Annotated in this window: 403 protein-coding genes and 50 pseudogenes (2 of these 453 running past the window's edge); 258 read left to right on the top strand and 195 right to left on the bottom strand. The window is 68.6% G+C overall.

All coding sequences use genetic code 11. The annotated features are described in order from the left end of the window. Both OG758_RS02825 and OG758_RS02820 read left to right on the top strand, forming a co-directional pair. On the top strand, window positions 1–1,825 hold the 3' portion of the coding sequence (locus OG758_RS02825) for an ATP-binding SpoIIE family protein phosphatase (RefSeq protein ID WP_326708436.1). It extends 338 nt beyond the left edge of the window; only the last 1,825 of its 2,163 coding nucleotides appear in the window; its start codon lies beyond the left edge, outside the window; the stop codon is at window positions 1,823–1,825. Between the two features lie 358 nt (window positions 1,826–2,183). Then, window positions 2,184–4,031, top strand: coding sequence for a transketolase (locus tag OG758_RS02820; RefSeq protein ID WP_326708435.1), 1,848 nt, complete (start codon window positions 2,184–2,186; stop codon window positions 4,029–4,031). A 503-nt stretch (window positions 4,032–4,534) separates the two neighbouring features. On the opposite strand, the gene OG758_RS02815 is transcribed toward OG758_RS02820, so the two are convergent. Beyond that, complete coding sequence (locus OG758_RS02815; RefSeq protein ID WP_326708434.1) at window positions 4,535–4,729, bottom strand: hypothetical protein; 195 nt, start codon at window positions 4,727–4,729, stop codon at window positions 4,535–4,537. A gap of 163 nt (window positions 4,730–4,892) precedes the next feature. Between OG758_RS02815 and OG758_RS02810 the strand changes: the two genes are divergently transcribed. Further along, window positions 4,893–6,080 (top strand): carboxylate-amine ligase, encoded by a 1,188-nt coding sequence (locus tag OG758_RS02810; protein ID WP_406384533.1) that lies wholly within the window; start codon window positions 4,893–4,895, stop codon window positions 6,078–6,080. A gap of 30 nt (window positions 6,081–6,110) precedes the next feature. On the opposite strand, the gene OG758_RS02805 is transcribed toward OG758_RS02810, so the two are convergent. The 7 genes from OG758_RS02805 to rhaI form a co-directional block, all read right to left on the bottom strand. Next, window positions 6,111–6,473 carry a hypothetical protein gene (locus tag OG758_RS02805; protein ID WP_326708433.1) on the bottom strand — a complete coding sequence of 121 codons (363 nt, stop codon included), beginning with the start codon at window positions 6,471–6,473 and terminating at the stop codon, window positions 6,111–6,113. Between the two features lie 89 nt (window positions 6,474–6,562). Further along, on the bottom strand, window positions 6,563–7,225 hold the full coding sequence (locus OG758_RS02800) for a LutC/YkgG family protein (protein ID WP_326708432.1): 663 nt from the start codon (window positions 7,223–7,225) through the stop codon (window positions 6,563–6,565). Next, complete coding sequence (locus OG758_RS02795) at window positions 7,222–8,646, bottom strand: LutB/LldF family L-lactate oxidation iron-sulfur protein (protein WP_326708431.1); 1,425 nt, start codon at window positions 8,644–8,646, stop codon at window positions 7,222–7,224. The genes OG758_RS02800 and OG758_RS02795 overlap by 4 nt, the downstream gene beginning before the upstream one ends. Beyond that, complete coding sequence (locus tag OG758_RS02790; protein WP_326708430.1) at window positions 8,643–9,386, bottom strand: (Fe-S)-binding protein; 744 nt, start codon at window positions 9,384–9,386, stop codon at window positions 8,643–8,645. The genes OG758_RS02795 and OG758_RS02790 overlap by 4 nt, the downstream gene beginning before the upstream one ends. Then, window positions 9,386–10,852 (bottom strand): rhamnulokinase, encoded by a 1,467-nt coding sequence (locus OG758_RS02785; protein WP_326708429.1) that lies wholly within the window; start codon window positions 10,850–10,852, stop codon window positions 9,386–9,388. The genes OG758_RS02790 and OG758_RS02785 overlap by 1 nt, the downstream gene beginning before the upstream one ends. Window positions 10,853–10,971: 119 nt before the next feature. Continuing rightward, the gene (locus OG758_RS02780; RefSeq protein ID WP_326708428.1) at window positions 10,972–13,017 is read right to left on the bottom strand and encodes a bifunctional aldolase/short-chain dehydrogenase; all 2,046 of its coding nucleotides are present in this window, start codon (window positions 13,015–13,017) and stop codon (window positions 10,972–10,974) included. A 56-nt stretch (window positions 13,018–13,073) separates the two neighbouring features. Beyond that, a complete protein-coding gene (gene rhaI / locus OG758_RS02775; protein ID WP_326708427.1) occupies window positions 13,074–14,240 on the bottom strand; it encodes an L-rhamnose isomerase in 1,167 nt (388 codons plus the stop codon). A 458-nt stretch (window positions 14,241–14,698) separates the two neighbouring features. On the opposite strand from rhaI, the gene OG758_RS02770 reads away from it, so the two are divergent. The 6 genes from OG758_RS02770 to OG758_RS02745 all read left to right on the top strand — a co-directional run bounded on the left by OG758_RS02770 (window position 14,699) and on the right by OG758_RS02745 (window position 20,958). Beyond that, window positions 14,699–16,228 carry a sugar ABC transporter ATP-binding protein gene (locus OG758_RS02770; RefSeq protein ID WP_326708426.1) on the top strand — a complete coding sequence of 510 codons (1,530 nt, stop codon included), beginning with the start codon at window positions 14,699–14,701 and terminating at the stop codon, window positions 16,226–16,228. Then, window positions 16,225–17,280 (top strand): ABC transporter permease, encoded by a 1,056-nt coding sequence (locus tag OG758_RS02765; protein WP_406384537.1) that lies wholly within the window; start codon window positions 16,225–16,227, stop codon window positions 17,278–17,280. The genes OG758_RS02770 and OG758_RS02765 overlap by 4 nt, the downstream gene beginning before the upstream one ends. Next, entirely contained in the window at window positions 17,273–18,310 is a 1,038-nt protein-coding gene (locus tag OG758_RS02760; RefSeq protein WP_326708425.1) for an ABC transporter permease, read from the top strand. Before OG758_RS02765 ends, OG758_RS02760 begins: the two co-directional genes overlap by 8 nt. A gap of 61 nt (window positions 18,311–18,371) precedes the next feature. Then, window positions 18,372–19,463: a rhamnose ABC transporter substrate-binding protein gene (gene rhaS / locus OG758_RS02755; protein ID WP_326708424.1), complete on the top strand. Its 1,092-nt coding sequence runs from the start codon at window positions 18,372–18,374 to the stop codon at window positions 19,461–19,463. Window positions 19,464–19,556: 93 nt separating this feature from the next. Next, window positions 19,557–19,877, top strand: coding sequence for an L-rhamnose mutarotase (locus tag OG758_RS02750; RefSeq protein WP_326708423.1), 321 nt, complete (start codon window positions 19,557–19,559; stop codon window positions 19,875–19,877). 61 nt (window positions 19,878–19,938) lie between these two features. After that, window positions 19,939–20,958 (top strand): LacI family DNA-binding transcriptional regulator, encoded by a 1,020-nt coding sequence (locus OG758_RS02745; protein ID WP_326708422.1) that lies wholly within the window; start codon window positions 19,939–19,941, stop codon window positions 20,956–20,958. Window positions 20,959–21,058: 100 nt separating this feature from the next. Here OG758_RS02745 and OG758_RS02740 read toward each other — a convergent pair whose 3' ends face one another. Continuing rightward, window positions 21,059–22,534 (bottom strand): MFS transporter, encoded by a 1,476-nt coding sequence (locus tag OG758_RS02740; RefSeq protein ID WP_326708421.1) that lies wholly within the window; start codon window positions 22,532–22,534, stop codon window positions 21,059–21,061. Next, a complete protein-coding gene (locus OG758_RS02735; RefSeq protein WP_326708420.1) occupies window positions 22,531–23,733 on the bottom strand; it encodes a M20 metallopeptidase family protein in 1,203 nt (400 codons plus the stop codon). Before OG758_RS02735 ends, OG758_RS02740 begins: the two co-directional genes overlap by 4 nt. A 103-nt stretch (window positions 23,734–23,836) precedes the next feature. Between OG758_RS02735 and OG758_RS02730 the strand changes: the two genes are divergently transcribed. The 4 genes and pseudogenes from OG758_RS02730 to OG758_RS02715 form a co-directional block, all read left to right on the top strand. Beyond that, window positions 23,837–24,877, top strand: a complete 1,041-nt coding sequence (locus OG758_RS02730; RefSeq protein WP_326708419.1) for an Lrp/AsnC family transcriptional regulator — start codon at window positions 23,837–23,839, stop codon at window positions 24,875–24,877. 100 nt (window positions 24,878–24,977) lie between these two features. Beyond that, a pseudogene (locus OG758_RS02725) lies at window positions 24,978–25,136 on the top strand (VOC family protein); the annotation flags it as partial. Between the two features lie 48 nt (window positions 25,137–25,184). After that, window positions 25,185–26,042 carry a class I SAM-dependent methyltransferase gene (locus OG758_RS02720; protein ID WP_326708418.1) on the top strand — a complete coding sequence of 286 codons (858 nt, stop codon included), beginning with the start codon at window positions 25,185–25,187 and terminating at the stop codon, window positions 26,040–26,042. Between the two features lie 264 nt (window positions 26,043–26,306). Then, window positions 26,307–26,501: pseudogene (locus OG758_RS02715) on the top strand (alpha-L-rhamnosidase-related protein); the annotation flags it as partial. A 50-nt stretch (window positions 26,502–26,551) separates the two neighbouring features. Here OG758_RS02715 and OG758_RS02710 read toward each other — a convergent pair. Then, entirely contained in the window at window positions 26,552–27,208 is a 657-nt protein-coding gene (locus OG758_RS02710) for a class I SAM-dependent methyltransferase (RefSeq protein ID WP_326708417.1), read from the bottom strand. A gap of 207 nt (window positions 27,209–27,415) precedes the next feature. Here OG758_RS02710 and OG758_RS02705 point away from each other — a divergent pair, with 207 nt between their 5' ends. The 3 genes from OG758_RS02705 to OG758_RS02695 are packed head-to-tail and all read left to right on the top strand — an operon-like array spanning window position 27,416 to window position 30,543. Next, window positions 27,416–28,210 carry a 6-phosphogluconolactonase gene (locus tag OG758_RS02705; RefSeq protein ID WP_326708416.1) on the top strand — a complete coding sequence of 265 codons (795 nt, stop codon included), beginning with the start codon at window positions 27,416–27,418 and terminating at the stop codon, window positions 28,208–28,210. 24 nt (window positions 28,211–28,234) lie between these two features. Further along, window positions 28,235–29,536 carry a family 4 glycosyl hydrolase gene (locus OG758_RS02700; RefSeq protein ID WP_326708415.1) on the top strand — a complete coding sequence of 434 codons (1,302 nt, stop codon included), beginning with the start codon at window positions 28,235–28,237 and terminating at the stop codon, window positions 29,534–29,536. A gap of 2 nt (window positions 29,537–29,538) precedes the next feature. After that, window positions 29,539–30,543 carry a BadF/BadG/BcrA/BcrD ATPase family protein gene (locus OG758_RS02695; RefSeq protein WP_326708414.1) on the top strand — a complete coding sequence of 335 codons (1,005 nt, stop codon included), beginning with the start codon at window positions 29,539–29,541 and terminating at the stop codon, window positions 30,541–30,543. 43 nt (window positions 30,544–30,586) lie between these two features. On the opposite strand, the gene OG758_RS02690 is transcribed toward OG758_RS02695, so the two are convergent. Then, window positions 30,587–31,339 carry a GntR family transcriptional regulator gene (locus OG758_RS02690; protein WP_326708413.1) on the bottom strand — a complete coding sequence of 251 codons (753 nt, stop codon included), beginning with the start codon at window positions 31,337–31,339 and terminating at the stop codon, window positions 30,587–30,589. A gap of 112 nt (window positions 31,340–31,451) precedes the next feature. Here OG758_RS02690 and OG758_RS02685 point away from each other — a divergent pair, with 112 nt between their 5' ends. The 7 genes from OG758_RS02685 (at window position 31,452) to OG758_RS02655 (ending at window position 38,981) form a co-directional block, all read left to right on the top strand. Further along, the gene (locus OG758_RS02685) at window positions 31,452–32,828 is read left to right on the top strand and encodes an ABC transporter substrate-binding protein (protein WP_326708412.1); all 1,377 of its coding nucleotides are present in this window, start codon (window positions 31,452–31,454) and stop codon (window positions 32,826–32,828) included. Window positions 32,829–32,834: 6 nt separating this feature from the next. After that, complete coding sequence (locus tag OG758_RS02680; protein ID WP_326708411.1) at window positions 32,835–33,794, top strand: carbohydrate ABC transporter permease; 960 nt, start codon at window positions 32,835–32,837, stop codon at window positions 33,792–33,794. Then, window positions 33,791–34,603 carry a carbohydrate ABC transporter permease gene (locus OG758_RS02675; RefSeq protein WP_326708410.1) on the top strand — a complete coding sequence of 271 codons (813 nt, stop codon included), beginning with the start codon at window positions 33,791–33,793 and terminating at the stop codon, window positions 34,601–34,603. Before OG758_RS02680 ends, OG758_RS02675 begins: the two co-directional genes overlap by 4 nt. Before the next feature lie 162 nt (window positions 34,604–34,765). Then, window positions 34,766–35,533, top strand: coding sequence for a gamma-glutamylcyclotransferase family protein (locus tag OG758_RS02670; RefSeq protein ID WP_326708409.1), 768 nt, complete (start codon window positions 34,766–34,768; stop codon window positions 35,531–35,533). A gap of 10 nt (window positions 35,534–35,543) precedes the next feature. After that, window positions 35,544–35,669, top strand: a complete 126-nt coding sequence (locus tag OG758_RS02665) for a hypothetical protein (RefSeq protein ID WP_326708408.1) — start codon at window positions 35,544–35,546, stop codon at window positions 35,667–35,669. A gap of 140 nt (window positions 35,670–35,809) precedes the next feature. Continuing rightward, window positions 35,810–37,267, top strand: coding sequence for an MFS transporter (locus OG758_RS02660; RefSeq protein WP_326708407.1), 1,458 nt, complete (start codon window positions 35,810–35,812; stop codon window positions 37,265–37,267). 325 nt (window positions 37,268–37,592) lie between these two features. Continuing rightward, complete coding sequence (locus OG758_RS02655; protein ID WP_326708406.1) at window positions 37,593–38,981, top strand: (2,3-dihydroxybenzoyl)adenylate synthase; 1,389 nt, start codon at window positions 37,593–37,595, stop codon at window positions 38,979–38,981. A 184-nt stretch (window positions 38,982–39,165) separates the two neighbouring features. Here OG758_RS02655 and OG758_RS02650 read toward each other — a convergent pair whose 3' ends face one another. From OG758_RS02650 to OG758_RS02640, 3 genes are read right to left on the bottom strand one after another with little or no spacing between them, the layout of a single operon-like run. After that, on the bottom strand, window positions 39,166–39,579 hold the full coding sequence (locus tag OG758_RS02650) for a RidA family protein (protein WP_326708405.1): 414 nt from the start codon (window positions 39,577–39,579) through the stop codon (window positions 39,166–39,168). Continuing rightward, complete coding sequence (locus OG758_RS02645) at window positions 39,576–40,703, bottom strand: mandelate racemase/muconate lactonizing enzyme family protein (RefSeq protein WP_326708404.1); 1,128 nt, start codon at window positions 40,701–40,703, stop codon at window positions 39,576–39,578. Before OG758_RS02645 ends, OG758_RS02650 begins: the two co-directional genes overlap by 4 nt. 50 nt (window positions 40,704–40,753) lie before the next feature. After that, complete coding sequence (locus OG758_RS02640; RefSeq protein ID WP_326708403.1) at window positions 40,754–41,632, bottom strand: creatininase family protein; 879 nt, start codon at window positions 41,630–41,632, stop codon at window positions 40,754–40,756. Between the two features lie 41 nt (window positions 41,633–41,673). Between OG758_RS02640 and OG758_RS02635 the strand changes: the two genes are divergently transcribed. Continuing rightward, window positions 41,674–42,630 (top strand): ROK family protein, encoded by a 957-nt coding sequence (locus tag OG758_RS02635; protein ID WP_382059806.1) that lies wholly within the window; start codon window positions 41,674–41,676, stop codon window positions 42,628–42,630. Window positions 42,631–42,638: 8 nt separating this feature from the next. On the opposite strand, the gene OG758_RS02630 is transcribed toward OG758_RS02635, so the two are convergent. The 5 genes from OG758_RS02630 to OG758_RS02610 are packed head-to-tail and all read right to left on the bottom strand — an operon-like array spanning window position 42,639 to window position 47,806. Further along, window positions 42,639–43,496, bottom strand: a complete 858-nt coding sequence (locus OG758_RS02630; protein WP_326708402.1) for an ATP-binding cassette domain-containing protein — start codon at window positions 43,494–43,496, stop codon at window positions 42,639–42,641. Continuing rightward, window positions 43,493–44,329: an ABC transporter ATP-binding protein gene (locus OG758_RS02625; protein WP_326708401.1), complete on the bottom strand. Its 837-nt coding sequence runs from the start codon at window positions 44,327–44,329 to the stop codon at window positions 43,493–43,495. Before OG758_RS02625 ends, OG758_RS02630 begins: the two co-directional genes overlap by 4 nt. Then, window positions 44,326–45,228, bottom strand: a complete 903-nt coding sequence (locus OG758_RS02620; RefSeq protein ID WP_326708400.1) for an ABC transporter permease — start codon at window positions 45,226–45,228, stop codon at window positions 44,326–44,328. Before OG758_RS02620 ends, OG758_RS02625 begins: the two co-directional genes overlap by 4 nt. Next, entirely contained in the window at window positions 45,225–46,232 is a 1,008-nt protein-coding gene (locus OG758_RS02615) for an ABC transporter permease (protein WP_326708399.1), read from the bottom strand. Before OG758_RS02615 ends, OG758_RS02620 begins: the two co-directional genes overlap by 4 nt. Then, on the bottom strand, window positions 46,229–47,806 hold the full coding sequence (locus tag OG758_RS02610) for an ABC transporter substrate-binding protein (RefSeq protein WP_326708398.1): 1,578 nt from the start codon (window positions 47,804–47,806) through the stop codon (window positions 46,229–46,231). The genes OG758_RS02615 and OG758_RS02610 overlap by 4 nt, the downstream gene beginning before the upstream one ends. Before the next feature lie 55 nt (window positions 47,807–47,861). On the opposite strand from OG758_RS02610, the gene OG758_RS02605 reads away from it, so the two are divergent. The 3 genes from OG758_RS02605 to OG758_RS02595 all read left to right on the top strand — a co-directional run bounded on the left by OG758_RS02605 (window position 47,862) and on the right by OG758_RS02595 (window position 50,491). Then, window positions 47,862–48,734, top strand: a complete 873-nt coding sequence (locus tag OG758_RS02605; RefSeq protein WP_326708397.1) for an IclR family transcriptional regulator — start codon at window positions 47,862–47,864, stop codon at window positions 48,732–48,734. Then, window positions 48,731–49,804 (top strand): serine hydrolase domain-containing protein, encoded by a 1,074-nt coding sequence (locus OG758_RS02600; RefSeq protein ID WP_405656239.1) that lies wholly within the window; start codon window positions 48,731–48,733, stop codon window positions 49,802–49,804. Before OG758_RS02605 ends, OG758_RS02600 begins: the two co-directional genes overlap by 4 nt. Before the next feature lie 201 nt (window positions 49,805–50,005). Next, complete coding sequence (locus OG758_RS02595) at window positions 50,006–50,491, top strand: MarR family winged helix-turn-helix transcriptional regulator (RefSeq protein ID WP_326708396.1); 486 nt, start codon at window positions 50,006–50,008, stop codon at window positions 50,489–50,491. A gap of 394 nt (window positions 50,492–50,885) precedes the next feature. Here OG758_RS02595 and OG758_RS02590 read toward each other — a convergent pair whose 3' ends face one another. Then, window positions 50,886–51,536, bottom strand: a complete 651-nt coding sequence (locus tag OG758_RS02590; protein ID WP_326708395.1) for an FMN-dependent NADH-azoreductase — start codon at window positions 51,534–51,536, stop codon at window positions 50,886–50,888. Between the two features lie 152 nt (window positions 51,537–51,688). Between OG758_RS02590 and OG758_RS02585 the strand changes: the two genes are divergently transcribed. From OG758_RS02585 to OG758_RS02575, 3 genes are all read left to right on the top strand, one after another. Beyond that, the gene (locus OG758_RS02585; protein WP_326708394.1) at window positions 51,689–52,357 is read left to right on the top strand and encodes a nitroreductase; all 669 of its coding nucleotides are present in this window, start codon (window positions 51,689–51,691) and stop codon (window positions 52,355–52,357) included. Window positions 52,358–52,456: 99 nt separating this feature from the next. Next, window positions 52,457–53,185 (top strand): SDR family oxidoreductase, encoded by a 729-nt coding sequence (locus tag OG758_RS02580; protein WP_326708393.1) that lies wholly within the window; start codon window positions 52,457–52,459, stop codon window positions 53,183–53,185. A gap of 615 nt (window positions 53,186–53,800) precedes the next feature. Continuing rightward, complete coding sequence (locus tag OG758_RS02575) at window positions 53,801–54,700, top strand: hypothetical protein (RefSeq protein WP_326708392.1); 900 nt, start codon at window positions 53,801–53,803, stop codon at window positions 54,698–54,700. A gap of 44 nt (window positions 54,701–54,744) precedes the next feature. Here OG758_RS02575 and OG758_RS02570 read toward each other — a convergent pair whose 3' ends face one another. Further along, window positions 54,745–56,031 carry an RNA-guided endonuclease InsQ/TnpB family protein gene (locus OG758_RS02570; RefSeq protein WP_326708391.1) on the bottom strand — a complete coding sequence of 429 codons (1,287 nt, stop codon included), beginning with the start codon at window positions 56,029–56,031 and terminating at the stop codon, window positions 54,745–54,747. A gap of 439 nt (window positions 56,032–56,470) precedes the next feature. Here OG758_RS02570 and OG758_RS02565 point away from each other — a divergent pair, with 439 nt between their 5' ends. From OG758_RS02565 to OG758_RS02530, 8 genes are all read left to right on the top strand, one after another. Next, entirely contained in the window at window positions 56,471–57,466 is a 996-nt protein-coding gene (locus tag OG758_RS02565) for a LacI family DNA-binding transcriptional regulator (protein WP_326708390.1), read from the top strand. Beyond that, window positions 57,463–57,600 (top strand): hypothetical protein, encoded by a 138-nt coding sequence (locus tag OG758_RS02560; protein WP_326708389.1) that lies wholly within the window; start codon window positions 57,463–57,465, stop codon window positions 57,598–57,600. The genes OG758_RS02565 and OG758_RS02560 overlap by 4 nt, the downstream gene beginning before the upstream one ends. A 12-nt stretch (window positions 57,601–57,612) precedes the next feature. Continuing rightward, complete coding sequence (locus OG758_RS02555; protein ID WP_326708388.1) at window positions 57,613–58,068, top strand: RpiB/LacA/LacB family sugar-phosphate isomerase; 456 nt, start codon at window positions 57,613–57,615, stop codon at window positions 58,066–58,068. 197 nt (window positions 58,069–58,265) lie between these two features. Continuing rightward, window positions 58,266–59,642, top strand: a complete 1,377-nt coding sequence (locus tag OG758_RS02550; protein WP_326708387.1) for an MFS transporter — start codon at window positions 58,266–58,268, stop codon at window positions 59,640–59,642. A gap of 139 nt (window positions 59,643–59,781) precedes the next feature. Further along, on the top strand, window positions 59,782–60,171 hold the full coding sequence (locus OG758_RS02545) for a PRC-barrel domain containing protein (protein ID WP_326708386.1): 390 nt from the start codon (window positions 59,782–59,784) through the stop codon (window positions 60,169–60,171). 124 nt (window positions 60,172–60,295) lie between these two features. Beyond that, entirely contained in the window at window positions 60,296–61,879 is a 1,584-nt protein-coding gene (locus tag OG758_RS02540) for an FMN-binding glutamate synthase family protein (protein ID WP_326708385.1), read from the top strand. 114 nt (window positions 61,880–61,993) lie between these two features. Next, complete coding sequence (locus OG758_RS02535; protein WP_326708384.1) at window positions 61,994–63,724, top strand: thiamine pyrophosphate-dependent enzyme; 1,731 nt, start codon at window positions 61,994–61,996, stop codon at window positions 63,722–63,724. A gap of 265 nt (window positions 63,725–63,989) precedes the next feature. Next, entirely contained in the window at window positions 63,990–65,510 is a 1,521-nt protein-coding gene (locus OG758_RS02530) for a catalase (protein WP_326708383.1), read from the top strand. A 165-nt stretch (window positions 65,511–65,675) separates the two neighbouring features. Here OG758_RS02530 and OG758_RS02525 read toward each other — a convergent pair. Further along, window positions 65,676–65,794, bottom strand: a pseudogene (locus OG758_RS02525) (3-oxoacyl-ACP reductase); the annotation flags it as partial. Here OG758_RS02525 and OG758_RS02520 point away from each other — a divergent pair. Further along, a pseudogene (locus OG758_RS02520) lies at window positions 65,794–65,990 on the top strand (LysR family transcriptional regulator); the annotation flags it as partial. The pseudogenes OG758_RS02525 and OG758_RS02520 sit on opposite strands and share 1 nt — an antisense overlap. 18 nt (window positions 65,991–66,008) lie before the next feature. On the opposite strand, the gene OG758_RS02515 reads toward OG758_RS02520, so the two are convergent. After that, window positions 66,009–66,851, bottom strand: a complete 843-nt coding sequence (locus OG758_RS02515) for a DUF1206 domain-containing protein (protein WP_326708382.1) — start codon at window positions 66,849–66,851, stop codon at window positions 66,009–66,011. A 311-nt stretch (window positions 66,852–67,162) separates the two neighbouring features. Here OG758_RS02515 and OG758_RS02510 point away from each other — a divergent pair, with 311 nt between their 5' ends. The 6 genes from OG758_RS02510 to OG758_RS02485 all read left to right on the top strand — a co-directional run bounded on the left by OG758_RS02510 (window position 67,163) and on the right by OG758_RS02485 (window position 75,418). Then, the gene (locus OG758_RS02510; RefSeq protein ID WP_266570040.1) at window positions 67,163–67,318 is read left to right on the top strand and encodes a DUF6131 family protein; all 156 of its coding nucleotides are present in this window, start codon (window positions 67,163–67,165) and stop codon (window positions 67,316–67,318) included. Window positions 67,319–67,645: 327 nt separating this feature from the next. Beyond that, complete coding sequence (locus OG758_RS02505; RefSeq protein ID WP_326708381.1) at window positions 67,646–68,143, top strand: hypothetical protein; 498 nt, start codon at window positions 67,646–67,648, stop codon at window positions 68,141–68,143. 87 nt (window positions 68,144–68,230) lie between these two features. After that, on the top strand, window positions 68,231–69,160 hold the full coding sequence (locus OG758_RS02500; protein ID WP_326708380.1) for an HAD family hydrolase: 930 nt from the start codon (window positions 68,231–68,233) through the stop codon (window positions 69,158–69,160). Window positions 69,161–69,512: 352 nt separating this feature from the next. Continuing rightward, window positions 69,513–70,250: an SGNH/GDSL hydrolase family protein gene (locus tag OG758_RS02495; RefSeq protein ID WP_326708379.1), complete on the top strand. Its 738-nt coding sequence runs from the start codon at window positions 69,513–69,515 to the stop codon at window positions 70,248–70,250. A gap of 78 nt (window positions 70,251–70,328) precedes the next feature. Beyond that, complete coding sequence (locus tag OG758_RS02490; protein ID WP_326708378.1) at window positions 70,329–73,454, top strand: glycoside hydrolase family 2 TIM barrel-domain containing protein; 3,126 nt, start codon at window positions 70,329–70,331, stop codon at window positions 73,452–73,454. Next, window positions 73,451–75,418 (top strand): alpha-glucuronidase, encoded by a 1,968-nt coding sequence (locus OG758_RS02485; RefSeq protein WP_326708377.1) that lies wholly within the window; start codon window positions 73,451–73,453, stop codon window positions 75,416–75,418. The genes OG758_RS02490 and OG758_RS02485 overlap by 4 nt, the downstream gene beginning before the upstream one ends. A gap of 4 nt (window positions 75,419–75,422) precedes the next feature. On the opposite strand, the gene OG758_RS02480 is transcribed toward OG758_RS02485, so the two are convergent. The 6 genes from OG758_RS02480 to OG758_RS02455 all read right to left on the bottom strand — a co-directional run bounded on the left by OG758_RS02480 (window position 75,423) and on the right by OG758_RS02455 (window position 83,270). Further along, complete coding sequence (locus OG758_RS02480) at window positions 75,423–77,450, bottom strand: beta-galactosidase (RefSeq protein ID WP_326708376.1); 2,028 nt, start codon at window positions 77,448–77,450, stop codon at window positions 75,423–75,425. Further along, the gene (locus tag OG758_RS02475) at window positions 77,447–78,163 is read right to left on the bottom strand and encodes a hypothetical protein (RefSeq protein ID WP_326708375.1); all 717 of its coding nucleotides are present in this window, start codon (window positions 78,161–78,163) and stop codon (window positions 77,447–77,449) included. Before OG758_RS02475 ends, OG758_RS02480 begins: the two co-directional genes overlap by 4 nt. Further along, window positions 78,160–79,662 carry a GH39 family glycosyl hydrolase gene (locus tag OG758_RS02470; protein ID WP_326708374.1) on the bottom strand — a complete coding sequence of 501 codons (1,503 nt, stop codon included), beginning with the start codon at window positions 79,660–79,662 and terminating at the stop codon, window positions 78,160–78,162. The genes OG758_RS02475 and OG758_RS02470 overlap by 4 nt, the downstream gene beginning before the upstream one ends. After that, window positions 79,659–81,314, bottom strand: coding sequence for an ABC transporter substrate-binding protein (locus OG758_RS02465; RefSeq protein ID WP_326708373.1), 1,656 nt, complete (start codon window positions 81,312–81,314; stop codon window positions 79,659–79,661). Before OG758_RS02465 ends, OG758_RS02470 begins: the two co-directional genes overlap by 4 nt. Before the next feature lie 64 nt (window positions 81,315–81,378). Then, complete coding sequence (locus tag OG758_RS02460) at window positions 81,379–82,290, bottom strand: carbohydrate ABC transporter permease (protein WP_405656254.1); 912 nt, start codon at window positions 82,288–82,290, stop codon at window positions 81,379–81,381. After that, complete coding sequence (locus tag OG758_RS02455) at window positions 82,284–83,270, bottom strand: ABC transporter permease (RefSeq protein WP_326708372.1); 987 nt, start codon at window positions 83,268–83,270, stop codon at window positions 82,284–82,286. Before OG758_RS02455 ends, OG758_RS02460 begins: the two co-directional genes overlap by 7 nt. Before the next feature lie 174 nt (window positions 83,271–83,444). Between OG758_RS02455 and OG758_RS02450 the strand changes: the two genes are divergently transcribed. From OG758_RS02450 to OG758_RS02420, 7 genes are all read left to right on the top strand, one after another. Continuing rightward, window positions 83,445–84,443 carry an acetylxylan esterase gene (locus tag OG758_RS02450; protein ID WP_326708371.1) on the top strand — a complete coding sequence of 333 codons (999 nt, stop codon included), beginning with the start codon at window positions 83,445–83,447 and terminating at the stop codon, window positions 84,441–84,443. 132 nt (window positions 84,444–84,575) lie between these two features. Continuing rightward, window positions 84,576–85,634, top strand: a complete 1,059-nt coding sequence (locus tag OG758_RS02445) for a LacI family DNA-binding transcriptional regulator (RefSeq protein ID WP_326708370.1) — start codon at window positions 84,576–84,578, stop codon at window positions 85,632–85,634. Window positions 85,635–85,759: 125 nt separating this feature from the next. Beyond that, entirely contained in the window at window positions 85,760–85,972 is a 213-nt protein-coding gene (locus OG758_RS02440; protein ID WP_326708369.1) for a hypothetical protein, read from the top strand. A 27-nt stretch (window positions 85,973–85,999) separates the two neighbouring features. Continuing rightward, window positions 86,000–86,305 carry a hypothetical protein gene (locus OG758_RS02435; RefSeq protein ID WP_326708368.1) on the top strand — a complete coding sequence of 102 codons (306 nt, stop codon included), beginning with the start codon at window positions 86,000–86,002 and terminating at the stop codon, window positions 86,303–86,305. Between the two features lie 161 nt (window positions 86,306–86,466). Further along, window positions 86,467–86,793 (top strand): glycoside hydrolase family 3 C-terminal domain-containing protein, encoded by a 327-nt coding sequence (locus OG758_RS02430; RefSeq protein ID WP_326708367.1) that lies wholly within the window; start codon window positions 86,467–86,469, stop codon window positions 86,791–86,793. Then, the gene (locus OG758_RS02425; protein ID WP_326708366.1) at window positions 86,790–87,149 is read left to right on the top strand and encodes a fibronectin type III-like domain-contianing protein; all 360 of its coding nucleotides are present in this window, start codon (window positions 86,790–86,792) and stop codon (window positions 87,147–87,149) included. The genes OG758_RS02430 and OG758_RS02425 overlap by 4 nt, the downstream gene beginning before the upstream one ends. A 71-nt stretch (window positions 87,150–87,220) precedes the next feature. Beyond that, the gene (locus tag OG758_RS02420; RefSeq protein ID WP_326708365.1) at window positions 87,221–88,312 is read left to right on the top strand and encodes an endo-1,4-beta-xylanase; all 1,092 of its coding nucleotides are present in this window, start codon (window positions 87,221–87,223) and stop codon (window positions 88,310–88,312) included. 65 nt (window positions 88,313–88,377) lie between these two features. On the opposite strand, the gene OG758_RS02415 is transcribed toward OG758_RS02420, so the two are convergent. Beyond that, window positions 88,378–90,249: an alpha-L-fucosidase gene (locus OG758_RS02415; protein ID WP_326708364.1), complete on the bottom strand. Its 1,872-nt coding sequence runs from the start codon at window positions 90,247–90,249 to the stop codon at window positions 88,378–88,380. A gap of 96 nt (window positions 90,250–90,345) precedes the next feature. Next, window positions 90,346–92,106, bottom strand: a complete 1,761-nt coding sequence (locus OG758_RS02410; RefSeq protein ID WP_326708363.1) for a glycoside hydrolase family 36 protein — start codon at window positions 92,104–92,106, stop codon at window positions 90,346–90,348. Between the two features lie 275 nt (window positions 92,107–92,381). Here OG758_RS02410 and OG758_RS02405 point away from each other — a divergent pair, with 275 nt between their 5' ends. The 7 genes and pseudogenes from OG758_RS02405 to OG758_RS02370 all read left to right on the top strand — a co-directional run bounded on the left by OG758_RS02405 (window position 92,382) and on the right by OG758_RS02370 (window position 99,425). Beyond that, a complete protein-coding gene (locus OG758_RS02405; protein ID WP_326708362.1) occupies window positions 92,382–93,401 on the top strand; it encodes a LacI family DNA-binding transcriptional regulator in 1,020 nt (339 codons plus the stop codon). Window positions 93,402–94,083: 682 nt separating this feature from the next. Further along, complete coding sequence (locus OG758_RS02400) at window positions 94,084–95,262, top strand: Cmx/CmrA family chloramphenicol efflux MFS transporter (protein WP_326708361.1); 1,179 nt, start codon at window positions 94,084–94,086, stop codon at window positions 95,260–95,262. Between the two features lie 611 nt (window positions 95,263–95,873). Then, complete coding sequence (locus tag OG758_RS02395) at window positions 95,874–96,176, top strand: hypothetical protein (protein WP_326708360.1); 303 nt, start codon at window positions 95,874–95,876, stop codon at window positions 96,174–96,176. 56 nt (window positions 96,177–96,232) lie between these two features. Further along, window positions 96,233–96,616: a hypothetical protein gene (locus OG758_RS02390; RefSeq protein WP_326708052.1), complete on the top strand. Its 384-nt coding sequence runs from the start codon at window positions 96,233–96,235 to the stop codon at window positions 96,614–96,616. Window positions 96,617–96,636: 20 nt separating this feature from the next. Further along, a pseudogene (locus OG758_RS02385) lies at window positions 96,637–97,413 on the top strand (transposase); the annotation flags it as partial. Then, the gene (locus OG758_RS48815) at window positions 97,370–98,107 is read left to right on the top strand and encodes a hypothetical protein (RefSeq protein WP_442810410.1); all 738 of its coding nucleotides are present in this window, start codon (window positions 97,370–97,372) and stop codon (window positions 98,105–98,107) included. The pseudogene OG758_RS02385 and the gene OG758_RS48815, both read left to right, overlap by 44 nt. A gap of 760 nt (window positions 98,108–98,867) precedes the next feature. Next, window positions 98,868–99,425: a GNAT family N-acetyltransferase gene (locus OG758_RS02370; RefSeq protein ID WP_326708358.1), complete on the top strand. Its 558-nt coding sequence runs from the start codon at window positions 98,868–98,870 to the stop codon at window positions 99,423–99,425. A 416-nt stretch (window positions 99,426–99,841) separates the two neighbouring features. Here OG758_RS02370 and OG758_RS02365 read toward each other — a convergent pair. Beyond that, window positions 99,842–100,084, bottom strand: a pseudogene (locus tag OG758_RS02365) (carboxymuconolactone decarboxylase family protein); the annotation flags it as partial. A gap of 88 nt (window positions 100,085–100,172) precedes the next feature. Between OG758_RS02365 and OG758_RS02360 the strand changes: the two are divergent. Then, complete coding sequence (locus tag OG758_RS02360; RefSeq protein WP_326708357.1) at window positions 100,173–100,949, top strand: class I SAM-dependent methyltransferase; 777 nt, start codon at window positions 100,173–100,175, stop codon at window positions 100,947–100,949. A 33-nt stretch (window positions 100,950–100,982) separates the two neighbouring features. Here OG758_RS02360 and OG758_RS02355 read toward each other — a convergent pair whose 3' ends face one another. Both OG758_RS02355 and OG758_RS02350 read right to left on the bottom strand, forming a co-directional pair. Continuing rightward, window positions 100,983–101,207, bottom strand: a complete 225-nt coding sequence (locus tag OG758_RS02355; protein ID WP_326708356.1) for a hypothetical protein — start codon at window positions 101,205–101,207, stop codon at window positions 100,983–100,985. A gap of 55 nt (window positions 101,208–101,262) precedes the next feature. Further along, complete coding sequence (locus tag OG758_RS02350; RefSeq protein WP_326708355.1) at window positions 101,263–101,403, bottom strand: hypothetical protein; 141 nt, start codon at window positions 101,401–101,403, stop codon at window positions 101,263–101,265. Between the two features lie 1,164 nt (window positions 101,404–102,567). Between OG758_RS02350 and OG758_RS02345 the strand changes: the two genes are divergently transcribed. From OG758_RS02345 to OG758_RS02310, 7 genes are all read left to right on the top strand, one after another. Next, complete coding sequence (locus OG758_RS02345) at window positions 102,568–103,269, top strand: 2-phosphosulfolactate phosphatase (RefSeq protein WP_326708354.1); 702 nt, start codon at window positions 102,568–102,570, stop codon at window positions 103,267–103,269. Window positions 103,270–103,906: 637 nt separating this feature from the next. After that, the gene (locus tag OG758_RS02340; protein ID WP_326708353.1) at window positions 103,907–106,141 is read left to right on the top strand and encodes a penicillin acylase family protein; all 2,235 of its coding nucleotides are present in this window, start codon (window positions 103,907–103,909) and stop codon (window positions 106,139–106,141) included. A gap of 646 nt (window positions 106,142–106,787) precedes the next feature. Next, window positions 106,788–107,993 carry a cytochrome P450 gene (locus tag OG758_RS02335; protein WP_326708352.1) on the top strand — a complete coding sequence of 402 codons (1,206 nt, stop codon included), beginning with the start codon at window positions 106,788–106,790 and terminating at the stop codon, window positions 107,991–107,993. A gap of 435 nt (window positions 107,994–108,428) precedes the next feature. Continuing rightward, the gene (locus OG758_RS02330) at window positions 108,429–109,493 is read left to right on the top strand and encodes a type III polyketide synthase (RefSeq protein ID WP_326708351.1); all 1,065 of its coding nucleotides are present in this window, start codon (window positions 108,429–108,431) and stop codon (window positions 109,491–109,493) included. Window positions 109,494–110,582: 1,089 nt separating this feature from the next. Beyond that, window positions 110,583–111,911: a uracil-xanthine permease family protein gene (locus OG758_RS02320; protein WP_326708350.1), complete on the top strand. Its 1,329-nt coding sequence runs from the start codon at window positions 110,583–110,585 to the stop codon at window positions 111,909–111,911. Further along, a complete protein-coding gene (locus tag OG758_RS02315; protein WP_326708349.1) occupies window positions 111,908–113,326 on the top strand; it encodes an amidohydrolase family protein in 1,419 nt (472 codons plus the stop codon). Before OG758_RS02320 ends, OG758_RS02315 begins: the two co-directional genes overlap by 4 nt. Further along, window positions 113,323–114,033 carry a sulfite exporter TauE/SafE family protein gene (locus OG758_RS02310; RefSeq protein WP_326708348.1) on the top strand — a complete coding sequence of 237 codons (711 nt, stop codon included), beginning with the start codon at window positions 113,323–113,325 and terminating at the stop codon, window positions 114,031–114,033. Before OG758_RS02315 ends, OG758_RS02310 begins: the two co-directional genes overlap by 4 nt. A 30-nt stretch (window positions 114,034–114,063) precedes the next feature. On the opposite strand, the gene OG758_RS02305 is transcribed toward OG758_RS02310, so the two are convergent. Then, a complete protein-coding gene (locus tag OG758_RS02305; RefSeq protein WP_326708347.1) occupies window positions 114,064–115,104 on the bottom strand; it encodes a LacI family DNA-binding transcriptional regulator in 1,041 nt (346 codons plus the stop codon). Window positions 115,105–115,652: 548 nt separating this feature from the next. Here OG758_RS02305 and OG758_RS02300 point away from each other — a divergent pair. Continuing rightward, window positions 115,653–115,877: a hypothetical protein gene (locus OG758_RS02300; protein ID WP_326708346.1), complete on the top strand. Its 225-nt coding sequence runs from the start codon at window positions 115,653–115,655 to the stop codon at window positions 115,875–115,877. A 96-nt stretch (window positions 115,878–115,973) separates the two neighbouring features. After that, window positions 115,974–116,210: pseudogene (locus OG758_RS02295) on the top strand (arsenate reductase/protein-tyrosine-phosphatase family protein); the annotation flags it as partial. 177 nt (window positions 116,211–116,387) lie between these two features. On the opposite strand, the gene tnpA reads toward OG758_RS02295, so the two are convergent. Next, window positions 116,388–116,819, bottom strand: coding sequence for an IS200/IS605 family transposase (gene tnpA / locus OG758_RS02290; RefSeq protein WP_326708345.1), 432 nt, complete (start codon window positions 116,817–116,819; stop codon window positions 116,388–116,390). A 26-nt stretch (window positions 116,820–116,845) separates the two neighbouring features. Between tnpA and OG758_RS02285 the strand changes: the two genes are divergently transcribed. The 3 genes from OG758_RS02285 (at window position 116,846) to OG758_RS02275 (ending at window position 120,577) form a co-directional block, all read left to right on the top strand. Beyond that, entirely contained in the window at window positions 116,846–118,165 is a 1,320-nt protein-coding gene (locus tag OG758_RS02285; RefSeq protein ID WP_326708344.1) for an RNA-guided endonuclease InsQ/TnpB family protein, read from the top strand. Window positions 118,166–118,220: 55 nt separating this feature from the next. Further along, window positions 118,221–118,646: a GNAT family N-acetyltransferase gene (locus OG758_RS02280; RefSeq protein WP_326715775.1), complete on the top strand. Its 426-nt coding sequence runs from the start codon at window positions 118,221–118,223 to the stop codon at window positions 118,644–118,646. A 440-nt stretch (window positions 118,647–119,086) separates the two neighbouring features. Further along, a complete protein-coding gene (locus OG758_RS02275; RefSeq protein WP_326708343.1) occupies window positions 119,087–120,577 on the top strand; it encodes an alpha/beta hydrolase in 1,491 nt (496 codons plus the stop codon). A gap of 184 nt (window positions 120,578–120,761) precedes the next feature. Here the strand turns inward: OG758_RS02275 and OG758_RS02270 are convergent, their stop codons facing one another. After that, entirely contained in the window at window positions 120,762–121,187 is a 426-nt protein-coding gene (locus tag OG758_RS02270) for a nuclear transport factor 2 family protein (RefSeq protein ID WP_326708342.1), read from the bottom strand. A gap of 83 nt (window positions 121,188–121,270) precedes the next feature. Between OG758_RS02270 and OG758_RS02265 the strand changes: the two genes are divergently transcribed. The 3 genes and pseudogenes from OG758_RS02265 to OG758_RS48805 all read left to right on the top strand — a co-directional run bounded on the left by OG758_RS02265 (window position 121,271) and on the right by OG758_RS48805 (window position 123,216). Further along, window positions 121,271–121,837, top strand: a complete 567-nt coding sequence (locus OG758_RS02265; RefSeq protein ID WP_326708341.1) for a TetR/AcrR family transcriptional regulator — start codon at window positions 121,271–121,273, stop codon at window positions 121,835–121,837. A gap of 263 nt (window positions 121,838–122,100) precedes the next feature. Next, window positions 122,101–122,574 (top strand): annotated as a pseudogene (locus OG758_RS48810) (NAD(P)H-binding protein); the annotation flags it as partial. Then, window positions 122,566–123,216: a B12-binding domain-containing protein gene (locus tag OG758_RS48805; protein WP_382061547.1), complete on the top strand. Its 651-nt coding sequence runs from the start codon at window positions 122,566–122,568 to the stop codon at window positions 123,214–123,216. The pseudogene OG758_RS48810 and the gene OG758_RS48805, both read left to right, overlap by 9 nt. A 340-nt stretch (window positions 123,217–123,556) precedes the next feature. Here the strand turns inward: OG758_RS48805 and OG758_RS02255 are convergent, their stop codons facing one another. The 4 genes and pseudogenes from OG758_RS02255 to OG758_RS02240 all read right to left on the bottom strand — a co-directional run bounded on the left by OG758_RS02255 (window position 123,557) and on the right by OG758_RS02240 (window position 126,172). Next, on the bottom strand, window positions 123,557–123,736 hold the full coding sequence (locus OG758_RS02255) for a DUF6480 family protein (protein ID WP_326708339.1): 180 nt from the start codon (window positions 123,734–123,736) through the stop codon (window positions 123,557–123,559). 386 nt (window positions 123,737–124,122) lie between these two features. Further along, window positions 124,123–124,752, bottom strand: a pseudogene (locus OG758_RS02250) (class I SAM-dependent methyltransferase); the annotation flags it as partial. A gap of 395 nt (window positions 124,753–125,147) precedes the next feature. Continuing rightward, entirely contained in the window at window positions 125,148–125,552 is a 405-nt protein-coding gene (locus tag OG758_RS02245; protein ID WP_326708338.1) for a DUF6303 family protein, read from the bottom strand. A 236-nt stretch (window positions 125,553–125,788) separates the two neighbouring features. Then, the gene (locus tag OG758_RS02240; RefSeq protein ID WP_326708337.1) at window positions 125,789–126,172 is read right to left on the bottom strand and encodes an ATP-binding protein; all 384 of its coding nucleotides are present in this window, start codon (window positions 126,170–126,172) and stop codon (window positions 125,789–125,791) included. 68 nt (window positions 126,173–126,240) lie between these two features. Here OG758_RS02240 and OG758_RS02235 point away from each other — a divergent pair, with 68 nt between their 5' ends. From OG758_RS02235 to OG758_RS02210, 6 genes are all read left to right on the top strand, one after another. Continuing rightward, a complete protein-coding gene (locus OG758_RS02235) occupies window positions 126,241–127,416 on the top strand; it encodes an ISAs1 family transposase (RefSeq protein WP_326708336.1) in 1,176 nt (391 codons plus the stop codon). 497 nt (window positions 127,417–127,913) lie between these two features. Beyond that, on the top strand, window positions 127,914–128,279 hold the full coding sequence (locus OG758_RS02230; RefSeq protein ID WP_326708335.1) for a PRC-barrel domain containing protein: 366 nt from the start codon (window positions 127,914–127,916) through the stop codon (window positions 128,277–128,279). Between the two features lie 392 nt (window positions 128,280–128,671). Further along, window positions 128,672–129,469 carry a bestrophin-like domain gene (locus tag OG758_RS02225; RefSeq protein ID WP_326708334.1) on the top strand — a complete coding sequence of 266 codons (798 nt, stop codon included), beginning with the start codon at window positions 128,672–128,674 and terminating at the stop codon, window positions 129,467–129,469. 331 nt (window positions 129,470–129,800) lie between these two features. Continuing rightward, window positions 129,801–130,274, top strand: a complete 474-nt coding sequence (locus tag OG758_RS02220; RefSeq protein WP_326708333.1) for an ATP-binding protein — start codon at window positions 129,801–129,803, stop codon at window positions 130,272–130,274. A gap of 47 nt (window positions 130,275–130,321) precedes the next feature. Next, window positions 130,322–130,765, top strand: a complete 444-nt coding sequence (locus OG758_RS02215) for a DUF3662 domain-containing protein (RefSeq protein ID WP_326708332.1) — start codon at window positions 130,322–130,324, stop codon at window positions 130,763–130,765. Between the two features lie 113 nt (window positions 130,766–130,878). Continuing rightward, window positions 130,879–131,790: an RNA polymerase sigma factor SigF gene (locus OG758_RS02210; protein WP_326708331.1), complete on the top strand. Its 912-nt coding sequence runs from the start codon at window positions 130,879–130,881 to the stop codon at window positions 131,788–131,790. A 150-nt stretch (window positions 131,791–131,940) separates the two neighbouring features. On the opposite strand, the gene OG758_RS02205 is transcribed toward OG758_RS02210, so the two are convergent. Next, window positions 131,941–132,348 carry a hypothetical protein gene (locus OG758_RS02205; RefSeq protein ID WP_326708330.1) on the bottom strand — a complete coding sequence of 136 codons (408 nt, stop codon included), beginning with the start codon at window positions 132,346–132,348 and terminating at the stop codon, window positions 131,941–131,943. A 292-nt stretch (window positions 132,349–132,640) separates the two neighbouring features. Here OG758_RS02205 and OG758_RS02200 point away from each other — a divergent pair. From OG758_RS02200 to OG758_RS02180, 5 genes and pseudogenes are all read left to right on the top strand, one after another. Further along, window positions 132,641–132,784, top strand: a pseudogene (locus tag OG758_RS02200) (alpha/beta fold hydrolase); the annotation flags it as partial. Window positions 132,785–132,956: 172 nt separating this feature from the next. Next, a complete protein-coding gene (locus OG758_RS02195; RefSeq protein WP_326708329.1) occupies window positions 132,957–134,207 on the top strand; it encodes an RNA-guided endonuclease InsQ/TnpB family protein in 1,251 nt (416 codons plus the stop codon). 3 nt (window positions 134,208–134,210) lie between these two features. Further along, window positions 134,211–134,888, top strand: a pseudogene (locus OG758_RS02190) (alpha/beta fold hydrolase); the annotation flags it as partial. Further along, window positions 134,888–136,129 (top strand): PP2C family protein-serine/threonine phosphatase, encoded by a 1,242-nt coding sequence (locus OG758_RS02185; protein ID WP_326715774.1) that lies wholly within the window; start codon window positions 134,888–134,890, stop codon window positions 136,127–136,129. The pseudogene OG758_RS02190 and the gene OG758_RS02185, both read left to right, overlap by 1 nt. Window positions 136,130–136,138: 9 nt before the next feature. Next, window positions 136,139–136,495, top strand: a complete 357-nt coding sequence (locus tag OG758_RS02180; RefSeq protein ID WP_326708328.1) for an STAS domain-containing protein — start codon at window positions 136,139–136,141, stop codon at window positions 136,493–136,495. A 555-nt stretch (window positions 136,496–137,050) separates the two neighbouring features. Here the strand turns inward: OG758_RS02180 and OG758_RS02175 are convergent. Together OG758_RS02175 and OG758_RS02170 are read right to left on the bottom strand one after the other, a co-directional pair. Then, window positions 137,051–139,144, bottom strand: a complete 2,094-nt coding sequence (locus tag OG758_RS02175; RefSeq protein WP_326708327.1) for a SpoIIE family protein phosphatase — start codon at window positions 139,142–139,144, stop codon at window positions 137,051–137,053. Between the two features lie 400 nt (window positions 139,145–139,544). Then, on the bottom strand, window positions 139,545–140,675 hold the full coding sequence (locus OG758_RS02170; protein ID WP_326715773.1) for an RNA-guided endonuclease InsQ/TnpB family protein: 1,131 nt from the start codon (window positions 140,673–140,675) through the stop codon (window positions 139,545–139,547). Between the two features lie 89 nt (window positions 140,676–140,764). On the opposite strand from OG758_RS02170, the pseudogene OG758_RS02165 reads away from it, so the two are divergent. The 4 genes and pseudogenes from OG758_RS02165 to OG758_RS02145 all read left to right on the top strand — a co-directional run. Further along, a pseudogene (locus OG758_RS02165) lies at window positions 140,765–140,848 on the top strand (VOC family protein); the annotation flags it as partial. Between the two features lie 163 nt (window positions 140,849–141,011). Next, complete coding sequence (locus OG758_RS02160; RefSeq protein ID WP_326708326.1) at window positions 141,012–142,145, top strand: IS630 family transposase; 1,134 nt, start codon at window positions 141,012–141,014, stop codon at window positions 142,143–142,145. Between the two features lie 587 nt (window positions 142,146–142,732). Further along, on the top strand, window positions 142,733–143,026 hold the full coding sequence (locus tag OG758_RS02155) for a hypothetical protein (RefSeq protein WP_326708325.1): 294 nt from the start codon (window positions 142,733–142,735) through the stop codon (window positions 143,024–143,026). 726 nt (window positions 143,027–143,752) lie between these two features. Continuing rightward, entirely contained in the window at window positions 143,753–146,518 is a 2,766-nt protein-coding gene (locus OG758_RS02145; RefSeq protein WP_326708324.1) for a SpoIIE family protein phosphatase, read from the top strand. A 99-nt stretch (window positions 146,519–146,617) separates the two neighbouring features. On the opposite strand, the gene OG758_RS02140 is transcribed toward OG758_RS02145, so the two are convergent. Further along, entirely contained in the window at window positions 146,618–147,895 is a 1,278-nt protein-coding gene (locus OG758_RS02140) for an IS701 family transposase (protein ID WP_326708323.1), read from the bottom strand. A gap of 397 nt (window positions 147,896–148,292) precedes the next feature. On the opposite strand from OG758_RS02140, the gene OG758_RS02135 reads away from it, so the two are divergent. Beyond that, the gene (locus OG758_RS02135; RefSeq protein ID WP_326708322.1) at window positions 148,293–148,955 is read left to right on the top strand and encodes a response regulator transcription factor; all 663 of its coding nucleotides are present in this window, start codon (window positions 148,293–148,295) and stop codon (window positions 148,953–148,955) included. Continuing rightward, window positions 148,952–150,325 carry a sensor histidine kinase gene (locus OG758_RS02130; RefSeq protein WP_326708321.1) on the top strand — a complete coding sequence of 458 codons (1,374 nt, stop codon included), beginning with the start codon at window positions 148,952–148,954 and terminating at the stop codon, window positions 150,323–150,325. Before OG758_RS02135 ends, OG758_RS02130 begins: the two co-directional genes overlap by 4 nt. A gap of 6 nt (window positions 150,326–150,331) precedes the next feature. On the opposite strand, the gene OG758_RS02125 is transcribed toward OG758_RS02130, so the two are convergent. Together OG758_RS02125 and OG758_RS02120 are read right to left on the bottom strand one after the other, a co-directional pair. Continuing rightward, a complete protein-coding gene (locus tag OG758_RS02125; RefSeq protein ID WP_326708320.1) occupies window positions 150,332–151,222 on the bottom strand; it encodes a COG4705 family protein in 891 nt (296 codons plus the stop codon). Window positions 151,223–151,375: 153 nt separating this feature from the next. Beyond that, a complete protein-coding gene (locus tag OG758_RS02120; RefSeq protein WP_326708319.1) occupies window positions 151,376–152,215 on the bottom strand; it encodes a COG4705 family protein in 840 nt (279 codons plus the stop codon). A gap of 391 nt (window positions 152,216–152,606) precedes the next feature. On the opposite strand from OG758_RS02120, the gene OG758_RS02115 reads away from it, so the two are divergent. Continuing rightward, a complete protein-coding gene (locus OG758_RS02115; protein WP_326708318.1) occupies window positions 152,607–153,398 on the top strand; it encodes a COG4705 family protein in 792 nt (263 codons plus the stop codon). Window positions 153,399–153,881: 483 nt separating this feature from the next. Beyond that, complete coding sequence (locus tag OG758_RS02110; protein ID WP_326708317.1) at window positions 153,882–154,520, top strand: hypothetical protein; 639 nt, start codon at window positions 153,882–153,884, stop codon at window positions 154,518–154,520. A 60-nt stretch (window positions 154,521–154,580) separates the two neighbouring features. Here the strand turns inward: OG758_RS02110 and OG758_RS02105 are convergent, their stop codons facing one another. The 5 genes and pseudogenes from OG758_RS02105 to OG758_RS02085 form a co-directional block, all read right to left on the bottom strand. Then, a complete protein-coding gene (locus OG758_RS02105) occupies window positions 154,581–154,973 on the bottom strand; it encodes a DUF7144 family membrane protein (RefSeq protein WP_326708316.1) in 393 nt (130 codons plus the stop codon). Between the two features lie 475 nt (window positions 154,974–155,448). Beyond that, on the bottom strand, window positions 155,449–155,577 hold the full coding sequence (locus tag OG758_RS02100; protein WP_326716289.1) for a hypothetical protein: 129 nt from the start codon (window positions 155,575–155,577) through the stop codon (window positions 155,449–155,451). A 237-nt stretch (window positions 155,578–155,814) separates the two neighbouring features. Further along, window positions 155,815–156,215: pseudogene (locus OG758_RS02095) on the bottom strand (formate dehydrogenase); the annotation flags it as partial. A 101-nt stretch (window positions 156,216–156,316) separates the two neighbouring features. Beyond that, window positions 156,317–156,517 (bottom strand): hypothetical protein, encoded by a 201-nt coding sequence (locus OG758_RS02090; RefSeq protein ID WP_382060513.1) that lies wholly within the window; start codon window positions 156,515–156,517, stop codon window positions 156,317–156,319. A 194-nt stretch (window positions 156,518–156,711) separates the two neighbouring features. Beyond that, the gene (locus tag OG758_RS02085; protein ID WP_326708314.1) at window positions 156,712–157,899 is read right to left on the bottom strand and encodes a PP2C family protein-serine/threonine phosphatase; all 1,188 of its coding nucleotides are present in this window, start codon (window positions 157,897–157,899) and stop codon (window positions 156,712–156,714) included. A gap of 537 nt (window positions 157,900–158,436) precedes the next feature. Between OG758_RS02085 and OG758_RS02080 the strand changes: the two genes are divergently transcribed. Further along, complete coding sequence (locus OG758_RS02080) at window positions 158,437–158,610, top strand: CsbD family protein (protein ID WP_326708313.1); 174 nt, start codon at window positions 158,437–158,439, stop codon at window positions 158,608–158,610. Window positions 158,611–159,231: 621 nt separating this feature from the next. Beyond that, window positions 159,232–159,588, top strand: a pseudogene (locus tag OG758_RS48800) (YidB family protein); the annotation flags it as partial. A 71-nt stretch (window positions 159,589–159,659) separates the two neighbouring features. Here OG758_RS48800 and OG758_RS02075 read toward each other — a convergent pair. Then, complete coding sequence (locus OG758_RS02075) at window positions 159,660–160,901, bottom strand: RNA-guided endonuclease InsQ/TnpB family protein (RefSeq protein WP_326708312.1); 1,242 nt, start codon at window positions 160,899–160,901, stop codon at window positions 159,660–159,662. Between the two features lie 213 nt (window positions 160,902–161,114). Between OG758_RS02075 and OG758_RS02070 the strand changes: the two genes are divergently transcribed. Beyond that, window positions 161,115–161,660, top strand: coding sequence for an IS630 family transposase (locus OG758_RS02070; RefSeq protein ID WP_326708311.1), 546 nt, complete (start codon window positions 161,115–161,117; stop codon window positions 161,658–161,660). Window positions 161,661–161,753: 93 nt separating this feature from the next. Here OG758_RS02070 and ltrA read toward each other — a convergent pair whose 3' ends face one another. After that, a complete protein-coding gene (gene ltrA / locus OG758_RS02065; protein WP_326708310.1) occupies window positions 161,754–163,190 on the bottom strand; it encodes a group II intron reverse transcriptase/maturase in 1,437 nt (478 codons plus the stop codon). 56 nt (window positions 163,191–163,246) lie between these two features. On the opposite strand from ltrA, the gene OG758_RS02060 reads away from it, so the two are divergent. From OG758_RS02060 to OG758_RS02045, 4 genes are all read left to right on the top strand, one after another. Beyond that, the gene (locus OG758_RS02060; RefSeq protein WP_326708309.1) at window positions 163,247–164,362 is read left to right on the top strand and encodes an IS630 family transposase; all 1,116 of its coding nucleotides are present in this window, start codon (window positions 163,247–163,249) and stop codon (window positions 164,360–164,362) included. A 748-nt stretch (window positions 164,363–165,110) separates the two neighbouring features. Further along, window positions 165,111–165,266 (top strand): DUF6131 family protein, encoded by a 156-nt coding sequence (locus tag OG758_RS02055; protein ID WP_326708308.1) that lies wholly within the window; start codon window positions 165,111–165,113, stop codon window positions 165,264–165,266. Between the two features lie 871 nt (window positions 165,267–166,137). Further along, complete coding sequence (locus OG758_RS02050) at window positions 166,138–166,464, top strand: plasmid stabilization protein (RefSeq protein WP_326715772.1); 327 nt, start codon at window positions 166,138–166,140, stop codon at window positions 166,462–166,464. A gap of 317 nt (window positions 166,465–166,781) precedes the next feature. Then, window positions 166,782–167,453: an HAD family hydrolase gene (locus tag OG758_RS02045; RefSeq protein ID WP_326708307.1), complete on the top strand. Its 672-nt coding sequence runs from the start codon at window positions 166,782–166,784 to the stop codon at window positions 167,451–167,453. A 105-nt stretch (window positions 167,454–167,558) separates the two neighbouring features. Here the strand turns inward: OG758_RS02045 and OG758_RS02040 are convergent, their stop codons facing one another. The 3 genes and pseudogenes from OG758_RS02040 to OG758_RS02030 all read right to left on the bottom strand — a co-directional run bounded on the left by OG758_RS02040 (window position 167,559) and on the right by OG758_RS02030 (window position 169,584). Continuing rightward, window positions 167,559–168,611 carry an iron-containing redox enzyme family protein gene (locus OG758_RS02040; RefSeq protein WP_326715771.1) on the bottom strand — a complete coding sequence of 351 codons (1,053 nt, stop codon included), beginning with the start codon at window positions 168,609–168,611 and terminating at the stop codon, window positions 167,559–167,561. 126 nt (window positions 168,612–168,737) lie between these two features. After that, a pseudogene (locus OG758_RS02035) lies at window positions 168,738–168,848 on the bottom strand (CDGSH iron-sulfur domain-containing protein); the annotation flags it as partial. A 43-nt stretch (window positions 168,849–168,891) separates the two neighbouring features. Next, window positions 168,892–169,584 carry a HemK2/MTQ2 family protein methyltransferase gene (locus OG758_RS02030; RefSeq protein WP_326708306.1) on the bottom strand — a complete coding sequence of 231 codons (693 nt, stop codon included), beginning with the start codon at window positions 169,582–169,584 and terminating at the stop codon, window positions 168,892–168,894. A 1,123-nt stretch (window positions 169,585–170,707) separates the two neighbouring features. Here OG758_RS02030 and OG758_RS02025 point away from each other — a divergent pair. Together OG758_RS02025 and OG758_RS02020 are read left to right on the top strand one after the other, a co-directional pair. Next, window positions 170,708–171,013, top strand: coding sequence for a 4a-hydroxytetrahydrobiopterin dehydratase (locus OG758_RS02025; RefSeq protein WP_326708305.1), 306 nt, complete (start codon window positions 170,708–170,710; stop codon window positions 171,011–171,013). A 430-nt stretch (window positions 171,014–171,443) separates the two neighbouring features. Then, complete coding sequence (locus OG758_RS02020; RefSeq protein ID WP_326708304.1) at window positions 171,444–171,983, top strand: hypothetical protein; 540 nt, start codon at window positions 171,444–171,446, stop codon at window positions 171,981–171,983. 615 nt (window positions 171,984–172,598) lie between these two features. On the opposite strand, the gene OG758_RS02015 is transcribed toward OG758_RS02020, so the two are convergent. The 11 genes from OG758_RS02015 to OG758_RS01965 form a co-directional block, all read right to left on the bottom strand. Then, on the bottom strand, window positions 172,599–173,798 hold the full coding sequence (locus tag OG758_RS02015) for a globin domain-containing protein (protein ID WP_326708303.1): 1,200 nt from the start codon (window positions 173,796–173,798) through the stop codon (window positions 172,599–172,601). Between the two features lie 83 nt (window positions 173,799–173,881). After that, a complete protein-coding gene (locus OG758_RS02010) occupies window positions 173,882–174,325 on the bottom strand; it encodes an RrF2 family transcriptional regulator (RefSeq protein ID WP_326708302.1) in 444 nt (147 codons plus the stop codon). Between the two features lie 362 nt (window positions 174,326–174,687). Then, entirely contained in the window at window positions 174,688–175,245 is a 558-nt protein-coding gene (locus OG758_RS02005; protein ID WP_326708301.1) for a hemerythrin domain-containing protein, read from the bottom strand. 718 nt (window positions 175,246–175,963) lie between these two features. Continuing rightward, window positions 175,964–176,395, bottom strand: coding sequence for a gas vesicle protein K (locus OG758_RS02000; protein WP_326708300.1), 432 nt, complete (start codon window positions 176,393–176,395; stop codon window positions 175,964–175,966). Continuing rightward, window positions 176,385–176,627: a gas vesicle protein gene (locus OG758_RS01995; protein ID WP_326708299.1), complete on the bottom strand. Its 243-nt coding sequence runs from the start codon at window positions 176,625–176,627 to the stop codon at window positions 176,385–176,387. Before OG758_RS01995 ends, OG758_RS02000 begins: the two co-directional genes overlap by 11 nt. Beyond that, window positions 176,624–177,439 (bottom strand): GvpL/GvpF family gas vesicle protein, encoded by an 816-nt coding sequence (locus OG758_RS01990; RefSeq protein ID WP_326708298.1) that lies wholly within the window; start codon window positions 177,437–177,439, stop codon window positions 176,624–176,626. Before OG758_RS01990 ends, OG758_RS01995 begins: the two co-directional genes overlap by 4 nt. After that, entirely contained in the window at window positions 177,432–177,890 is a 459-nt protein-coding gene (locus tag OG758_RS01985) for a gas vesicle protein (RefSeq protein WP_326708297.1), read from the bottom strand. The genes OG758_RS01990 and OG758_RS01985 overlap by 8 nt, the downstream gene beginning before the upstream one ends. Window positions 177,891–177,923: 33 nt before the next feature. Further along, window positions 177,924–178,175 (bottom strand): gas vesicle protein GvpG, encoded by a 252-nt coding sequence (locus OG758_RS01980; RefSeq protein WP_326708296.1) that lies wholly within the window; start codon window positions 178,173–178,175, stop codon window positions 177,924–177,926. Window positions 178,176–178,184: 9 nt separating this feature from the next. Then, a complete protein-coding gene (locus OG758_RS01975; protein WP_326708295.1) occupies window positions 178,185–178,898 on the bottom strand; it encodes a GvpL/GvpF family gas vesicle protein in 714 nt (237 codons plus the stop codon). 27 nt (window positions 178,899–178,925) lie between these two features. Then, entirely contained in the window at window positions 178,926–179,408 is a 483-nt protein-coding gene (locus OG758_RS01970; protein WP_326708294.1) for a gas vesicle structural protein GvpA, read from the bottom strand. 33 nt (window positions 179,409–179,441) lie between these two features. After that, the gene (locus OG758_RS01965) at window positions 179,442–179,792 is read right to left on the bottom strand and encodes a gas vesicle protein GvpO (RefSeq protein WP_326708293.1); all 351 of its coding nucleotides are present in this window, start codon (window positions 179,790–179,792) and stop codon (window positions 179,442–179,444) included. Between OG758_RS01965 and OG758_RS01960 the strand changes: the two genes are divergently transcribed. From OG758_RS01960 to OG758_RS01950, 3 genes and pseudogenes are all read left to right on the top strand, one after another. Continuing rightward, window positions 179,791–180,819 carry a histone protein gene (locus OG758_RS01960; RefSeq protein ID WP_442810244.1) on the top strand — a complete coding sequence of 343 codons (1,029 nt, stop codon included), beginning with the start codon at window positions 179,791–179,793 and terminating at the stop codon, window positions 180,817–180,819. The two genes, OG758_RS01965 and OG758_RS01960, sit on opposite strands and share 2 nt — an antisense overlap. A 3-nt stretch (window positions 180,820–180,822) precedes the next feature. After that, on the top strand, window positions 180,823–181,815 hold the full coding sequence (locus OG758_RS01955) for an SRPBCC family protein (protein WP_326708292.1): 993 nt from the start codon (window positions 180,823–180,825) through the stop codon (window positions 181,813–181,815). 112 nt (window positions 181,816–181,927) lie between these two features. Continuing rightward, window positions 181,928–182,429, top strand: a pseudogene (locus OG758_RS01950) (transposase family protein); the annotation flags it as partial. A 280-nt stretch (window positions 182,430–182,709) separates the two neighbouring features. On the opposite strand, the gene OG758_RS01945 reads toward OG758_RS01950, so the two are convergent. Continuing rightward, window positions 182,710–183,189, bottom strand: a complete 480-nt coding sequence (locus OG758_RS01945; protein ID WP_326708291.1) for an Asp23/Gls24 family envelope stress response protein — start codon at window positions 183,187–183,189, stop codon at window positions 182,710–182,712. 503 nt (window positions 183,190–183,692) lie between these two features. On the opposite strand from OG758_RS01945, the gene OG758_RS01940 reads away from it, so the two are divergent. The 4 genes from OG758_RS01940 (at window position 183,693) to OG758_RS01925 (ending at window position 185,843) form a co-directional block, all read left to right on the top strand. Next, window positions 183,693–183,917, top strand: coding sequence for a plasmid mobilization protein (locus OG758_RS01940; RefSeq protein WP_326708290.1), 225 nt, complete (start codon window positions 183,693–183,695; stop codon window positions 183,915–183,917). Window positions 183,918–183,945: 28 nt separating this feature from the next. Beyond that, entirely contained in the window at window positions 183,946–184,329 is a 384-nt protein-coding gene (locus OG758_RS01935; protein ID WP_326708052.1) for a hypothetical protein, read from the top strand. A gap of 20 nt (window positions 184,330–184,349) precedes the next feature. Then, on the top strand, window positions 184,350–185,354 hold the full coding sequence (locus OG758_RS01930; protein ID WP_326708051.1) for an IS3 family transposase: 1,005 nt from the start codon (window positions 184,350–184,352) through the stop codon (window positions 185,352–185,354). 114 nt (window positions 185,355–185,468) lie between these two features. Continuing rightward, window positions 185,469–185,843 (top strand): fic family toxin-antitoxin system, toxin component, encoded by a 375-nt coding sequence (locus OG758_RS01925; protein ID WP_326708289.1) that lies wholly within the window; start codon window positions 185,469–185,471, stop codon window positions 185,841–185,843. Window positions 185,844–185,993: 150 nt separating this feature from the next. Here OG758_RS01925 and OG758_RS01920 read toward each other — a convergent pair whose 3' ends face one another. Continuing rightward, window positions 185,994–187,442: an amidase gene (locus OG758_RS01920; protein ID WP_326708288.1), complete on the bottom strand. Its 1,449-nt coding sequence runs from the start codon at window positions 187,440–187,442 to the stop codon at window positions 185,994–185,996. A 115-nt stretch (window positions 187,443–187,557) separates the two neighbouring features. Then, on the bottom strand, window positions 187,558–188,904 hold the full coding sequence (locus OG758_RS01915) for a purine-cytosine permease family protein (RefSeq protein WP_326708287.1): 1,347 nt from the start codon (window positions 188,902–188,904) through the stop codon (window positions 187,558–187,560). 427 nt (window positions 188,905–189,331) lie between these two features. Here OG758_RS01915 and OG758_RS01910 point away from each other — a divergent pair, with 427 nt between their 5' ends. From OG758_RS01910 to OG758_RS01900, 3 genes and pseudogenes are all read left to right on the top strand, one after another. Next, entirely contained in the window at window positions 189,332–190,201 is an 870-nt protein-coding gene (locus OG758_RS01910) for an LLM class F420-dependent oxidoreductase (RefSeq protein ID WP_326708286.1), read from the top strand. Between the two features lie 274 nt (window positions 190,202–190,475). After that, a complete protein-coding gene (locus OG758_RS48795; RefSeq protein WP_382061736.1) occupies window positions 190,476–190,736 on the top strand; it encodes a hypothetical protein in 261 nt (86 codons plus the stop codon). Between the two features lie 283 nt (window positions 190,737–191,019). Further along, window positions 191,020–191,404: pseudogene (locus OG758_RS01900) on the top strand (glutamate synthase-related protein); the annotation flags it as partial. A gap of 444 nt (window positions 191,405–191,848) precedes the next feature. Here OG758_RS01900 and grpE read toward each other — a convergent pair. The 4 genes and pseudogenes from grpE to OG758_RS01875 form a co-directional block, all read right to left on the bottom strand. After that, entirely contained in the window at window positions 191,849–192,343 is a 495-nt protein-coding gene (gene grpE / locus OG758_RS01890; protein ID WP_326708285.1) for a nucleotide exchange factor GrpE, read from the bottom strand. A 2-nt stretch (window positions 192,344–192,345) separates the two neighbouring features. After that, complete coding sequence (gene dnaK / locus OG758_RS01885; RefSeq protein ID WP_326708284.1) at window positions 192,346–194,211, bottom strand: molecular chaperone DnaK; 1,866 nt, start codon at window positions 194,209–194,211, stop codon at window positions 192,346–192,348. A gap of 653 nt (window positions 194,212–194,864) precedes the next feature. Beyond that, window positions 194,865–195,281 carry an SseB family protein gene (locus OG758_RS01880; protein WP_326708283.1) on the bottom strand — a complete coding sequence of 139 codons (417 nt, stop codon included), beginning with the start codon at window positions 195,279–195,281 and terminating at the stop codon, window positions 194,865–194,867. Window positions 195,282–195,989: 708 nt separating this feature from the next. Beyond that, window positions 195,990–196,172 (bottom strand): annotated as a pseudogene (locus tag OG758_RS01875) (DNA polymerase ligase N-terminal domain-containing protein); the annotation flags it as partial. Window positions 196,173–196,464: 292 nt separating this feature from the next. On the opposite strand from OG758_RS01875, the gene OG758_RS01870 reads away from it, so the two are divergent. After that, window positions 196,465–196,782 carry a hemerythrin domain-containing protein gene (locus OG758_RS01870; RefSeq protein WP_326715769.1) on the top strand — a complete coding sequence of 106 codons (318 nt, stop codon included), beginning with the start codon at window positions 196,465–196,467 and terminating at the stop codon, window positions 196,780–196,782. Here the strand turns inward: OG758_RS01870 and OG758_RS01865 are convergent. Next, window positions 196,752–197,855 (bottom strand): IS630 family transposase, encoded by a 1,104-nt coding sequence (locus OG758_RS01865; RefSeq protein WP_266569624.1) that lies wholly within the window; start codon window positions 197,853–197,855, stop codon window positions 196,752–196,754. The two genes, OG758_RS01870 and OG758_RS01865, sit on opposite strands and share 31 nt — an antisense overlap. Window positions 197,856–197,889: 34 nt before the next feature. Here OG758_RS01865 and OG758_RS01860 point away from each other — a divergent pair, with 34 nt between their 5' ends. The 5 genes and pseudogenes from OG758_RS01860 (at window position 197,890) to OG758_RS01840 (ending at window position 200,889) form a co-directional block, all read left to right on the top strand. Then, window positions 197,890–198,222, top strand: coding sequence for a hypothetical protein (locus tag OG758_RS01860; protein ID WP_266569625.1), 333 nt, complete (start codon window positions 197,890–197,892; stop codon window positions 198,220–198,222). Between the two features lie 247 nt (window positions 198,223–198,469). Further along, window positions 198,470–198,757 (top strand): annotated as a pseudogene (locus tag OG758_RS01855) (transposase domain-containing protein); the annotation flags it as partial. 330 nt (window positions 198,758–199,087) lie between these two features. Then, window positions 199,088–199,273 (top strand): CsbD family protein, encoded by a 186-nt coding sequence (locus OG758_RS01850; RefSeq protein ID WP_326708282.1) that lies wholly within the window; start codon window positions 199,088–199,090, stop codon window positions 199,271–199,273. Between the two features lie 567 nt (window positions 199,274–199,840). After that, window positions 199,841–200,237, top strand: a pseudogene (locus OG758_RS01845) (thiamine pyrophosphate-requiring protein); the annotation flags it as partial. A gap of 38 nt (window positions 200,238–200,275) precedes the next feature. Further along, window positions 200,276–200,889, top strand: a pseudogene (locus tag OG758_RS01840) (transposase). A 91-nt stretch (window positions 200,890–200,980) separates the two neighbouring features. On the opposite strand, the gene OG758_RS01835 reads toward OG758_RS01840, so the two are convergent. Then, window positions 200,981–201,991, bottom strand: coding sequence for a Ppx/GppA phosphatase family protein (locus OG758_RS01835; RefSeq protein ID WP_326708281.1), 1,011 nt, complete (start codon window positions 201,989–201,991; stop codon window positions 200,981–200,983). Window positions 201,992–202,800: 809 nt separating this feature from the next. On the opposite strand from OG758_RS01835, the gene OG758_RS01830 reads away from it, so the two are divergent. Further along, window positions 202,801–203,097 carry an ANTAR domain-containing protein gene (locus tag OG758_RS01830; protein WP_326708280.1) on the top strand — a complete coding sequence of 99 codons (297 nt, stop codon included), beginning with the start codon at window positions 202,801–202,803 and terminating at the stop codon, window positions 203,095–203,097. Between the two features lie 447 nt (window positions 203,098–203,544). Here OG758_RS01830 and OG758_RS01825 read toward each other — a convergent pair whose 3' ends face one another. Both OG758_RS01825 and OG758_RS01820 read right to left on the bottom strand, forming a co-directional pair. Then, window positions 203,545–203,766, bottom strand: coding sequence for a hypothetical protein (locus OG758_RS01825; protein ID WP_326708279.1), 222 nt, complete (start codon window positions 203,764–203,766; stop codon window positions 203,545–203,547). Window positions 203,767–203,952: 186 nt separating this feature from the next. Further along, a pseudogene (locus tag OG758_RS01820) lies at window positions 203,953–204,526 on the bottom strand (TIGR03557 family F420-dependent LLM class oxidoreductase); the annotation flags it as partial. Between the two features lie 50 nt (window positions 204,527–204,576). On the opposite strand from OG758_RS01820, the gene OG758_RS01815 reads away from it, so the two are divergent. From OG758_RS01815 to OG758_RS01800, 4 genes are all read left to right on the top strand, one after another. Further along, the gene (locus OG758_RS01815; RefSeq protein ID WP_326708278.1) at window positions 204,577–204,720 is read left to right on the top strand and encodes a hypothetical protein; all 144 of its coding nucleotides are present in this window, start codon (window positions 204,577–204,579) and stop codon (window positions 204,718–204,720) included. Window positions 204,721–205,028: 308 nt separating this feature from the next. Beyond that, entirely contained in the window at window positions 205,029–207,884 is a 2,856-nt protein-coding gene (locus tag OG758_RS01810; RefSeq protein WP_326708277.1) for a family 20 glycosylhydrolase, read from the top strand. Window positions 207,885–207,928: 44 nt separating this feature from the next. Beyond that, the gene (locus OG758_RS01805) at window positions 207,929–210,163 is read left to right on the top strand and encodes a right-handed parallel beta-helix repeat-containing protein (protein WP_326708276.1); all 2,235 of its coding nucleotides are present in this window, start codon (window positions 207,929–207,931) and stop codon (window positions 210,161–210,163) included. Between the two features lie 80 nt (window positions 210,164–210,243). Then, window positions 210,244–211,119: a glycoside hydrolase family 16 protein gene (locus tag OG758_RS01800; protein WP_326708275.1), complete on the top strand. Its 876-nt coding sequence runs from the start codon at window positions 210,244–210,246 to the stop codon at window positions 211,117–211,119. A gap of 115 nt (window positions 211,120–211,234) precedes the next feature. Here OG758_RS01800 and OG758_RS01795 read toward each other — a convergent pair whose 3' ends face one another. From OG758_RS01795 to OG758_RS01775, 5 genes and pseudogenes are all read right to left on the bottom strand, one after another. Then, a complete protein-coding gene (locus tag OG758_RS01795; protein WP_326708274.1) occupies window positions 211,235–213,472 on the bottom strand; it encodes a SpoIIE family protein phosphatase in 2,238 nt (745 codons plus the stop codon). Between the two features lie 825 nt (window positions 213,473–214,297). Further along, on the bottom strand, window positions 214,298–214,678 hold the full coding sequence (locus OG758_RS01790; protein WP_326708273.1) for a hypothetical protein: 381 nt from the start codon (window positions 214,676–214,678) through the stop codon (window positions 214,298–214,300). A gap of 117 nt (window positions 214,679–214,795) precedes the next feature. Further along, complete coding sequence (tnpB, locus tag OG758_RS01785) at window positions 214,796–216,292, bottom strand: IS607 family element RNA-guided endonuclease TnpB (protein WP_326708272.1); 1,497 nt, start codon at window positions 216,290–216,292, stop codon at window positions 214,796–214,798. Continuing rightward, a complete protein-coding gene (locus OG758_RS01780) occupies window positions 216,289–216,864 on the bottom strand; it encodes an IS607 family transposase (RefSeq protein ID WP_326708271.1) in 576 nt (191 codons plus the stop codon). Before OG758_RS01780 ends, tnpB begins: the two co-directional genes overlap by 4 nt. A gap of 63 nt (window positions 216,865–216,927) precedes the next feature. After that, a pseudogene (locus tag OG758_RS01775) lies at window positions 216,928–218,149 on the bottom strand (serine/threonine-protein kinase); the annotation flags it as partial. 553 nt (window positions 218,150–218,702) lie between these two features. Between OG758_RS01775 and OG758_RS01770 the strand changes: the two are divergent. Together OG758_RS01770 and OG758_RS01765 are read left to right on the top strand one after the other, a co-directional pair. Next, window positions 218,703–219,036: pseudogene (locus OG758_RS01770) on the top strand (NAD(P)H-dependent oxidoreductase); the annotation flags it as partial. A gap of 117 nt (window positions 219,037–219,153) precedes the next feature. Further along, complete coding sequence (locus OG758_RS01765) at window positions 219,154–219,366, top strand: hypothetical protein (protein WP_326708270.1); 213 nt, start codon at window positions 219,154–219,156, stop codon at window positions 219,364–219,366. Between the two features lie 370 nt (window positions 219,367–219,736). Here the strand turns inward: OG758_RS01765 and OG758_RS01760 are convergent, their stop codons facing one another. From OG758_RS01760 to OG758_RS01750, 3 genes and pseudogenes are all read right to left on the bottom strand, one after another. Further along, window positions 219,737–220,558 carry a YhjD/YihY/BrkB family envelope integrity protein gene (locus OG758_RS01760; protein WP_326708269.1) on the bottom strand — a complete coding sequence of 274 codons (822 nt, stop codon included), beginning with the start codon at window positions 220,556–220,558 and terminating at the stop codon, window positions 219,737–219,739. Between the two features lie 477 nt (window positions 220,559–221,035). After that, entirely contained in the window at window positions 221,036–221,416 is a 381-nt protein-coding gene (locus OG758_RS01755) for an SsgA family sporulation/cell division regulator (RefSeq protein WP_326708268.1), read from the bottom strand. Between the two features lie 101 nt (window positions 221,417–221,517). Beyond that, a pseudogene (locus OG758_RS01750) lies at window positions 221,518–221,634 on the bottom strand (transposase); the annotation flags it as partial. 998 nt (window positions 221,635–222,632) lie between these two features. On the opposite strand from OG758_RS01750, the gene OG758_RS01745 reads away from it, so the two are divergent. Further along, complete coding sequence (locus OG758_RS01745; RefSeq protein WP_442810242.1) at window positions 222,633–223,481, top strand: SigB/SigF/SigG family RNA polymerase sigma factor; 849 nt, start codon at window positions 222,633–222,635, stop codon at window positions 223,479–223,481. Window positions 223,482–223,769: 288 nt separating this feature from the next. Here OG758_RS01745 and OG758_RS01740 read toward each other — a convergent pair whose 3' ends face one another. Then, the gene (locus OG758_RS01740) at window positions 223,770–225,056 is read right to left on the bottom strand and encodes an RNA-guided endonuclease InsQ/TnpB family protein (RefSeq protein ID WP_326708267.1); all 1,287 of its coding nucleotides are present in this window, start codon (window positions 225,054–225,056) and stop codon (window positions 223,770–223,772) included. A 258-nt stretch (window positions 225,057–225,314) separates the two neighbouring features. On the opposite strand from OG758_RS01740, the gene OG758_RS01735 reads away from it, so the two are divergent. From OG758_RS01735 to OG758_RS01725, 3 genes and pseudogenes are all read left to right on the top strand, one after another. Continuing rightward, window positions 225,315–225,548, top strand: coding sequence for a hypothetical protein (locus tag OG758_RS01735; protein WP_326708266.1), 234 nt, complete (start codon window positions 225,315–225,317; stop codon window positions 225,546–225,548). 223 nt (window positions 225,549–225,771) lie between these two features. After that, window positions 225,772–226,659, top strand: a complete 888-nt coding sequence (locus tag OG758_RS01730) for an NAD(P)-dependent oxidoreductase (protein ID WP_326708265.1) — start codon at window positions 225,772–225,774, stop codon at window positions 226,657–226,659. A gap of 12 nt (window positions 226,660–226,671) precedes the next feature. Continuing rightward, window positions 226,672–226,776: pseudogene (locus tag OG758_RS01725) on the top strand (PPOX class F420-dependent oxidoreductase); the annotation flags it as partial. 450 nt (window positions 226,777–227,226) lie between these two features. Here the strand turns inward: OG758_RS01725 and OG758_RS01720 are convergent. The 3 genes from OG758_RS01720 to OG758_RS01710 all read right to left on the bottom strand — a co-directional run bounded on the left by OG758_RS01720 (window position 227,227) and on the right by OG758_RS01710 (window position 231,904). Further along, on the bottom strand, window positions 227,227–227,802 hold the full coding sequence (locus tag OG758_RS01720) for a pep a2 (RefSeq protein WP_326708264.1): 576 nt from the start codon (window positions 227,800–227,802) through the stop codon (window positions 227,227–227,229). Window positions 227,803–228,137: 335 nt separating this feature from the next. Beyond that, entirely contained in the window at window positions 228,138–229,814 is a 1,677-nt protein-coding gene (locus OG758_RS01715; RefSeq protein ID WP_442810241.1) for an MFS transporter, read from the bottom strand. Between the two features lie 932 nt (window positions 229,815–230,746). Next, window positions 230,747–231,904, bottom strand: coding sequence for an RNA-guided endonuclease InsQ/TnpB family protein (locus tag OG758_RS01710; protein WP_442810240.1), 1,158 nt, complete (start codon window positions 231,902–231,904; stop codon window positions 230,747–230,749). A gap of 50 nt (window positions 231,905–231,954) precedes the next feature. On the opposite strand from OG758_RS01710, the gene OG758_RS48790 reads away from it, so the two are divergent. Beyond that, a complete protein-coding gene (locus OG758_RS48790; RefSeq protein WP_442810409.1) occupies window positions 231,955–232,107 on the top strand; it encodes a transposase in 153 nt (50 codons plus the stop codon). A 10-nt stretch (window positions 232,108–232,117) separates the two neighbouring features. Continuing rightward, window positions 232,118–232,225 carry a transposase gene (locus OG758_RS48785; protein ID WP_442810408.1) on the top strand — a complete coding sequence of 36 codons (108 nt, stop codon included), beginning with the start codon at window positions 232,118–232,120 and terminating at the stop codon, window positions 232,223–232,225. A gap of 90 nt (window positions 232,226–232,315) precedes the next feature. Here OG758_RS48785 and OG758_RS01700 read toward each other — a convergent pair. Next, window positions 232,316–232,515 (bottom strand): annotated as a pseudogene (locus tag OG758_RS01700) (NAD(P)/FAD-dependent oxidoreductase); the annotation flags it as partial. A gap of 202 nt (window positions 232,516–232,717) precedes the next feature. Between OG758_RS01700 and OG758_RS01695 the strand changes: the two are divergent. Further along, window positions 232,718–234,391: an FAD-dependent monooxygenase gene (locus tag OG758_RS01695; protein WP_326708262.1), complete on the top strand. Its 1,674-nt coding sequence runs from the start codon at window positions 232,718–232,720 to the stop codon at window positions 234,389–234,391. Between the two features lie 83 nt (window positions 234,392–234,474). On the opposite strand, the pseudogene OG758_RS48780 reads toward OG758_RS01695, so the two are convergent. Continuing rightward, window positions 234,475–234,590, bottom strand: a pseudogene (locus OG758_RS48780) (IS5/IS1182 family transposase); the annotation flags it as partial. A 104-nt stretch (window positions 234,591–234,694) separates the two neighbouring features. Here OG758_RS48780 and OG758_RS01690 point away from each other — a divergent pair. The 3 genes and pseudogenes from OG758_RS01690 to OG758_RS01680 all read left to right on the top strand — a co-directional run. Further along, a pseudogene (locus OG758_RS01690) lies at window positions 234,695–234,838 on the top strand (helix-turn-helix domain-containing protein); the annotation flags it as partial. Between the two features lie 312 nt (window positions 234,839–235,150). Further along, a complete protein-coding gene (locus OG758_RS01685) occupies window positions 235,151–236,152 on the top strand; it encodes an Acg family FMN-binding oxidoreductase (protein WP_326708261.1) in 1,002 nt (333 codons plus the stop codon). Between the two features lie 57 nt (window positions 236,153–236,209). Continuing rightward, window positions 236,210–237,442, top strand: coding sequence for a PP2C family protein-serine/threonine phosphatase (locus tag OG758_RS01680; protein ID WP_326708260.1), 1,233 nt, complete (start codon window positions 236,210–236,212; stop codon window positions 237,440–237,442). A gap of 450 nt (window positions 237,443–237,892) precedes the next feature. On the opposite strand, the gene OG758_RS01675 is transcribed toward OG758_RS01680, so the two are convergent. Both OG758_RS01675 and OG758_RS01670 read right to left on the bottom strand, forming a co-directional pair. Beyond that, window positions 237,893–239,155 carry an AI-2E family transporter gene (locus OG758_RS01675; protein ID WP_442810239.1) on the bottom strand — a complete coding sequence of 421 codons (1,263 nt, stop codon included), beginning with the start codon at window positions 239,153–239,155 and terminating at the stop codon, window positions 237,893–237,895. A 435-nt stretch (window positions 239,156–239,590) separates the two neighbouring features. Further along, window positions 239,591–240,496, bottom strand: coding sequence for a LysR family transcriptional regulator (locus OG758_RS01670; RefSeq protein ID WP_326708258.1), 906 nt, complete (start codon window positions 240,494–240,496; stop codon window positions 239,591–239,593). 103 nt (window positions 240,497–240,599) lie between these two features. Here OG758_RS01670 and OG758_RS01665 point away from each other — a divergent pair, with 103 nt between their 5' ends. Then, the gene (locus OG758_RS01665) at window positions 240,600–241,433 is read left to right on the top strand and encodes an oxidoreductase (RefSeq protein WP_326708257.1); all 834 of its coding nucleotides are present in this window, start codon (window positions 240,600–240,602) and stop codon (window positions 241,431–241,433) included. Window positions 241,434–241,652: 219 nt separating this feature from the next. Here OG758_RS01665 and OG758_RS01660 read toward each other — a convergent pair whose 3' ends face one another. Beyond that, window positions 241,653–241,844 carry a dihydrofolate reductase family protein gene (locus OG758_RS01660; RefSeq protein ID WP_326708256.1) on the bottom strand — a complete coding sequence of 64 codons (192 nt, stop codon included), beginning with the start codon at window positions 241,842–241,844 and terminating at the stop codon, window positions 241,653–241,655. A gap of 104 nt (window positions 241,845–241,948) precedes the next feature. Between OG758_RS01660 and OG758_RS01655 the strand changes: the two genes are divergently transcribed. The 3 genes from OG758_RS01655 (at window position 241,949) to OG758_RS01645 (ending at window position 245,098) form a co-directional block, all read left to right on the top strand. Next, on the top strand, window positions 241,949–242,101 hold the full coding sequence (locus OG758_RS01655) for a hypothetical protein (RefSeq protein WP_326708255.1): 153 nt from the start codon (window positions 241,949–241,951) through the stop codon (window positions 242,099–242,101). Between the two features lie 261 nt (window positions 242,102–242,362). Further along, the gene (locus tag OG758_RS01650) at window positions 242,363–244,195 is read left to right on the top strand and encodes a glycoside hydrolase family 15 protein (protein ID WP_326708254.1); all 1,833 of its coding nucleotides are present in this window, start codon (window positions 242,363–242,365) and stop codon (window positions 244,193–244,195) included. 177 nt (window positions 244,196–244,372) lie between these two features. Further along, window positions 244,373–245,098: a nucleotidyltransferase domain-containing protein gene (locus tag OG758_RS01645; protein WP_326708253.1), complete on the top strand. Its 726-nt coding sequence runs from the start codon at window positions 244,373–244,375 to the stop codon at window positions 245,096–245,098. 532 nt (window positions 245,099–245,630) lie between these two features. Here OG758_RS01645 and OG758_RS01640 read toward each other — a convergent pair. Beyond that, window positions 245,631–245,786, bottom strand: a complete 156-nt coding sequence (locus OG758_RS01640) for a hypothetical protein (protein ID WP_326708252.1) — start codon at window positions 245,784–245,786, stop codon at window positions 245,631–245,633. A gap of 38 nt (window positions 245,787–245,824) precedes the next feature. Between OG758_RS01640 and OG758_RS01635 the strand changes: the two genes are divergently transcribed. From OG758_RS01635 to OG758_RS01620, 4 genes are all read left to right on the top strand, one after another. Continuing rightward, window positions 245,825–247,576, top strand: coding sequence for an ABC transporter ATP-binding protein (locus OG758_RS01635; protein WP_326708251.1), 1,752 nt, complete (start codon window positions 245,825–245,827; stop codon window positions 247,574–247,576). Then, window positions 247,573–249,339: an ABC transporter ATP-binding protein gene (locus OG758_RS01630; RefSeq protein ID WP_326708250.1), complete on the top strand. Its 1,767-nt coding sequence runs from the start codon at window positions 247,573–247,575 to the stop codon at window positions 249,337–249,339. Before OG758_RS01635 ends, OG758_RS01630 begins: the two co-directional genes overlap by 4 nt. Window positions 249,340–249,374: 35 nt before the next feature. Beyond that, entirely contained in the window at window positions 249,375–250,376 is a 1,002-nt protein-coding gene (locus OG758_RS01625; RefSeq protein WP_326708249.1) for a sodium:solute symporter family transporter, read from the top strand. Between the two features lie 724 nt (window positions 250,377–251,100). Next, window positions 251,101–251,400 (top strand): WhiB family transcriptional regulator, encoded by a 300-nt coding sequence (locus OG758_RS01620; protein ID WP_326715765.1) that lies wholly within the window; start codon window positions 251,101–251,103, stop codon window positions 251,398–251,400. Window positions 251,401–251,454: 54 nt separating this feature from the next. Here the strand turns inward: OG758_RS01620 and OG758_RS01615 are convergent, their stop codons facing one another. Continuing rightward, window positions 251,455–251,883 carry a hypothetical protein gene (locus tag OG758_RS01615; protein WP_326708248.1) on the bottom strand — a complete coding sequence of 143 codons (429 nt, stop codon included), beginning with the start codon at window positions 251,881–251,883 and terminating at the stop codon, window positions 251,455–251,457. A 119-nt stretch (window positions 251,884–252,002) separates the two neighbouring features. On the opposite strand from OG758_RS01615, the gene OG758_RS01610 reads away from it, so the two are divergent. Further along, complete coding sequence (locus OG758_RS01610) at window positions 252,003–253,613, top strand: amino acid permease (protein WP_382100829.1); 1,611 nt, start codon at window positions 252,003–252,005, stop codon at window positions 253,611–253,613. Here OG758_RS01610 and OG758_RS01605 read toward each other — a convergent pair. Together OG758_RS01605 and OG758_RS01600 are read right to left on the bottom strand one after the other, a co-directional pair. Continuing rightward, on the bottom strand, window positions 253,600–254,886 hold the full coding sequence (locus tag OG758_RS01605; protein WP_326708247.1) for an RNA-guided endonuclease InsQ/TnpB family protein: 1,287 nt from the start codon (window positions 254,884–254,886) through the stop codon (window positions 253,600–253,602). The two genes, OG758_RS01610 and OG758_RS01605, sit on opposite strands and share 14 nt — an antisense overlap. A 184-nt stretch (window positions 254,887–255,070) precedes the next feature. Further along, window positions 255,071–255,751: a TetR/AcrR family transcriptional regulator gene (locus OG758_RS01600; protein WP_326708246.1), complete on the bottom strand. Its 681-nt coding sequence runs from the start codon at window positions 255,749–255,751 to the stop codon at window positions 255,071–255,073. A gap of 155 nt (window positions 255,752–255,906) precedes the next feature. Between OG758_RS01600 and OG758_RS01595 the strand changes: the two genes are divergently transcribed. From OG758_RS01595 to OG758_RS01565, 7 genes are all read left to right on the top strand, one after another. Next, window positions 255,907–256,749: an urea amidolyase associated protein UAAP1 gene (locus tag OG758_RS01595; RefSeq protein WP_326708245.1), complete on the top strand. Its 843-nt coding sequence runs from the start codon at window positions 255,907–255,909 to the stop codon at window positions 256,747–256,749. Next, window positions 256,746–257,393, top strand: coding sequence for an urea amidolyase associated protein UAAP2 (locus OG758_RS01590; RefSeq protein WP_326708244.1), 648 nt, complete (start codon window positions 256,746–256,748; stop codon window positions 257,391–257,393). Before OG758_RS01595 ends, OG758_RS01590 begins: the two co-directional genes overlap by 4 nt. Before the next feature lie 6 nt (window positions 257,394–257,399). Then, window positions 257,400–260,987, top strand: a complete 3,588-nt coding sequence (uca, locus tag OG758_RS01585) for an urea carboxylase (protein WP_326708243.1) — start codon at window positions 257,400–257,402, stop codon at window positions 260,985–260,987. Beyond that, window positions 260,984–262,636, top strand: coding sequence for an allophanate hydrolase (gene atzF / locus OG758_RS01580; RefSeq protein WP_326708242.1), 1,653 nt, complete (start codon window positions 260,984–260,986; stop codon window positions 262,634–262,636). The genes uca and atzF overlap by 4 nt, the downstream gene beginning before the upstream one ends. 501 nt (window positions 262,637–263,137) lie before the next feature. After that, window positions 263,138–263,719, top strand: a complete 582-nt coding sequence (locus OG758_RS01575) for a lamin tail domain-containing protein (protein ID WP_326708241.1) — start codon at window positions 263,138–263,140, stop codon at window positions 263,717–263,719. Between the two features lie 783 nt (window positions 263,720–264,502). Next, window positions 264,503–265,486: a phosphotransferase family protein gene (locus OG758_RS01570; protein WP_326708240.1), complete on the top strand. Its 984-nt coding sequence runs from the start codon at window positions 264,503–264,505 to the stop codon at window positions 265,484–265,486. 182 nt (window positions 265,487–265,668) lie between these two features. Next, the gene (locus OG758_RS01565) at window positions 265,669–266,412 is read left to right on the top strand and encodes a peptidase E (RefSeq protein WP_326708239.1); all 744 of its coding nucleotides are present in this window, start codon (window positions 265,669–265,671) and stop codon (window positions 266,410–266,412) included. 306 nt (window positions 266,413–266,718) lie between these two features. Here OG758_RS01565 and OG758_RS01560 read toward each other — a convergent pair whose 3' ends face one another. From OG758_RS01560 to OG758_RS01540, 5 genes are all read right to left on the bottom strand, one after another. After that, window positions 266,719–266,892: a hypothetical protein gene (locus OG758_RS01560; RefSeq protein ID WP_326708238.1), complete on the bottom strand. Its 174-nt coding sequence runs from the start codon at window positions 266,890–266,892 to the stop codon at window positions 266,719–266,721. A 1,085-nt stretch (window positions 266,893–267,977) separates the two neighbouring features. Next, window positions 267,978–268,583 (bottom strand): hypothetical protein, encoded by a 606-nt coding sequence (locus tag OG758_RS01555; protein ID WP_326708237.1) that lies wholly within the window; start codon window positions 268,581–268,583, stop codon window positions 267,978–267,980. A gap of 471 nt (window positions 268,584–269,054) precedes the next feature. Then, on the bottom strand, window positions 269,055–269,351 hold the full coding sequence (locus tag OG758_RS01550; RefSeq protein ID WP_326715763.1) for a hypothetical protein: 297 nt from the start codon (window positions 269,349–269,351) through the stop codon (window positions 269,055–269,057). Between the two features lie 90 nt (window positions 269,352–269,441). Beyond that, window positions 269,442–269,759, bottom strand: a complete 318-nt coding sequence (locus OG758_RS01545) for a transposase (protein WP_326708236.1) — start codon at window positions 269,757–269,759, stop codon at window positions 269,442–269,444. 258 nt (window positions 269,760–270,017) lie between these two features. Continuing rightward, entirely contained in the window at window positions 270,018–271,226 is a 1,209-nt protein-coding gene (locus OG758_RS01540; RefSeq protein WP_326708235.1) for an MFS transporter, read from the bottom strand. A gap of 290 nt (window positions 271,227–271,516) precedes the next feature. On the opposite strand from OG758_RS01540, the gene OG758_RS01535 reads away from it, so the two are divergent. Continuing rightward, the gene (locus tag OG758_RS01535; protein WP_326708234.1) at window positions 271,517–271,654 is read left to right on the top strand and encodes a hypothetical protein; all 138 of its coding nucleotides are present in this window, start codon (window positions 271,517–271,519) and stop codon (window positions 271,652–271,654) included. 113 nt (window positions 271,655–271,767) lie between these two features. Here the strand turns inward: OG758_RS01535 and OG758_RS01530 are convergent, their stop codons facing one another. Further along, complete coding sequence (locus OG758_RS01530; RefSeq protein WP_326708233.1) at window positions 271,768–272,814, bottom strand: aldo/keto reductase; 1,047 nt, start codon at window positions 272,812–272,814, stop codon at window positions 271,768–271,770. Window positions 272,815–272,949: 135 nt separating this feature from the next. On the opposite strand from OG758_RS01530, the gene OG758_RS01525 reads away from it, so the two are divergent. Both OG758_RS01525 and OG758_RS01520 read left to right on the top strand, forming a co-directional pair. Next, window positions 272,950–273,573, top strand: coding sequence for a TetR/AcrR family transcriptional regulator (locus tag OG758_RS01525; protein ID WP_326708232.1), 624 nt, complete (start codon window positions 272,950–272,952; stop codon window positions 273,571–273,573). Window positions 273,574–273,694: 121 nt separating this feature from the next. Continuing rightward, window positions 273,695–274,162, top strand: coding sequence for a hypothetical protein (locus OG758_RS01520; RefSeq protein WP_326708231.1), 468 nt, complete (start codon window positions 273,695–273,697; stop codon window positions 274,160–274,162). Window positions 274,163–274,262: 100 nt separating this feature from the next. Here the strand turns inward: OG758_RS01520 and OG758_RS01515 are convergent, their stop codons facing one another. Then, entirely contained in the window at window positions 274,263–274,772 is a 510-nt protein-coding gene (locus tag OG758_RS01515) for a MarR family winged helix-turn-helix transcriptional regulator (protein ID WP_326708230.1), read from the bottom strand. Between the two features lie 91 nt (window positions 274,773–274,863). Between OG758_RS01515 and OG758_RS01510 the strand changes: the two genes are divergently transcribed. The 3 genes and pseudogenes from OG758_RS01510 to OG758_RS01500 all read left to right on the top strand — a co-directional run. Beyond that, complete coding sequence (locus OG758_RS01510; protein ID WP_326708229.1) at window positions 274,864–275,748, top strand: alpha/beta fold hydrolase; 885 nt, start codon at window positions 274,864–274,866, stop codon at window positions 275,746–275,748. 428 nt (window positions 275,749–276,176) lie between these two features. Then, window positions 276,177–276,671 (top strand): GNAT family N-acetyltransferase, encoded by a 495-nt coding sequence (locus OG758_RS01505; protein ID WP_326708228.1) that lies wholly within the window; start codon window positions 276,177–276,179, stop codon window positions 276,669–276,671. Between the two features lie 8 nt (window positions 276,672–276,679). Continuing rightward, window positions 276,680–277,545, top strand: a pseudogene (locus OG758_RS01500) (IS701 family transposase); the annotation flags it as partial. A gap of 234 nt (window positions 277,546–277,779) precedes the next feature. Here OG758_RS01500 and OG758_RS01495 read toward each other — a convergent pair. Next, window positions 277,780–278,238, bottom strand: coding sequence for a winged helix-turn-helix transcriptional regulator (locus OG758_RS01495; protein WP_326708227.1), 459 nt, complete (start codon window positions 278,236–278,238; stop codon window positions 277,780–277,782). A gap of 92 nt (window positions 278,239–278,330) precedes the next feature. On the opposite strand from OG758_RS01495, the gene OG758_RS01490 reads away from it, so the two are divergent. Both OG758_RS01490 and OG758_RS01485 read left to right on the top strand, forming a co-directional pair. After that, entirely contained in the window at window positions 278,331–279,170 is an 840-nt protein-coding gene (locus tag OG758_RS01490) for an SDR family oxidoreductase (RefSeq protein ID WP_326708226.1), read from the top strand. A gap of 782 nt (window positions 279,171–279,952) precedes the next feature. Next, the gene (locus tag OG758_RS01485; RefSeq protein WP_326708225.1) at window positions 279,953–280,141 is read left to right on the top strand and encodes a DUF6381 family protein; all 189 of its coding nucleotides are present in this window, start codon (window positions 279,953–279,955) and stop codon (window positions 280,139–280,141) included. Window positions 280,142–280,452: 311 nt separating this feature from the next. On the opposite strand, the gene OG758_RS01475 is transcribed toward OG758_RS01485, so the two are convergent. Together OG758_RS01475 and OG758_RS01470 are read right to left on the bottom strand one after the other, a co-directional pair. After that, on the bottom strand, window positions 280,453–281,418 hold the full coding sequence (locus OG758_RS01475) for a CehA/McbA family metallohydrolase (protein WP_326708224.1): 966 nt from the start codon (window positions 281,416–281,418) through the stop codon (window positions 280,453–280,455). Window positions 281,419–282,382: 964 nt separating this feature from the next. Further along, a complete protein-coding gene (locus OG758_RS01470) occupies window positions 282,383–282,751 on the bottom strand; it encodes a VOC family protein (protein WP_326708223.1) in 369 nt (122 codons plus the stop codon). Between OG758_RS01470 and OG758_RS01465 the strand changes: the two genes are divergently transcribed. Both OG758_RS01465 and OG758_RS01460 read left to right on the top strand, forming a co-directional pair. After that, window positions 282,741–283,181 carry a hypothetical protein gene (locus OG758_RS01465; RefSeq protein ID WP_326708222.1) on the top strand — a complete coding sequence of 147 codons (441 nt, stop codon included), beginning with the start codon at window positions 282,741–282,743 and terminating at the stop codon, window positions 283,179–283,181. The genes OG758_RS01470 and OG758_RS01465 overlap by 11 nt on opposite strands. A 48-nt stretch (window positions 283,182–283,229) precedes the next feature. Then, complete coding sequence (locus tag OG758_RS01460) at window positions 283,230–283,769, top strand: hypothetical protein (RefSeq protein WP_326708221.1); 540 nt, start codon at window positions 283,230–283,232, stop codon at window positions 283,767–283,769. Here OG758_RS01460 and OG758_RS01455 read toward each other — a convergent pair. From OG758_RS01455 to OG758_RS01445, 3 genes are all read right to left on the bottom strand, one after another. Beyond that, entirely contained in the window at window positions 283,717–284,511 is a 795-nt protein-coding gene (locus OG758_RS01455) for an IS5 family transposase (RefSeq protein WP_326708220.1), read from the bottom strand. The two genes, OG758_RS01460 and OG758_RS01455, sit on opposite strands and share 53 nt — an antisense overlap. Before the next feature lie 485 nt (window positions 284,512–284,996). After that, window positions 284,997–286,619: an IS4 family transposase gene (locus OG758_RS01450; protein ID WP_326708219.1), complete on the bottom strand. Its 1,623-nt coding sequence runs from the start codon at window positions 286,617–286,619 to the stop codon at window positions 284,997–284,999. A 493-nt stretch (window positions 286,620–287,112) separates the two neighbouring features. Beyond that, complete coding sequence (locus tag OG758_RS01445) at window positions 287,113–287,955, bottom strand: dienelactone hydrolase family protein (protein ID WP_326708218.1); 843 nt, start codon at window positions 287,953–287,955, stop codon at window positions 287,113–287,115. Window positions 287,956–288,052: 97 nt separating this feature from the next. Between OG758_RS01445 and OG758_RS01440 the strand changes: the two genes are divergently transcribed. Then, window positions 288,053–289,024, top strand: coding sequence for a GlxA family transcriptional regulator (locus tag OG758_RS01440; protein WP_326708217.1), 972 nt, complete (start codon window positions 288,053–288,055; stop codon window positions 289,022–289,024). Window positions 289,025–289,098: 74 nt separating this feature from the next. Here OG758_RS01440 and OG758_RS01435 read toward each other — a convergent pair. Next, a pseudogene (locus tag OG758_RS01435) lies at window positions 289,099–289,323 on the bottom strand (IS256 family transposase); the annotation flags it as partial. Window positions 289,324–289,331: 8 nt separating this feature from the next. Between OG758_RS01435 and OG758_RS01430 the strand changes: the two are divergent. Beyond that, a complete protein-coding gene (locus OG758_RS01430) occupies window positions 289,332–289,508 on the top strand; it encodes a hypothetical protein (RefSeq protein WP_326708216.1) in 177 nt (58 codons plus the stop codon). 7 nt (window positions 289,509–289,515) lie between these two features. After that, a pseudogene (locus tag OG758_RS01425) lies at window positions 289,516–289,771 on the top strand (helix-turn-helix domain-containing protein); the annotation flags it as partial. Between the two features lie 136 nt (window positions 289,772–289,907). On the opposite strand, the gene OG758_RS01420 reads toward OG758_RS01425, so the two are convergent. Both OG758_RS01420 and OG758_RS01415 read right to left on the bottom strand, forming a co-directional pair. Next, window positions 289,908–290,711 carry a phosphatidate cytidylyltransferase gene (locus OG758_RS01420; protein ID WP_326708215.1) on the bottom strand — a complete coding sequence of 268 codons (804 nt, stop codon included), beginning with the start codon at window positions 290,709–290,711 and terminating at the stop codon, window positions 289,908–289,910. Then, the gene (locus tag OG758_RS01415) at window positions 290,708–292,480 is read right to left on the bottom strand and encodes a histidinol-phosphate aminotransferase family protein (protein WP_326708214.1); all 1,773 of its coding nucleotides are present in this window, start codon (window positions 292,478–292,480) and stop codon (window positions 290,708–290,710) included. The genes OG758_RS01420 and OG758_RS01415 overlap by 4 nt, the downstream gene beginning before the upstream one ends. A 404-nt stretch (window positions 292,481–292,884) precedes the next feature. Here OG758_RS01415 and OG758_RS01410 point away from each other — a divergent pair, with 404 nt between their 5' ends. The 5 genes and pseudogenes from OG758_RS01410 to OG758_RS01390 all read left to right on the top strand — a co-directional run bounded on the left by OG758_RS01410 (window position 292,885) and on the right by OG758_RS01390 (window position 297,289). After that, window positions 292,885–293,370 (top strand): MarR family winged helix-turn-helix transcriptional regulator, encoded by a 486-nt coding sequence (locus OG758_RS01410; protein WP_326708213.1) that lies wholly within the window; start codon window positions 292,885–292,887, stop codon window positions 293,368–293,370. A gap of 4 nt (window positions 293,371–293,374) precedes the next feature. After that, the gene (locus OG758_RS01405) at window positions 293,375–293,830 is read left to right on the top strand and encodes a MarR family transcriptional regulator (RefSeq protein WP_326708212.1); all 456 of its coding nucleotides are present in this window, start codon (window positions 293,375–293,377) and stop codon (window positions 293,828–293,830) included. A gap of 623 nt (window positions 293,831–294,453) precedes the next feature. Continuing rightward, window positions 294,454–295,296: an IS5 family transposase gene (locus tag OG758_RS01400; protein WP_326708211.1), complete on the top strand. Its 843-nt coding sequence runs from the start codon at window positions 294,454–294,456 to the stop codon at window positions 295,294–295,296. A 67-nt stretch (window positions 295,297–295,363) separates the two neighbouring features. Beyond that, window positions 295,364–296,066 (top strand): annotated as a pseudogene (locus OG758_RS01395) (alpha/beta hydrolase). A 350-nt stretch (window positions 296,067–296,416) separates the two neighbouring features. Continuing rightward, window positions 296,417–297,289: a phosphotransferase family protein gene (locus OG758_RS01390; protein WP_326708210.1), complete on the top strand. Its 873-nt coding sequence runs from the start codon at window positions 296,417–296,419 to the stop codon at window positions 297,287–297,289. A gap of 53 nt (window positions 297,290–297,342) precedes the next feature. Here OG758_RS01390 and OG758_RS01385 read toward each other — a convergent pair whose 3' ends face one another. The 3 genes from OG758_RS01385 to OG758_RS01375 form a co-directional block, all read right to left on the bottom strand. Beyond that, window positions 297,343–297,675 carry a hypothetical protein gene (locus OG758_RS01385; protein WP_326708209.1) on the bottom strand — a complete coding sequence of 111 codons (333 nt, stop codon included), beginning with the start codon at window positions 297,673–297,675 and terminating at the stop codon, window positions 297,343–297,345. 220 nt (window positions 297,676–297,895) lie between these two features. Further along, the gene (locus OG758_RS01380) at window positions 297,896–298,255 is read right to left on the bottom strand and encodes a DoxX family protein (protein ID WP_326708208.1); all 360 of its coding nucleotides are present in this window, start codon (window positions 298,253–298,255) and stop codon (window positions 297,896–297,898) included. 192 nt (window positions 298,256–298,447) lie between these two features. Next, entirely contained in the window at window positions 298,448–298,942 is a 495-nt protein-coding gene (locus OG758_RS01375) for a cupin domain-containing protein (RefSeq protein ID WP_326708207.1), read from the bottom strand. A gap of 80 nt (window positions 298,943–299,022) precedes the next feature. On the opposite strand from OG758_RS01375, the gene OG758_RS01370 reads away from it, so the two are divergent. The 4 genes from OG758_RS01370 (at window position 299,023) to OG758_RS01355 (ending at window position 303,462) form a co-directional block, all read left to right on the top strand. Beyond that, window positions 299,023–299,874, top strand: a complete 852-nt coding sequence (locus tag OG758_RS01370; protein ID WP_326708206.1) for a LysR family transcriptional regulator — start codon at window positions 299,023–299,025, stop codon at window positions 299,872–299,874. A 183-nt stretch (window positions 299,875–300,057) separates the two neighbouring features. Beyond that, the gene (locus tag OG758_RS01365) at window positions 300,058–300,186 is read left to right on the top strand and encodes a hypothetical protein (protein WP_326708205.1); all 129 of its coding nucleotides are present in this window, start codon (window positions 300,058–300,060) and stop codon (window positions 300,184–300,186) included. 199 nt (window positions 300,187–300,385) lie between these two features. Then, a complete protein-coding gene (locus OG758_RS01360; RefSeq protein WP_326708204.1) occupies window positions 300,386–301,879 on the top strand; it encodes an APC family permease in 1,494 nt (497 codons plus the stop codon). After that, on the top strand, window positions 301,879–303,462 hold the full coding sequence (locus OG758_RS01355) for a serine hydrolase domain-containing protein (protein ID WP_326708203.1): 1,584 nt from the start codon (window positions 301,879–301,881) through the stop codon (window positions 303,460–303,462). The genes OG758_RS01360 and OG758_RS01355 overlap by 1 nt, the downstream gene beginning before the upstream one ends. Here the strand turns inward: OG758_RS01355 and OG758_RS01350 are convergent. Both OG758_RS01350 and OG758_RS48775 read right to left on the bottom strand, forming a co-directional pair. Beyond that, window positions 303,444–305,060: a helix-turn-helix domain-containing protein gene (locus OG758_RS01350; RefSeq protein WP_326708202.1), complete on the bottom strand. Its 1,617-nt coding sequence runs from the start codon at window positions 305,058–305,060 to the stop codon at window positions 303,444–303,446. The two genes, OG758_RS01355 and OG758_RS01350, sit on opposite strands and share 19 nt — an antisense overlap. A 402-nt stretch (window positions 305,061–305,462) precedes the next feature. Beyond that, window positions 305,463–305,626: pseudogene (locus OG758_RS48775) on the bottom strand (transposase); the annotation flags it as partial. A 148-nt stretch (window positions 305,627–305,774) separates the two neighbouring features. On the opposite strand from OG758_RS48775, the gene OG758_RS01340 reads away from it, so the two are divergent. From OG758_RS01340 to OG758_RS01330, 3 genes and pseudogenes are all read left to right on the top strand, one after another. Further along, the gene (locus OG758_RS01340; protein WP_326708201.1) at window positions 305,775–306,050 is read left to right on the top strand and encodes a hypothetical protein; all 276 of its coding nucleotides are present in this window, start codon (window positions 305,775–305,777) and stop codon (window positions 306,048–306,050) included. Window positions 306,051–306,167: 117 nt separating this feature from the next. Then, a pseudogene (locus OG758_RS01335) lies at window positions 306,168–306,645 on the top strand (helix-turn-helix domain-containing protein); the annotation flags it as partial. Window positions 306,646–307,066: 421 nt separating this feature from the next. Beyond that, window positions 307,067–307,390, top strand: coding sequence for a hypothetical protein (locus OG758_RS01330; RefSeq protein WP_326708200.1), 324 nt, complete (start codon window positions 307,067–307,069; stop codon window positions 307,388–307,390). Window positions 307,391–307,822: 432 nt separating this feature from the next. Here OG758_RS01330 and OG758_RS01325 read toward each other — a convergent pair whose 3' ends face one another. Then, window positions 307,823–308,149, bottom strand: coding sequence for a hypothetical protein (locus OG758_RS01325; RefSeq protein WP_326708199.1), 327 nt, complete (start codon window positions 308,147–308,149; stop codon window positions 307,823–307,825). Window positions 308,150–308,423: 274 nt separating this feature from the next. Between OG758_RS01325 and OG758_RS01320 the strand changes: the two genes are divergently transcribed. Continuing rightward, entirely contained in the window at window positions 308,424–308,732 is a 309-nt protein-coding gene (locus OG758_RS01320) for a transposase (protein WP_326708198.1), read from the top strand. After that, entirely contained in the window at window positions 308,729–309,646 is a 918-nt protein-coding gene (locus tag OG758_RS01315; protein ID WP_326708197.1) for an IS3 family transposase, read from the top strand. The genes OG758_RS01320 and OG758_RS01315 overlap by 4 nt, the downstream gene beginning before the upstream one ends. A gap of 28 nt (window positions 309,647–309,674) precedes the next feature. Here OG758_RS01315 and OG758_RS01310 read toward each other — a convergent pair whose 3' ends face one another. Then, a complete protein-coding gene (locus OG758_RS01310) occupies window positions 309,675–310,082 on the bottom strand; it encodes a helicase associated domain-containing protein (RefSeq protein WP_442810236.1) in 408 nt (135 codons plus the stop codon). Window positions 310,083–310,666: 584 nt separating this feature from the next. On the opposite strand from OG758_RS01310, the gene OG758_RS01305 reads away from it, so the two are divergent. Continuing rightward, on the top strand, window positions 310,667–311,674 hold the full coding sequence (locus OG758_RS01305) for a hypothetical protein (protein WP_326708196.1): 1,008 nt from the start codon (window positions 310,667–310,669) through the stop codon (window positions 311,672–311,674). Here the strand turns inward: OG758_RS01305 and OG758_RS01300 are convergent. The 3 genes from OG758_RS01300 to OG758_RS01290 form a co-directional block, all read right to left on the bottom strand. After that, a complete protein-coding gene (locus tag OG758_RS01300; RefSeq protein ID WP_326708195.1) occupies window positions 311,649–311,999 on the bottom strand; it encodes a hypothetical protein in 351 nt (116 codons plus the stop codon). The genes OG758_RS01305 and OG758_RS01300 overlap by 26 nt on opposite strands. Window positions 312,000–312,235: 236 nt before the next feature. Continuing rightward, window positions 312,236–313,318: an RNA-guided endonuclease InsQ/TnpB family protein gene (locus OG758_RS01295; RefSeq protein WP_442810235.1), complete on the bottom strand. Its 1,083-nt coding sequence runs from the start codon at window positions 313,316–313,318 to the stop codon at window positions 312,236–312,238. 475 nt (window positions 313,319–313,793) lie between these two features. Then, window positions 313,794–314,510, bottom strand: a complete 717-nt coding sequence (locus OG758_RS01290; RefSeq protein ID WP_326708194.1) for a hypothetical protein — start codon at window positions 314,508–314,510, stop codon at window positions 313,794–313,796. An 824-nt stretch (window positions 314,511–315,334) separates the two neighbouring features. On the opposite strand from OG758_RS01290, the gene OG758_RS01285 reads away from it, so the two are divergent. Further along, the gene (locus OG758_RS01285) at window positions 315,335–315,484 is read left to right on the top strand and encodes a hypothetical protein (protein ID WP_326708193.1); all 150 of its coding nucleotides are present in this window, start codon (window positions 315,335–315,337) and stop codon (window positions 315,482–315,484) included. 631 nt (window positions 315,485–316,115) lie between these two features. On the opposite strand, the gene OG758_RS01280 is transcribed toward OG758_RS01285, so the two are convergent. Then, window positions 316,116–316,472 (bottom strand): hypothetical protein, encoded by a 357-nt coding sequence (locus OG758_RS01280; RefSeq protein ID WP_326708192.1) that lies wholly within the window; start codon window positions 316,470–316,472, stop codon window positions 316,116–316,118. Window positions 316,473–316,747: 275 nt separating this feature from the next. Next, the gene (locus tag OG758_RS01275) at window positions 316,748–317,557 is read right to left on the bottom strand and encodes an ISAs1 family transposase (protein WP_326708191.1); all 810 of its coding nucleotides are present in this window, start codon (window positions 317,555–317,557) and stop codon (window positions 316,748–316,750) included. Window positions 317,558–317,630: 73 nt separating this feature from the next. Here OG758_RS01275 and OG758_RS01270 point away from each other — a divergent pair, with 73 nt between their 5' ends. Then, window positions 317,631–318,071 (top strand): hypothetical protein, encoded by a 441-nt coding sequence (locus tag OG758_RS01270; RefSeq protein ID WP_326708190.1) that lies wholly within the window; start codon window positions 317,631–317,633, stop codon window positions 318,069–318,071. Window positions 318,072–318,523: 452 nt separating this feature from the next. On the opposite strand, the gene OG758_RS01265 is transcribed toward OG758_RS01270, so the two are convergent. Further along, on the bottom strand, window positions 318,524–319,081 hold the full coding sequence (locus tag OG758_RS01265; RefSeq protein ID WP_326708189.1) for an SPASM domain-containing protein: 558 nt from the start codon (window positions 319,079–319,081) through the stop codon (window positions 318,524–318,526). 103 nt (window positions 319,082–319,184) lie between these two features. On the opposite strand from OG758_RS01265, the gene OG758_RS01260 reads away from it, so the two are divergent. Together OG758_RS01260 and OG758_RS01255 are read left to right on the top strand one after the other, a co-directional pair. Beyond that, window positions 319,185–319,547 carry a four-helix bundle copper-binding protein gene (locus OG758_RS01260; protein WP_100596915.1) on the top strand — a complete coding sequence of 121 codons (363 nt, stop codon included), beginning with the start codon at window positions 319,185–319,187 and terminating at the stop codon, window positions 319,545–319,547. 190 nt (window positions 319,548–319,737) lie between these two features. Next, window positions 319,738–320,286 (top strand): hypothetical protein, encoded by a 549-nt coding sequence (locus OG758_RS01255; RefSeq protein ID WP_326708188.1) that lies wholly within the window; start codon window positions 319,738–319,740, stop codon window positions 320,284–320,286. A gap of 1,062 nt (window positions 320,287–321,348) precedes the next feature. On the opposite strand, the pseudogene OG758_RS01250 reads toward OG758_RS01255, so the two are convergent. The 4 genes and pseudogenes from OG758_RS01250 to OG758_RS01235 form a co-directional block, all read right to left on the bottom strand. After that, window positions 321,349–322,285 (bottom strand): annotated as a pseudogene (locus tag OG758_RS01250) (alcohol dehydrogenase catalytic domain-containing protein); the annotation flags it as partial. Next, the gene (locus OG758_RS01245) at window positions 322,286–322,786 is read right to left on the bottom strand and encodes an NUDIX domain-containing protein (protein ID WP_442810234.1); all 501 of its coding nucleotides are present in this window, start codon (window positions 322,784–322,786) and stop codon (window positions 322,286–322,288) included. 52 nt (window positions 322,787–322,838) lie between these two features. Beyond that, the gene (locus OG758_RS01240) at window positions 322,839–323,600 is read right to left on the bottom strand and encodes an IS3 family transposase (protein ID WP_326708185.1); all 762 of its coding nucleotides are present in this window, start codon (window positions 323,598–323,600) and stop codon (window positions 322,839–322,841) included. Window positions 323,601–323,602: 2 nt separating this feature from the next. Beyond that, a complete protein-coding gene (locus OG758_RS01235; protein ID WP_326708184.1) occupies window positions 323,603–323,908 on the bottom strand; it encodes a transposase in 306 nt (101 codons plus the stop codon). Window positions 323,909–323,979: 71 nt separating this feature from the next. On the opposite strand from OG758_RS01235, the pseudogene OG758_RS01230 reads away from it, so the two are divergent. The 8 genes and pseudogenes from OG758_RS01230 to OG758_RS01195 all read left to right on the top strand — a co-directional run. Continuing rightward, window positions 323,980–324,591: pseudogene (locus OG758_RS01230) on the top strand (phosphotransferase); the annotation flags it as partial. Window positions 324,592–324,808: 217 nt separating this feature from the next. Next, window positions 324,809–324,982, top strand: a pseudogene (locus tag OG758_RS01225) (restriction endonuclease); the annotation flags it as partial. Between the two features lie 768 nt (window positions 324,983–325,750). After that, window positions 325,751–327,181, top strand: a complete 1,431-nt coding sequence (locus tag OG758_RS01220) for a selenium-binding protein SBP56-related protein (RefSeq protein WP_326708183.1) — start codon at window positions 325,751–325,753, stop codon at window positions 327,179–327,181. Between the two features lie 193 nt (window positions 327,182–327,374). Then, the gene (locus OG758_RS01215) at window positions 327,375–328,142 is read left to right on the top strand and encodes a hypothetical protein (RefSeq protein ID WP_326708182.1); all 768 of its coding nucleotides are present in this window, start codon (window positions 327,375–327,377) and stop codon (window positions 328,140–328,142) included. A gap of 85 nt (window positions 328,143–328,227) precedes the next feature. Then, a pseudogene (locus OG758_RS01210) lies at window positions 328,228–328,488 on the top strand (zinc ribbon domain-containing protein); the annotation flags it as partial. A 139-nt stretch (window positions 328,489–328,627) separates the two neighbouring features. After that, a pseudogene (locus OG758_RS01205) lies at window positions 328,628–328,849 on the top strand (lamin tail domain-containing protein); the annotation flags it as partial. A gap of 7 nt (window positions 328,850–328,856) precedes the next feature. Beyond that, on the top strand, window positions 328,857–330,017 hold the full coding sequence (locus tag OG758_RS01200; protein ID WP_326708181.1) for an MFS transporter: 1,161 nt from the start codon (window positions 328,857–328,859) through the stop codon (window positions 330,015–330,017). A gap of 265 nt (window positions 330,018–330,282) precedes the next feature. Beyond that, window positions 330,283–330,501: pseudogene (locus tag OG758_RS01195) on the top strand (MerR family transcriptional regulator); the annotation flags it as partial. A 168-nt stretch (window positions 330,502–330,669) separates the two neighbouring features. Here OG758_RS01195 and OG758_RS01190 read toward each other — a convergent pair. The 4 genes from OG758_RS01190 to OG758_RS01175 form a co-directional block, all read right to left on the bottom strand. After that, window positions 330,670–331,746: a glycerophosphodiester phosphodiesterase family protein gene (locus OG758_RS01190; RefSeq protein ID WP_326708180.1), complete on the bottom strand. Its 1,077-nt coding sequence runs from the start codon at window positions 331,744–331,746 to the stop codon at window positions 330,670–330,672. Window positions 331,747–332,124: 378 nt separating this feature from the next. Next, window positions 332,125–333,321, bottom strand: a complete 1,197-nt coding sequence (locus tag OG758_RS01185; RefSeq protein WP_326708179.1) for an NAD(P)/FAD-dependent oxidoreductase — start codon at window positions 333,319–333,321, stop codon at window positions 332,125–332,127. Between the two features lie 114 nt (window positions 333,322–333,435). Then, complete coding sequence (locus tag OG758_RS01180; protein ID WP_326708178.1) at window positions 333,436–334,443, bottom strand: sigma-70 family RNA polymerase sigma factor; 1,008 nt, start codon at window positions 334,441–334,443, stop codon at window positions 333,436–333,438. A 604-nt stretch (window positions 334,444–335,047) separates the two neighbouring features. Next, entirely contained in the window at window positions 335,048–335,650 is a 603-nt protein-coding gene (locus tag OG758_RS01175; RefSeq protein ID WP_326708177.1) for a TetR/AcrR family transcriptional regulator, read from the bottom strand. Window positions 335,651–335,848: 198 nt separating this feature from the next. Between OG758_RS01175 and OG758_RS01170 the strand changes: the two genes are divergently transcribed. Next, complete coding sequence (locus OG758_RS01170; protein WP_326708176.1) at window positions 335,849–336,547, top strand: SDR family oxidoreductase; 699 nt, start codon at window positions 335,849–335,851, stop codon at window positions 336,545–336,547. A gap of 257 nt (window positions 336,548–336,804) precedes the next feature. Then, complete coding sequence (locus OG758_RS01165; RefSeq protein WP_326708175.1) at window positions 336,805–337,305, top strand: hypothetical protein; 501 nt, start codon at window positions 336,805–336,807, stop codon at window positions 337,303–337,305. A 596-nt stretch (window positions 337,306–337,901) separates the two neighbouring features. Here OG758_RS01165 and OG758_RS01160 read toward each other — a convergent pair. Further along, window positions 337,902–338,657 carry a site-specific integrase gene (locus OG758_RS01160; RefSeq protein ID WP_326708174.1) on the bottom strand — a complete coding sequence of 252 codons (756 nt, stop codon included), beginning with the start codon at window positions 338,655–338,657 and terminating at the stop codon, window positions 337,902–337,904. A 388-nt stretch (window positions 338,658–339,045) separates the two neighbouring features. Between OG758_RS01160 and OG758_RS01155 the strand changes: the two genes are divergently transcribed. Beyond that, the gene (locus OG758_RS01155) at window positions 339,046–339,609 is read left to right on the top strand and encodes a dihydrofolate reductase family protein (protein WP_326708173.1); all 564 of its coding nucleotides are present in this window, start codon (window positions 339,046–339,048) and stop codon (window positions 339,607–339,609) included. Between the two features lie 128 nt (window positions 339,610–339,737). Here OG758_RS01155 and OG758_RS01150 read toward each other — a convergent pair whose 3' ends face one another. Next, the gene (locus OG758_RS01150) at window positions 339,738–341,387 is read right to left on the bottom strand and encodes a transposase (protein ID WP_326708172.1); all 1,650 of its coding nucleotides are present in this window, start codon (window positions 341,385–341,387) and stop codon (window positions 339,738–339,740) included. Between the two features lie 292 nt (window positions 341,388–341,679). Between OG758_RS01150 and OG758_RS01145 the strand changes: the two genes are divergently transcribed. From OG758_RS01145 to OG758_RS01130, 4 genes are all read left to right on the top strand, one after another. Next, the gene (locus OG758_RS01145) at window positions 341,680–341,949 is read left to right on the top strand and encodes a type II toxin-antitoxin system Phd/YefM family antitoxin (protein ID WP_326708171.1); all 270 of its coding nucleotides are present in this window, start codon (window positions 341,680–341,682) and stop codon (window positions 341,947–341,949) included. Continuing rightward, window positions 341,946–342,194 carry a type II toxin-antitoxin system RelE family toxin gene (locus OG758_RS01140; RefSeq protein WP_326708170.1) on the top strand — a complete coding sequence of 83 codons (249 nt, stop codon included), beginning with the start codon at window positions 341,946–341,948 and terminating at the stop codon, window positions 342,192–342,194. Before OG758_RS01145 ends, OG758_RS01140 begins: the two co-directional genes overlap by 4 nt. Window positions 342,195–342,311: 117 nt before the next feature. Further along, window positions 342,312–343,502, top strand: a complete 1,191-nt coding sequence (locus tag OG758_RS01135; RefSeq protein ID WP_326708169.1) for a helix-turn-helix domain-containing protein — start codon at window positions 342,312–342,314, stop codon at window positions 343,500–343,502. Between the two features lie 65 nt (window positions 343,503–343,567). Further along, complete coding sequence (locus OG758_RS01130; protein WP_326708168.1) at window positions 343,568–344,308, top strand: ATP-binding protein; 741 nt, start codon at window positions 343,568–343,570, stop codon at window positions 344,306–344,308. Between the two features lie 117 nt (window positions 344,309–344,425). On the opposite strand, the gene OG758_RS01125 is transcribed toward OG758_RS01130, so the two are convergent. Then, window positions 344,426–344,989: a hypothetical protein gene (locus tag OG758_RS01125; RefSeq protein ID WP_326715762.1), complete on the bottom strand. Its 564-nt coding sequence runs from the start codon at window positions 344,987–344,989 to the stop codon at window positions 344,426–344,428. Here OG758_RS01125 and OG758_RS01120 point away from each other — a divergent pair. Next, a pseudogene (locus OG758_RS01120) lies at window positions 344,988–345,542 on the top strand (RNA-guided endonuclease InsQ/TnpB family protein); the annotation flags it as partial. The gene OG758_RS01125 and the pseudogene OG758_RS01120 overlap by 2 nt on opposite strands. Window positions 345,543–345,584: 42 nt before the next feature. Here OG758_RS01120 and OG758_RS01115 read toward each other — a convergent pair. Together OG758_RS01115 and OG758_RS01110 are read right to left on the bottom strand one after the other, a co-directional pair. After that, on the bottom strand, window positions 345,585–345,836 hold the full coding sequence (locus tag OG758_RS01115) for a hypothetical protein (protein ID WP_326708167.1): 252 nt from the start codon (window positions 345,834–345,836) through the stop codon (window positions 345,585–345,587). A gap of 72 nt (window positions 345,837–345,908) precedes the next feature. After that, a complete protein-coding gene (locus OG758_RS01110; RefSeq protein WP_326708166.1) occupies window positions 345,909–346,076 on the bottom strand; it encodes a hypothetical protein in 168 nt (55 codons plus the stop codon). Window positions 346,077–346,353: 277 nt separating this feature from the next. On the opposite strand from OG758_RS01110, the gene OG758_RS01105 reads away from it, so the two are divergent. Then, window positions 346,354–347,544 carry a UDP-N-acetylglucosamine--N-acetylmuramyl-(pentapeptide) pyrophosphoryl-undecaprenol N-acetylglucosamine transferase gene (locus OG758_RS01105; protein ID WP_326708165.1) on the top strand — a complete coding sequence of 397 codons (1,191 nt, stop codon included), beginning with the start codon at window positions 346,354–346,356 and terminating at the stop codon, window positions 347,542–347,544. 12 nt (window positions 347,545–347,556) lie between these two features. Here the strand turns inward: OG758_RS01105 and OG758_RS01100 are convergent, their stop codons facing one another. Continuing rightward, window positions 347,557–347,916: an arsenate reductase/protein-tyrosine-phosphatase family protein gene (locus OG758_RS01100; protein WP_326708164.1), complete on the bottom strand. Its 360-nt coding sequence runs from the start codon at window positions 347,914–347,916 to the stop codon at window positions 347,557–347,559. 152 nt (window positions 347,917–348,068) lie between these two features. Here OG758_RS01100 and OG758_RS01095 point away from each other — a divergent pair, with 152 nt between their 5' ends. The 7 genes from OG758_RS01095 to OG758_RS01065 all read left to right on the top strand — a co-directional run bounded on the left by OG758_RS01095 (window position 348,069) and on the right by OG758_RS01065 (window position 354,486). Continuing rightward, entirely contained in the window at window positions 348,069–348,254 is a 186-nt protein-coding gene (locus OG758_RS01095) for a DUF6381 family protein (protein ID WP_326708163.1), read from the top strand. 480 nt (window positions 348,255–348,734) lie between these two features. Continuing rightward, window positions 348,735–349,067 (top strand): alpha-hydroxy-acid oxidizing protein, encoded by a 333-nt coding sequence (locus OG758_RS48770; protein ID WP_442810232.1) that lies wholly within the window; start codon window positions 348,735–348,737, stop codon window positions 349,065–349,067. A gap of 207 nt (window positions 349,068–349,274) precedes the next feature. Next, window positions 349,275–350,885 carry a benzoylformate decarboxylase gene (gene mdlC / locus OG758_RS01085; RefSeq protein WP_326708162.1) on the top strand — a complete coding sequence of 537 codons (1,611 nt, stop codon included), beginning with the start codon at window positions 349,275–349,277 and terminating at the stop codon, window positions 350,883–350,885. Between the two features lie 52 nt (window positions 350,886–350,937). Further along, window positions 350,938–351,699: an SDR family oxidoreductase gene (locus OG758_RS01080; RefSeq protein WP_326708161.1), complete on the top strand. Its 762-nt coding sequence runs from the start codon at window positions 350,938–350,940 to the stop codon at window positions 351,697–351,699. A 241-nt stretch (window positions 351,700–351,940) separates the two neighbouring features. Beyond that, a complete protein-coding gene (locus OG758_RS01075) occupies window positions 351,941–352,342 on the top strand; it encodes a tautomerase family protein (RefSeq protein WP_326708160.1) in 402 nt (133 codons plus the stop codon). A gap of 486 nt (window positions 352,343–352,828) precedes the next feature. After that, the gene (locus tag OG758_RS01070; protein WP_326708159.1) at window positions 352,829–353,659 is read left to right on the top strand and encodes an SDR family oxidoreductase; all 831 of its coding nucleotides are present in this window, start codon (window positions 352,829–352,831) and stop codon (window positions 353,657–353,659) included. Window positions 353,660–354,012: 353 nt separating this feature from the next. Then, on the top strand, window positions 354,013–354,486 hold the full coding sequence (locus tag OG758_RS01065; RefSeq protein ID WP_326708158.1) for a TrmO family methyltransferase domain-containing protein: 474 nt from the start codon (window positions 354,013–354,015) through the stop codon (window positions 354,484–354,486). Window positions 354,487–354,649: 163 nt separating this feature from the next. On the opposite strand, the gene OG758_RS01060 is transcribed toward OG758_RS01065, so the two are convergent. Beyond that, entirely contained in the window at window positions 354,650–354,916 is a 267-nt protein-coding gene (locus OG758_RS01060; RefSeq protein ID WP_326708157.1) for a hypothetical protein, read from the bottom strand. A 357-nt stretch (window positions 354,917–355,273) separates the two neighbouring features. Further along, window positions 355,274–355,789, bottom strand: coding sequence for a winged helix-turn-helix transcriptional regulator (locus OG758_RS01055; protein ID WP_326708156.1), 516 nt, complete (start codon window positions 355,787–355,789; stop codon window positions 355,274–355,276). A 99-nt stretch (window positions 355,790–355,888) separates the two neighbouring features. Between OG758_RS01055 and OG758_RS01050 the strand changes: the two genes are divergently transcribed. The 3 genes from OG758_RS01050 to OG758_RS01040 all read left to right on the top strand — a co-directional run bounded on the left by OG758_RS01050 (window position 355,889) and on the right by OG758_RS01040 (window position 358,001). After that, window positions 355,889–356,674 carry an SDR family oxidoreductase gene (locus tag OG758_RS01050; RefSeq protein ID WP_326708155.1) on the top strand — a complete coding sequence of 262 codons (786 nt, stop codon included), beginning with the start codon at window positions 355,889–355,891 and terminating at the stop codon, window positions 356,672–356,674. A 25-nt stretch (window positions 356,675–356,699) separates the two neighbouring features. Beyond that, a complete protein-coding gene (locus OG758_RS01045; RefSeq protein WP_326708154.1) occupies window positions 356,700–357,056 on the top strand; it encodes a nuclear transport factor 2 family protein in 357 nt (118 codons plus the stop codon). Between the two features lie 204 nt (window positions 357,057–357,260). Next, window positions 357,261–358,001: a PucR family transcriptional regulator gene (locus OG758_RS01040; protein WP_326708153.1), complete on the top strand. Its 741-nt coding sequence runs from the start codon at window positions 357,261–357,263 to the stop codon at window positions 357,999–358,001. 173 nt (window positions 358,002–358,174) lie between these two features. Here OG758_RS01040 and OG758_RS01035 read toward each other — a convergent pair whose 3' ends face one another. Beyond that, window positions 358,175–358,378 (bottom strand): hypothetical protein, encoded by a 204-nt coding sequence (locus OG758_RS01035; protein ID WP_326708152.1) that lies wholly within the window; start codon window positions 358,376–358,378, stop codon window positions 358,175–358,177. Window positions 358,379–358,629: 251 nt separating this feature from the next. Between OG758_RS01035 and OG758_RS01030 the strand changes: the two genes are divergently transcribed. After that, on the top strand, window positions 358,630–359,763 hold the full coding sequence (locus OG758_RS01030; protein ID WP_406384946.1) for a YihY/virulence factor BrkB family protein: 1,134 nt from the start codon (window positions 358,630–358,632) through the stop codon (window positions 359,761–359,763). Window positions 359,764–360,304: 541 nt separating this feature from the next. Here the strand turns inward: OG758_RS01030 and OG758_RS01025 are convergent. The 3 genes from OG758_RS01025 to OG758_RS01015 form a co-directional block, all read right to left on the bottom strand. Further along, window positions 360,305–360,838, bottom strand: coding sequence for an SMI1/KNR4 family protein (locus tag OG758_RS01025; RefSeq protein ID WP_326708151.1), 534 nt, complete (start codon window positions 360,836–360,838; stop codon window positions 360,305–360,307). A 68-nt stretch (window positions 360,839–360,906) separates the two neighbouring features. After that, the gene (locus tag OG758_RS01020) at window positions 360,907–361,080 is read right to left on the bottom strand and encodes a hypothetical protein (protein WP_326708150.1); all 174 of its coding nucleotides are present in this window, start codon (window positions 361,078–361,080) and stop codon (window positions 360,907–360,909) included. Window positions 361,081–361,444: 364 nt separating this feature from the next. Further along, entirely contained in the window at window positions 361,445–362,764 is a 1,320-nt protein-coding gene (locus tag OG758_RS01015) for an MFS transporter (RefSeq protein ID WP_326708149.1), read from the bottom strand. A gap of 25 nt (window positions 362,765–362,789) precedes the next feature. On the opposite strand from OG758_RS01015, the pseudogene OG758_RS48765 reads away from it, so the two are divergent. After that, window positions 362,790–363,023 (top strand): annotated as a pseudogene (locus OG758_RS48765) (aldehyde dehydrogenase family protein); the annotation flags it as partial. On the opposite strand, the gene OG758_RS48760 reads toward OG758_RS48765, so the two are convergent. From OG758_RS48760 to OG758_RS00985, 6 genes are all read right to left on the bottom strand, one after another. Beyond that, a complete protein-coding gene (locus tag OG758_RS48760) occupies window positions 363,013–363,351 on the bottom strand; it encodes a DDE-type integrase/transposase/recombinase (RefSeq protein WP_442810231.1) in 339 nt (112 codons plus the stop codon). The pseudogene OG758_RS48765 and the gene OG758_RS48760 sit on opposite strands and share 11 nt — an antisense overlap. A gap of 15 nt (window positions 363,352–363,366) precedes the next feature. Further along, window positions 363,367–365,016 (bottom strand): transposase, encoded by a 1,650-nt coding sequence (locus OG758_RS01005; RefSeq protein WP_326708148.1) that lies wholly within the window; start codon window positions 365,014–365,016, stop codon window positions 363,367–363,369. Then, window positions 365,009–365,587 (bottom strand): IS607 family transposase, encoded by a 579-nt coding sequence (locus OG758_RS01000; RefSeq protein ID WP_326708147.1) that lies wholly within the window; start codon window positions 365,585–365,587, stop codon window positions 365,009–365,011. The genes OG758_RS01005 and OG758_RS01000 overlap by 8 nt, the downstream gene beginning before the upstream one ends. 65 nt (window positions 365,588–365,652) lie before the next feature. Next, window positions 365,653–366,456 (bottom strand): rod shape-determining protein, encoded by an 804-nt coding sequence (locus OG758_RS00995; protein ID WP_382060868.1) that lies wholly within the window; start codon window positions 366,454–366,456, stop codon window positions 365,653–365,655. After that, window positions 366,453–366,824, bottom strand: a complete 372-nt coding sequence (locus OG758_RS00990; RefSeq protein ID WP_326708146.1) for a TraR/DksA family transcriptional regulator — start codon at window positions 366,822–366,824, stop codon at window positions 366,453–366,455. The genes OG758_RS00995 and OG758_RS00990 overlap by 4 nt, the downstream gene beginning before the upstream one ends. 74 nt (window positions 366,825–366,898) lie before the next feature. Then, window positions 366,899–367,225: a TraR/DksA C4-type zinc finger protein gene (locus tag OG758_RS00985; RefSeq protein WP_326708145.1), complete on the bottom strand. Its 327-nt coding sequence runs from the start codon at window positions 367,223–367,225 to the stop codon at window positions 366,899–366,901. A 340-nt stretch (window positions 367,226–367,565) separates the two neighbouring features. On the opposite strand from OG758_RS00985, the gene OG758_RS00980 reads away from it, so the two are divergent. The 6 genes from OG758_RS00980 (at window position 367,566) to OG758_RS00955 (ending at window position 374,077) form a co-directional block, all read left to right on the top strand. Continuing rightward, complete coding sequence (locus OG758_RS00980) at window positions 367,566–368,519, top strand: HAMP domain-containing sensor histidine kinase (RefSeq protein WP_326708144.1); 954 nt, start codon at window positions 367,566–367,568, stop codon at window positions 368,517–368,519. Further along, window positions 368,516–369,181, top strand: coding sequence for a response regulator transcription factor (locus OG758_RS00975; RefSeq protein ID WP_326708143.1), 666 nt, complete (start codon window positions 368,516–368,518; stop codon window positions 369,179–369,181). The genes OG758_RS00980 and OG758_RS00975 overlap by 4 nt, the downstream gene beginning before the upstream one ends. A 74-nt stretch (window positions 369,182–369,255) precedes the next feature. Then, window positions 369,256–369,597 (top strand): hypothetical protein, encoded by a 342-nt coding sequence (locus OG758_RS00970; RefSeq protein WP_326708142.1) that lies wholly within the window; start codon window positions 369,256–369,258, stop codon window positions 369,595–369,597. Window positions 369,598–369,687: 90 nt separating this feature from the next. Then, complete coding sequence (gene secD / locus OG758_RS00965) at window positions 369,688–372,030, top strand: protein translocase subunit SecD (RefSeq protein ID WP_326708141.1); 2,343 nt, start codon at window positions 369,688–369,690, stop codon at window positions 372,028–372,030. Between the two features lie 338 nt (window positions 372,031–372,368). Next, window positions 372,369–372,704, top strand: coding sequence for a hypothetical protein (locus tag OG758_RS00960; protein WP_382060867.1), 336 nt, complete (start codon window positions 372,369–372,371; stop codon window positions 372,702–372,704). Between the two features lie 242 nt (window positions 372,705–372,946). After that, window positions 372,947–374,077 carry a serine hydrolase domain-containing protein gene (locus tag OG758_RS00955; RefSeq protein ID WP_326708140.1) on the top strand — a complete coding sequence of 377 codons (1,131 nt, stop codon included), beginning with the start codon at window positions 372,947–372,949 and terminating at the stop codon, window positions 374,075–374,077. Window positions 374,078–374,382: 305 nt separating this feature from the next. Here OG758_RS00955 and OG758_RS00950 read toward each other — a convergent pair whose 3' ends face one another. Further along, window positions 374,383–376,806: a PQQ-dependent sugar dehydrogenase gene (locus OG758_RS00950; RefSeq protein WP_326715759.1), complete on the bottom strand. Its 2,424-nt coding sequence runs from the start codon at window positions 376,804–376,806 to the stop codon at window positions 374,383–374,385. Between the two features lie 718 nt (window positions 376,807–377,524). On the opposite strand from OG758_RS00950, the gene OG758_RS00945 reads away from it, so the two are divergent. After that, complete coding sequence (locus OG758_RS00945; RefSeq protein WP_326708139.1) at window positions 377,525–378,514, top strand: sugar phosphate isomerase/epimerase family protein; 990 nt, start codon at window positions 377,525–377,527, stop codon at window positions 378,512–378,514. A gap of 139 nt (window positions 378,515–378,653) precedes the next feature. After that, on the top strand, window positions 378,654–379,823 hold the full coding sequence (locus OG758_RS00940; RefSeq protein ID WP_326708138.1) for an ROK family transcriptional regulator: 1,170 nt from the start codon (window positions 378,654–378,656) through the stop codon (window positions 379,821–379,823). A 157-nt stretch (window positions 379,824–379,980) separates the two neighbouring features. Here OG758_RS00940 and OG758_RS00935 read toward each other — a convergent pair whose 3' ends face one another. The 3 genes from OG758_RS00935 to OG758_RS00925 all read right to left on the bottom strand — a co-directional run bounded on the left by OG758_RS00935 (window position 379,981) and on the right by OG758_RS00925 (window position 385,843). After that, window positions 379,981–380,217, bottom strand: a complete 237-nt coding sequence (locus OG758_RS00935) for a LuxR C-terminal-related transcriptional regulator (protein WP_266569678.1) — start codon at window positions 380,215–380,217, stop codon at window positions 379,981–379,983. Window positions 380,218–380,517: 300 nt separating this feature from the next. Then, the gene (locus tag OG758_RS00930) at window positions 380,518–384,417 is read right to left on the bottom strand and encodes a ThuA domain-containing protein (RefSeq protein ID WP_326708137.1); all 3,900 of its coding nucleotides are present in this window, start codon (window positions 384,415–384,417) and stop codon (window positions 380,518–380,520) included. 433 nt (window positions 384,418–384,850) lie between these two features. Next, on the bottom strand, window positions 384,851–385,843 hold the full coding sequence (locus OG758_RS00925; RefSeq protein WP_326708136.1) for a multicopper oxidase domain-containing protein: 993 nt from the start codon (window positions 385,841–385,843) through the stop codon (window positions 384,851–384,853). 771 nt (window positions 385,844–386,614) lie between these two features. Here OG758_RS00925 and OG758_RS00920 point away from each other — a divergent pair. The 6 genes and pseudogenes from OG758_RS00920 to OG758_RS00900 all read left to right on the top strand — a co-directional run. Further along, window positions 386,615–387,871, top strand: a pseudogene (locus tag OG758_RS00920) (OmpL47-type beta-barrel domain-containing protein); the annotation flags it as partial. Beyond that, window positions 387,848–388,432, top strand: coding sequence for an OmpL47-type beta-barrel domain-containing protein (locus OG758_RS48755; protein ID WP_442810407.1), 585 nt, complete (start codon window positions 387,848–387,850; stop codon window positions 388,430–388,432). The pseudogene OG758_RS00920 and the gene OG758_RS48755, both read left to right, overlap by 24 nt. A 398-nt stretch (window positions 388,433–388,830) precedes the next feature. Next, window positions 388,831–390,012: an ROK family protein gene (locus tag OG758_RS00915; RefSeq protein ID WP_326708135.1), complete on the top strand. Its 1,182-nt coding sequence runs from the start codon at window positions 388,831–388,833 to the stop codon at window positions 390,010–390,012. Window positions 390,013–390,100: 88 nt separating this feature from the next. Further along, a pseudogene (locus tag OG758_RS00910) lies at window positions 390,101–391,355 on the top strand (Gfo/Idh/MocA family protein). Window positions 391,356–392,252: 897 nt separating this feature from the next. After that, window positions 392,253–393,056 carry a ThuA domain-containing protein gene (locus OG758_RS00905; RefSeq protein WP_326708134.1) on the top strand — a complete coding sequence of 268 codons (804 nt, stop codon included), beginning with the start codon at window positions 392,253–392,255 and terminating at the stop codon, window positions 393,054–393,056. 99 nt (window positions 393,057–393,155) lie between these two features. Further along, complete coding sequence (locus OG758_RS00900; RefSeq protein WP_326708133.1) at window positions 393,156–393,869, top strand: hypothetical protein; 714 nt, start codon at window positions 393,156–393,158, stop codon at window positions 393,867–393,869. Window positions 393,870–394,179: 310 nt separating this feature from the next. Here the strand turns inward: OG758_RS00900 and OG758_RS00895 are convergent, their stop codons facing one another. The 5 genes and pseudogenes from OG758_RS00895 to OG758_RS00875 form a co-directional block, all read right to left on the bottom strand. Then, entirely contained in the window at window positions 394,180–396,639 is a 2,460-nt protein-coding gene (locus tag OG758_RS00895; protein ID WP_442810229.1) for a galactose oxidase-like domain-containing protein, read from the bottom strand. Then, the gene (locus OG758_RS00890; RefSeq protein ID WP_326715757.1) at window positions 396,639–397,808 is read right to left on the bottom strand and encodes a glycosyltransferase family 2 protein; all 1,170 of its coding nucleotides are present in this window, start codon (window positions 397,806–397,808) and stop codon (window positions 396,639–396,641) included. Before OG758_RS00890 ends, OG758_RS00895 begins: the two co-directional genes overlap by 1 nt. Window positions 397,809–397,849: 41 nt before the next feature. Continuing rightward, window positions 397,850–399,511 (bottom strand): ArnT family glycosyltransferase, encoded by a 1,662-nt coding sequence (locus tag OG758_RS00885; RefSeq protein ID WP_442810228.1) that lies wholly within the window; start codon window positions 399,509–399,511, stop codon window positions 397,850–397,852. After that, entirely contained in the window at window positions 399,508–400,770 is a 1,263-nt protein-coding gene (locus OG758_RS00880) for a glycosyltransferase (protein WP_326708131.1), read from the bottom strand. Before OG758_RS00880 ends, OG758_RS00885 begins: the two co-directional genes overlap by 4 nt. Window positions 400,771–401,536: 766 nt before the next feature. Continuing rightward, window positions 401,537–401,677: pseudogene (locus OG758_RS00875) on the bottom strand (IS30 family transposase); the annotation flags it as partial. A gap of 126 nt (window positions 401,678–401,803) precedes the next feature. Between OG758_RS00875 and OG758_RS00870 the strand changes: the two are divergent. Both OG758_RS00870 and OG758_RS00865 read left to right on the top strand, forming a co-directional pair. Next, window positions 401,804–402,177, top strand: a pseudogene (locus OG758_RS00870) (helix-turn-helix domain-containing protein); the annotation flags it as partial. Window positions 402,178–402,631: 454 nt separating this feature from the next. Continuing rightward, window positions 402,632–403,399: a hypothetical protein gene (locus OG758_RS00865; RefSeq protein ID WP_326708130.1), complete on the top strand. Its 768-nt coding sequence runs from the start codon at window positions 402,632–402,634 to the stop codon at window positions 403,397–403,399. A gap of 36 nt (window positions 403,400–403,435) precedes the next feature. Here the strand turns inward: OG758_RS00865 and OG758_RS00860 are convergent. The 3 genes and pseudogenes from OG758_RS00860 to OG758_RS00850 all read right to left on the bottom strand — a co-directional run. After that, a pseudogene (locus tag OG758_RS00860) lies at window positions 403,436–403,555 on the bottom strand (aldehyde dehydrogenase family protein); the annotation flags it as partial. Window positions 403,556–403,569: 14 nt separating this feature from the next. Further along, entirely contained in the window at window positions 403,570–403,965 is a 396-nt protein-coding gene (locus OG758_RS00855; RefSeq protein WP_326708129.1) for a hypothetical protein, read from the bottom strand. A gap of 80 nt (window positions 403,966–404,045) precedes the next feature. Continuing rightward, window positions 404,046–404,231 carry a hypothetical protein gene (locus OG758_RS00850; protein WP_326708128.1) on the bottom strand — a complete coding sequence of 62 codons (186 nt, stop codon included), beginning with the start codon at window positions 404,229–404,231 and terminating at the stop codon, window positions 404,046–404,048. A gap of 256 nt (window positions 404,232–404,487) precedes the next feature. On the opposite strand from OG758_RS00850, the gene OG758_RS00845 reads away from it, so the two are divergent. Beyond that, complete coding sequence (locus OG758_RS00845) at window positions 404,488–405,255, top strand: D-Ala-D-Ala carboxypeptidase family metallohydrolase (RefSeq protein ID WP_326708127.1); 768 nt, start codon at window positions 404,488–404,490, stop codon at window positions 405,253–405,255. Window positions 405,256–405,718: 463 nt separating this feature from the next. On the opposite strand, the gene OG758_RS00840 is transcribed toward OG758_RS00845, so the two are convergent. Then, window positions 405,719–406,729 (bottom strand): FG-GAP-like repeat-containing protein, encoded by a 1,011-nt coding sequence (locus OG758_RS00840; protein WP_326708126.1) that lies wholly within the window; start codon window positions 406,727–406,729, stop codon window positions 405,719–405,721. Window positions 406,730–406,976: 247 nt separating this feature from the next. Between OG758_RS00840 and OG758_RS00835 the strand changes: the two are divergent. Next, window positions 406,977–408,041, top strand: a pseudogene (locus tag OG758_RS00835) (transposase); the annotation flags it as partial. A 675-nt stretch (window positions 408,042–408,716) separates the two neighbouring features. Here OG758_RS00835 and tatC read toward each other — a convergent pair. From tatC to OG758_RS00800, 7 genes are all read right to left on the bottom strand, one after another. Next, entirely contained in the window at window positions 408,717–409,619 is a 903-nt protein-coding gene (tatC, locus tag OG758_RS00830; RefSeq protein ID WP_384312140.1) for a twin-arginine translocase subunit TatC, read from the bottom strand. Window positions 409,620–409,974: 355 nt separating this feature from the next. Next, on the bottom strand, window positions 409,975–410,256 hold the full coding sequence (gene tatA / locus OG758_RS00825; protein WP_326708123.1) for a Sec-independent protein translocase subunit TatA: 282 nt from the start codon (window positions 410,254–410,256) through the stop codon (window positions 409,975–409,977). A gap of 2 nt (window positions 410,257–410,258) precedes the next feature. Next, window positions 410,259–411,227, bottom strand: coding sequence for a hypothetical protein (locus OG758_RS00820; protein WP_326708122.1), 969 nt, complete (start codon window positions 411,225–411,227; stop codon window positions 410,259–410,261). A gap of 31 nt (window positions 411,228–411,258) precedes the next feature. Further along, complete coding sequence (locus tag OG758_RS00815; RefSeq protein WP_326708121.1) at window positions 411,259–411,675, bottom strand: hypothetical protein; 417 nt, start codon at window positions 411,673–411,675, stop codon at window positions 411,259–411,261. A 59-nt stretch (window positions 411,676–411,734) separates the two neighbouring features. After that, window positions 411,735–412,163 (bottom strand): ATP-binding protein, encoded by a 429-nt coding sequence (locus OG758_RS00810; RefSeq protein ID WP_326708120.1) that lies wholly within the window; start codon window positions 412,161–412,163, stop codon window positions 411,735–411,737. Between the two features lie 1,479 nt (window positions 412,164–413,642). Continuing rightward, window positions 413,643–414,431 (bottom strand): zf-HC2 domain-containing protein, encoded by a 789-nt coding sequence (locus OG758_RS00805; protein WP_326708119.1) that lies wholly within the window; start codon window positions 414,429–414,431, stop codon window positions 413,643–413,645. A gap of 25 nt (window positions 414,432–414,456) precedes the next feature. Then, window positions 414,457–415,059: a sigma-70 family RNA polymerase sigma factor gene (locus tag OG758_RS00800; protein ID WP_326708118.1), complete on the bottom strand. Its 603-nt coding sequence runs from the start codon at window positions 415,057–415,059 to the stop codon at window positions 414,457–414,459. 1,007 nt (window positions 415,060–416,066) lie between these two features. Between OG758_RS00800 and OG758_RS00795 the strand changes: the two genes are divergently transcribed. The 3 genes from OG758_RS00795 to OG758_RS00785 are packed head-to-tail and all read left to right on the top strand — an operon-like array spanning window position 416,067 to window position 417,819. Next, a complete protein-coding gene (locus OG758_RS00795; protein ID WP_326708117.1) occupies window positions 416,067–416,363 on the top strand; it encodes a plastocyanin/azurin family copper-binding protein in 297 nt (98 codons plus the stop codon). Beyond that, a complete protein-coding gene (locus tag OG758_RS00790) occupies window positions 416,360–417,367 on the top strand; it encodes a metallophosphoesterase family protein (protein ID WP_326708116.1) in 1,008 nt (335 codons plus the stop codon). The genes OG758_RS00795 and OG758_RS00790 overlap by 4 nt, the downstream gene beginning before the upstream one ends. Then, window positions 417,364–417,819 (top strand): hypothetical protein, encoded by a 456-nt coding sequence (locus OG758_RS00785; RefSeq protein ID WP_326708115.1) that lies wholly within the window; start codon window positions 417,364–417,366, stop codon window positions 417,817–417,819. Before OG758_RS00790 ends, OG758_RS00785 begins: the two co-directional genes overlap by 4 nt. A gap of 75 nt (window positions 417,820–417,894) precedes the next feature. Here the strand turns inward: OG758_RS00785 and OG758_RS00780 are convergent. Continuing rightward, window positions 417,895–418,347, bottom strand: a pseudogene (locus OG758_RS00780) (RNA-guided endonuclease InsQ/TnpB family protein); the annotation flags it as partial. A gap of 77 nt (window positions 418,348–418,424) precedes the next feature. Here OG758_RS00780 and OG758_RS00775 point away from each other — a divergent pair. Then, window positions 418,425–418,625, top strand: a complete 201-nt coding sequence (locus OG758_RS00775; protein WP_326708114.1) for a hypothetical protein — start codon at window positions 418,425–418,427, stop codon at window positions 418,623–418,625. A gap of 2 nt (window positions 418,626–418,627) precedes the next feature. Here the strand turns inward: OG758_RS00775 and OG758_RS00770 are convergent, their stop codons facing one another. Then, complete coding sequence (locus OG758_RS00770; protein WP_326708113.1) at window positions 418,628–419,368, bottom strand: NUDIX hydrolase; 741 nt, start codon at window positions 419,366–419,368, stop codon at window positions 418,628–418,630. A 70-nt stretch (window positions 419,369–419,438) separates the two neighbouring features. Further along, complete coding sequence (locus tag OG758_RS00765; protein WP_266569624.1) at window positions 419,439–420,542, bottom strand: IS630 family transposase; 1,104 nt, start codon at window positions 420,540–420,542, stop codon at window positions 419,439–419,441. Between the two features lie 34 nt (window positions 420,543–420,576). Between OG758_RS00765 and OG758_RS00760 the strand changes: the two genes are divergently transcribed. Continuing rightward, on the top strand, window positions 420,577–420,909 hold the full coding sequence (locus OG758_RS00760) for a hypothetical protein (protein ID WP_266569625.1): 333 nt from the start codon (window positions 420,577–420,579) through the stop codon (window positions 420,907–420,909). Between the two features lie 224 nt (window positions 420,910–421,133). On the opposite strand, the gene OG758_RS00755 is transcribed toward OG758_RS00760, so the two are convergent. Next, window positions 421,134–421,265, bottom strand: coding sequence for a hypothetical protein (locus tag OG758_RS00755; protein ID WP_326708111.1), 132 nt, complete (start codon window positions 421,263–421,265; stop codon window positions 421,134–421,136). 114 nt (window positions 421,266–421,379) lie between these two features. Next, window positions 421,380–421,691, bottom strand: coding sequence for a hypothetical protein (locus OG758_RS00750; RefSeq protein WP_326708110.1), 312 nt, complete (start codon window positions 421,689–421,691; stop codon window positions 421,380–421,382). A gap of 155 nt (window positions 421,692–421,846) precedes the next feature. Between OG758_RS00750 and OG758_RS00745 the strand changes: the two genes are divergently transcribed. After that, window positions 421,847–422,350: a hypothetical protein gene (locus tag OG758_RS00745; RefSeq protein WP_326708109.1), complete on the top strand. Its 504-nt coding sequence runs from the start codon at window positions 421,847–421,849 to the stop codon at window positions 422,348–422,350. A 464-nt stretch (window positions 422,351–422,814) separates the two neighbouring features. Here OG758_RS00745 and OG758_RS00740 read toward each other — a convergent pair whose 3' ends face one another. Continuing rightward, window positions 422,815–423,477, bottom strand: coding sequence for a hypothetical protein (locus OG758_RS00740; RefSeq protein WP_326708108.1), 663 nt, complete (start codon window positions 423,475–423,477; stop codon window positions 422,815–422,817). Between the two features lie 306 nt (window positions 423,478–423,783). Here OG758_RS00740 and OG758_RS00735 point away from each other — a divergent pair, with 306 nt between their 5' ends. From OG758_RS00735 to OG758_RS00700, 8 genes are all read left to right on the top strand, one after another. Continuing rightward, the gene (locus OG758_RS00735) at window positions 423,784–424,092 is read left to right on the top strand and encodes a hypothetical protein (protein ID WP_326708107.1); all 309 of its coding nucleotides are present in this window, start codon (window positions 423,784–423,786) and stop codon (window positions 424,090–424,092) included. Then, entirely contained in the window at window positions 424,089–424,397 is a 309-nt protein-coding gene (locus tag OG758_RS00730; protein ID WP_326708106.1) for a hypothetical protein, read from the top strand. Before OG758_RS00735 ends, OG758_RS00730 begins: the two co-directional genes overlap by 4 nt. A gap of 1,391 nt (window positions 424,398–425,788) precedes the next feature. After that, the gene (locus OG758_RS00725) at window positions 425,789–426,304 is read left to right on the top strand and encodes a hypothetical protein (protein ID WP_326708105.1); all 516 of its coding nucleotides are present in this window, start codon (window positions 425,789–425,791) and stop codon (window positions 426,302–426,304) included. A 63-nt stretch (window positions 426,305–426,367) separates the two neighbouring features. Further along, window positions 426,368–426,595, top strand: a complete 228-nt coding sequence (locus OG758_RS00720; RefSeq protein ID WP_326708104.1) for a hypothetical protein — start codon at window positions 426,368–426,370, stop codon at window positions 426,593–426,595. Between the two features lie 1,320 nt (window positions 426,596–427,915). After that, window positions 427,916–428,158: a hypothetical protein gene (locus OG758_RS00715; protein WP_326708103.1), complete on the top strand. Its 243-nt coding sequence runs from the start codon at window positions 427,916–427,918 to the stop codon at window positions 428,156–428,158. A 46-nt stretch (window positions 428,159–428,204) separates the two neighbouring features. Beyond that, the gene (locus OG758_RS00710) at window positions 428,205–429,965 is read left to right on the top strand and encodes a zinc finger domain-containing protein (RefSeq protein ID WP_326708102.1); all 1,761 of its coding nucleotides are present in this window, start codon (window positions 428,205–428,207) and stop codon (window positions 429,963–429,965) included. Between the two features lie 232 nt (window positions 429,966–430,197). After that, window positions 430,198–430,449 carry a hypothetical protein gene (locus OG758_RS00705; protein WP_326708101.1) on the top strand — a complete coding sequence of 84 codons (252 nt, stop codon included), beginning with the start codon at window positions 430,198–430,200 and terminating at the stop codon, window positions 430,447–430,449. An 885-nt stretch (window positions 430,450–431,334) separates the two neighbouring features. Beyond that, the gene (locus tag OG758_RS00700) at window positions 431,335–433,851 is read left to right on the top strand and encodes a tetratricopeptide repeat protein (RefSeq protein ID WP_442810226.1); all 2,517 of its coding nucleotides are present in this window, start codon (window positions 431,335–431,337) and stop codon (window positions 433,849–433,851) included. Between the two features lie 406 nt (window positions 433,852–434,257). Here the strand turns inward: OG758_RS00700 and OG758_RS00695 are convergent, their stop codons facing one another. Beyond that, window positions 434,258–434,527, bottom strand: a complete 270-nt coding sequence (locus OG758_RS00695) for a hypothetical protein (RefSeq protein ID WP_326708100.1) — start codon at window positions 434,525–434,527, stop codon at window positions 434,258–434,260. Between the two features lie 6 nt (window positions 434,528–434,533). Continuing rightward, on the bottom strand, window positions 434,534–434,737 hold the full coding sequence (locus tag OG758_RS00690; protein WP_326708099.1) for a hypothetical protein: 204 nt from the start codon (window positions 434,735–434,737) through the stop codon (window positions 434,534–434,536). A gap of 295 nt (window positions 434,738–435,032) precedes the next feature. Between OG758_RS00690 and OG758_RS00685 the strand changes: the two genes are divergently transcribed. Together OG758_RS00685 and OG758_RS00680 are read left to right on the top strand one after the other, a co-directional pair. Beyond that, window positions 435,033–435,347 carry a recombinase family protein gene (locus tag OG758_RS00685; RefSeq protein ID WP_326708098.1) on the top strand — a complete coding sequence of 105 codons (315 nt, stop codon included), beginning with the start codon at window positions 435,033–435,035 and terminating at the stop codon, window positions 435,345–435,347. An 89-nt stretch (window positions 435,348–435,436) separates the two neighbouring features. Further along, window positions 435,437–435,730: a hypothetical protein gene (locus OG758_RS00680; RefSeq protein ID WP_326708097.1), complete on the top strand. Its 294-nt coding sequence runs from the start codon at window positions 435,437–435,439 to the stop codon at window positions 435,728–435,730. A gap of 51 nt (window positions 435,731–435,781) precedes the next feature. On the opposite strand, the gene OG758_RS00675 is transcribed toward OG758_RS00680, so the two are convergent. Together OG758_RS00675 and OG758_RS00670 are read right to left on the bottom strand one after the other, a co-directional pair. Then, a complete protein-coding gene (locus tag OG758_RS00675; protein ID WP_326708096.1) occupies window positions 435,782–435,940 on the bottom strand; it encodes a hypothetical protein in 159 nt (52 codons plus the stop codon). A 127-nt stretch (window positions 435,941–436,067) separates the two neighbouring features. Next, window positions 436,068–436,553, bottom strand: coding sequence for a DUF2269 family protein (locus tag OG758_RS00670; RefSeq protein WP_326708095.1), 486 nt, complete (start codon window positions 436,551–436,553; stop codon window positions 436,068–436,070). A gap of 146 nt (window positions 436,554–436,699) precedes the next feature. On the opposite strand from OG758_RS00670, the gene OG758_RS00665 reads away from it, so the two are divergent. Beyond that, window positions 436,700–437,164 (top strand): MarR family winged helix-turn-helix transcriptional regulator, encoded by a 465-nt coding sequence (locus OG758_RS00665; RefSeq protein WP_326708094.1) that lies wholly within the window; start codon window positions 436,700–436,702, stop codon window positions 437,162–437,164. Window positions 437,165–438,057: 893 nt separating this feature from the next. On the opposite strand, the gene gap is transcribed toward OG758_RS00665, so the two are convergent. From gap to OG758_RS00650, 3 genes are all read right to left on the bottom strand, one after another. Further along, window positions 438,058–439,056: a type I glyceraldehyde-3-phosphate dehydrogenase gene (gap, locus tag OG758_RS00660; protein WP_326708093.1), complete on the bottom strand. Its 999-nt coding sequence runs from the start codon at window positions 439,054–439,056 to the stop codon at window positions 438,058–438,060. A gap of 209 nt (window positions 439,057–439,265) precedes the next feature. Then, entirely contained in the window at window positions 439,266–440,831 is a 1,566-nt protein-coding gene (locus tag OG758_RS00655; RefSeq protein ID WP_326708092.1) for an MFS transporter, read from the bottom strand. Beyond that, window positions 440,828–442,171, bottom strand: a complete 1,344-nt coding sequence (locus OG758_RS00650) for an MFS transporter (RefSeq protein ID WP_326708091.1) — start codon at window positions 442,169–442,171, stop codon at window positions 440,828–440,830. The genes OG758_RS00655 and OG758_RS00650 overlap by 4 nt, the downstream gene beginning before the upstream one ends. Window positions 442,172–442,398: 227 nt before the next feature. Here OG758_RS00650 and OG758_RS00645 point away from each other — a divergent pair, with 227 nt between their 5' ends. Beyond that, complete coding sequence (locus OG758_RS00645) at window positions 442,399–443,040, top strand: TetR/AcrR family transcriptional regulator (RefSeq protein WP_326708090.1); 642 nt, start codon at window positions 442,399–442,401, stop codon at window positions 443,038–443,040. A 213-nt stretch (window positions 443,041–443,253) separates the two neighbouring features. On the opposite strand, the gene OG758_RS00640 is transcribed toward OG758_RS00645, so the two are convergent. Beyond that, window positions 443,254–444,204 carry a GlxA family transcriptional regulator gene (locus OG758_RS00640; RefSeq protein WP_326708089.1) on the bottom strand — a complete coding sequence of 317 codons (951 nt, stop codon included), beginning with the start codon at window positions 444,202–444,204 and terminating at the stop codon, window positions 443,254–443,256. 73 nt (window positions 444,205–444,277) lie between these two features. Here OG758_RS00640 and OG758_RS00635 point away from each other — a divergent pair, with 73 nt between their 5' ends. Together OG758_RS00635 and OG758_RS00630 are read left to right on the top strand one after the other, a co-directional pair. Then, window positions 444,278–444,934, top strand: coding sequence for a hypothetical protein (locus tag OG758_RS00635; RefSeq protein WP_326708088.1), 657 nt, complete (start codon window positions 444,278–444,280; stop codon window positions 444,932–444,934). 156 nt (window positions 444,935–445,090) lie between these two features. Beyond that, entirely contained in the window at window positions 445,091–445,633 is a 543-nt protein-coding gene (locus OG758_RS00630) for a carbonic anhydrase (protein ID WP_326708087.1), read from the top strand. Window positions 445,634–446,015: 382 nt separating this feature from the next. Here OG758_RS00630 and OG758_RS00625 read toward each other — a convergent pair whose 3' ends face one another. Both OG758_RS00625 and OG758_RS00620 read right to left on the bottom strand, forming a co-directional pair. Next, window positions 446,016–446,381 carry a hypothetical protein gene (locus tag OG758_RS00625; RefSeq protein WP_326708086.1) on the bottom strand — a complete coding sequence of 122 codons (366 nt, stop codon included), beginning with the start codon at window positions 446,379–446,381 and terminating at the stop codon, window positions 446,016–446,018. A 202-nt stretch (window positions 446,382–446,583) separates the two neighbouring features. After that, a complete protein-coding gene (locus OG758_RS00620; protein ID WP_326708085.1) occupies window positions 446,584–447,207 on the bottom strand; it encodes a TetR/AcrR family transcriptional regulator in 624 nt (207 codons plus the stop codon). 108 nt (window positions 447,208–447,315) lie between these two features. Here OG758_RS00620 and OG758_RS00615 point away from each other — a divergent pair, with 108 nt between their 5' ends. From OG758_RS00615 to OG758_RS00590, 6 genes are all read left to right on the top strand, one after another. Beyond that, on the top strand, window positions 447,316–448,737 hold the full coding sequence (locus OG758_RS00615; RefSeq protein ID WP_326708084.1) for an MFS transporter: 1,422 nt from the start codon (window positions 447,316–447,318) through the stop codon (window positions 448,735–448,737). Window positions 448,738–449,257: 520 nt separating this feature from the next. Next, the gene (locus tag OG758_RS00610; protein WP_326708083.1) at window positions 449,258–449,560 is read left to right on the top strand and encodes a hypothetical protein; all 303 of its coding nucleotides are present in this window, start codon (window positions 449,258–449,260) and stop codon (window positions 449,558–449,560) included. Continuing rightward, window positions 449,527–450,225 (top strand): winged helix-turn-helix transcriptional regulator, encoded by a 699-nt coding sequence (locus OG758_RS00605; protein WP_326708082.1) that lies wholly within the window; start codon window positions 449,527–449,529, stop codon window positions 450,223–450,225. The genes OG758_RS00610 and OG758_RS00605 overlap by 34 nt, the downstream gene beginning before the upstream one ends. 64 nt (window positions 450,226–450,289) lie before the next feature. Beyond that, complete coding sequence (locus tag OG758_RS00600; protein ID WP_326708081.1) at window positions 450,290–451,165, top strand: NmrA family NAD(P)-binding protein; 876 nt, start codon at window positions 450,290–450,292, stop codon at window positions 451,163–451,165. A 15-nt stretch (window positions 451,166–451,180) separates the two neighbouring features. Continuing rightward, on the top strand, window positions 451,181–452,011 hold the full coding sequence (locus OG758_RS00595) for an oxidoreductase (RefSeq protein ID WP_326708080.1): 831 nt from the start codon (window positions 451,181–451,183) through the stop codon (window positions 452,009–452,011). 98 nt (window positions 452,012–452,109) lie between these two features. Next, window positions 452,110–452,973, top strand: coding sequence for an SAM-dependent methyltransferase (locus OG758_RS00590; protein ID WP_326708079.1), 864 nt, complete (start codon window positions 452,110–452,112; stop codon window positions 452,971–452,973). A 90-nt stretch (window positions 452,974–453,063) separates the two neighbouring features. Here the strand turns inward: OG758_RS00590 and OG758_RS48750 are convergent, their stop codons facing one another. Then, window positions 453,064–453,474, bottom strand: a complete 411-nt coding sequence (locus OG758_RS48750; RefSeq protein WP_442810225.1) for a hypothetical protein — start codon at window positions 453,472–453,474, stop codon at window positions 453,064–453,066. 238 nt (window positions 453,475–453,712) lie between these two features. Between OG758_RS48750 and OG758_RS00580 the strand changes: the two genes are divergently transcribed. Beyond that, window positions 453,713–454,057, top strand: a complete 345-nt coding sequence (locus tag OG758_RS00580) for a hypothetical protein (RefSeq protein ID WP_326708078.1) — start codon at window positions 453,713–453,715, stop codon at window positions 454,055–454,057. Window positions 454,058–454,062: 5 nt separating this feature from the next. Here OG758_RS00580 and OG758_RS00575 read toward each other — a convergent pair whose 3' ends face one another. Next, window positions 454,063–457,542, bottom strand: a complete 3,480-nt coding sequence (locus tag OG758_RS00575; RefSeq protein WP_326708077.1) for a DNA polymerase III subunit alpha — start codon at window positions 457,540–457,542, stop codon at window positions 454,063–454,065. Window positions 457,543–458,338: 796 nt separating this feature from the next. Then, window positions 458,339–458,712, bottom strand: the end of a protein-coding gene (locus tag OG758_RS00570; protein WP_326708076.1) for a hypothetical protein. The gene runs 616 nt beyond the window's last position; 374 of the gene's 990 nt are visible here — the last part of the coding sequence; its start codon lies beyond the right edge, outside the window; it ends in the stop codon at window positions 458,339–458,341.

Genomic DNA, 458,712 nt, shown 5'->3' with positions numbered 1-458,712 from the left:
GACGGGCCGCCTCACCAAGGACCCTGAGCTGATCAACACGGTGACGATCACACTGAGCACACTGGCTTTCGAGTACGCCGATCACACCGCACAACAGGCGGTCGCGGCGTACCAGAAGGCACGTGACAGCTGGCTCCAGCGGCGGCTGTTCACGATCATCGAGGCCGGCATGCGGATCGGCACCACGCTGGACACCGCCCGCACCGCCCAGGAACTGGCAGACGTCGGTGCCGACCACTTCGCCGACCTCGTCACCGTCGACCTTCTCGACGCCGCCCTACAAGAAGAAGGGACGCCCCCGGCAGATGGTCCGCCGGAACTCCGCCGGATCGCACACTCCGTCGCGGACGCCGGCCCGGACCCGGCAGCCGGCACGGGGGAGAGGCACACCTACCCGGAAGGGTCCGAGCCGGCTGCCGTACTGGCCAGCGGACAACCCCTCCGCCTCGGCATCCCGCCATACGACGTGCCCGCGTGGCTGAAGGTGTCCGCGGACCACAGCGGCTCCGGAGGCAGCAACGGCATTCTCTCCGTGCTCCTGGTTCCGCTGTGGGCCCGTGGAAACGCGCTGGGGCTCGCGCAGTTCTTCCGCCGTCAAACGGCTGACCCCTTCGACGACGACGACCTGCTCCTGGCCCAGGCGATCTCGTCCAGAGCAGCTGTGAACATCGACAACGCCCGTCGCTACACACAGGAGCGTTCGACCGCGCTCACCCTCCAGCACAGCCTGCTGCCGCAGAACGTGCCGGAGGAGTCCGCCGTCGAGACAGCCACCCGCTACCTGCCCAGCGGATCCCGGGCGGGTGTGGGCGGTGACTGGTACGACGTGATCCCGCTTTCCGGAGCCCGTGTCGCCCTCGTGGTGGGTGACGTGGTCGGCCGCGGCATCCAGGCCGCGGCCACCATGGGCCGACTGCGCACGGCCGTCCGCACTCTGGCCGACATCGACCTGACTCCTGACGAACTGCTGACACACCTCGACGACGTGGTCATCCGGCTGCAGCGCGTGGAACAGAGGGACATGGACGAGATCAGCGCCACGTGCCTGTACGCGGTCTACGACCCCGTCTCCCGTGCGTGTTCCCTCGCCAGCGCGGGACACGTGCTGCCGGCCGTGGTGACTCCTGGTGATGCGTCGGGCTCGCGGACGGTCGTCTTCCCGGAACTGCCGATCGGTCCGCCCCTGGGCCTGGGAGGGCTCCCGTTCGAAACTGCCCAGTTCGAACTGCCACAAGGCAGCCTTCTCGTGCTCTTCACCGACGGTCTCATCGAAAGTCGCGGTCGTGACGTGGACACCGCGTTCGCGGCGTTGTCCGACGTCCTCGGTCAGGCGCCGGCGTCGCTGGAAGAGACATGCGACGCACTGCTCAACAATCTGTTGCCCAGTGGACCTGCCGATGACGTCGCTCTTCTCGTGGCGCGTACCCGAGCGCTGGACGCCGACCACGTCGCCACCCTGGACCTCCCCGCCGATCCGGCCTTTGTCTCCGAGGCGCGCACCTTTGCATGCGATCTGCTGGCCGCCTGGGGCTTGGCGGAGATGGCCGTCACCACGGAGCTTGTGGTCAGCGAACTGGTGACGAACGCGATCCGCTACGGCGAGACCCCCATCCAACTGCGGATGATCCTCCAATCCACCCTGACGTGCGAAGTTTCCGACGCCAGCGGCACCGCCCCGCACCTGCGCCGCGCCCGGGACTTCGACGAGGGCGGCCGCGGCCTGTTCCTGGTCGCCCAACTCACCGAACGCTGGGGCACGCGGCACAACCGCGAGGGGAAGGTGATCTGGGCGGAACAGCTGATTCCATCCGCCGTTGCCGGATAACTCATCGCTACACGCCCGCACTTGGCGCCCTGAGCTTGTCCGAGTGCCCGTGATGGTCACGGGCACGCACGGGACCACTCAGCCCGGCCGGTGACATCCTGACATCGGTCCGCCTGGCCGGCGCCTGATTCGGGGTGACGCTGCGTCCAGCGCGTATGACGTCTTCGGCGCAGGGCCACCACGGCGTGTTTGGCCGCTCTTGCCGGGGGGACGCGGTAAGCGGGTAGTGAGCGACATCGTGTATCGCGTCGCGGTTACGCGCACGGGCAACTCCTCACCGACGACCTGGTGCGCGAGCAACCGTCGGCGCGCGCAGCGGGCGCCCCGACCGGGGCGACAACCCCTCGGAAGGAGTGACATGAACACTCATCCACTGACGGAACTCGCCCAGCAGCTGCGTGTCGACAGTGTCCGCGCCTCCGCCGCCGCGGGCTCCGGGCATCCCACCTCCTCGATGTCCGCGGCCGACCTGGTGGCCGTCCTGCTGGCCAACCACATGCGCTATGACTTCGACCGTCCCGCACACCCCGGCAACGACCGTTTCGTGCTCTCGAAGGGACATGCCTCACCGCTGCTGTACGCCGCGTACAGGGCGGCGGGCGCGATCAACGACACCGAACTCCTGACCTTCCGCAGGCTCGGCAGCCGGCTGGAAGGGCATCCGACGCCCCGGCGGCTGCCGTGGGTCGAGACGGCCACCGGCTCGCTCGGACAGGGGCTGCCCGTCGGCGTCGGCATCGCACTGGCCGGCAAGCGGCTCGACCGTACGGGATACCGCGTCTGGGTGTTGTGCGGCGACAGCGAGCTGGCCGAGGGCTCGATCTGGGAGGCGGCCGAGCACGCCGGATACGAGCATCTGGACAATCTCACCGCGATCGTCGACGTCAACCGCCTCGGCCAGCGCGGGCCGACCCGGCACGGACACGACCTGAAGGCCTACGCGCGCCGTTTCCAGGCCTTCGGCTGGCACACCGTCGAGATCGACGGGCACGACATCGAGGCCGTCGACCATGCATACGACGAGGCCCTGTCCACCGCCGGGCAGCCGACCGTGATCCTCGCCCGCACCCTCAAGGGCAAGGGCGTGGCCTCGGTTCAGGACCGCGAGGGCATGCACGGCAAGCCGCTGCCGGACGCCGAGGAGGCGATCGCCGAGCTCGGCGGAGTGCGCGACCTGCGCGTCGAGGTGCACCATCCGCCCGCCGCACGGATGCTGCATCCCGTGGGGTCGGGCCACGCGGAGCTGCCCCGTTACGAGACCGGCGACGAGGTCGCCACCCGCGACGCCTACGGGAAGGCGCTCGCCGCCGTCGGAACCGCCCGTGGCAACGTCGTCGCCCTGGACGGCGAGGTAAGCGACTCCACACGCTCCGAGTTCTTCGCCAAGGAGCACCCCGACCGCTTCTTCGAGTGCTACATCGCCGAGCAGCAGCTGGTCGCCACCTCGGTCGGGATGGCGACGCGCGGCTGGGTGCCGTATGCCTCCACGTTCGCCGCGTTCCTCACCCGCGCGTACGACTTCGTGCGCATGGCCTCGATCAGCGGGGCCGGGATCAATCTCGTCGGGTCGCACGCGGGCGTCGCCATCGGCCAGGACGGGCCTTCGCAGATGGGGCTGGAGGACCTCGCGATGTTCCGGGCGGTGTACGGCTCGACGGTGCTGTACCCGTGCGATGCCAACCAGACGGCGAAACTCGCCGCGGAGATGGCGGGCCTCGACGGCATCCGCTATCTGCGCACGTCCCGCGGCGGCACCCCCGTCATCTACAACCCCACGGAGGAGTTCCCGATCGGCGGAAGCAAGGTGCTGCGCGCCTCCGGCGAGGACCGGCTGACCGTAGTCGCGGCGGGCGTCACCGTCCACGAGGCACTGGCCGCCGCCGAGTTGCTCGGCCGCGAGGGCATCCCGATCCGGGTGATCGACCTGTACTCGGTCAAGCCGGTCGACCGTCGCACCTTGCAAGAGGCCGCCGAGAGTACCGGTTGCCTCCTGACAGTGGAGGACCACCGCGAGGAAGGCGGCATCGGGGACGCGGTGCTCGACGCGTTCGTCGACGGCCGGCCCGTTCCGCGCCTGGTGCGTCTGGCCGTCCGGACGATGCCTGGCTCGGCGAGTCCCGCGGAGCAACTGCACGCTGCCGGTATCGATGCCGAGTCGATCGCGGCGGCGGCGCGGCTGGTGGTCGAGACGGCTGTCGTGCGCTGACCCAGCCGTCTGCCAATGGGCGGTCGCCCCCTTCATGCTGCCGCACCTGCGGGGTCGCCCTCTGATGCCGGTATGGCACCCCGACGGCATCAGAGGACGGCCCCTGGCAGCAGCCTCGCGCAGTGCGTCAGCCGGACGGCTCGTCGGGCACGGGATGGTGGGGGTTCGGGCTTCCGGAGCATCGAAGATCGCTGCGTGCAGCGCCGGGTCGGTCAGGGCGTGGTCGAACGCGTCCCCGCCGATCTCGTATGTCGACTCCAGGACGGCTGTGGAGACTGCGCGTGTCGTGCCGACGGTGCGGGGCGGGAGGCAGGCGCGCAGCATTTCGGCCGGCAGCCGCATCGGCCACGTGTAGGTGTGATCATCATGGCGAGCAGGGCAGCGAGCGTGCTGCCGCGCCGCAGCGACAGAGGGTCGAGGGCCGGTGACAGTGTCGAGGGCCGGTGACAGTACGGCGAGGACGCCGAGGTGTTCCGCCCCGTCCACAAGCGGCGACCAGGCCGTCATCCCTCCGAGGCCGGACTCCTCGACGCGGTGACGCGGTTCAGGCAGTCCGCCACGACTTCCTTGTTCAGGGCAGCGCGCACCAGCGCCGCGGCCAGCTCCGCGTTCGGCGCCTCATCCGCGAGTCGGACGAGGTCGGAGGTTCGCTGCGGCAGTCCCAGACGCTCGGAGCCCTGGAGAGCCTTGGAATCCACGAAAGGGCCGAACTCCGGCCATACGTCCTGGAGCGACGGGTATCCCTGGAGCAGGTAGTAAAACCTGTTGGGGCCGTCGCGAATGTCCGGATGCCTGGAGGAAGGTGCCAGGGGTACTCGTCTGGGGGTCTGCCCGCCTGCGGGTGTACGGAAGGACGCCCCCATGGCTACTACTCACGACCCGGCTGCCCCGGCGCGGCTGCCGGAGAGCGAGCAGGACACATTCGTCCGCGCCGGCGGGAACAGCGGCGGCACGGTGAGTCGGGTCCCGGTGACAGTGAAAGAGGAGTATTTGCTGCTTGACGCTGCCACGGGCCTCCCGGCGCCGCAGGCGGATCAGGTGCGTGGTGCCGCCGGGCTCGAACCGATCGCGGAAGAAGCGGAGATTCGCGCGGAGCTGACTCAGGCTCAGATCGAGGTGGCCACCCCGGAATGCGTCGACCTGGACGAGGTGGGGGGCCACTTGCTGCGCCTGCGCCACGCTTTGGGGCGCGCGGCGGAGAGCCGCGGGTGCCGTCTCGCGGCCAGTGCCACGCCGCCGCTCAAGGAGGAGGGTCCGCCGCCGGTGACGAACCTGCCGCGCTACCACGCCGTGCGTGCGACGTCTACGCAGCTGGCGTCCGAGCAGTTGGTGTGCGGCATGCAGGTGGACGTCGCGGTGCCCGATCCGGAGGTCGCCGTTGCCGTGTTGAACCGCATCCGTCTGTGGCTTCCGGTAGTGGTCGCCGTGGCCGCCAACTCGCCCTTCTGGGCGGGGCGGAACACCGGGTTCGCCAGTTGGCGGACGGTCGTGTCCGGGCGGTGGCCGGTGAGCGGTCCTTCGCCGTACTTCGATGGCCTCGCCGACCACGAGCGGCGTGTCCAGCAACTGCTGTCCTGCGGAGTGATCACGGACTTGGGTCAGATCTACTGGCAGGCCCGCCTCTCGAGCCGCGGTACGACTGTGGAAGTGCGCTGCCCGGACGTCCAGCTCCGGGCGGACGAGGCGGTCATGATCACCGGGATCGTCCGCGCACTTGTCGCCACGGCGATCATGGACGAAGGTGCCCCCGTACAGCCTTGCCCGCCTGAACTGCTGCAGGCGATGAACTGGCACGCCGCGCTCCATGGGCTCGGCGGATCGCTGGTGGACCCCGGAGGAAGGCTCCGCAGCGCCGGGGACGTGCTGTCCCAGCTGATGGATCGCATCACGCCTGCGCTCCTGGAGGCGGGCGACAGCCGTGAGGTCGCCGCACTCATGCACCGCCTCCTCCAAGAGGGAACGGCCGCGGACCGGCAGCGGCGTGCATTCGCTGACGGAGACATGCGGGCAGTCACCGACATGATCGTCGCGGAGACCACGGCGGATTGAGCGCTGATCACGGAGTCGCCGAGCAGGCCCTCATGCCTGGTGATCCGTCGAAGGCAGCCACCGCCAGCGCCGGCGTTCCGTGACGAGGCTCGCAGCGACCAGCAGTGACACGACGACTGCCGCCCAGACGGGCCACACCAGCCATGCGGAGGTTACGGCCGCGGCGAACTGAAGCAGTACCAGCAGGATCGTGACCGAGCCCGAAACCGGGACGAGTACCTGCGCCTTGTCGCCGGGGGTCGAGAAGACAGTGGGAAGGCCGATCAGAATCGTCACAGCCAGGACCGCGAGCAGCCAGGACTGTCCCCACAGCGCCCAGGGAGTGGCTACCCAGGCGACGAGTTCCGAGGAAAAGCGCAGGGCCGATGCGACGCGGTCGTCCGGTCGTTCCAAGAGTCCCCCCAAGTAGCGGTGGCAGCCACCGTCGAACGATGTCACGGCGCTTGACCGACCGGTACTGATTCACCGCACAGGCATGTGGCTCAGGCACCGAGCAGCACCACATGCAGGGTGCGCGGCCCGTGTACTCCTTCGACCCGGTCGAGCTCGATGTCGCTGGTGGCGGAGGGGCCCGAGATCCACGTGAGCGGGCGGCCGGGGTCCAGGCGGGGGAGCGACTGCGGGACCGAGGCGACGATCTGATCCCTGGTGCGCACGACGCAGATGTGCAGATCGGGGACGAGGGTGAGCACACGACGGCCCTGCCCCGGGCCGCCGTCCAGGACGATCGTGCCGGTCTCCGCGATGGCCAGGGCACAGGAGGTGACCACGGCGTCGATGGCGTCGAGGTCGTACGGCGTGAGGACGGCGCCGTCCGGCGCGCCCTCGTCCAGGAGTTGCTCCACCTCGCTGCCGGACAGCCATCTGGCAGGCAGACCCGGTGGCACCGCGACAGTGCGGCCCCCGTTCTCGGCGATCAACGTCCCTATGAGAGAAGGGAGTTCGTCATCCGTGACCCGGTGCACGATGGCCCGGTAGTCGGCCAGGTTCTCGTGCAGCAGGTCGAGGACCGCAGCCGCGTCGTCGATGGTGTGCGTGGTGAGGTAGTCGCGCGTGGGCTCAGGTGTCTCGGGTGCGTCGGTGAGGGCTGCGCGGACGCGGGCCAGTATCCGCTCGCGGGACGAGGGAGGTGTGGGGGAGCTCATGTGCGGTTCTTCTTCCACCAGTCGCGGAACGGTTCGGCGGGCATCTGGGGCAGGTCGCGGGTGTTGGTCCACTGCCCGGCGCCCGGGCCCGGGAGCTTCTTCGGGTGCAGTTTGCGGGTCCTCGACGCGACGCGTTCGCCTGCCGCGAGGGCACCTGGGTGGTCGAGCACCCAACCCGCCGCCTTGATCGCGGCCTTCTCCATGCGGTGGCCGGGACCTCCTTGGTCGGCGACCTTCTCCCGCAGGTGGACGAGGACTTCGGGGATGTCGATGGCGACGGGGCAGACTTCGTAGCAGGCGCCGCAGAGGCTGGAGGCGTAGGGGAGTGAGGCGTCGATCTCGCTTGCTGTGCCGCGGAGTTGGGGGCTGAGGATGGCGCCGATGGGGCCGGGGTAGACGGAGCCGTAGGCGTGGCCGCCGGCCCTTTCGTAGACGGGGCATACGTTGAGGCAGGCGGAGCAGCGGATGCAGCGCAGGGCCTGGCGGCCGACTTCGTCGGCGAGGGTGTCGGTGCGGCCGTTGTCGATCAGGACGAGGTGGAAGGCCTGGGGGCCGTCGGTGTCGGTGGTGCCGGTCCACATTGACGTGTAGGGGTTCATGCGCTCGGCCGTGGAGGAGCGGGGGAGCGTCTGGAGGAAGACTTCGAGGTCGCGCCAGGTGGGGATGATCTTCTCGATGCCGACGACGGAGATGAGTGTCTCGGGCAGGGTGAGGCACATGCGGCCGTTGCCCTCGGACTCGACGACGACGAGGGTGCCGGTCTCGGCGACCATGAAGTTGGCGCCGGAGATGCCGACCTTGGCGCGCAGGAATTTCTCGCGCAGGTGGAGGCGGGCGGCTTCGGCGAGTTCGGCGGGGGTGTCGGTGAGGCCTTCGGGGGCGGGGCGGCCCCACTGGCCCATCTCTTTGGTGAAGATGTCGCGGATCTCGCCGCGGTTGCGGTGGATGGCCGGGACGAGGATGTGGGAGGGGCGGTCGTGGCCGAGTTGCACGATGAGTTCGGCGAGGTCGGTTTCGTAGGCGGCGATCCCGGCTTCTTCGAGTGCTTCGTTGAGCCCGATCTCCTGGGTGGCCATGGACTTGACCTTGACCACTTCGGTCTCGCCTGTCTCCTTGACCAGGCGGGTCACGATCCGGTTGGCCTCGTCGGCGTCGGCGGCCCAGTGGACGATGCCGCCCGCCGCGGTGACGGCCTCCTCCAACTGTACGAGGTGGGTGTCGAGATGGCGGAGGGTGTGGTCCTTGATCTGCTTGCCGGCCTCGCGCAGGAGTGCCCAGTCGTCGAGCTCGGCGACCGCGCGGGCCCGCTTGTCGCGGATGGTGTGTGTGGCGTGCTTCAGGTTGGCGCGCAGGGTCGTGTTCCGTACGGCGTCGTGAGCGGCCTTGGGGAAGGCGGGCATGCCGACGAACGTGCCACTCATGACCAGGGCTCCTCTTCGGTGCTGGCGAGGATCTCTGCCAGGTGCAGGGCTCGCTGTGGGGTGTCCTGGCGGCGCAGGATGCCGTCGATGTGCATCAGGCAGGAGTTGTCGGCGCCGCACAGGACGTCGGCGCCGGTGGAGCGGGCGTTGCGGACCTTGTCCTCGCCCATGGCCGCCGAGACATCGGAGTTCTTGACGGCGAAGGTGCCGCCGAAGCCGCAGCACTCCTCCGCGCCGGGCAGCTCGATCAGCTCAAGTCCCCGGACGGCTCTGAGGAGTTGGGCAGGCCGGTCGCCCAGGCCCAGCATGCGCAGGCCGTGACAGGAGGGGTGGTACGTCACCGTGTGCGGGAAGTACGCGCCCACGTCGGTCACCTTCAGTACGTCGACCAGGAACTCGGTCAGCTCGTACATGCGTGGGACCAGGGAGTCCGCGACCTGGGTCAGCCGGGGGTCGGTGCCCTTCGCGGCGATCCGCGGATAGTTGTCGCGGACCATCGCCGCGCAGGAGCCCGACGGGGTGACGACAAAGTCGTAGCCCTCGAAGGCGCGGCCCATGCGGCGGACCAGGGGCTCGGTGTCGCGGCGGTAGCCGGTGTTGAACTGCGGCTGGCCGCAGCAGGTCTGGGCGGCAGGGAAGTCGACCTGCACGCCGAGGCGTTCGAGGAGCCGGACGGTGGCGATGGCCGTGGAGGGGTAGACGGCATCGTTCACGCAGGTGGCAAAGAGGGCGACACGCATCACGACTCCTTGATGGTGGGGAGGCGGGAGGCGGCCGACGCCCAGGAGGCGCCGTCGCCGCGCGGTGTGTAGTGGCGCAGCTGCTGGGTGCCGACGATGAGACGGCGCATCGCGGGCAGGTCGCCGACGCGTCCATGAGCTCGAGCCTGTACGAGGATGTTGCCGAGGGCCGTCGCCTCGGTGGGGCCGGCGATCACGGGGAGGCCGGTGGCGTCGGCGGTGAGCTGGCAGAGCAGCTCGTTGCGGGACCCGCCGCCCACCAGATGGACGTGGCTGACGTCGCGGTCGGCGAGCACGGAGGCCTGGCGCAGGACGGTGCGGTGGGCCAGGGCCAGCGATTCCAGGATGCAGCGGACCAGGGCACCCTGGCTGTCGGGCACCGGTTGGCCGGTGCGGCGGCAGTAGGCGCGGATGCGTTCGGGCATGTCGCCGGGGGCCAGGAACTCCGGTGCCTGCGCGTCGACGAGGGCGGCGAACGGCTCGGCGCGGGCGGCATCGGCGAGCAGGGCGGGCAGATCGGTGGGAAGGCCCTGCATCGTCCAGGTGCGGCGGCACTCCTCGAGCAGCCACAGGCCCATGATGTTGCGCAGATAGCGGATGGTGCCGTCGATGCCGCGTTCGTTGGTGAAGTTCGCGGCGCGGGATGCCTCGGTCAGGACCGGCTTGTCGAGTTCCAGCCCTGCCAGGGACCATGTGCCGCACGAGATGTACGCGAAGTCGTCGGTCGTGGCCGGGACAGCCGCGACGGCCGAGGCCGTGTCGTGCGATGCGACGGTGACCACGGGGGTGTCGGCGGACAGCCCGGTGTATGCGGCGACGTGCGGAAGGAGCGTGCCGGCAAGGTCGCCGGGCGCGCGCAGTGGCGGCAGCAGCCCCGGGTCCAGCGAGAGCCGGTCCAGGATGTGGCCCGCCCAGGTGCCGGTGCGCGCGTCGAAGAGGCCGGTGGTCGAGGCGTTGGTCTCCTCCGCACCGATGGAGCCCGTCAGCCAGTGAACGAGCAGGTCGGGAATCATCAGGAGGGTCCGGGCGGCGCCGATCTGCGCACTGTCCGCGCTGGCGGCCAGCTGGTACACGGTGGTGAACGGGAGGTGCTGGAGCCCGGTGGCCTGGTACAGCTCGTTCGACCCGATCTTGGGCCACACCTCGCGGGCCGCGACGCCTTCGGTGCGGTTGTCGCGGTAGTGGAACGGGTGCCCCAGCAAGGCGCCGTCCGCGTCCAGGAGTCCGTAGTCGACGGCCCAGGTGTCGATGCCTATCGAGGTGACCTGTCCGCCGGCGCGCAGGCCGTCGAGGATGCTCTGGTAGAGGGCGAGAACATCCCAACGCAGTCCGTCCGGCAGCTGGACGGGAGTGTTGGGGAACCGGTGTGCCTCGGTGAGGTCGAGGGTATCCGGGCCTACGCGGCCCAGGATGACCCGGCCGCTGGTGGCGCCCAGGTCCACCGCGGCGTAGGGGGTGTTGTGCATGTGGTTCGCCTTTGCGCCGTGTCAGTGGGTGTTCGGGGGCGGGTCCGGGGTGTCTCCGGCTGGTCGGGCAGTTCTCCGCGCCCCTGGAGGGGCGCCGGTTGCCCGGCGCCCCGTGGGTGTCACCGCAAGAACGCGGCGGCGACACCCGCGTCCACCGGAATGTGGAGGCCCGTCGTGTGGGTCAGGTCGCCGCCCGTGAGGGTGAAGACGGCATTCGCCACGTGTTCGGGGAGGACCTCGCGCTTGAGGAGGGTGCGCTGGGCGTAGAACTCGCCGAGCTTGTCCTCCTCGATCCCGTACGTCGCCGCGCGCTGCGCGCCCCAGCCGCCCGCGAAGATCCCGGAGCCGCGTACGACACCGTCCGGGTTGACGCCGTTGACGCGGATGCCGTGCTCGCCCAACTCGGCGGCAAGGAGGCGTACTTGGTGGGCCTGGTCGGCCTTGGTCGCGGAGTAGGCGACGTTGTTGGGGCCGGCGAACACCGCGTTCTTGGACGCGATGTAGACGATGTCTCCTCCCATGCCCTGCGCCCGCATCACCCGCGCCGCCTCCCGGGAGACCAGGAAGGAGCCGCGCGCCATGATGGCGTGCTGGAGGTCCCAGTCCTTGGCCGTCGTCTCCAGGAGCGGCTTGGAGATGGAGATGCCCGCGTTGTTGACAACGAGGTCCACGCCGCCGAAAGCGAGCGCCACCTCTGTGAAGGCTTGGGCGATCTGTTCCTCGGAGGTGACGTCGACCGTCACCGCGATCGCCTTGTCCGGGCCGCCCAGCTCCTCCGCGACGGCGGCGGCATTGTCGGCGTTCAGGTCGGCGATCACCACGCAGGCCCCTTCGGCGGCGAGCCGCTGGGCAATCGCCTTGCCGATGCCGGAACCGCCACCGGTGACCAGGGCCACTCGGGTGGCCAGGGCCTTGGGCTTCGGCATCCGCTGGAGCTTGGCCTCTTCGAGGGACCAGTACTCGATGCGGAACTTCTCGGACTCCTCGATCGGCGCGTATGTGGAGACTGCCTCGGCGCCGCGCATGACGTTGATGGCGTTGAGGTAGAACTCACCCGCCACGCGAGCCGTCTGCTTGTCCTTGCCGAAGCTGAACATGCCGACGCCGGGGATCAGCACGACGGCCGGGTCCGCGCCGCGCATGGCGGGGGAGTCGGGGGTGGCGTGCCGCTGGTAGTAGGCGGCGTACTCCTCGCGGTACTCGGCGTGCAGTTCCCCCAACCGGGCCTCGACGGTGTTGAGCTCGGCCGTGGGCGGCAGGTCGAGGACGAGGGGGCGCACCTTCGTACGGAGGAAGTGGTCGGGGCAGGAGGTGCCGAGCGCGGCCAGCCGCGGGTGCTCGGCGCTCGCCAGGAAGTCGAGCACAGCCTTGGAGTCGTCGAAGTGGCCGACTTGGGGGCGGTCGGTGGATGCCAGTCCCCGGATGAGGGGGGCGAGGTGGGCAGCCCGTGCGCGGCGCTGGGCCGCGCCGAGGGCCGCGTACCCCTCGATGACCGGCCCGAAGGGCTCGGCCTTGCCACGCTCGGCGAGGAACGTCTCGGCGGTGCGGATGATGAACAGGGAGTTGGCCTCGCACTCGTCGGCGGTGTCGCCCCACGCGGTGACGCCGTGGCCGCCCAGCACGCAGCCGATCGCCTGCGGGTTCGCTTCCTTGATCGCCGCGATGTCCAGGCCGAGCTGGAAGCCGGGGCGCCGCCACGGCACCCAGACGACCTTGTCGCCGAAGCACTCGGCGGTCAGCTTCTCGCCGTCGGCGGCGCAGGCCAGGGCGATGCCGGAGTCGGGGTGGAGGTGGTCGACGTGGGCGGCGTCGACCAGGCCGTGCATGGCGGTGTCGATGGAGGGGGCGGCGCCGCCCTTGCCGTGCAGGCAGTAGTCGAACGCGGCGACCATCTCGTCCTCGCGCTCCACCCCCGGGTACACCTCGGTGAGCGCGCGCAGCCGGTCGAGGCGGAGCACGGCGAGCCCGGACTCTTCGAGGGTGCCCAGGTCGCCGCCCGAGCCCTTGACCCACATCAGCTCGACGTCGCCGCCGGTGACCGGGTCGGTCCCGGTGCCCTTGGCGGAGGTGTTGCCGCCGGCGTAGTTGGTGTTGCGGGGATCGGCGCCGAGCCGGTTCGAGCGCGCCAGCAGCGCGGCGACTTCGGGATGCGTGGCGGAGGCCATGACGTTGTTCCTTTGCGGTTTAGGGGGTGCAGTGTCGGGGGCCGAGGATGGTGTGCTCAGGCGCCCCAGCCGGCCTGATCGCCACCCACCCGCTCGGCCACGATCCGCTCCTGCCACCCGGACGCGGCATACCCGGCGACCGGGTTCGGGTGCATCCCCCGCTCCTCGCGCCACTCGGCCAGCAACGGTCGGACATCGGTGTTGTACGCGTCCATCAGCACCGCGTTGGAGACGAGCACGTCACCGGTGGCCTGCGCATCCCGCAGCGCATCGAGGTCGACGAGCATTGCCTTGGCCGTGGCCTCCTGCACGTTCATCACGGAGCGGATGACCGCCGGGATCTTCGCCTCGATGTTGTGGCACTGGTCGAGCATGAACGCGACGTTCGTCTCCGAGTCGAAGCCGCCGTTCTTGGCGACCTCGTGCAGGATGCGGAAGAGCTGGAAGGGGTCGGCGGAGCCGACCATCAGGTCGTCGTCGGCGTAGAAGCGGGAGTTGAAGTCGAAGCCGCCGAGCTTCCCCTCGCGCAGCAGCAGCGCCACGATGTACTCGATGTTGGTGCCCGGCGCGTGGTGGCCGGTGTCCACGACGACCTGCGCCTTGTCGCCCAGCTTCATGCACTGCAGGTACGAGGTGCCCCAGTCCGGCACGTCCGTCGTGTAAAAGGCCGGCTCGAAGAACTTGTACTCCAGGAGCATCCGCTGGTCGTCACCGAGCCGCTCGTAGACCGTGGCGAGGGATTCGGCGAGGCGGTCCTGGCGGGCCACGATGTCGTCCTGGCCGGGGTAGTTGGTGCCGTCGGCGAACCACAGCTTGAGGTCCTTCGACCCCGTCGCGTCCATGATGTCGACGCACTCCAGCAGGTGCTCGACGGCCTTGCGGCGCACCTTGGGGTCCGGGTGACAGACACTGCCGAGCTTGTAGTCGTCGTCCTGGAAGGTGTTGGAGTTGATGGCACCCAGCTCGACGTTCCGCTCCTTCGCGTAGGCCGCGAGTGCCGCGTAGTCGTCGACGGTGTCCCAGGGGATGTGCAGCGAGACCTTGGGGGCGATGCCGGTGAACTCGTGCACCTGCGCCGCGTCGTCCAGCTTCTCGCGGGGTGTGCGGGGCACGCCTGCCTGGGCGAACACCTTGAACCGGGTGCCGGAGTTGCCGTAGCCCCAGGACGGCGTCTCGATCCGCTGGTTGGCGAGTGCGGCCTTCACGGCAGCGATGTCAGGCATGTCCACCTCTGGATGACTGGGGAGTGTGCATGGCCCGGAAGCGGGGCCGACGAGCGCAGGAATCGAGACCCTGCGGTGACGCCATGCGGCGGCGGGCTGTGAATCGATTCATTCGATGGGGAGAAATTAGCTCTCACCCGAGGGGGCGTCAAGGTGTGGACTTGAGGGGACGACGCTCCGGTCCGAGTTACTGAATCGTGTCGTTCGCGTGTCCAACCGGCTGTTGGTGCGGAAATCACGGCAGGTCAGTGCCGGTTGGATGCCTCTCGGCGGCCGCCGGGAGGCGTGGGGGATCGGATTCACCTCTTGACCAGTCCGGCGGGTGGGACTAGCTTCCGGGCAACCCCACTGAAACATTTCATGCCGGGTGACACATGCGGCATTGGTCGGCGCGGGTCCGACACACACCATCCCGGCACACCCCCGGCACATGTCTGGGCACACCCATGGAGACACGCATGACGCATCCTGAACCGGAGACGACTCCGGTGCTCGCGCTGGAGGAGGTGAGCAAATCCTTCGGTGCCGTGCGCGCCCTGCGCGGTGTTTCGCTGCGTCTGTACGCCGGCGAGGCGCACGCCCTGGCCGGCGAGAACGGCGCGGGCAAGTCGACGTTGATCAAGGCCCTCGCCGGGGTGCACCGCCCCGACGCCGGCACGGTCCTGCTCGACGGCGCGCCGGTCGAGTTCCACGGTCCCGCCGATGCACGGGACGCCGGCGTCGCGGTCATCTATCAGGAGCCGACGCTCTTCCCCGATCTGTCCGTCGCCGAGAACATCTTCATGGGCCGCCAGCCCAGGCGATCTCTCAACCGGGTGGACCACAGGGCGGTCAAGCAGGCCGCTGCCGACCTGTTCGCGCGGCTCGGCGTCGACCTCGACCCGGACCAGCCGGCCCGCGGCCTGTCCATCGCCGACCAGCAGCTCGTCGAGATCGCCAAGGCGCTTTCCTTCGACGCTCGCGTCCTGATCATGGACGAGCCGACCGCGGCGCTCACCGGCAGTGAGGTCGCCCGCCTGTTCGGCGTCGTCCAGACGCTGCGCGAGCAGGGCGCCGCCGTGCTGTTCATCTCGCACCGCCTGGAGGAGATCTTCGCGCTCTGCCAGCGCGTCACCACCCTGCGTGACGGCGCCTTGATCGGGAGTGAACCGCTTGAGGGGCTGACCGAGGACGACCTCGTGCGCCGCATGGTCGGCCGCGACCTCGACGAGCTCTACCCCAAGCAGGAGACCGAGGCCGGTGAAGTCGCCCTGCAGGTCCGCAGGCTGACCCGCGAGGGAGTCTTCACCGACGTGTCGTTCGAGGTACGGCGCGGTGAGATCGTCGGCCTCGCGGGTCTCGTGGGCGCCGGCCGCAGCGAGGTGGCCCGCGCCGTGTTCGGCGTGGACCGGTTCGACGGCGGTGAGGTCGAGGTGCTCGGCACCCGCCTCAAGCCGGGCGCGCCCAGTGTGGCCATGGCCGCCGGTCTTGCCCTCGTGCCCGAGGACCGCCGCGCCCAGGGGCTGGTGATGGACATGTCCATCGAGCGGAACATCGGTCTCACCGGCTTCGCCGAGACCACTCGCGCAGGCCTCATGAACCGCAAGGCCGAGCGCAGCCGCAGCGTCGACTGGGCTGTAAAGCTCCAGGTCAAGTACGCGCGTCTCGCCGATGTCGTCGGCACGCTCTCCGGTGGCAACCAGCAGAAGGTCGTGCTGGCCAAGTGGCTCGCCACCGGGCCGCAGGTGCTGATCGTGGACGAGCCGACGCGGGGGATCGACGTCGGGACGAAGGCGGAGGTGCACCGGCTGTTGTCGTCGCTCGCCGCCGAGGGCGTCGCCGTCCTGATGATTTCCTCCGACCTGCCGGAGATCCTCGGCATGGCCGATCGGGTGCTGGTGATGCATGAGGGCCGGCTCACCGCCGAGATCCCGCGGGCCGAGGCCACTGAGGAGACCGTGATGGCTGCCGCCACCGGCCGTACGAAGGAACGGAGTGCGGCCGCGTGACCATGACCGCCCAGCCCGTGCGGAGCGAATCCGCAGCCCGGCCCACCGCGTCGCGGCAGTTCATCGACAAGGTGTTCAAGGCCCGCGAACTGGCCGTCGCCGTCGTCCTCGTCGTGATGCTGCTCGCCACCCAGATATCCAACGGCGAGTTCCTGTCCGAGCAGGGCGTCAAGGACCTGCTCCTGAACTCGACGATCCTCGTCCTCGTCGCCACCGGCCAGGCCGTCGTCGTCATCACCCGTAACGTCGACCTGTCCGTCGGCTCGGTGCTCGGTATTTCCGCCTTCGCCGCGGGCAGCTACTTGCAGAGCGGCGGAAACTCTCTGATCGCCGTGCTCCTGGCCGTCGCGCTCGGCGCCGTCTTCGGTGCGCTCAACGGCGCGCTCGTCAGCCTCGGCAAGGTGCCCGCCCTCGTCGTCACCCTCGGCACGCTGTACGTGGTCCGCGGCATCGACTCCATCTGGGTCGGCTCCAGACAGATCACTGCGGACGGTCTGCCGAGCGGCTTCGTCGACTTCGGCACCAACGGGATCTCGGTCGTGCCCTACCTGGCACTGCTGACCGTCGCCGTGCTGCTCTGCGTGGGCTACTGCCTTCGCAGCTACCGCAGCGGCCGCGACATGTACGCGCTCGGCTCCAGCCCCGAGGCCGCCAATTTGGCGGGTGTCCCGGTGCGCAAGCGCATCATGACCGCGTACGTCCTGTGCGGCGCGCTCGCGGGTCTGGCCGGCGCCCTGTACCTGGCGCGGTTCGGCAACGTCGACTCCGCGACGGGCAACGGCTACGAACTCACCGTGGTCAGTGCCGTCGTCGTCGGCGGCGTCGCCTTCACCGGCGGCGCGGGGACCGTTTACGGCGCGGCCCTCGGCGCGTTGCTGCTGACCTCCATCAACAGCGTCCTGCCTGCTCTCGGCGTCAGCTCCGTCTGGGTCACCGCGATCAACGGCCTCCTGCTGCTGCTGGCCATCGCCGTGGACCGGATCCTGGCGCTGCGCGTCGCAGCAGTGCTGCGCAAGCAGGCCGCACAGATGAGGAGTGCCCGCCATGACTGACATCACGGCTCCCAAGCCCACAGCCCGCCGCGGCCTGGGCGGAGCGGTCCGCTGGGACGCGGCGGTCGGCGTCCTGCTCGTTCTCCTGCTGCTGTTCTCGTTCTCGTTCGTCGACAACTTCGGCAACGCGCTCAACGTGTCGTTCCTGATCGGCAACACGCTCCCGATCGCGCTCATCGCGCTCCCGATGACGATGCTCGTCGTCTCCGGCGAGGTCGATCTTTCCGTGGGCTCGACGGTCGGCCTGTCCGGCGCCGTGATGGGCGCGCTGTGGAACCAGGGCATGGCCATCGAGACGATCATCCCGATCTGTCTCGTACTGGGTGTCGTCTGCGGCCTGATCAACGGCCTGCTCGTGACCCGCCTCGGCCTGCCGTCCCTCGCCGTCACGATCGGCACCATGGCCGCCTACCGTGGCATCGCCCAGATCGTCCTCGGCTCCGACTCGGTCACCGACTTCCCGTCCCAGTACCTGGACTTCGGTGCCGGCCGCTTCGGCGACACTTTCATCCCGTACGCCGCCCTCCCGTTCGTCGTGCTGCTCGCCATCGCCGTGGTCGTCCTGCACGGCACGCCGGTCGGCCGCTCGCTCTTCGCGATCGGCGCCAGCGAGGAGGCCGCACGGTTCGCAGGCATCCGCGTCAAGCGGCTCAAGCTGTCCATGTTCGTGACGACCGGCCTGCTGTCCGCGCTCACCGGCGTCTTCTGGACCCTGCACTACGCCAGCGCCCGTTACGACAACGCGAGCGGCCTCGAACTCTCCGTCATCGCCGCCGTGTTGCTCGGCGGGATCGACTTCGACGGCGGCAAGGGCACTCTCGGCGGCGCCGTCGCCGGTGTGTTTCTGCTCGGCACGCTGCAGAACGTGATGAGCCTCGTCAACGTCTCCGCCCAGTCCCAGATCCTCGTCACCGGCGTCCTGCTGGTGATCTCCGTACTCGCCCCGCGTGTCGGCCGGCAGCTCGCTCAGGCCAGAGCAAGGAAGAAGACGGCGGCGCCGTCTCCCTCGCCGGCGCCCGCCACCTCGTAGGGCAGCCAACTCCCGTTCCGTCCCCGCTGTACACCGTCGTACTCCGCAAAGGCAGGACCTCATGTCTCTCAGCAGCACCGCCAGAACCCGTCGGCTCGGCATGGCGCTCGCCGTCACCACCACCCTCGTCCTCGGGGCCACCGCCTGCGGCGGCACCACCAAGGACGACGCCAACAAGGAGGCCGCGAAGTCCGCAGCCGCGGGCAAGGCCGACCCGAACGCGGCCACCAAGAAGGGCCTCACGGTCGCCTTCCTGCCCAAGCAGGTCAACAACCCCTACTTCACCGTGGCCGACAACGGCGGCAAGAAGGCGGTGCAGCAGCTGGGCTCGACGTACAAGGAGGTCGGCACCAGCAGCGGCACCGACACCTCCGGTCAGGTCTCCTACGTCAACACCCTCACCCAGCAGCAGTCGGACGCCATCGCCGTGTCCGCGCAGGACCCGGGCGCCCTGTGCACAGCGCTCAAGCAGGCGATGAAGAACGGCGTCAGCGTCGTCACGTACGACTCCGACACCAAGGCCGACTGCCGCAACGTGTTCGTCTCGCAGGCCAGCGCCGAGGACCTCGGTCGCACCCAGGTGCAGCAGATGGCCAAGCAGATCGGCGGCAAGGGCGAGATCGCGATTCTCTCGGCGGCCCAGACGGCCACCAACCAGAACACGTGGATCGACTACATGAAGGACGAGCTGAAGAAGCCCGAGTACAAGGACATCAAGCTCGTCACGACGGCCTACGGGGACGACGACGCCCAGAAGTCGTTCCAGCAGACCCAGGGCCTGCTCCAGGAGCACCCGAAGCTGAAGGGGATCATCTCCCCGACCACCGTCGGCATCAAGGCCGCCGCCCAGTACCTGTCGGGTTCGAAGTACAAGGGCAAGGTCAAGCTGACCGGCCTCGGCACCCCCAACGACATGCGCGCCTACGTCAAGAACGGCACCGTCGAGGCCTTCGAGCTGTGGGACCCGGCCGCGCTCGGCGCGCTCGCCGCACACACCGCCGTCGCCCTGGAGTCGGGGCAGATCACCGGCAAGGAGGGCGAGACGTTCAAGGCCGGCGACCTCGGATCGTTCACCATCGGCAAGGACGGTGTGGTCTCCCTCGGCAAGCCGACCGTCTTCGACAAGAAGAACATCGACAACTTCAAGTTCTGAGCCGCACACGATCTGAGCCGTACACAAGAGGGGCCGGGGCCGTCACACCAGGTGCGACGGCCCCGACGCCACGAACATGCAAGGGTGATGAGGATGCGGCGAGTCTGCTTCCTGCTCAAGGTCAAAACCGACCGGATCGACGAGTACCGCCTGCGCCACGCGGACGTGTGGCAGGAGATGCGCGACGCGCTGACCGCCGCCGGCTGGCACAACTACTCCCTCTTCCTGCGCGAGGACGGCCTGCTCGTCGGCTACCTGGAGACCGAGGACTTCGACGCGGCCCGCGCCGCCATGGACGCCACCGACGTCAATGCGCGCTGGCAGGCCGAAATGGGATCGTTCTTCGAGGATCTGGACGAGCAGGCTCCCGACGCCGCGATGCGTCCGCTCTCCGAGATCTTCCACCTCGCCTGAGCGGCCGGCAGGCGCGGGGCCGTTTGGATGAGCAGTGTTCAGAGTACGTAGAGGGGAACGCATGACGGTTGGCATCAAGGACGTGGCGCAGCAGGCAGGCGTCTCCGTAGGCACGGTCTCCAACGTCCTCAACCAGCCGGATCGCGTCTCGGCGCCCACCCGCCGGCACGTTCAGGACGTCATCACCCGGCTCGGCTACGTCCGCAGCGAGTACGCTCGCCAGCTGCGGGCCGGACGCAGCCGCATCATCTCGCTGCTCGTCCTCGACATGGCCAACCCGTTCTTCGTCGACATCGCGCGCGGCGCCGAGCGCGCAGCACGCGACGCCGGGCTCGGCGTGATGGTCTGCAACAGCGGCCAGAGCCCGACCGAGGAGGCCGACTACCTCGCTCACTTCGCCGAGCAGCGGGTGCGCGGCGCCCTCATCGCACCGGCCGACCCCAGCGGGCAGACCGTGCGGAACTTCCGGCGGCACGGTATCCCCTACGTCGTGGTGGATCGGGTCACCGGGGACGAGGAGGGGTGCTCGGTGGCCGTCGACGACGAGATGGGCGGTGCGCTCGCCCTGCGCCACCTCGTCGCGCAGGGCCATCGCCGCATCGCCTTCGTCAGCGGCCCGCCGCACCTGAGGCAGGTCCAGGACCGGCGCACCGGCGCCCTCCAGGCCCTGTCCGAGGCCGGCCTGTCGTCCGACGTCCTGCGCGAACTGCCCACCGAGCGCATGGACGTGGCCGCGGGCCGCGACGCAGGCGCCCGCCTCCTCGGCCTGGCCGACCGCCCCACCGCCGTGTTCTGCGCCAACGATCTGCTCGCCCTCGGTGTCCTCCAGGCGCTGTACGCGGCAGGGGTCAAGGTCCCCGAGGACATGGCGCTCGTCGGCTACGACGACATCGAGTTCGCCGCGGCCGCGACCGTCCCCCTCACCTCGGTGCGCCAGCCGGCTTTCACGCTGGGCACCATCGCCGCAGGTCTACTGCTGGAGGAAACCGGTCCGACGGCGAGGGACCACCGGCATCAACACGTGATCCTTCAGCCGGAGTTGGTGGTGCGCCAGTCGAGCATGGGCGGCCACGACGGCTAGGGCCTCCCGTCTGGATCACGCCGGGCTCGCGGGGGTCCCGACCCGCAGGACCCCGCTCGCTGATCCGGCCTGATCCAAACGAAAACCCTGGCGGCGAGTGTCAGTTGATCGCAGTGCCGGCCTTCGCGAGCGTGCCCGCCCGTCGCCCGGCGCCCAGGCGCGCGAGCAGTTGCCCACCCGCCGCCAGGACGCTCACCCCGAGACCCAGGCCCCAGACGGTCAGATACGCGGAGAGCGCCGGAGTGTCCGTCGTCCCGACGACCAGCGTGCCGAGGACCGCGGCGAACACCGCCCCGGCAACACTGCCGCCGAGTGTCTTGAGGTTGTTGTAGACGGCGGCGGCGCTGGCCGTGCGGTCGGGGGCGGTGCCCTCCACCACGACCGACGGGAGTCCGCCGAGGGCGAGTCCCATGCCGATGCCCACCACCCCGTACGCCACCACGAACAGCGGCAGTGTGGAGTGGGCGGCCATCAGTCCGGCGTTGCCGACCGCGATCAAGGCGAACGCGCCGAGGAGCGTGCGCGCGTAGCCGAAGCGGGCCGCGACCCCCGCGCACAGCACCGATCCCAGGAAGGCCATCACGTGCGGGATCGCGCCCCAGACACTGATCTGCCAGGTGGCCAGGCCGAATCCGTAGCCCCCGTCTCCCGGAGACGCCGCGAGGTAGCTGACGGCCACCCCCTGTCCTCCCATCATCACCGCGCCGAGTACGAACCCGGAGGCGTAATGAGGAGCCGCTCGCCGACGGGCCACCGCCCGGAGGTCCACCAAGGCGTGTGGGCGGGACAGTTGGACGCGGGCCCACCACCACAGCACCCCGCAGGACAGTGCCGCGGCGCCGAGCGTGCGCGGGGAGAGCCACCCCCAGGCCGTGCCGCGCGAGATCGTGCCGAGCACCGTCACCAGGGCGACCGCGAGGAGTACGGCTCCCACCCAGTCCATGCGGCCGGTCGCCCGGGTGGCCGACTCGGGGACGGCGAGGAAGGACACGACGAGGCACCCGACGGCCAGGGCCGCCAGGACGGCGAGCGTGGGACGCAGACCGCCGACGGCCGAGAGCAGCGGCCCCACCAGCGCATGGCCGAGGAGCGATCCGAGGGTGAGCGACCCGACCAGGAGCCCGACGGCGCGGCGCCCGCCGCTGACGTCGAGACGGTCGCGGACGAGGCCGATCTCCAGCGGCAGCAGCGCGGCCAACGGGCCCATGAGTGCCCTGCCGAGCAGCAGGACCGTCAGGTTCGGCGCGAGGGCGACCAGGACGGTGCCCACCGCGACACAGCCGAGCGCCACGCGGATGAAGCGCCGGTGGCCGTACAGGTCACCGAGGCGGCCGAAGGCCGGGACGCTGACGGCGGCCGCGAGGAACTGGACGGTCGTGAACCACTGGGCCTGGGCGGTGCTGAGGTGCTGCCACTTCTCGACCTCCGGGATCAGTGGCGGCGCGGCGCCCTGAAGAAGTCCACTCACCAGCTCGAAGGCGACGAGCAGACCCACCACGGCGGTGACCTTTGCCGGGGCGGGAGGCGAGGCGGTTCGCGACGTGGGGCCGCCGTCGGCCTTCCCGGCCGCCGTCATGTCGCCGCGCCCGCGGCGAGGCGGCGCTCGGCGAGTTCGGTGAGGAGGGCGGCCTGGCGGTACAGGACCCGGTCGTCGAAGACGGCGTGCGGTGAGTGGTTCATCGGGGCCTCCTCCAGGTCCACGCCCTCGGGAGCCGCTCCGACGAGGAGCATCGAGCCGGGGGTACGCCGGAGAACGAACGCGAAGTCCTCCGATCCGTTCGCCGGGTGCGGGGCCTGCCATGCCTGGTCGGCGCCGAACAGGTCGCGGGCCGTGTCGAGGGCGAAGGCGGTCTCACCGGGTTCGTTGACGGTGACCGGATAGGCCACGTCGTAGTGGACCTCGGCCTCGATGCCGTGCGCGGCCGCGATGCCGTGGACCAGCCGGGGCAGGCCCTCGACGAGGCGCTCGTGGTTGGCCTCCGAATAGCTGCGCACCGTGGCCTCGAACTCGGCCGTCTCCGGGATGACGTTCTGCTTCGTACCGGCGTGGAAACTGCCCACGGTGACGACGACCGGGTCGAAGATGTCGAAGCGCCGGGTCACCCAGTTCTGCAGGGCGGTGACGATCTCGCAGGCGACCGGGACCGGGTCCTTGGCGCTGTGCGGGGTCGCGCCGTGCCCGCCCTTGCCGCGCACCGTCACCCGCAGCACGTCGGAGGCGGAGGTGATGGTGCCGGGACGGGACACGATCGTGCCGCCGGGGACCCGGTTGGCAGCGACGTGCAGCGCGTAGGCCGCCTCGAGGGGCTTGCCCGCCGCGTCGAGCACCCCCTCCTCGATCATCGCGCCCGCGCCGTTGTGGCCCTCTTCCCCGGGCTGGAACATGAACACCACATCGCCCCGCAGATGTTCACGGCGTTCGGCGAGCAGCGTGGCCGCGCCGACGAGTCCGGCGGTGTGCAGGTCGTGCCCGCAGGCGTGCATGGCACCCGGGGTCCGCGAGGCGTACTCCACCCCCGTCCTTTCGGTGACGGGCAGGGCGTCCATATCGCCGCGGAGCAGTACGGCGCCGCCCGGATGACCCCCGCGCAGGACCGCCGTCACAGAGCTGAGGTTCTTGCCGAGGGTGATGTCCAGCGGGAGGCCGTCGAGAGCCGCGAGGACCTTCTCCTGGGTGCAGGGCAGCTGGAGTCCGAGCTCGGGTTCACGGTGCAGGGAGCGCCGCAGCGCCGCCAGTTCCGGCTGGAGTTCCCTGGCTCGTTCCGTGGTCGACATGCTGGATGAACCTCCTGGTACGGTGCCGGCGATAACGAGGCCAGACTGATGCCATGAGGCACTTCGAAGTCGAAACTCCCAGGGAAGACGCAGGAGCGGCGTGATGACGCAGGATTCCATGCATGCGCTGGACCACGTGGATCAAGCTCTGGTGCACGCGCTCCAGATCGCGCCGCGGGCCGGCTGGGCCCGGATCGGCGCCGCGCTCGGCATGGACGCCGTGACGGTCGCCCGGCGCTGGAACCGGCTCACCGACACGGGCGCGGCCTGGATCAGCTGCCACCCCGCACCGGCCATGGCGACGTCAGGCCAGGGCTGCCTGGCCTTCGTCGAGGTCGACTGCGCGAACGGCAGCCTGCCGTCGGTCGCCCGCGAACTCGCCGAGGAGCGACACGTGTCCGCCGTCGCGCACGTCAGCGGCGACCGCGACCTGCTCCTGACGGTCATGGCGCCGGACCAGGTCGCGCTCACGCGCTGGGTGACCCACCGGCTCGGCTCGATGGACGGCATCGTCACGACCCGTACTCACCTGGCGAGCACCGTCTACGCGGAGGGGAGCAGGTGGCGCCTGCGCGCGCTCGACGGGGACCAGATCTCCCGCCTCACGGCGGAGGAGGCGGTGGGTCCCGACGCGCCGGTGTTCCCGCTCACCGCCCTCGACCACCGTCTCGTCGCCGCGCTGTCGGTCGACGGGCGTGCCACGTATCGCGCTCTCGCGGACGCCTGCGAGGTGAGTGCCGACACCGTCCGCCGCCGGATGGGCCGGCTCTTCGCGGCGGGCATGGTGCAGACGCGGTGCGAGGTGGCGCGCCCCCTGTCGCAGTGGCCGGTGTCGGTGTACTTGTGGGGTCAGGTCGCGCCCGGGGACCTTCGGGCCGTGTCCGCGCAGGTCACCGGCATGCGCGAGGTGCGTCTGTGTGCCGGGGTGATCTCCCGTCACAATCTCAAACTCGTTGCCTGGGTCCGCTCGCTCGACGATGCCCAGCGCTTCGAGGTGCGGCTCGCAGAGCGCGTGCCCGGGCTGACCGTCGCCGACAGGGCGGTGGCCCTGTGGCCGATGAAGTTGAACGGTCATCTGCTGGACGAGCGGGGATACCGTGTGGGGGCGGTACCGCTCGACGTCAGCGGGCTGCCGCACGTCTGAGGGCCCATCCGCTTTCCCCGCCGGCCGGCGTCGACGCTCGAACGCGCCGCCTTGCCGCTCCGTCGCTCGGTACATGCCACGTCCTTGGACGCCACGGTGGCTCCCCGAGAACCGAGAGCCGCAGACGCGGATCATGCTGAAGGTGCCGGATGCGGACGAGTTCCGCCTCGATCCTGTGGTCGAGATGGTCACGCCGTTCGAGGACACCCATTACGGGACCAAGGAGATGACTGTCCGCGACCCCGACGGGCGACTTTGAAGCCTCCAGGCTCCCGCCAAGAACTGACCGCAACGAAAGAGGCACACCATGGCAGACGAGCAGACCGAGGCACCGGACAGCAGCGCGGTGCGGACCGCCCTCTGGCGGGCGATGCACGTCCAGGTCGACCCGCCCCCGCATGTGGTCGAGGACGAGATCGGCCTGCAGCTGGCAGGCCCCGGTGATGACTGGCGCGACCGCCCGGACATGGACCCCCAGACCACCAGCGGGTTCCGGGCGGCCATCGTCGCCCGCGCTCGCTTCATCGAGGACCTGATCGCCGAGCAGGCAGACCACGGCGTGACCCAGTACGTCATCCTGGGAGCCGGCCTGGACACCTTCGCCCAGCGCAGGCCGGAACTCGCCTCCCGCCTTCGGATCTTCGAGGTCGACCAGCCCCGCCCTCAGGCGTGGAAGCGCCAACGCCTGGTCGAACTCGGCTATGGCATCCCCAACTGGCTGCACCTGGTGCCGGTCGACTTCGAGGCCAGTGCGTCCTGGTCCGGGCAGCTGGCCGCTGCCGGCTTCGATCCTGGCCGGCCGACGGTCATCGTCTCCACCGGCGTCACCATGTACCTCACCAAGGACGCCACCGCGGCCACCCTGCGCCAGATTGCCGAACTCGCACCTGGCTCGACGCTCGCCATGACATTCCTGCTGCCGACCGAACTTGTCGATGCCGCCGACCGCCCCGGCCTGCGGGCGAGCAAGGAAGGCGCGCAAGCATCCGCAACACCGTTCATCAGCTTCTACACCCCGCAGGAAATGCTGACACTGGCCCACGGAGCCGGCTTCAAAGACGTCCGACACGTGTCTGGAGCCTTGCTCGCCGAGCGCTACTTCGCCGATCGCACCGACGGCCTTCGCCCGTCAAGCGGAGAGGACCTGCTACTGGCCACCACCTGACCTCTCGTCGACGCTGTCTGGCAGTCGTCCATCCGGAAGCGAGCAACTCGCGGATGAACGGCTCACGGTCATGGCGCAGATGGGCTGCTACCTCCTTGAAGACTGGGTGCAGGGAGGGGCGCCGGGCCGTGTGCTCGTCTTCAGCTTCGACGAAGACCTGCTGTTCCCAGTAGGCAGTGAGGCAGTGCGCCACATCGACCAGCCGACGACGGTCTTCCGGGGGGTATGTCGGGAAACGCACTCATCGGCCGCGCGTTGAAGCCCTCAACCCGCTTCCTGGGCGGCAACGTCCTGGCTCCCGTCCTCACCGACGAAGGCCGCGCCGACCTCGCCTACAAGCTGCCGCACCAGAACGCCGTGCCGTCCTGGCTCCACTCTGTGGACAACGGCGCGACGACGGTCTGGGAGCGCTGGAGCTCCTGCTCGAAGGACACTCATCACCATGAAGGCTCAGGGCCTGAACCGTAAAGCCCTGGCACAGAGCGCTGGTTGAAGAAGTCCGAGGCTGCTCAGGGGCGTCTCCACACGAGCGTGTAGCGCCAGAACAGCCGTCGTCGCAGGCGCGCGCCGGGGAGGACGTTTCTGGCTTCCCGGACGATGTCGTCAAAGGTCATGTCCGCTGAGCGTGTGCGGGCCGTCATGGAGACGGGTCGGGGTGACGGGCGGCCTTTGTTCTTCAGCCAGCCCGTGGCGGCGTTGGCCGGCATCGCGATGACACCGAGCAAGTAGTCCACCGGGGTCTGAGCGCGGCACAGGCCGACGACGATCAAGGTCCCTCGCGGCGCGAGATGACGGCGGAAACGGGTGAGCGCCTCGGTGAACGGCAAGTGGTGGATCGTGGCGACGCACGTGATGGCGTCGTAGGGGCCGGCAGGGAACTCGGCAATTGCATCGGCCACGGTGAAGGTCACGGGAAGCGCATCAGGAGTCAGCTTGCGCGCCTGGACGGAGATCGCCGGATCGGAATCGACTGCCTGGACGGAGGCGGCACGTCCGGCCAGGAGCCTTGCAAGGTCACCGCTGCCTGAACCGACGTCCAGAGCGCGGGGGAAGCGTCTCGGCAGTTGCCGCAGGATCCAGCGATGGTAGTGGGCGTTGTGATCCCAGGGGTAGGTGGCGTTGAACCGCTCAAGAGCCCGGAGGACGCGCGGGGGCAGGATCTTCATCCACTCAGTTCACCAAGTACCGGCAGTGTGCACAGTCGGTTCTGGAGGAAAGGTCAACGGGCGGGGGCGAACACACTGCCGGGCGCTCAAGCGCAGTCGGGACGATATCCATGGGTTCGGCATACGCGAACGCAAGAACCTCTTGTTCAGACCAGTCGGCCCAAGCTAGCCTCTCTGGCATAACTGGTATGCAGAGGAGCTGGCCTGGTGCGCGTATCGCCGATCGTGTTCGACGACCCGGAAGCCCTGGGGCGCGCCCTCGCGGCGGAGATCGCTGACGAGATCGGGGAGGCGGCCCACGAGGGCCGGCCGTATGCTCTCGGCTGCCCCGGCGGACGCAGCGCCCTGTCCACCTACCGCGCGCTCGCCGACGAGGCCGCCCGACGCGCCCTGGACCTGGGTCACGTCACGATCGTCATGATGGACGAGTACCTGGAGCGCGACGAGGCCACGGGCGGCTTCCGGCGCATCGACCCGTCGCTGCCCCACTCGTGCCTCCGCTTCGGGCTGGTGGAGATCGTGCAGCGGCTCAACGAGGCTGTGGGCGCGGGGCGCGGAATCGACCGCGACCGGCTCTGGGTGCCCGACCCCGCGGACCCCGAGGAGTACGACAAGCGAATCGCCGGCCTCGGCGGCATCGACCTGTTCATCCTCGCCTCGGGCGCGGGCGACGGGCACATCGCCTTCAACCCGCCGGGCACCGCAGTCTCGACCCGTACTCACATCACCCCGCTCGCCGAGCAGACCCGCCGCGACAACCTGGCCACGTTCCCGACGTTCGGCGGCCTCGACGACGTACCGCGCCACGGCGTGACCGTCGGCATCGCGACCATCAAGGAGCAGTCCGCGCGCGCCGTCATGGTGGCCCACGGGGCGGACAAGGCCCTGACCGCCCGGCGTCTCGGCGCGGCCGACCGCTACCAGTCCGACTGGCCGGCCACGGTACTCAGTGACTGCGCCCGGCCCTGGCTTTTCCTCGACACCGCCGCCGCACACGGCTGACGGCAAGCCCACCCAAGGAGAGAGATGGCCCGCATCAAGCTCGCGTACCTCGGTGGCGGTTCCTCACGCGCACCCGGCACGATGGCCTCGTTCATGCACCACGGCGAGGAGTTCGACGGCTCGGAGTTCGTGCTGATCGATCTCGACCCCGACCGTCTCGAGGTCGTGAAGACGATCACCGAGAAGATGGCCCGCAACGCAGGTCTGGACATCACCGTCACGACCGCCACCGACCAGCGTGAGGGGCTGCGCGACGTCGACGCGGTGCTCTCCAGCTTCCGCCCAGGCGGCTTCGAGGCCCGGGCGCTGGACGAGCGGATCCCGCTCAAGCACGGCGTCATCGGCCAGGAGACGCAAGGGCCCGGCGGGATGATGATGTCGCTGCGCTCCGTGCGGATCATGCGGCAGCTGTGTGAGAACCTCGCCCAAGTCGCCCCCAGGGCGCGGATCTTCAACTACACGAACCCGGTCAACATCGTCTCGCAGGCGGTGGCGGACAACACCGACATCCCGATTGTGTCCTTCTGCGAGGGCCCGATCTGCTTCCCGCCCGTCGTCGCCAGGGCGGCAGGTCTCGACCCGGACAAGCTCAAGGCCAACCTGGTCGGCGTCAACCACAACTGCTGGTCGAACGAGGCGACGTACGACGGCGAGGACGTCTTCCCGATCCTGCGCGAGCGGTGGAAGGCCGTCAAGGACGACCCGACCGTCGACCTGCACCTCAAGCGGGTGCTGCACCTGGCCGTCACGATGGAGTCCATTCCGTCCGACTACTTCCTCTACTACTACTTCCGCGAAGAGCGCCTGCGCGAGCTCCAGTTGTCGCCGATGACGCGCTCCGAGACCATCCTGTCCGAGCTGCCCGGTTACTGGGACCACTACCACGAGCAGGCGGCCTCCGACGCTCCGGAGCTGGACCCCTCACGCTCCCGCGGCGGCATCCACGAGCTCGAGCTCGCCATCGACGCGATCAGCGCCTTCTACAACGACACCGGCGCCCGGCTCCCGTTCAACATCCCCAACACCGGCCTTTTCCTGCCCGGGTTCGACGAGTCCACCGTCGTGGAGGTGTGGGGCACCGTGGACGCCAAGGGCTTCCACCCCGAGCAGCAGCGCCCCCTGCCGAACTCGGTGCTCGGGATCACTCAGGCCCTCGCCCAGTACCAGATCCTCGCCGCCAGGGCCGCCTGGGACGGCACCCGCGCCGACGCCGTGCGCGCCATGGCCGCCAACCCGCTCGTCCCGTCGCTCACGGTGGCCGAGGCACTCTACGACGAGATGGCGGTGGCCCAGCGCCAGTGGCTGCCGGAGAGGCTGCTGCCGTAACCATGGGAGAGCTCTACCTCGGCGTCGACGCCGGCAACAGCAAGACGGCCGCGCTGGTGTGCACGGCCGCCGGCGAGATTGTCGGCTACGGCCGCTCGGGCTGCGGCGACATCTACGGGGCGCCCACGTCGTCCGACGCCGTGGCCGAGGTGGCCGCGGCGGTCGGCGACGCGCTGGCCGGGGCAGGCGTCGCCATGGCCGGCATCGCCGGGGCGGCGTTCCGGCTTGCCGGCGTCGACTGGCCCGAGGACTGCGCGTTCTGGGACACCGCGCTGCGCGAGAAGTACCCCACGCTGCGCCGGCGTTCGATCCTCAACGACGGCTACGCCGCGATCCGTTGCGGCGAGCCGTCGGGGGTGGGGGTCGCGGTCATCGCCGGCACCGCCGCGGCCGTCGCGGCGCGCGGTCCGGGTGGCGCGGTGTGGGACCTGGGCTGGTGGCCCCAGCACTCCATGGGGGCGGCGGGCCTGGCCGAGGAGGCGCTCAAGGCCGTCTACCTCGCCGACCTCGGCCTGGGGTCGAAGACATCATTGACCGAGGGGCTGCTGGAGTTCTTCGGCAGGTCCAGCGTCTTCGAGCTCAACCGCTGGTTCACCCGCCGCGAGGGCGCGGCTCCGTGGCAGGAGAAGCCGCGGGCCGCGCGGGTGGTCACCGCCGCGGCGGAGGCAGGTGACCAGGTCGCGCAGGTCATCGTGCGCGAGCAGGGACGGCGCCTGGCGATGTACGCGGGTGTGGCCGCGCGCAAGGCCGGCCTCGCGGACGGCCCGGGGAAGGTGAGTGTGGTGCTCTCCGGCTCGGTCCTGATGGCCGTCGAGTCGCCCGTCGCCGATGCCCTGCTGGCCGAGCTCGACGGCCATGTGCCGGGCGTCGTCCCGCATCGCGCGGTCGTCCCACCGGTCGCGGGCGCGGCCCTGGACGCCCTGGGCGAGTCCGGCATCCCCGTCACCCCTGCGGTGACCGACCGGATCGCCGCGACCCTGCCGCCCAAGGAGTTCCTGGCCACCTGACGCCTGCCCGGGGAGGCTGCCCCGGGGTCGCTCCCAAGCCGCCCTACAGGGGACGGAACAGGTCGGCCTGGAAGCGGTAGGCGTCACTGCGATAGGACATCGCCCCGGCGAGGACGGGGGTTTCGTCGGCCGTGTAGGCGACCTCGTCCCCGATGAGCACGGGCGCCCCCGCATCGATGCCGAGCAGTTCTGCTGTCTGCTCGTCGGCGGCGTCCGCCCGCACGGTGTAGGAGCTGCGCGCGATCCGGATCCCGCACTCATGCTCCAGCGCCTCGTACAGCGAACGGTCCGTCATGTCGAGCGAGGCCAGCGCCGGGGCGTTGGCGACGACGCTGACATCGAGGCAGATCGGCACGTTGTCCATCGAGCGAAGGCGGCGCAGTTCGACCACGCGGGCCGCCGGGGCGATGCGCAGTCGCTCCGCCTCCTCGAACGTGGCCGGGCGCTCCCGCATCTGCAGGACTCTCGCCTGCGCGGTCAGCCCGCGTGCCCGCGCCATCTCCGAGAAGCTCTGCAGGGTGCTCGGAGGTTCCCCCACCACTTCACGCGCCACGAACCAGCCACGCTGTGAGGAGCGTTCGAGGCGGCCCTCGTCGTTGAGCAGCCCGAGGGCGACGCGCAGCGTGGAGCGGCTGACCCCGAGGCTCGTCGCGAGATCGCGCTCGCCGGGAAGGCGGCTCCCCGGGGGGAACGAGCCCCGGCGCAGGGCGTCCCCGAGTTTGCGGTAGGTCTGCGCGACCGCCGTGCCCACCGCCTGCTCCTGGCCCACTGGTTCCTCGGCCTGCACGAGGGCCACCTCCCCGGTATCTGGTGCCACTGGTCTCATCTCGGCGACATGATAACAAACTCTGGACTAACTGGTCTGCTGCTCTTAAGCTCGCCCGCACCACGAGACCACAGGAGGCGCCGTGTTCGCGCGCAAAGGATCAATGTGGATCAGCGCCATGGCCGCACCGCTCGCCGCCGTCATGCTCTCGGGGTGCGTGCCCGGCATGTCGAACAGCACGGCGGCCGGCCAGGCGGGCGCGGGCAGGGTGGTCACCGACCCGGGCGCCATGGGCAAGACCCGCATACGGGTGCTCGACTACTTCGCCGGCGGGCCCGACAAGGCCTGGATGGAACGGATCGTCACCGCCTTCGAGCGTAAGTACCCGCAGATCACGGTGGATCGCACCGCGCAGAGCTGGGACGACGTCATGAAGTCCCTCCCACTGAAGCTGCGGGCGGCCGACCCTCCGGACATCGTCCCGGCGAACAACGGCTGGCAGTCCCTCGGCACCCTCGCCAAGGGAGGTCTTGTGCTCGACCTCGACCCCTACGCCGAGGCCTACGGCTGGAAGAAGGCGTTCCCCACCTCCATCCAGGAGGAGCACCAATTCGCCCCCGACGGAAAGGAGATGGGGACCGGCTCGCTCTTCGGCGCCCCCATCGCCCGCGGTTCCGCCGTCGAGGTCTACTACAACCGCTCGCTGCTGAAGCGGACCGGTGGCCACGTGCCCCGGACCCTCGCGCAGTTCGAAGAGAACATGCGCAAGGCCAAGGCGGCCGGTATCACCCCCGTCGCCGTGGGCAACCTCGAGCAGGGCGGCGTGACGGCCACTCTGTTCAGCCTGATCAACTCCTTCGGCGACCGGGACAAGATCGCCGACTTCACCTACTCGCGCGGGGACATGAGCGTCGGCAGGACGGGCTTTCCCGAGGCCGTCGCCAAGCTCAAGGAGTGGGCGGGCAAGGGGTACTTCACCAAGGACTTCGCCGCGGTCCCCGGCCAGGACGCGGCGCAGGCGTTCGTCGACGGCAAGGCACTGTTCCGGTTCGACTACTCCGGGTCCCTGCCGCTGCAGCAGGGCGACAGCAAGAAGTTGGGCTCCTTCGTACTGCCCCGCGCTCATGGCGGCGATCCGGTCGTGACGTTCGCGGCCGCGAGCAACTTCTCCATAGCCGCGAAGACGAAACACCCCGACGCCGCGGCCGCCTTCCTGAACTTCATGGCGAGCCCCGAAGCGGCCAGAATCGCCACGCAGGTCGGATCCATGCCCATGCTCTCCACGCCCGAACTGCCCCCGGACCACGATCCACTGCTCGCCGACGAGGTGAAGATCGCGGCACAGGTCTCCGACAACGACTCGGCGGTTCCCTACCTCGACTGGGCCACCCCCACGCTGCTGAACACCATGACCACGCACATGACGGACCTGCTCGCCGGAAAGGCGTCGGCCGCCGACGTCGTCAAGGCGACCCAGGACGACTACGCCCAGTTCCAGAAGACCCGGAAGGCGAAGTAGGCGACCATGGCGACAACCGACGGACACCCGGCCGCGCCACCCCGGACCATCCCCGCACCCGCCACCACACGCTCCTCGGCCCGGACCCGCCGCGCGTACCAGCGGCGCAAGCCCTGGCTGGGCCTGGCCTACCTGGCGCCCGCCCTCGCGGCCTACGCGCTCGTGGTGATCGTCCCGACCGTCCAGGGCGGATACGTCTCCCTCTTCCACTGGGACGGTGTCACCCCCGCCACGTGGGCCGGATTCTCCAACTACACGGGCTTCCTGAGCGATCCGCAGCTGCGCCAGGCGGTCGAGCACACCCTTGTCTTCATCGCCTTCTTCGCGGTGCTGCCCATCACCCTCGGCCTGCTCACCGCCGCGCTCACCTCCCGCAAGGACGTCCGCGGCGCCGCGGTCTATCGATGGGTGCTCTTCCTGCCACAGGTACTCACTCCCGCCGTCACCGCGATCGTGTGGAAGCGGATCTACGCCCCCGACGGCCCGGTCAACTCCGTGCTGCGCGCCTTCGGCCTCGAGGCCCTCACCCGGGGCTGGCTCAGCGACTACACCTGGGCGCTGCCCGCGCTGGGCCTCGCCGGGACCTGGGCGGCGTTCGGTCTGTGCACGGTGCTCTTCGTCTCCGGCACACAGTCGATCCCCACCGAGCTGTACGACGCGGTGCGGGTCGACGGCGCGGGCGCGGTACGGGAGTTCTTCACCGTGACACTGCCGGGGCTGCGCGGCCAGCTCGCCGTGGCCCTCACCCTCTCCGCGCTCGGCGCCATCCGGGTCTTCGACATCGTCTGGCTCACCACCAGGGGCGGACCCGGGACGTCGACGATCACCCCCACGATCGTGCTCTACCAGCGTGCCTTCGCCAACCCGGACATCGGCACGGCAGCTGCCGTCGGCGTCGTCCTCGCCGCCGTGTCGCTGGCCGTCGCGCTGGTGATCCTCAAGCTCTCCGAGGACAGGTCCCGATGATCTCCACCCAGGAAAAGGTGTTCAACTACGCGATCCTGACGGCCGTCGCCGTCGGCGTGCTCTTCCCGGTCGCCTGGATCATCGGGGTCGCGGTCAGCCCCAACCCCACGGGAACGCTGGATCTGTCCAGCCCGCACTGGGGCAACTTCGCCACCGCCTGGGCACAGGCCGACTTCACCCAGTACCTGAAGTCGAGCCTGATCATCAGCGGCGGCGTGGTCGCCGTCTCCACCGTGCTCGCCGTGATGAGCGGCTACGCCTTCGGCGTCCTCGGTGTGGCCGGCGAGAAGTGGCTCTTCCCGCTGCTCCTGGTCGGGTTGATGGTCCCGATGGAGACCATCATCGTGCCGCTCTACTACGACTTCCTGGCCTACGGCCTCACCGACACCTACAAGGGGATCATCCTCGCCCACACGGGGCTCGGGGTGAGCTTCGGCGCCTTCTGGATGCGCGCCGCCTTCCGCGCCGTGCCGCCCGCGCTCGCCGAGTCCGCCGAGATCGACGGCGCCAACTCCTGGACCCAGCTGTGGCGCATCCACCTGCCGATCGCCAAGCCGGCGGTGATCACCTTCGTGCTGCTGAGCTTCATGTGGACCTGGAACGACTACTTCCTGTCCTTGATCATGCTTTCCGACCCGGGGCACCAGCCGATGACCCTCGGCCTCGGCGCGTTCTCCAACCGGTACGCCGTCCAGGACAACCTGCTCTCCGCCGGTGCCGTGCTGATCTCGGTGCCGATCGTCGTGCTCTACATTTTCTTCCAGCGCCAGTTCATCCGCGGCATGCTCAGCGGCGCCGTGCGGGAGTGAGCCACCGACCCCTCGTCGGGCTGGCACACACTGCGCCTGGGCGCGGCGGCCTCTCGGCCCGCCGCGCCCAGGCGCTTCCGGTCCCCGACCGTGTGGACAACAACCCGAAGGCTCTGCGCGTCGTTCTCGACACCCCGCAGCCAGGGCGTAAACATAATGGCCATGAAATATGAGGCTGAAGTGGGGCGGCGCAGGATACTCGGAGGCATTGCAGTCCTGGGTCTCGGTGCGGCTGCCACGGGTTGCACCATTCAGCAGGGCCCGGCAGAAGCCGAGGCAAGGGAATCCGGTCCCAGCGGTCAGTTCATTTTCGGTTATGGGTCATTGATTCAAAAGGAATCCCGAGAGGAGACCTGGCCGAAAGCCGGTAAGTGCTTCCCTGTCTCTGTCAAAGGCATCACGCGTGGCTGGTACGACCGGGTCGACACTGTCAGTTGGGGGCCCACGTATTTGGGAGCCTTTCCGGATCGCGGTGCGACCTGCAACGGCGTGATCTTCCAGGTGGCGCAAGACGAATTGAAGGTATTCGCCGACAGGGAGAAGGGATACAAGCTGCTCCGCATTCCTCCTCGTGACATCACCATGCTGGACGGAAGATCGGCCCCGCCACCCGGAACTTTCTGGTATTTCGGAAGCGCGTCGCGTAGGTACGTCAGTGAGGAATTTCCCCTTGTTCAGTCGTATGTAGATGTATGCGTGAGCGGATGCCTGGAGGTCGAGGAAGAATTTCCGGCATCTCGCACAGCGAAGTTTGCGCAGAAATTCTTCACCGGTACGACCGACTGGAAGACTCCATGGATCAATGACCGCATCTACCCATGGAGGCCCTTCGTTCATGTCCCGCAGGCCAACAGGATCGACACGCTGATCCGGGATCAGCTGGGCGAAGAAATGTTCCGCTCCATCACCCTTCCCGGCGCCGGGGCCTGAGCGCTGCCCCGTGGACGCCGAAGCCCCCGGGCTGCGCACCAGCATGGCCATCGGCGCGCCCGCCTACCTGGCCGACGCAGGACTTGCGTGGCTGTGCGTGTCGGCGATCCCGAAAGAACCGGCCCGAACCGGCTGACCCCTATGCGGCGCAGCGAGGGTTCAGTCGGGTCGCCCGTCGCCCGTCCGCGGGTCCCGGTGCCGGACGACGCTGCGGCCATGGTCACGTCGCACCGCATGCATGTACCTTGCAGACACTTGAAAGGAGCTGACAGGCACATGACGCAAACCGCCCCCTCCACCGCCGGCTCTCCCTCATCGGTGTCCCGCCGCCTCGAGGTCCTGCGCCCCGGTCCCTGGCATCGACGCCTCACGGCGATAGTCGGTGTCGGTGCCTTCTTCGACCTCTACGAGGTGTTTCTCGGCGGTGTGCTTGCCGCTGCGCTCGCCGAGCCCTGGCATCTGAGCCACACTCAGAAGTCGTGGATCATCGCCGCCGGGTTCCTGGGGATGTTCGTCGGCGCCAACGTCATGTCACTGCTGGCCGACCGTTTCGGCCGGCGTCAGATGTTCCTGGTCAACCTCGGTATGTACTCCGCGTTCTCCCTGCTGTGCGCCGCCGCGCCAGACGTGAACTGGCTGGTGGCGGCGCGGTTCCTCGCGGGACTCGGGCTCGGCGCCGAACTCGTGCTCGTCGACACGTACCTCTCCGAGCTGCTGCCGACGGCCGTGCGCGGACGGTACATCGCCTGGGCCTACACCGTCGGGTTCCTCGGCGTGCCACTGGCGGCGCTGCTCGGTGCGCGCCTGGTGGCGGAGCACGAGATCGCCGGGGTCTCCGGCTGGCGCTGGCTGCTGGTGGCCGGCGCGCTCGGCGCCTTCTGCATCCAGTGGATGCGGCGCGCTCTCCCCGAGTCCCCGCGATGGCTGGAGGCCAGGGGGCGCCGTGCGGAGGCCGAGGCTGTCGTCGCGCGCATCGAGACACTCAACGAACCGGGGACTGCCGGCGCACGCCAAGTGCCCGCGCAGCGAAAGGCCGAGGCCCAGGCCCACGCCGAGAGCAAGAGCAAGAGCGAGAGCAAGAGCAAGAGCGAGAGCGACAGCAAGAGCGAGACCGAGACGGTCCCCACCGTGCGGGTTCCCCTGCGCAGGATGTTCCAGCCGCCGTACCGCCGCCGCACCGTCATGTGGTGGATCTTCCAGGTCCTGCAGACCGTCGGCTATTACGGTTTCGGTTCCCTGGCTCCCGTCGTCCTTGCCGCCAAGGGCCATTCGACGACCGCCTCACTCGGTTACGCGGCGCTCAGCTTCTGCGGCTACCCGCTGGGTTCCGCCCTGTCGATTCCGCTCATCGAGCGGTTCGAGCGCCGTACCCTCATCATCGTCGCGGCCCTCGGCCAGGCCTTCTTCGGTCTTCTGTTCGGGTTCGCCGACGCGGCCTGGCTGATCGTGGGAAGCGGCTTCCTGCTGACCGTCTGCAGCAACGTCTTCTCCAACGCGTTCCACGTCTACCAGGCCGAGATCTTCCCCACGAACCTGCGCAGCAGTGCCATCGGCATCGCGTACTCGCTGTCGCGACTGGTCTCCGTGATCCTGCCGTTCATCGCACTGAGCGTCCTCGACGACCTCGGCGCGACCGCGGTGTTCGCCGGGTCCGCCGTACTGATGGTGCTCCTGTGCCTCAACGTGGGGCTCCTCGGCCCGAAGACGAAGGGGCTGGCGCTGGACGCCATCTGAACGGTCATGCGCTGACACCTCCGGAGATCCGAGTCAGGGAGCCTGGACACGAGCGCGGTCCTCAGGGTTCTCCTACCACCATCCCTCCCGGTCAGTGGCGCTCATTGGACCTTCTGCCGAGGGAACTCAGCGCGCGTCGTCGGGAAAGCGCATTGCACATAAGGGTGTTGGTGGATTGGCTTGCCGAGGTCAGGGCGGCGGGTTGCTCCCCAGGTTCGCAGCGGGGGCGATGTGTCGGGATCCCCGCGGTCCCGCCTCTCGCCCCCTTTCGGCGCGACACGACCCGTACGGATCCCGGTTCGGAAACTGGTACAGAAAGAAGCGAATGGCATCCATGCTCGACGGCTGCACTCCCTGGCCCGAGGAGTTCGTCGACCGCTACTGGGCAGCCGGGCACTGGCGTGGCAGCACGCTGGACAACCTGCTGCGCGGCTGCGCCCTGCAGTACGGGCCGCGGACCGCGCTCGTCCATGACGGCACCCGCATCACGTACGCGAACCTGAACCGGCGCGTGGATCGCATGGCGGCCGGATTCCGGCTGCGCGGCCTGAGGTCGGGGCAACGGGTCGTTGTCCAGCTGCCGAACGTTCCGGAGTTTGTCGTCACCGTGTTCGCGCTGATGCGCCTCGGCGCGGTTCCCGTGTTCTGCCCGGTCTCGCACCGCGCGTCCGAGGTGTCCCACATCGTGCACGTCACCCAGGCCGTCGGCTACGTCGGTCCGTCGAAGCACCAGGGATTCGACCACATGGCGATGGCCGGTGAGGTCGCGGCCCAAGGACCCTTCCTGCGCCGGGTGTTCACCCTTGAGGAGCCAGGAGTCCCTTCCTCGTACGGGGGCCTTACGGTCGACGCGTCGGGCTGCCACTACTTTCCGCTGGGCTCCATCGACGCCCCGCCCGAGCGGGCAGTTGCACGGAGCGCCGACCAGGTGGCCTTCTTCCTGCTCTCCGGCGCAGCCACCTCGGCGCCCCAGCTCATTCCGCGCACTCACAACGACTACGCCTACCAGGCGCGGGCCGCCGCCGAGTTGGTGTCGCTCACCGAGGACGACGTGTATCTCGCCGCGCTGCCCGCCGAGTTCCACTTCGCCTTCGGCTGCCCCGGCATCGTAGGCACCTTGTCCGTAGGCGGCACCGTCGTCCTGGCCGAGAACTCGGGACCCGCTGAATGCCTTCCGGTCATCGAACGAGAGCGGGTCACCGTCACGTCGGTGATGCCCGCCGTGGCCCAGCTCTGGCTCGACGCGCTTCCCACGGTTCAGGCCGACTTGAGCAGTCTGCGTCTCGTGCAGATCGGCGACGCGCCCGTGCACCGGGCGACGGCGGAACGGATCGCCCCCGAACTGGGTTGTCGCCTGCAGCAGGTCTTCGGCATGGCTGAGGGGCTGCTCATTCTCACCCGGCCCACCGATCCGGACGAGACCGTGCTCACCACGCAGGGCCGCCCCCTGTCGCCCGACGATGAGATCCGCATCGTCGACGTCGACGGCAAGGACGTGCCCGAAGGGGAGCCCGGTGAACTCCTCACACGCGGTCCGTACACCGTGCGGGGCTACTACCGGGCACCCGACCGCAACGCACACGCCTTCACCACCGACGGTTACCTCCGCACCGGCGACCTCGCGCGGCGCACCCCGGACGGCAACCTGGTGGTGACCGGCCGCCCGTCGGGCCTCCCGAGGCGGACTGACCACGAAGAGTCATCTGGCCGCTGACGGGCAGGCCACCGCCGGCCTGCCCGTCAGCGGCCGCAAGGTCAACGATCGGCGCTCCTGCCGCGCTCGCAAGGCCACCCGAAGACGGAACGCAGTGCCCGCACGAACGGCACCAGAGAACCTGGCCGGTGGGGTGCGGGTCGCCGGCTGCGCGACTCGCACCCCACCGGCCGTACGCGAACGCTCAGCCGGCCGGGTCCGGGCGGCGCAGGGCGACCACGTCGATCTCCACCAGGATGTTCATGAGATCCGAGCCGACCGTGGTGCGCACGGGCCGGGGATCGGTGAAGTGCTCGCGGTAGACCCGGTCGAAGCCGGCGAAGTCGCGGTGCAGGTGCTGGAGATGCACCGTGGCCTTCACCACGTCGTCCAGACCGAGCCCGGCCTCCTCCAGGACGGACCGCACGTTCCGCAGTACCTGGCGGGTCTGCTCCTCCACGGTGTCGGCGACGGCGCCGGTCTGCGGGTCCTGCGGACCGAACCCCGAGGTGAACACATAGGGGCCCGCGGCGATGCCCTGGCTGTAACCGCCGGCGGGCGCGGGTGCCCGCTCCGTGGAGAGCGCGCGGAGCGGGGTGGGGTGGGTGTGGGTGGTCATCGCTGCAGGTCTCCCTCGCGCTCGTTGACCGCGGCGTAGTGGCGGAGCTTGTCCTCGTCGACGGTGACGCCGAGACCCGGGCCCGTGGGGACCGTCAGACGCCCCTCGCGCAGGGTGAGCGGCTCGATGATGTCGTCCGCGTGCAGGTAGTACATGGAGTCGATGGCGCGCGACAGCACCGGGGTGCTGGCGACCACCGCGAGGTGTGCGGCGGTGGCGATGCCGAGCTCGCCGCCGCTGTGCAGGTTCATACCGAGACCGAAGGTCTCGCAGTGTGCGGCCAGCGCCTTGGTGGGGGCGATGCCGCCCCACTTGTAGACGTCACCGTGGATCACGTCGACCGCGCCCAGCCGGACCGCCGGCGCGAAGTCCTCGAACCGGACGACGCACATGTTCGTGCACAGCGGGATGCGGACCTTGGCGCGGACCTGGCTCATGCCTTCGATGCCGGTGCAGGGATCCTCCAGGTACTCGAGGTCCAGCTCCTCCAGGGCGATACCGGCGCGTACCGAGTCCGGCACGGACCACGCGGCGTTCGGGTCGACACGCAGGCTCACCTCCGGCAGGGTCTCGCGCAGAGCCCGCAGGATCGCCACGTCGCCCTGCACGTCCGTGGTGCCCTTGAGCTTGACGGCCTGGAACCCGCCCTCGCGCACCACGCGCTCCGTGTGCTCGGCGAGGGCGCCGGGCAGGTCGCCCGGCAGGGCCCCCGGAGCGTCGGCGCGGGTGATCAGCGCAGTCAGGGGGACCTCGTCGCGTACGGCGCCGCCGAGCAGGTCGGTGACCGACTGGCCCGTCGCCTTGCCCATGGCGTCCCAGCAGGCCACGTCCAGGGCGGCGAGGGCCGCGTAGCCGAGGTAGCCGTAGAAGAACGGCACCATGTGGTGCCTGCGGTGGAAGGCCTCCAAGGCGAACGGGCTGGTGCCGATCAGGTCCTCGGCGAGGTTGCGGACGATCGCGGCGACCGGCCGGCCCCACATCGTCTCGCCCCAGCCCTCGATGCCGGAGTCGGTGCGGATGCGCACCACCGTGCGGGTCTCGCCGGTCTTGGTCTCGAAGGAGCTCGTGAACGGGTTGACCAGGGGCAGGTTGACGACGTGGACATCGACGTCGGTGATCTTCATGTGGTTCTTGTTCCTCAGGGTCACGGTCGCCCGGGGCGACACGGGATGGGTCAAGCGGTGGGGCGGGTGGCGGCGTCGAAGGCGAGGACCGCGCGGGCCAGCCCGCGGGCGCAGCGGTCCAGCAGGCGGGCGCCGTCGCGGGCGTCGGCCCCGGCGGCGTCGTCGGTGGCGCCGCCGACCCGCTCCCATTCGCCGTGCCGCTCGACAGTCAGGCCCGGGTACGGGGGCTTGTCGAACAGGGGTGGCGGTTCGACCGGCGGCTGTGCGGGACGCTTGGCGCGCACCAGTTCCGGATGGGCGGCGAGCATCAGCGACGTCTCGAACCAGCCGGCGTGCCCGGGCACGAGACCGGCCCGGTCGCCCGCTCTGCACGGGGACACGGCGGTGTCGCTCCCGGCGCCGGCGGCGCCCGCGTCCTCGACCGTCGCGTCCTCCGTCTCGACCGTGGCTTCCTCTGTCTCGACCGTGTCGAGGAGTGTCCAGTACGAGCACGCCGCCGCCGTCACCTCGGCGCGCAGCGCGAAGCGCTTGACGGCGAGGCGGACGATCTCGTCGTTGCCGCCGTGCCCGTTGACGACGAGGACGCGGCCGTACCCGCACTCCGCGAGGGAGTCGAGCAGCTCGTCGAGCACGGTGCCGAGCACCGGGGCCGACAGCGTGAGCGCCGCGGCGAACAGATGGTGCGGGCTGTGCCCGTACGGCAGCGTCGGGAGCCTGACGAGGTCGGGCACGGGGGTGCCGGGGCCGGCCTCCTCGGTCAGCAGGTCCAGGGCACGGCTGACGACCGCGTCGGCGAGCATCGTGTCCGTGCCCATCGGCAGATGCCCGGCATGCTGCTCCTGCGAGCCGATCGGCAGGACGGCGATGGCGTCTCCGGCGGCGGCGCGCGTTTCGCGCCAGGTCGCCTCCGTCAGATTCCGGTGAGTCATGCCCCTGCCCGCCCGCTTCGGCGGCGTGACAGAGTCGGCGCATGGCGCATGAACGTTTTCCTTTGCGGTTGGTCCCCGATCCGGTGCCGGATGCCAGGGTGAGTGGGGACGAGGGCGTGCTGGGCGCCGTGGAGGTGCTGCCGGGTGTGGTGCGAGCCGCGCGGCTCTCCCGCACCGGCGTCGTACTGGGCCGGACCGAGGCGTTCTACGACACGGACGACGCGTCGCCGGACGGGGTGGACGCCGCCCTCGAGCGGGCGGTGGCGGTGTTCGCCGGGCACCGCCCGGTGGGTGTGGGTGTGGCCGCGGCCGGCGTGGTGGACCCGGGTGCCGGACGCATCCTGGAGGTCAACGACGCCCCGGCGCTGAGCGGATACCCGGTCGCCGACCGGGTGGCGGCGCTGGTGGGCGCGCCCGTGCGGGTCGAGCACCGGGCACGCGTACAGGTGCTGGGGGACCGCTGGTTCGGCGCCGGACGGGGACGGCGCTCCTTCGCGTCGGTGTCCACGGGCGAGGTGCTCGGCGTCGGCATCCTGTACGACGGCGACGTGCTGGCCCCGGCCGGTGGGCGCAGCGGCGCGCACATGACCGTCACGGCCAGTGGCGAGCCCTGCACCTGTGGGCGCCGCGGCTGCTGGAAGACCGTGGCCACCACCCGCTGGCTGCGTGAGCGGGCCGCCGAGCGTGGACTGGCGCCGCAGCTCGCCTCGCTGGGGGCGCTCACCGCGTCGCAGGACCCGGTCGCGCGGAACCTTGTCGAGCGCTACGCCGAGAACCTGGTGCTGGGCCTCGCGACGGTCCAGCAGTTGTTCGCATGCGGCCTGTTCGTGCTGCACGGGGAGGCACTCGACGGCGGTGAGCCGTTCCGTGCCCTGGTGGAGGCGCGGCTGCGGGCCGACGCCCTGACCGGCTCCGAGACCCCGAGCGTCGTGCTGGGCGAGGCCTCGGACACCGGAGCCCTGCTCGGGGCGGCGGGACTGGTCCTGTCGGGACGTTAGGCAGTGCCTCATACGACGGTGCTCTCCGCCGACTCGGAGGCCACGGAGGCGGTGCGCCGCGCCCGCGTCGGGTCCGGGACCGGAACCGCGTCGAGGAGCCGCCGCGTGTAGGGGTCTTCGGGCGTCGTGAACACCTTCCGGGCGGTACCGGTCTCGACGATGCGGCCCTGCCGCATCACGGCCACCCGGTCGGCGATCCGGCTGACGACGGCCAGGTTGTGCGAGATGAAGAAGTACGTCAGGCCAAGGCGCTGCTGGAGGTCGGCCAGCAGGTCGAGGACGCGTGCCTGGACGGAGACGTCGAGCGCGCTGGTCGGCTCGTCGAGGACCACCAGGCGCGGTTCGAGGGCCAGGGCGCGTGCGATCGAGATGCGCTGGCGCTGTCCCCCGGAGAACTCGTGCGGGTAGCGGTCGACAATGCCCGCGTCGAGACCGACGGCGTCCAGGAGTTCGCACACCCGCTCGCGGGTCTTCGCCCGGCCGCGCCGGCCGCGCGCCCACTCCTCGTGGGTGACGAGCGGCTCGGCGACGATGTCGGCGATCCGCAGCCGCGGATTCATGCTGGAGTACGGGTCCTGGAGCACGACCTGCATCTGCCGCCGGAACGGGCGCAGGGCCGCGTGGTCCAGCGACAGCAGATCCGTCCCGTCGAACCGTACGCTGCCCGACGTCGGCGGCAGGAGCCGCAGCAGGAGCCGCGTCAGGGTCGTCTTGCCGCAGCCGGACTCCCCGACGAGGGCAAAGGTCTCTCCCTCGGTGACGGTCAGGCTGACGTCGTCGACGGCGACGCTCGGCGGCTGCCCGGGGAACTCCTTGCGCAGGTTGCGGATCTCCAGGAGCGGTTCGGCGGTGTGCGAACTGGTCATGCGACAGGCTCCAGTCGGGGGGTGGCGTCGAGCAGACGGCGGGTGTACGGCGCGGCAGGGCGGGCGAAGACCTGCTCCACATCCCCGGTCTCGACGACCTCGCCGTGGCGCATGACGGCGACCCGGTCCGCGGTCTCGGCGACGACGCCGAGGTCGTGGGTGATCAGCACCACCGCCATCCCGTGGCGGTGCTGCAGCCGCACGAGCAGATCGAGGATCTGCCGCTGCACGGTCACGTCGAGGGCGGTCGTGGGCTCGTCGGCGATGAGGACGCGCGGCCGGGCCACGAGCGCGGAGGCGATCATGACGCGCTGGCGCAGTCCGCCGGACAGCTCGTGCGGGTACTGGCGGAAGCGTCGTTCCGGGTCGGGGACACCGACCTCGTCGAGCGCGGTCAGCGCGGCGCTGCGCGCCTCGGCCCGGGTGTGGTCGCCGTGCAGCCGCAGCACTTCCGTGATCTGGTGGCCGACTCGCTGAAGCGGGTCGAGGCTGGTCATGGGGTCCTGGAACACCATGGAGATCTCGGCGCCGCGGACCCGGCGCAGTTGCCGTTCGCTCAGGCCGAGCACGTCGCGGCCGTCGAGCAGGATCTCGCCGCGCGCATACACGCAGGGAGGTTCGGGGTTGAGGCGGAGCGCGGACAGGGCCGTGGCCGACTTGCCGCTGCCGGACTCGCCGACGACGGCGAGCGTCTCACCGGCCGCGACGGACAGGTTCACACCGCGGACGGCGTGGACGGTGGAGCCGGAGAGCCGGAAGTCGACGCGCAGGTCCCGGAACTCGAGCACGGGCACGGCAGTTGGGGCGGCGGGGGATCCGTGGGTGGAGGTCATCGGCGGTACGCCTTCGGGTCCGCGACGTCGCGCAGGGCGTCGCCGGTGATGTTGATGGCCAAGGACGTGAGCATGAGGGCGAGGCCGGGGAAGACGGCGATCCACCACGAGGTGCCCAGGTAGAGCTGTCCGTCGGCGAGCATGCCGCCCCAGGTCACCGTCTCCTTGGGGACGCCGAGGCCGAGGTAGCTCAGGGAGGCCTCGGCGACGATGGCGGCGGCGATGTGCAGCGTTCCGATGGTGGCGAGCGGGGCCAGTACGTTCGGCAGCAGATGGCGCCGCATGATCGTCACGTGTCCGACGCCGATGGCGTGGGCCTCGGTGACGAAGTCCCGCGAGCGCAGCGACAGCACCTCCGAGCGCACCACGCGGGCGTAGGAGACCCAGCCGGTGATGCCGAGGACGACGATCACGTACCACAGTCCGGAGCCGACGAAGCCGACCACGGCGAGCGCCAGCAGGATGGCGGGGAAAGCGAGTTGGACGTCGGCGACGCGCATCACGATCCGGTCCGTCCAGCCGCCGAAGTACCCGGAGGCGAGACCGGCGATGGTGCCGATGGTGCCTGCGAGGAGGGCCGCGCCGGCGCCCACGAGCAGTGAGACGCGGGTGCCGTAGATGATGCGGGACAGCAGGTCGCGGCCGAGCTGGTCGGTGCCGAGCAGGTGCGCGGTGCTGCCGCCGGACTGCCAGGCGGGCGGTCGCAGCCGGCCGAGCAGGTCCTGCGCGTTGGGGTCGGCGGGCGCGATCAGCGGAGCGAACACGGCGCACACGATGATCACGGTCAGGAAGACGAGGGCGGCCAGTGCGAGGCGGTTGTGCAGCAGGGCGCGTGCGACGCCGGGCCTCGGTGTGGGGGGCGCCGCGTCGACGGCGGGCGCGGGGGCGGTGGTGGTCATCGGGAGTTCCTCACCCTCGGGTCGAGGAGGCCGTAGGAGAGGTCCACGAGCAGGTTCACCACGACGAACGTGGCGGCGAACACCAGCACTGTGGCCTGCACCAGGGGGAAGTCACGGTTGGAGATGGCCTGCACGGTCAGCTGTCCGATGCCGGGCCAGGAGAACACCTGCTCGGTGAGAATGGCGCCGCCCAGGAGACTGCCGACCTCGAGGCCGACCACGGTCACGACCGGCAGGGACGCGTTGCGCAGCCCGTGCCTCAGGACCGTGCGCACCGGGCCGAGGCCGCGGGCACGCGCCGTTCGGATGTGGTCGGAGCCGAGCACGTCGATGAGGGAGGAGCGCAGCAGCCGGGCCACGACGGCGACCGAGTAGACGGACAGCGTGATGGACGGCAGGACGAGGTGGGCGAACGTGCCGTAGCCGGACGCGGGCAGGGCGTGCAGCCCGACGGCGAAGACGAGGATGAGCAGGATGCCCACCCAGAACGGCGGCGTGGACTGGCCCAGCAGCACGACCGAGATGACGCCCCGGTCGGTGGCCCGGCCCCGGCGCATGGCCGCGAGGATGCCGGCGGGCAGCGCGATCAGCAGTGTGACGACGAGGGCACCCGCCGCGAGCAGCAGGGTGGCCGGGACCCGGTCGGCGAGGACTTCGCGCACCGGCTGGTTGTAGAAGAGGGAGGTGCCGAAGTCGAGGCGCGGCAGGCCCCACAGATAGTCCAGGTACTGCGTGATCAGCGGCCGGTCGAGTCCCAGGCTGTGCCGCAGCAGGCTCTCCTGCTGGGCCGTGGCGTCTGGCGGCAGCATGACCTTGACGGGGTCGCCGGACAGCCGGACGAGGAAGAAGACGACGGTCGCGGTGCACAGCAGCACCAGCAGGGCGGTGCCGAGCCGGGCGGCGATCGGGCGCAGAATCGCCAGGGCCCGTGCGCCGCGTGTGGCGCCGGTCGGCCCGGTGGCGTCCTTGGTGTCGGGTGTGGGAAGGGTCAGGGAGTCGCTCATGAGCCGGATACCTCCGCACTCGCCATGTCCAGGACGCCGGCGGAGCCGGGTGTCCAGTGCGGCCGGCTGTTGTGCACGTAGATGTTGTCGATCTGGTAGAGCGGCACGAACGGCGCCTCGGTCTTGATGAGTTCCTGCAGCCGGGAGAAGGCGCGGCGGCGCACGGCCGGCTCGACGGACAGTTCCTCGGCGTCGATGAGGCGGTCGGCCGTCTTGTTGTGCCAGCGGCTCTGCCTGCGGTCGCTGCGCACGTTGGACTGGAGCATGCTCTCGCCGTCCAGGGTCCACACGGTCGACGCGGCGAGGTACATCGGGCCGAGGGCGGCGTGGTTGCTCGAGGTCAGGCGCTGGGAGTACGTCCCCGGGTCGAGGAGGTCGACCTTGGCGTGCACGCCCGCGCGGGCGAGCAGCCCTGAGATGGCCTCGGCCACGTTGGCGTCGACGTTGGACGCGGTGAGCGTGGTGCTGATGCCGTGCGGGTGGCCGGCCTCGGTGAGCAGAGCGCGGGCCTTGGCGACGGAGCGCTCGAACGGTTCGACCGAGGCGTCGAAGCCGAAGGCGCCGCGCGGGATCATCGCCGGGACCTCGGTGGCCTTGCCGCCGAGTACCGCCTTGATGAGCAGGGGGACGTCGACGGCGTGGTTGAGCGCCTGACGCACCCGCCGGTCGCGCAGAGGTCCGTCGGTGAGCGTGTCCAGGGAGAGGTACGAGGTGCGGATCCCGGTGTGGTGGTCGATCCGGACGTCCGGGTAGCCGTCGAGCTGCTCCGCGGCGTCGGGGGTCAGGCCCGCCACGATGTCCACGCCGCCGCTCTGCAGGGCGGCCAGTGCGGAGGAGGAGTTGGGGGCGGGTACAAAGACGAGTTCGTCGACCTTCGGGCGGCCCTGCCAGTGGCTCTCGTAGGCCCGCAGGCGCAGTTCGTGGTCGCGCTGCCAATGGCGGAAGGCGAACGGACCGGTGCCCACGGGGTGGGCGGCGAAGCCCTCGTCGCCGACCTTGCCGAGGTAGCGCGGAGGGACCACGACGCCGCCGAACAGGGACAGTTTGTCGGGAAGGATGGGGTCGTGGACCGAGGTGTGGACGTCCACGGTGTGGGGGTCGACGACACTGACGTCTTCCACGTACCGCAGTTCGACGATGGGCGACTTGGTGGCCGGGTCCAGCAGGCGTCGGAGGCTGAAGCGGACCGCCTCGGCGTCGAAGGGCTCCCCGTTGTGGAAGGTCACGCCGGGGCGCAGACGAAAGCGCCACACCCGGGGCGAGATCGCCTTCCACGAGAGGGCGAGCCGGGGGCGCAACGAGTTGTCGCGGGCCCGGGTGGTGAGCGTGTCGAAGATGTTGATCAGGGCGTTCATGGACGTCATGTCGCCCTGCTTGTGTGGGTCCATGGTCTTCGGGTCGCCGGTCTGGGAGACCCTCAGGACGTTTCCGGCCGAGGCCGCGGGCTGCGTGCCGCACCCGGTGAGCAGGACGGGGGCGGCGAGAGCGGGTACCGCCAGACCGGCGTACCGCAGAGCTGTGCGGCGGGAGGGAGCGGCGGGGCGGGTCCCGTGCCCTCCACGTATTCGTTCCATTTAACAACACGCCCGTTCCGGTGAATGGAATGCAGTTCGGGTAAGGTAAGGCGACATGGGGAAACAGGTCAACAGTCGATCGCAGATGCAGGACTCCACCGCCCCGGCCGCGGCACCGCCCGCACCCGGTCCGGTGGACAAGGCCATGGAAGTGCTCTCGGCCCTTTCGGAGACGGGCGCGCCGCACCGGCTCGCCGATCTCGCCCGGCACACCGGCCTCGCCAAGCCGACCGTGCACCGGCTGCTGCGCACCCTCGCGGCGCAGGGCTTCGCCGAACCCGCCGAGCAGGGCAGCTACCGAGCCGGACCCCGGCTGCTCGGACTCGCCGCACGCGTGCTCGCCGACGACGCCGCCCTCGACCTGGCCCGCCCCGCGCTCGCCGAACTGCGTACCCGCACCGGCCTGTTCGCGTCCTACGCGGTGCGCGACGACAGGACCCTCGTACACCTGGAGGTCCTCGCACCCGCACAGGGCCTCGGCCTCGACCTGCGCCCCGGCTCCCGCGAACCCCTCACCGCGGGCGGTGCGGGACTCGCGCTCCTGGCCGCCTTGCCGCCGGACGAAGCGGAGCGGCTGCTGGCAGGCACGGACAGCCCCCACGCCGACGAGGCCACCCACGCCGACGAGACCCCCCACGTCCACGAGGCCGTTTCCGCCGCACTGGCCGAGACGGCGCGGCGCGGCTACGGCTTCGACAGCGCGGACATCTGGCGGGACCGCCGCACCCTGGCCGCCGCGGTCCGCGACAGCGCCGGACTCCCGGTCGGCACGCTCGCCCTCACCGGCCTCGCCTTCACCCTGGACGAAACGGCCGCCGAGCTCTACGGCCCCATGGTGCGGGCCGCCGCGGGGGCCGTCTCGGCAGGCCTCGCCGCCCGAACCGGCACCCGGCTCGGTGTCGTCGGCAGCGGGGGAGAGGCCCGATGACGGCCGGTGCGCGCGGGCCGGTGTTGTCGGCGGTCGGGTCCGATGCGGCCGCGGCGCGCCGCCGTCGCCTTGTCGAACAGGGCAGGGAGCGCGGCCAGTTCTCCGGCGGCGCCTGGTCCCTGGGGACCGCGGAAGGGCCCGAGGACCGGGGATGGTCGGGCACCCGCGCCCTGGACGGCGCGCTCCTGGACGGCACCGACCTGTGGGACCTCGCCTCGGTGACCAAGCCTCTGGTGGGCCTCGTCGTGATGGCGCTCGTCGAACGCGGAATCCTGAGCCTTGACGACACTGTCGGCCACCACCTGGCCCGCTACCGGGACAGCCCGCACGCGCCGTTGACGGTCGCTCAGCTGCTGGCCCACACCTCCGGCCTGCCGGGCGGGGTCCCCCTGTACCGGGACCATCCCACGCGCGAGGCGCTTCTCGGCGCCCTCGGCACGCTGCCGCGAACCGCCGCGCCCGGCACGCGTGTCGAGTACTCCTCGCAGGGCTTCATGCTGCTCGGCCTGATCGCGGAACAGGCCACGGGTCACGGCCTGGACCGGCTGGTGTACGACTTCGTGTCCGCACCGCTCGGCCTCACCGACACCCGCTTCACGCCGGGCCCGGGCGATCGGCTCCGGGCGGTCGCCACGGAGGACTGCCCGTGGCGCGGACGGACCGTCGTCGGCGAGGTGCACGACGAGAACGCCGTGGTGCTCGGCGGCGTCGCCGGGCACGCCGGCCTGTTCTCCACCCTCGCCGACATGGAGCGGATCGCCCGCTCCCTGCTCGGCGACGGACCACGCCTGCTGGCACCGGACACCCTCGTGGCGATGACCGCGCCGCGCACCGACGGCCTGAACCTGCGCCGGGCCCTCGCCTGGCAGGGCAAGGATCCGGTCGACTCCCCGGTCGGCACCGCATTCGGCCCGGCCTCCTACGGCCATACCGGATTCACCGGTACGAGCCTGTGGATCGACCCTGAAGCGGGCCGGTACGCCGTCCTTCTGACCAACCGCGTCCACCCCACCCGCGAGGACCGCGGTTTCGCGGCACTGCGGCGAGCGTTCCACGAAGTGGGCGAGTGAGGGCGGTCCCGGTCTTGTACGGCGCGGCCTCACGGAAGGCGGCCTTGCCGGTGCGCGGCAATGCCGACGGGGGACCGGTCCATAACCACCTCTGGGGCCTTTGACCTGGGCATTGTTCGCTGCTGAGGCCACGGCGGACCCAGCCCAATTTGGTCTCAAGCGATACCGTATCGAATGAGTGGATGGTTGTAGTGTGGCGTCATGACCGCCGACGTTCCTGACCGCACTGCCGCCTCGCGCGCGACCGACCGCCCTGGGGATGAATCGCCGTTCGCGCTCGGCCTGCTGCTGCGCAGGGCGCACTGGCGGGCGGCCGCGGTGATGGGGGAGGCGCTTCAGCCGCTCGGCATCGAGTTGCGGCATTTCGCGGTGCTCATCGTGCTGGTCAACCAGGGGCCCACGGTGCAACGCGACTTGGCGGAGGCGACAGGGTCGGACAAGGCGGGAATCATGCGGGTCGTGGACGATCTGGAACGCAAGGGGCTGGCCGTCCGCAAGACCGTTCCGGGGGACCGGCGGGTGCGGGCGGTGGAGATCACGCCTCAGGGGCTCGAACTCTTCGACGCGGTCCATGCGGCGGCGGAGCCGCTGGCTGACCGGCTGGTCGCCGAACTGGGGCCCGGTGAGCCCGAGCGGATGGCGGATCTGCTGACCCGGTTTGTCTATCCCTCCAACGGCGAGGTGTGAGCGAGTCCGCACACCGGTCGTCTGCCGTATGAGTCCTTCCGCGCAGGCGGCCGTCCCGGCAAACCGGCCGTGAGCGACGCGGCCGTCACCGCCACGCGCCAGCCCTGGCTGCCGGCCGGGGGCAGGGATCCGTCGCGGATGCGGGCCGAGCTGCCTGCGGTGTCGGGGCGCCGCATGCCTGGCCGACTGCGCGTTCTTCACCTTCGTATGCATCGTCGGCGTGCCGATGCATGGCCCGCTTGACGGACCGCACGCCCGCCACCCCCCGGCCTGGTCGACCAGCCCCAGGGCGCCGAGCCCCAGTGGCCATCGTCGACGCGCCGAATGGCGGGGCGGTGCGGGTGCCGTGTGACGCCCCTGGGCGAGGCGTCACACGGCGTCCAGGGTCCTGCGGTTACGCGGCGAGGCGCTTTGCGAGTTCCTTGGCCTTGGTGGTCGCGTCCTCGAAGGCGCGCTCGCGGGACGCCTGGTAAAGGGGGACCAGTTCGGACATGGCCGGATTGCGGGGGGCCATGGTGAGCTCCGGGACGATGAAGTCGAGGTCCAGTCCGAGCGTGTCCTTGAGGACGGCCTCCAGGTAGTTCAGAACGAACTCGAAGCCCTCGCGCGGGGTGCCCGGCGCGTAGGAGCCCCCGCGGCTTGCGACGACAACAACCGGGGTGCCCTGAGCCGATGGGACCTCGCCCGCGGTGCGGCCCAGCAGAAGCACGCTGTCCAGCCATGCCTTCAGGGTCGACGGGATCGAGAAGTTGTACATGGGGGCGCCGATCAGGACCGTGTCCGCCTGCTCCAGCTCCTCGATGAGCTTCACGCGCGCGGCGAACGCAGCGGACTGCTCCGGGGTGCGCTCGGACGGAGCGGCGTAACCGGCGGACCAGGCGGCGGCGGAGATGTGCGGGACGGGGGCGGCGGCGAGGTCGCGGTAGATCACCGTGCCCTCCGGGTGCTGCTCCTCCCAGACCTTGCGGAAGGCGGCCGTGACCGACCGGGACGAGGACGCCTCGCCGGGGAACACGGACGAGTCGATGTGCAGCAGCGTGGCCATGGGTTCTCTCCAAAATGCTGTGCCCGAGACGGGATGTCGTGGGCTGGGGATTCGCGCGCTCAGCGATAGTCAAACACGAGATGGTATTGAGTGATACTATATCGACTGTAACGAAGTTCGACGCGTTGAGCAGATGGGTAGGTAGGCACGTCATGGACGTCTACGAGGCGGTCACGAGCCGACGGGCGGTGCGCGGATTCACCGACCGGCAGGTCCCGAGGGAGACGCTGGAACGTGTCCTGTCCGCCGCGGCCTGGTCGCCGTCCGGATCGAACATCCAGCCGTGGCGCGCCTACGTCGTGACCGGCGGACCGCTGGCCGAGATCAAGAAGCGCGCCGGCGAGCGCCTGGCCGCGGGCGACCCGTGGGACGAGCCGGAGTACGAGCAGTACCCGCCCACCCTGAAGGCCCCCTACTGCGAGCGCCGGTCCGCCTTCGGAGCGCAGCGCTACGGCGCACTCGGCATCGCGCGCGAGGACCTGGAGTCGCGCCAGCGGGCCGCGTCCGCGAACTGGGACTGTTTCGGCGCGCCCGCCGCCCTGTTCTGCTACATCGACCGCGGTATGGGCGCACCCCAGTGGGCCGACGTCGGCATGTATCTGCAGACCGTCATGCTGCTCCTGCGCGCCGAAGGCCTGCACAGCTGCCCGCAGATGGCGTGGGCGAAGTTCCATACGAGCGTCGCGGAGGTCCTTTCACCCCCGAGCGAGCTCATGCTCTTCTGCGGCATGTCGATCGGGTTCGAGGACGTCACGGCCGATCACGCCCGTACGGGCCGGGCACCCCTCGACGAGACGGTCATGTTCGTCGACGGCTCCTGACGCCGCGCGCCCCGAACCGGTGCAGCCCCTGCTCTGTGCCGGACCCAAATAGCTGTTTTTATGCCATATTGCGCATATATCTCCGACGAAAGGCATGTCATGAAGTTCGCAGTCATCGGCGGTACCGGACTGATCGGTTCGCAGGTCGTCAAGGATCTGAACGCCGCCGGGCACCAGGCAGTACCGCACTCGAAGTCCACCGGAGTCGACGTCATCACCGGCCAGGGACTGGACGAGGCGATGGCCGGCGCCGACGTCGTCATCAACCTCACGAACTCCCCGACCTTCGACGACGCCTCCCCGGCCTTCTTCCAGACCTCCATGGACAACCTTCTGGCAGCCGCCGAAAAGGGCGGAGTCGGCCACTTCGTGATCCTCTCGATCGTCGGCACCGACCAGGTCCCGGAGCTGGACTACTACCGGGCCAAAGCGCTCCAGGAGCACATCGTCGCGAACGGACCGGTCCCCTTCTCGATCGTCCGCGCGACGCAGTTCATGGAGTTCATGGACGCCGTCATGTCCTGGACCGCCGACGGCGACACCGTCCGGCTGCCCGCCACGCCTATCCAGCCGATCGCCTCCAAGGACGTTGCCGGCGCGGTTGCGGAGGTCGCCGCGGGCGCCCCGCTGAACGGCATCCGCAACATCGCCGGTCCCGAGATCTTCACCCTGGACGAGCTGGGGCGGTTCACCCTGTCCCGCAAGGGCGACAGCCGCACCGTCGTCACCGACCCCACCGCCGGCATGTTCGCCGTCGTCAACGGAGACGTCCTCACCGACAAGGACGCACACCTCGCCCCCACCCGCTACACCGACTGGCTCTCCTGACCCGCTCGCGCCCACCCGCGCGCGTGCCACAAAAAGAACCAGCCCTGGCCGCGGACGACGGCAAGAACTCGGCGCGGCGGCCAGGAGGCGGTGGGATCTGCCCTTGCGCACTGCGGTGTCACCGCCTGCTGTCTGGAACAGACTGGATGCCTGCGGTCTGGAACAGGCTGGATGCTGACGCGTTCGAGGTGCGTGCCGAGTTCGAGCGCGCTGATTTCGGTGGCGTCCAGGCAATAGTCGCCAGTGGCAACCGCACGGCGTTCCAGCGGCAACCATGGAGTCCGTCTTGAGTGGTACGGGCGGATCGTGGAAGCGAGGCGCGCCGGGAGCTCATCGGCCGGCTCCGGGCTGACCCGTCCGCGCATCCTGCCGAGAACGGCAGGATGCGCGCGGTGACCCCGCCACCGCGGGATGGGTGAAGAGCCACTGGAGGTGGGCTTCGAAGCCGTGGCATCTCTCGTGCCGTGCACCACCCATGACCCGCCGTCAGAGAGAAAGAATATGCCTACTGACGGCGCTGCGGCAGAAACTGCCACAAACGGTGAACCTGCGCTGGACCGGCCACGTCACAGGGACAGAACAGCCGGCTGCCGCTCCGTCCGACCGGGAGGTCACATGCGCGCCAAGGCATCGCGCTCCGCCAGGCTGCTTGCCGCCGTCGGCCTCTGCTTTGCCGGACTGGTGGCCGGCTCCGGTTGTGGTAGCCAGAAGGCGGCCGTCAGTGACACAGATGTGCGCGCGGACCGTGCCCGGCAGGTCGCCGAAGTCTGGGACGGCTCAGCCGCAGCCGCTAGGTGGCGTACCGGCTTCTACCTCACAGGGGAGGAAGTCCAGCCGCCGCGCGGCGGCCTGCACAATCCGGCTGACAGGCAGGCATACGAAGACCAGAACATCGTTCTGCGAGGCAAGTTGCCCGAGACGGGCCCCAAGGACGGCCCGGTGACGTGGGCCGGGGGCGAGTCGCTCACCCGGCCTCTGATGGGGGCGCACGCGTCCTACACGACCTTGGCCGGCACCCGCGTGGGCGGAAATCCGCACCTCACCGTGACCGGGGCGAAGCTGGGGGAGATGAGCGTGGCCACCAGCCGCGGACGGGCGACGGTCCCGGCCTGGCTCTTCACCCTGGACGGCTATGCCTCCCCGCTCAAGCGGGCCGCTGCCATCCCTTCGAAACTCCCGAAGCCGCCGATCGGGCCGGCCCGCGACGTCCCCGGCTATCCGCTCGACCGGCTAGTCCGGATTGCCGCAGGAGGGCGCTCGGTGACCGTCGTCGCCCTGCATGGCGCCTGCGACGACGGCGCGGTGGTGGGCGTGCTGGAAACGACTGGCAGCGTCGTGCTGTCGGCCTCCGTCAAGGAACGGAACGACGACGGCAACTGCACCAAGCAGGCCGAGTTGCAGCAGGTGACAGTGGAACTGGAACGCCCCCTGGGCGACCGGGTCCTGCTCGACGCGCACACTGGACAACCGGTTCGCTACAAGGGGCTTCGCGGGATCTCGTCGAGTGGCAGTTGATGCTGCCGCTACATCGGGCTGCGCCGTGAGGCCATCGCAGTCAATCACCCGGGACTGAAAAGTCCCGGGCTTGCGCAACGGGCGCCACTGGCTGTGGTGCTGCGTTTGCGTCCTGTCCCACGCCCGGTTTTCGGGGGTGGGTCTGGGGCGGTTGACTGCGCCCCGCGTCGCCACAACTCTTCCGCACGGTGACGGATGTTGCGGGAGCCGTTCCAGTCCGCATGTGCAACGACACCGCAGGACCGGCATGCGAAGCGGGCCTGGGAGACCCGGTTCGCCTTGTCGATGTGCCCGCATTCAGCGCAGGTACGGGAGGTGTACGCCGGATCGACGTGCACCACCGGCACCCCCGCCTTGCGGGCCTTGTACGCGATGAACTCTCCGAGCTGGGCGAAAGCCCAGGAGTGGAGGGTGGCCCGTTGGGGCTTGCGAAGCCGTACCCGTGCGCGGATGCCGGTGAGGTCTTCCAGGGCGATTCCGCGACCGGTGCGTTCTGCCTCTGCCACCACATGTTTCGCGATCTTGTGGTTGATGTCCCGTGCCCGCCGCGTCTCCTTACGGCGCCGCCTCTTCAGGCGTCGTTTGGCGGAGGGAGTGTTCTTCTTCTGGAGTTTCTGCCGCAAGGTGCGCTCGCGCAGGCGCCCGCGGTTCAGCCGGCGTCCGGCCATGATCTGACCGTCCGAGGTGGTCGCGATGTTCACGATCCCCAGATCGATCCCCAGGAACTCCACCACGTTGGTGTTGAGTTCGGCCTCGGGGACCTCGCAGGTCGCGATCAGGAACCACATGCCGTCGCGGTACAGCAGGTCGGACTCGCCCTTGCGATATAAGGCCAGGCGGGCCAAATGTTCGGGGGCGGCGGTGAACGCCACTTGCTTCATCCGGCCCGACAGGGTCCAGATCGACACCGTGTGCTCCGCGTACTGCCAGGAGAGCATCCGGTCGTCATAGGGCTGGGCGCCCTCCGGGCGGAAGGCGATCGGCTTTTCGGTGGCCCGCCGGTAGCGCTTGGAGGAGGATGTGCCGAGGTTCCCCGCCTTCAGGTTCGCCTTGAGGGTGCGGTAGGCGTCGCAGGTCTTCTTGATGACGTGCTGGGCCGCTTGAGCGCCGAGCCCCCACCGGTCCTTGACCGCCGTGTAGGTGTGCTCGCGCAGGGGGAAGTTGCGCTTGATGTCCTTCTCGAACGCCACCTGGGAGACCCAGGTCGCGGCTTCGTTGCAGGCGTGCAGGGTTTCCTCAAGTGCCGCCGCCTGCGCGGGCGTCGGCAGCAGTTTCACCTGCACGGTTAACTTCACGACCGTGACGCTACCTGTCGCCTGACGTACCGGCATTCGAACAGTGCACATTTTTCGCCGGGCGCTGCGGCCCGGTTTCTTGCGTGCGCTGCGCGCCCGTTGCCGCGGCGATGCTGCGCATCGCCGTCACAGGATGCGATTCCTCCCGGGGGTGAACCCCCAGGGTTCCTCGCAAGAGCACGCTGAACCGGGCCGCCAAGGACAATCGGGCGGCAACTCGGCGGGGGCGGCGCCGAAGGAGCGTAACCCCGCACCAGGCTCACTCTCGTCGGCTCAGTTGCCAACTTCCGTAGTTCTGCAGGGAGTTGGTGTCGATGGTGGAAGTGTCGTCGCTTCCGATGGTTCCGGTGTTGCAGAGGGCCGCCGGCGTTCTCCGTAACCGCGGTTCATTCCTGGACCTTGCCCGCCACCCGTTCCCTATGCGATCTTAGTTCTATTCGATCTATGGAAACGTTTCCATGAAGAGGTGGGGCGAGTGGCCACGATCAAGGACGTCGCGGCGCGGGCCGGGGTCGCGCTCGGTACCGCATCTCGGGTACTCAGCGGCAGCAGTCAGACCTCTGCCGACTCCCGGTCCCGCGTGCTCGCGGCTGCCGCGGAGCTGGGATACATCGCCAACGGGCCCGCCCGTTCGCTGCGGCGGGCCCGAACCGACGTGCTGGGGCTGCTTGTCTCGGACATCCGCAACCCGTTCTTCTCCGAACTGGCTCACGCCGCCGAGCAGGAGGCACGCCGCCACGGGTACACCGTGCTGCTGGCCAACGCGAACGAGGACGCCGAGCAGGCCGACGCCTACCTTCGGACCTTCGCCGCTCAACGCATCGACGGCCTGCTGTTCTCACCGCAGGGCACCGTCTCGCCGCAGGTCGCGGCCACGCTCGCGTCCGGACTGCCGCTCGTGTTCCTCAACCGTACGATCGAGGGCGTCGACGCCCCGCTCTATGGCACGGACAACGCTCAAGGCGTACAGCAGGTGCTCGCCTGGCTGCAGAGCCGGGGACACCGAGACGTCGCCTTCGTCGGCGGCCCGGACACCATTTCCACTGGCGCCGAGCGCCGTGCCGCCTACCTCGCCGGGCGCCAGGCGCACGGCATCAGCACCGACGACAGGCTGCTCGACGCCGGTGACTTCCTGGCCGGCGGTGCGGCCGAGGCCATGTGCCGCATCCTCGACCGCGGGGTCACGTTCACGGCCGTGTTCGGTGCGAACGGCCAGACGACCCTGGGCGCCGTGCGCGCGCTGCGCGAGCGGCTCGGCGCGGAGCAGGCGGCCCGCATCGAGGTCGTCTCCTTCGACGACCTCGACTGGTTCGAGTTCGCCTCGCCGCCCATCAGTGCGGTCCGCAACGACGCCTCGTCGATCGGCCGGCTCGGCGTGCGCGGGCTCGTCGACCTCATCGGTGGCCGCGCAGCATCCGGGGAACGCATCCCCACCACCTTCGCCGACCGCTGCGTGCAGGACATCCGATGAGCACCCGGAAATACGTACGCACGACCGATGCCAGAATCCGCCAACTCCCGCTGCGCTCACCGCCGCTCCCGCACACGACCGAGCGCTGCAAGTCCGTCCCCGCCGGCGGGGCCGACCGCAGCGCGCCCTCATGAAAGGAACATCCGTTGAAGGTCGCCCTCGGCGCGGACCACGCCGGATTTGCGCTCAAGGACACCGTCCGCCATGCCCTTGAGGCTCTCGGACATGAAGTGATTGACTGCGGCACCCACTCCGGTGACCCAGTCGACTTCCCGGACATCACCCGCACGACCTGCGAGGTAGTGCTCTCCGGTTCCGCCGACCGGGCCGTGCTCGTGTGCGGCACAGGCCAGGGCGCCGTCATGGCAGCCAACAAACTGCCCGGCATCCGCTGCGGCCTCACCCACGAGCCGTACTCCGCCCACCAGGCCGTCGAGCACGACGATGCCAACGCCATTGCCATGGGGGCCTGGCTGGTCCCGCACGCGCTTGTGCCCGACATCATTCGTGAGTTCCTCGGTGCGGTCTTCGACGACGACGAGGAAACCCGCCGCCGGGTCGCAAAACTCAACGCGCTCGACGCCCTGACGCCGGCCAACTGACAAGCCACACACACCCCCTGCAGCGGGTGAACTTCCTCTTCCGCTGACGCCGCACGCCCTGCCCACGGACGAACTACGCCGGGCGCCTCCTCGGCATGCCCGAGAACACCCGGTCGAAGGGTCCGGCCCCCTGTACGCCCCTGCTCCTCACTGCGTAGACGCCGGCAACGAACCGGCGACCTATCAAGGAGAACTCCATGTCCACCAGCACCCAGCGAAGCGTGCTCGGTTCCAAGGACCGCTTCAAGACAGCAGTCGCCGCGGCCTTCGGCACCAGCGTCGAGAACTACGACTTCATCGCGTACGGCACTGCCTCCGCGCTCTACTTCGGAGCGGTCTTCTTCCCCGACAGCGACCGGTACATCGGCACTCTGCTCGCCTTCGCCACCCTCGCAGTCGGCTTCGTCATGCGCCCGCTCGGAGGTGCTGTCGGCGGCTACTTCGCCGACAAGTACGGCCGCAAACCCGTGCTCGTCACGGCGATGAGCGTCATGGGCACTGCCACCTTCCTCATCGGCGTGCTGCCGACCTACGGACAGGTCGGGGTGCTCGCACCGATCCTGCTCGTGGCCATCCGCATGATCCAGGGCCTCGCGTTCGGTGCGGAATGGGGTGGCGCGATCACCATGGCCTACGAGCACGCGCCATGGCACCGCCGCGGCATGTTCGCCGCGATCCCTCAGTCCGGCAACCCTCTGGGCATCGCCCTGGCCAGCGGCGTGTTCGCTTGGAGTGACACCCTGGGCGGCAGCTGGCAGTGGAGGACGCCCTTCCTCCTCAGCGCCGTCCTCGTGATCGTCGCGCTGATCGTGCGCTCCCGGCTCTCCGAATCACCCGAGTTCCAGGAAGTCCGGGCCAGCGGCAAGACGGAGAAGAATCCGCTCCTCGCGACCCTGGCCGAGGACTGGCCCGGCATCCTGCGCGTGATCGCCTTGCGCGTCGTCGAATCCTTCGCCTACTACTCCACCGCTACCTACCTGCTCAACTACATCACCGAACGCCACCCCGATCTCAGGTCCGTCGCCCTCAGCGCGATCACCGCTGCCAGCATCCTCGCCATTGCGGTCACCTTCCTCGCAGGCGCACTCACCGACCGCATCGGACGCCGCCCCATCTACATAGCGGCCTGCACGGCGGCGATCCTCTTCGCCTTCCCGATGTACCTGCTCACCAACTCCGCCCGACCCGCCCTCGTGGTGACCGTGTTCATCATCGGCATCGGCCTCATCCACGCGTCACTCACAGGAACCCAGGGCTCTCTGCTCACCGAGCAGTTCCGCACCGCGACGCGTACCTCGGGAGCCTCGCTCGGTTACCAAGTCGCTGCGGCCATCGGGGGTTTCGCGCCACTACTCGCCGCCGCGCTGGTGGGAGCATTCGGCTGGCCGGGCGCCGCGCTGCTCTACCTCGGCGCCGCCTTGACCGGCCTCGTCGGCATTCTCGCCACCAGGGAGACGTGGGGCCGCCATGAGCGGGAGCGCGTGCTCCGTCTCGTCGCTGAGGAAAACCGAGCTCGGACCGTGTCAGGGCCGCCGGCGGGTGCCGTCCTGCCGTCCTCGTCCGAGTCTCGGTGAACCCTGTTCTTCCAGCCACGTCCGAACGGGTTTGTTTAGCGGCGGGGAGCTCGGACAGTCGGAGTGGTGTCGCCGGACAGGACGCACGGTGCAGTGCGCACCGCCTGGACGAGAGCGGCTGATGTACGGAGGTACCACCATGACCGAGAACATCTGGAGCTACCCGGCCGGCACTGGTCACACCCAGAACGCCGACCTCACGGGCTACAAGGTCGAGGCCACGGACGGCCACATCGGCAAGGTCGACAAGCACTCCGACGACGTCGGCGCGCAGTACATCGTGGTCGACACCGGAGTGTGGATCTTCGGCAAGGATGTCCGGCTGCCGGCGGGCACCATCACCGGGATCGACACCGAGGCGACGACGATCCAGGTCGCGCTCACCAAGGACCAGATCAAGAGCGCGCCGGAGTTCGACAAGGACAAGCACCTGGGCGACGCCGGCTATCACGAGCAGGTCGGCACGTATTACGACGCTCCGGGGACTCCGGGCGCTGGGCCGACGCCCCCCGTCCGCCCCACGATCTGACCAGACCTCCGCAGAACGGGGGGACCGAGCCGCGACGTGCGGTCGGCCCCCTCGCCGTGCCCACGACAGCAGTGACGCGGACTCGCCAGAGCCGCGGACCAGTTGGACGAGGACAACGAGGACTATGACGCGTATCGCAACGGTGGGGCTGCTGACGACCTGCGCGCTCGGCAGTCTGCTGCTCACTCTCTCGGCATCTTTGTGGTGGTGGTTCGCTGCGGCCCCTCTCACGGCCGCGGCGCTGACCGGCGTCCACGACCTGGTCCAGCGTCGGCACGCTGTGCTGCGGAACTACCCCGTGCTCGGCCACCTGCGCTTCCTCATGGAGACGCTGCGCCCGGAGCTGCAGCAGTACTTCGTGGAGCGCAACTACGACGGCAGGCCCTACGACCGGGACACCCGCACCATTGTCTACGAGCGGGCCAAGGGCGTCGCTGCCGAGGAACCGTTCGGCAGCGAGCGCGACATGAACGATCGCGGTTACGAGTTCCTCGTGCCGTCCATGGCCCCGGTGGACGTTCCCGACACGCCGCCCCGTGTCCGCATCGGCGGCCCCGATTGCACCGAGCCGTACGACATAGCCCTTCTCAACGTCTCGGCGATGAGCTTCGGCTCGCTCTCGTCGAACGCGGTCGTGGCTCTGAACACCGGTGCGGCACGCGGCGGGTTCGCACACGACACCGGCGAGGGCGGCCTGTCGACGTACCATCTGCGCCCCGGCGGCGACCTCGTCTGGGAGATCGGCACGGGCTACTTCGGCTGCCGCACCCGTGAAGGGGATTTCGACGCGCGGCAGTTCGCAGAGAAGGCCGCCCATCCGTCCGTTCGGTGTGTGTCGCTCAAGCTGTCGCAGGGGGCCAAGCCCGGGATCGGAGGTGTCCTCCCGGGCAGCAAGGTGAACGCCGAGATCGCTTCGGTCCGAGGTGTCCCCGAAGGCGAGACCATAGTGTCGCCGCCTTACCACCGCGTCTTCTCCACCCCGCGCGAACTCGTCCGGTTCCTGGCCGGGATGCGGGAACTGGCCAACGGCAAACCGGTGGGCTTCAAGCTGTGCCCCGGATCCAGGACACAGTTCCTCGCCGTGTGCAAAGCCATGAGGGAGGAAGGGACCACTGCGGACTTCATCGTGGTGGATGGTGCGGAGGGCGGCACCGGCGCAGCGCCGCTGGAATTCGCCGACCACATAGGCATGCCGCTCACCGACGGCTTGTTCACCGTGCACAGCGCCCTGACCGGCGCGGGGCTGAGGGAACGGATCCGGATCGGTGCGAGCGGCAAGGTGGCGACGGGTTCCGACATAGTCAAGCGCCTGGCCATGGGCGCCGACTACACCAACGCGGCCCGGGCGATGATGTTCGCTGTCGGGTGCATCCAAGCCCAGCGCTGTCACACCAACCATTGCCCGACCGGCGTGACCACCCAGGATCCGCGCCGGGCCCGCGCCCTCGACGTCGTCGACAAGGCCGCGCGCGTCGCGCGCTACCAACAGGCCACCGTTGACAGTGCGTTGCAGATCATGGCGGCGATGGGCGTACGGGACACGGCGGAACTGGACCCTCAGCTGCTGCGGCGCCGCGAGGACCATGGGCGGTTCCGGTCCTACGCCGAACTGTACGACTGGCTGTCCCCCGGCGAACTGCTCGCCGAACCGCCCGAGAGCTGGGCCGCCGACTGGCAGGCAGCGGATCCGGACACCTTCGCCTTCTGACGGTCGTGCCAGACACCCACGCCTGACCCCCATACCCGAGGGCTACGCCTGACGGGAGCTCGTACCGATCATTCGAGTCAGCCGAGCGTTCGAGCCGTTCGAGAGGAGACACCCATGAGTCGAACCGTGGCCCGCGTCATGATCGACGCCTTGGAGGAACTCGGTGTACGCCATGTCTTCGGCGTGGTGGGGGATGCTCTCAATCCCTTCACCGATGCCGTCCGCGCGTCCGGGTCCGTCGAATGGGTCGGATGCCGGCACGAGGAGGCCGCCGCGTTCGCCGCCGGGGCCCAGTCCCAGCTCACCGACACCCTCGGGGTCTGCATGGGCACCGTGGGACCTGGCTCCGTACACCTGCTGAACGGTCTGTACGACGCGGCGAAGAGCGGAACCCCGGTGCTTGCCGTCGCCGGGCAGGTGCCACTCGCGGAGATGGGCACGGACTACTTTCAGGAGGTCGACAACGACCTGCTCTTCCGCGATGTCGCCGTGTTCCGCGCCACCGTCACGTCTGCGGAGCAGATGCCCGGCCTGCTGGAGATCGCGGTGCGCACCGCGGTCGGGCGGCGCGGTGTGGCCGTGCTGACCGTCCCCGGCGACATCGGCGACCAGGAACTGCCGGCGGACCGGCCGGCCCGGCTCTCCGTCGCCCATTCCGCCAACCGGCCCGACGATCCGGTACTGGACGAGGCGGCCGACGCGCTCCGCGACGGCGGCAAGGTCACGATGCTCGTCGGCCGCGGAGCGCGCGGCGCCCGCGAGGACGTCCTCGCCCTCGCGGACCGTCTGGCCTCGCCCATGGTGCTCACGCTCAAGGCCAAGGAGGGCTTTGAGGGCGACAACCCCTACCAGGTCGGCCAGACCGGGCTGATCGGCAACCCGGCCGCTGCGCACGCGATGGACGGGGCAGACACCCTGCTGCTGCTCGGCACCGACTTTCCGTACCGGGAGTGGTACCCGGAGGGCAAGAAGGTCGTCCAGGTCGATCGGGTCGCCGAGCACATCGGGCGACGCGTTCCGGTCGACGTGGCCCTCGCCGCCGACGTCGGTCCCACGGTGCGGGGCCTCCTGGAGCGGCTGGAGCGCCGCACGGACCGCGAACACCTGGATGACGCGCGCGAGAAGTTCGGCACATGGCAGCAGGGACAGCAACGACTGGCCGCGCCCGGCCACGACCGCGGGCTGATCGGCAAGGTGCGGTCCGCCTTCGACAACCGCGACCACCTGGTCCGCCCCGAGGCGCTGGCCGCCGCCGTGGACGCCCTGGCGGCCGACGACGCCGTCTTCACCTCCGACACCGGCATGGCCACCGTCTGGCTGTCACGCTTCGTCGAGATGCGCGGATCCCGCCGCCTGCTCGGCTCCTACAACCTCGGCTCGATGGCCAACGCGATGCCGCAGGCGATCGGCACACAGCTCCTGGATCCCGATCGGCAGGTCGTCGCCTTCTGCGGCGACGGCGGACTCGGGATGCTCCTAGGCGATCTCATGACCGTCCGTAGCCGGCAACTGCCAGTGAAGCTTGTCGTCTTCGACAACCAGCGCCTCGGGATGGTGAAGCTGGAGCAGGAGCAGGCGGGCCTGCCGGAATTCGGCACGGAGCTCGACAACCCGGATTTCGCTGCGGTCGCCGAGGCACTCGGCATCACCGGCATCCGGGTGAGCCGGACCGAGGACCTGGCCGAGGGCGTCAGCCGGGCGTTCGCCACGCCCGGACCTGTCCTCCTGGACGTCCTCACGAACCCGGAGGAGATCGCCGTGCCCGCCAAGCCGACCATCCAGCAGGGCTGGGGCTTCGCCATCGCCAAGATCCGCGAGAACCTCGCGAGCCCCGGCGGACGCTGACCTCCAGCCCGGGAAGCGGGGCCTCGCCACGTATCGGCGGAGTGAACGCGGGCACGCGGACCCCGACCGACGAAAGATCACCCAGCAGGGGTATGGCCGAGCAGGAAAAAGGGCCGAATGAGCGAAGAGGCCGCAGTCTGGATGTGGGTCAGTATGCCCATGTATCTGCCGATCAGCTGCGAAGCTTCCCCGCCGTGACCCTCCGTAGCCGCGGGCCCGGCCTCGCGGAGCGACGAACACACCGATTGAAAGGCGCACGTAGCTCATGAACGACGTGACAGGCAAGGCGACCACCACGGATGCCGGCGTTCCGGTCGAGAGCGACGAGCACTCGCTCACCGTCGGCGCCGGTGGCCCGATCCTTCTGCAGGACTCCTATCTGATCGAGCAGATGGCGCAGTTCAACCGGGAGCGCATTCCTGAGCGGCAGCCGCACGCCAAAGGCAGCGGCGCCTTCGGCCACTTCGAAGTCACGGGAGACGTCAGCGCCTACACGAAGGCCGCGGTCTTCCAGCCAGGCACGCGCACCGATCTGGTGACCCGGTTCTCGACCGTCGCCGGTGAGCGCGGGAGCCCGGACACCTGGCGTGACCCGCGCGGATTCGCGGTGAAGTTCTACACCACCGAGGGCAACTACGACATGGTGGGGAACAACACCCCGGTCTTCTTCGTGAAGGACCCGATGAAGTTCCAGCACTTCATCCGCTCCCAGAAACGCCGCGCGGACAACAACCTCCGTGACCACGACATGCAGTGGGACTTCTGGACCCTCTCGCCCGAGTCCGCGCACCAGGTCACGTGGCTCATGGGCGACCGGGGTATCCCGCGCTCATGGCGCCACATGAACGGCTACACCTCGCACACGTACATGTGGATCAACGCGCAGGGCGAGCGGTTCTGGGTGAAGTACCACTTCAAGACCGACCAGGGCATCGAGTTCCTCACCCAGGACGAGGGTGACCAGATGTGTGCGGTCGACACCGACTACCACACCCGGGATCTCTTCGAGCACATCCGGGACGGCGAGTACCCGAGCTGGACACTCAAGGTGCAGGTCATGCCGTACGACGACGCGGCCACCTACCGCTTCAACCCTTTCGACCTGACCAAGGTGTGGCCGCACAGCGACTACCCACTGATCGAGGTCGGCCGGATGACCCTCGACCGCAACCCCACGGACAATCACGCCGAGATCGAACAGGCCGCGTTCCAGCCCAACAACCTCGTCCCCGGCATCGGCCCCAGCCCCGACCGCATGCTGCTGGCGCGACTCTTCTCCTATGCCGACGCGCACCGTCACCGCATCGGCGGCAACTACCAGCAGCTCCCGGTCAACGCTCCCGTCGTGCCGCTGAACACATACTCCAAAGACGGGGCCATGGCGTACCGCAAGACCGAAGACCCGGTCTACGCCCCCAACTCCAAGGGCGGCCCGGCAGCCGACACGGGCCACTACGCACCGCCCAGCTGGCACGCGGACGGCGACATTACGCGCGCCGCGTACGTCGACCATGCCGATGACGACGACTGGGGCCAGCCGGGCACGCTGGTGCGCGAGGTCCTTGACGACGCCGCGCGCGACCGCCTCGTGGACAACGTCGTCGGGCACTTGCTCAACGGGGTGAGTGAACCCGTCCTCGCCAAGGCCTTCGAGTACTGGTCCAGCATCGACAAGCCCCTCGGCGAGCGCATCCAGCAGGGCGTGCGAGCCAAGGCGGACGAGAAGGACCCCAAGGCGGCAGAGCAGGCCAACCCTGCGCGGAGCAGCATGCAGGGGAAAGCCTGAGCGGGCTTCCGGCGACTCTGTGACTGGCTCGCATGAGCTGGAGTGGGTGGTGGGCGCGCACCGTCGTGGAGTCGACATGAGCCAGGGACGCGCCGACCAGCGCCGCTCCCCGTCCCTGGCCGCGGGCCGTGCCGGGGATCAGGGCGACCTTTCACGCCAGGCGCTTCACTCGTCGGCTCCCGGTCGCAGGGCGTCGGAGATCGACTTGGCGCCCCCGTGGGCGGTGTAGCCGCCGTCCACGGGGATTTCGCGCCGGTGATGAAGGAGGCTTTGTCGGACAGCAGGTCGGCTCGCCCGCCTCCTCGCCCCGATCGCCGCCGTCCGTGTCGTGGATCCGCCCTACGAGGCGGTTCCTTGCAGGAGGCGAAGTGGTGGCACCTGGTGCACACACACGACGCGGCCCACTTCTGGCTGCGGGTGACCGCTGCCCGGGTCGGCGGGCGCGTGGCCGAGGTGCGTGAGGGCGAGGTCCCGTTCTGACGGAGCGCCATGGGTGGATCAGAGTTTGCGCCAGCGGGCGCAGGCCCAGGAGAACACCCCGTACGTCATAAGGCCGACGGCGATGAACACCAGGAGCCAGGGACCGACAGGTGTGTCCGCGAAAGAGCGCAGGGTGTCGTCCATGCCCTTGGCCTTGCCGGGTTTGTGCTGGACGGCCGCCGTGACGGCGAAGCCGCCCGCGACAGCGAAGACGACGCCCCGAGCCGCCCCGCCGAACACCCCGAGCGCAGTGACCATCTGACGGGTCTTCGGTGTCATCCCGGACATCTTCAGGTGTTCTCGGAATTTACGCCGGAGGGCCCTCACCGCGATCCATGCACCGGCCGCGGCCACCGCGGCGCCGGCGATGGCGACGATCCACTGGCCTGCCGGCCAATCCAGGACCTTCGCCGTAACGTCTCGGGAGTTCTCGTCCGAGCTACCGCTACCGCTGCTCTTGTCGCCGGCGGCGTAGGACAGCACGGAGTACGAGACGAATCCGTAGAAGGCAGAACGGCCTGCGGCCATCGCCCTCTTGTTCGCCTTCTTGCCATCGGGTCCTGCCTGACCGAATGCCGCCCCGGACAGCCTCCACAGGGCCATACCCGCCAGGGCTGTGCCGAGCAGCCAGAGTAGAGCGGCGCCGAAGGGCTTGCCCGCGATCTCGGCGACGGCTCCGCCCCGGTCCGCCTGCCTGCCGCCCCCGCCCGAGAAAGTGATCCGCAGTGAGAGAACGCCGATCAGGACGTAAATGATCCCGCGGGCGACAAAGCCTGCACGGGCTCCCGCCGCAACTGCCTTGCTGTCCGCGGCGCGTCGTGCCTGACTGCGTCCGCGTGCCGCTGCCGATCCAGTAGTCATATCCACCGTCTGCCCCCACCGGAGGAGTCGACCCCTGGCACATTGCCGAGTCCTGTCTTCCTCACGACGCCGGTCTTTTCCCTCTGTTACGGCGGCGGAAAGACCTCGGTGAGGGCAAGGACGTGGACTGCCGACGCATGGGCCACCGGGAGGCGGGCACACGGAGCTAGCACGGCAGAGACCCAGCGGCCGCAAATTCACTGGTGGCAGGGTTTTGACCCGCTCCGGGCCAGGCAGGCGGCGGGAAGCAGATGCCGCCGGCCGGACAGAGGCCCGACGCATACAGACAAGACTTGATGAGAGGAACACCCATGATTGTCCTCGGAGCCATTCTGCTCGTGATCGGCCTGTTGGTCGGGATCTCCTTGCTGACGACGGTCGGTGGCATCCTCGTCGTCGTCGGTGCAGTCCTGTGGATCCTCGGCGCCAGCGGGCGCATGGTGGGGGGACGTAGGCACTACTTCTAACGGTGCGTGGATCGGTGTCCACGTGTACGCCGACGGCATGCACCCTTAGGACAGGCCGGGGCCCTGCGGACCTTCGCGTTCCGCAGGACCCCGGCCTGCGTGTCCCGTGTGTCCTGCCAGGAACCCGCTACCACCGATGATCATGACCGTCAGGACGCGTCAGCGTAGTGGAGGGGAAGCCCGCGGAGGGGAAGCCCGCGTCCGACTCGTGCGGGGCAGGAGCAGGGTGCGTGCGTGCTGCGATCGAGGAGCCGCGCGTGCTTTGAGGGTTCTGGCTGGCCTGAGCGCGGGGCGAGGAGGGGCAGGTCCGTACGGCAGAATCCCGCCATGACGTCCATAGGGGTCCTGGCCGAGCTCGAAGCCGGCATGGCAGAGCTGTCCACGCCGATGCGGGTCTACGTGGCGGTCGGACGTTTTGATGAGCCGGAACCTGACCTGCCGGAGCTGGCGGCCCGGATCTGTACGCTGCTGGCTGCGATCGCGGCGGACGAGGCCTGGCGGCGCTTCCTGCCGGGTTACACCCCGCCGTCCGTCCCTGAGATCTGCGCCGCTCTGGAGCCGGTGGAGACACACGAGGCCGCCTCGTTCCTGGCCCAGGTCGCGGCCGTCGACCTGCTCTGGCCGAGCCACCGGCACCTGCCCGTCGAGCCCGCCGAGCGCGCGGCGGGCCGGGTGGTGTCCCTCCTCGGAGCGGAGGCCAGCTGGTGGACCAACCACGACGTCGCATGCGGCGCAGTGAACGGGCTCACGCCAGTGTTCGACAGCCTGCTCGCAGGGACTGACGGTGAGCACTTCGCGCTGGCCCTGCAGATCGCTGACGACTGAGCGCCCCGCCGCCAAGGCCGTGGGCGGCCGGCCCGGGGTGCGGGCGGGTGGTGGTGTCAGCCGGCACCGCGGCGCGTGTGCCCGCGGATGCCGGAACAGCCCCGTATCTGGACGCTGTTGGGCGGAGGTGCGGGGCCCGGGGCCGCTGGGCGGATTGCCGGGTGGTTCCAGTGCCGCATTGGAAAACGTTCGCCCTGTTGTGACCACCTGGACAACCATCCCGAAAGGCAGATCGCGTTACCTGCCTTCTGGCGTCAGGGGCAGGCGCCACGAGATGATCACCCCATGGCGGATGTGATCTTCTTCGATCTGGACGGCACCCTGGTCGATCATCGAAGCGCAGTCTTGGAAACGATCGGCCAGATTGTCCAGGCCGCGCCAAACGCGGCGGCTCCACCGGAGGAGCTGGTGACGTTGTGGTGGACGCTGGAGGCGCGCCACATGCGGGAATACCTGGCCGGTCAGTGCTCCTTCGCCGAGCACCACCGACGCAGGCTCCGTTCCTTCCTGCCGATACTCGGCGAGCCGGTTCCCGAAAGTCCCGCCCTTCTGGACGCCTGGATCGCCGAGCGCTACCTCACCGTGTTCGAGGAGTCCTGGCGGTGCTATCCCGATGTCCAGCCATGCCTGGAGACCCTGAAGCGGCTCCCCCGAGGGCCGCGTCTGGCTGTTCTCACCAACGGGGACCCCGAGCAGCAGCGCGCCAAGCTCGCCCGCTTCGGCCTCCTCGAATACTTCGAAGCCGTCCTGACCCCGACCGAGCTCGGTGCGGCCAAGCCCGTCGCCTATGCCACCGCCTGCCGGCGGATGCGGACGGACCCCGCGCAGGCGGTCAACGTGGGCGACATGCTGGAGAGCGATGTGAACGCAGCCGCCCTCGCCGGGCTCACCGGCATCTGGCTGGACCGCGGCATCGACTTCGTCACCGGTGGACCATCGCCGACGGCAGACGAGACGGTGCTCCGCATCGAACGGCTTACCGACCTCCCCGACCACGTTTCACGCACGAACGCCTGACCGGCTCTCACGGCCGTTGCAAGTGAGCGACCCGGGTCAGCGCCTTCCCGGGGGCACGCATCAGCTGGCTCCAGATCTGACGGCGATGCTGACGGTGCCGGCCCGCCGCGTAAACCGGCTTCTGCGCGACGTATCCACGTCGTCGACGGTGAGCCTCGCCCCCGGGGATCTTGTCGTCGCCGTGCACTGTGCCGCCTTCCGACGCAGTCACTCCTGATCTCGGTCAACGCTGACCGGATGCCGGGCTTTTGCCGACGCCGGAGCTATGGGGACGGAGGCCTGACGCAGGGCCAGGCGTGGGCCCGGAGTCCCCAGCCAGTCGCCCACGTTCACGCTGCTCGGGGGCGCCGAGGTGCCTGCCGAAATCGGCACCCATCTCGTACGGCTGCCTCTGCCGCGTCCCGACGGAAAGTGCACGGTGCATCTGCCGGAAGTGCTGAGGCCATTGATCCACGATGTGCGGCCGGTCGGCGGCACGCTGGAACCCGTGGCCCGCGCACCCCGGTGGCTCGTTTACGGCGACTCCATCGTCGAGGGCTGGGCCGCGTCCCGGCCGCATCTCGCCTGGCCGGCCGTGGCCGGACGGGCGCTCGGTGTCGAGGGCGTGAACCTGGGCTACGCGGGCGCGGCCCGCGGCGAACTCGCCTCCGCGCAGCAGCTCGCCTCCTTGGAAGCCGACATCATCACCGTCGCGTTCGGGAGGAACTGCTGGTCGCGCACACCGCACACGGCGGGCCTGCTGTACGAGACGACCCTGGTTTTCCTCGCCGCCGTCCGCACCGGGCATCCGCGCACGCCGCTGCTCGTCGTCTCACCGGTCCACCGCCTGGATGCCGAAGCGACCCCCAATGCGCTCGGCGCCAACCTCGCCCAGCTGCGCGACGCCGTCGAACGGGCCACTCGCGACACCCTCCGCGGCGGCGACGACCGGCTCTCCCTGCTGCCCGGCGTCGGCCTGCTCACCCCGGCGCAGCTGGTCGACGGCGTCCACCCGGGCGACGAGGGGCACGCGCTCCTCGCCCGCGCCGTGGCGGAAAACCTCACAGGCAACAAATTCCGCGGCACCATATTTGGTAAGGCCCTTGACTAATCATGCCCCGAAGCCGAAAGAATCAGTCCGCTCAAGTTGCTTTCTGGTGAGTAGTGTTGGCTTTGAGGGGACTCGTTCATGCATGTCACCCGTAGAACCGTGCTGGCCGCGAGCGCGGCCGGCTCCCTGGCCGGGACGTTCGCCCTGCCCGCACCCGGCGCGGCCGCCGCCGAGCGCACCGGACCGGTCGGCCGCCGCACCGTCGGCCTCGACGACGGCTGGCGGTTCGCGCTCGTCAGCCCCGACGGCATCACCGACCCGACGGGAGCCTACGCCGACGCCGAACAGCCCGGGTTCGACGACGCGGACTGGCGGATGGTCGCCGTTCCGCACGACTGGAGCATCGAGCAGACCCCCACGACGGAACACAACACGACCAGCGGAACGGGCTTCCTGCCCGGCGGACTCGGCTGGTACCGCAAGAAGTTCACCGTCCCCGCCGCCTATGCAGGCAAGCGGATCTCCGTCGAGTTCGACGGCGTCTACATGGACGCGAACGTCTACGTCAACGGCGAACTCGTCGGCAACCACCCCTACGGCTACACCGGGTTCGCCCACGACATCACCGACCTGCTGCACGCCGACGGCGCCACCAACAACGTCCTCGCGGTCGAGGTCCGCAACCGGCTGCCCAGCAGTCGCTGGTACTCGGGCAGCGGCATCTACCGCAGCGCCCGCCTCGTGATCACCGAACCGGTGCACGTCCAGCGCTGGGGCACCTTCGTGACGACGCCCGACCTCGCCGCCACCCTCGACAAGGGATACGCGAGGGTCGACGTCCGCACGGTTGTCGTCAACGACTCCGGTACGACCGCGTCGGCTGTGACCGTCGTCTCCACCGTCCGCGACGCCAAGGGCCGCCGCGTCGCCCGCACCGAATCCGTACTGAAGGACGTCGGGTCCGAACCGGCCGCGGCGCACGGCCAGATGACCCTCCGTGAGCCGCAGTTGTGGTCCATCGACACCCCGGGCCACCGCTACACCCTTGTCACCGACCTGCGTGTGGACGGCCGCACCGTCGACACCTACCGCACCCGGTTCGGCGTGCGGCACGCGACCTTCGACCCGGACCACGGCTTCTCGCTGAATGGCACCCACGCCAAGCTCAAGGGCGTCGACCTCCACCACGACCTCGGCGCGCTCGGCGCAGCCGTCCAGCCCGACGCCGTGCGCCGCCAGCTGACGATCATGAAGTCCATGGGCGTGAACGCCCTGCGCACGTCCCACAACCCGCCCGCCCCCGAGGTGATCGAGGCCTGCGAGGACCTCGGCATCGTCATGCTCGTGGAGGCATTCGACTGCTGGCGCACCGGAAAGAACCGCTACGACTACGGCCGGTTCTTCGACGCCCACAGTGACGCCGACATCGCCGAAATGGTGCGCGCCGCCCGCAACTCGCCCGCCGTCCTGATGTGGTCGATCGGCAACGAGATACCTGACTCGACCCGCGCCGAAGGTGTGGAGATGGCGCGGCGGCTCGTCGCCGACATCAAGGCCCTCGACACGACCCGGCCCGTCGTCATCGGCTCCGACAAGTACCGCTCGCTGCCCGCCGCCGGGTCGCCCGCGGACCTGATCCTGGCCGAGCTGGACGGCCTCGGCCTCAACTACAACACCGCCGCGTCCGTCGACGCGCTGCACGCCCGCTATCCGCACCTGTTCCTGTTCGAGTCCGAGTCGTCGTCGGAGACGTCCACCCGTGGCGCCTACCAGGAGCCCGAGCACCTCAACACCGGGGAGAACCACACACCGGGCCGGCGCGCCACCTCCTCGTACGACAACAACCTCGCCTCCTGGACGATGAGCGGCGAGTACGGCCTGAAGAAGGACCGTGACCGGCGCTTCTTCGCGGGCGAGTTCTTGTGGTCCGGCATCGACTACATCGGCGAACCGACCCCGTACGACGTGTTCCCGGTGAAGGCGTCGTTCTTCGGCGCGGTCGACACCGCCGGGTTCCCCAAGGACATGTACCACCTCTTCCGCAGCCAGTGGACCGATGAGCCGATGGTGCACCTGCTGCCCATGGACTGGACGACGCACAAGCCCGGCCAGGAAGTGGAGGTGTGGGCGTACGCGAACGTCGCCGAGGTCGAACTCCTCCTCAACGGCCGGTCCCTGGGCGTGCGTTCCTTCGACGCGAAGAAGACCGGCGACGGCCGCGCCTACCTGGAGACCACGGAGGCGACGCATGACGACAGGACCGTCATTTCCGGTCCCTACCCTGGCAGTTACACGTCACCCAACGGCAGCGCCGGCAAGCTGCATCTGTCGTGGAAGGTTCCGTACGCGGCAGGCGAGTTGAAGGCCGTCGCCCGCGCGGGCGGGAAGGTCGTGGCCACGGATGTGCTGCGCACCGCAGGGACGCCGCACGGCGTACGGCTGACCGCCGACCGCGGGTCCGTCGCAGCCGACGGGCGTTCGCTGGTCTTCGTGACGGCCGAGGTCGTCGACGCGCGCGGCGTGGTCGTCCCCGACGCCGAGCACCTCCTCGAATTCGCGGTGAAGGGCGGCGGGCTGGCGGGTCTGGACAACGGGAGGCAGGAGAGCGCCGAGCGCTACCAGGCCAGTACGCGCACCGCCTTCCACGGCCTCGCGCTCGCCATGGTGCGGGCGGGAACCGTGCCGGGCGCGCTGACCGTCACGGCCACCGCAGACGGGCTGCGCGCCGGGAAGGTCTCCGTGCGGGTGGCGGGACCGGCGGGCGGGCCCGTCACGCGGGCCGAACCCTTCACACCCGACCCCGGGCCTGGAGTATCCGAGTACCCACTCGCCGACGCGAGTTACTCCGGCGCAACCGGCACTCTCCCCGCCGCGATGCTCGACGGGAACCCCGCGACCCAGTGGTCCAATTCCTTCCAGAAGGCGGCTACCGCCCTGCTGCCCGCCTTCGACGGCGCCCGGCCCACCGACTGGGTGTCGATGGCATGGGCGCAGGAGCGCGAGATCGGTCGGGTCGAAGTCTCTTTCACGGTCGACGCGAAACATTCCCTGCCCGCCTCGGTCGACGTGTCGGTCTGGGACGGCAAGCGCTATGTCGCCGTGCGTGACGCCGACATCGACTGGGCGGCGGCGTCCGGTGAGCCGACTGTCATCACCTTCGACGCGGTACACGGCAACGGTCTCCGCCTGGACCTGACCAGCCGCAGGCCCGGCGAACCCGCCGGGGCGATCGGGATCGTCGCGCTCGATGCGGCGGCGTCATGACCGGCCCGAGCGGGATCGACCACGCCTGGCTGCCCGACGCGGCGCTGCGTGGCATCGGATCACGGCGCGTCACGATCGAGGGCGACGGCCCGCTCGTCGACACGCTGCGCGCCGAAGTCGCGTACGCCCAGGGCAACGCCGGCGCATTGCAGGGTGACGGAGACGTCGTGTTCCGACTCGACGGCGATGCCGACACCGGCCCCGAGGGCTTCACTCTGACGCGGTCGGGCGGGCGCACCACCGTCACGGCCGCCGCTCCGGCCGGCCTCCTGTACGGCTTCTTCCATGTCGTGCGCCTCGGCGCCGCCGCGTTCACCGACGCCCCCGAGCAGACCCACCGCCCGGCCCTCTCCAGGCGCATGCTCAACCACTGGGACAACATCGACGTGCACCCCGTGATGGGTCAGGTCGAGCGCGGCTACGCGGGCGGCTCGCTGTTCTGGGAAGACGGACGGGCGCGCGGGGACCGCGACCGGGTCCGCGCGTACGCACGGCTCCTCGCGGCCTGCGGGATCAACGCCGTCTGCGTCAACAACGTCAACGTCCATGGGACCGAGGCCCGGCTCCTCACCGACCGCATCAGTGAAGTGGCCGCTATCGCGGTGGAGTTGGGGGAGTACGGTCTCCGCACCTTCCTCTCCGTGAGCTTCGCCGCGCCCGTCGTCCTGGGCGGGCTCGACACCGCCGACCCGCTCGACGACCGTGTACGGGACTGGTGGCGGACGGCCGCCGACCACGTGTACGCGCACATTCCTGACTTCGGCGGCTTCGTCGTCAAGGCCGACTCCGAAGGGCAGCCGGGTCCCTTCGCCTACGGCCGCAGTCACGCCGACGGCGCGAACGTGATCGCCGATGCGCTCGCCCCGCACGGCGGCACCGTCCACTGGCGGGCCTTCGTCTACAACCACGTACAGGACTGGCGCGACCGGACCACGGACCGGGCGCGCGCCGCGTACGACCACTTCGCGGCGCTCGACGGGCAGTTCAAGGACAACGCGGTGCTCCAGGTCAAGCACGGACCGATGGACTTCCAGGTCCGCGAACCCGTCTCGCCGGTCATCGGCGCCCTGTCCCGCACCCGGGTCGCGGTCGAGCTGCAGGCCACCCAGGAGTACACCGGGCAGCAGCGGCACGTGTGCGCGCTCGCGCCGATGTGGTCCGGGGTGCTCGGCTTCCGGCCCGAGGGCGAGGACGGCGCCACCGTCGGCCAACTCGCGGACGGTGGCGGCCTGGTGGCCGTCTCGAACGCCGGAGCCGACCCCTACTGGACCGGGCACCCGCTCGCCCAGTTCAACCTGTACGCGTACGGCCGCCTGGCATGGCGGCCGGACGCCGATCCGCAGCAACTCCTGGACGAATGGACCGAGTTGACGTTCAGCCCGGAGGAGACCGCCGACCCCGAGCGGCTGCGCTCCGGCCTCCGTGCGGTACTGGGCGGCTCCTGGGAAACGTACGAGAAGTACACGGCGCCGCTCGGTGTCGGCTTCATGGTGCAACCCGGACACCACTACGGGCCCGGCGTCGACGGGTACGAGTACAGCCCCTGGGGCACCTACCACTTCGCCGACCGCGAGGGTATCGGCGTCGACCGCAGCCGCGCCACCGGCACCGGGTACGCGGCCCAGTACGCCAAACCCTGGTCACAGACCTACGAGACGCCCGAGAGCTGCCCCGACGAACTGCTCCTGTTCTTCCACCACGTCCCGTACGGGCACGTCCTGCACAGTGGCAAGACGGTGATCCAGCACATCTACGACACCCACTTCGAAGGCGTCGAGGAGGCCGAGGCGGCACAAGGAGTGTGGGCGACGCTGGCCGATCTGGTGGCGCCCGCGCGGCACGCCCGGGTGGCCGAGCTGTACGAGGAGCAGCTGCGCAGCGCCCGCGAGTGGCGCGACCAGGTGAACAGCTACTTCCTGCGCAAGTCCGGGATCCCGGACGCGGGCGGGCGCCGTATCTACTGACGGCTCACGCGAGGCGCAGTACACACACGCCCAGCGGGTCCAGCGCGAGGGGCTCGCCGGGCGCGTACTCCTTGCCCGTCAGGAGATCCGTCGCCGACTCGTGGACCGTCAACTCCGCTTCTACGGAACCATGGTTGAGAAGGAACAACAGGCGCGTCCCGTCGGGAGTGACGCGGGTCGCCGATTCCACGTCGGCCACCTCGGCGTACGGACCGATGAGGCCGTGCCGGGACAGCACCTGGCGCACCACCCGGTCCGTACCCGCGTCATCGAGCTGCGTTGCCACGTACCAGCCCTCGCCACCGCGCTCCCCGAAACGGTTTCGGGTGACGGCGGGCGTTCCGGCGTAGAAGTCGGTGGTGTAGGTGGCGACGGGCTCGGCGCCCTGCGGCACGACGAGCTCGAAGACCAGCCGGGCCGGTGAGCGCAGGTCGCCGAAGTCGACCGGGTTCGTCCACTCAGCCGCCCGGGAGTCCCACTCGTCGACCCGGACGCCCATCAGCGGCCCGAGCGGGCCCGGCACATCCGTGAGGAAGGCGCGGTCGTGCTCGTCACCGCGCCCGGACAGGTAGGTCGTCACTACGGTGCCGCCTCGCTCCGCCACCGCCTCCAGACGCGCGGCCAGGTCTCCCTTCACCAGGTGCAGCAGGGGTGCGAGGACCACGTCGTACGCCGACAGGTCCGCCGTCACGGGGACGACGTCGACGTCCGCGCCCGCCGTGCGCGCGGCCCGGTAGTAGGAGTGCACGACATCCTGGTAGCGCACCAGCCGCGACGGGCCGTCCGACATCTCCAGCGCCCACCAGCTGTCCCAGTCGAAGAGCAGAGCGGTCCGGGCGGGCGTCCGGGCGCCCAGCGTCACCCCGCCCGCCCGGCCCAGCTCCTGTCCCAGTTGCGCCACGTCCCGGAAGACGCGGGTGTCGTCGCGGCCCGCGTGGCCGATGACCGCCCCGTGGTACTTCTCGCACGCCCCGCGCGACGCCCGCATCTGGAAGTACAGGACCGCGTCCGCGCCGTGCGCCACCGCCTGCCAGCTCGCGAGCCGCAACTCGCCGGGCCTGCGCAGCGGATTGACGTCGCGGCAGGCTGTGGTGGACGGCGTCTGCTCCATCAGCCAGAACGGGGCGCCGCCCTTCAGGCTGCGCATTAGGTCGTGCGCGAGGGCCGGCCAGGTCGGCGGCGCGTCCAGCGGCGGATAGCTGTCCCACGACGCGAAGTCGAGATGCGGGGCCCAGCGGTGATAGTCCAACGGCCGGTACATCCCCATGAAGTTGGTGGTCACGGGGGTGTGCGGACTGTGGGCGCGCACGGCCTCCTTCTCGGCGACGAAGCAGCCGAGCAGCGCGTCCGTGGTGAACCGGTGGTAGTCGAGCGTGATGCCCTGGAAAGCGGTGTGGTCCGGGCCGCGCCAGTGCTCGGTGAGGGCGCTGGGCGGCTCGATCTCGGACCAGTCCGTGTAGCGGTGCGACCAGAAGGTCGTCCACCACGCGTCGTTGAGGGCGTCCAGCGAGCCGTACTTCTCGCGCAGCCAGCCGCGGAACGCCTCCGCGCACAGACCGCAGTAACAGGCACCGCCGTACTCGTTGTTGATGTGCCAGGCGAGCAGCGCCGGATGGTCCGCGTACCGCTCGGCGATCCGTCCCGCCAGCGTTGTGGACAGGCGGCGGTATGCCGGTGAACTCGGGCAGAAGTTGTGCCTCTGCCCGTAGCCGTGCCGGCGGCCCTCGAAGTCGGTGCGGTTCACCTCCGGGTGGGCCTTCGCGAGCCAGGGCGGCAGCGCGGCGGTGCCGGTGGCCAGGACGATGCGGCGCCCTGCGGCCGCGGCCCGGTCCAGGATCCGGTCGAGGACCGTGAAGTCGTAGGTGTCCGGCGCGGGTTGGAGCAGTGACCAGGCGAACACGCCCACCGTCAGCGTGTCGATCCCGGCTTTGCCGAACAGGCGGTGGTCAGCGTCCCAGACCTCCTCGGGCCACTGCTCGGGGTTGTAGTCACCGCCGTAGGGGATGGCGGTGGTGGCGGGCACGCCGTTCATGCGGTGAAGTCCTCCTGGGTCTCGGTGATGATCGGGCGGCTGGTGTGCAGCAGCGACAGGAGCAGTGCCGGAGCGAGGAGCAGGGGCAGCGCCTCGGTCCACCACAAGGTGGCCGCGGTCGCGACGACGAGCAGACTGGCGGCGCCGAGTGTTGCCCGGCCGTGCCGCAGCAGGAAGTACCCGGCGAGCCGCGCCGTGTCGACGGCCCGGAACGTGAACAGGGACGTGAGCACCAGCGCGTGAGCGCCCCAGAGGAGCGCGCCCACGCCGATGACCCCGAGCAGTACCGCCCACCAGCCGGGCAGTCCGGTCGAGGCGAAGTGGGTGAGGCCGTACGCGATGACGGTCAGCCAGGCGAGCAGCGGAACCCACATCCGTAACGCGGCGGCCGAGTTGAGGCGCAGCCCTCGCAGATAGGCGCGGGCCGGACGCAGTTCCGTCAGGTCGCGGCTGCGGTGGTGCAGGGCGTACAGGGCGGCGGACAGGGCCGGGCCGAGCGGCGCGAGGCACAGCGCCGCCAGCGGCAGGTTCGCCGGGTCCGCACCGAGGAACAGGAGCCCGAGCAGGCTGGGCGCCAGCGTGAGCAGCAGCAGGCCCTCGACGGTCAGAAGCGTGTGGATGAGGGCGCAGGCCCGCGACAGCGGTCCGTCACCGAAGACGCGGGAGGCGCGCGGCACGTCCGCTGCGGGGGAGCCGGCCTGTGTGGCGCTCATCCGGAACCCCCGCCCCCGAGAATCCGGCTCTCGTCCCACCAGTCGGGAGACTCCTCGATCACCGGGCTGAGCTCGACCAGAGTCACCTCGTGCCGCTGGAGTGTGAGGTCGACGTCCACCCTGAACTCCTCGATGGGCAGCCGGAGATGGGACCTGCCCGGTTCCGCAGCGTCGTGCAGCATGTCGAGCTGGTGCGGGCGTGGTGAGCGCGGGCTGCCCATCCGGCGCCACGCGGTGTACGCGTTGCCGCGCTCCTCGTCGACGCTGGAGCGACGGAGGAAGACCGTGCCGCGCTCGGTGTCGCCGACCGGGACGGACAGCCGCAGCGTGTGCAGGTCTGTCCCGGGCGGCGCCCACGCCAGGACCGTGATCCGCCCGTCAGGGTGGCGGGTGACGAGATGGTCGTCACCACGGGCCAGCACTTCACGGCCCATGCGGGCCATGAACGCGTACAGGTGGTACGTGGGCTTCCTGACCTGGCGGTGCGTCAGGAGCCCGAAACCGCCGTGGAACAGCGCCGTCGGAACTCCCACCTCCTCGAACATGTCGCTGAACGTCCAGTATGAGAAGGAGTCCACCAGATCCCCGCCGGCCGCCAGGACCGGGGCCAGGTACGCGGCGTGAAGGGCCGTGTCGTGGACGGGGTTGTCGGGTCGGTAGGAGGAGTTGAACTCCGTGATGTGGACCGGGAGTTCGGCCAGTGATGTGCCCTTCAGCTCGCGCCGCGGGGCCCCGAACTGCTCCAGCAGCCGCTCGGCCGGGGCCAGCGTCTGGTACGTCCCGAACGGCACCGGCTGCGCGGGCCCCGAGGTGTACGCGTGGCGTGACACGAAGTCGACCGGCAGATCCCGCCGCTCCACGAACTCCGCGAACCGCCCGAGCCAGCCCTCGTCCGCGCCGGGCGACACGGCGGGCCCGCCGACCTGGAGCGAGGCGTCGACGTCCTTCACCGCATGCGCCGTCACCTCGTAGAGACGGTGGTACGCCGCCTGGTCGGCGCCCTCCCAGAAGTCCGGCAGATCCGGCTCGTTCCACACCTCGACGGGCCAGTCGCGCACCTCCTCCAGGCCGTAACGGTCCACGAGGTGGGTCAGTGTCGCGCGCACCAGGTCCGCCCATTCCCGGTGTGAGGAGGGCGGTGTCACATTCCCCTGCCACCAGAAGACGGTCTGCCCGCCCGACGCCAACTCGCCCGGCATGAAACCGAGTTCGAGGAAGGGGCGGATACCGAGCTCCAGGCAGGCGTCGACGACCTGATCGACGTAGGTGAACGAATGATGCACCCGCCGGGCGCCCTGCCACTCGTACGGCCGGTACACGCCCATCCCGTCGCTGAACAGGCCGTGGCCGCGGATGTGCCGGAAGCCGATCTCCTTCTGGAGCAGAGCCAGGGAGTCCTGGTAGTCGCGCCGCAGGGCGAGCTCCAGGCGGCCCGTGCCGACGCACGCCCGCCACGCCTCGGAGAGCACGCCCTGCTGCTCGGCCGGGACGCGGATCATCCGTTCTCCTTCTTGTACCGCTCGTAGGCCTTGTTGTGCAGATCCACGAGTTGTTGCATGTTCTTGGCCTTGAGCTCGGCGACGTAGTCGTCCCATTCGGACAGCGGCCGCTTGCCGAGAGCGAACTTGAGGGTGTTCTGGTTCACGTGGTCCGTGAGCGGCGTCTCCCAGAGCGAGGCCTGCTCCTGCTCCGCGGACCGCAGTGGGTGTGCCGGGGCGATCGGCATCTGCTTTCGCAGGGCCATGACGTCCTGGAACTTCTTCTCGTCCGGGCTGAAGGACGAGGACACCAGCTCCCAGCTGCCGCCGTAGGTGAAGACGCCGTTGAAGAAGCCGTAGTCCTTCTGCAGATCCTTGGGGGCCTTGGGGTCGGAACCCATGAGGCTGATGCCGGGCTTCAGCTTGTACTGGCCGCCGGACTTCGTGTACGTGACGCCCTCGACACCCCACTTGCAGAACGCCTGGCCCTCGTCCGAGTAGAAGAGCCAGTCCGTGAACTGCATCAGCGCGACGAAGTTGTCGCTCTTGAGCGCCTTGCTGGAGATCATGAGACCGTTCTCCAGGCGGATGCCGTCGATCACGACCTCACCGGCCGGGCCGATCGGCACCGGAATCATCTCGATCTTCGCGCCCTTGACCTGCCGCTCCAGGTTGTAGCGGTACTTCTGCACCAGCTCCTGCGGGTTGGCGCTGATCGCGAAGGACTTCTCGGCCAGCAGCTTCTTCACCGCGTCGTCATCGGTCTGGGTGAAGCTCTCAGGGTCCATCAGCTTGTCGGCGACCAGCTTGCGCAGATACTCGATGACCTGGCGGAACTCGTCCCTCGCCCCGGTGAAGACGAACTTCTGCGCCTTCGTGTCGAAGGTGATGTTGTCGTACGTCCAGCCGGCCCGGACGCCGTACGCCTGCCCGAGATAGCTGAGGAGGGCGGCCGCCGGGAAGACCGTGTTGGTGCTCCAGCGGTCGGAGAGCGGGTAGCTGTCGGGGTACTCCGCCTTGATCGCCTTGAGGACGTCGTACACCTCGTCCCACGTCGACGGCAGGCTCACGCCGATCTTTTCGAGGACGTCGGTGCGGAAGGACAGCGAGTATCCGGACTTGGGCTTCTCGTGGAGCCCGGGCAGCAGGTAGTACTTGCCGTCGGACTGGCGGATGGAGTCCAGCTCGGGCTCCAGGTTCCACCGCTTCACCTTGTCCTGGAAGTTGGGCATCAGGTGCACGTACTCGCTCACCGGCAGGATCGCGCCCGACGACACGAACGCGACCTCGGAGGGGTGGTACGTCTTGGGGATCAGGAAGGGGGCGTCACCCGAGCCGATCAGCAGGCTGCGCTTCTTCTCGTAGTCGCTCAGCGGGACGTCGACGGGCTGCAGTGTGATGCCCGTGCGCTTGGTGACCTCCTTCCAGAACAGCCAGTTCTTCTTCAGCGGGTATGTGGGGTTGTCGTTGTGCAGGACAGCGAAGGACAGTGCCTTGGTCGCCTTGAACTGCTCGCCGGCGTCGTACTTCTTCATGGCGCCGTTCCGCTTCTTCGACAGGTCCTTGCTGTCGCCGCCGTCGTCACCGCTGCCGCAGCCGGTGAGTACGGCGAGTCCGGCGAACCCCGCCGCGGCGAGCAGCGACCTTCTCGACAGCTGGCCCGTGTTTGTCACGTGAACTCCCTTGTTTTACAAGTCTGTTGAGGTGTGATTGCGTTCGTGCGTGAAGCGGTCGCGCTCAGCCCTTGACCGCGCCGAGCATCACGCCCGAGACGAAGTACCGCTGAACGAAGGGGTAGACGACGAGGATCGGCAGTGCCGTGAGCACGATGGTCACGGACTGGATGTTCGCGGCGGCCTGGGTGAGCTGGTCGGCCGCGGCCCCCGCGTTGCCGCCCTCGGTGGCGCCCGCGATGAGGTTGCGCAGATAGACGGTGACCGGCATCAGATCGGCCCTGTCCATGTACAGGAACGCCGAGAACCATGAGTTCCAGAACGACACCGAGTAGAAGAGCACCATGGTCGCGATGACGGCCTTCGACAACGGCAGCACGATCCGCAGCAGCGTCCCGTACGTGCTCAGGCCGTCGATCTGCGCGGCCTCCTCGAGCTCCGCCGGCATGTTCTCGAAGAACGCCTTCATCACCAGGAGGTTGAAGACGCTGATGGCGTTCGGCAGGGCGATCGCCCAGATCGAGTTCTTCAGGCCGAGGCTGGTGATCAGCACGTAGTTGGGGATCAGACCGCCGGAGAAGAACATCGTGAAGACGGCGATGCCGACGAGGAACGTACGCCCGCGCAGGTCCTTCTTCGACAGGACGTACGCGTAGATCGTGGTGAGGGCCATGGCGACAGCGGTGGAGAGCACCGTATAGAGGACGGTGTTCCCGTAGCTGCGCCAGAACGTCCCGTCCTGGAAGACGATCTTGTACGTGGTGAGGTTGAAGCCCTTGGGCCACAGCGTCACCTCGCCCGCCCGGATCTGGCGCTCCCCGCTGAACGAGCGGGCGACGATGTTGATGATCGGGTAGAGCGTGACCACCACGACCAGCGTCAGGATCACGGCGTTGACGCCTTGGAAGACACGGTAGCCGCGGGTCGGGCTGGTCACGGTCGTCGCGGCGCGGGGCCCGGTCTCGATGCTTACCACAGGCTCGTCCCCACGGTCTTGCGCGACAGTCGGTTCGCGGACGTGATCAGCAGGAGGCCGATGACCGCCTCGAACAGGCCGATGGCGGCGGCATAGCTGAAGGAGTTCGACTCGACACCGGTGCGGTACAGATAGGTGGAGATGACGTCGGCCGTCGGGTACGTCAGCGGGTTGTAGAGCAGCAGGATCTTCTCGAAGCCGACCACCATGAACGTGCCGATGTTGAGGATCAGCAGCGTGACCATGGTGGGGCGGATGCCGGGGAGCGTCACGTGCCAGGTCTGCTGCCAGCGGTTCGCGCCGTCGATCCGGGCCGCCTCGTACAGGTCCTCGTCGATGGTGCTCAACGCGGCGAGATAGAGGATCGTGCCCCAGCCGGCCGTCTGCCAGACCTCGGAACCGACGTAGATCGTCCGGAACCAGCCGGGCTCCTGGATGAACCGGACCGGATCGTGGCCGAACGTCGTGAGCATGTGGTTGATCGGGCCGTCCGACGCCAGCATCTGCACCGTGATGCCCGCGACGATCACGATGGACAGGAAGTGTGGCAGGTACGAGATCGACTGCACGAACCGTTTCAGTGCGGTGCGCCGGACCTCGTTGAGCAGCAGGGCCAGCGCGATCGGCACCGGGAAGCAGAAGAGCAGCGTCAGCAGGCCCATCCAGAGCGTGTTCCGGAAGACCTGCCAGAACGACGGGTCGCTGAGGAACATCTGCACATAGCGCAGGCCCACCCACTCCTCGCCGAGGATCGAACCGCCCGGCTCGAAGCGGCGGAACGCAATCACGTTGCCGATCACCGGCAGATAGCGGAAGACCAGGAAGAACAGGATCGGCAGCACCGCAAGGGAGTACAGCTGCCAGTCGCGGCGCAGTGACCGGCGCCAGGAACGACGGCCGGACGGAAGCTTCTTGCCGGGCGGCGGGTCGGGCGGGGCGCCGGTGCGGGGCTGGCTGCCCGTCATGGTGGAGGAGCTCATGCAGGGCCTTTCGTCACACGGGCAGGCAGAAGTCATCACAAGGGCGAGGAAAGAGGTACCGAGAACTTTCAGGAATCTTCCGGTAACGTCGCCGCAACCTAAAGCCGCTCCCGACCCCTGTCAATGGGTGCTGCGTCAAAGGGAGTTGGCTCCGAGACCGGCTGTGAGGTGCCTGTGCCCGCCTTCGACCTGCCCCTGGACGAACTCCAGCGCCACCGACCCGAGCCCGACGAACCCGCCGACTTCGACGCGTTCTGGCAGGCCACACTGAAGTCCGCCACCCACCCCGAACCACTGATCCGCGTCCGCCCCGTCGACAGCGGCCTGCGGCTCGTCGAGAGCTGGGACGTCACCTTCCGCGGCTTCGCCGGCGACCCCGTCCGCGCCTGGTACACCCGGCCCGCGAACGGCGGCGAACTCATGCCCGCAGTCGTCGAGTTCGCGGGTTACGGCCGTGGCCGCGGCCTCCCGCACGAGCGCCTCACCTGGGCGAACGCCGGATACGCCCATCTGCTCATGGACAACCGTGGCCAGGGCGACCAGTACGGCAACGGCGGCGAGACCCCCGACCGGCACGCGGCCGCGGCCGGCGGCCCGGGACCCGCGGTGCGTGGACTGCTCGACCCGCACGACTACCATTACCGCCGCCTGATCACCGACGCGGTGTGTGCCGTCGCCGCGCTGCGAGACCTGCCAGGCGTCGACCGGGACCGGATCGCCGCGGTGGGCAACAGCCAGGGCGGGGGAGTAGCCCTCGCCGTCGCCGGACTTGTTCCCGATCTCGCCGCGGTCCTGGTCACGGCGCCGCTGCTGTGCGGTATCCGGCGCGGCCTCGACCTGACCGACGCAGGGCCCTACGGTGAGATCGCCGCCTACCTCGCCGTGCACCGGGGCGCGGAGGACGCCGCGTATCGCACGCTCGGCTACGTCGAGGGCATCTCGTTCGCCCGCCGCGCCCAGGCCCCGGCCCACTTCGGAGTCGGCCTGCGCGACCAGGTCTGCCCGCCCAGCGGTGCATACGCGGCGTACCACCGCTACGGCGAACTCACGGGCGCGGACGCCGTCCGGGAGATCCATGCCTACCCGTTCAACGGCCACGAGCACGGCGACGCCGTGCACGTACGTCGCCAAATGACCTGGCTGCGCCGGGTGCTGGGAGAAGGGGGCGCGTAGATTCAGGGCCAGGCGTTCGGGGGGTCGGACAAAAACCCGGCTTGACCGGCGCATGGTCGACGGCATGTCCTACGGTTTCCGGAAGACATCCGGAGATCTTTCAGGATGCAGAGGTCGATGGAGGTGGGGAACGTGGCCCGGGTTGGCGGCAGAGGCAAGGCAGCCACGCAGAGCCCGGACGGGCCGGCCAAGGTGACGATCACCGAGATCGCTCGGGAGGCGGGGGTGTCGGTCCCGACCGTCTCGAGGGTCGTCAACGGGCGCTCCGACGTATCGCCCGCCACCCGGGCGCGGGTCGAGGATCTGCTGCAGCGGCATGGGTATCAGCGGCGCCCGCCCGCGCCCGGCGACCGGGCGGCCCTGCTTGATCTGGTCTTCAACGACCTGGACAGCCCTTGGGCGGTGGAGATCATCCGGGGCGTCGAGGAGGTCGCGCACGAGGCGGGGGTGGGCACGGTGGTCTCCGCGATTCACGACCGGGCGGGTGCGGCCCGCCAGTGGATGACGAATTTGCGGGCCCGCGCGTCGGACGGGGTGATCCTCGTGACCTCGGTTCTCGAACCGGGGCTACACGACGAACTGCGGCGCCTGGGCGTGCCGTTGGTGGTCGTCGACCCGGCCGGTTCGCCGGCCACCGAGGCGCCGACCGTCGGTGCCACGAACTGGGCGGGCGGGATGGCTGCGACGGAGCACCTGCTGGGGCTCGGTCACCGCCGGATCGGGTTCATCGAGGGCCCGCCCCGGCTGCTGTGCTCGCGTGCCCGGCTCGACGGGTACCGGGCCGCGCTGGACGTGGCCGGTGTGCCGGTGGATGACGCGCTGATCGTGCCCGGCGACTTCTACCACGAGTCCGGATTCACCGGCTGCAACCAGCTGTTGGACCTGGCCCAGCCGCCCACCGCCATCTTCGCCTCCAGTGACCAGATGGCGCTCGGGGCGATCGAGGCACTGCGCCGGCGCGGGCTGCGGGTGCCGGAGGACATGAGTGTCCTCGGCTTCGACGACCTCCCGGAGGTGCGCTGGTCGGCTCCGCCGCTCACGACGGTCCGTCAACCGTTGGCGGAGATGGGCAAGCTGGCGGCCCGCTTCGTCCTCGACCTGGCCCGGTCCGTCGCACCGGCCTCGTCGCGGGTGGAGCTCGCGACGGAACTGGTGGTCAGGGCCAGTACGGGGGAGCCCCGGCAGGTCTGACGCGCTCGGCACCCATCGGGGGTGTCAATGGTCTTTTTCGTCAAGGCCGTTGACACCCCCGTCGTGTGTCCGTAACTTCCGAGGCCATTCACCGATAGTTTCGGTTCCCTTCCGGAAGGTGTGTCATGCCAGCCTCCGTATCCCTGCCCCACCGCCGAGCTTGGGACGCCGTCAGCGTGGCCGGCCTCGGCACCGTGCTGACGTCCCGCGGCGACTCGGCATCCGGCTGCAAGGACGGCTCGGGCCGGACCGTCGTCGAGTGGTGGCGCATCCGGATCGCCGAACCCGTCGGCAGTCGCTGCGTCGGCGCCGCGCACTCCACGCCCAACTGCCGGTGACCACCGTCATCCTGTGCGGCTTCATCCGTGATCCCCGACGAACGGGAGGAGGGTGGCCACGGCTGCCTGCCGTCCGGCTCCTTCTGGCGGATCCCGCCGCCGATGGCGCGGTCCGCGCTCGGCACGGTCTCCGTGCGCGCGGTCGTCGGCAGCCGGCGCAATTTCCTACTGCCGAAGCGCGTGTTCGGCGAACTCACCTGGTGGACGATTCCCCGCCAGGGTGGAGCAGTTCCAGGGCCGGCTACGTCTCCGGCCTGGTGGCGCGTCGGTGCGTACTGGGATCTCGCCATGGCGCCTGCGCTCGCCTCTGCGCGGTGGCCGAACGGAGGCTGACCGGCTGCATCGCCAAGGGCGCGACCAAGGGCTGACCGGCTACCGGCACACCACCGGGCCCGGCACAGGTGCGGCAGCGCCGTCGCCCGAACTCCATCTGCTCGTACCGCACTTGAGGAGATACATGGCTCACCCCTGGCAGGACGCCACCCTGCCCGCCCATGTCCAGCGGGCGGACGTACGCGCTGGGCCGCTGGGCGGACCGGGCCGCCGCCGTCGTGCAGGCCTTCTTCCCCGGACACGAGGGCGGCGGCGCCGTCGCCCTCCTGTCCGGGCGTGTCGAGCCGTCGGCCCGGCTGACGCTCGGCGTCCCGCGCACCCCCGGGTGGCCGGTCCGCCCCCTATCTCGCGCCGCGGCTGGGCCGCCACAGCGACCCCAGCAACGTGGACCCCACCGCTCTCTACCTGTGCGGGCACGGCCTGTCGTACACCACGTTCGCCTGGCACGCCGAGCAGTGCGACGCCCCCGAACTGCCCACCGACGGTGACACCCACCCTGCGTATCACCGTCCGCAACACCGGTCACCGCCCCGGCACCGAGGTCGTCCATCCCTACCTCCACGACCCGGTCGGCACGGCCGCGCGGCCGGAGATCCGGCTCGTCGGCCACACCCGGGTCCCGCTCGACGCGCGGGCGTCCGCGGAGGTCCACGCGACGTTCCCGGTCGACCCCGCCGCGTACACCGGCGCCGACGGCCGCCGAGTCGTCGAACCCGGAGCCCTCGAACTGCGCGTCGCCGCGTCCAGCGCCCACGCCCGCCACACCGTGCCGCTCCGCTCACCCTCACGGGGCCGGTGCGGGAGGTCGGGAACGAGCGGTGGATGCGGTGCGAGCCGCGCGTGAAGTGACGCGCGCGGTGCCGCGCGAAGCAAGGTCAACCACCCACCCCCGCCCTTCAGCTGAGGAGCCGCCCCATGCACACACCCGCACGCCGTACCGGAGCCAGAGCCGCTGTCTTCGCCGCGTCCACGGCCCTGCTGCTCGGTCTCGCCGCGGTCCCGGCCGCCCACGCGGACGACGCCCGGCACCGCGCCGCCACGCTCGACGACCTGGCCCAGCGGACCGGCCGCTACTTCGGCTCGGCCGTCGACAACCCCGAGCTCGACGACACCGCGTACGCCGACCTGCTGGGCAGCGAGTTCGGCGCCACCACCCCCGGCAACGGCATGAAGTGGTACGCCACCGAACCCCGGCGCGGCGTCTTCGACTTCACCGCCGGCGACGAGATCGTGGCGTACGCAAAGGCCCACCATCTGAAGGTGCGCGGCCACACCCTGCTGTGGCACAGCCAGCTGCCGAGCTGGCTGACGGACGGCACCTGGACCGCCGACGAACTGCGCTCGATCCTCAAGAACCACATCACGACCGAGGTGAAGCACTACAAGGGCAAGGTCTTCGCCTGGGACGTCGCCAACGAGATCATGAACGAGGACGGCACGTACCGGGAGAACATCTTCTACAAGACGCTCGGCCCCGGCTACATCGCCGACGCCCTGCGCTGGGCGCACGCCGCCGACCCCAAGGTCAAGCTGTACCTCAACGACTACAACGTCGAGGGGCTCGGCGCGAAGTCTGACGCCTACTACGCGCTGATCAAGCAGCTCAAGGCGGATCGCGTCCCGATCGACGGCTTCGGCATGCAGGCCCACCTCGCCCTGCAGTACGGCTTCCCGAGCGACATGCGGGGGAACATCCAGCGTTTCGCCGACCTGGGCCTCGACGTCGCGATCACAGAGCTCGACATCCGCATGATCCTGCCCGCCGACACGGCCAAGCTGACCCAACAAGCCGACTGGTACGCCCAGGTCACCGACGCCTGCCTGGCCGTGCGGCGCTGTGTCGGCATCACGCTGTGGGGCTACTCCGACCGGCACTCGTGGATCCCGTCGGTCTTCCCCGGCCAGGGAGCGGCGCTGCCCTGGGACGAGAACCTACAGCGCAAGCCCGCGTACGACGCGATCGCCGGCGCGCTCGCGGCCGCCGCGAGCTCGGCGACCGGACACTGACCGCCGGGTGACGACCGGGACGCTTGCCCCGAAGGCCCCCTAGGCCCTCAGGGCAAGCGCGTTGGTCACCCGCGGCCGTGGCTCACGGGATACGAGTGGCCGACCGCGATCTCGTCGATCCTCAGCTGGTGATAGAAGGGGATGACGGTCGCCGCCGACCAGGTGCTGTCCACCTCCAGCCTGATGTAGCGGGCCGTGGTGTCCAGGTCGACGTAGCGGGTGCTGCGGGCGCTCTCCATGACACCGGTCTTCACCGGATCGCCCCAGTGCTCGCCGTCGTCACTGACGAAGACCTTGTAGTCCTTGATTCGGGCCGAGTCCTCCTTCCTGCCGAACGACTCACGGTTGTACGTCGGCGACCACTCGGTCTGGTTCACCGCCAGGTACCGGGCCTTCTTCACGCCCCCGAGATCAAGCGTGACCGAGACGGGCACCTGCGCGTTCGAATCCCAGTACCGGGTGAGGTCGCCGTCGGTGAGGTCGGCCGCCGGGTGTCCGTCCTTCGACGAGGTGGCGGTGGCCCGCACTGTGTTGGAGGGGTACAGGCCCTGACGGTGTCGCTCCGTCTCCACCTTGAAGACCGTGTCGTACGGGTCCCAGGCGGTGATGTCCTTGAGTGTCACGGTGCCGTCGTGCTGGTCGAAGGCGATCTTCTTGCCGGTCCGCAGATCGCTGATCCGCTTCACCTTCGTGCCGTTGTCGCGAATGCGGAGAGTGCCGGAGTCGGTTCCCGCCGGCCGCGTCGTGACATGGATGTACTGGCGCGTCGGGTCCTCCTTGCTCACCGTGGTGTAGCCGTACGCCCCGTCGTTCCAGGCGCCCGGACGCAGCCCGCCGTACAGATAGCCGCCGCCCTCCACACCGTGCAGCGACTCCCAGATCGGGTCGAGATACTTCGACATGTAGTCGGTGAACGCCTGCTGCTGGGGCGGGAACGTCCCGTCCACCTGGGCCTGGAGGTCCATCAGGGACTTGTACGACGTGCCCGCGTTGGCCACGTAGCGGCGGATGTTGAGCGCCGTGTCCACCGGACGGTCCTGCCCGTCGTACCACCAGGCGCCGCTCGAGGGCACCTTGTAACAGGACTCCGTCAGGCGCGGCATGGACGTCCAGTACGCCGCCGGCATGTCGTAGTCGGGCGTCATGCCGGTCTTCTGCTCGTTGCTGACGGTGTCCATGATCGGCGTGTCTTCGTTGTTGTTGCTCAGGAGCATGTCAGGGCGCTGCTCACGGATCTGCTCGTACAGGTGGTGCTGCTCCCAGTACTCGTTGTCGTTGTCGATCCAGAAGCCCTTCAGGTCCGGGTAGTTGTGCATCACCTCGAAGAAGTTGTCGTAGCTGAACTCACCGAAACCGGGGCGGGTCGTCAGGTCGACGTCCTTGCCCTTGTACGCGGAGTAGGCGGCGGAGTCGAAGGACTCAGGGCCCATGACGTCGTGCCACTGCGGATCGTCGGTCATGTAGAGGATGACCTTGATGCCCTTGGCCTTGGCCGCCTTGATGAGCTCCCCGAGGATGTCGCGCTTCGTCGAGCAACTGCCGGGGATCTTCGACGGCCACGGGCGGGCGTAACCCAGGCGGCTGTGAAAGGTGGCCAGGACGATGTACGAGCCGTGGATCTTCTGCGTCTCCTTGACCCAGTAGTCCGGGTTCCAGCCGCTGTCGTTCACGGCCTTCTGCCAGGAGTCGCAGTCGTAGTGCTCGGGCTGGGTGTACATGCCCCAGTGCAGGAAGAGGCCCGCGGTGGAGTTGCGCAGCCAGGTCTGGCGCGGGTTGAACATGCCCGGCACCGGGTCCGCCTGCGCGGTGGCGGTCGTGTCGGTGGCCGTGGCCGCGGGGGCGGATGCGGGGGTGAGCAGGAGGGGGCTGAACAGGGCGAGCAGGGCCGCCCACAGGGCCCACAGGCGCCGTGGCCGGCGCGCTGGTTCGCTGGACATGAGGGGTTGTTCCTCCTTCGGGCTTCGGGTGCAGCACCGTGACGTTGCCGGGACAAGGGACGTGCTGTGCAGGCGAGTTGGTGGACCTCCTCGGGATCAGGCGGGTGGCCGGACGGTCAGCAGGCCGCAGGGCGGTACGTCGAGGCGGATCGTGCCGGGGCCGAGGGTGTGGGGGCCCGAGTGGGTGACCCGGCCGCGTGCGTCGTACGTGGTGAGCGTGGCCCGCACCGGGCCGTGCGGAACGACGCAGACCAGGCCGTCCGCGGCGGTGGCGTTCACCAGATCGGCCCGGGGGTGGAGCATCAGGTCAAGGGGGACGGGGCGTTCGGCGTGCGCGACGACCACCTGGGCGTCGCCGGCGTGGGCCCGCACGAGGGGGTACAGCTCGTCCGGGCGGCCCGGCTCCATCTCGCCGTCGAGCAGGACGGGGCGCAGTCGCTGCCACTGGCGCAGCCAGAACGTCACGACCTCACGATGCTCCGGGCTCAGCTCACCCAGAGAGCAAGACAATTGTGGCACTGCGTGCAACACGGACTGGATCTGCCGGGCCGCTGTCTCGGCCGTTGCGTCCGGGTCCCACATCAGCATGTCCGAATGGACGGCGCCGCCAGTCGCGCACAGCGCCGCGTCGATCGTGCGGATCCGGTTCGCGGTGGCGTCGGCCGGGCAGTCGGTGGCGCGCAGCAGATTCCCGTACGCGCTCATGCCGGGGCCGAGATAGGGCTGGCGCAGTTCGACCAGAGGGCCGCGCGGGCACAGCGAGCCCAGGGTGGCGCGCAGGTCCCCGAGCAGCAGGGCCATCGCGGGTCCGACGGGGTCACCGCCGTCGTCCGCGTACAGGGTGGCGTCGTCGAGGAAGTCCAGCTTCAGTCCGTCGAGCCCATGGTCGGCGACGAGCCGGGTGCACACCTCCAGGACGTGCGCGCGCACCCGGGGCTCCCTGGGGTCGAGGACATGTGCGCCCGGCGCGGTCGGGCTGGGGATGCGGGCGTACGGTGCGAGCCGCTGCCACTCGGGGGAGTCCGGCCCCAGGAGCAGCGGGGCGATCCACACCATGTACGCCATTCCCAGGCCCTGCACGTCGCGCACATGCTCGGCGAGATCGGGGAACTTGGCCGTGTCGACCTGCCAGTCGCCCGCCCAGGCGTAGCCGCGCTCCCGGCCGCCGCGCTGCCAGCCGTCGTCGAGGATCAGTAGTCCGCAGCCGAGCGCGGCGGCGCGCTCGGCCTCCTGTGCCACGCCGTCGGCCGTGACCTCCTGCCCGAAGGCGTACCAGGTGGAGTAGGCGGGGGCGCGGCCCGCCTCCGGCAGAGCCAGCGGCGCCAGCTTCGCGGAGCCGACGAGCCGCCGGCGCAGCAGGCGCAGTGCCGCCGCGGGGGAGGGGCTGCGGCCCGCGAAGAGGAGGGTGAACGGCCCTCGTGCGGAGGTGAGTTCAAGATGCACCGCGAACAGCTTGCGCTGCTCCGAGACGCCGAAGACCAGGTGCGTCTCGGTCGTCGAGTCCTGGGCGGCGAAGGCGAGCAGCGTCTGCCCCGATGTCTCGTACAGGCAGCCGATCGCGCTGCCGTGCACCAAGTCGGCGTTCTGTCGCCCGGCCCAGTCCGGCGGCAGGGACCGCTGCCAGCCGGCGTCCGGGTGCCAGTAGCCTACGGCGTCCCGCAGGGGCGTCGCCAGACGGATCTCCACGGCGGCGCCCTCTGGGGCTGACACGTCCAATGCCCGTACACCGTCGGAGAGTTCGCGCACTATGGGCTCTATCGGGGTTCCGTCGACGAGCACGGCGACGCGGACCCGGTCGATCAGCGCGCTGGTGGGCGCGGGCGGGCGTTCTGCCGTGGTGACCGCGATCGACGTCACGTATGTCCTCCGGGGAGGCGACTGCAGAGACGGGTGGCCGATTCGTGAGCGTTCCCGTGAGCGTTCACGGAGTACCTTGAAGCCGCGACATGTCCCCGTCAAGACCGGTGTGATGGATTCCTGAATTCATCCTTGATCACCTCAACTACCCTGTGACGACGAGCCGTTGACAGCAGGCAACGAGCTGCTCATCATGTCCGTGAGCGCTCACGTGAACCGTCCGGCAGCGACGACGGACGACACTTGGGCCGGCAGAGAGAGGAACCTTCCCCGAGATGCCCACCCCCCGCACGTCCCGGCGCGGGCGCCACGGCGTCACCATCGACGACGTCGCCCGCTCCGCGGGTGTCTCCCGGCAGACCGTCTCCCGCGCTATCAATGACAAGCCGGAGATCGACCCGGACACCCGGGCACGGATCCTGGAGGTCGCCCACACACTCGGCTACCGGCCCAACCGGCATGCGCGCGGCATGGCCGGCCCCGCGACGACCACGCTCGGCCTGGTCGTCGCCGACGTGCTCAACCCGTTCTTCCCCGAAGTCGTCGCCGGCGTGATGGAGGCGGCAGACGAACGCGGCTGGCAGGTCGCCGTGTACAGCACCGGGTCGGCCCTAGAACGCGAGCAGAGGGTGGCGGCCACAGTCGCCGACCATGTCGACGCGTGCGTCGGCTACTTCTTCGCCGAGAGCGCCATCGAACGGGTGAGGGGCACCGGTATTCCGCTGGTGCTCCTGGACCACGACACCCGGCCCCCTGCCGCCGGCGGCGTCCGTATCGACTTCGAGTCCGGGATGCGGCAGGCCCTCGGACACCTCATGGCGGCCGGACACCGGCGCGTGGTCATGCTCGATGACAGGGCCCGCGGAGACGGGGCGGACCCTCACTCCCGGCGCGCCCTGTTCCTCGCCCTGGCCGCCGAGCACGGCCTCGACGCCGACGGGGCTCCGGTCGTGCCCGTGGCCAACTCGGTACAGGGCGGCGCCGACGGCATGGACCGCGTACTCGCCGAACACCCTGCCACCACCGCGGTCCTCGCCTACAACGACCTGATCGCGGTCGGCGCCATGCGCCGCGCGCTTCGCCGGGGCCTGGACGTCCCGGACGACTGTGCCTTCATCGGGTGCGACGGCCTGATGCTCGGCGAACTGATGGACCCGCCGCTCACCACGCTGCACGTCGACAAGCGCCAGGTGGGCCGAGCCGCCGTCGAGCAGGTCGCGGCCCTCGTGCAGGGCCGCGGCCCGTTCGCCGAGCGGGTGATCGTGCCACGCCTGGTGATACGCGAGTCGGCCTGAGCCGAGCGCGCCTACTGGCTGGCCGTAGACGCAGCAAGCGGCACACAGCCGCCCGCCGCCGGCCCCACATCCGGTGCCGGCGTGCGCGGCGGAATGCCCGCAGGCGTACATCCACTGCGACCTGTGACCCGCCGTGAAGCCGGTGTTCGCCGTTTCCTGCGCGCAGACGCAGACGCAGACGCAGACGCCGACGCACTCGTCGTCGGACCCCGCACCGCCGGCCCAGTCGTACATCGACGCCTCGCCCGGGACTCAGGGGTGTGATGACGCGCGAACACACTGTGGTCTCTCGTGCCACCGGCTGACTCGGCTTGACGGAACTGGTGGAACGAAATCACCGTTGCCTTGATCATTTTGAAGTGGAAGGCCACCAGAAGGCCCACCGCTCCCTCGAATGGTCTACAAGAAGCGCCCTGGCTGTTGCGGGACATGACGTTGGTGACACAGGCCGATGCCGGTGAAACCCGGGTGCTTCGACGGACATCGGTCGGGTAGCGTGCGAGCCATGTCGAGTCCTGAGTCAGACAAGGTGGGGGCTTTCGGTCACGCCGTCAGCCCCCTGAAGCCCTGAACTCGTAGCCCTGTCGTCGCGCCGCGTTCTGCGGTGGGACGAGTGTGCCCGTGGGGCTGGCCGCGGTGACGAGATGACCTTCTCGCTTCTCTCCCCACCTCGGAGCCTTCGATGCCTTTCCCGCTGTACCTGCTCGCCATGGCGGTCTTCGCCATGGGCACCTCGGAGTTCATGCTCGCCGGGCTCTTGCCAGGCATCGGCTCAGATCTCGACGTCACAGTCGGGACAGCAAGCGTGCTCACCTCAGCCTTCGCGATCGGCATGATGGTCGGCGCCCCTCTTGTGGCCGCACTTGCGCGCAACTGGCCCAGGCGCTCCAGCCTTCTCGGATTCGTCCTTACTTTCGCGGCAGCTCACGCTGGGGGCGCCATCACCACGAGCTTTCCGGTCCTGGTCGCTACCCGGGTCGTTGCCGCGCTCGCGAACGCAGGGTTCATTGCCGTCGCTCTGACCGCTGCCGCCACGCTGGTCCCGGCCGACAAGAAGGGACGTGCGCTGGCCGTCCTGCTGTCGGGCACGACGGTGGCGACGGTCGCCGGTGTCCCTGGCGGTTCGGCACTCGGCACGGTGCTCGGCTGGCGGGCCACATTCTGGGCTGTCGCCGCTCTCTGCCTGCCTGCAGCCCTCGGCATTCTGAAGAGCATCCCAGCGGGACGGGAGAAGGAAGAGGCGAACGGCCGGCCGGCCTTGCGAGCGGAGCTCGCCCCGCTCGCAAGGCCGCGGTTGATCGTGGTGATGCTGCTCGGCGCGCTCGTGAACGCGGCAACATTCGGAAGCTTCACCTTCCTCGCCCCCGTCGTGACCGACACCGCCGGGCTGAGCGAACTGTGGATCTCTGTCGTTCTGGTGCTCTTCGGTGCCGGTTCCTTCGTAGGCGTCACCATCGCGGGCCGGCTGTCCGACCGGCTTCCAGGTCTGGTCGTCGCAGTCGGTGGCCCGCTGCTGCTCGTCGGCTGGCCGGCCCTGGCGGTACTGGCCGATAAGCCAGTCGCCCTGTGCACCCTCGTGTTCGTACAAGGCGCGCTGTCGTTCGCACTGGGCAGCACGCTGATCACGCGGGTCCTCTACGAGGCAGCGGAAGCCCCCACCATGGCCGGCTCGTATGCGACCGCAGCACTCAACTTCGGTGCCGCCGCCGGCCCCCTCGTCGCCGCGACCACCCTCAGTACCGAGGCCGGGGACCTCGGGCCGCTGTGGGCGAGCGGGCTCCTGGTCGCTGTCGCGCTGCTCATCGCTTTCCTGCTCCGCACTGTGGTCGCGGCCGGCCGAAGCGCCGAGGTGCTCCAGTGACACATGCGAACGCTCCCCTGAGTATCGAGGGCCTCCCCTGAGAGTCGAGGGCTCCCCGTGGAGCTGCGCCCGGAGCCATCCCGCGCCTCGTTTCGGTGGGAGATGCGCACGTCGGACTCGAACCCGTACGACAAGTTCTCCGACAGCACTGGGCGCGGCCCCGGCCCCGGCCTGGCCGCGTGCCAAGGCGGCCGCTCCGCGCCTGCATTGACCGAGCGCTCCACGCTCGATCAAGTACATGGTGGGGCGAGCGGCACAACGTTGAAGGGACGGTCAACGGGTCAGCGGAGCCGACGCCGGGTGTCCGTGACCTTTCTGCCGTGTCGACGGGGCTCGGTTGGTCTCTTCATTGCTGGCGCCGGCCAGTGTTTCCCGGGAGTGGTGGGCGTGGGTGCCGTGGTCGCGAAGCCATCTGATCCTGCGATGGCGCGATTCTGACGCTTGGTTCCGGACATGCCCCTTGAGCTGGAATTGGTGCAATCCAACGCCGCTTCCTGGAACCGAAGTTGCTGAGACAGAACCCGGACATTCACAGGATCATTTGAGGATCGACTCGGCCCTAGTGTCATCGGTGTCAGCAGAAACACAGCAACCGACAGCCGCTGGAGAACATGATGCGTTCGCGTCTCGCCGCTCGTTCCGCCCGTCTCGTCCTGGCCGCCGCGGCCGTGACGGCCCTCGCCGCCACCACCACCGCCTGCAACAACGACGACACCGCGGACGCCGGCAGCTCCGCGACCCCATCTGCCGTCGCCTCCTCCGACAGCTCCTCCAGCGACAGCTCCTCCAGCGACAGCCCTTCCACCAGCGGCTCCTCTACCGGTGGCGCCAACTCCCATGACTCCACCGACAAGTCCGACTCCGGCGACGACAGCAAGAGTGGCTCCGGAGCCCTCTCTGTCAGCCTTGGGTGAGACGTTCCGCTTCGGCGGGTTAGCCTGAGAGGGCACGACAGGAGAACCACCCCCTCATGACCAGCACCAAGCCCGCCGGATCCGACCCGGCTCCCAGGCCAAAGCGCCGTTCCTTCAGCCCGGAGTACAAGCTGCGGATCGTGGCCGAGTACGACGCCGCACCCAGGAACGAGAAGGGCGCGGTCCTGCGCCGCGAGCGCCTGTACCACTCGCATGTCAAGGAATGGCGGGCTGCGCGGGATGCCGGGGCCCTGGAAAAGCTGGTCGACAAGCGCACCAGCCCGGCCCGTCCGAAGAAGTCGGCCGCCGAGGCAGACAACGAGAAGCTGCGCCGCCAGGTGGAACGGCTGGAGAAGGAACTGGCCCGGAACAAGGCCGCGCTGGAAGTCATGGGAAAAGCTTCCGCGCTCTTGGACATGCTCTCCGAGAGCGCGGACTGAAGCCCGCCGCCGACCCTGTCGTGGACGAGGCGTTCACCGGCGTCGAGGCTCAGCTGGGCATCACGGCCGCCTGTCGGCTGACCGGCCGCTCCCGCGCCACGCACTACCGCCGGCTCCGGCCCCCGCCACCACGCAGAGCACGCGCCCCGCAGGTGCAGCCGTCGGCCCTGACGGCCCAAGAGCGGGCCGCGGTACTGGAGTTGATGAACGGCGACGAGTACGCCGAGCTGGCGCCCGCGCAGATCTGGGCCCGCGAGCTGGATGCCGGGCGCTATCACTGCTCCGTCTCGACGATGTACCGGATCCTGCGCGAGCAGGATCAGTCCGGCGAGCGCCGAAGACAGGCCACCCATCCCGCCAAGGCAGTGCCCGAGCTGGTCGCCACCGGGCCCTCGCAGGTGTTCACCTGGGACATCACCAAGGCGTCCGGACCGGTCAAGGGCATCTGGTATCACGCCTACGTGATCATCGACATCTTCAGCCGGTACATCGTCGGCCACACCGTCGAGCGGGCCGAATCGGCCGTGCGGGCCGAGGAGTTGATCCGCGAGACCATCGCCCGCAACGGCATCGTGCCCCAGACCGTGCACGCGGACCGCGGCACCTCGATGACGAGCAAGAAGGTCTCCCAGCTGCTGATCGATCTGGGCGTGACGCGGTCGCACTCGCGGCCGAAGGTCTCCAACGACAACCCTTACAGCGAAGCCCAGTTCAAGACCACGAAGTACATGGCGGACTACCCCGAACGGTTCGATTCGCTGGCCCACGCCCGCGAGTGGTTCGACGCGTTCATCGCGTACTACAACCACGAGCACCGGCACTCGGGCATCGGCTGGCACACCCCCGCCTCCGTCCACTTCGGAACCGCCGAAGAGGTCCGCGACCAGCGCGCGGTCACCCTCGCCGAGGCATACGCCCGCCACCCCGAACGCTTCGGCCGCCGCCCCCGACCACCCGAGATACCCCAGACCGCCTGGATCAACGACCCGGCCAAACGCCAGGAACCCGCACCACAAACCTCATAGCGTCACGACCGTCTCACTGGACTTGAAATCTTCCGGAGACGGCGGGAAGAGCGGCTACGGACAGTCCTGCGGCACCAACGACCTGGACTTCACGGTCACCTCGGAATCCCAGGCCGGCGGCTACTACCTCGTGACCGCCAAGGCCAAGTCCGGCATCACCTGCTACCTGGATGTCAACACGCCCAGCGTGTCCTTCGGCTCCGGCGCCGACGGCGTCGCCTCCCCCGTCGGACAGGGTGGCGAAGACCCCATCAAGCTCACCGGCTCCGCCGTCGCGTACACCGGTATCAGCCCCAAGACCACCAAGAGCAATGCCGGTAAGCAATTCGAGAACGTCATCATCGCCATCAGCGACAACGACCCCAACCCCGCCGAACTCAAGCTCCCCGACACCGCCAACGTCGACAAGCCCATTGTCACCAACTGGTCCACCAACCGCGCAGAGACCGTCCCCGTCATTGTCTGACGAACAGGGCCGGGACCGTCGACCTCGCGCTCCACGTCACGACGTCCGTCGACGCGGTCATCCCCGCGCACGGATAGCAGCGGCCGGGACCACATCTCATGCACGTGAGCAGCTTGATCGTCTCGAAGAGGGGGGCACTCGACTCCCGAGGAGTGTGAGGGCCGTCGCGAACCGGCGGGTGCTGGTCACCGCCTGCTCTCGGTGTCAGGGCACAGGTGCGGCCATGCCCGAGCTAGAGGTGAGAAGCGACTGACGCCGCGCAGCAGCGGGGTACAGCGGGGAGTGCGGGTTGGTCAGGCCAGGGATCAGATCGGCGAACGTCACGGCAGGGCAAGCCGAGTTGAGGCACTTGAACCGACGCACGGTCAAGTCGATCACGACGGCCGCACCACCGAGCGGTGCGTTGGACAGCCTGCGGATATAGCGGCCGTGCGCCTTCCTCGACGGCCTGTTTGGCGATGAGTGTCCGGGTGTACTCAACCGTGGGCGTCCCGTTGCCGCGTTCGGAGTGGAGGGCGCGGAGCTCAGCGGCGTTCGACTCGGCCCACGGCCGCAGTATCAGCCGCTCGGTCTCAAGGCGGACCGACATCGTCTCGTACGTAGACATGCCCCTACTCTGCCTCCTAACGGGACACCGGCGCGGAATGCCTCTTGTTCTCTACCTCGGCCGACTGCGGCCTGAGTAGGGTCGGGACTGGCGCGTGGGTGCCACTGTTAGGGAGTGTGAGCGTAATTGCGCGACCATTCGAGGGGGTACCACATGGCGCAGCAGGGGATCATCGCGCTGGAGCGCATGGGCGGCTCGGCCGCAGCACAGGCTGTGGACGCGTTCAGGCTGATCTACGCCGAAGCGTTCGCCGAGCCTCCTTACAACGAGACCGATGACGACGTCGCTGCCGCCTTCCGCCGCTTCCCCGTCCAGGCTCGCAACCGCACGTTCCGCGCCACCTTGGCCCGTTGCGAGGACGGCGAGCCGGTCGGCATGGCGTACGGTTTCCCGCTCGGTCCCGACACGGGTTGGTGGGACGAACTGACCGAGCCGGTACCCGAGGACATGGGGCGCGAGGACGGGCACCGCACTTTCGGGCTCATGGAACTCGCCGTGCGCGGACCGTGGCGTGGACAGGGCATCGCGCGTCGGATGCACGAGATGCTGCTCGACGGCATCGGAGCCGAGCGGGTACTGCTGAACGTCTACCCGGGCAGCAAGGCTGCCTCGGCCGCTTACCGGGCGTGGGGATACCGCAAGATCGGCGAGGCGCGACTGTGGGGGGAGAGCGCGAACCTGCATGACGTGATGCTGCTCGATCTGCGCTGAGAGCAGTCAGTGAATGCAGATTGCGGTAGCGGGTAGCGGGTAGCGGGTAGCCGGTGGCCCGGGAGACGCTGGCGTCAGGGGCCAGCAAGCGCACGCAGCCGCGCTCGCGGGACCAGCGCAGCACCAGCACCGCCTGGCGAAACGGTCCCAGCGCCCGCGAGCCCTTCGAGGTTCGCAGCCGCCTGCGGTTCGCATCAAGCAGACGGGCCAGGCACTCCACCACAGGGCGTGGGACGTCGAGCAGGGCAACGTGGGCGACCAACGCGGAGCCCCTGGTTCTTCCGGACATGATCTTGGTAAGCATGTCCTGCCAGGGGCTTCACGGCCCCCCGAACTCGGGGCGTCGTCTGGCCCGTTGCACCGGAACCGAGATCATCTCGCCGAGTTGACCTCAGGCAGCAAGAGCCACGCTGGGCTCAGCCCCGGGTCTGTCCGGCCGGTTCCTTGACGGTGCGGTTGAGCTGGTTGAAGAAGTTGGTCAGCGCGATCTCCAGGTTGATCGCACCGATCTGCTCCTCGGTGAAATGTGTGCTGGCCTCTTCCCAGATCTCGTCGGTGACGCCCTCCGCACCATCCTGCAGCGGGGTCGCGCCCTCGGCCAGCGCCAGTGTCGCGCGCTCCGCGTCGGTGTAGAACGGCGCCTCACGCCACGCTGCTACCGGGCGTTTGAAGTACGCGGAACGCCTCTGAGGAAACGTCATTGGGCGGGCAGGTTCCTTGTGGAGGAGGGCGCGTTAATCTCGGGCCATGTCCGAGACCTCGGTGGGGCACTTCTATGACGAGCTGGCTGACGACTACCACCTGATCTACCCGGACTGGGACGCGAGCATCCGCCGGCAGGGAGATGCGCTGGACGCCCAGATCGGCCAGGATCGTGTGGCGGTGCTCGATTGTTCGTGCGGGATTGGCACGCAGGCCATCGGCCTGGCGCTGCGCGGGCACCGCGTCACCGGGACCGATCTCAGCCCCCGGGCCGCCGTCCGCGCTGCCCGTGAAGCCGCTCGCCGGAGCCTGAGTCTTTGCACGGCCGCCGCCGATATGCGAAGCCTCCCGTTTACCGATGGTCGCTTCGACGCCGTCGTGTGCGCCGACAACTCTCTGCCACACCTGTTGACAGAACAGGATGTGCACGCCGCCCTGGCCGAGATGCGCCGTGTGCTGCGTCCCTGCGGCGTGCTGCTGGTCAGCACACGCCCCTACGACGACCTGGTGCGTGACCGCCCGGCATCGTCGCCTGCACAAGTCCGCGGGATCGGTGACTGTGCTGACGATGGAGAACGAACCGTCACCTTCCAGCTCTGGCACTGGTATGACGACGGCGAGCACTACGACCTGGAGCACTTCCAACTCTTTGAGGAAGGCGGGGACTGGCGCGTCAAGGTCCGCCGGACCACTTACTGGGCGCTGGGCCGGGACCGGCTGGCCGGCCTCGCAGCTGAGGCCGGGTTCGTCGACGTCAGGTGGCGGATGCCGGACGAGACGGGGTTCTTTCAGCCGCTGCTTGTGGCCCGCGCCGGCGAGTAGGTGATGCCACCGCCCGGCGTGGGACGGCACATGTCAGCAGGCCACGGCGGAACCCCCGGCCCGAGCCCGGCTGCCGGCGAGGCGGCAGGAGTCGGCGCCGGTTTCGAGGGTCGTGCCGCTGAAGGCACGCTGGTCACACCGCATCGTCGCATCCCTCCCGGCCTTCGATATATGCGGCACGATCAGCACCTTCACCACGAGCATCTCGATGATGCCCCGGCAACAACCGCAGTGCCAGCATGTGCGGGTGTCAGGCACGCATGCGGCTGTATTCGTCTCTCTGGGCGACCAGTTGGCGAATGCGGTGCCCGGGTCAGTCCCAGTCGGACGCAGGCTGGTCGATGAGGCTGCCCTTGTGCGGCGTGGGGATGTAGTCCTGGGCACCCCCGGGCAGCGCGGCGACACACGCTGATGAGCAGGCGTTCACCAGCAGGGGCAGTACGTCAGTGGCCACGCGCAGCGAGATCCACATCTGGTGGAGCCCGGCCTGTCCGATCGGGCGGTCGCAGACGCTGCACCGGTGGATGGCCGTTGCGCCCCAGCGCCGGGGATCCAGGTGTCTCCGGTCGAGGTCCGTGACGGGGGCAGGCGAAGACTGCAGCCGCGGGAACGGCGGTGCCGCAACTTGTAGTTACCGAACAACGCGCGTGTACTCACCGTGCTGCGGGCCAGCTTCCGGCATCGGGTGAGCTCGTAGGGGAACCAGTGCAGCCGGTAGGAGGTGTAGGGCGTGAACTCCTCCAAGTTGGTCATGGCTCCCACCTCGGGCGGGATCCGAACCAGGTTGCTGCCGTAGAGCACGAGGTGCTTGACCGCGGTCAGCCGGGCGATGCTCCGAGGCAGAGTGACGATCTGCCGCCGTTCCTCTGAACTGAGCCCTACCAGGGGCCGGAACTCCTCACGCCCGTCGGCGGCGGCCTCGTCAGTCAGCTCCAACAGGCGCCGCCAGCCCGGGGCAGAGGTGTCCTGGCGCTCGGCATGAAATCCGACCCGGACTCGCCTACGCGGCTGGGACTGGTCGAAGCCCACGCAGCCGTCCTGGCGGGCCTCGCGCAGTCCCGGGGCCGGGATCCGATGTGTCACCCCAGCGGTTCACATAGAGCTGTGGCTCTCTCTCGCTCATCATGGCGCAGAGACTACGAGGCCCGGCGCAGGACACCTGAGTGGTTGATCGGGGGAGCGCACATGACGTCAACCCGCCGTGCTCGACTGGGCAATCCGGACTTGCGTTTTTCCCGTGGACCGCGTGGCGAACTGCATGTTCGTTTCGGCAAGGGAGCCTGCACCGCTGGTCCGCGGCCGCAGTGGGTGCCCGTGCTGGACGGCCTTGACCTCGTGTTGCTGCCGGCGTACGGGCTCACGTACAAAGCCGGGTACGGGCTCACGTACACACTCGATCGGGATGAGGTGGGTCGCATGGGTGGGAGTGCTGCGTACCCGCAGGGACCGTGTGCGGGTGGCCCCATGTGCGGGTGACCCAATGTGCCGATTGAGCACGCGTGTCGTTGTGTACTGCTTTCGCGACGCAGGCGACCGGAGGTGCCGCATTCCGAGACCTGTGACGTGATGCGTATCACTGCCCGGGTGCTTCGGGTCGGGCATAGGCGATCATGACCGGATGAACGCTCGTTTCCTTGGCATCACTGATCTGGTCGAAGCCCCGTCCGTGGCGGTCGTAGTCGACGTCATGCGTGCTTTCACCGTGGCTGCCTGGGCCTTCGCCCAGGGGGCGGAAAAGATCGTTCTTGCTGAGTCGCTGGACGAAGCCCTCGCGCTCAAGGCTGGCCACCCGGACTGGGTGGCGCTCAAAGACGGTCCGCCCGCGCCCGGGTTTGACGCCGTCAACTCGCCGGGCTTGTTGCGGTCTGTTGACCTTGGCGGACGGACCGTTGTGCAGAAAACCACGGCAGGGACGGTCGGCGCCCTGGCGGTCAAGGAGGCGTCGCTGGTGCTGTGTGCCAGCTTCGTGGTGGCGGAGGCAACTGCTCGGCTCTTGCGGACGAACAAGAGTGACAGTGTCACGTTCGTGGTCACCGGCGAGGATGGGCAGGCCGACGAAGACTTGGCGTGTGCTCAGTACATCGCTTGGAGAGCCACCGAGGCTGGGACGGATGCAGCTGAGTTCCTCCGCCGCGCCGGCGAGTCGCGCGCCGCCGCCGAGCTGGCGGAGGGTCTGCGTCAAGGAGTCCATCCTGATGACGTCGCGCTCTGTCTTGAGCTCGACCGGTTCCCCTTTGCCATGGTGGCGACCTTGGAAGACTCGCTCATGGTCCTCCGTGCGGCAGCCGTGTCTTCGCTGACCGACGAGGCTTCGATCTGATCGCTCGTGAGGTCCGGCTCTCGATATGCGAGAGCCGGCATCCGGTCGAGTATCGGCATCAGCTGCATGTCCCGTCGACGGTGACTGACGGCGTTCGTCGAGTGGCTCTGGTGGCGGCCCGGCTGACGGACGGGCGCGTTCACCGCGTCCACCACCGCCGCTGTCGGTGCATGACGCGATGCGGTTCTCTTTGGAACTGCCCGAGGAACTGCCCGACGAACCTCCCGAGCACGGCTGCAGACCCCTCCTGGTGACAGCCCGTCACAACGGAGATCCGTCGTCAGCCACGCAGGTGGGACAGCCGCTCCTCACCGGACGGAGTACTTCCGATTGAAGCGGGGTGAGGCCTTGTCAGGGAGCTGCTTCCTGGATAGGACTGTCCGCGTAGGTGATCACCGGAACGTGCCTGTGCCGTCCGGGTGGTCACCTCGGTCGTGGTTGCCGGCTGCGCGGTGGGGGTGACGATCAGGGTGATGGCCGACGGCGTCGTCATCCCGTTGGAGTCTCACGGGCGAAGGGCGACGGGAGTGCCGTACCGGGCGGACAGAACGCCAAGGGGCCGGCACGCGGACCACAGCTCACCACACCGGGTGAAGCCGAACGATCCCCTGATCCTCGAAGGAGAGTGGAGCAACTCATGAGCCATGCGCAGAACACCGGGGTGAGCCGGCGTCGTGTTCTGGGTGGAGCGGCCGGGCTGGCCGTTGCCGCGGTGGGGCTGCAGACCGGTGCCGCGTTCGCGCTGCCGGCGCAGGCACTGCCCGACGAGGCCCGCCGGCGCCGACACGCCGAACGGGTCACGATCACGCGGGACGACTGGGGTGTTCCCCACATCGTGGGCGAGACCGATGCCGACGCGGTGTTCGGGATGATGTACGCCCAGGCAGAGGACGACTTCAACCGGATCGAGCAGAACTACCTCGTCGCCATGGGCCGTCTCGCCGAGGCCGAGGGCGAGAGCGCGATATGGCAGGACCTGCGCCAGCGGCTGTTCCTCGACCCGGAGGAGCTGAAGAAGGACTACGCGAAGTGCCCGGAGTGGCTGCGCGTGTTGATGCGGGCCTGGGCGGACGGACTCAACCACTACCTCGCGACACACCCCGAGGTGCGCCCTCGGGTGCTCGACCGGTTCGAGCCGTGGATGCCGCTCAGCTTCTCCGAAGGAAGCATCGGCGGCGACATCGAATCGGTGCTGCTCACCCAGCTCGAAGCGTTCTACGACAAGAGCGACGTACCGATGACCGACGAGGAGCGCGGCCTCGTGCAGCGCGAACCCACGGGGTCCAACGGCTTCGCGATCGCACCCAGCCACACGCGGGACGGCCACGCACTGCTGCTGATCAATCCGCACACCAGCTTCTTCTTCCGCGCGGAACAGCATGTGGCGAGCCGCGAGGGACTCAACGCCTACGGTGCCGCCACCTGGGGGCAGTTCTTCATCTACCAGGGCTTCAACGCGGACACGGGCTGGATGCACACGACGAGTGGTGTCGACAACATCGACGAGTTTGCCGAGACGATCGTGACACGGGCCGACGGTGCCCGCTCCTACCGTTACGGCGACGAACTGCGCCCCGTCACGACGAAGAAGGTCACGCTCTCCTTCCGTACTGACGGCGGCGGGCAGAAGGAGCGCACCTTCACGACGTACGCAACGCACCACGGCCCGATTGTGCGCGAGACGGACGGCAAGTGGATCGCGTGTGCGCTGATGAACAAGCCCGTCGAGGCGCTCCAGCAGAGCTACCTGCGCACCACGACGCGGGACTATGCCGGCTATCTCAAGGTTGCGGGCCTGAAGGCGAACAGTTCGAACAACACGCTCTTCGCGGACTCGAAGGGCGAGATCGCCTTCCTGATGCCGCAGTTCATGCCGGTGAGGGACGATCGTTTCGACTATCTCAAGGCCGTCGACGGCAGTGACCCGGCGACCGACTGGCATGGTCTGCACACCTTGGACAGCATGCCGCAGGCTGTGAACCCGAAGAACGGCTGGGCGTTCAACACCAACAACTGGCCTTGGACCGCCGCCGGCACGGACAGCCCTCACAAGGCCGACTATCCGCGCTACTTCGACCGGTTCGGGGAGAACCCGCGCGGGCCGCATGCCATCCGGGTGCTGACCGCGCGCGACGACTTCACCCCGCAGACGCTGATCGAGGCCGCGTTCGACCCGTATCTCACCGCCTTCGCGCGGCTGCTGCCGGGGCTGGTGGCGGCATGGGACCAACTGCCCGAGGGGAACGGGCAGAAGAAGAAGCTGGCCGGCCCGATCGGCCTGCTGTGCGACTGGGACCTCCGGTGGTCCGCGGACTCGACCGCGACATCAGTGGCCGTGTTCTGGGGCGAGGACATGTGGGCGCTCACAACCAAGGCGGCAGCAGACGCCGGAATGTCGGTATGGGACTACATCGCCGATCGTGCCACGGACGTGCAGAAGCTCGGCGCACTTGAGACGGCGGTACAGCGGCTGCAGCGGGACTTCGGCGGCTGGCAGGTGCCGTGGGGCGACATCAATCGCTACCAGCGCAACGACGGTGCGATCGTTCAGGAGTTCAGCGACGACAAGCCCAGCATCCCGGTGCCCTTCACCTCCTCGCGCTGGGGCTCACTCGCCTCGTTCGGCGCGATGGCCTACCCGGGAACCAAGCGTTACTACGGCACGAGTGGCAACAGTTTCGTGGCGGTCGTGGAGTTCGGGCCACGAGTGCGCGCCTGGGCGGTGACGGCGGGCGGAGTGAGCGGACACCCCGACTCGCCCCACTTCGGCGACCAGGCCGAACGCTATGCGCGGGGCGCCCTGCGGCCCGTCTACTTCTATCCCGAGGACCTCAAGGGACACGTCGAGCGGAGGTACCGCCCCGGCACGTGACCGGCCGCCCGGGGGCGATGAGCACGGCAGGACGACCCGGGCAGACAAGCCGTACGGGTCACGAACTGACTGGTGCGGGGCGCCGGGCCGCGGCTCCGGCGCCCTCCTCCCGCGGCCATCCGGCAAAGGTGAGCCCGATGCGGATAGCACAGGCCGTCGTAAAGTCCTGGGCCGGCCGGGCAGTGCCCGAAATCCACAGCACCCGGCCGGTCGGGCCGGACTCGACCTGACGACCTGTACGGTCACCCCTTTCGAGCGGTGCCTGCGGGAGCGGTGTGCGCTCGCGCGTCTGCGCTGCCCGTGCAAAACCGGTGCGCAGCAAGTCCGCGACCCTCTGGCGTGACTGCTCGCGCAAGGCTGAGCGCGAAGCGGCCCACCGACCGACACGCCCCTAATGATCAAGGAATGTTGCGGCAGGCGTGAGAACCCGAGCGACGGGACCGGGCCACTTCTCGTGGGACGCCGACACCCTGGTCGGAGCACCTGCACGTCGCTGAAATGCAGGTTGCCGTGATCTGCCCTGAGCCCTGAGCGGCACGGATGAACTGCTTGGCGCATGCGGGCGAATCGGGCATGTCCGGGCGGCGGGCGGGGTACGGCTGTCGGGTCCAGAGCAGCAATAGGTGCCACTCACCTGGAGATCCGCATGACCACCGGCTCCGAAGCGCGTCAATGCCCATTCGACTTCGCCGAGGCCCTCGAGTTCGATCCGATGCTCAGACAGCTCATGAACGAGGGACCCGTCACCCGGATCCGGCTGCCCTTCGGCGAGGGCACGGCGTGGCTCGTCACCCGCTATGACGACGTGCGTACGGTGACCACGGACCGGCGTTTCAGCCGTCATGCTGTCGCCGGCCGTGACTTCCCGCGCATGACACCCGAGCCGATCGTCCAGTCCGAGGCGATCAATCTGATGGACCCCCCGGCCGGCAGCCGCCTGCGCAGCCTTGTGTCGAAGGGCTTCGCCCCGGCTCAGATCGAACGCATGAGGCTGCGCACCCAGAAGGTCGTCGACGAACTGCTCGAACAGATGGCGGGACACGGTACCCCCGCCGACATCATGGAGCACCTTGCCGGACCACTGCCTCTGATCACGATCTGTGAGGTTCTGGAGATCCCCGAGGCGGACCATGCACAGCTGCGCGCCAATGCCCGGACGATGATGGATGTCGGGGTCGCGAACCGGGACGCCGCGGTACGGGCGAAGGCCGAGTTGCGCGCCTACTTTGCGACACTGACCGCGCAGCGTCGCAAGAATCCCGGTGACGACCTGATCAGCGTGCTGGCGACGGCCCGCGACGGCGACGAGATCCTCAATGACGAGGAGTTGGCCGTCATGGCCATGGTCCTGCTGATCACAGGGCAGGATACGACGACGTACGAGATCGGCAACCTGACCTACCTGTTGCTTACCCGCCCCGATCTGCTCGCGACCGTGCGCGAACGCCCCGAGTTGCTGCCCGGGGCGATCAACGAACTGCTGCGCTTCATCCCCTTCCGCAAGGGGGTCGGTATCCCCCGGGTGGCCATGGAAGACGTGTCCCTGAGCGGAGTGACCATTCAGGCGGGCGACATCGTGCACGTCTCCTACCTGACCGCAAACCGGGACGCGCGCAAGTTCGACCGCCCCGACGAGGTGGACCTGGAACGTTCCGGCCCGCCTCACATGACCTTCGGCTGGGGCGCCCATCACTGCCTGGGTGCACCGCTGGCCGCCGCGGAGATCGAAATCGCCCTCGGAACGCTCCTTGAGCGCTTTCCTCGCCTCGCGCTGGCCAAGCCCGCCGAAGAACTGCAATGGAACGCGACATCGATCTGGCGCTACCCCCTCGCGTTGCCCGTCACCTGGTGACAGGCCGGTACATGACCGCAGCGCCGGGCGGGGACACCTCGCGCGCGTGACACTGCGCGCCCCGCTCGGCGCGATGCCGAGCCTGAGCGGCACCAGTCGCCTGCTCACGGCCCCGCGCGGCCGTGAGCAGCCGACGAGGACGGCGCCTTGACCCTGCTCACGCCGACTGCGGGGAGTGGCGGTCCGACATGCGGCGGTGATCCGTCTGGCGTACGTTGAATTGCGCTGGCCAACCCCAGCGGCGGCGTCTCTGGCAGGCCGTGCCGCCCGGCCGGGACGCATTGTGCGACGGTCGCATCGACCGTGTTCCCCTCAGGTATTCCAGTGCGCGCCGTCTTAGAGCGCCCAGGGCAGCAGGGGCTCTCTTCCAAGCGCTGAACCCTCAGGACCGGTCCCGGTCGCGCCCGGGGCCACCAACTGCAAGGAGTCACTCCCATGGCAGTGCTGTGCAAGCCGGCAATCGCGATACCCGAGCACGTCATCACCAATGAGGAAACCCTCGAACTCGCGCGGAGGCTGCACCACGACCATCCACAACTCGACCTGGCACTGAGCCTGATCGAGAACACCGGCGTGCAGAAGCGGCATCTGATCCAGCCCATCGACGAGGTCCTCAAGCATCCGGGACTGGACGCCCGCAGCGCCGTCTACGAGACGGAGTCCAAGGCCCGCGTCCCGAAGGTGGTTCAGCGTGCACTGGACCAGGCTCAACTCGAGCCCCCGGAAATCGACTTGATCATCTACGTGTCCTGCACGGGCTTCATGATGCCCTCGCTGACCGCGTGGCTCATCAACACCATGGGCTTCAAATCGCAGACACGGCAGCTGCCCATCGCTCAACTCGGTTGCGCCGCAGGCGGAGCCGCCGTGAACCGGGCGCACGACTTCTGCACGGCGTACCCCGACGCCAATGTCCTGATCGTGGCCTGCGAGTTCTGCTCCCTGTGCTATCAGCCAGGCGACATCGGTGTGGGATCGCTGCTCTCCAACGGTTTGTTCGGTGACGGCATCGCCGCCGCTGTCGTCCGGGGGAACGGCGGCACCGGGATGCGCCTGGAACGCAACGGCTCATACCTCATACCCCACACCGAGGACTGGATCTCCTACGCGGTCCGCTCCACCGGTTTCCACTTCCAGCTCGACAAGCGGGTGCCGAAAACGATGGAGCCCCTCAGCCCCGCGCTGCGGGCCCTGGCGGAAGAGCACCAATGGAACGTCGGCAAACTGGACTTCTACATCGTCCACGCCGGCGGGCCGCGCATCCTGGACGACCTGAGCCGCTGCCTCGACATACCGCCCGAGGCGTTCCGCTTCAGTCGGGCCACACTCACCGAGTACGGAAACATCGCCAGCGCAGTCGTCCTCGACGCCCTCGGCCGCATGTTTGACGAGCAGTCACTCGAGGGTCACCAAGGCCTGATAGCCGGTTTCGGTCCCGGCATCACCGCCGAGATCGCGCTGGGCACGTGGGCAACGGACAGGGAGGGCTCTGCTGCCTGATCCCCAGCCGAGGGAAACAGGCAGGAGCCGGCCCCGCAGGGCATCCGGTCGGCCGCATGCCGGCGGGGTGCCCTGCGGCCGTACCCGGACACCGAGGCGCTGTGTGCTCTGGTCGGCCGGGCCGGAGCTGGGAGGCCCTCCCCAAGTGGACCCGCCACGAACTGCCGCCCGGCCGACGCGAGGTGATGGCGCGGGACATCAACGGTGCTGCGGTAGTAGACCGCCGCCAGCGTGCGCCCGGCCCTCCAGCGGCAGGCACCATGGACGGCCTCTGCACACCATGCTTGCCCCTTCACGTCGCAGTTGTGTCACCAGCTTGCTGAAGCGGCGCGTACGAGATAATTCTCAAGTCGGCCCTGGTCGCGGGGTGTTGGCGCGCAGGGCGTCTTGCCCCTGCGGATCCAAGTCGATGCGCATGGGTTCTTGTCGGGCGCGGCGGCGGGCCTTGGTGTCAGGAGGGCTGGCGGGGACTGGGCCTGTCCGGCGGTATTCGTGGAGTTGCGCGCCGCACCGGCGACTGCCTTCATGTCGCCGGGGTCGCTCCTGCGCAACACGAAGATTTCGGGATCCATGGCCGATCTGCTCGGCGGGCAGGTTGTGGCCTCTCTTGACGGTGGATCCGGGGGCTCCCATACTGGCGGCCAAATCGATTTGGCCAAATCGATTTGGCTCTCCGTCCAGGGCCGGATCGCGGCTGATATCCGAGCGTGCCGTACGCCCGAACGGAGCCCGAACATGTCCAGTCCCCGCCAGAGCCAACCACCGGCCGCCGGCCAACCACCGGCCGCCGGCCAACCACCGGCCGCCGGCCAACCACCGGCCGCCGGCCAACCACCGGCCGCCGGCCAACCACCGGCCGCCGGCCAACCACCGGCCGCCGGTCCTGCGGCCAAGCACCCCGCAGACGAGCCCACCGTCCTTCCGTCCCAGCTCGCCGACACCTTCGAGGCCGTCAACTCCCAGCTCGCGCAGGCAGTCGACCCGGATGAGCGTCCCCATCCCGAGGGTCATCGTCCCGACGGTGCTCGTCCTGAAGGTGCTCGTCCCGACACCACCGGGTCCTCGCCCGGCGAAGGTGCCCCACCCGGCGTGCACCCCGTGGACGAGTCGCGTCCGCTCGGGCGGATCCTGCTCTTCGGGATCCAGCACGTCCTCGTGATGGCCGCCACCCCCATCTCGGCAATCTTCCTGATGAGCGCCACCCTCGGCCTCCGCGCCGGTCTCACCGTCGATCTGCTCTCGGCGGCCTTCGTGCTCTCCGGGGTGGGATCGCTGATCCAGTCGCTCGGGCCCTGGAAGTTCGGGCCGCGGCTGCCCTTCGTGATGCTGCCGGGCGGGGCTCCGCTCATCCTGTTCCTCGCGATCGCCGAGCAGCACGGCGTGCGCGTCGCCACAGGTGCGGTGGTCCTGACGGCGGTGTTCACCTTCGTCGTGCTGCCTGTCTTCTCCCGGCTGCTCGCGTACTTTCCCGCCCTGGTCATCGGCACCATGATCGTCATCGTCGGCGTCAACCTGGTGAAAGTCGGCGCGGTCCTCGTCACGGGACAGCCCGGATCGCCCGGCTTCGCCAATCCCACCAGCCTCGGTCTCGGCATGGCGACGATCGGGTTCACCGTCGCCTTCTACCTGTTCTTCAGCGGCATCCTGCGCCAACTCTCCGTCATGCTCGGCCTGTTCGCCGGCACCGCGCTCGCCGCCGCGGTCGGAGCCATCAACGGCACAGGTGCTACAGGCGACGGACTGGTGAACCTGCCGCACCTGATGCCCTTCGGCTCACCCGAGTTCAACCTCATAGCCGCCCTGCCTCTGATGCTCTACAGCCTTGCCTCCATGGCCGAGGCCACCGGCCAGACCGTCATCAACGCCGAGGCCGTCGGCAAGAGGATCGACAAGCGCACCGACGTGCCGAAGACCGTCCGCGCTGACGCACTCACTTCGCTCTTCGGCGGATTCTTCGGCCTGCCGCTCATGGTCACCAGCGGGGAGAACATCGGCATCGTCCGCGTCACCGGCGTCCGCAGCCGGTTCGTCACCGCCGCTGCCGGAGTCGTGCTCATCGTCATCGGATTCCTCGCACCCGTCACCCGCGCAATCAGCGTGATACCGACCGCTGTCGTCGGCGGCACCGCCATGGTCGTCTTCGCCGTCATCACCGTGCTCGGCATTCAGATGCTCGGCCGCTCCGACCTCGACAAGCACACCAGCACCTTCATATGCGCCGTCGCTCTCGCACTGGGGCTCCTGCCCATCCTCGTCCCCGGCGTGTACGGGGCGTTCCCGCCCAACGTCCGCATCCTCCTCGAAAGCGGCGTCGCCGTAGGCACGTTCACCGCCGCCGTTCTCAACATCCTCTTCCACCACGTCAGGCCAGGCGTCGCCGCCCGTCTGACCACCGCACGCACAGAGAGCGACCGATGAACCAATCAGACCGCGATTTCCTCGCCGGCCCCGGCCCACGCCTTCTCGTACCGGGCGCGGTCCTGCTGCCCGAAGGCCCCGCCGACGGCTGGGCCGTCACGATCGACGACGGTCGCTTCGAAGCCGTCGGACCGGCGGAGGAACTGGAGCGCGCGCACCCGCAGTTGCCGGCCGTACGGCTGCCCGGCCACCTGCTGATGCCCGGATTCGTCGACGCCCACCACCACCTCACCCAGAGCTTCGGCTCCGCACTCGCCTTCGGGGAGCCCTCCGAGATCTTCCGCCGGGTCTGGGTACCGCTGGAAGGCGCGCTGGACGAGGAATCGGCCTACACCGCAGCCAAGCTGGCCGCCCTCGAAGCGCTGCGCGGCGGATTCACCACCGTCACCGACGCCGGCACGCGCGCCGGTGTCGACGTCGACGTGGTCGCGTCCGCCGCGCGTGACGCCGGCATCCGGTGCGTCCTCGGCCTCGTCTGCAACGACGCGGACCTTGAGGACGCGACCGACCATCCGGCGGTTGTCGAGCAGGCCGAAAAGCACCTCGCCCGCTACGACGGCGAGCCGCTCATCCATCCGTCCCTGGCTGTCTCCATCCCCGAGGCGGCGACCGAACGCACCTTGCAGGCCACCGCCCGCCTCGCCGCCGAGGCCGGGGCCGTCGTCCAGATTCATGTCAACGAGCACCTCGCCGGCGTGGAACGTTCCCTGGTACGGCACGGGCTGCGGCCCCTCGAACACCTGCACAGCGTCGGCGCGCTCGGCCCCCAACTGCTCGCCGCGCACGCCACGATGCTCACGCCGCGCGAGCTGACCCTGCTCGCCGACACAGGAACCGCCGTCAGCTACAACCCCGTAGCCAGCGCGTGGAAGGGCAACGCGGTCGCGCCCGCGACCTCCATGGCCGAGCGTGGCATCCGCTTCGGCCTCGGTACCGACGGCACCCGCGGCGACGGCTTCCGGCTCACGGAGGCCGCCGAGTTCGCGCAGCGCCTCGCCTACGGTCTGGCGACCGGTGACTCGTCGTGCGGTGCGGGCTGGACGTGGCTGGAGCGTGCCAACCGGGGCGGTGCGGATGCCGTCGGGCTCGGCACCCGCACCGGCACCGTCGCCCAGGGCATGGCGGCCGACTTCCTTCTCGTCGACGTCGACACCCCGGAACTGGCGCTCTCCTGGGACCTGCCGTGGGAACTCGTACGACGCGGCAACCGGGACCAGATCACCGCCGTCTTCGTCGCCGGGCGACTGCGTATGTGGCACGGCCGGCCGACCGAATGGGACGGGCCCGCACTGGTGGGACGGGCGGCGGAACTGGCCCGCGCTGCCGTCGCCAGGGCGAACGTCACCCGGGTGCACCCCACCTCCACGGCATCCCGGGCACTGATCCGCTCACAGGATCGGAGCACGGCGCAGTGAGTACGCAGATACTGGCGGTTCTCGCCGTGACGGTGGCCCTCGCCGCCTTCGTCCAGGGCAGCAGTGGACTGGGCTTCGCGCTGATCGTCGCGCCCGTGGCCGGAATCCTCGATCCCGGCCTGGTCCCGGTCTTCGTCCTCGCTTCGATGATCCCGCTCAACCTGTACGTCGCCTGGCGCGAACGATCCTCGCTGGACCTGCGCGGCGCGGGCTGGATCACCGGGGCGCGGCTCGCCGCCACCCCGGCCGGTCTTGCAGTGCTCTGGCTGATCCCGGAACGCAGCCTCGGCCTGTTCGTGGGCGGCGCCACTGTGCTCGCGGCCGTCGCGAGCCTGACCGTTCCCGCGTTCACGCCCGGGCGGGCCGCATACGTCGGCGCGGGCGCGGTGACCGGGCTGACCGAGACCGCGACCGGTGTGGGCGGGCCTCCGCTCGCGCTGGTCTACCAGCACCGGCCGCCGGCCGAACTGCGCTCCACGGTCGCCGCGTGCTTCCTCATCGGAGAAGTCGCCTCCCTGGCGCTGCTGTTCGCGACAGGGAAAGCCGAGGTCACTGAGCTCGGCGAGGCAGTCGCGCTCCTGCCCGCGATCGCGGCCGGTGCGTGGCTCAGCCGCCTGGTGCATCACCGTCTGGACCCACGCAGGATGCGTCTGTTCGTGCTGGTCTTCGCATTGGTCTCCGGACTCGTCCTGATGCTCCGGGCCTGAACGGGTCCGGGCCTGAACGAGTCCGGGGATTCAGTTCCGGCCGGCTCGTATCGACGAAGCCCGGACGATCACCTGCGGGTTCGGGGACACCGCCACCGACGGCGTGGCGGTGTCCCCGCGAAGCCGCCCCAGCAACAGCTCCACCGCGTCCGACGCCGCCTTGTCCAGGTGCAGATCGACGGCCGTCAGGGGCGGTTCACAGGTACGGGCACGCAGGCCGTCGTAACGGGTGACGACCATGACGTCGTCAGGCACGGTCCGCCCACTGTCCCGGATCGCCCGGACCGCGCCCACCGCGAAGGCATCGACCAGCGCGCAGACCGCGTCAACGTCCGTATGCTCGGCGAGCAGTTCGGCGCACCGCTCGTACCCCGCTTGCTCACCGCCCGACTCCGGGACCCTCGCCACGATCGGCGTCCAGCCGTGCCGCTCGGCGACGCGCTCGTACGCGGTGAGCGCATCAACGGATGAATGCCGCGAACCGGAGCCCACGATCAGCGCCGGCCTCACCGCACCCTGCTCGTGCAGGTGCGCCAGCAGCAGCTCCACCACCAGATCCCCGCGCAGGTCGACATACGGCGCGTCCTCCTCTGAAGACACCGGCCTGCCGAGCGTCACGTACGGCAGCCCGCGTTCTCGCAGCTGGGCGACCGCGGCATCATCCACTTCCGGCTCGACCACGATGGCCCCGTCGATGTCGACGGAGTACAGCGCGGAATCCGACTGCACGGGCGGTACGAGCACGAGTGCGTAGTCGTGAAGCAGCGCGCTCTCCGCGGCCGCCGCCGCGACCTCCATGTAGAAGCCGAGCCGTGACGGCCCGCCCGCCACTGCGAACGGCATCGAGGAGGCCAGCGCAATGGCCTTCGCCTGTCCACGCCGCAGCCGCTGCGCCCGAAGGTTGGGGCGGTAACCCAGCTCCGCCGCGACCTGCCTGACGCGCTCCCGCGTCCGGGGATCGACCTTGCCGAGCCCGTTCAGGGAGTGCGACACGGTCGTGCGCGAAACGCCGGCGACGCGTGCGACATCGGCGATCGTCGGCGGCCTCGGGCCGGGGGCGGAAGTAGCCATCTGCGCAAAGACTCCTCGCTGGCGGGGACGGTGGACAGGTCCATCTTCGCCGACACAGCCCTGGCCTGGGATCGAGTCAGGACACGCCCCTCCTGTGGCCTGCTGACTGATCGGCATCGCAGCGTGGGCAGCCCAGTGCTTGACGCTGGTTGATCCAGGCCCGCCCCGCCTCCCGCCCCCGCTCTCGCCACCGACGAGCCGAGGTCACCGAGTCTGGTTCGAGGCCCTGTGAGAGAGGGACATGGAAGGCGTCGCCGCAGAACACGCATCGAGCCGATCCGCGCCACTGTGATGACGATCTTTGAATTTCGGCTCTGACCGGACTTCCGGGAACTCCGGTTCGCCCAGCCCTGGCCGAAGCGGACGCCCGGGTTGGTTCACCGGTACGCCTATCCGGGTCATGTCCGGGCGTCCCCCGAGCCAGAGACGCCCGGTGGGGGTAGGTCGTTTCGCGCAAGGTGACCTTGGGATCCATGAGGAGATCAGCTATGTACGCAGTGATGCGGCGTTATGAAGGAGTGACTGACTCCGCCGAGGCAGGACGCCGAGTGGACGAGGGATTCGTGCCTCTGCTCCGCCAGGTCCCCGGTTTCGTGGCTTACTACTGGGTGGACGCCGGGAACGGGGTGATGGTCTCCACCAGTGTCTTTGAAGACCAATCCGGGGCCGAAGAGTCGGTCAACCGGGCGGCGGACTTCGTACGGGACAGCCTCTCGTCGCTGCTCCCCAACCCTCCTCAGGTCACGGCAGGCCCGGTTGTGGCTGCTGGTTGACATGGCCCGCTAGGCCTGGGTGATCAAGTTCTGGGACAGCTCGGCGGACTTCGGATACGGCAGCCCCGCCGCATGGGCGTCCTTGCGGGCACGGACGGCGTCGGCATCGACATCTGCGCCGAAGCCCCCAAGGCGCTCACCGCGGAAGCCGTCCAGGCATCCGACGTCGTCATCACCATGGGCTGCGGCGACACCTGTCCCGTCTTCCCGGGCAAGCGCTACCTCGACTGGCAACTCCCCGATCCCGCCAGCCCAGGAGTGGACGCGGTCCGCCCGATCCGCGACGAGATCGAGCACCGCATCCGGGGCCTGATCGACGAGATCGCACCCGAGCCCCGGCATGACCGCACGCCCGGACATCCGCATCACATCGATGCGCCCCGAGCACGCCGATGCCGTCCTGAAGATCTACCTTTGATCTTGGCCAGTGCTCCGCCGTTTACGGCGGGGGTGAAGGTCATCTCAGGGCTGTTCTGACCCGCACGTTGGCACGGGTCCGCAGTGTTGTCCTCAGCCGGTGGGGCGCTGCTGGTTCTCGATGTACTGCTTGACGAGGGTCAGCGGTGCGCCGCCGCAGGATCCGGCGAAGTAGGAGCCGGACCAGAAGTGTCCGCCCCACAGGTAGCGGCGGACGTGGCTGTCGTATTCCTGGCGGAGCCTGCGGGAGCTGACGCCCTTGAGGGAGTTGACCAGTTTGGAGAGCTGGACCTTGGGCGGATAGTGCACGAGCAGATGGACATGGTCCTGCTCGCCGTTGAACTGCTTGAGTTCGGCCTCGAAGTCGGTGCAGACGTCGCGCATGATCTCCTCGGTGCGCGTCAGCATGGCGTCGGTGAATGCCTTACGCCGATACTTGGTGACGAATACCAAGTGGACGTGAAGGTTGTAGACGACGTGGCGTCCGGTGCGTACGTCAGGATTCGGGTTCCATCGTGGTGACATAAGCCAACTGTAGTAGGGTGATTGTCATGGGTGAACTGGTGTGGGAGAAGCGGCAGTTCGGGCACCGTGCCCGGCTGGCGCTGACGCCTGCACAGGTCCGGCTCATGGATGACCAGGCGCACGCGGCGCGCGCGATGTGGAATCAGCTCCACGACCTGTGGCAGATGACGCCGAAGTGTCAGCGCGCTCTGACGCGCATGGATCAGGCGTTGCGGCGGGCCCGCAAGGAGATCGACTGGTATGGGGTGCTGCCCGCGCAGGCCGCGCAGGCGGTACTCAAGACGTACTTCCAGGCGTGGCGGAACTGCTGGGACGGGCGTGCGGACGAGCCGAACTTCAAGGCCCGCTTCCGCACGGCATTGTCGGTGGACATCCCGCAGGGCCGGGACTTGCAGATCAAGCGAGTACACCGACGGTGGGGCATGGTCAACATCCCCAAGGTGGGCCGTGTCCGGTTCCGCTGGACCAGGGATCTCCCCGTCGGCAAGCTCGCCGACAAGGAGAACCGGATCACCGGGGCACGGCTGGTCAAAGACGGGCTCGGATGGCACATCGCCTTCCGTATCCAGACCCTTGAGTCCAAGCCGGAGCCCCACCAGGGTCCCGAGGTCGGTATCGACGCCGGGGTGAACCTGCCGCTTGCGCTGTCCGACGGCAACCATCAGGACCACGACCGGCCGCCCCGACTCCCGGACGGCACCGCCGACCGGGACAAGTGGCTGAACCCGGATGAGAAGGCCAAACTGCTCCGCCTGGAACAGCGCGCCGCGCACCGCAAGAGCTTCCGCAAGTCGAAAGAGCGCAGCTCCAACCGGCTGCACGCCACCTACGACCAGATCAAGCAGCTCCGCGCAAGAGCCACGCGCCGAGCAACCGACTGGCAGCACAAGACCACCACCGCCATCGCCAAGCAGTACGGCACGGTCGTGGTGGAGCGGTTGCAGATCACGAACATGGTCAAGTCCGCCAAGGGAACCATCGAGAGCCCGGGGAAGAACGTCGCGCAGAAGTCCGGCCTGAACCGTTCCATCAGCCAAGAGGCGTGGGGCCGCACCGTGACATTGCTGACGTACAAAACCGCCCGAAACGGCGGAACCCTGGTCAAGGTCCCCGCCCCGAACACCTCCCTGCGCTGCTCCGCGTGCGGATTCATCACGCCCGGCAGCCGCGAAGACCAGGCCACGTTCGTATGCAAGAACCCGGACTGCGGATGGTCGGCGAATGCCGACTGGAACGCGGCCCGGAACGTCTTGCACCTGTACCGGATCGGCCTCGTGACGATCCCGGCTGCCGGGAGGGCAGTCGTCAGGCGCACCCGTGGCGTCAAGCCCGCTGCCGCAAGGTAAGCAGGAATCTCCTTCCTGAGCCTGCGAAGGGAGGAGAGCACTTCAACAACTCGGCATCGACGATGGAAACGCCACCTTCGAAACCACCGCACCCACCTGGCGGCACTTCCACGCCGCCAAACTCCCCGAGCACTGCCATGTTGCCCTCGGCCCTGTCGGCTCCGTCCTCGGCTGGATCGCCGCCTCCGCAGTCTCCGGCCGCTGCGTCTACGCCGGCATGGTCGAGCACTCCGTGTACGTCCACCCCGACGTCCGCGGCCGAGGCATCGCCAGTGCTCTGCTCGGCGCCCTGATCACCTCGACCGAGGCGGCGGGGATCTGGACCATCCAGTTCGGCATCTTCCCTGAGAACGCAGCCAGTCTCGCCGTCCACCGCAGACGCGGCTTCCGCGAGATCGGCACCCGCGAGCGCATCGGCCGGCACCACGGCGTGTGGCGTGACGTCGTCATGATCGAACGACGCAGCCAAGCCAGCACGTAGGTCGGGGGGCACGACCTCGCGCTTCCTCGCCTCGACGAAGCCGACGATCCAGTCCTCACGCGAGGGAAGGCCAGAGGGCCGGCCGGGTGCTACGGGCCTCGTCGTCGACGGCACTGTGACGGTGGTTCGGCCGATTGGCCGCCGTCGGCTCGCGCACGTTGCCGGGCCGCGGTGCCGTTGACACAGATGAGTGACGACGTCCAGCACGGAAGGGCGTCCGGCCCTCAGCCGTGGAAGGACAATGCATGCACATATCTGGACCGACAGTGGGCCGTCGGGTTTGTGCCGCGGTCATCGCCGCGTTGGTGACCTACTCGACCGTTCTGACCGGGCTGAACCTCGCCGCGGCCGGAGGCCTACCCACAGCTTCGGTGCCAGCCCCGAAGCTGAACTGGAGACCCTGCGTTCAAGGCAGCCCGTACGACTGTGCGACTGCGAAGGTGCCGCTGGACTACAACAACCCGGGTCGTCGCACCATCGAACTGGCAGTCATCAAACGGAAGGCGACCGACCCCGGTCGACGCATCGGCACCCTGCTCTTCAACCCCGGCGGACCCGGCGGGCCGGGAACGGTCCAGATGCCGCAGAACTACGAGTTCTTCCCGCGCGAGGTGCGGGAGCGGTTCGACATCGTCAGCTGGGACCCCCGCGGGATCGGCAGCAGCACCGCGGTGAACTGCTTCGCGACTCCCAAGGAGGCCGCCGCGTGGAACGCGGGCAAACCGGCCGGCGTCCCAGTGGGCGCACAGCAGCGGGCGGCCGTGTTCGCCGCGTACCAGGACCTGGCCCGGCGCTGTCAGCGGCGTGACCCCGAACTGCTGCGTCATGTGTCGACCGCCGACTCCGCTCGCGACCTCGAGGGGCTGCGCCAGGCGGTGGGCGACGCGCAACTCACCTACCTCGGAATCTCCTACGGCACAATCCTGGGCGCCACCTACGCCAACTTGTTCCCCGGCAGGGTCCGCGCCATGGTCCTCGACAGCGACATCGATCCGCAGGCCTGGACGAACCACGCCTCCGACGCGGCCCCCCGGTCGACCACCTTCCTGCGTATGGGCGTGGACCGCTCCGCGGCAGCGGTCCTGGACCGGTTTCTCACCCTGTGCGGATCCACGGACACCGCGGGCTGCGCCTTTTCCGCCGGCAGCCCGAAAGCGACCCGGGACAGGTTCGAACAGCTGATGCTGCGGCTGCGGGCGCATCCCGTGGGTGAGTGGACCTACGGCCGCACGATCGCCGACGTGGTGCCCAGCCTCAACATCGTCCACCCGGGCTGGACGGACCTCGCCGTCAGGCTGCGCGACCTCTGGCAGGGCCGCGCAGCCAAGGCGGCCCCGCTCCCGCCCCCGCCGCCGGTTCCGCATCCGAACCCGTATCTCGGCGAGGAGCAGGCGAGTGCGGTGGTCTGCGCAGACAGCCCCAACCCGCGTAACGCCGCCGCCTACCCCGCCCTGGAAGAGGCCGCCGCCGCACGGGCGGGCGACGCCGGACGGTTCTGGACCTGGGCCACCGCCGGGTGTGCCTCCTGGCCGGCCGTCGCGGCCGACCGCTACCGGGGTCCGTGGAACAGGCCGACGGCACACCCGCTCTTGCTGGTCGGCACCAAATACGACCCCGCCACTCCCTACGCGGACGCGCAGGCGCTGGCCGGGGAATTGGCCGACGCCCGCCTGCTCACCCACGAGGGATACGGCCACACCGCCCTGATCAACCCCAGCAGCTGCGTGAAGACGTACGAGAGCCGGTACCTCGTCGACGGCACGCTCCCGCCGGCCGGAACGACCTGCCGGCAGGACAAGCCCCCCTTCCCGGCGCCCAAGCCGCCGGTGGCGGGATGGCCGGCACCGTCCACTGAGTCGGGGCCACAGCCCCCGTCCTGGGCACGTGCCGACTCGATCGAGCTCCAGAACGCTGATGGATCCACGAATTGAACAGCGCCTTGGAGCCGGCGAAGTGGCGTGCTCAGAACGGCCGACAGAAGCGCTCAGGCGCAGGAGTCGAGACTTGGTACTTGAGTTGGCACCCGGTGCCAGAGACGGCTGTCCCGTCTCAAGGGATCTGGTCCGATGCAACTTGGGTCTCAGGTGAACCGCTCCGCCTCTGTCAGCCTGGATCTCATCCTCTGGCGCCGGCGACGCTCGAGCCGTCCATGTAGTCGCGGGCCCGCGTGATCAGTCCGTTGTGGATGTGGAGTATCAGAAGACCGGGGACCGTGAAGCTGGTGTGTCTGGTCGGCAGCGTTCCCACCACGACGTGCTCGGCGATGATCACTTCCGGATCGGCGGTCTCGTAGGCCGCGATCTTCCTGACCTCCTGCACCTGGACGGGGCTTGTTCCCCAGGCCGCCCGGTATCCCGCGCGCACTGCCTCGCGTCCCTCGTAGAGCGGAGGGAAGCCGGGAGAGGTGAAGGGGAACTCGTGCACCGCGTCCATGGCATAGAGATCGGCGAGATCGTCCGGGGACTTGTCGAGCATGGCCTGGTAGTAGCGGTTCAGGACCTCGCGAGGGGTGCGAACCGCAGGCGTTTCCACTCGAGACACGGGGGCTCCATTCGCTCAACACTTGTTGACCCACTGACGGTAGGGTCGGGGGGAAGTTCGGTCAACGGTTGTAGAGTGAATCGGTGTCCACTCCTCACCAGTCCCGCGCCGACCGCCGCCGAGCGACCGAGGCGCGCATCCTCGACAGCGCCCGGGAGCTGTTCGCAGAGAAGGGATTCGATCGCACCACCATCCGCGCCGTCGCGACTGCGGCGAGCGTCGACCCGGCTTTGGTCATGCAGTACTTCGGCTCGAAGCGCGAGCTTTTCGCCCAATCCGTGCAGGCGTTTCCCGTGCTGCCGACAACCACTGACACCGACGTGCTGGTCGATCAGCTGCTGGCCACGCTCGGCCTCAAGCTCGGCGGCCTTCCCGAGGGCACGCTGGCGATGATGCGCTCCATGCTCACCGACCCGGCAGCAGCCGATCACGTCCGTGTCACCCTCGATCGGCAGATCGACAGCGTGAGCGCTGCCCTGCCCGCAGCCGAGGACCCCGAGCTGCGCGCCGCACTGTTCGTCACCGCCTTGCTGGGCGTCACCATCGGCCACCAATTTCTCGGCCTGGCCGCTCTTCGCGGTGCCCCGGCCGACCGCGTCGCCGCCCTGCTGCGCCCGGCGTTCAAGGCCCTGGCAGGACCTCCGAGCTGAAATCGGCGGCGCTGCCGATGCGTGGTGCCACTGGGGCGGGTTGGCGGACGGTCGGCCGATCTTGCCGCCGGGGTCGCAGTTCCTCAGGAGTGCCGTCGCCTGCCCTGCCAGCCTTGTACCGGCCGATTCTTTGCGAGCGCCGCATCCATGACAGCGCTCCGCTGCGAAACATGTACGACGGTGGGCGTCCATCGTGGCGTGCCACTCGGTGCAGGCGCGAAGCGCCGGAAAGGGATCTTGGCCGAGCGCTGGGAGGACGAGCCATGGTGGAGAACCGACGACGGTCCGAGGAGCCGCTGCACTGCCTCGTGACTGGGGCCTCCGGGTACATCGGGGGCAGGCTGGTGCCGGAACTGCTGGCGGCCGGTCACCGGGTCCGCTGCATGGCTCGCTCGCCCGGCAAGCTGCGTGATCATCCCTGGGCCGGTGACGTCGACACGGTGCGCGGTGACGTTCAGGACGCCGAGTCGGTCGCTGCGGCTCTGCGCGGTATCGATGTCGCCTACTACCTGGTGCACTCGCTCGGCTCCGGTGCCGACTTCGAGGCCGCCGACCGCCGCGCTGCCGAGATCTTCGCCGCGCAGGCGGACGCCTGTGGCGTCCAGCGGATCGTCTACCTGGGCGGACTCACTCCCAGGGGCATCCCCGAAAGTTCCATCTCCCCGCATCTGCGTTCCAGGGCCGAAGTCGCCGCCGGCCGCGACTCATCCGGCCTGCCGCTGGGCGCGGTGCGCGCCGAGTGTCGTGGCCTGGCCCGGGCCGCCCTCCGCCTCGAATCCGTCGCGATTCAGGAGCAGTTGAACACCTTCGTCCAGGAGCACGGAGTGGTCGCGGCATGGGAAGAACTCATGATGCCGACCCTGCATGCCGTCGGCCGTAAATGGGAGTCCTCCGGCGACCGCTACGTCGAGGTCGAGCACCTTTTGTCCTGGCACGTGTCCACCGCCCTGCGCAACGCACAGCTGCTCCTGGGGCCCGGCGAGGCGCGCAAGGCCGGCCCTCCAGTGCTGTTGGCCTGCGTCCCCGGCGAACAGCACACCTTGCCGCTCGAAGCCGTCCACGCCGCCCTGCTGCAGCGCGGTCGTCCCGTGCGCATGCTCGGTGCCGCCGTCCCCGCCGAGGCACTGATTGCGGCGGTCCTGCGTACGGGGCCGGCAGCGGTAGTGCTCTGGTCGCAGACCCGTTCTCTGGCCAGCACCCCGCTTGCTCTCCATCTCCTGGGAATGGGGTGGGGAGTCAATGGTGCACGGCAACAGGCTGCTCTCGTGCTGGCCGGACCGGGTTGGAGAGGGGGCAGGATCGAGGGAGCGGCCCAGCCTCAAGGGCTGCGCGAGGCCATCGCCCTCCTGGCGCCGGAGTCCTCGGGCCTATCCGAATAGCTGCCTGCACTCACGCGTGCCGGCTGCCGCAGCAGCGCACTGTGTGCTGCAGGGGAACCGTTCCAAGCTCACGCCCGTGTAGCTGCCATCGACCCGTCAGGCGTTGGCCATGAGCATGCCACTGCTTGCGGCGCGTTCCCTGGTGCCACCGGGAGGTCGATGCGCGCCAAGGCCGCCTGCGGCCATGAGGCGGAGGCGCGAACAGTGGGGCGGTCCTCGTGTCCGGAGTCGGTGAACACCGGGCCAGTCCTGGCCCCACTCGTGCTGCTCGCGCCTTCAGGCGGCGATCGTAAGCGAGCAGGCGTGACCGCCGGCTGCCGGAGCAGTCGGACGAGCGTGGTCACCAACCCCAGATGCGTGCCAGGAAATAGCCGGCCACCAGCACTGATCCGAGCACGATGAGGGACACCCACAAGTAGGGGTGTTCCCAGATGCCACCGTCGGCCCGTTCTTGATGTGCTTCAGCGATCGACCCTTCCACCGGCGGCGTTTCTGTCGGCGGGACGAGCGGGTGAGTCATGCTTCAACGGTCCCTCGGACCCCGCTGGTTCGCACCTCGAAACGGGGTCGGGCTCGGAGTAAAGCTGATACAAGCCCCAGGGATGGGCACGGCACACGCGGTTCGTGGCTCTCAGCAGTCGTGCGGCTGCCGAGGGTCGTGCCGGCAGCCGTGGCAGATGCCGGCGTGTGGACCAGCACGGTCGATGCCTATGAACTGGACGCCTGTGCCGCCCCGACCCGGCACGCTGCCGAGCAGATGGGCGGCCATGACGCCGTGGTGACCTGCATCGGAGTGCCGGCCCTGGCCGAGGAGCCGGGAAGGTACCGACCGTGCTGGTCGGTCACTCCATGTGCGGCCGTGTCGCGCTGCGCGCTGCCGGCGCGGGATCGTGTTTTCGCGTCGGCTCAGAGCTGCGGCGATGTCTCCGTCCCGTAGCCAATGGGCGAGGGTTCGCGGCACCCCGCGGTCCCGCCGAGGGTGTCGGGCTGGACTGCGAGGATCTGGTCCACTCCCATGCGGCGCGCCTCGAAGGCGAGACCACTGCCTACGAGCTACAGCCGCCAGACCCGAGCAGTCGGTTCCCCGACGAGGTCGACGAAGTCGTTCCAACGCTCTTCCAGGGTGTGGTGCCAGGCGGCGATGGTGCGCACGTAGTGCTCACGCAGCGACTCAACGGAACACACCTCAAGGCCCGCACCCTCCAGTAGCTCGACGGTCTGACCAAAGGGGCGCATATGCATGTCGGGGGCGATGTACGTCTCGATGAAGGGCCCTCCATCCGGCGCCCGTACACCTCGGGACATCTCCTGTACCAGCAGCCGGCCCTGCGGCCTGAGAACGCGCTGCAGCACTGCTGCGAAGCCGGCGTACTCCTCGTCGCCGACGTGTTCTCCCATCTCGATGGATGTGACCGCCTCGTACTGACCGCCTTAGATGTCGGGGTAGTGATGCATCCGGACGTCGACCAGATCTTCAAGGCCACGCTCGCGCACATGGGCGAGGACGGCGTCGCTCTGCTCACGGGCGAGGGGCACGAGGCCTCGGCCAAGCCGAGCTCTCCCGGCTGCCGGAGCAGCCGGCGCAGCGTGCGGCGCGATCGGATGATGATGACGGGGGCTCCCTGCGGACCGCTCTCGGTGCGATCCCACGCGTGCAGGCGTACGGGTGCCGAGTTGGGTCTGTGCCCTGGTGCGGCGCTCTTCTCCGGCATGTTTCGGAATGACCTGCGGACTCGGGCCGAGGTGAGCTTGCGCGGCTCCCTCTCCTTCTCCCACGGCCGACGAAGGCCGACCGGGAGTGGCCGGGCGAACGGCAGTTGGAGGTGAGCCCGGCGATCGGCGGCCATAGGCTCTCCTGCGGCTCGGGTGAGCCGCGGGCTGCGCACCGTTGCCTGGTCACAGGCGAGGGCATCGCGCGAAGGCCACGGTGTTCACCTGATCTCCGGCATGCTGATGGGCCGAACTTCCGTGTGTGCCATCAGCTGTACGGTTGTGTGGTCTCCGTCTTGGCACTCGGCCCACTCCCAATAGTGGCAATCGGATCCGGGGCCCGTCTGGACGTAGCCCAGGTCTGTGAGGGCCTGTCCGCGTGCGCGCAGGGTGGGGGTTTCGGTGCCGGGCAGGTTCATCGAGGGCCACTCATCGGCCGGGACCCCGTACAGGACCACGGCGATCTCCCAACTCGTGTCGCCTGGCGAGCGGGTCAGTTGGGCGCGGGTGAAGTGGCCCTGGGCGGTCGGGTCCGTTTGAGGCCCTGGCAGTTTGGGCCGCGGGTCGAGGACGTCTGCCAGGGCGTCGTGGGGATCGGGGAGCGGAACAGGGGATTCGGAAGTCACGAATTCTCCTCACAGCAGGTTCATGGTCGTGTGCCAGGAGTCCCCCGCCGACGTGGCACGGTGACGCGACCTTGTGAATCGTCGACCAGCGGAGTCCGGCCCGCTCTCGGGCGATGTCTTGAACACGCGTGCCGGGCCAGTTCTCAGGCGAACAGTTCGCCGCCCAGTGCCTCACAGCCAAGTGCCGGACGGGGGAGGGACTAGGCGGGCAGGATCTGCAGCCGTGGGATCGCTGCTCAGCGGGGGAGTGTGGCATGGATCGATTTGCCGCCGCCGGGCTGGGGGTGGATGGTGAGCGTTCGGGCCAGGCGGCGGATCATGGGCCAGCCGATGCCCCCAGCGCCATCGGACAGGTCGGGACTGCGGTCCTGGGGATGAGCGGGGCTGGGATCGTCGACGGTGACGTGGATCTGCCGCCGGTCAGCCCTCAGATGAAGTGCCGTCACGGTGCCTGCGTGGCGCCTGGCGTTGGTGACGAGTTCTGAGACCAGCAGGAGCAGGTCCTGGGCAGTCGGCGTAGGTGGGGCCAGGGCTTGCGCAAGTTCCCGGGTTCGCCCAACTGGCGTGAGGATGCCGCGGGTTGGGGTGGATGACAGAGCGGACACGGAATCCGTGATCATTCAGGTGTCTAAGCCGAGTGATCAAGAGGGTTCCCGTGTCCGCTGTCTCATCTTCCCCGATCCCTGCCGTGTTGGCCAAGTTGGGTCCGCTCAACCCGGACGACGTGGCTGACCTGCGGTTCTTCCTGGAGGCGGTGCCCGATCCTCGCTCCCGGCGGGGCCGTTGGTACTCGTTGGCCTCAATCCTGCTGGTCTGCGCGGCCGCCGCGGTCTCAGGAGCCCGGACCATCGACGAGCTCGCCGAGTGGGGTGCCCGTGCCGACGCCGGGCTGCTCGCCGCGCTCGACGTGCGCCGTCACCTGCTGCACTGGCGGCATGCACCGTCCAGATCGGCGATCGGGAGGGTCCTCGAGCGCCTCGACGCCGACGCACTCGATGCGGCCGTCGGAGCCTGGCTGGCTCACCGCCATACCGCCGCAGCCCCGGGCAGACGACGGGTGATCGCCGTGGACGGCAAGGCACTGCGCGGCTCCGCCCGTCTGAGCCAGCCCCGCCGCCACCTGCTGTCCGCCGTCACCCACGGCCGCCCGGTCACCCTCGCCCAGGCCGAGGTCGGGTCCAAGACCAACGAGACACGGCACTTCCAGCCCCTGCTTGCACCGCTCGACCTGGACGCAGACGTGGTCACCTTCGACGCGCTGCACTCCGTGAAGGCCAATGTCGCCTGGCTGGTGGAGACCAAGAAGGCGCACTACGTGGCCGTGATCAAGCCCAATCAGCCCACCGCCTGGGCCCAGCTGGACGGTCTGGACTGGCACGCGGTGGCCATCCAGCACACCGCCTCGAACAAAGGACACGGCCGTCGCGAGTCCCGCTCGGTCAAGACTCTCGCCATCGCCGACAACCTCGGCGGCATCGCCTTCCCCCACGCGAAGCTCGCCCTCCGCGTCCACCGCCGCCGCAAAGCAACCGGCAGGAAGGAGACCCGCGAGACCGTCTACGCGGTCACCAGCCTCGACGCCCACCAGGCGAAACCGGCCGAACTCGCCTCCCACCTGCGCGGACACTGGATCGTGGAAGCCCAGCACCACATCCGCGACCGTACCTTCGCCGAAGACGCCTCCACCGTCCACGCCGGCAACGCACCCCGCGTCATGGCCGCCCTCCGCAACCTCGCAATCGGAGCCCTCAAAGCCCTCGGAGCGACCAACATCGCCAAGACCACTCGCGCCATCCGCGACCAACCCGAACGAGCCCTCCCCATCCTGGGCATCACCTACAAGCCCGACCTCAACGGAACTTGATCAAGCCCTGAGGTGGGGCGGGGTGGAGACAGGCGAGGAAAACGCTCGCCTCGTCACGGGCGTCGGTCGCTTTCTGCGGCCTGCTCAGGGCATCGGCCGGGTGGGCCTGGTGGTCTTCGACCGTTGGCGGGTGGTGCATGGGCTTCACCCCTCAAGAGGACTTCGGTGCGGCTGCCGTTACCCAGCGCATCTACCCCGCGGGAGCGCGATGAAAATGATGCGTCTTCCGTTGGGTGCTTCGGAGCCGTCGCCGGCGGTCGTGCGAGGAGGTGAATTCGCAGGTAGGAGTTTCGTGAAGGCCTGGGCAGTGTCCTCAGCCCGGGCCGAGCGCAACTCGCTTGGCCTACCGGAGGGTGCTTTGTTGTATGACGGTCTGTTACCTGGGTACGGGGGAGTGGTGAGCGTGGCCATTCCGCGACGGGCAGTCGACGTCAATGTCGCAGTCGACCCCATGGCCCCGCCAGTGGCGAGTAATGCCGAGAGAAAGGAACCACCCCATGCAGAGCGTCTGGGCCTACCCGGCAGGCATCGGCTATCAGGGACAGGAGCAGGCGGCGTTGACGGGATTCACCCTCACGGCGCCCGACGGGATCGTCGGCCAGGTGGAACGCCAGGTGGATGAGTCCGGCATGCAACACCTGGTCGTCGACACCGGCGTGTGGGTGTTCGGCAAAAGCGTCCTGATCCCGGCCGGCATCGTTGCTGCCATCGACACGGGTGCCCAGACCGTGACGGTCACTCACACCAGGGACGAGATCAAGGCCGCGCCCCGCTTCACCCTCGACAGCCAGACCACCGAGCCCTCCTACCTCACCGAAGTGGGCAACTACTACGCCACGTTGGAGCGGTCAGCGCCTCTGTGAACGTACGCGGCGAAGCGAGTGTGCTGGCGCCGCAACACGGCTGCAGCCCCCTCCGGGTACCTGGGTCACGGACTTCCTCCGAATTGAGGGCTGGTCGCCTCAGCAGCACCCTCCCCTCCTGCTGGCGAGTCTCGCAACCTTCTGCGGAATCGAGCGGCGTCCGGTGCGGCGCATCGCATGGCGGCCGAATGGCTGGCGGTCCTGGTACTGGGCCGTATTCGGCTGTTTGGCCAACGAAGCGAGGTGCTGTGCCGAGCGTCGCGAGCACTGGAACTCCACGACCTGTGATGATGAAGCGTTCGTTGAAAGTGATCGACGAGGAGCTCCAGATCGCGGGGCCAATGTGTTTCGCCGCCGTGTGACGCTCGTGGAAACGCGCTGTAGGTGATGTGGTGAACTGGTTGACCTCGCTGCCGGCGGTGGTGCTGGTTGTGGGCTGGCTCTTCCTTGCCCTCCTGGTCGCGGCCGTGGCACGGGTCGGCGTCCGGGCGCTCGTACCGGCCGGGGAACAGGACCGGGTGCCGCAGATCGCTACGCCCCTGATGCCTACACTCGGCGCTGCCTTCGCGATCTTCGCGGCACTCACACTGGCCAGCGAGGCCAGCTACCTGCGCGCAGCAGAGGGGTTGGTGAGCGACGAGGCTGCCGCAGCCTCCCGCCTGGGGTGGGCGGCGACAAGTCCGCGAGTCCAGTCGGAGCCGATCCATGCGGCACTGCTGGACTACCTGCAGACCGCGCGTGTCAGGGAATGGAAGGGTGCGGCAGCGGCGTCCGGTGACGACCCGGCCACCGCTCGCGCGATCGCACGACTGGAGCGGAGCGTGCGCGCCGAGGCCGCCCGGCCCGAGCTGGGAACCCCGGCAAGCACGGAGCTGCTGGTTTCCCTGGACAGCGTCACCAGTAGTCGTCGCGCCCGCATTGCGGCCGCCTCGCGCGACGTTCCCGCGCTCTACGTCGTCACGCTCGTGGTCAGCGGACTGGCCTTGATCGTGAACGCCGGCGCACTAATCTTCCGCAGCAGCCTGCGAACGTCACTGCTCGTCGTAGGTGTTGCGAGCGTCGTCGGGCTGAGCCTGGCATTGCTCTTCGCGCTCAGCGCGCCCTGGAATGGACCGTTCATCGTGAGTGGGCATCCACTCGACGGCGTCATCGGGGACCTGAAGTCCGGCTTCTTCGGCCACGGGCCGTAGGCGGCGGGCGCGATCAATACGCCGACGACGAAGCTCGCTCGCGGTCGGCCACTGGATTGTCATGCAGCCTTGGCCGGCTAATCGGGCCATTGGCGGATCGGTGACTGCGGCGCGAAGTCGGTCTTGGCCTCGGCACGGGAGTCGCGCCAACAGATGTAGGCGCCGGTGGCGGCGAACTCGGGTCCGATCCAGTTCAACCAGAGGTCGTAGGTCGGCCGGAATACCAGCAGCAGCGGTAGCTCCCTCGTGGTGAAGTGACTTGTCGAGCGGGTTGCCGAATGGGCACGAGAGCAGAGCCCTTTGCTCGGAGCGCTGACGTTAGCGATTGTCAATGGGGGCAGAAGGCCCGTTGTCGCCAGATCAGCCTCTTCTCGACGGGGGTTCCGGCATGAGTCAGGAGCCATGGCAGGCGGGCGAGTGTCGGTCCGACGAAGGCCATCGGTCGGTGCCACGTCAGATCACAGCGACTCAAGCGCGTCATGCTACGCGCGAATTCTTCTGCGGCCTTGTGCCCACGCCCTCTCAGGAGAGGGTCGAGAGCGCCATTGTCGTGGTCTCGGAACTGGTTGCGAACGCGTTCCGGCATGCAGGAGGCGTCACGGGACTTCATCTGGCCGCTGACCGTGACGTCGTGGAGATCGCCGTGCGCGACCCCAGCCCCGCGTTCCCGCGTGAGCGTCCCCCTGACCTCGACGGCCACGAGGGCGGGTTCGGCTGGCCCCTGATTCGGATGCTCGCGCGCACCGTCACCGTCCGTCCCGCCCACAACGGCGGCAAGGTCATCAGCGCTGTTGTCGATCGCTGACGGCCGGCCCCGGACCGCGGTCAGGCTCGCTCCTCAGCGCAACCCCTATGGCCGCACATGATCCGGATGAGGCCGGGCAGCCGTCGGCGATGGGAAAGATGGGCAACGTCGAAAGAGTGATGGAGAAGTGGGCCGCAGACCTGGTGGACCGGGTCTTCCGGCCGAAGCGGGAGAGCGTGGAGGTCGTATCGACACTCCGACGCGAATGCGACGACAACATCATGATTCTGGGACGGGGACGCACGTTGGTTCCCAACGCCTTCACCGTCGCGCTCCCTCAGGAGAGCCATCGTGAACTCGGCTCACATGCACATCAGTTGGGGCCAGTGTTGGCCGCGAAGGTGCGAGATCACGCCGCCTCGCACAGCTACGTCTTCGCTGGACCGGTGACCGTCACCCTGGAGACCGACCCTACGGTGGACACGGGTGGATACCGCATCCAGAGCTCGATCGTTCCGGCCCGGCCCGGCTCCCGAGAGACCGCTGGTTGATCACAGCCAGGCACCTGCCGACTTGTGCATGAATCAAAACTCTTGCTGCAGGAACGCATGGTGACGTCGTGTCTGGGCAAGTGGTGGGCTTGAACCGATCCGGGAGTGTGGTCATGACTGTTCAGTCGCAGGCGAGGGACGCGGAGGGTACGAAGCACGTCGAGGCGTTGACGTCGGCACAGCCGGACCCGCAGGCCGGCGTCGGCGAGCTGCCCTGGATCGAGGATGCGGGGAAGGTCGCTCCCAAGGACGCGCGGAATCTGTCGAAGCTGTTCTTCGACCAGCTCCAACTCCTCGAAGAGGGCACCCGCGAGCATCAGTACGCCCGGAACACACTCATCGAGATGAACCTGTCGCTCGTACGGTTCGCCGGGCGCCGGTTCATGAACCGTGGCGACGGCGACATGGAGGACATCGTCCAGGTCGGAACCATCGGTCTGATCAAGGCGATCGACCGGTTCGACCTGTCCCGCGAGGTCGAGTTCTCCACGTTCGCCATTCCGTACGTCGTCGGTGAGATCAAGCGGTACTTCCGCGACACGACCTGGGCGGTCCATGTGCCCCGGCGGCTCCAGGAGCTGCGGGTCGACCTCGCCAAGGCCAAGGAGGAGCTCGCAGTCGTCCTGGACCGTGACCCCACGGTCAAGGAGGTCGCCGAGCACATGGAACTGAGCGAGGACGAGGTGATCGAGGGCGTCGTCGCCGCGAACGGCTATACCGCCGGCTCCCTGGACATGGCCGCGGACGCGGGCGAGGCGGGACCGGCTCAGGTTCAGGGCCGTACGGTGGCCGACTTCATCGGTGAGCCCGACCCCGGTATGGAGACCGTCGAGGACCTGCACTGCCTGAATCCCCTTCTGGGCCGTCTTACCGACCGGGAGCGCCGCATCATCGAGATGCGTTTCGGGCAGGAGATGACCCAGAGCCAGATCGGCGAGGTGCTCGGCGTCTCCCAGATGCAGGTCTCCCGCCTCCTGAGCCGCACACTGGCCAAACTGCGGACCGGCATGCTCGCCGACGACTGATCCCCGTAATCCAGTGATCCCCATGATCCAGCCTGGTCCGCACACGCGCACCGCACACTGTTCGAGGTTGCAATGTCGGCGCTGGGCCGGCCGCACTCGGCCACGCCCGACGCCGGATGAGTCCCAGAACCGGCAGGCCCCAGAAGGGCGTCAGTCGCGCGCGTCGGCGTCGAAGACCTCCCCCTCGCGCAGCATCCGGAAGCGCAGCGCGGACCAGGTTTCGTCCACCGCGATCTGGGCGATCGGACGCATCCCGTACTCGGCCAGGATCCGCCGGAGCGAGTCCCGGTTGATGTCCGCCTTGTTTCCCTTCGGGTAGACGACCCAGAAGTTGACCGCGCCCGACAGCCCGTCTCGGTGCTCGTCGAGCAGCCTGTGTAGCGCGCTCTCGTCCGCTGCGAACATCAGCCCGGTCGTCGCCGTGCTCAAGACGTCCGCCACGTCGACGTCTACCGGCAGCGCCCCGATCAGCGGCAGATGCTCTTCCGGGGTGGCCCAGACGGTGGTGCCGGGCTTGATGAGCAGCTTCTGGGCGACGGTCTTCGTCGGAGCAGCCATAGCGATCCCTTTCGGAATGGCAGACATAGGGGCTCGGAGCCGGCGGCGCGGGTGGGCCAACTCCTGGGGCGGGCGTACGTGCGGGTGTGTGAAGCGGGGGTCGGCGTCGCCGCGGCCCCATCGCTGTGCGTGCCACCTTGGCCGACCACGTGACCCTGCCCATTGGTGAGGTCAGCACAGCGGAAGTGGCGTCCCGGATCACGCCCGCCGCACCCATGTGGATGGCCGGTTGCGCGCGCCAGGCAGCGCCGACTTGTTCCTGGCTTTCTACGTCTCTGCCAGGATGGGCCGCATGGATGTGCGAAGCAGGCATCAGGTGCGGGTGTCCGGCCGGGAGGGCGGGCCGGTGGTGATGCTGGCGCACGGTTTCGGGTGTGACCAGAATATGTGGCGTCTGGTACTGCCCGCGCTGGAGCGCGACTTCAGCGTGCTCTTGCGAGGAACCCCGGGGGTTCACCCCCGGGAGGAATCGCATCCTGTGGTGGCGATGCGCAGCATCGCCGCGGCAACGGGCGCGCAGCGCACGCAAGAAACCGGGCCGCAGCGCCCGGCGAGGAATGTGCGCTGTTCGAATGCCGGTACGTCAGGCGGCGGGTAGCGTCACGGTCGTGAAGTTGACCGTGCAGGTGAAACTGCTGCCGACGCCCGTGCAGGCGGCGGCACTTGAGGAAACCCTGCATGCCTGCAACGAAGCCGCGACCTGGGTCTCCCAGGTGGCGTTCGAGAAGGACATCAAGCGCAACTTCCCCCTGCGTGAGCACACCTATACGGCGGTCAAGGACCGGTGGGGGCTCGGAGCTCAAGCGGCCCAGCATGTCATCAAGAAGACCTGCGACGCCTACCGCACGCTCAAGGTGAACCTGAAGGCGGGGAATCTCGGCACATCCTCCTCCAAGCGCTACCGGCGGGCCACCGAAAAGCCGATCGCCTTCCGCCCGGAGGGCGCCCAGCCGTATGACGACCGGATGCTGTCCTGGCAGTACGCGGAGCACACGGTGTCGATCTGGACCCTGTCGGGCCGGATGAAGCAAGTGGCGTTCACCGCCGCCCCCGAACATTTGGCCCGCCTGGCCTTATATCGCAAGGGCGAGTCCGACCTGCTGTACCGCGACGGCATGTGGTTCCTGATCGCGACCTGCGAGGTCCCCGAGGCCGAACTCAACACCAACGTGGTGGAGTTCCTGGGGATCGATCTGGGGATCGTGAACATCGCGACCACCTCGGACGGTCAGATCATGGCCGGACGCCGGCTGAACCGCGGGCGCCTGCGCGAGCGCACCTTGCGGCAGAAACTCCAGAAGAAGAACACTCCCTCCGCCAAACGACGCCTGAAGAGGCGGCGCCGTAAGGAGACGCGGCGGGCACGGGACATCAACCACAAGATCGCGAAACATGTGGTGGCAGAGGCAGAACGCACCGGTCGCGGAATCGCCCTGGAAGACCTCACCGGCATCCGCGCACGGGTACGGCTTCGCAAGCCCCAACGGGCCACCCTCCACTCCTGGGCTTTCGCCCAGCTCGGAGAGTTCATCGCGTACAAGGCCCGCAAGGCGGGGGTGCCGGTGGTGCACGTCGATCCGGCGTACACCTCCCGTACCTGCGCTGAATGCGGGCACATCGACAAGGCGAACCGGGTCTCCCAGGCCCGATTTGCATGCCGGTCCTGCGGATTCGTTGATCACGCAGACCGCAACGGCTCCCGCAACATCCGCCACCGTGCGGAAGAGTTGTGGCGACGCGGGGCGCAGTCAACCGTCCCAGACCCACCCCCGAACACCGGGCGTGGGACAGGACGCAAACGCAGCACCACAGCCAGTGGCGCCCGTTGCGCAAGCCCGGGACTTTTCAGTCCCGGGTGATTGACGGTGGTGCTCTTCGACCACGTCGGCGCGGGCCGTTCGGATCTGTCGGCCTGGAGTAAGGAGCGGCACTCCAGCCTGGACGGGTACGTGGAGGACGTGCTGGAGATCTGCCGCGAGCTGGATCTGGGGCCGGTGACGTTCGTGGGGCACTCGGTGAGCGCGATGATGGGCGTGCTGGGCGCTGCCCGGCACCCCGAGTACTTCGCGGGCCTGGTGCTGCTCGCTCCGTCCCCCTGTTTCATCGACGACGCTGCTACCGGTTACCGTGGCGGCTTCAGCGCCGAAGACATCGAGGAACTCCTCGAATCCCTGGACGCGAACTACCTCGGCTGGTCGGGTGCCATGGCCCCGGTCATCATGGGCAACCCGGAACGCCCCGAACTGGGCGAGGAGTTGACCAGTAGCTTCTGTGCCACCGACCCGGACATCCAGCGGGTCTTCGCCCGCGTGACGTTCCTGTCCGACAACCGCGCCGACCTGGCCGACGTGACGGTACCCACTCTGGTCGTCCAGTGCTCCATGGACGCCATCGCCCCGCCCGAGGTCGGCGCCTTCATCCAGGACCGGATCAAGGGCAGCCGCCTCGTCACCCTGAACGCCGCCGGGCACTGCCCCCAGCTCAGCGCCCCCGAGGAGACCGCCGAGGCGATCACCGCGTTTGCGGGGCCCTTGTCATGATGTGCCGGACCGACGGTGACCAGGATCGCGACCCGGAGGAGCGCGTGGACGACGATCAGACGTTCTCCGCACTGCTGGAGGACAGCGCCGAGGACCTCTACGAGCATGCCCCGTGTGGATACCTCTCCACCCTGCTCGACGGACAGATCGCCAAGGTCAACACCACCCTGCTGAACTGGCTGGGCTACGAGCGCGGTGACCTGGTGAGCCGCAGGACGTTCTCCGACCTCCTCACCGTCGGCGGACGCCTGTACCACGAAACGCACTTCGCGCCGCTACTGCGCATGCAGGGAGAGATCAGCGGCATCGCGCTGGAGATGAAGGCGGCCGACGGCAGCCGGCTGCCGGTGCTGGTGACCTCCGTGGTCAAGACCGGCAGCAACGGGCAGCCGCTGCTGATCCGCACCACCGTCTTCGACGCCCGCGACCGCCGCGCTTACGAGGAAGAGCTGCTGCGCGCGCGCCAGGAGTCCGAGCGCGAACGTGAATACCTGCGGCGGCTCGCCACCACGCTCCAGCAGACGCTGCTGCCGCCGGTCCTGGCCAACGTGCCGGGCCTGGACGTGGCCGTGCACTACCACATCGCCTCGGTCGACGAGGTCGGCGGCGACTTCTACGACCTGTTCCCTCTCGGCGCGGGCACGTGGGGACTGTTCCTGGGCGACGTGTGCGGCAAGGGGGCCGCCGCCGCAGCGGTCACCTCTCTGGCCCGCTACACCCTGCGCGCCGCCGCTGTCTACGACCCCGATCCGGCCGTCGTCCTGGGAAACCTCAACACCGTCCTCAACCACGAGTACAACGGCACCGACCCTCGCTTCTGCACGGTCCTCTTCGGCTTGCTCAGCCCCGACGGCGATCACGGCGAGTTCCGTATCACCCTGGCCAGCGGCGGACACCCGCCCGCGCTGCTGATACGCGCCGACGGCACCGCCGACTACCTGCCCACTCCCGGTGGACAGCTCATCGGCGTCCTGCCCGACGCCCGCATCACCACCATCACATGCCGCCTCCACCCAGGCGACACCCTGCTCCTGCACACCGACGGCCTCACCGAGGCCCATACCGCCATCCGCGGCGACCGCTACGGTGACGAAGCCCTCCTCGACTTCGGCCGTGCCCTGGCTCCCACCACTGCCCAGCACACAATCACCGCCATCCGCGAGCTCCTCGACACCCTCGGCACCGGGGTGGACGACGATACGGCAGTCCTTGCCGTCAGCGTGCCCTCGCTCCAACCGTGAAGAGCAGCGTTGAGCCCGTTGAGAATCCGTACGCGGACCACCTTCTCCGGCCCCGTCATCGAACTGGCCGGCGAATTCGACCACGACACCGCGCCCGAGATCCGCGACCTCCTCCCCGGTCTGTCAATCAAGCACGGCCAGCAGCTCGTCGTGGACCTCGGCGGCCTCACCTGCTGCGACTCCAGCGGCATCACCGTCCTGATCGCCGCTCGCAACATTGCCCTCGCCGCCCGCTCCACCATCGTCCTGGCGGGTGTCCCCGACGTGGTCAGCAGGATTCTGCGCATCGTCGGCCTGGACCAGGTCCTCCCCACCCATCCCACCGCCGAGGCAGCCGAAGCCGCTTGGATGCCTCCGACCGGCTGATCGGCATCAGCGTGACGCGGGGGCTCGTGAATGGCCCAAGGGGCGGTAGCGACGTCGCGCGGTCCGTCTCTGCGCTACTTCGCCTGCTCCGAGCGCGAGGGGTTGAGCGGTGCAGGGTGCTGGGGTTTTCTTGTCGCTGATGAATGCGGAGCGGGCGCGTGCAGGCGACCGGGACGCCGATGGGGCGGCATGGGCTGACATGGTGTCGATGGATGTCGCCCGCGGTGACGGGGTGCGGGGTTGGCCCGCGTGTTCATCCCCTTGGGTCCCCCGGACCTGGGTCCGCGCCCGCCCGCCGGCTTGTGGTGCAGCATCGCCCGGACAACAGCAGCATGCGACCTCGGGCATTCACCGTGCGGCCGACGCCGGCCTCCCTGTCCGCTGCACTGTTGCCCGCGAGCTCCCCGACGACGAGCACCACGTGGCCGTGCGCGCTCAGGGGGCGCTGCGGGCCACGACCGCCTGACTGTCGGAGGCGCCTCATCGGCTGACACGGCGAACACGGCCGGCGCGCGGAGGGCGCGGCCTTTGTCCAGTCGGCCCGGGGTCGTTGAGTCACGTGGGGCGTGGCCGTTGGGGTACATCGGGTGTGGCTTGTGCGATGAGGAGGGCAACGTCGTCGTGGTCGTCCGTGTCCCGCAGCGCGTCAACGAGCCACCGGCAGGTCTCGTCGAGCGGTCTGCGGGGTTCTTCCAGGGTGCGCACGAGGGCGTTGAGGCGCTCGTCGATGGGCTGGTGGCGGGTTTCGACGAGGCCGTCGGTGTAGAGGACGATGCGGTCGCCGGGATTCAGGTCGAACGCGGTGGTGTGGAAGGGGACGCCGCCGACGCCGAGGGGTGCGCCAGGGGCCAACTCGAGGAGTTGAGGGAGCCGTCCGGATGACGTGAGGACGGGCGGGAGGTGTCCGGCGTTCGCGATGTGACACCGGTGGGTGTGAGGGTCGTAGGTGGCGTAGATGCAGGTGGCGATGTAGTGCTCGAGCCCGCACGTGATCTTGTCGAGGTGGCGAAGAACCTCGGCGGGAGCCAGTTCGAGGTCGGCGAAGGCAGACGTGGCGGTGCGTAGGCGGCCCATGGTGGCGGCGGCGTCAATGCCGTTGCCCATGACGTCACCGATCACCAGCGCGGTCTTGTCGCGGGCAAGGGGGATGACGTCGTACCAGTCGCCTCCGATCTCGCTGGATGCTTGGGCGGGCTGGTAGAAGGAGGCGACGTTCAGGCCGGTGGGCTGTGGAAGCTCGCCGGGCAGGAGGCTTCGCTGGAGGGTTTCGGCAGTATTACGGACGCTCTGGTACAAGCGGGCGTTGTCGATGGCGACGCCCGCGCGGGCAGCCAGATCTACGGCCAGCAGCACATCGTCCTCATCGAACGGGAGCTGGTTGCGCGCCCGCAGCAGACCAAAAGCGCCGAGGACCTCGTTGCGGGCGATCAGCGGGACCGCGAGGTAGGAGTGCACGCCGGCCTGGGCGAAGACTGCCGCACTGTCAGCGCTGAGGGCGATGCGCTCCAGATCCTGCTGTCCGGCATGGGCGACGACGGGCCGACCGGTGTGAACGCATTGGGTGATCAGTCGGTCCGCACCGTACGGGGCGCGGTCGACGACCTGCAGGGCCGCAGCGGCTGGAGTGGGATAGGCGGCGGCCACGGCGAGCGGGCGAAACAGCTTCGGTCCTTCGGAGGGCGAGCAGCGGCGCAGGGCCGGCGCCGCGGCGTCAAGGACATCCACCGACGCAATGTCGGCCAGGTCCGGCACCGCCACCTTCACCAGTTCCTGGGCGGTGTGCTCAACCTCCAGGGTCGTGCCGACACGTGCGGACGCGTCGGCGATCATGGTCAGGCGGCGCCGGGCCCGGTCCGCCTCGGCAGCGGCCCGATGGCGTTCGCTGACGTCGATGACCGAGTACGCCACACCGATCACCCGCCCGCCGGAGCCTTCGAGCCGGTAGTGCGACACCGACCAAGCGTGATCATGGTCCGGATCGGCGAGGGTGCGGCCGACGATGTGCTGGTCGATCAGGGGGGTGCCGGCAAGCAGCACCCGGCGCATCGCCGACTCGATCGAGTCGACGTCGAGGGACGTGAGGATGTCGTGCGGGTACCGGCCGAGGTGATCGGCCGCCGAGACGCCGTTGATGCGCTCCAGCTCCGGGTTGACCAGCACATAGCGCAGTTTCGTGTCCAGCAGGGCGATGCCGATCGGGGCCTGCGAGACCAGGCGCTGTGACAGGGCCAGGTCGGTCTCCACCCGCTGCAGTGTGCTCTGGTCGGCAGCGATGCCCAGGGCGTAGATGTCGCCGAGATCGTCCACCAGGCGCATGTTGCGAAACTCGACCAGGCGCGTGCTGCCGTCCTTGTGCCGGATCGGGAACGCACCCGCCCAGCTCTCACCGGTCCCCATCACCTCGGCGAACAGCTTGACCACCAGGTCCCGCTGCTCCTCGTGGACCAGCAGACGTGCCGCGTACCGGCCCAGAGCCTCTTCGGCCGTGTAGCCGAACACCTCATCGGCCTGCGGGCTCCAGAACACGATCCGCCCAGCGTCGTCCAGCACGACCGCAGCCACGCTGAGCAGATCGAGCAACCCTCCCGGCGGCGCCGCGCCCGCCCCGCCGTCCCCCTCCCGGTCCGGGCGTGGCTCGTGTACATCCATCCTGGAGAGCTCCCTCCTCAGCGCAAGCCCGCTCAGGACGCGTGCCGGTTGAGGCCTTCTCTTCCATGCTGCTCCCGGAACCCTGTGCGCACGATCCGGCAGCACCCCGACGCCCGTGCGCCCCGTACCGCCTGCGCCGGCCTGGCCGCCTCGATTACGAAGGCAAGGTCGCGCTGCTCGTCCTGGTGGACCTCGGCATAGACCCCGGGGCCCCCGTGGTCGATCCTCCTCGCCGCAGCCGGCGAGGCGGCGCTGCGTTGCGTCTCCACCGTGATGTCTCATACCGCCTCAGTTGGCCCCTACTCTCCGGAGACGTCAGCATGACCCGGCCCTGAAGGACCGGGCTTGGAGGTAGCGCCCAACTGGCTGCTGGGATGGACCCCTCCGTCCAGACACCCCGTTATGGGGTGGCAGGGACGCGTGACTCACGCCCCGCATTCCACACGTTCTCGCCGCGTTGGGCGATGTTGTGGGAAGCATTCCGGTCGGCGTGGGCAACGACCCCGCACCCCCGGCAGATGAAAAGCCCCTGGTCGACCCGGTTGCGCTTGTCGATGTGCTGGCATTCGCAGCACGTCTGCGACGTGTACGCGGGATCGACGGAGACCAGGGGCACCCCGGCCCGCTTGGCCTTGTAGACGATGAAGTCTGCGAGCTGGGAGAACGCCCAGGAGTGGAGTGCGACCCGTTGGGGCTTGCGGAGCCGTACCCGAGTGCGGATGCCCTTGAGTTCTTCGAGGGACAAGCCGCGCCCGGTGCGTTCAGCCTCGGTCACGATCGTCTTGGAGATGATGTGGTTCTGGTTCGCCGCGTGCCGTTGTTCTCTGCGAGATCGCGCCTTGAGCCGCCGCTTGGCGGACTTGGTGCGCTTCTTCTGCAACTTCCGCCGCAGGTCGAGCTGGCGCTTGCGGTACCGGTTCAGGCCGCGCCCTGCGGCCATATAGCCGGTGGAAGCCGTGGCGATGTTGGCGATGCCGAGATCCACGCCGATGAAGCCGTCCGGCTCGTACCGCTCGGCCTCGGGCACCTCGCACGTGGCGACGAGGTAGAACACGCCATCGCGCTCGATGAGGTCAGATTCGCCCTTCCGGTACTGCTGGAGCGTCTTGAGCCCGTCCGGGGAGCACACGAATGAGATGTTCTTGGCCCGCCCGGACGTGGTCCAGATGGACACGGTCTGCTGGTCGTACTGCCAGCTCAGACACCGGTCGTCATACGGCTGGGCAGCCTCGGGCCGGAACGCGATGGGCTTGGACTCCGCCGTGCGACGGCGCTTCGAGCCCTCCTTGCCGAGGTTCCCGGCCCGGATGTTCGCCTTGAGCACGGTGTAGGCGTCGCGCACCTTCTTGATGGTGTGCTGGGCGGCCTGCGCCCCCAGGCCCCGTGCTTTTAGTTCGGCATAGGTGTGCTTGCGCAGCTCGTACTCACGCGGAACGCCGCGCTCGAAAGCGATCTGCGACACCCAGTTCGCGGCCTCGTTGGCCGTGTGCAGCGTCACCGACAGCGCGCCAGCCTGCTCGGCCTGCGGCATCAGCTTCACCTGCACGACGACCTTCACACAGGCGATCGTATCGACGTATGTCACCACGCTGGGAGCCAAACCCCAATATTCGCAGGGGGCGTACGGACCAGCTTCGCCCGGGGGTCAACTGGCGGGTTTATGCGGACCCGGCCGGCCATCCGTTCTGTCGCTGCCTCCACTGAGGCCAGCGGCAGTTCACCCTCGCCGACTCCCACCACACCGTCCAGATCCGAGCCCTGCACGCATACCTGCGCTAGTGCCGCATCAGGCAACGTTGGCTCTGTTGTGATGTGACGCGCCGTCCGGATGCTGTGCCGGGCGGCGCGTCTCCGACACCCTGTCCGAGTGGCAGAGCGAGTACGAGTCCGAGAGATCGACGATGACGAGGGACGGCGGCTTCTGCGGATCATCCGCAGAGGCACCGGGTCGGTAGTGACCTGGCGCCGGGCTCAGATGGTCCTGCTCTCCGCGCAGGGCATGCCTGCAGCGAAGATCGCCGAGGTGTCGTTCACCAGCGACGACCGGGTCCGCGATGTGATCCACAACTTCAACACCGACGGTTTCGACTCGCTGTATCCGAAGTACAAAGGCGGCCGCCCGAAGACGTTCACGCTGCCCGAGCGCCGCGAGATCAAGAAGATCGCCAAGTCCAAGCCCACCGAGCACGACCTGCCATTCTCGACCTGGAGCCTGGCCAAGCTGGCGGACTTCCTGGTCGCCGAGGGGGTGGTCGACGACATCAGCCACGAGGGCCTGCGCATCCTGCTCCGCGAGGAAGGGGTCTCCTTTCAACGCCTGAAGACCTGGAAAACCTCCCGCGACCCCGACTACGCGGCCAAGAAGGCCCGCGTCGAGCACCTTTACGCAATCGCCGACGGCGAGGTCGTACCCGAGGACGGCGAACCCGATGTCGTCTTCTGCATGGACGAGTTCGGTCCGCTCAACCTGATGCCGCACCCCGGACGGCAATGGGCCGAACGCAGCGGCAGGCACAAAGACCCCGCTCGCGAACCACGCCCCAGGCGCCGGGCCACCTACAACCGCTACGGCGGAGTTCGGCACCTGTTTGCCGCCCTGGACCTGGCCAAGGACAAGCTGTACGGCCACATCAAGCCGGTCAAGAGGCGGACGCAGTTCCTGGAGTTCTGCCGCTACCTGCGCACTCTCTATCCGCCGGACACCCGCATTGCGATCATCTGCGACAACCTCTCCCCGCACCTGACCACGAAACGCTGCCAGCGGGTCGGCACCTGGGCCGCAGCCAACAACGTCGAGATCGCCTACACGCCGACGAACTCCTCCTGGATGAACCGGATCGAGGCGCAGTTCACCGCCCTGCGGTACTTCACCCTCGACGGCACCGACCACGCCTCTCACAAAGAGCAGGGCAGCATGATCCGCCGCTACATCATCTGGCGGAACCGCCATGCCGACGACCGGCGCCTACGCGCGGTCGTCGACAGGGCCAACGTTGCCTGATGCGGCACTAGATCCCGCTGAAGCTCATCGATCAGCTCGCCGCGGAACGGACGCAACTCCACCGCCGGTGGTTAACTGGACCTACGGTCTGCCGACGCCGCACCGGTGGGCCGCTGCCCATGGGCCCGAGCGAGGCGAGTTCGCGGCGGCGATCTTGACGTCGGGTCTCGATGTTCGACGGCCGGACTCCGAGTGTGACGTCGGTCGTGTCCTTCAGCATCTCTACGGTCGTGGGATCAATGGCGTGTGGCGACTGCAGCGCTCCGAGCGCGCGTATCCGTGAGGCATCGTGTGCGCCGCTGCCCGGACTTCCACCTTGCTGCGCGGCACGGGAAGGCGGATTCCTGATCCCTTCGCGGGCTGCTCACGAGGGCGGACCCAGAATTGGGATAAATACCCCTATCCATGCGCGATAGGGGCGGAACACAATGGACGACGAGCACGCCAAGAGGTGGGCCGTAGCGAGTCCCGTATTCGCGATTGTCTCGTGGCCCACTCCGAGGGCGCGGACTCCAGGAGTCCGCAGCACAGCGGAGTGCGGCCGAGTTGTGAGCCGCGCACGGCACTGAGGCGAGGAGGCTGACGTTATGGCCTGGGCATCATGGACCACCCCCGGGATCTTCACCGGCCGGGGCGGCGTCCGTACCGACGAGGCGGGGGTCGTCACGGGCGACGTGACCGTCCACACCACCTGGGACGGCCAGGAGGCCGATGTGTCGGTCCAGTACACCGGCACCTTGGAATGGTTCACGGTCACCGGCAGTCCGGTGCCCTGCCGGACCGAGCGGCACAGCCGGGATCTGCACCAAGCGATGATCGAAGGAATCAAGGCAGGCAGCGCCGCCACGATTCCCCGGCTCCACGTCGCCGCCGTGCCGTAGCCGGCCGGTCTGGAACTGTTCGACCATGGTCCGCCTGCTGCGCGCTGTGGTCGATGTGGGTGCACGCTCCCAGGCGCCGCGATTGCTCCCGATGAGGCTTTGGCGGGGCCGGGGCGCTGTACGCGCTGGCCTGCCGCTGTGAGAGCCGCACGGCGCGACGTTCGTGGGTGCTTTCCCGTGATCGGGGAGGACCGGACGTTTGGGCTGGACCGCAGCACCGACGTGCGGACCCTGCCCGGCTCCTTCGAACCGCCCGCCGGCCTCGACCCGGCGCGTCCTGTCGGGGCTCGCGACGGCTCCGTACCGCCACGAGGGGGCCGCGCGGGTCCAGGGGGCGGCCGAGCACATCCGCTCGCGACTCCCTGCCGGCGTCGCGACCGTGGCGGAGCGAGCTGCCCTCCTCGTGCGGACTGGGGACCCCGAGTCCTGGTTCCGCGCCGAGCTACGGGTGGAGCGGCTCGACTGCCTGCCCGCCGTGCTCGAGTCGCTCGACCGGCCGTTCTTCATCGAGGGGCTGGAAGAGCTGCGGGGCGCGTCGAGGCGCTCGCCGCCAGGCCGGCCGACTCGGCCCTGCGGAGACCGCCTCACGTGTGAGGGATCGGGCCCCCGCGCACGAGGCAGGCTGTCAGAGGCAGGGTCCCGTCCCTGCCGCGCGCGTCACGCGATGCGGTGCTCTGGGAGGAGCGGCCTGTGGCCGGTCAGGATCGCCAGTGCTAGAAAGGTCACATGGCGAATCGTTTCGCCGACTGGAGAAGCCTTTCGTTCAGGCCCCTGGTCAGCAGAAGCCCGCGAAGCGTAGCCGGGCAGGTGTTCGTCCTCCAGGTGGCGCTGGTTGTGCTGCTCGTGGCCGGGGGCGTCCTCGCCCTTGTCCTCCAGTCGGACCGGGACACCTTCGCCGAGGCCAAGCGCCGTTCCGTCGCCGTGGCACAGACCTTTGCGCACTCTCCCGGTGTCGTGGCGGCACTGGAGAGCCCCGACCCGAGCAAGATCCTCCAGCCGCTGACGGAGGCGGCGCGCAAGGCCGCGGGCGTCGACTTCATCGTCGTCCTTGACACCAAGGGCATCCGTTACACCCACCCCCGGCCGGAATTGATCGGAAAACAGTTCGTGGGCACCATCGGGCCGTCGCTCGCGGGGAAGGTGTACACGGAGAGCGTGAATGGCCCACTCGGCCGGGAGGTCCAGTCCACCGTCCCCATCGACAACGCTGACGGCAAGGTCGTGGGGCTTGTTTCCGCGGGGCTGAGGGTCAAGAACGTGGCCAGTCAGGTGACCCGGCAACTGCCGATCATCCTGGGCGCCGGTGCCGGGGCACTCGTGGTGGCCACCGCGGGCACGGCACTGGTGGGCCGGCGACTGCGCCGGCAGACCCACAGCCTGGCCCCGGACGAGATGACCCGCATGTACGACCACCACGACACGGTGCTGCACTCCGTGCGCGAAGGGGTGTTGATCATCGGGAGCGACGGACGGCTGGTGCTGGCGAACGACGAGGCCAGACGGCTGCTGGAGCTGCCCCCTGATGTCGAGGGGCAGCTCGTGTCCGAGCTGTCGAGCCTCGACCCCGAGACGGCGGCGCTGCTCATCTCCGGGCGCGAGGTCACCGACGAGGTGCACTTCGCCGGAGACCGGCTGCTGGCGGTCAACCAGCGGCACACGGACAGCGGCGGCGGCCCCATGGGGACGGTGGTGACGCTGCGCGACTCCACCGAGTTGCGGGCGGTGACCGGCAGGGCGGAGATCGCGCGGGAGCGGCTCAAGCTGCTGTACGACGCCGGACTGGCCATCGGCACCACCCTGGACGTCCTGCGCACCGCCGATGAGCTGGCGCAGGTCGCCGTCCCCCGTTTCGCCGACTTCGTCACCGTGGACCTGGCCGACGCCGTACTGCACGGTCAGGAGCCGGCACCCACCGCGACGGACATGCGCCGTACCGCTGTGTACGGCATCCGGGACGACCACCCGCTCTACGAGGCGGGCAGGCTGATCGACTTCCTGCCGTCCACCCCCCAGGCCCGCGGCTACGGGAGCGGCCACGCCGAGCTGGTGGCCGAGTTGTCGACTGCCACGGGCTGGCACGCGCAGGACCCGGAGCGCACCAAGAACATCATCGACTACGGCATTCACACCCTCATCGCCGCCCCGATCAAGGCCCGTGGCGTCGTGCTGGGCATGGCCAACTTCTGGCGCTCCCAGGAGCACGGGCCCTTCGACGAGGAGGATCTGTCGCTCGCCGAGGAACTGGTGGCCCGAGCAGCGGTCAGCATCGACAACGCCCGCCGGTACACCCGCGAGCACGCCCTCGCGGTGACCCTCCAGCGCAGCCTGCTGCCGCGAGCCCTGCCCGAACAGAGCGCCCTCGACGTCGGCTTCCGCTACCTCCCCGCCCAGTCGGGGGTGAGCGGCGACTGGTTCGACGTGATTCCGCTGTCGGGCAGCCGGGTCGCGCTGACCGTCGGCGACGTGGTCGGTCACGGCCTGCACGCCGCCGCCACCATGGGCCGGCTGCGGACCGCTGTGCACAACTTCTCCTCGCTCGATCTGCCGCCCGACGAGTTGCTGAGCCACGTGGACGACCTCGTCGGCCGTATCGACCAGGACGAGTCGGATACGGAGAGCGCCACGGGGATCGTGGGTGCCACCTGCCTGTACGCGATCTACGATCCGGTGACACGTCGCTGTGTCGTGGCGCGTGCCGGGCACCTGGCGCCGGCGCTGGTCCTCCCCGACGGCACCGTCACCTTCTTGGATCTGCCGACCGGGCCGCCCCTGGGTCTGGGCGGGCTGCCGTTCCAGACCGCCGAGCTGGACCTTCCGGAGGGCGCACAGCTCGTCCTCTACACCGATGGCCTCATCGAGGACCGCAGGCGCGATCTGGACGTGGGCATGGAGCTGCTGCGCCAAGCGTTGTCGGGCCACCCCGACAGGTCGCCCGAGGAGAGCTGCCAGGCAGTGCTCGACGAGCTGCTGCCCGAGCGTCCCAAGGACGACGTCGCCCTGCTGATCGCCCGCACGCGAGGGCTCCCGCGTGACCGGATCGCCGACTGGGACGTGCCGCTCGATCCGGCCGCCGTCGCGGGGATGCGCGACGAGGTTGCCCGCAAGCTCGACGAGTGGGGTCTGTCCGAGGTGGCCTTCAGTGTGGAGCTGGTCCTGAGCGAGCTGGTCACCAACGCCATCCGTTACGGCTCCGAGCCGATCCACGTACGGCTGATCCACGACCGTACGCTGATCGTCGAGGTCGCCGACGGCAGCAACACCTCTCCGCACCTGCGGTATGCCGCGACGATGGACGAGGGCGGCCGCGGCCTGTTCCTGGTGTCGCAGGTCGCCGAGCGCTGGGGCACCCGGTACACGCCCCAGGGCAAGGTGATCTGGGCCGAACAGGCTCTTCCCGAGGTCTCCGAGGAGTCCGGCCCGGCGGCGGCTCCCATGGCGGAAGAGGCACCCGACCGGGACGGGGCCGGGGGCGCTCAGCGCGGCGGGGTCTAGTAGGACTCCGTTAAGTTGCTGTGGTTCTTGGGTTCTGGCTGGTGGTTGATGTTCTGGGCAGGGGGCGGTGGCAGGTGGTGCAGGTGCCGGTCCAGCAGTTCAGCAGCTCTTGGATGGTGTCGAGGATCTGGTAGAGGGTGAGTCCGCTGTATCGGCTTTTGGGGCCAGGCGCTGTTCGGTGAGGAACGCGTGGGCGGCGGTGACCAGGGTGACGTGGTGATGCCAGCCCATCCATGAACGGCCCTCGAAGTGGTCCAGGCCGAGACCGTGTTTGAGTTCCCGGTAGTCGTGCTCGATGCGCCAGCGGATCTTCGCCAGGCGGACCAGTTCGGCAAGCGGGGTGTCGGCGGGCAGGTTGGACAGCCAGTAGTCGGTGGGTGCTTCGGCGCCTTCGGGCCACTCGGCCAGCAGCGTCACTTCGGGCAGGACACCGTTCCAGCAGCCCTGCCGCGCGGTGGCGGCTGCCTGGGCCAGGCGGCGTGCCTTGACCCCGGCCGGCCGCACCCGCAGTGCCAGAAAGCGCGAGCGCATCGGCCCGCGGGAGCCTGCACGCCAGGTCACCTCGGTGAACGCCGGCCGGCCATGGCCAGCGGTCAAAGCGGCCACGGAGGACGGTTTATCGCGGTAGCGGGACTGCGGCTTGCGGCCGTTCCCGGACCACGCCGGGGCGGTGGGCTGCGCGTCGTGCGGGTGGACGGTCACGTCCGAACGGACCGCCACGACATATGTGATGCCCCGCTCGCTCAGGCCGTCGCGGAAGTCGGCGTTCTGCCCGTAGCCGGCGTCGGCCACCACCACCGGCGGCACCAGCCCCCACCCGGCCAGCTCATCAAGGGTGTCCAATGCCAGGCGCCACTTCTCCCGGTGCCCGACCTCTGGCGGTATCCCGGTCTTCTGCCGCCGTCCGGCGTCGTGCGCCCACTCCTGGGGCACGAATAATCGCCACTGCAGCGGACAGGACGCGGCGTCGGAGACCGCGTGCACGCTCACCGCGACCTGGCAGTTGGCCTGCTTGCCCAAAGCCCCGCAGTACTGAGGGGCGACCGCCACCGACATCTTCCCGTCCTTGGGGAACGACACATCATCGACCGCCCAGGCATCCGGGCTGATCTGCGGCACCATCCGCTCCGCGATCCGCCGCCGCACCGGCACCGGATCCCAGGTGGACTGGTTCACGAACTGCTGCAGGTTCTGCTCGTTGCCATCCGGCAGCCGCTCCGCCATCGGCTGGATCGACTTACGCCGCCCGTCCAGCATCAGTCCCCGCAGATAACAGTCACCCTTCGCCCGCTGATCCTTGCGCGGCACCGATGCGAACACGTCAGCCACGAATAACGCCAACTTCGCCCGAGCACGGTTCACTTCATGCGTGTCCATACCCTCCAACATGCCCCCGAATAGGACGGCGAGACAGACCTAACGGAGCCCTACTAGAAGGCTGGTGAAGATCTTGCAGTGGGGTCCCGGCTTGACGCCGGGCGGCCCCCTGCATGGAGCCGAACCCTTGCCGGGGTCGATCAGCTTCTTTAAGGCGCACTGCTTGAGGCGGATGGGTCGATGTCGCTTGCTACGGGCCCGATGAGTCCATGCGGCCATGAAAGCAGCTTCGTCGAGCGCACCAGTCGGCGGCGTTCGGGCTTCGGTCCGTCATCGGAATGGGCCTCACCCCCTATCGTCTACAGTTCAGTAGACCGTCTACAGAATTGTAGTCACTGGGCGGGTGCTGCTCCGGCGCGGCAGCACGACCCATCGCCGGAAGATCCGACGGAGGACCATGCACCACAAGATCCTGGTCGTCGAGGACGATCACGCCCTGCGTGATGTGCTGCGCCGCGGCCTGTTGGACGAGGACTTCGCACCCGTGCTCGCCGCCGACGGTGCCTCCGCCCTGCGGCTGGCCACCGACAACATCGCCGCGGTTGTCCTGGACGTGGGGCTGCCCGACGCGGACGGGCGGGACGTGTGCCAGGCGCTGCGCGCCAACGGCTTCGCCGCCCCGGTCATCTTCCTGACGGCCCGCCACCACCTCACCGACCGGCTGTCCGGGTTCTCCGCCGGGGCCGACGACTATCTGCCCAAGCCGTTCCATTTCGCCGAACTAGTCGCCCGGCTGCGGGCCGCGCTCAAACGCGCAGGGCCACCGGCCGTGGCCACGGCCGGAGATGTGGTCCTGGACGCGACTCGACACAGTGCCAGGGTCGGAGAGGTCCACGTCGACCTCTCGCCGACGGAGTTCCGGCTGCTGGCCACGCTCGTGGCCGCATACGGCAGCATCGTGAGCCGGCGCGACCTGGTGAGGGCGGCCTGGCCGGACGGCGCACAGGTCAGCGACAACACCCTCGATCAGTACCTGAGCCGGCTGCGCCGCAAGCTGCGCGAAGTCGGCAGCGACCTGAGCCTTACGACGGCGCGCGGGATCGGACACCGGCTGTCATGAACCGTCTCCTGCGCCGCCTGGCTCCCCGCACCCTGCGCGGCCGGCTCTCCCTCGTGGCGCTGACCACCGCCGCGCTCCTGATGGCCGTGCTGACCGTTGCGTTCAACACCGTGATGGACCGGCACCTGCAGCACCAGGCGGACGACGAACTGCGCAACCGCGCGGCTGCCGTCGCCACGACCATCGACACCAGCGGTCCCCGGGTGCGGGTCGTGGAGACCGTCAACGACCACCTCCTCGACGCCAACGCGTGGATCTACGCCGGGACCCAGGTGCTGGAGCAGCCGCCTGCCACCACGGCGGACAGTACGCTGGCCCGGGCCGCCGGCCGGCTCGCCGCACAACGGAAGCGGGCCTGCTCGACCGTCGACCCCGAAAGCCCACACGCCGTGCGCCTGTGCTCGGATCTCGTGGGCAGCCGTCACGGCGCCACTGTGGTCACGGCGCTGGACCTGGGGCCGTACCGGAGTTCGGCCGACACACTGCTGCTGGGTTCCCTGATCCTGGATGCCGTCATGCTCGCGTGCACCTACGCGCTGACGCGCCTGGCCGTCGGGCGAGCGCTGCGCCCCGTACGGACCATGACCGACCAGGCCACCCAGTGGAGCGCCGTCGGTTCCGACGAACGCTTCGGTGTCGAGCACCATCCGGTCGAACTCGCCCGTCTGGGTGCCTCGTTGGACACTCTGCTGGACCGCATACGCACCGTGCTGCGGCACGAGCAGCAGCTGACCGGCGAGTTGTCCCACGAACTGCGCACCCCGCTCACCCGGATCGTCATAGAGCTCGACTGGTGGCAGGCGCGCCCACGCACCGCCGCCGAAACCCGCGCCACCCATGGGGTGATCGTCGAGGCCGCCCAGTCCATGCGCACCATCTGCGACACGCTCCTCAGCGACGCCCGAGACAGAGCTCAGAACTCCTCGGCGGCCCCCGGCACCACGGCCGTCGTCCCCGTCCTGAACCGGCTGGTCGAGAGCTTCGACGCAGGGGAGCAGGTGAAGACATTCGTCGACGTGGCGGATCCAGGGCTGCAGGCAGGAGTCGCGCCCGCTCTCCTCGAACGCATCGTCAGCCCGTTGCTGACCAACGCGGTCCGGTTCGCCCTCTCCGCGGTGACCGTGTCCGCGCGGCAACTGCCCGGCAGGGTGCGTATCGACGTCACCGACGACGGTCCCGGCGTGCCGGCGATGTTCGTCGGCGACCTCTTCCAGCCCGGCCGCCGCGCCGACCTGGACGACGGGCACGACGGCGCGGGCCTCGGACTGCCGCTCGCGCGGCGTCTGGCCCGCGCCGTCGGCGGCGAGGTGTCCCACGATCCCGGTTACACCTCCGGCGCGCGCTTCCGGGTCGACCTGCCTGTCGGGTGACTGGACTCAGTCGGCCTGCTGAGTGACCGGCTCCCGTTCCGTCGGCCGCGCTGAGGTGGTCCGGCGTTCCTGGATCTGCGCGTAGGCCACCAGACCGAGCAGAACGGCCAGGAGTACGGCCGAGGAACCCGCCGTGCCGAGGTTCAGGCCGCCCTTGGCGACCGGCTTGGTCAGGAAGTCACCCGCGGTGGCGCCCAACGGGCGGGTGAGGACGAAGGCGATCCAGAAAAGCAGCACGTTCGGCACCACCGGCACCTTCATCAGGGCGACGAGAACGGCGAGCGCCCCGCTCACGAGCAGCGCGCCTCCGGCGTAACCAAGCCCGGAGCTGTCGGACAGGAAGTCACCCATGGACGTGCCGAGGGTGTTGGAGATGAGGATCGCCGACCAGAACAGCGCCTCGCCGCGGAAGGTGACGATGTCACGGATCTGGAAGGTCATCCCGGTGGCCTTCCAGACTGCGAAGATGACCAGCAGGATCGAGATGAGGATCGCCGCCCCGGTGGGGTAGCCGAGGCCCAGGCCCTGCGGGCCCCAGCCGAGTGAGGTGGCGTCGCCGGACAGGTACTTGGCTCCGGCGTCACGGTTCATGAAGTCGGACATCGTGGTGCCGGCCATGCTGGTCGACAGGATCACGGTCCAGTAGAAGAACGGGTTGTAGCGGCTGGACCTCAGCTGCAGGACCAAGGTCACCACGAAGATCAGGAACAGTCCGATCGTGGTGAGGAAGTAGCCGAGTGCGAGGGTCTGTGCGAACAGGTCGCCGGCCGTCTCGCCGAGAGTGGTCGCGGCGATCTTCATGATCCAGAACGCCAGAGTGACCTCGGGAAGTTTCTTCATCACCGATTTGGTCGTGCTCGTGACGTCCAGATCGGTGAACATCTCAGGTGGCTGCACGGTGGGGGGCTCCGATTCGGTCGTACGGCAGAACGCCCGCCCCGCGATGGGGGCGAGCGCTCGGTGTCACAGGGCGGCTCCGAAGAGTGATCGCCCGAGTCGACCTTGCCAGTATCAGCCTGAACGCATCCTGAGCACTTCCTGTACGCCTACTCAGGCCCAGTGCCGGGCGGCGCGCTGCGGCTGCGTCGCGTCCTTCCGGGTCACCGACAGATACACGACCAGGCCCAGGATGACCGCGAGGAACAGCACACTGGTGACAACCGTGCCCATGCCCAGGGCGCCGTCGCCGGTGGGCTGGGAGAGGTAGTCACCGATGGACGCGCCGAGCGGACGGGTGAGGATGTAGGCGATCCAGAAGCTCCAGACCGCGTCCAGGCCGAGCTTGAAGTGCGCAAGGGCGACCGCGGCGATGGCCAGGCCGAACAGAACCGCGGCGAGCCAGTAGCCGAGGTCCATGCGCTCGGAGACCAGGTCGCCGGCCGCGGTGCCGAGGGCGAAGGTGAACAGGACGGCAAGCCAGTAGAAGGACTCCCGGCCGGTGCTGTCGATGCTGTGGATCGACAGCGTTCGCTCACGCCGGTACCAGACCACGAAGACGATCGCGAGAATGACCGCGAAGACGGTGGTGCTCGTCTCCAGTGGCACGCCCATGTTGTCGGTGAGGTTGTCGCTGATCAGCGTGCCGACGACACTGATCAGGGCGACCGCGAGCCAGTACACGCCGGCGCGGTATGCGCTGGTGCGGAACTGTACGACCAGGACGACGGCCAGCAGAGCACTCATCAGTACCGACACACCGGTCAGGCCGAGGCCGGCCTTCTCGTTGAGCAGGTCGGCAGCTGTCTCACCCACGGTGGTGCACAGCACCTTGATGATCCAGAAGTAGGCGGTGACTTCGGGCACCTTGTTCCAGCGCGGCCGGGGGCCGGAGGGCGCCGCCTGGGCGCCGGCCGCCGACGATGCGGAGGTTTTTGACGTCTCGTATGTCATGAGGCCCGACCGTGCCACGGGATACCTGACCGCATCCTGACTGCGGTGCGGCATTGCCTGCCGCATCCACCTCACCCGAGCACTACGACGACTCATGATCAGGGCCCTGCGGGCGTAACCGGTGTCTGCGGGCGAGAATCACCCTCTGTACCCGGTGCCGGAGAGGCAGTTTGGCCGCGATGCGGGTGACGGTGACCCTCCTCGTTCGTCTTCCCGCGTGCGGCGCTGTGGTGCCCCGGAGTCGGCAAGCCGACCTCTTCCGGATCAGGTCGAACCCGACACCACTTCCCTGGACGCAACCGGTCAGGTCGTACCGCGGTGCGACGTCACATCGCTGCCGCATGCACGCCGTTCAGGATGCGTTCAGGCTCAAAGTGCCATCGTGCGGATCATGACCGCAGAGCACGTCCTCGACGACCGGCCCCTCGGCCCCGTACGCCAATTGGCGAACAAGGTGCCGGAGGTGACCGTCTACTTCTGGATCATCAAGGTGCTGACCACGGGCATGGGCGAGACGGCGTCGGACCTCCTGGCCCGTACGCTCGGCCCGATACCGGCGGTCGCGCTCGGCGGCCTCGCCCTGGCGGCCTCCCTGGCCATTCAGTTCACCCGGCGCCGGTACGTCGCCTGGGCCTACTGGACCGCCGTCGTCATGGTCAGTGTGTTCGGCACCATGGCCGCCGACGTCCTGCACGTCGGCCTGGGGGTGCCGTACATGGTGTCGACCCCGGCCTTCCTCGTCGTGCTGGCCGCGGTCTTCGCCCTCTGGTACGCGAGCGAGCAGACCCTCTCCATCCACAGCATCCGCACCCGCCGCCGCGAGACTTTCTACTGGGCGGCCGTCCTCGCCACCTTCGCCCTCGGCACCGCCGCAGGCGACCTCACCGCCACTGTCGGCTTCGGCTACCTGGGCTCGGTCGTCCTCTTCGCGGCCGGCATCTGCCTGCCCGCCCTGGCCCACCGTTTCGGCGCCATGGGCGCGGTGTTGGCGTTCTGGACCGCGTATGTCATCACCCGCCCCCTCGGCGCCTCCCTCGCCGACTGGATGGCACTCGGGCACAGCCGCGGCGCCCTGGGTCTCGGACTGGCGCCGGTCACGCTGGCGTGGACGGCCGCAATCATCGGATTCGTCGGCTACCTGGCCGTGTCACAGCGCGATCGGCGCGCCCCCACCGCAGCCTGAAGGTTCAGGACGCGCCGGTCGAGGTGGGGGAAGCCGAGCAATGCGCAGGACCTGCGGGTCAGTTCGGGGAGGACGTACCTTCCTGTGCGATTGAGCAGTAGGAACCGAGCAGGACCGGCGTCCACAGCACGGCCAGGAAGGCGCGTTCGTGCTCACGTAGTGAAAGCACGACGGCACCACGGCACGACTGTCTCGCCGAGCAACAGCCACACAGAACGGAGCCCGGCCCGGAGAACCGGGCCGGGCTCCGGAATGCGCGACCCTGCACAACACTGCGCCCCACTCTCGTCACGAGGGATTGGGGCGCAGTCTCGTTCGCCCAAGCCTTCGCCCTCCAGGGCCAACTGCTGTCACGCCCGAGGACTTCCGTACCGCCCACAGGTCGAGCCTTCACGTATTCATCACAATCTCATCACTTGGTCGACATGTTCACTACATCCGCCCTTACCGTCATGAGTCACCGCACATCCCATGGGGGGTCTCATGTCGTACAGCCAACCGCCGTCCCATCAGCCGCCGTTCCAGGGGCCGACACCTCCGGGGCCGGCCATGCCGGGGCCCGGGTTTCGGCCTCCGTCGGGCAGGCCGAAGTGGGCGAAGAAGAGGTTCGTCATCCCGGCCGCGTTCGTGATCCTGTTCCTCGGCGTCGGCATCGGAACGTCCGGGGGCGGCACGGAGAAGACCGCGGATGCGAAGCCCGCGCCGACGGTTACCGTGACGGAGCGCGCCGCCGCGAAGGGCGGCAAGGCGAAGCCGGCGCCGACCGTGACGGTCACGAAGACGGCGAAGCCGAAGGCTGCGGCCCCCGCTGAGAAGCCGGCCGCCGACAAGGCGCCGTCAGGGAAGGTCGTGTTCAAGGTGTGGGGGTCAGCGCCGTCCGGCGTCGACACGATGTACGGCAGTGACAGCGACAATCGTGACGGCTCCGGATTGCCGATGACGAAGACGCTGCCGTTGAACGATGACGCGCTGTACTTCCACATCTCGGCACAGCTGCAGGGCGGCGGGGACATCAACTGCTCTGTGACCGTCGGCGAGGAGACGAAGAAGGGGCACGCGTCCGGCAGTTACAACATTTGCACGGCACAGCTGAACGGCGGCCTGCTCGGCGGCTGGGACTAGGGCCGGCATGCGCCGGGGCCGTCGGGCTCCCGCCCGGCGGACGTACGACATCTTCGCCGGCTACACCCGAGTCCCGTGCACATGCCGCGGCTCGGCCAGCAGGCCGTAGATGACCAGCAGGGACACCAGCATCGTGAACAGCGACCAGAACGGGTAGACCGGAAGGAAGATCATCTGCCCGACCAGAGAGAGCGCGGCCAGGCAGACGCCCGTCAGCCGCGCCGCCCTGGAGCCCACGAACACGCCGATAGCCGCCAGGGCCATCACGATGCCGATGAAAACAAAGATCCAGCCCCAGGCCGTGTAGTTCAGGATGAGCAGCCGGTTGCCCTGGGAGTACACCTTCGAGTAGTAGCCGTGGTTGAAGATCGCCACGAAGCCGTTGAGAAGGTTGAATAGAGCGGAGACCATCAGCAGGATCCCGGCGAAGGCCACCCAATGAGAACGCTCCATCGGAGGCACGAGGTCGTCTGACTCAGAGGCTTGTGGCTGCATGACAACTATGAGATCCAGCCTCGCGGCAGACCGCAATCGGTACTGACCCGTCGGTGTCCGGACCCACGGCTGGCCTCCCGGTGAGCGGGGCCGGCCGGCCGGCCGTCCGTCGGACGTGCGACGCACAGCAACGCGAGTCCGGCCGGGGTGCCCTCCTCGGTGGGTGCGAGGTGATCCGGGCGCTGTCCCCGTAGCGGCGGGCCAGTTCCGGTCTGTTGAGCTCGGCGCCGAACAGGGTGTGGCCGGGCGTGTAGGGGCGACAGTGGAATTTCGCATTCGAAGAGGTCATCGACGGCATCTGGTGAGCGTCCGCCTGGTCGACCGAAGGGGGCCTGCCTCGGTGGCCAAGGTGTGACACCTTGGCCGACTGATCCTGAGGAACTGCTGATCGTGAGGATGGGGGTCGACGAGCCGGCTACGGCGGACTCGCCAACTACGGCTGCTGCCCCTCTGTGAACAGGTCGCTGAACTCGTCACCATCCAGGCCCTGTGGGGGCATACGAATCGAGACCGCGGCGAGCGAGGACACCTGCGTCGCCGTGGCCGGGGTCGTGCGCCCCATGAACTGGGCTCCCGTGGCGATTGCCGAGCCCGCGCCGGCGAGTCCGCCGATGGAAGAAGTAGCCGGCGATGTTCCCGGCGGCCGACGACGGTGCCTTGATGACCGGTGCCCGTAGTGCGAATCGAAGTCGGCGCGCGGAACCAGCCGTTGTTCGCCGTGAGACCCTCGGTGCCGGCCGTGCTCGGAATCGCTTCGGGAGCCGCTCATCTTGTTGTCTGCCTTCGCAGGAGCGCGGGCAGCGTCCTCGTCCGCTACGAAACCGGGGGAGCGGGCGGGTACGAAGTGCGGCATGTCAGGGCCGTGCGACTTGCCGTCGGCCCCGTCCCACCAGACGTACGCCGTGCGTTCGCTCCACGGGGTGCCGTCGGGTGCGGCCGAGCCCGGCTGTAGGGGATGCGGCGGTTGGCGGGCCACGCCCATGCCCATTCCGCGGCTACCCGGTTCTGTTCGGAGCGGGCTTCCTGCGGGCCGTCTGGGTTGCTCCCTTCGGGGTACATGCCGCAGTAGATCCAGCAGCCGCAGGGCATCGAACCGTCATCTTCCCGCTGCGTGTATGCGCTCAGCGGACTTCCGTCCGGGCCGTGGCCCTCGGTCTCCGCGAGCGCCGGTTCGGCGACGGGCTCCCGCTGTGGCCCACTTGCGCACACCCATGTGTGTCTTCTCGGCCGCCGGGGCTCGGGGCGTCATGGCGGGCGTCCTGTTCAGGCTGCGAGCCGGGGCTGCCACGTCGCGCGGAGCGTCAGCCGGTCGGTTCGTCAGGAATGGGGTGGTCGGGTCGCGGGCTTCCGGAGTGCGGGGCGCCCCGCCGTCCTGTACCCGCTTCGTCTGTGTCGGGGATCTCCGGGTCGGGCTCGGACTCTTCCTTGTCGTCCGGCCGCGCCGCGTCGTCGGCGGACTCCCAGGGATCATCCGTGCCGCTGCCCGTCTGCTGGTCGGGCATATCCCTCGGCGTGGGCTCCGGTCCCGGTGGTTCGGGCCGGGGCTCACTCACAGCGCTCTCGCTTCCTCGGTGGGCTGGTACGGCACGCGGGTACCCCGGCGGATGGGAGCGATGCCTGGTATTCGTGGCCGTGCTCTCCGTACCGCACGCTTCGTGCCACTCCGGACGTGCCGTCCAATGGCGGTGTAGCGGGCCTAAGCGGGCCGGGGTGTGTGCCGCCATTCGAACATGAGGATCGTCGCGTCGTCGCGGAGACGGTTTTCCTGGGCGTTCAGGATCGTCTGGATGAGGCGCCGCAGTGTCTCCGGCGCCAGTTCGCCTGACGCGGCGGCCCGGACGACGTAGTCGGCGAACCGTTCGAGACCGATCTCGCCGCCGGCCGTCCTGCGGGCTTCCGTGACGCCATCGGTGAACATCAGCACTCGGTCACCTGGTTCCAGGGCTGTCTCGTGCACGCGCCGGGGCGTCGAGGTGAGGGCGGCCGGCATCCCCATGGGCGGATCGGCGTCGCGGTCCATGGCTCCGGCGACCAGGCGATGGTCACGGATGAGGAGCGGTGCAGGGTGTCCGCAGTTGATCCAGCGCAGTTTGCCGGTGCTCAGGTTCAGTTGGGAGACGACCGCGGTGCAGAACTGGTCCGGCAGCCACTTGGACAGGGCTGCGTCGACGCACTCCACGAGTTCGGGGAGGTCCGCTCCGGTGCGACGCGCGTTGCGGCATGCGGCCAGCGACACGACCGATGTCAGCCCCGAAGCCAGATCGTGTCCCATGGCGTCCAGGATCGCCGTGTGGAGGATCGAGTCGGTCAGGGCGTGGTCGAACGCGTCCCCGCCGACCTCGTAAGCCGGTTCCAGGACGGCGGTCGACACGGCGCGCGTGGTGCCGATCGTGCGGGGCGGGAGGAAGGCGCGCAGCATTTCGGCCGCCAGCCGCATCGGTTCCGTACGGGTCTGGCGAACGTAGGAGTCCTTGTACGCTCGCTTGGACGTGATCATCATGGCGAACAGGGAGGCGAGCGTCCTGCCACGCCGCAGTGCCAGCGGGTCGAGGGTCGGGGCGCGTACAGCGAGGACGCCGAGGCGTTCCGCCCCGTCCACAAGCGGCAACCAGGCCGTCGTCCCCCCGAAGTCGGATTCCTCGATGCGCAAGGATTGGGTGCGATACGTCCAGCCGGCGAGCGAATCGTCGATGGGGAGCGTCCGCACCAGATCGTTGAGCGGTGTCAGCTGTTGTTGTTGCAGGTCGGCCAGGTAGGCGACGGAGTGCTGAAGACCCATGGCCTTGGTGCAACGCGCCATTGCGGTGGTGAGGTCGAGCGTCGAGTTGCCGAGATCCGCGAGGAACTCGGCAAGGGCAACCTCAGGGATCTCGGGAACGGCCACCTCATCACCCCTCGTCCGGATCCTGGTCCCGGGTCTACGGGTCTATACGTACCTGTGCAGTCTCACACCGCGACGTATGGCTCGCCCGTGGGGGACGGACCGGATCGTGGAGGTCGTGTCGTCCAGAGCCGGCGACGCGGTGCAGTCCGCCGCGACTTTCCTTGCCAGGGCCGCGCTCGCCAGCTCCGAGGCCGTCTGCGCGTTCGCGCGTAACCGGCGCGGACATCTTTCCTGAGTCCTGGCGGCGCAGCACATTGGGTGCAGCGGTAGCGCTCAGTGCGCTTCGGTGGCCGGCGGTGTCCAACCGTGCTGGGCAGCCATCAACCCTCGCCCCGTGATTCCGGGCAATCGGCATAAGGCGACGCGACGGCCGGTCTGCGTCGCACGGTCGTTCGCCCAGTGTAGTGGCATGTGCCCCTTTATTGAATTTCTGTGTAAAAGCCGCCACGGTGAGCTTGACAATGGCCATGAGGGGTACTTTGCGGTTAGGCCCATAGAAGGACAACTGCCTAGACGGGGTTGAGACGGGAGCGCGCTGTGGCTGGGAGCGAGAAGGCCAAAGCCAAGAAGGAGCAAGTGAAGGGAAAGACGAAGGAAACGGTCGGGCGCACGATAGGCAATGAAGAGATGACCGCTAAGGGTCGCGCGGAGAAGGCCAAGGGGGACGCGCGCCAGGCGAAGGAGAAGGGGAAGGACGTCTTCCGCGGTTAATGGAAACTACCTGTGAGCCTGCCGCACAGAATTGCGCGGCAGGCTCAGGACGGTGCGGACGAGCGGCACGACCGACAGATCGATGAGTCACTTAAGTCGAGGCCTCCGACCGGCATCGACTGACGTCGCCCTTCCATGCGAGGCTGATCAGCCAATCCTGTCACCGGGTCCGCGACCAAGTTCTCAAGGACGCCGCCTGATCCGGCGCAAGGCATCGGTGGATGCGAGGTTCTCCGATGGGCTGCTCTCGTCCAGGTTGTCGATCAGCGCCACGTAGGCCTCCTACGCGATGCCGAGCTAGCCAGCGGCTCGCAGGTGTCCCTCGTACCGAGGGTGAGGGCCCTTGAGTCGGGCGGGGCAGGGCGGCCTTCAGACCTGCTCGTCGCTCGAGTCCAGCCTCAGTGCGTGCAGCCGCGTCGGATCGCCGAGTGCGCGCAACTCCTTGACCAACTGGAAGTCCTCGACGGTCGGTTGCGGGAGCCACGCGCCTTCGCCGTCGGCCGCAGTAGGAGCCGATCCCGTTTACCGTCGGCGTTTCGGTCCGCTCTTCTCGCCACTCACTGGCGAGGCGCCGGCTCCAGCGCCTCGACATCCACTGCCCATACGGCCTGCGTCCGCTGAATGAGTGTGTGTCTGCGTGTCCCAGTTCCTGGCATTGGCTCGGTCGTTGGACGGGTCACGGCGGCCGACCGTTCCGGGTGGTGGCTTATCGCGAGGAAGGGAACGCTCATGGCGGACAATGATCTGGGGAGTCTGCTGGGGAACCTGCTGGGCAGGGGTAGTTCCTCCGGGTCGGGGAAAATGCTCGGCGCGCTGTTCAACGGCGCCAGTCGCGGAGCTGGCAGCTCGCTGGAAGGGCTGCTCGGCCAGCTCAGGGATGGCGGATTGCGGGCAAAAGTCGCCTCCTGGACTGGCACAGGGGAGAACGAAAACATCAGCGGTGCGGAGATCGCCCAGGCGCTTCCCCCCGGTCTGCTCGCCTCGGCTGCGCGCTCCTGTGGGCTCCGTGAGGTGGAGGCCGCAGACCAGATCGGTCAACGACCCGGGACTCAAAGTTCCGGGCTTGCGCAACGGGCGCCACTGGCTGTGGTGCTGCGTTTGCGTCCTGTCCCACACCCGGTGTTGTTCGGGGGTGTGTCTGGGGCGGTTGACTGCGCCCCGCGTCGCCACAACTCTTCCGCACGGTGACGGATGTTGCGGGAGCCGTTCCAGTCCGCGTGTGCAACGACACCGCAGGACCGGCATACGAAGCGGGCCTGACTGGCCCGGTTCGCCTTGTCGATGTGCCCGCATTCGGCGCAGGTGCGGGAGGTGTACGCCGCATCGACGTGCACCACCGGTACCCCTGCCTTGCGGGCCTTGTACGCGATGAACTGGCCGAGCTGGGCGAAGCTCCAGCTTGAGTGGGTGGCCCGTTGGGGCTTGCGAAGCCGTACCCGTGCGCGGATGCCGGTGAGGTCTTCCAGGGCGATTCCGCGTCCGGTGCGTTCTGCCTCGGCCACCACATGTTTCGCGATCTTGTGGTTGATGTCCCGCGCCCGCCGCGCCTCCTTACGACGCCGCTTCTTCAGGCGTCGTTTGACGGACGGGGTGTTCTTACGCTGGAGTTTCTGACGCAGGACGCGTTCGCGCAGGCGTCCGCGATTCAGCCGGCGCCCGGCCATGATCTGACCGTCCGAGGTGGTCGCGATGTTCACGATCCCCAGATCGACCCCCAGGAACTGGGTGATGCTGGTATTGAGTGCGGCCTCGGGGACCTCGCAGGTGGCGGTCAGGAACCACATGCCGTCGCGGTACAGCAGGTCTGACTCGCCCTTGCGGTGCAGGGCCAGGCGGGCCGCATGCTCGGGGGCGGCGGTGAACGCCACGCCCTTCATCCGGCCCGACAGCGTCCAGATGGACACCGTGCGCTCCGTGTACTGCCGGGACAGCATCCGGTCGTCATACGGCTGCGCGCCCTCCGGGCGGAAGGCGATCGGTTTCTCGACTGCCCGCCGGTAGCGCTTGGAGGAGGGCCTGCCGAGGTTTCCTGCCGTCAGGTTCGCCTTGAGGGTGCGGTACGCGTCGCAGGTCTTCTTGATGACGTGCTGGGCGGCCTGCGCTCCGAGCCCCCACCGGTCCTTGATCGCCGTGTAGGTGTGCTCACGCAGGGTGAAGTTGCGCTTGATGTCCTTCTCGAACGCCACGGACGACACCCAGGTCGCGGCCTGATTGCAGGCGTGCAGGGTTTCCTCAAGTGCCGCCGCCTGCACGGGCGTCGGCAGCAGTTTCACCTGCACACTCAACTTCACGACCGTGACGCTACCTGCCGCCTGACGTACCGGCATTCGAACAGCACACATTCCTCCTGGTGCCCCCTCCTACCTCGCCGCCTCCGCGGGCGGCGCGCCGCTCGCCCTCATCAAGCAGTACATCGAGCGGCGGAAACGCCCTGACTAGTGTCTCGTGATTCCGTCAGCGTTACTTGATCTTATGTGGCAGGGTCTCTTGGTGTGGAGCTCTCCGTGGAACAGGCCGCCGAGTTGCGGGAGTTGGTGAACAGTCGGGACGTTCCTGCGGACATAGCAACGCGGGGCCGGATCGTGCTGTGGTCGAGTGAGGGGCGTCGGCGCAAGGACATTGCCGAGCTGCTCGGGGTGTCGCAGCCGACCGTGGACCGCTGGAAGATCCGCTATGTCGAGCAGGGCCTGGCCGGGCTGGAAGGCGACCGGCCTGGCGGGGCCCGGGAACAGGTGCCGGCGCGGGTGCGGGCCCGGGTGATTGCGCTGACGCGCATGACGCCGCCGGACGGCACGGGGCTTTCGCACTGGTCCACACGGGAGTTGGCGAAGTACCTGGAGCGGACCGAGAACATCACCGTGTCCTGGCACTACATCGCGCGCGTCTGGCGGGAGGAAAGCCTGAAGCCGCACCGGTTGGGCACCTTCAAGCTTTCCAAAGACCCCGCGTTCGCGGAGAAAGTGGCCGATGTGATCGGCCTGTATCTGGCCCCGCCGGGCGGCGCGGTGGTCCTCTCGATCGACGAGTCGGGTCGGACCGGGGCGCGGTGACACCGTTTCTGGTGTTCCGTTTCCCCGACCCGCCCGCCGAACCGGACGTGCCCGTCTCCGAGCATCCGGCTCTCCACGTGCTCTTGCCTCTGGTCAGCCGACGGCTGGCGGTATTGGCGTCCATGGTGTGGGTATGTTCCGGCCCCGGTATCGGTAGCGGACCACCGGAACCTTCTGGGGTTGGAACAGCGATATCCCATCCTCGGTCGGTCGTTTCCCGGGGAGGAAACGCCGGAACAAGGATGCCCACGGGACACGAGGATGTCGTTTACGCAGCCAGCGGGTCACCCGATGCCAGGAATACTCATCGAGATAGCCGAAGGTGGCCGCCGACACGCCATGTCGGAAGTAGGCACACCAGCCCCGCAGCACGGCATTCAACTGACGCAGCAGGTCGGACAGATGCCGGTGCTTCGATCTGCCGGTAATCGCCCGGGCCTTGTCCACGATGGAGGCCAGGGCCTTCTTCGAGGGGTAGGTATAAACGACGTTCCGGTCGGTGCCCCGTTTCCGCCGGCGCTGGATGTGCCAGCCCAGAAAATCGAAGCCCTCGTCGATGTGAACCACCTGTGTCTTGGCCTCCGACAGGCGCAAGCCCATCGGCGCCAGGACTGCTGCGGCCTCGGCCCGCAGCGCTTCGGCGTGTTGACGCGTCCCTGAAACCATGACCACCCAGTCATCCGCATAGCGGATGAGGCGGCACATGGGCAGGCCGCGTCTGCGACGCGCGGTGCGCTGATAGTCCGATCCATAGCTCTGCCACGTCTCGGCGAAGTGCTCGTCGAGCTCGGACAGAGCGATGTTGGCCAGCAGTGGGGACAGGATTCCTCCCTGGGGAGTGCCGGTGATCGAAGCGCCCTCAGTGCCGTCCGTATGCATGATTCCGGCTTTGAGAAACGCCTTGACCAGGGCCAGGACCCGTTTGTCTCCGATTCGCGCGCGCACTCGGTCCATCAGGGCCGGGTGCGCGATCTCGTCAAAACACGCCTGGATGTCCGCTTCCAGGACCCATTCGTAAGAGCGGGAGCCGAAGAAGTGGATCTCGGCGATCGCATCCTGAGCCCGCCGTTTGGGACGGAACCCGTAGCTGCACGGGAGGAAATCCGCCTCAAAGATCGGCTCCAGCACCAGTTTCAGAGCCGCTTGCACAACTCTGTCGCCCACAGGAGGGATGCCCAGCCGACGGAGCTTTCCACTTCCGCCCTTGGGAATCATCACCTCCCGCACCGGGAGAGGGATGAACGTCTGCGTCTTGAGATCTCGACGGAGACGGTCCAGGAAGAGATCTTCCCGTCCCGACAGCCGTACGGCATGGGCGGAAATTCCATCCACACCTGCGGTTCGGGCACCCCGATTGGTCCGCACCCGCTCCCATGCAACCAGAAGGAATGCGGGGTCACATACGAGGTTGAACAGATCGTTGAACCGGCGACCGGTGTCATCGGTCGCCCATTGGTGCAGCTTGGTCTGGATCCCCAGTACCCGCCGCTCGGCCCACAACAGGGCGTCCGACGGATCGTCAATATTCATCAACGGACTCCTGGCCTTCCAGAACCGTCACTGCGAACACGCTGCCGCTCTTCGCCATGCGGACGGCTTTCCCGTCCTCGGACTACTACAGCGGCTCCGCCCCGACCGGATGCTGCCGGTGGACGATGCACCTGCCCGCCATCGGCCTGGACGACCGACGGAAAGGGAGGCACCCGGACGGTTCCCACGTTCACTGCCGGATCGATCGACGAATGAGGTGCCCGACTTTGCCCCTGCGGCCTCGCCACGCCTACGCCGCAGGCATTCAACGTGGCCTCCCGACCGACGACTTCAACCGGCCCAGGAGTCACCCCACTCCCCACCTCGGGGAGCGAAATGTGCACCGCAATCCAGCCCACATCCGCCAGATTCGAGCTGGTGGATCTCTTAAGGGGCTTTACACGCCGGTTCCTCACGTGCACCTTTCCGTCTCGCTTGCCGGACCCGCGCCGTCTGGCAGTGCCAGCGCGTCCCGTCGTTGTCGGGGCTGCTTTCCGCCCTTACCGGCACCTCCCGGTTCGAACTGCCCCCAGCTTCGTCGTGCTACTGCGACAGCACGGCGGCGGAGTCCTTTCACCTCCGCTCGATCCCACAGCGCCTCGTGGCGCACGAAGACGCAGATCCAGGCGCTGGACCGAACCCAGCCGGTACTGCCGGTCTCCTTCGCCGCGAGCGAGAAGCGCACCGCCGACTACGTCCGGCACGGCACCACGAACCTGTTCGCCGCCCTGAACGTGACCACCGGCGAAGTGCTCGGCGAGTGCAAGCCGACCCGGAACGGCAAGGACTTCCTGGCCTTTCTCAGGAAGGCGGTGAGACCGCACGCCGGGAAGGACATCCACGTCGTCCTGGACAACCTCTCGACGCACACCACCCCCGAAGTCAAGGAGTGGCTGGCCAAGAACCCGCACGTCCACTTCCATTTCACTCCCGTCGGCTCCTCGTGGCTGAACCAGATCGAGATCTGGTTCGGAATCCTGACCCGGCAGTCCATCCGCCGTGGCACGTTCGCCAGCGTCAACGTCCTGATCAAACAGATCCGCGACTACATCAACTCCTGGAACACGACGGCGAAACCGTTCACCTGGACCGCGACCGCCGGCGAGGTCCTCGCGAAGGTCCGACTCGTCGCGACCAACGTGAAGAAACTCGTCAATAACAACGCGAACTGACATGAACAGGATCACGAGACACTAGCTGGCCTCCGGCCGACTCCGCCGGGCAGCCCCACGGCCGAAACCACAGATACTGCGATGCTGCGCATCGCCACCACAGGATGCGATTCCTCCCGGGGGTGAACCCCCGGTTCCTCGCAAGAGCCCGCTGAAACGCTGCCCGTGGCTGTCGACAAGCTCACCCCCGAGGGGCAGATCCCTAAAGAAGCACTTGAGGAACTCATCGCCCAACAGCTGCAGTGACAGCGAAACAGCGGACAGGTGAGGCGACGAGGCTGGCCAGTTGCCGACCGGTTCGCAGGGATCGCAGGCTTGCCCATGTGGAAATGCCGTCACGCGCCACGTACGCCCGAGCCGGACAGGCTTCGGCGACGGCTGCGTCGAGCTGGGGGCGAGCGTCTGGCGGCCGAGGGGAAGTTGTACGTCGCCTGATGTCGATGGCTCCGCTCACGCTGCATCGCCCCCGCGTCTCCCGTCGTGGCATCGATATCTCCGAGCAAGGTCGGACGGCACCGGTCGTGAACGCTCCGTTGCCCGGCTGCCGGAGGCTGCTCGTCGCTGGGCAACGCAAGGACAAGCACTTCCTTCGCTTCGTCGCCGTCGCCGCGACATGCATCTGCTGTCTCAGACTCCGAGAGTGGAATGACTTCATAGTTGAAGCAATTGTTCCATTGGATAACCTCCAGCCCCGAATCGTAGGGAGAGGCGCATAATTGAAACTGTCCGGCTGGGATTGGAGAGCGTCATGGTCATCCTCGGTGTCATCCTCCTTGTCATCGGTCTTGTGACTGGAATTTCCATACTGTGGACCATCGGGGTCGTCCTGTTGGTGATAGGCGCCATCCTGTGGGTGCTCGGAGCTGTTGGTCACTCTGTGGGTGGCAGGCGGCACTACTGGTGATGGCCGCCCGAGTGGCTCAAAGTGGGTGAACGACCGCGACTATGCGGATGAGGCACCGCAGAGCTGAATTGCGAAGCTTGCGCTCTCCTTGAGGCAAGGCAAGGAATCGCCCAGAGCAGTTCACGGCGTCGTGGGGGAAGAAGTTCGAACGGGGATGCAAAGCGCACGCCACTGCAGTGTTGAGCCCTCTCGGCACGCTGCACGCCGGCGCTGGATCTTTGGCCTCCTGAGAGCCGACGAGGGCTACTCTCGTCGGCTCTCAGGAGGCCTCCGCTACTGAACTCAAGATCTCCGCTGGTCGATGCCCCGGTCTGATGGTCTCCCTCATCAGTACGAGTCGGGCTCGCTCTGATGCGAAGGGGCCTCGCCTGTAGGAACTGATCAGCGCTCGCCGGGTGGTTGAGCGCTGGCCCACAGGCGGTGAGCGGTGCGGACAGCGTTCCCCACCCGAGTGGCCCAGGGGCGCGTGATGAACTGTGACAGTGCACGGTAGTGCCCGCTCATACCCTTCACGGACGCTGATCCGGCGCTCGATCGTCACCTTAGGTGCGACGGCGATCAGACGCATGCGCGGCGCCCTGGGTGCGGCTGCGCCGGCAGTCGTGACTTTCGTCGGCGGAGGACGATCAGCGGGCGGGCCCTTGTCGGCGTGCACGCGACGCCGGTGTCCATGAGGCCATTCCCTCGAGACGAGTGGTTGCCTTGGTGCGGCCGGTGCTTGTGTGTGAGAGCTGCGGCTGGAGGGCCTCCAGGACCCCAGTTGGTGTGCTGTTGCGGCGCAAGCTCCGTGGGCGTGTTCTTGATGCCGGTGACCCTCGACGTTTCGGGTACTCGACGCTTTGACGTCACTTGAGCGGCAAGGAGGCAGATGATGCCCAGAGGTTCAAGTCCCAAGCGGGAACGGCAGTATGAGCACATCAAGGAGAGCGCCGAAGAGCGTGGTGCCTCGACGAGTCGGGCAAAGGAGATCGCTGCGCGTACCGTCAACAAGGAACGCGCGCGGTCGGGCGAATCGAAGTCGGCGAGCAAGACGTCCACGCAGGACGGGAAGTCGGCTTCGCAGCGTGGCGGGGAACGCTCGCACAGTGGCGCACAGGGTCCGACGAAGGATCAGCTGTACGAGGAGGCGAAGAAGCGCAAGATCGACGGGCGTTCGTCGATGAACAAGCAGGAGCTGCGCGAGGCTCTCGGCGGCTGACGTCTCGGCGGCACGGAGTCCGCAGCATCGGTTCTTGACGGTCTCGTCGCGGTGCCTTACAGGAATCACCGCGACGGTTTCGCGTCGGGACAGACCCGAGGCGCAGCACTGACTGCGGAACGCGGAGTGATCCAGGCTCAGCAAGAGGGCACCCCGTGTCCCCCTGCGTGCGACACCCAGTCGCCCCCGCCCCTAGCCACCTGTACGTGCCCGGCTGGCGGCGCCGGGCGGGAGTTGCGAGAGGTCACCGGCCTCAGCCCGGGCATGCTCGGATGGTGAGGACGAACCCGGACCGGACGCGGAAGGACGTGGAACACATGGCACGCGCGGCTCTGTTCGACGTCGACGGCACGCTCGTCGACACCAATCACCTGCATGTGGTGACGTGGTGGGAGGCGCTGCGACAGGCCGGACACGACGTCACGATGCATGACATCCACCGGGCGATCGACCTCGGCTCCGATGATCTGCTCGCGCACCTCCTCGGCGAGGACCGTGACCAGGACCAGGACGCGCGGCTCAGCGCCGCGCACACCGCGTTGTACGGAACCTACTTCGACCGGCTGCCGCCGCTGGAAGGCGCCCAGGTTCTGCTGAGGGAGCTGGCCGGCCGGGGCCGGCGCATCGTTCTAGCAACCTCGGCCGGGGGACCGGAACTGAAGGCGCTGCGCCGTGCCATCGACGCGGACGACGTGATCACGGGAGTGGCGAGCGCCGACGACGTGGCCGAGGGTAAGCCGGCCCCCGATCCGGTTCACCGGGCGCTGGAGCTGGCGGAGACGGACGCTTCCGACGCGGTGTTTGTGGGGGACACGGTCTGGGACATGAAGGCGGCCGCCAGGGCAGGTGTGCGCGCCGTCGGTGTAGCGTGCGGCGGCGTCCCGCGTACGGACCTCGAAGAGGCGGGAGCCGAGGCCGTGTACGACGGTCCTGCGGACCTGCTCGGCCTACTCGACACGAGCGTCCTGGCCCAGATGAAACGCGGATAGTTCTGACGCACGCGCTGACCTGCTGGAAAGAATGGCTACCGAGCTCGAGACCGTACGAGCCATGAGTTCATCTCCCGCAGGTCCGGGTGTCCGGCCGTCAGGCACTCATGCCGTTGTGCGGCGTGGCGTCAACCTCGACGGCGCCGGATCCAACGGTGTGCGCAGCGCGGTGCGGTCGTTCCGCCAGGCTTCCAGGAGGTGGCTGCCGAGGCGTCCTTCGAGGAAGACGGTGGCCTCGACACCGTGGGCGACATCGGGGGCGAGTTCCGGTTCGTCGGACAGCAGTCCGCCGACGACCTCGCGGCGCACGACCTGTTCGTGGACGGCGTCGGCCTCCACGTGCTCGTCGTAGAAGTGTGTCGCAGCCGCTCCGGCGCCGGTGCGCCGCAGGGCCGCGGCCAGTCGTCGCGAGCCGGGTGAGGAGGTCACCTCGACGGCGGCGAAGTGACCCACGAGGGCTCCGCGCAGAGCGCGGTGCAGACCGAACAGGGACATGACGTTGACGGTGGCCAGCGCTTGTGCGGGAGCGGCGTCGGCGTAGTGGCCGTACGCGGTGTCCAGGCCGAGATCGGTCATCAGGTCGGCGAAGAGCTGGGCGTGGATGTTCTCGGGCCGCCCGGCGCCGAACTCGTCGAACTCGATGGCCACCATGCCGGCCTTGGCGCGTCCGCGCAGGCGCGGGATGACCCACACGTGTGGATCGGCTTCTTTGAGGTGGTAGAGGGACCGCAGCGCGGCGTACTCCCTGAGCTGTTCCGCCGTGCCGTCCCTCTGCAAGAAGTGGGTCACGCTCGTTTCGTCGTGGCCGGCAGGCTCCAGGAGGAGAGGTGCGAGTGCGGCGTCCGCATCGGCCTGGAAGGGCACGTCGGCCCGCAGCGCACTGTGGAAGCGTTCTTCGAGCAGACCGCGCAGGGCCAGGAGATCGGCGTCCCATTCGAGTTCGTCCCTGACACCGGCGAACCCCTGGTAGTGCATTTCGTAGAGCACGTACAGGGCGAGCTGGAGGTCGTCCCCGTACGGGTCGGTGGTCCGCGGCAGTGACCCGATGCGCGGTGTGGTGGTCGCACCGCGAAGTGCGTCGACGACGTGGCGCGAGATGTCGCCGCGCGGCAGGGGGAGCGTCGGTCGGCGGCGGGGCTCCCGGCTGTCAGGATTCATGATCGGATCGCTCTCGGCCACGTGAATCGGCTCGCGGCTCCGTGACGGAGAAGCCCCTCTGGGGAGCGGTCCCTCGGCCCCCGCGTCCGTCGGCGTCGGTGACTTGGTGCGACCGCGATGGCTGGTGTCGCACCACGGGTAGGTGCGGCTGCGCCGACAGGTGCAGATCGCGACGGTGAAGCGGTGCGAGACCCACACCGTTCCGCCGTCGGCTACGACCTCGACGGGGCCCTCCACGAGCAGTGGCCCGTGCGGGTCGACGGTGACACGGCGTGGTCGCTCAGATGCGTGCGGCACGGATGACCACCAGCTCTTCCCTGGTCTCCTCGCCCACGAGTCCACGCCCGCGCAGCCAGGGAGTGCGCGCACGGAGCACCGGTCCGAAAGGGATGCGCGCCCGGTCGACGACCTCGGCGTACAGCCCCGCTCCGGTGAGTCGATCCAGGGTGCAGTCGGTTCCGGACAGAGCCGACTGCACGAGCAGCAGAACACCGTCGGGCCTCAAGGAGCCGGGGGCGGTGTCGCAGATGAGGTCCAGCAAGGCCCGCCCGTCGGCCCCCGCGTCCCAGGCACGGGCCCTGCCACGAGGTGGCGGACCGTCCGAGGGAGACGGGACGTAGGGCGGATTGCTGATGACGAGGTCGTAGGTGTGTCCGCGCACCGCGGTGGTCAGGTTCCCATGCCGAACGGTGACGCGCTGCCGGGACAGCAGCGCGTTGAGGCGGGTGGTCCACACGGCGGCCCAGGAGATGTCGACGGCGGTCACCCGGGCGCCCAGCCGCGCGGCGTGCAGTGCCAGTGCCCCACTCCCGCTCCCCAAGTCCAGCACGTCAGTGCTGGGACCGATGGGCTCCCGGTACAGCGCGCTGGTGAGTATCCGGGTGTCGCACTGCGGTGCGTACACACCGGGCGGGCGGACCAGGCGGGGCGAGGTCGTGAACGCCCGGACACGTGCTGGTGCCTGTGGAGCCATCGGCTGTCTCCGATCCGTGGGACGCGCGACCGCGGCGGTCGGGTGTGCTTCGTTCACATTCGGTGGATGCTGCCCGTGTCAGGTGTGACACCGAGTGCCCTACGAGACGGGATCCACACGTGAGAGGGACTTGGCAGGAAGGCTTGGAGGGCGTTGGGGCGTCGCGCGTCGCGCCCCCGAGCGTCGCGGTCTCGTGCTCTTCGGCGCCCGGGCAGTGGCTGCGTAATGTCGCCCGAAGTCACGACAGTCCTGCGCGATGTACTCGGGCGGATGGCAGACGCTGCGGGCGTTGCAGACAGCGCAACGGCTCGATGGCAGCGTGGGCACAGCCGCACGCCCTGCAGGGTGTGTACTACGTGCTCCTGCGCCACCCACGCGGTGGCTCAGGACCTCTTCCAGCGCCGGAATGTCCACCGGTTCGTCGAACCAGAGAACGGGCGCATCTGCCGCCGCGTCCTTGCCCTGGCCACGAGCCTTCGTCCTGGCCCCCGGCATCAGCCCTTATTCGACTTGTTCGGATAGCGGCACTCGGGCCGGATCCAACCTGGCGTCGACACCCTCCAAGCACGTGGCAAAGGTGCAACCGGTACAGAAGCCGGGCACGCGCCGTCGACGACTGTTACGCAGCGCAGCGGGACGGCATACCGAGACCACTGCGCATCGTGCGAACCGACGAGGCCCGGGTAGCCGCTGGGCGTAAGAAATCGTGCCAGGGGAGTGTGTGACGTGGGGGCTGAACGGGGGAGAGGCAGGTGTTGAAGGATCATCGCGGAACTCGCAGGTGCACGCCGACTGAACAGCAGAGCATTATGGAAGAAGCGGCCCGTCGCATCCATATCCACCCGAGCTGCGGCGCAGTGGAAAGGGCGCCGTCACTCCGCAGAAGAATGAAGTTGTCAAGGAATCGCAGCCCCGACATCGCAGGGCATGGGCAGTTAGGCGCACGGAACTGAGCGCGAGGAGAAGGGCTGCTGGAAGCCGCCGACCACGCGCGAAGTCCTCACCTCCGGGGCACCTCGGAGATCGGAGGCGGGTCGGTCCCGGTTTTCGGCCGTGTCGTGGCGGCTCGGCACACATGGGAGGGGGCACCGTATGCGGTGACCGCACCTTTAGGAGAGACATCGTGGCAAACCGACTCGACGACGCCGAAATTGACAAGAGAATGTCCGGCGCCCACATGGTGTACTGGCTCCGCGAAGGCAACACATTGCGCCGCACCGTCGAGGTGTACGACTTCGCCACAGCTGTCAACGTCGTCGGAGATATCGTCTACGACGTCAACACTCTTGGCTGCCGCCCCGACGTCGACATCCGCGGCAAGCAAGTAACTTTCGTGATTCGCGGCGAAGACGGCCTCAGTGATGTGGACGTCGAACTGGCTCACCGCATCGAGACAGCAGCAGGCTCGCACGTCCGGGGGAACGCGTAAGCCCAGCCCCGGGGGCCGGCTCTCGCCGGGGAAGGCATTACTGTTTCGCCGGTACCGCGCACCGCGCACCGCGCACCGCGCACCGCGCACCGCGCACCGCGCACCGCGCACCGCGCACCGCGCACCGCGCACCGCGCACCGCGCACCGCGCACCGCGCACCGCGCACCGCGCACCGCGCACCGCGCACCGCGCACCGCGCACCGCGCACCGCGCACCGCGCACCGCGCACCGCGCACCGCGCACCGCGCACCGCGCACCGCGCACCGCGCACCGCGCACCGCGCACCGCGCACCGCGCACCGCGCACCGCGCGGCGCGGGCAGGTCGTGTGGCGGAGTCCACTTTCCTGTCGTGTTCTGGGTCATTTCCTCTCTGGATACCGGGGTCTAGCGTGTTGGTTCACGTTCCCCTCAGTAATTCGGACGGCCCGGTGTTCGCAGATCTCTCCCCGCTCATAGCGGCGACCGCTCAATGGCTGACGCGTTCCTACCCGTCGGGTGGCAGCGCGCTGGACTCTGCCTTGTGTGAGGTGCAGGCCAGGCAGGCCGTGACGGTCGCGGCGTGGCTGCGCTACCCGACGCCCATGGACGCCGCGCTGGTGGGAGTGGCCGGAACCGGAGGCTCCGCCCGGCTCGACCAGGTCGTGGGCGTGGACGGAGGCGCATACGGGCTGGAGGCCGACTGTCCGGACGCGGACGCATGGCGTACTTGGGTGGACGAGGTCGTCGTCAGCTGGGCCGCATGTCTGCTGGCCGATCCGGAACTGGCCGACAGGGCGGTCGCCGCACTTGCCGACAGCAGCCATGCCGCTGGGGTGCCCGCTGATTTCCGGCGTCTGACGGCCCCGGATGACCGCGGCCGTCGGGCAGCTGCTCTGCTGCGGCACCCGGATCTGGTGGCGCCGATAACCGAGATGCACCGCGCCGGGCTGGTCCAGCGCCTCACCCCACGGCAGCCTCTGACCGCCTGAGGTACCCCACGGCCTTGTCCGTGTCGTCTATGTGTCGCGACGCGGGGTTCCCGGCCACGCGCTCCGTTGCGCGAGGAGGCGTTGGGGAGGCCGAGGAGGGGTGTGCGCTCGGTCTGGGGGAGTGGCGAGTAGACCTTGGCGGCCTCAAGCGTCACGTGGTGCAGATGCCTTTGCGAGCGTGGCAGGTCCTCTTCTCCGGCCAGGATGCGGTCCGATCGCCGGTTTGGATGGGGCGGGCCACTCCGAGCTGCACGGCGGGGGGTGCTGTCACTGCCGCTGCCGGGAGGGAGACGGCCGTCGGAGGCCCTCACGACACGTCCGCGACAAGCACGGTCACCGCGATGGCGGCTTCGACGAGATGCGGCGCCCGAAAGACCAGTCAGCCGATGCTCAGGCCGATCGCTCACTCTCGGAGCCCGGAACTTCAACGGCGCTTCCGGGAAGGAGATCGCCAGGAATGTTCCGAGCCACACGAAGGACACCGCACCGACTGTGGCCCCCTCGGTCGTGTCCACTGCGTGCACCGCCCGTCCGTTCCGTACTCGCAGCCCAAGGATCCCGTGAACACAAGCTTCTTCTGCCGCCCGTCCGGCCCCAGTTGACGTCGCCGTCGGCTCACTCGCCGCCCAGCCACAGGTCCGGGCCGAAGACCTCGTAGTGGATGGACGCCGCGGGCAGCCCCCGACGCAGCAGGTCACTGCGTACCGCGCGCATGAACGGCAGCGGGCCGCACAGATATGTCGTAATTCCCATGGGCAGGTCGAGCGTGGTCACGTCGGCCCGGCCGGTGGACGCCTCGGGCCTCACCTCGGCGCCCGGCTCCTCGTACCAGAGGTGCAACGTGGCGTTCGGGAGTGCCTGGACGAGTCGGTGCTGCTCCTCCCGGTGGGCGTGGTCGACGGGGGTGCCGTCGGCGTGAACTACCGTCACTGGTCGGGATGTTGCCTCGGTGGCGAGGTGGTTGAGCATGGCCAGCATCGGTGTGACACCCACGCCGGCGGACACCAGCAGCAGCGGCCCCTCGTCTTCGGGCAGGACAAGGTCACCGAACGGGGCGGAGACGGTGAGGCTGTGGCCCACCCGGGCGTGCTCGTGCAGCCAGGATGAGACCTCGCCCTCCGGCGTCGCCGCTCCGCGGACGCGCTTGACGGTGATGCGCCACTGCGGATTGCCTGGGGCGCACGAAAGGCTGTACTGGCGTATCTGCCGGGCACCGTCGGGCAGTTGGACCTGGACACTGACGTACTGGCCCGGGCGGAAGGAGCCCGCCGGGCGGCCGTCGGCGCGGCGCAGGACGAGGGAGACGGTGTCGGGGGTCTCCTCCCGCCTCTCGGCGATCTCCATCCGATGCCAGATCTCGCCCTCGACCGTACCGGAGCCCTGGTACAGGCGGGCCTCGATGGCAATCAGTGCGTTGGCCATCAGCCAGTAGACCTCGTCCCAGGCGGCTGTGACCTCGTCGGTGACGGCCTCGCCGAGGACATCGCCGATGGCTGAGAAGAGGTGCTGGTGGACGAGCTTGTACTGGTCGGAGGTGATGCCGAGCGAAGCGTGTTTGTTGGCGATCCGGGCGAGCATCGCATCCGGCCGGGCCTCGGGGTGCTCTACCAGCATGCTCGCGAAGGCCGCGATGGAGCCGGCCAGGGCCTTCTGCTGCTCTCCGCTGGCCTGGTTTCCCCGGTTGAACAGATCCCGCCGCAGCTCGGGTCGGTCGTCGAAGAGATTGGTGTAGAAGAGCTCGGCGATATCACCGATGGCCGCGCCGACGACCGGCAGCGTGGTGCGGATGACCGGGGCGGACTGCTCGGAGAGCACAGTGACTCCTAATTGGTTAATGATCTTCGTATTTAGATGTGGGGGTGACCGGTACCCGTCACGGCGCGGATCGGAGGGTTGGGCTACTCGGTGCGGCGGCCGGTCAGCCCGATGAGGACCGGGCCCGTGGGTGAGGTCACCAGATCGGCGACGGTCAGGGCGTCGAGCGAGGCGTAGAACGCCTCCTGCGCGTCGGCCAGGGCGCGGCGGAGCCGGCAGGCCCCGCGCAGCGGGCACGGCGGGTCGCCGTCGCATGCGACGACCTCGCCCTGGCCCTCCAGTTCCCTTATCAGCCAGCCCACCGACGCTTGACGGCCCAGGCCGGTCAGCCCGAGCCCGCCGCCGCGGCCCCGCCGGGCTTCCAGTACGCCGAGGTGCTGAAGCCGGGTGATTGCCTTGGCCATGTGCGCGTAGGGCACGTCCATGGCCTCCGCCACCTCGCGGGTGGTGAGGGGGCCTGCCTGCTCGGAGACCGCCAGGCGCATCACGGCACGCAGGGCCAGATCGGTGAACTTCGTCAGCCGCATGGGGTGACGCTAACAAATACGCTTGCTACATACCTATTTGACGGCGCCTGTCAGTGGTGTGGATTACACCACGTGACGCTCGGCGCGCGCCGGGGGAGGAACGGTCCCGGCGGCGTAGTCACGAACGGGAGGGTGGCAGTACATGGCTGACGCACTCATCAAGCAGAGCGGCCCGACGGCCCCCGCGTCTCCCGGATCCTTGGCAACACCGACACTGCATCGCTAGCGGTCTGTTCTTGTTCTTGCGTGGCGTCCGGGACCGCCAGGGAGTGCTTACGTCAGCAGATCTACCGTGGAACTCCGGCTCGCGCTGCACCGCGATGCGTGGCTGCCCGCCGAGCGGGCCTCTCCCAGCAAGGATGTCAGTGGTTGCGGCCGGTGAGGAGGTCGCGTGCGCGGTCGACGAGTCCGGTGCCGGTGGCGACGATCTTGTTCGCGGGCGGGGTGGTCGGCGCGGCTGGGTGCGGCCGGGTGGGGGCAGTCTTCTTCGCCTTGCGGATCTTGTCTCCGAGTTCATCGAGCGCTTCGGGCGTGCAGGCGGCTTCGAGGAGGGGGAAGAGCCGGCTCTCCTCGTCGCGCACGTGGGCGCTGACCTCGAGCTTCAGCTTCGCGATGAGGTGGTTGAACAGGTCGTCGTCGGCTTCGCGGCCTTCGAGGTCTTTGAGGAGGCGTTCGACGCGCGCGTGGTCCTCGAGTTCCTTGTCCGCCAGGTCATCCCCGCCGTCCACGTACCTGCGGACGGCCGGGTAGAGGTACTCCTCCTCGGCGACGGAGTGACGGACCAGTTCAACGGTCAGATCGTCTGCCAGCTCCCGGCGCTGCTTCGCGCCCACGGGCTGGGCCTCGATCTGGGCGAACAGCGAGTCGACCTCTCGGTGGTCCGTCGTCAGCTCGACGATCACGTTTCCGCCGTGTCCCATAGCCGGTTCCTCCTCGGTGGATGGTGCTGCGAAGCAGCAGGGCCTTCGAACGTTCGCAGGCCGGTTCCCCCGAAGGGCGAACGACACGCAGTCGATCCCCCCGCTGCGCCGAGCGGCGCACCCTCATGGCCCTGCGGGGTTTCACGGGGCTGAGAGAGACGATTCGCGGGCCGCTTCCGCGCCCGGTTCGCAGAGCTGGCCGGCCGGCCGGCGGACTCTGAGGCCCCGGCGCGAAAGGCACGTGCCGCTTTACTGGCAGCAGGTTCCAGGACTGTCGAGGTTCACGGGGCAGGAGCTTTACCGTCCGTCGTCGGAGCGATGCCGACGGCATCTGGCCGAGCACCGTCGCCTTCTTGAATGGGCTGACGTAGGCGGTGGACCACGTTGCGCGAGACAGGGACGACATGGTCACGTTCTCGGTCTGCATGACCTCGCGCAGCCGCTCGTGACCGGACTCCCGGGTCTCCCCTGCTGGCCCGGAGGCGCTCCTGGGAGCGGATCACCCCGCCGGCCTTCTCATTGCGGCCCGCTCCACTCCGGGTGGCGAACTCGTGGGGGACTCACGTACCCGCCACGGCTTTCACCGGCCGCCACCCATGCCTGCGGCGTCGGACGAGCCCGGAACCTCCTCCGGCCCCAGGCCCGATCAGCGGCGGCGGTCCTCGGTCCTTTGCCGGCCGCGCCGCGTCGCCTGCCGTCGCGAGCCTGCGTACTCAGATCAGTCGGAAGGCGGCAGCAATGTGCCCAGCGGACCGAGGTCGAGGTTGAGGTCCTCCATGGCCAGCCCGTACTGGGCGCACAAATCATTCATTCGCTCATGAAGGACCATGAGCGTCGCCCCCAGGCGCTCCTCCTGCTCGTCGGTGAGATCTCCCTGATCGACCCGATGCAGCGCCTGCCGCTCCATGAGCTGGCGCAGTAGCTCTACCAAGGTGAGGACCAGCCTGATGAGGTCCCGTTCCACGGTGTCGGGGTCGGAGGAGATGCGACGCGCGGGTGAGTGTGAACGCCTGCCCGACGGTGACAGATCGCGAGGCGCTGCGGGCAGAAGCCGGAAGGCACGCTCAGCGGCCTCCGCGACCTCTTCACGGCGGCGGGCCGGCCCACTCTTGTGCTCAGCGGGAGGCTCGCGACCGTCCTCAGCCGCCATGGTCGCCTCCGGACGGCATCGTCTCAGCCCAGGGCGAGGGGTTCTTTGCGCTGATGGACACGATCAACGCCCTGAGCGAGACTCGCACCAGATCGATGTCGGCGATGGACAGTACGACGTCACCGGTGAGGACGACGCCACCGCTGAGCAGGCGGTCCAGCAGATCGATGAGCGCGACTTGCCGCTGCGCCAGTGGCTCGCCGGTGGGCGACGGTCCGTCGGGAGTAGTCATGGTCGCGGACCTGTCGAGGCATCATCGGTCTCGGCGGGTGGCATGGCGAAGGAGTAGGGGGCCCAGGGGCCGGTGACCTCTACACGAACGCCCTGCAGTCCGTCAGCGGCTCGCTCAACCTCGGCTCGGAACTCCTCACACTGAGCCAGAGGTACAAGGTATGCGTCATTGACGACGTTCTCGGCTGCTCTGTCGGCGAGAACGCCCTGCTGGACACGGTGGCGCGCTCTTTCGACGGCGTGCCTGCGCCCTACGTCCTCGACCACATCGGCAGCCTGCTGGGCAGCCTGGTAGACACTGTCCCGGACGCTCTGCTGTTGCCTGCGGCTGCGCAGGTACGCCCGTCCCGGGGACAGGTCTGCCCCTCGCCGGGGCTCAGCGGCGGCTGGGGCAGTGGACGGCTCGACATAGATCTTGACCCCCCATTCGACGTGCTCGGCCAGGCGCGCCAGGCGATCCGTGAACACGGCCTGCTCACCACCCAGGACGTCCTGTGCCCTGGTGTCGTCGAGATACACCGTTGCCAGACGCAGTGGAAGTACCGTCGTGTGGGTGGCCACGGCCTCGATGACGGAGTGGTGCGCGCGGGCGACCGCCTCGAGCCAGTCCAGGTCTTCCAGGCGTTGCTTGAGGGCGTCCTCCTGGAAGTCCTGCGCGGGCACGTGACTTGCCACGAGTACCAGGGTGTTGTCGTGGCTGCCGGGCACGAGGCGGACCGGGGCGTCGGCGACCCCGTTGAGCGCGGTGATGAGCTCCTCGAGCCGGTCGGCGTTGCGTGCCACGGCATACACGTATGTAACGAGGTCATTCATCGCGGGCACGTCCTCGTCGGCGGCTGTGACGTGGTTCGTCTGCCTCTGCTGCCTCTACCTCTGCCACCCCGTCCTCGTCTTCGTCCGCGCGTTCGTGCCCGTGATCGGGGAGCGCCTCGCGCTCGCGGAGCGCATCGATCTCGGCACGGAGCCGCCGGTTCTCCTCGGCGAGTGACCGATCGTCCCTGGCCCGTGACGACAGTGAGGGGTCGTGCTCCCACCAGTCGATGCCCATTTCCTTTGCCTTGTCGACCGACGCGACGATGAGCCGGAGCTTGATGGTCAGCAGCTCGATGTCGAGGAGATTTATCTTAATGTCGCCCGCGATGACGATGCCCTTGTCGAGCACGCGCTCAAGGATGTCGGCGAGATTGGCGGAAGAGCCCTGCCCGTACGGCGGAGCTGCTCTGGAAGGATAGGAGCCAGGCCTGCTGGCCAGAGGTTCAGTCACGATGGTGGCCTCGTGTTCCCTCGTCGTGCCGGGTCAGGGTTGCCCGCCCCGCCAATGCGCCCGGAACTCTTCCAGGCGGTCTAGCAGTTCGTCCTCACGTCGGTCGAACGTCTCCTCGTCGATCTGCCCCGCAAGCAACTGCCGCTCGAGCTCTGCGAGATCGGCTTGCACGGGGGCTGGGTCGTAGTACTCCTTCTCCGCTGCTTCCAGGACGCGGTCGACCGTCCATACGACGCCGCGCACCGGTGCGAGGGGGAGGGTGACGAGCTGCGTGAAGAGACCCATGACTACTCCTCAGACGAAACTGTAGGGAGGGAGAGGGGCGCTCAGCCGGAACTCGAAGTCATCGCCCAACTGATTCGCCACGCTCAACTCCGTGGTCAGAAAGCCCTCTTCTTGGTCCTCGGTCACAAGAAACGAGACGCTGAGGAAGTCCGATCCGGTCGGGGTTGAGGAGTCAAACTCTCGGGCGAAGGGGCGCAGGGCCTCGATCACACCTGCGGCCAGGGCCTCCTGACGTGTCTGTACCTCGTGGGCCACCAGCTCGCCGAGTTGGACGGGCGTATCCGGATTTGCCGTACCCGCGCGTATCTCGTCGTTGAGCTGCCGCGCCGTAGCCGAGTCCTCAAGGATCTCACGCAACAGGGCGTCCTCGTTCTGCGACGCCTTGAGGTGGTACTCGGTGCAACCCTCGAGTACGCGGAGTCTTTCCGCATACTCCTCGGCACGTTCCTCCAGAGCGGCTTGTACGGCTTCGTCGTCCGCAGCCATGAGCCCGAATCTCAGAGGCAGCACCGAGCCGTCCGCCATGAGCCGCTCCTGCACCGCTTGGTGCGCGTTGATGTCACGACGTTTGGGACGAAGGTCCTCTGGGGCGTCGCTGACGACAGCACACAGCAATCCGGCCTTCACTACGCGCAGCTCGGCCGCAGTCTCGCCGACTCCGTGGAGATCGCCGAGGCGCAGAGGGTGCTGCTTGCCGGTGATGGAGTAGATGTAAACGGCCATGCCTTACTCCTTCTCGCGGGGCGAGCCCTAGCCCTTCTCCCGTCGGGAGGAACGCCGGGCAGGCCGCCGTCGCCTCTCCACAGGTTCCTTTTCCTTCTCCTCGTCTTCAGCCTCGCCCTCGTCCTCCTCCTCTTCGTCGGAGTTACCCTCGGTGACACCCTTGACGGAATCAGTGATGGCTTCCACGGCGCCCGAGAGAGCGCCCTTGGACTTCCCTTTGGCCCCGCTCTCCATCGAATCGCCGACGATGTCGGTGAGCTTGCTCGGTGCTTTTCGTCCGGACTCGAGATCGAGACGGTTACACGCCTCTGCGAATCGCAAATACGTGTCTACGCTGGCCACGACGATGCGAGCGTCGATCTTCAGTATCTCGATGCCAACCAGTGAAACGCGGACGAAGACGTCGATCACAAGCCCGCGATCGAGAATAAGTTCCAGGACGTCGTAGAGGCTGCCGCCACTGCCACCGCCCTGCGCGACAGAGCCTCCACCTTGCGGCACCACAGTCATGGTGCCTCCCTTCACCGGCAATTCGGCTGCATCTCAGCCTCGCCGATCGATTTGTCCTCGGGTATAGCGGCGCGTCCTTTCGTAGGCCATGAGATCGCCCTCTTTGCTGAGAGTCACTCGGTAGCTGGCCATCACGCTGGTGGTTTCGGGGACGCGTTCCAATTCGAGTACCTCGACATTGGCTTCCCACCCGTCATCGGTGGGTTTCAGTGCAGAAACCGACTCTGGGGAACGCCCGAGCAGCTCCTGCAACTGCTCCGCTGCGGCACGCATAGCCCATGCGGCACCGCCCTTGCCTGAACGGTGTCGTGTTTCACCGCTGGCGCTCCGGGCGGTACTGCGGCCACCGGTGGAGCGCCGCTTGGCGGGTTCTGCCGGGGCCATGGTCACTCCCGTCGTCGCCGGTGCGGGCGCCAGATCCTCCTCGCGAACGTACAATTTCATCATATACGGCCACATCTCGCAGTGGTGGTGGGTGGCTTCGAGGAAGCCTGCCGGACGAGAGTGTGAGGCTTACGGGGGCAGGGTGCCGTGTGAGACGGCGCATGCGATCTCTCTCCTCGATCCGGGCTGGGCCGGAGGTGTTGGCCCTGAACGGCTCCTTACTCCTGCCCTTTCCGAAGGGATCCGCTTCATGAACGACACGACCAAGATCGCTCTTGCCGCCGCGGTAGCGGGCGGCTACGTGCTAGGGCGCACCAAGAAAGCGCGTCTCGCGTTCGGGGTGGCGACGTATCTCGCCGGACGCCGCTTCGGGCTCAATCCTCAGCAGCTCCTGACCCAAGGCCTGCAGAAACTCGGAGATGTTCCAGGGGTCGGCGAGCTGAACGAGCAGGTGCGTGGCCAACTGCTGGACGCGGGACGTGGAGCACTGGTTGCTGCGGCCGATCGTAGCCTCGTCAGCCTCGCTGACTCTCTCCATGAACGCACGCTGCGCGTCGGCGAGAAGGACGAGGACGAAGAGGAGGAAGGAGAGGAGCCGGAAGAGGAGGAAGAAGAGGAGCCGAAGGAAGAGGAAGAGGAAGAGCCGGAAGAGGAGGAAGGAGAGGAGCCGAAGGAGGAGGAAGAAGAGCCGGAAGAGGAGGAAGAAGAGGAGCCGGAGGAAGAGGAAGAAGAGGAGCCGGAGGAAGAGGAAGAAGAGACCGAGGAGGAACCACCGCGGCGCCGCCGTGCATCGAGGGCAAAGAGGACTGCTCCGACCAAGAAGCGAGCACCGGCGAAGAAGACGGCCGCGAAGAAGGCGCCGGCGAAGAAGACGGCCGCGAAGAAGGCGCCGGCGAAGAAGGCGGCCGCGAAGAAGGCGCCGGCGAAGAAGGCGGCCGCGAAGAAGGCGCCGGCGAAGAAGGCGGCCGCGAAGAAGTCGACTGCCAAGAAGTCGACTGCCAAGAAGACTGCTGCGCGGCGGAGGTAGGTCATGGCCACCACAGATCGCGGCGCCGACCGCGAAGAAGGAACGGGCCTGGAAATCCTGCGCGACGAGCTTGCCGCCTACCTTGGCGCACAGGCGGAGCACCTAGTCGAGCGTGCCGGGGACAAGCTGGAGGATATGACCGACCAACTCCTCGACGTAGCCGAGAACGGTGGGTCCCTCAGCGGAATCGGGGGGTCTCTCGCCGGCATCGGTGGACGCATCCTCAAGGGTGATTCCCCGCTGAAGGCGATCGTCGGCGAGAAGGCCAAGGACATGAAGGACAGCGTGGTGGGCAAGGTTAAACAGGTCTTCGGAGGCGGCGGCGGAAAGAAGTCCGGCGACACCAAGTCCATGAACATGGTCGAAGTCCTGGACGTGGGCGTTCCGATTCGCACCGCATACAACCGCTGGACCCAGTACGAGGAGTTCAGCAGCTTCACCAAAGGTGTACGCAGCGTCTCCAAGAACGACGAGACGACCAGCGACTGGAAGCTGAAGGTCGGCCCGTCGAGCCGCAGTTGGAAGGCAACCGTCCAGGAACAGGTACCGGACGAGCGGATCGTCTGGACCTCGGAAGGCGCGAAGGGCTCCACCCGCGGCTGCGTGAGTTTCCATGAACTGACGCCCACATTGACGCGTCTCGTGCTCGTCGTCGAGTACTACCCCTCGGGGCCCTTCGAGAAGACCGGGAACCTCTGGCGCGCCCAAGGACGCCGTCTGCGCCTGGACTTCAAGCACTTCCAGCGTTACGTCACGTTCGCAGACGAGGACGTCGAGGGCTGGCGCGGAGAAATTCGCGACGGCGAGGTGGTCCGGTCCCATGAGGAAGTTCTAGAAGAGGAGGAAGCGGCAGGCGAAGACGAAGCGGACGAGGGCACGGGCGAGAACGGGGAAGAGGAGTACGAAGACGAAGAGGGGCCCGAGGAAGAGGAAGAGTACGAAGAGGGGCCCGAGGAAGAGGAAGACGAAGAGGAGTACGAAGACGACCAAGAGTGAGCCCTTTCCAACCTGCGGGGTCTGTGAGCGAGTTGGGCCGCTGTACACCGCGAAGAAGCTCCAGGCAGACGGATTCACAACCAAGATCGCCCGTACTGCCAGGAGCTTCGCGGTGCTTGTCCATCCTTCGTCGATCGATCTGCCCAGCCGCGCCTCGCGGTACTGCCGGACGCGGAGCAACTCCGCGCCCGGCAGCAGGAGATCGGGACGCGATGGCGGCGCCTTCCGGCCGGCCGTCAGGCCCTGCTCTCCCTGGCCCACCTCAGATGCGGCGACACCTACGCCCAGCTTGCCGCCGGATTCCGCATTGGTGGCCACCCGCGCCCCGACTTTGGCCGAGGCGATAGCAACCATCCGCAGCAAACCGCTCGTGATCCTGAACGGCGCACTGCTGCCGATCGACCGGAGTGTCGCCGACACCCCGTACTACTCCCGGTAGGCAAAAGCACCACGGCATGAACGTTCAAGTCCTCACCGATCCGTTCGGCTGCCTGCCCTGGGCGTCACCCGCCCTGCCGGGATCCACCCATGATCTGACCGCCGCACGGCAGCACGCGAACATCGACGCGCTCGCCGGCGCCGACGTGAAGGGCTGGGCGAACAAGGCCTACCAGGCAGGGCCGCGGCGAACCGGGTACCGCTCCGCGTCGCTCGGCCCGGCAGCCCTGCACGACATGGACTCCGCGCGATGAGCGGGTTCCGGGATGTGGCGCAGGGCCGGATCGACACCGCGGGATCGTCGGAGATCTCCACGGATCCGCTGTCGGTGCAGGCGTCAACTTCCGGGTGAAGTACCGGAACATGCCTGCGTGTTGACGAGCGTGACCACATCTCGGAGGTCCTTGAGCCCACCTTGCCCGTGGCATTCGCGGCGAAGGCTGGGTCGCCGTGGATTTACCGCGTGCGGGACCCGGTGTCGGCGCTGTCATCAGCGCTGTCGTCGCCTGGGATGTGCACAGCGAAGACGTTGATGTTGATCTCGACCACGTCCAGCCCGGTCATTGTCTCCACTGCGTCGGAGACGTGGGTCCGCAGCTGACTGGCGAGTTCATGGATCGGCATCCCGTACTCGACTTCGATGTCCACGTCGATCGCGGCCTGCTTCTCACCCACCTCCACCTTGACCGCCCGGCTGAGGCTCGACGATGCGGACATCCGGCCGGTTACCGCGCCCAGAGCCTTGGAGGCACCCTTGCCGACTGAGTGGACGCCGTCCGTCTCGCGGATGGCGATCCCGGCGATCACGGCCACCACACTGTCAGCGATGGTCGTCGTGCCGCCCGCTTCAGCTGGTTGCGCGCTCCTTCTTGACGGGGTGCTCGCGATGGTGGGGCCAGGAGCTGTTCTCTCGCTTGCGTGCTCGATATCGGCCATGATTGCCTCACAGAGAGTTGCTGGCACAAGCGGCTCACGCGCTCGCTCGGGCCCCTGTTTTCACTCTGCGCTCGGCAACCACCCTCCGCCATTCGAGTGGTCAATTCCGCGCTGCGTCGATGAAAGGCCCCGACTTTCGAGCCCGCTGTGCCGAGGCGGTGCTTGACGGTTCACAGAGATTTCCGAATGTCTCGGCTCTCGGCACATCCTCCAGGGGGCTGTGCTTCTTTCAGCGGTGATGGCCGTGGCAGGCAGTCGCTCACCCGTCGGGTCCTGGCGATCACGCCGATGCGTGTGGCGACCTTTCCGCGAAGGGCGCGAACTCTTCGCTGAGGATCGCGCGCTGCTGTCAGGAGGGCGGCCGTGGGCGTGGTCGGGGGCAGGAGGGAAGACCGCGGAGATCTTGGGTGGAGCCGGGTCTGCGCCGAGACGGATCGATCGGGAAGCCGAGGACCTTCTATGGAGCAGCTGTAGCGTCGCGTACGAGGCGCTACAGTGATGTCATGGCGAAGAAGCAGATCAACGTGCGGGTCGACGAAGCGGTGTACGTGGGCATCGAGGAACGTGCGGCCGCCGCGGGCATGGAAGTCAACGAGTACGCCCGCCAGCTCCTCGCCGACGAGGCCAACGACTTGCGCCACCGTTTCCTCGTCGCCGGCGACCATTTCGTGGGCGAGCCCTCTCTGTCAGCCTTGGGTGAGACGTTCCGCTTCGGCGGGTTAGCCTGAGAGGGCACGACAGGAGAACCACCCCCTCATGACCAGCACCAAGCCCGCCGGATCCGACCCGGCTCCCAGGCCAAAGCGCCGTTCCTTCAGCCCGGAGTACAAGCTGCGGATCGTGGCCGAGTACGACGCCGCACCCAGGAACGAGAAGGGCGCGGTCCTGCGCCGCGAGCGCCTGTACCACTCGCATGTCAAGGAATGGCGGGCTGCGCGGGACGCCGGGGCCCTGGAAAAGCTGGTCGACAAGCGCACCAGCCCGGCCCGTCCGAAGAAGTCGGCCGCCGAGGCAGACAACGAGAAGCTGCGCCGCCAGGTGGAACGGCTGGAGAAGGAACTGGCCCGGAACAAGGCCGCGCTGGAAGTCATGGGAAAAGCTTCCGCGCTCTTGGACATGCTCTCCGAGAGCGCGGACTGAAGCCCGCCGCCGACCCTGTCGTGGACGAGGCGTTCACCGGCGTCGAGGCTCAGCTGGGCATCACGGCCACCTGTCGGCTGACCGGCCGCTCCCGCGCCACGCACTACCGCCGGCTCCGGCCCCCGCCACCACGCAGAGCACGCGCCCCGCAGGTGCAGCCGTCGGCCCTGACGGCCCAAGAGCGGGCCGCGGTACTGGAGTTGATGAACGGCGACGAGTACGCCGAGCTGGCGCCCGCGCAGATCTGGGCCCGCGAGCTGGATGCCGGGCGCTATCACTGCTCCGTCTCGACGATGTACCGGATCCTGCGCGAGCAGGATCAGTCCGGCGAGCGCCGAAGACAGGCCACCCATCCCGCCAAGGCAGTGCCCGAGCTGGTCGCCACCGGGCCCTCGCAGGTGTTCACCTGGGACATCACCAAGGCGTCCGGACCGGTCAAGGGCATCTGGTATCACGCCTACGTGATCATCGACATCTTCAGCCGGTACATCGTCGGCCACACCGTCGAGCGGGCCGAATCGGCCGTGCGGGCCGAGGAGTTGATCCGCGAGACCATCGCCCGCAACGGCATCGTGCCCCAGACCGTGCACGCGGACCGCGGCACCTCGATGACGAGCAAGAAGGTCTCCCAGCTGCTGATCGATCTGGGCGTGACGCGGTCGCACTCGCGGCCGAAGGTCTCCAACGACAACCCTTACAGCGAAGCCCAGTTCAAGACCACGAAGTACATGGCGGACTACCCCGAACGGTTCGATTCGCTGGCCCACGCCCGCGAGTGGTTCGACGCGTTCATCGCGTACTACAACCACGAGCACCGGCACTCGGGCATCGGCTGGCACACCCCCGCCTCCGTCCACTTCGGAACCGCCGAAGAGGTCCGCGACCAGCGCGCGGTCACCCTCGCCGAGGCATACGCCCGCCACCCCGAACGCTTCGGCCGCCGCCCCCGACCACCCGAGATACCCCAGACCGCCTGGATCAACGACCCGGCCAAACGCCAGGAACCCGCACCACAAACCTCATAGCGTCACGACCGTCTCACTGGACTTGAAATCTTCCGAGTGGGCCGACCACTTCGACGACCGCTTCGGCACCGACGGTCATGGCGCCGCCCCCGCCCGCAAAGACGGTCGCGCCGCGTGATCGTCCACATCGACCGGGCCTGGCTCCTCGACCTGGCCCACCGCATCCTGCCCGACGACCCGGAAGTCACCGACTTCGGCAGTCTGCAGGCCGCCGTCGCCCGGCACACCGACAAGGTGATGGACGTCTACGTCTACACCGAGCCGCACCACCGAGCGGCAGCACTCATGCATCAGCTGGTGCGGGTGCCCGCCCTGGAGGCGCGTAACAAGCTGTTCGCAGCCGTCGTCGCCGCCGCCTACCTCAGTGCGTCAGGCCTGTTCGTCACCGTCAGCGCCAAGACGGCCGCCGACCTCGCCGCGCGTATCGACCGCGACGCCCTCGACGTGCGCAGCGCCGCTGCGGAGATCCGCACCTGGACGCGGAACTGAGAGCCAAGACCATGGCGCTGGGGGAAGGGGGGAGCGAGTTGATCTCAAGCACCCAAACCTGCCTCAGATCCGTCCTGATGCCGAGGGCGTGACACCACACCACTTGGACGAGGGGCCGTTCGCTCACGATCGGCCCCTCGTGCACCGTGACTACCGTCCACCCCCGAGCGGCGGCCGGATGTGTGACCAGGGAGCGGCCTCCTCGTAGGCCGCGCAGGTGTCGAGGAGCTGGGCGTCGGCGAGATGTCGGCCGATGAGGTGGAGGCCGACCGGGCGGCCGTCTGCGGTCAGGCCGGCGGGGACGCTCGCCGCGGGGAGGCCTGCGAGGTTGGCGAGGGGCGTGAAAGACGTCCAGTGGTCGGCGTCGACCATGCGGCCGTCGATGACCTCGGGCCCGTGGAATCCCAGCGGGAATGCTGCGGTGGACACGGTCGGGGTGACGATCAGGTCGTAGTCGGCCATCAGCTGGGCGAGCCGGTTGACGACCCGCTTGCGCATGATGTTCGCGTCGGTCAGCTGCTCGGCCGTCCACGGGGTGCGGAGGAATGCGAGCAGGCGTGGCGACATCGTGTCGCCGTACTGTTCGGCGAGGGCGCGCAGGCCGGTGAGGTCAGTGTCGGCGGCGATGATGGCGCCGAAGGTCTCTTCGTAATGGGGGAGTCGGAAGTCCGGCTGTTCGATCTTGGCGCCGAGGTCGCGCTCCAGAACCGACACGGCGGCGTCCGTGATGTGGCGCACCTCGGGGTCGACCGCGATCCGGCCGAGGTCGGGGCTGTAGGCGACGCGCAGTACGGGAACCGGGCGGCGGGCGGTCCACTTGACATCGCCGCAGGGGATGGAGTGCCGGTCGCGGGGGTCGGGCCCGGCCAGGACGGACAGGACCAGTGCCGCGTCCGCCACGGTGCGGGACAGCGGGCCGATGTGTTCGATCGACTCCCAGCCGGAGACGCCCGGGTAGCGGTCGTCCCGGCAGCCGGGGTAGACGGGCACGCGCCCCATGGACGCCTTGAAGCCGAACAGGCCGCACAGCGCGGCGGGGATACGGATGGATCCGCCTCCGTCGCTGCCGAGGGCGACCGGGCCGAGCCCCGCGGCGACGGCCGCTGCGGAGCCGGCACTTGAACCGCCGGGCGTGAGGTCGGTGTTCCAGGGGTTGCGGGTGGTGGGGAACAGAGGGTTCTGGCCCACGGGTCCGAAGCCGAATTCGGAGGCGTTGGTCTTGCCGAGCACGACCGCGCCCGCGGCGACGGCGCGCTCGACGACGATGTCGTCCTCGTCGGGTACGAAGTCGCGGTACGCGGGGGAGCCGGAGGTGGTGTGAATGCCCTTGGTGGAGATCAGATCCTTGACCCCGAGCGGGACGCCGGCGAGGGGGCCGGGATCCCTTCCGGCAGCCAAGTCGTCGGCCACGCAGCGGGCTTGGGCCCGCGCGCGGTCAGGGACGAGGGTGCAGAACGCGTGCAACTGCGGGTCGACCGCCTCTATGCGGTCCAGGACCGCGTCGATGACCTCAATGGGGGACAGGTCACCGGAACGCACTCCGGCGGCTGTCTCTGTGGCGGTCAGGTCGCAGATTTCGTCGCGTTCCGCGGCGTTCACAGGGGTCTCCTTCTGTGTGGGGGTGGCTGGTTCAGGTGCGGCCGGTAGGGGCGGCTCGCGATGCCAGGGGCCGATCGGCCCGCCGGCACGGTGCATCAAGTCCGGCGTGCGCTTGCTACGCCGGTGGGGCGGTGTCCGGGTGTGGAGCGGTGAGCCTGCGGCGCATGACCGTTTCGGCGACTGCGTACACGCCCGCCGCCGTGATGATGCCGACCACTGGGTCCACGAGCTCGGGGAGCGTGTAGTGAGTGATCGCCGCTGCGGCCGCTCCGGCTGCCCACGAGGCGAGGGCGGTGGCCCGGTATGTGCCGGCGGGCCGGTTGCCCATCCGGGCTCGCAGCAGGCGATCGGTGATCAGTACCGCTCCGATCGGTGGGACGAAGACGCCGAGCAGGTTGAGCCAGTTGAGGAAGTAGCCCCACACCCCGCTGAGGGCGAACGCCACACCGACGGCTCCGAGGACGAGGGTGAGGGATCGCATCCGGACCGGGGTGAGCGCCGACCAGCCGACGGCACCGTTGTAGAGGCAGTGGGAGGCGACGGAGCCGAGGTTGACGAAGACGAAGAGCACGGCGAAGGCCGTGAGCAGGGTGCTGTGACCGGTGAGCAGGTTGAGGAATCCGCCGCCGTCGGTGGCGGGGTTCGCGGTGCCGCCCACCGCCACGATGAGGCCACCGGCCGCGTTGGCAAGGAAGTTGGCGAACGGGAAGGCGGTGAGAGTGGCGAGGACTGCCGACCGGCCGTCCTTGGACCAGCGGGTGAAGTCCGCCGTCATGGTGCCCGAGTCGGCGAATCCGGCGATGACGATGGCGACGGCGCCTCCGAAGCCGAGGGCGGTGCCCGCACCCCGGTATCCGAAGGTGTCCGCGAGGGAGGTGTGCGCGTCCAGACCGTAGGCCAGGGCCACCACTGTGAGTACGAGGAACAGGGGCATGGCGATCATCCCGATGAGGGAGAGCGCACGGATCCCGGCCATCGTCAGGAGTGTGTACAGGACGCCGCCGACGGCCGCGCCCGCCAGGGCGGACCAGCCGAGGGCTCCGCTGAGGGTGGTGCCCGTGAGGCCGACCTGGAAGGAGAACCAGCCGATGACGACGGTGGCGAGCAGCCCGGCGGGCAGGTTGCGGCCCCGGCTGCCGAAGGTGTCGGCGGTCAGTAGAGCGAAGTTCTTCCCGGTGCTGCCCGCTTGGTGGCTGAGCGCACCGACGTAGGAGAAGAGCACCAGGTTGCCGACCAGGATGGCGAGCAGCCCCTGGGGCAGGCCGAGGTTGTAGACGATGACCCCGCCGAAAACCGCGCTGCCCAGGTTCATCGGGAAGCCGAACCAGGTGGCGGCGACGGACAGCAGACTGCGGCGGGCCGACGCCGGGACGGGTGTGTGCTCGTACTCCTCGGAGTGGGACGTGGGGCGGGCGTTTCCTTCGGGCCTTGCGGGTGCTTCGGGGCGGTGCGCTGTGGTCATGACGCCTCCGTGCTGGCAAAAGAGACCTGAGGACGGTGGGGAGGTACGCGAGCGTGCGAAAGGGGGAACACGTTGCATGGGCCGGCTGGGGTGACGAGTGCTTCACCGCCAGCAGGTCAGCCTCCTTGACGTCGGCGTTCTGCGTTATGGCATGCCAAATAATGTGGGCGCTTCAGGTGCGCGTCAAGAGTTTGGTATACCGTAACTGAAGGATTTTACGAGGCGAGTTGAGCCGAAACGGAACCGAAACCAGCCCCATACCCGGCGGGAACGACGGCCCAGGCGAGCTCACGGGCGGCTCTGCCGGCTGCAGAGTCACGCGCACGCTCCCTCCCGGCTGCGGACGCTCGTTGTGGCTTCGCGCGCGGCGCGCCACATCACGCGTGCGCGTCCGGCTCGCACTTAAGGTGACGCCCGGAGGTGGAAGATGCGAGTCGGGTTGCACGCGCTCGGTATCAGTGACGGTGCCCGTCCCGAGGTGATCCGTACGGTGGCCACAGCCGCAGAGACGCACGGCTTCGCGAGGCTTTGGTGCGGCGAGCACGTCGTGCTCGTGGACGCGCCCGCCTCGCGCTACCCCTACTCCGCGGACGGCCGGATCGCCGTGCCCGCGGACGCGGACTGGCTGGACCCGCTGCTCGCCCTGACCTTCGCGGCAGCAGTCACCAGCCGGATCGAGCTCGCCTCCGGCGTACTCCTGCTGCCTGAGCACAACCCGGTCCTGGTCGCCAAACAGGCCGCCACACTCGACGTGCTCTCCGCCGGGCGGTTCAGCCTCGGGGTCGGGGTCGGCTGGTCAGCCGAAGAATTCGCAGCGCTCGGAGTCCCCTTCGCCAAGCGCGGACGGCGCACCGAGGAGTACCTCGCCGCGATGCGCGCCCTCTGGGCCGAGGACCCGGCCTCGTTCACAGGGGAGTTCACCCGCTTCGACGCGATCCGGGTCAACCCGAAGCCGCTGCGCGGCGGCCGGCTCCCGGTCGTGGTCGGCGGCAACAGCGACGCCGCCCTGCGCCGCGCGGCCACACTCGCCGACGGCTGGTACGGCTTTAACGTTCCGGTGGCCGACGTCCCGGCGCGCATCGCCGTTCTCGCCGATGAGTGCGCCCGCCACGGTCGCGCCTTTGACGAGCTCACGGTCGCCGTCGCGCTGAGCGACGGCATCCCGGAGCACCTCCCCGCACTCGATGCGGCGGGCGTCACCGAACTCGTCGTCGTCGGCGCACCTCCGCCCGCTCCCGACGCGGCAGCCGCCTGGGTAGCGGAACTCGCCCGGACCTGGATTCGCCCTGAGGGATAACCAGGGCCGGCCGGTGCACCAGCCGCAGCCGTCACACGCCCGCAAGTCGTCTCCCAGGGGACAGGATGGCTGGCCTGGGCCTCGACGGGCGCGCCACTTGGTCGTGCAGCAGGTAGAAGGTCCGAAGGCTCGGCCATGTGGTGTGGCGCTGGACAGCGGAGGTCGGGGGACGGGCCGACCTCCCGTGCCCGGCCGGTCTCGTTAAGGTCTGGGCCTGGAGCCGGCGGAGACGGACGCTTCCGACGCGGGGTTCGTGGGGGACACGATCTGGGACATGAAGACGGCCGCCAGGGCAGGTGTGCGCGCCGTGGCCGTGCTGTGCGGCGGCATCCCGCGCACGGACCTCGAAGCGGCAGGCTCCGCGGGAGTCCACGACGGTCCTGCGGACCTCCTCGCCGGGCTGGACACGAGCGTCTTCGCCCAGATGGAACGCGCACAGTGCTGTCGCACGGGCGGACCTGCTGGAAATGCGTTCGGTGCCCCTGCAGCAGGGAACTGGGCCCGCCGTGCCGTCAGGGCACCGAGCAGGGCGTAGATGTCCGCCCTGCCCGCCGGTTGCGCGGTTCGCAGGGCCAAGCCCGACCGTCACCCCAGGTGACCCAATTGGAGGCAGTGAAGGGACGCGGCCCAGCGGGCGGGTTCGTCCGTCGCGGGCCGGTGCACCGCCGTCCAGGCGACCGAGCAGCACGACGATCGCGCCGGAGACTTGGAGCTCACCGACATTCGCACAGGTCAGGCATTGATGCTGTCTCCACGACTCCGAGGGGGATTGGGAGAACGCCAGCCGGTAACTCGCGGGGAGTGACACATTTCGGACCGACTACGGCAACTCGGCGCGCGCCATGATGTTCGCCGTGGGCTGCACCCAGGCCCAGCGCTGCCACACCAACACGTGCCCCACTGGCGTCACGCCGCAGGTTCCACGGCGTATCCGCGCACTCGACGTCGGCGACAAGACGGCGCGCGTGAAGCGCCTCCAGGAGGCGACGGTGGCCAGCGCGCTGCAGATCATGGCCTCCATGGGCGTGAGCGCTCCCTCGCAGCTGCGTCCGCACATGCTCCACCGCCGCATCGACCCCTACACCGAGCACTCGTACGCCGACCTCTACGAGTGGCTCGAGCCCGGCCAGTTGCTCGCCGAGCCCCCCCGACACCTGGGCGGCCGACTGGCACGCGGCCGACCCTGACGGCTTCACCGTCTGATCGGCGGATCCCGTGGCACGAACCGTGGCCCGTGTCATCTTGGACGCGCAGAGTGAACTGGGCATGCGCCAGGTCTTCGGCGTCGTCGGCGACGCGCTCGATCCGCTCTCCGACACCATCCGCACCACCGAGGACGTGGGAAGGGTGGCTGCCGGCATGCGGAGGCGGCCTCGTTCGCCGCGAGCGCGCAGTCGAAACTCGGCGGCGCACCCGGAGCCGCCTCCGGCAGCGTCGTGTGCGTGTCGACGGTCAGCCGACGCGGCCCGTCGACCGACAGGGAGATTTCGCTATGCATCGCCCGAGGGTTCCCTGCGCTCCCTCCGCTCAGAAGGTGCGTGGCAGCAGCCTCTGCCTGGCGTGCCGCAGTGATGGTCTCTGGGCAGTGGCTCCCAACTCCGAGGCCAATAGCGTGATCCGCTGCCGTCCCATCCGGTTCGTATCGGCTCAGTTCTCTGTGCCACGCCCGAGGCGGGTATCCCATTCGGATCGAGGCGGTCCGGCGACCTCCACGTGGGCCGGACGCAGCAAGTGGTCACCAACTCGGTACCCGGGGCAGAGCACGTGTGTGCAGGTCAGCCGGTCGGCGTCCGGGGAGACATGGTGGGCCACGGCGTCGTGGAGGGTGGGGTCGAACGCGTCTCCCTTGTCGCCGAACGACTGAAGGCCTAGCGAGCCGAGTTGGCTTCGCAGGGAGTCTGCGATCTCCTTCAAGCCCGGCGTGATCGGCTCGTGTTCACACGTGCGGTCTACGGCATCCAGCACGGGAAGGAGCGCGCGAAGAACGTTGGTGACGGCGATCTCCCGCACGGCCATGCGATCGCGCCGCACTTGCTTGCGGTAGTTGTCGTACTCCGCCTTCACCCGCTGCAGGTCGGCCGTGCGCTCGTCGAGCAGGCGCCGCAGCGAGAGGTCTGTGACCGGCAGTCGTTCCTTCTCCATGGTCAGCCCGCCTCGGGCTTGTCGTCGTCGACGATCTCGGCGTCGACGACGTCGTCGTCAGCGGCCTTCTGCCCGTCACCCGGGGCACCGGCCTCGGGACCGCCCGTGGCCTGCGTGCCCTGGGCGGCGGCGTACATGGCCTGGCCCAGCTTCTGCGAGACGGCGGCGGCCTTCTCGGTGGCGGTGCGGATCTCGGCCGTGTCCTCGCCCTTGAGCTTCTCCTTCAGCTCGGTGAGCGACTCCTCTACTTCGGTCTTGACCTCGCCCGGGACCTTGTCCTCGTTGTCCTTGAGGAACTTCTCCGTCTGGTAGACGAGCTGCTCGCCCTGGTTACGGGTCTCGGCGGCCTCGCGGCGTCGGCGGTCTTCCTCAGCGTGCTGTTCGGCTTCGTGCACCATGCGGTTGATGTCTCCCTTGGGCAGGGCGGAGCCGCCGGTGACGGTCATCTTCTGCTCCTTGCCCGTGCCCAGGTCCTTCGCGGTCACGTGCATGATGCCGTTGGCGTCGATGTCGAAGGCGACCTCGATCTGTGGGAGACCACGCGGGGCCGGCGGCAGACCGGTGAGCTCGAACATCCCGAGCTTCTTGTTGTACGCCGCGATCTCGCGCTCGCCCTGGAAGACCTGGATCTGTACGGACGGCTGGTTGTCCTCGGCCGTCGTGAAGATCTCGGAACGCTTGGTCGGGATCGTGGTGTTGCGCTCGATGAGCTTCGTCATGATCCCTCCCTTGGTCTCGATGCCGAGGGACAGCGGGGTCACGTCGAGGAGCAGGACGTCCTTGACCTCACCCTTGAGGACACCGGCCTGCAGGGCGGCGCCGATGGCGACGACCTCGTCCGGGTTCACGCCCTTGTTCGGATCCTTGCCCGTGAGTTCGCGGACCAGCTCGCTCACGGCCGGCATACGCGTCGAGCCGCCCACAAGGATCACGTGGTTGATGTCCGACAGCTTGACGCCGGCGTCCTTGATCGCGTTGTGGAACGGCGTCTTGCAGCGCTCCAGGAGGTCGGACGTGAGCTGCTGGAACTGGGCGCGCGTGAGCTTCTCGTCCAGGTGCAGCGGGCCCTCGGCGGACGCCGTGATGTAGGGCAGGTTGATCGTGGCCTCGGAGGACGAGGACAACTCGATCTTCGCCCTCTCGGCGGTCTCCCGCAGGCGTTGCACAGCCATCTTGTCCTTGGACAGATCGACGCCGTGACCGTTCTTGAACTGCTTGACCAGGTGGTCCACGATGCGCTGGTCCCAGTCATCACCGCCGAGGCCGGTGTCGCCGTTGGTGGCCTTCACCTCGATGACACCCTCGCCCATCTCGAGGAGCGAGACGTCGAAGGTGCCACCACCCAGGTCGAAGACCAGCACGGTCTGGTCGTTCTCCTTGTCCAATCCGTACGCCAGTGCCGCGGCCGTGGGCTCGTTGACGATGCGCAGGACGTTCAGACCGGCGATCTCGCCGGCCTCCTTGGTCGCCTGCCTCTGGGTGTCATCGAAGTACGCCGGGACGGTGACCACTGCGTCGGTGACGTCCTCGCCCAGGTAGGACTCGGCGTCCCGCTTCAGCTTCTGCAGCACGCGCGCGGAGATCTCCTGCGCGTTGTACCGCTTGCCGCCGATGTCTGCGTCGTCCGGAAACCGCCAGCCGTGGTCTCCCATGTGCCGTTTCACAGAGCGCGCGGTGCGCTCCACGTTCGTCACGGCCTGTCGTTTGGCCACCTCGCCGACGAGCACTTCCCCGCTCTTGGTGAAGGCCACGACCGACGGGGTGGTCCTGGCCCCTTCCGTATTGGTGATTACGGTGGGCTCACCGCCCTCGAGGACCGAGACCACCGAGTTCGTCGTGCCGAGATCGATACCGACCGAGCGCGCCATCTGCCTCTCCCTCCTCCGTCGTGGTTGACAGCGTCCCGTCGCACCCTCCGCCGGCACCGGGCCGGCCCGTTCGCCGCAGGAACTCGGGAGGGAGCTTGGAGAGTGAATCGAGTACCCATGCTTCGGCGAGCCACACGACCCGCCCCGGATGTGAGGGTCACGCTTCCGCGACTGCCCATGCCGCGGCGCTCGCCCGGCGGACTCGTGGGCTGCCCCAGACCGGCGGTGGCCTTGCTGGTCAGGACCGTGGCCACGGTGGAACTGCCGACGTGGCACTGCCTGCGCCGCCAGTGGTCAGCCGCGAAATGCGGCAGGCCGGGCCCCGACCTTGGGCTGCAAAGCGGGCGGTACCGGGGCACCCGGGGCCCTTAGGCCGTCCACGTGCCGTCGGACGCCTGGAGTCCGCTCCCCGCTCCCGAGCCGGCCGTCTTGCCCTGTCAGGTCAGGCCGGAGACAACGGTGCGTCGGCCGCGTAGGAAGTCATCGTCTCTTTGCGTGTGGGGCTCATGACGCCTGGTTTCGAGTCTGCGCGTGGGGTCCTCGCTGACGTGAGCGCATACTTACGTGCTGCCGGTGCCCTGATCATGCTGTTGCGCTGGGTGAGAGGCAACGCCGTCATGAGGCCCGGGTATCCGTGCTTGGTGAGGTGGCGCTCATGACCGGGGCGGGGCGAGCAGGGCCCGGACGCCTTTACTTGTGAGGATCACGCCGTCGTGGTGGCCAGGGTCGATGAGCAGTGCCAGGTCCTCGTCGCTGGGCCAGTTGGCTGCCAGCAGCCCAAGCTGTATCTGGTGACTTTCGAGAATGTCGGGGAGTGCCTGGCCCATGCGCTCTGCCGATGTGAAGACAGGGACGGCGCGAAGGCGTGGCGGGTCATCGATCACGGGAAGCGTCAGTCCGCCGTCTTCCGAGTGGTCGTGAGTCTCCAGTTCGGTAGGTTCAGGAACGAGAATGTCGCACGCGGCCAGTGTGTCCAGCGCGGCCAGGTCATCGGGTGCGCGGTGGAGGTCGCGTAGGGCGTCCTGGGCGGCGGCCGCGAACAGTTCCTCGGGGATGCTGTTGTCACACATCATTTGTCCCCTCGTGGCTCCGAGTGGGCCGCCCGACGTGGGTTCGCCGGGTGGGGGTCTGCCGTCTCCGCTCCGGTACCCAGGAGTGATCTAACTATGCGGCACCATCGTGTCGGCGGCGAGGACAGGCCGTCACGCCGGCGATGGGAGAGGAATGTGTGCTCCGAGCCGCGAGATGCCAGTGACTGCTGAGGCCGACAGCGGGCATCGCCCTCCGCACGGGCGGGTGCGGGACCCGCACTGCGCCATCGCAGGCAAGATCGGGCTGAGGCGCCCGGCCTGCTGGACTGCAACGGGCGTGACTTCCAGCGGGCGATCTGAGGTCCCGGCCTCTTCGCTCCTCGACCGGAGTCCCCGGTCAGCACAGGCCGCGACGAGCGCTTCCCCAGCCATGACATGAACGTGCCGCCGCACTTCGACGGACGCACGGGGCATCTGAGCCAAGATCAAGTCAGCCCGAGCCGACAAATACTCACCGACGGCGAGTTCGAGGACATGTTCATCACCGGCGTCATCGTCGAACACGTCGGAGAGGGCAGCGACGCGTCTTCGGCAGCAGCGGCTACACGTCGGCGTATGTAGCCGCATCACGCTCTCTCGCCGCTCACGGATCACCGCGCTCCCTGACGACGTCGGTCAGATTCTTGTCGACTCATAGCCCCAGGTAGCGAGGGTGGCGCAGCATGCCGCCGCGCGGCCACTTCGAGACTCGACCTTGAGGCGGAAGTCGAAGTGCATCGTGCTCGCGTCGTGGATCTGCACCACGAACGTGGGCTCCTCGCCCATCGCCGGTGGCGCCTCGTCCTTCATCGCGCGCTCGCCGCTCGGCTCAGCCGTCCGGTCGAAGTGCCGCTTCCCGCGATAGGTCCGCAGTTTGTCCTTCTCGCTCACGGCAGCTACCGCCTTCGGGGTCGCGGGTCCGCTGCGGTCGAGTACCCGTGATCATCACGGACACACGACGCTCGGGCCAGTGTGTGACGCCGTGGAATCCATGAGTGCGTGGGGGTTCCGGGCCGGCGGCGGTCTGTCGGCGGAAGGAGCAGATGCGCGAGGCCGGCGAGGCAAGGGCGTGTGTGCCGGCGTGGCCCTCGGGTACCCGTGCGCTCCAGAGGCGGGCGTGCCTGCTCGTTCTCGGTGACCAGATCGAAAAGGAGGGCCCTGCCACGGGCACGGTGGAAACGTCATCACGGAGCTGACAGTCGACCATCGCGAGGTGGACGAGCTGTTCATCCGCATCGAGGCGCAGCCGGCCCGGGACACCCGACGCCGCGAGCTGGTGGATGAACTGACGGTCGAGTTGGTACGGCACTCGGTCGCCGAGGAGCAGTACCTCTACCCGGCGGTGCGTGAACACGTCGACGGCGGCGACGCTTTGGCGGACAAGGAGCTCGAGGACCATGCCGAGGCGGAACGGCTGCTCAAGGATCTAGTGCTGCCCCGCGCAAGTTCGTGGAGGGGTGTTGGGCCTGATCAGGCGGTCTTGAGTGGGCTGCCGTCATAGGTCCACCTGAACGGCTTCGCGGTCTCGTTGCGGCCGATGACGTAACTCTCCAGCTTGTCGATGAGGTCATCGCGGCTGGAGAAGTCACCGTGTCGCAGCACGCGGCGGGTCAGGACGGAGAAGAACAGCTCGATCTGGTTGAGCCAGGAGGCGTGCGGCGGGGTCCAGTGCACGTGCCAGCGCGGGTGGTCGGCGAGCCACGCCTTGGTGTGTTTGGCGGTGTGGGAGGAGCCGTTGTCCAGCACGACATGGATGTCCTGGTCTGGGGCGATGACCGTGTCGAGCTGGTCGAGGAAGGCGGTGAACGTCGCTGCGTCGTTGCGGGCGATGATCTCGGTGAGGACCTCGCCGGTGCGCACGTCCAGGGCGGCGACCAGCGAGGCGGTGCCGTGGCGGCGGTACTCGAACTCCTCGCGAGCGGGCTCGCCTGGCCTGACGGGACGACCGGGGTGGCGCCTGGCGCGGGCGGCGATCGCGGTCTTCTCGTCGATGGACAGCACCACCGCCCCTTCAGGTGGGTCGCGGTACAGGTCGCACACGTCCGCGACACGGTCCCAGAAGTCAGGGGTGTCTCGGCGGGTGAGCCAGCCGCGGACCCGGTGCGGCTTGAGGTCCAAGTCGGCCAAGATCCGGCCGACTTGGGAGGCAGAAATGGTGGCGAAGACAGTGCCGGCGACCTGGGCGGCGATCGTGCGGTGCGACCAGGTCGCTTCCGGGTGCGGGGGCACACTGGTGGCGGCGGCCACGATCGCCACCGTCACCTGGGGCCCGTATGCCTTGGGCCGGCCCGAGCGGGCGGCGTCCTTCAGCCCGTCCCGGCCCAGAGCGGCGAACCGTCCGCGCCACTTACGGACCGTGTTCACGCTGACCGCCAGGTCCCGCGCGATAGCCCCATTGCTCAGGCCCTCACCCGCCGCCAGCACAATCCGCGCCCGGAGCACCGCCCGCACCTGCGCTTTCAGGGAGACCGCTGTACGGATCAGACACTCGCGCACCCTCTCGTCCAACTCCACCACGACCGCCTCGACCATCCCGGCCACACCCTCGCCCACCCCGACCAAAGTGATGATCATGGCGTATGCGGGGGTAACCCAGCAGGATGGACCCGTGCCGAAGAATCCGCCCGAGTCCATGCAGGATCACCTGCGCCACCGTCTGAACGTCCGCGCCAAGGAACGCTGGCCCCAGCTCGCCCGCGTCCAGGTGCGCTTCCGCTCCGGATTCGCCTACGTGGCAGGGGAACTGCCGGGCGAGGAGGAACCGCTGCCGCTGTGCCGCCTGCGCTTCACCGGCGTCCTGCACACCTGGGGCTTCGCCCTCTACCTCGCCAGCCGAGGCAAGTACGAGGACAACTTCCTGCCCACCGGACTGCCCTTCGGCTCACCCGAAGACGCCCTGGACTGCGCCTGCGGCTTTTACCTCGGCGACCCGACACCCTGATCAACACCCCTCCACGAACTTGCGCGGGGCAGCACTAGAGGGCCGCGACAGCGACGACGATCAGTTCGACACGCTTCTTGCAAAGGTCAACTTGACCCGGCCCTGAAGGCAATGCCGCGTAGTTAAGGACCGGGCACGGCCGTCAACTTGATCAGCGCCGTCGTTGCGGGCGGGATGCGTATGGGAAACGGGACCTCTGCTACAGCGGTGAAGCCGTCCAAGGTCTTCACGCTGAGCAGGGGTCCCGTTGTCCGAGCAGTCTGCCATGACCAGTTTCGTCCGCACCATCACCGTTGCGAGGGGTGTCTTCGCACCGGGGCATCTCGGGGAGTTGACGCAGTACCTGCCCTTCGAACTGGTCGACGACGTGCTGGCGAGGTCGCGGGCCGTGCAGGGCAGGTTGCGTCTGCTGCCTTCCCGGGTGGGGGTGTACTTCGTGCTGGCTCTGGCCGTCTTCCCGGCCGTCGGCTACCTGGGGGTGTGGGGCAAGCTGGTCGCCGGGCTGGGCCCGCTGGCTCCGGTCCGTCCATGCGAGGGGTGAGCCGGCGCGGGCCGAGGCCGTGGACCATCGGCGCCGATGGCGACGCCGTCGAGTTGCTGCGCACGACGTCCGACCACAAGGCCGCAGGCTGCCCGTCATCGCCGGGCACATCCTGATCGGCATGGTTGCGCGCGTGTCAGCGGCACGCGAGAGGCTCAGAAGTCCGCCCAGCCCTCACCCTGGCGGGCCTCCTTTACGGGCGCGCAACGCCGGCCATGAGGCCCGGTGACACGGTGTGACTGTCCGGCGGGCGATCTTCCTGCGTCTCTCCTACGTTGGAGGAACAGGCGTCACCCAAGACGCCACAGAGAACGAGGAGTTGTCATGGCCGGTAAGGGCGGCACGACCAAGGTCAAGGGAAAGGCCAAGGAGATGACCGGCAAGGTCACTGGAAATCGTGGCAAGGAGGCCGAGGGCAGGGCCCACCAGGCGAAGGGCGAAGAGCCCCTGCGTGAGGTCCACGACCGTGCCCGCGGCGCTGCTGAGCCCCCGAAGCGCCGCCACACCTGACCGCTTCGTGAATGGGCCCCCACCATACGGGTGGGGGCCATCCCCGTGTGCAGAACTCGGCTGACTCCGCGCGTCACCGTCCGTGTCCGTTGGCCGGAGCGTGTGTTGGGAGCTCGTGCCTGGATCTTGGCTCCCCGTACGGAGACGACGAGAGGACGACCAGGACGAAGTGTTGAAGATGAGACCTCCCCGCGCGGTACATGTTCACGGTCGGCGTCGAACTGTGTGACCGCGTATCGGTCGCAGTGGGGCGCCAAGGATCGCCTCGAACTCCGCATTCGAAATGGGCTCCACCCAGCAACGCGTGCCGTCCTACGGCAGGATCTGCGGCGACCCACGTTGTCGACGGTCTTGCCGTACGCCTGGGCGGAGCCTCCGCAGGAGTTGTTGCTCGTGCCGGCGGACGGATTCAGCTGCCGCACCCAGATCGAGCAGGACGCGTCCGGCCGGCGCGATCTATTTTGCCGAGACCCTGGCACTCGGCCTCGACAGACAACTGCCCGTCGAGCACCCGGAGAAGGCCGCGGACCGGCCCGTCACTTCCGCCCCTGACGGACGCCTCGTCTCGTTCCCGTCGTCGCGATCGTCGGCCAGACGAACCGCAGCGCGATGGGCGGTTCCTATCAGCAGGAGGTCGACCTGCTGAGTCTGTACAAGGACGTGGCCTCCGACCGCTGCGAGATGGTGACCGTCCCCGAACAGCTGCCCAATGTGATCGACCGGGCGATGAGGACGGCGTACGCCAAGCGGACGGTCACCGCGGTGATCATCCCCGCGGACGTCCAGGAGCTCGACCACTCGCCTCCGACCCACGCGATCAAGATGGTGCCCTCCAGCTTCGGATTGGGGTCCTACGCCCCGGTCCCCGACCCGGCCGAGATCGAGCGCGGCGGAGGTGCTGAAGGCGGGGGAGGACGTCGCGATCCTCATCGGGCAGGGCGCACGGGGCGCGCGGGCCAAGGTCGCAAGGGCCGACCGTCGAGTCTGCCACTGGAGGACCGCGTGCTGCTGGTCGCCGCGAACTGGCAGACGAACCTGATCCTGCGCCAACTGGGCCCGCTCTTCGGGGTGTCCAAGTCCGCAGCCGACCGCATCATCGATCACCTCGGACCCACGCTCGCGCTCCAGCAACGCAAGCGGTTCCGCAAGGACACCGTGCTGATCGTGGACGGCACCCTGGTCCCCACCCGCGACCACAGCATCGCCGAGCAGTCGAAGAACCACCGGTATTCGACCAACCACCAGGTCGTGATCGACGCAGACACTCGACTGGTCGTCGCGGTCGGCCGACCATTGCCCTGCAACCGCAACGACTGCAAGGCGTGGGATCTGCCTGGAGCGAAGGACGCCGTCGGCAAGACCACGGTCATCGCGGACGGCGGCTACCGGGGCACCGACCTGGTCATCCCGCACCGCCGCGAACCCGCCAGAGAGAACTTGAGGCATGGAAAGAGGAACACAACACCTCCCACCGCAAGGTCCGCGCCCGCGTCGAGCACGCCTTCGCCCGGATGAAGACCTGGAAGATCCTCCGCGACTGCCGCCTCAAGAGCGACGGCGTCCACCACGCGATGCTCGGCATCGCCCGCCTGCACAACCTCGCCCTCGCCGGGTGACGACGAACACACAAGTCAACGCACACGTCCTAGATCATTTACGGGACAGCGGGCGAGCGGCACCGGGCGCATGCGGGCGGCAAGGGTGGCGTCAGCGCGAGGGGTCCGCGACCCGCAAGGGCGTGGGGCCGGCGGGGACGTCACCCGCGTCGCAGGTCTGGGCCAGGTCGGACCACCACGCGCTGCCCTCCTCTATGAGACGCAGCAGGATTCCCTCACGAATGGCCCAGGGGCAGATGGTGACCTCGGTGATACCCATGAGCTTCATGGCCGTGTGACCCACGAGGGCTCCGGCCAGGCTCTGCTCCGCACGCGGTGCGGAGATCCCCGCCAGCTGTGCACGCTCGGATGACGGCAGGACGGCGAGGCGATCGACTGCCCGACGCAGGTCCCTTCGTGTCAAGTGGCGTGGGACGAAGGGACCTTGTCGGCCAGGGGGCGCACCGCACAAACGGCCCAACTGCTCGAACGTCCTGGACGTGGCCACGGTGGTGCGGGGCCCCTCCCAGCGGATCCGCGAGGCCACGTCCCGCAGCTGATGGCGAATCCTGCGACGCAGCGCCTTGACACTCTCTCCACAGGGCGGCTGCTCTTCGCTGAGGAACTCCCGCGTGAGCCGGTTGGCGCCGAGAGGCAACGAAGCCGCGAAATCGGGCAGCCTGCCACGCCCGAACGCCACTTCCAGTGAGCCACCGCCGATGTCCAGCATCGCCAGTGGACCGGCTCGCCACCCCATCCACCGTCGCGCTCCCAGGAAGGTCAGCTCGGCTTCCACCTCACCGGGCAACGTGCGGATCCGGATACCCGTGCGGGCGTACAGGGTCTGGACGACATCAAGGCAGTTCGGCGCGTTGCGTACCACGGTTGTTGCGAAGGTCAACGGCGCTGCAGCGCCCCAGCGTTGGGCTGTCCGTGTAGCGGCAGAGACGGCCGTGACGAGTTGCTGGACCGCGGGCTCAGGAACCATCCCGTCGGGGCCCACCTGCTCCGACAGGCGCAGCTTCCACTTGGCTGTGTGCACGGGCAGCGGCACCCCGCCCTGGGCGTCGGCCACAACGAGCCGGACGGTCTTGGATCCCACGTCGATCACACTCATTCGCATGGCGGGTGAGTACCCGTCTCGGGCACCGCAGACACGGGAGCCTCGGCGCGCGTTACGGCGTCGGCCCCGACGAGCCCCTGACCGCGAGTCACTACCCGATGCGTCCGCAAGCCTCGAATCTGTTGGCGGTCAGGAGTCGCCCTTTCGGGCACGAATGACGACCAGTTCTTCCGGGCCTTCCGCGCCCACGATCCCTTGTCGGCGCGGCCATGCCTTGCGCGAACGCAGAACAGGGTCGAAGGGGATGTGGGCTCGATCGATGCCCTTGGGACGGAGCCCTGCGTCGGTGAGTTGCTTCAATGTCGCTGCCGTCCCGGAGGTCTCGCTGCCGTTCCGGACAGTGTCGAGTGCGCAAGCAGCAGGACTCCGCCGGGCCGCAAGGCTGAGGGGACGGCGCGGCACACAACATCCAGGAGAGCCCGTCCGTGGCACCGCGTCCCACGGGCGCGCCAGCCGTGAGACGGCAGATCGGCCGAGGGGGAGGGCACGTAGGGGGATCGTGCTGCCGTGACAGGCGAGCGTTGAGACGTGTGCCCGCACCGCCCAGAGATGTCCACGCTGCTCACGCGGACGCCGAGGCGAGCCGCTGGGTGCGGCGCCGCTGTGAAACGGGTGGCCGTCGGGGCGAGATCGACACGAGTGGGCTCCTGAGGTGGCTGTGGTTGTGCCACGCCCAAGGGCAAGAGGTACGCCTCTTGGCGGGTTGTCGCTTCGCTCGGGGACAGCGAAAGTAGTGGTTACATTTGTCGCCGATTGTCCTGGAGGCACCGTTGAGGCCCCACCCCAATGAGCAGCGAAGCGATGAGCTTGTGGCCGAAGGCCTTGAGGTACTCGTGTCGGACCGGGAGGGCGGAGCCGGTCGGCCGCAACCGGGGGCTTTCGACGCGGTGGTCGACCAAGCGGCCGGTGTGCTCATCGCCGTGGGGCGGATGACGTCGGCGGAAGCCTGGGACGTCCTGCGGGAGACGTCCATGCGCACAGACATCAAGCTCCGCCACGTTGCCGAGCTGCTGGTCGAGTGGGGGCGCACGGGCGCATTGTGTGCGGACATCCGCACCGAACTGGATCGCCAGCTGGCCCAGCGCCGGCCGGCGCCCGGACTCTGACGGCGCAAGCCGGCGCCGCGGATCGGGATCGGGAACTCGGAGGCCCTCGGTAATCCGACGCCGGCACGAGAAGAACGGCTCCGAGTGCGGTAGCGCTTGAGAGACCGTTGTCGGAGGGCATGGCACACGGGTTCCCGAGCCAGTGGAAGATCAAGGTCACGTCCGCTGGAGTGGTGTATTGACGGCCACTCGATGATCCCGTTTTGTCTGGGGCGGTCTCGTCAGCTTCTGACTCGATCGGGTGGAGGCGGCCTTGGCGAGCAGGTCGAGTCCCGTGCAGCGGCGGGCCTCGGTCGAGTCATCGTTCTCCTCGTCAAGGACCGCGCCGACCAGGCCCGTGATTAGGGCGTGGACGTTGATGCGGCGGCCCGTGGGGACCCGAAGTGCCGGAGGTGCGGACAGTCGCCAGTGGCCTGTTGGTGTCCTCCGGTCACCTGTCGCCACGTATCAGAGACGGCGATCTCGCTCTTCGTCGATGAGCGGAGTGGGCGAGGGCACGACGACCCGCCTGCGTTTGGCGATGCTGAGGAAGGCCAGCACGCCGATGACGCCGACGATCATCATGATCGCGCCGACCACATCGAGGTTGACGCTCCGCATCTGCCAGTCGGTGCCGAACGTGAGAATGGCGCCTGCGCCAATGAGCAGAATGCATCCGCCTAGGCCCATGGGATTCGCCTCCAGTGTCGGATGGTGGTGGTGGACGTTGCCTTCGGGTACCCGCGGCGTTCGCCGTCATACACGATGGGTCTCTTGATAACGAATGCGGCGGCCATGCGGCGGCCTTGGGCGACTACATGTCGTGCGTCGAACTCCTGCTCGGGTCATGGGACTTGTCGGCGCGAGCGCGTTCCTCGACTGGATGAGTTCAGGCTTCGGCTCGGTCGCGATGACGAGGTCGGCGAGGCGGCCGGCCACTGCGCAGGGCCGGCCCCCGGAGACCGCGACGCCGATCGGCGGGAGGGTGCCGGGAAGGTCCCGCACTCGTGCGTTGGCCACGTCGAAGTGCTCGCCTCGATGGTTTACGTTCTCACCGGTGAAGAGCGCGCGGATGATGCCCACGGCCACTTTCACCATCGTCAGACGCACTCGGGGGACGGCCAACCGCTTGCACCACATGCTCGTTGAGGTACTTGCCGGAGCCGAGGCCTAGGCGGAAACGTCCCTCGGACAGCAGTTGCATCGTCGCGGCCTTCTGCGTCACCACAGCCGGGTGCTACCGAACCGTCGGGCAGGTCACGTACGTGATGAGCCCGATCCACTCCGTGGCCTGCGCCGCCGCGCCGAGCACGCTCCAGGCGTAGGGGGCGTGTCCCTGGGATGCCGGCTAGGGGAAGTAGTGATCGGAAGTCACGGAGAAGTCGAATCCGGCACGCTCCGCTCCCGCGAGGTCGTCGACGAGGGTGCGAGGTCAGGCCTGCTCGGTCATCACCCTATGGCTGAAATGCACCAGAAGTTACGAGTTGCCAGAACGGATCCATGGAAGCGCCCTCGGTCGAGGTTCCCGGCGACAAGTCCGGCATCGGTGTCGACTGCGAGGAGCAGGTGGCCGCGAAGTTCCCGTACGAACGTAAGTGCCTGTCGGTCAACCGACTTCGGGACGGGTCCGTTCACGACTGGTGAGCATGGTCGGGGTGAGATGTCGTTGGCGGCGGTGACGGTGTGGACGGTGGCTTTGGTGCCGTCGACCGGGACGTCCTGGGTTGTGTTCGAGTTGGTCCAACTGCCCTGGCGGTCGAACAGGTTCTCGATGAGGGGAGCCCCGGTCAAGCCCTTCGCTGCCTGATCTGTCCGATTGATCGGAGGTCTTGAGGAGGTTTCTCTGCCTTCGCTCTGGCGCTGCCCGGCCTGACTCAGTAACCTCCCCTCCAGTTCACGTGGTCTACACCACGAGCCTCGGAGGTGGCCAAGTGCCGCGTAGGACAAGTCGGTTGATAAATGCGGCTGCGGCCGCACTCGCGGTCATCGGGGCGCTGTCCGCCCCCGGAGGTGCCGCCGCGGCAGCTCCTGCGGAGGTCGCTGCCGCCCCCGCCGTGGTACCGCCTCTGCAGAACTGGTCGGGCGGAAGCGGCCAGTTCACGCTCACGGGGCGGTCCCGGATCGTCGTTGATGGTGCACCCGGCTCCCGGCTGGTCACCGACGCTCGTTCGTTCGCCGACGACCTGGCCGCGCTGGGCGCCCGGCGACTGCCGGTCGTCGCCGGTGGCACGGTACGTAAGGGCGATGTCGAGGTCACCGCGCGGGACGACGTCGGCGAGGGGTTCGGAATCGACGTGACCCGGGGCTCGGTCCGCCTCTCCGGTGACGGCCCAGCCGGTGCTTTCTATGCGGAGCAGTCGGTCGAGCAGATGCTGAAGACCTCCGATGACCACGCCTCGCTCCCGGTCGGCTCCACCCGAGACACCCCCGCGCAGCGGACCCGAGGCCTCATGATCGACACCGCTCGCACGTACTGGTCGGTGGAGTCCATCAAGCAGACGATCCGGCAGCTGGCGTGGACGAAGTTCAACACCCTGCACTGGCACCTGACCGACTCGGAGTTCTTCCGGCTCGACCTGCCCGGCTACGAGGGGCTCGCGGCTGCGCAGTCGTACACCCCCGCCGATCTCCGCGCCGTGCAGGACTACGCGTCCCGCTATCACGTCACCGTGCTCCCGGAGTTCGACATCCCCGGGCATGCCACCGCGATGTCGAAGTACCGGCCGAGCCTGCGCTGGGACTGCGCGTCCATGAACGCGATCATCGACACCGCCCGGGTCGACCCCGGGTTCACCGTCGACATCACCAAACAGCAGAACGTGGCCTGGCTCGACGGGCTCGCCGAGAAGATCGTGGACCTCTTCGACTCACCGGTCATCCACCTCGGAGGCGACGAGACACCACGCGCCGCCACACAGGACAAGTGCCCCGAACTCGCCGCGTACGCAAAGGCGCAGGGCTATTCCAAGACCCAGGACGTCTTCCTCGCGTACGAGAACCACCTGAACGCGCTGCTCGCACGGCACGGCAAGAAGATGCAGATCTGGGGGTGGTGGCCGCAGGCCGGGGGAGCGGGCTCGGTCACCGTGGACAAGGACATTCGCATCCAGGCGTGGCTGGGCGACGAGCAGACGTTCATCGACCAGGGCTACGACGTCGTGGTGAGCAACGAGTTCTCGCGCCTGTACGTCGTCCCCAAGGCCATGCCGGGCACGGCCAACGGCCAGTACATCCCGGACGACGACGCGCTCTACCGAACGTATGCCGTGAGCACCTCGGACCGGGTGCAGGGCCTTGAGATGGCGCAGTGGGGCGACCGTCAGTACACGGCGCCGGAGGCGTACTCGCTGTCCTATCTGCGGCGTCCGCTGCAGATCCTCGCCTCCACCGCGTGGGGCAGTCCGCGCAGGGAGAGTTATCTCGACTACGAGGCCATGGCGGACACCGTCGGGACCGCTCCCGGCGTCGCCGAGCACGCGGACCCCGACGCGCGGCCGGTGAGCGCCACTGCGTACGGGCCCGAAGGTGTGGCGAATGCCGCCGACGGCGACCCGGCGACCGCATTCGCCGCGGATACCGCGGGGGCGGCCGTCGGCCTCGATCTCGGGGAACACGGCGCGGTGCGCCCGGCCGCGGTGCGGCTGCTGCCCCGCAGCACCTCGACCGCCGACCTCTCCTCGCTGGTCGGAGCCAGGATCGAGGGCTGCTCCGCCGGACCGGACAGCGGCTGTACGACGCTGACGAGCGTGGAGTGGACGCCGACACGTGACTGGCAGACGCTGCCCCTGGACACCGCGCACGCCTACCGGTGGGTGCGCCTCGTCGGAGCCGCCAAGGCCAAGCCGGTTCTGGCCGAACTGGAGGTGCTCGCCGCCCCGCAGGACGTACACGTCACGGTGAGAGCTCCGCACGACCTGTCGCAGGGCAACCGCACCGTCGTCGAGGCCGAGGTGACGAACACGACAGGCCGGGCCCTGCCCCGCGCCGAGGTCCGCCTGACCGCGCAGCACACCCGCGACAACACCGCCCTGGCGCACACGATTGCGGCGCAGCACGTCACCGTACCGCCGCATCAGGCCCGCACCGTGCGGTTCACCGTCACGCCCGACGAGGCCGCGCACGCGGGCCCCTACCGGCTCACGGCGACGGCCGATGTCACCGTGGGCGAGGGCAGCCGAAGAGCGCGGGGCTCGGCGCTGTCAGTCGTGCCGCTGCGCGATCTGACCGAGGCCTACGACAACATCGGCATCACGCAGGACGGCAACCCGCAGCCCGGCGACATCGACGGCGCGCAGTCGAGTCTGTCCGCCGAGGGCCTCGCGGCAGCGGGCGTCGAGCGGGGCCGCACGGTGTCGGCGGACGGATTCACCTTCGCTCTGCCGTCGTCGGCCGCCACCGATCGGGACAACGCCGTGGCCGAAGGCCAGCGCATCCCCCTCACCGGCCACGCGGCCCGCGTGGGACTCCTGGTCACCGGAACGTACGGGACATCAGCGGGAATCACCGGCAAGGTCACGCTCGCCTACGCCGACGGCACCAGCACCACCAGCGAGGTGACCGTGCCCGACTGGGGCGCCACGACGATTCCGTCCACCACCGTGATCGCCGCCGACGCGGGAAAGGTCAACGGCAGCGGCCGCGCCCAGGCCACCCGTACCGCACGGCTGTACGCCGTCCACGTCGACGCCGACCCGGCCAAGCGACTTGTCTCCGTCACACTGCCCACCGCGTCGGGACCTCTCGGCGCCAAGGCTCCGCTGATCCACGTGTTCGCCCTCGCCACCGACGACCGACAGGGGACCTCCTGATGCGTCACCGCGTCATGCCAAGTCTGAGACATGCAAAGGCCGTTGTGCCCCTGGCCATTGCCACGGTCCTCGCGGGCGTCCTGCTTCCCGCGGGCGCCGCCACAGCCGGTGAACCGCCCGCGGTCGTGCTGCACGCGGCCCCCGACGGCAGGGGCAGTGCATGCTCCACCGGGCGCCCCTGTTCGGTGGAAGGCGCGAAGGACCGGGTGCGGCATCTGCTCCCATCGGGTCGGGCACGCGACGTCGTGGTGGAACTGGCCGACGGGACGTACCGCCTCGACCAGCCCCTGGAATTCGGGCCCGAGGACTCCGGTCGCGGCGCCCACCGCGTCACATGGACGGCGGCCCACGGTGCTCACCCGGTACTCAGCGGCGCCCTCAAGGTCACGCACTGGACGCTGCGCGACAAGGACAAGAACATCTGGGAAGCGCCGCTCCCCAAGGGCCTCGACACCCGCCAAGTCTACGTCGACGGCAAGCGCGCGCCCACCTCCCAGACGACGCCGGCCGAACTGAACCTGTCGTTCGCAGCGGCGAGCGGCGGCTACACCACCACACCCGCCACCTGGGGACAGGACCTTCTCGCCACCGTCGGCGCGGACGCACTGCGCAAGGTCGAGTTCGTCTACACCGGCGGCAACGGCCCCTGGACCCAGTCGCGCTGCCGCATCGAGTCGGCGCAGAGCCCAACCCTGCTGATGCAGCAACCCTGCTGGGGCAACGTCACGAAACGGCCGACGTTCACCCAGGCATCGGGCTCATTGCCGTCGATGAAGGCGGGCACGGCGCCGACCCGCATCGAGAACGGCTATCCGTTCCTGCATCCCGGGCAGTGGTACGTGGACCAGGAGCGCGGCGCCCTCGACTACATCCCCGCCGCCGGTGCCGACATCCACTCCCTCGACGTGGAAGTGCCCCGTCTCAGCACCCTGGTGAAGGGAGCCGGCACGCTCGACGCACCGGTGCGCAACCTCACCTTCTCCGGCCTCGACTTCGCGTACGCCACCTGGCTGGAGCCGAGCAGCCCCGCCGGATTCGCCGACGTACAGGACAACTTGCGACTGACCGGGGACGACCCCAACCGGCCGCAGGCCACCTGCACCTTCGGCACGCCGGCGGGCACCTGCCCGTTCGGCGCGCTCACCCGGCAACCCGGCAATGTGCAGTTCACCGCCGCGCACGACATCGTCCTGCGCGGCAACACCTTCACCCACCTCGGCGCGGCCGGACTCGTCATCGAACACGGCAGCCGCGACAACACGGTCGAAGGCAACACCTTCGCCGACATCTCCGGGAACGGCATCATCCTAGGCAGCACCACCGACCCGAACCCCTCCGACGTCGGCGCCGACGACCGTGAGATCAACACGGGCAACACCCTGGCGAACAACCTCATCCACCACGCCGGCGCCGACTACCCGAGTGCGGCCGGCATCACCCTCTTCTTCACCCAGCACACCCTGGTCACCCACAACGAACTGCGCGACCTGCCCTACACCGGCATCTCCGCAGGAGTCATCCAGGGCCACGTCGACAACGCCGCACACCCCGAGAACACCACCAACATCAACAGCGACAACACCATCAGCCACAATCTGATCCACCGCTACATGCAGGTCCTCAAGGACGGCGGCGCGGTGTACGTCGAGGGGCATCAGGGCCAGACCATCAAGGCCTCCGACGGTTCGGTGGACCGGGCAGCGAGCGTCGCGCACGGCCTGACCGTGGCGGGCAATGTCGCCTACGACCAGAGCAACGTCAACTTCACCTGGTACGACGACGCCGGGGCGCAGTGGCTCAACTGGACCGGAAACCTGGAGTGGGGCGCCAAGCAGGCACAGGGCGGCTGCCAGACCACCGGTCATCTCGACTACGTCGGCAACGTCCAGTCCGGCCTGACCGGCGAGTTCCACTGCTCACCACCCGTACCGGTGGATACCCGCATCGAAGGCAACCGGGCCATCCCCAGCACGCCGGGCGCCGCCGACCTGCCCGCCGACACCGTCGCACAGGCGGGGCTGACCGGCCGCTGGCAGCGCCTGACGACCTCGACGGATCCAGGCGTCGGCTACGCCCACAAGGCGACGGACGGCGGCGGTGTCCTGGTGGCGGGCCACGGTTTCGGCCCCCATACCCGGGTCGACTTCGACGGCGTGCCCGCCACCAGGATCACCGTCCTTTCCAACGGCGTGCTCAACGCGGAACCGCCGTCAGGAACCGACCCGGTGCGGGTGACGGTGACCACGCACGCCGGTAGTGCCACGGCGGTGCTGTCGTGACTGCCTCGCCTTCGTCGACTTCACGCAGGGATCGCACACCGTGTGTGCACAGGGGCCAGAGCCGAAATCAGGAGGACAGCATGCACGACAACGGGATGTCACGCCGCAGCCTCTTCCGTACCGTGGGCGCGGCAGGGGCCGTCGCCGCACTGCCGGGGACCCTTGCCTACGCCGCCGGACCTGCCGTCGCAAGCGCCCGTCCAGCACTCGTCGACCCGGCGACCCCGCTCGACGCGCAACCACATGTCGGGTCCTTGGCAACGCGGGCCGCGTCCACACTCGTCTTCAGCGACGAGTTCACCGGCACCAGCGTGGACACCACCAAGTGGAACATCCTCGACGTCGACCGCGGCGACTACTGGTACAAGGCCTCCAACGTCCGGGTGACGAACAGTGCGCTCGCCATCGACATCAGCAACGTCGGCGACGGTACCTATGGCGGCGGCCGCATCGACAGCCAGGGCCAGTTCGACTTCACGTTCGGCACCATCGAGTACAGCATCCATATCCCCCCGACTCAGGGGCACTTGGCCGCCGCGTGGCTGCAGGCGAGCAACGGGGTGACCCCCGGCGGCGTGGTGGACGGCACAGCGCGGGACGGCGCCGAGATCGACATCATGGAGACCTTCAGCACCTCCAGCCAGTACGGCGTCACCGTCCACTGGGACGGATACGGCGCCGACCACCAGCAGTCCAGCACCAACGTCAGCGCCCCCGGCCTGCACGACACCACCTGGTACCACACCGTCACCCTGAACTGGACATCGACTCGGATGACGTTCAGATACGACGGAACGGTGGTCCGCACCATCACCGACCCCAACCTGATCAGCCAGGTCCGGGAGTTCCCCATCGCGTCCCACGAAGTCATCCCGTACGCCCAGGGCAACATTGCGGACGCGCCCCTGGACTACACCTCCACCATGTATGTGGACTACATCCGCGTCTGGCAGTAGTCACCCAGCCGATGACGAAAGTGAACCAAGAGGAGTCGGTCACGAAGGAGGACGATTCGGCGTGGTGCGTTCAGCCGTGGCTTCTTGGTGTGGGGGCTGACTGGCTGCGCGTGGCTCATCCGGCATCCGGTCCGGTGGTTCGCGAGTCGAGTTCGGCCCAGACGGTCTTGCCGTCCTCCCGGTAACGAACTCCCCAGCTTTTGGCGAGTGTCGCGCAGATGTACAGTCCGCGTCCGCCTTCGTCTGTCGCCTTGGCGTGGCGCGGGTAGGGGGCGGCGAGCGCGGCGTCGTCGATTTCGCACGTCAGAGTAGTCTCCCCTCTGATCAAGCGGAGGGTGATCGGGGGAGCGCCGTAGCGGATGGCGTTGGTGACCAGTTCGCTGACGACCAGTGCGGCGGTGAACGGGGCGATGTCGAGGCCCCATTCCTGAAGGCGTGTCTGTGTCTGCTCCCGGGCCGGACCGGCCGACCGGAGTTCGGGCGGCACATCCCACTGGGCAACCTCGTCCGGGGGCAGGCGCCGGGTGCGTGCGACGAGCAGGACACGGTCCGGGGCCAGGAGGTGCTGGACGTCGTCTGCCATCTGCTGCGGTCCGTGATGCGGATGCGCGAGGGCGGCGGCCAGGCCGCGGCGCGTGGGGCCTTGCTCGCGGGTGGCCGCGGGAGAGGCGAGGCAGACCGTGCTTCCCTCAGGCAGGACGAGGCTGGTGGAGGCGAACGGAGGGCCGTCCCCTCCCAGGAGCGGCCCCATAGACAGGGGGTCGGCGTCCATAGTGCCGTCCGGGCGGACGATCGCGAACAGTGAGCGACCGGCCCGCGCAGCATCGAGCCGCCCGCTGACAGGGTCGTGGACGGCGATGGTGCAGTGCACGGTGGGTTCGTCGATGCTTCCCTGCACACTCTTCTGCTCGCGGTCGAGGCGCAGGACGGTGGAATGCAGCCGGGCCAGGAGTTCGTGCGGGTCGAGGTCCAGGGTGGTCAGGGCCTGGACCGCGGTCCGCAGGCGGCTCATGGTGGCGACCGCGCTCAGGCCCGGACGCTCGACCTGCCCCACCACCAGCGCGACGCGGGCGCCGGGCAGAGGCAGAGCGTCGAACCACGATCCGGCACCGCTGCCGCCCGGGCGGTGGCGCTGGGCGATCTCGGCGGCCCGCTGGGTCTGCCGTTCCTGACCGATGGGCCAGCTTTGCAGCGCGGTCATGACGATGTGCTCGCGGGTGAAGCGCAGCGCGTTCTCCAGACTGCTCGCGGTGCGCGTGGTGATGCTCTTCGCCAGGTCCACGTCCCCGGGAGTGAACGGCTCACCGCCGCGCAGGCGCTCGAAGGCGACCGCCCCGAAGACCTGGCCCCGTGCCGACAGCGGCGCCACAAGCCGCGGCCCGTAGGGGGTGCGGCCCGAGTGAGCGCCCTCCGCCGGCAAGATGGCGACCGACGACGGCAGCTTCGGGCCGAACAGTGCCGGCAGCAGAGTCGAACCCGTCGGTGGTGGCGGGCAGTCGGCCCGGGTACTGCCCGCCGCAGCACAGCGCAGCAGCATCTCGCCGTCGACAGCCGCAAGTTCAGGCGCCTTGCCCTGCAGGACGGCGTCGGTGAGTGCCACCACGGCACTGTCGGCGAAGCCCGGCACCGTGACGTCCACCAGCTCGCGGGCCGTGCGCTCCACGTCGAGGGTGCGCCCGATCAATTCGCGGGCCCTGTGCAAGAGGCGCAGGCGGGCCTGAGCGCGCTCTCGCGCGGTCACGTCCACCGTCGTCGCCACCAGTCCGAGGGCGCGGCCCGCCCCGTTGCGCACGCGATAGACCGAGACCGAGAAGACGTGCTCACGTTCCGGGTCGGCGGCCGGCCGGCCCCGCAACAGGACATCACGGGCCGGCCGGCCCGAGTCGAGGACCTCACGGAGCATGCCTTCGTCGATCCGCAGACCTATGGACGCGTATGCCTCCACGGCCGGCAGACCGATGACATTCTCCAGGGAGATGCCGCGCATGCCGATGGCCGATGGGTTGACCCGCAGGACACGCAGCTGCGGGTCCAGGAAGTGCAGACCGACATCTGCCTGGGTGAACACGGCGTCCAGGATCGCCTCACCCAGACCCAAAAGGTCCTCGTTCCCGCCTCCTGCGCTGCCCTCGTCCTTGTCCTGCCACACCCCCCAGGTCCGTTCGCGAGGCTCCTCCACCAGCGGTACGATGCGCCACGCCCGTCCGCGGGCAAGGGAGCCGACGACCTCGAACACACTGCTGCCCAGGACGTGGGCCGCCGTACGGCCGAAGAGGCGTTCCGCTGCGACACTCCACCCCACGACCTGACCGTGAGCATCCACAGTGAGGAGAGGCTCATCGTGCGCGCGCATCGGCATCCTCACCTGCTCGTGTCGGCAGCACGGTCCGCGGGCCGGTCCCCTCCGTGCGCCGGCGCGGCGCGGCACCCCAGCCTCGAGTCCGGCAGCCCGGATGCGGTGCGGCCCCGCAGGGGATGTGCCGGGCTGTGCCGCCTGCCGTCCCGCGCCGTACCTCTGTTCGCGGGCCAGTATGGCCTCGGCCTCGGCTTCGAGGCTGATATACGGTCCGCCGCTGCCGTCGACCCCCACGCGGTGCAGCATGCCGCCGGTGACGGCCCAGGGGCAGCGCCGGGGTAGGCAATATTCGGCGTCTCGACCCGTCCGCCGTAGCAGTTCATCGCATCGAACCCGAGATGTACACGACATTGGGCGCCCCATCAGGAGCCTTCGGCTGCTCGTAGGCCGACCAGTCCGCAACGCAGTCACCGACGTCGAGAATTGCCACGCCGCGAGATGTCGATGTCACCGCTCACACCTCATACCCCTGGACCCCCACCGCCGGCCGGCGGAGGCTGCTGCCTCCATGCTTGGCCCACACCGAGCCGCGCGCCTGGTGGCAGACGGTCCGTGTGGGCCGGCCGAGTGGGCCCACCGGGGGAGTGGTGGCTGCCCCTCGAACGGCAGGGCACTGCACGAGGCACCGGAACCCGAGAGAGTGGACAGGTTCACGCTTCCGTTCGTCGGTTGGCTCCTCATCGCCTGCCGTACGAGGGCCATGCACCGTCACCGCAGTGAGGCGGGCATCCAAGTCGAGGCTGACCTCGCCGCAGGGCTGCCCAGCGCAGGTGGCCGTTGGGGTGCGACCATGTCTCCGGGATCAAGGCACCCGCCCCATGCCTAGCCTGCCTGCCGCCACACCGTCATGTCCGCGGACACAAACGCGATGTCCGGCATCGCGGTCGACTTCGTCTGGATCACGAGCAGCGCGATGTCTCCGTTGCGGCGCCGGACGCAAATCTCGGTGCCCGACGCCGCCGCGGTGAGCGGGAGGCGATGGGTTCTTTGACCGTGGGTGAGCCGGCGGCACTCGTCGAGGTCCGTGCCCGGTTCACCGAAGATCATGACGAACACGCTGGTGTCGCTCTCCAGCGAGCATGAGGCGTCCTTGGCGCAGGTGAAACGGATGTCGCCCTTACGGTCCTTACGCTGGTACGGATCGTTGAAGCTCAGTGAGTTCTTCGCGTCCAGCCACTGCCCGGAGTGGGGTTCGCCCCGCACCGGCCCGGCCGTGGTGGGGGTGCCGCCCGCCGTGCCCCCCGTCTGGGTCGATTCCTCGTCGGTCGGCCGGCGGCGGGCTCCGTTTCCGTCTGCCGTTGCTGAGAGCCTCGGTGGCTGTCAGCATTCCGGGTATTTCGGCCCGGAAGGTCCGTCACGTCGCCAGAGCGTGGGTGCTTCGGCTTGAGTACGGTCTCTCGTTTCCGTCTGCCGCTGGTGCGGCAGGGTTGCGCCACCTGCCCGCCCGCCCGTGGCCTTGCGGCTGCGGGCGGTTGCGCGGGTCTTACGGTCGGCTCCACGAGGCTTCGACGCCGCCGGGGCGGTGTCCTGGTCTCCGGCCACTCCGGTACCAGTTACTGCGGCTGCCGCGAGGGCTGCGAGGTTGAGTGCGGCGTTCTCGTCCCGGTCGATGACCAGGCCGCAGGCGTCGCATTCGTAGGTCCGCAGGTGCAGCGGCAGCTTGGCTTTCGCTGCGCCGCACCCGGAACAGGTCTTGGAGGAGGGGTACCAGCGGTTGGCGACCACGAGGCGGGTGGCGTGGCGCTGGCGGGTCTTGTAGTCGAGCTGGTGTCGGATCTGGCCGAATCCGGCGTCGGCGATCCGGCGGGCCAGGCGCCGGTTGTGGAGCATCCCGGCGACGTTGAGGTCCTCGACCACGATGGTGCCGTACTCGGCCGCAATGCTCGTGGTGAGTTTGTGCAGGGCGTCGGCGCGGAGGTTCGCCACCCGGTGGTGGACCTTGTTCCGCTGGGCGTTGGCTTTCTCCCACCGCTTCGAGGGCTTCTGTCCGGTGCGTCGGTCGGGTCCCTGGCGTCGGGAGACCGTGCGAGAGGCGTGGCGCAACTGCTTCAGCACAGTGTCCAGGTGCCTCGGATTGGCCACTTCGTGGATCGCTCCGGCGCTGTCGGCCATCACCGCGAGGGTCTTCACACCGAGGTCGATGCCGACCGCCACGCCGGGCCGGGCGACGCGCACCAGGTCGCGCTTCACCTCGGTCTGCAACGACACGAACCAGCGCCCCCGCTCGTGCCGGACGGTCGCCGACAGGATCCGGGCCGTCCCGGCCTGAACGCGCGCGAGGAGTTTCACCGTGGGCTCGTGGGTGCGCAGTGTGCCGAGCCGGGGCAGCGTGACGTGCCGGCCGTCGGCGTCGACACGGATGGTGCCGGTGGTGAACCGGCAGGACAGGCGTGCCTTGCGCTTCGACTTGAAACGCGGGAGTCCTATCGCGCGGCCACGGCGCCGGCCCTGCCTGGACCTGGCGTAGTTGTCGAACGCAGCGGCGGCGTTCGCCAGGCCGGTGTTGTACGCCTCCTTGGAGTTCTCTGCCCACCAGATAGCGAATCTGGGGTCGGTGTGCTTGGCGGCGTTGAATGCCTTGCGCAGCGACGGCAACGACCACGGCCGCCACTGCGTCAGTCCGGCCTCGGACACGCCGTACGTCTCCTCGGCCTTGCGCTGCCACCACGACGCCTCGATCCAGGCAACCGCCCAGTTGTAGGCGGCCCGTGCCGCACCGCAGTGCGAGTGCAGTGCCCGCTTCTGGGCAGCGTTCGGGTCCAGGGCGAAGCGGTATGCCTGCACGACGAACCCGGACTGCGGCCGGAACTTCTTCACTCGGCAGCCTCACCGACCGCCACGGCCACCGTGCGGGCGGCACGCTTCTTCGCCCCCCGCCGCCCGTACAGGCGCGCACACATCAACGTCAACACCTCGGTGACGTCCCGCACCAGGTCATCGGCGCTCTCGGTGGGGTCAAGGACGACCAGCCGCCGCCCGGACGCCGACAGCGCGGCTTCGAGGTGCTCGACGCCGAACCGGGCCAGCCGGTCACGGTGCTCGACCACGATCACGGCCGCGCCCGGATCGGACAGGACCCGGTGCAGCTTGCGCCGACGACCGCTGAGCCCCGAACCCACCTCGGTCACGACCTCCGCAACCGGCAGGCCAAGACCAGTGGCCCCCTGGACCACACGGGCCACCTGCCGGTCAAGGTCCAACTTCTGGTCCGCCGACGACACGCGGCAGTACGCCACGACGCGGCCAGACACCGTTGAAGCGGGCTCGTCGACCAGCCACGTGCCGGACGGCGTCTGGCGCACCGGGACCGGCATACGGCCCTCTTTCGCCCACGTCCACGCAGTCTGGTAGTGCACACCATTGCGCGCCGCCCACTCAGAAAGCTTCACGCAATCAAGATAACAGCTGATAAACACTGAGATCTACCGATCTAACCAGCAGCAACTGTGAGCCCCCGAAGTCTTCCCCGCTGCCTTAGATGAGGCCGATGACGAGGCCGGCGCGCCTGTCGAGGTTCCCGGATCGGCCCCCGCCGACGTGCCCGTACGATCCGATCCCGTATCTTCCCGGTCGCGGAACACGCCCGTCGTGTCCATGATCGTCCACGCCAGAACCGAGAGGACCAGCATGGCCGCCGTCACGGCCACGCCCACGACCAATCTGGACCTGCGTCTTCGTGACAGGGCTGTGCCTGAGTCCGTCGGCGGCGCCCATGGGTCGTGCGCCTGCCACGGCTGCGCGGCGGCCAGCGGGAGCGTGTGTACCGGTGTGAGATCGGGCACCGGCGGCGGCACCGTCACCTCCGGCCCCATGACCTCTCGCCAGACGGTCGGTCCCGCGCCCGCGTCGGCGTCCTCGCCCAGTTTGCTGCCGGCACCACTCCACGACCTCCGTGAGGGTGGCTCGTTCCGCTGGATCGGTGGCCAGGCAGCGGGCGATCAGCGGACGGAGCCGAGGGGGCAGCAGCGACAGGTCGGGCTCGGAGTGCACGATCCGGTACAGCACGCTGACCGCGGGACCGTCCCCGTACAGCGGCTCACCGAGCGCCGCGGTCTGGCCGAGCGCGAACACGTCGGTCGCCGCCGTGACCTCACCTGCGGACGCCTGCTCGGGAGCCATGAACTGGGGCGTGCCGATGGTGGACCCGGTGGCGGTGTACGAACTGACGCCCGCGGCCAACGAGATGCCGAAGTCGATCACGCGCGGTCCGTCGGACGCGAGCAGGACGTTCGACGGCTTCAGGTCACGGTGCACGATCCCCGCGCCGTGGATGGCCTGGAGAGCCTCGGCGACTCCAGCCATCAGCCACAGCACCGCGGGCACCGGCAGCGCCCCGCACCGGCCGACAGCTTCCGCCAGCGAAGGGCCGTTTACGTACAGCGTGGCCAGCCAGGGCGGCGCGCCGTCCGCGTCGCCGTCGATCAGCTCCGCGGTGTACGCGCCCCTGACCCGCCGGGCGGCCTCCATCTCCCGGCGGAAACGCCGCCGGAAGGCGGGGTCGTCGGCCAGTTCGGGCCGGACGACCTTGATCGCCACGGGCCGGCCGCCCTGCGTGTGTGACAGATAGACCCGTCCCATGCCGCCTGCGCCGAGCCGCGCGGCCAGCCGGTAACCGGCCACCACGGACGGATCGTCCGCCTGCAGCGGCTCGAATACCTCATCCGCGTCGCACATCGCCACTCGTCGCCCCCTGATCCCCGGGATCACCAGACCTCGGATCCCCTTGCCCCCTGGTCAACAAGCGAGTTGCTGCTGACCGACGGCAGTAACCTAAGCAGTCCCGGCTCCTGGGGGATCTACATGTCGAAGTGGCTTTCGGCTCGCATGGCCAGGGCTGCGGCCAGTTCGTCCACGTCGACGTCGGCAGTGTCGTCCACCTTCTCGGGGTACTCGGTTACGGAGTACCCCGAGGGAGGGTGAGCGTGTGGAGCACCCGCCATCAGGCCTGACGTTCTCTCCTGCCCCACCCACCAGCGCCGACCGTGGTCCTGATCCCTGCGACGACGCAGCGCAGACACGCGTCGTCCTAGCCTGCCCCACTCGGTAGCCAGCCGCATCACCGTCCACAACGGCGGCGTGCGGGGGGCGAGTTGATCGTCGCCTCGGGGCCGGTGACTTCGGCTCCCGCAGGACACGATCAACCGCCGACCGGCCTGACGGCGGCCTCGCTGAAGGCTCGGACGCGAGCGGGCGACGGCCGGTATGCGTGCCTCGTGCAAGAGCACCGGTGATCCGCACACCCGTCTACAGAGCCGCATACAGCGAACTGCTGGAGGCACTGCTCGATCTGCTTCGGCAGTACGTCCTGGCCGGGAAGGCCGTGCTCCCGCCGGCCACCGGCGTCAGCACCGTCCACGACTTGGCCACCGACTACGCGCCGCGTCCCTCTGACCTCCATGGGCGCGGCCCACATCGTTCCCGGCTGGTTCACTCTCGACAAGGACATCGCCGGAGTCGGCCACCGCACGGTCATCGCGTCGGTGTCCGCCGAGGCCTTCGGGCAGGCGGCAGGCGTCTTCTCGGCCGAGCTGACCGGGTGGGTGAGCGTCCTGGCTTCGTAGAAGGCTCGTAGAAAGAAGTGGGGGGCTGGGCTGTTTTGGACACATCCGGCGTGTGTCTGGCAAGGTCGCCCGTCCGTTCCCCTATGAACCGGAAGGACACGTGGCGCGGTGACTGAGGTGAGCACTCGCAGTGTCCAGGAAGCCGCTGCGGTGGAGCAGCTGCGTGCGAGCACCACGACGCTCTCCATTCCTCAGGGCTTCGATTTGTGGCAGCCCCAGGAGATGGAGGACTGGCTGAGCGAGGTGGAGGAAGACCCGGACGTCTCGGACGTCGACTTCTACGAGGCCCGTAGCGCGGTCCTGGGAGCGATGGGCAAGGACGCCGACTGACGGCGCCGCCGCCGACGGCTCAGGCTCGTCATCGTCCTCGTCCTCGGCACGGACATCGCCCGCTGAGGGCGCCACGATGTTCCGCGCCTCGGCAGACCGCTCCAGCTCCTCCCCGTCGCTCCGGGAGGTGTCGCTCTCCTTGGGTTGCTCATGGAGGCCTCCTCTCGTCAGGTTCAAGGTCCGCGCATCGTGCCGGGCGCCCAACCAGCGTCCCGGCGTCCTGCGTCGCACAGGGTCGGAAAGCGCCACGGTGGCCCCGGCACAGCCGTGTGGTCACCGCCCCGCAATGGGTCGCGCTCACGACAACGACGGGGGGTGGCGCCGACCGCTCGTGGGCGACCACCCGGGGTTACGGCTCTGGCGCCGGAGCTCACGGGCCGTGGCGGGGGACAGGGTGATGACGTGCTTGGCCGAGACGACCGACGAGCGCGCCGCCGTACACGGTGTAGCCGACGCCGACGAGCCAGGACTGCACTACCAGGATGGTGCCGACTGCGCCGTAGGAGACTGCGTTGGACACGATGAGCGGCGCGAAAACCAGTTCGGAGAAGAGTCGGAGGCCGGCGAAGGCGGCCACGGTCGCCAACGCGCCAGGCAGCAGGCGCAGCCAGGTGACGCGCGATCCGAGGAGGAGGTGTTGCAGCCACCAGAAGTAGAGCACGCCGCCGCAGGCGCCCACCGCGATGCGGGGAGCTGTCGATGCAGCGGCGCTGGGCCAGGGCATGCCGCGCCATGTACTGAGGAGGATCAGGGCGATCAGTCCGGCCAGGCCAAGAACTTGGCGCCACAGCGTGTGCCAGGCGCCTGACGGCAGGTGCCAGATCCGCTCGTAGGCGGTTTGGACTGCGGCCATCAGCGAAATCCCGAACAGGGCGAGGCCGACCAGGCCCAGCGCGGTGGTGGTGCTGAGGACGGCGTGGCGGGAGGCGAACACCTCGTCCACGGCGTGGGCCGAGCTGCCGGACACGCCCAGACCTTCGGCAATCCAATCCGCGATGCCACTGCCACGGGATGGCAATGCCGCCGCGATCACGACCAGAAGAGGCACCAGCGTGACGAAGAACAGGGTGGCGAACGCCATCGCGCGGTGCAGCAGTTCGACCTCTCGACCGGCACGCCACACGCTCCCGGCGGCCTCCACCACCTGCCGGCCCAGCCTCTTCACGTGAGTACCGATCCGTTCTCCGGCCACGGAAGCACACTTCCTTCGCCAGTACGGCGGCCGGAGAAGTCACCTGCCGGTTGCGGGTTTCCAGCTGCCCCATCGCGCGCGGACGCCCTCAGCTCCCGCTTGGCCCAGTGTGCCTCGGCGACTGTTCCGCCTGCGACAGGAATCGCGCCGACGGCGAGAAGGACTTGGCGCTGCTCCAGGTGGCGGGCCTCCCGCCTTTCCCGGCCGGTGCCGGACCAGCCCGGGGGGTGCGGGCGTCCGATGCGACGGGCGCGTGGGTCCGATGTGACGGACGCGTGCGTCCGAGCGAGCACGGAGTGGCTTCGCGGTCATCGAACAGCGGATCGGAGAATATGTGGCACCGGCTTGTCTGAGACGACGTACCTCATTAGCTACGGTGGCGGTGCTTCCCGTGCCTTCGCGGATGCTCACCTCGGACGAGCCGCTGGCGGGGCATTGGGCAGCCGTCGGCGAAGCAGGCTGCGACCGCGTCCCCGCTCAGATCGACAGGAACTCTTGGATGCACCTGTCCCAGTTGATGCGGGACGCCTCCGTGCCCGCGGGCACCAACTCGTCGGTCGCGGCCAGGAATCGGGCCAGGGCGCCGGCGGGCGTGGTCAGGAGAGCCACCCCCGCCCCGCCGCCGAGCGCGATGAACACATCGCCGCCTTCACCCGGTGCGATGTGGACATCGCCGTCTCCGGCGGGCCCGCGCAGCCCGGCCGCCAGCGTCTCGCGGGACAGGAGCCACACCGTTCCCTGCTCTCCCGCTCCGAAATCCAGCCGGACCGCGTACGGGTCCTCGGGCCGGTAGCAGCATTCGACATCCAACTCGCGCCACGACGCCACACCGTCGAGTAGATACATCGGTACCCGCACGCACACCCCGTCCACCCGTGCCCCGCCTCCTCTGAGCCGCACTTGTGAGAACCAGTCCTGCGCCCCGTGTGCCCCTCCAGGCCATGCTCACGCGCCTGGGATGGAGGGAAGTCGTGGAGCAGGTACTCCCACGGGATACCCGTGCGGTTGACGTACGGGATGGCGTTCGGGATCTCCCTCAGGTCGGACTGCCGCCTTGGACCACACGGCGCTCGTCGCACTGGTCGACGCGGACGAGTTGTTCACCGGCCTGTACACCAAGGCCGGCCACCAGCGAGGTCCCATCGTCATGCCGGCGATGAGCGTACGGGTCGCTGAGAAGACCCGTCCCGGCGCGGGCGTCCCCCATTGCGGCTGCGCCATGTCGAGTACATGCTGTTCACCACGGAGTACGCTCTCCTGGCCGCGGCCTGGCTGCGTACCGACATCGCCGCCGCGCACCCTGCGGGGGCCGCCGGGGAGGCCGGACTCGTCGAGGCCCAGTCATCGCGTTGTCCCTGCGTCCGGAGCTGTATGCGACGACGCACCAGTCGTCGACCCGGAACTGTCAGATGACACACGGAAGTTCTGGCCGAGACGTCACCGCGCGACCTGAAGTACCTTGGCGACCCCCGGAAGGACGAGCCCGTCCTTCGCGTCGCTCATCGTTCCCCACCTGGCGCGCATCGACCTGCCTCCAGTCCCGCAAAGCCCACCTCGGGCACAGAGCACGTGCGAGGCCGGTCAGACAAGCACGCGCACCGTCAAATCCCGCCGCCCCGTTCCTTCTCACAGGTGGCGGGCGGCAACCCTTCGCAACGCAGGCCATGGTCGGGCGTCGGCCACAGCGACGCCCTCCGGGCCCAGGTACACACCCCGAACCCGTGTCGCCGCTCCCCGCCGTCCCCCCGGACTGGGCGGCGGGGGCCGCTCCTCCCCAACTGAATGACAAGGTCCGTGAAGAGCGCGCCACCACCCGCGTAGGACTTGGCCGTACTCGCCGTCCGATCTTTGCTGGTGCGGTGGTGTCGAAGCCCCCGATCAGCAATCGGGACGGGACGTACCTCGTCATCGAGGATGGTCCGGAACCGAACGTCGGACGGCAAAACTCCGATACTCCCCCTCGGGTGGATCTTGAAGGGGTGCGCGATGGTCGCGCCCGGTTGTTTGTCAGTGACCGCGAGGGGCAGCCGCTCATAAGTGCTTGGGACCACAGGCGCGTCTGCGGGGAGGCGGCATGCCCGGCTCGGGCCGTCCCATTCTCGCAGTGACCTTGCCGTCACGAGCTCGAGGAGTGTGCAAGATGACCGCCTCAGATCATCCGCATGATGATTCCCCCGACACCGTGCAGGCGTTTCACCGTCTGGCCGCCAGTGATGCGGGCCCCGAACACGATGTGCTGTGTGAGGAACTGATCGACGCGTGGCTACCGATGGCACACCGCATCGCCAGGCGCTTTCGCAACAAGGGCGAGAACACGGAGGACCTGCAGCAGGTCGCCGCGATCGGTCTGCTCAAAGCCGTGAATCGATACGACCCTGAGCAGGGCGCTTTCGAGCCGTATGCGGTTCCCACGATCAGGGGTGAACTGCGCCGCCACTTCAGGGACTACACCTGGGATGTGCGGGTCCCGCGCCGGGTGCAGGACCTTCGCAGCCAGGTCCGTGCCGCGCGCCGCCGCCTCCAGGAGCGGCCGGGCACCAGCGGCGAGCCCAGCATCGAGGAGCTGGCCGCCGAAACCGGCCTGAGCGCTGAGGAGGTGCGCGACGGGATGGAGGCCCTCGACAGCTACAGCGCCCTGTCCCTCGACGCCCAGACCACCACGGGCGAGAACGGGTACAGCCTCGCCGACACCCTCGGTCACACCGAGGGGGGCTTTGCTCTGGCCGAAGACCGCGAAGCGGCGAAGGAGTCACTCAAAGCGCTGCCCGAACGCGAACGCACGGTCCTCTACCTCCGCTTCTTCGAAGACATGACCCAGCAACGCATCGCCGACCAACTCGGCATGTCACAGATGCATGTCTCCCGCCTTATCACCCGCACCTGTGCCGCGGTCCGTGACCAGGCCCTGGACCCTGCCGCGTAAGGCACGCATGCGCCGTCGGACCTGCTTCACCGGCTCGAACGGAGGCTTCGGCTCCTGGGCTGCCTGGGGCAGCGCTGCGGTCTTCGGGGTGTCGTCGTGGTGCTACACCCTCCCGCGCGCAGAGGAAGGCGCTGGGTCTGGGCCGAGTGGGGCGGCAGGATTTGCGTCGTGCAGTCCCGGCAGCGGCGTCCACGCTTACGGTGCTTCCATGACGACAGAACCGGAACGGGGCCCGGTTGAGCAGGCCGATGTTCGCGCGGCACGCACAGCCATCGATGCCTATGTCAATCACCCGGGACTAAAAGGTCCCGGGCTTGCGCAACGGGCGCCACTGGCTGTGGTGCTGCGTTTGCATCCTGTCCCACGCCCGAATTTCTGGGGTGGGTCTGGGGCGGTTGACTGCGCCCCGCGTCGCCACAACTCTTCCGCACGGTGACGGATGTTGCGGGAGCCGTTGCGGTCTGCGTGATCAACGAATCCGCAGGACCGGCATACGAAACGAGCCTGGGAGGCCAGGTTCGCCTTGTGGATGTGCCCGCATTCGGCGCAGGTGCGGGAGGTGTACGCCGGATCGACGTGCACCACCGGCACCCCCGCCTTGCGGGCCTTGTACGTAATGAAATCTCCGAGTTGGGCAAAGGCCCAGGAGTGGAGGGTGGCCCGTTGGGGCTTGCGAAGCCGTACCCGTGCGCGGATGCCCGTGAGGTCTTCCAGGGCGATTCCGCGACCGGTGCGTTCTGCCTCGGCCACCACATGCTTCGCGATCTTGTGGTTGATGTCCCGCGCCCGCCGCGTCTCCTTACGACGCCGCTTCTTCAGGCGACGTTTGGCGGACGGAGTGTTCTTCTTCTGGAGTTTCGTACGCAGGGTGCGCTCGCGCAGGCGCCCGCGGTTGAGCCGGCGTCCGGCCATGATCTGACCGTCCGAGGTGGTCGCGATGTTCACGATCCCCAGATCGACCCCCAGAAACTCCGTGACGCTGGTGTTGAGTTCGGCCTCGGGGACCTCGCAGGTGGCGATCAAGAACCACATGCCGTCACGGAACAACAGATCGGACTCGCCCCTGCGGCACAGGGCCAAGCGCGCCAAATGCTCGGGGGCGGCGGTGAACGCCACTTGCTTCATGCGGCCCGACAGGGTCCAGATGGACACCGTGCGCTGCGTGTACTGCCAGGACAGCATCCGGTCGTCATACGGCTGCGCGCCCTCCCGCCGAAAGGCGATCGGTTTCTCGACGGCCCGCCGGTAGCGCTTGGAGGAGGGCCTGCCGAGATTTCCTGCCGTCAGGTTCGCCTTGAGCGTCGTGTACGCGTCGCAGGTCTTCTTGATGACGTGCTGGGCCGCTTGAGCTCCGAGCCCCCACCGGTCCTTGACCGCCGTATAGGTGTGCTCACGCAGGGCGAAGTTGCGCTTGACGTCCTTCTCGAACGCCACCGACGACACCCAGGTCGCGGCCTGATTGCAGGCATGCAGGGTCTCCTCAAGTGCCGCCGCCTGCACAGGCGTCGGCAGGAGTTTCACCTGCACGGTTAACTTCACGACCGTGACGCTACCTGTCGCCTGAGATACCGGCATTCGAACAGCGCACATTCCTCGCCGGGCGCTGCGGCCCAGTTTCTTGCGTGCGCTCCGCGCCCGTTGCCGCGGCGATGCTGCGCATCGCCACCACAGGATGCGATTCCTCCCGGGGGTGACCCCCCGGGGTTCCTCACAAGAGCAGGCTGAACCGCGCGGATTCGGCCTCAGAGCAACAGTTGGGAGGCGCCCAGGCCGCAGGCCTTGGCGGTTCCTCCGCCCTCGAAGGAGACGGGGCGCCGCCGCACGAGGTGACCGGTGTATGACGATGCCACGGCGGAGCACATCGCCCGCGAAGCCTGGGACGCGGTTCAGGCGGTCACACCGCCCCCGCCCGACCCCGAAACTGATGCGGGTCCCGCACGGAACAGGAAGGAACCCAAAGAAGTCGCTGAGCGCCGCCAACAGGCGATCGCCGTCGTCCGCGGCCTGCAGCAACTCGGTTACCACCTTGACGAGAAGCTCCCCGGCCCCGACATGGCCGCCGGATAGCGAAAACGCCGTGTGTGATCGGTATAGCGCCCTGCAGAGTGGCCCTCGAACGCGTGGCGCGCTGGCGAACGAGGCTCCAAACCCGATACTCACAGCCATCAGGCGTGGCTCGACGGCCTCGTCTCGCCGCTGCCAAGTATCCGAACTCCGGGTTTGCCTCCGCCTTCGGGGCGCACCCGGCACGTTATCCGCACCACACCGCATGGACAGGTAAGTTGACATCATGACTGACAAGCTCACCGTGAGTGTCCTGGGTACCGGCATCATGGGCGCCGCGATGGCCCGCAATCTGGCCCGCGCCGGACACACGGTCCGCGCCTGGAACCGCAGCCACGCCAAGGCTGAACCGCTGGCCGCCGACGGCGTGTTCGTCGCCGACAGTCCCGCCGAGGCGGTCGAGGGCGCCGACGTCGTTCTGACCATGCTCTACGACGGCGCCGCCGTCCTGGACGTCATGCGGCAGGCCACTGCGGCGCTCCGCCCCGGCACCGCCTGGGTGCAGTCGACCACCGCCGGCATCGAGGGGATCGCCGACCTGGCCGCCTTCGCCGACGAGCACGAGCTGGTCTTCTACGACGCCCCCGTGCTCGGCACCCGCCAGCCCGCCGAGGCCGGTCAGCTCCTTGTTCTGGCCGGCGGACCGGTGGACGCGCGGGAGAAGCTGGCACCGGTGCTCGACGCGGTCGGCGCGCGCACGGTGTGGACCGGCGAGGACGGGGCCGAGGGCAGCGCCACCCGGCTGAAGCTGGTCGCCAACAGCTGGGTCATCGCGACCACCAACGCGATGGGCGAGGTGCTGGCCCTGGCGCAGGCCCTGGGCGTGGACCCGCAGAGCTTCTTCGACGCGATCGCGGGTGGTCCTCTCGACATGGGGTACCTGCGTGCCAAGGCCGGCCTGATCCTCAACGACCAGTTGTCGCCGGCACAGTTCGCGGTTGGCACGGCGGCCAAGGATGCCCGTCTGATCGTCGAGGCGGGGGAGAAGAACGGCGTACGCCTGGACGGGGCCGCCGCGAGTGCGGACCGTCTGAAGCGGGCCGCCGCGCAGGGCCACGGAGACGAGGACATGGCTGCGGTGTACTTCGCCAGCTTCGACGAGCAGCAGCGCTGAGGAGGACCACATGTGTCCAAGTCACCGCTGCCCGCCGGGGCCCAGCAACTGCTGCGCCGCCCGAACCCGGCCGTGATGGCCACCCTGCGCTCCGACGGCACACCGGTGACCACCCCGGACCGTGTGCCAGGTTGCGGGGTGCGGTCACCTTTGAGTACCCCCGACGGTGTGTCCGACACAGCAAGCGATCTACGAGCCGGCCGCGGGGCTGCGAGCGGCTAGGTCTCTTGAGGCCTGACATCGGCGGCAGGCGTCTCCCGACGTTCCGCTGGTTCCTGTCCGCCCCGACAGAGGAAGAGCGACGGAAGCGCCGGCAGGGCGAGGCCGAGGTGGCCCACGCGCCTACGAGCGCGCCGGCCTTGCGTCGTCATGAACTTGGCCTGGGGGCAACAGAATTGTCCTTGGGGGAGTGGGGGTCGAGCAGGCGATTCTGTTCTGTCCCCTGGGGATGCCTCGTTCCTGCGAAGTGCTCTCGACCACCGAACGGAGTCTGCGCCGCCGGGCCGCGGCTGCCGGAGCAGGCCGTGGCCCGGGGTGACGCGCTCCGGACGGGGCGCGGTGCTGATGTCACATCGCCGGCGTCGGGCGTACCACCCTGCGTGGGACGGACAGTTCGGGCCTGCGTGCGCGGGCCGCCGGGGCGGCGGCCACGAGCTGGTCCGTGACCGCTGAGCCCGCGAACGCCGGGACCGGCACCTCGCGCGGCATCTCGAGCGCCTCGCCGATGCGGGGCGCGGGGCCGACGGGGACCAGCGGGGAGCGCTCGCCGAGACGGGCACGGCGGGAGAACCAGATGATCTTTCCCGTGGCCGTGGCGCAGCCGCCCCAGCCGTCGCTCAGCGCGGCGATCTCCGCGAGGCATCCCTGGGGGGCGTAGTGGGGGCCCGGCAGGTCACGCTCGTGGTCGGACACCGCGGTGATCAGGTGCTGGCCGTTCCACCACATCTCGACGGTGGTGTTCTTGTCCGTGGCGTGCTTGTCGATCGTGTGAAGTAGCACCTCGACGCCGCGGCAGACGGGCTCGACGAGAATGTCCAGCTTCCAGTACCGCAGGTGGGCGGCCAGAATGCGCCTGACCTGCGAGACGCGCTCCGAGCTGACCTCGACGTCGAGGTGGTAGTAGCAGGGCACTGCGGTATTCATCGTCTTCGGCTCCTCACCGGCGAAGCTCCCGCCCGACGTTCGCCCCCTACGGGCCGTACCCCGAACACGTAGCGTGAGCGCTGATCGCTCCTGAGTCAGTGCAAGGGTGGGAGCATTACGCCGTTCGTGCAAGGCGGGCGAGTACGCGCCGTGTCGCTGAAGGCCTACAGGCCAGTGGGGAGAGGGAAATTCGCCATGGGGCGGAGGCCCGATGGCGCAGGAGAGGCGGTCACTGCGCGTGTGCGGCCTGCCCCAGTCCGTCAGCTGCTGTGAGCGGCCACCGGAGAGGCGGGCCCTTACCTTTGCCGGCCCACCGGCGCGTGAGCGGCGGCCGCTCAGCCTGCCGTGCCACTCGTGGGGGCCGGGCCGCTCCCGCTGCCGGGCCGCTGTCCGCCGCTCTTGTCCATCTGGGAGAGGGGCCTCGCGATGTCTTCCAAGGACCGCTGCTCGGCGTTGACCGCGAGAAACGCCGCGACGACGCCTGCCGCGCACATCAGGCCCGCCCCGATACAGAAAGCGAGGGCCGTATCGCCGGGGACGCCCGATGCGGTGAGGTCGGCGAAGATGAGCGGGCCGCTGATCCCGCCGATCGCTGTACCGATTGCGTAGAAGAACGCGATGGCCATGGCCCTGGTCTCCATCGGGAAGACCTCGGAGACTGTCAGGTAGGCGCTGCTCGCCCCGGCCGAGGCGAAGAACAGCACGATGCACCAGCACGCGGTAAGGGTGTTGGCCGTGAGCGAGCCTCGATCGAAGAGCCATGCGGTGATGAACAGCAGGATGCCAGGCACGATGTACGTGCCGGCGATCATGATGCGCCGCCCAACCGTGTCGAACAGCTTGCCGAGCACGAGCGGGCCGATGAAGTTGCCCGCCGCGATCACCGCGAAGTAATAGCCGGTGTGACCGCTCTCGACGTCGAAGAACGTGGTGAGGATAGCGCCGAAGCCGAACGTGATCGCGTTGTAGAGGAAGGCCTGCCCGATGAAGAGGGACAGTCCGAGCACCGCGCGCTTGGGATAGCTGCGGAAGACGGTCTTCGCGATGAGCCCGAAGCCGATGCTCTTGCGCTCGTGGATCGTGATCTCGCCTGCCGGAGGCGGCAGTTCCTCGTGCTTTTCCTCCTCGACTTCCCGCTCGACGGAGTCAACGAGCTTGTCGGCGTCCTCGCTGTGCCCATGGATGAGCTGCCACCGCGGGCTTTCCGGCACGTTCCGCCGTACGAGGAGGATCACCAGGCCCAGGACGACACCGAGGGCGAAGGTGAGCCGCCAGCCGAGGTCTTTCGGGAAGTAGTCCGTGTTCAGCATGACGATCGACAGCAGCGCCCCGCCGATCGCGCCCAGCCAGTAGCTGCCGTTGATGACGAGGTCGACCCTGCCTCGGTACTTCGAGGGGATCAGCTCGTCGATCGCCGAGTTGATGGCCGCGTACTCGCCGCCGATGCCGAAACCGGTGAGGAAGCGGAAGAGGAAGAACCACCACGCGCTGAAGGACAGACCGGTCATCGCGGTCGCGGCAAGGTAGACGGCGAGCGTCACCATGAACAGTTTCTTGCGGCCGAACCGGTCGGTGAGCCAGCCGAAGAACAGTGCACCCGAGCAGGCGCCTGCCACGTAGAGGGCCGCGGCGAGTCCCGTGACCTGAGCGGACGTGATGGCCAGCCCGGAGCCCTCCTCCGACAGCCGGCTCGCGATGTTGCCGACCGTCGTCACTTCGAGGCCGTCCAAAATCCACACGGTGCCCAGACCGATGACGATCATCCAGTGCCAGCGCGACCACGGCAGGCGGTCCAGCCGGGCCGGCACGGCCGTGGTGATGACGCCGAGCCCGGAGCCGCCCGGCGCCGCGGCCTCGTCGAGCGGGTCAGGGCGCCGGCCGCGATCCTTGCCCGGGCCCCGGCCGCGATCCTTGCCCGGGCCCCGGCCGCCCCCCGGACCGCTTCGACCGCCTCCACCACCTGAGCCCTGCTCCCTGCCTTCGGGTTCTTCCGATGCGGCGGGGGTCATCACGGCGGCTACCTCCTCGTCCGGGCGGGCGCAGACTGCGGGCTGCAGAGAACCCAATATCCGCCAGATGCCCAGGCGCCGCCGCCGCACACCTGGTGACTCTTGCGCGCACAAGGAGCACGCGCGCGGCGGAGCGTAGGGGTTGAGGGCGGGCCGTCACACGTGCCGCTGGCTGGGCAGCCGCCCCGAACGGCCAATGCCGCGCTCCTGCCGAACCGCTCCTGGCGGGGGAGAGACCGGAGTGGATACACCCGTCCGGGCCGGCGAACGGCGGCGCGCGACACCGTACTGCAGTATGCGTGGGGCCCGGTGGGCACCTGTGACCAGCTCCGAAGCGGACCACTGAGGACCGCAGTTGGCCAGGCCGGGTAGCCGTTGAAGGTCCGTCTGCTGGTGGAGGTCCGCCGGCCGATTTCCGTGCCATGTCTCAAGGCGAGGACGGGGCTGGCCAGCGGGAGAACCTGCCCGCCGGCGATGAGTGTGTCGGTGAGGAGTAGTCAAAGGCGGTGTGTGGTGCGCCGAAGCCACGGATGTGGACGAACGCCGTGAAGCAACCGCCGAGATGATGCGGGACCGGGCGACGGCGCGGTGCTCCGGCCGGCCGGATCGCCTGTGGTCACGTTTGGTCAATGGAAGGGAATGCTACGAGGATCGTCGTCATCAACCACGTCACGCTGGATGGCCCCGCCCGGCCCTCAGTGGGTGAGCGGGGGTGTTCTTCCCGTGCGGTCCCGGTGGGTCGGAACGCGTTGTGCGCGGGCGAGGCCGGGGAGCCGGTGGCGGCGCAGGGCCGCGCGGGCGGCATTGGCTCCGGGAACTCCATGGACCCCTCCGCCGGGGTGGGCGGAAGGTCAACTTGACCTGGCCCTGAAGGACCGGGTTTTTGAAGGTAGCGCCCGACTGGCTGTTGGGTGGGCTCCTCCATCCAGACACCCTTATGGGGTGGCAGGGACGCGTGACTCACGCCCCGCGGTCCACACAGCTACGCCCTTGCGGGCGATGTTGTGGGAAGCGTTCCGGTCTGCGTGGGCAACGACCCCGCAGTTCCGGCAGGTGAACAGGGCCTGGCTTGCCCGGTTCTTCTTGTCGATGTGGCCGCACTCGCAGCACTGCTGCGAGGTGTGGGCGGGATCGACGAAGACCACGGGGACGCCGGCCCTGCGGGCCTTGTAGACGATGAAGTCTGCCAGCTGGGCGAAGGCCCAGGAGTGCAGTGCGACCCGTTGGGGCTTGCGGAGCCGTACCCTCTGCCGGATTCCCCTGAGTTCTTCCAGGGAAATCCCGGCCGAGGTGCGTTCAGCCTCGGTCACGATCGTCTTGGCGATGATGTGATTCTGGTTCTTCGCGTGGCGCTGTTCACGCCGGTTGCGCTTCTTCAACAGCCGCTTGGCGGACTGGGTGCCCTTGGCCTGGAGTTTCCTGCGCAGGTCGAGTTGCCGCTTTCGGTGGCGGTTCAGGCCGCGCCCGGCGGTTTTGTGGCCGGTGGATGTGGTGGCGATGTTGGCGATTCCCAGGTCCACGCCGATGAAGTGGTCGGGCTCGTACTGCTCGGCCTCGGGAACGTCGCAGGTCGCCAGCAGGTAGAACACGCCGTCGCGTTCGATCAGGTCCGACTCGCCCTGCCGGTGGTCCCGGAGCTGCTTGAGAGCGTCGGGCGAGCAGGCGAAGCGGACATTCTTGGCCCGGCCGTCCACCGTCCAGATGGACACGGTCTGCTGGTCGTACTGCCAGCTCAAACACCGGTCGTCATACGGCTGCGCAGCCTCGGGCCTAAAGGCGATGGGCTTGGACTCCGCCTTGGTCCGGCGCTTCGATCCAGGCTTGCCGAGATTCCCGGCGCGGATGTTGGCCCTGAGCGTCGTGTAGGCATCGCGGGTCTTCTTGATGATGTGCTGGGAGGCCTGCGCCCCCAGTCCCCGCGACCGCAGTTCGCCATAAGTGTGCTTGCGCAGCTCGTACTCACGCGGCACTCCGCGCTCGAACGCCACCGTCGACACCCAGTTCGCGGCCTCGTTGACCGTGCGCAGCGTCACCGACAACGCGCTGGCCTGCTCGGCCTGCGGCATCAGCTTCACCTGCACGACGACCTTCACACGGGCGATCGTATCGACGTATGTCACCACGCTGAGAGCCAAACCCCAAGATTCGCAGGGGTCGCACGGTCGAGTTCAACGGTGACACCGATCACCTGCACCTGCTGGTGCACCACCCGCCGAAGGCCTCCCCGTCCCGGCTGGTCGGCCCCCCTCAAGGGCGCCTGTGCCCGCAGGCTCCGCCAGGAGTCTCCCGGACATAACCACAAGTACCTGTGGGGCGACCACTTCTGGTCGCCCTCGTACTCTGCCGCCTCCTGCGGGGGCGCCCCGCTATCGATTATCAAGGAGTACGTCGACAACCAGAGACGTCCAGGCTGAGGCCAACCGCGCGGACCCGTGGGAACCTCACTGTCAGAGCAGTCCAGAGAAGCGCTTCCTCCTGGGCGTGAACGCCCAGGGTTCCGCGCTAGATCCTGCTGAAGCGAGATAGAGACCGCGTACGGGTGTCTCGGGGGGCGTCCCGTTCCTGGGACGGGACGGAAGACGAGCTGCTGGTGCATTGCCGCGGTGCCGCCGTTGATGGTGCCTCCGTGCAGATTGCTGTCGAGCGACTGGAGCGTGGGCGGGGCCAGGACGCGGCGGGCACAAATGAGGGAGCGGAAGCCGGGCTTTTCCAGGACCTGGTCTTGGCGATGGCCGGCCGGATCCTTAGAGAAGTCACCTCATATGGCTCGGTATGCCATTGGTAAAGAAAGGGTTTAGATTCCCCCGTTTCCGCACCGCGGGGGAACCTCAACCGCTTCGGGTCGGCGCAACCTGGTGAAGCCCACTAGCTCGGGGACCAATCCGGACAAACTAGGGAGCCTGATCATGGCCGATGTCGACGTACTCGTGGTGGGCGCTGGCCCGGTGGGCTTGACGGCGGCGGCCGAGTTGCGGCGGCACGGCGTGGACTGCCGCATCGTCGATCGGCTGGCCGTCCCGAATCCCTATGCCAAGGCCATCGGCGTCCTGCCCCGCACGCTGGAGGTGTGGGATGCCATGGGACTGGTCCGCAGAGCTCTGGACGAGGCGGTGCCACACCTGGGGCAGCTGGTCTACATCGACGGCAAGCCTCGCCCCCGGGTCGAGCTCACTTTGCCGCCTGAGATTCCCTATCCCTTCGCCACACTGCCCCAGTACGAGACCGAGCGGCTGCTCACCGAGCACCTTGCGGGTTTCGGCACGGAAGTGGAGCGGTCGACCGAGCTCCGCTCGCTGGAGATGCGCCCGCACGACGTCGAAGCCGTCCTCGCGCACGCCGACGGCCGGATCGAGCGTCTGCACGCCCGCTACGTCGTGGGCTGCGATGGCGCGCACAGCCTGGTCCGCAAGGCGGCCGGGCTGACCTTCGAGGGTGACGCCCTCCCCGAGCAGTACATGATCGGCGACGTCGAGGTCGACTGGGAACTGCCCGCCGGCTACAGCATGCGGTCCGTGAATCTGGACGCGAACGGTGAGGTGGACGACATGCTCGTCTGCATTCCGATGCCGGGCGTTCGGCGGTACTGGCTGTCGATGCTGCGCCCCCGCGCCCAAGCCGAGGGCGAAGACGGCTCGAGCGCCCCGGACGGGACCGCCCTGGGCCTGGGCGATGACCAGGGACTGGACCTCGGCCAGATCCAGGCCGTGCTCGACCGGCTGTCCCCGGAGGTGACGACCGCCTCCACGCTGCGCTGGTCGTCCTCCTTCCGGACCAGCCACCGCCTGGTGGACCGCTACCGGAATGGACGCCTCTTCGTCGCCGGGGACGCAGCGCACATCCAGCCGCCGATCGGCGGGCAGGGCCTGAACACCGGCGTACAGGACGCCCACAACCTCGCCTGGAAACTGGCCCTGACCGTTCGCGGTCTGGCCACTGACGACGTGCTGGAGAGCTATCACTCCGAACGCCACCCGGTCGCGCAGGAAGTGGTCGACCGCACCGTCCGCCATGCCCGCACCGTCCGCCAGGCCGGTGCCGGCCCCCTCAACAACGGCGCCGACACCGAGATGGCGCTGCGGCGCCAGGCCCAGCTGCTGGTCGCCTACCCGGACAGTCCGTTGGTCCAGCCGCAGGCGGCGGACGGCACACCCGCGGCCGGTCCCGCCCCCGGCGACCGGGCACCGGACTGCCGCGGCCTCCTGAGCGACCTCGCCGCCTACCCGCGGCGGCTGTTCGACCTGCTGCGCACCCCACGGCACGTGCTGCTGCTGTTCGCGGGCTCGGAGCACGCCTCGGGCGACGGCGCCGCCCGGCTGGAGGCCTGCGCCGCCGAGGCACATCGCGCCGCCCACGGCCTTCTCGACGCCTATCTGGTCACTGCCGCAGAGGTAGCGGAGGACGCCCGCCCGGTCGGCCTGCGCCCGCCGCGGGTGCGCGACGCGGCGGGCGAGTTCCGCGACGCCTATGCGCCACGTGACGGCGAGGCCCTCCTGATCCGCCCGGACGGCTACCTCTCCGGACGCTTCCACCCGGCCGTACCGGAACGCCTGATGGCGCATCTGCGCCGAACCTTCGCCTGACTCCCGCTGCCGCGGGCGGAGCGCCGCGGGTAACGGTCCTACGGGCGCGCCCCCGAAGAGGGAGGGAAACCCGTCTACAGGCAGTCCAGGTCCCCGCGCGAGCCCATTTCGTCGAGGACCCAGCGGTGCAGCTTGGCCCACACCCGGGCCACGTCCACTCGCTGAACCTGTGGTGAGCCGTTGCCCCGACGGCCCGAAAGACGCCGAGGGCAGTTGCTGCTACGTGCAGATCGCAGTGCTCTGACCCGGACGGTTGGCCCTAAGTAGTGGGTCGGCTACTTCCTGAGCGCGACCGCGATCCCAGTGAAGCGGGGGTTCAAGTACCGCGTCTGTCCGACCGATGCGCAGGCGGCCGAACTGTCGCGCACGTTCGGATGCGTGCAGGAGGTCTCCAGCATGGCCCTGGTGGCTCGTACCGAAGCCTGGGCGCGGCAAAAGCGGATCAACTCACAGCAGGGGTGGCGATCCGGATCTGTGGTCGTCTCGCAAGGTGCGGCTCGGTCGCCACTGCGATAATGCGAGGGAGGCGAAGAGCCGACCGAACCCGTGGGGGTGCACATGTGTGAGGTGCTGCCCGTGGCCTTTTACGAAGTGCCGATCCGTGGCTTCTGCCCAGTGGACGACGACGTGGCCTGCCGAGGCCTGCGCGACCGTGTGGAGGCTGGGAGCCGTCCTTGCGATGGCGTGGTGTCCGCACAGCCACGATCGTTGCCTGCCAGCTCGCGCGCCGGCGGCGATCCCTCACAGACGGGATGAGCCGTGGCCCCCGCAGATCTTGATAGGGCGGTCGTGACGCCGCTGGTCGAGGACACTGTGACGGCGCCCTCCATGCACAACGCACAGCCCTGGAGGTTCATCCACCGCACCGGCAGCCGTTCCGTCGCGCTGTACGACGACCCCGACCGCACGCTGCCGTACGGCGACGTCGAGCACCGCGCACTGCACCTCGGATGCGGCGCCGCCCTGTTCAACCTGCTCGCGGCCACAGCCCACGCCGGCTGGACCGCCACCGTCGGGCTGCTTCCCGACCCCAGAGCCCCCTGGCACCTGGCCGACGCAGCGCTCGACGAGACCGAGGCCGAGGACGCGGACCGTGATCTTGCGGACCTCCACCGCGCGGCACGGCGGCGGCACACCAGCCGCTTCCCCTTCTCCGACAAGCAGATTCCCGAGCCCGCCTTCGACGGGCTTCGCTCCGCCGCTCTCCTGGAAGGCTGCCGGCTGATCACTCCCAGCGCCTGGCATGCCGACGCGGTGATGGAACTCGTGCACGATGCCGAGCTGCTCGAGGCTGCGAACGAGGCAGTGCGTGCGGAGATCGCAACCTGGACACGCACGGGCAGAGCCGGTGAGGGACCCGCTGCCGACGGCATCCCCGCCGACGCCCTCGGCCCACGGCAGTACGGCGTGAGCTACCCGGTCAGGGACTTCGATCCATCGCGCCGGGTGCCGGACCGTGCCGTGGCCGTGCTCGAGAAGCATCCGCAGATCGTGATCGCGCCGCTCGGCACGGTGCAGGACACTCCGGCGGACTGGCTACGTGCAGGGCAAGCAATGCAACGGGTGCTCCTGCAGGCCACCCTCAGCGGGCTCGCGACCTCACTGATGTCGCAGCCACTCGAATGGCCAGAGCTCCGGTCCTCCATACGCGACCCGAATTCCGCGATCGGCATCGTCCACATGGTGTTCCGACTCGGCTACGGCCCCCAGGGCGCGGCGACACCTCGCAGGCCCGTCACCGAAGTCCTCAGCTTCGAGTGACGCCGAACGCCTCGACAAGAGCCCCCTTGCCTCGCGGAAAGGACCGGTGTGAAGCCCGTGGAAGCGAGCATTGACTACGAGGCGTTGTTCGCGGCCACGCCCAGCCCCTATCTCGTGCTGCGCCCCGACCTGGTGATCGTGGACGTCAACGACGCTTACCTGCGCGCCACCGGTCGCAGCAGGCGGGACCTGATCGGCCAATACTTGTTCGACGCCTTCCCGGACAACCCGGCGGATGCGACCGCGGACGGGGTTCGGAACCTGGGCGCCTCGCTGCACCGGGCCCTGCAGTCGAAGCAGCCGGACACAATGGCGGTGCAGAAGTACGACATCCCTGATACTTCCCGGCCTGGAACGTTCGAGGAGCGATGGTGGTCGCCGATCAACACCCCCGTGCTCGGGCCGGGCGGGCAGGTGGCGTGGATCATCCACCGTGTGGAAGACGTGACCGAGTTCGTGCGTTCCCGCCCGTCCCACCCGACAGACGGACCGTCGGGCAAGCGGGTGGCGATGGAGGCCGAGCTCTACGCGCGGGCGCGGGAACTGCAGCGGCTGAACGAGGAACTGCGGCAGGCTCACGCCCGGGAACGCCAGGTCGCCGTCACCCTCCAGGAAGCCATGCTGCACTCACCCGACCTGAAACGGCACCCCAATGTCGCCGTGCGCTACCTGCCGGCAGTCGGATCGCTGAACGTGTGCGGCGACTGGTACGACGTCGTGGACCTGCCCGACGACACCTTCGGCGTTGCGGTCGGCGACGTCGTCGGCCACGGCCTGGCAGCCGCCGCCGTCATGGGCATGCTCCGCAGCGCGCTGAGCGCCGCCGTCCGTGCCCTCCACGAGCCGGCCAAGTCGCTGGAGGTTCTCGGCCTCTACTCCCGGTCGGTCGACGGCGCGCTGGCCACTACCGCCGTCCAGGCCGTGATCGACACTCGCAATCAGCAGATCGCCTACAGCAGCGCCGGTCATCACCCACCCGTCCTCGTGCACGAAAGCACCTGCGAACTGCTGGACCAAGCCACCGACCCTCCGCTGGGCGCCCGCCCCGAACACGTCCCCCGTCCCCAGGCCGCCGTGTCCTACCGCCAGGATGACCTCCTCGTCCTGTACACGGACGGCCTCATCGAACGCCGCGGCGAGGACATCGACGCCGGCCTACAACGCCTCACCGACGGCCTCGCCCGCTACGCCCGCCTGAGTCCCGACCGCCTCGCCGACGCATTGCTGACCCACCTGGACGTGGCCGGCGGCGCCCAGGACGACATTGCCCTGATCGTCGTGCGCCTATGACAGCCCGCGGGAGGAGAACGACCGCTCCTACCTCTACGACCTCCGGACCCTCGACCCCGAAGCGTGATCGGCCGGACAGCATCCGGATGACACGGCGCCCCCTACGTCGTGGCTCCTTTGCCCGTCGATTGCAGCGGCGTACGAAGAACAAGTGGGCCGGCCCGGTTCGGCGAAGGCCGGGCCGGCCCCTCCGCGGTCGGAGACCGTTGGGAACTCCGAAGCCGCGGTGCGGAAGCGCGGGGTGGTGCGCTCTCTGATCGGTCACAGCGGATCCCGCTGTCCGGCTTCGACTCGTGCAGCGAGGGCGGCCGGGGTGCGGAAACGAGTCGGTGCCCCGCGGCCCGCCGCCCGGTGGCCTTACCGGCTTGATCCCGTCGGCGGGCGGGACAGGGGCGACGTGCAGTTGGCGTCCGGCGAACCCTGGGCCCTTGGGCTTGGGCCCTCAGCGTGTCAGTCAGGCGAGCGTCCGGGGTGGTTCGTCTCGGGCCGGGTACGCGGGATGCGGAGCTCGCTGAGCACGGACCAGGCGACCGACACCATGGGAACGGACACGACCGCGCCGACCACTCCGGCCAGGATGGTGCCGGTGATGACGGAGAGAGCCACCACCACGGGGTGCAGCCGCACCGCCCAGCCCAGTACCAGTGGATGCAGTACGTGGCCTTCGATCTGGCCGACGATCACGATCAGGGCGAGCACCACGATCGCGATGACCGGGCCCCGCGCGGCCAGGGCGACGACCGTGGCCACTGCCAGCGCGATGGGTGAGCCAATCAGAGGGATGAAGGCGGCGAAGAACTCCAGCAGCATCAGCGGCAGGGCCAGCGGCACGCGCAGCGCGAACAGGGCGATCCCGACCAATACGGCGTTGGATGCCGCCACGATGATGATGCCCCGCGTGTACCCGGCGAAGGTGCGCCACGCCGCTCGTCCCGCACGGCCCCAGGTGTCCTGAGTGCCCTCCGGCAACAGATCCTGGAACCAGTACCAGTACTTGTCCCCGGAATGCATGAAGAAGAAGGAGCAGAACAGGGCAAGCGCCGCTGCGGTGAGGACTTCCACCAGCCGCCCGGCGCCGCTGAGCACGCTGCTGATGAGTTCCGAACGGTGCTGCGAGACGAACGTGGACACCTTGCCCTGCAGATCCGAGAGCAGCGAGTGGCTCACGTGGAAGGGGGAGCCTTCGAGCCACCGTTGGATCCGCCCGATGCCCCCGGAGAATTCCTGCCCCAGCCGTGTCGATTCCCCCGCGATCAGGCCGCCGACCAGCCCCAGCAGCCCCAGCACGGCGATCAGGCTGCCCACCACGCTCAACGCAACCGCCGCGGCCCTCGGTAGACGCCGCGCCAGCAGATCAGCCAGCGGACGTAGCACCGAGGTCACGACCAGTGCGAGGAACAGCGCCACACCGACCAGCTGCAATCGCCCCAGGATCGTGAAAACCGCGTACACGGCCACCCCGAGCAGCAGCAGCCGCCATGCGTACGCCGCCGCCACGCGCAGCCCGCGGTTCACAGCCGCGCCATCGCGGTCCCCGGCGGCGCGCCGTACCGCCGTCCCAGTCGTACGAGCCCGTGCCTTCGCCCCCACCCCGCGGGCGGGTCGGCTCGCCGGCACGACATACCGCCGCCGTCGCCCACCGCGACCGGAGCCGGGACGCGAGCCGGGCTCGCCCGGCTGCTGCCGCTGCGAACGACGCGAACCGTCGTCCACCTGTGTGTCACCGCCTCCCGTCGTCGAGTCGCGCAGCTACGTGTCCCCCAAGGGGCAGCTTCGAACGACGCCGTCGGAATCATTTGACTGGGCCGGAGCGGAGCGAACACAAGGGCGTCACGGACAGGGTGTGGCTGTAAAAGAGTCGTCGCAAGCCGGGACGGGGGCGGTCAAGCCCCTGCCCGGGCGGCCCGACCCCCTCCGCTCACGTCCAGTCGGGCATAGCGCAGCCTTCTTCTCCCGCCGTGGGACGCTCTGGTGCTCGGTGTGGCTGGCCGATCAACCAAAGCGATCAGCCCTGGGCCATCCGGGCTCGACGACACGACAACAGCGAACTGTCTCGCCGCGGGTCAGCCAGTCAGCGAACAGACGAAGTCGGCACACGTTCAGCCTGATCGCCGTCAGTATCCGACTCTCTGGCGACTGCACACCGCCTCAGAGGGTCGGCTTGGTCGCCAGTTCACACGCGCGTGCGTACTCGTGTACCAGCGGGCGGTGGTCGTCGGCGCGCCAGGCCATAGCGAAGAGGCTGGGCGAGATGCCCCTCACCGCACGGGTGACGACTCCGCCGAGGGTGATCAGCGGGGCGTTCCCGGCTGCCAGCAAGACCACGCCGAGACCCGCGACGAGCGCCTCGTACGTCTCCTCGGTGCTTGCCACCTCCCCGCCGATGAGTGCCGGCTTCCCACCGCGGACGTCGGTGGCCAGCCAGTAGTCCCGCAGCGGCCCGGCGCTGTTGGGCAGGGCGAGGAACGGCTCGTCCAGCAGATCGGTGAAGTCGATGATCTCCCGGTCGGCGAGCTGGTGAGTATCGGCCATGGCGACAAGGCGGGGTTCCTCGGCGACCACCATCCACCGGTAGCGGTCCGGATCGGGCAGCGGAAGCCAGACGAACGCCGCGTCGCACGTGCCGTCCGCGAGCCCGGCGGTCGAGTCGTCCCAGGAGACCTGGTGAAGTCTGAGGCGGGCGTCGGGGCGCGCGGCGGTGAAGCGGGAGCGGATCGCCGGCAGGACGCCCCCGCGTCCAGGGCTGGTGCTCATCCCCACGACGAGGGTGGCCGACTGGTCGGCCACGGCCCGGGCGACCGCCTCCTGGGCGGCGTCCCACTCGACGAGCATGCGCTGTGCATGCGGCAGGAGCGCTGCACCGACCGGGCTCAGGCGCACTTGGCGCCGGTCGCGCTCGAACAAGGTGGCCCCCACCTGTTTCTCCAGCATTCTGATCTGCTTGCTCAGCGCGGGCTGTGAGACGTACAGCCGCTCGGCTGCGCGCGTGAAGTGCAGCTCCTCGGCCACTGCGGCGAAGTACCTCAGGTCCCGTCCATGAACGTCCATAACCATCGGCTATCACAGGGGATCTTGGACGGGCAACCGGTCTGCCCCGCAAGGTAGTTCACACACGGACCGCCGAGAACAGCGGATCACCCGGCACAAGGAGAAGAAGATGAACAAGGTATGGCTGGTCACCGGGGCGAGCAGCGGGTTCGGCCGGGCGATCACCGAAGCGGCGGTGGCTGCGGGTGACATCGTGGTCGCCGCCGCCCGCCGTACTGCGCTGCTCGACGACCTTGTCGCCGCGCACCCGGACCAGGTCGAGGCGCTACCACTGGACGTCACCGACATTGCGGGCGTCCAAGCCGCGGTCGACGGCGTGGCAGCCCGGCACGGCCGGATCGACGTCCTGGTCAACAACGCCGGACGGGGCCTGGTGGGGGCGGTCGAAGAGACCACTGACGCGCAGCTGCGTGACCTGATGGACCTGCACTTCTTCGGCCCGGCCGCGCTGACCCGGGCCGTGCTGCCGCACATGCGTCACCGGGGCTCGGGCGCCATCGTGCAGCTGACCAGCATGGGCGGGCGGTTCGCCTTCGCCGGAGTCGGCGCCTACTGCGCCACCAAGTTCGCCCTGGAAGGGCTCTCCGAGGCCTTGGCCGCCGAGGTCGCCCCGCACGGCATTCGCGTGCTGATCGTCGAGCCCGGTGCGTTTCGCACCGGCTTCGCGGGCGCCGCAGAACTGCAGCGGTCCGCGCCCCTGGACGCCTACCAGGACACCGTGGGGCCCGTCGTTTCCGGGCTGCCGGGAGGAAGCGGCCAGGAACCCGGCGACCCGGCCAAAGCCGCGGCCGCCATCCTCGCCGCTCTCGACGCCGACGAGCCGCCACTGCGTCTGCCGCTCGGCAACGACGCCGCCGACGCGATCACCGACCATCTCGACCGCAGCAGCACCGAACTCCGCTCCTGGGAAAAGCTGGCCCGCTCCACCGACTTCGACAACTGACACGCAAGAAGAAGAATGGATCGAACGCCGATGAACAGACACCTCAGCCGGTGGTCTTGGATTTGCGCGAACAGTTCTCGACCAGATTCTTGAAGGTGGGGCGTTTGGTCATCAGGGAGATGAGTGACCAAGGCAGGTGGGCTTCCGAATGCTGCGGGAGACGTTCGTAGCCGCGGACATTGCGATGGGCGTTCAAAAGCCGCAGTTTCCAGGGGAGAGTCAACATCGGCGCGCGTAGTGCGCGATGATCACGCCCTTGCCGGTGGTGACGATTCCGGTGAGGTCGAACTCGGTCAGCGGGGCAGGGCCCCCGAACAGCCACGCGCCGCTGCCCAGGGTCGGCGGGTGAATGAGCAGCGTGAAGTGGTCGATCAGGCCAGCGGCTTGCAGGCTCTCGTACCCCCGCGACACACAACGAGCACGAAGTCCGCGCGGCAACCAGCCGGGACGGCAACCACTGGGTGTGGAACGGCGAATGGACGCTACCTGCCGATGGCCACCTGAAGATCGGCCTCGTGTCGATGAACAGGCATCGGGGCAGCCCCTCCGCGTACTGCTCGGCACGCAGAGGGACGGCCGGGTGGACCCCGGCCCTGGTCACCCTCGCCCTGCGGATCGGCGAGGGTGACCCCGTGGGCAAGACCGACAGCTGCCCGCTGGCACAGTAAGAGGCCATCACCGGATTCCGGTGATCATTTGAACGACTTCGGTGAACACACCGACACCTACGGTCACGGTATGCGCTGCTACCAGTACGCCCCCACCGCCTTTGTCGGGTGGACTGACATCGGCGCGAAGAGCCACGCCAGCACAGATCATCGGCGAGGGGCCCACACTCGCCGTGCCGACATCCGAGGGCGATCTAACATGAAAGACAAGGTCTTCTTGATCCCTGCACCTGCCCACAGTGAAACGGCCGGGAGGGCGGCATGGAATTCGGGAACGGAACCGGGCGGCTGGGTGGCTTGCGCTATCTGCCGATTTCCGAGCACGGTCTGATCGGTGATCTTCGTACCGCCGCGCTCGTCGGGACCAACGGCACGATCGACTGGTACTGCTGCCCACGCTTCGACGCACCGAGCGTGTTCGCTTCCATCCTCGACGCCGACCGGGGCGGATCGTTCGAGCTGGCCGCCGAGGTGCAGACACGGACACGGCAGTTCTACTTCCCTGACACCAACGTACTGATCACGCGGTTCTACGCCGCCGACGGGGTGGCGGAGATCCAGGACTTCATGCCGGTCGTCGACGAATCGCGCGAGGCGGACCGGCACCGACTGATCCGGAGGGTGATATGCGTTCGGGGAACTCTTCCGTTCAGAGCGCGGATAGCCCCGCGCTTCGGCTACGGCGCCGAAGCGCACACGGTGCACGTGCAGGCCCATGAGGCCGTCTTTGAGTCCCCCTCGCTCTCACTGGCCCTGACCTCCACCGCACCGCTCGAAAGCGACGGCACGGACGTGTGGTCGCATTTCAAGCTCCTTGAAGGCGAGTCCGTGGTCTTCGCCCTCGACCAGATCAACGATCGCGTCCGCCCGCGGGCCTGTCCGCACGCCGAGGCAGAGGAGCAGTTCGAAGCGACCGTCCGGTTCTGGGTCCACTGGCTGGGCCGCTCGCGCTATCGCGGCCGGTGGCGGGAGATGGTGCACCGCTCCGCGCTGGCGCTGAAGCTGCTCACCTATGTGCCGACCGGTGCGATCGTGGCCGCGCCGACGACCAGCTTGCCCGAACGGGTCGGTGGTGAGCGAAACTGGGACTACCGGTATGTGTGGGTTCGCGACGCCGCCTTCTGTGTCTATGCCTTGCTTCGTCTGGGCTTCACCTCGGAGGCCGAGGCTTTCATGGGCTTCCTGTCCGAGCGTGGCATCATGCGGGGCACCGGCCCCACCGGTCCGCTGCAGATCATGTACGGCATCGACGGGCGCAGTGATCTGCCCGAGTCCGAGCTGCGCCACCTCGAGGGGCACCTCGGATCCGCTCCGGTGCGGCTGGGAAACGCCGCCACCAAGCAGCTCCAGCTGGACATCTACGGCGCGCTGATCGACTCCGTCTACCTGTATGACAAGTGGGGACAGCCCATCAGCAGCGATCACTGGGACGAGGTCGGGGCTGTGGTGGACTGGCTCTGTGACCACTGGGACCAGCCCGACGAGGGCATCTGGGAGACCCGGGGCGGCCGGCGGAACTTCGTCTACTCGCGGCTCATGTGCTGGGTGGCGATCGAACGGGCCATCCGGATGGCCAACCGGCGGGGCCTGCCGGCCGATATCCCCCGCTGGCGTCGGAACCGGGATGCGATCTACCGGCAGATAATGCGACAAGGCTGGTCGGCCGAGCGCGGGGCGTTCACCCAAGGGCTTGGCGACGACGTACTCGATGCTTCCGTGCTGATGATGCCGATGGCCAAGTTCATCTCGCCCACCGACCCCAAGTGGCTCTCGACCCTGGACGCGCTCAGTAAGGACCTGGTCTCCGACTCGCTGGTCTACCGCTACGACCCGGAGGCCAGCCCGGACGGCCTGCGGGGTGCCGAGGGCACGTTCTCGATCTGCTCCTTCTGGTATGTCGAGGCGCTCACCCGCGCCGGACGCCTGGAGGAGGCCCGCGTGGCCTTCGAGAAGATGCTCACGTACGCCAACCACGTCGGCCTCTACGCCGAGGAGATCGGCCGAACCGGAGAACAACTCGGCAACTTCCCACAGGCGTTCACCCACCTCTCACTGATCAGCGCCGCCTTCAATCTCGACCGCGCCCTCGGCTGAGTCCCTTCGATGACCACGCGCTGGTCTTTGGCTCGGCAACCGTCTATTCCGTCCACGCCCGTTGGCGGTAAAATCCCGGGCCCGGCACGAAGTCGCCCTGGAGCGCGAGGAGTGGGGCATCCGCGGGGGCCTCCAAGCTCTGGATGCCGTGAACCGTGCCTGGCACGATGAGCATCCATGAGTGATCAAGAAGCTGCAATGGCCCAGGCCCGTCGACTGGTGGAGGAATTGTTCCCGCATGCGCTCGGAGCCGTTCTTGGCGGCTCAGTTGCCCAGGGACGCGCCACGCCGGCCAGCGACCTGGACATTGGTGTCCTTCTCCCAGACTCGGCCGGAAGCGGTCGGCAGGTCATCCGTCACGACGGGCGACTGGTTGAGTTGTTCCTCAATGCTGTAGGGGACATCCCCAGGTTCTTCGAGTGGGATCGTGCTCGTCGCCGGGCAACAGTGGTATTCGTGTATGCCCATGGTGTGATCTTGGATGATCTTGATGGTCATATAGCCCGCACCCGCCAGCTAGCAGAAGAAGTCGTTGCTTTGGGTCCGCCTTCCTTGACGGCAGATCAGTGGCGCCATGGCCGCTACGTGCTGACGTGCTACCTGGACGACTTGATGGATACACCCGCGGCAAGCCGTCACGAGCAACTTGTCATTGCGGACCACGTGCTGCGGCAAGCGGCCGAGCTCACCACTGCCCACCACGGTGCGTGGACGGGTATCGGAAAGTGGCTACCTCGTCGACTCCTTGAGGCGGACCCAGAGCTGGGCAAGGCACTGTTGGACGGGTATCAAACTGTCGCAGAACAAGCTGACGCAGCCCCTCTGGCAGCCGCTGTGAAGCAGCTACTGGATCTGATCGGCGGACCACTGCGAGAGGGATACTCGAACTCCTGGCAGGCATGACAGGAGCCGTTCGAAGCTTGGGTGGCGCTCTGCCTGCGCCACCCTCGGGCATGTCAGCCGCGGGTTGCGGGACCGGTCGGAAGAACTCTAAGCACGATTGAACTCGTACTTGCGGCTGCACGAATGCCAGGGGAGGCACCCGGGTTCAGTCTCCAGTGGGTCCCAGAATCTCGGACCCCGCGCTTCCGCGTACGGCTGCCTGATGCTCCCCGGATGCGACCTTCGAGCTCGCGCCTATCGGACGCCGTGTTGCCCTTCTCGCCGCGATGGAGGTCGTCGGTCCGCCCCTGCAGACGGACCCCGCTGCCGACGCCATCGACGTCGCCCGCACTGACCGATTGGCCGAAGTATTGCGGCCCCGAATACCGGCGCCCCGACCGCCCGCCCGATCAAGCGAACGACTGCCCCTCGCGCCGGCGTCTCCAGGTCTCATCCTGCTGAGCTGGCGAAAATCCGTGGGGGTGTGATGACGACCCAGATGCGTGTCAAAGGGGTAATGAGTTGATTTTTAAGTCGTGACGGGCGATCGAACTCACTCGATGCTGTCGGTGTCCTCGCCGCAGATGCGGAAGGCGGTGGCGACGGAGGGGCGGTAGCCCATGTTCTTGCCCGAGGTGATGACGAGATTGCGGGCGGTCTCGGAGAGGGGACAGGATGCAGCGGCCCTGGAAGTTGGGGCGACCGGCACCCTGGAGAGGGTGTTGGATGCCCCGTAGTGTGCGGTAGATGACCGATGCATCCATTGCCCCGGGAATCCCGGAGCGGCGCGGCCCTGGCTGGTATCTGTGGTGGCTGATCACCTGTCAGCGCGGCCGGTGCGCGGCCGGGGCGGCATTGGGCAGCGCTTGGATGGTCGGTCTGACGCTGCCTCCTTTTGTGCTCTCCCGCGCGGTCGATGACGGGCTGGAGCCGGGACGTGCGGGTGAGCTGGCGGGTTGGTGTGCGGTGCTGCTGGGGGCGGGGGTGGTGAACGCCTGGCTGGCCATCATGCGGCATCGCACGATGACCCGGATTCGGTTGGATGCCGTCTTTCGTACGGCGCAGGTCGTGGTGGCGCACGCGACGCGGCTGGGGTCCACGCTGCCGCGACGCGTAGAGGCCGGAGAGGTGGTCACGATCGGGTTCGGTGATGCCGCGGCGATGGCGGACACGCTGACCATCACCGGTCCCGGGGTCGGTGCTGTGGTGGCCTACGGTGTCGTGGCCGTGTTCTTGCTGTCCGTCTCCTGGTTGCTCGCTGTGGTCGTGCTGCTGGGTGTGCCTCTGTTCGCGCTGTCGGTCGGCCCGTTGCTGGGCCGGTTGCAGGGGGTGCAGATGGCTTACCGGGAGCAGCAGGGTGGGCTCGCGGCCCGGTTCGGGGACATCGTCGGGGGGCTGCGCGTCCTGGGCGGTCTTGGCGGCAAGCAGGTGTACGCCGAGCGTTACCGCCGCGATTCGCAAGCGCTGCAGGCTCAGGGGTATCGGGTCGCGGCAGTAACCAGTTGGATTGGTGCCCTCGGCGTCGGCCTGCCGATGCTGTTCCTTGCCGTGGTCACCTGGCTTGCTGCCCGGATGGCTGCTCAAGGTGCCATCACGGTGGGGGAGTTGGTGGCCGTTTACGGATATGTTGCGGTTCTCGCGGTGCCGGTGTCGTTCTTCATCGAGGGCGGCTCCGATCTCAGCCGCGGACTGGTCGCCGCACGGCGTCTGCTGCGCTTCCTCGACCTGGAGCCCGATGCGGCCGATCCCACGGCGGGCGCAGACGCACCCGGGCCGTCGTCCGTACTGCGCGATCCGGCCTCCGGCGTCGAGGTGGCGCCCGGGAAGCTGACCGCGCTGGTCAGCGCCCGGTCGTCGCAGGCCGCTGCTGTGATCGACCGCCTCGGCCGGTTCACCGACACGGCGGCGACCTGGGGCGTGGTACGGCTCGACAGCATCGCCCTTGAGCAGGTCCGCGGCCGCATCCTGGTCGCGGACAGCGAGGCCGAACTGTTCGCCGGGACACTGCGCGAGATGGTCGCGGGTCGTCGGGAACGGAGCAATGAGGCCCTCAGCTGGGCCGTCCGCGCGGCCATGGCGGACGACATCATGCTCGGCCTGCGCGACGGGCTCGACTCGACCATCGATGCACAGGGCCGCAACCTCTCCGGCGGCCAGCGGCAGCGCATCCGCTTGGTGCGGGCACTGCTGGCGGATCCCGAGGTACTGCTGGCGATCGAGCCCACTTCGGCGCTGGATGCGCACACCGAGGCGGCCGTCGCGGTCCGGCTGCGTGCCGTGCGCGAGGGCCGTACCACCGTTGTCACCAGTACCTCACCGCTCCTGCTGGACCAGGCGGATGTCGTGTACTACCTCGTCGGCGGCGAGGTGGCCGCCGCCGGAAGCCACCAGGAACTCCTTCAAGGCCAGCCCGGCTACCGCAGGCTGGTCTCGCGCGGCGCGGAGGGCGGGACGGACCCGGACGGCCCTGGACAACCGACCCGGCAGGCCGTCCGATGACCGCCGGCCCGCAGCAGGCGGCCGGGCAGCTCCCCATCGCCGAGCCGTCCCACCTACGGCGTGCGGCGCTTGAGTTGATCCGCCGCGAGGCACGCGCTTTCGCCGGTTTGATCGCCCTCAACGCGCTGGCAGTCGGCGCTGGTCTAGTCGGCCCGTGGCTGCTCGGCCGGATCATCGACGCGGTCAAGGCGGGCAGTGGTGCGGCGGCCGTGGACCGCTTCACGCTTGCCCTCGTCGGGTGCGCGGCTGCCCAGTTGGTGCTCACGCGTTACGCCCGGTTGGTGGGAGACCGATTCGGCGAGCGGATCTCGGCGCGGGTGCGAGAGCGGTTCGTCGACCGCGTGCTCGCGCTGCCGGCATCCGTCGTGGAGCGCGCAGGAACGGGTGATGTGACCACCCGCGGCAGTACCGACGTCGCGTCTGTCGCCGTCACCCTGCGCGACATCGGGCCAGACGTGCTCATCGCCGCAGTGCAGGCGCTGTTCATCCTCGGCGCGGTCTTCGCCCTCGACCCGCTGCTCGGCGCCTGCGCGGTGGTGGGTCTGAGCGGCATCTACTTCGCCAGCCGCTGGTACCTGCGCCAGGCGCGCCGCGCCTATCTCGCTGAGGGAGCGGCCAATTCGGTGCTCGCGGAGCTCATCGCGACCACGGCCTCCGGCGCGCGCACCATCGAGGCCTTCGGACTGCAGCAGCAACGCATCACCGCATGCCAGGCGGCGATCGAGGAGTGCCGACGCACCCGGATGCGAACACTGTTCCTACGCAGCGTGCTCCTCCCGTCCGTGGACGTCTCCTATGTCATACCGGTGGTCGGTGTGCTGCTCATCGGGGGCGTACTGCATGACCACGGCGCCATGAGTCTGGGTGCGGTGGTCGCCTCCGCGATGTATCTGCGGCAACTGTCTGCCCCGCTGGACACGATCCTGCAGCGCCTGGAGCAGCTGCAGAGCAGCAGCGCCTCCTTCGCCCGGGTCGAAGGGCTGGGACAGGTGCCCCAGGCGTCCGCGGGCACCTACTGTGCCCCCGCCGACGACCGCATCGAGGTGACCGGCGTGCGCTATGCCTACGACGGCGGTGGCGATGTGCTGCACGGCATCGACCTGACCGTGAAGGAGGGCGAACGGCTGGCGATCGTCGGCCCTTCCGGCGCGGGCAAATCCACCCTGAGCAGACTGCTCGCGGGCATCGACGCGCCCCGCACCGGAACGGTGACGGTCGGCGGGGCCCCGATCCGCGACCTCGGCCCCGACCTGCTGCGCCGGCAGGTCGTCCTGATCACCCAGGAACACCACATCTTTCTCGGCACGGTCCGCGACAATCTGCTGATCGCGGCACAGACCGCCACTGATACCGAACTCCACGCCGCCCTGGCGGCCGTCGGCGCCGAGTGGGCCGACGAGCTGCCGGACGGCCTGGACACCGAGCTGGGCGCCGCAGGACATCGACTCGACGGCTCGCAGGCACAGCAACTTGCCCTGGCGCGTGTGGTGTTGGCCGATCCGCACACGCTGATACTCGACGAGGCCACCGCACTCCTCGACCCGCGCACCGCACGCCACACCGAACGCGCGCTGGCCGCCGTTCTCAGGGGACGCACCGTCATCGCCATCGCACACCGCCTGCACACCGCGCATGACGCTGACCGGATCGCCGTGATGGAAGGCGGCCGCATCACCGAAGACGGCACCCACGATGACCTCGTGACCTCCGACGGCGCCTACGCCGCGTTGTGGCAGTCATGGCACGGCGAGCGGCCGTCGTAGGGCCTCTTGAGTCCACGACGTGGGGCAGAGGGTGCTTGTCGTGGCCGATCGCCCTCACCGACTTCGGGCAGTTCGTCATCCAGGGCGTAGCGGCGCTGTCCATGCTCATCGCTGTCATCGTCAAGCTCGGCGGGTTCTCCGGCCTCGGCTCGATGTGGGACAAACTGCCCGACGGGCACACACACCCGCTGGTCGGGCAGTGGACCGCCGGCTTCCTGACCGCCTACATCGTCATCAAGCTCTTCGAGTACAACGGCGGCATGTGGAACCTGGCCCAGCGCTACATGGCCACCGACTCCGCCCCATCCGCCCGCCGTTCGGCCGGCCTGTCCGCCGTCCTCTACCTGATCTGGCCGGCAGTACTGCTGTTCCCGTCCGTCGCAGCCGCGGTGCTGATGCCGCACGTCGCCGACGCGCAGCAGGTGTACGCGCTGATGGCGAAGGCCTATCTGCCCGCAGGGCTCGTCGGCCTCACGCTCGCCGGGATGTTCTCGCACACCATGGCGATGGCCTCGTCCGACGCCAACGCCATCTCGGCGGTCGTCACCCGTGACATCCTGCCGGTCGTCTCCCGCCGTGCCCGCACGATGAGCACGCAGGCGGGATTGCTGGCCGCCCGCGTGTGCACAGTCGTCTTCGTGTCGATCAGCATGATCGTGGCGATCGAGGCCGACCACTTCGGCAGAGTCCTCGGCATCATCGTGGCACTGGTCGCGGCTGTCATGGGGCCGATCTCCATCCCCATGCTCCTCGGCCTGCTGCCGGCCTTCCGGCGCTGCGGCCCGATCGCGGCGATCAGCTCGTGGGCGCTCGGTCTGGGAGCGTACTTCCTCCTCAAGTACGACATCGAACCGTCCAACCAGACATGGCTCGTGGCCACACCGCTGGTCACCTCACTCGTCGTGTACGTGGGGCTCGGTCTGCTGAAGCCCGAGCCGAACGACGAGGCAGACGCGATAGTTGCCGCGGTGTCCTCCGACGGCCCCCAGGGAGCCGCCGTTCAGGCGCCCGCGCCGACCGCAGCGACCGCTGACTGAACCTCGAGTGGGTGTTGCCCCTCGGCTGCGTGCCTCAGGACGCGGCAGCTGAGGGGTCGGCGCCCACCCACCAGCCATTGCTGCATGCAGGAACGGCCCCTGCCGGTGAGCGTGACCTACGAGCGAAGGAGCGGCATGGAACGGCACCGCACACGTCCCAGGCCTCGCGGGCCGAGATCGGCCGCATGACCCCGTACGATCCCGACGGCAGCGCCGGAACGCTCGACGCTCCGCACGTGCGCATCGACGGACGCCAAGTGGCCGCCGACGGTACCTGGCCGGGCTTCCACCCGACCGTATTGCGGGCCACCGGAAGTCGGACGGCCCTGACCCTGGCGGCGGGCGAAGCCGCGGTCGTCGCCTCGCCAAGCCGGCCATGCCGCAGGCAACCGCATCCCACGCCGCACTGACACCGGGTCCGGGCATGACCGTGCGGGACACGTACGCCGGGCCGTGGTTCCGAGAACGATGCCTCCACGTCGATTGACCGAGCGGAACGGCCTCACTCTGTCGTCCTCTGTGAAAGGCCTGCCGCCTGAAGGGAACGCGGATGGACACGCGCTCGTTAGCTGACTGGTGACTATGTTCCTGCTGGTGGGGCGTGGGTTCGTAACTCGCTGTTCAACCACTGGTGATGGGGTGTGCGCCGTCGGTGTGTGCCGTACAGTCACCCGCCAACTGCGAAGAGAGACCCAGAAATCGAGGGGGCGGGGTAGTGGCAAGCATCCAGGAGACGTGGTGGGACCGTGCAGCATGCCGGGCAACGGACCCGGAGGAGCTGTTCGTCGAGGGGGCGGCACAGTCCGGCGCCAAGCGCGTCTGCACCACGTGCCCAGTGAAGACCGAGTGCCTGGCTCACGCCTTGGACCAGCGCATTGAGCACGGTGTCTGGGGAGGAATGACGGAACGTGAGCGCCGTGCGCTGCTGCGCCGGCGCCCGACCGTCACCTCCTGGCGCCGGCTCCTGGAGACCGCACGGTTTGAGCACCAACAGGCACACGGCAGGCGCGATCGGGTTTCCTGACCGCGCTACGGCTCGACGGCCGTCCGGAGCGATGCCGCGTAGCGGGGCATCTGCTCAGGTCACCGGCAGCCCGTGGCCGGCGAGCCATGCCCTTCGCCTGCGGTTCGAGGCCTGGGCCGACCACGCGTCCTGGACTGTCTTCGTCAGCTGCTGCCGGGTGAGTTCGCCGATGCGGCTCGCACGCAACCGCACGGATGGGTGGCCGTCGAAGTGCGATGTCCTGCAGAACGGCAGCGACGGGTCTTGAAGCATCGCTTGTTTGTCGACCTCGGACGGCACCCAGAACATGATCACGTCCGGATAGGGTTCGCCGGTCTCGGGATCGACCGCGTCCGGCCGCGGGGTGCGGAAGAGGACGAACGACTTGCCGCCGACTTGGTACACCTTGTTGCCCCGCGGCCCGGCCCGTGTTGGAGCGTGACGTGAGGCATTGGTGCTCGCCGGTATGCGCACCGGATCCCGGAGGAGCGCCGCGGAGCGCATCGTGGTGAGGACTTCGGCCCCTGGGTGACATGGCCGGGATACGGAGCGGAAACAGAGCGCCCCTCTAATTCCTGTCGATCGACAGGAATCAGAGACCCGCTTCGCGACAGGGGATCGCCATGCCCGTGACCACTGACATGACTCCACCCGCGCCCGCCCCGCCCGGTGACGTGAGCGACGGCAGTTCGCTCGCCGCCTTCGGATACCCCCAGGAGCTGCGGCGGCAGATGGGGCGGTACGCGTCCTTCGCCGCCGGGTTCTCCTTCATCTCCGTCCTGACGACGGTCTTCCAGTTCTTCTCCCTCGGCTTCTCCTTCGGCGGCCCCCTCTTCTTCTGGGCCTGGCCGGTCGTGCTCGCGGGGCAGCTGCTCGTCGCCGCCTGCTTCGCCGAACTCGCCGCGCGCTACCCGATCTCCGGTGCCATCTACCAGTGGTCGACCCGGCTGAGCAGCCCGGCGTTCGGCTGGTTCACGGGCTGGATCATGGTGATCGGGCAGATGGTCGTGGTCGCCGCCGCGGCGCTCGCGCTGCAGGTCGTCATGCCTGCGATCTGGTCCGGATTCCAGGTCGTGGGCGGCGATCCCTCACCCACCACCGCGACCGGGGCGGCCAATGCCGCGGTGCTGGCTGTCGTCCTGCTGGTCCTGACCACGGTCGTGAACGTCCTCGACAACCGCGTCATGTCGGCCCTCAACCGGGTCGGAGTCACTGCCGAGATCATCGGCGCGGTCCTCATCGTCGTGCTGCTGTTCACCCATGTCGAGCGCGGCGCCGGCGTCACGCTCGAGACCGGCGGCCGCGGCGGCCCGATCGCCGCGCTGCTGGTGGGCTCGTTCACGGCGGCGTACGTCCTTATCGGCTTCGACAGCGCGGGCGAGATGAGCGAGGAGACACACCATCCGCGCCGGACCGCGCCGCGCACGATCATCAGTGCCCTTGCCGCGGCCGGCGTCCTGGGTGGCCTGCTGGTGCTCGGCGGCGTGCTCGCCGCACCGAGCCTTTCGGACGGCCGTCTCGCCACCGAGGGCCTGAGCTACGTCCTCACCAGCAGCTTGGGCGACGGAGTGGGCAAGGCGCTCCTCGCGGATGTGGCGGTCGCCATCGCCGTCGCCACGCTCGCCATCCAGACCGCCGGGACACGGATGCTGTTCTCGATGGCGCGTGACGGCGTTCTTCCCTGCTCGTCATGGCTGGCGAAGGTCTCGCCGCGTACGGGAATGCCCTTCGGTCCCGCCCTGGTGGTCGGCGTCGCGGCGGCGGCACTCGCACTGCTCAACTTTGCTTCCCCGGAAGCGTTCCTGGCCGTCGGGACGACGTGCATCGCGATGCTGTATCTCGCGTACGCAGGGGTCACCGGTCCGATGCTGGTGCGGCGGCTGCGCGGCGAGTGGGACTGGCGGAGGCCGGGCGGGACCGACGAAACCGGCCGCCCGCTGTTCTCGCTCGGCCGGTGGGGCCTGCCGGTCAACGTCTTCGCCCTCGCGTACGGCCTGTTCATGACCGTCAATCTGGCGTGGCCGCGTGCCGACGTGTACGACCCGGCGGGCGGTCACTGGTACTTCCAGTGGTTCACCGTCCTGTTCGTCGGCGCCACCGTCGCCATGGGCGCCGCCTACCGCTGGTCCCGTCGCCGCAGGGGCGCCGTCTCGCAGACAGCGGACCGGGGTGGGCAGGACGCCCGTCCCGGGGCCGAAGCCGAGGTCGTACAGGCGTCAATCACCCGGGACTGAAAGGTCCCGGGCTTGCGCAACGGGCGCCACTGGCTGTGGTGCTGCGTTTGCGTCCTGTCCCACGCCCGGTGTTCGGGGGTGGGTCTGGGGCGGTTGACTGCGCCCCGCATCTCCACAACTCTTCCGCACGGTGGCGGATGTTGCGGGAGCCGTTGCGGTCTGCGTGATCAACGAATCCGCAGGACCGGCATACGAAACGGGCCTGGGAGGCCCGGTTCGCCTTGTCGATGTGCCCGCACTGCGCGCAGGTGCGGGAGGTGTACGCCGGATCGACGTGTACCACCGGTACCCCTGCCTTGCGGGCCTTGTACGCGATGAAATCTCCGAGTTGGGCGAAGGCCCAGGTGGAGTGGGTGGCCCGTTGGGGCTTGCGAAGCCGTACCCGTGCGCGGATGCCCGTGAGGTCTTCCAGGGCGATTCCGCGACCGGTGCGTTCTGCCTCGGCCACCACATGTTTCGCGATCTTGTGGTTGATGTCCTTAACCCGCCGCGCCTCCTTACGGCGCCGCTTCTTCAGGCGCCGTTTGGCGGACGGGGTGTTCTTGCGCTGGAGTTTCTGCCGCAGGACGCGCTCGCGCAGGCGTCCGCGGTTCAGCCGGCGTCCGGCCATGATCTGACCGTCCGAGGTGGTCGCGATGTTCACGATCCCCAGATCGACCCCCAGAAACTGGGTGACACTGGTGTTGAGTTCGGCCTCGGGGACCTCGCAGGTCGCGATCAGGAACCACATGCCGTCACGGAACAACAGATCGGACTCACCCCTGCGGCACAGAGCCAGGCGAGCCAAATGCTCGGGAGCGGCGGTGAACGCCACCTGCTTCATCCGGCCCGACAGGGTCCAGATGGACACCGTGCGCTGCGTGTACTGCCAAGACAGCATTCGGTCGTCATAGGGCTGGGCGCCCTCCGGGCGGAAGGCGATCGGTTTCTCGACGGCCCGTCGGTAGCGCTTGGAGGAGGGCTTGCCGAGATTTCCTGCCGTCAGGTTCGCCTTGAGCGTCGTGTACGCGTCGCAGGTCTTCTTGATGACGTGCTGGGCGGCCTGGGCTCCGAGCCCCCACCGGTCCTTGACCGCCGTGTAGGTGTGCTCACGCAGGGCGAAGTTGCGCTTGATGTCCTTCTCGAACGCCACGGACGACACCCAGGTCGCGGCCTGATTGCAGGCGTGCAGGGTTTCCTCAAGTGCCGTCGCATGCAAGGGCGTCGGCAGGAGTTTCACCTGCACGGTTAACTTCACGACCGTGACGCTACCTGCCGCCTGACGTACCGGCATTCGAACAGTGCACATTTTTCGCCGGGCGCTGCGGCCCGGTTTCTTGCGTGCGCTCCGCGCCCGTTGCCGCGGCGATGCTGCGCATCGCCACCACAGGATGCGATTCCTCCCGGGGGTGAACCCCCGGGGTTCCTCGCAAGAGCACGCTGACATCTGCGCCCGGGCCTTCGGTACGGCAGGCCGCTTACGCCGCGAGGAGCTGCTGCCCCTCGCGGCGCAGCCGTGCCAGGGAGCGCTGCGGCACGCCGACGACCCGTAGCGCCGCGTCCGCCGTCGCCTCCGCCAGGGCCTGAGGCGCGCGGCCGGGGTCTGCGCGCCGGATGAGGATCACGCTCTCCGTGAGGCCGAAGACGAGGTCCGTACGCAGCGACAGCTCCTCCGCGCCGAGAGGTGAACCCGCCACCGTCGCCGACAGCAACTCGCCGTAGCTCGCCTGGAGTTCCGTTCGGAGCGTCTGGAAGACGCCAAAGTGCTCCGTCTGCACCTCGGGCAACAGGTACAGCGCCCCCAGGTTGTGCGGACCGCTGCACAGGAGCATCACGTCGGAGCGGCACAGGGCCCACAGCCGCGCCTCCGGCGGAGCCTCGGTGCGGGTCACCAGCTCGCGCGCGATCTCCAGGGAGGGGCGGACCGTCCCTTCCAGGAGCGTCGCGAGGATCGCTTCCTTCCCGTCGAAGTAGTGGTAGAGGGAGGCCTGGCGCAGGCCGGCCCGCTCGGCGACAGCCCGGGTGGAGGTCGCGGTGTAGCCGCGGGTGGTGAACAGTTCGGCCGCAGCGGAGAGGACCTCGTCGCGCGGCTCCAGTCCGCTGGCGGGACGTTCCTGGGCGCGCGGACGGCCGACTCGGCGACTGGTGGGCGGGCTCATCCCGCGATCTTCGCACAGGCCCGGAAGGCGCCTGCGGGCCCGGCCGCGAGTGAGTTTGCGGTTACCGCCCCGAAACGCACGGGCAACGGCTGTGACTCTCCCGAACCCTAATTTCTGTCGCACGACAGAAATGACGTCGAGTCGGAGGTTAAGCCGTGGCGACAGATTCAGCGACAGCGTCGGCCTATGGCGCCCGCGACCATGCGCGCGCCCAGGAGGGCACGAAGGCCGACACCATGCCCGTACTCCCCGCGAGCAGCTGGCCCACACCCCCCGAGGCCGTCGCCGCCGAGGACCTCGTATGGGCCGAGACCGTGGCGGGCGGCAACTACACCCACAAGATCATCGGCCGTGGCCACGAACTGCGGCTGACCGACCTCACCGGCGACGCCTGCGCACACCTCCTGCTGTACAGCGCCGACCGCCCCTGGGAACGGCTGAACACTGCCGACACCGTCAAGGTCCTCTGGAATGCCTACCTCGGTGAGGGGCACCTGCTCCTGTCCGACCAGGGCCGTGTTCTCGCCTCGATCACCGAGGACACCTCAGGGCGGCACGACGCCCTCACCGGCACCTCCACCCTCGCGCACAACACCGCGCGCTACGGCGACGGAACTCCTCAGTCGGACTCCCCGGCCGGGCGGGAGCTGTTCAAGCTCGCTGCCCTCAAGAACGGTCTCGCGGCGCGCGACATCCCGCCGTCCCTCTCCTTCTTCCAGGGCGTCCGGATCGGCGAAGACGGCAGCACCGAGTTCACCGGCTCCGCCGGCGCCGGCACGTCCGTCACGCTGCGCGCCGAACAGGACGTCACGGTCCTCGTCGCCAACGTCGCGCACCCGCTCGATCCGCGCCCCACCTACACCTGCGGACCCCTCGAACTCCTCGCCTACCGGGCGCGGCCCACCGCCCCCGCCGACGCGCTCTGGAACGCCACCCCCGAGGGCAGCCGCGCCTATCGCAACACCGCCGACCACCTCACCGCCCGGGGGATCGCATGACCACCACCACCGGCAGCCCGTACGCCCCGGGCCGCGTCATCCACGACGAGACCGTCCCCGCCCGCGCCGCCTGGTCGGCCGTCGTGCCCGAGGGCCGGCTGCTGACCATCACCGACCTGCACGGCAACCAGGCCGCGGACTTCCTCCTCTACGACGCGCACGACACCTCCGTGCGCTACAGCGCCCCCGACACCATCCAGGCCCAGGCCAACATCTTCCTGACCACCGGATCCGTGCTGATGTCGAACGAGCACACCTCGCTGATGACCGTCGTCGAGGACACCTGCAAGCGCCACGACACCATCGGCGGAGCCTGCTCCAAGGAGTCCAACACCCTCCGCTACGGCCACCACACCTGGTCCCAGCACGCCTGCGTGGAGAACTTCCTCGCCGAGGGCAGCAAGCACGGCCTCGGCAAGCGGGACCTGGTGTCCAACATCAACTGGTACATGAACGTGCCCGTCGAGCAGGACGGCACCCTCGGCATCGTCGACGGCATGTCCGCCCCGGGCCTGAAGGTCGTGCTGCGCGCGGAGACCGACGTCATCGCGCTGCTGTCCAACTGCCCCCAGATCAATAACCCTTGCAACGGATTCGCCCCGACCGCCTTGCAAATGACGATCACCGAGTCGGACGAGGGCTGAGCCACCATGACGTTCGACACCCTGCTGGTCGCCAACCGCGGCGAGATCGCGGCGCGCATCATCCGCACCGCCCGTACACTCGGCCTGCGCACCGTCGCGGTCTACTCCGACCCCGACCGAGGCGCCGAACACGTCCGGCTGGCCGACGAGGCCGTTCGTCTCGGCCCCGCCCCCGCCAAGGAGTCCTACCTCGACGTCGGCCTGATCCTGAAGGCAGCCAAGGACACCGGCGCCGGCGCCATCCACCCCGGCTACGGATTCCTGTCCGAGGACGCCGACTTCGCCCGCCGCTGCGCCGACGCGGGGATCGTCTTCGTCGGCCCCACCCCCGAACAACTGGAGCTGTTCGGCGCCAAGCACACCGCGCGCGCCGCAGCCCGGACGGCGGGAGTCCCGCTCGCCTCCGGCACCGGACTGCTGCCCGACGCGCAGGCGGCCGTGGCGGCGGCGCAGGAGATCGGCTTCCCGGTGATGCTGAAAGCGACCGGAGGCGGCGGGGGCATCGGCATGCAGGCCTGCCGTGACGCCGACGATCTCGCCGACGCGTGGGAGCGGGTGCAGCGCGTCGCCGCGGCCTCCTTCTCCTCCACGGGTGTCTTCCTGGAACGCCTCGTCGAGCGCGCCCGCCACGTCGAGGTGCAGGTCTTCGGCGATGGCGAAGGCCGCATCGTCACCTTCGGCGACCGTGACTGCTCACTGCAGCGCCGCAACCAGAAGGTCCTGGAGGAGGCCCCGGCGCCCGGCCTCCCGGACCACGTTCGCCGACAACTGGCCGCCGCAGCAAAGAACTTGTGCGCGTCGGTGAATTACCGCTCCGCCGGCACGGTCGAGTTCGTCTACGACGCCGCCCGCGAAGAGGCGTACTTCCTCGAGGTCAACACTCGCCTCCAGGTCGAGCACCCGGTCACCGAGGAGATCTACGGCGTCGACCTCGTCGCCTGGATGCTGCGCCTCGCGCAGGGCGACACCTCGGTCGTCACCGAGCCCCCGGCCCCGAACGGCCACGCCGTTGAGGCACGCCTCTACGCCGAGGACCCCTCCCGCGACCACCGCCCGAGCGGAGGCCTGCTGACCCGCGTCGCCTTCCCTGACGGCGTCCGCGTGGACACATGGGTGGAGACCGGAACCGAGGTCACCACCTCCTACGACCCGATGCTCGCCAAAGTCATCGCACACGGCGCCGACCGCGCCGAGGCGCTCGACAGGCTGGACGCGGCGCTCGCCGCCACCCGCGTCGACGGCATCGAGACCAACCTCGGCCTGGTGCGCGCCGCGCTCGCGGACGCCGACGTGCGAGCCGCGGTCCACTCCACCGTCTCGCTCGCGGCCGTCAGCGACCCGACGCCCCGTATCGAGGTGGTCGCACCCGGCACCTTGACCACGGTGCAGGACTGGCCCGGCCGTACCGGGTACTGGCAGGTCGGCGTCCCTCCGTGCGGTCCGATGGACGACCTGTCCTTCCGGCTCGGCAACACCGCGCTCGGCAACGACGAGGGCGCTCCCGGCCTCGAGTGCACCCTCCAGGGTCCCTCTCTCCGGTTCACCCACCCGACGACGATCTGCGTCACCGGCGCCCCGGCCCAGGTGACCGTCGACGGCACGGCCGTACCCCAGTGGGAGCCGGTCACCGTCGAGGCCGGCCAGACCCTCGCCGTCGCGGCGCCCCACGAGCAGGGCCTGCGCACCTACGTCCTGTTCGCCGGCGACCTGGACGTCCCCGAGTTCCTGGGCAGCGCCGCCACCTTCACCCTCGGCCGGTTCGGCGGCCACAGCGGCCGCGCCCTGCGTGCCGGGGACGTCCTGCACGGCGGGGAACAGCGTCACGAGACGTCCGTCGTCCCGCTCGACGGGCGTCCCGTCTTCGACAGCGAGTGGAGGGTCGGAGCAGTCGAAGGACCGCACGCCGCCCCCGAGTTCTTCACCGAGGACGACATCCGCGACTTCTACGCCGCCGACTGGAGGGTCCACTTCAACTCGGCGCGCACCGGTGTCCGACTGATCGGTCCCAAACCGCGCTGGGCCCGTACGGACGGCGGCGAGGCGGGCCTGCACCCGTCCAACATCCACGACACGCCGTACTCGGTCGGCGCCGTCGACTACACCGGCGACATGCCCGTTCTCCTCGGCCCCGACGGCCCCTCCCTCGGCGGCTTCGTGTGCCCGGCGACGATCGCCACCGGACAGCGCTGGAAGCTGGGCCAGTTCCGGCCCGGCGACACCGTCCGCTTCGTGCCCGTCACCACGGAAACCGCCGCAGGGCTGCGGCGGAACCCGGCCGCGACCCTGCGCGCCGACCGCGAGGCCATCGTCGACGGCGGCATCCTCGCCCGTTCGGTGGAGACCGGCACCAGGCCATCGGTCACGTACCGGCGCAGCGGCGACGACAACCTCCTCATCGAGTACGGGCCGATGCAGCTCGACCTGGCGCTGCGGATGCGCGTCCACGCGCTCGCGGACGCGCTGGCCACCCGGGAGCTCGACGGCATCGTCGACCTGACCCCGGGCATCAGGTCCCTCCAGGTCCGGACCGACCCCGACGTACTGCCGCAGGACAAGCTCCTCGAAGCCGTGCTGCTGCTCGAGGCCGAACTCCCCGCCACCGACGAGCTGGTGGTGCCCAGCCGGATCGTGCACCTGCCGCTGTCCTGGGACGACCCGGCCACCCGTGAGGCCATCGCCCGTTACATGGCGGGCGTGCGCGACGACGCCCCGTGGTGCCCGTGGAACATCGAGTTCATCCGCCGCGTCAACGGTCTGGAGACGGTCGACGAGGTGTACCGCACGGTCTTCGACGCCGAGTACCTGGTCCTGGGCCTCGGGGACGTGTACCTCGGCGCCCCGGTCGCGACCCCGCTGGACCCGCGCCACCGCCTGGTCACCACCAAGTACAACCCGGCGCGCACCTGGACCGCGGAGAACTCCGTCGGCATCGGCGGCGCGTACCTGTGCATCTACGGCATGGAGGGCCCCGGCGGCTACCAGTTCGTCGGCCGCACCACCCAGGTGTGGTCCGGCTGGCAGCAGCGCGGCGCCTTCGAACACGGCAAGCCCTGGCTGCTGCGCTTCTTCGACCGCATCAAGTGGTACCCGGTCGAGGCGGACGAACTACTTGAGCTGCGCGCCGACATCACGTCCGGCCGTTTCGTGCCCAGGACCGAGGAAGGAACCTTCTCGCTCGCCGAGTACCAGGGGTTCCTCGCCGAGAACGCCGCGTCGATCTCCGGCTTCCGAGCCCGCCAGGGCGAGGCGTTCCGTGCCGAGCGCGACGCCTGGGAGGCGGCGGGCGAGTTCGCTCACGCCGAGGCGGCCGCAGAGGCCGTCCCACCGGCCGCCGACATCGAGGTCCCCGAGGGCGGCCACCTGATCGAGGCGGAGTTCGCCGCCTCCGTCTGGCAGGTCAACGTCGAGGTCGGCGACCAGGTCGCGGCAGGACAGCAGCTTCTCGCGCTCGAAGCGATGAAAATGGAGTCACGGGTCGCGGCCCCAGCCGACGGCATCGTCACGGAGATCCTCACCAAACCGGGCAGCCAGGTCGAGGCGGGCACCGCGCTCGTCGTCCTCACACCCCTCGGAACCACGGAGGCAGCCGCGTGATCACCGCAGTGGAACGGGTGCGGGCCGCCTACGCGCGCATCGCGCACGTGGACCGCACCGAGGTATGGATCTCCCTGCGCCCGCAGGCAGACGCGGAGGCGGACGCCGCCGCGATCGACGCGAAGGTCGCCGCCGGTGGGTGGCTGCCGCTCGCGGGGACCGTGTTCTCGGTCAAGGGCAACATTGATGTGGCCGGGCTGGCGACCTCCGCAGGCTGTCCCGCGTACGCGTACGAGCCGGACGCCGACGCCCCGGTGGTGGCCCGCCTGAAGACGGCGGGCGCCGTGGTCCTCGGCACCACGAACCTCGACCAGTTCGCGACCGGCCTGGTCGGCACCCGCAGCCCCTACGGCGCGGTCCGCAACGCCGTCGACCCGGAGTACGTGTCCGGAGGATCCTCGTCCGGCTCGGCGGTCTCGGTCGCACTCGGCATCGCCGACCTCGCGCTCGGCACGGACACCGCAGGATCGGGCCGGGTCCCGGCGGCCTTCAACGGCATCGTCGGCCTCAAGCCGACCATCGGCCTTGTCCCCACCGAGGGCGTCGTCCCGGCCTGCGCATCGCTCGACTGCGTGACCGTCTTCGCCCGTACGCTCCCGGAAGCCGAGCTGGCACTGTCCTGCATGGCGGCGCCGCCCGGCCGCGACCTCCCGTCGCTCGAACAACGCGCCCCGGGCCCGTGGCGTATCGCCGTGCCCGATCGCGGACAGCTCGGAGACCTGGACAAGGGCTGGGCCGAGGCCTTCGACGCAGCCGCCACCCGGCTCGCCGACGCGGGCGCCGAGCTCCTGCCCGTCGACCTCGCCCCGTTCACCGAGGCGGCGGCAATGCTGTACGAAGGCGCGTTCGTCGCCGAGCGCTACACCGCCGTAGGCGCCTTCATCGACGCGCACAAGGACTCCGCTGACCTCGACCCGACCGTGGCCGGGATCATCTCCGCGGCCCGGGACATCCCGGCCCGCCGGCTCTACGCCGACCAGGCGAAGCTCGAGTCCCTGCGCTCCCGGGCCCTCGCATCGCTCGGCGTCGCGGACGCGCTGCTCCTGCCGACGACACCGGGGCACCCCACCATCGCCGAGGTCGCGACCGACCCACTGGGCGCCAACGCGCGGCTCGGCCGGTTCACCAACTCGACGAACCTGTTCGACCTGGCGGCGGTCGCCGTTCCGGCCGGCGAGGTGAACGGGCTGCCGTTCGGCGTCATGCTGGTCGGCCGAGCCTTCACTGACCAACGGCTCGCACGCATCGCCGGGGCACTCACCGCCCCGCCGCTGCGGCTCGCGGTGGTGGGTGCGCACCTTTCCGGGCAGCCGCTGAACGGGCAACTGCTCGCCCTGGGCGCCCGTCTGGTCCGCACGACAACGACCGCCCCCGCCTACCGCCTGTACGCACTCGACACGACACCGCCCAAGCCGGGACTGGTCCGCACCCGGGAAGGCGGGGGAGCGATAGAGGCCGAGGTGTGGGAACTGCCCGCAGAGGGGCTCGGCGCGCTCCTCGCGAAGCTGCCCCGCCCGATGGCGCTCGGCAGTGTGGAGCTCGCGGACGGCAGCCTCGTCCCCGGCTTCCTCTGCGAACCCGAGGCCATCGAGTCCGCGCAGGACATCACGTCGTACGGAGGCTGGCGCGCGTACGTGGCCAGTTCTTGAGGCAGCCGAACACTGTGCGTGTGGGGGAGCCCTTCACTCCGGTCACGTGGCACTGCAGACCTATGCCGAGAGCCTCCTGAACCGCCTCGACGATCCGCACCGAACCGACGACGCCACTCTTCTCGCGCTGCGCCGCACAACGGAGCCTCGGCAGACCAGTTGACGCGAGCGCTGCGCAGCCGTGAGCAGTGCCGCGCTGTTACGCACTTTTGGGTGATGAGGGCGGGGTAGCGGTCGTGGCTGCGGGCGCCGACGCGTTGCGGGAGAGCGGCTGTGATGCCAATTTGGTGCATTCGGTGTGTAGATGGATGTTACATGCGAGAGTGACAGAAATGTGTCTGAACTGTAACGGCGTTCACGCCTTGCTCACATCTGGCGGCGACTGAGGCACGTTGTGGGTCCTCGGCCATCGGGCCGGGATCAGCACACAACGGACCTGCGGCGCACACGCCGGGACACAGGTCCGCAAGTTCGAAATGAGGGGCATTCATGTCCGCTTTCATGTCTGTCGCTGCCCGTCGTACGGGTGCCGCCGTTCTGGCGGCCGGCGCGCTGGTCGGGACTTTCGCGGCGTCGGCCTCCGCCGCCCCGGGGGCGCGTCCGCACCGCGAGTTCGTTGAGATCAGCGGCGTGCAGTACGACGCGCCCGGTTGGGACAACCGCGGCATCCGCTCGCTGAACGGCGAATGGGTCGACGTCACCAACACCTCCCGCCACGCGGTGAACCTCGACGGGTGGACCCTGTCGGGCGAGGACGGTCACACCTACACCTTCCACCACTACCGTCTGGGAGGCCGCTCCACCGTCCGCGTGCACACGGGCTACGGCCACGACACCTACCGTGACGTCTACCAGGACCGGCGTAACCACGTCTGGGACAACCGTTCCGACACGGCCACCCTGCGCGACGACCGCGACTGGAAGGTCGACACCTTCTCCTGGGGAAGCTACCGCGATCGTGACCGCCACGACCGCGACGGCGGCCGCGACTACCGCGACCGCGACCGCCACGACCGCGACCGCCACGACGGTGACCGCCACGACGGTGACCGCCACGACGGCGGTCACGGTGGGCGCCGCTGACCTGACGTGAAGGGAAGCGCGGGCCGAGCCGTCCGTGCCTCCCCGCCAGTCTCCTGAGGGGCGTGCCCGCAGATCGCCGTCTGCGGGCACGCCCCTCCGTCCGTGTGGAGTCACACCCCTCGGTGGAGGGGCGGTCGGGCGACTGCCTTCCGACACTGACAGGCGGCGGTGTGTCCGCCCGCGTCGGTACGGTGGCCGCTCCGGTCGCGCTGACGTCCTCCAGTGTCAACTCGCGTGTCCTGATGCCGAAGAGGCCGACCACCACGGCGAAGGCGGCATCCAGAGCGGCGACGAGGTAGAAGACCGAGTCGGTTCCCAAAGCAAGGAGCAGGGCCGAAATGATCTGCGCCGCAACGACGTTGGCGATGCGGGCGAAGGACATGGCCGGCCTGACGGGCCGCCGCCCTCCACAGAACAGGTGCAGGGCGGCTCCTTGGGCAAGTGGCATGAGGAGAAGGGGCGTGCTCCGAGGTCGTCGCCCAAGCCTATGGCGGCCTCGCCACCTGTTGGAGACCGGCGAGGTCCCTGGGCCGGGCGGTCCACGCCGTCACCCGGAAGCTGATCGTCTCGGAGCGCTGGCGGCGGAGAAGTAGGCAAGCCCGCCAGTGCGAGGCTGTCAACGCGACTGTGTTGCACCTGCCGGGGCACCTCGCTGATGCGGCGCCAGTCAGCGTCGAGAAGCGGCTGTATCCGTGCCGTGTGGGCAGGTGTGGAGTAATTGTCAAGAGTTGTGTGTGGGGTGGGTAAATGCGTCCGTCGGGTGAGGCGGAGTAGCGTGCCCCCATGGTTGCGGGCGAGGGGGCTGAGCACGTCGGTGCCGATCTTGAGAGCCAGGACTGGGGTGCGACGCGCGCCTGGGTGGAGAAGGGGCTGTCCGAAGCAGAACGTATCGAGGATGTCGCGCGGTTGCGTGGCGGCTGGACGTCGGAGATGCGCCGATTGAACATCTGCGGGCCAGGTGGTCGACGCTCGTTGGTTCTGCGGTCTTTCGTCGAACCCTTCTTCGTTCGGCACGCGGAGGGCCTGCTGACCCGCGAGGCGGCCGTTCTGGGCCTGCTCGGCAGCACGGATGTGCCCGCGGCCACGCTGGTGGCCGTGGACGCAACAGCGCAGTACTGCGATCACCCCTCCTTGCTGATGTCCCTGCTGTCCGGGACCGTGCGCCTCGACGATGAGGGGGCCGACTGTCGTGCCGAACTGCTGGCCCGGCAGTTGCTGCGCATCCACCGGCTGCCAGTGACTGCAGAGGCACGGCCGCGCGCGTATCAGGCGTGGACCTCTCCCGAGCGGGTGAGCCCGCCCGAAGACACCGATCAGCCTGAGTTGTGGCAACGGGCCGTGGACGTGATCCGGCGCGAGCCCCCGAAGTACCGGTCCTGCCTTCTGCATCGAGACTTCCATCCCGGCAATGTTCTTTTCACGGGCGATGGCAACGGTCTGCGGATCAGCGGCGTCGTCGACTGGGTGGAGACCTCCTGGGGACCGGCCGACCTGGACGTGGCCCACTGCTCGACGGCCCTGGCTCTGCTGCACGGGGCTTCCGCGGGCATGCGCTTCGCCGACCGCTACGTTGCGGCGGGAGGGACGCTGGCCGAAGACCGCGCCGCCCATCTCTACTGGCGTCTGCTGGACACCTTGGCTTTCGCTCCGGACGCCGAGAAGGTCGCCGTCCCCTGGCGCGAGGTGGGCCGTGCCGATCTGACCCCTGCCCTGCTGACCAGGCGGCTGGAGGGATACCTCGAGACCCTTTTCGCGCGCTACGCCTGAAGCCGGATCGGCGGCCTGCGAGAAGGGACAGGGGCAGCACCGCGCCTCGCGGTTGGGCCTACTCCTGTCATGGGTGAACAGGCCCTCGCGTCGGGGGACTAATCGATTGTGGACAGAGCCGATGGCTGGCACCGTTCGAGGCATCGTCCGCATCTGCACCGTGAACTTGAGGAGGCACCCTCGTGCCTGTCGTTCCGGAACGTCGTTTGGCTCTCCTTGGGGGAGGCTTCTCCAGCGACGACGATGGTTTGCTGGATGACTGGGTGCTCGACCAGGTGCGCGCTCCTCAGCCCAAGGTGTGCTTCGTTCCGACCGCCAGTGGCGACGCCCCCGCCTACGTGGAGCAATTTCTCGCGGCCTACCGGTCACGTTCTTGCGAGCCCAGTGTCTTGCATCTGTTTCGGCGAGAGCTCGATGACGACACCCTGCGAACGTTCCTGCTCCGTCAGGACATCGTCTATGTGGGTGGGGGCAACACCGCGAATCTGCTGGCGGTCTGGCGTGCGCACGGCGTGGACCGACTGCTGCACGAGGCCTTCGACCAAGGCACCCTGCTGTGCGGTATCAGCGCAGGTGCCAACTGCTGGGCTGAGGGCTCGCATACCGACTCCTTCGGGCCGCTGACCCACCTTCCTGACGGGTTGGGCCTGCTGCCCGGTTCGGTCTGCCCCCACTACGACAGTGAGCCGGGTCGTCGATCGTCCTTCAAGGCGGCCGTAGCAGCTCACGCGCTACCGGCCGGCTGGGCGGTGGAGGATGGCGTCGGTGCCCTCTTTACGAACGGTCAGTTGACGGACTCGGTGACTCGTGCGCCTCAAGGCCGTCTCTATCGGGTAGAGCCGGACGGGGACAACGGCGTCAGGGAAAGTGCCCTGCCATGTCGTCAGCTTGTCTCAGCCGTGGAGCCCACATCGCTCATGAGATGAGTAATTGTCGGGGCCTGTTGATCGGTTGAGGTGGATCACGCTGCGAGGGTCTCGTCTTGCTCGACGAGGTGACCATTCTCGAAGCGGGAACCTTCCCCGCCGACGTTCGCACCGTCGGCCTACTCGGTGACCTTCCATCGATCACTCGGGAAGGTACGCCCTTTCACGTCTCAACCCGAGGCCGATCCACCCCGGCTTCAGTCCGAGGAGCATGTCAACGCCGTTGCATCCACTGTCGCAGGCCATCCAGCAGTCCGCCGTTGCACCTTGGTTCGGTGCAACGGCGGCTGTGTCGGCAGAGGCGTACTACAGCTCCCGCTCGATCTGGCTCTCGCTGACCTTGTCCTCGCTCAGGGTCGCCTCGTTCTGGACGGCGTAGCGAGCCTGCGGCCCACTGCCCTCGGCGCTTCGGATCTCGCCTCGCTGAAGCTCGTCCTGCTGGTCCCGGTACTCCACGTGCTGTCCCTTGCGGTAAGGCATGGGGATCTCCAAGTCTCGTGTGGGTTGGCGGGGGCTGGCCCTGCTCTTCGGCAGGGCGCCCCGCCCTCTTGGCGCCGGCGAATATCACCGGGCGCACTGACAGCCCACCCCCAATTCCGCCCTACGGCAATCACTGCGGGCCGAATGGGGGACGCCTCGCCCGCAACCCAGGGGTCCAACGAGCTGATCCCGCTCACTTGCAACGAGATAGAGCGTCTGTTCTTCGCCCCTCGTGGTGCCCGCGTCATGAAGATCACGTTCTACAGCTGGAGTATGAGTACGCCAGCCGGACTTCTCCGTTACTGCTGGTCAGCGGCTTGGGTATGGGGAGTGTAGCGGGGTGGGTTTGGGTGCGGGGCGGTCTTGGCGGACCGCCCCGCGAACGTGTGGCCGCGCCACATGTAACGACAACGGACCGAGCAGTCGACAGACGTGATCAATGATGTGCCCACGAGCGTGTGGGGCCATGAACTCGAGAATCTATTCCTGCGGGCCGGAGCATGTTTCGTCAGGGTGGATGGAGCCACGATGCCGGACGCGGGCCCCTTCCCGTTCGGTTGCTTCCGCCTGCCCCACGAGCGGAGCAGGCGGGGCCGGTGATTTCCGGGGCGCAGGACCCGATGCTGCCTGGGGCGTGCCGGGCGGGTCCGGCAGCCGCACGCTGGCCTCGGCGGGAGCAGAACGGATCGTGGTGAAAATCGTGGGTCCCGGAGGCCAGGGCGCCCGTCCGGGGCGCGATCAGATCGCTAACCTTCCGCGGCAATTTCTCGGCGACGCGGCACCATCGAACCCCGCTTCGCCACCACGCGGGCGCATCCGGGCAGGCCACCGCCTCCTGCGAGCCCGTCTCCTCCGTCTGGGACAGCACCTGGCTCACCATCTCCCGTGCGGTCACCAGCCGTTCCACCTTCCGGTCGGCGTCCTCGAGCTCTAAAAGTCACAACGTCTGTGACCGGCCGCTGTAGTTGCGCGGTCCGGCCGGATGCAGCGCCCGGTCCGTCGCCGGGGGAACGCCAGCGTTGCCCGCCGGCGAGTTTGCCTCCGAAGGGGGCGACTTGGCCCGGGTCCCGCTCGCCGCTCGACTGTCAGGCACGTAGGCCCGCTTGTCGCAGGCCAATCGCGGCCAGGTCGTCGATGACCTGTTTGTCGCCGCGCCGCCACGCCTCTGCGAGGCCGCCGGGTGGTGTGGGCAGCGCTGCGAGTTCGTGCTGCGGGCCGGCGAGGACGCGTAGCGCGAGGATGTCGGCGCCGCCCAGATTATTGGCGAGGCGCCGGGTGAGGGCGCTGCGGCGGATCCAGCGCAGGCGCGGGGGCAGCCACAGCAGCAGCACGATCACCACCGGGATGACGATCAAGGCGATCATGGCTAGCGTCGCCACGTGGCCGACCGTGTCCTGAAGCGAACGGCCTGCGTCGGCCAGCCCGGTGCCGGCCTCGGCGGCGGACCTGAGAGGTTTCTTCAACTGGCCTCCGACGAACGGCACCTTCGAGGCGGCGTCACTCGCGTCGACGAGTCCGTCGGAGAGGCTGTTGCCGGCGCTTTCGGCCTTGCGGCCCGGATCGGCCAGTCGCCTGATCGCGTCGTGCGCGGCCAGGGCCAGCTTCACCGCGGCGCAGATCAGGGCCACCGCGATCAGGTCTGCCAGGACCTGGCGGCTGCGACGTACCGTGGTCTGGGCGTACAGGCGCATGGGCGTGCTCCTTTTCCGGTAGGGCGTCGGCGGACGGCGGCTGCCTGTGCTGCTACCCCGATAGGGAGGGCGGGACGCCGTGCCCACGTCGGCCCATGGGCCTTCAGGGATAGACCAGGCCCTGCTGCATTTCCGCGCGAGGGCGGGCGGAACCGTCAACCACACCCGTTCGCGAGCCTCATATGATCCATGTGGGCCTCTCGGTGAGCCAGACCGCTCGCCACTGCCGCGGCATCGGCGCCGCCCTTCGCCCGGTCACCGCGACCACCCGGTTCGCGCACCCGAGCGGGACGAGATGAGAAACCCACAGACCAGCGGCGTACTTGCGGCGCACTGTCGCGTACGGGCTCCACGAAGAAGTCCATCCCTGTCTCGGCAGGGACACCCGGTTTCTAGCCGGGTGGGGAATGCTGTCGTTGGAACGGAGCCGCGATGCGGCGGAGTTCGCTGCGTTGTCAGTGGCGCATCACACTAGCCTCGGTCGTTCATGAGTATCCCTGTCAGCTTGCCGACGGGGATGTTGTGTCTGTGCGGTGGGGTCGTGTCGGGGATGGTGCAGCGGATCCCGTGGCGGCGCAGGTGGGCACGGTTCTTGCGGGAGGCGTACCTCTTGTCAGCGCGCACTTGATTGGGGCGAACGCGTGGCCGGCCTGATCCTCTGCGGGGCACGCGGACCTTCTCCAGCGCGGGTTCGAACGGCGGCGAGTCCCCGCGCTGCCCGGCCGTCACCACGGTTGACATGGGCTTTTGGCCCTGCTCGGCGGCCAGGTGCAGTTTGGTGGTGAACCCGCCGCGCGAGCGTCCCAGCCCGTGATCACGGGGTCGGCAAAGACCCTGCCGGGTGATTCTTTCTGCAGATCACCCCGCTTGCGGGCCCCGGCTGCATGCTGATGGGCACGGCACGCCGTGGAGTCGACGCTCAGGTCCCACACGATCGCGCCTTTGGCGTCGCAGCCACTGGAGCCAGGGGAGGACCCGCTGCCAGGTGACGGCACGCTGCCATCGGCGAAACAGGTCGTAGATCCGGCCCCACGGTCCATACTCGGCGGGCACATCTCTCCACGGAATACCGGTACGTACCCGGAACCGTATGCCATCGATCAGTTGCCGTCGGGGTCCGACGGGCGGCCGCTCCGCCTTCGTGCCCTTCGGTACCAACGGCTCCAGGACGCCCACTGTTCATCCGTGAGATCTCCCCGCCCCATGAACTGAGATCATTCATCGCTCAAGATCCACTTTTGGTGCGCGGCCTGGAGTCTATCCGGCGGATCTTGCTGGAAGCGCGGGGGTCTGGCACGCCGATCCGCGGCGTGTCGTCGGTTGCTGACGCTCCGCCTCGTCGCCCTCCTCCGCTTGCACCTCGCCGCACCAGACCGCGCTCACCTGCACCGGCACGACGGCCATCCGAATCCAGCCTGATCCGCCGGACAGGTCCTAGCGTTCCGGGGCGGCGGCCGGTTCGGACTGTGCCGCGACTTCTCGGCCGCCGACCGCCGCGAGCACCGCCATCCCGGCCGTCGCCGCGGCGGCTACTGCGAAGCCGCCGTGCGCGCCCGCCGCGTCCACCGCCTGCCCGGCGACCGCCGCTGCACCGGCGGATCCCGCGGCGCTCGCCGAGTTGAGCCAGGTGAAGGCCTGGGTGAGGGCGGCGCGCGGCACCATGGACTCGGCCAGGACGGAGGAGAGGACCAGCAGCGGCGGCACGGCGAAGCCGGTCAGCGCGAGGGCCAAGGAGAGCAGCAGGGGGGCGTCGAGGATCGTCAGCGGGAGGCAGGCGGCGGCCAACCCGGCGGCGACGAGGGCCCGTTGGCGACCCGCAGGGGTGCGCCAGGTTCGCAGCCCGTAGACCCAACCCGCCAGCAGGCTGGTGCAGTTGGAGACCGCGTAGAGCAGGGGCGCGCTGTCCGGGGTGCCGCGTCCGACGGCATACGCGGTGACGGACACCTGCATCGCGCCGAAGAAGACGCCCAGGGCGAGGGTGAACGCGACCTGCCGGGCGAAGGCGGGGCGGAGCAGGGCGCGTGTGGCGGTGCGGTGCTCGTCGCGGCCCTCGACCGGCGGCGCAGTGCGGCGCTGTACGGCGAACGCGAGGCCGCCGCCGACGACGAGGACGGCGGCGAGCAGGGTGCCGAGCTCCGGGCGGCCGGCGGCGCCGGCCGTGCTGACCAGGGCCGGGCCGGCCAGGTACGACAGGGCGTTGGCGAGAGCTTCGAGGGCGAACGCCTTCGGCAGGGCTGCCTCGTCGCGGGCGCCGCGCAGCAGGGCGGACCAGCAGGCGGCGGACAGGGCGCTGAGCTGCGGCAGGGTGACACCGACGAGCGTCGCAGCGACGAGGTCGAGGACCGGCCCGCCGACGAGTAGCAGCCCTACAGATACGGCGTGCGCTGCCAGGACATACGGCAGTACGCGCCGCTGCCCCAAGAGGTCGACGACGCGGGCCACTTGGGGTCCACCGAGTGCGTCGGCGACGGCGAAACAGCCGACGGCGATGCCTGCGGCGCCGTACGAACCGGTGCGGTCGTGCACCAGCCAGACGATGCCGAGCCCGGTCATGGCGAGGCCCACGCGCCCGACGGCGGCGGGGAGGAAGAAGGCGGCGGCGCCCGGGGTGCGCAGCAGGGTGCGATAGTTCGCCGTGGACACGACGCGTCCCTTTCGCCGCCCGGCGGGACGCGCCACACGGGGTCGTCGGCGTCCGAATGTGCCGACCCGTGGCTGCACCTGAAGCCGTCCAGTAGCGGCGTGGAGCGGGGACGCGCGTCCCACGCCGGCTCCGTCACCGGGCAGAGTGTTCCGAGGTTTGGGTGACCGTTGAAGGTGTAACGGCCAAAGGGTAGGCCGTAGTTGAGGCTCACCGCCAGAACTGCGCGAGCACGCCCTCCTTGAACGGCTCGGGGACACGGCGAGTTCGCCGGAGAAGGGGGCGCCCGCGGGTGAGGCAGAGCAGCAGGCTCACGCCGATCGGGGTGGCGAAGGCCGTCCCCGTCGTAAGTATCGGCGCCGCCCTCGGTTCCCTGCCCGCCCTCATCCTCGGCGTCTCCCGGCCGCACCACCTTGGCCATGGCCCGTGACCACCAACTACCGGACTCGCTTCACCACCGGGCCGAAGCTCGATGTACTGCGGATGAATCCCGGTAGCCCGCTCCGGCGCGTGCCGCGGGAACTCGTTGCTTGCGGGCCGCTGTCAGCGATGACGGGCGGGCCTGCGGCGTTGCTCAGGGTCGGTCAGGGCAGGGTGCCTGTAGTCGATGTCCGCAGGGTTGAGTGTGAGGCCGGGAGCGACGATCTCGTCGATGCGGTCAAGGATCTCGTCGTCGAGCCGGACCTCGGCGGCGGCGAGCTGGTCGGTGAGTTGCTCGACCGTACGTGCGCCGAGGATCACCGAGGTGACGCCTGGATGGGTTGATGCGAAGGCGAGCGCCAGATGCGTCAGGGGCATTCCCGCCTCGTCCGCCAAGGCCGAGAGGCGTTCGACTGCGTCGAGCTTGCGCTGGTTGCCCGGCAGGTCGAAGTTGAACTTGTGGGCGATCGCCTGGCGGAAGGGGTTCATCTCGATCGCCTCGCCGCGACGGAACTGCCCGGTCAGCCACCCGCTGTTGAGCGGGCTCCAGGTCAGCACGCCGAGCCCGTATTTGTGTGCGGTGGGCAGCACGTCCGCTTCGATGCCGCGCACGAGGACGGAGTACGGGGGTTGCTCGGTGTGGAAGGGGATGTGGCCTCGCCGCTCGGCGGTCCACTGGGCCTCGACGAGCTGTTCGGCGGGAAAGTCCGAGGTCCCGATGGCCATGATTTTGCCGGCTCGCACCAGATCGGACAGGACCGAGAGCGTCTCGTCGATGTCCGTACTCGGGTCCGGCCGGTGTACTTGATAGAGGTCGATGCGGTCCGTGCCCAGACGCTGCAGGCTGTCATCGACGGCCCTGGTGAGCCAACGGCGGGAGTTGCCTCGCCGGTTGGGGTCCTTGTCCTTGAAGCGGACTGGGAAGTGCCCCTTGGTCGCGAGCACGACCTCGTCGCGGTGCTCTCGGATTGCCTTGCCCACGATCTCCTCGGCCTCGCCGCCCGAGTACTGGTCGGCGGTGTCGATGAGATTGATCCCGGCGTCTAGGGCTGTATGGATCAGCCGGGCCGCATCGTCGTGATCTGCATTGCCCCACGCCCCCAGGCGCAGGGTGCCCAGCGCGAACTTGCTGACCGATATGCCGGTGCGGCCCAGGATCCTGTGCTGCATCACTCACTGCTCCTAGATGTCGACGGCTGATGCCGGAAGTGCGAATCGTTACCTCAGTGATGCGAGGAACCTAGGACATGCAACACGAGTGTTGCAAGTAGTTTCTGGAATAGAGTACGGATGTAGCATGTTGGCGTGACAAGGCAGAGGCAACAGACGGACCAGCAGGCGAAGCGGCCCCTCAGGGCCGACACCGAACGGACCGTGCAGGCGATCTTGGAAGCAGCCGAGCGCGTCCTTGCCGCCAACCCGGCGGCGACCATGGAGCAACTCGCCCAGGCCGCCGGCGTCGCCCGAACTACGGTTCATCGCCGCTTCGCCACCCGCGAGGCGCTCCTGGATGAACTGACCGGCTGGGCCGCCCGCCAGTTCGCGGACGCTGTCGACACCGCCCGCCCGGACGCCGCCCCGCCGCTCGTCGCCCTCTACCAGGTCACCGCCAACGTCCTCCGCGTGAAGACCGACTGGTCTTTCGCCATGAACCGCGCGGCCGAGGATGCCCACCCCGAGGCGGCCCGCATCCACGCTGAGGTCCGGGCCACCTGCGTCCGGCTCTTCCGCCGTGCCCAGCAGGCGGACGTGCTCCGCCCCGACATCGACCTCGACTGGACCCGGCGCGTCTACTACGCCCTCATCCACGAGGCGGCCAAGGAGGGTGCAGGAGGCGGCGACGCAGACGCGCTCGCCACCCGCGTCGTGGACACACTGCTGCGTGGCGCCGGGGCTCCGGCCGGACTCAGCGGGCAGACGTTGGTTTGAAGACCTGGGAGCTGTCCGGCCGGTCATGTGCCCAGCGTCCGAGTGGTTCATTGCCTCGTGCATGGGGCGGGATGGGCGCGGTGGGAGCAACGGGCGCCTGATCGACCGCATCGACTATCCCGTGGACCGGATCATCGTCTCCGGGGAGACCGCCGTGGTGGTCGGTGAGATGCATGCCGACATCACCGCCGGCGGAGCTCGCAAGACCCTGGCGAGCCGCTTCGGCGCCCTGGCATCAGGCCGAGGCGCCCAGGCCGCCGCTCGTCGGGCCGCGCAGGCCGACCCCGACGGTTACGCCCAGTCCCAACTGGCCGAACTGGCACCGGACCCCGCCAGTCTTGATACCCAGGCCATTGCTGCTGCCATCCGGAACGGAGGCCTCTTCGCCACTGACATCCTCCGTGCTGGCCTTACACACCTGGCCTCGGCCATTACGGCCCTCTTCGCCGCCATGGGCGTTCGCCGGTTCATCATCATGGGCGGCTTCGCGCTGGCCGTAGGCCCGCCCTACGCCTCCTTGCTCACCGAGGAGATCGAACGGCTCGGCTGCGTCGGCCTGACCGACGCGGCAGGAAGCCGTGCCGCGTAGCGGCACAGCAACCCGTGGGACGGCCAGAATCCTCGCGCTTCAGCCTGAGGAGCATGTCAATGATCGATCCTTGATCGACGCCCAGCTCGAATCGATCTGATTACTGTGCGTTCTGATCGGCGGACGCTCGGTTCTCCTCGTGGAGCCCGTCATCGAACCGTGCCAGATCATCGGCGCTCACGGGCCGGTGCTCGACAAGCCGGGCCAAGTGCACTTCGAGGGCATCGAGCTGTCGGACCCCGATCTGCGCCGCCCAGCGGTTGCGCACCTCGTCAAAGAGTGCACCGCCGATCGTCATCATTTCGTGGCCACGGGGTGTCACCTGTACCCGCTTGCGGCGTGCGTCATCCGGGTCGGCTTCCCGGATTACGTATCCGAGTTGCTGGAGCGCGGCGATCGTCTTCGCGGCCGCCTGTTTCGAGACCGACAGTCGGCGGCCGAGCTCCGAGGCTGTGTCCGCTCCCGCGTCGATGGTCCGGAGCGCGAACTCATGGCCGGGGCGGACGCCTTCGTGGCCGCGGTGCGCCAGTTCGGCGTGCACCTCGTCCGCCATCGAGTGGAAACCGCCGAGCAGGAGCAGCGCCAGCTCAGCGCCTGAGGAACGGGCCATGGAGTGGATCATACGGGAGCAACAAGATGGACAACGTGGTTGTCTAGTTATAGATTGGACAACCGGGTTGCCTAATGAGTGGAGAAGAATCATGAACGTCAGTCCCGGCGGAGCCACCATCCCCAGCGTCGACCACCACCGCGTCAGCGTGAACGGCACCGAGCTGCACTACGTCTCCGCGGGAACGGCCGGATCCCCCGTAGTGTTGGTGCACGGCTTCCCGGAGACCTGGTGGGCGTTCCACAAGCTGATCCCCCTGTTGAGCGGGCAGCACCGTGTGTTCGCCGTCGACCTTCGCGGTTTCGGTGACTCCGCCACCGCCAAGCCGGAGCACGACAGCGCAACCTCGGCGCAGGACTTGAGCGAACTCATCGCGCGGTTGGACCTCGGCCCCGTCCACCTGACGGGCCAGGACATCAGCGGCCCCACGACGTTCCGCGTCGCAGCCACACATCCCGAACTCGTCCGAAGCTACGGAGCGATCGAGACCGGCCTCCCCGGGTTCGGCTCCGAAAAGCTCGCCGACGTGACCCATGGCGGGGCCTGGCACATAGGCGTCCTCGTCGCCCCCGGGATCCCGGAAATGCTTCTCGCGGGACGGGAGCGCGCCTTCATCGCCGAGTACGCGTTCCCCTCCCTCAGCGCTACCTCTGATGCGTTCACCAAGGATGACATCGACGAGTTCACCCGCTCCTACACGCGGCCGGACGCCTTCACGGGCGCCTCCGGGCTCTACCGCTCGATGCTCACGGAAGGCGACGAGATCCTCGAGCTGGCAACCCAGAAGCTCAGCATGCCCGTGCTCGCAGTCGGGGGCCGCTCAGCAGCGTTCACGTCCGCGACATTGCGACAGGTCGCCACGGACGTGAGTGCTGTGTCACTAGACGGTGTCGGGCACTACGCGGCAATCGAGGCCCCCGACCGTCTCGCGGACGCCCTCCTTACCTTCTACAAGAAGATCGACAGCCCGGAATAACATGGGGAACCTCCAGTTGGGGTCGGTCGCGGGCGCCGTTCGTGCCGCCGTACCGAACCATCTCGGCCGCCTGGGCCGCAGAACCTGCCTCTGAGCGACTGGGAGGGAACAGCAGGGGGCAAGGTCGCGAAAGTGTTTGCAGCAGGCTGCCAGTTGGTTGGTCGGGTTCCCCGCGTACGGCGGTTGAGCCGGCGATACCCGGCCGGCCACGGTAAGCCGACCCCGGAGGCCGGCGACGAGATCCGCGAAGCGGTCAGACAGGCAAAGCCGCTCCAGTACGCCACCGCCAGACGCTCGGCGCACAGGATGGGGGAGATGCTGGCGCCTCGCACTCCAGCCGTAGATCGTTATGTGCCCTGGTCTTGGGGCTGTCTGCCACTGGCGGAAACCCAGGTGGCCTCAGCGCACGATCTGGGTAGAGTCGGCCAATGCCCGAGCTAAAGCGGCTGCAAGCTGGCCACGCCCCGGCGGTCCTGGCCTTCGAGCTGGCGAACCGTACCTACTTCGCTGCTTCGATCTCCGACCGCGGTGACGACTTCTTCGACCAGTTCACCGACCGGTACACCGCCTCGCTGGCCGAGCAGGAGGCGGGCATCTGCGCCTTCTACGTGCTCGTCGCCGAGGACAGCTCGGTACTCGGCAGATTCAACCTGTACGACGTGGAGGACGGCACTGCCAGACTCGGCTACAGGGTCGCGGAGCGGGTCGCCGGCCGCGGCGTGGCGACCGCGACCGTCCGGGAGCTGTGCCGGATGGCGACAGCGATGCACGGTCTGCGCACACTGCGGGCGGCCACCTCCCACGACAACACCGCGTCCCAGAAAGTCTTGGCCAAGGCCGGGTTCGTCCCGGTTGGCCCTGCCACCCCGGCCGATCTCGGCGGCAAGTCAGGCAGTTGGTACCAGCGCGACCTCCAGCCATAGAGGGCCTGATGAGCCGGACAGCCGGCCGGTTCGCCCGGGTTGAGCCCCGGCGTCGGGTACGGGATCTGATGCTGGGACTGCTGTCGGACCTGTCACGCAAAAACTGCCGGAGCATCGCCGAGTGGGCCGGAGAGGGCATCCCGGTCGGCATGCAGCGCCGGCTCGGTCGGGCCCGATGGGATGCCGACGCCGTGCGCGAGTACGTGCTGGAGCATCTACACGACAGGGTGCAGTGCTAGTGGTCGACGAGACCGGGGGCGTGCAGAAGGGCACGCACACCGTCAGCGTCCAGCGCCAGTACTCCGGCACCGCAGGGGGGATCGAAAACGCGCAAGTCGCTGTCTACCTCGTCTACGCGGGACTGCGCGGGCACGCGGTGGCGGACCGGGAGCTGTACATCCCGCACTCCTAGACGCGCGACCCAGATCGCTGCCGAGCCGGGGGCTGGACGAGGACACCGTCTTCGCGACCAAGCCGGAACTGGCCGCCCGCATGATCGGCCGATTTCTCGATGCCGGGCACCGCGCCGGCTGGGGCGCGGCAGACGACGTCTACGGCGGCAACCCAAAGCTGTGCTCCGCGCTGGAAGAGCGTCAGGTCGGCTATGTGCTCGCCATCGCCTGCTCACATGAAGCCACTACCGGCGAGGGGAAGTTCCGCGCGGATGCCCTGGCCGCGAAGGTGCCCAAGAGGGTCTGGCAGAAGCTGTCGGCCGGGGCCGGTGCCAAGGGGCACCGCTTCCACGACTGGGCGGTCATCGAATCTGGCCGAACCCCGCCCCGGCAGCCGCCAGCCGCTGATCCGCCGCAACCGCACCACCGGTGAACTCGCCTACTACTGCTGCTTCTCACACGACCCGGCGCCCCTGAACACCCGAGATGATCGATTCCAAGGATCGTGTGGGATCTCAGATTGGCTGGCCGAATCTCACAGCCGGTGGACATTTCGTGGCCGATCGGCCACGGCACTGAGACTGGCCGGGCAGCCTGTTCACTCGTTGGAGTGAGCCACACGTGGGACAGGTCCTCCATGGACAGTGTCTTGGTGGCACGGCCTTTCTGTCAGTGGTCCGTGCTGGGGGTACGCATGAACCTTTCTGCTGTCACGGTCAGTGTTCGTCGTCGAGATGATGAAGTTGTTGAGGGCCTGGGGTCGTCAGCTGCTTCGCTTGACCTGTTGCGCTCAGCCGCTCCGTGGCGGAAGCCCCGCTGGCTGTCAGCCGCTGTGTGATCCGGTCGAACAAGTCCCTCAGCGGCGCACCGACGTCCTGGCCGAACTCAGTCAGCCCGTAGGTGACTTGGGGTGGCGTCGTCGGCTCGACCTTCCGCCAGACCAGGTCGTCCTGGACCAGTGCGCGCAGTGTCTGAGCGAGCATCTTCTCGCTGATGCCCTGGATGCTGTCGCGCAGCTCGTAAAACCGAAGGTCGGTACTCCACAAGGAGATCAGCACCCAGATACCCCACCTGCTGGTCACGTGGTCGACCACGTCGCGCGCAGGGCAGTCGGTGTGAAACACCTCATACCGATTGCCCGCCTCGGCCTGCGTCAGCTGCGCACCTTCCCTCATGTCCGGAGCTTACCTCTGGGTATGTTCTTACGAAAAGTAAGCCTGCCTCCTAGCGTCAATTGCCGCAGTGCACAACGGACTAGGAGCGGAACATGATCGTGGTGACCGGTGCTACCGGGAATGTGGGCCAGCCTTTGACGCAGGCCCTGGCCAAGGCGGGTGAGCAGGTGACGGCGGTGTCACGGCACGCGGCGGCAATGCCGGACGGGGTCCGGCACGTGCCGGCTGACTTGGCCGAGCCGCAGGGCCTCACCCCCGCTTTGGACGGAGCGAAGGCGCTGTTTCTCCTGCTGTCCGGCGACCTGCACGCCCCCGAAGCCAGGCCGACCGACATTATCGACCTGGCTGCTGCCAGCGGGGTCCGCCGAGTCGTCCTGCTGTCTTCGCAGGGCGTGGCGACCAGGCCGCTCGGCCCGTCGCGGATCGCGATGCGCGCGGTGGAGGACGCGTTGAGAGAGTCCGGCCTGGACTGGGCCGTCCTACGACCGGGCGGCTTCGCCTCCAACGCTTTGGCGTGGGCGGAGTCCGTCCGCACGCAAGGGATGGTCGCCGCACCCTTCGGCGATGTCGGGGTTCCGATCGTCGACCCGGCGGACATCGCCGAGGTCGCGGCGGCCTGCCTGCTGGACGACCGGTACAGCGGCGGAATCTTGGAGCTGACCGGGCCCGAGGTGATCACGCCCCGTCAGCAGTCGGAGGCCATCGCCGCCGCGCTCGGCTCGCCGGTGCGGTTCCACGAACTCACCCGCGAGGAGGCCCAAGCCGCGATGACCCAGTTCGTGCCGCCGGAGCTCGCCGACGACACCCTGGACATCATCTCCGCCCCGAACCCCGCCGAACTGCGGATCAGCTCGGACGTGGAACGAGTCCTCGGTCGCGCTCCGCGCCCCTTCAACAACTGGGTCGCCCGTAGCATCGCCGCTTTTCGCTGAGGCACAACTCAGCTGGAGCGCCCGGGCAGCCTCGCGCGACTACGGCCGCACGGGGCGGCCCCGTAGCGTCACCGCCCACCACCATCCAAAACTCAAGAGCCGGAGCGACCTGACAGGGTCCTACTGGTGCCCTCGCGGCATCTCGCTCCGGTCTCCGAACTCTGTTGTGGAAGAAGTGGAAAACAGCCGAACTCCCGCATCATCAGGTCCGGTTGCCGGAAGACTGGCTCGACGTCGAACGCATCGTTCCCGAAGTAGGGGACGCCAACATCTCAGATACTCCATAGTTTTGTGCTTCCGATTGAAGCCACCTGGAGCATCCGTCAAGTCGGCCTCATGGAGCGGCGATCAAACCGATCAGACCATCGAGCAGTCCTTCGCCCCGGTGTAAGTTCTCATCTCTTCTCAGGTGTACGACACTGGCTGCTCCTTCGGGCGCCACTGGTGCCGGCAGAGCAGGCGGCTCCGGAGGGCAGCCGCCCTGGCTCCGGTCGTCGGCCGTGTGTCCGGTGAGGTTCCCGAGCCGGGGGCAAGCCGCGGCCTGGGCCGACGCCGGCCGTCTCGTGTCCGATCCCGGGGCCACTGGGCGCGGGAACGCTGTGGCGGGCGGGACCTGATGCAGGCCGCAGGGGCCCTGGTCGGCACTGCCCGGGCTGTGGCGTCATTTCCGCGAGGGCGTTCCAGCTGCGTATATAGCAGTGGGTGACCGCTCGAGATGCAGAGGGTGGCGGGTCCTGTTTCGCTGATGTGGCCCGCTCTTCCCCATCACCCAAGGAGTGATCATGAGCGCTGCAGGTGAGTCCGGTCGTATCCAGCAGATGCGTGCTCAGGCTAAGGACCTGGAACAGGCCGCGGAACGCGCCACGGACCCGCAGGAGCGTCAGCGTCTGAAGGACAAGGCCCGCCAGCTCAAGGAGCAGAGCGAGCACGTAGGCGGTACGGGCAAGCCGGACATCGACCCGACGATGTAGTTCCGGTAGTTCCGAGCACAGACACCGGCCGGTGGCCGGCCTGCGTGGCCTTTTCGGCACGCGAGAGGCCGCCGGCCGGTCACTGCTGTCTGCGCTCAGCCGCCCGCCGCCCGCCGCCCGCCGCCCGCCGCCCGCCGCCCGGGCTCGGCGAGGTGCGTTGGGTGGTCGAGCGGGCCTTCGCCTGGCGGCACCGGTTCAAAGGGCTCCGGATCCGCTATGAACGACGCGCCGACCTCCGCCCGGGCCTGCTCGAACTGGGCTGCGGCCTCATCTGCTTCCGTCGCCCACGAACCGCAGGATGAAGCGAGCGGTCAGGTGAGGATGATCGGATTGGTGAGTGCTGCGACGTGCCCGTTGGGGTGGCGGACCTCGATGCGGACGAACGCCGAGTCCTCCGCCGCCGTGTCCCAGTGCACCACGCCTGCTCCGTCACCGGGCAGAGGCGCACGGTGAACCTTCCCTCGATCGGTATGGAAGCTGACGGTCCCCGCTGGCACACCTTGTACCGCTGCCTGTACTTCGACCGGTCCACCACGAGTTGTGAGCCGTTCTCCCACCCCGGCAACGCGACCATCGACATGGGCGGTGAAGGACACGGCCACGTCCACCGACTCGGCGATCCAGCTGCGACCGGCACGGATTGCGACCAGGATCGCCTCGGTGCTCAGCTCCTCGGCGAAGACCACGGTGTGAGGGAAGCCCATCTGCCCCTCCAGATGCGTATCGCTGTTGCCCATCGCCGGCCGCCACGAGCCCGTGCGGATGTCTGCCGCCAGGCTTCGCCCCCACTGCGCCAAGGCGGCCTCGTTGTCAGCGTTCCAGGGCCGGTCCGAAGTCCACAGTCCGTTCCACACCTCCACCACATCGAAGCCGCGGAAGGAGAACAGGAAGTCGCCAGACGGATAGGGCGCATGCGGCTGCGCGGCCACGCACAGGCCCCCTGCTCGATGGACCTGGTCCAGGAACTGACCGATCAGTCCGTCCCTGACCTGGTGATTCCAGTCCACGACCTCGCCGGGACTGATGCCGAGCGCGAGCCAGTGTCCGGTCTTCGTGGTCACTTCCTCACCGAGAACGATCAGGAAGTCGTCGCCAGCCAGATGCCCCCATGCACCGGGTTCCGCAGCCGAGTTGTGCTCTGTCGTCGCCATGAAGTCGAGCCCGGCAGCGCGCGCCCGGACGGCCAGCTCTTCGGGAGTGAGTTCCCCGTCCGAGCGGACGGAGTGGACATGGCAGTCCCCCCGGCACCAGTCCGATCCGCGTCCGACGGCCCGCACCGGCGGGAAGCTCAAACTCGACAAGGTTCTCCCCCCTCAAGGTCCTGTCGAGCCAACGCGCAAGCCGAGCAACCGGTTCCGTCGCGCCACTGAGCACCGTTCCAGCCGAGAAGTCAGATCAAGATCCCGTGCTGAAACGATCAGTTATGCCTATTGAGCCGTTCGGTGAAGAAGCCGGGTGAGGGTCTGTTCGCCTTGGAACTGGGTGAGTTCCCAGCCTCCGAAGCGGTAGATCTCATAGTCGGCCAGGCACCGGTGCCGGAGTGTGGCCGGCCTACGACTGCGCAGCGCCCTGCGGAACCCGTGCTCGGGGTGCAGCGCGCAGGTGCTCGGGCTCGCTGCGCAACGCGGTTCCGGGGGTTGCGCAGCACGCCCACCCAGGCCCCGACACAAGCTGCGCACTGCCAACTGAGGCGCGTTGCGCACCGGGTACTGCACAACTCCGCACCGGTCGGCTGCGGAAGGCCCGAACGCCCGCACGGCGCCCGCCCAAACGCGTACCGGGCGGTTAGAGCGGTACGGCAAAAACGCGTACCAGTACCTCAACGGCCTGTTGCGTTCTGCTGACCATGGGTACGTCTGACAGGTCTGTGACCTGAGGGTTCTGCAGACCAGTACTCGTTTCAGTAGGCGCTTCTCCGCCCCCGCGAAACGTGTACCGGTCGCTGGATAGCAGCGGGCGCGACAGGTGCCGCGGCTCCGTCGACGCCGGGTGACGCGGAATGAGCCGAGGCGGCCGGTACGCGCGGGAAAGCCAAACGCGTACCGGTGCGGGAGGAGTGCGCAGTTGCCGCGAAAGAGCGCCCACACTGCTGCGCAACCTCCGCTGCGCGCTCGCTGCTCACTCTGACTGCGCCACCCACCTGTTTCGCGCGCTGCTCGTCCTGACGAACATTGAGGCCACTACCGGCAATTGATCTCTACCGCAGGTAGCCCGCGAGCAGCGCATGCCCCTGGAACAGCGTCACCGGGCCGGGATCGGCTGAGTGAGGTTCACCGGGTTGCCGTCGGGGTCCTGGATGTGGGCGACGCGCTGTCCCCACGGCATGTCGTTGGGGCCGCCGCGGACCGAGCCGCCCAGCGCCGTTACCCGGCCGAGCGTCTCGTCGACGTCGTCGACACTGATGCTGAGCAGGATCCGCGACGCCGCCCCAGTCTCCGGGTTCGCCTTGGCCACCAGCCCGAGGTCGGTGTCGCCGATGCGCAAGCCGCGGTAGAAGGCCGGGCCTTCGGCCGGCACCCGGAAGATCTCCTCAGCGCCGAACAATTTCGTGTAGAAGCCGAGCAGAACGTCCTGGTCGGCAGTCACGATGACTGGCTGGATGGTGGACATGGCACTCCTGTCGAGAACGGTCGTGTCGCTGGATAGACCGTTCGAGGACGGTGAACTCATCGGCAAAACCACCCCGCCGGACGATCTGCAGCACAGACTGCCGCCCACGACCAGCACGAGCACCCCGAGACGAGGACACGCCACGCCGCTGACCAGCCACTTCAAGATGGCGCAGCTTCATCGTTTCCCGCTCGATCTCGTGCGCTTGTGGTGCGGCAGTGGTGCGACGGTTCCCGCGCGGCTTTTCGTCAGGATGGCACGCGAACGTCACGGGGCTGCCACCGGCCGTCGTTTTAGGAGTTCTACCAACTGGCCGACGCACCTGGTTTCCAAGCCCGCGGCAGACCACGGTGAGCGTCTAAGAAGCCGTATCTCAACCGAACATGATTGCTTGATTTCTGCTGGTCAGGCATGGTGTAGCTCGGAATGAGGGAGGCATCCGGCGTCTTGTTTCCGCTCCATGGGCGAGGGGTGCGCGATGGCGTCGGTGCTGGGAATGCTGGAGGAGCGGGAGACGGCTGCCCGTGTGCGGGTGGATGGGCTGCGGGAGGAAGTCGCCCGGTTGGCTGGGGTGTTGGAGGCCGCCGAGATCGAGCTGGACCGGCGGGTGATCGCGCGGGAAGAGCTGGTGGAGGCCCTGGCGGCCTCGGCTGCCGAGACCACTGCCGTGACCGGGGTCGAGGCGGAGCGGGAAACCGCGCCCGCGCCCGCGCCCGCGCCGGTGCCAGGCTCGATCGTGCCGCCTTGGCGCGAAGGATTGCCGGTGACGGTGCTGGCGCCGGACTACCAGCGGATCCTGGACGTGCTCGACGAGCGGCAGCCGGCGGGCCAAGGACCTCTGAAGGCCAAGGAGATCACGGTGGAGCTGGGCCTTCAGACGACGCCGGCGAAGGTCGAGGGGGTGCGCTCGAAGGCCAGGCGCCTGGCAGAGCGGGGGTGGCTCGTGCAGGAGACGTCGGGGATGTTCAGCGTCGGCCGGCGGCCCGTGCCCGGGCCAGACGCCGTCCCATCCGCGTGACCATCGACCACCGGATCATCGCCTCGCTGCTGGCCGGCAACGTCTCGTAGTCCCGGGCCAGTCGGCGTGAATGCATCAACCATGCGAACGTGCGCTCTACCACCCAGCGCCTGGGCAGCACCACGAACCCCTCCATATTGTCGGTGCGCTTGACGACCTCCAGGGCGAGCGCGAGTTTCTGCCGGCACCAGTCGACCAGGCCGCCGGTGTAACCGCCGTCGGCCCAGACCAGGCAGATGTCACGGTGCAGGCGGCGCATCCGGGTGAGCAATCCCACCGCGGCCTCCCGGTCCCCGACGTTCGCGGCGGTCACCACGACGACCAGCAGCAGACCGAGGCAGTCGGTCACGATGTGCCGCTTGCGGCCGCCCACCTTCTTCCCGCCGTCCCAGCCACGCGAGACGGACGGCACCGAGGCCGCGGCCTTCACCGACTGCGCATCGATGATCCCGGCCGTCGGCTCCGCCTCACGGCCCTCCCGCTCACGCACCCGTCCGCGCAGCCGTTCGTGGAACTCGGTGATCAGCCCGTGCTCGCGCCAGCGGCGGAAGAAGGCGTAAACCCGGCCCCAGCAAGGGAAGTCCACGGGCATCGCCCGCCAGGAGATCCCGCCCGCGACCAGGTAACGGATCGCGTCCAACATCTGCCGATGGCAGTAGCCCTCGGGCTGCCCGCCCCGGCCCTGGAGCCAGGCCGGCACCGGCAGCAACGGCCGGACGGCCGCCCATTCCGCGTCCGACATGTCCGACGGATACCGGCGTTCCCGGCCCGGATGGTCGGCCGCGTTGCCGTACACATGCGTGAGGCAATCACACGATGGAGCAGCCGAGTTGAACTGAACGGGCTCGGACGCGTACAACAACGACACCAGGGCCTCCCGGCACCACTCGGTTAGATTCGCATCCCCGAGCTACCGAGAGGCCCTGTCTTCATGCGCGTACAACGGGAAGATCACCCTGGCGGGAAACCTGTTCGACCCGCACGTTCCATGATCGGTTGAGATACGGCTTCTAAGGGTTAAGGCTCGTCCCGTATCGACCTCTGCGGCGTGGGGCTTGATGGAATCCTGCCGGCAGGACGGTGGACGGCCACGGGTGGCTCGGGGACCATGGCCTGCATGCCGACCTGGACTATCAAGGCGGAGCCTGTCACGGGCACGGGTGTCGACGAGGTGATGAGGGAGTATTTCAGTCAACTTGACCCGGCCCTAGAGGCAATGCCGCGTAGTTAAGCGGGGATGGTGGTTGTCGAGTCGAGTGAGTCTCCTGGCGTCTTGGCCCACTGGGGGTGGAGTCGGTAGCGGCCGCGGCCTGCTCTGACCAGGAACTTTTGCGTGATCCATTGCCCCATCTGTGCGGAGAGGCTGCGGAGGTGGCCGATTTCGAGGGCGTCGGCGATCTGCCGGGCAGTCCAGTCCTGATGGGGGTCGGCTGCCGCCAGGAGTCGGAAGACGCGGGAGCGTCGGTCGGTGTTGGCAGGAGACGGCGGCAGGACGGCGGGCTGCTCGGCGGCAGCGAGGACGGTGATGTCCAGGTGGGTGAGGGAACGGCTGGTCAGCGGCCGTGTCTCATGCGGCGTGGTGCCGTAACGGGACATCGGGCACTTCACCTTGCGTGCACTGATCCGGGGGCGGCGGGCCGGCAGCGGATCGGCCAGGACGGCCTTCGCGATACCCCTGTCGCTGCCGGTGATGTTGGAGGCGTTGACGATCTGGTCGGCGGCGGCTTGGAGAGCGATCGTGAAGCTGAGGCGATCAGCGTCGATGCCGGGGCGAGTTTCGGCCGCGTCGCACATCGCCCGGCGCAGGATCTGGTGGACGGTGAGCCAGGCCCACAGTTCCTGTTCCAGGCCGCAGCGATCGGTGGAGCGCAGGACGCGTCCGGTGAGCAGGGTGTGGCGCAGGGCGAGGAACGCCGACTCGACCTCCCAGCGTTCGTGGTAGAGGCGGGCCAGCTGTTCGGCGGGGTCGGTGCGGTGGTCGAGCAGGGTGGTGATCAGCATGTAGTGGTCGCTGATCCGGGTGCCGTCGTCACAGGTGGCGGTGATGTCGACGTTGATGATGCGGAAGGTTCGGTCCTGGATCCGGGTCAGGAACGAGCCGTCGGGCAGAGCGGTCCATACGGTTGGCCGGCGGCGGGAGTTGAGCCGGATCAGTAGCTGAGTGCCGGTGTCGGCGGCCTCGACGAGGAAGTCGTTCCCGGCGAAGGCGCGGTCGGCCAGCAGCAGCATCGTGGCGTTCAGCAGGGGAAGGAGTCGGCGGGTGTAGTGGGTCTCGCCTTTGCTGGTGGGGCCGAAGGCGGCGCCGAGCAGACCACGGGTGCCGGTCTCGCACAAGGCCATCAGCCGCAGGTGCGGGTACCCCTGCGGGCCGTAGCCGGCGTTCAACATCTTGCCCAGCCAGGCACGGACGCGCGGCTGGTCAGGGGCCCGCAGCGAGCTACAGCCGTCGAAAGCGACCGTGCGCCACTTCCGGTAGCAGACGCCGGGGGTGCGTGGCTGGGCGATCGGGCCGGACACGGCCTCGAACAGCATCTTCAGCGGCGCGGCTCCGATCCTGCGGCGCAGGTCACGCAGGGCCTTTTCACAAGGTCGGACCGGAGCCAGCGGGCCCAGCCCGGCGACCAGCTTGCCCCACACCCCCAGGTAGCCGACGGCCGGGAAGACGGCCAAGGCCAGCACGAAGTACACCCCCACCCGGGAAGGCAGCAGACGCAACCTGCCCTGGACAGCCCGCGACCTCGCCAGCACGTCGTCGACCAGTTCGAAGGGCAGGTACTGCGTCAACTCCCCGAGATGCCCTGGTGCGAAGACACCCCTCGCAACGGTGATGGTGCGTACGAAACTGGTCATGGCAGACTGCTCGGACAACGGGACCCCTGCTCAGCGTGAAGACCTTGGACGGCTTCACCGCTGTAGCAGAGGTCCCGTTTCCCATACGCATCCCGCCCGCAACGACGGCGCTGATCAAGTTGACGGCCGTGCCCGGTCCTTAACTACGCGGCATTGGCCCTGAAGGACTGGGTTTGGAGGTAGCGCCCGACTGGCTGTTGGGTGGGCTCCTCCGTCCAGACACCCTTATGGGGTAGCAGGGACGCGTAACTCACGTCCGTTTTCGCCGGTCGGTCGCGCTATAGGTACAGGATCTGCGGGTGCTTGCTTTTCCAGAACCTGCCCCAACCGTCGTATTCGGTGATGCCATTCTTCCGCATCAGATAGTGCACGCCCTTGGGCCCGGAGAAATAGTCAAGACCTGTGGATCGGCGTGTCAGCGGCTTGAGTCTTAAGAGCACGCCAAGGACCCGATGTGGACGACCCGTCATCGAACTGGTGACGCTGCTCACGGTCAGTCGTCTGGGCATTCGGAATGTCCAGACGGGCTCAAGCGCTCGATAAGGAAAGCGAGGATCTCGTCCCTGGCCTTCAGAGTGGGATGTCCGTCCTCGTCGACGAGGTGGGCGGTGACGACGCTGTGGGGGGAGCCGACCACGTCACGGAAGAACGGGGGCGGGTTGGTGTTGGCGGAACTGGCCGGAAGAACGCGGCCGTCGAAGGCGTCGCCGAGGAGTGCTTGGTAAGCGGCGAAGCGCTGGCCGGTGCACCAGCGGTCGTCGTTGAAGCGGTAGGCGAGAACTTTCAGTCCATCGCGCGCGATGCGCTCTCGGATCGCGCGTGCGTCCTCGCCGCTGATCTCGAGTGCGGCAGGGTCGTCCAGCGGCAGTGACGGATGGTTGACCACTGGCGCAATGACGGCCGGCTCAAGCGCCATGGTGAGTGCGAAGTTGCCGGTGAAGCACAGACCGATCGCACCGACTCCTGGACCGCCGCATTCGGCGTGGGCTTGGCGCGCGAGCCCACGTAGCCACGCAGTGACGGGGCTGGAACCGCTCCCGGCGAACGCACGGAACTCGGCGCTGACACAGGCGCGACGGACAACCTCCTTACCACCCTCGACCGTGGGATAGGCGCCGTCGATGCCGAAGAGCGAGGGGATGTAGACGGTGAGGCCCGCATCCCGCACCCACCGTGCTAGCCGAAGGACGTCGGGGCTGATACCGGGCATCTCCGGCATCAACACGACGGCTGGTCCGGAACCCGAGGCGTACACCGTCTTCACCACCCCGTCCACGTCCACGAGTCGTCGGGAAAAGTCCTTGATCGCGTCGTTAAGGCGTCCGTTGGCTCTCATGCCGACAGCGTGAACTGGCCTGCCCGCACAAAGCGATAGGCCAGATCGCCATGTAGAGGGGTAATCTCGCCATAGGCGTGATGGTGAGGAGGTGAGCGTGAGCGCGCTGCGGGTCGGTGTCCTGGCCTATCCGGGCTGCTTCGCGTCCGAGGTGTTCGGCGTACCCGATCTATTGACGATGGCCACGCACGTTGCTGGCCCGGACCGCGCCGGATACGAGGTGTCGGTCGTTTCGTCGCGACGTCGTGTCGCCGCATCGGGTGGTGCGGCGTTGACTGTCTCTCCGCTGCGCGAGGTCGACGTCCTCGTCGTGCCAGGGTTCGAGCTTCTGCCGGGCCTCGACGTGGACGCGAAGCTCGCGTCCCTCGCCCCGGAAGTTGCGGCAATCCACTCACATGCTGCCGCAGGCCATGTCGTCGTCTCGATCTGTGTCGGGGCGTTCCTGCTCGCCGAAGCTGGACTGCTCAAGGGGCGCCGGGCTACGACGTCATGGCTCTTCGCGGACGAATTGGCTCGACGCTGTCCTGACGCTGATGTCCGACCCGAACGTCTAGTCGTCACCGACAAGGGGGTGACGACGACGGCGGCCTTCAGTGCCATGTACGACTTCGCGTTGGAGCTGATCCGCCAGCACAGCGGTGCCGGCGTGGCGCGGGCGACCGCGCGTGTGGCGCTCGTCGACGATGCGCGATCGTCTCAGACCCCGTACGTTGACGTGCGACTTCTTCCACAGCCTGGAAGCGAGTTCTCCCGCAGGGTCATGCGCTGGCTCGACCAGAACCTTGCCGCCCGATACGACCTCGCCGCGTTGTCGGACACATTCAATGTCAGCACTCGAACGCTGCTGCGGCGCTTCGCAGACGAGACAGGCCAGAGTCCGCTGCAGTACCTGCGATCGTCGCGCGTCCATCGCGCCCGACACCTCCTTGAGACCACGGACCGAACGGTCGCCAGCATCTCTGCAGCGATCGGTTACAGAGACCCCGGCACCTTCGCTGTTCTCTTCGCCAAACACACCGGACGACGACCAAGGGACTACCGCGCAGCCTTCCGGCGTGGCGCCAACTGATGGCGACCTTCCCTTGGGGCGAGGTGTATTCGTATTCGGAGGAATAGAGAGACCTGCGGGTCGGTTGAGGTTGCTCAGGCTGCGTGAGCCTCGGGGCGTTCGACGAGGTGGCCGCGTTCGAAGCGGGTTCCGGCGCGGACGAGGGCGACGAGGTGGGGTGCATTCACGGCCCGCCAGCGGGCCTGGGCGGACTCGACGAGATTGAAGACCATCGCGAGGGCGGCGGCCGCGCTGCCGGCTCCCCGGGTGACCTTGGTCCGTAGCCGAACCGTCGGGAACGTCGACTCGATCGGGTAAGTCCTCCAGCGTGCTCAGTACCCGGATCGAGGAACTGTCCGGCGCCCGCCTGCTCGCCCTGGACGGCGATGGCTACCGCCTCACCCAGCTCGGCCAGGATCTTGTCGAGGCGCTGAGCCCACTGGACGCCTGGAGTCGACGTTGGGCCGAGGAAACGAGACCCGCGACGCCAGGAGGGCTGGAATGAACACCGCGTGGCTGGTCTGATCACGGCAGCGGTGCCGTCCTGGATAGTTCCCTTCAGCGGGCTGAGCCCGCGCCAGTTCGGCAAGTTGGTGACCTCGGTGCGACGTCAAGGAGTTGACGCTGCACGCCGGGGTCGGCCATGGGGCCTACCGCTGGAGGACCGAATACTCCTGGTCACGGCTTACTGGCGAACCAACTTGACGCTGCGCCAGCTTTGCCCCGCTGTTCGGGGTCTCGAAGTCGTCAGCCGACCGCATCGTCGATTGTAATGGTTCGTCCGCGTGGGGAAGCCGCGTCGTCGGCCCGCCTCCGCACACCGGCGAAGCAGTCCCCTATGCGCCGTACGCCGACAGGCTCCCGTACGGCAGGCCAGCCTTCCCCACGATCACGCCTCGCAGTCTCATCTCAGCACGACCATCATCACCAACGTCCCCACTAGCGAATCGATTCGGTCCAGCAACCCCCCGGACCCGGCCAGCCACTGCCCCGAGTCCTTGGCACCGGCGCCCCGCTTGACCAGGGACTCCACCAGGTCGCCCGCCGGCCCGCCCACGGCCACCGCGGCTGCTGCCGGCCAGCTCCACGCCGAGAGCAACGCGAGCACGCCCAGTCCCGCCGCCGCGCCGCACAGCGTCCCGCTCCACCGCTTCGCCGGGGACAGCGGCGACAGCCGGGGCCCACCCAGTCGTCGCCCGGCGAAGAACGCCATCACGTCGGCCACCGATACCGCCGCGAACAGCGCCAGCGCCACGGTCCCGAGCGGCGCCAGTGCGGCCAGCGTGCCGAGCCAGACCAGCCCGAGCAGGCTGGTGCCGAGCCGGCGCAGGCCCTGTTCGGCGTCGCCGGTCACCAGCGGTACGGCGGCCAGCGCGAGCGCACCTACGACGCCCACCCGCCAGACCTGGTCCGGCGCCCAGGCGGCTGCGACGATCAGGCCCGGCACGGCGGTGGCGAGTACCGCCCGGTCGGCGCGGGGCAGCCGGGTCAGCGCACCGAACTCCAGCACCGCGATCACCGCGACGACCCCGGCGAGCAGGGCGACACCGAGCCGCCCCCACCAGAACGCGGCGGTCACCACGGGCACGCCGACGGCCCAGGCACACCAACGGACTATCAACTCCCGCCGCCGGGACACCCCGACCGCCACACCGCTCACCAGCAGCGCACCGCCCAGCCACGGTGCCAGCGAGGCCACACCGGTCATTTGGCGACTCCAGCGGCGGGGGAGGCAGACCAGGCAGGGGCGGCGGAGGCGGTGCGCAGGGCGGTGAGGGCGGCCCGGTACGCGGCGACGATGCGCGCGTTGTCCGCGGTGTCGCGGACCGCGACGCGCACGGTGCGGCCCTCGTAGGCGGCGGAGAGCGGCGACAGGTCGCGTAGATACACGTCGTGGCGTCGGCATTCGGCGACCAGGGCGGCGGCGCTCGGCCCGCCCGGCGGCAGGGTCAGCGAAAGGAAGTTCGCCACCGACTCCTCGACCAGGACGGACGCGTCCACCCCGGCCAGATCCGAGGCGAGCTTTCGGCGAAGCCCGTGTGTGTGCCGCAGCCGGTCGGTGTAGTAGGCCGGGTCGCGCAGGGCCGCCACAGCGGCGAGCTGGGCCGGCAGCCCGACTGCCCACGGCGGCGTCCACCGGCGTAGCTCCGCCGCTGTCTCCGGCTCGGCAACCAGGTAGGCGGCCCGGACGCCGGACAGGGCGTACGTCTTCGACATCGAGGTGCAGACCACTGCCCGCGGATCGGTCGCGGCGAACGGGGCGAGCGACTCGGCGGGATCGACGTACCCGAGGTACGCCTCGTCGATCCACCAGCGGGTCCGGGCGGGCGCGGCGGCGATCACCGCGCGCAGCTCGGCGGCCGGCGTGTGGCGGCCGGTGGGGTTGTTCGGGTTGACCACGACCACGAGGTCGTACTCCCCGGCCGCGACTACCGCCGACAGCCGCTGCGGATCGATCCGCCAGCCCTCCTCGCGCCGTAGCCGGAACCGGTCCACGCGGCAGCCGATCACCCGCTCGGTGACATGGGCGTACTCGCCGTACCCCGGGTCCATCAGCAAGACCCGGCTTGCCGGTGTCAGCCACCGGCCGAAGGCGCGGAAGATCAGGTCGGAGGAGCCGGCGCCGACAGCAAGCGTCTGCGCGGGCAGGCCGCGGGCGGCGGCGATCTCCGCGAGCAGGCCCTCCGCGCCGGTCGGTGGAGAGGTACGGGCAACCCACCCGGCATCCTTGGCGAGCGCAGCGCGCGCGCCGGGGGCCGGCCCGAACCAGGCGTCGAGCACGTCGGCCGCGACCACCTCGAGCCGCCGATTCAGACTGCGGAAGTCCGTGCCGATCGCGGTGAACGAGGCCCCGCCGTGCTCGCAGCCGTCCGGCCGGGGCGCGAACGACGAGTCCAGCCGCCAGTCCGCGCAGGCCGCCAATCGGGTCAGGGTCGCGGCGTGCCGGCCCATCGTGCGCCGCGTCAGCTCCGCCACCTCCCCGGTGAGCACCTCGAATTCGACCGCGCCGCTGCGGACGGTACGGCCGACAGGTCGCAGGCCCGCCGCCCGGTACATGCCGACCAGGTCGGCGCGGCCCATCGCCACCACCCGCCGCCCGCCCCGGGACGCGATCCAGCGCAGCGCCGCGTACATCAAAAGGGCACCCGCCGCACCGGCCCGCGCGTCGGGCTCGACGGTGAGCAGGCGCACCTCGAAGACGTCGGCCTCGTCGAGGAGCGGCAGTTCCGCGCGGGTCAGGTACTTGTCGAGCCCGAACCGGCCCACCCAGGGCGGCGTCACGCTGACGAACCCGACACGGACCGGGCCGCGAGCCGCGACCAGGTAGACATTGTCGCCGTCGAGCCCGTCGACCAGCCGCCCCTCGGCATTGGGCGCGTGCTGGCCCAACTCGTCCGCGTAGACCCGGTGCCGCAGTTCGTGTATCCAGGGACGGTCGTCCGCGGTGGCGTGACGCAGGCTCAGGGGACGGCTCATCAGGACCTCTTCGTAGGGGAGTGCGGAAGGTCAGTGTGTCGAGGGCGGGCCGGCGTCAGCAGGGGCGAGCACCTCAGGGGAGGTGAGTACGCGTACTCAGGCGATCCCGTCCGTCGTGCTGCTGGCACCCGCGACGTCCGACTCCAGTGATGGTCTGCAGGGGAGTGTCAGTTGGGCATCGTCATCTGAGTGTCAGTGGCGCTGGCTCAATGACCTGGTGGTTGGTGCTGACGGATGGTGCTCACCTGCCGCACGGTCAAGCTCCTCGCCCGTTTTGATGACGCAACCAGGCGGCGGTCCCGCTGGAGGCGTTCCGTCAGCCCGTCGCGGCGCCGCGACGGGTGCATCGTCGCATCCGCCGAAAATAGTAGCCATGGACATAGTAGCTATGTAGTCTATTTGTCATGAGCAAGGTTCTGCCGGGCCCCACGCCTGGCTTCCTGGTGTGGCGGCTCGCCAACAAGTGGCGCGTCGCGGTCGATCGCGCGATGGCTCCGCTGGGCCTCACCCACGCGCAGTACGCACTGGTCGCGTCACTGCACGGCATGCAGCGCGTCGGCGAGCGGCCCAGCCAGCGCCAACTCGCTGACCACACCGGCCTGGAGGCGCTGTACGTCTCGAAGCTGGCGCGCGCCCTGGAGTCGGCCGGCCTGATCGAACGCACCCGCAACCCCCGCGACCCGCGCGCCGTGCAGCTCGCCCTCACCGAACAGGGCCAGTCCGTCGCGCGGCAGGCCATCGCGGTGGTCCAAGAGCTGCATCAGCAGTTGCTGGAGCCGCTCGGCGGCCGCGATGCCCTGCGGACCCGCGCGTTCACCGACGAGCTGACGACCCTGCTCGACGCACCTCTCGCTCCATCCATACCGAACGACGAGAGCACCAGGGGATAACACCATGACCACCACTGCACCCACCAACGCACCCGTCGCCGACGCCCGCGCCCTCGGCCTGGCCCACTACGCCGCCCGCGGCGTCCTGGAGCACGTCCTGGCCCGGCACGGCAGCACGTTCCAGCAGCAGGTCGCTCTGCGCGCCGCCCTGACCGCCGACGCACCGCAGGCGCCGGACGACCTCGTCGCCCAGGTCCAGGGCTCCCTCAAGGCCGATCCGTCCGACATCCGCGCCACCCTCGATGAGCTGCTCGCCAAGCAGCTGCTCGATACGGACGGCGCGCACCTTCGTCCCACGGACGCAGGGCGCGAGCTGCTCGCCACCGTCGGCGCGGAGAGCGCCCCTATCAGCGCCCGCATCTGGGGCGGGATACCTGCCGAGGACCTGGCCGCCGCCGGCCGCGTCCTCGCCCTGGTCGCCGAGCGCGCCAACGCGGAGCTTGCGGCGCTGACCGCCTGACCTCCCGGCCAGGCTTGTAACTGGCCTTGATCAACGGGTGGTTCGGGTGAGGCCGTGGATCCAGGTCATGGAGGCGCGGAGATGCATGCCTGCGAGGTAGCTCTGCGGGGTCCTGTGGCAGCGGGTGGCGCTGTCGCGTCAGGCCGCATCGGTCCTGGAGCGGCCGGCGAATGACGCCATCGAGTTCTCCCAGCTCGCCACGCGTCTTGAGGGCGTAGCCGCAGGCGGAGCACCTGATCCCGGCAGGCTCCGGTGTTGGGGAGGCTCGCTCCTCGGCTTCCTCGCTTCTCCTGTCGTCAGCAGGGCGCTGGGAAGAGTGCTCGCTGCGTATACCGGGATGGTGCTCCCGGGGCTTCCTCCCCAACGTTGCATGGCCCTGCGCACGTGCGATGGAGCGCGGGGCCACGCAAGGAACGCCGTTCCTGTCAGGAGCGCTCATGGCGACCGTATGGCCCACACCTCGCCGGTGCCCGCCGGACTAGGGCGTATCGGAAGTGGATCACTGGCGAGGCGTGACGTCTAAGAGCGTGCGCGGATAGGCGGGTGTGAGGGGCTGGATGCAGGTGCAGGCACGGGCCTGCGCGATCATGTGAGTTCCTACGCTCCGTGACCGTGGAGGCTCCGTGCCTGCGCTCCCATTATGGCTTGTCGATCCGCTCTGGCAGCAGTTCCGGGAACTGCTGCCCACGCGCGGTGAGTTCGCCTCCGACCACCCGCTGGGCTGTCATCGCCGACGCATCGGTGACCGCACCGTCTTCGACCGGCTCGTGCAAGTACTGGTGTTCGGCTGCGGCTACCGCAAGGTCGCCGACGACTCGTGCTCGGCGACGACCATCCGTACCCGCCGTGAGGAGTGGATCGCAGCCGGGGTCTTCGAACGGCTGGAGCTGATCGTGCTGGAAGCCTACGACCGTTTCATCGGCCTGCAGCTGTCGGATGTGCCAGTCGACGGCTGTCACACAAAAGCCACCTGCGGTGGTGAAGTTGCAGGCCCTTCGCCCGTGGACCGGCGAAAGGGCGGTATGAAACGCTCCACCGCAACAGACGCCGGCGGCATCCCACTCGGCGCAGTCACCGCTCCCGGTAACCGGCACGATTCCCCGCTGCTGGGTCCCACGCTGGAGAGACTCGAACGTATCGGGCCGCTCCCGGAAAACGCCACGGTCCACCTCGACGCCGCCTACGGCACCGGCAAGGGATCGAGAACGGCAGCCGAACACGGCCTGCAGGCACAGGTCGCGGTCAAGGGCGTGGCCGCGCCGATCCAGAACACCAAACGATGGCCGGTGGAGCGCACGAATGCCTGGGGCAATCAATTCTTCAAGATCGCTCGCTGCACCGAACGCCGCACCGAAGTCATCGATGCGTACCTCTCGTTGGCCCACGCCATCATCACCCTGCGTCGCCTCATCCGCCGCGCGTGGACCCTCTACCGCTGGGACACACGCCCCCGGAAACGCCCCTGAAAACGGCCTATCCGCGCACGCTCTAAGATCGCTTTCTTCGGCAAGTCGATCCGGGGAGGCGGGCCGAGTGACCAGCGCGGTTTTGGTTCAGGGCCTGTATCGCCAGCTTGAGCACTTCATCCGGGTTGCTGAGGGCCTGCGAGCGGCAGGCGTCGACTTGGTTGCTCCGGAACTGCATCGGGGCTCTTTGACTGCGGACACGGTGGCGGTGCAGGCCGCCGTTGACGTGCTGGCGGAGCCTCCCTTGGTTCTGGGCCACTCCTGCCGAGGATCGGTGATCACTGGTCTGAGCGGAGTCGGGCGTCTGGTGTATCTGGCGGCCTTCGTGTCGGATACGGGTGAGAGTGCGGCGGGCTTGCGCGGCGCCTCTGCCGAGTTGAAGGCCGCCATCGAGCCGCAGACCGACGGTTCTTACGCGCCTTGACGCAAGCCGGGCCGTGGATGCTCTGTATGCAGACCGTCCTGGGCGCCTGGCCGCTGGCGCAGCGGGTCTGCTACGAGCCCAGGCGGCCGGCTGCAGAGGAGGAGTACCGGAACGCCAAAGCTGGAAACATGCCCCTTCCGTGTACGTCGTGTGCACGAGGGACCGAGCTATCGCGCCGGTTCTTCAACAGGTCATGGCCGCGCGCTGCGACTCCGTTCGCGAGTCGGAGACGGGGCACTCTCCGTTTGTGGGCCAGCCGGAGCTGGTCATCGACCTGGTTCTGGAACTGCTCGATGCCTCGGACGCACCGGGCGGGGCAGGCCGGGGGATTACAACCACGCTATGAGGCGACGGTCCTCGTCGCGGCCATCAACGAGTAGCTGCGACCGGGGCGTTGGAACGTGACGAGCGCTACCATGCGGGCCGACGAGCCCCTTGAATTGGCCAGGTTGGCGAGCCTCCGCAACTATGGTGCTCGGATCACCTGAACACGCATTGGGCGATGCAGGGGCGCACGCGGGACTGACAAGACGTCAGTCTGCCGAAGGACAGGGCCGGACCAATCAGGCCGGTACTGCCGCTCCGGCGTACTCGGCGTTCTCGTTCTGCAATCGACAGCTCTACGCCCCGCTGCTGCGCAGAACCTGCCGCGAACAGCTGGCCGCCCACGCCCCGACACCCCGAGGAGCCCGCCCGGTGCCCGACGAACTCACCAGCACCGCCGCGGCGGCCATCCGGCTACGACCGGACTTCCGCCCCATCACACTCCTCTCCCGCACCGAGAAGTCCCTGCTCATCGCGGGAGCATGCGAGGACGGACCGGCCATCGCAAAGCTTCTGACCAGCCGGGAACCGCTCTGGGCGGAGAAGTTCGGCGCAGAGATCGAGGCCTACCGATGCTTCACCGACACACCGCCGCCGGTGCGCGTCCCCGCCCTCATCGCCGCAGACGAGCAGCACCGCGTACTGCTGATCGCGCACGCCCCGGGCCGTCTCCCCGTCCCCGGCCGAGACCGGTTCCCGTTGCAGGCCCTGGACCCGGCACACGTCACTGCGATGATCGAGGCGATGGCCGACCTTGCCCAGTGGCGGCCCCCCACCGACGTGCTCACCCGGTCCCCCGACTACGTCGGACGCCTTGACCGCGATCACCGCCAAGGCTTGACGACCCGGCAGGACCACCAGGCCCTGACCGACCTGCTTCACCAGGTCGGCACCGACCTGGTGCCGGGCCACGGTGACCCGCTGCCGACTAACTTCGTGTTCGGGCCCGACGGACGGACCACGGTGATCGACTGGGAGCACGCGGGACGCTACCTGCCAGGACACGACTTGGCAGTGCTCTGGACCGTCCTGGCCAACACTGAGGAAGCCCGCGCACGGATCGAGGAATTGGTAGCAGCCGGATCCACGTCCGCCCGTGCCGCCTTTACCCTGAACCGGGCCATGCTGCTCGTGCGAGAACTCCGCAACCACCGAGCCGTTCCCCCCTCCACTTGGCGGGACAAGCGGGTGGAAGCGATCGATCGTGACTGGCAGGACATCCGTGAGCTGCTCCACGCCCGGTGATTCGACTGGCGGCGCGGGTCCTCGCCATTCAGCACCCGCCCGCCCCTCGTCTGTCAGCATCCGCCGCCGAGCATATCCAGGGCGTCCAGGGCGGGTTCGCACTCGCAGCGGAGTTCGCAGTGAATCTGTACGTAGTGGTCGTGCTCACCGCCGTCGTCACTGATGTCGAACTGTCGCGTGAGGTCCACAGTGAACATCGGACGCCCGCTGAAGGCGTACGTGCCGTACTGGAAGAGCAAGCCGTCTGAGTCGGGTGTCGGCGCGGTGGCAAAGCGCTGCTGCGCGAATCGCATGAAGGCCAGCCATGCAAGCCGAGTGGTCAACTCGGTCTTCGTCGATCGCCCAACCTCCAGCTCGGCACGCAGGACATCGACGGCTTCCTCCATCCGTGGTCTGTCGTGCACGTCAGCTCTCCTCGGTTCGTGAATCAGCACCCTAACGTCATAGGGCCGCATCAAATCCAGCCCTGACCAGCGAGGCAGCCGCCTCCCGGATCACAACGCTCAGTCACTGCTGCACTGAACCTGAGCCAGAACCTGAGAAATGACAGCGGCCGTGGGGCGGTCGGCCCTGTAGCGGCATCCACCGGTCGAGGGCTGTGCTCGATCACAGCCGGGTGGCCAGCCAGATGGTCACGGCCGCGGTAACGGTGAGTCCGGCGTTGAGCGCGATCCGGCGGTCTTCGCTCATCAGGTGAACGGCGATCGCGCCGGTCTGCAGGAGTACGAAGCCGATGGCCGCTGCCGTCGCCAACGACGGAGCGATGCCGGTCAGTTTCGGCAGGATCAGGCCGGTCGCGCCGAGTATTTCGACCGCCCCCAGCGCCCTGAGGGCAGGCAAGGGTATGTCGTCGATCCAGGCCATCATCGGCCGGAGTTGGTCGCGGCTGCGGATCACCTTCAGTGTGCCTGCGTAGAAGTAGAAGAGCGCGAGCAGTCCCGCGACGATCCAATAGGCGATGTTCATGGTTCCCGTTCATGGGCCACCGGTTCATGGGGCCCCGTCGATTGCGTCGCTTGACAGAAGAGTCCTCGTGAAGGCTCGGTCCGGCGTCCGAGGGGCCGGGCCACGCGGGCCGCCGCTGACGCTGAAAGGTGGCAGCGCCACCGCCCTGCCGGTCCAGGAGAGGGTGGCCGAGCACATGCTGTGCCGTCGGCTTCAGGCGAGGTCGGTGGCGGGCTTGGTCGCGTAGCGGCTCATCGCGTCGATGTTGGCCTGTTTCGTCAGCGGCCGGCCGCCGGCGAGCACCTCCTGGAGGTCTCGGAAGTACTGCACATACAGGTCGGGAGTGAATGTGCTGAGCATGACCGCGGGTCGGTCGGTCAGATTGGCGAAGGTGTGCAGGGTTCCGGGCGCAACCATCACGAGCGTGCCCGAGGCGGCGTCGTAGTCCTCGTCCCCGACGGTGAACCGCACGGTGCCGGAGAGGATGTAGAAGCCCTCGTCGTGTCGGGCGTGGCGGTGCTGCGGCGGTCCCTGGGTGTGCGGGGCGAGGACGGATTCGGCGATCGCGAGACGGTGCCCGGTGTGGCTGCCGTCCTCCAGAACGCGCATGCGCGTGGTGCCCAGAACGATCGTCTCACCGTCGCCGGGACCCACCACCGACACAGCGGGGTGGGTCTGGGGCTCGCTGCTCTTCGCTTCTTCGGTCATGCTCACAAGTGCACCGCCCGGCACTGTCGGTGTCCAAGACCCATCCCGCGGCGCCGATACCTCGTGGGTATCGTTGCAGTGTGGAGCTACGGACCTTGCGCTACTTCGTGGCGGTCGCCGAGGAACTCCACTTCGGCCGGGCCGCCACCCGACTGCACATGAGCCAGCCGCCGCTGAGCCGGGCGATCAAGCATCTGGAGGCCGATGTCGGGTCCCTGCTTTTCGTCCGCTCGCCTACGGGGGTCACGCTCACTCCGGTGGGCTCGGTGCTGCTCGACGAGGCGCGGGCCCTGCTCGACCATGCCGACCGTGTCCGGGTACGCGTGAGCGCGGCGGCCCGCGTCGCGACCATCACCATCGGCATCCTGGGCGACGGCACCGACCCGGGAGTGGCCAGGATGGCCGCCGCCTACCGCCGAAGCCGCCCCGGCATCGACATCCGCATCCGCGAGACCGATCTGACCGACCCGACCTGCGGGCTGCGCGCCGGAATGGTCGACGTCGCGCTGACTCGGGCGCCGTTCGACGAGACGGCCCTGACGGTGCGTGCGTTGCGGACGGATCCGGTCGGCGTGGTCCTGCGCGCCGACGATCCACTGGCCCGCCGCGACGGGCTGCGGCTGGCCGAACTGAGCGACCGCCGCTGGTTCCAGTTCCCGCAGGGCACTGACCCCATCTGGCAGTCGTACTGGAACGGTGGCAGGCCGCGCGAGGGCCCAGTGGTGCGCGCCGTCCAGGAATGCCTGCAGGCCGTGCTGTGGAACGGCACGGTCGGCCTGGCCCCGCTCGGACACGACCTGCCGGCGCAACTGGCTGTGGTGCCGCTGATCGACATGCCGCCGAGCCGAGTGGTGGCGGTGTGGAACGTGGGTGACACCAACCCTTTGATCCGATCCTTCATCGAGATCGCGACAACCGCGTACCGTCACTGAGCTGCGGCAACCGTTGCTGCCGCAGCTCGTGAACAATTCGAACGCTGCGGCCCCAGGGACCGCCTCCCGAAGTGGTGAACATTGGCCGCCCCTTCTCGGGTTCTGGCTCAGGTTGTGTGATCTGCGCACTGCGGGTGATGGCTGAACTCCCTTTGGAGTCTCCCGTTCGCCCACGCCGAGCGCGTGCTCGACGCCGACGGCGGGCTCGCCGAGCAGTCCGACTGGTCGGCGAAGGTCGCCGCCTTCGTGCCCTGGTTGCTCAACGAACTCGCCCGTTACTCCGCAGCGCTCAAGCCGCTGCGCGCGGCCTGACCCGGCCCCAAACCTCAGTCATGTCAGAAGCTCCGGGTGACCTCGTCGCCCGGAGCTTCGTCGTGTTCCGGGTGGGTCAGCCCGGCGTTGGTGGCAGCGACAACTGACGGGTCGCGGCTTTGACGCGCACGACAGGACGGCCCCGGTGACGCCCCCGTACGTTGTGCCGATCAGGCGCTGACGGAGAGTGGAGCCCAGGATGACCGAACTGATCCCGCCGGAAAACACACGGCCGGCGCCCGGGGCGGGCAGACGCACGCTCGGCGTGCTGCCCCTGGTCGGAATCTTCTTCTTCACAGTGTCCGGAGGCCCCTTCGGACTCGAAGCCTCACTCTCCAGCGCCGGTCCGGGCATGACCCTGCTGATGATCGTCCTGGTGCCGGTGGTCTTCGGCGTACCGAACGCGCTGGTGGCAGCGGAGTTGAGTGCAGCGATACCGGTCGACGGCGGCTACTACTACTGGACGAAGATCGCGCTCGGCAGAGGTGCGGCATTCGTGTTCGGGGCCTGGAATTCGATCGGGTCGGTGCTGAACCTCGCCCTCTACCCGATCCTGCTGGTCGACTACCTGGCCACCTGGGTCCCGGACATCGCCCGCGGGAAGGGGCTGGTGATCGTGGACCTGTTCCACGGCGGTTTCGTCGTGGACCTGCACTGGATCGTCACCGTCGCCCTCATCGTCCCGATGGCGTACCTGAACTACCGCGGCTCCAAGGCGGTGAGCGAGTACTCGGTCGGGATGATGCTGTTGATCCTCGCACCGTTCGCGGTGCTGGCGGTCCTGGGCATCTGGCATGCGATCGGCAACGGGATCAACGTGCTCTCGCCCTTCATGGTGCCGGGGCAGAGCGCCCACTCGTCGGTGGCCGGCGCGCTCAGCGTGATCGTGTGGCTGTATCTCGGCTTCGACGGCCCGAGCACCGTGCTGGGCGAGGTCGCCGACGCGCACCGGACATACACCCGGGCCCTGGTCATCTCGGTTCCGCTGATCATCACCGCCTACCTGCTGCCCACCATCGCCGCCATCGGCAGCGGGCTGCACCGGGGCTCGCCCGCCGACTGGGCCCAGGGCGACTTCATCGTGGTCGGTGACGCCCTGGGCGGAATCTGGCTGAAGGTGCTGATTTCCCTGGGATCGGCGCTCTCCCTGGTGGGGCTGTTCATGGCGATCCTGCTGACGAGCACCCGGGTCCCGCGGGCGCTCGCCGCGGACGCGTACCTGCCGCGCTGGATGGCCCGGGACAGCAGACGGTTCAACACGCCGGTGGGTGCGCTGCTGGCGAGCACCACCGTCGTCGTCGTGCTCGCCGCCGTCGACTTCAGCTCGATCCTGCGGGCCACGGTGCTGCTCACTCTGGCCTCGATCCTGCTGGAATTCGTGGCCTTCCTGGTCCTCCGCTGGAGATATCCGCAGATGCTCCGGCCGGTTCGGGTCCCCGGCGGCTGGCCCGGCGCGGTCCTGGTCGTCGTGCTGCCCACAGCGATGATCGTGTACCTGGCGTGGAGTACGGCGGTCGACGAGGCCGCGACGTTCGGCACGAGTCTCGCGGTGGCGCTGCTGGCCGTGCTGCTGTACCCGCTGTGCCGACGGTTCGTCAAAGGCGACCGGCCGGACGCGGCTATCGACTCCTCCCAAGTCGAGCTGGGTCCGGACCGGTTCGCGGGATTCGGTTCGCGGAAGGCGGGCGTCTGATGGATGTGCAACGGGTGCTCTCCGGGCTTGCGGAGCAGTTGCGGACCTGGTGGCCGGTGCCGGGAATCGCGATCAGCGTCGTCGATGGGACCGGCGAGTCCGCGTTCGTCACCGCAGGATTCGCGAACGCGGAGTGCGGGGCGCCGGTCTCCCGTCGCACGCGGTTCGAGATCGGTTCCATCAGCAAGACCTTCACCGCCTTCCTGCTCGGCATACTGGCGGACGAGGGGAAGGTGGACCTCGACGCGGCGGTCGCCGACCACCTGCCCTGGTTCGCCCCGAACGGCGGCTCCCGCGCGATCACCGTCCGGCACCTCCTGCAGCACACCTCCGGCCTGGTGGCCGGGGCCGACGCGCTGCTCGATGCCGCCGCACGCGGCTACGCGCTACGCGATGCGAGGACCTGGGCCGAACCAGGTGAGGTGTTCCACTACTCCAACGAGGGCTACAACCTGCTGGGGTTGATCGTCGAGCAGGTGACGGGGGAATCGCTGGCGGACGCCATGGCCGGACGGCTGCTGCGGCCCCTGGGCATGCGCGACTCGGCGGCGCGGATCACTCACGAGGACATCGCCGAACTCGCCACCGGGTACCGGTTCCTGCGCGACGACCGCCCGCCGCTGCCGTCGGCCCCGCTCGCGTCGGCCGGCTTCTTCGAGTATTCGGCGGCCGACGGGAACGTGTTGGCAACGGCTTCCGACCTGGGCCTGTTCGCCCGCATGCTGCTGGGCCGGGGCACCCTGGACGGCACCAGGATCATAGGTCCCGAGCGGTTCCGACAGATCGTCACGGTGCCTGGCGACGCGGTCAGTTCCGGCTACGCGCTCGGCGTGGACGTGGAAGTGATCGACGGCCACACCTGGCTGACGCACGCCGGCGGGATGGTCGGATACCGCTCGTACCTCGCCGTCGACACCGACGGCGGGCACGGTGTCGCCGTGCTGACCAACGCACCTGGCGAGTGCCAGATCATCGATCGCTTCGCCCGCCATGTGCTCGCCGTCGTCCAGGGAGCCTCGGCGGACCCGGCGCTGTTCGACCCGGAGCGGATCCCCGACGCCCAGCGCTACGTCGGGATCCACGGAACGACGCCGCGTCAGATCCGCGTCGAGGCCACGGGCGACGACCGTCTCTCGCTCACCTCGGACGAGGTGACCGGCAGGCTGTACGACGCGGGGGACGGGCGGCTGGTGTGCGATCACCCAGGATGGTCCGCCTACCACCACTGTCTGGACGGACGCTGGCTCTACGGCCCCGAGTCATTGGGCCCCGGCCTCTCCGCGTCGACCACTCCGCCTCATGCACTCGCAGGTCACTACCGGAGCTACACCCCCTGGTATCCCGGCTTCAGCATCGTGCAGCGGGCGGGACGACTGCACATGATCGCCGCGACCGGCGTGGAAGCGCCCCGCGACGAACCGGAACTCGTCCCGCTCGACGACGGGACGTTCCGCATCGGAGCCGACCCCCGGCTGCCGGAGCGCCTGACGTCCGGCCCTGCCCTGGACGGCGCGGTGCTCTGGGTCGACCTGGACGGGTGCCGCTACACGCGCTCGTTCCGGGATCAGCCGGAGCCTCGGTAAGCGCCTGTCCGCAGCTCGCGCACCCGGAGCTGGAGGTGCGCGAGCAGCATGGCGTCGGCATCGGCGAAGTCCAGCCCGGAGACCTCGCGGATACGGCGCAGCCGGTAGCGCATGGTGTTGGGGTGGATGTGCAGGGCCTCCGCCGCGGTGTCGGTGGCTCCCGCGGCGGCGAGATAGGCGGCCAGGGTCGCCGCCAGCGGACCGTCCTGGCCCTCTTCCTGGCGCAGCCGGTGCAGCGCGCCGCCGGCGTCCGGCAGGCCGAGCGCCTCGGTCGCGTCGGCGAGGTGCAGCAGCAGCACCGCCAGCGCCATGTCCTCCACGGTGCGCACGGCCGGTCCGCGGACGGCCGGGTGCCGCAGCGCCCGCAGCGCGGCGTCCGCCTGCGCCCGCACGTCGGCGATCCGGCCCATCGATTCGGCCGGGCCGCCGACGGCGACCACGTAGTCACCGGCCAGTGGGGTCCGCGCGAGGAAGTCGCGGGCCAGGGCGACGGCCGACTCCAGGGCCGTGGCGTGTTCCGGAGGCCAGGCAGCCAGTACGTACACCGCTCCGGTGCCCGCCACCAGGGCTGAACGGGGGTGCACGGCCGCCAGGAAGTACTCCAGCGTGTCCGCGAACCGGCGCAGCCCGGCGGCGTCCAACGCGTCGGAGCCCGTGCTCCCGGCCAGCCGCGGGGCCGCGGCCAGGACGCAGACCGGGCCGGAGCCCAGCTGCAGCCGGCTCGCCTCCACCGGGTCGGCCGCCCCGCCGAGTACCGCGGCGGCCAGCTCGCCGCGCTGGCGGCGGGCGTAGCTGGTCTCCGTGCGCAGGCCGACCAGCTGCAGCGCGACCACGGGCGCGAATTCGCGCAGCCGGGCTGTGGCCGTCTCGTGGAGCGGCCCGGTGACGGCAGCCCAGATGTAGCCGACGACGTCCGAACCGGCCCGGACCGCGATCGCCAGCCTTGCCAGCTGATCCGCCCCGGTCGCCTCCATGTACACCGGTTCGGTGCTGGCATGGAGCCGCTCGAACTCCTGACGCTCGCGCTGTTCGGCGAGCGTCCGCTGGTGCACGGCCCGCCCCAGGATGGTCTCGATCCGCTCGGAGTCGGTCCGGTCCTGCCCCTCCGACCAGGCGACCAGCGCGGAGAAGCGGTCCTCGATGGTGACCGGGGCGCCGACGGTCTCGTAGACCGCGTTCGCCAGGGCGAACAGCTCTGCGCCGCTGCCGACCGAGCGCACGCGCGTCCTCGCGTACTCGAGCAGCTGCTCACGGACGGTCGTCGCCACGTGCATCCAGGACGCGTCTCGGTTGACCTCGATGATCGCCAGCTTGTCGTGGCCCGACGGCGGCACCGGGGCCTTCACCGCCAGCACCTCCGCGCCGGCCTGTCGCATGGCCGCGGTCAGCTCGCGCAGCTCGGCCTCCGTGGTCACGCCGACCCCCAGCACCACGCACCCGGGTCCGAGCTGTGTCGGCGCGCCCGGGGCATGGATGGCGATGTCGGTGAGCGGCTCGCCGCTGCCGGTCCCCTCCTGGACCAGGCGCAGCAGCGCCGGGCCGATGTTGTCCACGAGCTGACGGACGGGCAGGTGCCCCCGAGCGCCGGACTCCCGCATGGTGCACCCCCGACTCGAAGGACTGTTGTGGGCGTCAAGTCTGGGAGACCCGTATTGACGATGTCAACGGTGATCCGGAGTGACCGTAGCGGGAGCATGGCAGGAGAGCGGGACGGATCAGTGGCACAAGGAGCGTGGATGGCAACGATGCAGACGCAGGCAGGCCGGGAACGGCTGGGGCTGTTCCCGTCCGGGACCACCCGGACTCCCGCGCCGCCTTCGCCTCCAAGGCCTGTACGCCGTCACGTCAGCCGCAAGGTAGGCCGCCAACGTTGGCGCGCGGCGAGTTGCCGTACACGCGCAGCCGACGGTCAGGCGGGGTAGCCGGCTCGTCCAGACCGGCGTGAGACGGGCGAGGCGCCCTCGGGCTACCCGACCGTCGGCTTTGGCCATGTCGCCGGGCAGCACGGTGAAGTCGAATCCTGGATCGGCGAGTTCCAGTCCAAGCAGGTACTTCACGTCGATCCTTGATCGCACCGCATGCGTGGCCTGCCGGTCGGTCAGGTTCTCGGCGAACTGCAGGATGCTTGCCAGGGCAGTTGGCCGGGCGAGATGCCGGGACGGCCTCGGTCCCCGAACGCTTCTTGGAACTGTCTGTCGGAGAAGACGAGACCGAGATGGTTGCGGATCCGCATCGCAAGGCATCCCTTCGGGAATGCCGCACGAGCGATCTCCCTTGTCCCGACAGGAACGTCCATCCCTGGAGCCGACCCCATGGACATCACTGCCACCCCCAGTTTCACGACGAGGCGATTCGGTCGCGCCGCCCCTGAGCAGATGGATCGGCTTACCGGGGACCGCCAGAACGGCGATCAACTCGGACTCACCCGAATTGGGCAACAGGGTCCCTCGATGAAGTCGAAGATCGCGGTGCGGGCAGAGGCCCGGCTGGGCCAGGCGGCGATGCCGAGCAACTCGCGTTTGATGGTGGCAAAGAAGGACTCGGCGAGGGCGCTGTCCCAGCATTGCCCGGTGCGTCCGGCGGGATAGGCGGACGCCCAACTCGGCGGCCACGGCAGCGAATTGCTGACTGGAGTATTGGGCGGATTCAACCGGTTGTCGCAACACCTCGATAGCGGAGGTGTGATGGGCAGGCCAGCAGGGTGGATGAAGGGGATGACGGGCCGGTCTCCAATGAAGTCACCGGGGGGCGCCGTCGTTACGCCGGGAGATCGAGAGCGATTTCTGGCGCGAGATAGGCAAAGGTCACCTCAGCGAGGAGGCCGCTGCTGTGGTCGGTGTGTCTTCGGCGGCCGGCGCCCGATGGTTCCGGCAGCGTGGTGGCATGCCATCGGTCGATCTTGCCCCGCTCGCGGGGCGGTATCTGTCGTTTCATGAACGTGAAGAGATAGCCCTCCTGAGGGCCCAAGGAGCCGGAGTCCGTGAGATAGGGCGCCGGCTGGGCGGCGCTCCATCGACGATGTCCGTGCAGGAAAGACTGTCGGGCCACGTGCATTGCCCGGACGGGACCCTGGTGCAGGGGCCCGAGACCAGGCGGTGGAAGAGCCGCAACAAGCCGCACCGCCAGGACCGGAAGTGGACGTCGGCCTGGAGCCCGGAACAGATTGATGCCCATCTCATGCTGTGCGGCCGGGGAGGCGCATGGGGAGGCCCGCGCGCTCAGCGGCTTGATGGTGCGCAGCATCGAAGCGGTCCTGGTGGTGGCGCACCGGCGGGGTATCGCTGCCCGCGGCCTCGTCAACGCACGCGCCGTGTCCGGGCATGCCGTGACGGGGTGCTGGTTCGCGTGGCCTGGTCAGCGCACGCGTCGTGTCCGGGCGTGCCGTGTGTATCCCGTCGCGCTCCCGGCGGTGAACGGCGCCGGGTTCTCCCGTGTGCTTCGCGGGTGTTGTGCTTGAGCGCCTTCGTGCCGTGAGCGGTGGGAGTGGGGCGTTCGCGGCGGTCCTGGGAAACACTCGATGCGCAGGTCCGCTCCCGTCATGGCCTTGCCCTTTACACTTTCGCCGTCACATAGCGTGAGGAATGATGTGAGAAGAGTGATTGAAGTGCTGCGTAGTCCGCGGCGCCCCCTCGTGCTCGGCGCGGTGCTGACCGTCGCGCTTGCCGCACAGTCAGCTCTGATCGTCGCCCAGCAGGTGCAGATCGACGACCTGCGGATGCAGCCCGTGGATGTCCAGGCGAGCGTTGAGCCTGGTCCTTCGGGGCCGTCCGGTCCCCCTGGTCCCGCTGGTCCCGGTGGTCCTATCGGCCCGGCGGGCCAGGACGGCACGAACGGGAAGGACGGCAAGGACGGCACGAACGGGAAGGACGGCACGAGCGGGAAGGACGGCAAGGATGCTGTCGCTCCGCCGGCGCCGGCTTCGAGTTAGGCCCCCGGCCGCACTGGCCGGCTTCTTTGGCGTGCACTGGAGGGTGTTGTGCCCTTGCGCGGGGCCGGATCGTGCAGTCGCAGTTGTGGGCAGCGCCCGGGCGGGGTGCAGCGCCGCCGGGAGGGCCGGCCGCACCGATGGCACGGTGCGGGATCGTCAACCGGCCGGCAGGTGCCGTTTTCGGCCCGTCGTATTCATAGCGGTTGTGGCCTGAAGGCAGACGCCGAAGCCCGTGACACCTCGTGGGCTTGTGTGCGCGCCGACGGGACGCCCGAGGTAGGTGCACATGGTGGCGCACGCCCGCTTGCGCCGTGCCCGTGACGTGCTTCGGCCCCTTCCCGCAGTGATCGGCACAAGCGGGTGTCCGGTCGCCCGGGAGGGACGCTCGGCGTAGGGATCGGCCTCTGTCGCGCCCTTGCTCTTTGCTCCTTGTCACCGCATAACGTGAGGAATGATGTGGGAAGTATGAAAGAGGCGTGGCGTAGCCCCCAGCGCCGCCTTGCACTCGGCGCGGCGCTGACCGTCATCCTCGTCGCGCAGGCAGCTGTCCTCGTCGCCCACCAGCAGCAGATCGGCGAACTCCAGGCGCGGCGCATCGCCCTCCAGGGGAACAGCATCCGGCAGGGTCTGCCGGGCCCGCCTGGCCCCTCCGGCCCTTCCGGCCCGGCTGGCCCTACCGGCCCGACGGGCGTGCCGGGGCGGCACGGACACGACGGCTATCGCGGCGTACCGGGGCGCGATGGAAGGCCAGGCAGGCATGGCAGGAACGGGGTGGTGATCTACATCGGGCCGTGCCGTCATACGGCCGCCTGTACCCGGTGCTTTTCAAAGCTGTCACCGGGCATGACGCGTCCCTTCCATCAACCGCCCAGGTCAGCCCGAGGTACGCGAGCTGCTGGAGTTTGCTGGCGGTGAGTCTGGCGTGCCGGGTTTTGGTGTTTGCCCCTGCGCGACGGCACCGAAGTGAGGTTCCCCCGAGATGCGGAGGATGCTGACAGTGGGTCAGATGGGACTCATGAGAGGAACATCGACCATGGCTGCCCCCAGGAAGTACTCGCTGGAGTTGCGTGAGCGTGCGGTGCGGATGTATCGCACGACGGATCCGAAGCCGCAGATCAAGAAGCTGGCCGTCGACCTCGGCGTGCATCCCGAGGCCCTGCGCGGCTGGATCCGCCAGGCCGAGGCCGACGCCGGCGAGCGCGACGACCGGCTCACCACTGACGAGCGGGCCGAGCTTGCGGCCCTGCGCAAGGAGAACACCCAGCTCAAGCGGGCCAACGACGTCCTGCGGACGGCCTCAGCTTTTTTCGCGGCGCAACTCGACCCGACCCGGCCCAGGTGACGGCGCTCGTTGACGAGCATCCGCGTCTGGGGGTCGAGTGCGTGCTCCGGGAACTGCACATTCCCTCCTCGACGTACTACCGCTGGCGCCGCGCGGAGAAGGAGCCATGTGAACGGCGCTGCCGCGACGTTGAGTTGACCGAGCAGATCCGCGAGATCCACGCCGCCTCGGGCGGCATCTACGGATCGCCGCGCGTGCACGCCGCCCTCAAACGCGAGGATGTCCACGTCGGCCGCAAGCGGGTCGAGCGATTGATGCGTGAGGACGGACTGGCGGGCGTGAGCCCGCGGCAAAAGGGCTTCACGCGCCGCGACCCGAAGGCCACCCTGGCCCCGGACCTGGTCAACCGGGACTTCACGGCGCCCGCGCCGAACCGGCTGTGGGTCACCGACCTCACGATGATCTCCACCGGTGAGGGGCCCTTGTGGCTGTCCGCGATCCGCGACGCGTTCTCCCGCCGCGTCGTCGCGTGGGAGACCTCGGCCCGCGCGGACGCCGACCTGGTGCTGACCACGCTCGAGTACGCACTCGCGTCCCGTGAGGTCGAGCCCGGCAAGCTCATTCACCACGCGGATCACGGCTGTCAATATACGTCCATCAAGCTGACAACTCGACTGATGCGAGTGGGAGTTGAGGCCTCCATGGGTTCGGTCGGGGACTCGTACGACAACGCCCTCGCGGAGAACCTCTGGATGCTCATCAAAACCGAGGGCCTGCGTGGTCGCGTCTTCACCACCCGGGCCGAGGCGAACCTCGCCCTATTCGAGTACATCGACGGCTTCTATAACTCCCGCCGCATCCAGGAACGGCTCGGCTTCCTCAGCCCGATCGAGTTCGAGGAGAAGTACTACGCCGACCAGGCGACGGCCGAATCAACGAACCTGAACACCCGTCAACCCGCTCTGACCAGCTGATCAGCAACTCCCGAGCAACGGGGGAACCTCAAAGTACGGCCCGGGGTATGGCTGAGGCAGGGCTTGCCAGACCTTTGGCGTGCGTTGCCGGGCCGGCCACTTCCCGATGTCCATCCCGTGCACGGTGAAGCCGGGCAGGACCCCCGCCTGCCTGGCCCTCTTCGTCGGCCACCAGCTCGCGCAGCGCTGCGCAGTGTCGTTGCCAGTTGGCCGGCCGGGCCGGGTTCCGGTCCGGATCGACTTCGCGCAGCGCGGTCTCCCATTCCGGCTTGTCGTCCAGGGCGCCGGAGCGGCGGAGGTGGGACAGCCATGGCCCGATGGGCCGGTCGAGCATGGTCGCGGTGCGGGGTGCGCACAGTGTCCGGTGCTGGTCCCCGTAGGCGCGGGCGGCTTCCAGGTTCCCCTGGAAGAGTTCATCCGCAGGGCTCCAGACCATGCCGAGTTTCTCCAGCCGGGCGTGCAGCCCGCTGATCTGCCCGGCCCCGTACGCCCTTCGTTGTTCTGCGGCCTGCTGCAGTCGCCGGAGGCTGCATGGCGTATGGAGAAAACCGGCTGGCCGACCGGGAGTAGGACATGGCCAACCTCGCCACCATTCCAGGAATCGGACGCCTCGGCGCGAAGATCATCCTCGCTGAAGCTGGGGGCCCGCGCAGCGTTCGAGCGCGACTGGAGCCGTCCCTGTGAACAGTTACCACCCGTCGAACGGCGCCCCCTGCGAACCTTCGGATATCACCCGGGCACCACGGCGTCTCGCGGCCGCGCGGTGGCGTCGTGGGTGTCTGCCGTCGCGGAGCCGGTTGGCATTTGCTGTGAGCGGTCGGCCGACCGGGCCATGGGCATGGGCGGAGGCCCGGGCATGGGCGCGGTGCGGCGTCGCTGTACTTGGTGCCCCTGGTGCGTGCGGGTGCCCGGGTCGAGAGCGGCGTCCTGGTCGAGCGCCCTGAGCCTGCGGTGGCATGACCGTCGTAGTGTCAGAATCTCACTGGTCCAGTTGATTTCGAACTGTGATACTCGATGTGCATGACGCACGATGACCTCACTGGAGACATCCCGGTCAACCCGGCTTTGCGTCGGGTTTTGGCACGGGCCGACTGCCCCGAACTGTTGGAACTGCTGACCGACGGGATGTCGGGTGCGGACCTGACTACGCTGCTGCTGGAGGTGTTCCGGCGCCGGGCGGACCGGCTCTCGCCGTCCGAGGTGATGCGGCGCTATCGCAGCGACCGGTTCGTATCCCCGGCACCGGTCGACTTCGTTGCACTGCGCCGCGCCGAGGACGCGTTGGTGTCGGCGTTGCCCGAAGGCTTTGAGGTCCTCGTGCTCGCGCCGGTCGTGCCGCTGGCCGCGCATTCGGCCGTGGCAACCGTCGACCCACGCAAGGTGATCGCGACTGTGCGAGGCAGCGAGGTGGCCGCCGATCCGACGAACGCGCTGGCGCTGGAGGCATCGCACCGGCGCTCCCTGGCCCTGGCCGCCGATCCCCGTTCGAACACGCCGGTCCGACTGGCAGCCAGCCAGCGAGTGGCACGCGCCCAGAGCCTCAACGGTCCAAGGAACCTTGCCCACTTCCAGCTCTTCGGTCTGGTGAGCGCCGGCCGAGACACCGGCAACCGACGTTTTGAACACCGGCACTTGGCCGAGCATCTGCGGTTCGCCACCCAGGTCATGGCCGACATCGGGGGGCAGGACACACGGATCAGACTGACCTTTCTGCAGGACGCGACTGGTCTGACCCTCGAGCGGATGCGCCGCGACCTCGCCGGGTTGCCAGGAATACAGGTATGCGAGGACCCCGACCGGCCCACCGGCCGCGGCTACTACACGGGCATCTGCTTCAAGATCTACACCAGCATCGGAGGACACCAGCTGGAAGTCGGCGACGGCGGCTTCGTTCAATGGAGCCAACTGCTCACCGGTAACCGCAAAGAACGCCTACTGATCAGCGGATTCGGTGTCGACCGTCTTGCCGAGGCCCTGGCGTCGCAGCCGGGGCCGCGCTCGACTACGGCCGGTCCCAGCGCGCCCTGACCGTCGTCGTCCGCAGCAGCGACCTCGCGGAGCTGATCCCCGCCGCCTCGCCACGCTCGCCCACAGCGGCCTGACGGCCCTTGATGAGCCCACGGTGCGCGCCGTCGGCCGCCAGGCCATCCCCGACGTCCGCACGGCGCCTGCCCGCGTCGCCTGCGGAACCCTGACCGGGGCCGACCACCCACCAGTGGCCGCTACAGCGCACCAGGTCGGGGCGGGCGGTCACTGGTAGTTCGTTGAAGTCGGCGGTGGAGTGGATTGACGGCCGGCCGGGCCAGCCGGAGGCCGGTGGTAGGAGCCAGATGCTCTGCTGGGAGCTGCACATTCTTGCCGGCCTTCGTTCGTGCTCAGTCAACCACCCGGGACTCAAAGTCCCGGGCTTGCGCAACGGGCGCCACTGGCTGTGGTGCTGCGTTTGCGTCCTGTCCCACGCCCGGTGTTCGGGGGTGGGTCTGGGGCAGTTGACTGCACCCCGCATCTCCACAACTCTTCCGCACGGTGGCGGATGTTGCGGGAGCCTCCCCCAAGCTCTCAACTACGTTCGAGCAGGGGGTACCCCCATCAGTCCGCGTGTGCAACGACACCGCAGGACCGGCATGCGAAGCGGGCCTGGGAGACCCGGTTCGCCTTGTCGATGTGCCCGCACTGCGCGCAGGTGCGGGAGGTGTACGCCGGATCGACGTGCACCACCGGTACCCCTGCCTTGCGGGCCTTGTACGCGATGAACTCTCCGAGCTGGGCGAAAGCCCAGGAGGAGTGGGTGGCCCGTTGGGGCTTGCGAAGCCGTACCCGTGCGCGGATGCCCGTGAGGTCTTCCAGAGCGATTCCGCGACCGGTGCGTTCTGCCTCGGCCACCACATGTTTCGCGATCTTGTGGTTGATGTCCCGTCCCCGCCGCGCCTCCTTGCGACGCCGCTTCTTCAGGCGTCGTTTGGCGGACGGGGTGTTCTTGCGCTGGAGTTTCTGCCGCAAGGTGCGCTCGCGCAGGCGCCCGCGGTTCAGTCGGCGTCCGGCCATGATCTGACCGTCCGAGGTGGTCGCGATGTTCACGATCCCCAGATCGATCCCCAGGAACTGGGTGACGCTGGTGTCGAGTTCGGCCTCGGGAACCTCGCAGGTCGCGATCAGGAACCACATGCCGTCGCGGAACAACAGATCGGACTCGCCCTTGCGATACAGGGCCAGGCGGGCCAAATGTTCGGGGGCGGCGGTGAACGCCACTTGCTTCATCCGGCCGGACAGGGTCCAGATCGACACCGTGCGCTGCGTGTACTGCCAGGACAGCATCCGGTCGTCATACGGCTGCGCGCCCGCAGGCCGGAAAGCGATCGGTTTCTCGATGGCACGCCGGTAGCGCTTGGAGGAGGGCCTGCCGAGATTCCCCGCCTTCAAGTTGGCCTTGAGCGTGGTGTAGGCGTCGCAGGTCTTCTTGATGACGTGCTGGGCCGCCTGAGCTCCGAGCCCCCACCGGTCCTTGACCTGGCCGTAGGTGTGCTCACGCAGGGCGAAGTTGCGCTTGATGTCCTTCTCGAACGCCACCTGGGACACCCAGGTCGCGGCCTGATTGCAGGCGCGCAGAGTTTCCTCAAGTGCCGCCGCCTGCACAGGCGTCGGCAGGAGCTTCACCTGCACGGTCAACTTCACGACCGTGACGCTACCTGCCGCCTGACGTACCGGCATTCGAACAGTGCACATTCCTCGCCGGGCGCTGCGGCCCGGTTTCTTGCGTGCGCTCCGCGCCCGTTGCCGCGGCGATGCTGCGCATCGCCGTCACAGGATGCGATTCCTCCCGGGGGTGAACCCCCGGGGTTCCTCGCAAGAGCACGCTGAAGCTGAGCGATGCGCACCAAGACCTGTCCGGCCAGCGAGGGGCCAGTCGCGGGCCTGCAACAGAGCGGGAGTTCTCCGTGTCACGGTTGCTGGTATGGGGTGCGGCAGGTTGTGCGGGCCGGCGCCTCCTGGCACCGTGACGCCGGCCGGTTGCCCCCACCTACGCGACGTGGTGGCCGCGTGGCTGAGTGCCCCCGCACCGGGCCGGCGCCACCGGCACAGGCCGCGGCCGCATGGCCGGATACTTTTTGGCTGCTCGCCGGGAGTTTTCTTCGGATGTCCTGGGCGGTTACGAGCTGACCGCGCCGGCCTTCTCGCGCTTGTTGCTGTCCTGCTCGGTTTTGGGCAGCGCGGGGGCCGGGGCCTTGTGGGTTGTGGCCTGCACGGCACTTGACGTGTAGAGGACCGAGGCGCCCTGCTTCGAGCGGTGAGCCTGGCTCTTGGCGACAAGGTTCTCGAGGGTGGTGCGCACGACGGTCGACTTGATGGTGCGCTGGGGGTGGGCCTTTGCCAGCGCCGAGGTGACCTCGGCTGCGGAGCGGGGTTCTTTCTGCTGGTCGAGGTGGGTGCGGATGAGCGCGATCAGCGTGGGCTGCGCCGATGCCGTAGCCGCCTTGGGCTCCGCGGCCTGGGTCTTGTCCTTCTTGGCCTGCGCAGTGGTCTTCTTCGCGCTGGGGGCCTTGGCCGCAGTCTTGGAAGGGGCAGGGGCCTTGGCTGCGGTCTTGGACGGGGCACGCCGGGCAGGTGTGTTCTTGCCGGATGCCTGCTGCGGGAGGGACGTCGAGGGCTCCGGGCTGCTCGGCGCAGATGCCGGCCGACTGTCGAGCGTCTGGTGGATGCGGTGCAGCACGCTCTGGTCGTCCTGCAGGACGACCAACTGCGCCTGCAGGGCGGAGAGCTCCGCGCCGATACGTTCCTGCTCTTTGGTATTGAGCTCGAGGTCCTGTGCGACCTGAGTGGCGTACTGAGATGTCACGCTGGTGACGGTGACGGCGTGGTCAGTCATGGTGTTGGCCTTCAATTCGGGAGTAATAGCGCACCACCGTGAGTGCATAACCGGAGTAGGTGCGCCCGCCTGTTCGTGTACTTTCGTGGCGAACGGTGGTGTGGCGGCGTAGTGATAGTACGCATGAGTGATGGCTCATGTTCCCATCGAGTGATGGTTCCACGCTGCATTGAGGGTTGAACCTTTGTGCAGGGCGGCCCTTTGAGGGCTGGGGCCGATGCGGGTGGACCCGGCGGGTTGGTGGTTGTTGGCAGGCGCCGGCAGGCGGTGCTGCGGGCCTTGCCCACCCCCGCACCGAGCAGTAGTGACACGGACCGCTACAGCCGAGTGACGTGCACAGAAAGCGCTGACGCGGGCTGTGGACTCGGGCCGCTACCGGCATCTCGTCCGCCTCGTCTGCCTCCTCAAGACCTGACGCCCGGTCACCTTGAGCTTTTCGGTGTCTGACTCCGGCGTCGGCACGTGCTCTTGTGCCTGGGTCACAACGCGCGAAAGTCCTCGAAAGGAGGCTCGAATGAGGGGTCAGGCAGGCGATGGGCCTTACACGTTCGCCGTCGAACAGCGATGAGTTTCGCCGTGATGTCGGTTCCAAATCTGCTCGACAGCCGGACACTCGACGGCAGCATCCAAGAACTCATCTACCGGCCCACGCTGCATGCCTGAAGCCGTCCACGCACCCCACCCGGCCGGGACGGGCGTTCGACTCCCACCCGCCCATATCGATAGAGCAACAGGCTCTTGCACCGGCCACCTTCTTCGCCGTGCGGCCCGACGCCAATCGTCTCGCCGGCAAAGGCGTCGGGGATCACTTTCCATAGCCGCAAGTGCCCGAGCAGTCCTACGCGTCCCTCACCGAAGACGCGCCCGCGGCGCAGTCCGGCACCAGTTTCCTCGCCGCCGGAATTCCCCGACAGCCCATGGCACCCTGCGAACCCCGCCTGACGGCAGAAACCGTGGAGAGCCCGTTGCGCTGAGAGGCGCACGGCGGGTTCGGCGAGAGGTCCGGAGAAACGGACCGGGAGCAATCCCGGCACCGCGCTCCGGGCCTACTCAGCGGAGCCGTCGCGGAGCGTGACGGTGTCGTTCCATTGTGGGGGAGGGTCATAAGCCCGGGGCCTGTCAGCGATCACGCATTCTGGTCCACCACCAGTCGACCATGGCCGACTCGATGTGGTTTGGCTCCGGCAAGGTACGGCGCTCTAGTTCCTCATCGATGTGCGCGATCAGTCGGCCCAAGTCCCGTTTGGCTCCAGGAGGAAGGTGCCGCATCGCCCACTCCAGGTCATCACGGGCGTCGTTTATCCCGGGCGAGCAGAACGCGGAGGCATCCAGGTACCGGCCAGGCTGCTTGAAAGTCCACTCGACACGAGAGAGCGCATGAGCGACCGCGTTGGGCCACATCTCCTGGTCTTCGACTCGGCGGATTGCTGCACGAGTCCGCGCGGAGACACCGTGGACCCTCAGGACCGGATACTGCCATCGTGGCCGCCACCGCTCTGCGCGGACGGCCTTGGGACGCCTACGCGGCATCGCCCTTTCGGATCAACATGAGGCCATCCTGCCAGGGCTCGGTCTTCGCGCAGATCTTGGGGCGTCTCGGGAGTGTTACTGGAGCAGGATCATCTTGCGGAGCAGTTCGAATCCGGCTCGACCATAGAGCTGCCTCTTGATCTTCTTGATGCGGTTCACGGCGCCAAGTCGAGGGTGAGCCCCGCTGTCACCGCGTCGAGGTCTCGGAGTAGGTGGAGTGCGAAGCCGGTGAGGCCTGGTAGTTGGCTGGCGTCGACTGCGTCGATCCAGGTGGGGAGTGTGGAGCCGAGGCGGGTCGGTGAGGATCTCGCCGAAGTCGCGGACGTGTCCGGCGGCCTTGTCCAGGTCGGGGCAGCGGGCCAGGACCTCCTTGAGGCCGGCCCGCTCGTCCTCGGTCAGGGTCGTGGGGTGCCGGGTGAGCCAGCCGGTCACCTGCCGCACCGACGGCGGCCGCGGCGCCGCGCCAGCCGGAGCCCCGCGGAGAGTGGCGACGTGGGCGCGGACCATTTGGTAGGTGACGGGTGCATCGCTGGCAACGACACGCGGCGAGCTGTGCTGGCCGGGCCTGGTGCACGTGCAGGTTCGTGATCGCGTAGACGGTCTCGGTGGTGAAGCGTCTCGGCTGGTCCAAACGGTGCCGCCGGGGCGGATCTGGATGGCCTGGGCGGCGTGCGGGAAGTCGATGCCGGTGGAGACGGTCAGGATCTTCAGGGTGCGGATCTCGCGGCGGCCGTGTCCGCGGCCGGTGTCGCGGGTGGCGTCCGGGACGGCTCGCCAGGGCAGGGCGGCCAATTGCTGGTGCAGGGTGGGCTGGTTGCCTTGACGGTCAGGATCGAGTCGGCGCCGCGTTCGGCGAGGTAGGTGACGTGATCGCGGTGGCAGTGCAACGCGCCGACGGTGATCACGGTGCCGCGCAGGTCACTGATCTGGTCGAGTAGAGGCTTGAAGCGGGTGATCTCGTTGGTCTTGCCGTCGACGTCGGTGCTCGCCAGGACGACGCTGGTGTCCTGGTCGCAGGCGGCTAGGACGTGCCGGGCAGTGTTGCCGCTGCTGTGTGAGCCGCGCAGAGTGTTGCCGTCGACCGCGATCGCTTGTCTCGTGGCCGGCTCCTCTGTGGTCGTGCCCCGGCCGTTGAGCCAGTCACCGATCGCCGCGGTCAGTAGGTCAGGATCGAGTGCTTGCAGCAGGCGGCGGATCATCGTTTCGGACGGCCTGCGATCAGGGTTGATACCCAAGGTGAGCATGGTCGCGGCTGGGGCGTCGTCGATCCATTCGGCGATCGCAGTGTAGGAGCGGTAGCTGGCCACAACAGCGCAGACCGCCGCGCTGACTACGACCGGCAGCCGGTGCCGCACACCACGACGAGCTCGTGGATCCGGTAGATGTGCCAGCGCCGTGGGCAGCCCGGCAGTGTCGGGCGCGGTGACACCCGTCGGTGGACATGACAGTGCAGAGATCAGCGATGATGGTGACGGCGGGCGGAGATTCTTGATCGTTCTCACGATGTTCAGCAACAACGTGGGCCAGGGCTCACCTGGTTGCCGAGGCCCTGGTGTGCGGGGTGGCGGCTGGGCAGGCTAGTTTGCCCGGATGAGTCTCCTCGATGATGTGGCCGAGCGCGACAGCTGGCGGTGCTGGGTGTGCGACGAACCGGTCGACCCCGACAAGTCGGTGAACGACCCGCGGGGGCCCAGCGTTGACAGCCGGACCGCCGACCGGAAGACCAAGGTCGCCGAGCGGCTCGCGCACCGTGGGTGCAACACCCGCAAGGGCGCGGTCAAGGTGGTCATCGCCTGGCCGGACCGCCCGTACGTGGCCGAACCCGCGCCGCTGATCGCCGTTGCAGCGCGGCTGGAGCGCAAGGGAGGCCGCGAGGTGGTGGGCCGTTGTCCGACCAGGCAGGACGCCCAAGAAGCGGCCAATTGGCTGGTGGACCGGTTCTCCCGACTGGTACCGGGGCTGCCGGTGACCGCCGACATCGAGGCGGGCGGCGGGCAGTTCCTCGTCATCCTGGCCACCGGCCGCCGCTGACCGGGATCACCAGCGCACACTCGCGTCGAGCTGAGCCGTCGGCACGCACCCGAATTCGACTCTCCGCGGGGAGAGGCGGTGTCGGCGCTGATCTCCGCGACGAGGTCGGGGCGGACCAGGGTTGTGTCGAGGACGTCGCGAGTGCCCCATGCCGAGGCGAACTTCGCGCCGGTCCATGGATGGCCGGGGCTGGCGGCGGTGTGCTCGGCGAGCTGGCGGGCCGCGTCGGGGAACAGGGGTACGGCGCGGCCGACGGTACGGAGGCGGCCGGCCCTTCACCTCGTCGTACTGCTCCACTGTGAGGGTTGAAATCGACCCCGTAGAGGGCCTTTCTGGCAGCCTCGGCGACTGCCTTCACCCGCTCTTGTTGGTGGCGATCGCGTCGTGGACAGGCGGGCCGTACGGGGGAACGGGGTTGCTCTGGGGTTCGTCTTCGCTACGGGCCATGTCGGTCACCTCAGGCGCGTGGGGCCGCAGCACTTGGGACAGAGCAGGGGGTCGCACGGGCAGGCGAGGTCCGGCCCGCAGGTCTGGGGGCAGCGCTCCTTGTCGGCGGTAGCGGGCAGCCACACCGTCTCGTGGATCTCGCGGCGGATCCGGGCGAGTTCGCCACCGTGCAGAATCTCGCCGAGCGATTGGCTGGGGACGTCTCCGACCGGCCAGTCCCGCGCCATGACGCACGTGAAGACCTTTCCGTCCGGAGCGACGGCGAGCTTTCCGCTCCAGCAGTATCCGCACAGGCCGGACAGACTCGATTCCTGCCCCAGGAGTTCCTTCGCGCGACCGAACTCCCGCACCTCGGACGACCGGGTGGATCCGCTGACGCCGAGGTCGGTCAGGAATTTCACGGTGCGTTCCGCGGACTCCGCGTCCTGGTTCACGTCGATGACGGCGGCCCTGGTGCGGACCCCGCACTTCGGGTCCGTGGCCGGACGCCGTGGGTCGACAACTCCGATGGACCCGTGACGTGCCTCCTGGTGAAATGCCGGGATCGTGCGCTTTCGGCGCAAAGGTTGCGGAATCCTTCCATCCGCTCCATGGCGGGAGGGTACGGGCGGGCGTAAGACAGGGGTAAGGGGTCCGCCCCGGGCCCCCTCACCCCCAGGAGGAGCCATGACCCAGGCCGGATCCATGACCGCGATGAGCAAGGAGATGCAGGACTGCGTCGCAGCGTGCATGTCGTGCCACAGCGTCTGCGAGGAGACCATGAGCTCCTGCATGCAGATGGGCGGCCAGCCCCAGATGCAGATCATGCGCGCGCTCATTGACTGCTCCGAGATGACCCGCATGTGCGCGGACATGATGATGCGCCGCTCGCCGATGTCGCCCGAGATGTGCGCGATGTGCGCCAAGGCGTGCGACATGTGCGCCGAGGCGTGTATGTCCATGCCGGACGATCAGCAGATGATGCGCTGCGCCGAGGCGTGTCGCCGCAGCGCGGAGATGTGCCGCGCGATGGCGGGCGCCACGATGTGATCCCTGCCTGATCGGCTTCGACGGCGCCCGGGCCCGGGCGCCGTCGAAGCCCACGGCGGCGAGCGCTAGTCGCTTCCCGGATAGAGCTCCAGCGGTTCGAACTGTTCCTCGTGCTGGAACACGCGCAGACATGGGGGGACAAGCTGACACAGCCGGAGAACAGCCCGGTCAACGTGAAGGGGAGGCCGCGGTGCTGCGCGCGACGTTGTGGCAGTACCTGCGCGGGCAGGCCGACGCCGGGCAGCTCAAAGCGATCGAGACCGGCCGGGCCGCCGGCGTTCCCTGGCACCACTTCACCGAAGCGCTCTGCGTCACCTCGAAACAAGCCGCTTACCAGAAGGCCCGTCGGCTGAAGGCCGAGGACGTGCGCGAGCCCGGCGAACGCCGAGCGCCCGAAGTGGCCCGCGAGCACGAAGACCGCACAGTCGCCGAACAGCGCGCCGAGCGCGCATTGCTCCTCGTGCAGGAACGGCGCTTTCCCGTGGCCCGGCAGATCGCTCTGCTCCTCCTGGAACACCGCGATGGCATCGTCATGGACAGCTGGGCCGCGTACTGGATCGGCGAGATCGCGGAGACCATAGACGACCGTGACAGCCCGGACGAGCGCGGACGGTTCACCGGATGGCTGGAGAGCTTCGTCCGAGCTGTTCACGGGCACGCTCGGGAACGCAACGAGCCATCCACTACCAACGAAGCGGCCCGCCAGGCCCTCACCAAGGCCACTGAGTTCACCTTCTAGGAGCGCCCCAAGATCCCGGAGCAGATCCGGCGTTCCCAGACTGGGAACCCACGGGACCGCGGTCGATGCCGGACGCGCGCCGGTCGCCCTGCCCGCTGACCCGCTTCGCGCATTCCGTCACCTCGCGAACCGCATTTCGTCGGTTCCCCTGTATGGCTGTTGGGTGGCCGACTGGTGCCGGTCTTGGGGGTGGTGAGGGGGGTCGCCTCGTGACCTGGTGTCAGCGTTGCCTGCCACCCTCACACGGCCGCGCTTGTCATCGGTCTGGGATGTGAAGGCTTGTGTGCGGGTCGGCGTCTTCGTTTCGAAGGTGACAGGCCGTGATTTGTTGGGAAGCGTGGGTGATGGTGGGTGGTCTGCGTATGTGTGGCTGTCCCGCCTGGCGCCATGGGCGGGGGTGTTCAAGGTGGGCAGGGCGGGCTCGGCCACGAGGGTGGGGGGTGCGAGCTGGGTCCGGCGGCGGCTGCTTCGGGGCACCCGGACGCCACCCGCGGTTGTGTTCTCCTCAGCGGTCCTCGAACGGCTGGTGCGACGTCCCTCCCCGCAAGGCGCTGGCTGCGTCCTGGCCGGTGAGGCCGGTGGGGCCGGTGGGGCCGGTGGGGCCGGTGGGGCCGGTGGGGCGTGGTGCTTGTTGTCCGGTGAAGCCCCGGCTTGTGGCGCAGTCCTTGGGGTCTGGATGAGTTAAGGGAATGCCGCCATCGCAGTGGAGCCTGGACGGACACTTGAGTGATCTCTCAACCTCCGGTCGAGCTATGAGCGGTCGTGTGGAGGGTCGCCCTGTCCGCACCTGCGACTGCCCCTTCCCGCGACCGTGTCCGGGCGGGGGAGGGGAGGGGCAGTCGTCGTTTCGGCAGTGATGTGCCGCTGTACCGGTCTGCTTGGGGACTATGGCGCGCACGGGCTTCGTTCACTTCACATGGCAGCGTTTGCTCGTCCGTTCGGGCAGCAGTTGGTGATCTTGAGGTTCATGGTTGTTCACGAGAAATAGCAGCAGCAGTATGGCGGCCTGCGCTCGTGAGGCGGTGGGCCGTGGCGCTGACATGTGGAGATCAGCCGGTCTTGTCAGCGAGCCGGTGGGGTGAGGACGGTGCGGTCGAACGGGCCACCATGTGAGGCGGCGTACGTGACGGCGTCGTTGACGGCATCGAGGCCGAACGACAGGACCCGTTCGGGGGCGAGGTCCAGAGTGCCCGAGGCGAGGAGCCGGATGATGCCGACGTTCGCTGTACGCGGGTACATCCACTGGCCGCGCACGGTGATCGAGTTGCGCATGATCACTTGGGTACGGGAGTGCGAGGTCGTCGCCACCGAGCATGCCGACGCCGCCCATGAGAACGACGCGGCCGAACTCGCGCACGGTCATGGCTGCCGTGCGCGCCGCCGAGCTGGGTGCGCTCGGCAGTAGCAGGTCGATCACCATGTCGATCGGGCCATCGCCCGCCGCGGACATCGCCGCGCGGTCGCCAGCCTCGTCCCCGGTGAGCGGGACCGGGCGCACACGCGGACCGAACCGGTCGGCGAGGAGGTCGAGTGCGGCCCGGTTGCGGCCCGGGTCGACCACGCGGCCCGCCCCCATTGCCAGCGCGAGCGCGACCGCACTGCTGCCGAGGTTGCCGGTGGCCCCGCTGACGAGCAGCGTCTCACCGGCTGCGAGTCCGCCGGCCAGCAGCCCGCCGTAAGGGATGACGTGCACGCCGAGCGCGACCCAGCGGGCCGGGTCGTCCCCTGCCGCTGCGGGCAGCAAGAAGACGTTCTCCGTCGGGACCCGCATGAGCTCGGCGAACGATCCGTCGTGCAGGTACCGGGCGAGCCGCGCGCCGCCCTCGCCGCGCGAGCTCCAGCCCTGGAGCGTGATGTCGGGCGTCAGTGCGTCGTCCCGCGAGCGCACCGTGGAGTCGCACCACACCAGGTCGCCGGGGCGCAGCCGGGTGGCGTCCAGGCCCATGTGGACGACCCGTCCCACGCCACCGATCCCGGGCACGACGGGAAGGGCCAGGGGTCAGGACTGCGCAGTCCGGAACGCGAGATACCGGCTGAAGGTTTCGTGGCTGTCGGGGGTGAAGCGCCACTCCAGCAGGGCCGACCGCAGCTCCGGCTCCGTCAGCCAGTCATGCCAGGCGACCTCATCGGGATCGGGGGCCACGGCTTCCGGCACCACGGCTTCGTGCACGCCGAGCCAGTGAGGGCTCAAACCGCTGCGGTTGATGAACGTGAACAGCAAGCGCGGCAGCACACGAATGCCCAGCTCTTCGGCTAGCTCCCGCGCGGCGGCCTGTTCATAGGACTCGTCGACATCCACGGCGCCACCGACCACGACCTCGTAGAGCCCGGGGAAGCGTGACAGCTGCTTCGACCGCCGGTGAACGAGGATCCGCCCACGCTCATCACGACACACCGCCACGGCGACCCGGTGCAGCCAACCCGCCCGGATGGCCTGCCGACGGCTGACCACCCCCAGGACACGATCTTGATCGTCGACACGCTCCACCAGTTCGTCCACGACGCACACCCTGGCAGAGCCCACTGACAACGCTGCTTCCCGGCAACCGTTCCTATCGTGATTGGCCAGTGTTGGCCGAATCGCGACAAACCGGATAGGTGATCCGGTGACCCCACGAACGGTCTTCGGGGTCGAGGAACAGCGCGAGTTGGTCACCTCGGTCCAGTCGATGGTGTTGCGACGACCGATTGAGTCCAAGTTCCGAACCGCGATCCGAGTGCGCAATGCAGCCCTCCTTCAGGGCGCCCCGTCCGGCGGCCATCCGCAGGGCGTCGACGACGAGGCCGGCCCGGTGGTGGTCGGCCATCCCGTAGCCGACAACCTCGCGGGTAGCCAGGTCGATCACCGTGGCCAGATACCACCAGCCGGCCAGCGTGGGCAGGTAGGTGATGTCGCCGACCAGCTTCGTGCCCGGCTCAGCGGCCGTGAAGTCCCGGCCCACCAGATCCGGCGACGCGATCGCGTTGCGGTCCGCCCGGGTCAGGCCGCGACGCCGTCTGCGGGTGATGCCGCTGATGCCGTGCTCACGCATCAGCCGCTCGACACGCTTGTGATTGACACGGTGCCCGCCCCTACGGAGCGCGGCTGTGACCCTCGGGGCTCCGTAGGCCCGCCGTGACAAGTCGTGGTGGTGCCGGATCTCGGCGATCAGCCGCTCCTCCTGGCAGGCTCGTTTCTCGGCTGCCAAACGCCCGGACAGATAGGCGTAATAGCCCGAGCGGGACACGCCCAGCACCCGGCACAGCAGGGCGACACTGTGACCACCGGGGTTCGCCTCGGCGGCCCTCTCCGCATCGATGAACGCGTAGCGCACGGCTACTTCGTCGACTCCCTCGCGAAGAAGGCCGCGGCTTTTTTCAGGACCTCGATCGTCTGCTGCTGTTCCCTGTTCTCCCGCCGCAGACGACGCAGTTCTTCTTTCTCGTCGCTGGTCAGCGCACCAGCCGGCCCCTTGCCCTGGTCGGCCTTGTCCTGGTTCACCCAGTTCCGCAGACCCTCCGGGCTCACCCCGAGCTCCCGGGCGACCTCGGTCACCGTCTTCCCCGACGAGTAGACCAGCGCGACCGCGTCCCGCTTGAACTCGGCCGTGTACCGCTTACTCGTGTTGCTCTTCTTACTCACTACCTGGAACTGCTTCCTCCGGGACCTGTCGTCCCAGTATCAGGCTGTCCAGCTCAGAGGGGGAACTTCATGGAGCGGGTCACCCCATGCCGTGGTCGGTCCAGACATGGCTGCCGGGAACGGTCGCCTTCGATGCCGACCCGAGTGGGTCGGACGCTTTTGCCGAGGACCTTGCGGCCTTCATCGCAGCCCTCCGGGAGGCCAAGACGCGGGGGCGGCTTTTCAGCGGCGAGGGTCGTGGCGGCGTTCTCGCTCACCACGACGATTGGATGACGAAGTGCTTCGAGGAGAGCAAGGGGCTGCTCGACGTGCCCCGGCTGCGCCAGGTGTGGAGCCATTTTCGGGAGTTGCCACGCACGGGTGCCGACGTGATGAGCCATGGTGACTTGATTCCCGGCAATGTACTGGTTGTGGGAGACCGGCTCAGCGGCGTGCTCGACACCGGCGGCTTCGGCCCGGCCGACCCCGCGCTGGATCTGGTCAGTGCCTGGCACCTGCTGCAGCCAGGCCCGCGGGAAGTGCTCCGGCGGACACTGGTCTGTGACGATCAGGAGTGGGAGCGCGGCAAGGCATGGGCGTTCCAACAGGCGATGGGTGTGGTCTGGTACTACGTCGAGAGCAATCCGACGATGAGCAGAATGGGGCGCCGGACACTCGACCGCATTCTGGAGTCAATGGAGTGATGTACCCCCGCACCGTCCGCGACTTGTATGCTCGGCCCTGCCCGGCTGGCGATAACCAAGCTGGCCGGGTCTACCGCCGGGCCGGCCGGATGTCAGGCCTGTGGAGCTGGCGTAAGACTGCTGGGCGTACCAACGTCCCTCGCCGTTCATTCGGGGCAGCGGCTGTCGATGAAGCAGAAAGCTCACTTGGCGAGGAATGAAGCCCCCTGCTTCAACTGGGGGAGATGTCAATGGCCTTCTTCCTGACGGCCGCAAACTTGTGGTCCAGTGCAAAAGGTACGCGCCGCACCGCAGCAGGTCCTCGCAGGACATGCAGAAATTCGTCGGCACCGCCCGCCCGGAACACGGCGCGGACGTCGCCTTGTTCGTCACCACCTGCCGCGCGTTCACCGGATTTCCGAGGACGCCCCGGCCTTCCGGCCGGGAAGGAACCGGACCCCTGCAAAGCAGGGCAGAGGGGCGGGCGCCTTCAGGGCGATGCGTCGTTCACCTGGCACGGCCGTGATGCAGCTCAGAAGGCGCAGTAGCTCTCATAGCTCTGTTCACGAGCGAGTAGTGAAGGCAGCTGTTCACGGGGTTGGGGGCGCCCAGATCGACGGCTGGGTAATGTTCACGATTTTTGAGGGCGCTGGGGTTCCTACCCGGGGGCATCGGGATGCTTCTGGTGAAAGATCCTGGTCACGCGGATCCCGACGGCCGAGCTGCACGCGGCGATCCGGCGTGATCGCCGTGGCGGCACGAAGATGCGGGAGCTCGAGCGTCGGTGGTCGGCGGGATACTGCGGACGGACCTCGACGCGCCCCGCAGGCAGCGGCGCACGATCACCGGATTTTCCGCTGGCTTGACTGCCGGGCCTGCCGGGTCCTGTCTGGCCGATCAGGCCGGATCGGCGAGGGGCATCTGGCACGGTCAACCGGCAAGGCGGCCGGAAGGCCCGTGTCCGCTCGGCGCCGTCGTTCTCGGGCGTGCCGGAAGCGAGCCGCGCGTTGAGGCGGTCCGCGCCCCCTGCACGGTCGGTTTGGCAGGGCTCCGGGACTGTGAAACGCTCATTTTATGGCATATCTGTCCCGTGTCGGCATATCGATCTCGAACGGTTGAGTCCGGCTGCCTGTCGGAAGTCCCCCGGATCCAGGCTCCCGTTCGGGAGTTAGGAACAGCCATGAGGGCGAGTGAGCACGCGCACGATCGCGACGACCACAGTGACCCCACCTTGTACCGCACTCCGGCGGATGCCGTCGCCGCGCCCCCGGAGAAGCTCGCCTACGTCGTCGGTTTCGACCCGGCCGCACAGCGCGCGGACGCGTTGTTCACCGTCGGCACCGACCCCGAATCCCCCGAATACGGCCGCGTGATCTCCCACGCCGAGCTGCCCGGCCTGGGCAACGAACTGCACCATTTTGGCTGGAACGCCTGCTCGAGCGCGCTGGCCCATGCCGGTCATCATCACGCTGCGCGGCGCTACCTCATCATCCCGGGGCTGCGCTCCTCCCGGCTGCACATCTTTGACACCGGCCCTGATCCCGCCCGCCCGCGCCTGGTCAAGGTGGTCGAGTCCGAGGAGTTGGCCGCCAGGGCCGAATATTCACGTCCGCACACACTCCACTGCGGTCCCGACGGGGTGTTCCTGTCCTGCCTGGGCGGAGCTGACGGTGCGGACGGGCCTGGTGGCGTCGCGCTGCTGGACCACGAAAGCTTCGAAGTGCTGCGTGCCTGGGAGAGTGAGCGCGGACCGCAGCGCTTGGCCTATGACCTCTGGTGGCATCTGCGTCAGAACATCGCCGTGACCAGCGAGTGGGGCACCCCCTCGATGTATGAGGACGGCCTCGTCCCCGAACTGCTGCTGGATCGCCAGTACGGCCACGCGCTGCACTTTTGGGAGCTGGACTCCGGCCGGCACCTGCAGCGTGTCGATCTGGGGGACGAGAACCAGATGGTGCTGGAGCTGCGTCCCGCGCACGACCCCGGGGCAACGTGGGGGTTCGCGCACGCCGTGGTCAACGTTGAGGACCTGTCGGCGTCGGTGTGGCTGTGGAACCGGGAGGGCGAGGACTTCGTGGTCCGCAAGGTGATCACTATCCCTGCCGAGCCCGCGCAGACGAAGGACCTGCCGCCGGCGTTGCAGCCGTTCGGCGCTGTTCCCCCGCTTATCACCGACATCGACCTGTCGGTGGACGACCAATGGCTGTACGTGTCCGCATGGGGGACCGGCGATCTGCACCAGTACGACGTGAGCGACCCGTTCCATCCGAGGCAGACCGCGGCCGTGCGTCTTGGCGGCATCGTCAGCCGGCAGCCGCATCCCGCCGAGCCGGACACTCCACTGACCGGCGGAGCGCAGATGGTCGAGCTCAGCCGCGATGGGCGGCGCGTGTACCTGACGAACTCCTTGTACAGCTCCTGGGACGCGCAGTTGTATCCCGCAGGCATCGACCCGTGGATGGTCAAACTCGATGCCGACACCTCGCACGGCGGGCTCTGTGTCGACAGCCGCTTCTATCCGCACGGCCCGGACTTTTTGGGCTTGCACGTGCACCAGACGCGCCTGCAGGGCGGCGACGCCTCCTCGGATTCGTACTGTTACCGCAGCTGACCGCTTGTGCTTTGCGAGAGCCTGCTGAAGGTCGTGTTGTTCCGACTCGACTCGGGGGCCGCTATGTACGGAGTGCGCCGAGGATTTGGCGACACATATCGGCGCAGCGGCGGGTCACATCCGAGCACATCCGACGGAGCCCGTTCGCCCGGGCACTGCGCACGTAAGTCCGCCACCCCCGCAGGGAGGGGACATGTCCTTCGTGCTCTACGCAGCAGGCGCGCACACGATCGACGCAGCCCGGTGGCAGCTGCCCTCCACCGAAACGCTGGTGGCCGTGGCGCTGATGGCGGTGGCCACTGTAGTGGGCGCCTGGCTGGCACGGCGCGGATCCGGCCGCTCGGCGCTTTGGCTGGCCGCCGCGTCCGGGATATTGCTGATCATCGCGGTTCTCGATCTTCTGCCCGACGCGTGGGACGAGGCCCATGAGGCCGGCGTGCCGCTGTGGGCGGTGCCGGTCACCGCGCTCGCCTCGTACGCGGTGATGGGTGCCGTGGTCCGTATCGGCTGCCCGTGCAAGCCAGGTCGTGCGGGCGGCGTCGGCGCGACATCAGCGCTCGCTGTGCACCGCTTCCTGGAGGGGTCGACCCTGGCACTGACCGCCTCGGTCGCCGTGGCGGCGGCGCTCCTCATACACGCGGCCGGCGAGGGCCTGGCGCTGGCCGCTCTGCTGGGGGCACAACCGAGGCGGCGCGTGGCCCCGTGGATCGGGCTTGCCTGCTTGAGCCCGGTCGCGGGAGCCTTCGTGGCGAGCGCTTCGCCCATCCCGGACGGCATCATGGCGCTGCTGCTCGCCTTCGTCGGCGGCGTACTCGCGCAGGCGGCGTGGGTGGCGCTCACACTCGCCCATCAGCAGCGGCCCACGGACCGGCGAGTTCTCGGGGTCCCGGCTGCGATGGCGATGACTCTCGCGGCCGTCCTCACCGCGCTCTTCGTCCTTGTCGGGACAGTCAACCGCTGAACGCGACCTGTCACACGAGGGCGATGAAGGCCGCGGGAACCGACGGGCACGGCCGTGCGACTCTCTGCCTTCGGCCCGCGAGCAGGCCCTGACCCACATGGCCCGCAAACACGGCCGTGAGCTGCACCTTGCCCATCCCGCGCACACCACCATGGACTGCGCACTGCACGGAGCGAGAACCAAGCACGCACTACCTCTCTCAGAACGTACCTACAGCTGCACCATGTGCGGAGCCGTCTCGCCCAGAGACAAGAACTCCGCCCGCGTGATGCTGGTCCGGGCTGGTCTCAACCCGGCTAGTGCTGATCGTGTAAGAGCTGCGAGGCCGCCGGCCCACAGCCGACGTCGGCGACGGCACGTCGAAGCGGGGCTCGCTCGCCTGATGCGGGTGCGTGACAGGCGGACCCTTCCGTTTCCTCGTGCAGCTCCTGGGAGCTCGGGTGTGGGCAACGCAGGCGCAGGGCACGGGGTGTTCTCTTTGCCGTGTGAACCTGGACGGCTGGAGGCTGTCGGACGAGGACGGCCGCACCTACACCTTCAACCACTACCGCGGCGGACGCTCGACCGTCCGCGTGCACACCGGTATCGGCCGCGACACCTACCGAGACGTCTACCAGGACCGCCGCAACTAGGTGTGGGACAACCGCTCCGACACCGCCACGCTGCGTAACGACGACGGCCGGTTCGTCGACGAGGTCTCCTGGGGCGGCCGAGATGTGGCCCCTGTACGCGGCCGCCTTCACCACCGCGTTCGGCGCACACGGCATCGCGGCCAACCTCGGCGCCCTCTCCGGCGACGCGGTCACCTCACTGATGGTGCTCGGTGGGCTGCTCGCCCTGTACGACGGGGCGGAGGTACTCCTCAAGCCGGTCTTCGGCACCCTCGCCGACCGCATCGGAGCCCGCCCGGTCCTCCTCGGCGGACTCGCCGCGTTCGCGGCGGCCTCCGCCGTGTATGCAGTGGCGGACAGCCCAGGGTGGCTGTGGGCGGCCCGCCTGGGCCAGGGGGCCGCCGCCTCCGCGTTCTCCCCCTCGGCCTCCGTATTGGTCGCCCGGCTCAATCCGGCTGCCAAGCACGGCCGCGCGTTCGGCAGTTACGGGTTCTACAAGTCCCTCGGCTACACCCTGGGCCCGCTGCTCGGCGGCGTGCTGGTGTGGGCCGGCGGGCTGAGGCTGGCGTTCACCGTCCTCGCCCTGCTCGCCGCAGGGGTGGCGGCGTGGGCGCTCCTCGTCGTCCCACGTGTACCGCCGCTGCCGCGCGCGAGGCAGACGGTCGCGGACCTGGCCAGGCGGCTGACTGGCCCTGGCTTCCTGCGGCCGACCGCCGCTCTCGCGGGCGCCACCGCCGCGCTCTCCGTCGGCGTCGGCTTCCTGCCCGTCTCCGGCGCGACAGCCGGGCTCGGCACCGTGGCCACCGGCGCGGCCGTCTCGGTCCTCGCCGCATGCGCCGCAATCGTCCAGCCCCGGGCCGGACGAGCCCTGGACGCCGGCCGCCTCACCGCACGCACTGGCATCGGAATCGGCCTGCTGACCACGGCAGCCAGCCTGGCCTGCGCCATGCTGCCAGAGCTCACCCGGGTTCTGCTCGCCGCGGCACTCATCGGCATCGGCACAGGCCTGATCACGCCACTCGGCTTCGCCACCCTGGCTACCTCCACATCCCCCGAACGCCTCGGCCAGGCCATGGGATCCGCCGAACTCGGACGCGAACTCGGCGATGCCGGCGGCCCCTTGCTCGTCGCCTCAATCGCCACCTTGGCCACCCTCACCTACGGCTACGCCGCACTCGCCTTCCTTCTGACAGTCGGCCCGATAGCCCTCCTGGCCACCCGACGTCGCACGCCACCGACACCGATGAGCAAGTCAGTCACGTAGTCCCGGGAGACGGGCGTCGCAGCACTCTGTCTGAAATGCGGGGTAGCTCCTAGATGATTGAGTCCAAGGGCTCGTAGCCATAGGCCGCCAGCGAGTGGTGGCACATGTCGCAGCCATCGCTCGCCCAGCGGGTGCAAGGCGTGCCCGCCGTCCTGGCGGCGGAAACCACGTGACGCGTGCTCAGCAACTCGACGGACTTCTCGGCAGGGCCCAGCTGGGGAACAGCCTTGAGTCTCCAGTGACTGGAGACAGCAGAGTTGGGGACATGGACGTTACGACCCTCTACTCGATCGGGGAGCTTTCCCGGCGGACCGGAGTGCCCGTGAAGACCATCCGGTTCTACTCCGATTCGGGGGTGGAAGCGCCGACCACCCGAAGCCCCGCCGGCTATCGGCTCTACGACCTCGACGCACTGCTTCGTCTGGAACTCCTTCGCACACTGCGCGAGCTGGGCATGAGCCTGGCCGTGATTCGACGGGTCCTGATCTGGGTCTGGTGCACCAATCTGGCTCTGCTGGCCGGTGCCCAGTTCAACGTCGAACTGCGCGGGTGACGCCGGGCCGGGCCGCTCGTGACGGCGTCACCCGCACCGGCTTTGTGACGGCGTACGCCCCGGAGCTGGGTGCTCCGGGACGTACGCGTCCGTGGTGTGTCAGTGACGCGGCGCGGGGTAGGCCTTGGGCAGGCGCATGCCGCGTTCGGCCATGATGTCCCGCACGCGGTTGGGGTAGTCGGTGATGATCCCGTCGATGCCCATGTCTATGAGCGCCTCGATGGTGGCGGGGTCGTCACAGGTCCACGGGATGACCTTCAGACCCCGCTCATGGGCCTCGGAGATCATCTTCTTGTCGGGGTAGAAGTGGAAGGCCGGGTCCGCGATCGTGCCGTTCTGCGGGAAACCGTAGTTCGGGGATAGCGCGGTGACCCCGGGGATGGCAGCGGCGGCCTTGACGAAGTCGCCGTCGTAATCGTCGGCGTCGATGCCACCGAGCCACGGGGAGGCGCCGGGCTTGCCGACCTGGAGGAAGTCGTAGTTTGTCAGCGCCACCAGCGGGTACGACGGTGCGAGCTTGTGCATCTCCTTAAGCGACCCCCAGTCGAAGGACTGGATGGTGACCTGCTGCTCGATCCCGGAACGGTGGATCTCCTCGAAGACACGGCGGACGAACAGCTCGCGCGGTGCGGTCTGCTCGGGCGCGCCGGCCTCCACCTTGGTTTCGATGTTCAGCTTGACCTGCTTGGCCTTGTAGCTCTTGACCAGGTTGAGGACGTCCTTGAGCTCCACCATGCGGAAGCCCTTGATCTGCTCCTGCTCGGGGAAGCCGGGCAGTTGCTGGTAGCCGCAGTCCATGCTCTTGATCTGGGCCAGCGTCAGGTCCTTGATGTACTTACCGACATACGGGTACATCGGGTCACCGGGCGTCACCGGACCGGTGTCCTTGCACTTCTGGGCGCTGATCTGCCGGTCGTGATTGACCACGACCTTCTGGTCCTTGGTGATGTGGGTGTCCAGCTCCAGGGTTCTCACACCGAGGCGCAGAGCCTTACCGAAGCCCTCCAGGGACTCCTCGGTGGTCAGGCCGAGGCCGCCGCGGTGGGCCTGCAGGTCGAAATGAGTCTTCTGGGGCGGTACATGGTGATTCTGGTGGGCCGTGGCCGCCTGGGCGGTCGCCGGAACGGCGAGCACGGGCAGGACGGCTAGGCTGGCGACTGCATGACGCAGGGACATCTATGCCTCGTCTATTTCGGGCGAACTGGACCTTGCGAAGCTAAGCCGCAAGCCCGGATCGCACGAAGCTCAGGCATGAGGTCATCGCGAACAACCGGGAAACGATCGCCCCTTCGGACTCCGGGGCAGGCAGAAAGCGCTAAAGGGGGGGAGGGTTCAAGAAGGCTGTCCTTGGTCTGCCTTGTGGTGTGGCAGGACATTGTGGCGCTGCACCGCGGCCGGCTGGGCTCCTGGGTCGAAGGCGCCCGTCTGGACACGCTGATTGCGTTGAACGGACGCGGCGACGGCACGACGAAGGCTGCCCGTGCGCTCGGGTGCAGGCGGAAGACCTCGGAGCGGTCCGGGGTCTTCCGGATCGTGCGCAAGGCGGCGCGTGTTTCAGGCTGCTGCTCGTGCCGTGCCCTGCGGCGCATCTTGGTCGGTCACCACTCGCCGCCGTCGTGCCGGAATGCCCAGTGTCGGGTTGGCGACACCCCAGACCGCGCCCTTGCAGACCAACTCCTTGTAGCGGGCCGCGAAGCGGCCGGCCAGGGTGCGGTCCACGGAGCGGTCGTCGGCGGTGACGAACTGGATCAGCCCTTCCTTGCGGCCGAGTGAGATGCACTGGTTGAAGTAGCGCAGCGGGGAGCTCGCCGGTGTGCCGCCGCTGAGGCGGGCCGCGATGGAGTCCGCGGCCCGCCATGCCATGGGGGCGCCCGAGGCGCAGGACATACGCAGTGGCTTGTCGCCGGCGCCCAGGGCGTGAGCGGCGTCGCCGATCGCGTACACGTGCGGGTGCGAGAGCGAGCGCATCGTCGCGTCGACCGCGATCCGGCCGGTGTCCGCGAGTTCGAGGCTGGTGGCCTTCGCCAGTGGGTGGACCGCGAAACCGGTGGTCCAGACGGTGAGAGCGGCCGCAATGGACCGGCCGTCCGCGGTCGTGACCCGGTCCGCCTCGACCCCGGTCACCGGCGTGTTCTCGTACACCGTGATGCCGAGCCCGTCAGTGACCTTGCGCAGGTGCGTGCGGCCCTTGGGGGAGAGCCAGTCGCCCAGTTCGCCGCGCGCGGCGAGCGCGACGTCGAGGTCCGGGCGGGCCTCGGCCACCTCGGTGGCGAACTCCAGTCCGGTCAGGCCGCCACCCACGACGATCACGGTCTCGCCCTCGGCGAGCTGGGCCAGGCGCTCGCGCAGCCGGAGCGCGCCGGGGCGGCCCGCGATCTGGTGGCCGTGCTCGGCGACCCCCGGGACGCCGCCCGCGTTCCATCGACTGCCCAGGGCGTAGACGAGGGTGTCGTACGACAGTTGTTCCGGGCCGTCGGCGCTCTGTACGGCGACCGTCTTGCGGTCCACGTCGATCGACGTGGCCTTCGCGAGCTTCAGCTCGACCCCCGTGCCCGCGAACATCTCGCGCAGTGGGCGCGACGTCAGCTCCTGGCCCACGGCCAGCTGGTGCATCCGGACCCGCTCGACGAAATCGGGTTCGGCGTTGACGAGGGTGATGGCGACGTCCTGGCGGCGCAGCCGCTTGGCGAGCCGGCCGGCCGCGATCGCTCCGCTGTAGCCGGCGCCGAGGACGATGATGCGGTGCTGCATTTCTTGGCTCCTGTCTGCGCGGGTCCGGCGCCTTGTGGCCCGGTCACGCCCCTTGAACCGGGCAGGGCGCGGATTCCTGACAGAACAGGAGTGTGACCTGAGTCACATGGCGATTCAGAGAGCTTCGGCCAGGACCGGAGTACCGAAATCGCCCGCGGCCCACCGCTCGGTCGCGCGCTCCAGCTTGTCCGGGTTGACCTGGCTGCGGACCGCGACGATGCCGTCCCCTGTCCGCTCCAGGCACATGATGCCGAAGACCCGTCCGTCGATCACCGCGACGACCGCGGGGCCGCCGTTGGCGGTGGCGGCGTAGAGGTCGGGCGAACCGCCCACCAAATCCCGCTTGGCCTGGGCCGGCTTGAACAGTCCGCGCAGGAACTTCGCCACCGCGAGTGCGCCCTCGAAGGCGCTGGCCCGGGCCGGCACCTTCCCGCCACCGTCGCCGACCGCGATGGCGTCCGAGGTGAGCAGCCTGATCAGCGGCCCGGTCTCACCACTGGTCGCCGCAGCCAGGAACTCCTCGACGACACGGCGCGCGGCCGCCTCGTCGATCTCGGCCGGCGCCCCGCCGGCACCCCCACCCAAAGCCGCCCCCTCAACAGCCCCGCCCGAAGTGGCCTGCGCCCTGCCCTGCGCCACATGCTTCTTCGCGCGATGGAAAATCTGCTGGCAGGCCGCCTCACTGAGGTCCAAGATCGCGGCAATCTCCCGGTGCGAGTAGGCGAACGCCTCGCGCAGCACGTACACCGCACGCTCGTTGGGCGAGAGCCGCTCCAAAAGGACCAGCACGGCGTACGACACCGACTCGCGCTGCTCGGCCGTCTGAGCCGGGCCCAGCATCGGGTCCCCGTCGAGCAGCGGTTCGGGCAGCCACTGGCCGACGTATTCCTCGCGGCGCGCACGGGCCGAAGTGAGCTGGTTGAGGCAGTAGTTGGTGAGCACCTTCGTCAGCCAGGCCTCGGGCACCTCGATGCGCTCGACATCGGCGGCCTGCCAGCGCAGATACGTCTCCTGTGCGGCGTCCTCCGCCTCGCTCGCCGAGCCGAGCATGCGGTAGGCGATGGCCTCGAGCCGGGGCCTGGCCGCCTCGAACCGGTCCACGTCACTCAGGGTCAGGGCCATGCCAGGATCCTAACCGGTGCGATGCACCCTCGGACGGCGGCGAGCACGGCCAGGGCGAGGACGGCCGTAAAAAGCTGCCGTCGAGGGCGCGACAAGACCAGCAAGCTCTTTCGCCGTGTCTCCATCCAGCTCGAATGGATGCTGCAGTCGATCCACTTCTGCCCAGTCCAGGGCATGTGCCCACACGTCAGTTACCGCACCACTCTGCCGTGAGCAGCGGCTCGAACACCAACCCAATAGCGAGCGGCAGCACTACCCACGGGGATCCGATCGCCATCGCCTCTGGGAGGTCCTGGCCAGGGGCTCGTCGCAGGCGGGCGACGACGCGGTGATTCTCGGCAAGGTGGCCGCCGCCTCTGGGCCCGGGGCGCTGAACCTTGACCTTGAGGCCAGCCTTGAGGTCAAGGTCAAGGGCGCAGCTGGACTCCCTGCGGGTGCTGGGCGGTCTGCGGTCAAGCCGGTGTGGAACGCCGGAGCAAGGGTTCGCGAGGATGCGTCGGCGTTCTTGCTCTCGTGCAGCCGGTGCGCGCCGTACGCGACCAGAGCCGGGCCGGGCGGGCGAACGCTGCCGTGTGCGGGAGTGCGCGGACGGCGGCCGCGGCAGTCATCGCACGAGGGAGTCCGCGAGGTCCGTGGCCGTTCGTTCGTCGAGCGGGGCGTGGCCCAGCAGGAACCGGTACCAGAACACGCCGTAGACCTGATCGACCATGAGGTCCAGGTCGCGGCCCTTTGGGAGCTCACCGCGCTCACGGCCCCGTTCGAGGACCTCTCGCAGCGCGGCACGGCGCGCCCCGGTGAACTCCCGCATCAGGTCGGCCAGATGAGGATCGCGGGCCGCCTCCCGCGCCAGCGTGCGCAGGGCGGGTGCGGTCGGCGGGGCGCTGGCCCCCTCGAAGGTGGCGGCCACCACCGCTCGCAGGTCGTCCCGCAGTGAACCCGTGTCGGGAGCGGGGACGTCCTGCTCGGCCCGGTCAGTGAGCGCGTCGAGGAGGACAGCCCCCTTCGACGGCCACCAGCGGTAGAGCGTCTGTTTCCCGACGCCCGCCTCGCGCGCGATGGTCTCGACGGTGACGGGTGCGCCGTCCGCGTCGGCGAGGAGGCGTAGTGCGGCATCGAGGATGGCCCGGCGGGCGGCCTCGTTACGGCGGCGGCCGGTGTGCGGACGGGTGGACTCCGCCGGCTTTGCGGGTGCGTCGTGCTCCGACATCGTCTGCGTCCTCTCCTGAATTCTTTCGTGAACCCCTTGACGAGACTCTCGGTCTCGTCAAAACTCACTTTATCGAGACCGCCGGTCTCGTCAAGTTGAACGGCAGAGCACGTGTCAGAACGAACGCCGCAACTACCAAGGACAGGGTCCGCCATGGCTTGTGCAACGTCATCTACCGAAACCGCCCGCGTCGTCGTCATGGGAGGCAGCTCCGGCATCGGAGAGGCCACCGCCACACTCTTCGCCGCCACCGGCGCCGAGGTGACCATCACCGGCCGCGACCAGGCCCGCTTGGACCAGGCCGCGGCCCGTGTCGGCGGCAAGACCACGGCCCACCGCATGGACGCCACCGACCCGGCGGACATCGATGCGTTTTTCGCGCAGTCAGGCCCCATCGACCACCTCGTCGTCGCCGTCAGCGGCTCCGCGGGCAGCGGGCCCTTCGCCGAGCTCGATCTCGCGGACCTCGTCGCCGGCTTCGAGGGGAAGTTCTGGCCGCAGGTGCGGATCCTGCGCGCGGCCCTGCCCCGGCTGCGCGCCGACGGCTCGGTCACCCTGATCACGGCGGCGTCCGCCCGCGCCGCGTTCCCCGGCACGTCGGGCCTCGCCGCGATCAACGGCGCCCTCGAAGCGATGGTCCCGCCCCTGGCCGTGGAGCTGGCCCCGCTGCGCATCAATGCCGTGTCGCCTGGCGTCGTGGACACGCCCTGGTGGGACCGGGTCCCGGCAAAGCAGCGCCAGGCCCTTTTCGAAGGCCTCGCCGCGACCACCCCGGTGGGCCGCGTCGGTCACCCGGCCGACATCGCCCGGGCCATCCACTCCTTGGCCACCAACGGATTTATCACGGGCGTGGTCCTCGACACCACGGGCGGCGCGAACCTCGCGACGGGCCGCTAGTCTGCGCGCTGATGCCAGACGACACAGCGCCGCCGCAACGGTAACGCGCCGCCCGGCCCGAGACCCCCGGCCCACCGGACACCCCGCCGGGAACCCCCGCACCATCCGTCCCGGCAGACGGGCAGCCCGGGACACCCGAACTGTCCGGCCCGGCAAGCGCATCGCCCAGGCCGTGGCGCGGGCCTGCAACTTGCGGGCGGCGTGCGCACCGAGGAGCCGGATGAAGGGGGTCGGCGGGGGCGTCGGCGAGCAGGCCGATGGTGGTGATCCCGTACCGGTTCAGGGTTTTGGCGGTGGCGGGTCCGATGCCGGGGAGTGTGGCGAGAGGGCACGCCCGCAGGAACGCGACCACCGATGGGGGCGTCGTTGTCCGCGACGACGGTGAAGTGGGCGAACCTGGTGCGGCTGTGGAGCAGCGGATCTGCCGGCGGTGGGCACACGAGCGTGAGCGTCGTGGCGGGGCGCCGTCATACGAGGTCTTGCTGGAGCGCCTGTTGGAGGATGCTGTCACTGCCGGGAACAGGCAGCCTGCGGTGGGGGACATCGAGCGCGCGGAGTCTTTGGCGTCGGGTTTCGAGCGCCGCTACCAGGCTCTGGGTGCGCACCTCTCGGCCGCCCAGCCTCGTCGTCGCATCGAGGATGTGAGGCCCGGGACAGGGACGGCCGGCGCGGTGGAAGCGCGGTATGAGGCGCACGCGGTCAAGGCCGACGTGAAGGACCGCGACCCGCTGGGCAGGCTGTGGGTGATCCAGTGCTAGCACCGCAGGAAGGGCCTCAGTGGGGCGGCGGTCGGCACGCCGGACCTGCAGACCCTCAACGGCACCAGGCGGCCGGTGCACGGCTGCGACGTCGTGGTGATGGTGACCAATGGCCGTATCTCGCAGCCCGCCCAGGGCTTCGCCTGCAGCCCGCGCCTGGTCGACTGGCGGCTGCTTGAGTAATGGGCCTGCGGGGCCCGTCCGTTGCGGGAAATCCTCCCGGCCATCCCGCCGCACCGGAAGCCGCCCCGCCTGAGGTAGGGAGAGCCGGTGGGATTCCTTCGCGGCGTCGGCTCAGCCCATCACCAAGGTCCACGGCGGGCGGTGGGCCCCGAACAGTCCAAGGGCGTACGCAGCCAGTTCGGATGGCTGCGGACCCCTTCGCCGGAGGCGGCGCTCGGCGGTAGATGACGTCCGTGTCCAGGTCGCGGTGGACCAGTTCGGCGGACAGCCCACATTCGGCGAACTCCCGCGCGGCGTGCCGGGGTGTGCAGCTTCTCGGCGCCCGTGCCGCGCTCGGCGTGGAGAGCCAGCCGAGGCCAACCCCAACCTGTGGTGCCGGTAAGAACGCTGTCACCAGCCGCAAACGAGGGGCGTCACGTCCGGCGACGTGCGGCGGGGTCACGCTCGGCGACATGACGGGCGACGGCATCGACTCCGGGACGGGCATAGCGTTCCAGCGAACGGACGGAGGCATGGCGGGAGCGGGCCAGCAGCATCGGCGTGGACGTGCCGTCCTCCGCATCGTGTGTCAACGCACTGTGCCTGAGTCGGTGCAGCGTCCAGCCGTCCTGGTCCTCGATGTCCTCGGGTGCGGCGAGCGGGTTGGCTGGCAGCCGGGTGTTCTCCTCGAAGATCTCCTCAGCCCGGCGGTAGGAGAGCCGGGCCCGGCCGGTCTCCGGGCACACGTCCAATGTCGGCGTCCCGGCCGGGGCCTTGCGGTCGGTGAGGAACAGCGGGCCGCGGGTAAGGCGGGCGATGAGTCGCGGCAGCAGCTGGGCGGTGCCGGACTGCCAGTGAATCCACTCCGTGGCCCCGCCCTTGGCGGTGATACTTCCGCGTTTGTCCTGCGGGTACAGGTTTTCCACGTTCAGGCACAGGACCTCATCGGCCCGCGCCGCCGACTCCCAGAGCAACTTCCAGAACGTCTTCTCCCGCAGGGCGACGTCCAGGCGCCACAGGGCGGCGATCTGGTTCTCGGCCAGGGCCTTAGTGCGGTCGGGCGGTGCTGGCCGCCGCTCGATGCCGATCGTCGGGTTGCCGTCGATCCAGCCCTGGCGCTGCCACCAGCCGATCGCTTCGCGCCCCGGCGGGCGGGCCCGGTCGGCGCCGGTCCGCTGGCGAGCATCCACCCCCACGTCGTCAGCGAGATCCGGTAGATCCGCGCGGAGGACTTCGCGATGCCCGCACCGGTGAGATTCCGCTCGACCGCCGCGGTGTACGACGAGGGCGGGGCGGACAGGGGCACCACCCGGTCGCGCGGCAGCCGGAGCGCGCCCCCGCTTCCGAGTTGGGTCACCGGTTCGATCGCCACGCTGGCCTCGCCCTTCCGGCACTGCCGCAGTAAATGCGTACACCTCGCCTGCGGCGGCCGGAGAACCCGCCGTAGGTCGCGATGATCACGGCAGGGGCTCCGCCGCAGTAAATCCGGTATTTACTGCGTCAGTGTGGCCTGACCGATGATTTTTCCGCGCCGTGCTGGTCTGTACGCCGAATACCGACTCACGGGAGGCTGACGCCATGCGGAAACTGGCCTTTGGCATGAACCTGAGCCTGGACGGCTACATCGCCGCGCCCGGCGACGACCTCGGCTGGAGCGTGCCGAGCGACGAGCTGTTCCAGTGGTGGTCCGACCGGGTGGGCGCGACGGGCCTGGCGCTGTACGGGCGCAAGCTGTGGGAGACGATGAGCTCCCACTGGCCGACCGCCGACAAGCAGCCGGGTGCCACACCGGCGGCGATCGAGTACGCCGGCCGCTGGCGGGACATGCCGAAGGTCGTGTTCTCCTCTACGACCAGCACGGTCGACTGGAACACCCGTCTGGTCACCGGCGACGCGGTCACCGAGATCACCAGGCTCAAGGCCGACGACGGCGGCCCCATGGACATCGCCGGTGCCACACTCGCCGCGGCGGCCATGCGGGCCGGGCTGATCGACGAGTACGCGATCGTCACCCATCCGGTCCTGGTGGGCGGCGGCACGCCGTTCTTCACAGCCCTGGACAACTGGGTGAACCTGACCCTAGTGGAGACCCAGACGTTTCCCGACGGCGTGGTCCTGACCAGGTACGAGACCAAGCGCTGAGCGCTCGACGTCGGATCGGCGCGGGCTTCGGACGCCCAAGGATCTCGCGGCGCTGTGTTCCGAGGCGATCGTGATACCCCTGCCGGATCACAGGCCGTGTATGTAAGGGATCCCCAACCGGACACCGGTCAGCTCGTCCTGAGCGGGAGTCTGCTGGTCATGTTGAGTTTCACCTCGCCGTAGGGCCGGACGTGGGACCAGAACAACGGGGTCAGGCCGCGCCGGTCCGCGGGCGTGAGGAGGTCCGCCCACTCCGGTTCGCCGAGGATGTCCTGGAGCATCAGGGTGTTCACGAAGACCAGGGCCGATTGCAGGATGCGCAGGCACAAGACGAACACCTCCTGCTCGTCGCGCCGGTTCGAGGCGATCTCCCCGACCTTGCCGTAGGCGATCACGGAGTTCGCGCCGTTGGAGGACTCCATCACGTTCAGGCCCTCCTCGATCTCCCGCTGAAGGTCCCGAAGTCGCAGGTAGCGGGCCACGAAGATGGTCTTCTGGGCGCGGCCGGCCTCCAGCATGGCCGCGTAGGTGGGGTGGGAGGCGTTGGGGGTGAAGCGGCGCAGGATCGCCTCGGTGGACGCGGTGCGGGTCCGGATCGCGGTGACGTACTTGATCATCTGGTCGTACTGCTGGGCGATGAGTTCCCAGCGGATCGGCCGGGTCAGCGCCGGGGTGAGCTGCGGGTAGGCGTCCGGTTCGCCAGCCATGGGCCGGTACAGCTTCACCTTGTTGATCCGCTTGATGCGCGGCAGCAGGTCGAAGTTCAGCAGCCTCGTGATGCCGAACCCGATCTCCGACTGGCCATGACTGTCGGTGTAGTTGGCCTCGACGTCCATGGCGGTGCCGTGCCGCATCGCGCCCTCGACCCTCGCGGCGACCTCGGAAGCGGTGCAGTTGATCAGCTGGGAGTGGATGGCCAGGGACTTCTTCTCCACGTGCCAGTAGATGAGCACCCCACGGCCGCCGTAGCGCGAGTGCCACTCGGCGAACAGGTTCTGGTCGTATGCCCGCACGTGCGTGGAGTCGGAGGCCACCGCGGTCGAGCCCTGGCCCCACAACTCGGTACTGCGGGCGGCGAAGGCGGCGTTCGCGATCTCGATGGCGATCTGCCGGGCCGTCTCCGGGGTGAGATACCGGCGGCGCACGTAGCGCAGTTCGTCCTCGGTGTGGCCGTGGCCGCCGGAGGCGACGGCCTTGATCCCAGTGTTCGTGCCGTAGGCGTAGATCACCAACATCAGGCGCTCGGCCAGGACCTCCGCAGACAGGGAGCCGCCGCCGGAGACAGAGGTGACCGCATCCAGGCAGCCCGTGCGCAGGACTGCCTCTTTCAGCATGTCGATGAGCGGCAGGATGCCCCACCGGCGCTGTACCTCACCCTTGATCCGGCGCAGGTTCTTCGGCTCGGGCTGGGCCTCGGCCGGGGTCAGCCGGATCGCCCCGGACTTCCGCTCGGCGATGTCCAGCCAGCTCAAACGCGGCATGCGGTCGTTCAACAGCGTCAGCTCGGTGGTCATCTGCTCGCGCAGCTCGTCGACGAAGTCGGCGGCGTCCAGCGGCTTGCGGAGCTCGCGGTAGTTCTCCTCGCGGCGCTCGGCGAAGTCCTGGGGCAGGTCCTCGTCGGGGTTGCGCCACTTGTCGGCGCCGACCACCCAGATCTCCTTGCACTTGAGCTGGTCGCGCAGGGCCTGGAAGGCGACGACCTCGTAGACCATCCGCACCACCCGGCGCCGGCCCCGCTTGTCGGTGCGGTGCACGACCTCGGCCCAGTCCCCGCTCATCGCCTTGTGCATGGTTTGCTGCGGCCAGACTTACGACCGATGGGCGCCCGGCCTCCTCGCAAGGGACTGCGGGCCGGCGCCGCCACGGACCTCGGCGAGAACGGGGTGACGGACGAGGAGATTCAGGAAGCGGGCCGCTGGGTGAAGGGTTCCGCAATGCCATGGAGGGTCTGCATGCGCCCCGGCGAAGGCCGACGGCGACTCGTTCCGGAAGGTGCCTGTGCATGATCCGGGCGCGGCCGACGGTATAGAGCCCCCCACACAAAGTGTGCACTAGGTGTAATGTAGATACATGACAGCTTCATATCCGATCACTGAGGCGCGCGGCCAGCTCGGAGAGCTGGCCCGCCGTGCCGCCCAGCATGAACGTGTGGTCCTCACCGACCGCGGCCAGCCCACCGCCGTCCTCATCTCCCCCGCCGAGCTGGAGGACATGGAGGACGCCCTGGCCGTGGCCCGCCTCGAACGCGACCGCGCGCTCGGGGCGCAGCTAGCGCCTGTCGCCGACACCGATGCCCGCGCTCTGTTCCGGCAGGGCGCCGAGCGCGGTGCCGCCCGGTGAGCTGGACCGTCACCTGGGAGCCATCCGCGGTCAACGCCACGGTGCGATTTCTGGAGGAACGCCCCGACACACTGGATGAAGTGTTCGCGGCAAGCGACATGCTCGCCGAGGACCCGAAACCGGCGGGCAGCACTCCGTGGGGAACCAGTCACCGCCGCCTGCGTGTCGGCCGCTGGCGCCTCCTCTACCGCATCGACGACGCGAACCGAATCCTTCACATCGAGCACGTCGGATTCACGGCATAAGCACCAACGTCGACCGGGGCGAACGGCATCAACTGCCCTTCGCCCCCGTCCGGTTCATGTACCTGGGTAGCCGAACCGCAGGTACGGTTCTGGTGTCGAGTCAGAACGGAGCCCAGTGTGCACCCTCATTCTCACGACCACACCGGCGCACGCATAGCTCGTCTGCGGCGCGCCCGTCACCTGACGCAGGTCCAGCTCGCCGACCTGGCCGGACTCTCCATGTCGATCATCAGCAAGATCGAGCAAGGGCGTGAACCAGCCACGCCGTTCATCATTGCGCAGGTGGCCGCCGCGCTGCGCGTGGGCGTCGGTGAGATCACCGGTCAGCCGTACGCGGAAGAGCTCCGTGCCGACGAGCTCGACGTCCTTGTGCGCCCCATCCGTGAGGCCCTGGACGTGTATGACCTGGGGGCCGACCCAGACATCACCCCGCGCTCGCTGGACGTGCTGAGCTCCGAGGCAAAGCGGCTGTGCGTGCAGGTACGCGCGGGCGAGATCCGGCGGGCGGGATCGGATGTGGCCGGCCTGATCCAGGAAGCGACCACGGCAGCGCACCAGCACGGGACTACCGAGGGATGGAACACCCTCGGCTCGTTCTTCCGCACCGCGTACGACGTGACCACCAAGCTCGGGTACTCCGACCTTGCTGCCCTGTCGCTGACGCGGATGGACTGGACGGCGCAGCGCGCATCCAATGCTGTCGTCGGCGGCATGTACCACTACATGCGTGCCCTGACCCACCTGCGCGAAGGTCAGTACCGTACGGGCGACCGTCTGGTCCGCCTGGGCCTGAGCGTGCTCGAGCAGGCGGAGCCGACCCGGGAGCAGCAGGTCGTCACCGGTCAGCTTCACCTTGGCGCTGCCGTCATGGCAGGCCGCGCCAAGAACGAGGACGTCGCCGAGGGGCACCTGCAGGAGGCGACGCGCATCGCGGAGGGGACGGGCGAGGCGGCGGAAACCTACTGGCTGACGTTCGGCCCGACCAACGTCAAGGTCCACAGGGTGTCGGTCCTGGCGGAGCTGGACAAGTATGGCGAGGTCATCGAGGCGAGCTCTTTCCGGCTCCCCGCCGACTGGCCGAAGTCCCGCATCAGCCATCACTACGCCGAGGTGGCGCAGGCGCAGATGCGGGAGAACCAGATCGACGCCTCGTTCAAGAGCCTGGTCGCCGCACGGAAGGCTGCGCCGCAGCAGGCCAAGTACCACCCGACGGTGCGCGAAACGTACGCGGCGCTCGAGGCCGCGCACCGTCGCCTGCCGAACTCGTTCCTCTCCTACGGATCATGGCTCGGCCCAGGCGCACACTGAGAGTCAACCCTTGTCCCCAACCGTCACTAATTCACTGACAGTTGGGGCTCTCGCATAGCGCCAACATGAGGGACCCGCACCTGTGCGTCCCCACTCATGGAGCCGACCATGCTGACACGGCACACGCCTCCAGGACGCTTACGTCGACGCGCCCTGTACGAGGCCCCACTCGCCTCGCACGCCCCCGTAAGAACCGTGCCGCCGGCCCGCGCTTCCCGGCCGGCCACGGAACAGCCGAGCCCCGCCGTATGCGGCGAGAGCATTCGCACCTATCCGATGACCGTGCCCGCGCCACGCCATGCCCGCACGGACGCCCGGATGCTGCTCCCCGCGCTGGGCTGGACGTTGACGACGCCACGCTCGCCGTCAGCGAGCTCGTCACCAACGCCTACCGGCACGCGAACACCGCCGGGCCTGAACTGCGCGTGCGCCTGGCCCTCTTGGCCGACGGGGCGCTCCTGCTCGAGGTCTCCGACCCCCTGCCCGGCTTCATGTCACGGATACCCAACCCCGAGCGGGGCCGTGTCCTGCCGCTCCTGGACCAGCTCGCCAAACACCTCGACTGGTACGAGTTCGGGCCACAGTGCGGTCATGACCGTGGGAGTGGAGTTCGAGGGCATGAGCGACCGCCAGTAGTGGATGGCGGGTACGCCGCCCGCATGCAGGCGGGGGGAGTTGGCGCGCAGGGCTTCGTGGTCGATGCCGTGTTCCACGCTCGGGCCCAAGCCGCAGTAGCTGAGATAGACGATGACGGGCAGGCAGACCGGCGGCGCGGGCGCGCAGGATTGCGAGCACGTTGTGGGTGATGGCGCACTTGGTGATGAGGCATACCGGGCTCCGCAGGATGGGCACTGACAATCGCTTCGGGGAAGGGCCGCGTCGTGCGCCGTGCCCGTGGAGCAGGCGGACGACGCGGGAGTGCGTCAGACGGACTGGGTGGTGATGTGGGCTCCGACCGCGGCCAGCTTGGCGACGGGCTGTTCGTAGCCGCGCTCCAGATAGCGGGCTCCGGTGATGGTGCTCGTGCCGTCGGCGACGAGTGCGGCGAGGACGTAGCCGAAGCCGGCTCGCAGGTCAGGGATGACGAGGTCGGCGCCGTGCAGGCGGCGGGGGCCGCTGATCTTGGCGGTGTGCTGGAAGTCCCGTCCGTGGAAGCGGCAGGCGACCGCTCCCAGGCACCTCGTGGTCAGCTCCACCGAGGCGCCCATGGCGCTCAGTTGCTCGGTGTAGCCGAAGCGGTCTTCGTAGATGGTTTCGTGGACGACGGATGTGCCGGTGGCCTGGGTGAGCAGGACGGTGAGCGGCTGCTGCCAGTCCGTCATGAAGCCGGGGTGGACACTAGTTTCGATGTCGGTGGCGGTCAGCGGACGGGCCCTCCAGAACTCCAGGCCGTCCTTGGTCTGGGCGAAGTCGCCGCCGATGTGCCGCAGGGTGTTCAGGTAGGTGACGAGGTGCTCCTGGCGTGCCCCGCGAACCTCGATGCGCACATCCACCGGCCACAAATCTGCCGGGCGCGGCCTGAACCGCCACCGCAAGCGGCAACTCGACCTGCGCAAGAAGCTCCAGGCCAAGGGCACCAAGTCCGCCAAGCGGCTGTTGAAACAGCGCAACCGGCGTGAACAGCGCCACGCGAAGAACCAGAACCACATCATCGCCAAGACGATCGTGACCGAGGCTGAACGCACCTCGGCCGGAATCTCCCTGGAAGAACTCAAGGGAATCCGGCAGAGGGTACGGCTCCGCAAGCCCCAACGGGTCGCACTGCACTCCTGGGCCTTCGCCCAGCTCGCAGACTTCATCGTCTACAAGGCCCGCAGGGCCGGCGTCCCCGTGGTCTTCGTCGATCCCGCCTACACCTCGCAGCAGTGCTTCGAGTGCGGCCACATCGACAAGAAGAACCGGGCAAGCCAGGCCCGCTTCACCTGCCGGAACTGCGGGGTCGTTGCCCACGCAGACCGGAACGCTTCCCACAACATCGCCCGCAAGGGCGTAGCTGTGTGGACTGCGGGGCGTGAGTCACGCGTCCCTGCCACCCCATAAGGGTGTCTGGACGGAGGAGCCCACCCAACAGCCAGTCGGGCGCTACCTCCAAGCCCCGTCCTTCAGGGCCGGGTCAAGTTGACTGCCCAGCTCAGCGAGCATGCCCAAAACGAGGTCAACCTCCACGATGCGGGGGACTTTGTGCAGCACGCACGGCTGGTCGGTCAGCAGGCTGGCGACGAGTTGCTTGGTGACGGCGTTCTTCGCGCCTGATGCCGTGATCGAGCCCTCGAGCGGTACGCCACCGGTGATGCTGTAGGTGTGGCGATTTTTGGCCATGGGCTGCTCCAGCACGCTAGCAATAGTCATCTAGTGATATCCCTCGGCGTCCTATTCGGCATCTATGGCGGACTGCTCGCCGCAACGTCACGACGAAACCCGCTCGGTGAGATAGGACGATACTGGTGTGATGCTGGTTGCATCGCCCGGGAGTAGCCGTTCGGCCCCCTGATACAGCCGGTTCGGGTAGATGAGGCCACCGGTCACCGCAGCCTGCAAAACGGCCGTGCGGGCGCGCTCCTTCATGCGCGGCACGAGGTCGGCGCTCTCCTCCAGTTGGCGGCTGACGGTGAACGCTCCGTGCCGGGCGCCCGGTGGCGGAGACTGCGTTGGAGGATTCACGCCGCGGACCGTAGGAAGCCTCGCGGCTCGCGTCTCGGCCTGCCGAGTCGGTCAGCCGAACCGAAGGCAGTACACGGTGATCGAGTACATCTGAGAGACCGCCAGTCGATAGGCTGAAGCCACGCGATAGAGCTCCGATTCCGCACTTTCGCACCGGCCGACCCGGCGTAGCCAGATGGGAATACGCACTGTGAACGGTGCCGATGTCGACCGCCTTCCGCAGCGGGCCTTCCGCTTGATCGTCACGGGTGGCGGAACGGGTGGTCACACGTACCCCGCCCTGACAGCTGTGCGAACGCTGGCGGCCCGGCTCACAACTCAGGGCCGTGCGCTGGAAGTCCTGTGGGCAGGCAAAGCGGACAGCTTGGAGTCCCGAGTCGCAGCCGCCGAGGGAATCGTGTTCGCGTCGGTGGCCACGGGGAAGATCCGCCGCTCGAAGAACCCACTGAAGATGATCTCGCCCGCGAACATGGCGGATATGAGTCGGGTCCCGCTCGGTGTCTTGCAGGCCCGCAAGATCATCAGTGCGTTCCGGCCCGATGTTGTGCTGGCAACTGGCGGGTACGTGGCCGTTCCAGTGGGTGTGGCCGCGACCCGGCTGTGCCACGTGCCCCTGGTGGTGCATGAGCAGACCGTGCGTCTGGGCTTGGCCAACAAGACGCTCGCCGGCGCAGCGACCCGTGTAGCCGTCTCGTCGGAGTCCACCCTGCCGCTCCTGCCGGAATCGGTGCGAGCGTCGGCGGCCGTGACGGGTAACCCGGTTCGGCCGCAGGTGTTCACCGGGCAGGCGGAGAAAGCGGTCGAGGCATTGAAGTGGGGCGGCTTCGACCGCCGTCTGCCGACCGTCTACGTCACCGGCGGCGCGCAGGGATCCCAGCAGATCAACATGGTGGTGCGCGACGTGCTGCCGTGGCTGCTCGGCCATGCCAACGTGATTCACCAGTGCGGTCCCGACCACGTCGAGGGACTGCGTGAGCACACCGCGCATCTTCCTGCGCCGAGCGCGGCGCGTTATCACCTCACCGGATACGTCGGCGCTGAACTGCCCGACGTTCTGGCCCTGGCCGATGTGGTGATCTCCCGTAGCGGTGCCGGCACGATTGCCGAGTTGACCGCGCTGGGCAAGGCCGCGGTATTCATTCCACTCGCCACCTCGGCCGGCAATGAGCAGGCGCACAACGCCGGGCACCTGGCGGACAACGGAGCCGCGGTCACGCTGGTCGATGATGTGTCCGCGGCCCGGCTTCAGGCTGCGGTGGAGCCGCTGCTGACGGATTCGACGCAGCGCCAGGCGATGGCAGAGCGGGCCCGGTCGTACGGCCGTCCCGATGCCGCCGAGCGGCTTGTTGACGTCGTCCTGTCAGCCGCTGCCAGCGGCTGACAGGACGATGCGCTACGGCAGGTAGCGGGCGGATCTGGCCTCGATGATCGCAGCGCAGGCGGTGAAGTCTGCGGCCGGCTTGCCCATGGGGTCGGGTACGTGCTGGTCTTCGAGGTAGAGCTGCATCTTGGCGGTGCTCTCCGCGCCGCCGATGGTGTGCAGGTTCGCCAGAACTGAGCGGTCCATGGCGAGGACGAGGTCGGCCCAGTCGATCAGGGTCTTGTCCACCTGGGCAGGGCGGTGGCCCGTGAGGTCGTAGCCACGGTCGGAGGCGGCAGCGATCATGGAGGGGTGGGCAGTTTCTCCGGCGACCCACTTGTCGATGAGTCCTGCCGACCGGACTTCCAGGGGCCCGCCTCTGAGCGAGAGCACCCCATCACGTGAGCAGGGTCCGGCACGCAAGTCGTTCCGTGAGGGCTTTGCCAACTGCGTAGATAGCAGTGGGTGATTGCTCGAGATGCAGGGGGTGTTGAGGCCTGTTTCGCTGGTGTGGCCCGCTCTTCCTCGTCACCCAAGGAGTGATCATGAGCGCTGCAGGCGAGTCCGGTCGTGCCCAGCAGATCCGTGCCAAGGCCCAGGACCTGGAACAGGCCGCGGAGCGCGCCACCGACCCGCAGGAGCGTCAGCGCCTGAAGGACAAGGCCCGCCGGCTCAAGGAGCAGAGCGAGCACACAGGCGATACCGGTAAGCCGGACATCCACCCGATGTAGTCCCGGCGGTTCCGAGTACAGACACCGGCCGGTGGTCGGCCTCCGTGGCCCTTTTTGGCACGCGAGAGGCCCCGGCCGGTCACTGCTGTCTCCGCTCAAGAACAACGCCTGCGCCGCCAACGGATCACCACACCCCCGGCAGTACCGCCGAGCCGTCCTGCCAGCCACTCAGCCGCCCTGGTGCGCGCGTGCTGCTCGCACCGAATGTGGGTGGTTTTGCGGGTTTGGTATCGACTCCGCGCGGAGGGGCGGCCCGCGATCTCGGCGTCAGCAACTTCCCTCAGCCGTGTGGACATTGCCTAAACAACGACACCAGCGACCTCGTCTCGCCCGCAGCCCGGAGGATGACCCGGCGGGCGCGGATCTTCGGCAACTCGCTGACCTGGAACGACCTGCCCTGGCTGCGTTCGATCACCGATCTGCCGCTGATCCTGAAGGGCATCTGCCCCCCGACGACGCCGCCGTGCCAAGGACGGCGGCGTGGACGGCATCTACTGCTCCAACCACGGCGGACGCCAGGCCAACGGCGGCCTGCCCGCCCTCGACGCGCTGCCCGGCGTGGTCCAGGCCGCCGACGGCACGCCCGGCCTGTTCGACTCCGGTGTCCGTACGGGAGCCGACATCATCAAGGCCATCGCCCTGGGCGCCAGCGCCGTCGGCCGCCCTTACGCGTACAGCCTTGCCCACGGTGGCGAGGCCGGCGTCGTTCACGTCCTGCAGGCTCTGCTCGCCGAAGCAGACCTGATCATGGCCGTCGACGGCTCCCCGACCCTCGCCGACCTCACCCTGGACGCCCTCCGCCATTTCGCCTGACAGTCGCCGGCCAGCCGGGGCCAGATCCACATGGCGGACGCGTCCAGTCAGGCCCGTCACCGAATGGACCACGCGTCGCGACGAGCAGACCCCTGCCCGGCAGGATCAGATTGTCCGCGCCTGGTCCGGTCTCCCCACCATGTCGCAAGGGCATCACGACGCCGAAGACGGCGTCCGGCCTCCCCAGCTAGAAAGTCGGTTGTAACCATGTCTGAGAAGTCCACCGTCCGCAGCGTGACCTATGACCTGCTGCGGACCCTGAACCTCACTACGGTCTTCGGTAACCCCGGCTCCACCGAGCAGCCGTTCCTGCAGGAATTCCCCGAGGATTTCACCTACGTCCTGGCGCTGCAGGAGGCGTCCGTCATCGCGATGGCCGACACCTTCGCCCAGGTCACCGGCCGCCCCGCGCTGGTCAACCTGCATTCCTCGGCCGGGATGGGAAACGCGATGGGCAACCTGGTGGCGGCCTACCACGGGAGCACGCCCCTGATCATCACCTCCGGCCAGCAGCACCGGGAACTGGTCATCGGGGACCCGTACCTCGGCAACCGCGAGGCCACCACGCTGCCCAAACCATGGGTGAAGTGGTCCTACGAACCGGCCCGCGCCGAAGACGTCCCCGAAGCTTTCATGCGGGCCTACGCGGAGGCGTTGCAGCCGCCGACGGGACCGGTCTACCTGTCGATTCCCATGGACGACTGGAAGCGGCCGCTGTCCGGCTTCCCGAGAGTGCGGACGGTGAGCGACCGCGTCGCCCCCGACATCGCGCGCCTGCGCGCCTTTGCCGAGCGCATCTCCGCCAGCCGTCGCCCCGCACTGGTCTTCGGACCGGAGGTCGACCGCGCCGGCGGCTGGAACGCGGCCGTCGCCCTGGCGGAGAAGCTGCGCGCCGCCGTCTACGGCGCCCCACTGCTGGACCGCGCCTCCTTCCCCGAGGACCACCCCCTCTTCGGCGGCCCGCTCGGCATGTCGGTCAAGACCATCAGCGACCGGCTCGCCGGGCACGACCTGGTGGTCGTGATCGGCGCGGAGGTGTTCCGCTACTACCCCTACGTCCCCGGCGACTACCTCCCCGACGGCACCGAACTCCTGCAGATCACCGGCAACCCGGCAGTCGCCGCGGCGGCCCGCGTGGGCGACAGCCTCCTGGGCGACCCCAAAACGGCGATCGAGCTGCTCCTGGACATGGTCACAGAGGGACCGGCGCGGACCGCTCCAGAACCGATGCCGCGGCCCCGTGAGCTGCCCCAGGAGCCGAACAGCCCGCTCACCCCACCGGAGGTGTACGCCGCCCTGAGCAGGGTCAGGCCGCCGGACGCGGTAATCGTCAACGAATCGACCTCCACGATGGCGCAGCAGGTCGAGTGGCTTCCGACGGTCAGGAGCGGATCGTTCTTCGCCACGGCCAGCGGAGGGATCGGCTGGGGCACCCCGGCCGCGGTGGGTGTCGCGCTGGGCGACCAGGAGCGGGGCGTCGAACGGCCGGTGGTCGGCCTGATCGGCGATGGTTCCTTCCAGTACTCCGTGCAGGCCATCTACACGGCGGCCCAGCACCACCTCCCGATCGTCTACGTGGTCATGCGCAACGAGGAGTACTCCATCCTCAAGTCCTTCGCGGTGCTGGAGGAAACCCCGGGCGTACCGGGGCTGGACCTGCCGGGGCTCGACATCGCCTCCGTCGCCCGCGGCTTCGGATGCCGCGCCGTCGACGTGAAGACCACCGAGGACCTGGAGCGGGAGTTCAAGTCGGCCCTGACCGCCGGCACCACCACCGTCATCGTGGTCGCCACGCAGCCCCAGAAGGCGATGTTGTAGGCCGCGAGGCTCGCACGGCCGAGGAGAGACAAGCGGAGAGAGGACAGCAAGCATGGACTTCGGGCTGAAGGACCGGGTGTACATAGTCACCGGTGGCACCCGGGGGCTGGGCATGGCCGCGGCGCGCGAGTTGGTGGCGGACGGTGCGCGGGTGGTCGTCAGCGGCCGCAGTGAGAAGTCAGTCGCCGCCGCACAGGCGGAGCTCGGCGGCCCGGGGCAGGCGGTCGGCGTCGTGGCCGACAACGCCGAGACCGACACTCCAGACCGGCTGATCGCCGCGGCACATGATGCCTTCAAGCGGCTCGACGGGGTGCTCATCAGCGTCGGCGGACCCCCGGCAGGCACGTCGGACACCATCGACGACGACCAGTGGCGCACCGCCTTCGAGTCGGTCTTCCTCGGCGCGGTGCGGCTGTCCCGCGCGGTGGCGGCGAAGCTGGGCGAGGGAGGCGCCATCGGCTTCGTCCTCTCCAGCTCCGTGTACGAGCCGATCCCCGACCTCGCGATCTCCAACGCCCTGCGGCCGGGCCTGGCCGGATATGCCAAGAACCTCGCGAACGAGCTGGGCCCGAGGGGCATCCGTGTCGTCGGCCTCGTGCCCGCCCACATCGAAACCGACCGCGTACACGAACTCAACGCACGGACCGGCGACGCTGACGCCGCCCGCGAGCGCGCCACCGCCGACGTCCCCCTGCGCCGTTACGGCGCGCCGGACGAGTTCGGCCGCAGCGCCGCCTTCCTGCTCTCGCCGGCCGCGTCGTACCTGACGGGCGTGATGCTGTCGATCGACGGGGGTGTGCGCAAAGGCTTTTGACGGAGCCTCCGGCGAACTACACGACCGGCTCAACACCCAGGGGGCCAGGAGCCCAAGCAACGGTGCAGATCAGAGGAATCCTTCCGGTCTGAACAGGACCGACAGCGGCTCGCTGACCCGATCGAAACGGATCTCCTGCCCTTACGACGCGAAAACCTGGCTCGAAGCGCGTCAACGATCACTGTTTGCTCAGGGCCCGGCCGCCTGCCAGCCGTGAATTCCAGGCAGTTGAGGAGTCATCATGCCCATCTACACGTGCACCACCACCCAGGGGTCGCTGACCAGCGAGGTGAAGGCCCTGCTGGCAGCCGAGATCACTCGGATTCACGTGGACATCAACCACGTGCCACCGGCCTACGTCAACGTGGTGTTCTCCGAGCTGCCTACGGACAGCATTTTCGCAGGCGGGCAGCCGGCGAAGACGCTGATCCTCACTGGCTGGGTGCGGCGAGGCCACCCGCAGAAGGAGGCGACCCGACTGGCCCTGGAGCTGTCCTCAGCGATCGCCCGGATCTCCGGCGTCGACGAGAGCCAGACCATGGTGGTACTGCAGGACGGCCCTGCAAGGTCCGCTGTCGAGGGTGGGCACATGCTGCCCGAACCAGGCGAGGAAGAGGAGTGGCTGCGCCGGACCGGGGCCTGAACAGCGTGCGCGTCTCGGTGCTTGTCTAATGCCGGAGGCCATCGGCCAGTTCACCGGACGGCAACTCGCCTTCGGGACTGGGGTGTTTGGCATCAGTGTCGTCGGGCACCACTCACATCTGCACGGTGTGAGGCTGTGTGAGGGTGTGAAGTGTCATTGGAGCGTCATCGCAGAGAAGTCTTTGCTGAGCCAGCGTCAGTTATCGAGAAGGATGCTCTGACCTGCAGAGAATGAGGTGGACTTGATGACGGCTGATGACATCAACTGGTGACATCTTGTGGCATTTCGCTGGACATGTTGACTGCACTACCCACAGCGCATCGACGAGCGTGCGCCGGAGGTCCGCTACCTCTGGCAGCCACATGCGTAGTCGCCCTGCCCGCCCGCCCGCCCGCCCGCCCGGCCGGCCGGCCGGCCGTGAAGGCGGTCACCCGAGCACCGGGTGACCGCCTTCACTGTTGGGCCTGTGGGGCTACGGTGACGTGCATGACCATTTTGATCGTCGGTGGCAGTGGCTTCCTGGGGTCTGAATTGATCCGGCAAGCGAGCACGGCGGGGCACACGACCGTCGCGACGTACGCGACCGGGCCGGGTCGCTCATCCCCGACCGCGTGGTGCCCCCTCGATCTGCGGGACGCGGGAAGGATGGACGCCGTCATGGCCGACGTGAATCCGGCCGTGGTCATCAATGCATCGAGCGGCCGGGCCGACTGGGCGGTTACTGCAGAAGGTCCTCTTCAGCTCGCGATGGTCGCGGCGAAGCACGGAACCCGCATGGTTCACGTGTCGAGCGACGCGGTGTTCTCCGGTGCAGGCCGGGTCCATTACGACGAGTCCGCTCTCCCGGATCCCGTCACCCCGTACGGCGCAGCCAAGGCCGCGGCCGAGACCGGGGTCCTCGCCGTGCACCCGAAGGCCGTTGTCGCCCGCACGTCGCTGATCATCGGTCACGGGCGTTCCGAGCACGAACGCCTGGTGCACCAACTGGCCGCCGGCACTGTCGATGGCGCCCTGTTCACCGACGACATCCGCTGCCCGGTCCATGTCTCGGATCTGGCGGCCGCCCTCCTGGAACTGGCGTCGGGCGGAGCAACAGGCATCCGCCATCTCGCAGGGAGCGACGCCCTGAGCCGTCACGAACTCGGCACCCTCATCGCCAGACGCGACGGTCTCGACGCCCCCCATTTGCCTACGGGCCTGCGGGCAGACAGCACCGTTCCAGGAGCCCTCGACGTGCGCCTCCAAAGTCAAGCGACCCAGCGGCAGTTGCGCACTGTGCTGCGTGGAGCCCGGCAGTTCCTGGGCCCTGGTGTGTGACGCGATTCGTGGCCGTTTCGGCCTACGCGAGCGAGTATGCCGGTGCGGAGGTCCTGAGAGGAGACGAGCGGCCGTCGTGGGGTGAGGGGGACGGTGTCCGGGTGGGGCCTGACAAGGCGCTGGGTGTCGGGTCAGTGGTCGCCGATGGTGCCGGGCATCTCAACCAGGCGGAGACGGCCGAACGCGTCCCGAAGCGCTGTCCGTTCTCGTGGACGAGGCCAGCATGCGGCAACTCCTGTCGCCCTGCCGTAAGCGCGGCATCCCCGTCGGTGTGCTCGCGCCCGAGCGGCAGCGTGCCTGGCCCAAGTAGATTGATCACACGTGTCGTTGAGGCTGGTTCGAAGGGCTGGGGCATGACTTTGGAGATGAAGCCGATCGGGGAAGTGGTCGAAGGCCGCATGGAGGTCGCTGATGACTACTGGGGTGGTGTCGAGTCGGTGATCCAGCTCGATGAGGCCGAGTTTCCCCTCGACTCTGTACAGGGCCTTGCGGAGTTCTCGCACCTGGTTGTGGTGTGGCACTTCGACCGGGCCTCGCCTAGTGATGTCGAGTACCACGCCCGCAGCCCGCGCGGGAATACCCAGTGGCCGGCTACGGGCACGTTCGCCCATCGCAACCACCGGCGCCCCAACCAGCTGGCACAGAGCTTTCCCCGGCTGCTCAAGGTCGATGGACTCAGCTTGAGGGTGACCGATCTGGATGCGGTGGTGGGCACGAAGATTTACGACCTGTCGCCGTACTTCACCGAGATGGGGCCACGCGGGACGGTCCACGAACCGGCCTGGCCCGGCGAGATGCTGGCCGACTACTGGACCGACAACTCCTGACAGCGCCTTGCGAGCGTGTGCGGCTCAGTGCCCGCTGCCACGGCCCCTGGTTTCTCGCAAGGGCGCCCACTGGCCATGGGGTGTGGCGCGTCAGCTGAGATCCGCTGTGTGCCCTGGAACACCGGCCCGGGGGACTGATCCCGGGTCTGCTGCGTACGCGCGGTCAGAACCGCAGCAGGTCCGCGGCACTGAGGCTGAGGATGCCGTCGTGCCAGGTCAGGCCACGCAGGTCGCGGATGACGAGGTTGGCGTCGGTGACCAGTCCGCGCGGTCCGACGCCGACGATGGTGGCGCCCGCCGCGGCTCCGGCCTTCGCCCCCGCGGTGCTGTCCTCGCAGACAACGGTCCGTGCCGGGGCAAAGCCCAGCTTGTCGGCTGATCGCCGGTCCGTAGGCGACCAGCCCGACGAAACGCACGAGCCCGCCACCACAGTGGCGGGCTCGTGGGTGTTCGACGTCTTATGGTCCGTTCGACCCGCTACTCGGTATCGGCCCGGCCGCCACTGCCGGTCCCGGCGGAGGGTCTCCAGCCGCTGCTCGAGCTCGGCGATCTCCGTTACGACATTCTCGAGGTCTGAGGTGAGCTGGGAGGAGTAGCGCGTGGTGAGATCGTGATGGCGATTCTTGGAAACGACTGGTGTCGCTCCTCTCCTCACTTGATCTGGTCTTCAACGGCTCGGGATGATTGGCATGCGTGACACTGGCGGCGAGCAGGTGTTGCCTAGTTATTCAGGTGCGACTGTGCGTCCCGCCCTGCTCAAGACCGTTCGGTGCTTGTCCGGGGTGCCTTACTCCTCCGCGGGGGTGGCCGGCCGTGTCGCGTAACGGTGGCGCATGGCGTCGCTGGCTGCGGGGCCTGCGGTGAAGACGTAGGTGTCGCTGTCGTCGAGTCGGCGGCCGGTCTTGGCGTCGACGACGACGGGCTCGACTTCCTCGCCATTGTGCGCGTCGATGAGGATCATGCTGCGTTCGGTCGGCGTGAGGCGGGAGTTGCCCCACGCGGCCAGGGCGACGATCACCGGTCGCAGGGAGTGCCCGAGTTCGGTGAGGACGTACTCGTGGCGAACGGGGTTGGTCTGGTACGGCCGGCGCTCCAAGAGCCCGTCCGCGACGAGGGACTTCAGCCGGGTGGTGAGCATGCTGGACGAGATGCCCAGGCTTTCCTGGAACTGGTCGAAGCGTGTGTAGCCGTCGAAGGCGTCGTGGAGGATCAGCAGCGTCCACCACTCGCCGACGTGCTCCACCGTCGTGGACAGCGGGCACTCCCGGTCCTCCAGCCTGATCCGGCTTGCCACGGCGACCATCCTCTCAGTTACTGCTAAAGTCGAAGTTAGTAACTTGTATTTTAGCAGTAATGACGGGAGGGGTGCCTTCTGCGCCCGCGCCCGGGAACGGAACACACCGTGACCACATCCATCAGCGAATCCCTCGAAGGCCAGCGTGCTCTGGTCACCGGCGGGACCAAGGGCACCGGAGCCGCCATCGCCCGACGGCTCGCCGAGGCCGGCGCGACCGTGCTGGTCACCGCCCGCAGCCGCCCTGACGACGTTGAGGAGAAGACGTTCATCACCGCCGACCTGTCTACCGCCAAGGGTGCCGACCACGTCGCCGCCGAGGTGGACGCCCGCGTGGGAGGTGTCGACATCCTGGTCAATACCCTCGGCGGGTCCGAGGCGCCGGCTGGAGGGTTCGCGGCGCTCGGTGAGGACGACTGGGCCAAGGAGCTGAACACGAACCTGCTGGCCGCCGTCCGCCTGGACCGCGCCCTCCTGCCGCACATGATCGCCGCAGGCAAGGGCGCGGTCGTGCACGTCACCTCGATCCAGCGCCGCATGCCGCTGTGGAACGGCACCCTGGCCTACGCCGCAGCCAAGGCAGCCCTGACCACCTACAGCAAGGGCCTGGCCAACGAGGTCGCCCCGCACGGCGTCCGCGTCAACACCGTCTCGCCCGGCTTCGTCCAGACCTCGGCCGCCGACAACCTCGTCGCCCGGATCGCCCACGACGCAGACATCACCCAGGAAGCGGCGCTGGGCCAGCTCATGGATTCCCTGGGAGGCATCCCGCTCGGCCGTCCCAATAGGCCCGAGGAGGTCGCCGAACTCGTCGCTTTTCTCGTCTCCGACCGGGCTTCGGCCATCGTCGGCGCCGAACACGTCATCGACGGCGGCACCACCCCCACCGTCTGAACCCGCCACCACCCCAAGGAACGTCATGCACGACCAGCCCCGAACCGCCAGCCCGGACAGCCTGCCCGAGGTGGTAACCCGTTACCTCAAAGCACACCACGCCCACGACACCGCCACCGCAGTCACGGCGTTCACCGACCAAGCCACGGTGATCGACGACGGCAACACCTACGCGGGCACCGAGGCGATCGAGGGGTGGCTCAACCGATCGGCCACCGAATTCACCTACACCATCCACCTCGCCGATATCCAGCAGACCGACGCGACTCACTACGTCGCCACCCACCACCTCGAAGGCAACTTCCCCGGCGGCACCATCGATCTGCGGTACAAGTTCACACTCCGCGACGATCTCATCGAACGCCTCGTCATCGAGCCCTGAGTCCGCTCATCTCTTGCCGCCTGCGCGACAAGCCCCACTCACCCAGGGCCCGCCCGTCCTAGCCGTCAGCCGCCCGACCACCGGGTCGCCGCCACGGGACTGCGGCTCACCGGCAGCTACATCGCGACGCGGCTCATCTCGGACCGGCTGGAGCGGGAACGCGACGCCCGCTTCTGCCTCGGCATACTCAACGCGATCATCGCCATGCCGGAGCCCCCCGGGACCGGTCTTGTACGACAGATCGGCACGCTCGGCTGGAAGGTCGATGGCTGGTGCACCGCCCTGGACATACAGGTGGCGGGCCAGCCCGATCAGCAACGCCTGCTCGCACTCACCGACGAACTCCAGCACCGGCTCACGGAACTGGGCTTCGGTAGCCACATAGTGGAGCGGCCGAATGGCTGGACGACCTGGGCCACCTCCGGTGCCGAGCCGCAGACCGCCTCCTACGGTCTGACCTCCAGGGCAGTGGGGGAGGTCCTGAGAGCCTTTGTCGCGGGCCGCCCGGGTATGCGCGTGTACGCCGGGATCGGCCGACCGTGCGCGGGGGTCAGCGGGTTGAAGAAGTCTCTGGCGGAAGCGCAGGAGGCAAGCACGATCGCCCAGGCCGGAGGAACCCGTACCGCCGTACAGCACATCGACGAGATGGGCATGCAACGCATCCTTTTCGGCTGGTACGCCTCACAGGAGTTCGCGGACTTCGCCGCCACACTGCTGCGCCCCGTCCTGACCGTCGACCGCGACGAAGAACTCCTCAGGACTCTGGAAACCTACCTGGACAACGAGTCGTCCCCGACCGTCACCGCCGATGTGCTGGGCGTGCACCGCAACACCGTCGTCAACCGCGTCGTACGGATCCGGCAGCTGCTCTCCGTCGACCTCGACGACCCCGACCAGCGCCTGGCAGTGCAATTGGCCTGCCGCGTCGTCAACCTCCGGGCGTGACAACGCGGCATGACCCGACGCACACCTTCGACGGAACGCCGAGCATCAGGTCGCCCTGAGCAATAGTCAAGAGTTGTGGTTGCGGCCTTCTGTGGCGGATGCGGCGATCTCGGCTGCCGCGCGCCCGGCTTCCTCTCGCACGTCCGTGTCGGGGTGGTTGAAGAAGGGCTCGATCAGTGGGCGGGCCTGGGGGCGTGCGTCGCGCCGAAGATGTAGAGCGTATGAGCGAGGAGCGCGGGCTCCATCGTCGGCATGGCGGCGGCCAGCGATGCGACGATGCCCAGAGGCAGGCTGTAGTGGTTGAACGCTTCGCTGATCGATTCAAGGGCAGACTCGCGGACGATGGCCACCGGTTCGTTGGCCGCCAGGCCGACCACGCGACCGCCGACCGGGGTGCGCCGGGGCAGCCCGGACGTGCGGCCGGGTGAACCAGTGCGAAGTTGACGGCCTCCGGGCGGCGGGATCCCGTGGGACGGACCGGGGGAGCGGCTCGCGTGGACCGGGACGTGGCCGCGCGCTCTGAGCAGGGTCGCCGTGACGAAGCGGTCGGGCGGAGGCGGCCTCCGGCGCTGATCGGCTGGCCCATGTGGGTGCCGTCCAGTCGCAGATACCCAGCTCCGCGGGTGTGATGGGGGTGCGGTCCGTCGACCGCCTCGACGGCCGGCATCTGCCGCTGGAATGCAGGCGAGGCAGAGCGCGCCGACTGTCGTGGGTGTCGGCGCTCGACGAAGGAGTCAATGTGGCAACGCCCTCCTCGGACGACCCCCAGGCACACAAGGGCGGCAACGGTGGTGGCGCAGATAGCCCTGCGCACGGCGGCGAGGAGGGCCACGGCGGCGATTCCGGCCGTGCATCCCGGAAAGATGCCGCGGACGGTAGTTCGTCCAGAGGCGCCGTGAAGCGCACGATGCGCGAGTTCAAAGAGGACAATCTCACGGACTGGGCAGCTGCCCTGACCTACTACGGAGTCTTGGCGATCTTCCCTGCCCTGCTGGCTCTTGTGTCCATTCTGGGCCTGCTGAGTCCTTCTACCATCGACTCGCTGATCAAGAACCTCTCCAGCATTGCGCCCGGGTCCGTGCGCAACATCCTCACCACCATGCTGGAGCAGCTCAAGGGCGGCCAGGGCAAAGCCCTGATCGCGCTGATCATCGGTGTCGTCCTGGCGCTGTGGTCGGCCTCCGGCTACGTCGCCGCCTTCATGCGCGCCTCCAATATCGTCTATGACATCGGTGAGGGCCGGCCAGTATGGAAGACCCTGCCGGTCCGCCTCGCCATCACCGCGGCGGTGGTGATCCTCCTGGCCCTTACAGCGGTCGGCGTCGTCTTCACCGGCACCCTGGCCAAGAAGATGGGGTCGGTCCTGGGCCTCGGCGACACGGCGGTGACCGTGTGGAACATCGCCAAATGGCCCGTCATGCTCATCCTGGTCGTGCTGATCGTCATGCTGCTGTACTGGGCCGCACCCAACGTCAAACGCCGAGTCCGGCGAGTGATGCCCGGCGCAGCCCTGGCGGTAGTCATCTGGCTCATCGCCTGCGCGCTGTTCGCTCTCTACGTCGCCAACCTCAGCAGCTACAACAAGACCTACGGCACGTTCGCCACCCCCATCGTCGCGCTGATCTGGCTCTGGCTCACGAACATCGCGATCCTGCTCGGGCTGGAGTTCAACGCCGAACTCGAACGCGGACGTGCCATCGAAGGCGGCCTCCCACCGGGCGACGAGCCGTACGCCGAGCCCCGCGACACCCGCAAGCTCTGATGAGGGCCGGCACGTCAGCGGGTCCCTCGCGCGGTAGCGACTTCGCCCGGCTGTCAATCTGAGCCTCTGAGTCGGCCTGAAGCACCGCTGTCCTTGGACACCCTCGCCGATTTCCTGTCCTAGACGCTGCCCGGGAGGTGACGGCCGAGCTGCGCGAGGCGATGGACGCCGTCCGACGCTCCGTGGCACCGCTCGCCGCCCGGGTCCGCCACGCCCACACCGCCCGCTCTTCCCCGGCCACAACTCGTGGGAGGCGTACTGCGCGGTGGAGTTCGGCATCTCCCGCGCACAGGCCTACCGGCTTCTCGACGTCGCCCGCTCCCTAGCCGCGATCCACGATGCCGTCACCACCGGTGCCGAGATGTCTCGGCACCGGCCACATCAACCCAGCCACGCTCGACTACGGTCCGTTCCAGCGCGCTCGCTTACGGGCGCGGTCACCGGTTCGACCCTCGGCAGTCGGTGCTCACCTGGCTCACGGATCTCGATGAGAAACGATTGGCGCTGTCGTGTCCACGAACGTGCGACGGCCGGCCTCTCGTCAGAGTGGCTGGCCGTCGGGGTCGCCGGAGCCGGGCTTGAACGTCGCGCCGAGGTCGTACTGCGCGATTCCGAAAGGTTGAAAGTCGGCATCGGCAAGGACGCGGTAGAGGAACTCCGAGGTGGACATGTCGTACCGGTGCCATCCGCCGACGTCATTGGACCGCGCGAGGACGGGGTACTCGCCCGGCCGCTCGGCATCGATCAGCCAGAAGTACTCGTCGGCCCATTCGGTGGAGCCCCACTCAACCAGCCCCTTGCCGCCCGGCGCGTAGATCGCATAGGGATCGACGGCGGAGACGTCTGCGAACTTGCTGTCCTGGTCGACCGACAGGTCGACCCGCCACTGTGTCAGGAAGTCGAACGCGGGGCCTTCGTCACGCCCCAGAAAGTAGAGGGAATCACTGAAGACGCCGCCGCCGAACACCTCGTAGAGCTCCTTGTAGTCCGCCGGCAGCGGAACACCCAACTCTCCTTCAATCGCCGCCCAGTCGACAGAGATCCCGAGCGGCTCCCACCCGGTCAGTTCGATCACTCGCTGAACCCACATACAACAATCTTTAGCACCGGTCTTCGTTCCGATGTCGCTCGCCCCCTCGTCGCTCAGGTCAAGATCGGCAGCGCGGCGAACTTGTCGCGGGCGAAGTGGAAGGCCTCACCATGCCACTTGGCTTTGTCCCTGAGGACCGCCAGGCAGAGCGCGTCGATCCACTCCCAGGTCGTGATGCTCTCCTCGGGGGCATCCTGACCCGGGTCGTAGCTCATGCCGAAGTTCACGTACTCCAGGAAGACCTGGAAACTGCAGTGCGGGTGGTACGCGGCGTATGTCGGGGTACGAGCTCACATACACAGGCAAGTACGGGCTCACGTACAGAGTTCGACGGGCTCCAACTGGCCTACACGCGGCGGTGCCGGGGCCGTCCGATCAGCCAGTGCGCGGACCCGCTCCGAGCGGTCAAGGGCGCCTACGGCGGCGCTCCGCGCTGGCCTACGGTCACCCTTGACAGCTCATCCCGGTCCAACGATCGGCTGGTTATCGGACGGCCCCGAACGAGTGACGCCCGGCCTTTGCACTGCAGCTTGTACGGGGCTCTGCAGATGAGCTCGTACGCGGACACGTCTGCGCGATGCGGGCGTGCTGCTACTCGTGTTGGACTGCAGGGTAGGGGATGGTGGCCAGACGGCGGAGGGGGGAGGCGACGGTGTAGCACACGGCGGTGAGCATGAGGGATGCGGAGACGGCGATGGCCGTTCGCAGTCCGACCGCGGTGGCGAGGGCGCCGCCGAGGATCGCGCCGATGGCCTGTGCCCCGTAGACGAAGAACCGCCAGGATGCCTGGACGCGGCCCATGAGTGCGCCGGGGGTGAGGGCCTGGCGGATGGCCCGCTGCTGGATCGCGTACAGCGGGGTTCCCAGGCCGACCATCAGTTGTCCGAGCGCGACCAGGAGGACCGCCGTCAGTCCCGGTCCGCCGATGGCCGCGATCGTGAACCCGCCGACGCAGACCGCGGCCTGCCCGAGGACGTAGGTCGGGCCGAGGCCCAGGCGGGCGGTGACCCGGGGCCCCAGGAGCGCGCCGAGCACGGAAGCCGCTCCTGAGGCCGTGATGGCGACGCCGACCAGGAGCGACGACAGGTGGAGCGAGCGCACGAAGTAGAGCACCAGAAGGGGCGCTTGGAGGGAACCGGCGAAGGCGCCGATCGTGGCGGAGCCGGCCAAGGCCCGCACCGTCCGAGTCCGAAACAGCTCCCGCACGCCCTCGGTGACCTCGGCGCGGACGGCCCGGAACGAGGTGCCGGCCGCGGCGTCGGGGCGAGCGGGGCGCGGCGGCTCCTGCACCGACAAGCCGAAGGCGGCAGCGACCAGCGCCAGGAAGCCGTTGACGGTCAGGGCAAAGGGTGCGCCGATGCCCTGGGCGAGGGCGCCCGCCACGGACGGACCGGTGGAGTTGGCCAGGGACAAGCTGAACACGGTCGCGCTGTTGGCCCGCACCAAGCCCTCGCCTTCGACCAGATCGGGCAGCATGGACAGGTCGGCGACATCCGCGACAAGGATGAAGACGCCAAGGGCGAAGGCGGCGGCGAGCAGCGGCCCGGTATAGAGCAGGTGCAGGGCAGCGAGGGTGGGGATGGTGACCAGGACGGCCGCGCGGAGCACGTTCGCGGCGATCAGGGCGCGTCGTCGGGACACCCGGTCCAGCCACACGCCGACGAACAGGCCGAGGAGTAACTGGGGCAGGAGGGTGAGGGTCGACAGCAGCCCCATCTCGAACGGCGAGGCGTGCAGCACGGTGATGGCGGTCAAGGGAAGCGCGACGGTGGTGATCGCCTGTCCGAAGGCCGTAGCGGTGTGCGCCGACCACAGGCGCAGGAACTGCGGGTGGCCGCAAAAGAAGTGGAGCCAGACGGCGGACGCGCCGTTGCCCTCATCTGTTGGGCTGACAGGTTCGGAAGGCGCCATCTCCGGAAGGGTAGCTCTGTGAGGGTTGAGGGGCCTCGCGTTTTGCGGGCAGGCATCTGACGGTCTACGTCATGCGACGGCTCTCAACGATGCCGCGCTCACGGCCGTCGACCGGGCGTTCCGCACCGGTCCATGGCCCAAGAGCACGCCGTCGGAACGTGCCGCGCTGCGGTTGCGCATCGCCGACGAGGTCGAGACCTGGGCTGCTCAGATGGCGTTGACCAACACGCTCGAGAACGGCTCGCCGATCAGTGAGACCCGCGGTGCCGCCTCCAATCTGGAAGCAACGGAGCTGGTGTGTGCCGATCACTTTCGTCACCTCCCCGATTCCTTGGAGGAGCCGACGGAAGAAGCGCCTGACCGCTTGCCTTGTTGCGCCGGTTCTGGACGAGGATGTCGAGCAGGTTGCCGTACTGGTCGACCGCGCGCCAGAGGTACTTCTGCTCGCCGTTGATCGTGATGGAGACCTTGTCGAGGTGCCACTTGTCGCGGGCCCGAAGGGCGTCCCATGCCGCCAGGCAAGGTGACAGTGCCGACCGGCGGCGTAGCGGGTTCCGCCGCCACCTGCGGAGCGTGGAGGGCGTCACGGTCGGCTACCGTTCCTAATCAGTGTGCAGGAGTGAGTTTTGGACCCACTGCCCGGCACTGCGCGCGTCCCGAACGGTTTTGGATGCACTGGTCTCCCGCGTGCCCTGTTGTGTACCCGCTCGGCGGCGTGCATCGTGTGCACGGTCCGTGACGGGTGGGCGGGTTCCCTCACGCCCTGGGGTACCCGGTCGGGCCTGGACGGTCCGATGCCCCGCAGCATCACTCTGGTGCTGTGGGGGCGGTGCCGTCCGTCGCCGGATCGGGTGCCCGAGGGCGCGTCGCCCGATCGCGATGCCAGCGGCATCGTGGCGGGACATCTTGCGGTGGGGTGTCCGCATCGGCTTGCGCCAGTGCTGGTTGCCCCACATCGAGGTGTAGGCCGGATCAACGGCCACGAGGGACAGGTCCATCTCGGCGGCCATGGAGACGAGCCGGGCTTTGAGCTTCCCGGTCGGGATGCCTGAGATAAGCTGCCGGAACCGCTTCTTGCGGCCGTGCTTCTCGCGGGTCTTCTCGGCGGTGAAGTCCAGGTTCTCGATACCGATGGCGGCGACGCCGCAGCTTTTCGCCCAGTGCAAGACCTGGGTGATGGCGTGCCGGATCTGCGCGTCACGATGATCAGCAGTACCGGACAGGTCGTAGAAGAAGCGGTGTGGGTCGCCTACCGGGTTGCCGTGCGGGTCGAGCCGGTAGGCGGCGAAGTGATCCGCGTTCGTGTCGACGCCGATGATGCCCGCTGCGCGTGCGGTCTCCAGCCCGATCGTCTGGACCACCGGCCGCTGCCACGAGGCGGTCAAGTACCAGCGGCCACGTTCCACGTCGTAGTGGATGCGGTAGGCCACAGCCCGGTCGTTGTCGATGCGGTCGGCCCACTCCTGGCCCCGATGCGCGAACGCGACCTTGGAGCCAAGGACGTACCGGCCGTGCTTGGCGTTCGCCCAATCCGCGAGCGGGGCCGGCAGCTTGATGGACACCTCGCCGTCGGGGGCGACGCGGATCGTCTCGTTCCCGTATCGCTTGCCCGACTCCCCGTCGGCGGCGAGGAACCAGCGCTGGGCCTGCCAACGTTCCCGCCACTGGGCCTCGGTGAGCTGCGCGGCTTCGAGGTTGTGCCGGTTGCCCAGCAGCTTGCGGCCACCACGCACGACATGCACGACACCGGCCTCCCGGTCCGCGCGCGCCACGTCGAGGCGGTGTTCCAGGATCGCCAGGCGGCGCGATTTGTGGAACCACTCGCCCTTCGAGTGGTAGCCGCCCGCAGCACGCTTGGTGCCCTTCTCACCGACCGGCTGGGACAGGCGGTGCATCAGCATGCGCACACCGGCCTCAAGGCCCTGGATGTGGGCGAGCTGGCAGCGACGGGCGAGCGCCCACTGATCGTGCGTGGCCTTCGTGATGGCTCCGGCCCACCGCGATGACGAGGCGCCCGTCAGGTCCCGCTTACGCGCCGCCCACGTATCGGTGGAATGGTCACCCGCGTCCTGGCAGCGGGCCTTGAGGTCGCGGGACGCCAAGTGTCCGAGGTGTTCGCCGACCAGGCGCAACACCTTTTCATCCTCGGGCGTGAGGCGCCGCAGCCGGTCACGGATCGCGACACCGGACGGCCCGAGGGCAACGAACGGCGCATCGATGGTACGGAGCTGCTTCTTCTTCGGCTCAGTCATCGGCGGCAGCCGCCTCAAGAGCCTTCTCTGCCCGGTTCTTCGCGGAACGACGCCCGTACAGGCGGGCGCAGAACGAGGTCAGTACCTCCACCATGTCCCGCACCAGGTCGTCTTCGACTTCGCCGTCATCGAGAACAACGAGACGACGCCCAGAAGCGGCAAGCGCGGCCTCGACGAGTTCGACGTTCATCAGACCGAGCCGGTCCTTGTGCTCGACCACGACCGTGGTCACATCCGGGTCGGCCAGAAGGCGCTTCGCTTTCGACCTGCCACCGTTCATGCCCGACCCGATCTCGGACTCCACACGCACCACCCGGTGACCGGTGCTGGCCGCCCAGACGACCAGGCGCGCCAACTGCCGTTCCAGATCACTCTTCTGGTCATGCGAGGAGACGCGGGCATACAGGCCCAGGCCGCCCGTCACGGACGGTGAGGAGTTTGCCTCGATGTTCACCAGGATCGTGCGCGGACCGACCCGCTGAGCAGGTACCGGCAACGTGCCCTCACGGAACCAGCGATACGCGGTATGCGGATGCACACCGTTCGCCACCGCCCACTCCTTGAGGTTCACACGGAGACCATAACACCCACTCAAAGGCTTTAATACACACCAGAGTTGACTCAACCGCGAACAGTTCACGACCCCCGCACCGCCGGGTGGCGTTGTGCCGACCTGAGGAACTCGGCGGCTCCCCGCAGCGCCGCGGTCTGGGGCGCGGGCACCGGCTGTACGGACGTGTGCAGCCGGTGGGCGAGGTGATCGGTGAGTTCCGGACGCAGCGCGCCACCGCCCGCCACGAGCACACCGCGTTTCAACGCGCCCCGCGCCTGCGTCGTGCGGTCCAGGCGAACCATCGACGTCAGCATCGACACCACCGCCTCGGTGAGTTCGTGGACCGTGGTGGTGGCGTCGAGGTCGGTGGTGCCCAGCGCGGTCCGGTACGCGTCGGTCACCGCACCGTCGGTCAGCAGCGCGACCTCCGTGAGATGGGCCCCGACGTCCACGACGAGCAGAGGGCGGCCGAGGTCGGCGCGTACGGCGAGGGCGATGGCCTTCGCGGTGGGCACGGTCAGCACGGCGCGTGGCCGCAACACCTCCAGCGCGGTGAGCGCCGCCGCCCGGTGTCCTGGGCCGCTCGGCACCGGAGTGGTGAGAACGATCAAGGGCCTGCCCCGGCGGGGAACGCGATGCGCGAGCAGTCGGTCGAGCATGCGGGCCGTGCCGTCGGGGTCGACGATGGTGCCGCGCTGGATCGGGTATGTGGCGGGGTCGGCGCCGGGAAACGTCACCGAGGGCACATCGAGGATCACACCGCGGCCGGGCATCCACGCCCTGGTGCGGGCGCTGCCCAGGTCGATGGCGAGGCCTCCCGCCAACCGGTCCGCGAGCCACGGTATATGACGGTGCGTCATGATTCGGTGGGGTCTGGAGAGGGTCATCGCCCGACTTCCTTCAACTGCTGGCAGTGCGCGCAGTACCTTGCCTGCGGCACGATCCTCAGGCGCTGGAGGGGGATGGGCCACCGGCACAGTTCGCAGCTGCCGTACTGGCCGGTCTCCAGGCGCTCCAGCGCCGCTTCGACGTCGGCGAGGACCATCCGGGCCGAGGCCGCCAGCTTCACGTGGACCTCGAGCTGGGAGGCCGCCCGCCGGTGGGCGACCCGGTCCGCGCGGGCGGGCGAGGCGCGGTCGAACTCCCGTAGTTGCTCCTGGCGGAACGCCCGCTGCTCCAGCAGCCCCTGACGCAGCGCGGCGAGGTCCTCGGGGGTGAGGCCTGCGTTGTCGATCCCGGTGGTATGGCTGTTCACGACACCCCTCCGTGCGTGCACGTCATGGTTCCCGTACGTCCTCTTCAGCCGCACTGTGGCGGCCTAGCGTCGCGTCAGGCCGTACGCCGCTGGCAGCCGACGCAGCAGCGCGCGTACGGCAGGATCTCCAGGCGTTCGAGGGGGATGGGGCGGCCGCATACCTGGCATACGCCGTACCCGCCCTGGTCGAGGCGCTCGACAGCGGCGGTGATGTCCTTGAGGACTCGGTCGATGGAGTCCTTCTGCGCGACCACCAGCGCGTCACCCGGGTCGTGACCCGCGTCGGCGAACGTCGTGAGCTGGGCGAGCCGTGACGCGCGCTCGTGCTGAAGGCGCCGGCGGACCTCGCGCGCCGCGAGACGCCCGGGCTGCGGGTCGGGGTGTGCCGTGTCGAGGGACATCGGTGGATTCCTTCCTTCGGGGAGCGGTGGACGGGCCACGTGCTTCATGACCGCAAGCGTGGTCGGCCGCGCCGCCCGCGGCCATCGGCCCTGGCACCCATTTCCGGGGGAGTCCGGGGTGTAGGCGACAGGGGGTATGGGGTGCGCGCCCCGGCCGATATGGCTGTCGCACCCCATCGACCCGGAGCGTGCGGCGCCGCCATGCTGACCAGCGGCGCAGGAGTCCGGGGCCGGCCGGCGTCACGGGCTGCGGCCCGGTGGCGGGGCGGCCGGCGACATGGCCGATAGTGAGAGGGACAGAAGTAACAAGAGGGCGGAAAAAGAGGAGGCTCTGCACACCGTGTCGTTGTTCTGGCGGATCTTCGGGCTGAACGCTGTGGTGCTCGGCGCCGCGACGGCGCTGTTGTTGTGGGCACCGGTGACCGTGTCGGTGCCCGTGCTGCTCACCGAGGCCGTCATCCTGGTCGGCGGTCTCGCCGTCATGCTGGTTGCCAACGCCGCGCTGCTCCGGATCGGCCTCGCGCCCCTGGAGCGGCTCACGCGCCGGATGACGACCGTCGACCTGCTCCGCCCTGGGCAACGGCTGCCGGTCCCCGGGCACGGCGGATTCGCCGAGCTGATCAGCACTTTCAACGCGATGCTCGACCGCCTGGAGGCCGAGCGGGCCACCAGCAGCGCCCGCGCCCTGTCCGCCCAGGAGGCCGAGCGGCGCCGCATCGCCCAGGAGCTGCACGACGAGGTCGGACAGAGCATGACCGCGGTCCTGCTCGGCCTGAAGCGGGCCGCCGACCGTGCCCCGGAACCGCTGCGGGCCGAGTTGCAGCAGGCCCAGGAGATCACCCGCGAGAGCCTCGACGAGGTACGCCGCCTCGCCCGCCGCCTACGCCCCGGCGTCCTGGAAGACCTCGGCCTCGTCAGCGCGCTCACCTCGCTGACCACCGACTTCGCCACCCACACCGGACTGGACGTACGGCGCCGGTTCACCCCGGACCTGCCGCCCCTCGACCACGACAGGGAACTCGTCCTCTACCGCGTCGCCCAGGAGAGCCTCACCAACACCGCCCGCCACGCGGAGGCTGCACGCGTCGAGGTGGACCTCCGCCACACCCCGGCCGCCGTCGTCCTGCACATCACCGACGACGGCCGCGGCATCGGCGCGGCCGGCGAGGGAGCCGGTATCCGCGGCATGCGCGAACGCGCCCTGCTCATCAGCGCCGCACTCGACATCGATGAAGGACCCGGGGGCGGCACCCGCGTGTCCCTGTCCGTACCCAGGCCTGCGAAGGACGCATGACCATGCCCGACACCACCGCGATCCGCATTCTCCTCGCCGACGACCACGCGCTGGTCCGGCGCGGGGTACGCCTCATCCTCGACGGCGAACCCGACCTCGAGGTCGTCGCCGAGGCCGGGGACGGGGCGGAGGCCATCGAGATGGCCCGCACCCACACCGTCGACCTGGCCGTCCTCGACGTCGCCATGCCGCGCATGACCGGCCTCCAAGCGGCGCGCGAACTCTCCGCGCGCCACCCGGGCCTGCGCATCCTCATGCTGACGATGTACGACAACGAGCAGTACTTCTTCCAGGCCCTCAAGTCCGGCGCGTGCGGATACGTGTTGAAATCCGTCGCCGACCGTGACCTGGTCGCCGCCTGCCGCGCGGCGATGCGGGGCGAACCCTTCCTCTACCCCGGCGCGGTCACGGCCCTGATCCGCAACTACCTCGACCGGGTCCGGCAGGGAGACGAGGTGCCCGAAAGCATCCTCACCGCCCGCGAGGAGGAGGTCCTCAAGCTCATCGCCGAGGGCCACTCCTCCAAGGAGATCGCCGAGACCCTCTTCATCAGCATCAAGACCGTGCAGCGCCACCGCGCGAACCTGCTCCACAAACTCGGCCTGCGCGACCGCCTCGACCTGACGCGCTACGCGATTCGCGCCGGACTGATCGAACCCTGACGATGGCGATCCGCCGCGCACGTGGAGGCCCGACACCCAGTTCCCACGTACATGTCCGCCTCCGTCTCGCGAGGTTGATCGTCGCCGTACTCGCCGTGCTGTGCGTCGTGGGCGGTGCCTCGGGTCCGGGCGCCGAAGCGGTCACGTGGTCCGCGCCCCTCCACGCCGTCACGGCGATCGCCTCCGGCGGCGACCCCGAATGCGCGACCCCGCACGGCACGGCCCCGCGCGCCTTCCGCGAGGAACACCGCGAGCGCACGACCACCCCGCACTGCACCGCCACCGCGCCACGGTCGCACCCGGCCCTGCGCAGGCCTGATATCCAGCGCCCCGGACACATCACCGACACCGTCGTACGTCCCCACTGCCCCACCCATCACAGCGAGCGGGCACCACCGGCCTGGCCGGGCACCTGACACCTCACCCGTCGATCCCGGCCGCGCCGCACCCGTACACCTACACCTGAAGTCCAACTCGCGGCCGCAGCATGCCTGTCGGAGGCACCGTTGACGCGCGCAACCCGGCTGCGGGCGCTGTTCGCCCTTGCCGTCATCGCCCTGTCGCTCTACATCGTCCTGACCGTTCCCGTCCGCCTCGGACTCGATCTGCGCGGCGGCACCCAGATCGTCCTCGAGACCAAGGACTCACTCGACGCCACGGCTGACGCCGAGGCCACCGAACGCACCCTGGAGGTGCTGCGCCGCCGCGTGGACGCCCTCGGTGTCGCCGAACCCACGATCGCCCGCTCCGGCGAGAACCGCATCATCGTCGAACTTCCTGGCGTCCAGGACCCGCGCGAAGCCGCCGCCGTCCTCGGTCGCACCGCCCAGCTCACCTTCCACCCTGTCCTCGGCATCGCCGACAAGGACGCACCCCAACCCAAGCCGCTGCCGAAACGTCCCAGGGAACGCGTCCTGCCCGACGAGTCGGGACAGCACCTGCGCCTCGGCCCGTTCACACTCACCGGCGCGGACGTCGAGGGTGCGGAGGCGGCCCTCGACCAGCAGGCCGCCCACGGCTGGTTCGTGACCGTTGACCTCAAGGGCAAGGGCAAGGACCTGTGGAGCGGCCTGACCGGGAAGGCCGCGTGCGCCCCGGCCGGCGACCCCACCCGCCGCGTCGCGATCGTCCTCGACGACAAGGTCATCTCGTCGCCACAGGTCGACCCGAGCGTGGCCTGCCGCACCGGCATCACCGGCGGATCCACGCAGATCACCGGGAACTTCACCGCCGAAGAGGCCCGCGAACTGGCCCTGCTCATCAACGGCGGCGCCCTCCCCGTACCCGTCGAGACCGTCGAACAACGCACCGTCGGCCCCACCCTCGGCGCCGAAGCCATCCGGGCCAGCGCCTGGGCCGCCGTCATCGGCACAGCACTTACCGCACTCTTCATCACCGTCGTGTACCGCCTCCTCGGCGGCCTCGCGACCGTCGCCCTGACCTGCTACGGACTCCTCTCGTACGCCGCCCTGGCCGCACTGGGCGCCACCCTCACCCTGCCGGGCCTCGCCGGGTTCGTCCTCGCGATCGGCATGGCCGTGGACGCCAACGTCCTCGTCTTCGAACGAGCCAGGGAGGAGTACGCGGCCCGCAAGGTCAAGAGCCTGCGCTCCTCCCTGCGGGAAGGCTTCCGCAACGCGTTCAGCGCCATCGCCGACTCCAACATCACCACCCTCATCGCCGCCGGACTCCTCTTCTTCCTCGCCTCCGGACCCGTCCGCGGCTTCGGCGTCACGCTCGGCATCGGTGTCCTCGCGTCGATGCTCAGCGCGCTCGTCATCACCCGCGTCCTCGCCGAGTTCGCCGTCGCACGCAAGCCCGTCCGGCTGCGCCCGCAGATCACCGGAATCGCGTCCACCGGCCGCATCCGCGACCGCCTCACCCGCCGCACACCCGACCTGATGCGCCACCCACGCCGCTGGCTCGCCGTATCCGCCGTCGCCCTCGTCCTGGCCACATCCGGCATCGTCGTACGAGGACTCAACTTCGGCGTCGAGTTCACCGGCGGCCGACTCATCGAGTACGCCACCACGAAACCCGTCGACGTCGACCACGCACGCGAGGCGCTCGCCGACGCCGGATTCCCGCGAGCCGTCGTCCAGACCTCCGGGGACCGCGACCTCACCGTCCGCACCGACCAGCTCACCCCCGCACAGGAGACCAAAGTCACCGCCGCCGTCGAAGACCTCGGCGGGACGGCGGACAAGCTCCGCGACGAACTGATCGGCCCGAGCCTCGGCGACGAACTCCGCCGCGGCGCGCTCATCGCACTCGCCGTAGCCCTGGGTGCCCAACTGCTCTATCTCGCCATGCGGTTCCGCTGGACACTCGGCGCGTCCGCGGTCGCCGCGATGGCACACGACGTACTGATCCTCACCGGCGTGTTCGCCTGGCTCGGCAAGCCCGTCGACGGGATCTTCCTCGCCGCGCTGCTCACCGTCATCGGCTACTCCGTGAACGACTCGGTCGTCGTCTTCGACCGCGTACGGGAACTGTCCGCGCTGCCCGCACACCGCAAAAAGGGCTTCGCGCACATCACCAACGCGGCGATCCTCCAGACGGTTCCGCGCACCGTCAACACCGGAATGGGCGCTCTGTTCATCCTCACCGCCCTCGCCGTCCTGGGAGGGGACTCACTGACGGACTTCGCACTCGCCCTGCTCATCGGCATCGTCGTCGGCACGTACTCCTCGATGTTCACGGCCACGCCACTGGCCATCGAGCTGGACGCGAGTGGAGCGCCGTCGCGTGTGCCGACCCGACTCCGCGGCCCGGCGGCATCGCGCGTAGGCGCAAAGAGGGCCGACGGAAACCCAGGCCAGCCAACTTCCGGTGTCAGCGAGCTCTGAAATTGCCGTCGTCGTGGGCGGCATGGCCGCGGGCGCGGACTCCGCAGAGCCTCGGGGTGGGCATCGAGCTGGTCGGCGATGCGCCGGACCGCACCGGTCCGTGCCGCGGGGTCCTTCCGGGCCTCGACGGCCCACCGCGGAAGCGGCCGCAGGGGGCGAGAAGGCGAACCGGATCCGCGCGTGCGGGGTGCAGACCATGGCAAGGAGGGGGCTCGCTGCACCGTCCAGGCCCGGTTTGCATCCATGGACGGCCCGCGCGGACGGTTGCCACCGCGGGTGGTCACACGGTGCGGCTGCAGGCGCACTCCAATGGGTCCGCGTAACCGTTACCCGAACGGATGGCGACGCTGGCCTGCGTCTACGACACAGATCCGGCCGTGCGCCGCCCGCACGACGTGATCGCCTCGCCCGGCGGCCGCACCGGCAACCGCCGCCCGAGGCCCGGACCGGTCGCCGCCAACAAGTGGCTGACCGGATCCGTCGAGCAGGACCCTGCCCAGGTCATCGCCTCCGCTTTCGACCAGGCCGAAGCCCGCGACCCCGAACACCACCGCGGGGATCGTCCTGGTCGACGGCGCCCGCCACCAACTCGACCTGATCCAGGCCGAGTTGGTGACGGGCGCCGCACCATCAAGATCCACATAGTGCTGGACATCGTGCACGTCCTGGAGTAACTCTGGGCCGCGGCCCGCTGCTTCTACGCACCCGCCGACCCGGACGCGGCTGCTGGCCGGCATCGATCCTGCCGCCCTCGCGGCACTGCGGGCGGCCCGCGCCGCCGCCCGCGAAGTCGCCTGGATGCAGGCCCCAGCCCCCGGCAGCGACGAGGCGGTCCGAGAGCGGAACATTTCTTCAAGACGGCTGGCTGTGCGGTTGCGATGCTGGCGGTCAGGCCTCGTCATGAAGGAGAACGCTCATGTGGTTAAAGCGTTGTGTCGCTCTGGTCATCGCTGCGCTGATCGGAGTTGCCACCTCGTCGTCAGCGCGCGCGGTGGGTGAACCGTCCCGCGATGCCTGGTTGCGGGCAGAGATCCAGAGTCTCGTCAATGTCGACGGCGTTCCCGGCGTAGCTGCGGTCACGAGCCACGACCGGCAGCCAGTGCGGCGGATGGCTGCAGGTCTCGCGGACATCCCCGCGGACCGGGCGATACGGCCCAACGACCAGTTCAGGATCGCTTCCATAACCAAGACCTTCGTGGCCACGGTGGTATTGCAGCTGGTCACGGAGCACCAGCTCGCACTCGACCAGCCGATCGCGGGGCTTCTGCCTGAACCGGTACCGCACGCCGACCAGATCACCGTGCGGGAACTGCTCAACCACACCAGCGGACTCTACGATTACTCGGAGACTCCTCACTTCGACCCCGGCGCCACCTACACCCCCGCGCAGCTCATCGCCTTGGGCGTAGAGCATTCGCCGTACTTCACACCTGGGAGCGGCTTCCGCTATTCGAGCACCAACTACATCGTCCTCGGCGAGATCGTTCATCAGGTCACCGGTCACGCGATCCAGGATGAAGTGCAGACGCGTCTGATCCACGCCCTCCACCTGAGCAGTACGACCTTCCCCACCACGACCATGGTTGCACCCCGGCAGGCACGCGGCTACGTTTTCGCTGCTCCTCTGCCGCCTCGTTCCGGTCCCGCACTCGACGTGACCACCCGGACAAGCGCCAGCGCGGCCGGGGCGGCGGCAGCGATGGTGTCGACAGGCGACAACGTCGAACGGTTTCTTGGAGCGCTGCTCGGCGGGGAACTCTTCTCGCAGCACCTGCTTACAGAGATGAAGCGGCCCACGCCAGGAGCCGATGCGTTCTTCGCCGGTGCCGGTATCCCCGGCCTCAGCTACGGCCTCGGCCTGATGATCGCATGGACTCCGTGCGGAACGGCCTACGGCTCTTTGGGAGGCATCGACGGGTACACCTCAAGCGTGATGCAACTCGGCCATCGCCGGGTCGCGCTGCTCATGAACACTGACTCTCTGGGGCCCTCGCTGCGCCAGCAGACGCTCTCTATGGCCGAGCAGGAGCTCTGCCGCGCCAGCTAGCCTCCGCGTTTCACTTGCGGTGGCGTCCGAATCTTGAGCGGAAACGCGAAAGTGCCTTCTGAGCTGGGATGATGAGGCTTGTCTAGGGCTTCTGTCACCACAGCAGGAAGGCATTTTCTGCGTACACACTACCGGGTCGCGTCCCAGGGGGTCGGTGAGGGGTGCGGGGGCGATGCGGGTGCGGGGGCCTGTCGGGGGCGGCGTGCGAGCGGGCCCGGGTGCGGCAGACCTCACGCGATGGACAAGGCCCCGCCGGGCCGTCGGTGAATGACGGCTCGGCGGGGCGGGGACGGGCTGTTGCCGTGTCAGTTCATCGTGAAGGAGTCCAGGTTGAACAGGTCGCCGCTGCCGCCCTTGAAGACGAAGTACAGCTTGTGTGTTCCGCCCGGGTCGGTCACCGGTGTGCTGACCGTCGTGTAGGCGCCGGAGGTGTCGCCGACCGTCGCCGTGCCGGCCAGCGGGCCGTCGGGCGCGTCGGTGTGGACCTCGATGGTGCCGCCGGTACCGCTCGACGCGGCCCGGAAGTCGATCTTGCTCACACCCTGGAGGTCGTACGGGTCGAACTCGATCCAGTCACCATTGTTGATCGACTCGACCGCCTCGTTGCCCTGGGCGTTGGCGTCGGAGCTCGTCTGCACGCCGGACTGCGTGCGGTAGAACTCCGCCTGCCGGCCCTTGGGCTGCAGGACGATCTGTGTCGTGCCGGTGAGGTCCGGTACCCCGGCGGTCGGGGAGGAGTCGGTGTAGCTCGCGGAGAGGATGGCGTAGAAGTCGTCGGCATCGGTGTGGCCCGCCGTCGTCATGGTGAACGTACCGCTGCACCCTGTCGCCTGCGAGAGGTTGTGGGAGTGCATGTCATGACCGAGCGAGTAGTTGACCTGGACCTTGGAGCAGTCCACCGGGGTGCCGTCCGGGTCGCTCGCGTCGATCTTCCACGCGACCTGGTCCCCGTCCTTGAACGTCAGCCCGTTGGACGGTTGGGAGAACGACAGCACCGGCGCGGAGTTGCCCACCGTGACCAGGGTGGCGGCGACACCGGTTCTGCCGCTCGGGTCGCTGACCGTGAGCTTGGCGTGGTACTGGCCGTTTGTGGTGTAGGTGAACGACGGGGTGGCATCCGTGGAGTCGGTCTTGCCGTCGTTGTCGAAGTCCCACGCATAGGTGAGCTTGTCGTTCTCGGGGTCGGTCGAGCCCGTGCCGTCGAACTTGACCGTCAGCGGGTTCTTGCCCGATGAGGTGTCCGTCTTGATCGCCGCGGTCGGTGCCTTGTTGCCCGGCGCGTACTCGATCTTGTAGAGCCCGGCGTCCAGCGAGCCGCCGAACCACGCGCTGCCGTAGTCGAGCACGTACAGCGATCCGTCCGGCCCGAACTCGGTGTCGATCGGCTCGACCAGGTGGGCCCAGTCGTTGCCGTCGGTCAAGGTGTCGATCGACTGGATCTTTCCGCTGCTGTCGGACGTGATCGGCTTGATCCAGTGGGCGCCGAACTCGTAGGCGAAGAATTTCCCGTCATAGCTCTTGGGGAACTTGACCTGGGAGTTCAGCGCCGAGTTGTAGTTGTACACGGGTCCGGCCATCGGTGCGCCCTGCCCGCCGAGCTGGGGGAAGAGCGGGTTGCCCGCGTAGTGGTTCCAGATCCAGGCCGGCTGGGCCGGGGGCAGGTCCTTCAGGCCGGTGTTCAGGGGAGCGTCGTTCACCGGGTGGGCGCAGTCGAACGGCTTCCCGGATGTCCCGGTGGCGAAGTCGTACTGGATGTACGGGGTGTTGTTGCCGATGCAGTACGGCCATCCGAAGTTGCCGGCCTTGGTGATCCGGTTGTACTCGATGGTGTTCTCCGGCCCGCGTTTGGGGTCCGCACTACCTGCGTCCGGGCCGTAGTCGGCCAGATAGACGACGCCGGTCTTCTTGTCGACGTTGAACCGGAAGGGGTTGCGGAAGCCCATCGCGTAGACCTCTGGGCGGGTCTTGGGGGTGCCCTTCGGGAACAGGTTGCCGTTCGGGGTCGTGTAGGTGCCGTCGTTGTGCACCTTGATCCGCAGAAGCTTGCCCCGCAGGTCGTTGGTGTTGGCCGTGGAACGCTCGTTGTCGAAGACAGGGTTGCGTTCCGGCCGCCGGTCGATGGGGGCGTAGCCGTCGGAGGCGAACGGGTTGGAGTCGTCGCCGGTGCTCAGCAGCAGGTTGCCGTCACCGTCGAAGTGCATGTCGCCCGCGACGTGGCAGCACTGCCCGCGGTCGGTGTTGACACGCATGATCTTCTGCTCGCTCGACAGGTCCAGCTTGCCGTCGGCGAAGGTGAACCGGGACAGCTGGTTGTAGCCCTTGTAGGGCGCGAAGTCGGCGGCCGTTCCGCTCTCCGGGGCGTCGGTCATGGGGGTGTCGAGCCGCGGCGCGTAATACACATAGACCTGATGGTTCTGGGCGAAGTGCGGGTCGATCGCGATGGTCTGCAACCCGTCCTCGTCATGGGTGTAGACCGCCAGCTTCGCCGCCACGTCGGTGAGTCCGTCGAGGGTCGTTCGGTAGAGCGTGCCGTCGCGGGAGCTGTGCAGCGCGCTGCCGTCGGGCAGCACTGCCAGTCCCATGGGCTCGCCCACCTGGTCCGCTCCCTTGGCGAGGGTGACCTGCTGGAAGTCGGACGACGCAGCGGCGGTCGCGGCCGCTCTTTGCGGTGCCTGGGTCCGCGCTTGCGCGGACGACGATCCGGCCACCGCGACCCCCACGCCGAGCACTACGCTCAACGTGGCGGTGAGTAGTCGACTTACTGGTGTACGCACTTACTGCCTACCTCTCTTGGGGCGCTGCGGTGGACATCGCGCGAGCGGTCGCGTCGCGCGGGGTGCCGGGCCGGGCTCGGATGCCCGGGCCGGCGTGTGCCGGTTCGCCGGTGGAGGGGACAGGTGGTCCTGGTGTGCGCGCCGCCGGCAACTGACGTTGGGCGTGGTCGGACTGCGGACGAAGCGGCATGTGTGGCCGCACGGGTCCGGAGTGGGACTGAGGCGAGGGTTCGCAGGGGTTTGTGGCCCCCTGGTGAAGCGTCATGAGCGTGGGCTCCATGACAATGGACTGTCAAGGATGTACTGCCCGGTAGCTGCTTTTCATGGCCTGAAGTGGCCACATCTTTTGCTCGTCTGGTGAAAAGTACCGGTGGTTCGTGGTCAACTATCGACGGTCTCAGGCGTTCATCGTCCTCCGGGGTCCGCCGAGGCCACCCTGTTGCCGTCGCGCGGTCCGCGGGGGAGCCGCGTGGCGGCAACCGCGCCGCCCTCGTTCGCGAGGGTGGTTGCGGTCACCTCGCAGCCAGTTCTGCCAACTTCCCACCCACCAGGCGTTCCGGCCGACGAACGCCCCTCACGACCGCCCCGCACGACGACCGGGCGAGTACGTCCCCCTGTTCGGCCCACGCCGCGCTCTCACCGCGGCTCGGTGCTCCACAACGAAGGAGTGATGATGGGTCAGTTCACACCCGACTTCGACCGCAGAGGCTTCCTGCGTGCGGCAGCCGCCGGCACCGTGGCCATCGGTGCGGCGTCCGTCGCAGGCGCGCTCCCCGCGTCCGCGCAGACGCTCGCCCCGGACGCCGCGGCCCATGGCGCCAGCTTGAGCATTCCGAAGAACGCCATCGGCATCCAGCTCTACAGCGTCCGCGACAAGGTCTCCGACCTCGGTTTCCGTGTCGTCTTCGAGGAACTGTCACGGATGGGCTACAAGGAGGTCGAGTTCGCCGGCTACACCCAGAACACCTCCATCCTCGGCCGGCAGATCACCCTCCAGGAGATCCGCACGCTGCTCGACGACAACGGCCTGCGAGCCATCGGCAGCCACATCGGCATCGGAGCCTTCCGCAGCAATCTGCAGCAGGAGCTCGACAACGCCGAGATCCTGGGTATGCCGAACATCGGGACCCCGAACGCCCCCTCGGACACCCCGACGGTCGCCGGGTACCAGGCGGCCGCGGAGGAGTTCAACGGCTGGGGTCAGGCCGCGTCGGCGCGTGGACTCAAGCTGTACCAGCACAACCACTGGTCCGAGTGGGCCTTCGCCCAGGACCAGCCGAAGGTGCGTCTGTACGACGTTTTCCTGCACAACACCGAGCCCGCCCACGTCTACCTCGAGATGGACGTCTACTGGGCCTTCGTCGGCCAGTTCCGCTACCCCGGCTTTGACCCCGCGGCCTATGTGCGCGAGCACCCCTACCGGTACACGCTGTTCCACATGAAGGACGGCAAGTCCGACCCCAACGCCGATGACGGCTACGACATGACCGAGTTCGGCGCCGGTGACATGCGCTACCAGCGGTTCATCCACGCGATCGGTCCGTTCGGCAACCACCACGGCATCTGGGAGCAGGACAGCGCCCCCGGCACCCAGCCCGACCCGCCCGGCTCGCTGGGGGCCGCGCAGCGCAGTTACACCGCGCTCGCCGACCTGCTTTCCTGACCCCTCGTCACCACCCCGTTTCCCGCTCCCCGGCTCGTGCCGGCGCGAGCGGCGGAACGGGGTGGACGTTTCTCATGCCACTGCCGCCACCGACGTCGTGGGCGGGCGAGCAGTGCCTGCCATCAGGAGGTGAGCGAATGTGAGCCTCCGGTACGAGCTGCTCACTGTGCTGCGAGACCACGGGCCGCTGTCACGCGCCCAGTTGGCCGGCCGGCTCGAGGTGCCGCGTCGGCGCCTGCTGGCCGAGCTCGACCACCTGGTGGAGGCGGGGAGAGTCGTGGAGGCGGAGTCCGCTGGCCCCCGCCGAGGACGCCGCTCCACGCTCGTGAAACTGGACCCTGGCCTGCGCTTCGCGGCGGTCGACCTCGACGCCCGCTCGGTCGGCGTCGAAGTCACGGACGGCTGCCTGCGGGCGGTGGCGTCGTACAGCGAGCACTGCGACATCCGTACCGGTCCGGTGAACGTGCTGGGACGGGTGACGCAGATCCTGGAGAAGATGCGCGCTCAGGGCCACTTCACGCAGCTGGACGCCATCGGGATCGGTCTGCCCGGCCCGGTGAGTTTTTGTGAGGGCGTCCCCGTCTCCCCGCCGATCATGCCGGGGTGGGACCGCCATCCGGTCCGTGATGTGCTGTCCGGCGAACATGGCTGCCCCGTCGCCGTCGACAACGACGTGAATGTGATGACTCTGGGCGAGCAGCACAGCGGCGTCGCCCGGACCGTCGACAACCTGATCTTCGTCAAGATCGGCAGCGGCGTCGGCTGCGGAATGCAGATCGCCGGCCGCATCTACCGTGGCGCCGCGGGCTGCGCCGGCGACATCGGCCACATCCAGGTCGACGCGGACGGCCCGGTCTGCTCCTGCGGGAACGTGGGCTGCCTGGAGGCGCTCTTCAGTCAGGAGGCGCTTGCGCGCCACGCCGAGTCGGCCGCGGACGACGGCCGGTCCCTGCTGCTGGCGGAGCTGCTGGCGGCGAAGGGCTGTCTCACCGCGCGCGATGTCGCCGATGGCGCGGCCGCCGGTGACGCCGTCTGCATCGGCATTGTCCGGGCCGGCGGACGGCAGGTCGGCCAGGTGCTCGCCGGGCTGGTGAGCTTCATGAACCCGTCCATGATTGTCATCGGCGGTGACCTCGCCGATCTCGGGCACATCCTGCTCGCTGAGCTCCGCAGCGTCGTCTACCAGCGGTCGTTGCCGCTGGCCACCGGCGACCTGCCGATGGTGCTGTCCGAACTGGGCGCCCGCGCCGGGGTCGTCGGCGCCGCCGTGCTGGCCAGTGAACTGGCCTACGGCAGCCCTGTGAGCTGACCCCCCCAATCGTCCCGTCCGCGGCACCCGTCCGGCAAGCGGTCGCGCCCCACCCGCGACCGGCCATTACCTTTTCGCGCCCTGCCGCATCCCTCGAGGGGCGCGGCAGCGCGCGAAAAGGTATGGCGCGTGGACTTCAAGAGCCCCCGGGGGGAGGTCAGATCAGCCTGCGCCGTGCTGCCCAGGCGACGGCCTCGATGACGCTGCTGACGCCTATCTTGTCGCACACACCTCGGCAACGTCTGCGCACTGTGCGGGGGCAGACGTTGAGCCGCCGGGCGACGGACTCGATAGGCAGACCGGTCGCCAGCAGCGACAGCAGGTGCACCTCGTCTCGGTGCAGACCCGCGTTGTTGGGGGGCCGCCGTTCTGTCTCGTAGCTGAGCGTGGACACTTCCGTCCTCCTTTGCCGAGTGCGGTCGGCAGGGAACGCGGGGAAGGCCACCGCCCTGATAGGAGGCCAGAACCCGTGATGACCGCGGAGTCCGTCAAATCGCTATCACGTTTCAAGTAGCTCGGGGTCCGGGTTTGATGGGCCATACACGAAAAATTACCTCTGCTTCATTGAATCGTTCCATGGCGTGATGGACGGCCCGGGAGGCCCGTCACCGCCGCACGGGTGCGCGTCGGCCGTCGCCCAGCGCAGAACCGGGCCCGGGACAGCCGCCCCGAGCCCGGCGCCGGTCGCTCCTTGCTACAGGTTCCGCACCCGGATGTTGCGGAACTCGATCAGGTCGTTGTCACTGTGGTTCTGCAGACCCACGTATCCGCTGAAGAACTGACGCAGGTCCGTGGGCGGATCGCCCGCACGCGACGACGACTTGCCGGGCGTGTTGTCGAACTCCTTGATCACTACGCCGTTGCGGATGATCGTGTAGTGCTGTCCGACGACCCGGATCTCGTAGTCGTTCCACTGTTCCTTCGGGGTGACCTTCGCGTGGGCCAGGTCGTTCGGATCGAAGTTGTAGACGGAGCCGGTCTTTTGGGGCTCACCGCTGTCGCCGTCGTAGATCTGGATCTCGTTTCCGCAGTAGATCGCCACCCACTCCGGGGCGGTGCGAGCCGCTCCCGTCGTGCTGCAGCCCTCAGGCCGCTTGTCCAGCGGCGTCCGCGGATCGGGGAACCTCACGAAGACACCGCTGTTGGCCTGGTGGCCCTCCGGAGCGACATCCCGGAACTGCAGCCGGATCGAGTAGTCCTTGAACTCCTGCTTGCTGTACCACAGCATTCCCATGCCGCCGGAGCTGTGCAGGGTGCCGTCCGGCAGGAGTGAGAACTGCCCTGCGCCCGCTTGGCTCCATCCGGCCAGACTCGACGCGGATCCGTCGAAGATGGACTTGTAGCCGGGTGTCTTGCCGATGGGCGACTTGGCGCCTTCCTTGCTGATCGTCGCCGCCTCGTGGTTGTCGAGGACACCGTCCTTGCGGAACTGGTCCACCAGACCGTTGAGGTAGCTGACGAACGCGCCGTGGTTCGGCCAGGCGCCCTCGTCGTCGATCAGGTCGTTGACCGTGCAGCCGCCGCCGACCTTGTGGTTGGCCACACCGGTGTCGCTGTCGAGCAGCCAGACGTTGGCACGGGCGTCGGGCGCCGTGCAGCCCGCTGTCCCGTCGATCTTGCCGGTGGACTGCTCGCCGTTGGCGTAGGTCACCTTCAGGGTGGCGTGGTAGGTGCCGTAGGAGGCGTAGGTGTGCGTGGGGTTGGCCTCGTGGGACGGCTGGCTGCCGTCACCGAAGTCCCACTCCCAGGAGACGCCGCCCGCCTTCGCGGCCGAGAACTGGATCGTCCGCGGCTTGCTCTGGGCGACCGGGCGACCGGAGGCGTCGCTCGGGTTCGGCGTGGCCGGGCCACCGTGGTAGGCGACGCGGACCAGCTTCTGGTTCGGGTCCAGGCTGAAGAAGCCGCCGGCGTAGTCGAGCATGTAGAGCGCGCCGTCCGGGCCGAACTTGGCGTCCATCCAGCTCTGGATCTTGTTGTCCCCGATGCCGCCGGGGAGGATCCGGCGCAGGTCCTCGCCGAATTCCGGCTTGGACTGGGCCTTGACGTCGTCCGGGGTGACGGTGACCGCGGCACGGTTGTTGGCGTTGGACTCGTCACCGATGAACCACTTGTTGTCCCAGTACGCGGGCCAGGCGACACCGCTCTTGGTGTCGACCTCCGAGCGGTGGTAGGTCGGGCCGTCCATGATGGCCTGGCCGCCGCCCTTGAGGTACGGCTCGGTGTACTTCTCGTCGCTCTTCGCGTATGTGGGCAGTCCGCTGCCGTCACTGCGCTGCGGGTAGACCACGCCGCCGCCCTGCGGCGAATACCAGATCATGTTGCTGCGGATCGGCGGGAGGTCGACCAGCCCGGTGTTGCGGGGCGAGGTGTTCTTCGGGTGGTCGCAGTCGTACCAGCCGGTGAGCACACTCGCGTCGGTGTTGCTGCGGTCACGGTAGGGCTGCTTGTTGCCCATGCAGTACGGCCAGCCCTGGTTGCCCGCGGAGGTGATGATGCTCGCGGTCTCGTACTTGGCCGGGCCGAGCTCCGGGTCCGGCGTCGGCGCGTCGGGGCCGACCCAGGCCGCGGTCAGCCAGTTGTTGGACTTGTCCCACGAGATCCGCGCGATGTTGCGGACGCCCATGACGTAGATCTCCGGACGGGTCTTGCCGCCCCCTTCCTCCTTGCCGGTGAACAGATTGCCCTTGGGGATCGTGTACGTGCCGTCGGCCTCGGGGTGGATCCGCAGGATCTTGCCGTTGAGGTCATTGGTGTTGCCGGCCGTGCGGCGGGCGTCCTGGAAGGACAGGCCCTGGTAGTCCTTGGTCCAGTTGTTCCCGGAGTAGCCGGCACCGGCGCCCTGCGAGGAGTTGTCGTCACCGACACCGACGTAGAGGTTGCCATCGTTGTCGAAGGTCATGCCGCCGCCCGTGTGGCAGCAGCTGTGGATCTGAGCGGTCCAGTGCAGCAGGTCCTTGCGGGTGCTCTTGTCGATGGACTGGCTCTTCAAGTCGTAGGTAAGCCGGGAGACGGTGCGCTGCCCCGTCTGCTTGTCCCGGTCGACCGACTCGTGCGGCATCCAGTAGACGTAGATCCAGCCGTTCTGCTCGAACTTGGGGTCGAGCGTGATGCCGACCAGACCTTCCTCGTTCTTGACCAGCTCGTCGCCGCTGCCGCGGTTGCCCATCACGTCGAGTGTGGTGAGCAGTTTGACCTGCTTGGTCTTGGGGTCCCACTGGTGGATCGTGCCGCAGCCCAGGCCCACCTTGGGGTCGTTCCAGTCGGAGATCGGACCGCTCGGGCATGCCGCCTTGCCGATGTAGAAGCTCTTGCCGTCGGGCGCCACCGTCAGTCCGTGCGGCTCGCCGATCTGGTCGAGCTGGCCCGCCTGGTTCTTGCCCGTGAGCCGATCGACCGAGTAGTTCGACGCGATGGTCGCCTGGCAGTCGCCGCGGACCATGCCGGTCGTCCACTCGATGGCGCCGAGCAGATGACTCTGGAACTTGGTGTCCGAGGTGTAGCTGTCCTCGGTGCGGCCCATGCCGGTGTAGAACGACCGACCGCCGTCGTAGTCCCGGCACCAGGAGATGGGGTGGAAGGCGCCGTTGCCCGCCGGCCCGGGGTCGTAGGAGTTCTCCTCGACCTGGGCGACCGTCTGGACGTTGCCGTCGGGGTTCGGGTCCCAGTTCATCCACTGGTCGGACCGGGTCCACTTCAGCGGCAGGCCCTTGTTCGCCGGGTGCTGGCGGTCTGTGACGTCCACGACCGCCTGCTGCACCTTGGTCTCCGGCGCGGGCGCCGGGTTGGCGCCGAACAGCCGTAGCTCGGCCAACTGAGTAAGCGGCTCACCGGAGTTGGCGGTGATGTTCAGTCGGTAGTACTGATAGGTGGTGGTGTTGGAGAACTTGTACTGCTTGGACTGGGCGCGGTCCGCGAAGCTCTGGCCGCTCTGGGTGTCCAGCGCCTTCCAGGTGTCCCCGTCCTGCGAGCCCTGAAGGGTCCAGTCCTTGGGGTCACGGCCGGCAGAGTCGTTGGCCGACGTCAGCGAGTACTGGGCCACCGCGACGGGGTGGTCCATCTTCGCCGTGACCCAGGCCGTGGGCTGGTGAGCCAGCCACTTGGTCGTGTTGCTGCCGTCGAACAGATTGGCCTTCGTCTCGTTCGGCGGGTTGTCGTCGCTTGCCGTGACCTCCGCCACCTTCTCGGAAGCGGGCAGGCCGGAGGCCGGCCGCGTGCCGATCAGGCCGGTGAACCAGCTGGATGAGGCATCCGCGCGCGCGGCGTCGTGAACGCCGACAAAGCCGCCGCCGCCCTTGATGTAGGCCTGGAACGCAGATTCCTCTTCGGAGGTGAGGGACACACCCTCGGCCGACAGGAAGACCACGCCGCGGTAGCGGGCCAGGCTGTCGGTGGTGATGACGCCCGGATCATCCGACTCGTCCACCGAGAAGCCGTTCTTCTGACCCAGTTCCCTGATCGCCGAGGTGGCGGAGGCGACCGGGTCGTCCTGCTTGTCGGCTGGTCCGTGGAAGACGAGGACCTTCACCGAGGCTTCGGCGGCGGCGCTTTGGGCCTCGGGGGCAGCGGTCTGCTGCGGCTGCGCTTGTGCCTGCATGGCGGGCAGTGACAGTCCCAGTGCCAGCGCCGAACTGGACAGCAGGACGACCGCGCGCCGCCAGGGGCGCGCATGACGGAAGGTTCGCACAGGACTCGACGGCGGTGCTCCGCTCCGTCGTGACAGTGCGAACCGGTTTCTTCGGCCCATATGTGCTCCTTGACTCGATCCGACAACGGAAGAGTGGTCAGGGGTGGAGCAGGGCTGCCGCACGGGCCCCGACCGGCATACGCCGGGTGAGGCGGGTCCGACCGGCCATCAGGACGTCCGGAGATGGCCGGGATTTTGATGCCGGTGAGGGCGCGGACGCCCCGGGTCCTCACGGCCCACGGCCGACCGGCGGCAGGGTGGTACACGCCCGTAAGACCGTCCGGCCAGGTGTGACGGGCGTGGCTTGTGGGGTGGGGGTGGCGGGACGGACGACACCGACGGCTCACATGCCAGGCATGTCGTGCATGTCATGTGAGCCGGCCATGCCGCCGGGAACCGTGCCGTCGGCCTCGGTCACCATGAAGACCCCGGACATGCCCATGTCCGAGTGGCTCTGGACGTGGCAGTGGTACATCCAGTGGCCCGCGCCGACCCGTTCGCCGGCGATCACCTGGAACCCGAAGGAGTCCGCGGGGCCGGTGGTCTTGGTGTCGATGACCCGGCTGACGTCCTGCGGACCCTCCAGGATCCCGGTGCGGTTGTCCACCCAGCGGTGGCCGTGGACGTGGAAGGTGTGGAAGAAGTCCCCGTGGGTGACCACGATGAACTCCACCCGCTCTCCGCGGACGGCCTTGAAGGTGGGAGTGTCGGGAGCGACCTTGTTGTTGATCGTCATGTCGTTGAAGACGACCGTGAACTGCTTGGCAGGCAACACATCGCCCTTGCGCCGCACCACCACGGGGCCGTACAGGCCCTTGCGGATACCGCCGGTGCCGTGTTCGGTTCCCACATTGTGGTCGTGGTAGTGCCAGTAGCCGGCGCTTCCGGCCTCCCACGTACCGTCGTGGCGCTTGCCCGGAGCGTGGGTACGCCAGACATAGGTGCGCCGCTCGCCCGGCTGGATGACGCTGTCGTTCATCTTCGTGCCGTCGCTGGCGACGTCGTAGTCCAGGCCGTGCACGTGCAGGCTGGCGGCGACGTCGAGGTTGTTGACCACCTCGATGTTCATCGTGTCGCCCTCGGTCAGCTCGATGAGCGGGCCCGGAACCGTCGCCTGGCCGGGGTTGAGGCCGTAGCCCATGTCCCCGTTCGGCAGTTTCTCCATGTACAGCGTCAGGTTGCGGACTTCGCCGCCGTTGCCTTTCGCGGTCGGCTTGTCCATGGGTGCGGCGGCGGTGCTGCCGAGCACGGCGGGGACGACGGCCGCCGCCATGGTTTTGGTGGCGAACGATCTCCGGGAGAAGAGGCGTCGCGTGCCTGCGCCTGAGTCGGTCATCGCTCTCCAATCCGCGACAGGCCTGGGGGTGCCTGAAAGTCTTGTGTGATCGTGAGGTGTGCCGCCCGGGCAACACAGCATCCGTACGCGGCGGTTTGTGGTGGTGCGCCGGGCGTTCGGCCCCGCGGGGCCACATAGAAGGCCGGTGGATCGGGCTCGGGTCCGGGCCGTCCGGCCGGCCGATGTGTCGGCCTGCCGAGACCGGCTCGCTAGGGAGACGGACTGCGCCTGAGAACGGCCTCACGGTAACGGGGCTTCTGCAGTTTTTCCAGACTCAGGTCAAAGTTGGTCGGACTGTGGTCATAGACCTTGGCGAGCCATCAAAAGGACGCTAGCTTCCCCTCGTTGCTGCAATCCGGGGGAGGTGGGTGAACCACGCGCGAGCCCGCGGCGCTACCGCTCCGGCACAAAGTGGAGCGCACCCCGCTCGTTCGTGTGTGACCGCGACCGTTCGCCGTCGTCCCGCCCCGGTGATCACTCCCAGCGCCCTGCTCGCATCGCCCCGTTGAGTTCAGGGCGCCGGTCAGGCTGACGGACTGTGTGCCACCGCCGCCCCGGACCGAGTTCCGCGGCGGCACCCGGCCGGACGGGCCCCGACGCGGTTGTCCCGGCGGCCGGTCGTCCACCCGGCGGTACCGCGAAGCAACCCCTGCGCGGTACCGCAACAAGCGATTCGCGAAAGGTGCAGCGGTGTTCAGAAGACTGCTCCATGCCCAGACGGATCCGCCTCCCTCCAGATCCGCGCCACGTAGCCGGTTCGGCACGCGCCCATTGCTGGTGGTGTTGGGGGCTGTGCTGATCACGGCCTTCTCGTTGGCTGCGCCGGCCGCCTACGCGGCCCTCGGCCGCGCCGACGCCACGGCCCAGGTGCTCACCTGGACGGCCGGCGACGGATACACGGGCTATGTCTCCGCCCCCACCACCGCGGTGGCCGGGCCGGCGACGATCGTGTTCGAGAACAGCGCGGCGACCGGCAACACGACGGGGATGCCGCACACGTTGACGTTCGACACCTCCAACCCCGACTACAACACCGACGTCAGCCTCAACATCCAGGCGAGCCCGTCGGACTCGAGCGCAGGCAAGCACACGGCCCAGGTCACCCTGACCCCCGGCGTCTACCGCTACTACTGCGCGATGCCGGGTCACATCATGTCGGGCGAACTGACCGTCACCGCAGGCTCCGGGCAAGACACGACTGCGCCGGATACGTCTGCGTCGGTGTCGGGTACGAAGGACGCGTCGGGTGACTACGTTTCCAGTGCGACGGTGACGGTGTCGGCTTCGGACGCGGAGTCGGGGGTGGACAAGATCGAGTACGCGGTCGACGGTGGGGCTTTTGCGGCTTACTCCGCTCCGGTGCAGGTGAGTAGCGTGGGTGAGCATGCGGTGGCGTACCGGGCGACGGACAAGGCTGGTAACACCTCTGCGGTGAAGTCGGTGTCGTTCACGGTGGTGGCGTCTTCGCCCGCGGATACGACTGCGCCGGATACCTCTGCGTCGGTGTCGGGTACGAAGGACGCGTCGGGTGACTACGTTTCCAGTGCGACGGTGACGGTGTCGGCTTCGGACGCGGAGTCGGGGGTGGACAAGATCGAGTACGCGGTCGACGGTGGGGCTTTTGCGGCTTACTCCGCTCCGGTGCAGGTGAGTAGCGTGGGTGAGCATGCGGTGGCGTACCGGGCGACGGACAAGGCTGGTAACACCTCTGCGGTGAAGTCGGTGTCGTTCACGGTGGTGGCGTCTTCGCCCGCGGATACGACTGCGCCGGATACCTCTGCGTCGGTGTCGGGTACGAAGGACGCGTCGGGTGACTACGTTTCCAGTGCGACGGTGACGGTGTCGGCTTCGGACGCGGAGTCGGGGGTGGACAAGATCGAGTACGCGGTCGACGGTGGGGCTTTTGCGGCTTACTCCGCTCCGGTGCAGGTGAGTAGCGTGGGTGAGCATGCGGTGGCGTACCGGGCGACGGACAAGGCTGGTAACACCTCTGCGGTGAAGTCGGTGTCGTTCACGGTGGTGGCGTCTTCGCCCGCGGATACGACTGCGCCGGATACCTCTGCGTCGGTGTCGGGTACGAAGGACGCGTCGGGTGACTACGTCTCCGGTGCGACGGTGACGGTGTCGGCTTCGGACTCCGGTTCGGGGGTGGACAAGGTCGAGTACTCGCTCGACGGCGGCCCCTATTTGCCATACACCGCGCCGGTGGCGGTGGACAGGGCGGGGAGCCACACCTTCCTGTACCGGGCCACCGACAAGGCCGGCAACACGTCCACGGCCAAGTCGCTGTCCCTCACCGTCGTCGACAGCAAGCCGCCCACCAACTGCCCGGAGACGGACGCTCGTGCCACGGTGTTCGTCGGCTCGGTCAACACGGGCATCCCGAACCGCGTCACGGCAAACGGCTGCACCATAAACGAGCTGATCGAGGATCACCGGTCCTGGAGCAGTCACGGCGGATTCGTCTCGCACGTCGAGCACATCGTGGCGGCCCTCCGGCACGAGGGCGTCGTCGACCAACGGGAGGCGGGTCAGATCAAGAAGGCCGCCGGCCGTTCCGACGTCGGCAAGCCGCACACCCAGCCGTGAATCGGTGAGGTGCTCACGGGGGCGAACGTCCCCGCCTGATCCGTGAGGGCTCGCCAGATCTCAACGAACTTCTGCCGCGCCCGCACGGACGACTCGACAGCACAGCAGCAGGCCCGATGGGTTGGAGCCGGCCGGCTCCAACCCATCGGGCCTGCCCGCTTTCCGCGGCCGCCGCCAGGCCCTCTCCGGCGGGCACAGTGCAGACCTGAGCCCGGCACGCGCGCCGGCGGCGGCTACTTCAAATCGGCTTTGTCCATTGCGAGATGAAAGTACAACCGACTGCTGCACAAGTTCTTTCGTGTTCGGCACCACGGTGCTACGGTCCTCAGGAAAGTCGCCCCCGAAGTTCCGGGTGTGCGTACGACTTCGTCGACGACGGGAGGGGCGGCGTGAGGCGTATGACGGCTCGACCGGCCAATGTCGACCAGGCCAGGCTGCTCCGCCTGCTGCGCGACCTCGGTCCGCAGTCCCGCGTCGCTCTGGGAGACCAGGTCGAACTGTCGCGTTCCAAGCTCGCTGTCGAGATCGAACGGCTGCTGGAGACGGGCCTCGTCGTCCAGGACGGTCTCGCCGCTTCCCGTGGCGGCCGCCGCTCGCACAACGTCCGGATAGCCCCCTCGCTGCGCTTCCTCGGCGTGGACATAGGTGCCACCTCCGTGGACGCCGCGGTCACCAACGCGGAGCTGGAGGTGCTCGGCCACCTGTCCGAGCCGCTGGACGTGCGTGAGGGCCCGGTCGCCGTGTTCGAGCGGGTGCTCGCTCTGGCCGCCAAGCTGCGTGAGGCGGGGCTGGCGGAGCACTTCGACGGCGCCGGGATCGGCGTGCCGGGACCCGTCCGGTTCCCCGAGGGCGTCCCCGTCGCACCGCCGATCATGCCCGGCTGGGACGGTTTCCCCATCCGCGAGGTGCTGAGTCAGGAGCTCGGCTGCCCCGTCCTCGTCGACAACGACGTGAACCTGATGGCCCTGGGTGAGCAGCAGGCCGGTGTCGCCCGCTCCGTACGCGACTTCCTGTGCGTCAAGGTCGGCACCGGCATCGGCTGCGGCATCGTGGTCGCCGGCGATGTCCACCGGGGTGTCACCGGAAGTGCCGGCGACATCGGCCACATCCAGGTGGACCCGGACGGGTCGCCGTGCGCTTGCGGCAACACCGGTTGCCTGGAGGCGCACTTCGGCGGCAACGCCCTGGTGCGTGACGCGACCGCGCTCGCCCAGGCGGGCCGATCGGCGGAGTTGGCCGGGCGGCTCGAGGCGATGGGGCGACTGACCCCCGAAGACGTGTCGGCAGCCGCCGGCGCCGGGGACACCGCCTCCCTGGAACTGATCCGCCTCGGCGGAACCCGTACCGGTCAGGTCATCGCGGGCCTGGTCAGCTTCTTCAACCCCGGCATGGTGGTCATCGGGGGAGGGCTCACCGGGCTGGGGCACACCCTCCTGGCGAGCATCCGCACCCAGGTCTACCGGCAGTCCCTGCCGTTGGCGACCGGCAACCTGCCGATCGTCCTCGGCGAGCTCGGCCAGGTCGCAGGCGTCGTCGGGGCCACCCGACTGATCAGCGACCACATCTTCTCACCGTCCTGACGCGCCAGCGCGGCCGGAATCCGTTCCCGCGAACGGACGCGTTCCCGTGTCCGTTCCCTGCGCCCACACGCATCCTTGAGGAGCGCCTATGGACAGTCAGAACGGCTCGCCCGCGATCGGGGTGGGCATGGTCGGATACGCCTTCACGGGCCGCGCGCACTCACATGCCTGGCGTGCCGTCGCCTGCGCGTTCGACCTGCCCATGCGCCCGATCATGGCTGCCCTCGCCGGACGTGAGCAAGCGGCGTTGGAAGAGGCCGCCCGGCGTCAGGTCTGGGCCGCCACCGAGACCGACTGGCGGGCCTTGATCGCCCGCCCCGATGTGCAGTTGGTGGACATCTGCACCCCTGGCTCCAGTCACGCCGAGATTGCGATCGCGGCGCTGGAGGCAGGCAAGCACGTGCTCTGCGAGAAGCCGCTCGCCAACTCCGTCGAGGAGGCGGAGACGATGGCTGCTGCCGCCGCCACTGCCTCGCGTCGCGGCGTGCGTTCCATGGTGGGGCTCAGCTACCGGCGCACACAGGCGCTCGCCATGGCCCGTCGGCTGATCGTCGAGGGCCGCCTCGGCAGCCTGCGCCACGTACGTGCGCAGTATCTGCAGGACTGGATCGTGGATCCGGAGTTTCCGCTGGTGCGGCGGCTGCAGCGCGAGCACGCCGGCTCCGGCGCGCTGGGCGACCTCGGCGCACGCATCGTCGACCTCGCCCAGTATCTCGTCGGGGATCAGCTGTCGGGAGTGTCGGCCCTGACCGAGACGTTCGTCCGCGAACGCCCGCTGCGCGGTGTCCTCCGGGCTCGCGGCCGTCGTCGACGGTTCGACGCCGCGCGGCCCCGTCACGGTGGACGACGCAGCGTTGTTCACCGGGCGGTTCCCCGGCGGCGCCGTCGCGTCCTTCGAGGCCACGCGGGTCGCCGCCGGCCGTAAGAACGCGCTGCGCATCGAGATCAACGGCGACCGCGGCAGCATCGCCTTCGATCTGGAGCGCCTCAACGAACTGGACTTCCACGACCACACCCAGGCGGCCGCGACGGCGGGCTTCCGCCGGATCCTGGTCACCGAACCCGACCATCCCTATCTCGAGGGGTGGTGGCCGGTCGGTCACGGACTCGGCTACGACCACACCTTCGTGCATCAGGCACGCGATCTGCTGCAGGCCATCATCGAGGACCGGGACCCCGAGCCGTCCTTCGCCGACGGACTGCAGGTGCAGCGGGTGCTGGCCGCGGTGGAGCGCAGCGCCGAGAACGGCAGCGTGTGGACGCCCGTCGAGCCCGAGAAGGTCTCGCAGGAGAACCTGCCGCTGGCCTCCGGTGCCGACGACACCCTCGCGGTCGCTCCCTGACCGTGCTCCGCGAAGCCGGCCGCCCCGCGGCCCCACCGACGCGTGGCCGGGACCGCATAGCCGGACGCCCGCAACCGATGTTCACGCTCCATCCACGAAAAGGAGGATTCCAAGGAACTCCTGATGGAAATCCGACCGGTCGAACAACTTTCATTCCCCGGCCGAAAAGGCCGGAGTCGACTCACCGGTGTCAGCCCGAACGGCAGTCGCCGGTAAATGCCGGGGCACATTCGACCATGCGCTCCGGTAATACCCGCCTGCCTCGGTACGGGGCTCGCGCGTCCTTCGCGTGAGGAGTCCCGCAAGTCGTCGGGCGCATGGCCTGCCGACCCTTACCGAACTCAAGCTTTCCAGGCCAGAGGTAGGAGGGTGGACGGTCCGGCATCCCGCCGCACCGGTGAACGCATACGAAGTCCCCGACATTCCAGCCGTGCGCCGTCACTCATTGCCCAAAACTGTTACACCCGTTGCCGCTTCCGGCCACGAAGGGCACGAGCGGTTCGCGAACCCTTTTCAAACAACGCTGTGAGAACTACCTTCCTCTCAGCCCTCCGGGCTACAGGAAGCGGACTGTTCCGGAAAACCTGCACGGACGCACGGACTCACCAGTAAACACCGACCGTCACCACAGCAGTTCCCCCGAGGAAAAGCGCCAGGGATCCACGACCGGCCTCAGACCCCGGATCCCCGCCCACGAAACATGGCAGCCCTCAGGAGCCTCCTCACCGAGGTCGTCCGCGAGGAGCCAACTGATCAGCGAGATCGACAAGTCGACGAACCCCCATGTGGTCTTCCAGAGGCCGGCGCCGTGACCAAGGAGAACGTCGACCAGCACCTGCCCGGCGCCTTCAGCTGATCCAGCACCCCCGTCCCCGGAAATCAGGTCACGAAAGGTTGATGATGTCCCGTAGAGGTATCGTTGCGCTGCTGTCGGCGGCCGCTCTGGCCCTGCCGCTCGCGGCCACCAGCGCCACCACCGCACACGCCGCTTCACCGGCGTTCAAAGTGCTGGTGTTCTCCAAGACCACCGGCTACCGGCACGACTCCATCCCCGACGGCATCGCGGCCGTCGAGAAGCTCGGCCAGGAGAACGGCTTCACGGTGGACACCACCGAGGACGCCACCCAATTCAACGACGCAAACCTGGCGAAGTACCAGTCGGTCGTCTTCATCTCCACCACCGGCGACCCGCTGGACCAGCAGTCCGAGAAGGACGCCTTCCAGCACTACATCGAGAACGGCGGCGGCTTCGTCGGCATCCACGCCGCCGCCGACTCCGGGTACACCTGGTCCTGGTACGGCGGCCTGGTCGGCGCGTACTTCCTGGACCACCCGTCGATCCAGCAGGCGACCGTGAACGTCGCGGGCCGGGGCACCCCCGCCACCAAGGACCTGCCGAACCGCTGGACCCGCACCGACGAGTGGTACAACTACCGCTCCAACCCCCGCTCCGCCGTGCGCGTCCTGGCCACGTTGGACGAGAGGACGTACAACCCGGTCGGCTACTCCGGCGGCTCGATGGGCGCCGACCACCCCATCGCGTGGTGCCACCCGTACGACGGCGGCCGGTCCTTCTACACCGGCATGGGCCACACGAAGGAGAGCTACACCGACCCGCTGTTCCTGTCGCACATTCTCGGCGGCATCAAGATGACGGCCGGCGCGGCGAAGTTCAACTGCGACCCCGAAAGCACCGACTGACCGGCGGTACCGCCTCCCGGCACGCCCACCGTGCCGGGGGCGCGCCGGGCACGCGGGCTCCCGCCAGTCCGCCGGCACAGCACAGCGAAAGGACCCACCTTGCCGTCGTCAACGACCGTGCGCCGCCTCACCGCACCGGTAAGGCCGGGCGCCGCCGCCCACGGGGCCTTCCGCCACGGGCTGTTCGCCGGCGTCGGCGCCGTCCTCGGGCTGGCCCTGCTGGCGGGCCTGGTGGCCGCCCTGATGGGGGCGGGGCGTACGGCCTCGGCCGACCCGACCCGGCAGCTCGCCGACCGCGCCCGCGCCCAGGAAGCCGCCCGCAACGCCAAGCAGGTCAAGGCGCTCACCACACAGGCGAGAGACCTCGCCGCACGCCTGATGCCGGTGCTCGGGCAGATGGAGACGGCGATGCCGCACGAAGGGCGCGCACCCAGGGCCGCGGGAGCCGCTGAGGCCGGGCGGTGGAAGGCGGTGACGGCGGCGGCCGTCGCGGCCCTTGCCCACCCGCCGTCCGGGGACACCGGATACAACGTGGCCCGTTCCAACTTCTCCGCGGCCGTCCGCGCGCTGGACGGCGCCGTGGACTCCTACCGGCTGGCCCTCGGGGCACCCCCCTCCCTGAAGAAGCGGCTCGTCGCGGCGGCGGCCTCGCAGCGGGATCAGGGCATCGACGTCTGGTCGATCGGAGCCACCGAACTTGACGCGGTCGACGTCGACGCCGGCCTGGGGCACCAGCACGTCTTCCTGCAGGTCGCCCCCGACGGTCAGTCCTTGACGCCGGACGACGAGCCGGAGGGCAACCACAGCAGGTGACACCAACTACACCTGGTACTCCAACCGGCAGGTCGACAAGTGGCTGAAGGAAGGGACCACCGCCGCGACCGCGGACAAGGCATGTGCGGCCTTCACCTCCGCCAGAGCCACTCTCCGGGGTGACCACCCGGGGTCACCGGGCTCCTCCCTCCCCCGAGTGTTGCTCACAGGAGTGTGAAGCCATTCCGAAGCGCTACGGGGCGCTGCGGCGGAACTGGTCAAGCCTGTCGAGGGTTCGTCTGGCCTACAGGTGTGTGGCGGCTGGTCAAGACGACGAAGCGCCCTACGCTGAGCCGCCGCCGTGCAGCTGTCACCTGGGTGACATGCCGTCGGTACGGTCGCAGGCCATGCCGTTGTGGTTCGGATCGAGCCGCAGCGGGTCGGCGGCACCGTTGACCTTCAACGGCAGCTGGAAATCGTGTCTGCTCAGCCATGTGCAGCGGGCGGCTGCGGTGGCCTTGACGGTGTTCGGGAAGACGGCCGGGACACAGAGGTCGGGGGTGCCGTAGTGGTTGTCGCAGCCGGAGACGCGGACGCCGACCGGGGCCGAGGTGCGCCTCTTCCCTGGCTTTTGGGGCTTGTTCGCCAGGTCCTGTGCGAAGTCGTGGATGTGCGGGGACGGGATGTCCGCGCGGGCCGAAGCCGTGGAGCGCAGGGCGGTGGCGCTTGCCTGGGCGTCCAGGTGGACCCACTTCGCCACCGAGGGCACGCCGTTGGCGTCGACCGCGAGGAGCATGTACCAGCCGGGCGGCGCCACATTGGGGTTGCTGGTGACGTTGAGGTCAATGGTGGTGCCGTTGACGACGGTCAGCGGCAGGTCTACGAAGCGCTGGTTGGGGTCGGAGGAGTGGGTGACCGCGGCCGGGCGGATCAGTTCGGCCCTGGCGATGGTGCGGTCGACGCCGATCCGCTGGCTGCTGCCGTACGTCCAGTGATTGTCGGTGACCGAGGTGATCTGCGGCCGGGGGCCCTTGAAGAGGTACGGCGGCGTGTAGATCGACACATTGTGGTTCCACGTGCCGTTGCCGGGGTTGTCGCCGGTGGCCATGACGCGGCCGTCCGGCAGCAGGAAGGCCGAGGAATGATAGCCGCGGGCCTCGGGGTCGGCGGCGACGGGGGCGAAGGTCTCGGTCTGGGGATCGAAGATCGACGTCTCGTGGACGGGGTCCGCCCGGTTGTGCAGTCCGCCGCCGGTCTCCAGGATCTTGCCGTCGGGCAGGAGGACGGCCGAGACGTACATCTTGCCCTGGGCGCCGGTCTGCGGGACGGTGCCCGTCGGCAGGTCGACGGTGCCCTGGGGCAGCAGCGGTCCCGCGGAGTACGCCGGGTTCGGTTGCTTCAGGTCGATGAGGTCGGTGAGCCGGTTGCCGTCGGGGTTGCTGTCGATGTTGCCGCCGCCGATGGTCAGGACGCGCTGGTCCTGCGCCGGGGGCAGCAGCACGCTGGCTGACTGGTCGCGCTGGTCCTTGTTCTGCAGGCCGTTGATGGGTGTGACGGTGTTGGCATCGTAGTCGTAGACCGCGGAGCCGGTGCCGGGTGTGCCGTTGCCGAAGACATGGCTGCCGGAGTAGAAGAGCCGGCCGTCCTGCATGAGGATCATCGACGGGTACAGCCCCCAGTACGACCAGGTCTGGTTGACCTGCGACAGCGGGAGCCACTTGTTCTGCGCGGCCGACCACTTCTCGGCCGTCACCGAGCCCGTGGAGTCCTCGCGCAGGCCGCCGAAGGACAGTACATCCCCGTTGCCCAGCTCGGTCGCAGAGGGATACCAGTGGCCGTCGTTGAGGTCATTGGTCTGCGTGTAGGTCTCGGTGTCCGGATCGAAGACGTAGCTGTGCCGGTAGCCCTCGTAGCCGTGCGAGCCGTCGGCGGCGGGGTAAGCCTTGTTACCGCTCATGATCAGTACGCGGCCGTCGGACAGCTGGATGTGGCCCGAGCAGAACATGTCGTCGGGGGTGGGGATGACCTTGTAGGTGCCGGCCTCGGGGTCGTAGACGGCTGAAGTGAAGCTGCCGGCCGCGAAGTTGTCGGTGTTGTTGCCGGAGCCCGCGATGAGCAGCACCTTGCCGTTCTTCAGGACCACGGAGTGCATCGAGCGTACCGGGTTCTGCGCGGGCAGGACGTCCCACTTGCCGTCCCGGCACTGCGCGCCGGTGCCCGTGCACACCGGTTCCGGTGGTGTGCCGCCGACGAGTTCGGCGGTGTAGTCGTCGGTGGTGACGCTGCCGGCGCCGTAGACGGACACGCCCCAGGTGAGCTGGTCGGTGCCGGCCGGGACCGGCGGCGTGCGCACCTCGGCCTTGTTCCAGGCGGCGCTGACCGGCGGGTTCATCAGGTCGGTCCAGTACTGCCAGCCGGCCGTGGTGTCGTGCCGGAAGAGGGTGACCGCGGTGTCCGCGGTCGTCGACTTGTACCAGACCGACAGGTCGTACTGCTGTCCCGCCGTCACGTTCGGGGCGCAGTCGGGCGTCTCGGTCATCATCGCCTTGCGGTCGCCGTTCACGCGGCGGGTCAGGGCGACCGTCATCGCCTTGCTTCCGGAGTGCGCGTCGGCGGTGGTGGTAAAGGTGAAGTCGTTGTCTCCCCAGCCGGACTTCTCCCAGCAGGCCGGCATGTCGCCGGTTCCGGCCGTCTCGAAGCCGGGGTTGATGATGAGGCTGGTGCCCGCCTCGGCCGCCTCGGGGGCCGACAGCAGGAGGAAGGGGGCCGCCATGGCTGCGAGGATGAAGGCGGTGGCGGCCGCGAAGGGGCCGCGTGCTCTTCTCGTCATCAGGCCTCCTCGATCTTTCCTCGGCGGCCGGCTTCCGGGCGGCCACGGCGTGGCAGGTAGACCAGCGTCTCGGTGCCCGCGAACCGCAGGAGGAAGGTCACGACCAGGGCGAACGCGGTCGCCGTGAACACCCCCATCCCGAGTCCTCCGACGAACAGCGTGATCAGCGGGATGCGCAGCAGCAGGTCGGCGTTGGCCAGCAGCCCGAACCTGCCCACGCGGTCGGCCCAGTGGCGGTGGCGACGGCGTTCCCGGAACAGCAGCAGTTCGATCAGCAGGAAATTCCACAGCACGCCGAACTGGTTCGCGACGATCTCGGCGGGCACATAGTGCATACCCGCGGACGTGAGCACGGCCAGCACCGCCAGGTTGGGCACGAAGCCGGTGAGCCCGATCAGGCCGAAGACCAGTGCCCGCGCGACCGGCGAAGCGGTGCGTAGCCTCACCAGGTGGGCGAGGAAGCGCATTCCCTCCCGGACGGTCGACTTGGACTCGCCCGCGTAGCGGTCCTGGAAGACGAAAGGCACCTCGGCGACGGGGCGGGGGCGGCTGCGGGCCGCCAGCTCCAGCAGGATCTTGTACCCCAACGGGTGCAGCGCGCCGCTGTCGCGATGGTTGCGCACCGCGTCGCGGCGGATGGCGAAGAAGCCGCTCATCGGGTCGCTGATGCCGTGCAGGGCCCGCGGGAACAAGCCCTTGGTGAGCCAGGTCGCGCCGCGCGAGACCGCGACCCGGTAGGCCCCGGCGAGCCCGGCGCGGCTGCCGCCGCCGGTGTAGCGGCTGGCGACGACCAGGTCGGCGCTCTTGTGGGTGCCGGTCTCGACGAGCGCGGGGACGAGGGACGGCGGATGCTGCAGATCGGCGTCCATCACGACGACCCACTCGGAGTGGGCGGCCCTCAGGCCCTCGACGACGGCGCCGCCGAGTCCGCCGGCCGGGGTGTCGCGGTGGATGACGGTGACAGGGAACGGGCAGTCGCGGGTCGCCGTCTCGGCCACCGCCGGGGTGTCGTCGGTGCTGTCGTCCACGAAGACGACTTCGCAGCCGGGCAGCCGATCAGGGAGGGAATCGGCCAGCCGGGCGAGGAGTTCGCGGATGTTGTCGGGCTCGTTGAAGGTGGGGATGACCACGGTGACGGAGCCGTGCGCGGTGGGCGCTCCGGCGTGCAGATCGGGGGCGTTGGCCTCTTCCGTACCGCTACTGAGCACGGTCACTTGGTTCCTCCAGCGATGCGGCGGATCTCGATACGGTCGGCGCCCTCGCCGAAGACCGCGACCGGGGTGGAGTGCTGCAGTGCCGCCTTGACGGTCGGCAGGTCAACGGCGTCCCGGCGCACCGTAGGGGAGGCGACCACGTAGTCGATGTCCCGCCAGCCGTTCGGCAGCGTCCTGGCGACAGCGGGGTCGAGGTCGGCCTTGTAGAACCAGATGGCGCCGTCACCGGGGCGGTATCCGGCGTGGACGAGGTCGAGCCACAGGGCGTCGTCGACCAGCGCCCGCGTGCGGCCCGGGTCCGCCACGTCGTCCCGTATCCAGGCGGCGGCCGCCCGGTAGGGCGCGTTGGCGTCGGCGGTCAGGGCGGTGCGGTCGCCGTCGTACCAGTGCGATACGACCAGGACGGCGACGGTCGCGCCCAGGGCGGCGAGCAGCGTCCCGCGGGCGTACCGGAAGGCCCGGGCGCCGCGCCGGGCGCCGTGCCGGGCGCCGCGCCGGGCGCCGCGAAGCAACACCGCGTGGGCGACGCTCGAGGCGGTCCCGGCGACGATCAGGGCGAGAAAGGGCAGCACCTGGATCACGTACATGGCGGGCAGATAGCCCGACGGACGCATGGCGACCAGAGCGAGGGTCGCCACGGCGAGAGCGGGACCGGCCAGCGCCCTGGCCGTCACCGACCAGCGCAGGACACCCAGCAGCAGCACAGCGCCGGCAAGCCCGCCGAGCGGAAGCACTGTGTCGTAGTAGAGCCACGACTCGAAGACGGCGTGCGAGTTGGTGCCCTTGGCGAGGATGAAGCCCGAGCCCTCACGGCTCATCTGAAATCTGATCCCGTCGATCAGCGAGACGTGCCCCCGGCCCGGGAACAGTTCATGGTTGAGCAGGGCATAGAGCGGATAACCCAGCCCGGTCAGCCCGCACGCGGCCACCGCGCCGGTCACCGCGAACTTTCGGGTGTCACGGTGGCTGTGCTGCCACATCGTCACCAGCAGCGCCGGCAGCACGACCAGCATCGTCTCCTTGCTCAGGACGCTGGTGGCGGCGGCCAACCCGGCCCCGAAGTGGTGCCACAGATGGTGGCGGGGGGACGCGGCCAGGCAGAACGCCAGCAGCATCCACATCACCGCGATGTTGTCGAGGAAGATCTCCCGCTGCAGCGCGACCGCCAGCGGCGACAGCCCGAACAATGCCATGCCGAGCCCGGCCGCCCAGCGCGGCAGGCCAAGCCGTCGTGCCAGCACGTACAGCAGCACCGCACTGATCCCGCCGACCAGCAGCATCGCGTAACGCATCGTCGCCAGCGTCATGGCATCCTGGTCGATCAGCGAGGCTGGCCATGTGATGAGCGCGATCTGGATCCAGCCGACCGGCGGGTGGTCGTACCAGTACGTGTAGTGGGCCAGCCCCCTGCCCTGCTGGACCGACCAGGCCTGCGCGAGGTACGTGCCCTCGTCGTCGCTGAAGGTCGGGAAGCGCGTGATGTTCCAGCCCTGGACGGTCAGGATCACCGTCAACAGGACGCCGCACAGGAGAAGATCCGGGCCAGAGGTGCGGAGGCGGAATCGTGGAGCGGGGCTCTTCGCGAGGGGGTGTGCTTCGGTACGCGGCGCGGGGACAGTCTCAGTGGGCCGAGTAGCGGTGAGCCTGGTGACGGTCACCGGCGCACGTCCTTTCCGGTCGCCTCGGCGAGGTGGGCGCCAACATGGCGGGTCAGCTCCCAGTCGTTGCGGCCGCGCTGCTCGCGCCACACCGCGCGGGTGGCGGCTCCGGCCAGGAGGAGCTGGTAGAAGGGACCGCCCACGATGAGCTTGACGTAGTGCACCAGGCGCACCCGCAGGGCGTACTGACGGCCGAAGTCGTGCAGGCCCACGATCTCGAAGACGAAGGTGACGGTGGTGGTCAGCGCGGGCAAGAAGGTGACGACCGTGATGCCGACCGGGACGTCGACGAAGAGCGCCACCCAGATGTTGATCGGGATGATCACCCCGGTGAACGCCTGGAAGAACGGCGTCATGAGGGTGTAGCGGGCGAGCATCCGCTGCCCCAGGGTGGGCAGTTGCTTCCAGTCCTTCTTTCGGTAGACCTGAAGGAAGCCCTGGTTCCAGCGGGTCCGCTGCTTGAGCAGGCTCACCAGCGTGCCAGGTGTCTCCTCGCGGGTGACCATCTCGGCGTCGTACGCGACGACCACGCGCTTGCCTTTGCTGGACAGCCGCACTCCGAGGTCGCAGTCCTCGGCGAGGCAGTTCCCGTCCCAGCCGCCCGCCTCCCGCAGCACGTCGGTGCGGATGAATACGGTGTTGCCGCCGAGCGGGATGAAGCCCTTGAGCGCGTGCAGGTGCAGCCGGCTGCGGAACCAGAAGAAGTACTCCAGGCAGTTGCGCAGGCTGTACCAGCTGGAGTGGAAGTTGATCAGCTGGACACCGCCCTGTACGACATCAGCCCCAGTGGAGCGGAAGGCGTGGTCCACATGGGTCAGGAGGGCGGGGTGGACCTGGTCCTCGGCGTCGAAGACCCCGACGACTTCGCCGGAGCAGTGGAGCAGCGCGGTGTTGAGGGCCTTGGGCTTGTTCTTCGACTCGTTGGTGTCGACCACCACCCGTACCCGGTCGGGCGCGGACGCCGCGACCCGCTCGGCCACTTCGGCGGTGCCGGGGTCGTCGTGGCCGACGATGATGATGATCTCGTAGTCCCCGTGCGCAGATTGCAGCAGGCCGTTGACGGTGTGTTCGAGGACCGCCTGCTCGTGCCTCGCGGGCACCAGAAGGGAGAACGAGAGACAAGCGTCCCCGTCGGGCCGTGCGAAACGGGTGGCCGCCAGCGTCGCGGGCGTACGCCATGCATGCATCTGCCACCAAAGGGTGAACGCCGCCGTCCAGAACAGCGTCAGCGAGGTGACGGTGATGAGCGCCGAGAGCAAGTGGAACTCCTCAGACGGGCCGTGGAACAACACAGCTGTGAATGGATCCCTGTGGGGTGGTGTCGGTCGCGGACTCGGCGGCGAGAAATCGGGGCATGCTCTCGTTTCCGGGCGCATGCGCGGGCCCCGGGCGCGTACCTGCGAAATACGGGAGTTCGCATGTCACCGCGGATTTGGTGTGCGGAAGTGGTCCTGCGTACGCGGCTGAATCGCCGGGCGCACCGCTTTACCGGACGGAAACCGAGACGTACAGCGAAGAGAATCGGCTCGGTGTGCCGGTGGTGGTGCGATGAGCTGCGTCACCTGCGCCGCGGGCCGAGCGGATCCGAGTGCCCCGCGCCCTGCAACTGGCCTGGTACTGCAACCGGAAGCGGCCTTGCCCTTAGTCAGACAGCGTGCATAGACGAGGGCTCGTTGCGACGGCGCCCTCCGCGACAACCTGGCGCATGTCCGGCGGTTTCCTCCGCCCTCTGCCCAGACCTCGAGGCCGGCAGCAGTCCCACGGACTCCCTGCCGAGTTCATGCGCGTCGAGCATGGTGGTTCCATTTCGTGACGGGCGCAGGAAGACGTACTCGGGGTACACGAAACCCCGTCCATTGCCATTGGGCGATTCGTCCGACGAGATTGGACGCTAATTGCTGTGCGTATTGACATGCAAGCCGCCCCTGCGGGAGGTTTCCGCGTCGATTTCACGGAACGGAGAAACCCGCAGGTGAGCGGCTCATGGGCATGGCACGGCCACGGTGGACGCAGATCGGCGGTCACCCGTACGTACGAGTCAGCCCGGCCGACTGTGCCCCGTTGCCAGGGGCTGTGCGGGTCGACGAAGTAGACCTGCAGGCCGGTGTCGATGCGGAGTTGGGCATGCTGGGCCAGCTCTTTACCGCGGTCCCAAGTCAGCGAGCGGCTCGTCGCGCCGTTGGCCGGTCGCGGATTCCGGGCGGGTTCGTTAGTCGTAGTAGCCGGATCTGGATACGCTGCGGGTGGGAGCCTGCGTTCCGAGCCCCCGACAGTGGCTGGGATGCTGCACGGGTGATCACCTCGCCGCTGTTCCGGGCCACCCGTGCGCTGCCGTCGCTGATACCGCGCCGCCGCTGGAGCAGCGTCTTCCCCGTCACGCCAGGGGCGCTACTGGCCTGGCACCGAAGGCTGATCGCCAGAAAGCCAGAGAGGGGGACTACTCCGGCCGACGCCGCCACACCGGTAGACCGCCCACCGCTGCCGCGCTCAAGAAGCCGGTCCTGCGCCTGGCGCACGACAATCCCCGGTGGGGGCATCGCCGGATCCACGGCGAACTGTCCAGGCCGGGACACCCGATCGCATCCTCAACCGTGTGGCAGATCCTGCACGCTGCCGGCATCGGCCCGGCCCCGCGTCGCTCCTGTTCGAGCCGGCGCGAGTTCCTCCACCGTCTACCTGCGCGAAGACGTCGTATGCCGGGCCCTGGACCAGTGGATCGCCCGAGCCTTCGCCCCCGTCCAGGCGCTCAGCCTCGCAAGCACCACAGCAAGCACCGCCCAGACTCGCACCCCCGAGCAGACCCAGGCACGCCAGGCGATCAAGGACTGCGAGCGACGGCTTGCCCGCTACCAAGTAGCCCTCGATGCCGGAGCCGACCCAGCCGTCGCCACCCAGTGGATCAACGACGCACAAGGGGACAGGGAAGAAGGAAGGGTCTGCTGCAGGGTTGGGTGACAGGTTGGGTCACGCAGCCCGGAGGGCTGGTGTGGTCATGGCCTTCCAGAAGGGGAGGGGGCGGCCTGGACAGCATGGCTGGCTAGGCTGCCCCTCCTGAATGTTTGCCACAGCGGCGGCGTGCGGCAGTGCCGGGCGCGCCAAGAGACGGGGGACGGAAGACGCATGGCAGATCGCCAGACAGTCCAGTTGTTCGACCACATGCGCAGGGGCATGCCGTTCGAGTTCACGACCAAGATGTCGATGATGAAGCGGCTCGCGACGCTGGTGTCCACCGCCGAGCTCTTCGGCTACCAGTACGCCGGAGCCCGGCAGGAGATCTTCTCCATCAAACTGCGCTTCATGCCCGACCCGAGCCCGCAGGCGCAGGCACGCGCCGCGCAGTACTGGCCGTACGCGCCGCAGATGCCCGGGATCCCGCCGCAGATGCTGGAACTCAACAAGAAGCGGGTTCTGTTCGACCTGACCGGCAAGTCCGCGCTGCTGAAGCGGCTGCCGGTCGTGGGGGTGGTCCTCTTCATGGCGCTCCTGCGCTCGCTCAGCTTCCTGGGCGACTCCATGGGTCTCGCCCTCGGCTACTTGTGCGGCATGGTCGTCCTGGTCGGCGTCGGCGTCTGGGTCAACTTCCTGCGCCACAAGAAGGCCGGCGTGTATCTCCAGACAGCGGGATTCGTGCGCCACGAGCCGTCCCCCGGCCAGGTCTTCTACCTCCCGCCGGGCTCTCAGCAGCAGTACGGGCAGCCGCAGCCTGCGCAGTACGGCCAGCCGCCGCAGCAGTACGGGCAGCAGACACCCGGATACGGGCAGCAGACACCCAGGTACGGCGGCCAGGCCCAGCCCCAGCAGCCCCCGTACGGCGCACCGCAGCACCAGCAACAGCCCCCGCAGTACGGGCAGCAGCAACCGTCTCAGTACCGCCAGCCGCCGCAGTAGGAGGAGGATGATGATGAGAGGCAGGTGTGGCGCCGGTCACCCCTGCCAGACGATCGGCTGGAGGTCGCTGTAGGCATGCAGCGCGTACGAGCCCACGTCCCGGCCCACCCCGCTCTGCTTGAACCCGCCGAACGGAGCCTCCATGTTCCGGCCTACCGCCGGCCTGCGCGTCACGCAGGCTCGGACAGCAGAGCATGGTTCCACTCCGGGGCCGGCTTCTGCGCGGCCGCCGGATCGGCGAGCACCGACAGAATCTGCTGGTACTCCGCCGCGAGGACCTGCGCCCCCGTGCCCTCAATCCGCTCGGGCACCACGGAACCGGCCACGGCACCGGGCGCAGGGCCCGCCCCCGCGGAGCCGTCCCGGGACAGCACCTCCGCAACCGTCGCCCGGGCGTCGGTCAACCGCGACAACTCCGCCTGAGTCGACCCGAGCGCGGCCTGCACCCGCTCGGCCTCCTCCCGCAGCCGGACCACCACCTCCCGGACGTTCCCCTCCCGGGTCTCCAGCAATCCGAGCACCGACGGCATAGCCACCTCCGCGAACGACACGAGCAGACGAACCACCCGAACCAACGTGCCAGAGAAGGAAGTTCACGCGCCATCAGCCAGAATCTAAAGATCACGTTCGGAAAGCGGATGGAGTCTCAGCGGGTGGTGCGGGTGGTGCGGGTGGTGCGGGTGGGGAACCGGCGGGCGGCCCAATGCCGCAGCTGGTCGAAGCGGGTGGGGTGGGTGTGCCGCCAGGCGGTGGGGAACACGCCGTGCGTCGTGGGGAGGGACTGGGCCGCGCCGCAGGTGCACGTCCAGTCGTACGGCTCGGGGGGCGTCACGGGTGGAACGGGAAGGCCAACGCCAACGACCTGGGAATACCCGCTCCTTGATCGCGATGTCGGCGAAGACCAAGGTCCAAGGCGGACCGAGCTGTCCTGGACGGTCCGATGCCCGTACTCATCGCTCCGGTGGGTGCCGGCATCCCGAGGGGTTGGGGGCGGATTCTGCACTCTTCCCTTTGGTTTCCATGTCCATGACACTGGCATCCATCAGCACGCACCAACACTGCTGCGACAGGTCCGTGAAAGGACGACGATGGCTTCCGCGTTCCTCTCTTCTTCCGCTCCGCGCCCGTTCGACCGCCGTACGGCACTGCGCGGGACGCTGGCCGCCGGCATCGGCGTCGTACTGGGCCCCGTTCTGGTGACGGGTGCCGCGCAGGCCTACTCCTGGTCGCGAACCCTGAGCCAGGGGGCCACCGGCGCCGACGTGACCGAGCTGCAGATCAGAGTTGCTGGGTGGGCCGCGGACAGCGCGAGCCAGAGCCGTGTGGCCGTGGACGGCGACTTCGGCTCCGGCACCGCAGCGGCGGTGCGCCGCTTCCAGGCCGCCTACGGACTCGCCGCCGACGGCAGCGCCGGGCCCGCGACCCAGGCACAGCTCAACGCACTTGAGCAGTCGGACAGTTCGACCGCGCATTTCGACTTCAGCGAGTTCACCGACCGGATCAGCGGCACCTTCTCGGGCGGCAAACTGAGCGCGACCGACGTCAAGGAGAACGTCCGCCGTGCCATGTACAAGCTGGAGGCGCTGCGCAAGAAGCTCGGCAACGTTCCGATCACGGTCAATTCCGGTTTCCGCAGCATCGCGCACAACGCCGACGTCGGCGGCGCCAGCGACAGCATGCATCTCTACGGCACGGCAGCCGACCTCGCCGTCTCCGGGGTGTCCAACAAGACCGTCTACCAGAGAGCGGAGACCTGCGGTTTCTCGGGCCTGGAGACGTACACCGCGGACCACCAGCACGTCGACAGTCGGGCGGACCTAGGCCGGGCGTGGTGGTGGGAGAACGGCACCGTTTAGCCTTACTGTCGACCCCACCGGGAAATGATCTTGCTGGGGTCGACAGCCAAGCCGAGTCGGCCCTCCCCGCCACCTGGGGTCGCGTCCCGCCAACTGCGCGGCCACATCTCGTATCGGGCCGGACCCGGCAGACGGGGCGCGACCGGTTGCGGCGGCAATGTTGTGCCGGCCAGCCAGTCGCATCAGGCCGATGGTGAGGTTGCCCGGGGTGGCCATGAGGCGAGACGCTGCGCCGGTGCGGATCCGGGAGCTGTCTTTGCCGTCGGTGACGTCTCGCACGTGTGGAGAGATTCCACAGACCAGTGGTCCGGGACGAGTTCGGCCAGACGCGCAGGGCCTGCCTGCTCTGGGGTGAGGCTGGTCGGGCTCCCGTAGTCAGGACACTGCCGACCCGGGCGAATGCCTTGGCCATCGGGTCTGGTGGACGCTTCTCGGGGACTCGTGCTGCCTGGCCAGTACCCGCCTACGGCTTGTGAGAAGAGAGGCCGCCGCGCTGTCCGTACAGGACCTGGTGGCCGTCACCCTCGATGGTGACCACCACGTCGGGGTGGCCGTCATCGTCCAGGTCTGATGTGGTCAGGCTCTCGGGGTAGCCCGGGCCAGAGGGGTCGGTGCCGGAGCCGCTGAGGCCTTGGGTGCGGCTGCCGTTGAACATGATCAGGCGCTTCTGCTCGTTGTCGTAGTTGAGGATGGCGACCAGGTCGTCTGCGCCGTCGTCGTTGAAGTCGCCTGCCACCGGGGTGTCGAGCCAGGCGGTGTCGGAGATCCGCGGGCCGAAGTGGGACGAGCCCGCTGCCCGGCCGGAACGCTCGAACGGTCCGTAGAGCACCCTGTCGTAGATGCGGGGGTGGCTGCCGGCCGACTCGCCCGCGACCGCCGGGGACACCAGGTCCGGGTGGCCGTCCGCGTTGAAGTCGCCGATGGCCATGAAGGCGAAGCCGTTGTAGGCGGCGGCCGATCCGCGGTCCATGAGGGTGCCGCCCCGCAGGCCGTGCCGACTGCCCCAAAGGATCATGGAACGCCCGGCGCCGCGCTGCCGGTCCCAGCTTTCGCCCGGTGCGTTGACGACCAGATCGGTGCAGCCGTCGCCGTCGAGGTCCCCCGTCAGTATGCCGGCCCCGAAGCGGTCGTCCGGTTCGGCCTGCTCGGGCAGGCCGTTGTGGCCCTCCCACAGTGTCCACTGCTGCCGTCTGCCGCTGCCGTTGCTGCTGTCGTCCGTCTTCTTGGAGGAAGAACCGTAGGTGACGGTGACGGTACCGGCCTCTTGCGCGTCCTCGACTGTGGCGTCGGGGTGTCCATTGACCTTGTCCCGTACGCCGTCCCCGTTGAAGTCGGCGAAGCCCGGTGCAAGGGCGGACGTGGTGACCTTTGGGCGGGGGACGCCTGAAGGCTGGCCACCTCCGTCAGCGCATCCGGCCGTGGTGCCGACCGTGAGGACCACCACGACGGCCAGTATTCCCGCTGTCGCCCGCATCAGTTTCGCTCCTCCGCGTGACCTATAGACAGGACGCTATCTGACGTGGAGGCGCCCCCGCCGCCCGCCAGGTCAGCGGCGACCTCCGGGTGCATTCGACCGTGCACTGCCCCGACCTCGGCCTTCAGCAGGATCTAGCGCGGAACCCTGGGCGTTCACGACTCCGTTGGGAAACTCGTGATTCGGGCAGTGCTGTGTCGTTTGTCTTGTTGATGGCTATGGTCGTTGGCGGGGTGGGGAGAGCGGGATGTCGCTGGAATCGCGGTCGGACGATGGGGTGCCTGAGCTGACGGCCCGGGTGGTGCGGGCCTCGTTCCCCAAGGGGATTTTGGCTATCCGGATCCGGGAAGTCCTCGGCACGCTGTTCACGGACGAGGATTTCGCCGGGGCCTTTCCTGATCGGGGTCGGCCCGCGATCTCGCCGGGGGCTCTGGCGCTGGTGTCGGTGCTGCAGTATGCCGAGGGACTGTCCGACCGGCAGGCCGCTGACCAGGTGCGAGCCAGGATGGACTGGAAGTTTTTGCTGGGGTTGGAGTTGGATGATCCGGGGTTCGACTTCACCGTTCTGGGGGACTTCCGCTCCCGTTTGATCACGCATGGGTTGGAGGAGCGGGTCCTGGAGGTGGTGCTGGCCCGGTTGTCGGACGCCGGGCTGCTGCGGGCGGGCGGCCGGCAGCGCACCGACTCCACGCACGTGCTGGCCGCGGTGCGCACGCTGAACCGGATGGAGTTCGTCGGCGAGACTCTGCGGGCGGCGCTGGAGGTGCTGGCGGCTGCCGCTCCCAACTGGCTGACGCCGTTGATCAGCCCAGCGTGGGTGGAGCGCTACGGGGCCAAGGTCGACAACTACCGTTTCCCGAAAGGGGAGAACGTCCGCCGGGAATGGGCCGAGCAGGTCGGGCGGGACGGGTTCGCTCTCCTGGACGCTATCGACGACACGGCGGCTCCCGTCTGGCTGCGCGAGGTCCCCGCGGTCCGGGTCATGCGCCGGGCCTGGGCAGAGCAGTATCACCGGGACGGGCAGGGGGTGCGTTGGCGGGAGGGCAAGGACCTCCCGCCGGCCAGAGACAGGCTGTCCTCGCCGTATGACATGGACGTCCACTACGGCATCAAACGCGGCTCGGGCTGGTGCGGATACAAAGTCCACCTGAGCGAGACCTGCGAGCCGGACGCACCGCACCTGATCACGAACGTGGAGACCACGAACGCCACCGTCAACGACACCGAGGTCACCGCGACCATCCATCAGCATCTGGCCAGGCGGGAGTTGACGCCGCACGAGCATGTGGTGGACGCCGGATACGTCACCGCGCCTTTCCCTCAACGCCTCCCTGGGCCAACCGCCTTGCTGCGCAGCCAGGTTGGTAAGGACTCAGTGACCTACGCCATTTCGTCGGCATGGGGGAGTGTAATGGCGTGGGAGCCGTTGCTGATCTCGGTGGCGGTCGCGCCGATCTGCTTGGCTGCGGCACGCTCAGCGTCGGGGTTGATGGCGTGGTCGGCGCCGGCGACGACGCACCAGCTCGGGAGCTTCTTCCGGCCCGGCTCGATGGCTGGTCCGCGAGGAACGCCTTGTTGAGTTCGTTGGGGTGTGTCCACCCGATGTTGTGGGAGCCGCCTTCGGCGCTGATGAGGTTGATGTCCTTGACGAGTCCCGGCAGTCGTGCGGCGGTGACGCTCAAGGGCGGGGTCCGGTCCTCGGTGGCGTGGGTCACGAGCATCGGGATGTCAATGGCGGGCAGGTCGGTGCGAGGGAGCCGAACCTGTCGGCCAGGTTCCTCCTGGCAGTCCTGCGACAACTCGGCGCGCAGCCCCACTCGGGATTCCGCGGAAGGATGCGCCTCTCGCAGTCTCCCTGAAGCAAGGAAGAAGAGAGTGGGGGCGGGCTGGGCAGCGCTCGGCGCGGTGGGGATCGGGCGGCCTGGAGCTGGTGTTGCGCGTCGGCGGGGCCTCCGCGGTCCGTGCCCTAGTGAAGGCCCCCCTCAGATCACGTCGTCTTACCCGGCGCACGGGCGTCGTCAGTGTCCGGCTGCGCGGGCAGGGCCTGGCTGGCGGACACCGATTCCACTTCGCCGATGTCCTGCGGCCTGAGGTCGAGGTCGGAGGTCTCGTCGTCGCCGGGTCTCTCTGCCTCTCTTCGGGCCTTGCGCCGGTCATTGAGAAGCGAGAAGACAACGGCGGAGAAATAGAGCATCCATATCGGCGCGGCCAGCGCCAGCATGGTCAGCGGGTCCGTGCTCGGCGTCGCCACAGCCGAAAAAACCGTGATCCCCACGATCATGCCGCGCCACCAGCCAAGCATCCGCTGGCCGGACAGCGCTCCGGTGAGGTTCAGCATCACCAGCAGCAGTGGCATCTCGAAGGAGAGGCCAAAGACGACCACCATGCGGGTGACGAGGTCGAGCAGATCGTCCAGCGGCAGCAGGTTGTCCACCCCGTGCGGGGTGAAGTCGATCAACACCCTCGCGGTCTTGGGGAGCACCTTGTAGGCGAAAAAGGCGCCGCCGAAGAACAGCGGGACTCCCGCGCCGACGAACGCGTAGGCATATTTCCGCTCGTGCTTGTGCAGGCCGGGGGCAACGAACGCCCATAGCTGGTATAGCCATACCGGCGAGGCCAGCACGACGCCAGCCATCAGGGACACCTTCAGCGCCAGGGTGAAGGGCGCGAGCAGACCGTTGATCGTGATCCGCGCGCAGGTGGTGTCCGCGGTCTGTCTGGACAGAGCGGCGAAGGACGTCGGGCAGCCGACCGAGTCCAGCACCGGCCTGGTGAAGAGGTTGATGATGCCCTTGTAGTAGAAGGCCGCGGCGATCGTGACGGCCAGGATGGCGAGGAGGGCCTTGGCGAGCCGGTTGCGGAGCTCACGAAGGTGCTGCGCGAGCGGCATCCGCCCCTCGGGATGCTTCTCCTTGTTGCGGGCTGACTGGGGCACGCCACGTCCTCATCTCGTGCGGCAGACCGGAAACTACCGGCCTGTGTCAGTACTTGATCGTCTCCGTCACCCGGTGGGGCGCGAGCTCGCCACGGCGCTGGTTGCGGCCGGTAGCGCGTCCAGGAGGCAGTTGGTCCAGGTCGGCACCGCTTACCGCGAGCTGACCTGCCCTGCCCAGCCCGAGGGTGGGAGGCCCACGAAGGTCCTCAGACCGTCCACTGTTACGCACTGTGCGCTCGGGCCGGGAAGCAGCGCTGCTCCGGCCAAGACACCGGCGTGAGTGGGATGAGCCAGGGGCGCAGGACCGGGCTCAGTCTCCGTGACTGGTCGTGCTGTCCGTGGGCGCGGTGCGTGCGGTGGCGGTGTCTCCGGGAGCGCCCGAGATCGTCCCCGGTCCCGGTGCAGGCTCGGGCTCGGGGCGTGGCTCGTTTGAGGCGACGTCGCCCTTCATGGCCTCGGTCTCGCTCTTGAGGATCCGCATGGACTTGCCCAGCGCCCGGGCCGTGTCGGGTAGTTTCTTCGAGCCGAAGATCAAAACCACCACCGTGACCAGGATCAGCAGGTGCCAGGGCTCCAGCGCATTGCGGAACATCGTCACATCACCCCTTCGAACACGTCGGCCCTCATACCTGCCTCGGCGATCCGTGCCGCTTGTTGCTGCGCGGCAGCGGTGGGAGCGGGAGCGCCCGCGGCGCCTCGTGTCTTGCCGCCCCGAGCATGCCCCCAGCGCTCTCCGGGCGCGCACAGAACCTCGGCCGCTGCCCTAAGAGGCGTCCCGCCCACGACCGGGCCTTGCGGAAGGTTGACGCGGCGGGAGGCGCACACCTTGGGCCGCGGACGACGGCCCGCTGCCGCCGGCGGGAGCGTCCAGCACGGTTGCCCGTACAGCGATACGGCGAAGAGCTCCCCTTCCGTGTCCCGGCCGCAGTCGGCCGGGACACCACTCTGCTGGACGCGGTCGATGTCCATGCCCCGATAAAGCTCTACACCGACGGATGGCCGGCATTCGTCGTCGCAGAAGGGGATCCGCAAAAGGCGGCCGGACAAGCCGGCGTCCGTGCCCGCGCCCGCGGTCTCGTACGCGGGCGCCTGGGAGGAGGTATCCCGGTGCACTTGGCAGGGCGGTTTCGCCGGTGTCCGCCGACCGCGCCATCGGGAGATTCCCAAGGCGTCGTCCAGCCAGGCATCGCAAGTGAATTCGTCGCCCGCCGCCGCAACCACGGGGAGCTCGACCGGCAACAGGCGTATGACGAGGCGCAGTTCGCCGCCTGTGACCTGCATGGCCACCTGCGCCGACTGCCCGGCCCTCGGAGCGTGCGGGGGTGTTTGGGTCGGATGGACGCCCAGCCGCTGCCTTGGGGAGCAACCACGTTCGGGCACCTGGAACAGCCGATGGGTCTTCGCGTTCGGCCACGGTGCGTTCTTCGGCTTTCCCTGGGGTGACCGTTCCTGTCGCCGACCGGCGCGATGTTCACGCATGGCTGTCGGGCATGTGAGGCGAGGCGAGTGGAGTGGGCCGGCTGCCGCGGGGGCGTGCCGGGTGTCGATGTCCTTGCGGGTCATGTGTCCTTCTCCTTGTCGGATCGAGGTCGATTCAGATTCCGGGGCGCCCGGCAGCCGTCCAGGCGGCGTACTCCTGGCGGACGTAGAGGCGGTGGCCGGGGGCGAGCGTGATCGCGTCGGGGTGGTGCGGGCCGGCCACCAGATCGGGATGGCGACGGTCGTGCTGGACGAGTTGCTCGGCGGTTTCTGTGGCGGCTGCGACCGGGCCGGGGCCGGGGCCGTCGAGGGCCATCCGGTCGATGAGGGCCGCCCGTCGTAGCAGCCAGGCGCGTTCGGCGGCCGTCGCGTCGACCAGGGGGCCGGTGTCGGGCCCGGCCTGGCGGCCTTCGCGTTCGGCTCCGAGAGCGAGCACTTGGTGCATCTCGCGGCGCAGGTCTGGCGCATTCGCGTACGCCTCGTGCGGGGGCGGGGCGCCGATGGCCTCACCGCTGTTCGGAGTGACGTGCATACTCACACCTCCGCCGGCCCTGGCAACGGGCCGCAGTTCGTGCGGAACGCCCGGCCCGGTCATGACGAGCACCTGAGGCAGGCGCGGACTTCGCGGCCGCTGCGTGTCTGGTGGACCTCGGTCGACTGCGCGAGGTACTGGACGATGCCGGTGCCGCGGCCGTGTTCGTCGGGGGCGATGTCGGGGCGATGGCGCTCCACTGGCGTGCCGGAGTCTGTGACCACGATGTGCAGAGTGCCGTCGTCGAGGACGAGCAGCAGGGTCATGCGTTCGCAGCCGTACTGGGCGGCGTTGGCGGCGAGTTCGTCGACGATGAGTACGGCGGAGTCCCGCTCACTTGCGGGCACGCTCCAGGTCTCCAGCAGATCGTCCGCGAAGTGACGAGCGGCGGAGACGTGCGCCTCCTGCGCGGGCAGGGTGAGCAGCGCCTCGTGGCGGCAGGGCCGGCCGAGCAGTGAACTCGGGCTGGGGGAATCGGTCACAAACATGGTCTTCTGACTCTTCTGTGGATGTGCGGAGAGCGGAACGGGGGAGACCAGCACCAACAACTTCGGGGGCTGTCGGTAGGCCGGATCCTGAAGGGGCGCGCTCATTCAGTTCCACGGGCGACGCATGCCGAACGGTTCGAGCTGTTCACCCTTTTTGCTCGACTTCTTGCGGTTCGCGTCAATTCTGGCGGCCTGGCTGGGCTCACTCGCCTCCGCCACGACTCGATGCCGTACTCGGTCGGACCGGGCACCGGCAGCTCGTTCCCTCGCCCGTGGCCTTCCGGAAGGCCCTGCGGAACGTCGCGCCGCTGGGCCGGACGAGCATCCCTGCCCGAGTCTCGGCTCGGGCGCGGCCCTCGGCGTGCAGACTTCTTGGGCCGTCTCCTCCGGGCTGCCCGGACTTCGCAGGAAAAGGCGAGTGGAGGTCGCCGGCCGCTTGGTGAACCGCAAACCTCTGCTTGCGCGCGGGGCGGGGATCACTTCGGCCGGCCCTTGTGCAAGGCCCAGGGCGGCGCCACCGGCCACCCGGGGAGGGAGTGCACGCCCCGTCGGCGCACTCACGCATCAAGTCGGGTGAGGACGCAGCCGGTTCGCCGGAGCCGGCGTGAGGGTCACCAGCCCCCGGAAACCGTCGGCGCGCCGCGCGAAGGACCCGGGTGCCGGCTTTGGCCTCCTCCCGGCGGAGGTTGAGGCGTACGCCGTCGGCCCCGCACAGCCGTGCCCACCCATGTACGCGGCCGGCACCCGAGAAGGCCCGGCGCGGGGGTGACCGGCCTACCCCTGCCGGAAGCCGCGTGACGGGAGCGGGCAAGAGGCCGCGACCGAGCCGCAGAACTGCCCGGTGCCGACGCAGTCCCCCGATGACAGGTTGTGGGGCGAAGCAGCCGCAGTATCTGACCGGGCCCGGGGATGTATGGCACCACAGCGGCCAGAGCGACGACCGCTTGTGGCCGCCCCTCGACCCGCTGATACACACTCGGACGGCCTTGACCTCGATCAGCCCGGCCGCGCAGGTGATCTTTTCTGGCCCAGTGGCAGCCGCTTCGACCACGGGCCGCCTCCGCGCGTGGCACCGATCAGCCCCTCCGCCACAGCGGCGCCCGTGCCGGCCTCCGAGGCCGCCGCACTCATCCGCCGGGTGCCATTGTCGGACGATCTCGCCGATCCCGGAGCCGTGCGACCTGGTGGCATCGGTCGACGACGGTGGTCACGAGCGTGCCTGCGCAGCCGATGTCACGAGCACAGGCCTCCTCGATGGCCATCGGCTGGACGTCCTGTGCGCGCTCCTTCAGCCTGGCCCACCGGTCTTGAGGCGGCTTCGCTTCTCGTCGACTGCCCGGCCCCGCGCCGCTGACGGCCCGGACCTTCGGTGGCGACGTCTTCTTGGCCTCTCGTGCCGCCGTGCGCTCACGCCCGACAGTTGTCGTCATGTCACTGGGCGGTCTGGCCGCCCAGTGACATGACGACCCTGGCCTCGCCTCACGCCCTGATGGTGACCATCTTCTGACCGTTGCCTGCGAGGATCTCGAAGTGGTCGATGGCTCCCGGGGACATGGCAACCGCCCCTGGGATCGTGGTGCCGGAAGGGTACTCGCCTGCCCGCCAGGTAGCGCCGTCCGCCCTGCCTCCGCCGGGTCCGACCGCCTGCAGCCGGCAGGTGACCCCGGCGGGTGCCCCCTCGGCGGAGACCTGCAGCACGCTACCCCAGGCAGAGGGCGAGACCTTTACCGAGGCGGAGACGCCGGTGGTGGGATCGCTTCCGGAGAAGGTGCGCCAGGCAGTCGGTGCGGTCGGCCCAGGCGGCGTCGCCTGACTGCCTATGGATCCGGTGGCCGCCAGCCATGTGCCGCCGGCCGCTGCCGCGATGAACGTCAGCGAGGCGGCCGCGCCGGCCAGTTGTAGACGCCAGGTCCTGCGTCGCCGGGCCGCGGCCTGCTGCAGGAGCCTCTCCAGCACACCCCCTGCCGGCGCCTTCGACACCACGGGCGCGGCAGGCCGTTCGGGCAGGGTGGCCTGGGCGCTTTCGGCTGCCCGTGCCACCAGCCGGTCGGCCAGGTTCCCGTCGGACGTCGGCGCTGCCTGGCCTGAGGCTTCGGCTTCGGTCACCGTCGCCAGCAGCGCTGGCAATCCCGCCAGCCGGGTGTGTTCGGCCCGGCATTCGGCGCATCCCGCGAGGTGGATGCGTACCCGTTCCATTTCTGCCGAGGGCAGCGCGCCCAGGACGTATCCCCCCAGCGCCAGCCGGAGGGCGTCGTGCTCCGCACTCATGGTCGCCACCTCCTGCCCGCCACGATCATGGCTCGATGCCCCGTTCCTGCAGCGCCAGCCGCAGGGCGTGCAGGGCGTAGTGCGTCCGTGACTTCACGGTGCCCAGCGGGATGCCCAGCACCTGTGCGGCCTCCGCCATGGTCCGGCCCCGGTAGTAGGTCTCCAGCAGGACGGCGCGGTGGTCCGGGGACAGCGACCGGATGGCTTCGGCAACCACCCAGCTCTGCAGTGCCTGCTCGATCCGGTCCTCGCCCGGCGTCTGCTCGGCGGCCCGCTGAAGGGCCTCGCCGCCGGCCTCGGCCGGTCTGGCCTGCCGGGCCCGGTGGGCGTCGATGACCAGGTGCCGGGCGACCGTACAAAGCCATGCCCGGGCCGGGCCGCGTGCGGGGTCGAACGCGGCGGGATGCTGCCACGCTCGCAGCAGCGTCTCCTGGACCACATCCTCCGCCCATTGCCAATCTCCTGAGGTCAGTCGCAGCACGTAGTGGAACAGGGCTCCTGCGTGCTCCGCGTACAGAGTGCGCAGCAGATTCTCATCTGCGGTCGAAAGCCCCCCTTTACCAGAGACACGGTGCGCGGAGCGATCTGGATCAGTCCGTGGGCCACGTTTTCGGGAACTCCAGGCCATAGGGCGATCATCGCGCACATGTACCACTTTGTCCCGCAACGGAGAGCGCAGCGCAGGTGACGCTCCGCGTGCATCGCGGATGGCATGCCCCTGTCGGGCCTTACGACACCAGGAGAGCCAAACGTGCGCGGCGCCCAGGAGGCCGACCGATCTGCGGCGACGCCAAGAGGTCTCACAAAAAGTGCATATCTGTCGAACCGTAGGACTCCCGCCGTCCGTGGAGCCGGACAAGAGCCGACTCACGCGCAATTCCTCATCAATTCCCCATACAACAAAGGATGGATCGGAGATGGCCGAGATACACCACGCGACGGACGCGCTCCTGGCGCCGACCAAGCTCACCCCGCCCCCGTGCATGCAAGTAGGCGCCACCGCGCAGCCTCCGCCCGTGCCCAGCGCACACCACGGCGACGGCTCTCCACGCACAGCGATCGAGGGCCACGCAACCAACAGGACAGAACTCCGCCCGGCTCAGCGTGCGCACCACCGGTACGGGCACCGCCAACCTGCCCCGAGTTACTCGCGGCTCCCCACAAGGGGAACTGCCGCATGCCGCCCGCACCTTCGCGGCGCGCAACCGCGGATGTGCAGCGCGGGGCACGTCGAGGCGACCCGCCGGCCCGGGGCGGCACCCATGCTCGTTCGCCGGGTCCGTGAGGGGCACGCGCCCATGAAAACGGCATCCACCACATATTCCTGCGGTTACGTGCGCCGAGCCGGCGCAGTCCCCGCCTGATCAGTGAGGAACAGACACCATGCACCTGAACTTTCGCACACCAGTCCGGCGATCACGCGCTGCGGCCGGGCTGGCTGTCGCCATCATCGCCACTGCCGGCGCGGTGGGGCTCCTCAGCTCATGCGGCCAGTCGTCGCAATCCTCGGCCGGCGGAGCCGTCGCCATCACACCCGGTCCGGGTCAGCACCGGACGGCGGGGATGCCCGGCGCCACGGGGCCGGGGAAAGCCTCCGCTCCCGGAGCCTCGCCGAGGCCCGGCATGAGCATGCCCATGAGCCCCTCGAGCACGGGCGCGCAGGCCGCGTCGGTGGCCGGGAGCTCGGCGACGATCAAGAACTTCGCCTTCTCCCCGGCCACGCTGAAGGTCAAAGCGGGCACGAGGGTGACGTGGACCAATCAAGACACCGACGCCCACACCGTCACCAGCGCCGGATCGGGCGGCCCGTTGCATTCGGCCCCCCTGGCCACCCATGCCACCTACAGCTACACGTTCACCAAGCCCGGCACCTACGCCTACCTCTGCACCATCCATCCGTTCATGACCGCCACCGTGGAGGTGACCCGATGACCGACTACCACGACAGTCACGACGGAGCACTGGCCGACGACGCCGGTCAGCCCGATACCGAACACGGTATGACTCGACGTCAACTCATGCGGCACGCAGGGTGGTTCGGCGGCGCGGTGGTGCTGACCCTGGCCAGTGGAGAGGTGATAAGCCACATCGCCGGTTCCCAGGACACCAAGGCGGGCGCCGCGGCCGGGGCCGGGGCCGCCGCAGCGGCAAACGGCGCGCTGCAGTTCGTGCAGGTCTCCGACAGCCATATCGGGTTCCAGGGCCCTGCGAACACGGATGTGGTCGGCTCCTTCGCCGACGCGATCAAGCAGGTCAACTCGCTTGGATTCAGACCTGATTTCGTCATGCACAGCGGCGATCTGACCCACCTGTCCACGGCCGGGCAGTTCGACCAGGTCAAACAGATGATGGCCGGAATGAAGGCAGACCGCGTCTTCACCGTGCCGGGCGAGCACGACTCCATCGGCGATGCAGGCCGCGCCTACCGGCGGACCTTCGGCATGGGCACACTCGGCGACGGCTGGTACAGCTTCGACACCCACGGCGTGCACTTCATCGCCCTGGTCAACACCCTGAGCCTGGAGAAGCTCGGCCACCTCGGCGCCGACCAGATCGACTTCGTTCGCAAGGACATCGCCGGACTGTCGTCGGACACCCCCATCGTGGTCTTCAGCCATATCCCGCTGTTCGCCATGTACCCGAAGTGGGGCTGGAGCACCGACGACGCCCTCAAGGTCATCGCCCTGCTGCGCCGCTTCTCCTCCGTCACCTGTCTCAACGGGCACGTCCACCAGCTGTTCACCAAGACAGATGGCAACATCACCTTCCACTCCGCCACCACCACCGCCTACCCCCTGCCCAAACCGGGCCGCGCCCCCGCCCCTACCCCGCAGGTCGTCCCCGCCCGGCAGCTCAAAGAGGCACTCGGCATCCGCAGCGTCGGCTACCGCCAAGGCGACCGCGAACTGGCCATCAAGGAACAGAGGCTGGCATGAACACCCACAGACTCCTCGCCCCCACCCTGCGGTCGATGACCGCCGCGACCCTCGCCGCCAGCGGATACATTCACGCCCAGCTCTACATCGACGGGTACCGCTTCATCCGCATCATCGGCCCCCTGTTCCTGCTCCAGGCCAGCACTTCCTTCGCCTGCACCGCCCTGCTCCTAATCGGGACACCGCCCCTGCTGCTGAGGACCGCCTCGGCAGGCGTCGCGCTCGGCGCTCTCGCCGGCTTCACCGCTTCGCGCACCGTAGGAGTGTTCGGATTTACCGAGCACGGTCTTCAGCCCGAGCCACAAGCCGTCCTCAGCCTTCTTGCCGAGACCGGCACGCTGCTGCTCCTCGCCATCTGGCAGGTGACCGTGACCAGACAACCCCGCACTGCCCGACCGCCCGTCAGGACACCCAACTGGGCCACCACCCGCACACCACCCAAGTCAACTTGACCCGGCCCTGAAGGACCGGGGCTTGGAGGTAGTGCCCGGCTGGCTGCTGGGTTGGCTCCTCCGTCCAGACACCCGTTATGGGGTGGCGGGGACGCGTGACTCACGCCCCGCATTCCACACGTTCTCGCCGCGTTGGGCGATGTTGTGGGAAGCGTTCCGGTCGGCGTGGGCAACGACCCCGCACCCCCGGCAGATGAAAAGCCCCTGGTCGACCCGGTTGCGCTTGTCGATGTGCCGGCACTGCGAGCACGTCTGCGACGTGTAGGCGGGATCGACGTAGACCAGGGGCACGCCTGCCCGCTTGGCCTTGTAGACGATGAAGTCTCCGAGCTGGGCGAAGGCCCAGGAGTGGAGTTGGACCCGTTGGGGCTTACGGAGCCGTACCCTCTGCCGGATTCCCTTGAGTTCTTCCAGGGAGATCCCGGCCGAGGTGCGTTCAGCCTCGGTCACGATCGTCTTCGCGATGATGTGGTTGGTGTTCTTGACGTGCCGCTGCTCGCGGCGGGAGCGCTCTTTCAACCGACGCTTACGCACTGGCTGCCACGGCCCGCCCCGCAGACACCTACGCGCGGATCGTCGCCCTGGACCTGGTCGCGGGCGCGGAGATGCACCTCAAGCGCGGCAGCATCGAGCAGGCGTGTGCCACCTGGCACCGGGCCATCGACCACATGGACGGTGTCCGCTCGGTGCGCACCCGTAAGGCGGTCTCCCGCATGTGCGGTGACCTTGCACGCTTCCGGGCCCGTGGCCTGCGGTGCGTGGCGGATCTCCACGAGCGGGGACGTGACTTCCTCGCAGGCGTCTGACCTCAGCGGCTCCCGGCGAAGCGGCGAACGATCGGTTTCAGGTAGTCCGCGTGCGGACCCGTCAGAGCGGCCAGTTGGTCCGGTGAACGCACCAGGGCGATGTCGTCGAGTTCAGGTTCACGGCCCGCAGTACGCTCGGCTGCCGCGGCAGCGGTGAAGGCCGCGCGCAATGTCGCCTCGGGAAGGGCAGGGGCAAGGTAGGTCAGGCCGACACTGCCGTTTTCGCCGCGGGTGACGACCCACAGCTTCAGATCCCCGGGGCCTGTGCTGATCCCCAACTCCTCGGCAAGTTCGCGCGCGGCCTGGCCGGCCAGTGCCGACTCGTCCAGCACCGCCCCGTCCTGGGGAGGCTCCACAGACCCACCCGGCAGCTGCCAGCGACCTGGGGCAGCCGTAGAGGGCGACATCCTCGCGGCCAGCACACGGCCGTCGCCAGTCGGCTGAACGACGTTCACGAACAACGAGGGAAAAGCTGTGGCGCCCGGGACGCGACGCAGCGCGTAGTGCCGGTAGGTCACACGCACCCAGGAGAGGTGCAGGATGCACGGGCCGGTCTGCTCCAGCCCTCCACACGCCACCACAGGCCCGTCGAAGAGGGTGGGGTTGGCTCGGACCGCCATGTCCCACGCCCGGTCCCGGGCCTCAGCGTCATCGGGCGGCAGCGGCGGTTCCGCAGCTTCGGTCAGCAGGAGCCGTTCGACGTCCAAGAGGTCAACGCCCACGGGGGGCAGCGTTTTGGTCACCGGCTCATCGTAGAACCCGCTCCAGGCTAGTGCTGCCCCGCGCAAGTTCGTGGAGGGGTGTTGGGCCTGATCAGGCGGTCTTGAGTGGGCTGCCGTCATAGGTCCACCTGAACGGCTTCGCGGTCTCGTTGCGGCCGATGACGTAACTCTCCAGCTTGTCGATGAGGTCATCGCGGCTGGAGAAGTCACCGTGTCGCAGCACGCGGCGGGTCAGGACGGAGAAGAACAGCTCGATCTGGTTGAGCCAGGAGGCGTGCGGCGGGGTCCAGTGCACGTGCCAGCGCGGGTGGTCGGCGAGCCACGCCTTGGTGTGTTTGGCGGTGTGGGAGGAGCCGTTGTCCAGCACGACATGGATGTCCTGGTCTGGGGCGATGACCGTGTCGAGCTGGTCGAGGAAGGCGGTGAACGTCGCTGCGTCGTTGCGGGCGATGATCTCGGTGAGGACCTCGCCGGTGCGCACGTCCAGGGCGGCGACCAGCGAGGCGGTGCCGTGGCGGCGGTACTCGAACTCCTCGCGAGCGGGCTCGCCTGGCCTGACGGGACGACCGGGGTGGCGCCTGGCGCGGGCGGCGATCGCGGTCTTCTCGTCGATGGACAGCACCACCGCCCCTTCAGGTGGGTCGCGGTACAGGTCGCACACGTCCGCGACACGGTCCCAGAAGTCAGGGGTGTCTCGGCGGGTGAGCCAGCCGCGGACCCGGTGCGGCTTGAGGTCCAAGTCGGCCAAGATCCGGCCGACTTGGGAGGCAGAAATGGTGGCGAAGACAGTGCCGGCGACCTGGGCGGCGATCGTGCGGTGCGACCAGGTCGCTTCCGGGTGCGGGGGCACACTGGTGGCGGCGGCCACGATCGCCACCGTCACCTGGGGCCCGTATGCCTTGGGCCGGCCCGAGCGGGCGGCGTCCTTCAGCCCGTCCCGGCCCAGAGCGGCGAACCGTCCGCGCCACTTACGGACCGTGTTCACGCTGACCGCCAGGTCCCGCGCGATAGCCCCATTGCTCAGGCCCTCACCCGCCGCCAGCACAATCCGCGCCCGGAGCACCGCCCGCACCTGCGCTTTCAGGGAGACCGCTGTACGGATCAGACACTCGCGCACCCTCTCGTCCAACTCCACCACGACCGCCTCGACCATCCCGGCCACACCCTCGCCCACCCCGACCAAAGTGATGATCATGGCGTATGCGGGGGTAACCCAGCAGGATGGACCCGTGCCGAAGAATCCGCCCGAGTCCATGCAGGATCACCTGCGCCACCGTCTGAACGTCCGCGCCAAGGAACGCTGGCCCCAGCTCGCCCGCGTCCAGGTGCGCTTCCGCTCCGGATTCGCCTACGTGGCAGGGGAACTGCCGGGCGAGGAGGAACCGCTGCCGCTGTGCCGCCTGCGCTTCACCGGCGTCCTGCACACCTGGGGCTTCGCCCTCTACCTCGCCAGCCGAGGCAAGTACGAGGACAACTTCCTGCCCACCGGACTGCCCTTCGGCTCACCCGAAGACGCCCTGGACTGCGCCTGCGGCTTTTACCTCGGCGACCCGACACCCTGATCAACACCCCTCCACGAACTTGCGCGGGGCAGCACTAGACCGCCAACTCGGCCGAGTACGTGAATATATGCGCGCCCGGCTGGCTGCTGGTCGAGGGAAGACGTGAGTTCAACTCAGTCGGAGCCGAGGAGGGCGAGACCGGCAGCCGCACGGTGCTGCGTCACACGCCGGGATAGCCCGAGTCTGCCGGGCCTGGTGGGGTGCCTGCGGACGTTCTCCGGGATTCAGCCCACCCAGGGGAACGACAGCGGCGTGATCCGCTCAGTGAGCGGGTTGACGAGCATGACCAGCATTCCGTACTCGCCGAACGGGGCTTCGCGGGTCACCTTGTCGTCGATGCCGTACGGTCCGGACACGGCGTACGGCATCGACCTCGAGGGCCTCGAACAGATCGAGGAGCGCCAGCTGCGCTTCCACGGGCAGGCCGACGATGGCGTCGACTGTGTGCGGGGTGCGGGAGATGTGCCAGCTCACGCGGCGCCGCGCTGCTGCCGCCGGAGCTGCTGCATCTGCAGCCGCCACGCGTCGAACCGGTCCGCGGACTCGGCCGTCTCCTCGTGGTCGGCAGGCAGACCACCGGTAGCGTCGTACTGCGCGCGGGCTTCCTCGATACGCGGCTGCTCAACCTGGACCCAGCGGGCGGCGACGGCCTGCCAGCGGGCGATGACCTGTTCGAGCTGGCCCACAGGGGCGAGATGGATGTCGCGCAGGGCCTGCTGGCGCAGGTCGGAGGAGGGCAGGGCGTGGACGATGCTGTCGATACTCCAGTCGTGGCCGCTCACCGTGGCCTCCGTTTCTGCTGTGGGTCTCAACATCGTGGAAATGTCCGGGCCCGTCTACGGTAGCGGGCGGCCCGGCGGCGTGTCAGGCGAGTCGTGCGCCCTCAATTCGTCGGATCTTGCCCTTCGGCGATGGCGGGGCGCGAGGATCCGTGGACATGAGCATGAGTGACGGGACGGCCGCGATCATCGCCGCAGCGATCGGCGCGGCCGTCGGTATCCCTGGCGCGATCGGTGCCGGCGTCATTGCGTACCGGGCCGGACGAAGGCAGGTCGCCGATCAGGGGATGGTCGACCATCGGCATTGGCGTCGGCAGAACCGGTTCGACGCGTACGAGCGTTTCCTGGCCGTGACGGACGAGGCGTTGCAGGTCATGGACGACAGGGTGCATGGGCGGGCCGGGAATGCGGTTGTGGTCGCAGCGCTCGAGAAGCTCTTGGCGGCGCAGGCGCGTGTGCGCCTTGCGGGGCCTGACGCGATGTGGCAGCAGGCCAAGGAAATCACGGAGGCGTTCCACGGTGTCCGTCGCCAGCTGCAGGGGCCGCGAGGTTGGATGCCGATCCCGGGGCAGGCCTGGGCGGGGATGGTGCAGTCGGTGACGGGGCCTCAGAGTCAGTTCGTGGTGGCGGCCGCGAAGGTGCTGGACGATCCGGACCAGTGAGACGGGTGTGCCCGGCGGCGGCATCGGCTTCGTGATGGGCGCCGCCGGGCACGTACAGCGTGGCACGAGGCACTGACAACGGGCGGTTCCGGGGCCACGCGGCCGGATTGTTGAGACTTTTCGTGCTAGTTGAAACTTGGTCGTGAGGGTTGCCACCCGGTGTCGACCTGGACAGCAAGTTCGAGTGCGTAGGCCGTGACTTGGTGGCGGAGGAGAGTGAAGACCGGTGAGGTCGTTTTAACGAACCTTGCGTATCCGGCTGAGCAGACTTCCTGTTTAATCCACTGCGTCCCGACATTGGCCGGTTTTCGGTCCCGGATGGGGCGAGGCGCCAGCCTCAGCTCGCCATGAGTCACGTGACGCCAGACCATGATGCACGCCACCTGCCAGTTGACTTCGCGTGGCTCCCACCGGGCGCGGGCATTACAGGGGAGGTCTAGCTAATCCGGCGGATCTCCGACCGGTCACGCCGAGGCGGCGCTCACTGTCCACAGGCCGGACGGCTCCAGAGTGGCGTTCATCGAGAACGTGTCGGCGTAGGGAATTTCCGCTTTACTGGTGAGTTTCTCGACGTTCAGTACCTCGCCGGAGATGAAGGTGCCGGCCGTGATCCAGTACTCGGGATGCGGCCTGAATACCAGCGCGTTTCCTTCGGTGGGCGACGCCTGCACCGCGAAGACTGGGAAGCCGCTCATGCCGGTGCCGACTGAGGTGGTCTCGGGTGGCACGGTGGGAGAAACGTAGATCGCGAGGGTGCCCAGCGGTTTGACACCTCCGGAGACGGGCCCGAATTTGTACCATTTGTCATAAAATTCGAACGTGATCGTGTTTTCGCTCAGGTCGCTCGGGTCTGCGGCAACTACTTCCCCCGTCACGAACTGGATGCCGCTCGTGAGCTGTCCGGTCAACCCCCAGACGAAGCTGTAGTCCACGGCCCATGTGAAGGTCACCGTTCGATTCGGTTTAGCATGCGCGGTCAGCCAAGCGAGCGACCTCGCACCTGGGACGCCGAGGTCGACCGCACTTTGGTACAGGCAGAAATGCTGAGACTGTGCCGATTTGTTGGTGACGGTGAGGCTGTATGTCGTCGCCGCTGCGGCGGGTGGCGCGCTGACGGCGGAGGGCACAGCGAGAGTGCCGGCGCACGCGGCGCCGGCACCAAGGAGCCGCCGACGGGAGAGCGCGGACCGCTGATCGTGAGGTGGCACCCCTGCCTCCTTTGATGGATCGCTGGCGCCGCGGTTGGCGCGGAGCACGCTGAAGGTTGACCCCCAGGCTGGCTTCCGGAAGCGTGCAGAGAGCGGTGGATAACGTGTTGGTCGTCCGGACGGTCTCGCATCTTCACCCGCCAGTGGGGCGTGACCGCTGAAGGCGTGTTCCGCCGTCGGCAACGTTGCGCCTGCCGAAGAGCTCATCCGCGCAGGTCATGCAGCATGTTGGTACTCGTGGAAAATGCCGCCGACCCGTCCACGTCTCCGTATGCCGAGGCGAGCGATCTGCTCCGGATCGCTGATCGGGACCGGCAACAGGTGCACAGGGCGGGAGTTGGCGATGCCTTGATGGGGCCGATGGGAGCTGCAGAAGTCCTCGAATTCGCGCAGGGCGTGCAGCAGGTGCCGCTGACTCCAGATCAAGGTACGGCCCAGCAAACCCCGGGAGACCGGCTCCGGCTCGCCGCCGACCGCTTCCGTGGTCTCGCCGACGCCCACGCCGCACAGGTCGCCCGGGAGGCCCTGACATGAACGAGCAGCACGAGGACGAGTGCTCCCGCATCCGCGCGGCCATGAACCGTCTCCTGGGCGGCCAGCCCACACGCTCCAACGGCAGCCTCACCGCGGTCGCCCTCACCGCAGAAGCTGATGGTCACCGCATGGCTCTACACAAGCGCCATGCTGGCCTCAAGGAGGAGTTCTACCCGCGAGTGCGCGCAGAGACGCACCAAACGCGGGAAGTCGAAAGGCGGCTGCGCAGGGAAGTCGTCCGCCTGAAGGAGGCCCTCAAGGAGTCCCGGGCCTCCGAGGCCGAGCGCCGGCACCGGGCGGAGTAGGTTGTCCTCGCATCAGGCATCGTCCGGTCTCGGAGGGACGACGTTTCCAGACTCTGCTTCGTCGGGAGCGACGACTTCACGCTCTCCGGGAATCCACCGGCCCGGACCAGACTGCCCAGCTCAATGACTGGGTCGCGTACAGAGCGCGGAGGGGGCAGCGAGCACCGAACGTCGACGGTGGGCCCGTCGTCGTCGCCGGCACGGCGTACGCGGCGTGTGCTCAGCCGAGCCAGGGCCAGCTCGGCAGCCGCGGCGAACGACTCCCGATCCTTCTCCTTGATCAGGTCGGCCGGACGGCTATCGATCAACCACACTCCCGTCCGTGTCAGCACCAGGAAGTCCGGCGTGTGATCGCGCTGCCCGTCCTCGTTGCCGAAGACGAGCCGTAACGGCTGCGGCAGCATCTCGAATACCTCGCCGGCGAAGTCGAGCGTCAGCAGCAGCTGAGCTTCCTCCAGGCTCTCGAACCCGTGCTGCCGACCCGTGCTGACCAGGAACTTCAGCCCGGGACGATGCCGGTGGCCACGGTGCCAGGAGAACCACCGCAACGGTTCCAACCCGGTGGGGGCGACTCGTACCAACTCTCCGACGTGGTAGCAGACTTCCTCTCCACCCAGCCGCCAGACTACTGACCAGCGCTGCTGCCACCCTGGAGCCAATTCGAGTCCGACCCGCCCTTCCGACACCGAGACCGGGTCAAGAAGGCCGTCTTCACGTACGCGCTCTTGGAAATAGGGCACCTCACCAGGGAAGAGCCGAGGACGTACCCGGCGACGTCGAACTTCGAAGCTGGTGTCAACCAGACCGAAAAACCAGCGAAGGTGTCAACAAAGAACGACCTTCTGGTGTCAAGCAGAACGATCCGGTGCACAGAGCCGACCAGTTCGGCCCGTCGCTCTGGTGTCACCTACCTCGAAAAGTCGCAATTGTTGTGACGGGTCGCGATAGATATCGGCGCGCTCGCGGCTCTGCTGAACGCGGCCCCGCGCGGCACACCGTGGAGCCACCCTGCCGCCCTAGTCGGAGCCGAACCTGACGAAGGCTGCCACTACTGCAAGCACCCGGACTGACCAGACCACCGCGCCCTCCCCGGGCCGAACGGCCGCCCACAGAAGGCTGATTGGGTGCGCGGCCTAGCGAGCCAACCCGCTTCGGCCGACCGACCTCCGTCTGATCGACGGGGCGCTCCAGGTGAGCTGCCTCATGGCAAAGTGATCACGTTGGACTGTCTACGGCGGGGGAATCACGTGAAGCGGCATCTCAGGTCGACGGCAGTTACGGCTGTGGTCACGGTTGCGCTGGCCGGTTGTAGCGGCAGCGCAGACAGCAGCAACCCATCGATGAACGGCCCGGACAAGGCCTCCAGTCCATCAGGGCCCTACCGGTTGAAGATGCCCGCGGCTGTACTAAAGGGCACCTTCACTGAGTCCGATCACTCTGAGCCCGATCAGAACATCGCGTCCCAACTCTCCGGCCAGATCGAGGACGGCGTCACCGCGTTCGCCGCCTATCAGCCTGCCGAGCGAAAGTCGGAGACCTCGGGTCCCGTGCTAGCAGTGACCGGGGTGCACGGAACCGTGCTCAACCCGGTCACGGCCCGCGCCGAGTTTCGGGAGATCCTCGACCGCCGCTCCGAAGTCCCCGACAGGCGTACCACTGTGATCATCGGCCCCCGCACGATCATTCCCCGGGGCTCCTCAGAGCCCGTCTCGTGCCGGATCGTTCGGCACGAGGATGAGTTCGGAACGACTTGGGGACCCAACTGCTCCTGGGCCGACGGATCGGCCGTCGCCGACGTCTCCCAGGCCGTGAACTCCAGCAGGCCTCCCGCCGAATTCGACCTTGAGGCCTTCGCGGCCAAGACCGCGAGCATCCGCAAGGAGGTCCGCGCACCCACCGCCCCGTAGCCGCTCAAGCTGCGTCGAACCGAGCCAGAGCGCAGCCTCCGAAAGTCCGCGGTCATCGACCCCTTGGACGCGGTCCTCTTCCCCGGCCGGTCCGAGGTGGAGCGGGAGATCGACGCGGTCTCGCGTCGCGCCCGCCCCGTCTTTGTGGTCCGCGGCGCACAGGTGCTGCGTAGGGACGGCCTGCTGTGCCTCTACGGCGCCTGGCGGACCGCCGCCGACCGCAGGCGGACTGTCCCGCTGATCCTCACCGGCACCGCTGGACTCACCAATCTGCTCAATCGGCCCACGTGAGGCCCGTACTCGCAGGCCTCAGGCCGGTCACAGGGCAAGGCAGCTGGATCCGGTCGGGCATCGAGGAAGACGGCCAGGACACCTTCCTCGATGACAGAGCGGCTCGGGGCCCGGAAACGGATGTGACTCCCTGCCCCTCCGGCCAGATGCTCCCGCTATCGCACAACCGATCACCGGGCTCGCGAGGTGGCTGGCCTGTATGGGAACGGCGGTACGAGACGAAGAGGGGGTGAGGGGCCCAAGGCGTGAACTACCGGTACAGAAAGCCGGTCCTCGGGCCCCTCGGTGAGCTTTCCACGGGGGATCGTTGATGCGCTCACCAGCTCAACGCCGTTTAATGGCGCAGAGTTACGGCTCCGCCAACATCCGCAGAGATGCCGCGCCAGGCCGGCAGCGAAGATGGCGAGTTCTTGCCTTCAGCACGGCCACCACCGACTCCCCCCGACCCGGCACGCCCTGCCGGTCCACGCTGCCCAGGCAAGACGAGGGGTGCACAACCAGGCCCAGGGGGCCGCCCAGTAATCCGTCCGGCGGACAACGGCCTGCCCGTCGCGCCGAGCGCCGCCCGCGGCGCGCCTGTTGCTCCCTTGCTGTGGTGCGCCGGTCCCATCTCCTCTGTCAGTGGCGGCGGCTACGGTCGGCGGTATGTCTGCCTCTTCTGGTACGTCCTCACCGCGGTGGCTGCTGGAGGCCACCTGTCAGTCTGCTCCTTGCGACAGTCCCGCCTGGGACGAACAGCGGCAGCTCCTCGCTTCGATTGGTTCGTACGACCGCCATGAGCGGGTGTGGACGGGGCGCATCGGGGTGCTCGATGTCTCCTCGCTCTCCGTGCTGAACAGGCTGTACGAGGCTGCGCGCCGGTTCGGTACCCGCGCTGAATGGAACGCTGCGCCAGCCCCGGACAGCTGGCGGGGAGAGGCATTTGAGACACCGGTGAACTAGCCCGGCTCGCAGCGGCTGCAGTCGACCGGGGCCGTCCGCTCGGGCAGTTACCCGCGGTCTGACGGACCGGACAGCCGCGACTCTGTTGGCGGCGCCCGAGATGCGCGCGAGCGGCTGGACGGCATCGTTGGGCAAGAGGCCCGCCCGGCCCATCCGCGTTCTTGCTGGGCGGGCTCACTTGGCATCCCCGAGTGCAAGAGCGGACTGCTGTCGGAACTCCGCCTGTGGCCGGCGCCCTGAACGAGCAGTGCGGGGCGTGAACGGGTTCACCGATCCCCGCCGCGCCCAGAATCTTCCCGTCCGGGCACGGCCAAGGTCACCGACACGACGACAGCCGGCCTGTAGGGTCACGATCGCTTGGCCTGTCGCATTGCCCCCGTGATCCGGCAGGCCAAGCGCCCACTGCACCTGGCCACAGCATGGGAACCCCAGCGCCATCTCCGCTGGCCGGACAGCTCCAACCCGCACCTCTTCGTGAACGGCAACACCGCCGTCGACGAGTCCGGCCCGCCCATCAGCGCCGTCGCTGTCCAGCTGCTCTTCCAGCGAGTCGGCCTGCCAGCCGGCCGCTGCCCAGCCGTCCGCGCCCCTCATGCGACCCAGCTGGTCACCTCGGCGTGAACAGGGCCTGTATGAGCCAACGCGACTGGTGGCAGGATGAGTTGAGGTGAAAGGCGGGGGTTTCGTGCAGAGTGATAGGCGGCAGATTCAGACGGCGGTTCTGGGCAGAGTGGACTCGGAGGAGCCGCTGTTGCTGCCGCTGGAAGCGATCGAGCTGGACGCTTTCCGCCATTGGCACGAGCACGACACGTTCTGGTGCGGGCTGCTGCTGGGCGGCTGCGGCGGTCAGTTGACGACCAAGCTGTACACCGACCGGGTGTGCCACTTCGCGCACCACCCGGATCCGGACGGACTGCCGCAGGTGTGCGGACGTCACGCGAGGGGGGTGGCTAGTGCCGACCATCTGTATGTGAAGTCTGCTGCTGCCGCCTGGCTTCACGGCCGGGGCGAGCAGGCCCGCTTCGACTACCCCCAGCCCGACGGAGCGCCGATCGGCTCTGTGGTGGACATCCAGTGGCGCCGCGGCGGGCTGCGCGTGCACCTGGACCAGGCGGTGACGCCGCAGTGGGATGCGGACACCGAGCCGGTCCTGGGTGTGTCAGTGCCCGTGGACCGGGACACGCTGATCCGCCGCTGGTACGTCCATCGCGTCCGTTTGGACAGCGAGGGCACAGCTCGCCGGGTCCGTATCGGCACCGAGGCGTTCGCCCGGTCCACCGAGTGGTTCGCCCTGGACGAGTGCGAGATGACGGAGCGGGGGCTGTCGACGCCGGCAGTTGAGCGGATCATCCGCGCCCGCCGCACGCCGCCTCCTTCGCGGTGGCCCGCGGGCAAGACCAAGAAGGTGCCGCAGCCGCAGGCGCGCGCGCAGGCCCTGCTGAGCCGCCTGGCCGACGTCCGCAGGCTGGGGTCAGTGGTGTTGGTGAACCGGGTCTGTGGTGAGATCGCCGTCCTGAGGGGGGTGGAGCAGGAAACCCAGACACAGCTGACCGGCGCCGTGGAGAGCGCCAACCGCTGGCTGGAGGAGCAGACCGAAGCCCGCCGTGATCTCTTCTCCCGCCTGAACCAGGCGGTGAACTCACAGCGCACCAGGCAGGTCCGCCGGCTCCTGGCTCACGTCAATGCGGCCGCCAGCCGTGACCGCACCGAGGCCGAGAACGCCATCGTGGATGCCGCTGCCGGTCACCTTGCTGCTCTCGCTCGAGGGCAGCAAGCAGGGGCTGTTGCCGGGCGGGCAGTAGCGAACGGGTCGGGGGCCGGGCACGAGCGCGTGCGCAACATCCTCGGCAATCTTCGCCGACGCGACGGCGATGTGATGACGGCAGAGATGCGCAGTCTGGTGAAGGTCCTCATCCGGGCGGCGGCCGACGCCGGTGACCGTGTCACTGCCGGCCAAGCGGCAGAAATCGCCGACTGGCAGGAGCGCGCGGGCCTGAACAAGCCGGTTCCCGCTGCGGGGTCCTTGGCTGAGGCGCGGGCCGCCGCTGCGCAGCGCACGAGGAACAAGCAGGACGCCGCAGGGCAGCAGAAGAGGACACGGCCGCTGTCCGACCGGGTGGCGCGCCGGTTCTGGATCACGAGGAAGTGCCCGCGCTGTCACGCAGTCAAGGGCCGAAACTGTGTCAACGACGACCGGACCGGAACGGGTGAGGTGCGGCTGATCCCCCACAGCGAGCGACTGAAGCCGATCTTGGAGGAACGCAAGGTCAAGGCCAAGCAGCGCAAGCGCCAACTGCGAACGTTGGACGTGACCTGTCCCGACTGCAAGAGGCCGCCCGGCGCAACTTGCGCGTCACCGAGCGGCGGCGTACATCGTTCCCGCGCCGAGCATGCCCAGGAACTCAACCGGAAGGAACCCCGGTCCTGATCAGGGCTACCGACGAAATTCGGATACTGGGGACGGAGCGGTGCCTCGGGGGCTGCTTCGTCTCGGATCAGCCGGCACTACGGTCACCCTCCTTTCGCGATGCTGTCGCTGCGTCTGACATCGCCAGCTGACATCAACAGGGGCGTACAGCGGCCTACTTGGATGGCCTCGGCGCCGCCCTTGAGGGCGGTGAAAGTGGCGAACACCCGGGTCGTCGCGGACGGTGGCGGGGATGTCCATCGTGGAGAACCCGGAGGCGGTGGCCCACTCCGACCGGCACCGGCGCACGGGCGTGAACGTCGCTTCCTTCGCCCTGGTCGCCCTGGTCGCCCTGAGCCGTGAAGGTGTGTGTGGCCGAGCGAAGCAGGGTCCCTATCCGAGGCTCCGGGCTCCGCTGCGGGCGGTTGGGGATGCCCCGTACGGCGCAGACGAGTCCGGGGACGTGCGGTTCCGGCTGCCAGAGAACGCGGAGGGCCTCAGGTGACCGAGACGTCCGTTCTTTCTTCCGTCGGCGGACGTGGCCGGTTGTGGGTCACGTGTTCGTTGTACGCGGGGTAGTGGCTCCTGGAACACTGGGCGTGCCGGTTCGACAGGACGGAGCGGGGGACGTGGGGTGGCAACTTGCCGTTGCATACGGTGCCGTGGGCGGCGGTCTTGTGGAGATCGTCGTGGTCTTCGGGTGCCTGGTTGACTGGCAAGAGGCTCGTCGTCGCGTACGGCGCGCGCGTCGTAGGCGCCGGACGCCTGCGCTCACGGAGTACATGGATCCCGTAGCCGACTCTTTGGTGGCTGCGACCCGGATCTTCCTGGGCGGGCTCGCTGGTTGGGTCTTCCACAGCCAGGTCACCGGGGCTGCGGCCGCCGTCGCCGTTGGAGCTGCGGCCCCCGCGCTCCTACGTCAGTTAGCGACCGCTCGCACGCTACGGGCGGTTGTCGCGGGGGATACTGCCATCGAACGGCAGGTCCGCGGAACGGAGCAACTCCAACCCAATGGGCCACACGGGGAGGAAGACAGCGCATGAAGGGAGGCGTCGCTCGCCGCTATTGGAACTCCCTGACCGAAGCTGACCGTGTCAAGCGCGGCGAGCGAACGCCCGTCCCACGGGCTTGGCAGGGTCATCCGTTGTGGCGCCGCTACATTGCTTCCCTCCTCGACGTCCCCCTTCGACCGTTGAGTTCCGCCGATGTGCCAGGGCGGGATGGGATGCAGAACCCCCCATCAGAGCCGGCCATGGTAGTCGACGAGAGGCGCGACCTCCCTCACCGCACTGCAACGGGCGACACCCCCGGCACACTGACACTTCCGGGCGATCGTCCGGAGAGCCCCTTCATAGGGCGGCGCGGCCACCTCGCTCACATCACTCAGTGGGTGGGGCAGGCCCGCGCGTCCACCGAGACCAAGCCAACTGTCGTCATTCTGCACGGCCCGATCGGCGCGGGCCGCACTGCCCTCGCGCTGCACGCTGCCTGGCAAGTGCGCGCACAGTTCCGCGGCGTGTGCGCAGTCAACCTGGGCGGAGGCGCCGTGGACTCGGAGCCGCTCACCACCAAGAAAGCTTTACTGTGTCTGCTCGAGCAGTTCAGCGCCCCCCGCGATCAGTTGCTCACGCGTGGACGCTTGTCGCATGACCAGCACGTACAACGGCTCGCCGAGCGGTACAGGAATCACCTCACCGGCCAGCCCATGGTGATCATCGTCGACGATGCCTCCGACCCCGAGCAAGTGAGAACCCTCATCCCAGAGCGCTCTGAGAGCCTGGTGCTGGTGACAGCGGCTGATCCGCTCGATCTTGCGCTGCCGGAGGAGTGGGCGCATAACCTGCGAGTGGACGCGTTGGATGAGACGGACGCACACGGACTGCTGCAAGAGCTGACACACAATCCGGTGCCACAGTCGGACCCAGAAGCAACCGAGCGCATCATCGAGTTGTGCGGTGGTCTGCCCCTCGCGCTGCGTGTTGCCGGTTCATCGCTCGGCTCGCGGACCCTACGCGGCCTTGCCGACGACCTGGAGGGGTACGGGTGGATGGGCCCAGTGGAGCGCGCCCTCGCGTTGCGCTACCACGAACAGCCCGAGGTCTCCCGCCGCCTCCTGCGCTGCCTGGCCCTGGTCGGCCGGGCGAGCCTGGGCGCGGCAGCGGGAGCCGCGCTGCTCGCCACCAACGAGGGCGAGGCCACCCGTCGACTCGACGACCTTGCGACGGCCGGGCTCATCGAGCACGTCCGCGACAGCCGCTACCGCCTACACGACGCCGTACGCGGCTTCGCACAGGCCCGACTGCTCGACGAGGAGGAGATCGGTGAGCGCGCGGCCGCGCAGGAACGCCTGATCCGCACGTACTCCGTACTGGCCGAATCCGTCATCCAGCTGGTCGAAGGCAAGACCTCAACGCGGGCCGACACATCCGTGCATGGCGCCGTAGGCTCGCACGGCTTCCTCTCACTCGACCAGGCGATGCGCTGGCTGGACGACGAATCGAGCTTCATCACCGCCACCCTGCGCGGCACCGAAGGCGTAGACAAGGCCGCCGTGCTACACCTGCTGGGCGCACTGTGTGACTACTGCCTGCTGCGCGGTGACCAACACCGGCTGAGTGAAATCAGCGAGTTGGCGCAGGCTGTCAACCAAGGGCTGCTGGTGCACCCGGTGCCGCGGCACACTGGTATCGCCAACCGTCAGCCAACTGAGATCGACCACGCTCGCTCCGATCTGACGTCGGTGGCCAACCAGGACCTCGAGGGCCAGAACCCGGCCGGCGCCGGCCGCGCGCTGTGCAGCCTCGGCATCACCCTGCACCACCAGGGCAATCTGCGCGAGGCCGCAACGCGGCTGCGCGAGGCCGTGGAGCTGCAGAGCGCCGACGAGCTGCGCGCCGACCGCGCTTGGACCCTGCATGCCCTCGCCGCGGTACTGAACGACCAAGACAACGTGTCGGAGGCCCTCAAGCTACTGCTGCTCGCGCTGGAACTGCACGGCGAGAGCCAAAACCTGCACGGCCAGGCGTGGTCACACATGCAGCTCGGCCAGGTCTATCTGCACGTCGGCCACATCGATCCCGCTGAGGACGCGCTGCGTACCGCCCAGCAAGAACACTCCGCCACCCGCGACAACCGCGGCACCGCCTGGACCCATACCCACCTCGCACGCGCCCGCCTCGCGCGAGGTGAAGCGGCCGTCGCCGTAGCCGAGTTGAACGATGCGCTAACCCGGCACCGGGACAACGAGGACGCCCGCGGCGAGGCGTGGACCCTGTACTACCTAGGCCAGGCACAGGAGGAGGCCGGAGACACAGACGCGGCACTGCGTTCCCTGGAACGCGCCCGCACCATGTTCAGCCGAACCCCTGACGTCTACGGGCTCGCCTGCGCCCGCCACCACTCCGGCCGCGTCACCCGCGACCAGCGCGCCGCCCACCAGGGCAGCCTGCGCAACACTGGCTTCGCCCGGCAGCTGTTGCAGGACGCCCGGCAGGACTTCCGCAAAGTCGGCGTGCCGCACAGCGAGGCGTGGTCATGCATCGAGCTGGCCGTCATCGACGCGGGCAACGGCCGGATCCCGAAGGCAATGGAACTGGTCGAGGAGGCTGGCCGCCTCTTCGATGGCATCGGCGACCGTCATGGCCAAGATTGGGCCCGTTTCCTACGCTGCACCCTGTTGCCACTGATCTCCGAGGAGAGTGCCACGGCGGCCCGTGACGACATCGCGGCGCTGCTCGCCGAGGGGGACGACGACCTCGACCCGGATCTGGCCGAGCATGCGGCAGAGTGGTCGCTCATCCTCCAGCGCGGCATCGCGCCTGGCTCGCCGTGGGAGGCATGGCGGCTGGGTATGACGCCACGCCGTTCCTCTCGCGAGTACATGGCCCTGCGAGAAGCCGCGGGGTAGTGGCACGGTACGCCACTGCGCTGACACCAACTGGCCCTCGAGTCAGATCCGTTGATGTAGAAGGTCTCCGCTCCGGAATCGCTCTCGAGAGGCTCGAATGGACGACAGGGGGAAGTCACAGGGCGAGGCAGTATCGAGGCCTTGAGAAACTCCCAGGCTGGAACAGATTGACAGACCGCGTATCAGCGGGAGAAGTCGGCCGGTTGCAGGCGATCTACCTCAAGGACGACGCCGGGAACGCGCTGACCACCCGTCCCCGGTGAACGGAGCGACCAGGAGGAGGGCTGACCGCGGACAGCCGTGTAGCCCGGTCTGCTCAGGAGGAGACCGGGCTTCGGCCAGGCTGGTTCGTGCATGGCGCAGGTACCCCTGGGACGCAGACAACCCGGGACTGCTTCGCCGAGGGTCATGCCTCGAAATAGGCGACGGTGATGATCGATCGACGGATTGTCATCGTGTAGACGATGCGGACGCTCGTGCCAGGCGCCCGGTACTCCCAGAAGACGCCGCCGTGCTCGAGCCGCGGACGCGGGTCACCGATGGTGGGATCCGCCGCAATCGCGGCGAGCGCCCGGTCGACTGCGATTTCCTCGGCCGACGTGAACTTGTAGGCCTGGTCCGTGGCGGTGGGTCCGAGAACGATGCGGGCTCCGGGCCTGCGGTGCTGGGATGCCATGACTACCTATGCGGCGCTGCCGCTGACGTCGATGCCGTGCTGGGCGTACACGTCGACGCGGAGGTCTTCCCAGTCCGTGGTGGGGGTACTGCCGTCGCGGACGCCCTGCCAGTAGTCGGCGAGCTCCGCGTTGCCGGACTCGCGAGCAGCAGTGATGGTCTCGTCGAAGTCGGCGAGTTCGTCGCTGGTCCACCGCGTGTTGTTGGTCATTACCCGGCCCTTCTCGCGTCTGGCTGTTCCTACCGTAGCGGTCTGGAGCGGGTGTCGGGGAGGGGATGCGGGGCCCGGCGACGGCATCGGCTTCGTGACGGACGCCGCTGGGCGAGCCTAGCGTGGCACGAGGCACGGTCAGCGAGCCGCTCCGGTCTCGCGCGGCCGCACTGTTGCGACTGGTCGCGATAGATGGCACCTGGTCGCGGTGACTGCCATCAGGGGGGTCAGCCGCACCTCAGAAGTGCCTCAAGAGTGCCGCATCGCGCCGCAGCCCGTTGCACGATGGGCCCCCATGAAGCTCACCGAATGGGCCCCCTTCACCGCCGCGACAGCAACGCTGCTGGCGGGTCTGGTCGCCCACGCGGCCGCCCGTCGCACGGCCCGGACGACACGGCGGTCCAAGACCGTGGAGTGGCAATACGCCAAGGACAGCTCCTCGCCCGGCAGATCCAGACGCTCAACGCAGCAGGGTGTATCCGGATCTTCGCCGACAAGCAGTCCGGCAAGAAACGCCGAGCGCGAGGACCTGCAGAAGGCCCTCGACCTCCTCCGCGAGGGCGGCACCCTCGTTTTCCCGTCGATGGACCGGCTCGGCCGTTCCATCTAGGGCCCCATCGTGATTATGTCCGGCCTGCGCAAGCGCGGCATCGGCTTCACCTCGCTGCACGAGGCCCTCGATATGACCACGCCGGGCGGGTGCTGGTCTTCTATGTCTTTGCGGCCCTGGCGGAGTTCATCCGTGCACTCATCGTCCCGGGCAACAACGAGAGCTTGGACGCCGCCCGTGCTCGAGGTGCTCGCCGCGGCCGCCCGCTGGCCATGACCGACGAACAGGTAGGTCATGCCCGGGACCGAATCCTGGATGAAGCCCGGAGCAACTGCGATCCCCTGCACCTGGTGCGGCTGTTCGGAATCCATCCCCGTACCGCCATCACGCACCTGTACGCCGCGCATCCGGGGCGCTTTCGGCCCGACGTGATCGCACCTTGACCCTTTGACCCGGTCGACGGCATCTCGACACCCCTGTCCGGCAAGAACATGTCAGCAGTTGCCTTGCGAATCGTCTTTGACGATCAAGTAGAGGACGCCCACGACGGTGGCCGCAATCGCGATGGCTGCGCCCAACGTCGGGCTGGCAAACGAGGCGTAGCTGACGATCACGGCGACGACCGCGAGGAGGAGCAGAGTCTGGGTATTCATGTACCGGACCACCCCTGTGGTTCCTGGGCCCGCACACGCATCTTTCCCAGATCACTCGCGGCGGGCCTTGCTCTGACCTCGTCGCCGGATGGCGAGAGGCCCGCCTCTTGTTGAGGTGGCTGAGCCGTTATGCACCTGTCGTCGAGCCGGGGCGGACGATCATCAGGACCACCACGATCAGCCAGGCGAGGGCGAACAAGCCGGTGATCATCGACAGGCGAGGCAGCCGGGCGATCAGGGGCTCCACGGAGGTCGACACCTGTTCGGGCTTGTCGAGCTGGGTGACCACGTTGTCCTGGATGCCGAGTACCGCGATGCCCAGCAGGACGGCGGCGACAACTGTCAGTGCTATGGAGGCGATGAGCCAGGCGCTGCCCATCACACCCATCACCTCGGCGGTGCCGACACCGAAGACCGGGACGGCGATTCCGACCACCGAGTAGACGCGGCAGATCCGGTGCAGCAGCTCGACCGAGCCTCTGGCCGACTGCTGCTCGGGTCCGTCGGCCAGTGCCTGGCGCGCGTAACGCGGGAACAGGCTCGCCGCAATGGTGACCGGTCCGATGAGCAGGATCGCCGCCAGCACATGGATGCTGAGCAGGAATTTGGCCATGGCGGTGTCTCCCCTTTTCGCGCACACGCTGACGCAGGGGTCAGGTGCACAGTTTCAGTCAGACTTAAACTGGATCGACGATAGCATTCCTGTTTCAAGAGCCCAGAACTGCCGGCTGTCGGCATCCGGCCTGGAAGGTGGGACAGGTGACGAGCAACCCGGCCGAGCGCCTACCCCCAGGGCGCCCCGCGCTGCTGCTGCTCACCCTGGGGCGGATCGTGCGGGAGGAGGTCGAGCGCGCCCTCGAGGCCCAGGGGCTGTCGCTGCGCCTTCTGAGCGCTTTGGGTCATCTTTCGCGTGAGCCGGGGCTCTCCTACAGCGCGTTGGGGCGCAGGGCTGGAGTCACCGCGCAGAGCATGCAGGCCACTGTTCGCCAACTCGAACAAGCCGGCGCCGTCCGCCGCGTGACTCCAGCAGGACGTGGCCGCACCGCCGAACTGAGCGTCACTGACACAGGCCGCCAGTTGCTGCGCGAACTGGACCATGCCCTAGGCTCGGTCGAGACCCCACTGCTCGATGGGCTGACGGCCGAGGAGCAGGCCAGCCTCGGCGCGCTGCTGCACCGCCTCCTGGCCAAGAATCTCCGGGCTGACGCGCCCGGCAGCTCCTGACTCCCGGTCGCGGAGCGGCTCGCCGAAGGGTGCGGCGTCCTTGCGGGCTGTTCCCGCACGGCCGGCTCCACCGCGTCCACCGCCGAACCCTTCGGCGCCCGCCGATACCGCGGCGGGCGGTCCGAGGCCGGCGCCCGCAGCATGGTGATCCTGGAGGTCCTCAGCTGACGAGCCACCGCCCGAGCCGGCAGCCCTCTCATCGGATGTATCCGACGGATCTCAGCCCAGTCCTCCACGTGGATCACCCTCTCTTCCTCCAGACTCCAGAAACGGTGAAGTCAGGAGGATCAAGAGATCGCAGAGTGGCTCACTTTTCATCCGCCGTCCGTGGCCCTTCGGTTCACCCGTCTTCAAGACCTGGACGGTCCGTAGTGGGCCGATCGAAGGTCGACAACTCCACCCCGATTTTGCATGTATGACCCGCACGAGCCCCGGCGCCGGGGGATGCGCCGAGGCTCGGGTCTGTGGGGGCGGCTCTCCGCGCGGGGCCAACTGGTCGTCGGTCGCGGCCGGTAGCCAGGCTGTCGGTCCCACCGGTGGTGGAGCCGGGTCGGAGAATCATGAGGACGGTCACGATGTCCATAACAGGTTGAATGCGCCAGCCCTCCCGGCCAGCCGACCTGGCGATGCGAGGCTGGACTCCTCCAGCGCCTTCGTCCGAAGTGCCAGGGTCGCGAAGAGTGTTCACGGCAGCCACGGCCGTGAGACCGCTCGAGGCGATCAGCCACAGGGAGTCCAGGACATGCATACGTGAGGCGGTGGCCATACCCAAGGTGGGTACGGCGAGGCCGATCAGGGCGTAAACGCTGCAGATGTGATGCAGGATCCGTAGTTCCCTTCCAGCCGCTGTGGCTTCAGCTTTCATGCGGCGCAGGCGGCGGTTCAGAGACCGTTCAGCGTGTGGCGAGGAGTTCCAGCGTGTCGATCACGCGGTTGGAGAAGCCCCACTCGTTGTCGTACCAGGCGACGACCTTGACGTGGCGGCCGTCGACGCGGGTGAGGGCGGCGTCGAAGATCGACGAGGCAGGGTTGCCGATGATGTCGGACGAGACGAGCGGGTCGTCGGAGTACTCGAGGATGCCGAGGAGCGGGCCCTGCGCGGCGGCGCGGTACGCAGCCAGCACATCGTCGCGGGTCACGTCGCGGGCGACGGTGGTGTTGAGTTCGACGATCGAGCCGACCGGCACCGGCACACGAATCGAGTCGCCGGACAGCTTGCCGTCAAGGCTGGGCAGCACGAGGCCGATCGCCTTGGCGGCGCCCGTCGTGGTCGGCACGATGTTGACAGCGGCGGCGCGGGCGCGGCGGGCGTCGCGATGCGGACCGTCCTGCAGGTTCTGCTCCTGGGTGTAGGCGTGCACCGTGGTCATGAAGCCGTGCTCGATGCCGGCGAGCTCGTCAAGCACCGTGGCAAGCGGTGCAAGCGCGTTGGTCGTGCATGAGGCGTTCGAGACGATTGTGTGCACGGCTGGGTCGTAGGCGTCGGTGTTGACCCCGAACGCGAGCGTGACGTCGGCACCGTCCGACGGCGCACTCACGAGCACCTTCCTCGCGCCCGCGTCGAGGTGAGCGCGGGCGGCCTTGGCGGAGGTGAAGCGGCCGGTTGCCTCGAGCACGATGTCTACGCCCAGCCCGGCCCACGGCAGCTGTGAGGGTTCGCGCTCGGCGAGCACGGTGATGCGACGGCCGTCGATGACGAGGGCATCCCCGTCAACGGTCACCGGACGACCGAGCCGTCCCGCCGTCGTGTCGTAGGCGAGGAGCCGGGCGAGGGTGACGGGCTCGGCGAGGTCGTTGACGGCGACGACTTCGAGGTCGCTGTCGCGTTCGAGTAGTGCGCGCAGCGCGTTGCGTCCGATGCGGCCGAATCCGTTGATGGCGATGCGAGTCATGCGTTGTGTTCCTTCGGTTCGTTACCAGTGCTTGTTGAGAGGCGCTGCGCTTCTTTTCGGCACAGCTGCGCTCATGGCCCGGAACGTGAATTCGCGGGAGGTGCCGGTGTTGATGAGAGGGGCTGCTCAGCGATCAACACCGGCTGCTCGGTGGGACGTTGTTCGGCTAGAAGACCTTCCGGCCTCGCAATGGCCCGTTCGTCTACCGCTTACGCTTCGGCGGGTTTTCGGGGACTGTGAACCTTGTGGCGGACGAACAGCGCGGCAGGTACGGCCATGACGATCAGTACGACTCCGCCGATGACGTTGCCCACGTGCACGGCGTCGGTGAACGCCCTCGGTACCGCCGTTCCCACCACGCGGGCAAGCGAAGCGGGGAGGTCCGCGCCGCCACCCCCGTGTGACACACCCTCCACGATCTTGTCCGCCTGCGGCGAGGGGATGTTCGCCTCGACGAGGCGGTCGTGCAGGTTGCGGGGGAAGCGGCTGGTGACGATCGTTCCGAGCACACTGGGGCCGAGAACCGTGCCCAGCTGGCGAGCCATGTTGACCGCTGCTGCCGCCATGCCCTCCTGCTGTGGCGGGACACTGTTGACCGCGGCGGCCGTCGAAGGCGCCGTCAGCAGGCCCGCACCGACGCCCGCGATGAGCAGCCCCGGCCACATCGCCCCGTAGCCTCCCGAGGCGTCGGTCGCGAGCAGCGCGAGAGACCCGGCTCCGATGAGGACCAGACCTGCGGTGATCAAGGAGGTCAGGCCGACCCGGCGTACCAGCACCCGGGCGGCCACCACGGTGACCAGGAGGAACGGTCCGAACAGCGGCAGCAGGCGCACCCCGACGTCGAGAGGGCTGGTCTGTCCCACGCGTTCCATGTAGAGCACGCTGAGCAGGGCGACACCGACCAGTCCGAAAACGCTGACAGCGGCCACGCCCATCACGGCCGAGAAGGAAGCGCTCCGAAAGAGCCTCAGGTCCAACATGGGGTCGGGGTTGCGGAGTTCCACGCGTACGAACAGGAACAGGGATAGGGCGAAGACCACGTACATGGTGATGATCGGTGCCTCGGTGTAGCCCGTGGAGCCACCCTGGATGATCGCGTAGGTGGCCGAGGCCGTCATCACAGTGCCGAGGACCAGGCCCGCGAGATCGGGCTTCCGCGTGGGGTGCTTGGACTCGGCCACGAAGACCGGGGCCAGGAGGAGGGCCGCGCCGGCGATGACGATGTTGGCGATGTAGACGGAGTGCCAGGAGAAGTGTTCGAGCAGGGCTCCGGCGAGGATCGGGCCGACGGCCAGGCCCACTCCGGAGCACGCGGCCCAGATGCCGATCGCGGAGGTGCGCTCGTGCGGGTCGGTGAACGTGGCACTGACGATCGCCAGGCTCGTCGGCAGCACGGCCGCCCCGCCGAGGCCCGCGATCGCCTGTGCGGCGATGAGCATGCCGGCACTGTCGGCGAAGACAGCGACCACGCTGCCGGCCAGGAAGACGGCGGCACCCAGGCTGAACACGCGCCGACGCCCCACGAGGTCGCCGAAGGTCCCGGCGGACATCACGAAGCTCACGACAGCAAGGCTGTACGCGCTGGTGATCCACACCAGGGTGCTCGCGGTGACGTGCAGGTCGGTCTGTATGTCGCCCAGGGCCGAGATGGTGGAGGTGACGTCGACGAAGGCCATCATGACGCCAAGGCAGACCACCAAAAGGCCGAGCCAGCGGGACCGCCCGCTGCCGGGGCCCGCGGCGCGGGAGGTCTGAGCGGGAACGGACGCCGTCATCGGACCGCCACCGCCCTCTTCGGAGACACGCCCAGTGACACCACGCCCGCGACGGCCATCAGGGCCATCGCGACCAGCCATGCGTGCCGGTAAGTGTCCAGAGAGGCGCCACCGGAGGCGGTGCCGAGCATGGCGACCAAGATGCTGATGCCGACGACCGAACCGATCTGCGTCGACATGGTCACGATGGCGCTCCCGGTGGCGGCCTCCTCTGGGCGCAATCCGACCGTCGCGGACGAGACGACGGTCGGTAGCGCCAGCCCGGCCCCGAACCCGAAGAGCAGCCAGCACGGGAGGACTCCGGAAAGGTAGTTCGGGTCGTCGTGCAGCAGGAAGACGAAGAGCAGGATGCCGACGGAGGCGATCGCACTGCCGACAGCCGCGACGACACCGGCCGGGATCCGGAACCGGCGCTGGAGGGTCTCACTGATAGTGGCGGCGACCGCGAAGCCGATCGGGCCGGGAAGGCTGGCGCATCCGGTCTTGATGGCGGAGTAGTGCCAGTGGTTCTGCATCCAGAGGATCGACGACAGCAGGAGGCTGGCGAACGAGGCCAGCTGCAGCATGCCGGCCAGGTTCGCCGAGGCGAAGATCCGGTCACGGAAGAGCGAAAGGTCGACCACGGGCACCCGGTGCCGTGACGAGCGGAACAGGAACGCCACCAACCCGACCACTGCCACGGCCAGGGACGTGATGACGCGGGTGTCCGACCAGCCCCAGTCGGGTGCCTTCACCACGCCGAGAGCCAGGGCGCCGACCATGACGATCAGCAGGACGCCGCCGAGCAGGTCGGGGATGCGGGCGTCCTGTTCGTGCCGGGCGTTGGTGATGAGCCGGGCGGCCAGCGCGATGGCGAGCAGTCCGACGGGAATGTTCACCAGGAACAGCCACCGCCAGGAGGCCTGGACCAGCAGCCCGCCGAAGATCGGTCCGCACACCCCGGACAGCGAGCCTGCGGTGAACCAGATCTTGACGTACCGCTCCACCTTGTCGGCGGGGGCGCTCGTCAACACCAGGCCGAGGCTGGCGGGGGTCATCAGGGCGGCGCCCACCGCCTGGAGGGCGCGGAAGACGACCAGCACCCATACGTCGCCGGACAGCGCCGCGCCGAGGCTCGCCGCTACGAAGACGGCCATGCCGAGAAGGAAGCCGTTCTTGCGTCCGAAGCGGTCGGCGAGCCGCCCGGCAGGGACGAGAAGGGCGGCGAAGACGATCGCGTAGCCATTGAGCACCCAGCTCAGGTCCGACAAGGAGGTCGAACCCAGTCCCTGCCCGATGTTCGGCAGACCGACATTGGTGATCCACACGTCGAGTTGGCCGAGGAAACTCGCCATGGCCATCACGGCGAGGATGAGGACAGGCCGTGTTTTTGGTGTCTCCCCGCCTTTCGTCTGCGCTCGCGCAGGGGCCATCTGATCTTGCCAAGACATACGTCTTTTATCCGTTCCGTGGGCTTCGAGGGTGCCGTGAGCAACTGGCAGAAAAGTTCTGGACTGATTCGCCAAGAACTCTACGAAGTTCTGGAACGAGGTGTCAAGAATGCTCATGCGGCCTGTAAAGTGGCCCCATGGGACGCCCACCAGGATTCGACAGGACCAAGGTCATGCAGGCCGTCGAGCGACAGTTCCGCCGTAGCGGATACGCCGGCACGAGCGTTGACGACATCGCCAAGGCCTGCGGGCTGGGCCGCGGCAGCCTCTACGCCGCCTTCGGCGACAAGAGCACCCTGTACCGGCAGACGCTGTCGGCCTACTGCGAGCGCAACGAGGCTGCCTGGGCGGCGGTACTCGAAGGCCCCGACGAGGCCGCGCTGGAGCGGCTGCGGGCGTATCTCTTGAAGTCGGCACGGGTCGTCCATGACGACTCCGACGGGCTCGGCTGCATGGTGACCGGCTTCGTCGTCGAGGGAGTCGACCACGATCCGCAGACCCGCGCACGCGTCCGGCAGGCTCTCGCGAGAATCGGGGGCTCACTGACCGAGTGCGTTCAGGCCGGACAGCGCCATGGTGACCTCGATCCGGAGGCGGATGCCCCCGAAATCAGCCAGATGCTCATGGCCGTTAACCGGGGCATGGAAGTGATGGCCAGGGCCGGGCTCGACGCGGTCGCGCTGGAACGCGTCGCCGGTCACGCGTTCGAGGGACTCCCGCTCACGGCGCGGGCCCGGTCCCAGCAGGTGTCCCAGGCGGCCACCGCGGATGCTTCCTGAGCGCTCACGCGCAGGTCAGGAGACGTTCGGATCGCGCTCCGCCCTGGCCGGAGCCCCCTCCTCTTGCGCCGCCGTGTGATCCTGATGGGCCATCTCTGACGCCGCTACCCGTGACGGGGTGTCACCGGCGCACCTGGGTCTCGGAGTGTGAGTATCCAACGTCGGGTGACCTCCTCGGAGGGGCACGTCGGTCGGCTGGCGGTAGTTGCGCGGTCAGGTCTGCGCCGGCTCCGTCTTGTGGCGGAACAGGGTTCGGTATTCCTGGGGGGAGGTGCCGAGGTGCCGGTGGAAGGCGGCCCGCAGCGAAGCGGGAGCACCGAAGCCGGTGAGGCGGCCGACCTCCTCGACGGGCACGGCGCTCGCCTCCAGCAGTTCGCGTGCTCGGTCGATACGCGCATCGGTCAACCAGGCCATCGGCGTAGTGCCGGTCTCCTCGCGGAAGCGGCGGATGAAGGTCCGCCGGGACATATGGGCGTGCTCGGCGAGGTCGTCGACAGTGAAGGCGGTTGCGAGGTTGTCGAGTATCCACTCGCGCAGGGGAGCGAGCTCGTCTCCGCTGGCTTCGGGGCGGAACTGTTCGATGAACTGTGCCTGACCTCCCCGTCGCCGTGGCGGCGCAACGAGGTCCCGCGCGTGTGTGTTCGCCGCCGCCGCACCCAGGTCGGTGCGGATCAGGTGCAGGCACAGATCGATCCCTGCCGTCACGCCGGCGGACGTCAGGATGTCGCCGTCGTCGACGTAGAGCTGGTTCGGCAGGACATCGACGTGCGGGTAGCGCCGTCGCAGTTGCTCGGCGTGCCGCCAGTGTGTGGTGGCGGGGCGCCCGTCGAGCAGTCCGGCCGCGGCGAGGGCGAAGACTCCGGTGCAGATGGAGACGAGCCGGGCGCCCCGGGAGTGAGTTGCCCGCAGCGCCGTCAGGAATCCCGGTGACAGGGTCGCGTCGATGTCGTCGTAACCCGGGATGATCACGGTGTCGGCGTCCGCCAGTGCTTCGAGGCCGGCTGCGACAGTGATCGCGAAGCCGGACCCGGGCACGGATCCGGCCTCGGCGCACACGGTCAGCTCGTAGTGCGGGTCCGTCGAGAAGATCTGCGTCGCAGCGCCGAATTCGAGCGCGAGCACACCGGGCAGTACGAGCACGGCGACACGGTGTCTGTTCGTCATAGTGGCACGACAGTAGCGCTGGTTGGCATCCGTGCCACTTTTCGCACGAGATCCGCTCTCGTAGCGTCAAGTCATGACCGACATTCCTGCCCTCTCGAACAGGCTGCACGACGCTCTCCCTTCCGGGCCGCTGGTCGAGGCGAGCCTCGCCGCAGCCCGCGCCGCGGTGCATCCGTCCGTGCTGAACCACTGCATCCGCGGCTTCTACTGGTCCCGCCTGTTCGCCGCCCACAAGGGGGTTCTGAACGACGCGGACTACAACGAGGAACTCCTCTTCGCCGCCAACGTGATGCACGACCTGGCAACCGGGCCGGACGCACCGGGCCTGCTCCGGTTCGAGATGGAGAGCGCCGATCTCGCCGCCGCTGTGCTGACCGGTCTCGGCGCCCCGGCCGGGGACGTCGACAAGGTCTGGGAGGCCATCGCTCTGCACACCACTCCGCAGATCCCCGAACGAATGGGGCTGTTGACCTACCTGACCTACGAAGGCATCTGGATCGACTTCGGCAAGAATGCCGACCTCGTGGCCGAGGAACAGAGGCAGATCCATGCCGCGTATCCGCGGCTTCAGATGGCCCGCCATCTGGCCGACGAAGTCCTTGCCCACGGTGCCCGCTCCGACACGGCCGCGCCTCCCTACGCGCTCGCCTTCCACCTTGCGCAGGAGCGGGCAGCTGACGGCGTCACCACCATGGAACGCGGCGTTGTCGGCGGACCGTGGGGGGAGTAGCGAAGAGCCCTCACCGCCCGTACCCCGTACCCATTCCATATGTGAAACGACCTGGCTTCCAAAGAAGGCCGGGGAATCAACCGCGAGAACCGGAGTCAAGCAGTGTCGGATTTTGCAGAGTTCACGTTCCGAGCGCAGCCGGGTTTCGATGAATCAGTGGCTCGGGAGATCGTCACCGGTTCGATTCCCGTCAGGACGATCGTCATGTACTGCTTCGACCCCAGGGCGGCCGGGGCTGCGCAGGCGGTGGCCGATCACTTCGGTGACGAGGTCTATCCCGGCGAACTTCTCCTCGACGAGACCGGCAGGAAGATCGGCTCCACAGCGACGGTGTTCCCCCTGATCGTCGGGGGTGGACGCGCGGCGGACGCTCTTCGCTCGATCACGGTCTCCCAGCACCTCTTCGGAGTCGAGCGAGTTGTCGTCGTACACCACTCCTTCTGCGGTGCCACCTCCTTCACGGCGGAGGGAATCACCTCTGCGTGGAAAAAGGAGCAGCACGCCGACATCTCGTCGTTGTACGACTGGGACGGCATCGCCATCACCGACTTCGAAAAGTCGCTCAACTACGACGTGAGCCTGATCCGCAACAGCCCGGGAACCCCGAAGCACGTGGAGATCTACGGCCTCTTCTACGACATCGATTCCGGCGACCTGACCGAGATCGTCCGCGATGTTCCCGACGAGGTTGGGCAATAGTCACGTACGCAAGCACAGGGGACGGGGTAAATCTCGTGGACGTCCGCCGTACCCGCGCTCGACTTCACGTTCTCAGGGCGTGGCGGCCGGTACGTCGACCAAGACCACGGAGACGGCCAAGGCGAAGTGCCCGGTAGCAGCCAGGCACCTCGCCGCCGCTGTGCCCGGGTCGGACTGCCACTGTGCTTCGTGGAGCAGTCCGGACAGCCGACCGAATCGGTTGCCTCGCCAAGGATCTGATTTACGGTGAACTCGCCTGTGCTCGCCCGTTCCTGTACCCACTTGACGGCCTGTGCCGGATCGTCCAGCAGCTCGGTGAGGAAGTCGGCACCGACATCTGCCAGCGCGCCGTCCGCCCGGGCCAAGCCCCCTTCCGCCTCGGTTATGGCGCATCGCACGGCGTCCTGAGCGCGCGCCGCGCCCCCCCCGAGTACCGGCAGAGGCCGCCAAGCACCCCGAGGTTCACGGGGACATCAGTCTGTGTGTTGGGCGGGGCCTCGGCGACCGGCCGGTACACCTCCCCGGCGGCTTGTGCGCAGTCGCCGATCAGTTCGGTGAGAGTGGCAAGCGGCCAGGCGTGCCGACGACGGCGTGCGAGCGGCTCCGCGCAGTTCGGCGCGGCCACCCCGTCCATGCCTCGTTCGGGCAGCGGATCCATGGTCAGTACCTCGTCGATGCCGAGTGTGTCCAGGCGGCACAGCGCCAAGGCGACCTCGATCCCGAGGCGAACGCCCAGGGGGTCAGTCACCTGCTCATGGCGGTCAACCGGGGCATGGAAGCGATGGCCTGGGCCGGGTCCGACACGGCCGCGCTGGAACGCGTCGCCGATCAAGCGTTCGCCCTGCTCCCGCTCACCGCACAGGCCCGGCCCCGCAGGCGCCCCGCCCGGGTCCGGTCGTCTCTGGCGCCTCCTGAGCGCCGCTTGCCCGAGGGCACACTCCGCGGTGCGGTCAGCGTTCCGCGGCGAATGACTCGACGTAGTCCAGGGCCCCGTACAGTGCGTCGCGCAGAGGCGTGGAATCGCCGGCCGCCTGGTCCAGCAGTGCTCCGCCTTGAAACGCGGCGGTGAGCAGGTGGGCGAGCGCGGCCGGGTCGGCCTCCGGCCGTAGTTCGCCGCGCTCGCGCATCTTGCTCAGGCCGCGCTTGAACAGCTCATGCCACCGCTCGAAGCCGACTGCCACCGCCTCCCGGTGGATGGGCTCGGTCTTGACGACCTCAGCGGCCAAAGAGCCGAACGTGCACCCGCCGCGCAGCATGTCCTGCGAGGCGATGTAGGAGTCGGCCCACCAGTGCAGGGCGGCGAAGCTGTCCAGCTCGCCCAGCTCGGGTGCCTGGTGGCGGGCGATGATGCTGTCGGCCTGCCAAGCAAGCACTGCGCGTACCAGGGACTCCTTGGTGGGGAAGTGGCGCGTCAGCTGCGAGCCGCTGACTCCGGCGGCCTGACGGATCTGATCGTTGTTGGTGTTCTGCGCCCCGAGTTCGTAGATCAGTTGTGCCGCCGCCCTGACGATGCGTTCGCGTGTGGCCAGGCCCTTTGCGGTGAGCTTCCGGCCCGGCGCTTCGCTGGTGGTCATGGGGACAACTGTAACGCAAAAAAGGGCTTGACAGCCCATTCTGAAGGGTGTCTCCTGGCTACAGATCAAAAAAGGGTTGCCAAGCCCATTTCCTTGGAGGCGGACAGGATGTCCACACAGGCTGCACCGCAGGCGGTCGCGACGACAACGCACAGCGGCCCGGCTCCGGCCGCCACCGAGGCGGGTCACCCGCGCCGCTGGAGCATCATGGCGGTGCTCGGTGCCGTCGCCTTCATGGCGCAGCTCGACTTCTTCGTCGTCAACGTCGCCCTCGACGGAATCGGGCAGTCCTTCCCCGGCACGAACGTCGCGAACGTGTCGTGGGTGCTGTCGGCCTACGCGATCGTCTTCGCCGCCGTGCTCGTGCCCGCGGGCCGGATCGCAGACCACTGGGGACGCAGGAAGATGCTGCTGTCCGGAGTGGCGCTCTTCACCCTCACCTCAGCCGTCGCGGCCGCCGCACCCAGTCTCGGTGTGCTGGTCGCGGCCCGGGCTGTCCAGGCCGTCGGCGCGGCGATGATCGTGCCGACCTCGCTCGGCCTGCTCTACCCGAGCTTCCCCAAGCGCCAGCACACCCTGGTCGTCGGCCTGTGGGCAGGCGTGGGCGCGATCGCGGCCTCGGCCGGCCCGCCCGTCGGCGGTCTGCTCGTCACCCTCGACTGGCGCTGGATCTTCCTGATCAACGTCCCCGTCGGCATCGCCACCCTCCTCGCCGGCGCGCTGCTCCTGCCCGAGGTTCGCCAGCCCAAGGGCGCCGCCGTGCCGGACCCGGCTTCCACCCTCGCACTGCTGCTGGCCGTGAGCCTGCTGGTGCTCGCCACCGTCCAGGGACCGGCGTGGGGCTGGACGGACATCCGCACCGCGGCCCTGTTCGGCGCAGCCGCCCTGGCCGCCGCCTCGACCATCGAGCGCACCCTGCGCGCCAAGTCACCGGTGATCGAGAAGCAGCTCTTCGTCGGCAGGCAGTTCACCGCCGCCACCGTGGCCCTGTTCCTGTTCTCCGCCGGCTTCGCCATCGTCCTGCTCAGCACCGCCCTGTTCATGCAGGAGGTCTGGCACTTCAGCCCGCTGCGCGCAGGCGTCTCCATCGCCCCGGCCCCCCTGGCCTCGATCGCCTTCGCGATGAACGCAGGCCCCATCCAGCGCCGCTTCGGACGCACCGCCCCCGCCGTCACCGGCACGCTGGCCATGGCACTGGCCGCCGGCTACTGGCTCGCGACCGTGCACACCACCCCCGACTACTGGGGCGCCATGTTCCCGGGCCTGATCCTGGTCGGCCTAGCCGGCGGGCTCGCCTGGGCACCGCTGTTCGCCGCCGCAGGCACCCTCGCACCCGAACGCGCCACCACCGGCAGCGCCGTACTCAACATGAGCCGACAGATCGGCAGCGCCGTCGGCGTGGCCGTGCTCGTCGCCCTCACGCCTCACGCCACGCTCATCGGATTCGACCATGCCTGGTCGGTCCAGGCCGGAGCCGGTCTGGCCGCCGGTATCGCCCTGCTCGCCCTCCACTCCCGCCGCATGCCCTGACAGCACGGCCTCCCAAGCGCTCGGGAGCGAACGCTATCGCCCATGAGCGCCTCCTCTCGGCCCTACGCGGCCGGGGTCCACCGAGTTGGGTCACTATGCAGTCGGCGCACAACTGCATGCGGCCATCGGGGTGCAAGAGGGCTTGGTGCAGACCGGAGAGCCGGGGCCGCCCGATTTGTGTGGGGGCGGGATGAGGCGGCCGGCTGGCTGTATTCGCGTGTACCAGGTCGGCGAGAAAGGCTGAGCTCCCGACACTCCGAGCCCCATTGTTCGAAGTCCGCCGGGACATCCTGGGCCGACCTGGGCACCCTTCCGGGCGCGGTGCATCTCCCGCGCGGGGGATGCGTTGGCGCCGCAAACGCCCTCGCTTCCGCCTTGCTGTGAAGCAAGCCGAGATTTTTCTGCCATATCGGGAAGACTCTGGAGCGGCTGACAGTTCTAAAACAAGTAGTAACAACTACATGTTTTCAAAGTAGGCGACATTCCAAGCGTGTGAGCGCGACGAGGAAGGAGAAGGTCCATGAGCGACAATAAGTGGATGGTTGGATTCCGCCGCCGCTCTGGGGTGGGAGTGATCATTGAGCACTTCTATCTGGTGGACGGCGTATCAGACAGTGCCGAAGCACGCCGCGCTGCCGCCCGGATGGCCGAGTTCGAGTCGGAGCCTGCGGGCCGACGTGGCGGCGAACTCGACGTCCAGCGGGTGCAAGTGCAGCGAGTCATCAGTGGCCTGCTGGGTCATGTCAGCCTGTCCGCTCCGGTAGCCGACCGGATGGCAATGCCCTCCGCATGCTCGGTGATGACGCCGGCCGGGGTGGCATGATGAGCCGCTCCTACGAACAGACCTGTTTCATCGCCCGCTCGCTTGACGTGCTGGGTGAGAGATGGACGCTGCTGATCGTGCGGGAGCTGGCCCTGGGCCCTCGCCGCTACGGGGATCTCCTATCGGCCCTGCCGGGCATGGGAACCAGCCTTTTGGCCGCACGTCTCAAGCACCTCGAGCAGCATGACGTGCTGCGTCGCACCACGCTGCCGGGTCCGGGCCGCGTAGCCGCCTATGAACTGACTGGCCGGGGCGAAGCGTTGATGCCGGTCCTCGCTGGCCTCGCCGAGTGGGGCGCAGGTCGGGGAGACCCGCCGCCCAGCTACACCGATCGCGCCGCCTGGTCCGTGGTGGCGATGCGCCTCACGGCTACAGGAGAGGCGGCGCGCTTCGACACGCTCACGGAGTTGGTGGTCGGCGAGGAGACGCTGTGGCTGCAGGGCGACGGCGAGCGGGTACGGGTGGAGACCGGCCCGGCGCCGCTGAAGCCCGGTCTGCGCTTGATCTGCGACAAGGAAACGTTCTACGCCCTCGCGAAGGGGCAGGTCGCCGTCGATGACGCGGTGGCCTCGGGGCGACTCGTCGTGCACGGCGAGCCAGACGCCGCCCGGCTGTTCTTCGAACTGTTCCGCCTGCCCGATGGGCATGGCACGACCCCTCACTGAGTGCGGCGCCCACTCAAAGGACTCAACCCCCATACACCGGTACTTCTTCAGAAACGGAAACATCATGGAACGCAATCTGCTCGTGATTGGGGCGACCGGCAAGACCGGTGGCCACACCGCCGAACTGCTGCTTCAGCGCGGGCACCGCGTCCGCGCACTCGTCCGCGGTCACGACGGGCGCGCCGAGCGACTCGCCGCCCTCGGGGCGGACGTCGTGGAAGGCGACGTCCTCGACCTGGACTCCCTGGCCCAGGCGACCAAGGGGATCGACGCCCTGTACTTCACCTATCCGATCCGCCCCGGCCTGATGGACGCCACCGCGAACGTGGCCCAGGCGGCGGAGGAGAACGGGGTCCAGGCGATCGTGAACATGTCGCAGGTCTCCGCCCGCCGTAACACCGCCAGCAACGCGGCACGCCAGCACTGGGTCGCCGAACGCGTCCTGGACCGCTCCCCGGTCCCCGCCACCCACATCCGCCCGACCTTCTTCGCCCAATGGCTGATCGACACCTGGGCCGACGGAACCGGCGAACTGCGCCTGCCGTTCGCCGACGGACGCCACGCCCCCATCGCGGAAAGCGACCAGGCGAAGGTGATCGCGGCCATCCTGGAAGACCCCGCCCCGCACGCCGGCAAGATCTACCCGCTGTACGGGCCGGTGGAGCTCAACCACTACGAGATCGCCGAGAAGATGTCGCGGGCGCTGGACCGTGAAGTCACCTACGTGCCCATCGAACTCGACGAATTCGCCGCCATCCTGCGCGGGCGCGGCGCACCGGACCACCTGGTCCAGCACCTGCTCGCCGTGGCCGTCGACTACCGCAACGGCGTCTTCGCCGGCACCAACGACGTGGTGAAGACGATCGGCGGCAGCGAGCCTCTCGACGTCGAGGGCTTCGTCGCCCAAAACCGGGCGGCCTTCGACCTGCCCACTGCCTGAACACTGGAGAACACAATGAGCGTTTGGTTCATCACTGGATCGTCCCGGGGCTTCGGCCTGGAAATCACTCGTGCCGCCCTCGCCGCCGGCCACCAGGTGGTCGCGACCGCGCGGAAGGCCGAAACCGTCCGCCAGCAGCTTCCCGACGCCGGCGACGTGCTGCTCACCGTGGCGCTGGACGTGACCGACCCGCAGAGCATCCAGGCGGCCGTAGACGCGGCGGTCGAGCGGTTCGGACGCATCGACGTCCTGGTCAACAACGCCGGCACCGGACTGCTCGCCGCCGTCGAACAGTCCGACGACGCCGCGGTCCGCGCGGTGTACGAGACCAACGTGTTCGGCCCGCTCGCCGTCCAACGCGCCGTACTGCCGGTACTGCGGCGCCAGCGCTCCGGCCACGTGATCAACATCAGCTCCATCGTGGGCTTCGCCACTGCGCCGGGCTGGGGCATCTACGCCTCCACGAAGTTCGCCGTCGAAGGCTTCACCGAGACCCTCCACACCGAACTGGCCCCCCTCGGCATCCACGTGACGCTCGTGGAACCGGGCTTCTTCCGCACCGACTTCCTCGACCCCGCCAGCCTGCACACTGGCCCCGACACCATCGACGACTACGCACCCACCGTCGGCACGATGCGTGCAGCCGCCGCAAGCCTGAACCACGCCCAGCCCGGCGACCCGGTCAAGGCCGCGCGCGCCATCGTCGAGATGGCCGCCGTCCCAGAGCCACCCCTGCGCCTCCCGCTCGGAGCCGACACCCTGCAAGCTTTCGACGCCAAGCTGGACACCTTCCGCAAGGAGATGGACGCCTGGCGGCACGTCGCCCTCGCCACCGATCACGACTGAGACGACGTCGCCGGATCAGCCTTGTTCGGCACCACGGCCCGAAGCCCTGCAGAAGCTTCGGTCGCGCCTCGACCACCCATGACCTGAAGGACGTTCCCGTGACCGCACCACAGCCGTCCGCCATAGCCCGCCATTACCGGCAAGGCGACCTGCTCAGAAAGATCGACGAGGCGCTCGACCTCCTCTACCCGGGGCATACCGCCCTCACCGCCGACGACCTACATGGCGTGGACGAGTTCCACACCGGCGGCCATGCGGCGACGCGAGAGCTGGCTGAACACCTGGAGCTGAGAGCGGGCCTGCGCGTCCTTGACGTGGGAAGCGGCCTGGGTGGCCCGGCCCGCCATCTGGCCCAGCACGCAGGCGCGGACGTCACCGGCGTGGACCTGACCGAGGAGTACGTCGACGCCGCCCGCTGGCTCACCGACCGTGTGGGCCTCACGGGCCGGGCCCGGTTCCAGCAGGGTGACGTGACCGCACTGCCCTTTCCCCAGGCGAGCTTCGACCGGGCCTGGATGCTGCACGTGGGCATGAACATCGAGGACAAAGCCCGCCTGTTCACCGAGATCAGCCGCGTCCTGACCGACAACAGCCTCTTCATCGTGTACGACGTCATGCTCCTCGGCGATCCCACCCTCGTCAGCTACCCACTGCCGTGGGCCTCGGAGCCCGAACACAGCTTCCTGGCCCACCCCCAGGAATACCGGTCGCTGCTGCGCAAGGCCGGCTTCGACATAGTCGCCGAGCACGATCACCGCTCGCAAGCCGTCCAATCGCTTCGTGACGCGGGCGATGCGCACCACCGAACCAGCACGCCGCACAACCCTGCAGGCGGGGACACTCCTCCGGCCCCGATCAGCGTGGCGATGGGCACCGACGCATCGACCAAGGTCGCAAAGCTGCTCCAGAACATCGAGGAAGGTCTCCTTGCTCCCACCGAGATGATCTGCCGTCTCCGCTGATCTCACGAAGACCGTACCTGGATCGGTGTCTACCGGACCATCGTCCGTTCGTCCCTGATGACTCGTCGGCTCAAGCACGAACGGGTTTACTCAGTGCGCGGTCTTGGGTAGCGGCAGGGCGCCGTGCGCTACCTGGACCGGCAGCTCGGTGACCCGGCCAGCCTGGTCGTCGAGGCCGTCCGGCCGATCCTCGACGCTATCGAGGCGCGGGTGCGCGGTCTCGGTCTGCTCGCCGGGGTGGGCGGCCCAGTACACGGAGCACGGTGGCTGCGGGCACGCCGCCAGCTGTCCCACGCTCGCCACGCCGAAACGACGCAACCTCTCTGTCTGATGACGCCGGATCCCGTACAGGTCGCCGACCGAAAGGTGCCCCAGGAACGCATCGGTTTCGGCAGCAGACACGTACTTCACCCCACCGGGACCAGTTCGTGAGGAGGCCATCGCCGCGACTGTCCAGGATGGGCCGATGCCCACGACGGCATTGATGCCGTACCAGGCCACCACCTGCAGCCTCAGCCATCGAACAACCGTAAAGACCCAGACCCACCGACTTGTGCCACAGCTGCGGTCGGCGGCAGGGCCTGCGTGACCGGTGTGAATCGCTCGATGATCGCCATCAGATCCGGGAGCTCACCGCCGCTCGGCATGCGGATGTGAAAGAAGACCGTGGGGCTCACCTGCCCCCAGGTGTCCGGAGTGTCCCGCGACGACTGACGAACTGGCCGGGAGCCCCGCCACAATGACGGCAGCCGCCAGCGAGTTTCGCTCTGGGGAACTGCAGGAATCCACGAACCGGTTGGATTCCGTTCGGGCCGATCCCCACCGTGGCGCGCACCCCGTGGAGCGCGGCCGCGCGGAGCTGGAGAATTTGGGCGACCTCGGTCGGGGGCCGGCGGAAGTAGGCCAGAGCGCCGGTGAGTTCGAGATCGGCGGCATGGTCATGGGGATGTGGTTGGAAGCGGGGGGTGACGTCTTCGACCAGGCCGAGCAGCTGCGCGTACACGGTCTCGGCATCGGGATGCTCGGCAAGATGGAAATGCACCCGGGCGACGCACCGCACCGAGCGCGGGCGCGGGGCCGGTGATCTGGTCATCCTGCGCTCCCTGGGCTGCGGTGTCCCAGGCGTCGCAGGTCCGCCGAGCGGGTTCCGGCGGGCTGCAGATCTGCCCAGGCGTGCAGCTGGGATCCGGCGGTGCCGTCGGTCAGCACACGCCCCGGCTTCCCTGCCGTGGCGTCGACAGGGGTGTCGGGCTGGGCGGGAGTGGGCGCGGGGGCAACCTGGCCAAGAAGGTCGAGGGCGGCCTGCGGGCCGTGGTCACGCCGCGCGGCGGCAACGGCCTCAAGGTCCCAGACCATCTCGCCGACCACGGTGCGACGGGGGCCGCGAGCCTCCACGGTGCCGCGCACCAGCAGCAGCCCCGAGTGGAAGACCGTGTGCGCGCAGGCCTCGTGGGAGTCCTCGAAGAACGCCAGGTCGACGAGCCCGAACCCGTCCTCCAAGGTCACGAAGATGACCCTCTTGCCGCTCGGAATGGGGGGCGTCTGCGTGGAGGCCCGCACACCGGCGACGAGGACCTTCTGGCCCGGGACCATGCGCTGGAGGTGCGTGGCGTCGGTTGCGCCGAGCTCGCGCAACAGCCGGTGGTGGTGCTCCATCAGATGCTGGGAAACATCGATCGAGAGGACCTCCAGCTCGGCGCTCATCCGCTCCCGGCTCGACATTTCCTTCAGCCCGCTCGGCTCCGCGCCCACCAGGTCGCCGCCGAACACGAGCTGCCCGTCAGCGGTGGCACGGTTGCGGGCATGCCGGTGAAGCTCGCTCGCCTGGAGCAGCAGGTCGCGGCGCGTCAGCGTGCCCTTGATCTGGTCCAGGGCGCCGATCTGGATGAGCCGCTCGGCGATCGGCAGCGAGGGTCTGGCCCGCTGCCAGAAGTCCTGCAGAGATGTGTAGGGCTGGGGGGTCGCGATCCGGGCGCCCTCCGCGTCGCTCATTCCCTTCACCGTGGACAGTGCGAGCCGTACCCCCCAACCATGGTCCGTGGCCTCGACCCGGTGGGCTTCCTGGGAGCGGCTTACGTCGACGGGGAGTATGGGCACGTCGTGGCGGCGGGCGTCGGCCACGATGACCCGCATCGGCCACATTCCAGGATCGTGCTCCAACAGCCCCGCATACAGAGCCGCCGGGTAGTGAGCCTTGAGCCAGGCGGACTGCACGGCCGGCACCGCGAACGCGACGGCATGCGCCCTGCAGAACCCGTACGCCCCGAACTCGTTGATGACATCCCAGACTTCATCGACGACGGTGTCGCGGTAGCCGCGCTCCGTGGCTGCCTTCTTGAACCACGTCTCCACGCCGGGCAAGCGTTCGGGGTCGGCGAGTGCGCGGCGGGCGACGTCGCCGGCGGCACGGTCGCAGCCGGTCATCTTCGCGAGGATCGCGATGATCTGCTCGTGCCAGATCACGACCCCCATCGTGTCGTTCAGGATCGGTTCGAGGTCGGGGTGGGGGTAGTGCGGTGCGGCGCCGTGCCGGGCGGCGATGAACTTCGCTGGCATGCCACCCTTGACCGGACCGGGCCGGAACAGGCTGATGTCGGCGATGACGTCCTGCATGTGCCGCGGCTGCAGACGCCCGACCAAATCCATCTGGCCGGGGGATTCAATCTGGAAGCAGCCCAGGGTGTCGCTGCGCCGGATCATCTCGAACGTGGCCCCGTCGTCGAGGGGGACGTGGTCGGGGTTGTCGAGATCGAGGAGCTTTCCGGTGGTGCGGCGGATCTCGTGGACGGCGTGTGCCATGGCGGACTGCATCCGCACGCCGAGCACATCGAGCTTGAGAAGCCCCAGGTCCTCGACGTCCTCTTTGTCGGCCTGCAGCATCGGATAGTCACCGCCCGGCGTCGGCTGCACCGGCAGCCGGTCCAGCAGCGAGGCATTCGAGATGATCACCCCACATGGATGCATGGCATAGCCGCGGACGAGGGCGTCCAGCCCTTCGGCCAGCTCCCACAACGGTCCGAACTCCTCTGCGCGGGCGGCGAGCTGGCGCAGCTCGGGCAGCTCGGCGAGCGCGGAGCGGATGTCACAGGCCCGGATGTGCGGAAACGACTTGGCGATCATGTCGACGGTCTGCGGGGCGATACCGAGGGCGAGCCCGGTATCTCTGAGGGCGTGCCGGGCGCGGTAGGTCTCTGGCATGCCGGTGACCGCGACCCGCTCGAGCCCGAACCGCTCGATGATCTTGTCGTAGACCTCGAGCCGTCTTGCGGACTCCACATCGAGGTCGATGTCCGGCAGCGACGTCCGCCGCTCCGAGAGGAACCGCTCGAAAAGCAGGCGATGAGTCAGCGGATTCGCCGTCGCCACGAACAAAGAGTGGTTGACCATGGAGCCGGCACCGGAACCACGCGCGGCGACACGCACGCCCATCGCCCGTACATCCGCGACGACCTGGGCGACCGCGAGGAAGTAGCCCTCGAAACGGAGCCGGCCGATGACGTCGAGTTCGTAGTCCAGCTGCCGCACCGCTGCCGCATCCGAGTCCAGGCCGCGAGCCACCATGCCGGCCTCGCAGCGCTGGCGCAGCAACCGCATCGCGCCGCCCCGAACCCGGTCGGCGCCCACCACGTGCGGCTCGGGAAAGTGCGGCAACCCCATTCCCAAGTCCTGTGCGGTTAGAGTGCAGGAGGCGGCCGTCTCCTCGGTCTCGGCGAGCAGCGCGGCCGCCCGCTCAGGGCCATGACCTGCGGCCTCGGCGATCCGCGCGGCGACCTCCGCCATCTCGCCCCCGCTCTTCAGCCACCGCTCACCGCCATCGACACAGCGCCGGTCGATCGGACGCAGCAGCCGGGCAGCATCCAGCACATCCGCCAGGCGGTGCTGCGCCGGATCCGCGTACCGCACCGAGTTGGAGACCACCACCGGCACACCCAGTTCGTCACCGAGCTGCACGGTCCGCGCCGTCAGCCGCAACGACCCCGCCCCGGTCCCCGACCGGCCCAGATAGACGGCCTCCAGCCGCAGGCCCGCCCCGGCGATCGTCCGCCACGGCGCGAGCAACTGCTCCGCCAGATCCGGCCGCCCGGACATCAGCGCCGCCACCGGCTCCGACTCAGGACCGAGCAGCACCACCAGACCCTCACCCAGATGCTCCTGCAGCACCGGCCAAGCAGCCACCGGCACACCGTCGACGGGCGCTGCATGCGCAGCCGACACGATCCGGCACAGCCGCGCCCACCCACCCACATCCCGCGCCAGCAGCGTCACCCGCCACCGCGCCTCGACCACATGCGCACCGCCACGCACCGGCGTGCGGCGCCGGCCCACGGCAGGATCGGGCTCGTCGGCGGGCGCGACGGCAAGATCGACGCCGAAGACGGGACGCACACCGGCGGCGGCCGCGGCCTTGGCGAACCGCACCGTCCCGGCGACCGTGTCGCGGTCGGTCAGCGCGAGCGTGCTCAGACCGCGCTCGGCGGCCCGGCGGACCAAGTCGTGGGGGAGTGAGGCGCCGTAGCGGGCCGAGTACCCGGAGGCGACGTGCAGGTGAGGGAACCCGGAGGCCTTCACACCGCCACCTCCGATCACACGAGCATCAGTTCAAGCCACATGACTTGTTCCGCCACCAATATATCGAACAAAAATCGAACAATGCGAGTCTGCTGCCCCGCGTGTCGCATGTGACGGAGGTGTGCCTGAGCGTTTTTGTCCTGTCTCAGTTAAGTCCGGGCAGTCTCAAGCTCTCTGGACATCCGTCCGGCGCCCCTTACCGGTCTGGGCACGACTCAGAGTCCGCCCTGGTCGCGTCGCGCCACGCACCTCCGACCGACCACGGGGCAAGGAGATGCTCAGAGATATCTGAGACGCGGGACAGCTGGACGTCTCACACAAGTCCGGGCACCGCAGGTCAGAGCGCTGCATTGCCCGGAGAAGTCTGAGACCGGACAGTTTTACTTGACCCCTGAGCGCTCTAGTTGGCCCCACTGAGCGGTGTAGGTGGCCCGCAGTGTCCTGTCCCGGCGATGTGTAGGCAGTCCCACTTTTCTGTAGGCGAGTGCGCGTCGCGTCTCAGTTATCTGTAGGCAGGTTCTGAGCCCTTGGCCTTGTGTCAGTAGCCGGGCGCTACTTCGGTCGTGCCGTCAGTCGACGGCATCCCAAAGGCCCGGATGGGCGCGCGAGGCAACGCCGGACAGTGTCGAGTTGGAATACGTCAGCGTGGAAGGCCTCCGTGAGCGGGCACCTTGAGGAGCCGCTGGTCGGTGGCATTCGAGCAGGCACCTTCTGCTCGCCAGTTCCCGGCCTTCCATTGCCAGAGGAACCGGTGCGGCTGGAACTGGTCAGTGACCTGGCAGACGCCCGAGTGTGTTCAGCCGCACGCGGTTTGCCCGTTGTCGGGCGGGGGCGTGGCCGTCAGCAGGTTGCGGCGGCGGTACAGGGAGTGCGTGCCGCCCACGGAGCCGACGAAGGTGAAAAGGCCGCCCGCGAGGAGGAAGCTGTCGTCCACGTTGGAAGCGGTCGGGTACTCCAGGAAGGGGTTGTAAAGGGCGCCCTTGAACGGCCCGTACGAGACGAGCGCGCCCCACTCGGCCGTGGGGTTCTGCTCGACATGGCCTTCCGAGCAGAGGAACGCACTGGTGCGGTGGTCACCGGTGAACGGGTCCTTGAAGCGCACCTTGCACGGCTCCTCGGGGAATGCCGAGGCATGGACGACGCTCAGTTCGACGAGCGGGTTGTCCTCTG

The sequence above is a fragment of the Streptomyces sp. NBC_01474 genome (assembly GCF_035918215.1).
Lineage (GTDB): Bacteria > Actinomycetota > Actinomycetes > Streptomycetales > Streptomycetaceae > Streptomyces > Streptomyces aureus.
The sequence above is the reverse complement of the archived record's forward strand: the minus strand, read 5'-3'. Positions and strand labels throughout refer to the sequence as shown.

Coding starts and splice junctions, on each gene's coding strand:
- OG758_RS02820 (WP_326708435.1), top strand. CDS start 2,184: ATGAACACTCATCCACTGACGGAACTCGCCCAGCAGCTGCGTGTCGAC.
- OG758_RS02810 (WP_406384533.1), top strand. CDS start 4,893: ATGGCTACTACTCACGACCCGGCTGCCCCGGCGCGGCTGCCGGAGAGC.
- OG758_RS02800 (WP_326708432.1), bottom strand. CDS start 7,225: ATGAGCTCCCCCACACCTCCCTCGTCCCGCGAGCGGATACTGGCCCGC.
- OG758_RS02795 (WP_326708431.1), bottom strand. CDS start 8,646: ATGAGTGGCACGTTCGTCGGCATGCCCGCCTTCCCCAAGGCCGCTCAC.
- OG758_RS02790 (WP_326708430.1), bottom strand. CDS start 9,386: ATGCGTGTCGCCCTCTTTGCCACCTGCGTGAACGATGCCGTCTACCCC.
- OG758_RS02785 (WP_326708429.1), bottom strand. CDS start 10,852: ATGCACAACACCCCCTACGCCGCGGTGGACCTGGGCGCCACCAGCGGC.
- OG758_RS02780 (WP_326708428.1), bottom strand. CDS start 13,017: ATGGCCTCCGCCACGCATCCCGAAGTCGCCGCGCTGCTGGCGCGCTCG.
- rhaI (WP_326708427.1), bottom strand. CDS start 14,240: ATGCCTGACATCGCTGCCGTGAAGGCCGCACTCGCCAACCAGCGGATC.
- OG758_RS02770 (WP_326708426.1), top strand. CDS start 14,699: ATGACGCATCCTGAACCGGAGACGACTCCGGTGCTCGCGCTGGAGGAG.
- OG758_RS02760 (WP_326708425.1), top strand. CDS start 17,273: ATGACTGACATCACGGCTCCCAAGCCCACAGCCCGCCGCGGCCTGGGC.
- rhaS (WP_326708424.1), top strand. CDS start 18,372: ATGTCTCTCAGCAGCACCGCCAGAACCCGTCGGCTCGGCATGGCGCTC.
- OG758_RS02750 (WP_326708423.1), top strand. CDS start 19,557: ATGCGGCGAGTCTGCTTCCTGCTCAAGGTCAAAACCGACCGGATCGAC.
- OG758_RS02745 (WP_326708422.1), top strand. CDS start 19,939: ATGACGGTTGGCATCAAGGACGTGGCGCAGCAGGCAGGCGTCTCCGTA.
- OG758_RS02740 (WP_326708421.1), bottom strand. CDS start 22,534: ATGACGGCGGCCGGGAAGGCCGACGGCGGCCCCACGTCGCGAACCGCC.
- OG758_RS02735 (WP_326708420.1), bottom strand. CDS start 23,733: ATGTCGACCACGGAACGAGCCAGGGAACTCCAGCCGGAACTGGCGGCG.
- OG758_RS02730 (WP_326708419.1), top strand. CDS start 23,837: ATGACGCAGGATTCCATGCATGCGCTGGACCACGTGGATCAAGCTCTG.
- OG758_RS02720 (WP_326708418.1), top strand. CDS start 25,185: ATGGCAGACGAGCAGACCGAGGCACCGGACAGCAGCGCGGTGCGGACC.
- OG758_RS02710 (WP_326708417.1), bottom strand. CDS start 27,208: ATGAAGATCCTGCCCCCGCGCGTCCTCCGGGCTCTTGAGCGGTTCAAC.
- OG758_RS02700 (WP_326708415.1), top strand. CDS start 28,235: ATGGCCCGCATCAAGCTCGCGTACCTCGGTGGCGGTTCCTCACGCGCA.
- OG758_RS02695 (WP_326708414.1), top strand. CDS start 29,539: ATGGGAGAGCTCTACCTCGGCGTCGACGCCGGCAACAGCAAGACGGCC.
- OG758_RS02680 (WP_326708411.1), top strand. CDS start 32,835: ATGGCGACAACCGACGGACACCCGGCCGCGCCACCCCGGACCATCCCC.
- OG758_RS02675 (WP_326708410.1), top strand. CDS start 33,791: ATGATCTCCACCCAGGAAAAGGTGTTCAACTACGCGATCCTGACGGCC.
- OG758_RS02670 (WP_326708409.1), top strand. CDS start 34,766: ATGAAATATGAGGCTGAAGTGGGGCGGCGCAGGATACTCGGAGGCATT.
- OG758_RS02660 (WP_326708407.1), top strand. CDS start 35,810: ATGACGCAAACCGCCCCCTCCACCGCCGGCTCTCCCTCATCGGTGTCC.
- OG758_RS02655 (WP_326708406.1), top strand. CDS start 37,593: ATGGCATCCATGCTCGACGGCTGCACTCCCTGGCCCGAGGAGTTCGTC.
- OG758_RS02650 (WP_326708405.1), bottom strand. CDS start 39,579: ATGACCACCCACACCCACCCCACCCCGCTCCGCGCGCTCTCCACGGAG.
- OG758_RS02645 (WP_326708404.1), bottom strand. CDS start 40,703: ATGAAGATCACCGACGTCGATGTCCACGTCGTCAACCTGCCCCTGGTC.
- OG758_RS02640 (WP_326708403.1), bottom strand. CDS start 41,632: ATGACTCACCGGAATCTGACGGAGGCGACCTGGCGCGAAACGCGCGCC.
- OG758_RS02635 (WP_382059806.1), top strand. CDS start 41,674: ATGGCGCATGAACGTTTTCCTTTGCGGTTGGTCCCCGATCCGGTGCCG.
- OG758_RS02630 (WP_326708402.1), bottom strand. CDS start 43,496: ATGACCAGTTCGCACACCGCCGAACCGCTCCTGGAGATCCGCAACCTG.
- OG758_RS02625 (WP_326708401.1), bottom strand. CDS start 44,329: ATGACCTCCACCCACGGATCCCCCGCCGCCCCAACTGCCGTGCCCGTG.
- OG758_RS02620 (WP_326708400.1), bottom strand. CDS start 45,228: ATGACCACCACCGCCCCCGCGCCCGCCGTCGACGCGGCGCCCCCCACA.
- OG758_RS02615 (WP_326708399.1), bottom strand. CDS start 46,232: ATGAGCGACTCCCTGACCCTTCCCACACCCGACACCAAGGACGCCACC.
- OG758_RS02610 (WP_326708398.1), bottom strand. CDS start 47,806: ATGGAACGAATACGTGGAGGGCACGGGACCCGCCCCGCCGCTCCCTCC.
- OG758_RS02605 (WP_326708397.1), top strand. CDS start 47,862: ATGGGGAAACAGGTCAACAGTCGATCGCAGATGCAGGACTCCACCGCC.
- OG758_RS02600 (WP_405656239.1), top strand. CDS start 48,731: ATGACGGCCGGTGCGCGCGGGCCGGTGTTGTCGGCGGTCGGGTCCGAT.
- OG758_RS02595 (WP_326708396.1), top strand. CDS start 50,006: ATGACCGCCGACGTTCCTGACCGCACTGCCGCCTCGCGCGCGACCGAC.
- OG758_RS02590 (WP_326708395.1), bottom strand. CDS start 51,536: ATGGCCACGCTGCTGCACATCGACTCGTCCGTGTTCCCCGGCGAGGCG.
- OG758_RS02585 (WP_326708394.1), top strand. CDS start 51,689: ATGGACGTCTACGAGGCGGTCACGAGCCGACGGGCGGTGCGCGGATTC.
- OG758_RS02580 (WP_326708393.1), top strand. CDS start 52,457: ATGAAGTTCGCAGTCATCGGCGGTACCGGACTGATCGGTTCGCAGGTC.
- OG758_RS02575 (WP_326708392.1), top strand. CDS start 53,801: ATGCGCGCCAAGGCATCGCGCTCCGCCAGGCTGCTTGCCGCCGTCGGC.
- OG758_RS02570 (WP_326708391.1), bottom strand. CDS start 56,031: ATGCCGGTACGTCAGGCGACAGGTAGCGTCACGGTCGTGAAGTTAACC.
- OG758_RS02560 (WP_326708389.1), top strand. CDS start 57,463: ATGAGCACCCGGAAATACGTACGCACGACCGATGCCAGAATCCGCCAA.
- OG758_RS02550 (WP_326708387.1), top strand. CDS start 58,266: ATGTCCACCAGCACCCAGCGAAGCGTGCTCGGTTCCAAGGACCGCTTC.
- OG758_RS02545 (WP_326708386.1), top strand. CDS start 59,782: ATGACCGAGAACATCTGGAGCTACCCGGCCGGCACTGGTCACACCCAG.
- OG758_RS02540 (WP_326708385.1), top strand. CDS start 60,296: ATGACGCGTATCGCAACGGTGGGGCTGCTGACGACCTGCGCGCTCGGC.
- OG758_RS02535 (WP_326708384.1), top strand. CDS start 61,994: ATGAGTCGAACCGTGGCCCGCGTCATGATCGACGCCTTGGAGGAACTC.
- OG758_RS02530 (WP_326708383.1), top strand. CDS start 63,990: ATGAACGACGTGACAGGCAAGGCGACCACCACGGATGCCGGCGTTCCG.
- OG758_RS02515 (WP_326708382.1), bottom strand. CDS start 66,851: ATGACTACTGGATCGGCAGCGGCACGCGGACGCAGTCAGGCACGACGC.
- OG758_RS02510 (WP_266570040.1), top strand. CDS start 67,163: ATGATTGTCCTCGGAGCCATTCTGCTCGTGATCGGCCTGTTGGTCGGG.
- OG758_RS02505 (WP_326708381.1), top strand. CDS start 67,646: ATGACGTCCATAGGGGTCCTGGCCGAGCTCGAAGCCGGCATGGCAGAG.
- OG758_RS02500 (WP_326708380.1), top strand. CDS start 68,231: ATGCCGGAACAGCCCCGTATCTGGACGCTGTTGGGCGGAGGTGCGGGG.
- OG758_RS02490 (WP_326708378.1), top strand. CDS start 70,329: ATGCATGTCACCCGTAGAACCGTGCTGGCCGCGAGCGCGGCCGGCTCC.
- OG758_RS02485 (WP_326708377.1), top strand. CDS start 73,451: ATGACCGGCCCGAGCGGGATCGACCACGCCTGGCTGCCCGACGCGGCG.
- OG758_RS02480 (WP_326708376.1), bottom strand. CDS start 77,450: ATGAACGGCGTGCCCGCCACCACCGCCATCCCCTACGGCGGTGACTAC.
- OG758_RS02475 (WP_326708375.1), bottom strand. CDS start 78,163: ATGAGCGCCACACAGGCCGGCTCCCCCGCAGCGGACGTGCCGCGCGCC.
- OG758_RS02470 (WP_326708374.1), bottom strand. CDS start 79,662: ATGATCCGCGTCCCGGCCGAGCAGCAGGGCGTGCTCTCCGAGGCGTGG.
- OG758_RS02455 (WP_326708372.1), bottom strand. CDS start 83,270: ATGAGCTCCTCCACCATGACGGGCAGCCAGCCCCGCACCGGCGCCCCG.
- OG758_RS02440 (WP_326708369.1), top strand. CDS start 85,760: ATGCCAGCCTCCGTATCCCTGCCCCACCGCCGAGCTTGGGACGCCGTC.
- OG758_RS02430 (WP_326708367.1), top strand. CDS start 86,467: ATGTCCAGCGGGCGGACGTACGCGCTGGGCCGCTGGGCGGACCGGGCC.
- OG758_RS02420 (WP_326708365.1), top strand. CDS start 87,221: ATGCACACACCCGCACGCCGTACCGGAGCCAGAGCCGCTGTCTTCGCC.
- OG758_RS02415 (WP_326708364.1), bottom strand. CDS start 90,249: ATGTCCAGCGAACCAGCGCGCCGGCCACGGCGCCTGTGGGCCCTGTGG.
- OG758_RS02405 (WP_326708362.1), top strand. CDS start 92,382: ATGCCCACCCCCCGCACGTCCCGGCGCGGGCGCCACGGCGTCACCATC.
- OG758_RS02400 (WP_326708361.1), top strand. CDS start 94,084: ATGCCTTTCCCGCTGTACCTGCTCGCCATGGCGGTCTTCGCCATGGGC.
- OG758_RS02395 (WP_326708360.1), top strand. CDS start 95,874: ATGATGCGTTCGCGTCTCGCCGCTCGTTCCGCCCGTCTCGTCCTGGCC.
- OG758_RS02390 (WP_326708052.1), top strand. CDS start 96,233: ATGACCAGCACCAAGCCCGCCGGATCCGACCCGGCTCCCAGGCCAAAG.
- OG758_RS02370 (WP_326708358.1), top strand. CDS start 98,868: ATGGCGCAGCAGGGGATCATCGCGCTGGAGCGCATGGGCGGCTCGGCC.
- OG758_RS02360 (WP_326708357.1), top strand. CDS start 100,173: ATGTCCGAGACCTCGGTGGGGCACTTCTATGACGAGCTGGCTGACGAC.
- OG758_RS02345 (WP_326708354.1), top strand. CDS start 102,568: ATGAACGCTCGTTTCCTTGGCATCACTGATCTGGTCGAAGCCCCGTCC.
- OG758_RS02340 (WP_326708353.1), top strand. CDS start 103,907: ATGAGCCATGCGCAGAACACCGGGGTGAGCCGGCGTCGTGTTCTGGGT.
- OG758_RS02335 (WP_326708352.1), top strand. CDS start 106,788: ATGACCACCGGCTCCGAAGCGCGTCAATGCCCATTCGACTTCGCCGAG.
- OG758_RS02330 (WP_326708351.1), top strand. CDS start 108,429: ATGGCAGTGCTGTGCAAGCCGGCAATCGCGATACCCGAGCACGTCATC.
- OG758_RS02315 (WP_326708349.1), top strand. CDS start 111,908: ATGAACCAATCAGACCGCGATTTCCTCGCCGGCCCCGGCCCACGCCTT.
- OG758_RS02305 (WP_326708347.1), bottom strand. CDS start 115,104: ATGGCTACTTCCGCCCCCGGCCCGAGGCCGCCGACGATCGCCGATGTC.
- tnpA (WP_326708345.1), bottom strand. CDS start 116,819: ATGTCACCACGATGGAACCCGAATCCTGACGTACGCACCGGACGCCAC.
- OG758_RS02285 (WP_326708344.1), top strand. CDS start 116,846: ATGGGTGAACTGGTGTGGGAGAAGCGGCAGTTCGGGCACCGTGCCCGG.
- OG758_RS02255 (WP_326708339.1), bottom strand. CDS start 123,736: ATGACTCACCCGCTCGTCCCGCCGACAGAAACGCCGCCGGTGGAAGGG.
- OG758_RS02240 (WP_326708337.1), bottom strand. CDS start 126,172: ATGATCACGGATTCCGTGTCCGCTCTGTCATCCACCCCAACCCGCGGC.
- OG758_RS02230 (WP_326708335.1), top strand. CDS start 127,914: ATGCAGAGCGTCTGGGCCTACCCGGCAGGCATCGGCTATCAGGGACAG.
- OG758_RS02220 (WP_326708333.1), top strand. CDS start 129,801: ATGGGGGCAGAAGGCCCGTTGTCGCCAGATCAGCCTCTTCTCGACGGG.
- OG758_RS02215 (WP_326708332.1), top strand. CDS start 130,322: ATGGCCGCACATGATCCGGATGAGGCCGGGCAGCCGTCGGCGATGGGA.
- OG758_RS02210 (WP_326708331.1), top strand. CDS start 130,879: ATGACTGTTCAGTCGCAGGCGAGGGACGCGGAGGGTACGAAGCACGTC.
- OG758_RS02205 (WP_326708330.1), bottom strand. CDS start 132,348: ATGGCTGCTCCGACGAAGACCGTCGCCCAGAAGCTGCTCATCAAGCCC.
- OG758_RS02185 (WP_326715774.1), top strand. CDS start 134,888: ATGTGCCGGACCGACGGTGACCAGGATCGCGACCCGGAGGAGCGCGTG.
- OG758_RS02175 (WP_326708327.1), bottom strand. CDS start 139,144: ATGGATGTACACGAGCCACGCCCGGACCGGGAGGGGGACGGCGGGGCG.
- OG758_RS02170 (WP_326715773.1), bottom strand. CDS start 140,675: ATGCCGCAGGCCGAGCAGGCTGGCGCGCTGTCGGTGACGCTGCACACG.
- OG758_RS02155 (WP_326708325.1), top strand. CDS start 142,733: ATGGCCTGGGCATCATGGACCACCCCCGGGATCTTCACCGGCCGGGGC.
- OG758_RS02145 (WP_326708324.1), top strand. CDS start 143,753: ATGGCGAATCGTTTCGCCGACTGGAGAAGCCTTTCGTTCAGGCCCCTG.
- OG758_RS02140 (WP_326708323.1), bottom strand. CDS start 147,895: ATGGACACGCATGAAGTGAACCGTGCTCGGGCGAAGTTGGCGTTATTC.
- OG758_RS02135 (WP_326708322.1), top strand. CDS start 148,293: ATGCACCACAAGATCCTGGTCGTCGAGGACGATCACGCCCTGCGTGAT.
- OG758_RS02130 (WP_326708321.1), top strand. CDS start 148,952: ATGAACCGTCTCCTGCGCCGCCTGGCTCCCCGCACCCTGCGCGGCCGG.
- OG758_RS02120 (WP_326708319.1), bottom strand. CDS start 152,215: ATGACATACGAGACGTCAAAAACCTCCGCATCGTCGGCGGCCGGCGCC.
- OG758_RS02115 (WP_326708318.1), top strand. CDS start 152,607: ATGACCGCAGAGCACGTCCTCGACGACCGGCCCCTCGGCCCCGTACGC.
- OG758_RS02110 (WP_326708317.1), top strand. CDS start 153,882: ATGTCGTACAGCCAACCGCCGTCCCATCAGCCGCCGTTCCAGGGGCCG.
- OG758_RS02105 (WP_326708316.1), bottom strand. CDS start 154,973: ATGGAGCGTTCTCATTGGGTGGCCTTCGCCGGGATCCTGCTGATGGTC.
- OG758_RS02100 (WP_326716289.1), bottom strand. CDS start 155,577: ATGGGGCGCACGACCCCGGCCACGGCGACGCAGGTGTCCTCGCTCGCC.
- OG758_RS02090 (WP_382060513.1), bottom strand. CDS start 156,517: ATGCCCGACCAGCAGACGGGCAGCGGCACGGATGATCCCTGGGAGTCC.
- ltrA (WP_326708310.1), bottom strand. CDS start 163,190: ATGAATATTGACGATCCGTCGGACGCCCTGTTGTGGGCCGAGCGGCGG.
- OG758_RS02060 (WP_326708309.1), top strand. CDS start 163,247: ATGCGGACGGCTTTCCCGTCCTCGGACTACTACAGCGGCTCCGCCCCG.
- OG758_RS02055 (WP_326708308.1), top strand. CDS start 165,111: ATGGTCATCCTCGGTGTCATCCTCCTTGTCATCGGTCTTGTGACTGGA.
- OG758_RS02050 (WP_326715772.1), top strand. CDS start 166,138: ATGCCCAGAGGTTCAAGTCCCAAGCGGGAACGGCAGTATGAGCACATC.
- OG758_RS02045 (WP_326708307.1), top strand. CDS start 166,782: ATGGCACGCGCGGCTCTGTTCGACGTCGACGGCACGCTCGTCGACACC.
- OG758_RS02040 (WP_326715771.1), bottom strand. CDS start 168,611: ATGAATCCTGACAGCCGGGAGCCCCGCCGCCGACCGACGCTCCCCCTG.
- OG758_RS02030 (WP_326708306.1), bottom strand. CDS start 169,584: ATGGCTCCACAGGCACCAGCACGTGTCCGGGCGTTCACGACCTCGCCC.
- OG758_RS02010 (WP_326708302.1), bottom strand. CDS start 174,325: ATGCGGCTGACGAAGTTCACCGATCTGGCCCTGCGTGCCGTGATGCGC.
- OG758_RS02005 (WP_326708301.1), bottom strand. CDS start 175,245: ATGGGACACGGCGGAAACGTGATCGTCGAGCTGACGACGGACCACCGA.
- OG758_RS02000 (WP_326708300.1), bottom strand. CDS start 176,395: ATGGCGGCTGAGGACGGTCGCGAGCCTCCCGCTGAGCACAAGAGTGGG.
- OG758_RS01995 (WP_326708299.1), bottom strand. CDS start 176,627: ATGACTACTCCCGACGGACCGTCGCCCACCGGCGAGCCACTGGCGCAG.
- OG758_RS01990 (WP_326708298.1), bottom strand. CDS start 177,439: ATGAATGACCTCGTTACATACGTGTATGCCGTGGCACGCAACGCCGAC.
- OG758_RS01980 (WP_326708296.1), bottom strand. CDS start 178,175: ATGGGTCTCTTCACGCAGCTCGTCACCCTCCCCCTCGCACCGGTGCGC.
- OG758_RS01975 (WP_326708295.1), bottom strand. CDS start 178,898: ATGGCCGTTTACATCTACTCCATCACCGGCAAGCAGCACCCTCTGCGC.
- OG758_RS01970 (WP_326708294.1), bottom strand. CDS start 179,408: ATGACTGTGGTGCCGCAAGGTGGAGGCTCTGTCGCGCAGGGCGGTGGC.
- OG758_RS01960 (WP_442810244.1), top strand. CDS start 179,791: ATGGTCACTCCCGTCGTCGCCGGTGCGGGCGCCAGATCCTCCTCGCGA.
- OG758_RS01965 (WP_326708293.1), bottom strand. CDS start 179,792: ATGGCCCCGGCAGAACCCGCCAAGCGGCGCTCCACCGGTGGCCGCAGT.
- OG758_RS01955 (WP_326708292.1), top strand. CDS start 180,823: ATGGCCACCACAGATCGCGGCGCCGACCGCGAAGAAGGAACGGGCCTG.
- OG758_RS01945 (WP_326708291.1), bottom strand. CDS start 183,189: ATGGCCGATATCGAGCACGCAAGCGAGAGAACAGCTCCTGGCCCCACC.
- OG758_RS01940 (WP_326708290.1), top strand. CDS start 183,693: ATGGCGAAGAAGCAGATCAACGTGCGGGTCGACGAAGCGGTGTACGTG.
- OG758_RS01935 (WP_326708052.1), top strand. CDS start 183,946: ATGACCAGCACCAAGCCCGCCGGATCCGACCCGGCTCCCAGGCCAAAG.
- OG758_RS01915 (WP_326708287.1), bottom strand. CDS start 188,904: ATGACCACAGCGCACCGCCCCGAAGCACCCGCAAGGCCCGAAGGAAAC.
- OG758_RS01910 (WP_326708286.1), top strand. CDS start 189,332: ATGCGAGTCGGGTTGCACGCGCTCGGTATCAGTGACGGTGCCCGTCCC.
- OG758_RS48795 (WP_382061736.1), top strand. CDS start 190,476: ATGAAGACGGCCGCCAGGGCAGGTGTGCGCGCCGTGGCCGTGCTGTGC.
- grpE (WP_326708285.1), bottom strand. CDS start 192,343: ATGGAGAAGGAACGACTGCCGGTCACAGACCTCTCGCTGCGGCGCCTG.
- dnaK (WP_326708284.1), bottom strand. CDS start 194,211: ATGGCGCGCTCGGTCGGTATCGATCTCGGCACGACGAACTCGGTGGTC.
- OG758_RS01880 (WP_326708283.1), bottom strand. CDS start 195,281: ATGTGTGACAACAGCATCCCCGAGGAACTGTTCGCGGCCGCCGCCCAG.
- OG758_RS01865 (WP_266569624.1), bottom strand. CDS start 197,855: ATGATCATCACTTTGGTCGGGGTGGGCGAGGGTGTGGCCGGGATGGTC.
- OG758_RS01850 (WP_326708282.1), top strand. CDS start 199,088: ATGGCCGGTAAGGGCGGCACGACCAAGGTCAAGGGAAAGGCCAAGGAG.
- OG758_RS01835 (WP_326708281.1), bottom strand. CDS start 201,991: ATGCGAATGAGTGTGATCGACGTGGGATCCAAGACCGTCCGGCTCGTT.
- OG758_RS01825 (WP_326708279.1), bottom strand. CDS start 203,766: ATGGGCCTAGGCGGATGCATTCTGCTCATTGGCGCAGGCGCCATTCTC.
- OG758_RS01815 (WP_326708278.1), top strand. CDS start 204,577: ATGGAAGCGCCCTCGGTCGAGGTTCCCGGCGACAAGTCCGGCATCGGT.
- OG758_RS01800 (WP_326708275.1), top strand. CDS start 210,244: ATGCACGACAACGGGATGTCACGCCGCAGCCTCTTCCGTACCGTGGGC.
- OG758_RS01795 (WP_326708274.1), bottom strand. CDS start 213,472: ATGCGCGCGCACGATGAGCCTCTCCTCACTGTGGATGCTCACGGTCAG.
- OG758_RS01745 (WP_442810242.1), top strand. CDS start 222,633: ATGCCCGGCTCGGGCCGTCCCATTCTCGCAGTGACCTTGCCGTCACGA.
- OG758_RS01740 (WP_326708267.1), bottom strand. CDS start 225,056: ATGCCGGTATCTCAGGCGACAGGTAGCGTCACGGTCGTGAAGTTAACC.
- OG758_RS01730 (WP_326708265.1), top strand. CDS start 225,772: ATGACTGACAAGCTCACCGTGAGTGTCCTGGGTACCGGCATCATGGGC.
- OG758_RS01720 (WP_326708264.1), bottom strand. CDS start 227,802: ATGAATACCGCAGTGCCCTGCTACTACCACCTCGACGTCGAGGTCAGC.
- OG758_RS01695 (WP_326708262.1), top strand. CDS start 232,718: ATGGCCGATGTCGACGTACTCGTGGTGGGCGCTGGCCCGGTGGGCTTG.
- OG758_RS01670 (WP_326708258.1), bottom strand. CDS start 240,496: ATGGTTATGGACGTTCATGGACGGGACCTGAGGTACTTCGCCGCAGTG.
- OG758_RS01665 (WP_326708257.1), top strand. CDS start 240,600: ATGAACAAGGTATGGCTGGTCACCGGGGCGAGCAGCGGGTTCGGCCGG.
- OG758_RS01650 (WP_326708254.1), top strand. CDS start 242,363: ATGGAATTCGGGAACGGAACCGGGCGGCTGGGTGGCTTGCGCTATCTG.
- OG758_RS01645 (WP_326708253.1), top strand. CDS start 244,373: ATGAGTGATCAAGAAGCTGCAATGGCCCAGGCCCGTCGACTGGTGGAG.
- OG758_RS01635 (WP_326708251.1), top strand. CDS start 245,825: ATGACCGATGCATCCATTGCCCCGGGAATCCCGGAGCGGCGCGGCCCT.
- OG758_RS01630 (WP_326708250.1), top strand. CDS start 247,573: ATGACCGCCGGCCCGCAGCAGGCGGCCGGGCAGCTCCCCATCGCCGAG.
- OG758_RS01615 (WP_326708248.1), bottom strand. CDS start 251,883: ATGCGCTCCGCGGCGCTCCTCCGGGATCCGGTGCGCATACCGGCGAGC.
- OG758_RS01610 (WP_382100829.1), top strand. CDS start 252,003: ATGCCCGTGACCACTGACATGACTCCACCCGCGCCCGCCCCGCCCGGT.
- OG758_RS01605 (WP_326708247.1), bottom strand. CDS start 254,886: ATGCCGGTACGTCAGGCGGCAGGTAGCGTCACGGTCGTGAAGTTAACC.
- OG758_RS01600 (WP_326708246.1), bottom strand. CDS start 255,751: ATGAGCCCGCCCACCAGTCGCCGAGTCGGCCGTCCGCGCGCCCAGGAA.
- OG758_RS01590 (WP_326708244.1), top strand. CDS start 256,746: ATGACCACCACCACCGGCAGCCCGTACGCCCCGGGCCGCGTCATCCAC.
- uca (WP_326708243.1), top strand. CDS start 257,400: ATGACGTTCGACACCCTGCTGGTCGCCAACCGCGGCGAGATCGCGGCG.
- OG758_RS01575 (WP_326708241.1), top strand. CDS start 263,138: ATGTCTGTCGCTGCCCGTCGTACGGGTGCCGCCGTTCTGGCGGCCGGC.
- OG758_RS01570 (WP_326708240.1), top strand. CDS start 264,503: ATGGTTGCGGGCGAGGGGGCTGAGCACGTCGGTGCCGATCTTGAGAGC.
- OG758_RS01560 (WP_326708238.1), bottom strand. CDS start 266,892: ATGCCTTACCGCAAGGGACAGCACGTGGAGTACCGGGACCAGCAGGAC.
- OG758_RS01555 (WP_326708237.1), bottom strand. CDS start 268,583: ATGCGCCTGTACGCCCAGACCACGGTACGTCGCAGCCGCCAGGTCCTG.
- OG758_RS01530 (WP_326708233.1), bottom strand. CDS start 272,814: ATGCAGCACAGGATCCTGGGCCGCACCGGCATATCGGTCAGCAAGTTC.
- OG758_RS01515 (WP_326708230.1), bottom strand. CDS start 274,772: ATGGCCCGTTCCTCAGGCGCTGAGCTGGCGCTGCTCCTGCTCGGCGGT.
- OG758_RS01510 (WP_326708229.1), top strand. CDS start 274,864: ATGAACGTCAGTCCCGGCGGAGCCACCATCCCCAGCGTCGACCACCAC.
- OG758_RS01505 (WP_326708228.1), top strand. CDS start 276,177: ATGCCCGAGCTAAAGCGGCTGCAAGCTGGCCACGCCCCGGCGGTCCTG.
- OG758_RS01495 (WP_326708227.1), bottom strand. CDS start 278,238: ATGAGGGAAGGTGCGCAGCTGACGCAGGCCGAGGCGGGCAATCGGTAT.
- OG758_RS01490 (WP_326708226.1), top strand. CDS start 278,331: ATGATCGTGGTGACCGGTGCTACCGGGAATGTGGGCCAGCCTTTGACG.
- OG758_RS01485 (WP_326708225.1), top strand. CDS start 279,953: ATGAGCGCTGCAGGTGAGTCCGGTCGTATCCAGCAGATGCGTGCTCAG.
- OG758_RS01465 (WP_326708222.1), top strand. CDS start 282,741: ATGGTGGACATGGCACTCCTGTCGAGAACGGTCGTGTCGCTGGATAGA.
- OG758_RS01470 (WP_326708223.1), bottom strand. CDS start 282,751: ATGTCCACCATCCAGCCAGTCATCGTGACTGCCGACCAGGACGTTCTG.
- OG758_RS01460 (WP_326708221.1), top strand. CDS start 283,230: ATGGCGTCGGTGCTGGGAATGCTGGAGGAGCGGGAGACGGCTGCCCGT.
- OG758_RS01455 (WP_326708220.1), bottom strand. CDS start 284,511: ATGTCGGACGCGGAATGGGCGGCCGTCCGGCCGTTGCTGCCGGTGCCG.
- OG758_RS01450 (WP_326708219.1), bottom strand. CDS start 286,619: ATGACCAGTTTCGTACGCACCATCACCGTTGCGAGGGGTGTCTTCGCA.
- OG758_RS01445 (WP_326708218.1), bottom strand. CDS start 287,955: ATGAGAGCCAACGGACGCCTTAACGACGCGATCAAGGACTTTTCCCGA.
- OG758_RS01420 (WP_326708215.1), bottom strand. CDS start 290,711: ATGACCGGTGTGGCCTCGCTGGCACCGTGGCTGGGCGGTGCGCTGCTG.
- OG758_RS01415 (WP_326708214.1), bottom strand. CDS start 292,480: ATGAGCCGTCCCCTGAGCCTGCGTCACGCCACCGCGGACGACCGTCCC.
- OG758_RS01410 (WP_326708213.1), top strand. CDS start 292,885: ATGAGCAAGGTTCTGCCGGGCCCCACGCCTGGCTTCCTGGTGTGGCGG.
- OG758_RS01405 (WP_326708212.1), top strand. CDS start 293,375: ATGACCACCACTGCACCCACCAACGCACCCGTCGCCGACGCCCGCGCC.
- OG758_RS01385 (WP_326708209.1), bottom strand. CDS start 297,675: ATGGAGGAAGCCGTCGATGTCCTGCGTGCCGAGCTGGAGGTTGGGCGA.
- OG758_RS01380 (WP_326708208.1), bottom strand. CDS start 298,255: ATGAACATCGCCTATTGGATCGTCGCGGGACTGCTCGCGCTCTTCTAC.
- OG758_RS01375 (WP_326708207.1), bottom strand. CDS start 298,942: ATGACCGAAGAAGCGAAGAGCAGCGAGCCCCAGACCCACCCCGCTGTG.
- OG758_RS01360 (WP_326708204.1), top strand. CDS start 300,386: ATGACCGAACTGATCCCGCCGGAAAACACACGGCCGGCGCCCGGGGCG.
- OG758_RS01355 (WP_326708203.1), top strand. CDS start 301,879: ATGGATGTGCAACGGGTGCTCTCCGGGCTTGCGGAGCAGTTGCGGACC.
- OG758_RS01350 (WP_326708202.1), bottom strand. CDS start 305,060: ATGCGGGAGTCCGGCGCTCGGGGGCACCTGCCCGTCCGTCAGCTCGTG.
- OG758_RS01340 (WP_326708201.1), top strand. CDS start 305,775: ATGGACATCACTGCCACCCCCAGTTTCACGACGAGGCGATTCGGTCGC.
- OG758_RS01325 (WP_326708199.1), bottom strand. CDS start 308,149: ATGCCTGCCTGGCCTTCCATCGCGCCCCGGTACGCCGCGATAGCCGTC.
- OG758_RS01320 (WP_326708198.1), top strand. CDS start 308,424: ATGGCTGCCCCCAGGAAGTACTCGCTGGAGTTGCGTGAGCGTGCGGTG.
- OG758_RS01310 (WP_442810236.1), bottom strand. CDS start 310,082: ATGGTCTGGAGCCCTGCGGATGAACTCTTCCAGGGGAACCTGGAAGCC.
- OG758_RS01305 (WP_326708196.1), top strand. CDS start 310,667: ATGACGCACGATGACCTCACTGGAGACATCCCGGTCAACCCGGCTTTG.
- OG758_RS01300 (WP_326708195.1), bottom strand. CDS start 311,999: ATGTGCAGCTCCCAGCAGAGCATCTGGCTCCTACCACCGGCCTCCGGC.
- OG758_RS01290 (WP_326708194.1), bottom strand. CDS start 314,510: ATGACTGACCACGCCGTCACCGTCACCAGCGTGACATCTCAGTACGCC.
- OG758_RS01270 (WP_326708190.1), top strand. CDS start 317,631: ATGAGTCTCCTCGATGATGTGGCCGAGCGCGACAGCTGGCGGTGCTGG.
- OG758_RS01260 (WP_100596915.1), top strand. CDS start 319,185: ATGACCCAGGCCGGATCCATGACCGCGATGAGCAAGGAGATGCAGGAC.
- OG758_RS01220 (WP_326708183.1), top strand. CDS start 325,751: ATGAGGGCGAGTGAGCACGCGCACGATCGCGACGACCACAGTGACCCC.
- OG758_RS01215 (WP_326708182.1), top strand. CDS start 327,375: ATGTCCTTCGTGCTCTACGCAGCAGGCGCGCACACGATCGACGCAGCC.
- OG758_RS01200 (WP_326708181.1), top strand. CDS start 328,857: ATGTGGCCCCTGTACGCGGCCGCCTTCACCACCGCGTTCGGCGCACAC.
- OG758_RS01190 (WP_326708180.1), bottom strand. CDS start 331,746: ATGTCCCTGCGTCATGCAGTCGCCAGCCTAGCCGTCCTGCCCGTGCTC.
- OG758_RS01185 (WP_326708179.1), bottom strand. CDS start 333,321: ATGCAGCACCGCATCATCGTCCTCGGCGCCGGCTACAGCGGAGCGATC.
- OG758_RS01180 (WP_326708178.1), bottom strand. CDS start 334,443: ATGGCCCTGACCCTGAGTGACGTGGACCGGTTCGAGGCGGCCAGGCCC.
- OG758_RS01175 (WP_326708177.1), bottom strand. CDS start 335,650: ATGTCGGAGCACGACGCACCCGCAAAGCCGGCGGAGTCCACCCGTCCG.
- OG758_RS01170 (WP_326708176.1), top strand. CDS start 335,849: ATGGGAGGCAGCTCCGGCATCGGAGAGGCCACCGCCACACTCTTCGCC.
- OG758_RS01165 (WP_326708175.1), top strand. CDS start 336,805: ATGGTGGTGATCCCGTACCGGTTCAGGGTTTTGGCGGTGGCGGGTCCG.
- OG758_RS01155 (WP_326708173.1), top strand. CDS start 339,046: ATGCGGAAACTGGCCTTTGGCATGAACCTGAGCCTGGACGGCTACATC.
- OG758_RS01150 (WP_326708172.1), bottom strand. CDS start 341,387: ATGAGCGGGGACTGGGCCGAGGTCGTGCACCGCACCGACAAGCGGGGC.
- OG758_RS01145 (WP_326708171.1), top strand. CDS start 341,680: ATGACAGCTTCATATCCGATCACTGAGGCGCGCGGCCAGCTCGGAGAG.
- OG758_RS01130 (WP_326708168.1), top strand. CDS start 343,568: ATGAGGGACCCGCACCTGTGCGTCCCCACTCATGGAGCCGACCATGCT.
- OG758_RS01095 (WP_326708163.1), top strand. CDS start 348,069: ATGAGCGCTGCAGGCGAGTCCGGTCGTGCCCAGCAGATCCGTGCCAAG.
- mdlC (WP_326708162.1), top strand. CDS start 349,275: ATGTCTGAGAAGTCCACCGTCCGCAGCGTGACCTATGACCTGCTGCGG.
- OG758_RS01080 (WP_326708161.1), top strand. CDS start 350,938: ATGGACTTCGGGCTGAAGGACCGGGTGTACATAGTCACCGGTGGCACC.
- OG758_RS01075 (WP_326708160.1), top strand. CDS start 351,941: ATGCCCATCTACACGTGCACCACCACCCAGGGGTCGCTGACCAGCGAG.
- OG758_RS01070 (WP_326708159.1), top strand. CDS start 352,829: ATGACCATTTTGATCGTCGGTGGCAGTGGCTTCCTGGGGTCTGAATTG.
- OG758_RS01065 (WP_326708158.1), top strand. CDS start 354,013: ATGACTTTGGAGATGAAGCCGATCGGGGAAGTGGTCGAAGGCCGCATG.
- OG758_RS01055 (WP_326708156.1), bottom strand. CDS start 355,789: ATGGTCGCCGTGGCAAGCCGGATCAGGCTGGAGGACCGGGAGTGCCCG.
- OG758_RS01045 (WP_326708154.1), top strand. CDS start 356,700: ATGCACGACCAGCCCCGAACCGCCAGCCCGGACAGCCTGCCCGAGGTG.
- OG758_RS01040 (WP_326708153.1), top strand. CDS start 357,261: ATGCCGGAGCCCCCCGGGACCGGTCTTGTACGACAGATCGGCACGCTC.
- OG758_RS01030 (WP_406384946.1), top strand. CDS start 358,630: ATGGGGGTGCGGTCCGTCGACCGCCTCGACGGCCGGCATCTGCCGCTG.
- OG758_RS01015 (WP_326708149.1), bottom strand. CDS start 362,764: ATGGCGCCTTCCGAACCTGTCAGCCCAACAGATGAGGGCAACGGCGCG.
- OG758_RS01005 (WP_326708148.1), bottom strand. CDS start 365,016: ATGACTGAGCCGAAGAAGAAGCAGCTCCGTACCATCGATGCGCCGTTC.
- OG758_RS00995 (WP_382060868.1), bottom strand. CDS start 366,456: ATGACCCTCTCCAGACCCCACCGAATCATGACGCACCGTCATATACCG.
- OG758_RS00985 (WP_326708145.1), bottom strand. CDS start 367,225: ATGTCCCTCGACACGGCACACCCCGACCCGCAGCCCGGGCGTCTCGCG.
- OG758_RS00975 (WP_326708143.1), top strand. CDS start 368,516: ATGACCATGCCCGACACCACCGCGATCCGCATTCTCCTCGCCGACGAC.
- OG758_RS00960 (WP_382060867.1), top strand. CDS start 372,369: ATGGCGACGCTGGCCTGCGTCTACGACACAGATCCGGCCGTGCGCCGC.
- OG758_RS00955 (WP_326708140.1), top strand. CDS start 372,947: ATGTGGTTAAAGCGTTGTGTCGCTCTGGTCATCGCTGCGCTGATCGGA.
- OG758_RS00945 (WP_326708139.1), top strand. CDS start 377,525: ATGGGTCAGTTCACACCCGACTTCGACCGCAGAGGCTTCCTGCGTGCG.
- OG758_RS00930 (WP_326708137.1), bottom strand. CDS start 384,417: ATGCAGGCACAAGCGCAGCCGCAGCAGACCGCTGCCCCCGAGGCCCAA.
- OG758_RS00925 (WP_326708136.1), bottom strand. CDS start 385,843: ATGACCGACTCAGGCGCAGGCACGCGACGCCTCTTCTCCCGGAGATCG.
- OG758_RS00915 (WP_326708135.1), top strand. CDS start 388,831: ATGACGGCTCGACCGGCCAATGTCGACCAGGCCAGGCTGCTCCGCCTG.
- OG758_RS00905 (WP_326708134.1), top strand. CDS start 392,253: ATGATGTCCCGTAGAGGTATCGTTGCGCTGCTGTCGGCGGCCGCTCTG.
- OG758_RS00895 (WP_442810229.1), bottom strand. CDS start 396,639: ATGACGAGAAGAGCACGCGGCCCCTTCGCGGCCGCCACCGCCTTCATC.
- OG758_RS00865 (WP_326708130.1), top strand. CDS start 402,632: ATGGCAGATCGCCAGACAGTCCAGTTGTTCGACCACATGCGCAGGGGC.
- OG758_RS00845 (WP_326708127.1), top strand. CDS start 404,488: ATGGCTTCCGCGTTCCTCTCTTCTTCCGCTCCGCGCCCGTTCGACCGC.
- OG758_RS00840 (WP_326708126.1), bottom strand. CDS start 406,729: ATGCGGGCGACAGCGGGAATACTGGCCGTCGTGGTGGTCCTCACGGTC.
- tatC (WP_384312140.1), bottom strand. CDS start 409,619: ATGCCGCTCGCGCAGCACCTTCGTGAGCTCCGCAACCGGCTCGCCAAG.
- tatA (WP_326708123.1), bottom strand. CDS start 410,256: ATGTTCCGCAATGCGCTGGAGCCCTGGCACCTGCTGATCCTGGTCACG.
- OG758_RS00820 (WP_326708122.1), bottom strand. CDS start 411,227: ATGACCCGCAAGGACATCGACACCCGGCACGCCCCCGCGGCAGCCGGC.
- OG758_RS00815 (WP_326708121.1), bottom strand. CDS start 411,675: ATGCACGTCACTCCGAACAGCGGTGAGGCCATCGGCGCCCCGCCCCCG.
- OG758_RS00810 (WP_326708120.1), bottom strand. CDS start 412,163: ATGTTTGTGACCGATTCCCCCAGCCCGAGTTCACTGCTCGGCCGGCCC.
- OG758_RS00805 (WP_326708119.1), bottom strand. CDS start 414,431: ATGAGTGCGGAGCACGACGCCCTCCGGCTGGCGCTGGGGGGATACGTC.
- OG758_RS00800 (WP_326708118.1), bottom strand. CDS start 415,059: ATGGCCTGGAGTTCCCGAAAACGTGGCCCACGGACTGATCCAGATCGC.
- OG758_RS00795 (WP_326708117.1), top strand. CDS start 416,067: ATGAGCCCCTCGAGCACGGGCGCGCAGGCCGCGTCGGTGGCCGGGAGC.
- OG758_RS00790 (WP_326708116.1), top strand. CDS start 416,360: ATGACCGACTACCACGACAGTCACGACGGAGCACTGGCCGACGACGCC.
- OG758_RS00785 (WP_326708115.1), top strand. CDS start 417,364: ATGAACACCCACAGACTCCTCGCCCCCACCCTGCGGTCGATGACCGCC.
- OG758_RS00775 (WP_326708114.1), top strand. CDS start 418,425: ATGCACCTCAAGCGCGGCAGCATCGAGCAGGCGTGTGCCACCTGGCAC.
- OG758_RS00765 (WP_266569624.1), bottom strand. CDS start 420,542: ATGATCATCACTTTGGTCGGGGTGGGCGAGGGTGTGGCCGGGATGGTC.
- OG758_RS00745 (WP_326708109.1), top strand. CDS start 421,847: ATGAGCATGAGTGACGGGACGGCCGCGATCATCGCCGCAGCGATCGGC.
- OG758_RS00735 (WP_326708107.1), top strand. CDS start 423,784: ATGTTGGTACTCGTGGAAAATGCCGCCGACCCGTCCACGTCTCCGTAT.
- OG758_RS00730 (WP_326708106.1), top strand. CDS start 424,089: ATGAACGAGCAGCACGAGGACGAGTGCTCCCGCATCCGCGCGGCCATG.
- OG758_RS00725 (WP_326708105.1), top strand. CDS start 425,789: ATGCCCGCGGCTGTACTAAAGGGCACCTTCACTGAGTCCGATCACTCT.
- OG758_RS00705 (WP_326708101.1), top strand. CDS start 430,198: ATGTCCATCGTGGAGAACCCGGAGGCGGTGGCCCACTCCGACCGGCAC.
- OG758_RS00695 (WP_326708100.1), bottom strand. CDS start 434,527: ATGGCATCCCAGCACCGCAGGCCCGGAGCCCGCATCGTTCTCGGACCC.
- OG758_RS00690 (WP_326708099.1), bottom strand. CDS start 434,737: ATGACCAACAACACGCGGTGGACCAGCGACGAACTCGCCGACTTCGAC.
- OG758_RS00685 (WP_326708098.1), top strand. CDS start 435,033: ATGAAGCTCACCGAATGGGCCCCCTTCACCGCCGCGACAGCAACGCTG.
- OG758_RS00675 (WP_326708096.1), bottom strand. CDS start 435,940: ATGAATACCCAGACTCTGCTCCTCCTCGCGGTCGTCGCCGTGATCGTC.
- OG758_RS00670 (WP_326708095.1), bottom strand. CDS start 436,553: ATGGCCAAATTCCTGCTCAGCATCCATGTGCTGGCGGCGATCCTGCTC.
- gap (WP_326708093.1), bottom strand. CDS start 439,056: ATGACTCGCATCGCCATCAACGGATTCGGCCGCATCGGACGCAACGCG.
- OG758_RS00655 (WP_326708092.1), bottom strand. CDS start 440,831: ATGACGGCGTCCGTTCCCGCTCAGACCTCCCGCGCCGCGGGCCCCGGC.
- OG758_RS00650 (WP_326708091.1), bottom strand. CDS start 442,171: ATGGCCATGGCGAGTTTCCTCGGCCAACTCGACGTGTGGATCACCAAT.
- OG758_RS00645 (WP_326708090.1), top strand. CDS start 442,399: ATGGGACGCCCACCAGGATTCGACAGGACCAAGGTCATGCAGGCCGTC.
- OG758_RS00640 (WP_326708089.1), bottom strand. CDS start 444,204: ATGACGAACAGACACCGTGTCGCCGTGCTCGTACTGCCCGGTGTGCTC.
- OG758_RS00635 (WP_326708088.1), top strand. CDS start 444,278: ATGACCGACATTCCTGCCCTCTCGAACAGGCTGCACGACGCTCTCCCT.
- OG758_RS00620 (WP_326708085.1), bottom strand. CDS start 447,207: ATGACCACCAGCGAAGCGCCGGGCCGGAAGCTCACCGCAAAGGGCCTG.
- OG758_RS00615 (WP_326708084.1), top strand. CDS start 447,316: ATGTCCACACAGGCTGCACCGCAGGCGGTCGCGACGACAACGCACAGC.
- OG758_RS00610 (WP_326708083.1), top strand. CDS start 449,258: ATGAGCGACAATAAGTGGATGGTTGGATTCCGCCGCCGCTCTGGGGTG.
- OG758_RS00605 (WP_326708082.1), top strand. CDS start 449,527: ATGCTCGGTGATGACGCCGGCCGGGGTGGCATGATGAGCCGCTCCTAC.
- OG758_RS00600 (WP_326708081.1), top strand. CDS start 450,290: ATGGAACGCAATCTGCTCGTGATTGGGGCGACCGGCAAGACCGGTGGC.
- OG758_RS00595 (WP_326708080.1), top strand. CDS start 451,181: ATGAGCGTTTGGTTCATCACTGGATCGTCCCGGGGCTTCGGCCTGGAA.
- OG758_RS00580 (WP_326708078.1), top strand. CDS start 453,713: ATGACGGCAGCCGCCAGCGAGTTTCGCTCTGGGGAACTGCAGGAATCC.